Origin of the sequence: Actinomyces sp. Marseille-P3109 (assembly GCF_900323545.1) — a bacterium.
Taxonomy (GTDB): domain Bacteria; phylum Actinomycetota; class Actinomycetes; order Actinomycetales; family Actinomycetaceae; genus Actinomyces.
This window is the reverse complement of the sequence record NZ_OOHN01000008.1, coordinates 2,707,580-3,089,523: the sequence shown is the minus strand read 5'-3', so window position 1 is coordinate 3,089,523 and position 381,944 is coordinate 2,707,580. Positions and strand designations below refer to the sequence as shown.

Here is a 381,944-nt window from a genome sequence, read left to right as displayed (position 1 = left end):
ATGTCGATGTCCTCCCGGTCCAAGACGAGGGTGGAGGTGCCCTGGGCGCGGGTGCGCACGGGGCCCCGGCGGGTGCGCGGCGGGGCGGGCTCGGGGACGCGCTGCCTGGGCGCGGCGAAGTCCTCCAGCTCGGTCAGGGGCCGGGGCTGGTCGGCCACGACCCGGCGGGCCTGCTCGGTGACGTCGCGCAGGTGGTAGGCGTCCATGAGCAGGACCCGGTCGGCCACATCCAGGTAGTCCCCGGAGCCGCCCATGACCATGACCGTGGAGACGCCCCGCCGGCGGAACAGCGCGGTGATGCGGTCCACCAGGGGCGTGATGGGCTCGCGGTCGGCGGCCACCAGCTCGCGCATGCGCGAGTCGCGGATGAGCAGGTTCGTGGCGGAGGTGTCCTCGTCCAGCAGGAGCACGGTGGAGCCGGCCTCGACCGCCTCGATGATGGAAGCGGCCTGGGAGGTGGATCCCGAGGCGTTGCGGGTGGTGAAGGAGGCGGTGTCGCGCCCGGCCGGCAGGTGGGAGATGAAGGGGGTCAGGTCGACGCCGGTCACGGCGCGCCCGTCGGCGGCCCGCACCTTGACGGCGTCGGGGACCGTGGCGACGAGCTCGCGCCCGTCCCCGGGCACGTGCGGGTAGACACCGCGCTCGATGGCGCTCAGCAGCGTGGACTTGCCGTGGTAGCCGCCTCCGACGATGACGCTCACGCCGGCTTCGACGACGGTGCCACGTACGCGCCCGGCGTGGGGCAGGTCGACCATGGCGGCCATGGAGTCGGGGGCCTGGAGGGGAACACCCCCGTCCAGGGGCTCGTCGCTCACGCCGGAGCGGCGCGGCAGCACGGCGCCGTCGGCGAGGAAGGACACCCAGCCGTTGCGGGCCACCGCCGCGGTCAGGGCCCGGTGGTCCTCGAGGGTGGCGACGTGGTGCACGAGCCGGTCGCCCCGCTCACCGGTGAGGTCCATGGCCTCCTCCAGCTCGCGCACGAGGTCGCGCCCTACGATCCGGGAGGCCTCGTGGCCCTGGATGGAGCGGCCCTGGGCGGGCAGGGCCAGGCGGGCACGGACCTCCAGGACCCAACCGGGTTTCTCTCCCGTCTCGTCCGGGCGCATGATGATGCTGGAGCGCTCAAGGATCTCCTGGCCCGGAGAGGCGATTGACAGGGCCGTGCCGCGGAATCCAGCATGCAGCTCGCGGGTGAGGAAGTCGCCCACGGCCAGGCGCCGGTCGACGTCGGCCAGCAGGTCGGCCTCATCGAGCAACGCCAGTCCGTGCAGGTCGGTGGGCACGTCCACGTGGATGCGCGTGGGCGGGGCGTAGGGGTCGGACTGGACGCGGTCGATGTGCAGGAACCAGCCGGCGGGCGCCCGGTAGCGTCCGACGATCGCCTTGTAGGCGGCGTAGGAGCGCCCGTCGAGGGCGTGGAGGTGGCCGACGAGGTCGGCCAGGAGGCCGTCGCGGGGCTGGTCGTCGTAGACGCGGCGCGGTCGGTCGTGATCGCCGCCCCGGTAGCCGCGCTCTCCTCCCCCGCGGCCGCCCCGGTAGCCGCGGTCACCATCCCGGTAGCCGCGACCGCCTCGGTAACCGCGGTCGCCGCCACCGGATCCGCCCCGGTAACCGCGGTCGCCGTGTCCGCCCCTGTCGTCCCGGTGGGAACCGCCCCGCTCGCTGCGTTCAGTCATGGTGGAAACCCTACCCATCCACCTGGCCGCACCCTCGTAGCCGCAGCGCAGACGACGTCGCCGCCGGTGGCACCCGCAGGTACCGCCGACGGCGACGTGAAGGACTGAGCCCGAGCGGCCCCGGGGCCTGCGCGGCCCCCATTCGCCTCAGCGCAGGGAGGCCAGGGCGTCGGAGTGGGCGACGACGTCGCGCACCATGGCCGGAACCTCCGGGTCGTGGAAGGAGGCCGGCGAGAAGGCGCCCTCGGCGAAGTCGGTGTTGAGCGACAGGAACACGTTGGAGGCCACGACCGTGGCGCCCATGCCCTGGAGGATCTGCTGGAGGTGGCTGACGGCGCGGATGCCGACGCTGTAGGAGTAGCCGACCACACCCACGCCCTTGTTGGCCACGGCGCCGGGCTGGAGGAAGTCGATAGCGTTCTTCAGCGCGCCGGGGATGGAGAAGTTGTACTCGGGGGTGACGAAGATCAGGGCGTCGAAGGACTTCAGGGCCGCGTCGAAGGCGGCGCCGGCCGGGTCGCTGGGGACGGCCATGCGAGGAGGGATCTCCTCGGAGAACAGGGGCAGGTTGAAGGAGGCGATGTCGACGAGCTCGGCGTCGACGCCCTCGATCTCGTTGGCCTGGTCGACCACCCACTGGGCGATGGCGCCACCCACACGGTTGGGGCGGACGGAACCGACGACGACGGCAAGACGGGTCATGATATTTCTCCTGGTCAAGATAGGCCGGGTCGGGGTCAGCGTCAGGCGGAGACCGCCCTGCGCAACCGCGGTATGCCCGGCCGCGACAAATGATTCATCAATAACCCTATGGGGGTTCTGACAGAAACAGCGACTTCTTATTGCATGACGCCTGCCACAACGAGCCCCCACCTTCCCCGAACCCGCCGGTCAGGACCTAGGAGCCGCATATTTGTCACGGTTCAGCGGGCCAGGAAGAAGCGGAAGGCGGGGTCGGCGGTCTCCTCGTTGTAGGAGTAGCCGAGTCGGTCCATGTGCTCGGTCAGCTCGACGTCGTCGGGCCCGGCCGCGAAGGCGCACAGGATGCGGCCGTAGTCGGCGCCGTCGGTGCGGTAGTGGAACAGCGTGATGTTCCATCGGGTGCCCAGGACCTCCAGGAAGTGGGCCAGCGCCCCGGGCGACTCGGGGAAGAGGAAGGAGAAGAGGCGCTCGGGTATGCCGTGCGTGGCGCGCCCGCCGATCATGGAGCGCACGTGGACCTTGGCGAGCTCGTCGTCGGTGAGGTCGATGACGTCGTAGCCGGCCTCCTCCAGGTCGGCCACGATCGCGGCGCGCTCCTGATTGCCGGCGATGCGCACGCCCACGAAGATGCGGGCGGGGTCGGTGGCGGCGCGGGAAGCGGAGAGACGGTAGTTGAACTCGGTGACCGAGCGGGCGCCCAGGATGGAGGCGAAGCGCAGGAAGGATCCCTGCTCCTCGGGGATGGTGACGCCGAGGATGGCCTCGCGCTGCTCACCGATCTCGGAGCGCTCGGAGATGTAGCGCAGCTGGTGGAAGTTGAGGTTGGCGCCGGACAGGACGAAGGCCAGGCGCTCACCGGTCAGGTGGTGCTCGGCGGCGTAGCGTTTGAGGCCGGCCAGGGCCAGGGCGCCGGAGGGCTCGGAGATGGCGCGCACGTCGTCGAAAATGTCGCGCACGGCGGCGGAGGTCTCATCGGAGGAGACGGTGACGACGTCGTCGAGCAGGGCCCGGCACATGCGGAAGGTCTCCTCGCCGATGCGGCGCACGGCCACCCCTTCGGCGAACAGGCCCACGTGGTGCAGGGTGATGGGCTCGCCGCCCAGCAGGGCGGCCTTGAGGCAGGCCGACTCCTCGTGCTCGACGCCGATGACCTTGATCCCGGGCATGAGCTGTTTGATGAGGACGGCGACGCCGGCGGCCAGACCGCCGCCGCCCACGGGCACGAAGACGCGGTCGAGGTGGGCGTCCTGCTGGATGAGCTCCAGGCCGATGGTGCCCTGGCCGGCGATGACGCGGGGGTCGTCGAAGGGGGCGATGTAGGAGTGGCCCTCCTCCTCGGACAGGCGCACGGCCTCGGCCTTGGCGGCGTCGAAGTTGTCCCCGTGGAGGCGGACCTCGCCGCCCAGGGCGCGCACGGCGTCGACCTTAATCTGGGGGGTGACGGTGGGCATGACGATGATGGCGCTCATCCCCAGCAGGGCAGCGGAGCGGGCCACGCCCTGGGCGTGGTTGCCGGCCGAGGCGGTCACGACGCCGCGCTCGCGCTCGGCCGGGCCCAGGGAGCGCATGGCGTTGTAGGCGCCGCGGATCTTGAAGGAGTGGACCGACTGAAGGTCCTCGCGCTTGACCTCGACGGTGTTGCCCAGGCGGGCCGACAAGGCGGGCATCTCCTGGAGGGGCGTGTGCTCGGCCGCCTCGTAGACGGGGGCCTTGAGGATCTCCCGCAGGTAGTGGGGGCTGTCCCAGGCCGGGGTTCCGTTGCTGCTGACACTGTCGAGCTCATTCACGGGTGACAGCGTAACGGGCGGGTCACCCTCCGACTCAAGCCGGCCGCGCCGTACCCGCTGTAGGTGAGGCGGAGCGCGCAGCCGTCAGCTCGTCGACGAATCGGGCGATGGGCGGGGCCGCGTCCGACGCCGATATCGCGGCGATCGGCGGATGCGGAGGGAGCCCCGGGATATGGTGGACCTGCACGTCCGCCCCCTCCTGCCGGACTGCCGACCGCGCGATCAGCGCGCAACCCAGGCCGGCCGCCACCATCTCACGGATGCTGGCCGGGCTGTGCGTCTCGAACTCCACCCGCGGCACCGCCTCGATCGCGCTGAACGCCTCATTCAACAAACGCCGCAGTCCGCTGTCCGAGGATAGGCACACGAACGGTTCGTTCACCACATCGGCCAACGCCCCCACCCGACGAGCACTCGACAACGGAGTGATGAGGACCAGCCATTCGTCCGCGATCTCGGTGCGGCGATATCCTTCCTGCTCCCACTGCTCCCCCACGGGGCCGATGACGACGTCGACCCGTCCCCGGCGGAGCTCTTCGAGCAGGTCAGCGATGAGCCCTGTGCGCAGCGAGACCGTGACTCCCGGATACCTCGCCCGGAACCGACTCATCGTGCTCACGAGGTCGAAACCGCCGAGGAGCGACGTCGCAGCCACCCTGACGTGCCCGGCGGACACGGACCGCAATGCGCGCACGGCCCGCTCCCCCTCACCAAGAATCGCCAGCGCTCGACGCACGGAGGGCAGGAACGACTCCCCCGCGGCGCTGAGGGACACCTTCCGAGAGCGATGCAGCAGCGTCACCCCCAGGTCCTGCTCCAACCGCTTGATGTGGGCGGAGACGACCGGCTGAGCCAGATGGAGCTCGGCGGCCGCCCTCGTGAACCCGCCGCACCGCACAATCGCCTCGAATGACCGCAGATGACGCAACTCCATCTCTCCATAGTAAAACGATATGGAAAGCATGTGAATTTAGTCTTGGACATATTGGTTTCCAGGTATTTACCGTTCACATATGACATTCATCAAGTCCGCAGAAACCGCGATCCACCACGTAGGGACCCTGGAAACCTCAGCCCTGGGACTCGGGTGCATGGGCCTGTCCCAGGGATACGGACCAACCGACGACGATGAGTCCCTGGCCGCCATTCACGCGGCCCTCGACTCCGGCATCACGATGCTCGACACCGCGATGAGCTACGGGCAGGGCCACAATGAGGAGATTGTCGGTCGAGCCGTCTCCACCAGCGGCATCGCACGCGACAGCCTTCAGATCGCCACGAAGTTCGGCATTGTCCGGCGCGAGGACGGGGTGCAGCTGGATGCTCATCCCAGCCGCATCGCCGCCTACTGCGACGCGTCGTTGCGCCGGCTGGGAACGGAGACCATCGACCTGTACTACCTGCACCGCGTGGACCCGCAGGTGCCGATCGAGGAATCCGTCGCAGCAATGGCCGACCTGGTCACTCAGGGCAAGGTCCGCCATCTCGGGGTGTCGGAGGTGACGCCCGAGGAGCTCAGGCGCGCCCACGCCGTTCACCCCATCGCAGCAGTGCAGATGGAAGTGGTCGCTCATGTGGCGCGAGCCGGAGCTCAGCATCGTGCCCGCCGCCCGGGAGCTCGGGGTCGGCCTGGTGCCGTACAGCCCTCTGGGCCGCGGATTGCTCAGCGGGCGGATCGACGCCGCCACCGTCGCCGATAGCCCCTTCCGGGCGAACGACCCCAGGTTCAACGGCGGTCATCTCAGTGCCAACCTGAATCAGGTCGAGGCCCTGACTCGCCTCGCAGGGTCCTGGGACCTGACAGCCGCCCAGGTCGCCCTCGCCTGGCTGCTGTCGCAGGGCGACGACGTCGTTCCCATCCCAGGAACGCGCAGGCCGGATCGGGTCAGGGAGAACGCCGCCGCCATGTCCTGCCGACTCACCACGGAGGACATGGAGATGCTGAGCGCGGCCGTCCCGGCCGGCGCATGGGAAGGAGACCGCAGGTCCTTCGCCGTTCCCGTCACGGCTCGGCCGACACAGCACCACGGCGAGGGGAAGGGCGCACGGTGACCGTCCGGGCAGTCCGGATTGGTCGCTCACTGGCTTTTTCCCTGAGATGGCGCCGAGAGCGGCGCATTCGCACACGGCGCACGCCCCACGATGTGTCCGCAGAGCGAGCACATCGTCTGGTCACGCCAGCCGGCGGGAATAATCCTGATGGACCGCAAGGTTGGTACGCACACCCTACGGAAAGGAGCCGCCATGTCGCTCCAGCTCTTCGAGCTCGTCCCCGCCACGCCGTCGCGAGAGGCCGCCCAGGCCCTCATCGCCCGGGTCTCCCAGGCCGTTGAGGCCGCCGGCGCCTCCGTCCTGGAGTCGCAGGTGACCGCCAGCCACGAGCGCATCTTCACCGTCGTCGAGCTCGACTCCGACGACGCCACCGCCCTGACCGAGGCCGTGAAGGCCGCCGCGGCCGACGCCGAGGTCACCGGCCCCGACGAGGTCCGCCTCGTGGGCGCCCAGATCGAGGACGTGCGCGCCCTGGCCCGCAAGGCCGACTACCTCGTGGAGTGGGACATTCCCGAGGAGATCTCCATGGAGACCTACCTCGCCCGCAAGAAGGCCAACTCCCCCAAGTACGCCCAGGTCCCGGAGGTGAGCTTCCTGCGCACCTACGTGCGTGAGGACACGGTCAAGTGCCTGTGCTTCTACGACGCCCCTGACGAGGAGGCCGTGGTGCGCGCCCGCGAGGCCGTCTCCACCCCGATCGACCGCCTCCACGCCCTGGAGGGCTGAGGCGACGACGCACGGCGCGGCCGGCGGCGGACCCATGTGCGGTCCAGCGCCGGCCGCGTTTCTTGTGCCCGACGGCCCCGGCCCTCGCCCCTCACCGCACCCGCTGCGGCAATGTCTCAGCGGTCTCAGCGCCTGGCGCTGCGGGAGGCGGCGACGGCGGTCACCGACAGGACCACGAGGGCGGCGGCGGGCGTGGCCACGGCCCAGGGGGCCCGCTCGATATAGGGCAGAGCATCAGACAGGACCAGTCCCCACTCGGGGGTGGGGCTCTGCGCGCCCAGGCCGAGGAAGCCGAGCCCGGCCAGGGCCAGGGCCTTGCCTGGGAGCCTCAAGGCCGCATGTCGCGCCAGGGGGCCGACGACGGCGGGCACGATCCGGGTCAGGGCGATCCGCACACGCCCCTCCCCCAGGACCGGCGCCAGAAGGACATCGGGTCGCTGACGGTTCTCGGCGACGAGCCCGGCGGCATGGGATGCCAGCGGCGCCCAGCCGACACTGGCCACAGCGATGGCGGCACCCGTTGCACTGGGACCGAATACTCCGGCGATGATGAGCCCGGCCAGGACCGGCGGAGCGGCGTTGGCCACCTCGATGAAACCGGTCGCCGCCCGCGGCACCAGTCCCACCAGCAGCGCGATGACGAAGCACGCCACCGTGACGACGACAGCGCTGCTCACAGTGGACACGGCCCCGTGTGCCACCCGGGCCAGCACGTCGCGTCCCAGAGAGTCGGATCCGAGCGGAAGAGCAACGCTGGGGTCCTGGAGCTTGTCGGCGACCACCGTGTACGGGTCGCGCCCGATCCCCCAGGCAACCATCGCTGCCAGGAGTCCCGCCCCAGATCCCGCGATGACCCGGGCCACCCGTCCGGAGTGGCGCACCGGGGGCGGGGCACTCAAACCTCCGGCGCCGGCCGCCTGCCCCATGAGGAGGCGGCCGGCGACTCCGGCGACGACACCGGCGGTGAGTGCCAGGGCAAGCAGGAGGAGAATCTGAGCCTGAAGCGCCGGGATGTCCTGGGCGGTGGCGGCATCCAGGAGCTCACGGCCGAGTCCCGGGATCGCGAAGATCTTCTCCACGGCGACCGCCCCTCCGGTCAGGGCGACGACGACCAGAGCCATCTGACGGGCCAGGGGCGTCAGTGCGCGACGCAGGACAGCCCCGGCCAAGGCCCGGCCCCGGATGCCCGCGGTGGACCAAGTGGCCACCCAGCGTTCGGAGAAGGTGGCCGTAACGGCGTCAGAGACGAGTCCGCCGAGGTAGCCGCCGGTGGGCAGGCCCAGGCTGAGGGCGGGCATGATGACCTTCTCGGGGCTGCCCCATCCGAAGGGCGGCAGGATCCTGAGGTAGACGGCCAGGACGATCATGAGGATCGGGGCAAGGAGGTACTCGGGCAGGGAGATGAGGACCGCGGAGACGACGCCACCGCGGGTCCGGGGGCACCCTCGCAGTCCGTCGCGCAGGGCGGGCAGGACCAGGGCGGTGGCGATGACGAGCCCGACGCCGAGTGCGGCGGCCATGAGGCTCAGGGAGACCCCGAAGGCGTCGACGGCCTCCGGGCCGACGGCGGCCCCCGAGACCCAGGAGCGCCCCAGGTCACCGCGGGCCAGGCCGGCGAGCCAGTGGCCGATCACATGGAGGGGGCCGCCGTCGATCCCGATGCTCTTACGGATGGACTCCAGGACCTCCGGCGTCGGCTCCCGGTCGGAGGAGGTGGCGCGCAGGATCGTCAGAGCCGGGTCCTTGCCCGACAGCCACGGAAGCATGCCCACCAGGCCGATGAGGCAGACCAGGGCGAGCAGTCGTGAGATACCGGCGACGGCGTCGTGGCCTGTGCGCAGGCGCCCGGCGACCCGGGTGAGCACACCGCTCACTTCTTCACGGTCGTGGCCGAGGTGATGAGGGCACGCTCGCCCGGGTCGCGCTCGGCGCCCGAGACTCCGGAGGCCTCGCCCTGGAGGACCCGCTCGTGGGCGATCGGGATGGCAGCACCGGTGACCAGGATGGCCTGCTCAGCGGCCAGGATGGCCTTGCGCCGCTCCTCTCCGGGATCGATGGCGGCGGCCTTGGAGATGGTGGCGTCCACCGCGGGGTCTGATAGGCCGCTCATGGAGTAGGAGCCGGAGGAGGAGAAGTCGGCGGTCATGTAGGCAACGGCATCGCCGGAGTCCAGGACGGTGGAGCGCGACACGAGGACGGCGTCGAACTTGCCGGCCAGGGCCTCAGACTCGATCTGGTTGTACTCGCGCACGTCCTGGGTGACCTTGAAGCCGACGGCCTCGAGCTGCTGGGCCAGGAGGGGGACCATCTCACCGAGCTCGGGGCGGTCGGTGTAGGAGGCCAGGGTGATGGTGGTTCCATCGGGAACGCTTCCGGCGGCGGTGGAGCCGGGGACCTTGCCGGTGGCCGCCGCACCCGTGGCACCGGGGTAGGTCTCCTTCTTCCAGGCGCGCAGGTCGGCGGCCCAGGGCACGGCCGGTCCCAGGAGTCCGACGGGAGAGTCGGCGTGGCCTTCGAAGACGGTCTTGATGAGTGCGGCCGGATCGACGGCATCGCGGGCGGCGGCGCGCAGGGCCGGGTCGGCGAAGGCGCCGGAGCGGGTGTTGAGGTAGAGGGTGGAGGTGCGCGGTGTCGACACCTCGTGAATAAGATTCTTGTCCACGTTACCTGCCTGGGAGACAGGGACGGCCTCGACGATGTCGGCTGTGTCGGTCCGCAGGGCGGTTCCGCGGGCGGCACCGTCGGGTACGTAGGTGACGTCAATGCCGGGGGCGGCGGCCTTCTTGCCCCAGTACTTGTCGTTGCGCTCCAGGGTGGCGCCGGCCGAACCGTTGGCCTGCTTGAGGATGAAGGCGCCGGTGCCGTGGCCGACGGGATCGATGGCACCGTCGGCGGAGCTCGGGTAGGCGGCCGGGGACAGGATGACGAGCTGGGGGCTGGATACGCGCTGCGGCATGAGGGGGTCGGGGGCCGCGGTGGTCAGGAGGAGGTCCTTGCCGTCGGCCTTCGCGGTGAGGTTGATTCCGTCCAGGACGCGCGGCGGCTTGGCGGCGCCGGCAGCGAAGGTCAGGGCGGCGGCCGCATTCTCGGCACTCAGGGCAGTGCCGTCGTGGAAGGTAACGCCCTCACGCAGGGTGAAGCGCCAGGTGGTCTCACCCTCGCGCTTCCAGGCGGTGGCAAGCATCTCCTGGGCGTCGCCGTCGGCAGTGAGCCTGGTGAGGCTTTCGGCGCAGGACCAGCGAACGAGCTTGGAGCCGTCGTTGGTGAGCGGGTTGAGCTTGCTCTCGGGGGCATGGAACATGGCCAGGCGGATGCGGCCGTCGCCGGAGGAGCTGCGCGAGCAGGAGGCGATGGCGGCGGCGCCGGCTCCGATGCCGAGGGCGGTGAGGACCTGGCGGCGGGTGACGGCGGGGGTGCGGAAAGACATAGATGCTCCTTCGGGCCTGTGTCGGGGTGTCATCGGTCGGAGGTATCGGTGGTCGGCAGGGTGGGAACGGCGTCACGCAGGGCGCGGGTAGCCGGGTGGCTGGGATGGGTGAGGATGTGGTGCATGGGGGCGTCCTCGACAATGGCACCGTCATCCATGACCAGAGCGCGCCGGCAGACACGGGCGACGGCGGCCAGGTCGTGCGACACCACCAGCAGGGCTGGGGCGGGCACGGCGCCACGGTCAGTTGGGGCGGGCACGGCGCCACGGTCAGTTGGGGCGGGCTTCTCCGTCGCTGGTGCCGGCTGCGTCGGCTCGCCCCTGTCGTCTGCCTCGCCCGTGTCGTCGCTGTCCGACGTCGGGACGTCGGCCTCGATGGAGGCGAGCAGGTCGAGGGTCTGGCGGCGCAGGGCCGGGTCCAGCCCGGAGACCGGCTCGTCGAGCAGCAGGTAGCGCGGGTGGAGAGCCAGGGCTCGGGCGATGGAGACCCGTTGCGCCTGCCCACCGGAGATCTCATGCGGCCGGCTCTTCCAGGTCTCGCGCGGGATATCGAGGCTCTCCAGTACCTGCCGAGCCCGGGCCTCAGCCTCATCGCGGTCGCGCACCACGCCCAGGGTGCGCAACGGGGTAGTCACCTGAGCGAGCACCGTGCGGCGCGGGTCGAGCGTAGCGGCGGCATCCTGAGGCACGTACTGCACCGCCCGACGGAAGCCCCGCAGCCCCCGGGCACCGCCCCGGCGCACGGACTCGCCGTCGAGCAGCACCTCGCCCCGGTCCCCCGACCCGGGCGAGTCAAGCAGCAGCAGAGCCCGCAGCAGCGTCGTCTTCCCGCACCCCGAGCGCCCGATCAGCGCTACGTTCTCCCCCGGCGCCAGGCTCAGGTCCACACCACGCACCGCCACATGATGGTCACCATCGTGCCCCGGGTGGGAGCGCGTCAGACGACGCGCCTCAAGCCCGCTCATGCGGCCGCTCCTACAGCGGCCAGGGCCCCGTCAATGGTCTCCTCGGCGGCGGCGTCGCACATGGCGACGGTGACCGGATGCTCGGGGCGGGCCAGCACCCGTGCTGCGGGGCCGCGCTCGATGACGGCGCCGGCGTGGAGGACGACGACGTTCTCGCAGATGGCGGCGGCGGGCAGGTCGTGGGTGATGAGGAGCAAGGCCGGAGCCTCGGGCAGGCTGGTGAGGGAGGTCAGGAGCTCGAGGATCTCGGCTCGGGCGACGACGTCGAGAGCGGCGGTGGGCTCGTCGGCGATCATGAGGGCGGGCTCGGCGGCCAGGGCGAGGGCGAGGCTGATGCGTTGGCGCTGGCCTCCGGAGAGGCGACCGGGCACGCGGTCGGCGAAGGACTCATCGAGTCCGACGGCGTAGAGATAGTCGGTGGCGCGCACGTCGGCCTCGCTCTGGGTGCGTCCGGCGGCCTGGGAGGCCAGGGAGATCTGGCGACCGACTGGGATGAGCGGGTGCAGGGCGGTGGAGTGGTCCTGGGACACCAACGCGATACGGCAGCTGCGGGGGCGCATCGCGGCGGGCAGCCCCAGCAGGTTGACGCCGCTTGCCTGGTCCGCCGGGTCGGAGCTCGCGCGCGAGTCGTGGTCAGGGTCGGCGCCGTCGGGTGCGACGGTCAGGGAGCCGGTGACCTCCAGCCCGGCCGGGAGGGTGCCCGCGAGCGCCGCGCAGGTCAGGGACTTGCCGGCCCCGGAGGCGCCGACGAGCGCGGTCCTACTGCCGGGCGCGAGGTGCAGGTCGACGTCGTCGACCAGCGTCGTGGCGCCGGAGCGCACCACCAACGATCTGAGAACGATTGTCACATGCAAACTCTAGATGCGAGTGACAACGATTTTCAAATATGCGATGGGTCGGTTGGGGCCAACCTCCCCCGGGCCGCCGGCCTACCTGACGCCGAGGCGCTTGAGGTCGCGCACGGCGCCCAGGTCGGCGCTGGTGGCGAGCATCGCGTAGGCGCGCAGTGCCGCGGAGACCTTGCGGGGCCGGTCCACGTGCGGGGTCCAGGCGTCCTCGCCGCGGGCCTCCTCCTCGGTGCGGCGACGCTCGATCTCCTCCTCGCTCAGGCGCACGGAGATGGAGCGGCCCGGGATGTCGATGTCGATGATGTCACCACTGCGCACCAGGCCGATGAGTCCGCCAGCCGCCGCCTCCGGGGAGACGTGGCCGATGCTCAGGCCGGAGGTACCCCCGGAGAAGCGCCCGTCGGTGAGCAGGGCGCACTCCTTGCCCAGGTGCATGGACTTGATGTACGTCGTCGGGTAGAGCATCTCCTGCATGCCGGGCCCGCCGCGCGGCCCCTCGTGGCTGATGATGACGACGTCGCCGGACTTCACCTGCTTGCCGAGGATCCCGGCGACGGCGTCCTCCTGGGACTCGAAGACGACGGCGGGCCCGGAGAAGGTCAGGATCGACTCGTCGACGCCGGCGGTCTTGACGATGCAGCCCTTCTCGGCGATGTTGCCGAAGAGAACGGCCAGGCCGCCGTCGGCGGAGTAGGCGTGCTCGATGTCGCGGATGCAGCCGCCTGCGCGGTCGTTGTCGAGCGATTCCCAGCGGGAGGCCTGGGAGAACATCTCGGTGGTGCGCACGCCGGCGGGGGCGGCGAGGTAGCCGGTGCGGATCTCCTCGCTCACCTGGGAGCCGGGGACGCCGTCGGGGCCGGGGCGGGCGATGTCGTAGGCGGCGAGCTCGTCGCCGAGGGTGGAGCGCAGGACGTTGGTGGTGGAGGTCTCCAGCAGGCCGCCGCGGTCGAGCTCGCCGAGGATGCCGAGGATGCCGCCGGCGCGGTGGACGTCCTCGATGTGGTAGAGGTTCGTCGACGGCGCGACCTTGGCCAGGTGGGGGACCTTGCGCGAGAGGCGGTCGATGTCGGCCATGGTGAAGTCGACCTCGGCCTCCTGGGCGGCGGCCAGCAGGTGCAGGACGGTGTTGGTGGAGCCGCCCATGGCGATGTCCAGGCTCATGGCGTTCTCAAAGGCGGCCTTGGTGGCGATGGAGCGCGGCAGGACGGAGTCGTCGTCGTGCTCGTAGTAGGCCCGGGTGATCTCGACGATCTGGTGGCCGACCCTCTTGAAGAGCTCGCCGCGGTCGGCGTGGGTGGCCAGCAGGGTGCCGTTCATGGGCATGGCCAGACCGAGCGCCTCGGTGAGGCAGTTCATGGAGTTGGCGGTGAACATGCCCGAGCAGGAGCCGCAGGTGGGGCAGGCCAGACGCTCGATGGCGCTGATGGTCTCGTCGGAGACGGTGGGGTCGGCGGCGTCCATCATGGCGTCGATGAGGTCGAGCTTGCGGGTGGTGCCGTCGGCGGCGGTCATCTTGCCCGACTCCATGGGGCCGCCGGAGATGAAGATGGCCGGGATGTTGAGGCGCATGGCGGCCATGAGCATGCCCGGGGTGATCTTGTCGCAGTTGGAGATGCACACGAGGGCGTCGGCGCAGTGGGCGCTGACCATGTACTCCACGGAGTCGGCGATGAGGTCGCGGCTGGGCAGGGAGTAGAGCATGCCGTCGTGGCCCATGGCGATGCCGTCGTCGACGGCGATCGTGTTGAACTCCTTGGCCAGTCCGCCGGCGGCCTCGATCTCGGTGGCCACGAGGCGCCCGACGTCGCGCAGACCCACGTGGCCGGGGACGAACTGAGTGAAGGAATTCGCGATGGCGATGATAGGCTTACCGAAGTCCGAGTCCTTGACGCCCGTGGCACGCCACAGAGCACGGGCGCCCGCCATATTGCGGCCGTGGGTGGAGGTAGCGCTGCGGTACTGCGGCATGAGCGGTTCCTTTTCGGGCAGGCGTACTGGAACGGCGTCGCAAGGAGCCGGCCGCAGGGGAATGGCCAGCGCTTCACGACGCCGTGTTGCCACAGCGTATCCCCCACCGGCCCGTCCTGACGCACCGAGATCCGTCCCTGAGACGTGACACCCGCGATAACGCTGACCCGGCGCGGTCGCAGGCCACTCCCCCGCATCTGAGACGGCCGTCCTCAACGCCACCCTCACGGCCACTATTTGCGGAACGCTCACCTTGCGTCACTACGTGCACCAGAGCCGATGCCCCTGATGCATCTCACCTGCCGCGGTGGCGACGTTTGGCCCGCTGACGACGTCGGACCCAGGCATCGTCCGCCTCCTGGCGACGGCGTCGACTCCGGTCACGGGAGGCACGGGCCGCGGTCTCCTCACGGGCAGCGGCCAGTGCGGCCTGCGCGGCGGTGGATGGGCGCGCCCGGGCTGCCTCCTTGGCGGCCTGCCGGGCGGCGCGCTTGGGGTTGGGGCGACGAGACGACGAGCCCACCGACTGGGACGCCGGGACCGCAGGAGACTCTGCGGCGCGGTCAATGAGCTCGCCACTGCGGGCCAAGAGGAAGTCGTAGAGCTCGACGTCGGTGGGCTCGGCACCGAAGACGTACCGCACCGCCCGCACAGTGATCTCCTGACCGATCATGTCACCGCCACGATGACGTTCGTGGTGCTCGAGAACGCCGACCCAGAAGCGGCCGTCGAAGTAGAGGGTGAACTGGGCCGAGATGCTGACGGGGATGCCAGCCTGGTTGTCGGAGACGGACATACGGGCTCCTTCGGGTGCGAGGGATCGCACCCGGCGCAGCAGGAGTCCCCGTGACAACCGCTCAACGGTGTCCCCGAGGTGACGAACGCCTGGTTGTTACTCGCCCACGACGACAAGGTCTGGGCTGATCCGGGACCTGCGGCCCCGACGGCGTCATCCGGACTTCCTCCGGACCGTGCAGTTCGTGCTACCGGGTGTGGCGCAAGCGCGCCGTCTCTAGAGTATCCCAGGTGCCGCAGTCCCAAGCCGTTCAGGCGTAGCTGGCGGTGATCCGGCGCGAGACGCCGTCAAGAGTCATGGTTCCGCCGTGCGGCAGGATCCACTGGGGGCGGGTGTGCCCGAAGGGGACCCCGACGCAGATGACCGCCTCGGGGTTGTAGCGCCCGACGGTCTCGATGACGACGTCGCGCTGCTCTGCTCGGAAGCGGGCCCTGGCCGGGGCGTCCCGGCGGTCCTCCAGCGAGGAGGCGGGTGGGCGGGCCACGAGGACCGCGTCGACGGCGGCCAGCAGCCCGCGCTCGCCCATGGCGCGCAGGACCCGCCCCACCTCGGAGGCTGACGGGAGCATCTCGGAGGTCTCGATGAGCATGACGGCGCCGTCCAGAGCGTGGGGGTCGGCCGGGAACCGGCCGGCGGTCAGCACCCACTGGAGCACCTCGAGGCAGCCTCCCCAGGCGGGGCCGGTCACCGAGCGGGACGGCCCCGCCCAGGTCCAGGGCTCGGTGGCCTCGCGCTCGCCGAACTCGATGAGGGCGCGGGGGTCGAGCCAGTCGTGCCCCAGGTCCTCGGACTCTCCCGGCTCGGTGATCTCCAGCTCGCCCCCGGTCAGCAGCGCCGCCCGCAGCGAGTCGAGGTGGATCGGGTCGACGTTCGGGCCCGGACCGACGTGGACCTGGGTGGAGCCGCCGTGGAAGCTGGCGATACCCAGCGACCACAGCCACTGGTGGAGGTTCGTGTTGTCGCTGTACCCGAGGAAGGGCTTGGGATCGGACAGCGCCGCGGCGCCGTCGAGGTGAGGGATGACCGTGATCTGGTCATCGCCGCCCACGGTCGCCAGGATCGCGCGGATGCTTGGGTCGGCAAAGGCGGCGTTGAGGTCGCGGGCGCGCTCCTCGGGCGAGGCGCCGAGCCGTCTCGTGGTCGGGTACTCCACGGGGACCAGGCCGGTGAGGGCCTCGAGCCTGGCCATGGCCTGCTCGTGAACCGCCGGGGCGAAGCCGGGGGCCGCCAGGGACGGGGACAGGATCGCGACGCGGTCACCGGGCTGGGCCTTGGGCGGAAGCAGCATCATCGCGTCTGCTTACATGACGCCCAGGATCTCGGTGACGAAGACGAGGGTGTCGCCGCCGCGGATGCCGGCCTGCGGGACACCGCGGTCGCCATAGCCAAGCTCGGAGGGGATGGACAGCAGAAGGCGCGAGCCGACGCGCTGGCCCACGAGGCCGTCGTCCCAGCCGCGGATGACCATGCCGACGCCGACCTGGAAATTCAGCGGCTGGCCGCGGTCGTAGGAGTTGTCGAAGACGTCGCCGCCCCAGATCTGGCCCAGGTAGTTGGCCACGATCGTGTCGCCGGCCTCGACCACCTGGCCGTCGCCGGCGTCGAGCACCTGGACCTGCAGGCCCTCGGGGGCCTCGGGGCCGGGGAAGGTGAGCGTGGGCTTGGTGCCCTTGGGGCCTTCGACGGAGGGCATGTTGATGTTGATCATGCGGCGAGCCTACGTGAGGCCCGCGGTCCGGCGCCGTAGCGGACCTCGGCCCAGCGCGAACTCGCCACACGGGCCGAGCGGGACCGTGGCGTCCCGGAGCGCGCCGAGGCAACCACGGCGGAGCACTCGGCGGGAGAACACCCGGACATGCGGCGGGGCCGGGACGCAGGTGATGCGTCCCGGCCCCGGCCGAGGTGGTGGAGCGGGCCCAGACCGGATCCGAGCCGATCCCGGGTCCTCGCGGTCAGTCGCGGAAGTAGCTCAGCAGGCGCAGGAACTCCACGTAGAGCCACACGATGGTGAGGACCAGGCCGAAGGCCCCCGCCCAGGCGTAGCGCCGGGGCAACCCGTTGCGCACCCCGTTCTCAATGGACTCGAAGTCGATCGCCAGGAAGAAGGAGGCCAGGATGACCGCAAGAATCCCGAGCGGGACGCCCAGCGGGATCCCCATGATGGTCATGGAGCGCAGTCCCCAGGCCCCGCCGACCACACCGGTCATCGACAGGCCGAGGTTGATGAGGCAGAAGACCCCGTAACCGAGCGTGGCCACGACCACCACCCGGCGGAACCGCCCCTGGACCCGGAAGCCACCGTAGGAGTAGGCGGCGAGCATGGCGCCGAAAGTGGCCAGCGTCGCCAGGACGGCCTGGACGACGATGCCCTCGTAGCGGGCCTCCATGAAGCCGGAGAAGCCGCCGAGCAGGAGACCCTCGAAGGCCGCGTAGGCCAGGATGAGGGCCGGGGAGGGCTCCCGCTTGAAGGCGTTGACCAGTCCCAGGGCCAGGCTGCCGATGAGGCCTACGAACATCGCCATGACGCCCAGCCCGAGGGTCGTCTCATCGATGCTGGTCACCAGGTTCCAGGAGATGGCACCCGTGCCCAGGATGATGGCGAACATGCCGGCGGTGCGGATGATGACGTCGTCGTAGGTCATACGGCGCATGTCCGCGTTGGTGGCCGACGGCGCCTGGTACTGGGCCTCCAGGCCGGCCATCTGCTCGGGGCTCACCTGGCCGTAGCCGGCGGTCTGGCCGTACTGGTTGGCGCTCTGACCGTACTGGCCGTACTGCTGCCCGTAGCCGGTGGCCTCCTGCCCGTACTGGTTGGGCTGCTGCCCATACTGTCCGGCCTGGTAGCCCGGCATCGTGGGGTAGCCGTTGGGCGTCTGGGTCGGAGCCGACCCTGCCACCCGGCCGCCTTCCTGGAAGGCGGCGCTGCGGCTGAAGAAGGGGTTGGACATGATCCTCTCATCCTCTCTGAGGGGTATGGGGCGAACGGCCCGGAGGGCGCCCGCTCGCAGCCCGGCCGACCGACGAGGGCCGCTACCGGGAACTGGGCTCATTATGCGCATCCCCGGTACGGTGAAGGAAACCCCTTTCCCTGACGACGTAGCACTCAATTCAGGGGAGAGGTACCCATGCGCTCGGCAGGAGTCGGCAGCCCTTGTAATCCCCCTGGCCCCTTTCTCCGACTTTCTTCGACCGATCGGTTCTCATCCTCCAGGATGACCCGCCTACGCCTGGCGGCCCGGCCTCGGTTCGGCCCGGGTTCGTCACCACGGCCGATTCGCCGCCGGCGGCGCGTTCCTAGGCTGGAGCCATCCGGTTGAGCTCCGGGAAAACCCGCTCCGGTCAACCACTCGCCGTCCAACCCACCTCCAGCAAACCACCGAGCCACTTGGATCCTAGGCCCGGCCCTCACATCCCGAACCACCCCCGCCCGCCTCCCCAGAGGCCTACGTCGAAGAGAGAACATCATGATCGAGGCAGTCAATCTCACCAAGCGCTACGGTCACAAGACCGCGGTGGACAACATCTCCTTCACCGTGAAGCCCGGCACCGTGACCGGCTTCCTGGGCCCCAACGGGGCCGGTAAGTCCACCACGATGCGCATGATCATGGGCCTGGACAAGCCCACCAGCGGCAAGGTCACCGTCAACGGGCACCCCTACCGCGACCTGTCCGCTCCCCTGTGCGAGGTCGGCGCCCTGCTGGACGCCAAGGGCCTGCACGGTTCGCGCAACGCCCGCAACCACCTGCGCCAGCTGGCCGCCTCCAACGGCATCCCGACCAAGCGGGTCGACGAGGTCCTGGAGATCACCGGCCTGACCTCGGTGGCCAAGAAGCGCGTCAAGGGCTTCTCCCTGGGCATGGGCCAGCGCCTGGGCATCGCCGCCGCCCTCCTGGGCGACCCCGGCGTGCTCCTGTTCGACGAGCCCGTCAACGGCCTGGACCCCGAGGGCGTCAAGTGGGTGCGCGAGACCTGCCGCCGCCTGGCCGGCGAGGGCCGCACCGTCTTCATCTCCTCCCACCTCATGAGCGAGATGGCCCAGACCGCCGACCAGCTCCTGGTCATCGGCCGCGGCCGCATCCTGTCGGCCGGACCGGTCGACGACGTCATCGCCTCGGCCACCACCGACCGCGTGCGCGTGGCGTCCCCCCAGGCCACCCAACTCGCCGAGCTCATGGCCGCTCGCAACCTGGCCGCCCGTCCCGTGGGCCCCAGCGTCCTGGAGACCACCGCCACCACCGCCGCCGCCATCGGCGAGCTCGCCGCGCAGGGCGGCATCGTCCTGCACGAGCTCACCACCATTCACGCCAGCCTCGAAGAGGCCTACCTGACCCTGACCAGCGACTCCGTGGAGTACCGCACCGACCCCGCCCACCAGCTGGCGCCACAGCCGTTGGACCAGGCCGCCCGGCAGAGCCGGCCCCAGCCCTGAGGGTCACGCCGGCTCACGCTCCAGGTGAGCCACCGGCTCATCGTGTACCCGCCTCCTCACGTTCATCTCGCACCAGAAAGCCCTGTCATGACTGCCAACGCCCCAGCACCCCACGAGCCTGCGCGTGCAGGGCCGCCAGACCATCCTGCGCTCCGTGCGCGCCGAGTGGATCAAGTTCTGGACCCTGCGCTCGACCTGGATCACCTCCTTCATCACCATCACCCTGACCGTTCTTTTCGGCGCCGGTCTCGCCGCCGCTTTCGGACAGTCCGAGCAGCACCAGGACATGGCCAAGAACTTGATCACCTCCGGTCTGACATTCGGACAGATCGTCGTCGCGGTCCTGGGAGCCCTCATCATCACCGGCGAGTACTCCTCCGGGCAGATCCGCTCCTCCCTGGCCGCCTCCCCCAGACGCGGACGGCTCCTGGTGTCCAAGGCCGTGGTTCTCACGATCGTCGCCTTCATTCTGGGATCGGTGTCCGTCTTCCTGTCCTGGGCGATCTCCAAGCCCTTCCTCGGCGAGCACGCCGGCTCCCTGACCGACTCGCACTACGCCGGACACATCTGGGGCTCGGGTCTGGTCTTCGTCGGCATCGCCCTCATGGCCCTGGGCATCGGCTTCCTGCTGCGTTCCACCGCCGGCACCATCACCGTGATCGTCTCCATCCTGTTCATCATCTCCACGCCTCTCCAGGTCGCGGCCAGCAAGTGGGAGTGGATCAACAAGATCATCGGCTGCCTGCCCAGCACCGTCTCCGAGGCCGTCTCCGACCCGTTCCAGCGCACCACCGAGTGGGGTGGGCAGGGCGCCCAGTTCCTCAGCCACGGTCAGGCCGTCGCAGTCTTCGCCGCCTGGGCGATCATCCCGCTCATCGCCGCCTGGTTCGTCTTCTCCCGGCGCGACGCCTGAGCCGGCACCCCGCCGAAACCGTCCGGAGGTCTTGACCCATGTCAGTACCCACGCCTCCTGCCTCAGCCCCTTCACCCACCTCGCCTCGGGAGAACTCCGGTTCTCCCGAGGCGGGGACGTCGCTCCGCTCGATCCTGGCCAACCCCGCCCTCCTGCGGGCCATGGTCCGTTCCCTGCCGACGGCAACCTCACCCAATCCCTCGGCCCTCGTCTCCAACGACGAGCAGGCAGCCCGCCGCCCCCGATCCCACCGGTTCCGGTCATCACAGCCGCACAAGTCGACGTCGATCACGACCCCGTGGAATGACACACTGAGTCCTATGTCCAGCCAGCTGCCCATCCTTCAGCCCGGCCGTCCCACCACTGACATGTCCGCAGACATCGACCCGGACCTTCAGTCGGAGCCCGCCACCCGGGGGCTGCTGCGTGCGATCAGGAAGTGGTACCACCGTCACCTGGCGATTGCGGACGCGCTCATCGCCAGCGGGGTCGTTCTGCTGAACCTGCTGATGATGTTCCTGAACTCAAAGGGGCCGGACGCCGACCCCAACGCCACTCTGCATCTGCCGATCACACTCTCCGCGCTGGGGCTCGGTGGAGCCGCACTCGCACTGCGACGGCGTTGTCCCTTGTGGGTGTGGGCCGCCTTGCTGCTCATTCCTGAGATCTACCTCTTGACACAGAAGTACGCCCTTCACCTGGAAGCGCAGCAGCGTATCTCCATGTCATTCGGCATGATCTTGATTCCCGCACTGGCCATGCCGATCTGCCTGGGCACCCTCGCCTCGCATCGCCGGGCTTCTGTCGCCTGGACAGCGTGGGCCGTCAACCTCATCGTCTCCACCTGCGACAGCTTCCTCCTGGACCCGTCCTACTCCTTCATGCAGTTCGGGCAAAACATACTCATCGCGGGCCTCGTGACGGCCGTTGGTGTCCTCGTGGGTGTCAACACCCGTTCTATCCGCCTGCGTATCAAGGCCCTGGAGGCCCGTTCGGCCCGGATGGCGCTGGCCCGCGAGCAGGGTGCGCTACTGGCGGCCGCCGAGGAGCGCAGCCGCATCGCCCGGGAGATGCACGACGTCGTCGCCCATTCCCTGGCCGTCATGATCACCATGGCCGACGGCGCCGCCGCCACCGTGGAGCGGAACCCGGCCGTCGCCAAGCAGGCCATGGAGACCCTGGCCGAGGCCGGACGCAGCGCCCTGGCCGACACCCGCCGCCTGGTGGGGGTCCTGCGAGAGGACCCGTCGGTCGCCGCCGGCCCGGCCGGCTCACCGGGCCCCGCCGCCTCAGCGGGCTCAGGGCAGTCCGCATCATCTCCCGACTGCGTCCCGCAGACGCCGTCGGCACCTCCCGCTGAGGCCGTCTCCCCGGAGTCGTCCGCAACCCCCGCGCATCCCACCTCCGCACGTCGCTCCCGCTGGAGCTTCGGGAGAAAGACAACGGCTTCAGGGCTGTCGGCACCCTCGGCGGCCTCTGCGCCATCGGCCCACAGCCACGAGGTCCGCGACGTACCGGTCCCCGAGTTCGCTCCACTGGGCACGGTGGCGCCGGTCGAGCCCAGCGCCCCCATCGCCAGCCTGCGCCAACAGGCCACCGACAGCGGGACCGACCACTCCCGGGGCGACCTGCCCCTGGCACCGGCCCCCGAGCAGGCCGACATCACCGAGCTGGTCAAGCGCTTCAAGGCGGCGGGCGTGCCCGTCAACTACCGGTGGGTCGGCGCCGCCCTCCCGGCGGACAAGGCACTCCAGCTCACGGTGTTCCGCATTGCCCAGGAGGCACTGACCAACGTGCTGCGCTACGCACCGACGACGCCGGCCGTCAGCGTCGACGTCGAACGGCACATCGGCACCGTGGTCCTGATCGTGGACAACGATGCCGCCCCCGGCACTCGCCCGATGCACGGATCCGGCAAGGGAATCATCGGCATGCGGGAGCGTGCATCGGTCTATGGTGGGACCGTACAGGCCGGCCCGACACCCACGGGCTGGCAAGTCCGCGCAGTCCTACGCTGGGATGAGCATGACGAAGGGACTTCCTCGTGGCAGACGCCCCTGTGAGTAACGACCACTCCCTCCAGCCCGAGGTCGAACGGCCCGGCGAGGTCAGAGGCCCGATCAGCGTCGTGCTCGCGGACGACCAGGCCCTCATGCGGATGGGCTTCCGCATGGTGCTGGAGGCCGAGGACGACATCAACGTCGTCGGCGAGGCATCCGACGGCACGGCCGCCCTGGCCCAGGCCAAGGCCCTGCACCCCGACGTCATCCTCATGGACGTGCGCATGCCGGGGATGAACGGCATCGAGGCCACCGAGCTCATCGCCCGGGAGTGCCCGGGCACGCGCGTGCTCATCCTGACCACCTTCGACCTGGACGAGTACGCCTTCGCCGGGCTGCGCGCCGGGGCATCGGGTTTCCTGCTCAAGGACACCCGCCCCACCGAGCTCGCCGAGGCGATCCGCACAGTGGCCTCCGGGGAGGCGGTCGTCTCGCCGCGCATCACCCAGCGGATGCTGGAGATGTTCGCCTCCTCGCTGCCGAACTCGGGCCATCCGATCCAGGCCTCGGACCCACGAATCGACTCCCTGACCCCGCGTGAGAAGGAGATCCTGGTGCTCATGAGCCAGGGCATGTCGAACGCGGAGATCGCGGACCGCCTCGTTGTGTCGGCCACCACCGTCAAGACCCATGTGGGCAACGTGCTCGCCAAGCTCGACGTGCGCGACCGAGTCCAGGCCGTCGTCGTCGCCTACGAGACCGGCCTCATGGCCTGAGCCCGGGCAACATCGTTGGGACGGCCGCCGACGGGTCGGGCGGGATAGGCGCTCTCGGCAGCCCTCCACACTGCTCGTTCCTCACGGCGCTCCAGCCCGACCCGTTCACGCCTTCGAGCGTCCATCCCGCCCGCCCCTGATTGAACAGCCTTGTGTCAACGAGGAGCGTGGAGGCGCTGCTGGGCGTCGTCGAAGCCCAGTGTGACGACCTGCTCGACGACGTCGGCGGCCTGCTCCAGGGTGACGCCGAGGTCGGCGCGCTCGCGGCCGGGGAAGTCGGACAGGACGAAGTCGGAGGGGTCCTGGCGGCCCGGTGGGCGGCCAATGCCCACGCGCAGGCGCGCGTAGTCCTTGGTGGAGATGGACTTGCTGATGGAGCGCAGGCCGTTGTGGCCGCCCTCGCCGCCACCGCGCTTGAGTCGCAGCTCGTGGGCGGGCAGGTCGAGCTCATCGTGGATGACGAGCAGGCGGGTCGCGGGGTCGATGCCGTAGTAGGAGACGAGCCCGGACACGGGCCCGCCGGAGAGGTTCATGAGCACCGAGGGCTCGGCCAGGATGACGCGGGGGCCAGGGGCGCCGCCGGGCATGAGTCCCAGGCGTCCCTCGGCCACGCGGGCGCGGGCCTTCTTGTGGTTGGAGAACCGGGACCCGGTGCGCTCGGCCAGGACGTCGAGCACCATGTAGCCGACGTTGTGGCGGTTGCGGGCGTACCGGGTCCCGGGGTTCCCCAGCCCGACGACGAGCCAGGGCTCACTCATGCGGCCCGCCCCGGCGTGGGACGGGCGCAGGCCGGCGCGTCGTCACGGCTGTTCATGCGGGTCACGCGCGATTCACTCGGCCGCGTCCTCGGCGTCACCCTCGGCGGGGACGACCTCGGGGACCTCGGAGGCGACGGCGTGCTCGTTGGCCACGTTGACCACGGCGGTCTCGGCGTCGGAGACGGCCTCCAGGCCCTCGGGCAGGGTGATGTCCGCGATGGTGAGGACGGTACCGGCGGCGACGCCGGTGATGTCGACCTCGATGGCCTCGGGGACGGAGACGGCCGGGGCGGAGACCATGATGGTGGCGGCCTCGATCATGTGCATGGTGCCGGGGTCGGCGGTGCCGATGACGGTGACCGGAACCTCGACATCGACGCGCTCGTTGCGGTTCACCAGGAGGAAGTCGACGTGCTGCACGCCGGGGCGGATGGGGTGGCGCTGCACGTCCTTGGCCAGGGCCAGAAGGGTCTCACCGCCGTCGATGTCCAGCTCGACCAGGGCGTTGTCGTTGCTGCGCAGGGCCAGGCGGGTGGCGTGCTCCTCAAGCAGGAGGTGGCGGGGCTCGGTGCCGTGTCCGTAGACGACGACGGGAACCCGGCCGGCGCGGCGGGCCTGGCGGGCGGAGCCCTTGCCGAACTCGGTGCGGTCCTGGGCCTTGAGGGTGATGGCGTTGTTGGCCATGAGGCTCTCCTTGCGGATGAAGCGGGGCCCGGTGCCCCGCGGCTGATGGTGGTCCGGCTGGGCGCAACGACGCGCAGTACCGCCAGGTACCACCACGTCGATCACGGATGCGCGCCTTCTCAAGACGCGTCCCTCGCCGGGGCAACGTGGGCAAGAATACGGCATGGGCACGCCGCGCGAACAGCCGCGCTCCCGGTGAGGCGCCCCACCCGGCGGCAGCGACAGGCGGGGGAGGTCAGCTGGGAGACGCGCTGAGGTGAGTTAGCGCGGTGACGTCTTGACGATCAGCTGCTCCTCGCGGAGCGTGGCCACAGCCTGTACAGGGGCCTTCACAGCACTTTCACGCGCTTCCTGCGCCGCTTACGAACGCGCTCCCCGTGGTCACGAGCGCAGCGGTGAGCTTACGCATGGCGGAGGAAGCGGAGTCACTGGCGGTCGGCCCAAGGGCGGTGAGGCTGGCCATCAGAGCGGCGATCTCCGGGAGATCCAACTCAACAGGTCCAGGCGGGCCAGCGTGCTCGATGGTGGCGCCACCGCCTCGGCCGGGGGTCACGGTGATCGGCACGCCGGAGTGGCGCAGCCGTTCCAGGTCGCGGGCAATGGTCCGCTCGGTCACGTCCAGGTCGGTGGCGAGACGGCCGAGGGTGAGCCGCTTCGAGCTGGCATGCAGTCGCTCGATGAGGTGCTGCTGACGCTCCACCCGCCGCAGGGTCAGGTGGGCGTCACGTGAAGCCGCGGACGCCTGGCCACGGGGTGGATTCATGGCCTCAGCGTAACGACGACACGGGCCTGTCCGGGTTGGTGCGTAACGTTGAGGATATGACTCACAACGCCATCGCAGAGCAGTTCTTCAATTCCTACACCCGTGCTCTGCTCGACCGAAACGCCGAGGCCATCGCCGAGCACTACGCCGTGCCCGCGCTGATCGAGTTCCCCGAGCATCCCATCGCAGTCTCCAGCGCCTCACAGACCGAGCAGTTCTTCGCCGGAGCATTCAGCCAGTACGAGGGTGTCACCACTACCCACGCAGCAGTCAAGGTCGTCGCCAGCACCGGGCACAGCATCTGGGTCGATGTCACCTGGACCCACAGCCCCAGCAGGCAGGAAGAGCGCTTCCTCTACCAACTCGTCCGCGACAGTGAGAGCTGGAAAATCGCCGTTCTGACCCCGCTGGACACCTGACGCCCCGACTGCGACACACCGACCAGGTCTGGCCCTGGCCGACCGGGTCCGGGATGAGGAGCGCGATCTGGAGGCGGCCTTCTTCGCCCGTGGGGCGGAGTTCTTCATGCAGCCCGGCAACCCGCTCAAGGCACCGACTCGCCGAAGGTTCGTCTCCTCTCTACAACGCTGCTTCGCGCTGGAGCCCGAGCCGGTTCCTTTCGAGAGAGGGTTCCTGCCCGCCTATGAGCTGGTGGATGCGGGCGCCACAAAGCCTCCGAAGAGCACCTGGGTCGTCTTCGGCGGATTCGACTCCTACATCGAGGAGACTTTCACGGTTCTGGCCGCGGTGGCGCAGCGCGGCCGGAGGGTCATCGCCTTTGAGGGCCCGGGGCAGGGCGGCGCCCTGGAGGCCGATCTGGAAGCGGACACAGTGCCCGGGAGAAGCGAGAGGCTCACCATGCGCGCCGACTGGGCGGCGCCTGTCTCGGCGGTCCTGAACCACTTCGACGTCGAGGAGGCCACGCTCGTCGGCATGTCGCTGGGAGGCGGGCTCGTCATGCGCGCCGCTGCCGGAGAGCCGCGGGCCCGGCGCGTCGTCGCCTTCGATGTGCTCGATGACTTCCTGGAGGTCCTCGTCTCTCAGTCACTTCCGCCGACTCTGGCGCGCGGTGCCGGGCGGTCCCTCACACACCTTAATCCCCTCATCGCCCGGACTCCCACAAGGGTTCTCAACCGGGCACTGACCGAGCAGGCCCGCGGCAGCCCGGTGACCTGGTGGGGCATGTGGCAGGGCATGCACGTGACGGGGACGCACTCCCCGGCCGAGTTCCTGCGCGCTGCGGCAGCCTTCTCCACGGCCGACGTCTCCCCCAGGGTCACCGGGGACGTTCTGCTCATGCAGGGCGCCGAGGACGAGTTCGTGCCGCTCCACCAGATGGTTCGTCAGGCCGAGCGTCTCACCGCCGCCCGCTCGGTGACCACCCGCACCTTCACCCGGGCCGAGAGCGCGGCGAGCCACTGCCAGACCGGCAACACCGGCCTCATGGCCCGCACGATCCTGGCCTGGGAGGAGGGGCTGTGAGGCACCGACGGCTCCACGCGGTCGTACCTTAAGGAGCGCGTTCGTACCCTCTACCCCTCGAACGCGCGACCTACCCTACGAACTCGCGGACACGGAGCATCGTTCAGGCCTTCAGAAGCCCCAGGCAGCGGCGCACGTCCTGGATCGGCAGCTGGCCGGGGGCGGAGGCCTGGGTCTCCCCCTGCTCGTCGGAGACGACGGCGAAGGTCAGTGCCGTCCCGAAGGCCGGCGCCACACGGCTGACGGCACCGAGCGCCCCCATGGACATGGCGGCCACGGGCACGCCCAGGCCCGTCCCCTCCCCCGGGTCCGCCGTGGCCCGAGCGCACACGCCCAGGAGGCGGGCGACGTCGTCGGCACTCGTGGGCCACACGGCGATCTTGGCCAGGTCCGCGCCCTCATTGACCATGCGGGCCAGGACCTCCTCCAGGACATCGTCGGCGGGGGTGGCCTCGAAGTCGTGGAAGGAGGCGACGACGTCGATGCCCAGTCCGTGGGCCTGCTCGGAGACCCCCGGCAGGCAGCCGCGCTGGACCTCGACGTCGATGGCGGCCGGACGGTGCTCAGGCGCCCAGGTGGACAGGTCGTCGAGCACGGCGCCGAGGACGGCGCCGTAGCCGGCATCGTCCAGGTGGGCACGGCCGCCCTCGGTCGCGGTGCGGCAGGTGAGCAGGAGGGGGACGCCGTCGACGACGTCGGCCATGCGGCGCAGGCACTCCAGGACCTGGGCGGCGGCCGTGACCACGACCATCGGGTCGGGAGCGGGTGACTCCGCACCGGAGGCCTCGGCGAAGGCGACCAGGGCGTCGGCCTCCTCGAGCAGGTCGGCGCGCAGCTCGAGGACGTCGGCGCCGACTTCGATGGCGCGGCGGGCCTGGATCCGCGCGCGGGCGGCGGTCGGCCCGGTCAGGGAGACGGCGACCGCGGGCAGCTCCCCGGAGCCGCTGGTGATGGCGCACCCTCCCTGGGGCAGAGAGGTCCCCGCACTCACGCCTCGTCTCCTTCCAGGGCCGCCTGCGCGGGCACGAGCGACAGGGCGATGCCGTCGAGGATGTCGTAGAGGCTGGTGGTGACCCGTTCCAGCGGGCGCCCGGCGGCGGCGGTCCGCTCCACCACGCGGGTGACGACCTCGCTCCACACGAGGGCGCCGGCGGCGATGACGTCGCGGCGCCCGGGGGCGAGGTAGCCCCAGGAGGCGCGCTGCTCGGCGGTGGAGTGGACGATCGCCTCGCAGGAGGTCAGGACGGCGTCGGGGCTCAGCTCGGCACCGTTCAGGGCCTGCGGGTCGAAGGCCTGAAGGCCCAGGGCGTGGGCGGTGACGGTGGTGATGGTGCCGGCCAGTCCGACCAGCTGCCCGGGGGCGGACAGGTCGACGACCCGTTCGGCGTCGTCCAGGAGGCCGCGCACCTCGGCGCGGGCGGCGGCCTCGGTCTCAGGGGTGACGCCGCCGGTCAGGAACCGTTCGGTGATGCGCACGCTGCCGGTGTCCAGACTGATGGCGGCGCTGGGGGCGTCCACGCCCAGGACCAGCTCGGTCGAGCCGCCCCCGAGGTCGACGACGAGGCGCGGCGTCTGCGCGCACTCGCTCCCCTCCCGCACTCCTGAGTCCTCTCCCCCGCGGGCTCCCAGGAGCGATCCGCTGAAGGACAGACGGGCCTCCTCCTGGCCACTGACGACCTCTGGCTCCACGCCCAGCAGCCGGCGCACACCGGTCACGAAGTCCTCCCGGTTGCGGGCGTCACGGGTGGCTGAGGTGGCCACGAAGCGCCGGACGGCCTCCCCGGGGGCGACACCCAGCTCGTCGCAGTCGGTGGCGTAGGCGTCCACGACCGTCAGCGTGCGCTCGAGGGCCTCGGGGTTGAGCACGCCGGTGCGATCCACGCCCTGGCCCAGGCGCACGATCTCGTTGCGGCGGCGTAGCACCTCCAGGCGGGGGCGGCCCGACCGATCACGGTCGGCCTCGGCGATGAGGAGGCGGATGGTGTTGGTGCCGCAGTCGATTGCGGCGACGCGGGTCATAGCGGAGGCCTCCTGGGCTGGGTCGGGATGGAGAGAACGGGACGGGTGGGAGCGCGTGACCTCACCTGACGGCTCAGGGGCGGCCCGTGAGGGATGCCTTGGAATCGTAAGGTACGGCCGCGAGGGACGCGCAAGCGCCCCAGCAGGCGATCGAGCTTGTCCCACACGGCCCGGTCGGTCAGCAGAGGCAGCGCTCAGGATCCCACAGTCCGCGCTCGCGCAGAACCTCCAGCGTGCAGTCGCCGATCGGGTTAACGCCGGGGCCGGCGGCCAGGGCGTGCCCGAGCAGGGCGTGGAGGCACTTGACGCGGGTGGGCATGCCGCCGGCGGAGACGCCGTCGATCTCGGGGACCTGCCCGAGCTCGGCGCGCCGGGCCAGGTAGTCGGCGTGGGCAGCGGCGTAGGCGGCGGCCAGCTCCTCGTCGGCTGCCAGGTCAGCGTTGAAGGTCTCCATGAGGTGCTCGGCCTCAAGGGTGGAGCAGCCCTTCACGGCTGCCGGGTGGGTGAGGTAGTAGCTGGTCGGGAAGGGGGTGCCGTCGTCGAGGCGCGGGGCGGTGCGCACCACGGTGGGGCGCCCGCACACGCAGCGGGCCGCGATGGACACGACGCCACGCGGTACCCGGCCCAGCTGGTCGGCCAGGGCGTCGAGGTCAGCCGACGTCACCGACTCCGTCACCTGCTCAGTGGCGTGTTCACTGGCTCGCTCACTGATCTGCTCGGGGGCAGGTGCATCGGTCGACTCGGTCCTCTGCGTCTCGGAGGTCGGGCTCACGGGGTCTCCTTCGTCTGCGGAGTGGCGGCAGGGCTCGGCGAGGTCTTGGGCGGATCCGTCGGCGCCTGGCTGGGCGAGCCGGTGGGCAGGCCCGTCTGGGTGGGGTTGAGGACCTTGCCGCCCGGGTCGTTCTTGGAGCCATCCTGCGAGGCCCCGTCGGCCTTGTCCTCGGTCTGGCCGGCGGCCTGCGCGGACTCCTTGAGCGTCTGGTACCAGGGGGCGCCCTGGGAGCCCTGGGTGGCTCCGCCGCTGGCGCCGGGCTGCTTGACGGAGTCGGCGCCGACGACGACGTAGCTGGTGTCCCCGGGCATGACGTAGCCGAGGCGCTCACGCACCTGGGCACGCACGTAGGTGTCGTCCTTCCACTGGGCCAACTCGTTCTCCAGGCTGGTGGAGGTGTCGGAGGCCTCCTTGATCTTGGCGACGACGGCGTCGTACTGGGCCTGCTGGGACAGGTAGGCGCGCAGCGAGGTGAAGACGACGACGAAGGCCAGCAGGCACACGACCGCCAGGGTGACGATCCGCGGTGGCAGGACCCGCTCGGGCGCCGTCGTCGGCAGCCCCTCGGGCTCGGAGGCGCCCGAGCCCGATCCGGGCGAGGAGGCCGCACGCTCGGTGGGGACCTGGCGGGGCCGAGCGCCGCGGGAGACGCGGCGCGTCCCGGACTGGCTGGAGGTGGGGCGGCGCGGAGTCATACGGGCATCCTGCCTCACTGGCGGGCCGGTGGAAGCGCACCCCACCGGGCGCGTTGCTCACGCTCCGGACCGCCCCAGAGCCTCGCGGACGCACGGTAGCCCTCGAGGACTGAGCCACAGGAGCAGCTCGCGAGCTCCAGGGTGCGTCCACGCGACGGCACAGATCTCGCGCCACACCACCTGCACCGTCTCAAACGCTCCGGGGCAGGCGGGAGGACCCGTCTGCCCCGGAGCGGGAGCGTGCGCCGTCGTCGAGCCGTTGTGTCAGTCAGCTGCTCGACGGCGGGAGGCCGCCTTCAGGCTCAGGCCTGGAAGCGGGGGAAGGCGCCGGCGCCGGCGTAGACCGCGGCGTCGCCGAGGGCCTCCTCGATGCGCAGGAGCTGGTTGTACTTGTTGACGCGCTCGCCGCGGGCGGGGGCGCCGGTCTTGATCTGGCCGGAGTTGGTGGCCACGGCCAGGTCGGCGATGGTGACGTCCTCGGTCTCACCGGAGCGGTGGGAGGTCATGGACGTGTAGCCGGCGCGGTGGGCCATCTCGACGGCCTCAAGGGTCTCGGTCAGGGAGCCGATCTGGTTGACCTTGACCAGCAGGGCGTTGGCGGCACCGAGCTTGATGCCCTTGGCGAGGCGCTCGGGGTTGGTGACGAAGAAGTCGTCGCCGACGAGCTGGACCTTGTCGCCGATCTTGTCGGTCAGGGCCTTCCAGTCGTCCCACTCGTCCTCGGAGAGCGGGTCCTCGATGGAGACGATCGGGAAGTCCTTCACGAGCTTCTCGTAGTAGTCCACCATGAAGGCGTTGTCGCGGGCCTCGCCCTCGAACTGGTAGGTCTTGGTCTTCTCATCGAAGAACTCCGAGGAGGCGACGTCCATGGCCAGGGCCACGTCCTTGCCGGGCTTGTAGCCGGCCTTCTCGATGGCCTCGACGATGAGCTCGAGGGCCTCGCGGTTGGAGTCGAGGTTGGGGGCGAAGCCGCCCTCGTCGCCCAGACCGGTGGACAGGCCGCGCTCCTTCACAACCGCCTTGAGGGCGTGGTAGACCTCGGCGCCCATGCGCAGGGCCTCACGGAAGGTGGGGGCGCCGATGGGGGCGATCATGAACTCCTGGATGTCCACGTTGGAGTCCGCGTGGGAGCCGCCGTTGAGGATGTTCATCATGGGCACGGGCAGGATGTGGGCGTTGGGGCCACCAACGTACTGGAACAGGTCCAGGCCGGCGGACTCGGCGGAGGCCTGGGCGGCGGCCAGGGAGACACCGAGGATGGCGTTGGCGCCGAGCTTGCCCTTGTTGGGGGTGCCGTCGAGCTCGATCATGAGCTGGTCGAGGCCGCGCTGGTCGGCTGCGTCGAAGCCGATGATCTCGGGGGCGATGACGTCGTTGACGTTGTCGACGGCCTTCTCGACACCCTTGGCGCCGTAGCGGTCCTTGTCACCGTCGCGCAGCTCGACGGCCTCGAAGGCACCGGTGGAGGCGCCCGAGGGGACGGCGGCGCGAGCGGAGGCACCGTCCTCCAGGAGGATCTCGACCTCGAGGGTCGGGTTGCCACGGGAGTCGAGGATCTCGCGGGCGTGAACGTTCTCGATGAGGGCCACTTGGTGCTCCTTGCTGAGGGGATCGTGATGAGGTCGTCGGCGTCGAGCACACTCGCGCGCGACTGCCGAATGCAGACCCAGCCTAGCGGGCCCGCCATCCCACCACGAGGGCCATGGTCCTGAGGAATGCACAGTGTTCACGCCCGGCGAGAATCACTGGACGACGCCGGGGCTCGCGCGGAAGCGCCAGAGGGCTCGCAGACCGAGCCCAGAGCCTCAGTGCGCGCTACGGTTCGTCTACACGAGCCGGGTACGTCAGGCGGGGCCGGCCCACCAGGTGGGCCCACGGCCGGTGCCGGTCGCGTCGGCCTCCTCCTGGACTCAGCCCTCGGACTGGTCGGCACCCTGGCCGCCCTCGCCGGCGCCGCCGTCGGCCTGACCGGGCTGCGCAGCACCGTCACCAGCGCCCTGATCGTCATTGGTCTGCCCCTCGGTCTGGCCGGGGTCGGCGGGCTGCTCGGCACCCTCCTGCGGGACGGACTGCTGGGGGACCTGCTGCTGTTGGGGTTGCTGCTGGCCGCCTTGCTGGGGGACCTGCTGCTGGGGCTGCTGCTGGCCGCCCTGCTGCGGCGTCTGCTGCTGTCGGGGGTCCTCCTGGGTCCACCACTCCGGAGCCTTGTCGGGGTAGCGCGGGGAGCGGTCGCCGGTGAGCGTGGCGCGCAGCTTGCTCAGGTCGGCGACGATGGCCTGAGCCTGGTCCTGCTGCTGACGAAGCTGGTTGAACAGGACATTGGCCCGCAGGTAGGCAAGTGTGCTCGCCTGGCGCGGCTCGAGGCCCAGCTGCTCCTTGGCCAGCTGCGCGATCTCCGCGTCAGTAATGGTGATGCCGTGAGCCTGGCCGACCTCCGTGATGAGGGGGGCCTCGATGAGGGCGCCGGCGATGTCCACCCGCGTCGGGGCCTTGCGCTCCTGCTCCGTCTGCTGGCCGGGCTTGGGCTCCAGCTCCTTGGCCACCACGTCGATGTCCTTCTCGGTCACGACGATGGAGTGGCTCGCCCCGTCCAGGCCGGTGTACTTCATGTCGGCCGCCTGCCCCGGGCGGTCGGTGCAGCCGGTGAGCGTCCCGACGGCGATGAGGAGTGCAGCGCCGACGGCGAGGACGCGCGTGCGTGCGGTGAGGCTTCGGGTCACGGTCTACTCCTGGAGGGGACGACGTCGGAGGGCGACATGGTGTCACAACGTTTCTGGCCCCTGACCTTACCGTTCCGCCCCCGACGACGCACGCAGCCCAGGCAGCACAGGCTGGACACGCCAGAAACCGTCCGCCATCCAACCAGACGTCACCTCTGACCTAATCCCGCTCATCCTTGAGCCCCACCCGCCTCAGCCCTGAGTCGGGCTCAGCGGCAAGTGCCAGCACTGTGGCCATCAGATCCGGGAACTGCTCATTGAGGTCATCAGTTCGAAGACGCACGAAACACCGGTTCCCCTCCATGCGGGTGCGGGTGATCCCAGCCGAACGAAGAACCTTGAGGTGATGGCTCAAGGTGCTCGGAGCTATGGGCGCATCCAGCTGACCCCACGCCCGTTCCTCACCATCACTGAGCAGCCGCACCAGTCCAAGGCGGATTGGGTCTGCCAGCGCATGCAGGACATCGGGGAGCTTCACCGTCTCAATATCCGGATGTGTCGCGCGAGCCATGTCTCGAGTGTACGCTCACCATATGATCGACATTCGTCGAACGTCGATCATGAATAGCCTGGGGATCACCACTTGCCCCCTCCTCAGCCACACCAATCACCTTCCAACACCCTCACCGCAAACCTGAGCACAAACACCCCAGCACCTCTCAACACTAACCAGCAATCGGAACGAGCCGCACCACCTCGCCAACATAGACATATTCACCCTGTCATCAGTCGAGCAACTCCCTGAACGAAATACACCACGAGCAAACAATATCAGCGATCAGTCAGCTGAAATACCAACCCTTCAACATTGGAGGCTACAATGACAAATCATTCAACTTCAAAAGCATCACGCCTCACTCTAGTGCTAGGCTTATGCGCTTTCATCGTCGGATGGGATTCAATGGTGGTCGCACCGATCACACCCACCATGATGGACGACCTGAATGCATCCAATCACATTGGTAGCCTACTTGTATCATCATACGCGCTCGCCTACTTCATATTCTCACCCCTGTTAGGCGCCCTGTCGGACAGGGTCGGCAGAAAAACCACCCTAGTTTCCGGCCTCACGATATTCAGTATCGGGACCCTACTGACAGGACTCACAACATCCTGGTGGCCAACCATAGCCATGAGATGCATCGCAGGGATAGGCGGAGGCGCGATCATGCCCTCCATATTTTCTCTCATAGGCGACAACACCCCACCGGAATCTCGAGGAAAAGCCATAGGAAACGTCATGGCCATGCTACTGGCCTCAACTGTCATCGGAGTACCCCTGGGAACCTATCTTTCGGATATCACATCCTGGCGATGGACTTTCGGAATTATAGCCGCAACCGGACTTACGGCAACCATAGCATCCATCACCACAGTCCCCAACGCCAAGCCCCCGCACGACAGTACTTCTTCTCCCGCTAAGACGGTAGCAGGAATGTTTAAAACAGCATTTCAAACCCCGGTCCTACTGACAACCTTAGGGGCAACATTCTGCTGGAACGCGGGATTGCAGACCATCTTCGCTAGCATTGGAAACTTTTACAGCCTACAACTAGGTCTCCATGAGAGAGAAATCGCCCTCGTAATACTCGGCGCTGGCATAGCAAGTGTTGCTGGATCTGTCACCGGAGGAAGATCCATCAGGAGAATCGGAATCAAACTGCTCATGCCTCTAACAGCTTCCGGAGCAGCTCTGAGCGTTGTCACACTCGTGCTAGGAACCCCTCATACGACCCCAGTTGTGCTGGCCCATATCGTATGGAGCTTCTGTATTGGTGCCGGCCAGCCAGCACTGACAACCCTGGCGGGCGAACTCAAGCCGAGTATTCGCGGAACTGCCATCGCCCTCAATGGCTCAACACAGTACGCCGCCATGTTTTTCGCATCAATCACCGGCGGCATCCTGGCCAAATCAACAGGAAACTACTTGCTTCCCGGAATACTATCAGCAGTATTCTCCGCATGCACTATGATCGCAATCCACACCACACTGCGCAGAGCAAGCTCTTTCCAGGAGGATTGATCCTGACATGCTCATCAAAGGCACCCATGTAAAAGTCCGGCGCCTCGCTGAGAAAATTTTATGGACACCTTGACGCGAGGCGCCCCGGCAGCCGCACAACCAACGCCACCCGGCCGTCACTCGTACCCATGCCCATAACGCCATCTCTTGATAGGAGTGAGACGCCGAACCCCGGACATCTTGTGCCGGTTGCATGACGTCTGCTCGCGTCCGGCCACTTGGGTTGATACGTGTTGAGCTCTCCTCAACACACCTCTCACGGATTCCAGCGCAGGCGAGAACGTCCACTCCAGATGAATCCGCGCCACCTGACCTTGAACAGTTCCAGCAACCGTCATACAGCCACAGCACCTACATCAAGGCATGCCCAGAGAGTGAAGCGGGCACAGGGCTGTCAGGTGCTCAGCCCTTCTTGTAGTTCTCCTTGAGGGAGTCAAGCAGGATGAGGGCCGAGTAGTAGTCGAGGCGGAAGGTGGAGGCCGGGGTGTAGGCCACCCGCCCCTGGGTCACCTGGGTCGCGGTGGAGAAAGTCGGGTCGTCGGCGACCTTCTGGCGGCTGGCACTGTCTGCGGCGACGATCACCCAGTTGTCACCAGGCAGCCCCGCCTGGACATTCTCGTTGGACAACTTGACGATGTCCTGCCGCTGCCCCTTGGAGGTATCGCCCTTCACCTCCTCGGGGATGTCGGCCATGGTGAACCCGAGAGAGGTCAGGATCTGAACCTGGGGAGACTCCGCGGTCAGGGCCGCGGCGCCACCGCCACCACCGCCGTAGACGATGAAGGCCGATGTCGTCCCCTCGGGAACAGTGATGGCCCCCTTGGTCGCAGACATGTGCGCGTCGTAGTCGGCGATCACCGTGTCCGCCTGCTGCTCGTTCCCTGTGGCCTGACCGATGGTGCGGGTGACGTCCTGCCAGGAGCGCCCGGTGTAGTCGACGACCAGGACCGGTGCGATGTCACGCAGTTGCTCGACCTGATCGGCCGCCGAGTCGCCACCGCTCTTGGCCACAACGATGAGGTCCGGCTCGAAGCCGGCCACCTTGGTGATGTCAACCGACTTGATCTCGTAGAGCTTCTCCACCTTCTGCTTCTTAGCCGCATCAGACCACTGGACGAAGAAGCCGGAATCGTCACTCAGGCCGTCGGTGTTAGAAGCCGTCACGGCTGAGGCCACCACTGGGGCTCCCACCGCCAGCAGCGAGCCGGTCAGGGCAATGGAGGTGGACACGATGCGCTGGGGCTGCTCGGACAGGGCGAGGTCGCCGTCGTCGGTCTTGACGGTGCGGGGCCATCCCTGGGATCCCGACGACGCCGAGCCGCTGGAGCCGGCCGAGCCTCTGCCGCCGGAGCGTCCGCACGCGGCCAGGCCCAGAGACACGACCCCGGTCAGGGTCGCAGCCAGGAGCCGCCGCCGTCCGATGATGAGACGCGGGAACGTATTCATCGCAGTCCTTCCCGTGGATGGCCTCACGACCAGAGGAGATCTACGATCTCCATCGCAATCGCGCTTTAAGTGTGCCTAACCTAAATCCGACCTCATGGTGGGTCAACGCCCTATCCAGTAGGTGGGAACCGAATAGGCCCGTCCGTCAGCGGCGCTTGCGGTAGGTGGTGGCCTCGGTCTCGTAGGCGGCAGCACCCTCGACGACGACATGCAGGAGCACCTCGGCCCACCGCACGACCTCCTCGCCGGACAGGGCCGCCCCACCCATGCGATTCGTGCCCGGCGCGGGCACCACGATGGTGCGCGTAGCTGGCTTCAGCACGGTCCCCGGGTAGAGGCGCGTGACCTTCATACGCGCCGACTCGGGCAGATCCACCGGCGCGAAGCGCACCGACTTGCCCTGGGCGACGATCTCACGCACCCCCAGCTCAGCGGCCAGGGCCCGCAGCCGCGCCAGCGCCGCCAGGCGGGCGGTCGCCTCGGGCACCGGCCCGTAGCGGTCGGCCAGCTCCTCCAGGACGTCGTCGACCTGCTCCCCCGAGCGCGCCGCCGCGAACTTCGTGTACGCCTCCAGCCGCAGACGCTCGTGGGGGATGTAGTCCTCGGGGACGGTGGCGTCCACAGGCAGCTCGATGCGCAGCTCGACGTCCTCGTCGTCGCCCTCCTCGAATCCGACGGCGTCGGCCCCGGCCCTGCCGGAGCGGGCCAGGGCCTTCTTGTAGGCGGAGACGGCCTCGGAGACCATGCGCACGTACAGGTCGAAGCCGACCCCGGCGATGTGCCCGGACTGCTCACCGCCCAGCAGGTTGCCCGAGCCGCGGATCTCCAGGTCCTTCATGGCCACCTGCATCCCGGCCCCCAGGTCGGTGTTGGTGGCGATGGTGCGCAGGCGCTCCAGGGCCATCTCGGTCAGCGGCTTGTCGGACGGGTAGAGGAAGTAGGCGTAGGCCCGCTCACGGCCGCGCCCCACGCGCCCGCGCAGCTGGTGGAGCTGGGACAGGCCCATGCGGTCGGCGCGGTCGACGATGAGGGTGTTGGCGTTGGAGACGTCCAGCCCCGTCTCCACGATCGTGGTGCACACGAGCACGTCGGTCTCCTTGCGCCAGAAGGAGTCGATGACCGCCTCCAGCTGGTGCTCGTTCATCTGCCCGTGGGCGGTGGCCACGCGCGCCTCGGGGACCAGTTCGGCCAGGCGCGCGGCGGTGGCGTCAATGTCCTCGACCCGGTTGTGGACGAAGAACACCTGTCCCTCGCGCAGCAGCTCGCGGCGGATCGCGGCGGAGACCTGCTTGGTCTCGTAGGCGCCCACGTAGGTGAGGATCGGGTGGCGGTCCTCGGGCGGGGTTGCCAGGGTGGACATCTCACGCAGGCCGGTGACCGCCATCTCCAGGGTCCGCGGGATCGGGGTGGCCGACATCGACAGGACGTCCACGTTGGTGCGCAGCGCCTTGAGGGTCTCCTTGTGCTCCACCCCGAAGCGCTGCTCCTCGTCGATGATGACCAGACCCAGGTCCTTGAACCTCACCTGGCCGGTGATGAGGCGGTGAGTCCCCACGACGACGTCGACGCTCCCCTTCTCCAGCCCCTCGAGGACCTTGGCGGACTCGGCGGCGTCCTGGAAGCGGGACAGGGCCCCCACGGTCACCGGGAAGCCGGCGTAGCGCTCGGTGAAGGTCTCGGCGTGCTGGCTCACCAGGAGGGTCGTGGGCACCAGGACCGCGACCTGCTTGCCGTCCTGGACGGCCTTGAAGGCGGCGCGCACGGCGATCTCGGTCTTGCCGTAGCCGACGTCGCCGCACACGAGCCGGTCCATCGGCTGGGCCTTCTCCATGTCGGCCTTGACCTCGTCGATGGTGGAGAGCTGGTCGGGGGTCTCGGTGTAGGGGAAGGCCTCCTCCAGCTCGGTCTGCCAGGGGGTGTCGGGGCTGAAGGCGTGGCCGGTGGTGGCGGCGCGGGCGGCGTAGAGGCGCACGAGCTCGCCGGCGATCTCGCGCACGGCCTTGCGGGCCTTGGACTTGGTCTTGGCCCAGTCGGCGCCGCCCATCTTGCTCAGGGCGGGGCTGTCGCCGCCGACGTACTTGGTGACCTGGTCCAGGGCGTCGGTGGGCACCAGGAGGCGGTCGCCGGGCTGGCCGCGCTTGGAGGGCGCGTACTCGATGACGAGGTACTCGCGGGTGGCCGAGGAGCGGGCCCCGCCCACGGTGCGCCGGCTCAGCTCGATGAAGCGCCCCACCCCGTGCTGGGCGTGGACCACGAGGTCCCCGGCGTGCAGGGACAGGGGGTCCACAGAACGGCGGGCGCGGCGGGCCGGCAGGCTGCGGCGCTCGCGAGGGCCGGCACTGGCCCGCCCGGTGAGGTCGGACTCGGCGATGAGGGCCAGGCGCAGTCCCTCGGCGAGGAAGCCGTGGCCGGCGCTGGCCTGGGTGACGCGCACGACGCCGTCACCCGGTCCCGCCGGGGAACCGGCCGCAGCATCAACTGCGACGTCGACGGCGGCTGAACCGTCCGCCTCGCCGACCGTGTCCTCAGTGGAGACGGCAGGGTCAGGGGCCCAGTCGCCGTCGCGGCCGAGCTCGGCAACCTCGGAGAGCTGGTCGACGATGCGGGCGGGGACGTCGCCGTCGCCCAGGAGCTGGGCCATGCGCCGGCCGGGTCCGGGGCCGTCGGTGGCGACGACGACGGTCCAGCCCTGACGGGCCAGCAGGCCCAGGTCGGCCACGGCTCGTTCGAGCTCACCGCGGTAGGTGCGCGGGTCGCTCAGGGGCAGGCGGGTGGTCTCGGGTCCGGCGGCCAGGGCGGTGAAGGACCACCAGCCGCGGTTGGTGGACAGGGCCAGGGCCCGGGCCTCGGCCAGGTGGGCGAAGGCGGCGGCGGACAGGTCGACGGGGACCGTGCCGCCGGAGGCCGCCGAGGTCCAGGCGGCGGCGAGGAACTCGCCGGTGGTGGCGGTGAGGTCCTCGGCGCGCTTGCGCACCCGCTCGGGCTCCAGGAGCACCGTGAGCCGGTCACCGATGAGGTCGAGCAGCGGGACCATGGCGTCGACCAGGACCGGGGCGAGGGACTCCATGCCCTCCACGGCGATGCCCTGGCTGATCTTCTCCAGCATGTCGGCGGCGCCGGGGACGGCGTCGGTCAGGGCGGCGGCGCGCTGGCGGACCGTGTCGGTGAGGACCAGCTCGCGGCAGGCGGTGGCGGTCACCGCGCCCAGCGCTTCGATGGTGCGCTGGTCTGCGACGGCGAAGGAGGAGACCTCATCGATCTCGTCACCGAAGAAGTCCACGCGCACCGGCCGCGGCTCGGAGGGCGGGAAGACGTCGAGGATGCCGCCGCGCACGGCGTACTCTCCGCGGGACTCGACCATGTCGACGCGCGTGTAGGCAGCGGCCTCCAGACGGCGGGCGGTCTCCTCCAGGCCCACGTCCAGACCGGGGGCCAGATGGACGGGCTCGAGCTCACCGAGCCCTGCGATGACGGGTGCGAGGAGGGCGCGCACGGGGACGACGAGGACGCGGATCGCCCCGCCTTCCTCGGGGTGGGCCAACCGGCGCAGGACGGACAGGCGCTGGGCGACGGTGTCGGCGCGCGGCGAGAGCCGCTCGTGAGGCAGGGTCTCCCAGGCGGGCATGACGGCCACGTCCTCGGCCGGCAGGTAGCTGCGCAGGGCCACAGCGGTCTCCTCGGCCTCGCGACCGGTGGCGGTGACGACCAGTAGGGGCGTACCGGAGGCGGCGCTGGCGTCAGCGTCCTTCCTCCCGACGGTGGCCCGCTCGGCTGTTTCGGCGTCGTCGCCGGCCACCCGGTTGACGCCCTCCTCGCCCAGGGCCATGGCGGCCAGGACGGCTGGCCGGGCGCCCGGGGCGACGACGAGGCTGCGGTCGGAGCGCGAGCGGGAGGAGGCGGCGCGAACGGTACGGGCGATGTCGGCGTCGGCGAGCAGCGGAGGCAGGAGCGCAGTCAGAAGCACGGCCGCGAGTCTAGTGACTCCCTGTCCCGTTACCACCGGCGGAGTGGATGGCGGAGCGGGCGGCCTGGCCGGTGAAGGCACTGCGGGACCAGTCCCGACTGCGAATCCGGTTCCAGGGATTGTCGTGCCCGGCGACGACGCCCACGCCCCCGCCCGCGGTGTTGTTACGGCTCTCCAGCAGGACCGAGACCTGCGCCGAGGCAGCCATCCCGGCGATGAGCCACACGACGGTGCCGACCTGGGTGATAAAGGCGACCGTCCCGTAGGCCGGGATGAGACTGAGCAGGGCGACCTGGGCGGGGTTGGAGCGCTGGACGAGAGCCCGGCCCAGGTAGACCACCAGCCCCGCCATGAGGAGTACCACGGGGATCCAGCCGAAGCGCAGCGCCGTCAGCAGCAGATGGTTGTCGATGGAGCTGTAACCGCCCCAGGCCACTGAGCCCCCCGACTTCTGGTAGGCCGAGGACAGCCCGAGCGGATTGAGCTGGCGCACCAGGACGAGGATGTCGCCCCGGTAGCCGGCCGAGTCCTCCTGCTCGCGGCCGGCCGAGTCGAAGACACCCAGGACGTAGGGCAGCAGGACACTGCCCACACCGACCAGCACCGTCAGAAAGCCCATCCGCCACAGGGCGGGGATATTGGTGTGCACCTGCATGAGGCTGAGGATGACGGCGATGACGGCGCACGCGATCGCCGAGCGGGAGAAGGTCGGGATGGTCGCCCCCAGGACCAGGGCGCCGGCCGCGATCCGGTAGCCCGGCCTCCAGCGCGTCGCCAGGATGAGGGGAATCCCCGCCGCCAGGCACACCCCCAGGGCGATGGGGTGGCCGAAGGCCCCCTCGACGCGGGTGAAGCTCCCCCTCGCCAGCGGCGGGGACCACTCCTCGTAGAGGTTGTTGTGGATGGTGATGTAGCTGAAGGGGTTGATGGTGGTGACGGCCTCGAGCAGCGCCAGCACGGACACCGCGATCCACACGATCGCCAGGACCTCGGCCATGCGCCGCAGCCCGAGCCGCTCCACGAGCAGCCTCCCGGCGAGGTAGGCCGGCATGGCCCCGAAGACGACGTCGGACAGGACGTAGTTGAGCGGCGAGCCCGCGGCGACGGACAGGCCCACCAGCCCCCAGGCGGTGGCGACCATGAGGTCCCCGCTGGTCAGACGCCACGAGAAGCCGGGCAGGAGGGCGACGATCACCAGGAAGCAGGCCAGGGTCGCCGGGGGCACGTTGGGCTGGACGGGGATCATCACCCACACCGGCACGAACCCGATGGCGCACATGACCAGCCCCGCCCCGACGATGGGGCGGCGGTGGATGCGGTCGGCCACGAAGGTGACAACGGCCAGGGCGGCGGCCACCATGGGGAGGACGATGAACAGGGTCCTGGCGAGGGACATCGTTCCTCCCTTGTGTCATCGTGCGTCATGGTGGCTGATTCGGTGGACGAGTGGATCGTCGATGGCGTCTCCGGGGGCCGGAGAGAGGCCGTGGGAACTGCCCGAGAAGATTCTGGGAGCGCCTCCGGCGTCCTGACCAAGATCAGGCGAGGCCGGAAGAAGTCCGACGTCGTCGGCCGTTCCCAGCCGGCTCCGGCGTCTTCTTCACCGCGTTGGCGGGAGTCCTGAGGGCCCTCACCCGCGCCGCACGGCTCCGGTGAAAGACTCACCACAGCATGCGGCCCCGTGCGACGGAAGAATCCCAGCGTGGCCGGGGGCGCAGGGAAGGCTACTACAGTCATCGAGACCTGAGCGTGATCTTACAGTTAAGGTTGGGTCGTAGCCTTTCAGCATCCGTCGGGTCCTCGGATCCGTCGGGCCGCCGGAACCGACCAGCCCCAGATCAGATGAGGAGCAGCGTGCAGCCTTCGCAGATCCTTCACGCCATCCGCAGGAATCTCGTAGCCTGCCTCGTCATCCTTCTCGTATGCACCCTGGCCGGGCTTGGGGTGGCCCTGTCGACCAAGCCGGAGGCGGTGGCGACCACGACCCTGGGCATCCAGCCCAAGTCGAAGGAGACCCCCTCCTTCTCAACCCAGGCCAAGGACCTCATGCCCACCCTGGTGGAGCTCTCCACGAGCCCGAAGGTCCTGGATCCGGCCGCTACCTCACTGAAGATGAGGACCACTGACCTGTCTGACTCGCTGACAGTCACCAACCCGCCCGAGACCCTGGTCCTGACCATCACCGCCAAGGCCGACAGCAGACAGAAGGCCGTCAACATCGCCCAGGCGACGGCGGCATCCCTCAACAAGGAGCTCTCCTCCGGCGACCTGCTGGGTAAGGAGGCCCTAGGGATGACGACGAGCACCACCTCGCCGGCCACCCCGGCCAACACCACGATGGAGCGCCCCGGCGCCCGCGCCTCGGCGATCTCCGGTCTGCTGCTGGGCCTGCTGGCCTCGGTCTCCTACGCCATGTTCCGCCACCGCCGCGACAGCGGTCACAGCGCCGGGCAGAGCGGCGAAGGCGGAGCCGGGCAAGCGGCGGCCGCTCTGCGGGCCCTCCGTCAGAAGCTGGCCGCCCTGCTGCAGCCGAGTCCCGCCCCGGCGCAGCCCCAGATGCAGTCGCAGGACCCTTACCAGTACCAGCAGTTCCAGCCCCAGGCGCAGTCCCCGGTTCCGACCTCCCCGGAGGCCTCCTTCTCCCACGCCCCTGAGCCCACCCAGGCCGGGACCATGGCGCCCCAGTCCGTCTCAGCGCCGATGCCCTCACCCGCCACGGCCCCCTTGGCTCCTTCCATGACATCGGGAGGCTCGTCGAGCTCGGCCCCGCCGGTACCGGTGTCCCAGCCGACGGCATCGTCCGCCGCGGCCCCGGGCTTGTCCGCGCAGCAGACGCCCGAGCAGACCGCCGCGATGCCTGCAGTGTCCGCGCCGCTCTACTCCCCGGCCCGGTCCTCCGTCCCGGCGCCGGCCCACGCCCCCCTGCCGACGCCGTCCTCCGTGTCCCCGGTGCCGTCCTCAGGGTCCTCAGTGGCTTCGATGGGATCGGCAGCATCAATGGCCTCGGCGTCGTCGGCCTCGGCCTCCACACAAGGCTCATTCACCTCCGGCACCTCCTCGGCCACGTACCAGCAGCAGAGCCGCGAGAACACTTCCGCCGCCCCGACCGGAGCCACCTCGAGCGGGTCGTCGTCCGAGCCGGCTCCGTCCTATACGCACGCCCCGCTGCCACCGCCGCCGCCCATGCCCTCGGACCTGACGGTGCCGGCCTCCCCCTCGATCGCGGTGCAGCAGTACGCCTCCGCTCCCGCCTCCGGCAGCCACCGCTCCCCGGGGCCGCCCGACGCCCCCGCCCGACGCAGCAGCACCGCTCTTCCCACCGCCCCGCCTCCGTCCATTCAGCCCAGTCAGCAGATGGCCTCGGCGTCGTCAGCGGCCTCTGCGGCGACGGCCCGGCGCAATGCGCAGCCGCCAGGCCGCTCCTGGTAGGACGGCCGCCCACAGCCGTCCACCAGCCGCCGGTCGCGCCAGGGCGGGCCCGATGCCTCTCGCATCGGGCCCGCCCTGTTCCTGTTCTCGGCGTGCTCCTCGCTCAAGTCGTCGGCCGGGGCACCATGACCCGCCGCAGGCGTATCACCTGGTGCTGGCCCGGGTCCGCCGGCTCAGTTGTCCTCGTCGTTCTCCTCGGAGTCCCCGGCCTTCCCAGCGTTCTTGGCGTTCTTGGCGTCCTTCGCGCCATTCGCAGCCTTGGAGACCTTGACGCTCTGGGTCTGCGCGGTGATCGTGTTACCGCTGGGGTCGGAGACCACGAGACGGTAGGTGTGCTCGCCGGCCGGGCAGCCGGTGTCCTCCAGGGTGTGGGAGGACAGCGCCCAGCGGGTGTCGCCGATCTTCTCGGTGGCCACCGGCGTGGTCTCGTTGTCGCGATAGAGGCTGTAGGTCAGTGTCGGGTCATCGCGGTCCCAGGTGGCGGTGAAGGAGACCTTGACCGAGCCCGACATCGTCGCCTCGGCCTTGGCACCCAGGGTCTCGGCCTTGCCCTCGGGCGGCAGCGTGGGCTGGCCCGCACGTCTGGGGTAGCGCACGATCCCCTGCTGGACCTTGCCGTCGGCCTCGATGAACTCGCCCACCATGAGGACGTACTTGTCGGTGACGTCAACCTTGTAGGCGGCCTGGAACGCACGCGTCACCTTGCCCGCCTCCAGGTCCGGGTACCAGCCGACGATCGTGGGGCTCTTGTAGCCCGACGTCGACCAGTCCTGGTAGCCATCGACGACCCCCTGGTGGCGAATGGTGATGTCGGGGCTGTTGGTGAAGGCCATTGCCCGCGCGTACAGGGGATGAGAGCCGTCCTTGCGCACCTCGGACATGTTGGGGAAGCCGTAGATGGTCTCACAGGAGTGGGCGTGGCCGACCGTGTAGACCATCTCCTTGGTGGGCGCGATCCCGTAGGTGTCGCCGTGGCAGGGCTCGAGCCAGATGAGGTTGCCGTTCCAGTCCGCCTTGAAGCTCCCCTCGAGGTTGGCCTCATCGAGGCGACCGACGGAGGAGTAGGCGGTGGCGTAGAAACCGTCGTTGTCGACGGCTATGTCGAAGATGGCGGCGTTCTGGCCAGCCGTGCGCACGGTGTCGTTGACGGGCATGGGCAGCATCTCACCGGTGGAGGCGCTCAGGAGCGCCATCCCGTAACCGGGCTTGCTCGAGCCGTTGACCGAGGAGAAGGAGCCGCCGATGACGACCTTGGAGTGGTCCGGGGAAACCTCGATCGCATAGACCTGGGCGTTGGGTCCCTCCGCGGAGGCGGTCCAGTCCGTGAGCTCGCCGGTGGAGGCCTTGAGGGCGGCCAGCCGGACCCGCTGCTGGCCGTTGACCTTGGTGAAGTAGCCCCCGGCGTAGAGGGTGTCGCCGGCCACCGCGATGTCCTTGACGGTCGTGCTGAACACGGGACGGAAGGAGGAGATGAGGGTTCCGTGCCCCTGAGAGATGTCGAAGGCGGCCAGCCGGCTGTGCGACTCGTCGTCGACTCTGTCGAACTCCCCGGCGACGTAGAGGGTCTTGCCGTCCTCGGAGACGGCCAGGCTCCGGCCCGCGCCGTTGAGGCTGGGAGCGAAGTCCTCGATGAGCTGCCCGGTGTTGATGTCGTAGGCCAGGATGTTGGAGCGCGGAACCTCCTGCTGTCCCTTGGGCGCCTCGGCCGGGCGGGCGGTCTTGAAGTCGCCGACGACGTAGACCACATCGCCGACGACGAGCTGGCCCCAGGCGACGCCGTCGATCTGTGCGGTCGGCAGGGGCGCGGCTGTGTACGGAGGCTCCTGGGACGACTGGCCGGTCGGCTCGGAGCCCTGGCCGGCGGCGCCTGCGTCGTCTCCGGCCTCACCTTGACCGTTGTCGTGTCCAAAGCCGGCATCGGCGTTGACCTCGCCCTGATCCTCCGCCGCCGACACCGGTGCGGCGGGGGTGAGGGCAACCATGAAGGCGAGGAGGAGCGGGAGGAGGGACAGGATGATGAGGACGCGGGGGGTGTGGGAGCGACGTTGCACGGGAACCTCCGGGAGATATGGCTACGAATGTGCACGCAGGTCGGTGGTACGTCGACGGTATGGCGGTTGTGTATCGGCGGCATACAAAGGAATGTGTTCGGTACGCGCCGTCATTCGACTACCGACAACCTTGGATTAATTTAACCGGTAGAGCGCGTTATGACAGGGGGCGCGCCCCGTACGAGCAGGACCCTGAGTGATGGCGGTCCCGCAGCGCTCAACCGCTGAGTAGGATTGCAATGCAATCGTTATCGACTTGGTGATGTCACTGTATCGCCAAGAACTATCTCGCCGTGATGGGCAGCACTGCCCATCACGTCCTCGCCTTCGCACCTGATGACGCGGATCTGAGCTCCCGGAGTGGACGTCGGGCCGTCAGGTACGAGAACGGGCCCCTCGCCGAGCCCTGGGAGGGGCTCCGACGAGGGGCGGGCGCACAACGGTGCGCAACAGCACGGAGCGGGCGGGCCGGTACTGGCCCAGTGCCGGCCCGACTCCGACCTCAGTCTCCGGGAACGCCGACGGTGTCGAAGAGCGAGGCGACCGAGCCGTCGTCGAAGACGGCCTTGATGGCCCGGGCCAGCAGCGGCGCGATCGGCAGGACCGTCAGCTTCTCGAAGCGCTTGCCGGCGGGGATCGGCAGGGTGTCGGTGACGATGACCTCGCGCGCGCCGCAGGTCGACAGACGGTCGACGGCCGGCCCGGAGAGCACCCCGTGGGTCGCGGCGACGATGACGTCCTTGGCGCCGGAGTCCAGCAGCACCTGGACGGCCTTGGCGATCGTGCCTCCGGTGTCGATCATGTCGTCGACCAGGACGCAGGTGCGTCCCTCGACGTCGCCGACGACGCGGTTGGCCACGGACTCGTTGGGGCGGGTGACGTCGCGGGTCTTGTGGACGAAGGCCAGCGGCGTGCCGCCGAGCTGGTTGGCCCAGCGCTCGGCCACCCGGATGCGGCCGGCGTCGGGTGAGACCACCGCGGTGTTGGCGGGGTCGACGCGGGTGCGCACGTAGTCCACGAGCACCGGCTGGGCCCACAGGTGGTCCCAGGGGCCGTCGAAGAAGCCCTGCTCCTGAGAGGTGTGCAGGTCCACGCTCATGAGGCGGTCGGCGCCGGCGGTCTTGTAGAGGTCGGCCACGAGGCGGGCGCTGATGGGCTCACGCCCCAGGTGCTTCTTGTCCTGGCGGGCGTAGGGGAAGAAGGGAGCCACCACGGTGATGCGCTTGGCGGAGGCGCGCTTGAGGGCGTCGACCATGATGAGCTGCTCCATGAGCCAGTCGTTGACGCGGTCGCCGTGGGACTGCACGACGAACACGTCGCAGCCGCGCACCGACTCGTTGAAGCGGACGTAGGTCTCCCCGTTGGCGAAGTCGTAGGCCGTGGAGGACAGCACCTCGGTGCCGAGCTCGCTGGCCACGTCCTGGGCGAGCTCGGGATGGGCGCGCCCGGAGACGACGACCAGCCGTTTCTCACCCTTGGTAATGATGCCCGTCATGACGTGGTTCCCTTCTCACGGCCGGTGCGGCCCTCGGTGTGATTGTTGGAGACGGAGGTGGAGGCAGGTGGCCGGTTCGGCTGAGACCGGCGGGCCGATGAGTTCATGTGTCAGCCCTGGGCGCCGCCGGCGTCGAGCTGGCTGAAGGGTGCGACGACGCAGCCGGCCGGGATGACGGCGTCGGTGAGGATCGCATAGGCGCCCACGCGGGCGCCCTGACCGATCCGGGTGGTTCCGCGCACGAGGGCGCCCTGCTCGAGGGTGACGTCCTGGGCGAGCTCGGCGGTGACGTCCACCCAGGTGGAGGACGGGTCGACGACGCCGACGCCCTGGGCCATCCAGTCGCGCAGGATGCGACGGTTGAGCTCGGCGCCGAGGTCGGCGAGCTGGGCGCGGTCGTTGCAGCCCTCGACGAGCCAGTGGTCGGTGACGACCAGCGCACTGGTGGACCGGCCCGCCCGGTGAGCGTGGGCGACGACGTCGGTGAGGTAGACCTCGCCCTGGTCATTGTCCGTGCCCAGGGTCGCCAGGGCGGCGCGCAGGTGGGCGGCGTCGAAGACGTAGACGCCGGCGTTGATCTCGCGGATGGCGCGCTGGGCCTCGGTGGCGTCGCGCTGCTCGACGATGGCCGAGACGGTGCCGTCGGCCTCGCGCACGATGCGCCCGTAGCCGCTGGGGTCATCCAGCTCGGTGGTCAGCAGGGTGACGGCGTCACCGCGCTCGGTGTGCTGGGCCAGCAGGGCCTGGAGGGTGGCGGTGTCCAGGAGGGGAACGTCCCCGCTGGTGACGACGACGGGGCCGGTGAGGTCCTCGGGCAGGGAGGCCAGGCCGCAGGCGACGGCCCGTCCGGTGCCGGGGACCTCGTCCTGGTCGGCCGGTACGGCGTCGGGGGCGACCTCGGCGAGGTGGGCGACGACGGCGTCGCGCTCGTGGCGCACGACGACGACGAGATGCTGGGGCTCGAGCCCCCTGGCGGCGGTGACGGCGTGGTCCACAAGGCTGCGACCGCCAATCCGGTGCAGGACCTTGGGGGTGACCGATCGCATACGAGTTCCCTTGCCTGCGGCCATGACGATGACGGCAGCGGGTGCGGTGGGGGTCACGTGTCCTCTTCTCACAGGTTCGCGCCCGGGCTCCCGACGGATCCGGCTTGCGACCGGACGGAGACGGGGACGGACTCCTACGGTTTCTGATCTGGTACGGATGGACGGACGGGATGGCGCGCGACCCGCAGGCGGCCAAAGGGCCAGCCGATGGGAGTGAGAGCGAGGGAACCCCAACACCCTCATGCTACGCCGCTCCGCCCCCAGGATTCGAACCCGGGCCTCAAGGCTCCAAAGGCCTGCGTGCTGCCGCTACACCAGGGCGGAAGGATGCGTCCCAGCCCCCCAGTCGAGTCTCGAGGGGCGCGATGCCGGGACAGTCTCTCACGTCCCGGTCGTGCTCGGCACCTTCGACGCAACTCAGTCCCCCCGCGCACCCCGACACGGCCTGCTGCAGCTCAATGCCGTTGCGTACTCGCTCACAGGCACCCATGCCAATGCTGAGGCAGGCGGGGCGATGCCACACTCATCGGACTTCGCAGTCGGGCGGGGCCTCTCCCCCTCCCTCCTCGCCCGCTCCTCACCGGCCGGCGGCAGTGAGGCTCATCGAGCTCGACGGACTGCGAGGACTGGCCGCCGTCGTCGTGCTCATCCACCACATCCTGGAGACCGTGCCGGCGCTGGCCGAGGTCGGCGCTCGCCCCGGTGTCGTACCCACCGGGACGTTCAACCGGATCCTGACCCAGAGCCCGCTCCACCTGCTGTGGGCCGGCCACGAGGCCGTTCTCATCTTCTTCGTCCTGTCCGGGGTCGCCCTGACCTACCCGGTGGCCCGTCGGCACGCCCAGGGGCGGCGCTTCGACTGGGTCGACTACGCCCCCCGGCGATTCGTGCGCCTGTGGCTGCCGGCGGCGGCCTCCACCACCTTCGCGGTCATTGCGATGCTGCTCGTTCCGCGCTCGGCCAATCCGGCACTGGGCCATTGGATGACCGTCACCCACCCCACGGGTCTCGATGCGCGCCAGATGCTCATGGAGTACCTGCTCATTCCCAAGCACGCCTACCGCAACACGGTCCTGTGGTCGCTTCACGCCGAGGCGATCTTCTCCTTCGTGCTCCCCCTGATGATCCTCGGGGTCGCGCTGTGCGCCCGGTGGCGGCTCTCCTGGTTGCCAGTGGCGGCCGCCCTGGCCGTGCCGGTCATCACCGCCAGCCCCGGCTCGGGCAGCTACCTGCCGGTCTTCACCGTCGGCGCGGTCATGGGCTGGGCCTGGGGGCACAACTCCTCCCCCGTGCCAGACAGCCCCCGCTCCTGGGCGACGGCGCAGGCCCTGATCTGCTTGCTGCTCATCACTCTGGCCTGGTGGCCGGGGATGGAGAGCCACGCGGCTCAGCGCGTCGCCAACGCGGTCACCCTGGCGGCGGCCGCCTACCTGGTTCACCTCGTGGTGCGGGCCGGGGCCCTGCGCGGCCCGTTGCGCTCGCGCACGGTGCAGTACCTGGGGCTCATGTCCTTCTCCCTCTACCTGGTGCACGAGCCGGTGGTGGTCTCTCTGCGGCTGCTGACGCAGTCGATCTCGCCGTGGTGGCTGCTCGTCCTGGCCCCGGCGGCCTCGGCGCTGCTGACCTGGATGTTCCAGCGCTACATCGAGGCCCCCAGCCACCGGTTGGCGAGGCGCACCGGAGCCCTGGCCTCGGCGCGCCTCGCCCAGTGGTCCGAGCGTCGTCGAGCCGGCCGTCAGGTCAGCCGGGTCGGCAGGGGGTGAGGTCATGGCCGCCAAACGCACACGCATGAGCGCCAGCGAGCGGCGCGAGCAGCTCATCGCCGTGGCCCGCGGGCTGTTCGCCGAGCGCGGCTTCGACGCCACCAGCGTCGAGGAGGTGGCCGCCCGGGCCCAGGTCTCCAAGCCGGTGGTCTACGAGCACTTCGGCGGCAAGGAGGGCCTGTACGCCGTCGTCGTCGACCGGGAGATCACCACGATCTCGGCCGCGATCTCCTCAGCGATCACCGACCCGGCCACCAGCCCCGTCGCAGCCCCTCGCGCACGGCCCGACGCCGGCCACGAGGGCCCGCCCCGATCGGGGACGTCCGGCTCGGCCTCGCGGATCGCCGAGAGGGCCGCCCTGGCCCTGCTGACCTACATCGAGGACTCCCCCGACGGGTTCCGCATCCTCTCGGCGGGCTCGGACCGCGCCGCCGGCACCTACTCCACGCTGCTGGCCGACGTCGCCATCGAGGTCTCTGGAATCCTCGCCTCGCAGTTCGCGGCCCACGATCTCGACCCGCGTACGGCGCCGCTGTACGCCCAGATGCTGGTGGGCATCGTGGCCATGCCGGCCCAGTGGTGGCTGGAGAACCGCTCGATGAGCAAGGAGGAGGTGGCCGCCCACATGGTCAACCTCGCCTGGAACGGCCTGCGCGGCATGAAGGCCAGGCCCACGCTCCACGCCGGATCAGCGGACACCGAAGGGTCCGCGGCCCAGGTGACCGGCCCCGACTCAGGCGATCCGGCGGGCTCAGGCGGGCACGACGGTACCACCGCCACGTCCTGACCGGGGCCGCCGTCCGACTCAGGACTACCCGACCTGACTCCCGTCAGGTTCATCACGTCCCCATCGATCGGCCGTCCTGCGAGCACGAGCATTCTTTGAGTATCGAGACCTAGTGGGGGCTGAGAAGTGCCCAGGAACGAGGTGATTCACTTCCCGCGCCCGGCTCGTGCCCGGATGGGCACGCTATTCTGTTGCTCCCGCAATCACCGAAACGGAACCCATGGACCCGGAAACCCTCATCATCGCGCTGCGCAAGAACGCAGTCCTCGTGGTCATGCACGTCGTGCTGGGCGCCATCATCGGCCTGGTCTTCGGCCTGCTGACGCCGGCGCAGTACACCTCCACGGCGAACGCGAACCTCAGCGTGGAGAACAGTGAGGCCAACCCCACCAACACCTTCAACTACCTGACCTCCATCATGCCGACGCTGGTGGAGATCGGGACCTCGGAGAGCACCTTCGCGGATGTCTCCAAGTCCACTGGGATCAGCCAGCAGGAGCTGCGCAAGTCCGTCTCGGTGACGAGCAAGACCGGCACCACACTGGTGGAGATCCGCGCCACCAGCACCGATCCCGAGCGCGCCCACCGGATCGCCGAGGCCGAATTGTCCGCCCTGGACACGGTGGCCCGTGATCTGTCCAACTCCGGGCAGCCGGGGAACACAACCGCGACCCTCAAGGTGGTCGACTCCCCCGCGACCCCCACGTCGCCCTCGAGCCTGTCGGCCGTGTCCACCGCGCTCATCGGGGCCGCCATCGGCCTGGCCGCCGGCGCCGTCATGGCCATCCTGCTGTACTTCCTGAGCCAGAAGAACCCGCAGGACAAGGTCGAGGACCCGCTGCTCATCATCGGGCGCCGTCGCTCTCGGGAAGACTCCTGACCGGCCGTGGCCCAGTCCTTGCCGCCGGTCCCCGCTCACGACGGGCCGCAGACGTCGTCGGAGGCTGTTCCCGGGGCGAGTCCGGCACCGCCGTCCCAGCGGAGGCTGGAGATGACGATCGCCGTCGTCCTCCTGGTGTGCCTGGGGGTGCGCCGCGAGCTGGCGGCCGCGTTGAGCGTCGGTGACTGCGTCGCGCTCGCCTCGGTCCCCGTCACCTGGACGGCCGTGCGCCACGCGCGCCGGTTCTCCCTGCTGCTCATGCTGTCCATCCTGGCAGCGGGCACGGCCTACATCATGTCCCTGCTGGCCGAGAGCAGCTTCATCGTTGAGGCCTGGGCCCGTCGCGTCACCACCCTGAGCCTGCTGGCGGTGCCCTGCGCGGTGGCCGCCTTCGTGTGGGGGGCGCGCCGGCTGGGAGTGCGGCGCGCGGCGCTGGCGGTCGGCTTCGGCATGTTCCTGGACTCGCTGTCGCTGCTTCAGACCAGTCCCAACCCGTGGAAGTTCGGGATCGGTGCGGCGGTGTCGATCATGGTCCTCAGCCTCGTGGCGAACCGGCGCCGACTGGTGCAGATCGTCGCCCTGCTGGGACTGAGCGGCGTCTTCCTCGTCTCGGACTCGCGCTCCACCCTGGCATTCCTCGCCGTCATCCTGGGTACGGTCATCTGGCAGGCCCTGGCGTCCTGGGCGCGATGGCGCGTGCCCACCCCGCGACGCCTGGCGGTCTCGCAGATCGCCGTCCTGGGGGTCGTGGGAGTGGTGGCGATGGCCGGGGTCGTCGCCGCCTCGGAGTCCGGGACCTTGGGTGAGGACGCCCAGAACCGGACCATCGCCCAGTCGTCGAGCTCCGCGGGTCTGCTCCTGTCCGCCCGCCCCGAGCTGGGCGCCTCCTGGGCCCTGTTCCGCAACCGCCCCTGGGGGTACGGCGCCGGCGTCAAGCCCCGCTTCGAAGACCTGTGGGTGGCCAAGCAGGGCATGGCGGCCCTGGGCTACGACCCGGAGAACGGCTACGTCGAGAACTTCATGTTCGGTGGCCGTATCGAGCTGCACTCGGGGGTCATGGACATGTGGGCGGCCGCATCGATCCCCGGCGCGCTCCTGCTGCTGCTCATCGCCGGGATGGCGCTGGCGGCGATGATGCGAGACCTGGGGCGGCTCAAGGCCACGCCCTGGCTGTTCTTCGCGGCCCTGACCGTGGTGCAGAACGTGTTCATCGGGCCGTGGACGGTGCTTCCGCCCTACCTGCCGATCGTGCTGGGAGCCGCGGTGCTGCAACCGGCTCTGCACGAAGCGGTCTCACCGGACGCCGACGATGAACCGGGCGACGCGGGTTGAGGACGTACTTTCCTCACGGGGACTGCATTTCCACAAGGATGACTGAGATCGGGACGTCGCCGTCTTGGATGAAAGGACGTCCTCAAGACGAAACGCAGTCCCCGGCCCGAGCACGCAACCGCCCAGCGAGCTCGAGATAGCCGGCCAGGACCGGCACGCTCCTCAATGGCGCCCGGAGGCGGCGGACGCCGCCGTCGCGGACCGAGGCCGCCCGGCAGACCTGATCGCAGACCCGCCACTCAGTGGTCGTACTCGCGGTGGACGCCGCCGCCGGTGCTGGCCGCCAGGATGCCGCGGCCGCGGGCCAGCAGCCGGGCCCCCTTGGCGGCGTGCCTCGGGTTGCCGATCAGCGTTCCGCCGGCTGTTCGCAGGCCGCCCACGACGATGCGCACCAGACCACCGGCCGCGGCCCGGGCCCGAATGGCCGGCTGGGCCCCGCCTCCTGCCAGGACCAGCTCGACGCGTACCGACGTGGCGGCGTGGGACCGCTGTCGGCGCAGGATCCAGGGGCGGGTGAGCCGGGAGGCCGGGACATGGTCGCGTACGCGCGCCTCGTCGCACCACCGGATGACGCCGCCGGCGGCGCACAGCTGGCGGGTGAAGAGCGTGTCCTCTCCCCCGGTGGCCCCGAAGGCCTCATCGAAGCGCAGCCCGGCCCGGCGCACGAACCTCAGATCCAGCAGCAGGCAGTTGGAGGCCGCCACCGGGCGGATCGTGCCGGTGGGCCAGGACCTGCGCACGAAGAACTCCCCCTGGCGCACCCACTCCTCCGGCTCGACCTCGTAGACCGGGATGACGGGCCCGGCCACCGCCTGGCAGCCGGTCGTGGCCCACATCCCCACGAGGGCGGCGAGCCAGCCGGGCTCGGGGTCCTCGTCGTCGTCGATGAAGATGAGCAGGTCGCGCTCAGTGGTCTCATCAAGGGCGCGGTTGCGCACCGCCGCCACACCGGGCCGCTCCTCGACGACGTAGCGCACGCTCACGCCTCCCGGCTCCACCCGATCCTCCGAGGGGGTGCGCACCGGCACCCCGGCGGTGGCAGCGGCGGAGAGGGCGGCCTCGCGCCCGGAGCCCTGCGCGTCGTTGTCGATGACGAGGACCTCGACGTCGGAGACGGTCTCGCCTGCAGTCCTGCCCGTGTCCGTCGCGCCCGCCGCGTCGCCCTCAGGATCGCAGGCCTCGGCGCTCAGGCCATCGACCAGCTCACCGGCCTGCTCCAGGACCCCGCCGACGGCCCGCGTGAGGTCCTCAGGACGCCGGAAGGTGGGGATGGCGATCGTCAGCCGGCTCATGCGTTCCTCCTTCCCGCCTGCGCCGCACTCCGCCGGCTGCGCGGGCGGCCGTACTCGCGCACGTGCCCGCCCAGCGCGCCCACGACCATGCCCAGTCCCCCGCGTGAGGAGACCTCGTAGCGGGCCTGCGCGGGCACATCGCCGCGGATGCGGGCCACGCCGGCACGTGCCGCGTCGATACCGGCCTTGGCCAGTCCCTTGGCGCCGTAGCCCAGGCGCAGCCTGAGACGCGCGAGCCTCCCGGACGCACCATCGCCGGCGTGCCCGACCGTGTCGATACGCACCCGGGCCCAGGACGAGCCCGAGCGCAGGGAGCGCTCCAGCACCCAGGCGCGCCTGGCGCGGGCTGCGGGCACGCGCTTGGTGACGACCGCCCCGGCCGCGAAGCGGATGACACCTCCGGCGCGGGTGAGCTGACGGGTGAAGAGGGAGTCCTCTCCGCCGGTGAGCCCATAGCGCGGGTCGAAGCGCAGTCCCAGGCGCTCGACGACGCCCAGGTCCAGGAGCAGGTTGCCGGTGTCGGCGCTGCGCACCTGGGCGCCGTCGGCGGCCTCCCAGGAGTCGAAGGCGCCTGAGGCGGTGACCCACGGGGAGGGGGCGACCTCGAAGGTCGGTGGCGTGGGGCCGGTGACCGCGGCGCAGCCCTGGGCGCGCCAGGTACTCACGAGGGCCTGGAGCCAGCCCGGCGAGGGGATCTCGTCATCGTCGATGAAGATGAGGGCGTCGGAGCCACGGGCCTCGCTCAGGGCGCGGTTGCGTCCGGCGACGATCCCCGGCTCGGGCTCATGGACGTAGACCAGCCTCGATGTCGCAGCCGAATCAGCCGGATCAGCTTCCCCGGACGGCCCCGACGGCTCCGACGGCTCGCCGGTCAGGGCCGCCCTGGCCGCCTCGACGACGGCCCGCGCACCGGCCTGCGGATCGTTGTCCACGATGAGGACGCCCGCCGTTGTCTCCGGCCCGGAGACGTCGTCGGCCTGCGACAGCAGCTGGGGGATGACCTGCGCCAGGTACTCGTTGCGGCGGTAGGTGAGCATCGCGATGGTCAGGTGCACGTCCGGCCCCGTCCTTCCTCCCGCCTGCTGGCGGCTCACGGCGTGGTACACGGACTAACGGTACTATCACGAGCCGGGCGCACCCGACGGTTCGAGCACCCGCCCGACGCCGTCGCACCGCCGGACCGGCCGGAGGTATCACGCCCGCAACGCCATATCGCATCAACATCGCATTGAAGACGTCGTGAGTCGTCGCTTCAGCTCTCGATCCGTCTGCACCCGGAAGGCTCCTGCTCCCATGACCGCCACCCCTGAGCCCGCCCAGCGCACTGACGCCGCTGAGACCACCGAGACGGCCTCGTCCGAGGCCGCCGGCAGGCTCTCCGGCCGTGAGCTGCTCTCCCGCACGGCGGTCGTCGTCGTCAGCTACGACTCGGCGGCGCTGCTGGAGCGCACGCTGGCGCGCGTGGCCGAGGACTCCCCCGAGGCCCGCATCGTCGTCGTCGACAACTACTCCACCCCCGAGGCCCGCGAGGAGCTGGTGGCGCTGGCCTCCGCGCGCGGCTGGGAGGCGGTCCTGCCGGAGACGAATACGGGCTTCGGCGGCGGCATGAACCTGGGGGCGGCACGTGCCCGAGAGCTCGGCGCCGACCTGCTCGTCCTGCTCAACCCCGACGCCGTCATCGCCCGGTCCGACCTCATTCGGCTGGCGGCCCGGGCGCACGCGGACCGGCTGGCCCTGGTGGCACCGGTGCTCAAGGACTCCACCGGCCGCATCGTCTCCGACGGGATCGTCGTGTGCCTGGCCGACGGCTCGATGCGCTCACGCCGCTCACCGCGGCCGATTCCCCCGGGCGGCACTCATCCGTGGCTCTCGGGGGCCTGCCTGGCCCTGTCGACGGATCTGTTCGAGGTCACGGGCGGCTTCGATGCGCGCTACTTCCTGTACTGGGAGGACGTGGACTTCTCGGCCCGGGTGCTGGCGGCCGGCGGCAGCCTGGACCTGGCGCGCGACGCCGTCGCCGTCCACGACGAGGGCGGTACCCACTCAGAGTCGCAGCCCCAGGACTCGGGGCAGGAGGGTTCGGAGGACCGCTCCAAGTCGGACATCTACTACTACTACAACGTGCGCAACCGGCTGCTGTACGCGGGCCTGCGCCTGGATCGGGCCACGCAGCGCCGGTGGGTCGCCACGGCCGGCCGGGCCGCCCGCGAGATCGTCCTGCGCGGCGGCAAGCGCCAGCTGCTGCGCACCCGCCGCCCACTCGTCACGGCGGCGCAAGCCACCCGTGACGGCCTGAGACTGCTCCAGGCCGCACGTCGGGACGAGCTTCCCGACGTCGACGAGCCCCTCATCCGCGGCTGATTCGGCTGGCGCTCCCTCGTCCCGCCGCCGCCGGCTCGGCTTCGGCGGCGGGACGCCCCTCGCCGTCAGTGCGCCTCACAGGTAATGGGCGCGCAGGTCCTCGGGGGTCTTGGCGGACAGGTCGGCGAGCGTCACGTCGAAGACGGTGCGCGCTCCGGACTCGCCGCGAGCGGCCAGCCTCGCCACCGCGCGCCCCATGGCGGCCACGACCGAGCCGGTGAACTCCGGGTTGGAGCCGAGCTGCAGCTCGAAGCTCATGGTCTCGGCCACGCCGTCGGAGGTGTGCCCGCGGCGGATGACGGAGCCGCCGTGCGGGATGCCGGCGTGCTCAGTGGCCAGCTCCTCGGCGGTGACGAAGGTGACGGTGGTGTCGTAGTCGGCGAAGTAGTTGGGCATCTCCACGATCTCCCGCTGGATGCGGGCCAGGTCGGCACCATCCTCGGCCACCACGTAGCAGTCGCGCGTGTGCATGGAGCGGGTGGTCAGCTCGACGTCGTCGCCGGCCTTGACCGCGGCAACGGTCGCCTCCACCGGTCGGGTGTACTGCTTGGCGTCCACGACACCGTCGATACGGCGCAGGGCATCGGAGTGCCCCTGGGAGACACCGGGCCCCCAGAACGTGGTGGTGGCGCCGTCGGGCAGAACAGCCTCGCCCAGGACCCGCAGCATGGAGAACAGGCCCGGGTCCCAGCCGGTGGAGATCAGGGCGACATGCCCGGATGCCCTGGCGGCGGCGTCGACGGCCGCGAAGTGCTCGGGGATGCGGGCGTGGGTGTCGAAGGAGTCGACCGTGTTGAACAGGGCGGCGGCGGCCGGGGTCTGCTCGATCAGGTCGGTGGCCGAGCCTCCGCAGTTCAGGCAGACATCCACCTTGTCGGCCCAGGCGGGCATGTCGTCCACATGGGCGACGGGAGCCCCCTGAGTGGCGACTGCGGCCGGGTCGCGCCGGGTGAAGACGACGACGAGCTCCATGTCCGCGTTCTTGGTGATGGCCTGCTCGGCGCCGCGGCCGAGGTTGCCGTAGCCGTTGATCGCTACCCTGATCATGGTTCCTCCTGGTGGGTTCTCGCTACAGGGCGATCCTAGGGACGGACAGTGTTGCCACCGTGTGACGTATCGGGGAGTGACCGAGTCTTGAGCGGTGGAGCCACAGGTGTCCGGCAAGGTGTATGCGTCGGCGGAGAAACGGATCGCCTCGACGTTGTGACACCCCACTCCGCCGACGACTGTTCGCATCGCGTACCGCAACGGGTCGGGCCGGGAGGAAGCACGTTCCTCCCGGCCCGACCCGTATGAGCGCTGCGCCCGACGGCGTCAGTGCTGCTTGATGGTGACCTTGTCGACCGACAGGGTGACGGTCTCCGGCCCGGCCGAACCGGACATGTAGGTGGTCACCCCCACGGTGCCGGCCTCGTTGAGGGTCTTGTCGTTGTCGACGACCTCGATCCCCCACTCGGCGGGCTCGGTGTCCCCGGCCCAGAACTTGGCCTGGATGTTGGTCGACTCCGCGCCGTCAACCACCATGCGCAGGTGGAGGGGCTGGCCGGCCGTGTAGGGCTGCGGCAGGACATAGGTGCCCAGGGCGGTCTCCCGTCCCTTGACCACGCGCGAGACCGTGACGACCGGGTTGCCGGCGCTACCGATGCGGACCGTGGCCTGGTACTGGCCGGCCTTGGTCGTACGGGCGGCGTAGGAGATGAAGGCGCCGTTCCCGGAGGGCACCGCGTCCAGGGAGAAGTCCACGACGGCGTCGGTGGACGTCGACTTGATCTGATCGGAGATGATCGAGGCCGAGGAGCGCGGACCGGCCATGGCGATACGGCCACTGGCACCGTCGACCGAGAAGGCCGCGGCGTTCCAGGTGGTCTTCCAGTCACCGCCGGTGTTGGCCTTGCCCCAGCCGCTGTTCACGCTGCGCTCGAAGGAGTCGTCCAGCAGGGCCTTGCCAGCCTCCTGCTTATCCTTGCCGGCATCACCCTTGCCACCGTTGTTGTCGCCCTTGTCGTCGGGCTGGACCTCCTTGCCGGTGGCGGCGGTGTAGTGCTCGGCGATCTGGCGGGCCGACAGCGGCGTGCTGTAGACGGCGGCCTCGTCGATGTCGGCCTGGATGTTGGTGTTGGAGGGCTGGCCGTTGACACCGTTGAGCGAGTCCCCACCGATGCGCCAGTAGCCGGAGTAGCTCTGCCCGCTGGTCATGGTGCCGTCGAAGGCGGCGAGGTTGCCGTCCACGTAGAGCGTCGCGCCGGCGGTCGGGCTCATGGAGGCCACGATGTGGTGCCACTGGCCGTCGTTGTAGCTCTTGGGCGTCGTGACAGTGGTCAGCCTGTCCGGGTAGAGCATGAAGCTGAGCGTTCCGTCGTTACGCATGTAGACCATTCGGTCTCGGCTCCACGACTGGTTGTCCTCGGAGGACCCGTAGCCCATGATCTGTCCACCCGAGGTGGAGGTGGTGCGGACCCAGGCCTCCATGGAGAAGGCGGTGGGCGCCTGGGAGGCCACTCGTGTCGCGGCGTGCGACTTGTTGTTGCTGTCGGAGGTCATGGCCAGCGACGCGCCGGAGCCCAGGACGGACTCGCCACCGCGCTTGTAGGCCTCGCCGCGGATCGTCATGTTGCGCTGGGCCACGAAGTCCTCGGCCTTGTCGCCGTCGGTCTCGTCGAAGGACCAGTAGTGGGCGGCGCCGTCGGCCAGGACGCGAGCCCCGTACTTGCTCAGGCCCTGCCCCTCACCGGCCTTGACCGTCACCCAGTCCGAGACCGTGGAGGCCCCCCACTGGTCCGTCACCTGAACCCGGTAGCGGTGAGTGGTTCCGGGGTCGACGACGTCGGTGGCGCTGAGGTCGGAGCGCTCCCAGAAGCCGGCGGTCACCGACTGGCTGGAGACCGGTTGGCCATTCATGGAGTCGCGGTAGACGTTGTAGGTCAGAGTCTTGTCGTCGCGGTCCCAGTTGGCCTTGAAGGACAGGGACACGACACCGGCGCGCGGGGAGGAGCCGGTGACCTTGAAAGCACCGCCCTTTTCCATGGGGCCCTGCTTGTTGGGGGCGATGTCGCGCCGGGCGAAGCGCACCAGGCCCTGCTGGGCGGTGCCGTTGACGGCCAGGAACTCGCCGCCGTAGACGACGTACTTGTCATTGCCCTCAACGGTCCAGGTGGCCTGGTTGGCTCCGGAGATCTTGCCCGGTGTGAAGTCCGGGTAGAAGTTGAGGTTGGTGGTGGCCGCCTGACCCTCGTAGCTCTGGTAGCTGCGGTGGTGAGTCGCCTCGACCGTCCCGGTGGGAGCATTCGTATAAGCCACCGCGTTGTGGTACTGGTTGGTGACGTCGGGGAATCCACCGATGTTGGAGCAGTCGTGGGAGTGGCTGGCCGCGTAGACGACGTCGCCCGCGGGCAGCATGTCGTAGGTGTCACCGTGGCAGTCGGCCATGTAGTCGATGTCCCCGGTGTTCCAGTTGAGGCGCATGACGCCCTCGAAGGAGCCGGTCTGCGAGTAGCTCGCGGCGTACAGGCCCTGCTCGTCGGCCTTGACGCTCATGACCGACGCCCAGGCGCCGGCTCCGCGCACGACGCTGGAGGCGTTGTTGTGACGCAGGCTGCCGTCGTTCTCGAGGATCGCGATGCCGTAGCCGGGCTTGTCGCTGCCCTCGACGGACTCGAAGGCTCCGCCGATGGCCACGGCCGAGCCGTCGGAGGCTCCGACGATGCTGCGCACATAGTAGTTGTCCACCTTTGGCGCGAAGCCCGTCAGCTGCTGGGTTCCCAGGTTGAGCGCAGCGGCACGCTGCCGAGCCGAGGAGTTGATCTGGGTGAAGGCACCGCCCATGTAGAGGGTCTGGCCGTCAGTGGAGACGCTGAGCGCCTTGACGCTGCCGTTGGCGGCGGCACCCAGCGGGGCACGCTGGCCGTCAGCGGCCCTGACCGCGCCGACGCGCCACGCCGTCTGGTTGTTGATCGTCGTGAACTCTCCACCGAGGTAGAGGGTCTGACCGTCGGTGGAGGCGGCGATCGTGTTGATGGTGCCGTTAGTGGTGGGAGCCCAGTCGAGGACCTCACCGGTGTTGATGTTGTAGGCCATCGCGTTGCCGCGCGGCGACTCGTTCTGCCCGGCCGGCGAGCCCGCGGGGCGGACCGAGGAGAACCTGCCGACGGCGTAGACGATGTCACCCACCACCACCTGGTCCCAGACAATGCCGTTGATCTGGGCGGTGGGCAAGGCGTCGGCGGAGACAGTGGCGGGCGCACCGGCAGCACCGGCGGGGGCCGGATCGGCGGCGGCTGGCGCCGCCGGGGCGAGTGTGATGGCACCAAGGGGAACAAGAGCCGCGGCCAGCAGGCCGCTCAGGAATCGGCGGGGGAGCTTCACAGGTATTCCGTTCAGAACATACTCAGATCACGGATACGCAACCTTATGAATGGCTGGTATTCCGCACCCGGCCAGGGTCGTCGGGCTGGCTTATAGTACACCGCCAACAACACATTTGCCGAACTTTTAGTTCATCCCACAATCATTGGACGCCCAGCGCGACGCCGACCTTTTGGTCAGATTGTGCGGTTCGAGCATCATTCCAGGTAGTCCGCGCCCCTCACGGCCGACGGCCGTTCGAACTGGCCCGCCACGCAAGACCTCATTCAGGCGGTTTCCAGAACAACCCCAGACAATATCACGACGAGGCAACATCTACCGGCACGCCAAGGCGCCGCCCGCACACGCAAGCGTGTGCGGGCGGCGCCTCGATGTGCACTGAGAAGCCCGGGAGTCGGCTCTCACATCAGCCGGCCGCTCCCCGGAAGGTGGCGGCCCCGTGGTCAGCCCCCAGGTCGACGACAACCTTGACGCTCCCGCGCCCCTCGGCCGGGACGACGAAGGCACGGTTGACGGTCACAGTCTGACCGGCGGCGAGCGTGGCGGGCGCCGCGTCCGAGGCCGAGATGATCTCACTGGCGGGCGTTCCTGAGCCCTCACCGTAGTTGACAGTGGTGGACAGCACACTGGCCAGAGAAAGGTCCTGTCCGGAGTTGTTCGTCACCGTGACCGGCACCAGGACACCGGAGCCCCCGACCTCCCCCGGGCCGCTGGCGAAGTCCTGCGACTGCAGCTGCCCCAGTGAGATGACGACGCCCCCGTCGATACTGACGGACTTGTCGAGCGGAACCTCGGGGTACTCATCCTTCGACAGGTCACCACTCTCGACGGCCTTGGGGTCGATCGACGAGGCGTCCGGGGTGGCGGCGCTGTCCGACGGCGACGCGGGCGCCGTCGTGGGCTGCGCGGTCTGGACCGTCGGGGTGGCAGGGGCTGACGAGGCAGCGGGAGCCGACGTCGAGCCAGTGGCGGACATGGATGGCGACGCCGAGGAGGTGGAGGCGCTGTGGGACTTTCCGCTTCCGCAAGCGGCCAGCCCCAGCCCCAGGACCAGGACGGTGGGCAGGATCAGCATACGAGTTCGTGACACGTGTCGAAGCGTACGACCTCTACCGCGAGGGACGGCGCCCTCAGCGTCCACTGAGTCCGGGAGCACACCACACCCCTCCATAGAACCGGATGATTCAGCGGAAAACTCACCGTGATCAGCAAGCTCAGCGGGCCTCATGGTCACCACCACCAGCCTCCGCGCCGGTTGTTGTCCCAGCCCCAATCTCCGTTTCCGTCTCCGTCCTGGTCCCCGTCCTGGTCCCAGCCTCCATCCTGATCCCAGTCTTTCCTCTTATCCTTCCTGTCCTTCTTATCGCCATTGTCGTTGTCGCCGTTGTCATCGCCCTTGTTGGCGTTGTTGTCATCATCCTTGTTGGCGTTGGGGTCGCCACCCTTGTTGGCGTTGGGGTCGCCACCCTTGTTGGCGTTGGGGTCGCCACCCTTGTTGGCGTTGGGGTCGCCACCACTCATGGAGAAACGGACAAGTCCCTGCTGGGAGGCTCCATTGACGGCCACGAACTCACCGCCGTAGACAAGGTACTTGTCATTGCCCTCAACGGTCCAGACGGCCTGGCTCAGGCCGGTGTACTGGCCGTTCTGGAAACCGGGCAGGAAGCCGTTGTACTGGGTGGGGGCGGGCTGACCCTCGTAGTCACTGTAGCCCGAGGCCTGGTTGCGGCCCACAGTGCCGGTGGCGTTGCTGGAGAAGCCAACGGCATGGTGGTAGATGCCCTCGCCCGAGCGCTCGGGGAAGCCCCCGATGTTGCTGCAGTCGTGGGAGTGGCTGGCGATGTAGATGACATCGTTGGTGGGCAGCACGTCATAGGTGTCGCCGTGGCAGTCGGCCATGAGGTTGATGTTGCCGGTGGACCAGTCAGCCCGGAACATCCCCTCGAAGGTGCCTTCCTGGGAGTAGCCCGTGCCGTAGAGCCCTCGGGAGTCGGACTTCAGGCTCATGATGCCGGAGTGCTCCCCGGCATTACGGATGACATTGGAGAGATTGGACTGGCGCAGTGATCCATCCTTCTCCAGGATGGCGACACCGTAGCCGTTGGAGGAGCCGCCCACCGAGCTGAAGGAGCCGCCAACAGCCACCGCCGAGTTGTCGGCCGCCACCGTGATGGAGCGCGCCACGGAGTCGTCAATGGACGGGGCGAAGCTGGTCACCTTCTGGGTCTTGAGGTCCACGGCGCCTGCACGCTGGCGTGCCGAGGAGTTGAGCTGGGTGAAGGAGCCGGACATGTAGAGGGTGGAGCCGTCGGGGGAGATCTCAAGGTCCATGACCGCCCCATTGGCCGAGACCGACAGCGGCTTGCGCTGGCCGGCGGCATCCACTGCGGCAACGCGGTAGACGGCCTCGTCATTGACGGAGTTGAAGTTGCCACCGAGGTAGATGGTGGAACCATCGGCCGAGGCCTCGACCGCACTGACCCTGCCTTTGACCTTCGGCGCCCAGTCGAGCAGGGCACCCGTGGTGATGTCGTAGGCCATGGCGTTGTAGCGACGAGACTCATTCTCGCCGGGAGCGGCACCGGCCGGGCGAGCGTTCTCGAACTCCCCGACGACGTAGACCGTGTTGCCGACAACCGCCTGATCCCAGACAACGCCGTCGATCTGGGCGGTGGGCAGGGCCTGAGGGGAGGCGAGAGTCGTCTGCCCCTGAGCCGCTGCGGCCTGAGGGGTGATAGTGGGAGTGACGAGAGCGCCTAGAGCGAGGGGAAGGGCGGCAAGAACCGCCCCCACACTGGAAACAGCACGGAAAGGGTGCACGAGTGCTCCGTTCTTAAGACGTGAGGGAACTTGGGTAAGCGGCGCGCTACGACGGGGCAGCCCCACCTCAGACCCGAACGGCAGACAGCGAGACCGGCGCCAGTCACGAGGCTATTACAGAGGTAACTCTTTGGTAACGGTTCGAAGAGACTTTATTGCATCTTCTGTTGTGGCATCAATCACTAATCGAGCAGGTCTGCACCTCATGGACGCTTTTCCCATCGATAGCCTCTCACTCATTGAGCCGGCGTTCCACACCCGATTCTCACCCCAAATTCCCAGCCGTCATTCAGGTGGGAATGGATCGTTCACCTCGGTGACCGAGCCGGCATTCACACCTCCGTCTCCACCCCGTTCCCACGGAGGGTCCCTGCATCGTTCCCACGGAGGGGATCTACAACCGTTCCTCCTACCGCCCCCTGCGTCCTGTTCTCGCAGCCGAAGCATCCCGCTTTCCGTATCGCTCGAGCGCAGCGCCGGCTGCCTCTAGACTCTTGACCGGGTATGTGCGGTACGGCCGTCCCGGCTTGACGCCGGCACGCTCGGCGATCCAGCACTGGTCCGGTCCCCAATCAGCACCGAGCCGAGACCGGGATCAGCCAGCGCGCGGGCGAGAGCCCGGATCCGCCGTCGCCACCGCTCCTCCCGCCACTCTCGGTGGCCCGCGGCCGACGTCTCATCCGACTGTCGCGTTCGACCGGGCCCACCGGTTCCCACCCCCCTCCCGGCTCCGCCGCCCCTTGAAAGGACTCCGTTGACTGCTGTGAACCCGGACAGGCTCCGCATCGCCATGATCGGGACGCGAGGCGTCCCCGCCCGGTACGGAGGTTTTGAGACCGCCATCGAGGAGGTGGGCCGGCGCCTGGCAGACCGCGGCCACCAGGTCCTCGTCTACTGCCGCAACCCCGAGCCGAGCACCCCGCTTCCGAGTACCTATCTGGGAATGCGGCTGATCGAGCTGCCCTCGGTCAAGAACCGCAGCCTGGAGACCCTGTCGCACACGGCCCTGTCGGTGGTCCACCTACTGCGCCGCACCCACCCCGACGCCGCCTTCGTCTTCAACGCCGCCAACTCCCCCTTCCTGCCCGCGCTGCGCGCCGCACGAGTCCCGGTGGCCACCCACGTCGACGGCCTGGAGTGGCGCCGCGGCAAGTGGGGCCCCACCGGTAAGCGCTACTACCGCGCGGCCGAGGCCCTGGCCGTGCGCTACTCCGACGCCCTCATCGCCGACGCCCAAGGCATCGCCGACTACTACACCGACGAGTTCAACGCCCCCACCGACCTCATCTCCTACGGGGCTCCCCGCATCACTGCGGACACCTCGCGCCTGGCCGAGCTGGACCTGGACCCCAAGGGCTTCCACCTGGTCGTCGCCCGCTTCGAGGTGGAGAACCACATCGACGTCATCGTCGAGGGCTACGTTCACTCCGGCGCCACGCTGCCGTTGGTCGTCGTCGGCTCGGCCCCGTACGCCGACGAGTACACCGCCCGCATCGAGGCCCTGGCCGACGAGCGGGTCCGCCTGCTGGGCGGCCTGTGGGACCAGGAGCTGCTCGACGCGCTCTACGCCGGGGCTCTGGTCTACTACCACGGACACTCCGTAGGGGGCACCAACCCCTCCCTCCTGCGCGCGATCGGCGCCGGGGCCGCGGTGGACGCCTTCGACGTCTCCTTCAACCGGGAGGTCCTGGGCGAGGCCGGGCGCTACTGGACCTCGCCCGACGATGTGGCCGCCCTGGTCACCTCCGCCGAGTCCGACGTCGAGGCCCAGGCCGCGCGCGGCGAGGAGTCCCGCAAGCGGGCCGTCCTCTACGACTGGGACGAGGTGGCCTCCGGCTACGAGGCCCTGGCTAGGCGCCTGGCGCTCGAGGGCCCCTCGCGCCACCGCCCTTCCGGGCGCCGCACCGGGAAGGTGAGCCTGTGAGCCGGGGCCGGGCGGGCGGTGACCACGCCGGCGCCACCCGGATCCTCGTGGCTCACCCCTCCCCCGACCTCTACGGATCGGACTGGCAGCTGGTCGAGACCATTCACGGGCTCATCGACGCCGGCCACGAGGTCCTCGTGGCCCTGCCCCTGGACGGCCCCCTGGTCGAGGTGCTGCGCGAGGCCGGGGCCCGCGTAGCCGTCATGCCGTTCACCGTCCTGCGCAAGGCCCTGCTGAGTCCCAAGGGCCTGACGAGACTGTCGGCTCAGGCCGCCCCGGAGATCGCGCGCCTACGGACGGTCATCCGCGCCAGCCGGGCCGAGGCGGTCCTGACCAACACGGTGACGATCCCGTGGTGGCCGGTGGCCGCGAGCGCGGCGGGCATCCCCGTGCTGGCGCACGTCCACGAGGCCGAGGACACCCAGCGCCGGATCATCCGCACCGGACTCAACGCGCCCCTCCTGGCGGCCTCCCGGATCGTGGCGAACTCCGGCGCCGCCCGTGACGCCCTCCTGGACGTCCAGCCGCGCCTCGCCTCACGCACGGAGGTGGTCCACAACGGGGTCGCCGGTCCGGACCAACCTCTGGCGCCCCTGCGTCGTAGGCAGCCCGGCGACTCGTTCCGGATCGCCATGGTGGGTCGTCTCTCCCCGCGCAAGGGCGTGGACGTGGCCCTGGACGCCGTCGGGCTGCTGCGCGACTCGGGGGTGGATGCCTCCCTGAGCGTGTGCGGGTCGGTCTTCCCCGGCTACGAGTGGTACGAGGAGGAGCTGCGCGAGCGCGCCGCCCAGCCGGATCTGGACGGGCACGTCGAGCTGCTGGGCTACGTGCGCCCCACCTGGCCGGTGCTGGAGGCCGCCGACGCCGTCGTCGTGCCCTCGCGGGCCGAGCCCTTCGGGAACACGGCGGTCGAGGCGATGCACGCCGCCCGGCCGCTTGTGGCCTCCCGGGTCCAGGGCCTGGCGGAGGTCGTCACCGACGCGATCACCGGCCTGCTCGTGCCCGCCGACGACGCTGCGGCTCTGGCCGAGGCCCTCGGGACCCTGGCGGCGGACCCGGCTCTGGCGGCCAGGCTGGCCGAGCAGGGCGAGCGCGAGGCTGCCGACCGGTTCTCCGTGGCCGGCTACCGAGCCACCATGGCCCGGATCATGGGCGAGCTCCTCGATCACTGAGGCCCCCGCCGGTTCCACCGAGACCGACAGATTTCGCGTAGCCCTACGGAAAAACGGTAGGGCTACGCGAAAAATGCCCGGCTCGGCGGGGTATCAGCGCTGGGCGGGGCGCAGGGGGTCCTCGGCCAGCCCCAGGGACAGGCTGAACTCGCCCTCGAGGGGCTGGTCGGGCCGCTCGAAGGGCACGGCGCCGTCGCACAGGAAGACGGCCATCTCCACGAAGCTGGAGAAGGAGGCCCCGATGAGGTGCTGGGAGCTGGCCAGCAGGTAGAGGTCGACCAGTCCCGCACGCACGCCGGCGGTGGTGTTGTAGCCACCCTTGTCGGTGAGGAACACGCAGCCGGTGAACTCACCGGCCAGCTGCTCCTGAGCCTCGGGGGTGTCGCAGGACAGGAAGAAGGGGACGTCGGGGTGGTCGGCGCGGATCTGACGCATCCGGTTCGCGAACCACTCCACCGGGGAGGACTCGATCGTCTTGGCGTGAGAAACCGCGTGGGTGCGCACCTGGATGCCGACGTAGGGGCGTCCACGCAGGTGAGCGTCGTAGATGGAGCGCACCTGATCGGCGATCTGGTCGACGGGGGTCAGCTCGCGCAGCAGCTCGGTCCAGGGACGCGGCCCGGTGCCCGATGCCCCCTCGCTCCAGGCCGGGTCCTCCCAGGTGACGGGCAGGCCGTGGGAGCGGATCTGCCACAGGTGGGCGCGGCGCAGTGCGGGCGTGACCCGGACGCCCCTGGGCTGGCGGTACCGGGCCAGAGGAATGAGCGCTCGGGAGGTCAGTCGCGATACCGAGGTGCCCTCCTGAAAGTGCCACAGCTCGTCCATCCGGGGGCCGAAGTACTCGTCGGTACTCCACACGTAATAGAGGTCACGATTCTCGACGCGGGCCAGGGCCTGGGCGGACAGCAGGGCCCGTACACGGTTGCCCAGACCATCCTTGCGTCCGGTATAGACCAGTAGTGCCTTGCGGCCGGTAAGCAGTGACATGAGAATCCTTAAGCGATGATTGCGTGAACGGGTCATGAACCGTTGGCTACACCGGCCCCGGTCCGTCGGTGGCGCCAGACCTGCGGGGCCGACGACCTACTGGGTGTCGCGCCGCAGGTCGCGGTACCACTTGGGCAGAGCCAGTGCCACGTAGCCCGCGCAGCCCAGGAGCATGACGCCGTAGATCCACAGGAAGACCGTAGGGGCGAAGCGGGTCATGAGCACGAAGCACATGAGCCCGTAGTCCGTGGGTGCCGAGAGGATCGACTTGATCATGCCCGGACGGGCCTCATCCTTGGCCATCGGCGTACCGCCGTGATAACGCAGCTGATAGGTCAGGATGTAACTAAAGAAGTGGATATTCTGAACCGCCCCGAATGCGAGTGGAATAAGGAGGACCGAGGGAGGCAGATCCGTGAACCGGAAAAGGGAGATCGCAATGGCCCCATGAATTGTGGAGAGCTTAATGACGTCGGCGACATGATCCAGCCATTCACCGGCCTTCGATCCACCATTGCGCAATCTCGCCAGCTGTCCGTCGGCGGCATCAAGGGCGTATCCCAGCATGAGCAGCAGGGCGGTCGCCACTGCGGACACGACCGTGGGACGCCACAGGGCGATGAGTGCGATGCCGCTGTAGGTGCACAGCGCCGAGAGCACCGTTACCTGGTCCGGGGTCGCGCCCAGTCGGTGGGCGACGGCGGCCAGGACCCGGCCCGCGGGGCGGTTGACGATACGGGAGTACAGGGGGGCACCGGCCTTGGACTTCTGGGCGCGGGACAGCGCCCTGATGTTCTCGGCGATGGTGGGGGAACCGGCAGGGGAGCTCATGAAGCGTCTCCTTGGATGGGGCCCGTGAGTCGGACCGGGGTGGATGGACAGTGATGATGGACCGCGACGAGGGAAGACAGGCAGCGGCGGGGAGTGGTTGGCGCGGGCAGGCGGCTGCGGGCGCCCGGGCCGCGGGGGCGGCTCAGAGCTACCGACCAGGAGGAACGGCGTCACCGCCCGTCTCCCGCGCCTGCTGCTCGGCCAGCTCGCGGCGGCGCCTGGCCACGTCCCGGCGCACCCACCAGGCATACGGCATGATCTGGCACAGGATCACAGAGATCACTGAGCCCAGGATAGGGCCGGCCGCATCGAACGGCCCAATGAGGACCCAGGAGATGGCGAGGTTCATCGGCACCAGGACGAGCACCGGAACCACTTGGAACTGCAGCCCGCGCGGATCGGTCATGTACATGCCCAGCGGCTGCTTGCCGGCCTCGACGGCGACGTAGACGGCGAAGGCCCACACGAGGGCGGCAGGCAGGACGATCTTGCCGTGGGACATGACGCGCGCGGCCCAGGGAGTGACGGCCACCAGCGCGAGCGCCAGAACGAAGCCGCCCCCGCTGAAGAGCATCGCCGGCTTGAAGGGGTTCTCGATGCGCTTGTCAGCACGGGCACGGGCGAACATCGGCCACATGGCGACCCCGGCCGCCATGACGGTCTGGGTGAGCATGTTGAACAGGTTGTTGGCCAGGTTGTACTCGGCCAGGGCCTGCGACTGGCCCAGGTGGGACAGGAGGAGCCGGTCGGTCTGGAAGGCGATCGGGATGGCCAGGGACTGAAGCAGCTGGGGGCCCGCGGTGTTGACGATGCGCACGCCCCGCACGCTACGGACACGCGGCACGTCCCTGAGGGCCCCCGCGAACAGGGGCCTGGTGGCGCGCCAGGCGACGATGATGCAGATGACCGAGACCAGCGCGTTGGCGATGTAGGAGTAGATGGACACGGCGTTGCCGCGCCCCAGGCCGGTGACGATGGCCAGCAGCAGGAAGCAGGACATGGCCGGGGAGACGACGCCCTGGCTGATGACCTGCGTGGCCGAGCGCCCCAGGCCGATGATGACGCGCTGCCCCACGGACATCGGCAGGGCCGCGGCGTAGATGATGAGACAGACGGTGGCGGTCAGCCCACCGCCTTCCATGAGCTTGCCCCCCAGCAGCCAGGGCCAGGCCCCCAGGAGCATGAGGACGATGCCGACCGTGCTGACGACCAGGGCGGACCCGAGCAGCACCCGGATGGCGGTGGTGATCGTGCGCCGCACGGTCGAGTCGTGGGCCGGGTCGGTCGAGCCCGCCACCGTGTTGAGGATGACCGCGCCGATCCCCAGGTCCGTGAAGGGCATGAGGGTGGGGAAGGTGGCCAGCAGGCCGTACTGAGCGAAGGCGTCGGCACCGAAGTGCCTGATGATGAGACTGGTATTGACCAGGCCGAAGACGCCCGAGACACCCATGACCAGGACCTTGGCGACGGCTGTGGTTCCCACAGACGACCAGCTGGCACCCGACGACGATCCTCGCCGCAGCGACCCACCGAGCCGCCGCAGCGACAGGCGTCGAGCGGCCGGCCTCACCGTCGATCCAGCACCTTCTTCAGCCATCGAATGGCTTGCGGTGCCTGACATATCCGCAGATCGTCCACGATCCTCGGCACCTGCGGGAGGGGCACCCGCCGGAGAGGTCCGCGCAGGTGCCGAAGGCTTCGGCTGGGTCACATCGCACTCCTGATGTTGTAGGAAGGTCACAATCTGGCGTCGGGGGAAGACTGAAGACAGGCACGAGAGTAGACGCACCATCATCAGCGACCTGCTATCTTTTGTTTATCGACTTGTGACATTGACCGACCCCCAACCACCCCCCTTGGCATAACCCCAGCAAACCGGCCTTGACCAGGCCAAACACCCCTTGCTGGACAAACCCTGAAAGGTCCCTCATAAGTGTATTGGCACCTCTGCATCGTTGCTCACCTGTAACATAGAGTCACTTCAAACGCACCCCGACTCCTCTTCCTGACCCTGCGATCTTGGCCACTTCCCACAAATAACGCCGTCCAGAGTTAGTAGCATTCTAAAACTGCTGCTGTTCGCGACGTCCCGTCAGCACCACTCGACCAGTTATTACCCACCCTCGATCCCTGCGGAGTCCACCTTGTCTAGTTCGACCCTGACACTGCCCCAGCGCGAGCAGCACCGGCGTCCCTCGACAGCAGCCGACGCCACCTCCACCACAGCTCCGCGCAGTCCCTGGGCACGCACGCGCCGCGACCTCGTCATCTGGCTCGTGCTGTCCGACCTCTTCGCCGTCACCGCCCCTGTCTGGGTCGCCCTGCTGGGCGGCCACCTGTCACTGGTCTGGTCCGCGGCCACGGTGGGCACCACGATGGTGCTCATCGCCTGGTTCCTGGGAGCCCTCGGCATCGACGCCGTGGAGCAGGCCGGACCCGGCACGGGTCGTTTCGTCGCCGCGGCCGCCGTGAGCGTCCCGGTGGCCCTGCTGCTGGCCGACCTGTCCGGAGTCGCCCGGACCACCCTCATGGCGGCCCTGGCGGTCCAGCTCCTCCTGGCCATCACCGGACGCTCCATCGAGTCCGGCTGGCTGCGCCGCCGCCGCCTCGAGGGCCACGCGCTGCGCCGCACCCTCATCGTCATGGGCTCTGGCGCCCAGCCCCTGCTCACCCAGCTGCGCCGCCACCCCATGGACGGCTTCCTCATCGTGGGCTACCTGTCCTCCGGGCAGGACCGCGCCTTCCACTCGGCCGAGCCCGTGCGCAGCCCCCAGCACATCACCCAGACCCTGCACGCCGAGCGCATCGACGCCGTCATGACGGTCGGCTCGGTCACCCCGGAGGACCTGGTGACCCTCATGCGCGGCCTGGAGAACACCCAGGTGCGCCTCGTCGTCGCCCCCGGCCTGCAGGACGTCGTGCCCGGGCGCATGCGGGCCCTGACCGTCACGCACGGCTGGACCGGTCTCATCGCCGTCAAGACCCGCCGTACCCGCGCTCTGGGCAAGTCCCTGTTCGACCGGTTCGCCGGCGCCGTCGGGCTGACGCTCATCTCGCCGCTGCTGGCGGCCACCGCGGTCGCGATCCGCATCGATTCCCCCGGGCCGGTCTTCTACACCCAGACCCGCGTGGGCCAGAACGGCAAGCCCTTCACCATGTGGAAGTTCCGCTCGATGTACATCGACTCCGACGCCCGCCGGGCCTCCGTGGTCAAGGCCGGTGGCGACGCCGGTAACGAGGTCATGTTCAAGGACCGCCAGGACCCGCGCATCACCCGGGTGGGCCGCTGGATCCGCCGTCTGTCGATCGACGAGCTGCCTCAGCTCATCAACGTCGTACGCGGCGACATGAGCCTGGTGGGGCCCCGCCCCGCACTTCCCGTCGAGGTCGCCAAGTACGACGCCGAGGCTCTGCGTCGTCTCCTGGTCAAGCCCGGGCTGACCGGCCTGTGGCAGATCTCCGGACGTTCGGACCTGTCCTGGGCCTCCACCGTGGCCCTGGACCGTCACTACGTGGAGAACCGGGGCGGAGCCCTGGACGCGAAGATCTTCGCCGGGACGCTGCGCGCGGTCATCGGCGGAAAGGGAGCTTACTGATGATCACCGGCTACGTCCCCGGCGGCTTCGACATGCTGCACGTGGGACACCTCAACATCCTCACCGAGGCCGCCAAGCGCTGCGACCACCTCATCGCAGGAGTCGCCACCGACGAGTCCCTGGAGAGGATGAAGGGGCGCGGCCCCATCGTGCCCCTGGCCGAGCGCATGGCCATGGTGGCCGCGCTGCGCATGGTGAACTCCGTGGTTCCCGACTACGACCAGGACAAGCGCCTGGCCTGGAAACGCTCCCCCTTCGACGTGCTGTTCAAGGGCACCGACTGGGAGGGCACGGACAAGGGCCGCCGCCTCGAGGCCGAGATGGCTGAGGTGGGCGCCTCGGTGATCTACCTGCCCTACACACCCACCACCTCCTCGACGATGCTGCGACGAACCCTCGTCCAGGAGGTCGCATCTCGTAGTCCCCAAGGGGCCCAGTGACCACTTCACGTAACGACTTCGAAGCGCCCGACAACCCGTCGCGCAGCGTCGACTCCGCCACGGCCGCCTCCGGTGCCGGCGACGGCGGAACCAACCGATCCGGCTCCAGCACCGCCCAGACCGACCAGTCCTCCACCGACCGCCCCGGTCTCCTCGCCCGTGCCGCGAGAGCCCTGCGTCCTCGGCGCCGGCCCACGAGTTCCCAGGGCGGTTCCCAGGGTTCTCAGGCCGCCGACGCCCAGGACACCGGCTCCGGGCTCACCTCCGGCACCACCACCTCCCGCCTGGCGGCGACCTTCCGCATCCCCCAGTCGCGGGCCCAGCGCCAGCGGCTGCGCAAGCGACTGTCCTCGCTGGCGGCGGTCCTGTGCGTGGCCGCCCTGGGAACGGCCGCCTGGCTCCACGAGGGCGTGGCCCAGGCCGACCTGCACCTCAACGACGGCGGCGTGTGGGTCACCTCCACCTCCAACCACCTCGTGGCCCGCCTCAACTACCCCTCCCGCGAGGTCGACGGCACGATCCGTACCTCCTCGTCCTCCTTCGACGTCACTCAGAACGCCGAGGACGTCCTGGTCCCCGACTCGGGTGACGCCTCCGTCTCCTCGGTCGACCCCTCCCAGGTCTCCTTCTCCGGACGCACCCAGCTCACCAAGGGCGTCACGATCGCCCAGGGCGGCGACCGGGTCATCGCCATCGACAAGGTCCAGGGCACCATCCGTGCCACCAAGGCCAAGACGGCCGGTTCCCTGACCGCAGCCGCGCCCGTGGTCACCGGCATGCCCGACGTCGTCGCCGTCGTCGGCAAGGACGGCGCCATCTACGCGGCCTCACCCACCACCAAGTCCCTGGTCTCCCTGGAGGCCGGCGGCAAGGGCTGGGAGGAGGCCACCAACACCTCCTTGTCACTGACCTCCGGCACCGACCTGGCCATCACCGCCGTTGGTGACAAGCCCGTGGTGCTCGAGCGCAGCACCGGGATCCTCCACCTGCCCGAGGGCAAGACCGTCAACCTGGGGGCCTCCGGCCTGGTGCTCCAGCAGCCCGGCCCCGAGGCCGACTCGGTGCTGGTTGCCTCCCGCGACGCCCTCATCTCCGTACCGCTGGACGGGGGCAAGACCACCAAGACGCCGTCGTCCAAGGAGAGCTCCGCCCCCGAGGGAGTGCCCGCCCAGCCGGTGCGCCTGGGCAAGTGCGTGTACGCGGCCTGGTCCGGCTCCGGCCAGTTCGTGCGCAGTTGCTCGGGTCTGTTCAGCGGCGGCACCGACACCCTCCACGACGACAAGCTCGCCTCCTCCTCAGCCCCGATCTTCCGGGTCAACCGCGACGCCATCGTGCTCAACGACCTGGAGACGGGCTCGGTGTGGCTGCCCAACAACGACCTCGTCCTCATCGACGACTGGACGGACAAGACCGCCCAGACAGATGACAACGCCGACCAGAAGGACGACTCCGCCAACACCTCGGAGTCCCAGACGCCGCCGGAGCGCACCGAGGAGAACCACGCCCCCAAGGCGGTCGACGACAGCTTCGGAGTGCGCCCGGGCCGCTCAGCGCTCCTGCCCGTGCTGGCCAACGACTCCGATCCCGACGGCGACGTCCTCACCGCCACCCCGCAGGACAACGGCGGGTCGTTGACGGCCACCAAGGCCCAGGGCGGACTGGCCCTGCGCATGGACGTCCCGGACAACGCCACCGGCAGCTACTCCGTGCCCTACACGGCCGACGACGGTCGCGGCATGAGCGACTCCGCCGTCGCCACCGTGGACGTCCACGGCTGGGACGTCAACGGCGCCCCGAACCAGAACACCACCCCGACCCTGACCGTCGCCGAGGGGGCCTCCGGCTCCCTGGACGTGCTGGGCCACTGGCTGGACCCCGACGGGGACGACCTCTACCTGGTCTCCGCCCAGGGTGAGGGGATGGACGTCAAGGTCTCCAACGAGGGCACCGTCACCGTGCGCGAGCTGGGCGCCGGCACCGGCTCCCGGGACCTGACCGTCACGGTCTCCGACGGCCGGGAGACCACCTCCGGCGTGGTCAAGGTCGATGTGCAGCCGGCTCAGTCGGCCAAGCCGATCGCCAACGCCGACCACGTGCGCGTCGTGGCGGGAACCAAGGCCGTCGTCTCGCCTCTGGACAACGACACCTCTCCCTCCGGGGGGACGCTGCGCCTGGCCGCGGTCCAGGAGGCCCCCGCCGGGACCTCGATCGACGTCGACCAGCAGGCGGGCGTCTTCACCTTCTCCACCGACGCCAGTGCCCAGGCCCAGACCTACTACCTCACCTACGACGTCATGGACGGGGCCAACACGGCCCAGGGGATCGTGCGCGTGGACGTCACCCCCAAGGCCGACGCCACGGTGCCGCCCGAGGTCGAGAACGACACCGCCCTGCTGCGCAACGGCGGCTCGACGACCATCGCCCCGCTCAACAACGACTTCGACCCCTCCGGGGAGATCCTGGTCCTGCAGTCGGTGAGCACCCCGCCGGACTCGGGCGTCACCGTCACGGTCGTGGACCACTCCCTGCTACAGATCACCGCGGCCAGCACGGTCCCGGCCAACCTGACGGTGGACTACACCGTCACCAACGGCACCTCCAGCGCCACCGGGAAGGTCGCGATCGTCCCGGTGACCCAGTCCCAGTCCCAGCCGCCGGTGGTCACCGACGACACGGCCGTCGTGCGCGCCGGCGACGTCGTCACCGCCTCCGTCCTGGACAACGACTCCTCCCCCTCGGGCCTCAACCTGTCGGTGGACTCCCAGGTCAGCCTCGTCGGCGACGAGCTGGGCACCGCCTGGGTCAGCGAGGACACCGTCCGCTTCCGCGCCGGCAACCAGCCCGGACGCACCTCCTACGCCTACACCGTCAAGGACGACCAGGGGCAGACCGCCTCGGGGGTCCTCACCGTGGAGGTGCGAGCGCAGGACGCCGAGCACAACTCCGCGCCCTCACCGCGCAACCTGGAGGCCCGTACCCTGTCCGGCTCGTCCACGAACATCACCGTGCCCTTGGACGGCATCGACCCGGACGGCGACTCGGTGAGCCTCGTGGGACTCAACCAGGCCCCCTCCCTGGGCTCGGTGGAGGTCAACTCCTCGTGGCTCACCTACAAGCCCTCCGAGGGCGCCACCGGCACCGACACCTTCACCTACGTCGTCGAGGACCGCTTCGGGGCCCAGTCCACCGGCACCGTCCGCGTGGGCGTCGCCCAGGCCTCCCCGATCAACGTGGCCCCGGTGGCCAGCGATGACCTGGTGGTGGCCAAGCCGGGACGCACCGTGGCCGTGGATGTCCTGTCCAACGACCTGGACACCGACGGCGACACCCTGTCCCTGGAGGGCGACCCGGTCTCCAGCGACCCGTCGCTGGGCGTGTCCACCCGCGCCGGCCGCCTGGTGCTCAACCTGCCGGGCAAGGAGGGGAACCACTCGGTCACCTACACCGTCTCCGACGGGCGCGGCGGCACCGACACGGGCACCGTCACCGTCCAGGTCTCCAGCAACGCGCCGCTGGCCAACCCGGTGGGCGTGGATGACTACGTGACCGTCGACCAGGTCGACGCCAACGGCCGGGTGACCGTCCCGGTCCTGGACAACGACAAGGACACCGACGGCTCGCCGTGGGACCTCAAGCTCTCCTCCTCCGACCCCGACGTCGAGGTGGGCAAGGACTCCCTCAGCCTCACGGTGGGCGAGACCCAGCGGCTGGTGCTCTACACGATCACCGACGCCGACGGGCTGACCGGTCACGCCGTCGTCGTGGTGCCGGCCCGGTCCGCCCTACGCCCCCGCATCAACCCCTCGGCCGTGCCCGCCCACGTGACGGCGGACAAGACCACGGACATCAACCTGTCCTCCTACATCCTCACCCGTGAGGGGACGAAGCCCGTCATCGCGGACTCCTCCTCGATCCACATGGCCAAGGGCACCAAGGACGCCAAGACCGCCTCGAACGGGACGGCACTGTCCTTCACACCCGAGTCGGGCTTCACCGGCCAGACCTCAGTGACCTTCACCGTGGCCGACGGCACCGGCTCGGACGCCCTGAGCTCCACGCTCACGCTGCCGATCGTCGTGGACTCCTCAACGAACAAACCGCCGACCTTCACCCCCACCGAGGTGACGGTGGCGCCGGGCGAGGGAACCGTGACGGCCAACCTGGCGGCCATGACCACCGACCCGGACCCGAGCGACAAGCTCTCCTTCCAGGCCGGCCCCGCCCCCGCGGGCTTCGACATCTCCCTGAGCGGGTCGTCGCTGTCCGTCAAGGCCTCCGACAAGGCCACCGAGGGCACCACCGGCTCCATCCCGATCACGGTCTCCGACGGCGTCAACCCGCCGGTGAGCGCCTCCCTGCCCGTACGGGTGAGCGCCTCCAACAAGCCGCTCATGACCGCGGCGCCGATCACCCTGGAGTCCCGCAACGGCGAGGCGGTGAGCGCCGACGTGTCCACGGCGGTGAGCAACCCCTTCCCGAACAAGCCGATCACCCTGTCCGGCACTCCGACGATCACCTCCGGACAGGGCACGGTGAATGTCTCCGGCACCACCGTGACCATCACCCCGGCCGCCGGCTTCCACGGCACCATCACCGCCCAGTACAGGGTGCTGGACTCCACCGGATCCGAGTCGCGGGCCGTCACCGGCACCATCACCGTGCAGGTCGGCGGCGTGGCCCCCACCGCCCCCTCCGGGGTGAGCGTGGCGCCCATGAGCGCGACCTCGGCGCGCGTGTCCTGGAACGACGGGGCCTCCACCGGTTCCCCCATCACCGGCTACAAGGTGAGCGTCGACGGCGTCACGCAGGCCTGCGCGACCTCCAACTGCCTCATCAGCGGCCTGGAGCCCGGCCGCTCCTACACCGTCCAGGTGGTGGCCACCAACAAGTACGGCGACTCCGACGCGGCGACGGTGTCCTACCAGCACAACGCCACGGCCAAGACGCCCGCCGCACCCACACTGGCGGCCAGCTCGGGCAGCCTCACCGTCAGCTGGAACGAGGTGGAGGACCCCACCGGGTCCGGAATGACCTATGACGTGCGTCTGTCCAACGGGGAGATCAGGACCGGGCTCACCGGGACCCAGGCCGAGATCGCCGTTGGCTCGGGCCGCAGCTACACCGCGCAGGTGCGCGCCGTCCCGAACCAGGGAGCACCCTCGGCATGGTCCTCTCCGTCGAACCAGGTGACGCCCTTCGGGGAGCCCGGCACCCCCGGAACTCCCGTCATCACCCCCAACGGAGGAACGGTCACCGTCGGCTGGCAGGCAGCCAACGGCAACGGCAGCCCCGTCAGTTACACGCTGTACTACTCCAACGGCAACACGAGCGACTCGAAGAACGTCGGAGGCGCCACCTCCACCAGCGTCTCACTGTCTCCGGGATCCTGGACCTTCTGGGTCGTGGCCGACAACGGTCACGGGACCAAGACCTCGGCCCAGGCCAGCTACGCCTACAAGTCGACTCCGCTGCCCCCCTCGACCCCCATCGTCAAGGCCACCGGCAACAGCGGAGAGCTCTCCGTCAACGCCTCGCCGCGGGCCGGTAACGGCTGGAGCGTGGGCGACCTGTCAGTGGAGTACTCGGTCGACCAGGTCAACTGGACCAGTTCCTCGACCATCCGGGGCCTGACCGACGGGCGGGCCTACACGGTCTACGCCCGGACCAACGGCGGCGGGCAGTACTCCGAGGTCGTCTCCTCCTCACCGGTGGCGCCCTACGGTCCGCCGTCGGCGCCCTCGGTCAGCTGCGAGCTCGGCGGCAAGGAGCAGAAGCACGCCGTGTGCTCCTGGACCCCCAGCGCCAACAACGGCGCCGGCACCAGCTACGAGCAGTCCGACGACGCCGGCAACACCGTGAAGAGCATCGAGGTGGGCGAGGGCTACGACAAGAAGCTCAAGGCCGGCAAGGCCGTCACCTGGTGCGTGCGTGCCACGAACAACACCGGTACCTCGGAGTGGGCCTGCGACACCGTCGCCAGGCCGCCCAAGCAGGACGACGATGACGACGACGATGACGACGACGACGAGAAGACCGTCCCGGTCGGCACCCAGACGCAGTTCTACGTGGACTACACCCAGACCTGCCGTCCCTTCGGCCGCTGGGGCAGCTGCTACCAGATGGTCTTCGATCTCTCCGGCAACCCCAACAGCACCCTGTCCTGCGGCTACTGGTACTGGGACACCTGGAACTGGGAGCCCGCTTGGAACGAGGAGGAGGTATCTCTCGATAAGAACGGGTACTCCCGGCACAAGTTCCCCCACCGGACACCGAACTGGAACCAGTCCATCACCTGCACCCAGCAGTAACCGGATCATTAACCGGATCGATGCCCGGTACGCAACAACTCACACACTCACATCTCTCCACCCGAAGGATCATTGATTCCATGCCGATGACCCCCGAGAACGCGACATGGTTCGCTGACGCCTTCTCCACCATTGTCAACAACGTCGGTCAGGCGCTGCTGGACAAGGAGGACGTGATCAAACTGGCCCTGACCACCATGCTCTCCGAGGGGCACCTCCTGCTCGAGGACGCCCCCGGAACCGGCAAGACCGCCCTGGCCCGCGCCCTGGCCGCCTCGGTGCAGGGGACGCACTCGCGTATCCAGTTCACCCCCGACCTGCTGCCCAGCGATATCACGGGCGTGACGATCTACGACCAGAAGACCGGCTCGTGGGACTTCCACGCCGGCCCCATCTTCTCCTCGATCGTCCTGGCCGACGAGATCAACCGGGCCAGCCCCAAGACCCAGTCGGCGCTCCTGGAGGTCATGGAGGAGTCCCAGGTGACGGTCGACGGCGTGCGCCACACGACCGAGCGCCCCTTCATGGTCATCGCCACCCAGAACCCCATCGAGCAGGCCGGCACCTACCGACTGCCCGAGGCCCAACTGGACCGCTTCCTCATGAAGGCCTCCGTGGGCTACCCCAACCGGGAGGCGCTCACCCAGATCCTGTCCAGCTCGGCCCACCCGGACCGTTCCAAGAACCTGTCCGCGGTGGTGGCCTCCTCCGTCGTGGCCTCCATGGCGGACCTGGCCGCCACCAACCACATCGAGAACTCGGTGCTGGACTACATCGGAGCCCTGGTCGAGGCCACGCGCGCCGCCGAGGAGACCCGCATGGGCGTGTCCACCCGTGGCGCCATCGGCATGGCCCGCGCCGCCCGCGTGTGGGCCGCCGCTCAGGGACGCAGCTTCGTCCTGCCCGATGACGTCAAGGACCTCGCTCAGGTCGTGTGGGCCCACCGCCTGGTCATGGACCCCGACGCTGAGTTCACCGGCGCCACCGCCTCCGGCGTCATCACCGCCGCCCTGAGCCAGGTCCCCGCACCCACGACCCGCGATTGAGCCGTATGCCGCCTCAGACGACGTCGCAGAGCTCCGCCCGCCCGGCCCGTCCGGGGCCCGCGGGCCGGGCCGGCGCATTCACCTCCCCCGCCGCAGCGTCCCCGGCCTCCTCGGCGTCGGCGGCCGCGGCGGCGTCATCGTCGGCCTCCGCGAGCGCCGCCCTGACCGCCAGACCGGCGAGGTCCCGACTGACCGACGCCGTCGCCACGGCGCTGAGACCGCTGCGCTGGCTGCTGCACACGATCACCCCGGTGGGCTGGGGCTGTCTCGTGCTGCTCGCGGCCTGCGGCCTGACCGGCGCCGTCATGGGGTGGCAGGAGGCCTGGAGCGCCGCCGCGGTCGTCGGCGTCGTCGTGGTGAGCGCCTGGCTGTGGCTCATCCCCCGCGGCGGCTACTCGGTCAACCACAGCCTGCTCGAGCCCCGCGTCACGGTGGGCGACCACGCCCTCATCCGCCTGACCGTCACCAACCCGCGCACGCGGCCACTGCTGCCCTCGCGCATGGAGATGCCGGTGGGGCCGGGGCGCGCCGTCTTCGTCGTCCCCACCCTGACCCCCCGGGCCGTCCACGAGCGGGGCTTCGTGCTGCCCACCCAGCGCCGCGGCATCGTCACCGTGGGTCCGGTCCTGGCGGTCCAGCGCGACCCGGTGGGGCTGCTCCAGCGCGAGCGCTCCCTGACCGAAGCCCAGAACATCCACATCCACCCGCGCACCCTGCGCCTGAACACGGTGCTGCACGGCGTCCTGCGGGACATCGAGGGCGCTGTCACCCAGGACCTGTCCAGCTCCGACGTCGCCTTCCACGCCCTGCGCGACTACGTCCCCGGCGACGACCGGCGCAACGTCCACTGGCGCACTACCGCGCGCACCGGAAGGCTCATGGTGCGTCAGTTCGAGGAGACGCGCCGCTCCAGCCTGCTCGTCCTGCTGTCCACCCGTCAGGACGACTACGCCGGTGAGGAGGACTTCGAGACCGCGGTGTCGATCGCCTGCTCCCTGACCATGGACGCGATCCAGGACGGCCGCGAGGTCCGCTTCGTCACCCAGATCGGTTCCCTGCCCACCTCCTCGTCCCTGCGGATGCTGGACACGTCCTGCCTGCTGAGCACCGGTGAGGACGACGTCAGCTGCGACCTCCTGGTGCGACACGCCTGTACGGCGTACCCCGAGGCCTCTATCGTCGTCCTTGTCACCGGTCAGGAGGTCGACCGCGCCACCCTGGCCCGGGCCCGCAGCTTTGCTCCTCTGTCCATGGTGGCCGTCACCCTGCGTGCAGGGCAGCAGGGTCTGTCGCGCCTCCACGCCGGAACGATGCCGGTGGTGGACATGGACCGTCTTGAGCAGCTTCCCACCGCCCTGAGGCGAGCACTATGACCCCTACGACGACCCCCACCACCTGGCCCCCGCGCACCGCGGGCTCTCCTGCCTCCGGATCGCCCGCCGAGGCCCCCTCGCAGGCGGCCGGGCAGCCCTCCGCGCGCTCCCCCGAGTCCTCCTCCTCGTGGCTGACGGCGACCTCGTCGCGCACGCGCAGTCTCTACAGCACCGAAACGACTCGACCGGCCCGCTCGGTCACCGGTGCCGGCCCGCTCCTGGCGCGTCCTTCCAGGCCGGCGCTCTCGGCTCACCGCTTCCTGCCTCCGCGGCGAGGAGCCAAGCCGCCCACACCGGCGGTCGCCGCCCTCGAGCTGACCCTGGCGGCCGGGATCATCGCCGTCGGCGCAGTTCCCTTCCTGCCGGTCTTCGCCTCCGTCATCGGCTGCCTGGCCGTGGGTTACGGGGCACTCATCGGCGGCCTGACGGCCTTCGCCTGCTCGCGCCTGCGCCTGTCGGTGCTGCCGAGCATGGCCGCCCTGGCGCTGGTGCACGTCCTGGTGGCCCCCTGGCTGCTGACCGACGTCGGCTCCGGGCTCACGGCCGTCAAGACCGTTCTGGCCGCCACGGTCACCGTGTGGCGCGACGCCCTGACCGTACCGATGCCGCTGAGCTCCTTCAGCGGCATGACGGTGCTGCCGTGGCTGGCCGGGCTGGTGGTCTCGGCTCTGGCGACCCGTCTCATCCTGGCGGGCCGCGAGGTCCTGGCCGGGCTGAGCCTCGTCCTGCTGCCCGTCGTCGGCATCGGCTGGGGCGGGCAGGAGGCCGTGCGCCCTACGGCGCTGGGCGTCCTGTTCGTCGCCGGCATCCTGGCCCTGTGGACCTGCGGCTCCCTGCGGCAGCGGCGCAGCCACGTCATCGAGGCCCTGGACCTGAGCTCCTTCTCCACGACCTCGGGGACCACGAGCGCACGCTCGACCGGTGACCTGGGCCGGGCGGCCCTGCGCGGGGCGGTCATCGCGGCCGTCCTGCTCATCGTCACCTCCCTGGCCGCCATGGCCCTCACCCCCGCCGCGCCCGCCTCCCGGACGGTGGTGCGAGACCTGTTCCAGCCGCCCCTGGACCTGACCGAGTACGCCAGCCCGCTGTCCCTGGTGCGCACCCTGGAGACGGACAAGGCCCACACCCAGCTCATGAAGCCCTCCAACCTGCCCAAGGGCGGGCGCATCCGCATCGCCGCGATGGACTCCTACGACGGGTTGTCGGCCCACATCGGGCAGAACGAGAACGGCCAGTCACGCTTCGAGCGCATCGGCGACAAGACCCAGCTGACGGCGAGCCGGCTCGACGGGAAGAAGCAGACCTCCTCCCTGACGATCGAGGACTACAGCTTCCCCTGGGTCCCCACCATGCCCGAGACGATCCGCATCGAGTCCTCCGGCCCGCGTCAGTCCGCCCTGAGCGAGGGCATGTACTACGACAAGTTCTCCTCCACCGGCATCGCCACCAGCGGCCTGGCCGAGGGCGACGTCCTCACCGAGCGAGTCGCCCCCTACACGCCGCCCTCGGAGGCCACGCTCAACAAGGCGTCCATCGCCCAGACCTCACTGGGCCCGATCGATCAGGTGCCGTCGTCGGTGGCCTCCCTGGCCAAGGAGATCGTCGGCGCGGAGTCCAACCCCATCGCCCAGGTCCGGGCGCTTCAGCAGCGCCTGCGCACGAGCTACTACTCCGACGGCACCCAGAGCCCCTCCCAGCCGGGTCACGGGGCCGCCCGCATCGCCTCGATGGTGGAGGCCGACTCCCTCATCGGCGACGACGAGCAGTACTCGGTCCTCATGATGCTCATGTGCCGCTCGCTCAACATCCCGGCGCGCGTGGTCATGGGCTTCGACCCGGCCACCGACGGCGATGCCAAGACCGTCACCGGTGAGGACGTCAAGGCCTGGGTGGAGATTCCCTTCGAGGGGCTGGGCTGGGTGTCCTTCGACGTCACCCCGGACCGCGACCAGGTCCCCCAGCAGCAGACCACCCAGAAGGTCTCCAACCCCGAGCCCAACGTCCTCCAGCCCCCACTGCCCAACGAGGACCCGGCCCAGCTGCCCCCCAACTACGAGGACCCCCAGCGCAACGACCCCCAGGACGACGACAAGGGCGGCCTGCCGACGGCGGTCATCGTCGTGGGAGGCTCCATCCTGGCCATCGCGGCGGTCGTGGGCTCCGTCCTGGGCTGGAAGGCCTGGAGACGCAGCCGACGGCGGGGACGCACCGGCGTCGGCAAGGCCCTGGGGGCCTGGGAGGAGATCCTCGACCGCGCCCGGGACCTGGGGCGCGTGCCCGGGTGGGGCGTCACCCGGCGCGAGGCGGCCGCGCAGCTGGCCCCGCACTTCCCGCAGGCCGATCTGCCCCGTTTCGCCGGAGCAGTTGACACTCAGGTCTTCAGCTCCGGGGAGCCCGCGTCGTACGCTCTAGGGGAGTTGTGGGAATCCTCAGACGCGATTGTCCGCTCCATGGGTGCGGAACGCTCACGCCTGGGGCGGGCCATGGCCCGCCTGTCCCCGCGCTCTCTTGTCCATCCCGCCGGGAGGCGGTCACGTCGACCCAGGAGGTTGCGGTCATGACGATCACGGCTGACGCCCGTAGCAGCGCCCCGACCGCTGCGGGGCCGCCGACGTCCTCTCAGTCCACCACGGATGCGTCGCAGGCCGCGAGCGTGAGCCCGTACGGCATAGTTCCCGATGCCCCCACAGCCCCCGACGAGCCGCCCCGCGGTGACGGCCAGGGCCGACGCTCCGACGACGCGGGCCCGCCGCATGCTCCCGGCTTCACCGCGCAGGGGCCGCGGAGGCCGCGTCGTCGGCTCGCCCCGGCCCCGGTCAGGGCGCGTGTCGTTGCCGGGGTCATCGACCTCGTCATCGGCTCGCTCCTGGTGACGGGCATGACCGTCCTCATCTGGCAGGTGGCCGGCCAGCCGGTCCTGACCAGCGGGCTGATCGCCTTCGCCGTCGTGGTCGGTCTGAGGTGGCTCGCCATCGCCGCCACCGGATGGTCCCTGGGCGGGTTACTGCTCAGGGTGCGCATGCTGGGCGCCCGCAACCAGACGCCCTCCCCACTGGGGTCCTTCCTCCACGCGGACCTCATCCTGGCCGTCAGCGTCACCACGCTCGGCCTGGGCACCATCGCCCTCATGCGCTCGGCCGCCTCCGACCCCGAGGGACGCGGCTGGCACGACAAGCTCTCCGGGATGGCTCTGCTCCACACCGGGAAGACCAACCGGCCGGGCCGGGACGACGCTCCGCACTCCGCCCAGGCCTCGGCCGCGCCCGCGGGCGCCTCGGCCCAGCCCTCCCCCGACCTCGACTCGGAGGCCGCCCCCAGGTCCCGTCGTCGGCGCGATCAGAAGGCGGAGAAGAAGACGGAGAAGGCCTTGCGACGCGCGTCCCGGGCGGGCTCGGCGAGCTCAACGGCCGACGCCGGGGCCGCTGCCGGGGCCGCCGGGGCCACCGTGGGTGCGCAGAGCGCCACCGAGGCGGGGATCATGGCCTCCCCGGGAGGGACCGCGCACCCGACGACGTCGGACCCCGTGTCCTCCTCGATCCGCAGGCCTCGGCCCGCCCGTCCCGGCCAGCCCGCGCGCCACGCCGGACGCCCCCTGGCCGCCGGCTCACCCAGCAGCGCCTCCCGGACGGCTCCTGCCACGGCAGCCGCCTACACCTCGGCGGTCTTCGGCTCCACCGTCTCAGCTGACGGCTACGGCGTCATCCAGGCGCCCAGGACGGCCAAGGCCACCAAGGCCGCGACCCTGTCCTCCTCCGCGACATCGGCGGCCTCCGCCAACCCGGCAGTCTCCGACACCGACGCCGCCGCCGTCGCCGCGGCCTCCGCCACCCCCGTGGATCCCCAGGCCTCCGCCGCGCTCGCCGCCGCCGAGGCCTCGGCCAGGTCGGCGCCCCCAGCGGTGCAGCCCGCCCAGGCGGAGCAGTCGGCCGGGACCGCCGGTTCCGCGGACGCCGCGGCAACCGCCGCGACCTCGCCGAAGCCGACCGTCAAGCGGTCCTCCACGTCGGGGCGGGCGACGCCGTCGAGGCCGTCGGAGGCACGCAGACCAGTCCCGGTGAGGTCATCGCCGATGGACGCCGAGACCGCCACCCTCGAGGCGGTCGACGACACTCCCGAGCCGTCGACCAACGCGTCCCCCTCCGCACCGCACCCGGCCGATCATCAGTCCCCGGGCGCGAGGACGCCCTCAGCGGAATCCTCCAAAAAGCCGAATGATTCCGAGGCTCGTCAGGCCTCTTCTTCGCAAGATGCGACACCATCGACACAAGTCCCGCGCTCGAAAGCCACAAAAGCCGTAACATCGCAGACGATGGAACCACGACATGCCCACGCCCAGCGCTGGAGGACTCAGTCCGGCAACCCCGGCAGGAAAACCTCCAGCTCGTCTGCTGCGCCCACGGAGGATCGGCGAGAGCCGGCGTCACAACCCGGCGTTCCTCGCCGTGAGAGTCTGTTCACCTCCGAGCGGCACCGCTTCGCCGCCGGATCGAGCTCGGCCCCAGAGGTCGCGCACACCTTCGACACCTCCAGCATCCTTCCCTCGGGGGACCGCAACACACAGGCGCTCATCGACTCGGTGCCCTGGTCCTCGGTCCCGACCTCGGTGGATGCCGCGACGGTGGACTCCCTTCCGGAAGGGGTCATCATCTCCGACGACGGGTCGCCCCGGAAGCCCTCCCCGGTATCCTCCCAGCCGGACCTGACCAACCCCGCCACGGTGCCCGGCGGCGTCCCGGCATCGACGACGGGCGACGCCCACCCGACCGTGCGCAGCCACCGCAGCCACGCCCAGACCCCCGGTCACGCCGGCGGCGCCACGAGCACGGCCACTCCCGAGGCTCCGTCACGGCGGACGCGCAGCACGCACCGCTTCCAGGGCCCGGGGATCCCCGAGCCCGCGGAGGGACGGGCGGCGCACGGTGATCTCCACGGTGATCTCCACGGTGATCTCCACGGTGACGTCCGCAGTGATCTTCAGGGCGAGTCCCACAGCGGCACCCGCAGTGACGCCCGCACCGGCCTCTCCGAGGTCCCTGCCTCGCGTCACGAGAGCCGGGAGAGCGATGGCCCGGTGCCTGCACAGCCTCGGACGAGTCGCGTGGCGAGTCCGTCGAGCGTCACCTCGGCGCACACCGGGCACAGCGCCGGTAGCGCTGCGAGCGCAGCGGCACCCGCCAGTGCCCCGGCTGCTCCCGCCACCCCGGTGGTCCCTGCCGCGAGTGCCCAGACGGCCACCCCGTCGCTGCCGTCGGCGTCCTCTGCGGCCCCGGCACTGTCGGTGCGCCTCGTCCCGCTGCTGGGAGGCAGCCCGATCCTCATCCACGAGCCCACGGTTGTGGGACGCGACCCCGACAACATCTCGGCCTACCCCGGTGCGGAGCGCGTCGCCCTCGATGACCCCACGCGCTCGGTGTCCAAGACGCACGCCGCGATCTTCCCGCTCCTGGATGGGGTGTGGGTCACCGACCTGCACTCCACCAACGGCACCCGGGTGGAGCACCGCGACGGAAGCAGCATCGAGGCCGTGCCGGACAAGGCGCTGTCCGCCCTGGAGGGCAGCACGATCTTCTTCGGTCGTATCGCCTTCAAGGTCGAGGTCGTCTGAGCTCGACGCCGGTTCCTTCAGTGTCGGGGCCCGCACTCCGTGACGGAGTGCGGGCCCCGCCGCTGTATCTCATCCGATCAGTGGCCGACTCAGGGGGTGTCGACGCAGGCGGTCTTGGCCTGGGATGCCTTGCCGTCCGAGCGCACCGCGGTGACCTCCAGGCAGGTGCGCCCCTCCTGGGCCTCGACGACGACCTCGTTGGTCCGGATGGAGTCGACCTGGGTCTCCTCGTCGGGCAGCTTGACCCGGTAGAGGTAGCTGCCGGTCCAGCCGGTTTCCGGCTCGCCCCAGGTGAACCGAACCGTTCCGTCGTCGAGCGGCTCACCCTCGATGTCCCCGACCATCGGCACGGAGGCCTGCAACGGGTTGGCGCCGGGCTGCGGAGCGATGGTGGCGACGGGGTTGTCGGGCTTCTTCCGCGTGTCCTGGTTCCGGGAGAAGATGATCGCGCCGATGACGGCCACGACCATGGCCACAACGAGGAAAGCGGTGAGAACCGCCCGCATCCGGTTCGGTCGGCTCGAGTCGTCGGCCTCCGAGCCCGACGACGACCGGTCCTCGTCGCCGTCGGGATCCACCCGCATGGCGATGTGCTCGCTGGTGACGTCGACCTGGTTGAAAACGCCCATCTTGGTGGCGGTGTCGTTCTCGTCGGAGCTGGGCCGCCGTGCGGACTTTGCGGCCTTGTCCGGTTCCTGGAACAGATCAACGGTGGTGATCGGCAGGTCGAGCTCGGCCTGGACCTGCTGAAGCGCCCGGGCGAAGGCCAGGGCCGTGGGGTAGCGGGAGTCCGGGTTCTTGTCCATCGCCACCGACAGCACGCGGTGCAGCGACGGTGGGGCGTCCTGGCGGCCCAGCGGAGGCAGGGGGTCCTTGACGATACGGCGGGAGAGCTCGTAGACATCCGGGATGCCGTCGGTCTCGAAGGGGCTGCGGCCCGTGAGCATGGCGAAGGTCGTCGCGCCCAGGGAGTAGATGTCGGAGGCCGGGTTGGCCGAGCGCATCCCGACCAGCTGCTCGGGGGGCGCCCACGGAACGCTCATCCCCCGCAGCTCCTCGGAGCCCTCGGGACCGCTCATGGCGGAGATGCCGAAGTCCGAGAGCACTGGACGGCGGTAGGTGGTGAACAGGATGTTCGCGGGCTTGATGTCCCGGTGGACGATGCCGGCCCGGTGAGCGGTCTCCACCGCTCCGGCGATCTGGATCGCCGTCGACAGGGTCTCAGCGACGTTGAGGGGACCCTGCCGCAGGATGGCGCCCAGCTGCGGCGGCGGGCAGTACTCCATGACCAGGAAGGGGTGGCCATCGGCGGAGACGCCCGCGCCGTAGATGGACAGGATGGCCGGGTGCGAGGAGACCCGTGCCATGAGATTCGCCTCCGACTCGAAGCGGGAGGCGGTCTTGTCCTCAACGTCGGCGTTCATGACCTTGACCGCGACCTCGCGGCGGGGCATGTGCTGCTCGAAGAGGTAGACCGTGGAGTAGCCTCCCGCTCCGAGTCTCTCCAGGTAGGTGAACCCAGAGATAACCGGAGGCGGTCCCTTGTGATCCAGCATTAGGGGAGGTTCTCAAAGGCGAGGGTCTGGCCATCGCCGAGGTCGAGGACGTCTCCGCTGCGCAGGAGCACCGGGTTCGCCGAGGACAGGCGCACAGGCGCCTCGTTCTGGCGGTTGAGAACAGTGCCGTTGCAGTTGCCCAGGTCCTGGGCCAGCACGCTCCACGCATCCAGGTCGATGAGGATGTGGTTGCGCGAGACGAGCTGGTTGGGGCTGGCGACCGTCAGCGGGCGGAGGGGGACCTCCGCGACGCTGGTGATGTCGTCGGCCACGGGGTTGCGACCCACCAGGAGGGGACGGTTGAGCTCGATGCTCTCGCCGCCGGAGGTGACCACGCGCCCCAGAGGGGGGCAGGCCACCGACTTGGCCGGACGGTTGAGCTCGGCTCCACAGACGCGGCACACGGTGTAGTTCGTGGGGTTGGGGTGGCCCTGGGGGCACACCGCCGACAGCACGATCCGTATGGCGTCGGGCTCACCGGGAGAGCTCGCCGAGACCGGGGACGCCGGGCTGGAGGGTCCGGAGCCCACGAGGGAGACGAGTTCACCCACAAGGTCCTCGGGCAGGCCGTTGATGGTCTGCCCGTCATGGTCGCCACGGTCGAGACCTCCGGAGGAGGGCTCGACAGCCGGGGGCTGGACGAACTCGGTCACCGTCTCCGCCGCGGCGGCGGATCCGGCCGAGCCGGCGGAGCTGGCCGACTGGCTCGGCTCCAAGGGACCGAGCCCCTGGTTGAGCAGCTCGGCACGCAGCTCCTGGGAGAGGTCCTCGGGCAGGCCGTTGATGGTCTGTCCGTCATGGTCCCCGGAGCGTACGGGCTCGTCCTCGGCGTGAGCCTGCGCGGCGGCCTCCGCGACGGCGGCGGCCTCCGCGACCACAGCGGCCTCGGCAGGCACGAAGTCGGCCGGGGTCTGGGCGACCTCGGTGACCTCGACGGCAGCGTCTTTGATACCAGCAGCCTCAGCAAGATCCTCGCTCGACGGGGGTGGCGGGGGCGGGATCATGGCCTCTGCCTCCGGAGCGGAGGGGATCGGCAGGGCCGGGATATCGAAGACGGGGGCGATCAGCAGGTCCTCTCCGGAAGCCTCCGGTGAGGACGTCGCAGTGACCTCGGCGATCTCAGGGGAGACCTCGGCCACGACTGGAGCCTCGAAGGGCTCGGCGCTGTGAGCGCTGTGAGCGCTGCCAGGACTAGGAGCGGAGCTGGCGCTCTCACTCGTCTCAGGAGCCGCCTGAGCATCGGCCACGACGGCCTCGGCGACCTGGACGGCCCCCAGGGGCTCTGCAACGACCTGAGCCTGAGTCGTCTCGGTCGTCCGCGTGGTCTCAGCCGGTATGCCGGCGACGACGGCCAGCAGGTCGGCGGGGCCGGCGGACTCCGCGGACAGGGCGGACCCGGCGGACACAACAGACTCGGCGGAGTCGGCCGACTGGCTGAGTTCGGTGGGCTCTGCGACCTCGGCGGAGGCGGCGAGCCGAGCACCTTCAAGGGCCTGCTGCTCGGCGCTGTCCTGAGCGATCTCGATGAGGTCGTCGACGGCGTCGGCAGAAGCCGCGGTACCGGCATGCGCCCCTTCGGACGAGTCGTCCTGCTCCGAGTGGTCCGACGAGGCGGACTGACGGCGCGAGGAACGACGCGAGGCCCGGCGGGAGGTCCGCGAGGACCTCATCTCTGCGGCAGGGGATCCGGCAGAGCCTGCGGACGTGGTGGAGTGGTCAGGACCGGCCGGGTCAGGGTCATCGTCGTCGGAGTCGCCGGACCCCTTCGACGATGCACGGCTGGGGGACGGGGTCCCACTCGACTTCTCTGATCCGCGCAGCACCAGGTGGCCGGTGCTCACGACGGCGTCGACCGCCGGGCGACGCACCTGACCGGCGCCGTCGGGCGCGCTGACGATCACCGAGTTGGGGGCGGTCACCGTCGTCTCGAACCAGGTGGTGACCGCGGAGGCGTCCAGGGCCTTGCCGTCGACCTCCATCTGCGGGGCACCGCGCAGCGCCACGTGGAAGACGTCCTCGGGCGCCGAGACGGCGAGCACGAAGTCCGGGATCGCCCCCAGGCGTCCTCCCATCCCCATCACCAGCTCGTCCAGGGCCCGCGTCAGCGAGGCCTCCTCACTACGCAGCAGCCGCCACAGGCGCTCGGTGAGGTCCTGCGGTACCGACGGGGGCAGGATCATCACAGCACGTGGCGTGACCACGCCTGTCCACGAACCCTCGGTCCACCAGACCTCGTTGTTCGCGCTGCTGTTCGGGCTGTTTGTCATCATATTTCTCCTCAACGGACGATACAGACACCGTCACCCAAGTATGCCTGCCGTCCCCGGTGCACGTACTCCGGTCGGCCCGGTGAGAGTCGGTGGACCCCCTCCTCGTCCTCGATGTGGGTCCCGTTGGTCGACCCCAGATCTGTGACGAGCACCCCATCAGAGGCGGGCACGAACAGTGCGTGCGTCTTGGACACGGAGTCCTCCGAGCGCAGCACCGCGACCAGATGGGCGTCCGGATGGGACTCGATCGGGGCCGGCCTGCGCCCGAGGACAATTGGCCCCAGAACAGGGATTACTGACCCCTCAACCACCAGGGAGCAGGTCGACACCGAGGTCGGTCTGGCGCTGAGGAGGACCGTCCCAGCCAACCGGTCGAACCAGGTGCGCTGTTCAGCACGCCATAGTGAGAGGATCCACAAAATAAAGGGGGCCAACCCTGCGGTTGCCACCAAAGAGAGACCCAAAAATGCGACGTAAATCACCGCAGAGCGTCCGGGCGGGCCATTCGGGTCCATCACCCTCCGAAGTCGGACCCCGGTCACGAGACCCCCCACCGTGGCACCGGTCATAGCCATCATGGCGGTCATCACAGCAATAAGCAGCACAACCACCCCAACAGCGAATAAGATTCCACAGCAGCGCTCCGTGACGGCACAGAGTGCGATGATGAGCCCAGCATCTACCAGCACGCGGACCACACGGCGGCGTGCGGATGCAGGCATAATTGTCGTATGTCGCTCTCGGGTCCTCATAGGACAGACATGGTAGGCGCCCAGTCCACTGCCTCGCAGTCAGACGAGGTCTCGGAAGGAGCACACAGTGCAGATCGCGGTCACGCCTGATCCCCAGCGATGGGTGATCATCCCGCCCTTCCCGCCTCCGGGTTGGGCACGGGAGGAGGCACGGCACCGCAGCGCCCACCTGGGAGTGACCGGTCCGCAGTGGCGCTCCGAGCTGGAGTCCCTGCTCAACGAGCTGCAGGCCATGGAGCGTCAGGGGCGCTTTGCGCGCCTCATGCACATCGACGACGTCGCCCACCCGCCCTTCGTCATCGACCTGAGCCTGGAGATCGCCAAGGACGACGGCTCCAAGGAGGGGCGCCGCGCCACCCAGCGTCAGATCATTGCCGCGCTCCTGCCCGAGGCCGAGCTGGTGCGCCTGCGGCCGGGACCGGACATGGTGGGCTTCTCCGCCTTCTACGAGTCCAACGGCCCTACCCAGGGCGTCGTGGTCCTGCGCCTGGCCGGTCTGCCCACCGTCCCGGTGGACCTGGTGATGCGCCTGTGGGGCGCCGCCGCCGAGGACATCGCCCCCAACCTGGACCACCTCGTCGAGCTGGCCCGCCAGGTCGCCCCCGTCGTCTGAGCGGTCTCAAGGACACCGCCCGTCACCGAGATCATCGCAGACCAGCATCCCGTATCCCCGTCCTCTCCCGCATCCTCCCCACCACCGGCCGGCTTTCCCCACTCCCTGACGTATCAGACTCGCAGATCTGGGCGCGATGACCGCACCGTCTCAGGACTCCAGCGCCTCCGCGGCCTCGAGCCACTGCTCCTCCAGATCGGCATGGGCCGCCTGAGCGGCTACGAGCTCGCGACCCAGCTCAGCCAGCTCTGCCACCCTGGCCGGATCAGCCGAGACCTCCTCCATGCGCACGTGCAGCGCGGCGACGGTCTGGGCCGAGCGCTCCATCTTGCGCTCAATGCGAGCCAGGGCCTTCCGGGCCTCGTGACGCTTGGCCCCGGTCGTGGCGCCGCGCTCGGCCCGGGGCTCGGCGTGGGCCGACGTCGTCCGGGAGGCCACCGAGGCGGCTGCGCCCCGGGCCGACCCCGCGGCCTGGCGACGCAGCTGGAGGTACTGCTCCACCCCGCCGGGCAGGTCTCGCACGCTCCCGTCCCCCAAGAGGGCGACCTGGTGGTCGGTGACCCGCTCCAGGAGGTAGCGGTCGTGGGAGACGACGACGAGGGTGCCGGGGAAGGAGTCGAGGATGTCCTCGACGGCCGCCAGGGTGTCGGTGTCCAGGTCGTTGGTGGGCTCGTCGAGCAGGAGCACGTTCGGCTCGGTCATGAGCAGGCGCAGCAGCTGGAGGCGGCGGCGCTCCCCGCCACTGACCTCACCGACCCGGGTCCAGGCGCGCTGGCGGGTGAAGCCGAGGCGCTCAACGAGCTGGGCCGCGGTCATCTCCTTGTCGCCGACGACGATCCTCTCCCCCACCATGGCCACCGCCTCGACGACGCGCAGGTCCGCGAGCGCATCGAGCTCGTGGGTGGACTGGGACAGGGTGGCCACCTGGACGGTCTTGCCGCGGACGACGCGGCCTCCGGTGGGTTGCTGAACGCCTTCGAGCAGGCGCAGCAGGGTGGTCTTGCCGGCTCCGTTGACGCCGACGACGCCGACCCGCTCGCCCGGGGCCAGCCGCCAGGTGACGTGGCGCAGGACCTCCCGCTCGGCCGGGGCCCCGACCCTGTCAGCCTCGTCGGCCCGGCCGGTGGAGACCGGGTAGCGCACGGTGACGTCCTCGAGGTCGAGGACCTTCTTGCCCAGGCGGGCGGTGGCCATGGCGGTCAGGGCCACGGTGTCGCGCGGGGGCGGCACGTCGGCGATGAGGGCCTCGGCGGCCTCGATGCGGAAGCGGGGCTTGGAGGTGCGGGCCGGGGCGCCGCGGCGCAGCCAGGCCAGCTCCTTGCGCAGGAGGTTCTCGCGCTTGACGGCGGCCAGGGCGGCCTGCCGGGCGCGCTCGGCGCGGGCCAGGACGTAGGCGGCGTACCCGCCGTCGTAGGTCTCGATGCGGCCGGCCACCTGGGAGCGGCCGCCTCCGGGGTCGACGCCGGGGACGACCTCCCACACGTTGGTGCAGATGGCGTCCAGGAACCAGCGGTCGTGGGTGACGGTGACCAGGGCACCGGAGCCGCGCCCTCCGGAGCCGGAGAAGCGGGCCTGGAGGTGGCGGGCCAGCCAGTCCACGCCCTCGACATCGAGGTGGTTGGTGGGCTCGTCGAGGATGACGACGTCGGCACGACGGGTGAGGACCGCGGCCAGGGCGACGCGGCGGCGCTGGCCGCCGGAGAGGGTGACGACCTCCGCGTCGAGGTCGAGGTCGGCGATGAGCCCGGCGTGGATGTCGCGCACGCCCGCATCGGAGGCCCACTCGTGCTCGGGGGTCTGGCCGTGGATGGCAGTGCGCACGGTGGCGCCGGGAGGCAGGTCATCGGCCTGGCTGAGGAGGGCCACGCTCACGCCGCCGGTACGGGTGACGCGTCCGCCGTCGGGCTCCCGCCGGCCGGCCAGCGCCGCCAGGAGGGTGGACTTGCCCGCGCCGTTGGGGCCCAGGACCCCCACGCGGGTGCCGTCCTCAAGCCCCAGGGTGACGTCGTCCAGGAGCAGGCGGGACCCGACGGTCAGGCGCAGGTTCTCCACGCCGAGCAGGTGCGCCATCAACCCACCACCCTCGCGCCGGCCACGGGGGCGTCGGCGCGCAGGACGTCGGCGACCAGGCCCGAGGCCGTCAGGGCGCGTGAGACCCGCTGGGCGCTGCCCGGGTCCTCAACCAGGGCGGCGATGGTGGGGCCGGAGCCGGAGACGATGGCGCGCAGCGCCCCGGCCTCCTCGGCCACGGCGATGACCCGGGCCAGCTCGGGGCGCAGGTCGAGGGCGGCGGCCTGGAGGTCGTTGTGCAGGCAGGCGGCCAGGGCGCGCGCGTCCCCGGCGCGCAGGGCCGCGGTGAGGGCCTCGGGCACGTCCCGCACGGCGGGGTCGGTGGGGCCGGAGGCGCTCAGCTCGTCGAAGTGACGGAAGACCGCGGGCGTGGACAGGCCCTCCTCGGCCAGGGCGAAGACCCAGTGATAGGAGCCCCGGGTCATGATCGGGGTGACGAGGTCGCCGCGGCCGCTCCCGACGGCGGTGGCCCCGGTGAGGGAGAAGGGCACGTCGGCCCCGAGGCGGGCGGCCAGGGCGGAGAGCTCGGGCAGGGTGAGGTTCGTGCCCCACAGGGCATTGCAGGCCACGAGGGTGGCGGCGGCGTCGGCCGAGCCTCCGGCCATGCCCCCGGCCACGGGGACGCGCTTGCGCAGGAGGAGGTCGACGCCCTCGTTCACGTCGGTGGCCTCGGCCAGGAGCTCGGCGGCGCGCACGGCCAGGTTGGAGGCGTCGGTGGGAACGGCGTCGTTGGGCTCCTCCAGGGTGAGGGTGACGGTGCCGTGGTCCTGGGCCGACTGGCGGCGGGCGGTGACGGTCTCGATGAGGCGGACCGCCTGGAAGACCGTGGTGAGCGGATGGTAGCCGTCGGGGCCGGGAGCGCCGGCGGACAGGAAGAGGTTGACCTTGCCGGGGGCCTCGACGCGCACGGAACTGGCCGAGCCGCTGCGGGGCGGCGTCGAGGGGTCGCGAGGACCGGTGGGACCGCCGGGGACGGCGCGCAAATGGGTCATGGCTGCTCCTGTGAGGTGGCGGGAGGCGTCGGCACGGCGGTCCCATCGGCATCGATGGGATGCAGCGCCTCGGCCAGGGCGGCGAAGGCGGTGATGTCGAGGGTCTCGCCGCGCCGCGCCGGGTCGATGCCGGCGGCGCGCAGGGCGGACTCGGCGGCGTCGGCTCCCCCGGCCATCCTGGCCAAGGCCTTGCGCAGGGTCTTGCGCCGTTGGGCGAAGGCGGCGTCGACGACGGCGAAGACCTGCTCGCGGGTGGCGCGCGTGGCCGGGGGCCGGCGGCGGACGAGCTCGATGAGGGCGGAGTCGACGTTGGGCACAGGCCAGAAGACGTGTCGGGAGATGGTCAGGGTGCGGCGGGCGGCGGCGTACCAGGCGGCCTTGACGCTGGGGACGCCGTAGGTGCGCGAGCCGGGCGCGGCGGCCAGGCGGTCGGCGACCTCGGCCTGAACCATGACGGTGATGGTCTTCAGGCTGGGCAGGGCCTCCAGGACCGTGAGCAGGACGGGGACGGCCACGTTGTAGGGCAGGTTGGCCACGAGGCGGGTGGGCGGGGGCTGCCCGGCTCCGCCGGTTGGCCACGAGGCGGGTGGGCGGGGGCTGCCCGGCTCCGCCCAGGGCCTCCGGTCCGGTGATGCTTAGCGCGTCGGCCTCGATGACGCTGAGGCGGCCCGTGGCCTCGGGCAGGCGGTCGGCGACGGTGACGGGCAGGGCACGGGCGAGGGCGGGATCGATCTCGACGGCGGCGACCCGTGCCCCGGCCTCCAGCAGGGCCAGGGTCAGGGAGCCCAGGCCCGGGCCGATCTCCAGGACCGTGTCCCCGGGGCGCACACCCGCGCTCCTGACAATGCGTCGCACGGTGCCGGCGTCGTGAACGAAGTTCTGGCCCAGGGTCTTGGTGGGGCGGATGCCCAGCGCCTGCGACAGGCCGCGGACCTCGGTGGGCCCCAGGAGGCCGGCGGCCCGGGATCCCGGGGACGCCCCGGCCTCCTGAGGATCATGAGAGTCCTCCTGCTGGGGGCGATCCGCACAGGCGGGGTCGGATGAGGCCTCGGAGGTGGTCTCGCAGGCTCCCGCAGGTTCTGAGGCGCCCGAGCGGGCGGCTCCTGCCGGGGGCACCTGTGAATCGGGTACCGGCAACGTCATGGGGACACAGTAACCGGCGTCCACCTCTTGTCACTGTGAGATATCTGGGAACATGCCGCATGCGGGCTGGTCACGGCCGTGGGATGCGAACCGTGTGAGGCCGGCGGGTCCGTGTCAGCGCGGCACTACCGGATCTCTCGCGGCTGCCGCCTCAGTCGCTCCGGCTGCTCAGCGCAGGCCGAGCTTGTCGGCGCAGGCGGGCCACTGTCCCCAGCCGGCTTGCGCCTGGAGCTTCTTGGCCATGGCGGTCTGGGTGGCGGCGTCGGCCTCGTGGGGGTAGCCGGTTCCGCCCAGGGACTGCCAGGTCGACAGGGTGAACTGGTACATGCCGTAGAAGCCGTTGCCGGTGTTGGTCTTCGGGTTGCCACCGGACTCGCACTGAGCGAGCCTGTCCCAGACGTCGTCGCCAACCTCGCTGGTACCGCCGCCGCTGTCACCGGAACCACCTGCGGATGCTGAGCCACCAGAGCCACCAGAGCCACCAGAGCCACCAGAGCCGCTGGAGGAGTCCGGTGACGCCGAGGGCGCGGGGGCCTGCGCCTGAGGCTGGCTCTGCTCCTGCTTCTTGGCGGCGCCGGTGCCCACGAGGACGACCTCGTCCACCTTCTGGGTGACGACCACCTGGGCGATCGGCCTGCGGGAGACCTCCTTGCCGTCGACGGTGGTGACCTCGTAGGTGGTGCGCACGACGCCGTCGACGCCGGGGGTGGCTACCTTGCTCTCGCCCTGGGGCAGGTCGCTGCTCTCCTGCTGGAGGGAGCCGTGGGGGTCGGTGGTGTCGACGGTCTCGGTGGTCAGGGTGGACGTGCTCGACGAGACCGAAACCCTGCCGTGGGCACCCTCGGCGTCGAGGGCGTCGATGCGCTGGTCCGCCGCGTCGGCGCCGGAGGCCCGGCCGCGCTCACCCACCTGCACAGCGGCATAGGCGCCGCCGGAGACCGCCACCGACAGGGCCAGCGCCGCCAGACCGGCGCGCAGCGCCATGGCGCGCACGCCTCGGCGAGCCTGGGTGGCGTCAGGCGCAGCCGGTGCGTCCAGCTCCTGGGGCAGGGCATGGGTGTGGCGCTGGGTGGTGGGAGTCACGGGGAGACGTCCTTCCAATCGACGGCGGGTGCCACGGTAGTGGAACGAGGAAGGTCCTGACAATAAACCATCTCACGCCTATGTGAGAAGCGTCTCCCAGGAACATCGATGGCGTCCGCCCTACGAGGGGACGGACGCCATCGAGTACGTGTCAGACAGCGGCAGGCGCGAGGCAGTGCCCCACCGCTGCTCGGCTCAGTACCAGCCGACGGACTCGGAGTGAGCCCAGGCGGAGCAGGGGCTGCCGTAGCGGCCGGAGATGTAGCCCAGGCCCCAGGTGATCTGGGTGGTGGGGTTGGTGGTCCAGTCGTCGGCAACCTCGCTCATCTTGGAGCCGGGCAGCGCCTGGGGGATGCCGTAGGCGCCCGAGGAGGCGTTCTCGGCCTGGTAGTTCCAGCTGGACTCACGGGTCCACAGGCTCTCCAGGCAGGAGAACTGGGAGTCGTCCCAGCCGTAGCCGGCCATCATGGACCGGGCGATGGCCTTGGCACTGTCCGGGTCGGTTCCCGCACCGGTGCTGGGGGCGGCGGAGCCCTCGCTGGCCTGCTGCTGGGCAGCCTGCTGCTGGGCGGCAGCGGCTTCGGCGGCCTGCTGCTGGGCGGCTGCATCCTGCTGGGCCTGCTGCGCGCCGGTACCGACAAGGACGACCTCGTCGACCTTCTGGGTGACGACGACCTGCGCGACCGGGGTGCGGGAGACCTCCTTGCCATCAGCGGTGGTGACCTCATAGGTGGTACGAACCAACCCGTCGACACCGGGGGTCTCGACCTGGGTCTGCCCGGCGGGCAGGGCGTCGCTCTCCTTCTGCACCGTGCCGTGAACCTGCGGCTCGTCGACGGTGGTGGTGGAGACCTGGGCGCTGGCGATCTTGCCGGGGCCCTGCGCCTCAGTGGCCTGGGGCTTCGCCTCGGACTCGCCGCCGATGAGCCCGAAGGAGCCGCCCGAGGAGGAACGACCCTCGTCATCGCCCGCGGAGATGGCCGCGTAGGCGGCACCGGAGACGGCCAGCGAGAAGGCTGCCGCGGCACCGCCCGCCTTGAAGAGCATGGGGGCCAGGGCGGTCTTGGCGGGCCCCTCGGCGCGCCGACGGCCGTGGACGCCGGTGGCTGTCCGCTTCTTGGTGGCTAAGGAGCCAAGGCCGGAGAGTGTAGTACTCAGGGAGCTGGTCTGGGAGTGACGGCCCACGATAGAACTTCCTTCGTTTGACGACTGCATGTCACCGTAACCGATGACCCAGGGGCGTGCCAATGCACCTGCTCACACCCCGGTGGCTTGTGACCGAACCGTGCGAAGACGCTCTGATTCCCGACTGTTTCCCACCTGGGACGAACCTGGAAGAATGATGGCAACCCAGGAGTTGCTGGTCCGGACAAATCCCGTCCCACAGGCCCCGCCGCCACCTCTTTCCCAGGCTCCTGAGCACGCAGCCCGCGCCCCGCAGGATGTCAGGGACAGGTTCCGGCGGCCGGACTCGCACCGCGCCCGCTCCCCCTGCCCGGCGTGGCCGACGGCGATCACCACGTCCCGTAGACCGCCGCGGTAGTGGCCTGCAGACGGCGACATAGCTGCTCCTCTCCTATCCCCCGCTGCTCGGCCAGGAAGCGGACCGTGTCACACATGAGGTAGGAGGCGTTGGGCCGACCGCGCCAGCGCTTGGGGGAAAGGTAGGGCGCGTCGGTTTCCACCAGGAGGAGCTCGTCGGGCAGGGAGGCGACCGCCTCACGCAGGGCCCCGTTGGCCGGGTAGGTGATCGGACCGGCGATCGAGGCGTACCAACCGCGTTCGGCGCAGGCGGCGGCCAGCTCCGCCCCGCCGGAGAAGCAGTGGAAGACGGTGCGCTCGGGGGCGCCGTCGGCCTCCAGCACCTCCACGCAGGCGGCGTGTGCGTCGCGGTCATGGATCTGCAGGGGCAGGTCGAGGTCCTTGGCCAGGGCGATGTGCGCCCGGAAGGCCTCGCGCTGGGCGGCGGCTCCCTTTTCGCCGGTGCGGAAGAAATCCAGGCCGCTCTCTCCGACGGCGACAACGACGTCGGCGTTCGCCCTGAGCGTCTCCTCCAGTCGGACCATGACTGACTCGAGCGGCTCGGCATGGTGCTCCTGCGCCCGGGGCTCGAGCCCGTCGGGCCCGGTCTCGCGCACCCCGGCGTGGAGGACGGCCTCGTTGGGGTGCACGGCCAGGGCCACGCGCACGCCGGGCAGCTCGCGGGCGAGGGCCAGGCTGTCATCCCAGGTGGTGACCTCGCAGGCGGAGGTCACCACGCGGGTGACGCCGACGGCGGCGGCGCGCTCGACCAGCTCGGCCGCGGTCAGCGGCGCCTCGGATCCGGGACCGCCGGTGTCCGCGGCCACCGGCAGGTGCGTGTGGTTGTCGGTGACCGGGGCCGCCAGTGGTGCGACGGCGTCGGCCGGCGGCCAGGATCGGTCGCGCTTCCTGGGGCTCATGCGCGCTCAGGCGCCGGTGACGTCGTCGGGCACGGAACCGGTGTAACGGGCCAGCTCTGCCTCGACGATCGACTCGTCCAGCTTGGTGAACACCGGGGTCGGCTTGGCCACGGGCGTGCCGACCCCGATCGGATGGCGCTCCCAGGTGGGGGCGTCCTCGTAGTCGCCGGTGATGATCGGGTAGCCGGTGCGGCCGTCGAAGGCCTCGGGCAGGCGCTCGGGATCGAGCTCGTCGACCTCCTCGATGCGGGGCATCGGGGCGATGTGGCCGCTTCCGCCCATGACCCGGTCGACGTCGTTGGCGGCGTGCGGCAGGAAGGGCGAGAGCATGAGGTTGAGGTCGGTGACCACCTGGGCCAGCGTGTGCAGGACCGTGGCCAGGCGGGCCTGGGTGGCGGGGTCCTCGCCCTTGAGCTTGAAGGGCTGGGTGTCGGCCACGTACTTGTTGGCCTCGCCGACCAGTCGCATGGCCTCGCCCAGGGCCGCCTTCTGCCGGTGCTGGGCGATGAGGCCGCCCACGGAGGCGAAGCCGGCCTCGACGGCGTCGAGCAGGGCCCGGTCGATGTCCTGGAGCTCGCCGAGCTCGGGGATCTGTCCGAAGCGCTTGTGGATCATGGAGGCGGTGCGGTTGACGAGGTTGCCCCAGCCGGCCACGAGCTCGCCGTTGGTGCGCCGCACGAACTCCGCCCAGGTGAAGTCGGCGTCCGCGGTCTCCGGGCCGGCCGCGCAGATGAAGTAGCGCAGGGCATCGGCCTGGTAGCGCTGGAGGAAGTCGCGCACGTAGATGACGATGCCGTGGGAGGAGGAGAACTTCTTGCCCTCCATGGTGAGGAACTCGCTGGAGACGACCTCGGTGGGCAGGTTGAGCACGCCCAGGCGGCCGGGCTCGCCGCCGCGATTGCCCTGGCCGTTGTAGCCCAGGAGCTCGGCGGGCCAGATCTGGGAGTGGAAGACGATGTTGTCCTTGCCCATGAAGTAGTAGGACAGGGCCTGCGGGTCGTTCCACCAGGCGCGCCACGCCTCGGGGTCGCCGCTGCGGCGCGCCCACTCCACGGAGGCGGACAGGTAGCCGATGACGGCGTCGAACCAGACGTAGAGGCGCTTGGTGGGCTGGTCCTCCCAGCCGGGCACCGGGATGCCCCAGTCGATGTCACGGGTCATGGCGCGCGGGCGGATGTCGCCCAGGAGGTTCTGGGAGAACTTGATGACGTTGGGCCGCCAGGTCCCGGAGGCCTCGCGCTCGTCGAGCCAGACGCCCAGGGCCTCGGCCAGGGCGGGCAGGTCCAGGAACCAGTGGGTGGTCTCCACGAACTCGGGGGTCTCGCCGTTGATCCGCGAGCGCGGGCTGATGAGGTCGGTGGGGTCGAGCTGGTTGCCGCAGGTGTCGCACTGGTCCCCGCGGGCGCCCTCGGCGCCGCAGATCGGGCAGGTGCCCTCGATGTAGCGGTCGGGCAGGGTGCGCCCGGTGGAGGGGGAGATCGCCGAGCGGGTCACCTGCTGGACCATGTAGCCGTTGTCCCGCACGGTGGTGAACATGTCCTGGACCACGTGGTAGTGGTTGCCGGCGGTGGTGCGGGTGAACAGGTCGTAGGACAGGCCCAGGGCCACGAGGTCCTCGACGATGAGCCGGTTGTTGCGGTCGGCGAGCTCGCGGGCGCTGAGGCCCTCCTCGTCGGCGGCGACGAGGATCGGGGTGCCGTGCTCATCGGTGCCCGAGACCATGAGGACGTCATGACCGGCCATGCGCATGTAGCGCGAGAAGACGTCAGAGGGAACACCGAAGCCGGCGACGTGGCCGATGTGACGCGGGCCGTTGGCGTACGGCCAGGCGACTGCGGACAGGATGTGGGTCATGGGGCCAGCCTATCCGGTTCCCGGCCGCTTCAGCCCCACCGGTCGGTGCTCACCGGTGCGCCCACCGGCTCACTCGCCCTGTCGCCCGCTCTGTCACTCGCCTCGTACTCGAGGGGCTCGGGCTCGCCCCTCGACCGCAGTCTCGAATACGGCCTGCGCCGCCTCGCCGGCACCCGGTAGTCTGTCCCGAGTCATGCAGCACACCTCGGTGCTCATTGTCTTGCTGCGTCTCATTTCTGTGACCGGTTGCCGTGACCGCGGCGAAGGTGCTCATGACATGTTCCCGCCCGCCTCCGCATGGGCACGATGGACCAGGAAGGCCAGTTATGTCCCAGTACCCCGGTTCCGCACCCGGGTCCCCGTACTCCGCGAGCTCAGCAGGCTGGTCTGCGAACGGCTACGACCCGGCCATGGCCGGCGGCCAGCCCCCGCAGTACCCGTCGGCGGCACCGTTCCAGGCACCCCAGGCCGGCTACCCGGGAGCCGCGGGCCGGCCGACGACGTCGAGGAGCCTGGCCGCCCCGACAGCACTTGCGGTGGCCGGAGTGGTTGTATTCCTCATCGCCATCATCGGCGGGATCGGGAGTGCAGTCACACGCAGCCAGTTCAACGCCACCGTCGCCAGCCTTCCGGACGACGAGGTCGCCACGGTCGAGCTGGACAAGGGCAGCACCTACGGGCTGTTCTACAGCGACAGCGGCGACGCGCCGGTGTGCTCGGTCACCTCTCCCGGCGGCGGCGACGTCGACACCAAGTCCAGCTCATCGTCCACGAAGGTCAAGGGCGGCAAGCTCTTCACGACCTTCTCCTCCAGCGAGTCGGGCTCCTACACCGTTGACTGCCACAACAGCTCGGGGGTCTCCGTGGGCGAGATCATCGCCCCCTCGTCGGCGAAGGCCACCCTGCTGTCGCTGTTCGGGGTCGTCGGCGCGATCGTCATCGCCGTCCTGGGGATCGGGATGGGCGCCGGCGGCATGGCCTGGCGCTCCAGGCTGGCCGCCGCCGCGGCGCCCGCTCCCGCCGCATCGACCGCGATGACCGGGGCCGCAACCGACGCCATGGGCGGGGCCCCGGGCATCTACACCCAGGGAGCCTGGCAATCCGGCCAGCCGGCGCAGGGCGGGCAGTACGCGCAGCAGCCCCAGTACCAGCAGCCTGATCCGGTCGGCCAGCAGTCCCCTTACGCTCCTTCGGCGGCCGGGGCGGGAGCACCCCCGTACTCGCCGCCGACGGCTCCGACCGCCCAGTTCGGGTGGGCGGGCCAGCAGCCTCAGCCCGGGCAGCCGACTCAGCAGCAGGCTCAGCCGGAGCAGCCATCAGTGTTCACCCAGCCCGTGCAGCCGGGCCAGTACCAACCGGGCCAGCAGGGTCAGCCCGGCCAGTACAACCAGCCCGGCGGTTGGCCGGCGCAGTAGCGCCCCTGACGCCGAACGGGTGTCCTTGCCGGCTCCTGGCCGGCAAGGACACCCGTTCGTTCTGACTCGGCGCCTCGGCGACCTCAGCGCGAGGACGCCAGCTCGACGCCGGCGGCCCTCATCTCAGCCCGGGCGGCTCGTCCCAGCTCGGGGCTGACCGGCTCGGTCAGGTCGGTCAGGACCCGCACGCGGTAGCCCAGCCGGGCCGCGTCCAGGGCGGTGTCCTTGACGCAGTGGGACTCGGCCAGGCCGACGACGTCGACGGCCTCGATGCCGGCGCCGCTGAGAATGTCTGCCAGGGCGCGGCCCTCGTCGTCGACGCCCTCGAACCCGGAGTAGGCGGCGGTGTACTGCCCCTTCTTGACGGCGGCGTCGGCGACCAGGGCATCCAGCGCCGGGTGCAGCCGGGCCTCAGCGGTGCCGGCCACGCCGTGGACGGGCCAGGTGTCGATGAAGTCGGGGGCCTCGGAGAAGTGCCCACCGGGGTCGATGTGCCAGTCCTGGGTGGTGACCACCAGGTCGTACTCCTCCCGGTGGGCGGGCAGGTAGGCGGCGATGCGCTCGGCGACGGCGTTGCCGCCGGCCACTGCCAGGGCGCCGCCCTCGCAGAAGGTGGGTTGGACGTCGACGATGATGAGGGCCCGGTGAGTGTGGACACGCGGGCCGGTGTGCAACTCGTTGCTCATGAGCCGACCATAGCGGAAGGGGCTTGCCCTGGGGCCGTCGTGGCCGAGGAACGGGGATGAACGGAGACCGGGGCAGGCCGGGAGCCGCGTTCAGGCAGTGGTGTCTCGCAGCTCGAGGGCGGCGCGGTAGACCTCGTTGGGGCGCAGGCCCGCCTCGCCGGCCGCCTGAGCGGCGGCGGCCTTGAGTCGCATGCCGGTCTCGGCCAGGGCCAGGGCCCGGCGTGCGGCGTCCTCGGGGCTGGCGGGGGCGGGCTCGGCGCCGGCGACGACGAGGACCACCTCCCCCAGAACGCCGTCGGCCGTGGCCTGAGCGAGCTCGGCCAGCGGAGCCCGCAGCACCTGCTCGTGGGTCTTGGTCAGCTCCCGGCACAGTGCCGCCGGACGCCGACCGCCCAGAACCTCGGCCATGGCGGTCAGGGAGTCGTGGACGCGGCGGGGTGACTCCAGGAGGATCATGGTGCGCTCCTGAGTGGCCAAGAGCTCCAGGGCCCGACGCCGCTCCCCCGGCCTGCGGGGCAGGAAGCCCTCGAAGCAGAACCGGTCGGAGGCCAGCCCGGACAGGGCCAGAGCGGCCAGGACCGCGGAAGGGCCCGGTGCGATGGTGACAGGCACCTCGGCCTGGACGGCGGCCTGGACGAGTCGGTATCCGGGGTCGGAGACCGACGGCATACCGGCGTCGGAGACGACCAGGACACGGCGGCCGGCGCGGGCGGCCTCCAGCAGCTCGGGGGCGCGGTCGCGCTCGTTGTGCTCGTGGAAGGCGATGATGCGCCCGCGGGTCTCGACGCCCAGCCGCTGCGCCAGTGCCCGCAGCCGGCGCGTGTCCTCGGCGGCGATGAGATCGGCCTGCTCCAGGCCGCACCGCAGGCGCTGGGAGGCGTCGGAGGCGTTGCCGATCGGGGTGGCGGCCAGGGTGATGGTCCCGCCGCGCAGGTCGGCGCTGTGTGGGCCAAGCGCAGCATCGGCGGCATCCGCGGCGACGTCGGCCCTGCCGTCCCGGTCGGCTCGGTTGGCCCGGCCGTCCGGGTCGTCCCTGACGTCGCCGGCGGCGAGGTCTCCTGTGGGCGGGATGCTCTCAGTCATAGGACACAGTATGTCGTCGACGCCTCGATGACGCCGCCGCCTAGACTCGGGGTGTGACGACTCCGAGCGCGCTGTCTCCCGCACAGTACCCAGAGCAGTCCCGCGACGGCTCCACCGGCCCGGACGCGGAGCAGGAACCCGCACAGGAACCAGCACCGACGGAGGCTGAGGCAGCAGGCACCAAGCCCGCCGAGGCCGCCGCCGGCACCAGGGGTTCCGAGCAGACCGACCGCTCCGGCGGTGGGGAGCGCACCGAGAATGAGCTGCGCACCCTGCTCGGGCTGGGACCGGTGTACTGGGGGATGCCCCGCGCCATGAGGATCCGCGGCTGGCTGGTGACCGGCGTGGTCGGCGTCATCGCTGCGCTGCTTCGCCTCATCGGGCTGGGTCACCCCAAGACGCTCATGTTCGATGAGATCTACTACGTCAAGGACGCCTACGCCCTGTGGCACCTGGGCTACGAGGCGAACTGGGCGAAGGACTCCGATTCGGCCTTCTCCTCCGGGGTCTTCTCCGGGATGTCCACGCAGGCCGCCTACGTCGTCCACCCCCAGCTGGGCAAGTGGCTCATCGGCGCCGGGATGGAGCTCTTCGGGCCGTCGTCCTCCTTCGGCTGGCGCGTGATGCCCGCTATCGCCGGGATCGCGACGGTCCTGCTGCTGACGCGTCTGACGATGCGTCTGACCCGCTCCCCGCTGCTGGCGGGCCTGGCCGGGCTGCTCCTGGCGGTCGACGGCGTGGCCCTGACCGAGTCCCGTATCGGGCTGCTGGACGTGTTCATCGGGTTCTTCGCCACCTTGTCCCTGTACTTCCTGGTGCGCGACCGCGAGTGGTCGCGGGCGAGACTGGCCCGCAAGCTGGCCGGGACGAGGCCCGGGGCGCGGGCGCCGCACGCCGCGATCCGCCCGTGGCTGCTGGCCACCGGCGTTGCTCTGGGCCTGACCTGCTCCATCAAGTGGTCGGGGATCTACCTGCTGGCGGTCGTCGGCGTCGCCGTCGTCGTGTGGGACACGCTGGCGCTGCGGCGGGTGGGAGCGAGGTCCTGGTTCCTGGAGGGGACGGTCGCCCAGGGCGTGAGCGACTTCCTGCAGACGGTGCCGGTGGCCGTGGCCGTCTACATCGGGTGCTGGTGGTCCTGGTTCACCCACCCCGGCGCCTACAAGCGCGGGTGGGCGCTGGAGCAGATCGCGATGGGCCAGCCGGTGCCCTTCCCCTCGCTGCCCAACATCGTCAACGACTTCATCGCCTACCACCAGCAGATGTACGAGTTCCACGTCGGTCTGGCCTCACCGCACACCTACCAGTCGAAGCCCTACGGCTGGCTGCTGCAGACGCGGCCTACCTCCTTCTTCTGGGAGGACAAGGCCCAGGTGCCGCAGACCTGCTGGGGCGGGGACTGCATCCAGGCGATCACCTCGATCGGGAACATCGTCATCTGGTGGTCCGCCGCGGTGGCGCTGGTGGTGATCGTCATCGTCGGGGTGAAGAACCGTGACTGGCGGGCCTGGGTACCGCTCATCGGTTACCTGGGCCTGTACGTGCCGTGGTTCCAGTACCGGGACCGCACGATCTTCACCTTCTACACGGTGGCCTTCGTGCCCTGCGTCGTGCTCGTGCTCGTGCTGGCGCTGGGGATGGGAGCCGGTCTGCTGCCGCCGCTGCCAGGGTCCCGGGAGGCCGGGGAACAGGCGACGGCTCTGAGGAGAGGGCAGATCGGCGCGGGTATCCGGCCCTGGCGCGGTGTGGGTGCGCGGTTCCTGGGCTTCGGTCCGCAGTTCGGGCGCACACCGGTGTGGACGCCGCCGGTGGTGGAGACCGACCCGGGCATGTACCGCATCAGCACGGCCGCAGGCGATACAGACGACACAGACGATGACGACCTTGCGGCAGGGACCGTCACGTCCACCGCCGTCGCCGATGACGCACTCCAGACCGACGCGGCGGGGATGCGGACCATGGCTGAGCTGACCGGCTACCCCGCGCCGACGATGTCCGCGGCGCATACCGCATCGGACTCCTCCGACGACGAGCTGGAGGAGACCGGTCACCGTGGCCCGTGGAGGGTCCTGGCGGGCTGGACGTCGGTGCCCACGTGGCAGATCCGCAGCGAGGGCATCTCCCTCATCATCCTGGTCACGGCCCTGGCCTGCGCCGCCGCTGCCTTCTGGTGGCCGATCTGGACCGGGCAGACCGTCTCACGCGCCTTCTGGCTCTACCACATGCTCCTGTCGTCCTGGATCTGAGGGCGGCATCAGACCGAGGCGATGACGGTGACGTGCTGCTGGCCCCCGGGATGCTCCAGCTCATCGACGACGGCGCAGGCCAGGTCCTCCGGGCTGATTCGTGACTGGCCCTGGTCGTCCACGAGAAGCGTTGTCGTTCCACGGCGGTAGGAGCCGGTGACGTCTCCCGGCCCGAAGAGCGCCGGAGGACTGAGATAGACCCATCCCTGGTAGTTGTGCGCCTGGCAGGAGCGGAACTGCTCGAGGCTCGCCCGGGCCACCTTCCTCCATGCAGGCGGGACCACGGCCGGGTCATCGATGGCAAGAACACCGGGATGGTTGGGCGATTGCAGTGGGGCGGCGCCCCCGATGATGAGGAGGGGCGTTCGACTCCTGGAGGCGGCGTCCAGGACACCCGTGGTCAGCCCGGCCAGATCACCCTCTTGTCCGGAGGGCGCACGGAGTGCGACGACGGCGGCATCACAGTCTTCCAGGACGTCCGCGACGCCGTCGACGTCGGTGACGTCCAGCACGCGGGAGGTGAGATGGTCATCGGCCCTGGGACGACGTTGACGAGACACAGCAGTCACCTCGTGACCGCGGCGCAGCGCCTCGGCGACGACGGCTGTCCCGGCCATGCCGGTGGCACCGAGAACGACGATTCTCATGAGAATTCCTTTCGAGAGGAGGATCGGGAAGAGGGCGGAGCGAGCTGGCCCGCGGTCATCGCGGTCAGAGCGAGCGCGAACCCCAGGAGCTGGATGGGGTTGAGCACCTCACCGGCAATGACGTGCCCGAGGAGTGCTGCGGTCAGCGGCGAGAGCAGGCCGAGCAGCGCCGTCGGCGTGACCGGTAGCCGACGGATGCCCTCGAACCAGAGGACGTAGGCGGCGAGCCCTCCCACGAGCCCGAGCCAGCTGTAGCCCAACACGGCCGTGGCATCGATACCGGTCGGGACGCCGTCGATGAGAAGCGCGGGCACGATGAGCAGCAGCCCGGCACCGGTGAGCTGCCAGCCGGCCAGGCTCAAGGCGCTGACGCGGTCGGGTTTGCCCCACCGCTTGGTGAGCACGACTCCCAGCCCCATCGAGACGGCTCCGCCCAGACCGGCCGTCACCCCGAGAACGTCGAGTCCCGCCTGCGGTCCCAGGACGACGAGCGCAACACCAACGACGCCGATCCCGCCCCACATCAGCCTCCACGCTGACGGGCGCTCACTGAGTACGACGACGGCGAGACCGGCGACGATGATCGGCTGGGCGGCCCCGAGCGTCGCGGCCACACCTCCGGGCAGGCGCTGCGCGGCGACGAAGAGCAGCGGGAAGAAGCAGGCCATGTTAAGAGCGCCGAGAACGAGGCTCTTCCACCACCATTGTCCGCTGGGGAGCCGTCGCGTGAGAGCGAGTGCAAGAGTTCCTGCAGGAAGCGTTCGCATGAGCGCGGCGAAGACCGGGTGCCCCGTAGGCAGGGCGTGGGTGGTGACGATGTAGGTCGTCCCCCAGACGGCCGGCGCCAGGGCCGTCAGGGCGATCCAGCCGGCGCTCCGGCGAGCCTCGGACGAGGCTTTTCTGTGCCCGATCGGTTGAGCGCCCTGCATCGTCATCATGGCTTCAGCCTGCCCACCATGCATTGATCTGTCGATGACATAGATGTGATAGCAGCGATGCTCATATAGGATTGATGTCATGGAACTGCAGCAGATGCGTTACGCCCTTGCCATCGCCGAGGAGCAGGGCTTCACGCGTGCGGCGGAGCGATGCTTCGTGGCGCAGTCGGCGCTGAGTCGCCAGATCAAGTCGCTGGAGAGCGAGCTGGGGGTGACGCTCTTTGCGCGCACGAGCCGCAAGGTGGAGGTGACGCCCGCCGGAGAGGCCTTCCTGGAGCAGGCGCGGTTGTGCCTGCAGGCGGCCGAGCGCGCCAAGGTCGAGGCGGCGGCTGCGCGGGGCGAGGTGAGGGGGACTCTGACGATCGGGGTGATTCCAACGGTGACCGCAGTGGATGTTGCTGCTGTCCTGGGCCAGTTCCATCGCCGGCACCCCGATGTTCGGGTGCATGTGCGCAGCGGTGGAAGTGATGCGTTCCTGCACCGGATCGCAGATGGACGTCTCGATGCGGCCTTCCTCGGGTTGGCTGAGGCTGTCATACCTCAGGGCGTTCGCACGCGGGAGCTCACCAGGGAACGACTGGTGGCGGTACTGCCGTCCGGGCATCAACTGGCGAAGCGACGTCGACTCCACCTTGAGGATCTTGCCGACGAGCCCTTCGTGGACTTTCCAGCAGGATCATCAGGACGCGAGCAGTCGGACCTGGCCTTTCAGGAGGCGGGACTCCGCCGCGAGGTGAGCTTCGAGGTGACCACTGCCGAGCTGTTGACGGACCTGGTGCGCCAGGGGCTGGGGGTGGCGCTGATCGCTCCCAGCGTGGCCCGTGAGGCGCACGGTTGCGCATGCGTCGCCATCAGTGATGGCCCCGTCCGGGTGGAGTACCTCGCCTGGGACTCGTTCAACCCCAGTCCGGCGGCTCAGGCCTTCATCAACTCAGTCCCAGTGCCTTGAGGCAGTCTCCCTACTCACCGACGTCTTCTTCACAGACAGCACGTATCCGCGTCGCCTACGAAGAAGATGTCGGTGGTGAAAGCCGGTCCGGACCGCTGAGAGGCAGACAGGTCCGGACAGGCCAGGGCCGCACCGCTACTTGTGGCACAGAGTGGCGTCGACGGCATCCTCGACTCGCTGGTACTTCTCCTCGGCAGAGCTCTCCGGGTTGTTCTGGTCGGCGATGGCCGAGGGCAGGGCGGTCACGGCGAATATGGCTGCGGTGCCGTCCGGTCCCACGGCGTTGTTGGTCTGGTACCCGTGGATCGTCCCGCCGTGACCCCAGGAGGTGCCTCCACAGGTCAACGACCTGCCAATGAGGCCCAGCCCGTACACCGTCCCCGGTCCAAGGCGCGAGCTGGCGTCAACCGCTCCGTTCTTCATCTCGTCGATGCTGGACTGGGTCAGCAGCCTGCCGTCGAAGACGGCCTGGAAGAACGTGTTGAGCTCGCTGGGGGTCGAGACCATCGCACCAGCCGCCCACGCCCAAGCCGGATCCATCTCGGTAATATCCTCCAGCTTGCCCTCAGCACTGAGGTGGTAGCCCTGAGGGTGGGTGCCCTTGATGCTCCTGTCTCCCGGGGCAGGGAAGTAGGTGTGGGACAGTCCCAGCTTCTTGATGATGCGCTGGTCGATCTGCTCGCCCACCGGACGCTGAGACACCCGCTCAACAAGCATCCCCAACACCACATAGTTCGTATTCGTGTAGGCCCACTGCGTCCCCGGCTCAAAGGCCGCCGGCTTGCCCAGAGCCGTGTCCAGCAGGTCCCTGGGCGGGATGTAGTGGTCCTTGATCTGGAAGATATCGCTCCTTCCGGGGGTGGTGTCGGTGTACTCGGGCAGGCCACTGGTGTGCTGGAGGAGCTGGCGCACCGTGATCTTTGATCCGTCAATACCCTCGCCCTTGATCAGACCGGGCAGGTAGGTCTCGATCGGCTCATCGAGCCCGACCTTGCCCTCCTGGACCATCTGCATGACCACCACGGCCACGAAGGTCTTCGTGTTCGACCCGATCCTCACCTCACCGTCCAGCGGCGGGGCCTGTCCCGTCTCCAGGTTGCCCTTGCCCACGGCCACCCCCGCCGACTCGCCCTTGGCATCACTCACCGCGGCCAGTGCCGCCGGGTAGCCGGCATCCACCAGCCCCTGGGCCCGGGACTTCAGATGCGTGGTCTCATCCTTCGACGGTGCTGCCGAGGCCGTACCCCCGGCAGCCCCCAGCGCAATCGCCGCCGCCAGGGGCACCGCCAGCACCCGCCACGCCACCGACCGACGACGACCCACCCGGGACGTTGATGAGTCGGTGGCAAGGTATGCGGATTGGGGACGGTCATGAACTGTTCTGTTGTCGCGTGTGTTGCTCATGACCTCAGTGTTGGCAATTCACCGGCCAGAATCCCTCGCCAGGAGAACAGCGCCCACTGTCCATCAGGGCAGTTCGCGCGTGACAAGCAACCGGCTCGGAACCGTTGTGAGGCGGTTCCGAGCCGGTTGATCAAGTGTGTGCTCGGTGGTGTCCTACTCTCCCGCACCCTGGCGGGTGCAGTACCATCGGCGCTGTCAGGCTTAGCTTCCGGGTTCGGGATGGGTCCGGGCGTGTCCCTGTCGCTGTGACCACCGAGACGTCTGGGTGGGTAGTGCGGTGCGTTGATTCACTTGTGTGGTGGTTGCCCCCGCACCCCACACGCTCACGCTCACGCGCGTGCGTGTGTGTGTGGTTGGTGGTGGGTTGGGTGTGGACCGTATAGTGGACGCTTTCGTGCTTACCGTTGTTCCCCTCGTCCCACGCACCGTGTTGTGGCGGGTGGGGGGTGTTGTTTGTGTTGGCCTATTAGTACCAGTCAGCTCCAACCGTTACCGGTCTTCCACCTCTGGCCTATCAACCCAGTAGTCTGCTGGGGGCCTACCAGGAAGGACGAGTCCTTCCTGCGGAGACCTTGTCTTGAAGATGGTTTCCCGCTTAGATGCTTTCAGCGGTTACCCGTCCCGAACGTAGCCAACCAGCCGTGCCCCGGGCGGGACAACTGGCACACCAGAGGTTCGTCCGTCCCGGTCCTCTCGTACTAGGGACAGGCCTTCTCAAGTCTCCTGCGCGCGCAGAGGATAGGGACCGAACTGTCTCACGACGTTCTAAACCCAGCTCGCGTACCGCTTTAATGGGCGAACAGCCCAACCCTTGGGACCTGCTCCAGCCCCAGGATGCGACGAGCCGACATCGAGGTGCCAAACCATGCCGTCGATATGGACTCTTGGGCAGGATCAGCCTGTTATCCCCGGGGTACCTTTTATCCGTTGAGCGACGACCCACCCACACGGGATCGCCGGATCACTAGTTCCTACTTTCGTACCTGCTCGACCCGTCGGTCTCACAGTCAAGCTCCCTTGTGCACTTGCACTCAACACCTGGTTGCCGACCAGGCTGAGGGAACCTTTGAGCGCCTCCGTTACACTTTAGGAGGCAACCGCCCCAGTTAAACTACCCACCAGGCACTGTCCCTAACCCGGATCACGGGCCCAGGTTCAGGCGCACGCCATAACCAGAGTGGTATTTCAAGGACGACTCCACCGCTACTGGCGTAACGGCTTCAACGTCTCCCACCTATCCTGCACAAGCTATAGCGGGCGCCAATACCAAGCTGTAGTAAAGGTCCCGGGGTCTTTCCGTCCTTCTGCGCGAAACGAGCATCTTTACTCGTACTGCAATTTCGCCGAGCTCATGGTTGAGACAGCGGGGAAGTCGTTACGCCATTCGTGCAGGTCGGAACTTACCCGACAAGGAATTTCGCTACCTTAGGATGGTTATAGTTACCACCGCCGTTTACTGGGGCTTAAATTCACCACGTCACCCGAGGGTTAATGGTTCCTCTTAACCTTCCAGCACCGGGCAGGCGTCAGTCCGTATACATCGCCTTACGGCTTCGCACGGACCTGTGTTTTTAGTAAACAGTCGCTTCCCCCTGGTCTCTGCGACCCTCCCCCCTAACAGGCCAGCTGTTTCAGGGATCAGGCCCCCCTTCTCCCGAAGTTACGGGGGCATTTTGCCGAGTTCCTTAACCATGATTCACTCGTGCGCCTAGGCATACTCTGCCCGACCACCTGTGTCGGTTTAGGGTACGGGCGGCTGGCACCATCGCGTCGAGGCTTTTCTCGGCACCCCAGGATCACCCTGTTATCCCCCACCAGCGTGGGGTCACCATCACGCCTCACCCCCGTCATCCAAGACAGTCCCCCGGATTTACCTGGGCAACGGGCTGCGCGCTTGAACGGACCAAGCCATCAGGTCCGCCGGGCTACCACTGTGCGTCACCCCTGTTAACACGCTTGCCTACCTGCACGGAGGGTCCCCAGACCCCACCACCACAACCCCCACCAGGCCCGAAGACCTGAGCTGAGGGCCGATATGGCAGCACGGCGTGGGTTAGCACCCGCGCGTCAGCATGGGCGGTGCTTCGCCGGTACGGGAATATCAACCCGTCATCCATCGACTACGCCTGTCGGCCTCGCCTTAGGTCCCGACTCACCCAGGGCGGACTAGCCTGGCCCTGGAACCCTTGGTCATTCGGCGCTAGGGCTTCTCACCCTAGTATCGCTACTCATGCCTGCATTCTCACTCCCGCACCGTCCACCAGCAGTCACCCACAGGCTTCCCCCGGTGCAGGACGCTCCCCTACCACCCACAGCCCCTGCCACCACCCCAGCAACGTGGGACGATGAAGGGAACAAACGCTGTGGGTCCGCGGCTTCGGCGGTGTGCTTGAGCCCCGCTACATTGTCGGCGCACGATCACTTGACCAGTGAGCTATTACGCACTCTTTCAAGGATGGCTGCTTCTAAGCCAACCTCCTGGTTGTCTGCGCGACCGCACATCCTTTCCCACTTAGCACACGCTTAGGGGCCTTAGCCGGCGATCTGGGCTGTTTCCCTCTCGACCACGGAGCTTATCCCCCGCAGTCTCACTGCCACGCTACAACCCGCACGGCATTCGGAGTTTGGTTGACGTCAGTAACCCTGTGGGGCCCATCAGCCACCCAGTAGCTCTACCTCCGCCGGGCAACACGCGACGCTGCACCTAAATGCATTTCGGGGAGAACCAGCTATCACGGAGTTTGATTGGCCTTTCACCCCTACCCACAGCTCATCCCCCCAGTTTTCAACCTAGGTGGGTTCGGTCCTCCACACGCTCTTACACGTGCTTCAACCTGGCCATGGGTAGATCACCCCGCTTCGGGTCCAGAACGCGCCACTACACTCGCCCTGTTCGGACTCGCTCTCGCTACGGCTACCCCACACGGGTTAACCTCGCGACACGCCACTGACTCGCAGGCTCATTCTTCAAAAGGCACGCCACCACCCCCACACACAACAAGCATGGGAGGCTCTGACGGCTTGCAAGCGCCCGGTTTCAGGTACTATTTCACTCCCCTCCCGGGGTACTTTTCACCATTCCCTCACGGTACTATCCACTATCGGTCATCAGGAGGTATTCAGGCAGCCAAGTGGTCTTGGCAGATTCACACAGGATTCCACGAGCCCCGTGCTACTCGGGCACCACCCCAGACACGCACCAACCAGTTCCGCCTACGGGGGTATCACCCACTACGCCACGCCTTCCCAGACGATTCAGCTACAGATCAGCACACGCGCCCGGTCTCCGGCAGAAGACCAACAGGACAGCCCCACAACCCCGCACACGCAACCCCTGCCGAGTATCACACGCACACGGTTTCACCATCATCCGCTTTCGCTCGCCACTACTCACGGAATATCTTCTCCTACGGGTACTAAGATGTTTCACTTCCCCGCGTCACCCCCCACACCCTATACAATTCAGATGCAGGTGACACGACATAACTCGTGCCGGGTCCCCCCATTCGGAAACCCTCGGATCACAGCCCGCCAGCCGGCTCCCCGAGGAATATCGCAGGCCACCACGTCCTTCATCGGCCCCTGATGCCAAGGCATCCACCGAACGCTCAAAAAAACAAACAACACAACACACGACAAAACAAAAGAAATGTCACAGAAATCTTACAGTAAGATGCTCGCGTCCACTATACAGTTCACAACCAACCCACCCACACCCACACCCCACCACCAACAGGCAGCAGAAGCACAGGCCAGGCAACCAGGGCGCACTGCCCCAGAACCCCGACAGCATGCCACCCCCACACACGCACACAACCGCGCACACCAGGGGCACCCACCACAACAGACCACCACGACCACAACAGCCGCAGCAGCCCACCACAAGCAGGCGTGTTTCCTACACCACACAACACCACAACCAACCAACCCCACACAACAGCGCAAGGCCAGCCAGCCGCAGCTTCCGTGCGAGACACCCCCTCCAGGCCGGCCCAGACCACACTGGCCCAGACAAAACAAACAACCAAAAAAGAAGGAGGAGGCAAACCGCCCCACACAAACCTATCCTTAGAAAGGAGGTGATCCAGCCGCACCTTCCGGTACGGCTACCTTGTTACGACTTCGTCCCAATCACCAGCCCCACCTTCGACCGCTCCCCGTAGGGCCACGGGCTTCGGGTGTTGCCGACTTTCATGACGTGACGGGCGGTGTGTACAAGGCCCGAGAACGTATTCACCGCAGCGTTGCTGATCTGCGATTACTAGCGACTCCAACTTCACGGTGTCGAGTTGCAGACACCGATCCGAACTGAGACCGGCTTTAAGGGATTCGCTCCACCTCACGGCATCGCAGCCCTCTGTACCGGCCATTGTAGCATGCGTGAAGCCCAAGACATAAGGGGCATGATGATTTGACGTCATCCCCACCTTCCTCCGAGTTGACCCCGGCAGTCTCCCGCGAGTCCCCACCACAACGTGCTGGCAACACGAGACAAGGGTTGCGCTCGTTGCGGGACTTAACCCAACATCTCACGACACGAGCTGACGACAACCATGCACCACCTGTGAACCAGCCCCCCACAAAGGAGAGGAAACCCCGTCTCCGGAGCCATCCGGCACATGTCAAGCCTTGGTAAGGTTCTTCGCGTTGCATCGAATTAATCCGCATGCTCCGCCGCTTGTGCGGGCCCCCGTCAATTCCTTTGAGTTTTAGCCTTGCGGCCGTACTCCCCAGGCGGGGCACTTAATGCGTTAGCTACGGCGCGGAAAACCCGGAAAAGGCCCCCCACACCTAGTGCCCAACGTTTACGGCGTGGACTACCAGGGTATCTAATCCTGTTCGCTCCCCACGCTTTCGCTCCTCAGCGTCAGTAACGGCCCAGAGACCCGCCTTCGCCACCGGTGTTCTTCCTGATATCTGCGCATTCCACCGCTACACCAGGAGTTCCAGCCTCCCCTACCGCACTCAAGCCGGCCCGTACCCACCGCAAGCCCCCAGTTAAGCCAGAGGATTTCACGACAGACGCGACCAGCCGCCTACGAGCTCTTTACGCCCAATAATTCCGGACAACGCTCGCGCCCTACGTATTACCGCGGCTGCTGGCACGTAGTTAGCCGGCGCTTCTTATCCAGCTACCGTCAACCCACCCACACAGGAGCAGGCCTGCTTCACTGGCGAAAGAGGTTCACAACCCGAAGGCCTCCATCCCTCACGCGGCGTCGCTGCATCAGGCTTGCGCCCATTGTGCAATATTCCCCACTGCTGCCTCCCGTAGGAGTCTGGGCCGTGTCTCAGTCCCAGTGTGACCGTCCACCCTCTCAGGCCGGCTACCCGTCACCGCCTTGGTAGGCCATCACCCCACCAACAAGCTGATAGGCCGCGAGCCCATCCCCCACCAAAAACACCCAAAAGGCGCAATCTTTCCCAGGCCCACCATGCGACAGACCCAGAATATCCCGTATTAGCCACACTTTCATGCGGTTATCCAGAAGAAGGGGGCAGGTTACTCACGTGTTACTCACCCGTTCGCCACTCATCCACACCCACCACAAAGGAAGGCGCTTCACCGTTCGACTTGCATGTGTTAAGCACGCCGCCAGCGTTCGTCCTGAGCCAGGATCAAACTCTCCAAACAAAACCAACAAAACCACAAAGGTTCCAATCAGAAAAAGCCCAGAAAACCAGACCACATGGCCCCACCCAACCCCCACAACAGAAGCCAGGCAAACCAAAACAAAACAAGCCCCAAAAAACCACACAAAACGCGCAGCCCCCCAGGACCCATGGCATAAAAAACATGACACACTATCGAGTTCTCAAACAACACACCCAGCGAGATTTCTGCGAACCGAATGATTCGCTTGCCTCTCGAAGGCGACCGGACTAGGATAAGCAGGCCGAAGTTCTGAAATCAAATCAGAATCACGTGACCCTGATCTCTGAATTTTCGACCTCACCGGATCAGCAAGTTTTTCACCAGCCGATCCGACGATTCCGCTGTTCGGTACTGCCGGCGACCCGTTAGGTCTCGTTGGCAGCGAGGAGTACTTTAGTCGGACGCGAACCCATCCTGTCAAACTGTTTTTGCGTGACCTGCACCATATTTTTTCATCCGTCTGTTCATGGTCCATTCCCCGCGCCATGGCGCCATGTTCCACCGACTCGGTCTCTCCTGGAACTCTTCTCGCCTCATCCGCACCTACGGATGCACCAGGCCGGCGCGGATCCCCCACAGCACTGCCTGGAGGCGATCCCGGGATCCGGTCTTCTGCATGAGCCCCGTCAAGTGGTACTTGATCGTCGTCGGCTCGACGTACAGGTGCGCCGCCATCTCACCGTTGGACATACCCCGAGCCAGCAGTCTGAGCACTTCCAGCTCCCGAGAGGTCAAGGTGACGTCCACGGAAGCAGCTCCCGCGAACGACGCCGGCTCGGATGCGCCACCAGCATCTTCCGCTCTGCTCACGTACCGTTGCTGAGACCCGGTGTCGCTTCCGGCGAGCGCGCCTCGGGAGCCCCGTCTGGACAGCTCATGCAGGATACGTCGGGTAACGCGCTGGTCCAGGGTTCCCTCCCCCGCAGCCACGGATCGGACCGCCCCCAGCAGGATGCCCTCATCTGCACCTTTGAGGAGGAACCCGGCGGCCCCGGCCTCGAGCGAGGCCAGGACGTCGTCGTCGACGTCGAAGGTGGTCAGGATGAGCACGTCCACGTCCAGATCAGGGTCGGAGACGATCGCCCGCGTCGCCGCGATACCGTCGGTCCCGGGCATGCGGATGTCCATGCACACAACGTCGGGGCGCAGCTCACGAGCCAGCGCGATGGCCTCAGCACCGTCGGCCGCCTCACCCACGACCTCGATGTCCTCCTCCGCTCCGAGGATGACGCTCAAACCGGCGCGGACCACGGCCTGATCGTCAGCGATGACAAGTCGAATCATGGGAGAGCTGCTTCCTCCTCGGTACTGGGCCCGTCGGCACTGTCCGGCGGAACGGGGATGACGAGCCGGTTGCACCAGCCGCCGTCGGGATCGGGGCCGGTACTCAGCTCAGCGCCCACCAGGGCCGCCCGCTCCGCCATGCCGGACAGTCCGTACCCACCACCCGTGGGGCCTTCTCCGGCTCGCCCAGCCGGCCCAGCCGGACCGACCTCCAGGGTGGGCGGACGTCGGTTGCTCACGACAATCTCGACGCATTCATCCTGGTAGGTGACGTACACCTGGCAGGTGGCGCCCGGCGCGTGCCGCGCACTGTTGGCCAGCGACTCCTGAACCATGCGGTAGGCGGCGGTATCAGCCAGCGGGCTGAGAGGGCGGGGGCAACCGTTGACACCATAGCCGACTCTCTGCCGACGACGACGTGCTTCCTCAACAACGCGAGGCACGGCCGCCAGCGATGGCAGGGGCGCCGGTTCCCTCGTCATGTCAGCCGCCGCCCCGGCCATCGTCTCAGCCATCGCCTCGGGTGCTGACCCGGTGCTCGACGACGTCGCCCCGTCCTGTCCGTCGTCCCCACCTCGACCTTCACGTGGGGAACCACTGCTGTCCTCGCTGCGCAGGAGGCCGACGACCTGACGCAGGTCGGCCAGTGCGGTCCGCGCACTGGCCTGCACCGTCTGGAGCATCTGGTAGGAACGCTCCGGATCCTTGTGCCGCAGAGCCGCGGCCGCCTGGGCGCTGACGATGACGCCGGAGAGGTGGTGGCCGGCGATGTCATGCAGGTCGCGGGCCAGGGCATTGCGGCTGGCCCGCAGCTCGCGCTCGACCCGCTCGCGCTCCTGGCGCTCGAGCAGCCGCTTCTCCCGCTCGAGGAGTTCGGCCTTGTCTCGCAGCGCCTGGTGCAGTTGCTCGCGCCCCAGCATGTACTCCGCCACCGCCACCGGTAGGAGGTAACGCTGCAGCAGGTGCGCCGAGAGCAGGATGATCATGGCGACTATCCCACGCTGACCGGAGTACACCTCGCCAATGAGGAAGACCACGTTCAAGACGATGACGTTGGCGAACAGCGCGATCTGCCAGCCCGGGATGCGGTGACGCACGAGGTACCAGATGACGACCATGACCGCGGCGGATCCGAGTCCCGATCGGTCGCTGGTGATGAGAACGATGAGATCGGCGGTGGCCACGATCCCGAGCACCCAGCACGGGAAGCGCGCCGTCATCATCACGGCCACCACCTGGGTGATGACCAGGACGATGACGAGAATCGCCCAGGGAACCGAGCTGACTCCGTAGTTGCTGATGTGCTCGGGATCGGCCAGCACCATACCGATGTAGGGCAGCACGCTGAGCAGACAGAGACCCACCGCGGCCCGGGGAAGACGCGATGGTCTCTGCACCTGAACGGCGGAATCGGGCATATCCCGAGTCAAACACATACGCGGCGATGAGGTACCCGACTCCGCCTCAGAACTCATCACTTGTGGCACAGGGCAGCGTCCACTGCCTCATCGACCTTTCCGGCCTTCTCCTTGGTGGAGCTCTCCAGGTTGCTCTGATCGGCGATATCTGCGGATGCGGCGGTGACAGCGACGGTCACAGCGGTACCGTCAGGGCCGACCCCATCATGAGTCTCATATCCAGCGATACCGCCATGGTGTCCCCAAGCAGTACCTCCGCAGGTCAACGACGTGCCAATGAGTCCCAATCCGTACACCGTCCCCGGTCCAAGATGCGAACTCGCGTCAACCGCCCCGTTCCTCATCTCGTCGATGCTGGACTGGGTCAGCAGCCTGCCGTCAAGGACGGCCTGGAAGAAGGTGTTGAGCTCGCTGGGGGTCGACACCATGCCACCAGCGGCCCAGGCGAGTGAGGTATCCAGATCGGTCACGTCCTCCAGCTTGCCCTCACCGTTGAGGTGGTAGCCCTGAGGGTGAGGGCCGTGGAGCTTCTTCTCGCCGTTTCCCGGGAGGTAGGTGTGGGACAGTCCCAGCTTCTTGATGATGCGCTGGTCGATCTGCTCGCCCACCGGCCGCTGAGACACCCGCTCGACCAGCATCCCCAGCACGATGTAGTTCGTGTTGGTGTACTTCCACTGAGTGCCGGGCTCGAACTGCGCCGGCTTGCCCAGCGCGGTGTCCAGCAGGTCACGTGGAGGAACATAGTGCTGCATGTTCTCGGTCTCCGCGGCTTTGCTGGAGAGGTAGGTGTCGGTGTACTCGGGTAGTCCGCTGGTGTGCTGCAGGAGCTGGCGCACTGTGATCTTTGATCCGTCAATACCCTCGCCCTTGATCAGACCGGGCAGGTAGGTCTCGATCGGCTCATCGAGCCCCACCTTGCCCTCCTGGACCATCTGCATGACGACGACGGCCACGAAGGTCTTCGAAGCGGAGCCAACTCGCACCTCCCCGTCCAGCGGCGGGGCCTGTCCCGTCTCCAGGTTGCCCTTGCCCACGGCCACCCCCGCCGACTCGCCCTTGGCATCACTCACCGCGGCCAGAGCCGCCGGGTAGCCGGCATCCACCAGCCCCTGGGCCCGGGACTTCAGGCTCTCAGCCTCCCCCTTCGACGGCGCTGCCGAGGCCGCACCCCCGGCAGCCCCCAGCGCGATCGCCGCCGCCAGGGGCACCGCCAGCACCCGCCAAGCCACCGACCGACGACGACCTGGACGGGCGCCTGCGGCCGCCGCTGCTTCAGGGGTTTCGGTGATGACAGCTTTGGAACGGACAGGATTCGTCTTCTCTGCTTTACCCATGCCTCCAGTGTCATGAGTCCGCAGGCCGACCGCCCCCGCCTGGGGCACAGCACCGCCTGTCCATAGGGACAGTCCCGGAGCACTCTCACAGGCTTGACGACACCGTAGCGTCAGCAGCCGGCGTCACCAGCGGGGGGGGGAGGCGTCGGCCGTTCCCCTCAGCCGATCGCGAGTCCCCGGTTCAGACGGCGGCGGCCCGGGAGGCCTGGTAAGCGGCCCCGACAATGCCGGCGGTATTAAGCAACTGGGCCGGGACGATCGGGGTCTTGAGGTCGAGCAGCGGAAGGTACTTCTCGTGCTTGCGGGACACTCCCCCGCCGACGACGAACAGGTCCGGGGAGAAGAGCATCTCCACGTGGGAGTAGTAGCGCTGAAGGCGCTTGGCCCACTTCTTCCAGGACAGGTCCTGGGCGGTGCGCTGACCGGCGGAGGCGTGGCTCTCGGCGTCGCGCCCGTCGATCTCCAGGTGCCCGAGCTCGGTGTTGGGGACCAGTGTTCCATCGACGACGACGGCCGATCCGATCCCGGTGCCCAGCGTGGTGACGATGATAGTCCCGGGCACGTCCTTGGCGGCACCGAAGGCGACCTCGGCCAGGCCCGCGGCGTCGGCGTCGTTGAGGCCGGTCACCGGCCGGCCCAGCTGCTCGCGCATGAGCTGGGTGAGGTTGACACCCTCCCATGACTTGTCGAGGTTGGCGATGAAAGGAACGATCCCGTGGACGATCGGGGCCGGCAGGGCGACGCCGACCGGGACGTCGTCGTCGACCTGAAGCTGCTCGAGGAGGTCGCGGCACACCCGGGCGACCGCCTCAGGCGTGGACTCCTCGGGGGTGTCGATGCGGACGCGCTCGCCGATGAACGTGCCCGTGGTCAGGTCGACCAGAGCGCTCTTGACCCCCGATCCACCGATGTCGATCCCGCACGCCACTGATACTGCCGATGTCGATGCTGCCGAAGTCATGACGTCCTCCTGGTACTACGCGTCCTCGCGGCCACTACCCAGCCTAGTGCAGGGACGGCGGCCGCGAGGACAGTCGGTGAGGATCGACGGCGATTCGAGGGTGATTCGACGTCGGTCAGCCGTGACCAGTGGCGATCAGTCGCGGGTGCTCTCCTGTCGGGCACCCCGGTAGAGGTACCACAGAGTGCCCACGAACAGCACCACGCCCACCCAGGGGGCGACGCCGGCGAAGCCCTCGGGCATGATGGCCAGCGGGTCCTCCTTGCCACCGAAGGCGACGACGATGCCGGCGTAGATGACTCCGGCGAGACTCTCACCGACGATGAGACCGGTGGCCATGAGCGTGCCCATGCGCTTGGCCCGCTCGGGGTTGGCGGTGCGCTGGGCCCAGCGGTCGTAGAGGTGGCCGAGGGCCGCACCGATCGGGATCATGACGGTGACGCTGGCGGGCAGGTACATACCCATGCCGACGGCGAGCGGCGGCAGCGAGTACTTGCTGTTGCGGCGCAGGATCTCGTCGATGGCGATGACGACGGCGCCGATGAGGGTGCCCAGCCCCAGCAGGCTCCAGTTGAGGTCGCCGCCGAGCACGCCCTGAACGAGGTGCTTGATGAGGTTGGCCTGGGGAGCCGCCAGCGCGTTGGCACCGGCGCCGGGAGCGCCTGCGAAGCCGAAGGCGCCCTGCATGAGGCCGAGGACCGGCGGGATGATGATGGCGCCGAAGACGACGCCAATGACGAGGGCCACCTGCTGCTTCCACGGAGTGGAGTCGACGAGCTGGCCGGTCTTGAGGTCCTGGAGGTTGTCGTTGGAGATGGTGGCCACGCCGAAGACGACGGCGGTGACGAACAGGGTGTAGGCCACCAGGGTGCGGACGTCGTCGGGTGAGGAGCTGCTGGCGATGGTGCGCACAAGTGCGGCCGCGGCGACTGCGACGAGGATGCCGACGCCGGAGATCGGCGAGTTGGAGGAGCCGATGAGGCCGGCCATGTAGCCGCAGACGGAGGCCACGACCAGGCCGGTCAGCAGGATGAACAGGATGGAGGCGATGATGAGCCCCGCCGTGTGGTGAGCCATGGAGGTCCCGTGCAGGAACAGCCACAGGAGCACTCCGATGGGCAGCATGGAGCCGACGGTGACGCCGATGACCATCTTCATCGACAGGTCGCGCTCGGTCACGGGAATCTCGTAGCCGGCGTCGCGCTTGGCGCTGGAGGCCAGGGACTCGCGGATGCCGGAGACGATGGGGCCCAGGATCTTCAGGAAGGTCCAGATGGCGGCGACCGCGATAGCGCCGGCACCGACAATGCGCACCTCGCTGGCGAAGGTGGTGCTCACGAAGTCCGCGAGGTCCGGGGCGGCCGCAGCGCCGCCCCAGGTGCGCACGGGCAGCAGCACGCCGTAGGAGATGAGCAGGCCGACGATCATGGCGATACCGACACCGATGCCGACCAGGTGGCCCACGCCGACCAGGGCCAGGGACAGGGAGGTGCTCATCATGGTGGCGCCGGCGCCGACCCGGAAGACCCCGGAGATGTCGACGCTGATGGCCTTGAGCGTGTTGAGGAAGTACAGGGCCGCAGAGGCGATGGAACCGCGGACGATGACGCCCAGTCCACGGCTGGACTCCTCGGCGCCCTCGCTGGTGTCGCCCACGCGGAGGACCTCGGCACCGGCCACGCCCTCGGGGTAGGGCAGATCGGAGTTGGTCACGAGCGCACGCCGCAGCGGGATCGAGTAGGTGACGCCGAGGATGCCGCCCAGGATGATGACGAGAACCGTCTGGAGGTAGGGGAAGCCGGTCCACCAGCCCACGATGATGAGTCCGGGCAGGACGAAGATGATGGCGGACAGCGTCCCGGCCGCCGAGGCGATCGTCTGGACGATGTTGTTCTCCTGGATCGTGTGATCGGAGAAGCGGCGCAGGATCGCCATGGAGATGACAGCGGCCGGGATGGAGGTGGCGAAGGTGAGTCCCACCTTGAGGCCGAGGTAGACGTTCGCCGCGGTGAAGACGAGCGTGATGATGCCGCCGATGACGACGCCGCGGATCGTCAGCTCCTTGACCGGGCTGGAGCCGGCACTGGGTGGTTTCGCCGCAGCGGAGCCGCTTGAGGTTGTTGTGGACATGGTGAGATCTCTCGATGTCGGGATGATTCCGGGGCGAGACTAGCACTGTGTCCGAAAACGATTGTTAATCGTCTATTCTCGTCAGTACAGAGCAGGCTTCGCAGCTCGGGGCAGGCACTGATCCGTTCAGCCGCACCTGCCCCGATCCTGGGACTCACCCCTTGATCGCCGCGGTGTCCCAGTACTCGTGAACATTGCCGATGAGCCCGTCCTTCATGGTGACGACGCTGACGATCTCGCTGGCGATGGGCCCTTGAGCGGTCGGGAACACTCCCTCGGCGTGCACCACGGCACCGTGCGGGGTCTCGAGCTCGGTGCGTATATCGGAGATGCGTACACCGGAGTCGCGCACTCTCCTCAGATGATCCACAACCGCCTCCTTCCCGATGAAGGTCTCCTGCACCCCGAGCGTGGGACCGTAGGGGAAGCTCCACTGAACCTTGTCATGGAGCACCTCACTCATGTCACCCGCGTTGAATCGCTCCAACATCCGAGGCAGTCGATGCACGGCGGCAAGACGTTGGAGATCACCAGCCGTGAACAGGTGGGGGAATACTGACCCGCCAGGATCGAGCAATGATGATTCTGCGAGCGTCCCAACAAATACGGGCACATATCCGGTAACCTCAAGGAGGCCTTCAATTCGCGGTCGTTCCTCAAGCGCATCGGTGGCATATCCGACCGCCCAGACTCCGGGATTCTTGCCTGCTCGCGACACGAGCAGCTCCTCCTGAATATGGGAGAAGGCGCGGACAACCAATGAGTCCGGCAGCATATCGGCCATCCACTGCCCTTCAGTGCGCCCCTCCGGCAGCGTGGAGACGATCTGCCCCTCCCGTATACCAGCCGCGTTCATCACGTCGACGACCATCGCCCCCTTGAGGAGCGGCGCGAGAGGACCTACCACGTCCTCCGCAACACTGTGCTTGACCGCCAGGACCGCCACCTTGTGACGAGCAGCCTCCTCAAAGCTGACAACGCGAACACTCGGGGGAACACTCACGCGCCTCGCCGACTCCGGAGACCTCGCACCGAGCTGAACCATGTAGCCGGCCTGCGCCCACAATGTCGCCAGCCCCTGTCCAATAGGACCGGACCCGATGATGCCAATCACTTCACTCGCCTTGTCGGGCATGTTGCTCCACTCCTCCTTGGTTACTATTAGTAACTACCCGGGTCGACAGTATGGCGAACCGATGAACGCGACAAGAAGGCATCTTCATGGCCGATAGGCACACGAGAGTAACCGTCAATGAGACCTCCTCACAGGAAGGCGACTGCGAGCCCGACAGCACCGTCTGCGGCCTGCGCGATGTCCTCGACCGGATCGGGGACACCTGGTCGGTCCTCGTCATCATTCAGCTGCGCCTGCACGGCCGTCGCAGGTTCGGGCAGCTGCTGCGCTCAGTCGAGGGAATCTCCCAACGCATGCTCACAGTCACCCTGCGTCGACTCCAGCGGGACGGACTCATCAGCCGGACGGTCCTGGACACCTCCCCACCGCAGGTCGAGTACGCGTTGACTGGAACCGGAGAGTCCCTCACGGTCGTTCTTCGTCAGCTCGTCGACTGGGCAACGGACAATCGCGAGAGCATTGCGGCTGCTCGCCGACGCTGGGACCGGGGCGCGGACACACCCACCCACTCTCTTTGACTCCACAACGACCAAAACTTCATGTGCGGAGTCCAGGTCCTGCAGGACCCGGCGGATGGATGACTACCGAGGGCAGGACCCGGCCCCGACTCCACCCCCAGGCACCGCAGGTCAGAGGCGGTCAGGTCGATGGCGTGCTCCCATGTCGCCGTCAGGCTGCGACATCCGGCCAGTACCCCGGTCACGGCCAGGAACAACACCGTGGGCAGGTCAAGGCGCACACCGCGTCTGTCGCGTGGGTCGGTGATGCTCCTGAGAACCTGGATCAAGGGCTGGTGCGACAAGGCGTTCGTGGTGGAAGCTGACATCAGCGCGGCCTCCCAGAACAAAGGGATTGATTAAGCACCACTCACCGTCCCCACGCCCACCAACATTGGCCCCCCTGACCCGGGGCCGCGTCCCTTACGAGGTTTTGGTCGAGGTCGAGAACCCGGCCAGGTAGGAGGCGGCCATGTCCTCGTGGGCGTGGCCGGCGTCGGCGACACGGTCGAGCCGGGCGGAGAAGGCCTCCATGCCATCGAGCCTTAAGCCGGCTTCGCGGGCGAGCTCGAGGATGAGGTGGGCGTCCTTGCCAGAGGTGTCGACGGCGAAGTTGGCCGGGCTCAGGGCGCCCCGTTCAACGAGGTCGGCCTTGATGCGCAGGAAGGGCAGGTCCAGGCCACCGCCGTCGAGCACCTCGAAGAACTGGGCCGGGGGCACACCGATCGCCTTCGCCAGGGTGACGATCTCGCCGGCGGCGTTGGACACGGCGATGACCCAGGAGTTGACGACCAACTTGAGGCGGGTCGAGGCTGCGGAGGCACCGTCCTCGCCGGTCCACACGGTGCGCGACCCGACGGCGTCCAGGACCGGGGTGACCAGCTCGCGGCCGGAGGCAGGGCCGGCGGTCATGATGACAAGGGTGCCGGACTCGGCGGGCTGGCGGGTCCCGGAGACGGGCGAGTCGTAGAAGAGGACCCCGGCGGACTCCGCGATGGCGGCCAGGACGGCCACATCATCAGGGCCGACGGTGGTCATCTGCAGCCAGGCGGCGCCGGGACGCATGGCGGGAGCGGTCTCGCGCATGACCTCGGCGACGGCGGAGCCGTCGAAGAGCATGGTGATGACGACGTCGGCCCCCTCGACGGCGGCGGTGGCGGTGGGGGCGATCTCGATGCCGTCGTCGGCCAGGGGCTGGGCACGCGAGATCGTGCGGTTCCAGGCGCGCACGGCGTGGCCGGCGCCGGCGATGTTGCGAGCCATAGCCGAGCCCATGATTCCGGTGCCGAGTACGGCTACGGTCAGCTGAGACATGCTTCTCCCTGTTCGTCTCTGATCGAGCTGTTGTCGACCCGTTCTTGGTCGGCCACCCGCCTGGGCACCCTCCGGCGCCCGGGATCGGACTTGTTGCCGCCCTTCGCACACGACCATAGGCGCCCGAGTCACTCGGAGGCCAGAGCGCCGGCGATCGCGTACAAGGCAACGGCCAGGAGGAATGCGAGAGCAGTCATGAGACCGGGACCCCAGAAACCGGGGAGCCGAGTGAGAAGGTCTCCACCGACGGCGCCCGCGATGGTGGCACCCAGGTACATCGCCGTGTTGGACAGCGAGGAGACGGTTCCTCGCGCCTGGCCGGCGTGGGCCTGCAGCTGCCCCATCAGGACGGGCAGAAGGAAGCCGGCGACCACCAGGGCCGCGGTGAAGGCGACAACCGCACCCCACATGGTGTGCGCCATGAGCGGCATCGCAGCGGCCAGGAGGTAGAAGGCGCCCTGGACGAGGATGCCGGCCCACAGCGACCGCCGCTCACCGATCCTTGCAACGAGCCTCGGACCGAGGAGCGACCCCAGCGCGGTCCCCAGACCGATCATCATCATGGCCTTCCCAATGGTGGTCTGCGAGGCGCCGAAGTCCTCGGCCAGCCAGGAGCCGATGAAGGAGAACGAGGCGTAGTTGCCGGTCTGGAAGGCGAGGTAGGCGAGGAGCGACCACCGCAGCACCCGAGAGCCGAGGACCCTCCGGTAGGAGCCGACGACGTCAGCAGGCTCCCCCACCGGCCGCACATGGGGGAATGAGAGGAAGAGGAGTCCCCACAGGATGACGCTGACCGCCGCGACCACGAAGAACGGCAGCTGCCACCCTCTGACCGACAGGTATGAGCCGACCGGCACGCCGGCCACCTGTGCAACCGCCAGTCCCGCGGTCGCGTAGCCCATGACCTTGATGATGGAGGTGCGGGGCACCGTCACCGGGATGGAGGCCCAGATCTGGGAGCTGACGAAGGCTGCGCTCACGCCGGCCAGGAACCGGGCGGCGACCATGCTCCAGAAGCTCCAGGCCAGGCCGCACGCGCAGGTGAAGACGGCGAAGGCCGCCAGGCCGGAGAGGATGACCCGGCGTCGGTCGTGGCGGTCCGAGACAGGACCCGCCACGAGGGCGAACAGCGCGTACCCCAGGGCGTAGGCGGAAACCAGCCAGCCGGCCCGGGCCAGGGGGACGTCGAGCTCGCGCTGGAGCAGGGGCAGCAGGGGTGCGACGAGGAAGGTATCGGTCCCGATGACGAACATGGTGAAGAAGGACAGCCAGCCCATGGTCGAGACATGGGCACCTTTCGGCGGCGTCCTCTCGTCATCGACAGACACGCGCGATGAGCCACTCGTTTCTTCAGTCATCTCAAACCTCCTTAGTTCGATGTTTGACGTACTAAGAATTGTAGGAGACGATTCCCTCTGTCAACCCCCCGTCCGGTGCGTGCCGGGGACGAAGGTCGAGACAGAGAGACAGGGGCGAACCGTGAAGGACAGGGAGCTCTTCCACCCCGAGGCGGGCGACATCTCCCTGGACGCGATCCTGGGCGCCCTATCAGATCCCATCCGCCGCGACGTCCTGCGCCGGATCGCCAGTGAAGGTGCCCTGTACTGCGGGGACCTGAGCTACGACGTCGTCAAGTCCACGATGTCGCACCACTTCCGGGTGCTGCGCGAGTCGGGACTCATGCACACCGAGCGCGAGGGCAAGCATCGGCGCATCACCCGGCGCGACGACGTCATCGAACAGCGCTTTCCGGGACTCCTGGCCGCCGTCGGCCTGCCCGCCGGCAAGGGGCAGTGGCCGGACTGACGACCACCCGGGCGAGTACTCTGTCGGCACAAGGATGAGCCGCCGGCAACCTGCGAGGTGAGAGATGACCAGGCCGCGCAAGCCGATCGACCCGACTCGACGTCGCCGTTTGATGCGGACGGCACGCGCGATCTTTGCACTCCACGGGTACAACGGCGCCGCGCTGAGCGACATCCTCTCCGCCGCGGAGTTCCCTCGCAGCTCTTTTTACTACTTCTTCTCCGACAAGGCGGCGCTCTTCGACGCGGCTTTCTCCGACGGATTGACCCTGCTCGCCGAGCGGGTGAGCCCACCCGATCCTGCGGCGCTGACCACTGAGTCCTTCTGGCCCGAGATCTTCTCCTTCCTCGACGAGCTGGCGGCAGCCAGTGGCGATGAGGATGTGGCAACAATCGCGACGCTCTTCCACATGCGGGACGCTCCACCGAGCGCCTCGCGCACCGGCTTCGAGAGGTCCGCCCGAGAATGGTGCACACAGACCGTCCGCACGGGCCGCGAACTGGGAGTACTGGACCAGGAGATTCCCGAGGACCTGCACGTTGATCTGGTGTGGAGCGTGGCCGTCACACTCGATCGGTGGCTGGCCTCACCGAGCGGTGAGGGGGCGGACGCCCGTCAATTGACGAGCATCCTTCTGACACGCCTATTCGGGGCGCCGTAGCGCTTCCCAACCAGACTCAAGAGACCGCCGCAAGCCCTGAACCTCTCACCCATTTGTGGACAACGGTGTCCATAAATGCTTACCATGCTCCTGTCCCAAGCCATTCGTGGTGACAGTGCGGTCCAGGAGGGATGTGACATGGCAAGTGCTCTTATCGCTGGAGCGACCGGATACCTCGGTCGACACGTTATCGCGGAGCTTCACGCTCGGGGACACCGCGTGCGGGCCATCGTGCGAGACCGGGCACGCGCCTGCCGGAACGGACCATGGGACTCGCCGTCCCTGGACGGCCTGGTCGATGAGTGGGCCGTCGGCGACGTCACCGACCCCGACTTCACTCGGGACCTCGCGGCCGACATCGAGCACGTCATCTCAGCCCTGGGGGTGACACGTCAGAAGGCCGACCCGTGGCAGATCGACAATCTTGCCAACCGGGCGATCCTGGACTCGGCGCTGAAGCACACCGACTCCTTCACCTACATCAACGTCCTGAACGGAGATCGCTGCCCCGCCCAACTGACGCGAGCCAAGTCAGCCTTCGCACAGAGTCTGGAAGCCGCCGAGATCAACTCCCAAATCATCAATCCGCCGGCCTACTTCTCCGACATGATGGAGGTACTGGCGATGGCCAGACGGGGTCTAGTGACCGTATTCCGCCCAGAGGTGCGAATCAACCCGATTCACGGAGCGGATCTGGCGGCCTACGTCGTCAACCGGATGGAGGAGGGGAGCACTGGCGCCTGGGATGTCGGAGGGCCGGATACACTCACCTGGGAAGAGCTGGCGCACCTGGCCTTCGACGCCGTCGGGAAACGACCGCGTGTTCTCGCCGTCCCAGCGTGGGTGCTGCCGCCGACGCTGGGACTCACGGGACTGTTCAACCCGCGCCTGGCCGACACCGCCCGGTTCACGACTTGGAACATGCTGCGCGACTGCGTGGCCCCCGCAACGGGCACTCACCACCTCGCGGACTTCTACGCCGATCACGCGCGCTGATGCCAACCGGACGGGTAGCTCGTCGCGAAGCCCCCAGCGCGCCCGCCGCCTGTCGCAGCTGACAGCGAGGCATCCGATACCGGCCCCTCAGGCAGGAACCTCGGTCCCTCCACGGGGTCGGCGAACGGCTCACTGCGAGGTGACCTCGACCTGCTGGCGGGTGTTCCACCCCATCTTGCCGCTGGTGACCACCCCCCAGAACCGCAAGGGGCGCAAGATGACGGCCGACCAGAGCGTCGCCACCGGCGACAGGAGCAGGCTGGCGCGCCGCGCGGAGTCGGTGGTGTCCGATCGCCACACGTTGAGATACCTCGAGTTCTGCGCCAGCCCGATCGTGAGGGGCACGAGCACCACCGCGAGAGGGACGCTGTCACCCGTGGCAAGCGGACGCCAGAGCGCCAGGTAGACGAAGCCCGAGGTCACCGCCCAGATCTGCATCCACCCGGTGGCCTGCCGCCACCACCCCCACGAGAGGACTGGGAGGAAACGGATGCGCCAGAGCCCACGGATGAAGGAGCCACGGAACCAGCGCACCTGCTGCCGATAGTGGTGGCTCCACCGGTCGGGCATCCACGCGAAGGCGAAGGCCGAGGGCTGCTGGACGGTCCTGCCGTTGAGCAGGGCGAAGAGAGTCAGCATGGAGTCGTCGGAGAACTCCACGTGCCGTCCCAGGTAGCTTTCATTCATATAGATGTCTATGTTCTCAGCCAGGATGCGGCACCGGTAGGCGGCCAGCCCACCGGAGTCGACCATCACCGATCCGAGCTGCGACATGGAGGAGCGGTCGACGAGCTGCTGACCCACGAAGATCACGTCAGTCACGCGCGCCAGGAGATTCTCCCGGTTGTTGATCGCCAGGATGACACCGGCGACCGACATGACCCGCGGGTCGCTGAAGGGCTGGACGATCTCACGAAGAGCCTCGGCGTCGAGCATGGAGTCGGAGTCGACGGTCACGAACAGCTCGGCGTTGCGGATCTTCCTGAACCCGTGGACCTGGGCATGGCGCTTGCCCTCGTTGGCAGTCCGCTGCCAGGTGGCGTAGATGCCGGCGACCGCGGCCTGGCGGATGAACCAGTCCCGCTGCTCCAGATAGGTGCTCTGGGTGGAGCCGTCGTCGACGACGTGGATCTCGGCCGGCGGGGAGCTCTGGTGCAGCAGGGCGGAGAGCATCCGAACCACCACGTCGGGATCCTCGTTGTAGAGCGGGACGAGCACGGCGACCCGGAAGTCCTCGTCGCCGGCCACGCGTCCCTCGAAGCATGCCAGCACCAGCTGGGCGGCAACGAGCAGGAAGAGGACGTCGAAGGTCCACACGGCCCACTCATCCAGGACATGGTGCCAGCTGACCAGCACGCGCCAGAACAACCACCCCACCAGACCGAGTGCCACGAGGATGACGGGAGGTGGCCCACTGATCCCCATGAGTGCCCGAGGCAGTCCGGTGGCATCGGCCGAGCGCTGCGCCTCGTCCGTCGTCGTCACGGGAGTGCGCACGATGAGCGTCCGGCTGCCGCCCGCACTGCGGTCCCGCACCACTCTGAGCCCCAGCCTGCGCTTGAACAACAGCTTGACCGCGAGGCAGGCCAGGAGGATGAGAAGGCAGATGAGCACGACGAACATTCCGAATGACCAAGACATGTGCGTCAGTCTTTCCGTGTCGAAGGGCATGAAGGCAGCAGTGCCTACCGAGAGCCGACAGCCGCGTAGGCGAAGCCCGCGTCCCGCCAGGCCTCGGGATCCAGCGCGTTACGCCCGTCGACGACGTTGCGCCTGTCGACGAGGTCGGCCGCCCAGGCGGGGTCGCAACGGGTGTACTGGTCCCACTCGGTGGCCAGGAGGACGAGGTCGGCCGCGGTCAGCGCCTCCTCAAGGTCGGCGGCGACGTCGTAGGGCAGGTCGTCGTCATCGGCGAGGATCTGTGCAGCAGCGGGGTCGGTGACGACCACCCGAGCGCCCTCATCGGCCAGCTCCGCGGCGATGGCCAGACCGGGCGAGCACCGCATGTCGTCGCTGTCGGGCTTGAAGGTCGTTCCGAGCACTGCCACACGCGCTTGGTCCACTGAGCCGCCGAGCATGCTCCTGGCCTTGTCCAGGGTCTGGTGGCGGGCGTCCTCGTTGATCTGGTCCACCTCGGCGAGGAAGTTCAGCGCCTCGCCGACGCCGAGCTCGTCGGCCCGAGCCCGAAAGGCGCGGATGTCCTTAGGCAGGCAGCCACCACCGAATCCGATCCCCGCCCGCAGGAAACGACTGCCGATGCGGGCGTCCATCCCGATGCTCCGGGCCAGTGCGGTGACGTCCCCGCCGGCGGCATCGCACACGCTGGCCATGGCGTTGATGAAGGAGATCTTCGTGGCCAGGAAGGCGTTGGCGCTGATCTTGACCAGCTCGGCGGTGGCATAGTCCATGACGAGGCGGGGCGTTCCGGACTCGATGATGGGAGCGTAGAGCTCGTCCAGCACAGCCGTGGCGCGCTCGGCGTCGGCCGGCTCGTCCGGGAGGCCGTACACCATGCGGTCGGGGTTCAAGGTGTCCTCGACGGCGAATCCCTCGCGTAGAAACTCCGGGTTCCAGGCCAGGACGGCTCCTGCAGCGGCGATGGTCGGAGCCAGACGCGCAGCCGTGCCCACGGGGACGGTCGACTTGCCCACGACGATCTCGGCTCCGTCGAGGCACCTGCCCAGGTACGGCTTCATCGCCTCGACGGCGGCCTCGACGTGCGTCAGGTCGGCCGCACCACCGGGGCCCTGCGGCGTACCGACAGCGACGAAGTGGGCCTGCGCCCCGCAGATCGCCGAGAAGTCGGTCGTGAACGTCAGCCCGCCGGCCTCGATTCGTCGTCGCAGGATCTCGGTGAATCCCGGTTCATGGAAGGGGGCCCGTCCTTCGGCGAGGGACTCGACCTTGTCCCGGTCGACGTCGACACCGACAACGCGGTGGCCCAGCTCGGCCATGGCACAGGCGTGGACGGCTCCAAGGTAACCGCAACCGATGACAGTGATATTCATGCAGTCAATCCATCCGTATCAAGGGAATCAGGAATGGTGAGGGGGAGGACTGGGAACGGGTGCTCGGGACGGAATGCGGCGGCGTCTCAGTCAGGGGCCGGGGCGGGCACCTGACTGCGCATGATCTCCGGAACCGTCCTGACGGGCAGGCCGGAGTCGGCCACGCGCTTCATGAAGCGCTTGAAGGTGGCCGCTGCGACCGACTCGGGAGCGTCGTCGGGATCCTCGTCGACCCGATGGAAGACCATGTGGGTCCAGCAGCGGTGCTCCTGGCACCGAGCCAGGGCCTTCTCGACCTGAGACTCGGTGGTGTAGGAGCCGCAGTAGAAGACGCGGAGCCGGTACGGGTCCCCCGGCGCGAGGGTCTCCGGGGCGACGTCGATGGTGCGCAGTGAGTCGAAGTAGCTCTGGGAGGTGCGCAGCACGAGGTCGTTGTACCGCCCCATGGGCAGGGCGAAGTGGGCGGCCCCCTCGGGGTAGCCGTGCTCGAGGAGGAAGGACCTGATCGTCTCGAACTCCTTGCGCATCCCCGCCTCGTCCAGCGTGGTGAGATCGGTGGAGGCGTGGGCGGCGATGTCCCAGCCGTGAACCTCTCGCATCTCAGCGAGCTGGTCGGCGCTCATGCGGCCCGGCAGTCCGACCTTGTCGGCGATGACGTAGGAGGTTGCCGCAGGGATGCCGTACCCCTGCATGATCTCCCGTGCCGTCTTGTAGTCGCTGTCGTAGCCGTCGTCGAAGGAGATGGAGACGATGCCGCTGCCGGCCGTGGGCAGGGTGCCCAGGTACCCGAGCCATAACCGGCTCGGAGCCGAGTCAGAGGCGGGCTTCACTGTCAGGCGCACCCGCGTCACCCGCTCCAGGTGAGGGCGGCCGACGACGGCGCGCTCGGCGGCTCGGTTGACGGTCACCCGGCACCAGGAGCCGGTGCGCAGCGTGCGCATATCGGGGGCGACGTCCAGACGCAGGCAGTTCTCGTCATCACCACCGAGCTCGAGCAGGATGCTTCCGATCTGCCGGTAGTCCTCGGCTCGGAGCCACAGATCCCACTGGCAGTCGGTCATGTTGACGCCCTGTAGGGCCAGGTCGGCGCTGGTGGGGCGATCGGGGTCACCGGTGGTGGTGAGCTGCAGCGACTGGGTCCCGTGGGAGTGGGTGGAGGTGTCGGGCCGCACGGAGCCGTCGTCGGAGGAGAGGACCCAGGCACGAGGGTCCTGCATATCCGACAGCACCTCTGACGGCGCCGCGGGAGGACCGGCGGCCGGCGCCGAGGAGGCGTGAGCCGTCGGCCGTAGCCCAGGTAGAAGAGTGCTCGAGGCAGTCAAGGCGAGACCGCCCATCAGAAAGTTCCGGCGCCTCATCTGAGCATGCTGCGGCAAGGTGCTTCTCCAGTTAACAGTCCACTTGGTTGGTTTCTGTTCCAGGATACGCACCGAATCGCCGTCACCGCAGACAAAAGTCGCACAAGCTCCACCCCAGCCGACTGCCACAACATGTCAGACATCCCGGAGATCCGCGCAAATCCGCGCACTTCCGCCCACCACCACCGGTCATACGTGAGCGAGATCACCACACTGCCGTCAGGGAATGCGCCCCCATGGCGGCCACCTGGACCGTACAAGGTCGGGTCGCATTAGCCAGAGTTCATCCATGCCGCACAAGACTCAGACCCTCGTGGAGCACACCAACACCCCACCCAGACCCCATGGAGCAAGCACCTAGGGGCAGCGAGCTGAGACCAGTCAGGCTCCGCAGCCCCTCCGCCTACATCGTCACCGGCGCAAACACCACCCGACCCCGCCTACAGGAGTCACCTTGCAGACCGAGCATGCCTAGCCACTCGGACACGATTCCCACAAGCCGGCGAGCACCACTCGCGCCGAGGATGAGTTTTCTCAAAGAACAGAATGCACCCCGGAGCCTGGCAGGCTCGTAATCGAGAGCGTCGTTCCGGACGTGCATACTCTGCCGCAGCAGAGGCGACCTCACCCAGCGCAATCGCAAGCGGGTCGGCGACATGCCATCGACGACGAGCGACGAGGCTGTCAGCCTGCTGCAGCTCTATGTAGTGAGCAGCCCCGACCGCCGCATCGTTCATGCGCACGAGATCCTGCTGAGCTGGATTAGCGCCACCAGCGAGCGCTGTCAGGTAGCCACGGATCGCCCCCCTTAGATCCAGCCAATTCTCCAAATCCCAAACGTCACTGGAGACGCCGACAAGGAGCGGGCGCAGGTCGGCACTGAACTGCTCCCGATTACGAGCCAGCCAAGCATCCAGCTCCGACGGTGTGGTGAGAGTGTCCACAACACGCCCGCGCAACCCCCCATCCACGAAGGTTGTGTTCACCAGCTCGATCGGTAAGGGTTCGCCATCCAACGGGGGAACCAGGGGTGCATCTCGGACCATGGACTAACGGTAACAGGTCTTGACAACCATTAGAAAGGGTGCTTCCATCCCACTAATGCTTAAGGTTCACCAAATCCGTTAGGAGCGTGGGATGACCACCACCTTGCAACACTGGCAGGGTCGAATCACGGCCGTAGCCTTCACCTCCCTGACCGGAGCGTTCGGATTGAATCTGGCGATCGGGCAGTTCATTGCGCCGCTCATGGACAGCCTTGCCTGGTCCTTAGCGGCAACGAGCACTGTGGTTGCAGTGAACACGCTGGCTTGGGGACTGTTTCAGCCACTTGCCGGTCGACTGATTGACCGGATCGGCCCTCGTCAGGTGATGGCGGGGAGTGCATCTCTGATGGGACTGTCCTACGTCACGCTTGCGACCGTGACCGAGTACTGGCAGTTCTTAATCCTGTTCGGGGTTGTAGTTGCTGCAGGATTCGCCGGATGCAGTTCAATGCCTTCCTCAGTCCTGGTAGCTCGATGGCACACCAAGAGCCGTCCTCGAGCGCTCGCTGTGAGTTCGATGGGTATCAATGCCGGCCAGCTGCTACTTCTCCCACTGGCCGGAGTACTTGTCACCATGCTCGGCTGGCGGGCCGCGTTCCTTGCTCTTGGGACGATCATGCTCGCCCTTGTTGTGCCGGTGCTGTGGTTCGGGGCGCGCAACAGCCCCAGCGACGTCGGTATCCGATCCGACGGCACGCTCGAGCAGGCAGGAGTGCCCACCACATTGCGCGACGCACTGAGTGACCGTCAGTTCTGGACGATCAGCCTCAGTTTCGCCGGCTGCGGGTACTCGCTCTACCTGTTCACCACGCACATGCCGAAGCTTGCCCTGGAGCTCAGCGGTAGTCCCAGTACGGGCGGGTGGCTCATGGCACTGGTCGCCCTGTGCAGTGCGGCCTCTATGTGGTTGACTGGACAGTGGGCGGCCAAGCGATGGGGCAAGCGAGTTACGCTCATCGTGCTTCACACCGCCAGGGCAGTGTCTTTCACGGTTCTCGCACTTGCACCAAGCCTCCCCGCCTTCATCCTCGGCGTGGTGATGTTCGGCCTCTCATCCTTCCCGGTGATTCCTTTGACCACCGGACTGGTGGCCGACCGCTTCGGCGGCACAGCGATGGGAGGGATCTTGGGATCATCCTGGCTCATCCACCAGATATTCGCCGCCCTGGGCGTCTTGCTGGGCGGGCTTCTGCGTGACGCTACCGGCAGCTACAGCGCATCCTTCGCCAGTGGAGCCGCTGTGCTCATTGCATCCACTGTGCTCACCTGGCTTATTTCGGAGGGACGATTCCAAATCCGCCCGAGCCCTACTGCCGCGTAGCGAGGCTCTTCCGAAACCGCGACAGAAACACCCAAGCACAGGGCTTCAGATCCACGAAAGCCGACTCGGCACCCAGAAGTCACACAAGGCACGAAAAGGTCTGCCCCGCCAGCTTCCTGGCGGGGCAGACCCCTGAGGTGGTGGAGCTAACGGGAGAGGCAAACCACTTGAAAACGGGCGGTGACATCGCCGATCAGCAAATCCTCCTCGACGACGAGCTGGGTGACATTGAGGCGGTGGCGCAACGTAAGCACCGCGTTGGGGTAAGACATGGAACTCTACTGGGCTACGCGAAGAAGGGCTGGCTCACGCCAGCCCCGGGTGACGTATTGACAGTCAGGCTGCTGACCCTTGGGTACTCACCCATTTGGCAACGTCAGGTCCTAGAAGCTCTGCACCGCGCGGCGCGAGCAGCACCCCCTGAGCGAGCGCTGGCAGACCTGGGGCCGTGACAACGACAGGACGCAAATCCCCCTTAGCCTGCAGTAACTGTCGGGTCAGGTCAGGCAAATGTACCCGTTCAGGGCCGGCGATCTGTCGGTCACGGACGGAGCCGCTGGACGCTTCGACCAAAACCCGGGCAACTTCGTCGACGGCGATAGGCTGGACAAGCCAGTCCTCGACGCGCACCTGATCGTCAGATTGGGTGACTGCGCCCGGGTTGAGGGCAAACTCCATCCACTGCGTCGAGCGCACCACCACGTGCTCGAGTGCGCAATCGGCCAGTACCTGCTCCTGGGCGCGCTTGGCGAGGTAGTAGTCGAATTCGTCGAAGGCGGGGTCGTCGATGTTGCAGATCGATAAGTGCACTAGTCGGTCAACGCCGGCATGCTGGCAGGCCCGAACAACGCGAGCCGTGGCGTCGCGAAAAGTAGCGACGAGGTCGGCGTCGGCGCTGACCGGGAAGGGGTTGGAGGTATCGATGGCTACGTCGGCACCGTCTAGGGCGCTGGTGAGGCCTTCACCGGTATGCAGATCTATACCGGTAGCACGAGACAGAGTAATGACGTCATATCCAGCCTGGCGAGCGGTCCGGGTGGTGGCGCGGCCAGCGGTACCGGTGGCGCCGATGATGGCGATCTTCACAAGGGGTCCTTAACGGGGTCGGGATCCAGACCGGTGGCCTGGAGCATGCGGGTTCGGGTGGCGTTGTCGAGGCCGGCTGCTAGGTCGGCGATAGAGGTGCCAGCCAACGAGGCACGCCAAGCATCCTCGGCACGGGACATAGCTCGGTTGATCGAGCACAGACCTGACGCGAGGATCTGCGATTTCTGGTCGACGAATGCACCCTGGCATCGGATCTCGTTGCACTGGAACAAAGGTGCCGCGCTACCTAATGCAGAAACCACGTCATCCAGGCTCACCCTTGCGGCTGGCTGGGACAAGCGGAACCCGCCCGAGGCTCCGGCCACCGAGGCAACGATGCCCGCCGCCGCAAGTTTCTGCAGGTGCTTGTTCAGATAGGTCGGCGACAGATCGAACACTCCCGCCAAGCCCGCACTCGAAACAACTCGACCTCCAGCCACATCCAGCACGACCAGCGCGTGCGCAGCCCACTCCACTCCCTTCGGCAACTGCATATCAGGATACTAACTATCCATATACTAGATGTCTAGATTTGGTCACCTTGATCGGGTGCGCCGCACGTGGGTTGATCGTCGATCACGCACTCAAGGTCAAGTCTCTTGATGTGGTGTAGAGGTCTTCGTGGAGTGTGGTCGTTAGCTGGTGAGAGAGAGGGTGTTGGGTAGGTTCCGGCTGTGGTTGAGAACGTCGAGGCTGAGGTAGCGGCGTCCTTCGGTCCACTCCATCGGTCTGCTCTGCCAGGACGGCGCCAACCAGGCGGATAATGGCGTCCCTGTTGGGGAAGATCCCTACTGAGTCGGTGCGGCGACGGATCTCTCTGTTGAGGCGTTCTTGGGGGTTGTTGGACCAGATCTGTCTCCATACCTCGACAGGGAAGGCGGCGGTAGGCCAGCAGGTCGGCTCGTGCGGCCTCGAGGTGGTCGGCGGCCTCGGGCAGAATCGTGTGGACGTAGTCCAGGAGGCGGTCGAACTGAGCCTCGACGGCTACTGCGTCGGGCTGGTCGTAGACGCCAGTGGAGCATGGCCTTGACAGCGGGCCACAGACTCTTGGGAACCACTGTCATCAGATTAGCGGCATAGTGGGTGCGACAGCGCTGCCAGGTCGCTCGGGGCAGGTTCGCGGCGATAGCCTCAACCAGGCCCGTGTGGGCGTCAGAGGTGACAAGCCGTACCCCCGTAAGTCCCCGGGCCACCAGGTCGGCGAGCAGCCCGTTCCAGGCCGCCGAGCTCTCGGTGGTGGCTACCCGCAGTCCTAAGACCTCGCGATGTCCATCAGCGTTGACCCCGGTAGCGGTCAGGACCACCGCGCTGACCACACGCCCACCTTCGCGGACCTGTCAATGTCAGGGCGTCGGCCGCCACGAAGGTGAATGGGCCTGCATCGCCCAGGGGCCGGTTGCGGAAGGAGGCGACCTGCTCGTCGAGCTCAGCCGCCATACGTGAGACCTGTGACTCCGGGCAGCGAGTCGATGCCCAAAATACCTATCAACTTGTCCATGCGCCGCGTGGACACCCCGGCCAGGTAGGCGTCAGCAACCACTGTGATCAGCGCGGACTCGGCCCGTTTACGGCGTTCAAGCAGCCAGTCGGGGAAGTACGAGCCAGTGCGCAGCTTGGGGACAGCCACGTCAATCGTGCCGACCCGGGTGTCCAGGTCCCGATGCCGATAGCCATTGCGCTGAACCCGGCGCTCGGGGCTGGCCTGACCGTACTCGGCACCGCACACCGCATCAGCCTCAGCGCTCAGCAGGGAGTTGATCACCGTCTGCAGCAGGCTACGCATCAGGTCTGGCGAGGCCTGAGAAAGAGCCTCGCCAAGAAGACGCTCAGGGTTGACAATATAAGGAGCGGTCATCGTGATGACTCCGTTCGAGTGGGTTGTAGGAGATTCCTCGAAGGATCACACGGTGACCGCGCTGCCACCAACAGCAGCCCAACCACCGCGCTACACCACACTACGGGGCACTACCGGAAGTCCACGTAGTGGGTTCGATGCCTCACTGAGAAACTGCCCGTGAAGTCCTCGGACCTCATCGAGCACTGACGCCGCACCCACACGTGGTCCGCCCGCCACATCAGCCACGACCTCACCGTACGCAGGGCAGTGGTGTCGGTGCGTACCGTGGCCCATTGGCTGGCCGGAGCTGGCCTGAACCGACGACGCGACACCCGACCCCACCTAGCAGACCAACCGGATCAGCAAAACGATCCCGGCCCGTTTCCCGGGCCGAATGATCCACCTGGACGTCAAGAAGGTCGGACACATCCGACCCGGGGGACGGCTGGAGGACCCACAGACGCACCCATCCCGAGGCGAAGGCCTCCCCAAGCGGGGCAAGAGCGCCTGGACCGGCTACACCTACCTGCACAGCGCCATCGAGGCCTTCTCCCACCTGGCCTGTACCGAGGCCCTCGATGACGAGACGACCTCCACCACAATCGGCTTTCTCCGCCGCGCCCGGTCTCCACCACGACCGTCACCTCCCTGGCTCACGCCGCCAGAGGACCCGCCCCTACATCCATGTCACAACGGCAAGGTCGAGCGCTACAACCGCATCCTGGCCGAAGAGTGCCTCTACGTGCACACCTATGCCTCATAGCAGCAGCGCCGCGACGTCGTCGCTTGTGGAACCACCACAACTACCATCACCCCCGCACCGCCTGCCACAACCGACCCGTTACCTTGTTGGTGGTCCCGGGTGGTCCGGGGCTGGGCCAGCTGCTGTGGGCACGGGTGTTTTGCCCCTGTCCGTAGATGATCCCGGGGGGGGCCAAAGTCACCTGCGGCAGCCGGGCGCTGGTGACCGCTGATAAGGGGAACGACCCACCGCAAAACGGCAGAGGTCTAACGCAGGCGTGGGTGCGGAGGCCGGCCCGTCCACCGGCTGGCCCCCGCACCCACGCAGCGAGAGGCAGCAGGAGAGATGGATATCGAGGACATCGAGGCCTTCATCGGTACCGGGCGTCGGCAAGGAGCGGGCACTGAGCCACGGCCCTGAGCCGAGAGGGCCGGAAGGTCCTCGACAGGGCCCTGCCCAACGACGAGGACCGGCTGCGAGAGGTCTACCAGCGCCTACAAGAAAAAGGGCAGGTGCTGGTGGTGGACCAGCCCGCCACCATCGGGGCCCTGGCCATGGCGGTGACCCAGGACATGGGCATCACCGTGGGCTACCTGCCCGGACTGTCCATGAGACGCACCGCCGACCTGACACCGGGCAGCGCCAAGACCGACGCGAAGGACGCTGCCGTCATCGCAGGCGCGACCAAGACCATGCCCCACACCCTGAAAGCCATCACTACCTCGGACGAGGGCGCCGCGGCACTGAGCATGCTGCGGCAAGGTGCTTCTCCAGTTAACAGTCCATTTGGTTGGTTTCTGTTCCAGGATACGCACCGAATCGCCGTCACCGCAGACAAAAGTCGCACAAGCTCCACCCCAGCCGACTGCCACAACATGTCAGACATCCCGGAGATCCGCGCAAATCCGCGCACTTCCACCCACCACCACCGGTCATACGTGAGTGAGATCACTGCGCTGTCGGAGGAAACTGCGACTCCGCCATCGACCACCCACCACTGAACCTGAACCACGAAGAAGCCCGGTCACACACCATCGATACGTCCTCGGTGACACTGCTCGTTCAGGACTCAGGCGAAGACCGAGGCGAGGCGGGCGACGGCGGGGTCGGAGTCGCGGGTCAACCGGAGAAGCACCTCTCCGGCGGCAGCGACCGGGAGCTCGACGAGAGCCTGAGTCAGACGCAGTCGCACGGCGGTCTCAGCGGTGGGCGCGGCGAGCTCGTCGGTCAGAGCATTGACAATCCAAGCCGCACGCTCGCCGTCGCGGCACAGCGCTCCCAGCACCTCCGCTGCCTCCACATCGTGGGCACCTTCGACCACCATCGCGACAAGGACGGGGACGGTCTCGGTCGCACCGCATCGCCCGAGCGCCAGAGCGGCGCAGTCGCGCACGGCCGCATCGGGGTCGTCGAGAGCCTGTGCGAGCACAGCGGCGGCGCCCGGCGCCTCGGGCACCTCAGAGATCGCCCGAACCGCGCGCCGTCGAACATCCACATCCTCTGCGTGAGCACCGGCGCGCAGCGCCGCCACCGCATCGCCGCCGGATCGGGCGAGGGCCCAGCGCAACGCACCCGCGACATCCGGCTCGGACTCGCTCAGAAGCGCTTCCGCCAGTAGCTCGACGGGGACCGGTGCTCCCTCAGATCGGATCAGAACGGCCTGCTGTCTGCGTGCGGCACTTTCCGAGTCGAGGTCTCGCATCAGGTCAATGACGCGCAGGACGTCGCGCCAGTCGGCGGGCGCGGAGGCGTCAATGGCTCGGAGCCGGTCGAGCAGCTCGCGCTCCTGGGCCAGACGCTCCTCGGTGCACCGGATGAGATCACCGACGAGCGCGGCGGGCGTCAGGTCCGGGTCTTCCAGAGCGCGCCCCACCTGCTTGAGCGACAGCCCCATGGATCGAAGGCTCTCCACCTGGAAGATTCTGCGGACGTCCTCGGCGGAGTAGTCGCGGTAGCCGGCGCTGGTGCGACCCGTCGGCCGCACCAGCCCCAGAGCCTCATAGTGCCGGAGCATCCGGGCACTCACTCCTGAGAACCGGGCCGCATCACCGATCAGCAATCCAACGCCTCCTGCACCCCCATGGGCTCACCCCCCTCAGTCTCAGTTCTTACCACACCCGTATCCGGCTCCTTCACGCTTGGCACCCCCGGCGTGAGCATCACGCCTCGCCTCGGAGATGGCCTCCTCAAAACCGGTCTCGGGGTCCTGCCGGAGCAGTTCGGTGGCACGAGCGTGCGCAGCCACCCTCGGATCGAGACTCTGCGCGGCCTTCTCCAGGACGGGGTCGGCGAACTCGCCGAGGTCGATCAGCGCCCGGCTCAGGCTCAGCTGAACGCTGCGGTCTCCGCGGCCGAGCTGGCGCGTCAGATCCTCGGCCAGAGAGGCCTTCTCACCCTCCGGAACGAGGACGACGGCGGTGCGCCAGGCGGTCCGCGCGATCCCGTCGTCGGGATCGCCGAGCATCTCACGGGTGATCCAGGGCCAGGCGCTCTTGTCGCCGACCTTGGAGAGCGTGTGCAGCGCCTGACTGCGGGCCTGGTTGCACCCGGAGCAGAGCTCCCGGTGAAGCCGCGGCAGAACGATCTCCGGCGGCAGACGGGTGAGCGCCCAGGAGAGCATGTCCCGAACGAAGAAGTCCGGCTCGATCGCGCACCGCTCGACGAGCAGCTCCGTGTAGTCGGCGTCGCCTCCGGTCCCGATGGCCAGGGCCGCCCGCAGGCGGATCGAGGAGCTCTCAGCGCTCAGGGCCTTAGCGACGCGGGAGTCCTGCGGGGTCATTCTGGTCATCGGGACCACCTCCTGCCCCCAAGGAAAGGCCTTGTCACGGTGTCAAGGTCAAGTCGCCCCGGCGGCCGGCGCGCATCCGGACGTGGACCGGGCCTGGGGCCGCAGCCGGTCGATGCCGGCCTCGACCATTCGCAGGGCCTGCCGCCTGAAGCCGGGGTCGGGGTTGATGAGCAGGTGGATGGCGAGCCCGTCCACCACCCCGTGCAGCGCCGTCGTCTCCGCCTCGACGTCGAGGTCCGGCACTGTGAGCCCGGCCCGGTGCAGCCGAGCGATCAGGCGTCGGCACACCTCCCGAACGGTCTCATAGCTCTCATCCAGAACTTCTCGGACCCGGAGGTCGCCCGGGGCCTCGGCGATGAGTGCGACGGTGACCTCCATCTCCAGCTGTCGTTCGGCATCAAGCGGGAGGAGCTCCTCCAGGACACGGAGAACGAGCTCACGAGGGTCGGGCTCATCAAGATGACGTTGGATGCGGACCCAGGCACGCCGACCCACCAGCTCCGTGGCGTGCGTCAGCAACTCACTCTTGCTGGGGAAGACGTGCCTGATGGAGCCGGTGGAGATTCCGGCTTCCGCGGCGACGGTGCGGATGGAGACGCCACTGATGCCCTCGGCATGAATCACTCGCCAAGTCGCCTCGGCGATCTCCTCCCGGCGCCTGTCGTGATCGATGAGCTTGGGCACGGCGCCATTCTAACGGCTGACACGGATGTGCTAACATAATTTTGTTAACTCATTCGTGTTACCAAATGGAGGTTCCGTGTCCAGCGCCAACAGCGCCGCACTGCGTCGCGAACGCCGAGTACTGAACAGCGCGACGCTCACCAGCGGCGTGGAGCAGGTCATCGACTTCGCCCTGCCCCTGTTCGCCGGAGCGATACTCGGACTGCCCCCGGGGCAGACGGGGATCCTCATCGCGGTGAACCAGGTATCGGGCTTCCTGGTCCGCCCGGTTGCCGGAACGGTGGTGGATCGCACGGATCGCCTGATCGTTGCCGGAGCCGGTGCCGGCGTACTCGCAGCGGGTTGTGGGCTCTACGCCCTGGCGACCGGGTTGCCGCTGGCGCTGATCGCCGCCGCCGTCACCGGTGCGGCCCAGGCGTTCTCGTGGGTGGCGATCCGGGCGATCATCGGCGAACGGCTTCCGGAGGACTCGAGCGTGTTCACGAAGCTGGTAGCCGCCGAGGAGACCGGCGGCTGGCTGGTTCTGGTTCCCGCGATCATTCTGCTGTCCGTCGCCGGATACCGTTGGGTGTTCGCAGGCACCGCCGCGTGCTGCCTCCTGGCCGCCTGGGATCTGCTCAGTGAACGACGCCACCGCTCTCGCGCGAGCACTGCGGGGCCGGCCGGCGCGGAGCTGTCGAGCTTGTCGTTACAAGGACTGCGGGGAGTCGGCGTCGGGCTCCGGCCGATTCTTATAGTCGTGGTGGCTACCATGACTGCGGAGGCGGCCATCAGCCTGCTGCTGATGCTGCACCTCCAGCGAGGGTTCCACCTCGAGGTCGTCCAGATCGCGTACGTGTTCCTCCCCGGCGCCGTGGCGATGAGCGTTCTGCCGCCCTACCTGCATCGTCTGGTCGTGCGGTGGGGTCGTCGCAGAATGCTCGTCGTGGGTGCGGCGTCGAGCGCGCTTTTCGCGGCGGGACTCGCACTCGCGCCGACTCCCCCGTGGATCGCCGTGCTGTGGGTGCTCTCTGCGATCGCTTGGTCGATCACAATCCCAGTACAGCAGTCCATGATCGCCGAGACGGTGGGAAGCACGCACCTCGGGCGCGGACTGAGCCTCTACGAGGCGGCGCGCCTTGCCGGGGCGATCATCGGCTCACTCGCCGCAGGACTGCTCTACGGTTCGGGAAGCTGGTTCCTGGCCTGCATGGTCTGCGCGGTCATCATCGCCTCAGGTGCAGTGCTGGCCCCGGCGGCGCTGACACGCCTCGGCACGGCCGACCGCCCTGCACCCGCATCGCGCCACGACGACGATTCGGCGACAGCCCCCGACGCTCCCGAGGGCGACATTCCCGAGGCGGAGAGCTCAGCCTCTCCCCCTGACACCGACCCCCATCAGCCGACGACGCCCAGGTCCCGCCGCGGTCTCCTGACCGACTTCGCCTGGCACAGCGGGCTGTTCGCCGCAGCGGCGGCCACCACGTGGGTGGCGCACAGGCTCTTCACCATCGGTCTGCCCACCTGGGTCTTCGCCGCGCTGCGCATCTGGACCACCATCTACATCATCGACCTTATCTGGACGGCATGGAAGGTTCTCGAGCCCCGCGACCAATAGACGCAAGGAGAGACAAGCGAGACCTGCGCTCGCTCGATCCGCTCGCCCCTGGACGCTCACTACCGGTCCGTGCGGACGTACTCCTCGATGACGACCCCGGACTCGAAGCTTCGACAGCCCACCAGATCAAGGCTCTGCACGACGGCGCCGGCGGCACCGAACAGCCGGATACCGTCACCGAGGACAATGGGATTGCGCTTGAGGATGAGGCGGTCGATCTCGGGCAGCAGCTCGCCGGCAAGACTCCCGCCGCCGCAGAGGTAGATCGCGAGCCCCTCTTGCTGTTTCAGCTCGCGCACCGTCGCGAGAGCATCGGCGGTGAACGTCACGCCGGCCGGCGGGGCCGTCTCCGATCGTGTTGCGACGAACTCGCTCAGGTGGGCGTAGGGCCGTTCAATGCCGGCCGCCCGCGCAACGTCGTAGCTCGCTCGCCCTTGAATGACCGTGTCGAAGCGATTGCCTGGCGGGCGCATACCGAGGGCCGCGAGCACATGGGCGGGGAGTGCATCGGCGAACTCACTCAGGTAGCACGTCGCGGAGGCGCTCACCGCGTGGCGGCGAGCGGGACTTCAAGCCGACATCGCGTTCAACAAGAAGATGGGTCTACCCGGTCAGCCTGCGGACATCACGCTCTTCCACTACGCCCTCGACGGACTGCTTCTCGACCAACTCACTGTTCCCGTGGATGAAACCGCCCGCCCCGACGACGTAGTGAGCGTGCTCGCCCACCGGCTTCTCAGCAGCTGACGCGACTCATCAACTCAACGTCACCACCGAGCTGCGGGCACTTCCCGGACTTCCCAGAGCCCCACGGGTCACGGGAGCAGGACGACCTTGCCGGTGCCGTGGCCGGAAGCGACGGCCCGGTGGGCCTCAACGGCGCCGACGAGAACGAAGGTCTCGAAGGCGGTCGGCGTCAGCTCTCCCCGCGCGGCCAGGTCGACGACGCTCTCAAGCCACTCGCGCCTGGTGTGGACGTGCGTGACGGCGAGTCGGACACCGGCCTGCTCCACCTGCGCCTCGAGGTCACCGGCCCCTGCGCCGAGGCCGATGAGGGTGCCGCGGACGGCCAGCAGCGCCGCCTCACGCGAGCCGGCAGCGAGGCTGAGGGCGACGTCGATGGCGCCCGCCACGCCCCAGCCGGGCGCGCAGGGCAGCGTGATGATGCCGGCGGCGGCGTGAACGACACCGGGTAATCCAGTACGACGCAGCGCCCGCCAGGACGGCTTGACCGGCCTGATACCGCATGTTTAGCATACCCTTAGTTATGGTCATCAACTTTGAGGTAATAGGATGCGAAAGGCTGAAATGACGCGGATCGGAGGGCGGCCTCGACAGATCGAGACGGCGGACATCGTCCGTGCGGGCAGGGAGCTGGGTCTGGTGCAGCTGAGTCTGAGCGGGGTGGCGGCCCGACTGGGCGTATCGTCCACGGCGCTGTACCGGCACGTCGACGGGAGGTGGGGGCTGGAGAGCCTGGTCGGCGAGAGCATCCTGTCCGACCTGGTGCTGGTCGACGACACCACCCAGAACACGACGCAGCACCTGCTGTCGATGGGGTTGCAGCTACGGTCGTTCATCCTCGAGCATCCCGGGCTCACGGCATACGTACAGACGCTGTTCCCACGCGGGGAGAGCGGCCGCCGGCTGCTGGCGTCTGAGGTGACGGCGCTGGGTCGACGCGGGTACTCGGCAGACGCGGCGATCGCGCTGGTGTCCGCGGTCGCGTCAATCTCGATCGGGTACGCGGCCGCGGAGGACACGCAGCGTCAGCGAGCGGAGGAGCGTGCGGCGCGAGAACGGGATGCGATCAACGCCATCCGGACCGATCCGCGGTTGGGCGAGGCGCACCATGCGCTGCCGGACGTCGGCGCGGACGAGTATGTGCGGTTGTGGCTGGGCGCGGCGGTGCGGGCATTCGTGGAGATGGCACCGCCGGGCCGTTCGGCGGCGCAGATCAGAGCGGCCCTGGAGGCCGCCGGGAAGGGGCAGTGATGGCGAAGCGGGGACTGAACGGGGCGGTCCTGCGCGCCTACGGCGCGCAGGACCATGAGGCTACGGTCACCGGGACGGAGATGATCTCACCGGGAGTCGTGCGGGTGCGGATGCATTCGGCAACACTGCTGGAGGGGGACGTGGTCGCGCCGACCGCGGCGCTGCGATTCTGGTTCCCGGACCATGAGGGTGCTGACAAGGAGCATCAGCGGGGGTACACGATCGCGGAGGGTGACGCGGCCACCGGGGACTTCGCCGTCGAATTCGTGTTGCACGAGCCTGCGGGGCCGGCGTCAGCGTGGGCACAGCGGGCGAGGCCGGGGATGACGGTCTCGGTCACCCCGTTCGGCAGCACCCGGTTCGACCTGCCGGAGGAGCTGCCTGCAGGATACCTGCTGATCGGTGACGCGGCGTCCATTCCGGCCATCAACGGAATTCTGGGGATCGTGCCAGACGAGGTGCCGATCGAGGTCTACCTGGAGGAGCACGAGGACACGGACCGTCTCATCCCCCTCGTCGACCATCCACGGGCGAGGGTGCACTGGGTACCGAGGCGCGGCCCGGCGTCGCTCGCGGCGGCCATCGAGGCGCGGGACTGGTCGGACTGGTTCGCGTGGATGGCACCAGAGTCGGGATCGTTGAAGCAGCTGAGGGTCAGACTCCGGAAGGAATTCGGGTTCCCCCGCAGCGAGACCCACGCCCAGGCCTACTGGTACTACGGGCGTCCGTTCGGATCGAACCGGTCCAAGGCAGCCCCGGAGCAGGTCCCCGCCGACGAGCCGATCGCGGCCGCGACGTCGGCGAAGGTATCGACGGCGGGTGCGGTGGGCCGAGGTGCGTGGCGGGCGCGAGCGGGGGGCCGGCTGATCGCCCCGTTGCGACCGACGCTGATCGTCGCCGGGGTGCTGCAGGCGCTGGCCACTCTCGTACAGCTGGCCCCGTACGTGCTGGTGGTGGAGCTGGCCCGCCGGCTGCTGAGCGGGGCGGACACGGCAGCGTTGTGGACGCTGGGGATCTGGGCACTGGCGCTGCTGGCGGCAGGGGTGCTCCTCTCATCCGCGCTGACGGTGTGGCTGCATATTCGCGACGCCCGTTTCGCCCGCGAGCTGCGTTCCCGGCTCCTGGGCAAGCTCGCCCGGGTGCCACTGGGCTGGTTCGACACCCGCGGGTCGGGACAGGTGAAGCAGCTGGTGCAGGACGACACCCTGTCACTGCACTACCTGGTCACCCACGCGGTGCCGGACGCGGTCGCAGCGGTCGTCGCCCCTATCTCGGTGCTGGCGTACCTGTGCGTCGTGGACTGGCGTCTCGGGCTGCTGCTGCTACTTCCCGTGCTGGCCTACATGTTCGGTATGGCGGCGATGATCACCCAGTCCGGACCAAAGACGTCCCTGGCATCGAAATGGGCCGAGCGGATGAGCGTGGAGGCAGGAGCCTACCTCGAGGGGCAACCGGTGATCCGGGTGTTCGGCGGGGCGGCCGCATCAACGTTCCGCGCCCGGCTGGGTGAGTACATCGAGTTCCTGCGCGCCTGGCAACAGCCGCTGATCGGGCAGCGGACCTTCATCGACCTGGTCACCCGGCCGGGCACCTTCCTGCTGCTGATCTGCACGCTGGGGACCCTGCTGATCACCACCGGTAGCATGAAAGCAGTCAACCTGCTGCCGTTCCTGCTGCTCGGAACCTTGTTCGGTGCCCGCCTGCTCGGCATCGGCTATGGCATCTCGGGACTGCGCGGCGGCCTGACCGCCGCCCGTCGTATCCAGGTCGCCCTCGACGAGACCGAGCTCACAACCACCGCGTCCGTCGCCACCAACACCGTGACGGAGACGGGTGTAGTCGAGTTCGACCGGGTCGGGTTCTCCTACAGGCCGGGCGTGCCCGTGCTGGAGGACATCAACCTGACCCTCCGGCCGGGCACCGTGACCGCGCTGGTCGGGCCGTCCGGGTCGGGGAAGTCCACCCTCGCCGCGCTGCTGGCCCGATTCCACGACGTGGGTACCGGAGCAATCCGCATCGGTGGCCGTGACCTGCGCGAGCTGGACGCCGACGAGCTCTACACCCGCGTCGGGTTCGTGTTCCAGCAGCCCCAGCTGGTGCAGGGTACCGTGCGGGACAACATCGCCCTCGCCGTCCCCGACGCCACCCCAGACGAGGTCGAGGCAGCGGCGCACGCCGCACAGCTGCACGAGCGGATTCTGCGAATGACAGACGGGTACGACACCGTGCTGGGGTCGGGCGTGGCGCTGTCGGGGGGCGAACGTCAACGTCTCACCATTGCCCGCGCCATCCTCGCCGACACCCCGGTGCTCGTGCTGGACGAGGCCACCGCGTTCGCCGACCCCGAATCCGAGTACCTCGTCCAGCAGGCCCTGAGCCGGCTTACCGCGCGGCGCACCGTGCTGGTGATCGCGCACCGGCTGCACACCGTCACCGGCGTGGACCGGATCGTCGTACTCGACAACGGCCGAGTCGCCGAAACCGGTACCCACGACGAGCTGCTCGCCCGCAACGGCCGCTACCGGCGGCTGTGGGAAGCCCGCACCCCGTTCACCACTCCCCCAGAGTCGAAGGGCGATCCGTCATGATCCGAGCACTGCTCGACCTGCTGCCTGCCCGCAGCGGCCGCCACGTCGCCGTGCACCTGACCCTCACCGTGCTCGGCGTGATCCTGCGCGCCGCCGGTGCCGTACTCCTCGTGCCCCTCGTCGGGGCGCTGTTCAGCGGCGACCCGGCCTCCGCCTGGCCCTGGCTGGGCGCCCTCGCCGCGGCCACCGTCGCAGGCTGGGTCATTGACGCCGCCGCGGCGAGGCAGGGATTCCGGCTGGGTTTCGAGATCCTCGACTCCGGTCAACGCACAGTCGCCGACCGCATCACCGATATCCGGCTGAGCTGGTTCACCGCCGAGCACACCGCCACCGCCCGCCAGGCCGTCGCCGCGACCGGACCCGACCTGGTCGGCATCATCATCTACTTCGTCGCCCCACTGGTCAGCGCGATCCTGCTGCCCACCATGATCTCGATCGCCCTGCTCGCCCTCGCGTGGCAGCTCGGCGTGGCCGCCCTGGCCGGGATCGTGGTGCTGCTGGTCGCGTTCTGGGCCTCCGGACGGCTCGGCCGGAACGCCGATCGAGCCGCGGCCACCGCGAACAACCGGCTCACCGAGCGGGTGCTGGAGTTCGCCCGCACCCAGCAGGCGCTGCGCGCCGCACGACGAGTCGCTCCCGCCCGCAGCCACGCCGGCGCCGCCCTGACCGTGCTGCACGGTGCAACCATGCGGACACTGCTGCTGCAGGTCCCCGGCCAGCTGCTATTCGGTCTGGCCAACCAGCTCGCCCTCCTCGCCCTCGTCGCCACCACCGTGACCCTCACCGTGGACGGGTCCCTCACCGTTCCGGAGGCGATCGCGCTCGTCGTCGTCATCGTCCGCTACCTGGAAACCTTCACCGTGCTCGCCGAGCTCTCGCCCGGCATCGAGACCGTCACCGGGACCCTCCGCCGCATCCGCAAGGTCCTCCAGGCACCCCGCGACCCGAACGGCGACACCCGCCCCCGGATCGATCGCGCCCCGAGAATCGAGCTGCGCGACGTCGGGTTCGGTTACGACACCGGGCCGCGGGTCTTCGACGGGCTCGACCTGACCTTCGAGCCCGGCACGACGACGGCGATCATCGGCCCGTCCGGATCGGGCAAGAGTACGGTCCTGGCGCTCATCGCAGGCCTGCAGCACCCTGACAATGGGGCCGTCCTCATCGACGGGCACAACCTCGCGACTGTCGACTCCGCCACCCGACGCGGCCTTGTCAGCATGGTCTTCCAGACCCCCTACCTGTTCGACGGCAGCATCCACGACAACATCCGGGTCGGCGACCCAGATGCCACCGACGTCGCCGTCGACACCGCGGCCCACCTGGCACGCGTGGACACAGTGATCGACCGGCTCGGCCCGAGACAGGTCGGGGAGTCCGGCGCCTCGATATCCGGCGGAGAACGGCAACGCGTCTCGATCGCGCGGGCGCTACTCAAGCCCGCACCGGTCCTGCTCGTGGACGAGGCCACCAGCGCCCTAGACACCGAGAACGAAGCCGCTGTCACCACCGCGCTCACCGACGACCCCACCTCCCGCACCCGGATCATCGTCGCACACCGGCTCTCCAGCATCCGCGCCGCTGACCGGATCATCTTCCTCGACGACGGTCGCGTCGTCGAGGACGGCGCTCTCCCGGATCTGATCGCCGCGGAGGGCCGGTTCGCCGAGTTCTGGAGACAGCAGGATGCCGCCGCCGGCTGGCGCCTCGGTACCTGAGGGTGTACCTGGGATGTGGCGTGTGGGTCCGGTCTGGGGGCTGTGAGCCCGGTGGATCGGGGAGGTCTGCGTAGTCGGTTTACCAGGAACGTGCTCGAGGCTGCCTTGGAGGACATCAACCAGATCTCGTGCTCTCCGGCCGGCCATACGCGGTCTGTCCGCAGCAGAGGACCCTCGCGAACCTCGAGGAGGTCCGCAGTACTCGGGTCTGCAAGGACACGATCTACCGGGTCGACGCCCGTTGCCACAAGGAGGCTCAGCCTGAGGCCGCCTCCCAGACGAACGGACCACACTGAGCCGCCTATACCTGGTGACATGGTCCCCCTGACCCCATGGGAGGCCGTCGGACACGCCGGACGACCAGGTGAAGGTCCGCACCCCACGCCTTCACGATCACCTCCCAACGACGATTCGACAAGGAACAGTCACCGAACCCCGCCGGACCCCACACGTCGCTCACCCGGCAGCCTGTCTACGGCCTGGGCGACGGATCCTCAGCCTCCATGGATGGAATCGATACGGGCGCCGACTGCGTACAAGCGGATGACGGGATCATTGTGAGCAAGCCTCCTAGTTCTCAGCGGAACTCGAGGCGACGGCAGTCTTGGGGATCCATCGGATTGCCAGGGCGCCGAGCCCGACACAGATAAGTGCAGCAACGATGGCAACCGCATGAAAGCCGGACAGAAAAGAAGTTTGCGCCAGTTCGAAGTCCGCAGATGCAGTTTGGACTGCTGGGTGTTTTTCGGACAGTGCTTGTTTTGTGTTTCAGGCTGCCTTAGTCAAGTCCAGGAACTCGCGTTCGACCTCGTTCGGGCTGCGATATCCCAGGGCTGAGTGAAGGCGAACATGATTGTATCTCAGCTCGATCCACGAGGCAATATCACTGACCGCCTTATCCTTCGTGGGATACACCATCCGGTGGACCCTCTCATTCTTCAGCGTGGCATTAAATGACTCCGCCCACGCATTGTCCCAACACACCCCCATGCGCCCCACCGAGGGGCGAATCCCGTAAGCCTTGAGGTGGTCCAGGAACCTCTGAGACGTGTACTGACTACCTCGGTCCGAATGAAAGACCGTCACGCCCTCCTCGACTGGGCATCTCTTGACCGCCATGTCAATGGCCTGGCACACCAAGGACGTGTGCATGTGGTCGGCCATCGCATAACCCACGACCTTCTTGGTGCAGCAGTCCAGAACAGTAGCGAGATAAATGAATCCGGCCCACGTCCTGACGTAGGTGATGTCCCCGCACAGCTTCTTGCCGGGCTCATCTGCGGTGAAGTCCCGCCTGAGCAGGTCCGGCCGCTCACCCAGGTCCTGGGCCGGCACCGTGGTTCGGACTTTCGCCCGTGGTTGCGCGGCCTTCAGCCCCAGGTCACGCATGATGGACCGAATCGTGGCCCCGTCCGCCCGCACACCACGCCGCTCCAGGACCACCTGAATCCGTCGGTACCCGTAGGTACCATCGGAGTCCTCAAAAACGTCCTTGCTCATCACAGCCAGCTCCTCCCTCCGAATGGCCGTCTGCGACTGGGGACGGTCGCGCCAAGAGTAGTACCCTGATTTTGATACCCTGGACCACCGGCACATCGAGGAGATGGGATAATGGCCTTCTTCGCGGTTGATCAGCTCGTAGCGCTCGGTCACGGTCGTTCCTTGACAAGCCAGGCGGTTGCTTTTTTCAGGAACTCATTCTCCTGACGCAGCTCACGGACCTCCGCTCTCAGTTTCGCTATCTCGGCTGACTCGGAGGCCTTCTCGCGGTCCTGGTCGGTGGCATGCCCTTTCCTGTACCTGGCGACCCAGTTACCTACCGTCTGGGGGACAAGGTCATACGACGAGGCGACCGAGGAGATGGTGCGTTCCGTCTCGATGACTTCACGCACCACCTGCTCCTAACAGCTCCTCCGAGTATCTCGCTGCTGGCATGGTATCCATCCTATCGACTCACGGGAAGAAAACTCCCCCAGTCCGAGAAACACCACGCACCCCAGCTCTAAACACGATCACGTCTGAGGCCTCCCTCTGAACGCCGCGTGCGCCAGCCGAAGGCCACTCGCACGAAATCCTGAAACTGCCATGGGCGACGGAAGGGTGTCGTCACCCTGGCCGCTCCATGTATGGTGGGTACCATGAAACGATCTGGCGGCGGTGTGGCAGCCGCATTCGGGTTCAGATACCAGTACCTAATCACGGTTGACTTGTTGCTGGACTTGTACTCCAAATCTTCGCCTGACTGGTCAGTCGACGTTGACCCTGTCGACCAGGACTCAGCCGACATCATTGTTCACTTGTCAGCAGGCGATCCACCCGACCGCGTCCTCCAGGTAAAGGCGTCTCTATCGAGCTCATCGACCACGATCGGGATCGAAGAAACCCGACGAATATTAGACGGCCTGCGCCGCGAGCACCCTGGAGCTCGGCGATGCGAACTCCTCACCAACCGAAGAAAAACAGCCGGACTCGAAACAGAGTTGGCACACGAAAAATCAACACTCCTTAGACAAGGAGAGCGCTTCGTCTCACATCAGGAATCACCTCATCAACTGGTTGAGAAGCTGTTGCATACCATCGGACGTTTGCGCGCCACCGGAGATGGCGGGACTGGCCGCGAACTGCAGTACTTGCTTCTGCGTCAACTAATTGACCGCGTACACGAGGCGGGGTCCAACACAAACAACCAACGCTTGTCCTACGATGACATTCGCGAGATTCTAACGGGCTCAAATCCTCTACTATCTAGCACCCTAGGAGCGCGAGCCTGGGGAAAGTGCATTCAGGTCCCTGTCGGGAATTATATCGAGCGAGAGGAATCCTCTCGATTCCTTGAGACGAACCTCCCTATCGGCTCGCTCTATGAGGGCGCCCCCCAGATCGCGGTCCTGAAGGGGATGTCCGGTACCGGAAAGTCCGCCGCCGCCTATCTACATGCTCGATCGCTCCTAGAACACGTCGCGTTCGTCCTCTGGCTGGACGCAAGTTCGGTAGGAGTGCTCGAATCGCAAGTTCCGATGGCACTTCAAGAACTGGGGGCAACGACTACTCCCACCGATGTGCCCGCACGCGATCTCGTGGAGGTTTTGTCGGGATCGCCCGTACCTTGGCTGCTGGTCCTAGATGGGGCTTCCTCTTTCGACGAGGTTTACCCCTGGATACCACGTAGTGGCTACGGACAAGTCCTCATAACCACACGGGTGGCGACCTGGCCGAACTCTCTCGCGCCAACAACTTCCCTAGATGCATTTGACGAGATCGAAGCGCGCCGTTTTTTGGCGCGACGGTTTGGGCAAGCAATCGAGTCGTGGTCAACTGAACAGATATCCGCTTGTGACGCTATATCAAGAGCACTCGCTGGATGGCCCTTGGCTCTGGAGTTAGCGGTTGGTTGGATTGCTCGACATGGTGGCCCAGAAAAAGCCTTGTTGCCGTTCTCTGACCGACTGGATCGCCTCGACTTGGACAGCGAGGATTTACTGCCACATGGATATCCTCGAACTGCGGCCCAAGTGGTACTAGCTGACTGGAAAGAACTATCCCCAGAAGCGCAAACACTGGCGTCATTCTTGTTGATTACAGGTGGAAGCCGCGTTCCCTGCCGTCTTCTGCTTGATGCCCTAGCCCAGCTTGGGATGACCAAAAAGGCATTGGACGACCTCCTTGTCTCTGGATTCATTAAGCAGGAGATCCTCACACCGGGTCAGGCTCACGATTTGGATGAGGTCCTAACAGTTCATGGTTTCGTTCAGCTAGTCATGGCGAAACAGAGTATCACGCTGAATGGGCCTGAGGTATGGGCTATCCTGAGCACCAGCGACAAATGGGTGCGGCAGCTGACCGAGGATGGACGCTTTCGCGAAGGCGCTGCCTTAATTCGTCCCATCGACTATTTCCTCCGGCAGACGGTCGAGGTGTTCAAAGACAGCCCTGAAGTCTTGGTCCTGGCCAGCATGTCTATGCACAACTTCGCTCAGTTGGCCTTCATCACCTCGCAGGCTACGATCTCCCGCTTCTGGTCGCGCGTGGCCTTCCAGGTCCGGCAGGACCAGCTGGAGTTGGTCCGCGACCATGCGACGTGGGTACAGATGCAACTTCAGACCCTATCCGTTATCGCCATCACTGCCGCGCGTCTTCACAAGGTTGAGGAGGTTGTCGAAGTCGGGCTCCTCACCAAGGCTGTGCTGCAAAAGGGCAACGAGGACGCCCTATGTGATCCGGCTACGAAACACGCGCTGCGCATGCTCCGGGATGTACTGCATTCGTGCCTGCCTGACTCCAGTCCGCCTCGCGCTCGTGACGCGTTGCAGGCGCTGGACGCCTTGGTTCCTCCAGGAGCACCTGACCCAGCGGTGAGCGGGGCAGGAAACGCTCTACTCCACAGGCTCCATATCGAAAGAGTGACAGCGCTCCTGCTGGTGGAACGCAGTGCCTGGCAGGCTGGGGTGGATACCGCGCTGGGCGCCGCAAACCAAGCTCTGGAGGAGGGAGCCCTCGTCGATCACTTGGTGGATGGGCTCCTCGACGTGGGCCTTGAACTGATGATCGAGGCTAGTAAGCGTCCACTGGAGACCCCCGAGCTCCTCATCGCCTCAGCCAGGCGCCTCGTGGTGTGGCTGGATGAAAACTCCGCTGCGCTAGAGGAGACTAATCACCAGAGCCGTTATGCGATTCTGAGAGCCTTCACGGAGGAGGGCCCCGAGCCCCTCTTCGACGTGATCAGGAGACTTCCGGCTCCCAAGCAGCGCACACGCCAGTTGGATGTTTGGGCGCACCTGGCGATGATCCTTCGAGAACAGCGCGAATCCATGCGCTACCGCAAGATTTTCAGCGATCCGCCGCCATCCGTCTACGTTACGCACAGTATCGATGGGGGCGACCAACTCAACGTCTGGTGGCGAGACACCGAATCCGCGACACCCGAGCTTTGGGTGCACGCCCCAGGAATAGTCACCGTCAGCTCTTTGGGGCGCATCGACCCCGTCCGTCAGGGAATGGAGCGCGCGGGACTTCTGGAAGTCGCTCATGACGAACCGCCGCAGCCTACCCCTGGCTGGATAGCACAACTCACCGGGGACAGGATCAACATATTTGACGCGGAAGGAACCCCTTGGGTAAACGTCGAGAATATTCCGACCCAAATCGTCGAACAGATTTGCGCTCATGGAGGCTTGACACTCATTTACGGAGATTTGGCAACTACTCACCCCACAGATCAACGTCTGAGCGGCTGGATTTCCCTGGCCGCCGACAACAACCAGTCGCGCCCGAACCCTCAAAACCTTCCGATGCCATGGTGGCGTCGACTCTTCTGTTGGCGTTTCTAGCCGCTTTTCGCAGGAGCAACTCTGACGCATCCGTCCAGCGTAAATGACAAGCGCAACCGCGCAAGCACTCAGCCGCAGGGCACATGAACTGGCCGCTGATGACGGAACCTTGGACTGCTGGGTGTTTTTCAGACAGTGCTTGTTTACTTGTTTCAGGCTGCCTTCGTTAAGCCCAGGAACTCGCGTTCGACCTCGTTCGGGCTGCGATATCCCAGGGCTGAGTGAAGACGGACATGATTGTATCTCAGCTCGATCCACGAGGCAATATCCTTGACCGCCTTATCCTTCGTGGGATACACCATCCGGTGGACCCTCTCATTCTTCAGCGTGGCATTAAATGACTCCGCCCACGCATTGTCCCAACACACCCCCCGTGCGCCCCACCGAGGGGCGAATGCCATAGGACCTGAGATGGTCCAGGAATCTTTGAGACGTGTGACGTGTACTGACTTCCCCTGTCCGAATGAAAGATCGTTACGCCCCTGTCAACCGGGCACCTGCGTACAGCCATGTCAATGGCCTGGCACACCAGGGAGGTACGCATGCGGTCGCCCATCGCATAACCCACGACCTTCAAGGTGTCAGCAGTCCAGAACAGTAGCGAGATAAACGAATCCAGCCCACGTCCTGACATAGGAGGGGGCACCTCCCGCCTGCGGGGGAATGTCCCCGCACCACTTACGCCCAGGTTCGTCAGAGGTGAAGTCCCGCCCGAGAAGGTCAAGGCGCTCACCCAGGTCCTCAGCCAGCACGGTGGTGCGGGCCTTCGCCCGTGGTTGCGCGGCCTGTAGCCCCACATCCCTCATGATGGAGCGGATGGTCGACCCGTCGGCCCGCACACCGCGCCGCTCCAGGATCACCTGAATTCTTCGATACCCGTAGGTACCATCGGAGTGCTCAAAGATGTCCTTGATCATGATGGCCGTCTGCGACTGGGGTCGATCGCGCCAGGAATAGTATCCAGATTTTGATACCCTGGTCCACCGGCACATCAAGGAGATGGGGTAGGGGCCTTCTTCGCGGTTGATGAGCTCGCAAGCGCTCGGTCACGGTCGTTCCTTGGCGAAGAAGCCAGCTGCTTTTTTCAGGAACTCATTCTCCTGACGCAGCCCGCTGTTCTCCGCCCTGAGTCTCGCGATCTCAGCCAACTCGGAGGCTTTCTGACGATCCTGATCGGTGGCATGCTCTTTCCGGTACCTTGCGATCCAGTTACCTACCGTCTGGGGGACAAGGTCATACGAAGAGGCAACCGAGGAGATGGTGCGTTCCTTCTCGATGACTTCACGCACGACCTGGGCCTAGCAGCTCCTCCGAGTATCTCGCTGCTGGCCTGGGATCTATCCTATCGACTCAAGGGAAGAAAAACTCCCCCAGTCCGAGAAACTCCACGCACCCCAGACCTCTATAACAAGTGCGAACCAGCTGAGCGACTCATCCTCAACCGCGCCCTGTTCACTCGCATCACCATCGACGACGAAGAGAACGCCACCTACACACCCGACGAGACCACCGCCAGCATCCTCGCCCACACCAGCATCGATGCACCGGCCGAAGTCACCGCAGAAACAAAACTGCCCCTCCATCAGGCGGGGCAAGTTTCGATTTACTCATCTTACGTGGAGCTAGGGGGATTCGAACCCCCGACCTTCTCATTGCGAACGAGACGCGCTACCAACTGCGCCATAGCCCCAGGTGCGGGGTCGATCCTAGCATCGTCGCCGGTCGTCCTGGCAAGTTCGGTGGCGGTGAGCCCGCCCACCGCGCCGGAACCGCGCTACAACCGAGACGAGGACCACGCCCGCCCTACTCTCCGGCCGCGCGCCGCCCCTCGAGGATGGCGTCGAGGTCGATGGGGTGGAAGAGCTCCTCCTCATCATCCTCCACCGGAGCGGGGATGTAGGCACGGGCCGTCTGCGGGCGCGCGGGCACCGGGGCATAGGTGCCCGGATCGACCACCGGGTCGGCGTAGGAGCGCCGGGGCGCCCGGGCCGCCAACGTGTAGGTCGGTGCGGGCACGTGGACCGGCCGCCAGCCCTGGGGCGGAGTCGACGTCGTCGCTTCCTTGGCCACGTGATCCGCCTCGGCGGGGGCACTGGCCGCAGGAGTCTGCGGGCGGGTGGCCGGACGCGGCGGCTCGCTGGCGACCGGGGAGGAGACCGGGGCAGCAGCCTGCTGGGGACGCGCGGGAGCCTCGGGGGCCGACGTCGCAGCCTCCTGCGCCCGCGCCTCCTGCTCGATGGCGCTCGCCTCGGCGAAGAGCTCCCCCCAGCCGGTCAGGCGGCGTGAAGAGGTCGAGGTCGACAAGGAGGCGACGAAGTCCTTGGTGCCCGGCGAGCTCTCCTCGTCGCCGTCACGTGAGACCGCGTCACGCACGCCCATGGCCCGGGAGACCTTGCCGGCGTGGCGCGTGGGCACGTACACCGAGGCGCGGCGGGTCGCCTCGCGCTCGGCGACCACGGCCGCAGCCGTCTCCGCGTCGAGATCGGCATCGAGCTCGGCGAGGCGCTCCGCCTCGGAGTCTGCGACGCGGGGAGCATCGGCGGCGGACTCAACGGCCGGCGCAGTGGCGGAAGGAGCAGCCCCGGTGGCCGTCTCACCAACCGCCTCTGCAGTTTCCTCAGCGGTCGTCTCCCGGGTCGACGTCGCGGAGCGGGCAGCCGTCCTCTGCACCCCTTCGCGGGCGAGTCGCTCCAAGAACGGGTCCTGCGCGGAGACGGACTCATCTGCCGACGCGAGGGGAGAGGAGGCGCTGGCGCTGCTGGAGCTGGGGGCACCGCTGGTGGCGCTGCGCACGCCGTCGACGACGGAGCGGGGTGCGGCCACGACCGAGGCGGTCGAGCGACGACCGGTCAGAGTCACCAGGGTGTGCTCGAGCTCGGCGATCCGACGGCGCTCACGGCGGTCCGCCGCCGCGGAGGCCAGGGCGGCACGGCGCCCGGCCACCATGGAGACCCCCAGCAGGGCGGTGGGCAGCAGAGCGGGCCACCACGGCAGGGCCGTCACAAGGCCCAGCACCCAGGCGCCCAGGGAGATCCCGAGCAGGACGCTGGCGACGATCCCGCGGTGCGAGGCGGCGACCCGGCGGCGCTCGCGCCCCTGGGCGTGAACCTGACGGGCATGGTCGAGCTCGCGCTCGGTGCGCAGGGCACGCACATTCCTCACGGCGGGCCTGTTCATCACCCTCACCTCCGGTCGACGTCGAAAGAGCTCCGCATGCCCACTGCTCGCACAGGTGTCGTCACGCTCGACGGCGGCCGCGCCCGTGGCCAGGACGCGCAGCTCGGCCGAGTAGCGGTCCTGGACGTTGGAGCGCCGCGCCATCTCACGGCGCCCCACCAAATACGGAAAGAGGTACACGGAGAGAACCGTGATGAGGGCGATGACTGCCCAGATCTCGATTCCCACACTGCAACCGTAGGCGTGAGTGCCCTTGCCCCCGCGCAGGAACACTCCGGTTTTCCTGCGAAATACCTGGGATTCAAGATGTCACACCGCCAGTATTACACCTCTGTTATCACACGAGTCACACAAGTTTCTTCCGCCTCGACGATCACGCCTCGGCCCGCCGGTCAGCGGTCGGCCCGCACCCCCTCCAAGGCTCCCCGCGAGCGCACCTCCAGGCCCTCGCCCCCACCCTTGGTCGGGCCGTGAAAAACCTTAGCCGCTGGCGAGTCTCCGCTGGAAGGCGACACCATCGGGCCCGTGAGTCTCCTCGGCAAGGGCGGCGAAGGAGACGTGATCGGCCCAGGCTCCGTTGATGTGCATGTAGCCGCGCCGCAGCCCCTCCTCACGCAGCCCGAGCCCGCGGCACAGCGCCAGACTCCGCTCGTTCTCGGGGCGCACGTTGATCTCCACGCGGTGCAGCCCGACCGGTCCCAGGAGGTGGTCGAGGACCAGGGCGACTGACAGGCGCATGATTCCGCGCCCCTGCCAGGCCGAGCCGATCCAGTAGCCCACCTGGGCGCTGCGGGTGGCGCCCCAGGTGATCGGGTCGACGGCAACCTGCCCGGCGAAGGCGTTGTCGACCTCGACGACGAGTGGCATCGCCTCCCCCAGCCTCGCCCGCCGCGTCTGGCGGCGCACGAAGACCGGGAAGGCGCTCATCGCCTCTCCGCCGCCGGCCGGCAGAGTGGCCTCCCAGGGGGCGAGCCGATCGTTCTCCGTCAGTCGCAGCGTCCTCCAGGCCTCCTCATCGTCGACACGAAGCTCGCGCACCACGACGAACGGGCGGGCCGGACGAGTAGAACCGGTCGGCGCGCCGGGCCCCGGCCCTCCTCGGGGCGGTTCGGGCTCGAGGCGCACCGGCCAGGTGAAGCGCGACGCAGAGCCCGCCCCGAGCAGCAGGCCGGCAGCGGCACGCCGGACTCCTCCTCTCAGAGCGCCGCCCAGAGTCCTCGACTCCGGGGGTCGACCCTCGGCGTCGTCGTGCGGTTCCCGTCCCGTTTGCGGCATCAGCTGTCCAGGAGGAGGCAGTGGAGGGTGTCGCCGGCCACCACGGTGCTCGTGTCCTCAGGGACGACGGCGATGGCGTTGGCCTCGGACAGGCCGTGCAGCCGGACGGTGCCGGGCGGTGCCGTCGGCTCGGCGCGGTAGCCGCGGGTCGGCGAGCCGCTGACATGCACGGGGACGAACTCACGCTTGCCGATCGGTGAGTGCCAGCCCTCGGACATGGTGGCGGGCAGGCTGGAGCGGTGCAGGGAGGTGCGTCCGGCGATCTGGCGCAGGACCGGGCGCACGAAGGTCTCGAAGGCGATCTGGGCGCTGACCGGGTCGCCGGGCAGGCAGAAGATCGGAGTGCCCTCGACCGTTCCCACTCCCAGCTGGCGGCCCGGGGACATGGCAACGGCGTCGAACCGCACCGAGCCCAGGGGGGCGAGGACCTCCTTGACCGTGTCTCCCTGACCGACGCTCAGGCCCCCGGTGGTGATGAGGACGTCGGCGCGCACCAGCTGGTCCTCGATGGTCTCGGCCAGGGCGCGCAGCTCATCGGGGACTGCGGCCACGCGGAAGGCCTGACCGCCGGCATCGGTGACCGCGCAGGCCAGGGCGTGGCCGTTGGCGTCGAAGACGTCGCCGGCCTCGCGGGACTGGCCGGGCTCGACCAGCTCGTCGCCGATGGAGACCACGACGACGCGCGGGGCGGGATGCACGCGCACCCGGTGCAGCCCGAGGCCGGCCAGGAGGGCGACCTGCCGGGCGCTGACGCGCGAGCCCCGTTTGAGAACGGTGGTTCCGGACCTCACGTCCTCGGCGCGACGGCGTACGTTGTCGCCGGCCGCGACGGCGCGGTAGATACTGACCCGGGACTCGCCGCGGTCGGTGTCGGTCCAGGGGATGACGGCGTCGGCCCCCAACGGCATGGGAGCACCGGAGTCGATGAGGACGGCCGCGCCGGAGACGAGGTGGCAGGGGCGCATGTCGCCGGCGCGCACCGCGTCGACGACATCGAGCTCGAGCGGGTTGCTCTGTCCGGCCTCGGCGATGTCCCTGGCGATGACGGCATAGCCGTCCTGGCCGGCCAGATCCACGGCGGGCAGGTCGATTCCGGCGACGACGTCCTGGGCCAGGACGCATCCGACGGCGTCAGGAAGGACCACGTCGAGGGGCGCGGCCGCCTGGGCGATCTCCAGGCAGGCGGCCAGGTGTTCGGCCACTGTTCTCATGACACTCAGGCTACCGTCAGGTTTGCGACACACGGCGTGCCCCGCCGGGACGAACGTTTCAGATACGAGGCGTCCTCACCTGCAAGGATGTGCCTATGACGACCGGCGCGCTGGACCTTCCTGACACGAGCAGACTCGAGGTCGACGACGCCAAGGAAGAGCTGCGCAAGGTGCTGCGGTCCCACCGGCGAACCCATCACCACCACCCCTCCTCGGGGCACACGGCGGCCTGCGAGGCGCTGACCGAGCACGCCCTGGAGGCGGTGGCCGGTGCGGCGAGTGTGGCGACCTTCGTGTCGGTGGGGGCCGAGCCCTGCACCCGGCTGCTGCTGGAGAGACTTCACGAGACCGGCGTCAAGGTGCTGCTGCCGGTGCTCGGACCGCACCTGGCGCGCTGCTGGGGTCTGTTCCAAGGAAGTGAGGACCTGGCGGAACGGGCGCCCAGGCGCCCTCCAGAGCCCAGCGGCCCCGCGCTGCCGGCTGAGGCGGTGCGTCACGTCGACGCTCTCCTCATTCCGGCGCTCGCCGTGGACCGCGACGGCCGGCGGCTGGGCCAGGGAGGCGGCTGGTACGACCGAATGCTGCCACTGCGGGCACCGGGGACCCACACCTTCGCGATCATCCACCCCGAGGAGCTGGTGGCCGGGCCGCTTCCCGTGGAGGAGCACGATGAGCCCGTGGACGCGGTCATCACGGCTCAGGAGTGGTTCCTGCTGGCTGCCGGCTCGCCGGCGCACGCCCGGTCCCCGGAGGCCTGAGAGCAAGCCAGAAGCGCGCGCCCGGGGGCCACAGGTCCGCTGGTGCAGCGCCCGTCCACAGGCCTGACAGCCGGACCGCGCCGAGCGTTACCACTGCCCTGATCCTGGAGGCATGAGACTCCGCCACCGTCCATCCCGTCATGAATCCCGCCGGGCGTCCCACGGCTCGCCTCCCAGATCGCCCCGGTCATCCGGGTCCACCGTCCGGCCGTCGTCTCGCGGCAGCAGGCTTGCCACGCAGCGCCCCTCGCTCCTGTTGTGGCGTCATCGCCACCTGGTTGTGGCCGTATGCCTGGGAACCGCTGTCCTCGTGGCGCTCAGCGTGCTGCGTCCGGGGCCCGCACAGGGGCGGCAGGTGCTTGTCGCGGCTCAACCGGTCAGCGCCGGGGCGCTCATCACCGAGCAGGACGTCACGACGAGCAGTCTCCCTCCATCAGCGCTCCCCCGGTCCGGCCTGGCCTCCAAGGAGCAGGTCGTCGGGACCCGGGCGGCCATCGCCCTGGAGCCGGGCACCGTTATGACCACCTCGATGACCAGCGGAAACATGGCCCAACAGCTAGGACCTGACGAACGACTGGTCCAGGTGCCGGTCGACGTCGGAGCCGAGCTCGCTCGCCCCGGCGCCCGGGTCGACGTCATCGGGCAGGCGCAGGACGGAGCCTCGAACGGCGCACCGGGAACAGGCTCCGACGGACAGATGGAAGCACCCGCGCAAACCGGCCCGGAAAACAGTTCAACCATTGATGAGTCGGCTCATTCCACGCCTACGGCTTTACCTTCATCGTCACCGTCATCATCGAACCAGGAGTCACCAGGAATTCAGAAGCCTTCTCAAAGCCTTTCCCAAGGAATGCCTGTCGGGTCATTCGGACAACGCAGTACGGTGCTCTGCACCGGAGCGCGAGTCATCATGATTCAGGAGGTCGGGGAGGGTAGTCGGTGGACAGGAAACAAGAAAGTAACACTTATCACACTAGCCATTCCTGCCGGTAGCGCTATTCTGGTAGTTGGCGCGGCTACGAATAACACGCTCGGCATTGTGCTGAGCCCGTAATGCCGCTGCGGCGCCTTACACGGATGATAAGGCGCTTCACTTTTACTAGTCCCCGATGGCGCACCCATGGCAGACGCCTGCCCGCGCCGCTACGAAAGGATCGCCATGATCAAGGGATTCAAGGAGTTCATCGCGCAGGGCAACGCCCTCGAACTCGCCGTCGCCGTTATCATCGGTGCTGCCTTCAAGCCGATCGTTGATGCCATCACGAAGGTCATCATGACCATCATCGGGCAGCTCATTGGCCAGCCAAACTTCGACTCACTGGGAGCATTCTCCCTGTATGAGAAGGGCAGCTACACCTTCCACCTGGCCACCGCTCAGGAGCTTGCCGCCAACCCCGACGGCTACGTGATGCCCGGAACGATCGTCACCACGGTGATCAACTTCTTCCTCATCGCCGTCGCCGTCTACTTCGCCATTGTCATGCCGATGAACAAGGTCAAGGAGCGTATGGCCAAGCAGAAGGCCGAGGAGGAGGCCAAGGAGGTCACCGACGTCCAGCTGCTCACCGAGATCCGCGACCTGCTCTCCGCCGGCTCCGCCAACCGCTCCCCCAGGCAGTGAGTCCCGCAGCGATTCGATAGCCGCATATCTCAAGGCCCCGCCGATCCGCGTGATCGGCGGGGCCTTCCGCATTTCTCTTCTTGCAGCACCAAAGAATAATTGTCGGCATTCGCGCGCAGCTGCTCGATATCAGCCCCAGTGCGGGGGGACATCGCGTTTGAGGCGAGCGTCGTTGGAGCCGGCGCCACCGGTCTCGGGGGCATCGAGTCCTCCACCGATACCGCTGAGGGCATCGTGCTCGTAGTCGGCCCGGGCCAGATCCTCGGGGTTCTCGCCGCGGGACACACGTTCCTGGTCCCCGGGGGACAGGGCGACGACCCGACGACGACGACGGGCGCCTCTGCACCCAGGAGCTCCGTCATGGTGCGGCGCAGGTTCTACATCCGCAGTGGAGGCCCCGTCCACACCGCCTATCGCAGGCGCGCCGTGGGGAGCAGCATTGGCCACATCACTGGCAGTGTCACCGTCATGCACTGTGTTGCTCGGGATCACTCGGGCGGCTCAGCGGGTGCGTCGCACGGCGTTGGCCAGGACGGCGTCGATGCCCGAACCGCGGCGGCGCAGGGCCAGGGCCGACCTCAGCTCCTCGACCTCCCGGGCCTCGGAGCGGCCCACGCCGTCGGAGCGGATCCAGGCCATGAGGTCGTCGAGCTGGTCATCGGAGTAGGCCTGCAGCGGCAGCCCCTGGGCAATGCGGGGGCGTTCGGTGCGCTCATGCACCTCGCCAGGATCGGGTTCAGACGCCTCGGGGACGGCACGCGCCGAGTCGTCGACGCGGTCCGGCACGGCCTCCATCGGCGGAGCAACGTCGCCCTGGCGCTCCACGAGGACGGCCAGAACAAGCTCCTCGACAGCCTTGGCCTCGGCCTCCGGATCCACGAACACCCCGGCGGAGAAGGCCATGTGGACGCGCCAGCCGCGCCGCTCGAGGCGCTCAACGCGGTGCCGGTCACGCCGGCGCAGGCTGGGCTCGGAGATGTAGTCGACGTCGTCGGTCAGAACCGCCACCAGTAGCTCGTCGGGGTAGTCGGGGTGGCCGATGGCCAGCGGGATCCGCACACCGCCGTCGGTCCCGTAGCGGGGGACGACGGACAGACCCTTGCGCCACAGGTGTTCGGCCAGGTCCACCAGGAGGCGGTCTGGCACCTTGCCGGCGGAGTTGCCGGTCTGGGAAGCGTCCTCGGCGCGGGCCAGGACCTCGCGTAGCAGGCGCGCCCCGGGGGCGCGCAGGCGGTCGCGGTCGATGTCGCCGGCGGCCAGGCAGGAGACCACCTGGGTGCTGCCTCGCGAGGCGCACAGGGCCTCGACGAGCCCCACCATGCCGCTGTGGTCGGAGACAGGGCCGAAGTTGTGAATGGTGCGCCCGTGCGGGGTCTTGGCGTAGCCCACCGAGATGATGATGTGGTCGCGTCGCAGCGCGCGCGCCTCGGCCAGCTCGACGACGGTAAAGGGCTCAGCCGCGCCTGGGGCGAAGAACGCCTCCAGGGCCGGCGCGCCGGCCGACGCCCGGGCAATGGCCGAGCGCAGGGCGTCGCCGTGCAGGCGGTTGAGGGCGATGACGGCCAGGGACTCCTCGGGCCGGGTCAGGGCCCGGTCGATGACCATGTCGACGACGCGGGAGACCTCCGCCTCCACGGTCTCGACCGCGGTCTGCCCGGGCGCCGGCATCCCCCGTCCGTCCACGAGCTCCAGGGACAGGTGGGCCTCCCCCGGCGGGGAGGGGACGGCCTCGACGACGCCCTCGTAGCCGTTGGCCGCCAGGAAGGAAGCGATTCCGGCGTCCAGGCTGTTGCGGGCAGTCGGCAGAGTGCGGGCGGGCAGGAGCGGGCCGAGCTCGGCGGCCAGGCCCGTCGTCGCACGCCGGGAGTCGCCGACGACGAGCACCTGCTCGGCGCGCACGAAGGCGGGCAGCACCTGCGGGACCGGCATGGGTGTAGAGGCGTCCAGGACGGCCAGGTCCACCACCGCCGTGGGCGAGAAGATCTGGGGCACGAGCGTGGGCGGAACGATCCAGATCGGCCGGGCCAGCAGGGCCATGGGGTGGGCGTCGATGATCTCCCGCAGCGGGACGCCGTCCTCGCGGGCCAGCGCGATGTACAGGGCACGGGCGTCGGCCTTGTCCTGCTCGACGGCGGCGCGCACCCGGCGAGCACAGGCCTGGGCCACGGGGCCGGACAGGGAGCGGGTGTGGGCGGCGTCGAGCTCGCGCAGCGAGACGGCCATGTGGGACAGGGCCCGCGCGTCGAGGCCGCCGAGGTCGGGGTCGGCGGCGAGGGTCTGGGCCAGCAGGGAGGACCACCAGCAGTAGGTGAGCTCGGGCTCGAGCTGCTCGTCCTCGATGCTCCGGGCGGCCATGTCCGCCACGAAGTCGCTCAGCCCCATCTCCTCGAGGTCGGTGCGGATGCGGTTGACCTCGGGGAGCTTCTGGGCGGTGAGGTCGTCCGCGGCCAGGGAGCGGGCGAGCTCCAGGAGGTCCTCCAGGGGCATATCCATGAGCACCGGTGAGTCCTGGGCGCGTCCCAGGAGCGGCTGGACCTCGGCGACGGCGCCTCGGGCCCGGCCGGCGGTGCGCCGCATCTCGTCCAGGCCCTGGGGCAGACGGGGCCAGCCGCCGTCGGGGTCGTGGCGGCGCCACACCTCGCGGCGGCGCTGGACCTTGACCAGCTCGGCGTGCAGGTCGTCGACGACGCGGCCCGGGCGCACAAGATCGTTGGCCTGACGCGTGAAGCGACGGCGCCTCGAGCCGTCCATGTGGATGCCCCGCTCGTCGCGCCAGCGCTTGGAGGCGGTGGCGATGACCATGTCGGCGGCGGAGCGCTCGAAGACCTCGGGCAGGAAGACGTCCAGGGACTCGCGTACGCCGTCGAACATGTCGAGCTGCTCGATCCACTGGCCGAGGTTGCGGGCCCGGCTGAGGCCCGTGGTGCGGGCGACCGTGGCCGCGTGCTCCTGGATGGAGGGCAGCAGGTCGTTGGCCAGGGCGCGCAGGTGGACGAGCGCGTCGGTGGCCTCGTCCATGTCCTCCACCGGGATTCCGTTCCAGGCGCTGGAGGAGACCTCCGGGGTGAACAGCCCCAGGGCGTGCCCGCGGTGCAGGAGGGTGAGGGCCCGGTCCATGCCGTCCTCGTCGAGGTGACCCAGGTGCTCGGCGGCGATACGGGCCCGGGTGGTGGCGCGGTCACGGCGGCTGGTGAGCTCGGCGAGCTTCTGGAGGGCCTCGTAGGCGGAGACCGACCAGGGCTCGCGGGATCGGTGCAGGGCCCGCACGTAGCGGTCCAGACGCGAGCGGACAGTGGTGAGCCGGTCTCGCAGGGAGATGATCTCGGCGACGTCGAGCTGGGGCGGCTGGACGCCCAGGCTCTCGCGGATGCCCTCGGAGGCGTGCTGGCGCCAGGCGGCGTCCTCGGTGAGGTCCAGGACCATGGAGCCCAGGCCCGCCTCACGCAGGGCCGCCGCGACGGCGTGCCCGTCGGCACTGGTGGCGGGCACGTGCAGCGCGGTGCGACCGGAGGCGGCGGCGTCGGCGAAGACGGCGGCCAGGGTGCCGGCGACGTCGGAGCCGGGGGGTGCGTCGATGAGGAAGCTCGCTCCGGAGCCCACCGCCTCGATGACATCGAGCTGGGCGGGCTCCATGTCTCCCACACCGCGCTCGGCGCCGGGGACCCGATCGGTGGGCACCGGCGAGGGCAGCTCGATGCGCAGGGCGTCGCGGGCGTCCTCGTCGCCGGCAATGGCCGCGACCAGGGCGGAGGTGCGCGAGCGCTCCAGGACGGCGTCGAAGTCCTCCACCAGGGCCTGTCCGGGGTGGACGAAGGCTCCGACGACGAGCCGCTCGTGGATCTCGAAGCCGGGCAGGTACTGGCGTCCCAGGGCGCCGATGCGGGCCAGGGCCGAGCGCGGCGTGAATCCTGCGGAGGACAGGGCGGCGCGGGCGATGTCACCGATATCGGTGGTGCACTGATAGCGGCGCAGGGCGCGGGTGAGGACCGGGTTGACCTCGATCGTGGGGTCGAGGGTGAGGGTGGCGTCCGCGGTGGCGCTGGTCAGGCGCACGGGGCGCAGCAGGACGGGGGCGTTGACGGTGCGCACACGCGGGCCCGAGGGCAGTTCGGGGACGGTCAGGCCGGCGGCGGCCAGGGCGTTGCGGGCGGCGTGCTCGGCGGCGATGCGCTCGACGTGCGGGATCTGGGCGGTGAGGTCCGCGGCCTCCGTCGAGGTGCCATCGGTCAGGTGGACGGCGCCGTCGTCCTCTCCGTCCTCAGGGACCGTCTCGTTCCAGGTGGCCACCCCGATGGCCAGGTAGACCGGGGCGACGCCGAACTGGCGGGCGAGGATGTCGGTGCGGACGGAGACCTCCCGCAGGGACTGGCGGGCCTCGCCCAGGGCGTTGCGCTCGCGCACGATGCTGGACAGGTGGGTGGGGCGGCCGGCGTAGAGCTGAGCCAAGCCGGAGGGGTGCGCGGCGGTGAGGTCGACGACGCCGTCGAGCAGGGTGATGTCGTCCAGGCTCGCGACACCCCCCAGGTCCACCAGCTGGCTGCGCCAGGAGGACAGGGCGGGCGCACGGGGGCGGACTGGGCCGGCGGCTCGGGGGCCGGCTCTGGCGTGGCCGGCGCCGCGGCCAGGGCCCCCAGGTCGGCGGCGAAACGCCGTCGGCTGGCGGTTTGATCCGATCCGCCTGAGGCTCCGGCTCCCTTGCGCTCGTCCTCCCGGAGGGCAGCATCGCGCCGCTTGCGGCCGAAGGAGAAGAACGAAGGCGTCATACGCTCAAGATATAGGCCCATTGGCCCTTGGGTGTGGAGACGCACCGGGGCGTGGCCGGCCCGTGGGCCAGCACCGGCCGACAGCGAGCCCACCGTCGACCAACGTCTACCGAGGCCGGCCGGATTCCACCGGAGATATCCGACGACGGCAGGAACTGGTCGTGTCCGCGCCCTCGATTGGATTCGAACCAACGACACCCGCTTTAGGAGTTCGGGCGCAGTATACATGACGTCTGTGTCAGCGACCGGTTCGGAAGCGCATATGAACCTTCTTCGGGCGCTGATGGCCAGGGATCTCTCGGAGGCTGATCGTCTGACTGGCCCGGTGCTGAAGGAGATGGTTAGAGCGAGGCTAGAGGGTGATACTGATCTCGCCGCGCAGGACGAGGCCTTGCTTGCGCGTCTGCCGTGTCGGCACCCCGTCCCGATGCGCTACGACGACGAGGCATCGGGACGGTCTGGCGTCGTTGGTATCCGTTGTGGGTCACGTTCGGTGCTGTCGTGTCCGTCTTGCGCACGTCTGTATAGAGGCGACGTCAGAGCTGTCGTGTACAGCGGCCTTCGGGCTCGGGTTGATGCCGGTGAGAGGTTCGTGCTGTTGACTCTGACCGCGCCTTCGTTCGGGGAGGTCCACCGGGTGCCGAAGTCGCCGACCCCGGGTGCTCCGCCGCGGTGCAAGTGCGGTCGGCGCCACCGTCATGACTCGCCTTTACGTGGCGTCCCTATTGACCTCGCCTCATACGACTACAGCGGCGCGGTCGACTTCAACGGATGTGCTCCGCGTCTTTTCACGCGCACCACGGACGCACTGTCGGACTGGCTGGCCCGGGTGACGGGCACCTCTTCGGCTCGGTTGTCGTATGTTCGGGTCGCAGAATGGCAGAGTCGCGGTTTGATCCATTTCCATGTCTTGATCTCGCTGCCGCCGTCGGTGTCTGAGGTCGATCTCGGCGTTACCGGGGCGGACCGGCGGTTCCTCTGGTCCGAGCCTGGCTCTCAGCGCGCGTCGACTCTGGAGAGGATTTGCGCAGACGTGTCCACCTCCTCTCCGTCGGGCCGGACTCTGCGATGGGGTACTCAGCTCCGCGCCGACGTGATTGGCTCGAAGCAGCAGGCTTATAGAGCCTCAGGTTATATGTCGAAGGTCATCAATTACGTTCTCAAGGACGTAGTTGCTGCCGGCACTGATGGCGATGACGAGGAGATGCCATGCACCCCGTCACCTGATGAGATTGCCCGGCGCAGTCACATTCGACGGATGACTCAGGCTGCACATGCCTGGCGGTGCGGTCGTCCTGGCGGTGGAGCGGATGGTGCTCGTCATCGCCGATGCTGCGAGGCACACAACTCGCGGTTGCAGCGCTCCTATCGGTGTCGTGGCGGCGGACACCGCTCATTCGGTTGGCACGGAAGGGTTTTCAGTACGTCGCGGGACTGGAGCCCTGATCGTTTGAGTCTCACGCGTTGCCGTCGGCGTAGACAGGACTACTGCTCACGGGCTCGAGGCTCCGTATTAGGCGACAGTGTTATGTGGCGGCACGCATCGGCCACGTCCTGGTCGCGGGACGCGCGACGTATCCGCGGTGAGATCGAGCGCGATCCTGGTACCGCGTTGGCTTGGGCTCCTCCGGACCCCGGGTCACGCATCATGCTCGACGGCGGGTGAGTGCGATAACTGTTGCGGCCTCGGTGGCGACCAGAGTTGCTTAGAGAATGGTGACTCCGGCAGGCGGCACCTTGATGGCTTCCTGGCTGGTGATTTCCGCACTGTTGGGGTCGGATCATCCGGCCATGGATGACCGGCAGCGCGACGATGTCGGCTGTCGTTGAGGATGGCGGTGAGCGTCTCGCCGCTAACACTGGCTGCTGCGCGATTCTGTCCTGGTCACGCGCGTGCGCTCGGGCTCGCTTCATCAGGCCCGCCTACCCTCCGGCCCGCGGCGGTGCCTCATCATCGCTGCGCTGGTGCTGATGTGGTGTAGGGGCGGTATCTCGTGGCGTGCCGGGTTTCTCGGTGTGATGTTGCGGTTCTTTCGATCCGTGTCCCGCACTTCGCGACGCAGGGCACAAGCACGTTAGTGGGTGGGCGGCGCGCGACGCGAGGAGCGCGCCGCCCACCGGGGCCGCCGAAGGCGGCCCCCTTGATCCTGTAGAGAGAAGTTACGGTCAATCCAATTCTTTGGCGTCTTTCCGCCATTTTTGCACCGTTACCACTGGTCGCCCAGCCGCCGCCGCCGTCCTCCTCACACTCACGCCCGCATCTAGCGCTGCGTTGATGAGTGCTCGCTGCGTTTCCGTGAGGGTGGTCTGAGCAGTCGCCAGCGCCTTCAGAGCTTCGACGACCTGCCGGTCAGGCTGGTCAGGTCGAGTCTCCCCATCAGCTAGCGCCCTGGCGGCGGCGATCGCCCCCGCGGCCATCGCCTCACAGCTGGCTCGACATCTCTCGCGCTGCTGGTCATCCATGACCGCGATGCTACCGAACCGCTAGATGTGTCAAACATCACATTTTGACTAGGGTGACTACCTTTCGCCGCCCATCACGCGGCACTCACCAGCTTCGGCACAGCCAGATTCGTCGCGATAGCGCTTCGTCGGCAACTTTCCTGCGCCTAGACGCCGCCCGAGATTTGAGGCACAGCAAGACCTTCAGGCCTCCAGTGCGATAGGTACCGTACCGGTTATACACATAATCGGTCTGCAGATTATGCGCACGCACGATTGAACACGTCCGTTAGGCGACTGGGCGCCCCAACCGATGTTCCGCATCATCTCGGCATTGACGGCCATCAGAATGGTGGTTACTGTCGATTACGACGAGCGTCGCCACACATCCAACCGAACGTCTGTTCGTATCGGTTACTGTACATTAAGGAGTTCATCATGCTTGACCTGTCTGACGTTGAGTACGACTCGGCCCAGTTCTCTGACGTCATTTTTGCCGGCATGGGCAAGGACCTGACCGCAGAGGAAGCCAGGCCGCGCATGCGGCAGGACGGTACGCCGCAGCTCACCAAGCACGGCGACCCAACGTACGCGACCGGCGTGGTCGGCCCGAGTCGTTGGGGCGGGCCTGACACTGGCACCACGATCTCGGTTATCGAGCGAGGCAACTATGAGTTCGGCCATTTTTATAGGATGGATGGCCGCGTGTGGGTCAAGCAATACGCCGTGACCTCGTTCGGCGATCGCGCTGAGACGCGCCAGGCCATTACCTGCGACAGGCTCGTAGAGGTTCCGAACCCTGCGACGTCCGCACCCTCGAAGCCGAAGGTTGAGCTCCTCGAAGATGAGTCCGCAGGCGAGAAGGGCGGTCGCTGATGCGTACCGCAGCAGATTTTGATCAGCCTGATGCCGGGCGGCGCCGCGTCCGTCGTCGTGGCCCGATGCTCCGCCGGTGGGAGCGCCAACTAACGGTAGCTATAGCAACCACAGTCACCGCCATCCTCACGGCACTCTCTGTCTGGGGGTTCATCGCTGCGGAGCGGAATCGGTGGACGTTCGCTCTCATTGCGGTGGTTGTCGTCATGGTGTGCGCGTTTGCGTCGTGGCTGGCTTGGCACCGTGTGCCCATTCGCACCACTCTCCGCCCTGGTGAGATGCCGTGGTCCAGCCGAACGGCCATCTTCGCGTACTGGAGGCGCGATGATGTCGATCGCGTCCTACGGAATCTGCGGGAGCTGCGTTGGATCTCGGCGTGCTCTGCTGCCGGTCTGGAGCGCCGAGTTCGCCATCATGCGCTGGTCGGCGACGACATCGTCGAGGACCTCTACGTTCCCGAAGTCACGGCAATTCGTCGTGTGCCCCGCGGCCTGGAGGTGACTATTCGCTCGCTGCCGAGCATGTCTCCTGCTGAGACGGCCAAAGCCGCCGAGCGACTGGGGTCCGCGTTGGGCGCATCAGTCACGGCGGAGTCATCTCCCGATGACGCTGCCGGAGTGATCCTCACTGTCGTCGTGGGTCCGGATCCGCTCGCTGAGGTTCGAAAGTATCCGGTTGCTGATGCGGCCAGTGCTCCAGCGGGGTCAGCGCTGGTGGGGATCACCGAGGCCGGCGAGCAGTGGACGATCCCGATCATTGGCGGTCACACCCTAATCGTCGGCATGACTGGCGCCGGAAAGGGCAGCGTACTAGGTGGTATCGCCGTAGGGATGACTCCCCAGATTCAAGCGCGTCGCATCAAAATGTATGGCATTGACCTCAAAGGCGGAGTTGAGCAGGAAGCCTACAAACAGATCTTCGAAAAACGGGCACGCACCTACGCGGAGGCGGCTGATTTGCTTGCCGAGATCAATGCTCTGCTCGATGACCGCCTGGAGCTGATGCGTTGTGACGGAGTGAGGGATGCCGAACTCTGCCCGGCCTATCCGGGGATCGTGGTGATGATCGATGAGGCGGCTATGCTCACATACGCGGCGGATTCCACAAAGGAAGAGAAGAGCGTTGACAAGAACCTGCGTGCGATTCTGACTCGAGGTCGTGCCGCATCGATCTCTGTCGTTGCCGCGCTTCAGGACCCAAGAAAAGAGGCACTGCGATCTCGTGATCTTTTCACGTCACGTATCATCATGCAAGTCAGTGGAAAATCTGACTCGCTTATGGTGCTTGATCGCGACGAGTGGGAGGACGGGATTCAGCCCGAAAAAAAGTTGAAAGGAATGCCCGGAGCAGCATATGCCATCACGGTGGTGGAGCGTGACGGAGAGCCGACCAAATGTGATCGCAATCGCGTGAGAGCTTTCTGGGTAGATGATGCCACGCTCAATGGACTGCCGCCAGCACCAGGAGACAGGAATGATGAAGAGAACCCGGCGCTTGTCGTCGACTGAGGTCAGGAAGCATGCCGCCACCCTCCCCGGGGGCGTGTCCAACTTCGTGGCTGCGCAGCTCCGCCTCAGGGCAAGTGCTGTGCGCGACGAGGCCCTGCGCGCCGCCGACATCGCTGCCGAGATCGAGCTCCAGCTCATGCAGGACAAGGTCTGCACTGACGAGCGCGATGCAGTGGCTGACGAGATGGAGCACGAAAGAGTGTATGCCCAGTACTGTGACGAACTTTCTGAGCAGATTCTTTTCGTTGCAGAGAATGTCCACACTTTCATCCCAGAAAGCACAGACGAATGACGGTCGCAAAAGCTGGCAGTAAATGGCGCGCTTACATCTACGACGGCGGAACTGCGATCGCTACGCGAACATTCGACAGTCCAGTTGATGCGCGCGCGTGGGAGCGACGCATGAAACGTCAGCTAGCAGCGGGAATTGACGTCGTCGGTGCGGTGAAAAAGGTCCAGGAGTGGCTGCCGCTTTTCCTGGAGCACCGCCGCGAGGTTGTTGCTGCGTCGACGCTGCAACGAGACGAAGGAGTATGCGCGTCACTGCCCGCGTGGTTGCGCGCCCATCGGGTCTGCGACGTCAATCCTCAAGTGATTTCTCGTCTGATCAAGTCAATCAATGGCAGTCCGGGCACAAAACAGCGGGCGCTGATTACAGTTGCTGCCTTTTTCTCGTGGCTCGAGGGACTTGCTGTCGTCGACCGCAACCCCGTCCGGGGTATCAGGATCCCGAGAACCAATGCGATCGGGGCAGCGACTAACCCGTTCTCGTGGCGGGAGGTCGAGACGATTGCACCAGAAGGCCCATACGGGGACGTGATTATCGTGCTGGCCTACACGGGCCTGCGGTGGGGTGAGCTCAGGGCCCTGCGTGCCCGTGACGTCGTGATCGACGACGATGGCATCGCCACCGCGCTGCGTGTGAGGCGAAGCGCCAGTGACGGATTCCCGGAGAAGGCACCCAAGAGCGGGAAGGTCCGGAAGGTTCCGCTCATGCAGCGCCCTGCGCTCATCATCAGCCGGCGCCTGCGTGGCCTGAAACCAGACGACCTTGTGTTTACCTCCCCGCGGGGTGGTCCGCTCAACCGCAGCAACATGAGACGCTCGGTGCGGTGGGACGAGATCAGCGGCGGCCGTCGATTCCATGATCTTCGCCACACAGCAGCATGCGAGTGGCTGCGCAAGGGCGTCGACGTGGCGACCGTCAGCGCCTGGCTGGGTCACGCCTCCGTCACCACCACAGGAGCATACCTGCACCTAGTGAGCACTGACGAGGAGCGCCGACTGGTCACCATGCTGGACGAACGCAGCGCAAAACCCTGAGATTCCAAGCGAAAACCAGCGTCCACATACGTATGGCACACGTAATCTGATGTGAAGGGAGGGAGCGCCAGGACCGGGTGAGGTGCTGACGCCCGCGATGACGCGGAAAAGTGTCAGTGCCCTCGATTGGATTCGAACCAACGACACCCGCTTTAGGAGAGCGGTGCTCTATCCCCTGAGCTACGAGGGCCTGGGCGGAAGACTACCAGCGGAATGGCCTGCGCATGACCAGCCGGGCGCCGGGGTGGCGCCGTTGTCGTGTCCCCTCACGTGGGTGGGTCGGGGTGCGAGACCTGACCGACGCTCGATTCCACTGCCGGGGCGTCGGCAGATCAGAGCCCTCCCCCGGAGGACCAGAACGATGAGTGTGATCCGCCTCTGCCGCCCGCTCCGGCGGGGATCCTGGCAGGCCTCGTCCCGGATGCGGTGGCGCGCTGATCGCGGCGCCCGGGCCCCCCACTCCTGTTTCAGATGCCATGACACCCGAAACTCTCAGAAGCCATGAGACAACAGAACTGAGGCGGCAGTAGCGAGAGGTCCGGTAGCGCCGCACTGACACGGACCCCCGGCCTCACACGGTTCGCACCGCACCAGCGCTGCATCACGCCCGTATCAGCGGGACTGCCGTGCCGACCGTTGTGAGATCGGTCGGCACGGCAGTATCCCCGTTCAGTTGCGCGCGCTCCGGGCAGCCGCCTCGCTCACGGCGGAACGGGCGCGAGTCGCCCTACGAAGCGGCCTCAGGCCCGGCCCCAGGGCGTTGAGGTGCGCGAGGCGCGCTTCTCCTTGAGGTGGCGCGAAGGCACGACCAGCACAGGGCACGAGGCGTGGGAAAGGACGGCCTGACTGGTGGAGCCCAGCAGAAGACCGGAGAAGCCTCCGCGTCCGCGTGAACCGACGACGATGAGGTCCACGGCGGTGGAGAACTCGGACAGGAGCTCGGCCGGGTTGCCGTCCAGGGCATGCCGACGCACGGTGACGTTCTCGTGCCCCTCGAGGGCCTCATTGATGGCGCGGTCCAGGCCGGAGCGGACGTCGGCCAGGACCTGCTCACGGTCGACGGCGGCCGGCAGCCAGGCGAGCGCACCCGCTCCGGAGGCCATCGGCACGGCGGCGATGGCGGTGAGCTCAGCGCCCCAAGCCTCCGCCTCCGTCACGGCCCACTTGAGGGCCTTGCGGGCCGAGGAGGACCCGTCCACGCCGACGACGATGCGGCGCACCGGCGTGTACTCGGCGCCCTCTGTGCGCTGAGGCACGACGACGGCCGGGCAGTGGCTGTGCGCAGGCAGGGCGGAGGAGACGGTTCCCAGAAGACGGTCCGTGAAGCCGCCGCCTCCACGGGTGCCGACGACAGCCAGCGTTGCCTCCTCGGAGAGGTCAACGAGAACGCCGGCCGGATCTCCGGTCTCCAGGGAGGAGGTCACGGCGACCCCGGACTTCTTGACGCGTTCGACGGCTTCGTCGATGACGGCCTGGGCGCCCGACCTGACGGCCGAGTCATCGAGTGCCGCGTAGCCGCCGTCGAGAGAGGCAGTCGTGAAGGAGGGCAAGGAGTAGGCACACAGGATGTGGACGCGCCAGCCCTGGCGCTCGGCACGCGCAACAGCCCAGTCCACTGCTGCCAGGGACTCGGGTGAACCATCGACTCCGACGAGGATGACGTTGCCATCGGTCATGGGATCTGCCCTTTCTCGAGATGCGGTCTGCGACCCTAGGAACATTCTGCCTCGAAAAGGGGTGTGGGGACCACCACATGACAAGATTGCGTCCGCTTTCCTCGAGAGGGCCTGAACCAGGATCCCACCTCGATCGGTCCGGAACACCGTGAGGGGTGGGTGCCTCATGGCACCCACCCCTCACGAGAGGATTTCAGCGTCTGGGATCAGCCGACGCGGACGAAGCTCGGGGAGCCCCACAGGTCGCGGTAGACCACACCGGTGGACTCGTTACCGGCGTCGATGACCTTGCCGTCACCGGCGTAGATGCCGACGTGGCCGGGCCAGGTGACCAGGTCGCCGGGCTGGGCCTCGGCAGCGGACACCGGGGTGCCGGCCGCGGCCTGGGCGCCGGAGGTACGGGGCAGGTTGATGCCGACCTGGGCGTACACGTAGGAGGTGAAGCCGGAGCAGTCGAAGGCGCTGGGGCCGGAGGCGCCCCACACGTAGGGGGCACCCACGTACTGCATTGCGATGGCCACGACGGACGAGTTGGAGCTGGCGGCCGCCGGAGCGGAGGCCTGGGTCGTCTGGGTGTCCGCGGTGGCGGCGTCGGTACCCTGATCCGCAGCGGGTGCCGCGCTGTAGTCGGCGCTCTGCTCGGTCTGGGCCTGCGCCTGATCCTGGGCCTGCGCCTCGGCAGCGGGCGCCTCAGGGGCGGCGGGAGCCTCCGGAGCGGCAGGGGCCACGGCCTCGACCTGCGGGGCGGCCTCGGTGACCCAGGTGGCCTGAGCGATGGTGACCTGCTGCCGTGCGGCCAGCGCCTCACGGGCATTGGCGGCGAGGACGCCAACACCGGGGGTCACACCGGAAGCCTCGATGGTCCCGGAGGAGGTGACCTCGGCCCGGCCAGCAGCGCTGGCACCCGAGGCGATCATGGTCAGGGCAAGACCGGACGATGCGGCGACTGCCAGACCCCGGCGCGCGGTGGGAGCAAAGTCATCCAGTGGGGTAAGAGCTCGGGTGGCTTTGCGGTGACGTGCGATGGTGCGTGAGGACATGAATGCTTTCTCCTGTTGAGCCGACGAGGTGAGCTGTCGGGTTCGGACTGGAGACGCCCGGCCCGCGGATGCGGGCTTCACCCCAAGGTCGCTCGGGCTCTCCGCCTGGGCGACCGGTAGTTGGTTCCCCCGTTCCTGCCACTTGAGTTGTTGGTTCCACTTGCCTCAGACCGAGTGGCAGGACTAAGCCCCGATCCGAGACGCCACCGAGACGGTTGTCTGCGGCAACGACCTGAACGCTACATGACAGACCGCCGCTTCGTCACGGCAAGGTGTCGCACACTGTTGTGAGCCGAGACACTATGGATCGATTTTCGGTTTCCTCCACGCGGCTCCAGGGACCTCGGTCCGCGACGACAGGCGGAACTAATGAGGAAAATGGCGCCATTTCACGGAAAAACAACACCGACTTATCGAAGTCGTCATGATTGCCTCTTCATTCAGACCTCGTGAGTACCACAGTGAGAGAGCCCTCTCGAGAGTGAAGCGGATCACAAGTAGACGCCCCGCGTTCCAGAACACGGAACACGAGACGCCGACCACAACCCCTTTGCCTGCACAGGTTATTTTCAGGTTATTCCAGGGCTTCTGACAGGGGTGTCGTTCGGCGTCGATCAGCGCCGCACGAAGAGGTGCCGGGCGACGTCGTCGGGCAGAACGACGGGATCGCCGGACGCTCCGACAAGACGCACCCCACCGGCGCTCGTACGCAGCTCCACCTGCGCTCCGGCCATGATCCCCGCATCCTCGAGGGTGGTGATGAGCTCGGTGTCCGCCTGGACTGGTTCTCCGATACGACTGATGACGGCCGTGGTGGTCTCACGGCTGGCAAGACGGTCCGTGCTGACCTCATTGGCGGAGGGGCGGGGGTGCTCGGCGGTCTGCGGTGGAATGGGATTACCGAAGGGGTCGGTGGAGACGTCGTCGAGGATGACGGCGAGGCGCTCCTCGACCTGCTCACTCATGACGTGCTCCCAGCGGCAGGCCTCCTGGTGGACGAGGCGACGGTCCATACCGATGACGTCCAACAGCAGCCTTTCGGCAAGCCGATGCTTACGGATCACCTCGGTGGCCCGCCTGCGGCCCTCATCAGTGAGCTCGAGGGAGCGGTCGTCAGCGACCTTGATGAGGCCGTCGCGCTCCATGCGCGCCACCGTCTGTGAGACCGTGGGCCCCGAGTGGTCGAGACGCTCGACGATGCGGGCGCGCAGCGGGGGAACGCCGTCCTCCTCAAGCTCGTAGACGGTCTTGAGGTACATCTCGGTGGTGTCGATCAGCTCGCTCATGAGGTGGGCTCCTGCTTGAGGTGGATTACCGCGGCGGCCCGGGCCCCGGTCAGAGGGCCCAACCGCCGGACTGCGCTCTTTGCAAGGATAATCGGTGTTCTGCGATGTCCGGCAACATTGTCTGAAAGCACACCGATTCTCGGCTGGGGACGACTCCCCAGTGCCACGGAGATGCGCGACGGGTAGCGTGCGTATTACTCCTCCGGCTCAGCCGGTCGGCAGTCGGTCGGCAGTCGGTCGGCGTCGTCGGCTTCCTCGGGCCCATCCGGATCACCTGGGCGACGCTCGTCCGGACTCGGTCCGTTCGCGGTGCCGTCGGTCCGGCCCGGCGCCTCTAGAGCCTGCGGTGACGACTTCGCCGAGGCTCTGAGGTAGGGGCGGGTCGAGGAGTAGTGCAGGGACAGGTTCCAGTGCCTGTAGCTCCAGGCGGCGGCGACCAGGGCGGCGAGGACAGCGCTCAGGCCGCCGACCGCGATGGAGGTGCGTGGCCCCCAGGCGTCGGCGACCCAGCCGATGAGCGGGGCGCCCACCGGCGTCGAGCCCAGGAAGAACATCATGTAGATGCTCAGGACCCTGCCGCGCATGGTCGGCTCGGTGGTCATCTGCACGGTCTGGTTGGCACTGGTCAGGAGCGTGAGCACGCACAGGCCCACCGGGACCGTCATGACCGTGAAGGTCAGGTAAGTGGGCATGACGGCCAGCAGGAGGGAGAAGACTCCCAGCGCGAAGGCCGCGACGACGACGGTGCGCAGGCGGGGGTTGCGGCGTCGGGCCGCCCACAGGGCGCCGGACAGGGACCCGACGGCGAAGACCGAGGAGACGGTGCCGTAGGCCTCGGACTCCAGGTGGAAGACGCTGCGCACGGTTGCGGCCATGGTGACTTGGAAGTTGAGGGTGAGCATGGAGACGACCGCGACCACGGCAATGATGACGATGAGGTCGATGCGGCTGCGCAGGTAGGCCAGGCCCTCTCGGAGCTGCCCCGAGGTGCGCTGGGCGCGGGGCATGTCCACCAGCTCGCCGACACGCATGGCGGCCAGGGCCGCTGCCGGGAAGAGGAAGGTGGCGGCGTTGACGGCGAAGACCCAGCCGGCGCCCACCCAGGTGATGACGACGCCGGCGAGCGCCGGTCCCAGGAGCCGGGCGGCGTTGAAGGAGGCGGAGTTGAGGCCGACGGCGTTGGACAGGTGCTCGGCGGGCACCATCCGGGCCACGAAGGTCTGGCGGGCCGGGGCGTCGTAGGCGGCGGCCAGGCCTCCGAGGAAGGCGGCCAGGTAGACGTGCCAGAGGCGGGCGGTTCCGGCCAGGACGTCGATGGCGACGACGGCGGAGACCAGTCCCATGGCGCTCTGGGTGAGGATGAGGAACTTGCGCTGGTCGACCCGGTCGGCGACGAGGCCGGCGTGGGCGGACAGCAGGAGCATGGGGAGGAACTGCAGGGCCGTGGTCAGGCCGGTGGCGGAGGCGGAGTCGTTGGTGAGGATGCGCAGTACCAGCCAGTCCTGGGCCACGCGCTGCATCCAGGTCCCGGTGTTGGCCACGAGGGCGGACAGGAACCAGATCCGGTAGTTGTGGAACCTCAGGGAGGCGAAGATGCCGCTGCTGGGCTTGCGTGCTGAAGTCGTGCGGGTCATGTCCTGGGCGTTGAAGGCGTGGAGGAGGTGGCGACGAGCGTCGGGGGTAGCGCCGGAAGGTGCTGCGCAGGCGACGGACGCCCCGTCTGAAAAGAGTAGTCCCATGCCGGCACCGGGAACTTTTCGGCTCCGGCGGACGACTACCTGGGTACGACTCGCCCCGAACGAGTCGTGGGAGAACATCACGGGCAATACGGACGGCGGCCACGAGGCACGCAGGGTCGACGCGACGCCACCGGAACCACCAGGCACCGCCTGGCCTCGCTGTGCGACTTCGCGATGAACGTCGGCTCTTCTGGATAGCAGCGGGCTGCTAACCCCGATCCTGTCGTTCTTCGCGGCGCTCGCGCTCGCAGCGGGCCAGGGTGACCGGGCTGCGCCGTCGGAACCATCCGTTCACGAGTCGCCCGGGCGCGTACGGATCTGGTCATGGTGCTGGCCCGGCAGGAGGAGACGGCCCTGAGCGACTCATAGCCCGCGGGCCCGCCCGGCGACCGCGGAGTCAAGAACGGTCCGACGACGATCGGAGGACGCCGTCGGCCCTTGTCAGGAGACGCCGAGGATCGCCTTGATCGGAGCGAGGGTGAAGTAGATGACGAACATCGCGCAGGCCGCCCACATGAGCGGGTGGATCCTGCGGGCCCGCCCCTGGGCCACCTCGATGACCAGGTAGGCGACGAAGCCGGCCCCGATGCCGTTGGTGATCGAGTAGGAGAAGGGCATCATGATGATGGTCAGGAAGGCCGGCAGGGCGATCTCCGGGGACCCCCAGTCAATCTCGGTCACCTGCATCATCATGAGGAACCCGACCACCACGAGTGCCGGGGTAGCCGCCTCGTAAGGGACTATCTTGACCAGCGGGGCGAAGAACATGGACAGAGCGAACATGCAGCCGGTGACCACCGAGGCCAGGCCCGTGCGCGCCCCCTCCCCCACACCTGCGGCGGACTCCACGTAGGAGGTGTTCGAGGAGACCCCGCCCATACCGCCGGCGATGGCGGCCAGGGAGTCGACGACGAGGATCTCGCGGGTCTTGGGCGGGTTGCCGTGCTCGTCGAGCAGGTCGCCCTCGGCACCGATGGCGACCATGGTGCCCATCGTGTCGAAGAAGTCGGCCAGCAGCAGGGAGAAGACCAGGAGGATCACCGAGATGATCCCGACCTTGTGGACGCTGCCCAGCAGACTGAACTGGCCCAGCGTCGACAGACTCGGCAGGTCCACCGGGAAACCGATCAGGTGCGGCTCGGACAGGGACCAGCCGGTGAGGTTGAGGGGACCCTTCTCCGGGTCGTCGTTGAAGGGGCCCAGGTGGGCGAAGGCGTCGATGACGATGGCCATGACCGTGGCCGAGGCGATGCCGATGAGGATGGCTCCGCGAACCTTGCGCACGTAGAGCACCACCATGAGAAAGAGGCCGAAGAGGAAGACGATGACCGGCCAGCCCTGAAGGGAGCCGCCCAGGCCCAGCTCCAGGGGGGTGCCGCCGCGGCGCACCATCTTGGCGTCCACCAGGCCGATGAGCGCGATGAACAGCCCGATGCCCACGGAGATCGCGGTCTTGAGCTGGTCGGGGACCGCCTTGAAGACGGCCTCGCGGAAGCCGGTGAGCACCAGGACGAGGATGATGACGCCCTCGATGACGATGAGGCCCATGGCGTCGGCGTAGGTCATGCCCTGGGTGCCCACGAGGGTGTAGGCGACCATCGCGTTGATGCCCAGCCCCGCGGCCAGGGCCATCGGGTAGTTGGCGACAACGCCCATGAGGATCGTCATGATCGCGGCGACGAAGGCGGTGCCGGCGGCGAGCTGGGCCTCGGTTCCCGGAGGACTCGCCTTGGACAGGATGGCCGGGTTGAGGACGAGGATGTAGCTCATCGAGAAGAAGGTGACGATGCCTCCACGGACCTCACGGGAGATGGTCGAACCGCGTTCGGTGATGTGGAAGTACCGGTCCAGCCAGGATGAGGTGCTGGGAGAGGACGAAGACGATGAGGACTTCGTGGGAGTAGGTGTGCTCACGGCGGCATTCTTCCAGATCATCACGCGCTGAGCGAAACCGGCTGATACCAGCAACTTCCTTCACCGGTAAGGCCCCGGCTTCGCTGTCACACCCTCGTGGAAAGATGGTCGCAGAGGCCGAGTGGAGAGTCAGGGGGTGACCGGGTATGGCGCCGGGTACGACATCGGACAGCGGCGGGGCCGATGCGGCGGGCGCGCACGGGCCGGGGTGGGAGAACTTCTCGCAGGCCACCCGGACCTGGTTCCTCGACGCCTTACCCGCCGGCCCCACCCCTGTGCAGGAGCGGGCCTGGGCCGCCATCGGCCGGGGTGAGAACGCCCTGGTCATCGCCCCCACCGGCTCGGGCAAGACACTCGCGTCCTTCCTGTCCGCCATCGACCGCCTGGGACGGGAGCCGGCCGCGGAGGCGAAGGGGACCGAGGCGGCGCCAGGAGGTGCGCAGGCACAGGACGACGGCGTGCGGGTCATCTACATCTCGCCACTCAAGGCGCTGGGGGTCGACGTCGAGCGCAACCTGCGCCGGCCGTTGGCGGGGATCGCCGCCATCGACCCCACCCGCCCGATCTCGGTGGGGGTGCGTTCGGGGGACACGCCCGCGAGGGAGCGTCGTCGACTGCGCAACCACCCTCCGGACATCCTCATCACGACGCCGGAGTCGCTGTACCTCATGCTCACCAGCGCCGCGCGCGAGACGCTGCGCGCAGTGGAGACGGTCATCGTCGACGAGATCCACTCCTTCGCCGGGTCCAAGCGCGGCACGCACCTAGCGCTCTCCCTGGAGCGTCTCGACGACCTCCTGGAGCGCCCGGCGCAGCGCGTGGGCCTGTCCGCGACGGTCGCACCCCCTGAGGAGGTCGCCCACTTCCTCGGCGGACCGCACCCGGTGACAATCATCACCGACGACGGCCGGGCGACGCCGGAGATCACGGTGGCCGTGCCGGTGGAGAACCTGGCCCGCATCCCGGCGATCTCGGACCGCCGCACCCGGATGGAGCGGGCGCTGGCAGCACCCGCGAGCGCGGGCAGTGGCCGCAACGCCCAGCCCTCCGGGCTGGGGCGGGTGGGTTCCTCGCAGGTCTGGCGCTCCGACCGGGCGCTGGGTCGAGCCATGGCGGCGGGGCGGGTTGACGGGCCCGGCTCGGGGGCGCCCGCCCGGGTGTCGGCCTCGATCTGGCCACACCTTGAAAACGCGATCCTCGACCAGGTCCTGGCCCACCGCACGACGCTGGTTTTCGTCAACTCCCGGGGCGCCTGCGAGCGGCTCACTGCGCACCTCAACGAGGCCTACGCCGCACGTCTCGGGGCGGCGGCGCCGGCGCCGCAGGTGCAGGTTCACAGGGAGTCCTGGGAGATGGGAACCGCTTCGCACACCGAGCCCCTAGCGGCGGGCTCCGCGGTGATCGCCAAGGCCCACCACGGGTCGGTCTCCAAGGAGCAGCGTCTCGGCGTGGAGCGGGAGCTGGCCGCGGGTGAGCTGAGGTGCGTGGTGGCCACGGCCTCCCTCGAGCTCGGCATCGACATCGGCTCGGTCGACCTCGTGCTCCAGGTGGCGCCGCCCCCGTCGGTCGCGGCGGGCCTGCAGCGGGTGGGGCGCGCCGACCACCGGGTGGGCGGGCGGTCGCGCGGCGTCATCTACCCCGTGGAGCGGACTCACCTGGTGGACGCCGTCGTCGCCGCCGAGGGGATGCGCGCCGGGGCGATCGAGCGCACGGAGCTGGTGTCCAACGCCCTGGACGTGCTGGCCCAGCAGACGGTCGCCGCGGTGAGTGTGGCGGATGGGCTGACGGCCGATGCCTGGTTCGCCACCGTCACGCGGGCGGCCCCCTACACCTCGCTGCCGCGCTCGGCCTTCGACTCGGTCCTGGAGCTGCTGGCCGGTGGCTTCGCCTCGGCGGACCTAGCGGACTTCTCGCCGCGGATCGTGTGGGACCGCGCTACCGGTGAGCTCAGTGCCCGGCCCAGCACGCAGCGGCTGGCCGTGACGTCGTCGGGCACGATCCCGGACCGGGGCATGTTCCCCGTCGTCCTGCCCGAGGGGGCGCAGGATGCCGGGCGGCGGCGGGTCGGGGAGCTCGACGAGGAGATGGTGCACGAGTCCAGCCCGGGCGACGTCATCACGCTGGGGACGTCGAGCTGGCGGATCCGCCAGATCACGGGGGACCGTGTCGTCGTCGACCCGGCCGAGGGGCACAGTGCCCGCCTGCCGTTCTGGAAGGGCGAGGGGCTGGGGAGACCGGCGGCCACCGGGCTCGCCAAGGGCGTCTTCCTGCGTCAGGTACAGGCCTCCTTGCCATCGGAGGCGGGCGCCGCGGAGTCGGAGGGCGAACAGACGCTGCTGCGGCGGCTCACGGAGGCGGGGCTGGACGATCATGCCCGCAGCAACCTGCTGTCACTGCTGCGAGAGCAGTGGCGAGCCACCGGCGCCCTGCCGACGGATAAGACCCTGGTCCTGGAGCGCTATGAGGACGAGTCCGGCAGCTGGCGGATCATCGTCCACAGTACACTGGGGCGGTGCGTCCACGAGCCCTGGGCGATGGCCATCCGGGAGCGGGTGCACCAGCTCCTGGGGGTGCGTCCGCAGATCATCGTGGCCGACGACGGCATCGTCCTGCAGATCCCACCGGTTGAGGGCGACCTCCCGGGGGCCGGGCTCATCACCTTCAACGCCGCGGAGATCTCCTCCCTGGTGCGGAGCCGGATCGAGACAACGGCACTGTTCGCGGCCCGGTTCCGCGAGTGCGCCACCCGAGCCCTGCTCATGCCCACCACCCGCCCGGGGCGCCGCACGCCGTTGTGGCTGCAGCGGGTCAAGGCCGGCCAGCTGCTCGAGGCCTCCCGCCAGTTCCAGGACTTCCCCGTCAGCGTGGAGGCGGCGCGCGAGTGTCTCCAGCAGTACTACGACCTGCCCGCGCTCACCGATCTCATGGAGTGTCTCGCCTCCGGCCGGATGCGCGTCGTCGAGGCCGTCACCAGTGAGCCGTCGCCCTTCGCCCACCCGCTGCTGTTCGGATACGCGAGCACCCTGATCTACCAGGAGGATCTGCCCCACGCCGAGCGCCGGGCCCAGTTGCTCTCCCTGGACCCCAAGGCGCTCGACGCCCTGCTGGGCGACGGCGGCGTCGCGGAGCTGCTCGACGACGAGGTGCTGGCTCAGGTGGAGGCCGAGCTCCAGCACCTGGTTCCCAGCAGGCGGGTGCGCGCCGATGCTGAGGGGATCGCCGATCTTCTGCGTGAGTTGGGCCCGTTGAGCGCGGCCGAGATGGTCGAGCGGTGCACCGGTGTCGGCGGGCAGGATCAGGGGGAGGACGCGCGAGGCGACGGCGATGACGTCGAGCGCACCGTCGGGCGGGCGCTTGCCGACCTGGCCGGGGCGCGCAGAGCCGCCGCGGTGCGGGTCGGCGGGCGGGAGCTGTGGGCCCGGGTCGAGGAGGCCCAGGATCTGCGGCGGGCCCTGGGAGCGGAGGTGCCCGACTGGGCGCTGGAGCGGGCTGAGGCCGGTGGCACGGTCGAACGGACAGCGGCGGCCCGTTCACCGCTGAACGACCTGGCTCTGCGCTACGCGCGCACCCACACGACCGTGACGCCGCAGCGCATGGCGCAGGCCTTCGCTCTGGGGGCCGCGGTGGCGGAGGGAGCCCTGGCCGAGCTGGCCGAGGACGGCTCCCTCGTGGACCTGGGTGCGGCGGGGTGGATGGAGTCAGCGGTCCTCACCCGGGTGCGCCACCGCTCCCTGGCCCGGGCGCGGGCCGCCGTCGCGCCGGTGCCGCCCGAGGCTCTCCAGCGTCTCGTGCTGGAGCGGGCGGGGCTCGATGAGCCGGGCGGCGGCGTCGACGCCCTGGCGGAGGCCCTGGCGGCACTGGAGGGCGTGTGGCTGCCGGCCGGCCTGTGGGAGTCGGTGGTGCTGCCCGCCAGGGTCGTCGACTACCGGCCGGCCATGCTCGATGAGCTCATCGCCTCCGGGGAGGTCGTCTGGCAGGCGCGCCCTAGCCAAGAGCCCTCCTCAGGTCGGTCGGGATCGGGCCGGACGGGCTCGGGCGAGCGGGGCTCGGCCGCACCGGCGAGGTCCGACGACGTCGTCGCACCCGGCGAGATCGCCTTCTTCCCTACGGACTCCGCCCTGGCGCCGGTCGCCGGGGAGGCAATCGCCCCGGAAGAGCCGGCGGGCCGGGACGCGGAAGTCACCGGTGAGGCGATCTGGCAGCTGGTTCGTGAAGGGGTCGCCACGGGCCGCTCCTTCGAGCCGGTGCGCCGGGCACTGGCGCCCGCATCCGGAACGGGCACCGCCCCGTCTTCGCGGCGGGTGCGCAGCCGCCGAGGCCGTCGCCTCATGATGGAGATGCCGCGCGCCGGGGAGGTGACAGCGGCCGGGCGGTTGTCCTCCGTTCTGTCCTCCACCTCCTGGGTGAGGTTGTCTTCCGCACCGGCGGGCGATGAGGAGCGGGCGATCGCGGAGGTGGAGTCACTGCTGGACCGCTACGGGATCGCCTGCCGTGACCTCGCCCTGGCCTTCGGCGGGGCGGGAGGGCTCGGGCCGCTCATACCGGTGCTGCGGCGCATGGAGGAGACCGGGGTGATTCTGCGCGGCGGTTTCATTGAGGGCCTGGGGCCGGTGCAGTTCGCCGAGCGGGAGAGCATTGACCGGCTGCGGTTTCTCAGCGACGACCCCGGCGGCGCGACGGCGACACCGGCCGTGCTCGATCTCAAGGACCCGGCCTGCCTCGTCGGGCGCGGGGTGCCGTGGCCCGAGCCGGTGCTGCCCGCCGGTCTCGGCAAGTCGGCCGGGGGCCGCAGTGAGGAGGCTGGTGGCCCGCCGGTCCGGCGCCAGGGGGCGAGCGTCGTCGTGCTGGATGGCGCCCCGGTGCTCTACGCCTCGGAGAACCTCAAGATCCTCATCTCCTACACGTCCGAGCGCGAGGATCTGGCACGCGCCCTGGCCGCGCTGGCCGCCGACAGGCAGCGGATGTTCGCGCGCCAGGGCGTCGCAGCGATCAGGCGCCGTACCGTGGTGGAGTCCCTCAACGGGGTCACCGCGCTGGAGCCGGCCGTGAGCGATCTCTTGCGTCAAGCCGGTTTCGTGCGCGACCCCAGGGGGATGCGGCTCGCCGCCGGCCCCTACGGGGCGACCTGGCGATGAGCGGGCGGCCCTTCACCGATGACAGAAGCCGGCACCATGGTGCTCTTGCCCGTGCACACAATGAGGACATGGCCGATCCGCACCCCGTCACCGGAGCGTTCTTCGATTCCCCGGTCCCTCCAGGGACCGGATGGCCCGACGATCCCGCCACTGCTGGGACGCCGGTGGCCCGATCGGCCAACGACGTGGCATACCTGGCCGCCTCGTCATCGGAGCTGCCCGCGCTCGACGCCCGGATCACGGTGTGCCGTGCCTGTGACCGGCTCGTGGCCTGGCGGGAGGAGGTGGCCAGGACCGGCCGTCGCGCCTCCTTCGCCGATGAGCCGTACTGGGGGCGGCCGGTGGCGAGCGTCGGGGCGGCGGATGCCCGCATCTACGTCGTCGGGCTGGCACCCGCGGCCAACGGGGCGAACCGCACCGGCCGCATGTTCACGGGGGACCGCTCCGGGGACTGGCTGTGGGCGGCCTTCTACCGGGCGGGACTGGCGGCGTCACCCACCTCGACGGCGGCCGGTGACGGACAGCGGCTCATCGGGGCGCGCATGGGCGCAGCCGTGCGTTGCGCCCCACCCGTCAACCGGCCGACGACCGTCGAGCGCGCCACCTGCACCCCGTGGCTCGCCCGCGAGATCACCCTCATGCCGGAGGTCAGGGTGCTGCTGGCGCTGGGCGGGATCGGATGGGGCGCGGCGCTGCGGGTCACCCGCGAGGCGCGATGGACCCTTCCCCGCCCTCAGCCGAGCTTCGGCCACGGGGCGACGGCGGAGCTGACCAGGCCCGACGGCAGGCCGGTGACACTGCTCGGCAGCTACCACCCCAGTCAGCAGAACACCTTCACCGGGCGGCTCACCGAGGCGATGCTCGACGAGGTGCTGGCGGCCGCCAAGCGCCTCGCTGAGGCATGATGGCGGACCGCAGTCGAGGGCGTGTCAGGAGCGTTTGGGCAGGATGGCCTCGAGCTCGGCAAGGGTGCGCGGCGCGTGCTGGGGCTCTGCGTCCTCGGGCTCCGCGTCGGGCACACCCTCCTGGGGCGTCCCGTCCGTGCGGCCGTCGGCACTTCGGTCGCTTGCCCCTGAGACCGAAAGCCTCGTAGCCGATTCCTCGTCTGCTTCCTCGGCAGGCGCGTCGACCCCGAGCGCGAGGGACAGGCCGGCCACGGCGGCGCGGGCCGAGGCGGCGCGCTCACTGGGCGTGTCACCGGATCCTGCGCTGGCGGGGGTCGGCGGCGCCGGCTCCGCGGTTGCCGCGAGAACCTCGGCGGCGTCGGGGGCCGATGAGGCCGACGCCGTGGCGGTCGCGGCTCCCCCAAGGTCTCCGAGGTCGAACTCCGGCAGACGGCTGCGGCGGTCCTCAGAGGTTTCCTCCGGCGAGTCGGATGTGCGACGACGACGCCTGGTCGAGGAGGCCTCGCGGCGGGAGCGCTTCGCGGCGGGCTTCTCCGCAGTCTTACCGGTCTTCTTCCCGGACGCCTCTGCCGGCGGCTCCTCAGCTGCGGGCTCGGTGGTATCCGCACCGGCAACGATGTCCGTGCCATCCGCGCCGTCAGCACCAGCGGCGCCGTCGGCAGTGACGGCAGACTCGGTGGCGATGTCGGCGTCGATGTCGGCAGCAGCCTTCGCGGCATCGGCTGCGGCATCAGTGTCCCGGTCCTGGGCCGGCGGCTCGGCTCCGGCCTTCGGGACGGGCGCGCCTGCCTCGCTCTCGGCGGGGGCGCCGTCGGGCTCGCCGTCGACGTCGTCGGGCTGCTGGGCGGCGAGCTCGGCGATGCTCCGGCCGTCGCGCAGGTCGAGCCCGTTGGTGCTCAGCGGCACCATGAGGTGGTCGTCGACCCGTGAGGGGTTGATGGGCCACTCTGGGCCCTGGTCGGGCAGATCGGTCTCGGAGTGGGCGCCGCAGCCGTGGTCCAGGGAGACGACGCTACCGTCGTCGGCGGACCACTCGTTGGCGCAGACCCCGAAGACGGCGCGCAGGGCGCCGGCCATGGGCAGGAAGAAGCCGCAGGTGGAGCAGGTGGCGTGAGCCTTGCGGACGCCCTCGGCGTCGGGGCCGTGGTCGCCGCCGTACCAGCGCTCGGCGGCGCTGGAGACCCCCTGGGCGCTGAGGACCCGGGGGCGACCCAGGTCGAGCTGGTCCAGGGCGACGGCGTCGGCGTCCTCGCCGGTGGCCTCCCACCCGGGTTCGAGGCGCTCGTCGGTCTCCTTGCGGGGGAGGCGGTCGGAGCGGGTGATGTCGCCGGGTTCGAGGCGCTCGGCCCACGGGACCCAGGCGGGGGCGAGGAGGGCGTCCTCGCCGGGGAGGAGCTCCATCTCGCAAACGGTGGCAGTGCGGCTGCGCGGGACGCGGCTGAGGGTGACGGCCCAGTGCCAGCCGCGGTAGCCGCTCAGGGTGCAGTCGAACAGGTGGGTGACCAGGCGCTCGGCGTTGGGCACAGCGGCCCGGTACTCACCGACGGTGATGGGGTCGGTGACCTCCTCCAGCGCGCGGCGGGCGAGCTCGACGGCGGCCGGGGAGGTGAGGGTCTTGTCCTGGGGTGGGCAGGGCGCCGGCGCGCGGCACGGGGGCCGGACGCTCCAGGGTCACCGTCGAGGTGCGCGCCCCGATGGCGGCGCCCGCCGGAGAACCCAAGTCGGTCCCGGTCGTGGGCTCGCCCGAGGCGTCGGTGTGAGAGTCGATCGTGTCGGTCACCCGGCCAGTGTAGGGGAGGCTTCTGAGACTGCCCTGACCAGCGCGGGTTGGCCTGGGCACACCTCATGCAGCCCTTGACGACGATGTCCGCTTACCCTAACCTACTTGCATGCACATGAATACATGTCGTCCATCCCAGAGAGGTGCCCACCTTGACTGAGCCGGGCGATTCATGGGCAACGGTGGTCGCAACAGTCGGACGAATCGAGACCTCACTCAACCTGTGGCTGTCTCAGCGTCACGGACTGGGGCTCACCGACTATCGAGCACTGGCACTCCTCAGCAGGGCGTCGGACCACGAGTTGCGGATCTCGGACCTAGCCGTCCGAGTCGGCCTTAATCAGAGCTCAACGACACGGCTCGTAGGAAGACTGGAGCTCAAAGGTCTCGTCACTCGCGACACGTGCCCCGAGGACGGCCGCGGCGTCTACGCAGTCATCACCAAGGCCGGCCTCGACCTTGCGCATGAGCTAGCCACGCCCTACAGCGAGAGACTCGCCGGCCTGTTGACAACCCCACCCGCCATCACAGCACCTGGCACTGCAGGTCGAGCTTTTCACGCCATCGCAGACCTGACCCCCTAGCAGAAACCGCACCGTCAGCTCATACGACACACAAACCACCACCCAACACTCCACTACATGCATGTACATGCAACTAAGGAGGCTCGACATCATGAGTACCACTGTCGACGTATTCATTGACTACGTCTGCCCATTCTGTTTCCTGGTCGAACCCGCCCTCGAAGAACTGAGGCGAGACCGGGACGTGGAAGTCAATATTCGCCCACTCGAGCTGCGCCCCGCCCCAGTTCCGTCCCTCAGGCCGGAGGACGACTATCTACCGCGCATATGGAATGACATTGTCTATCCGATGGCCGACCGCGTCGGGATCCCCGTTCGCCTGCCGAGCGTGTCACCTCAGCCTCGCACTGAGAAAGCATTCCTCGTACTGCAGCTCGCGCATGAGCGCAATATCGCCGAAGCGTACTCTCATGCAATGTTCCAGGCGTTCTTTCAGGACGATCGCAACATCGGGGACGAGGAAGTCATTGTCGATATCGCCAGCTCCTTAGGCCTGGAGGAAACCTCCGTTCGAGAGGCCATAGCGAGCCCCGAACGCAGACGTCAGCATCAGGCGGACCTCGCCTATGCCACCGAAACCATGAGGATCACAGCCGTTCCCGGAATCATCATCGGCGGCACCCCACTTCAAGGCACCCCCAGTGCAACACGACTAAAAGAGACCGTGGACACACTTGCAACTTCAAGGGGATGCGAGCTATGACGAACCACCTGGAACAGATAATGAGGCAGGCAGTCGTGCGATCAATCACCCACGTGGAGAGCGGAGGACTCCCTTTCGTAGGGGTCATCGTTGATGGGCAGCAGGTGATCTCCGAGTTCGGCGTCAATCGTGTCCAGGAAACGGGCGACCCAAGCGCTCACGCAGAGATCACGGCGATCCGCGATGCCCTTACATCAAGTGGGAGAACCGACTTGAGAGGCACCACCCTCCTGGCAACAGGCGAACCGTGCGGCATGTGCTACCGACATGCCGTCAATGCCCGAATCGCCGATATCCGAGTCGCCGTCGACCGCGACCAAGTCGCTGAACTCGGCTTTGACTACCGGTACAGCTATCCAGCATTCGACATCACCGACTCACTGCGCAATACCCTCATGCGACCACTCCGCGTCTCCGGTGACACTGAACCGTTCATCCGATTTCTTGCCCTTCACAACATCCGAAACTGACATCTCAGAAAGGACCAGTCATGCAATGGATCTATCTCACGATCGCCGTCATCTTCGAGGTCACGGTCGGTATCGCCGCCGGAAAAGCCCAAGGCTTCCGCAACATCCCTTGGACCATCGCAACCTTGATCAGCGGCGCCATCGCCACCTTCTTCCTCAGTCTCGCCCTCCTCACCTTTGATGTCGGCGTCGGCTACGCCCTGTGGACCTCACTTGCCGGCGTAGGGATCGTCATCGTCGGCGCAATCTTCCTCAAGCAGAAACTGACATGGAGAAAACTCCTCGGTATCGCCATCGTCATTATCGGAGTCGTCGGACTGAACCTTGCCGGAACCGTCTGACTCTTCATTCACATCACACCCGAAAGGAATGATCATGACAACAACCAATGACAACACCGTGCCCACCACCGGACGCAGCGCGGCAGGTCCGTGGTCCGCCCTGCTCCTCGCCGGAGCCTTCGAAGTTGGATACGCCCTGAGCGTCAACGGCAGTCAAGGATTCACTCACCTCGCCTGGTCCCTGGTCGCTCTCGTCTTCTTCCTCTGCACCCTGTTTTTCCTGAGCGTCGCGCTCAAACGAATCGATGTCGGCATTGGATACGCGGTCTGGGCTGGAATCGGCGCTGTCGGGTCTGCAGTGCTCGGCCCCGTCTTCTTCGATGAAACCTTCACAGCGGCCAAGGCCATCTGGCTCGCCGTCATCATCGCCGGGGTCGTCTGGCTCAAACTCGCCGACAGCACCAAGTTCAGCAACGACTAGCGCATTCGACGGGATGCTGCCTTCAGACGGTCACTAACGTCTGCCGTCACTCGGCCTCGACCGAGACGATGCGGTGGACGGCGACGGTCAGCTCGGTCTCGCGCAGGACGTCGCGCAGGCGCACCCGCCCGGGCTCGACGGCCATGACCCTCGCCTGCCGCTCCTGCACGGCTCCGTCGGGACCTGCCAGCCGCAGCCGCAGCCGCGAGCGCGAGGACTGCGCCTGGCGCAGGACCGCCAGGGCGTGCACGGGATCGGTGGCCACAGCCGCCTCTCCGGCGGCGTGCAGTGCCTCCTGCCCCACACGGAGCCTGCCCACCAGGGTCGCCAGCTCGCGCCGGCCAGGCCTGCGCCGTCGGACCGAGTGCTCGCTGCCGGGGCGTGACGGCTCGGGGGCCCGGCGCACCTGCTGCGCGATGGCCGGTCCGACCACCAGATGTCCGCTCGCGTCCTCGGTCACCGGCGCCAGTCCGGCGGCGCGCAGCTCACGCAGCACCTGCCCCGCCGGTGCCGTGGCCACGAGGATCCCGGGCGCCACCTCGTCCAGGCCGAGGTCCCGCAAGCGCGGCTCGGCCAGGAGCCCGGCGGCCGTTGCCTCGTCACCGACCCGCAGCAGCGCGGCCACGGCCCGCACCCGCACCGCCCCGTGGTGGCGGGCCGCGTCCTGGATGAGCACACTCAGCGAGTCCGGCAGGGGCGCGGGACTGTAGCGGCCGATCGCCTGGGTGATCTCCTCGGCCCGGTATCCGGCGTCGAGCGCACCGCGCACCGACTCGGGAGTGAACCGCACCGTGAGTGCCCCGCCGCGCGACTCGACAACGCTCGTGCGCTCCAGCAGGGCGGCCAGCTCGGGTGCGGGCCGGCCTGGCACAATGGCGGTGAGGTCGGACTGGACGAGGATCGTCTCGACGGCGGCCGGCAGGTCCGCGGCGAGCGCCGCCTCCAGAGCTGCCAGGGTCTCGTCGTCCGACAGCGCTTCGGCGTGCGCGTCGCCGTCGACCCCCTCGGCGCTACCGGCACCGCCACCGCGCTGGGCGTCCTGCTCATCGGGGCTTGCCGCCGCACGCCGGGCGAGGATCCTGCCGGCTTCGGTGAGTGCCCCGGCACCAGTGAGCCCAAGAGCATCGGCCTCGGCCAGGACCGCGGAGATCGCCCCGCCCGGGATGGTGCGTCGGGGGCTCTCCCAGGTCAGGGCCGCCCGCACGAAGGCCGGGGTCGCGCTCGCCCCCTGCGGGAGGTCGCCCAGGAGCGCGAGCACGCGGGTGCGCAGTCGCGCCGCCCACCCGGCCTCCAGGTCCGGGCCGAGGACGGTGCGCAGGGCCCCGTCGTCGTCACGGGTACCCGTCAGCCAGGGGGTGCGGGCGCTGGTGGCCCAGGCCAGGGCGAGCGGCGCCCAGCGCTGGGGGAGGCTGTCGGCGAGCCAGCCTGCGGCCAGGATCGAGGGCACCCAGGTGGCGCCGTCGTCATCGAGTCCCAGGAGCCCGGCGCCGGCGGCGGTCTCGATGATGCGGGCGGCCGCGTCTGGCTCCAGGTCGAGGGCGTCGGCGGTACGGGCCAGAGCGCGCACGCTCACTCCCCCGGTGCGGCGGATCGTCCCGCCCTCACGGCCCCACTCCTCCAGGAGCGCGCCCACGAGCCGAACGGTCTCCTCGGCGTGGAAGGAGGACTCGGAGGCGACGACGGCGCCGCCCACCATCTCCAACACGCTGGCCTCGGGGGCGGTCAGGGCCTCGCGCGTCAAGCGGCCGCCTCGCAGGGCGAGGGCCACCTGGCGCGGCAGGATGAAGCGAGTGCGCCCGCGGGCGTCGCCGCTGCGCTCCAGCCAGCCGCGCTCGATGAGCGGCGCCGCCCCCGGGGCCCTGCCGCCCGAGCGCAGCGTGCCGGCGGGCGGCCCCCAGGTGAGGGCCTGGAGCATCTCCACGGAGGCCGCCGGGACGATCGGCTCGCCGGCACCGCCGGCGACGTCCTCGCTCAGCTCCTCCAGGGTGGGCGGCAGCTGCTCGGCGCTCAGGGGCTCAGCGGCCCAGGGCCCCAGACCGAAGGGGTGCGGCCCGAAGGCCGTCTCGAGTGCGGCCACGGGGCGACCCTCGATGACGAGCGCCAGCCGACCCAGGTGATCCAGCGCCTCAGCGACCTGATCGGACTCCAGCGGCAGGTGGGCGGCGATCAGCCCGGCAAGGTCAGCGTTGTCCGGGTTGGCCGGGCTGGTCGGGCTGGTCGGATTGTCGGCGGGATGGCCGACAGGCTCATCGTCGGCCGGCTCACCACCGGCCCCGAGGACTCCACCGGCGCGCGCGTCCTCGGCTACCTCGGTCGGCCCGATTCCTTCGGCCTTACCCGATTCGTCGAGCCGGCTGAGTGCCACCACCGCCTCGGCCACGGCCAGCGTCGGCGCATCCAGCCCGGCCAGCGCCTGCTCGACGCTGCTCTGCGCCCCCGCTCGGGTCGCCAAGGCCAGGAAGGAGGAGGACGGCGGCGCGGCCAGGTCCGGGCGCGCCACCAGCAGGGCGGCGACCTCGCGGTCCGGCAGCGCCGTCAGGTGCACGGCGAGGTCCTGGGTGGAGGCGGAAGAGCTCATCCGCACAAAAATACGCCCCCGCCCCACTCACGGACAGAGCGGGGCGGGGTGCAAAGGCGGGCCTACGAGCGGGACCAGTGCCAACCACCGGTGCCGGCTACTCGCCCTCCGTCCCCTCGGAAGACTCCGAGTCCCCACTCGTCTTGAAGGCGGTTCCGAGGGCCAGACCCATCGACCACCCCACCGGCAGCCACAAGAACCACGGCCCTGGCGCCGCCACACCCATCGCGACCCCCAGCATGGAGCCGTAGATCATGGGCCAGAACCACGGCGTAGCCGGCCCCTGAGCCGGTTTGAATGCCTCCTCGATGACCTCCGACCAGGCAGCCCAGCGGCCGCGTTGACCGGTGCCGGACGCCTTGTGGTCGCCTCCAGTCTGATTGAGCTCATTGTTCATGCAGCCACCCTAGACAGTCCGCCCGATTGGATTCCTCATCCTGCGGAAGGAGACCCGCCCAGGCAACGGGGAGGGCGCTTCCCGACCCGCGTCCGGGGCTCGCGTTCGCACCCCACGGCTCACGCACCGCTGCGCGAGCTCAGGATCCGGGCCGTGAGGTGCGCGCGGGCATGAAGCCGGCCGGATCGCCCCTCCCGCTGGAAGAGGAACGTCTCGTCCGTCACGGCGCCCCGACGCCCCGACTTGGGATACTCCCGTTCATGTCCGCCACGCCCAGCGATTCCGCGTCCCCGGCGTCGTCGGCCCCCGACGGCCCGCTCATCGTCCAGTCCGACAAGTCCGTCCTCCTGGAGGTCGCCCGCCCGCGGGCTGGGGAGGCCCGCCGTGCCATCGCCGCCTTCGCCGAGCTGGAGCGCGCCCCCGAGCACATCCACACCTACCGGATCACACCGCTGGCCCTGTGGAACGCGCGCGCCGCGGGCCTGGACGCCGAGACGGTCGTCCACACCCTCATCACCTACTCGCGCTTCCCGGTGCCGCACGCCCTGCTCACCGAGATCGCCGAGACGATGAGCCGCTACGGCCGGCTCCAGCTCATCACCGACCCCGCCCACGGCCTGGTCCTGCACGCCACCGACGTGCCGGTCCTGGAGGAGGTCATGCGCTCCAAGCGCACCAAGGGCCTGCTGGGTCAGCGGCTCGGGGAGGCCGACGTCGTCGTCCACCCCTCCGAGCGGGGCCACCTCAAGCAGGTGCTCATCAAGCTGGGCTGGCCGGCCGAGGACCTGGCCGGTTACGTCGACGGCGAGGCCCACCCCATCACGCTGACCGACTCCCCCGGCACCTTCCAGCTGCGCCCCTACCAGACCGAGGCGGTGGAGAGCTTCTGGGCGGGAGGCTCCGGCGTCGTCGTTCTGCCGTGCGGGGCCGGCAAGACCCTCGTGGGCGCCGCCTCCATGGCCAGGAGCTCGACGACCACGCTCATCCTGGTCACCAACGCGGTCTCGGCGCGTCAGTGGAAGGAGGAACTCATGCGCTTCACCACCCTGACCGAAGACGAGATCGGCGAGTACTCCGGCTCGCGCAAGGAGGTCCGCCCCGTCACGATCGCCACCTACCAGGTCCTGACCACCCGCCGGAAGGGCGTCTACCCGCACCTGGACCTGCTGGACTCCCACGACTGGGGGCTCATCGTCTACGACGAGGTCCACCTCCTGCCCGCCCCGATCTTCCGGATGACCGCGGACCTGCAGGCGCGCCGCCGTCTGGGCCTGACCGCGACCCTCGTGCGCGAGGACGGCCGCGAGGACGAGGTCTTCAGCCTCATCGGCCCCAAGCGCTACGACGCCCCCTGGAAGGACCTGGAGAACCAGGGCTGGATCGCCCCGGCGATCTGCACCGAGGTGCGCCTGACCCTCGACGCCGGTGAGCGCATGGCCTATGCGACCGCCGAGCCCGAGGAGCGCTACCGCCTGGCAGCCTCCTCCCCGCGCAAGCTGCCGATCATCGACGCCCTCCTGGCCCGCCACGAGGGCGAGTCGGCCCTCGTCATCGGCCAGTACGTGGACCAGCTCACCGAGATCGCCGAGCACCTGGGCGCCCCCGTCATCACCGGCTCGACAACGGTGCGCGAGCGTCAGCGCCTCTACGACGCCTTCCGCTCCGGCGATATCCGTACACTGGTGGTGTCCAAGGTCGCGAACTTCTCCATCGACCTGCCCGGGGCGAGCGTGGCCGTCCAGGTCTCGGGCTCCTTCGGCTCGCGCCAGGAGGAGGCCCAGCGGCTCGGCCGGATCGTGCGCCCCAAGGAGGACGGCCGCCAGGCCCACTTCTACACGGTCGTCGCCCGCGACACCGCCGACCAGGAGTACGCAGCCCACCGCCAGCGATTCCTGGCCGAGCAGGGATACGCGTACGCCATCATCGACGCCGAGAAGGTATGAACCATGTCACATGAACGTCACCGACTCGCCACCCGGGGCAAGTCCCCCTTGTCACTGCGTCAGCAGCTCCTCGTACTCATCAGTACGAGCGCCCTGCTCCTCGCCTGCTTCGTCCCCATGCACATGAACCTTGTGGGCAGCGACATGTCCCCACTCCGGATGGGCATGCTCATCGTCGGCGACACGGGGCTGATCGGCCTGCAGGTCGCCGCCTTCCTGGTCCTGTTCGCCCGCTGGCGCCGGACCCGCACGGAGGCCGCCGGGCCTCGGTGAGCCCGACGGCGGTGAGCAGGCCGGTTCAACGCGCCAGGCGGCGGGCGCGCACGTTGCGCACGAGGACCCGCGCCAGGGTGCGGCCGAAGGCCTGGATGACGGGATCCACCCTCTCTGCCTCCTCACGGGCGGCGGCCCCGGCGCTCGCGGCCGCCTCGGGCAGGTCCGCAGCGGTCGCCCCGTGGGTTCCGGCGGCGCCCGGTGCGGCGTTCTTCCCGGCAGCCACCTCCAGGGCCTCGCGAGCGGCCTTGAGTGAGGCCGCGTCCATGGTGCCGGCCTGCTCGTTCAGGGCGTCGCGGGTGCGCCAGTAGGCGACGCGCGCCGGGTCGGACTCGGGGTGGTGCTGGAAGGCCAGGAGCCGGCCAGCCCGCCAGGTATGCACCGGGGAGCGGTCGGAGGAGGCCAGGAGAGTGGCAGCCTCGGGCAGGTGAGTGACGGCGTCGTAGTGGGACACGATGACGGGTAGGCGGGTGCCGTCGGAGGTGGAGATCCCGGCGCGGTGGGCGGCGCGCACGGCCTCGGCGGCCACCTGCCCGAAGACCGGGTCGCTCTCGCCGGCCGGCGTGATGGTCAGCTCGACGACGCCGACCTCGTCATTGCCCAGCGCCGGCACGGCCGTGGTGCCACCCAGGGCCTCGGCGGCCACCTGGGCGCCCAGGCAGATGGCGATGGTCGGAAGGTTGTCGGCGACGACACCGCGCAGCAGCTCACGCAGATCCGCCAGCCAGGGGTGGTCGGCCTCGTCGTGGGCGCTCATGGATCCGCCCAGCACGACGAGGCCGTCACCGACCTCCTCGAGGGTCGGGATGGCCTCGCCCTGCCATGGGCGCACCATGCGCAGCGCGGCCCCCTCGGCGAAGAGCCACTCCCCCAGGCGCCCCACGGGCGCGAGCTCCTCGGGCTCGATGACGGTGATCGTGAGCGTGTCTGTCATGGGCGACATTCTGCCGGTGGTTCGGTTGCTCGTAACGGGCGACAGGCTCACACGTGCCGCCTGAGGCGAAACGACTTGCTCACACCGGCACCCTGCGGGGACTATGGCCCGGATGAAGCACCCACAGTCCCCGCGCCCCCGCCCCTTGTATCAGCTGGCCGCTTCCGGCGCCGCGACGGCGGCCGTCCTGGGACTGCTGGGAACCTCCGCAAGCGCTGCGGCAGCGCCGACGACGGTCGGGGGGCGCCACGCCTCTGACCCCGGCTCCTCTCCTATCGCCGTGTCGGCGGCCGTGCCCCGAGCCCTCCCGGCGGCGTCGAGCACCACTTTGACCAAGCACGTCACCGACGACCTGGGGATCCTGGACGCCTCCAAGGCCCAGCAGGCCGTGGACACGATGTCCTCCAAGCACGGCGTGGGCCTGTGGGTGCTGACCGTCTCCGACTCCAGCCGCAAGGCCTCCGCGATCGCCGAGCAGGCCTTCAAGGACACGAAGCTGGGACGCGACGACATGCTCCTGGTCATCAACATCCCCGCCGACGGCTCGGCCTCGAGGAGCTACAAGCTGCAGGCGCACAGCAACTCCTCGAAGTTCTCCGAGTCGGACTACAGGCGGATCGACTCCGCCCTCAAGAAGCAGCTGAGCGCCGGCAGCTACGACGACGCCGTTGCGGCGATCCCGGAGAACATGTCCGGCCCCTCGGGCTCAGGCAGTTCACACAACTCGGGGGGCTCGGGCTCCTCAGCCCTTCCGGTGCTGCTGGGAGGGGGCGCGGTGGCGGCCGGTGGGGTCGCCGCCTGGACGGTGTACAAGCGCAGGAAGAACAAGGAGAACGACGACATGCTGTTCGGCAAGCGCAAGAAGCAGGCCGCCTCGGGCGGCGCGCCGGCGGACCAGGCATCAGGGCCCGCCGCGATGACGGTGGAGCAGCTGCGCACGCAGGCCGGCAGCGCCCTGGTCCAGGCCGATGACACGGTGCGCGCCGCCGCCGAGGAGCTGTCCTACGCCCAGGCGCAGTTCGGGCTGTCGGCCACGGACGCCTTCACCGCTGCCCTGGACAGCGCCCGCAAGCACCTGTCGCGGTGCTTCGAGCTGCGCAAGATCCTCGACGACGATATCCCCGAGACCGAGCCGCAGCAGCGCCAGATGTACACCGAGATCCTCCAGCACTGCTCGGAGGCGGTCAGCGAGATCCGTGCCCAGGAGGAGGCCTTCAACAAGCGGCGCGGCATCGAGGCAAACCTGCCGACGTCGATCGCGGAGACCACCCAGCGGGCCGACGAGACCGAGCAGGCCATCGTCATGGCCGAGACGATCCTGGTCACCCTCAGCGCCGCCTATCCGGCCTCCTCCCTGACCAGCGTGGCCCAGGCCCCCGAGCAGTCCCGCCGCCTGCTGGCCGCCGGGCGCACCGCCCTGGACCAGGCCCGCGCCAGCGTCGAGGCCTCCCAGGACGCGACGGCGGTGGAGCAGGTGCGCATCGCCCAGGGCTCGATCGCGCAGGCCGGTGAGCTGGCGGCCCAGGTCACCGGCGCCCGCGAGCGCCTCCAGAGCGCGGCGAAGGACCTGGAGGCGGCCATCGCCTCAATCTCCTCGGACCTGGTGGACGCCAAGCGCCTGGAGGGCTCGGTGCCGGCAGCGACCCTGGCCCCGCTCGTGGCCGACGCCGAGGCCGCCATCACCGAGGGCCGTCAGGCCAGTGGCAGCTCGCCGAGCGGCGACCCCCTGGCGGCGCTGGACCACCTGGCCCGGGCGGAGGCCGCCATCGACGCCGCTCTGGCCCCGGCCCGCGAGCGCGAGGAGAACGACTCGCGCGCCCGGGCCTCCCTGGGCTCGCGCCTGGCCCGTCTCAACTCCCAGGTGGAGTCCGTGACCTCCTACATCACCACCTACCGCGGCGCGGTGGGCCCCTCGGCGCGCACCGCGCTGAGCGAGGCCGCCCGCCACGCCACGGCCGCCACGACCGTGCAGACCACCGACCCGGTGGCGGCCCTGGCGGAGGTCGCCGCGGCCGAGCCCCTCGTGGCCCAGGCCCAGGCGCTGGCCGAGGCCGACGTGCGCGGGTCGTCGTCGAGCTCGTGGAGCCCACGGTCCGGTGAGAGAGACTCGGGCGGCTACGGCCGCTCGGGCGGCGGCCTCGACCTGGGCTCACTGCTGCTGGGCGGACTGCTGCTGGGAGGCGGCCACAGCTACGGCGGCTGGGGCTCCCACCACCATGACAATGACTGGGGCGGTGGCTTCTTCAGCGGAGGAGGCGACTTCCTGGACGGGGTCGGCGACTTCTTCGACGGGGGCGGCGACTTCTGAGCCGCGTCTTCCTGCCGACCGGTCCAGGTCAGGAGCCAGTCATGCCCTGAGCGATGAGGGCCCCGACGGCGTGACTCCGGCCGCCCGAACCTGCGATCATGACGCCTGATCCGCCTGGCCCGCCCGGCAACCATCCGGCACCCGCCTTGCCCATACCTGCCCATACCGACGTCGCACGTCGACAGAAGGACGAACAACTATGGCTGAGAAGCAGTCGATTCTGGGGCGCATCGCCCAGCTCACCCGCGCCAACATCAACGCGCTCCTGGACCGGGCTGAGGACCCGGAGAAGATGCTCAACCAGCTGGTGCGGGACTACACGGCTTCCATCGCCGAGGCCCGCGACGCCGTCGCCCAGACGATCGGCAACCTGCGCCTGGCCGAGAAGGACCACGACGCCGACGTCGCTGAGGCCCGGGACTGGGGCAACAAGGCCCTGGCCGCCTCCCGCAAGGCCGATCAGCTGCGCGCCGGCGGCGACACGGCCGGTGCGGACAAGTGGGACTCCCTGGCCAAGATCGCGCTGACCAAGCAGATCACGGCGGAGAACGAGGCCAAGGCCGCCGAGCCGATGATCGCCTCCCAGCGCCAGGTCGTCGAGCAGCTCAAGACCGGTCTGCAGCAGATGGAGGTCAAGCTCGGCGAGCTGCGCTCCAAGCGCGACCAGCTCATCGCCCGCCAGAAGACCGCTGAGGCTCAGGTCAAGGTGCAGGGCGCCATCCGCTCCATCAACGTCCTGGACCCCACCAGCGAGCTGTCCCGCTACGAGGACCAGGTGCGTCGGGTCGAGGCCCAGGCCGCCGGGCAGATGGAGCTGGCCGGCTCCTCCCTGGAGTCCCAGTTCGCCGAGCTCGAGGCCTCCGGCGCCGGGCTGGAGGCCGAGGCCCGCCTGGCGGCGCTCAAGTCCGGGCAGAACCCGGCGCTCCAGGGCGCCCCGCAGCAGGCTCCCGCCCAGATCACCAATGGCGACGACGCCGCCATCAACGCCGCCTTCGAGGCCCTCAAGAACCAGGAGCAGCCGGTCGGCGAGGAGAAGTCCTCCTACTGAGAGCCCCTGACCCGATCCGGCGGGGCCGGCAGGACATCGTCATCGAGACGCATCAGCCGCTCGGCCCTCGTCACCACGACGAGGACCGGGCGGCTTTGCCCCGGGAGTAGCGACCACGGCCCACGAGCCCCTCGGGTCACGCCCCGATAACTTCCCGCACAACCTGGAAAAAGGTTGGTATCGGTGGGACTTCTCCGGGCGTCGCCATCTGCTGTTGAACGCCGGGACCGGTAGCATGGGGCGTATGAGCGTACCGACTTATCTTCTCGTCGATGGCGAGAACATTGACGCCACTCTCGGCATGAGCGTGCTGGGGCGGCGCCCCGAACCTGAGGAGCGGCCCCGCTGGGACCGGGTCCTCGCATACTGTGATGAGCTGTCTTCCGCCAACGCCGAGGAGGGTGAGGGGGACGAGGCCCGGGCCCTGTTCTTCCTCAACGCCACCAGCGGCCACATGCCCATGAGCTTCATCCAGGCCCTGCTGGCCATGGACTACCGGCCCGTCCCGCTGGCCGGATCGGGAAGCAATGAGGAGAAGGTCGTCGACGTCGGCATCCAGCGCACCCTGGAGGCGCTGGCCCAGCGGGTCGAGTCCGGCCAGGAGGCCCACATCCTGCTGGGCAGCCACGACGGCGACTACATCCCCCACATCGAGCGGCTCCTGCAGGCCGGCGCCCAGGTCGGGATCCTGTGCTTCCGCGAGTTCCTTAACGCCCAGCTGGCCGGGCTGGAGGGCGAGGGCCTGACGGTCTACGATCTGGAGAGCGACGTCAAGGCCTTCACCATCCCGCTGCCACGCGTCTGCATCATCCCGCTGGAGGACTTCGACCCCCTCGCCTTCCTCTGATTCTGACCGGTCGGCGGGGCGACGGCCGACGTCGTCGCCCCGCCTCATCTCACAACACGACTCGCCCGGCGAATTTCATCGTTCGCGCCTGTCTGACAACCACCACACAGCCTTCTGGTTTTTGTGGGAATCCCAAGGGTTCCTGCTCCCGTCGCGCACCGCGGGTCACACCAACCACTTGATCTGTCAACAGCAATCACTCGGAACTCATTCAGGAAACGACCAGAAACTGAAGGGATGGTGTGGCGCATGGAGCGTTCCCAGCAGTCCCGCACCGAAGCTCACCTCCTTGTCGTCGACGATGAACCCAACATCCGCGACCTGCTCGCCTCGTCCCTGCGCTTCGCGGGCTTCGAGGTCTCGATCGCCGGTGACGGCAACGGCGCCCTCAAGACGGTGGAGAAAGCGTCCCCCGACCTGGTGGTCCTCGACGTCATGCTGCCCGACATGGACGGCTTCACCGTGGCCCGGCGCCTGCGCGAGCGCGACGTGACCACCCCCATCCTCTTCCTGACCGCCCGCGACGACATGGCGGACAAGGTCCAGGGCCTGACCGTCGGCGGCGACGACTACGTCACCAAGCCCTTCGGCCTGGAGGAGGTCATTGCCCGTATCCGCGCGATCCTGCGCCGCACCCACGCCATTGAGAACGAGGACGACGGTGTCGTTCGCGTCGCCGACCTGGTCCTGGACGAGGATGCCCACGAGGTGCACCGCGCCGAGGTGGAGGTGGACCTGTCCCCCACCGAGTTCAAGCTCCTGCGCTACCTCATGCTCAACGCCGGGCGCGTCGTCTCCAAGGCCCAGATCCTCGACCACGTCTGGGAGTACGACTGGAACGGCGACGCCGCGATCGTGGAGTCCTACATCTCCTACCTGCGCCGCAAGGTGGACCAGATCCAGGGCGCTGACGGCCAGCCCGTCACCCCGCTCATCCAGACCCGTCGTGGAGTGGGCTATATGCTGCGCGAGCCCAAGGCCGAGTGATGACGGCGGCGCGTGGGGGGAGCACGCGCCCGGCCAAGTCGTCCGGCAAGCAGCACCGCCCGATCAAGCGGGGCCGATGGCACCCGATCACCGCGATCCAGCGGCCCTGGCAGGCGATGCCGCTGCGCACCCGCTTGACTCTCATGACGACGGGTCTGCTCGCCATCGGGCTGATCGTCGTCTCCTTCGTGGTGACGTCCCTGCTCTACAGCCACATGATGGGGCAGATCGACAGTCAGCTGCGCACCACGTCGGTGGCCATCGGGAGCCAGGGCCTGGCCCAGATCCGCGAGGGCGGCACCACCAGCACCACCTTCCCCTCGAACTACTACGTCAAGGCCGAGTACCTCGACGCCAGCCGTAACGGGGAGTGGATCTCGGCGGACACCGCCGCCACGTACGGGCGGCCCCAGATCAAGGGGCTGGACTACCGGCGGGCCCTGGCTCACGCCGACAAGGGCGACTACCCGATCACCACGGTCAACTCCGACCAGAACGGCCACCAGTGGCGGATGATCACCCTGCTCATCCGAGACCAGGACACAGGCGAGTACACCGGCGCCGTGGCCCTGGCCCTGCCCCTGAGCGACGTCATGGAGACCGTGGAGCGGACCCGGCTGGTGGTGGCCCTGGCCGATGTATCGATCATCTCGGTCGGGGCGATCTTCGCCACCTACCTGGTCCACCGCTCGTTCCGCTCCCTGCGTCAGATCGAGGGGGTGGCCGGGCGGATCGCGCGCGGCGAACTGTCGGCCCGCATCCTGGTCACCGAGCCGCGCACGACCGAGGTCGGCTCGCTGCAGCGGGCGATCAACACCATGCTGGCCCAGAACGAGAACGCCTTCGCCGTCCAGATCGTGGCCCAGGAGCGGATGACGCGATTCGTCTCCGACGCGTCCCACGAGCTGCGCACACCCCTGGCCGCAATCCGCGGCTACGGCGAGCTCTATCGGATGGGTGGGGTGCCCGCCAACAAGACCGGCGAGGTCATGGGGCGCATCGAGACCGAGTCCAACCGCATGGGGCGCCTCGTCGACGACCTCCTCCAGCTGGCCCGGATCGACGAGGGCCGGGAGATGTCGATGGAGCCGGTCAACCTCACCGAGCTGGCGGCCGGTGCCCTGAGTGACATGATGGTCCTGGCCCCCGAGCGCGACTGCGGCCTCATTCCCCTGGACCCCCGCGACGAGGCCGCCGGCAAGGAGGCGCCGTCGATCCAGGTCATCGGCGACCGCGACCGCCTCTCCCAGATCCTCACCAACCTGCTGGGCAACGTCGTGCGACACACGCCCACCGGTACGCCGGTGGAGATCGCCATCGGCATGGCGCCCCCGCGTGCGACCCCGACGGCGCAGCCGGTCGTCGTCGTCGAGGTCCGCGACCACGGCCACGGCGTCCCGCCGGAGGCGGCCGAGAAGGTCTTCCAACGCTTCTACCGCTCGGACACCTCCCGCAACCGGGAGACCGGCGGATCGGGTCTGGGACTGGCGATCGTGCTGGGAATCGTGGCCGCCCACCGGGGCACGGTCCAGATGCTCCAGACCCCCGGGGGCGGCGCCACCGTCCACATCGAGCTGCCGCCCGCGCCGGCCTGGTGAGGCGAGAGCCCGTGCTGTGCCGTCAGGCTCCCCTCAGAGACTCCGCAAGAGTGGTGCGTGAGACACTGTGTCACGTCGACGTTGCGGCGAGGACAGTCCTACGATGGCACGCGTTCCATTTCCAACACGGAGACTGACCCATGGGTGTCATCGACGCACCGCAGTGGCTTCTTCCGGCCTTCACCCGCTCGGTGAAGGCGCTCGGCGCCACGCAGCCCCCAGAGGCGATCCGCTCCGCCGGCGAGCTCCTCATTGAGCGCTGGTCCACGCCGGACCGCCGCTTCCACAACCTTCGCCACCTCATCGACATGCTCGCGCGCGTCGACGAGCTGGCCGAGGAGTCGCACAACCCGGACATCATGCGGGTCGCCTGCTGGTACCACGGGTGCGTCTTCTCCGCCGACGCCGAGGAGGTCAGCCGCCGCAACGGCGGCGAGGACGAAACCGCCTCGGCGGCCTTCGCCGAGGCGGACCTGCGCCACCTGGACGTCCCGGCGGAGACGGTCAAGCGGGTGTGCTGCCTCATCGTCAACCTCAAGCGGCACATGCTCGACGAGCATGACATCGACGCCCAGGCGCTCATCGACGCCGACCTGGGGACCCTGTCCGTGGACCCACAGACCTATGCGGAGTACGTGCGCCTGCTGCGCGAGGAGTACTCCCACATCCCTCTGGAGGATTACCTGCGCGGGCGACTGATGATCGTCTCCCGGCTCCTGGACCGTGATCATCTCTTCCACTCGCCCCTCGGCCAACGCTGGGAGCATGCGGCTCGGGAGAACCTGTCCGCGGAGAAGCGGCGCCTGAGCGAGAAGCTCACCAAGCTCGCAGCCGAGCGCGGCGCGCAGAACGGGCAAGGCGACCCGGGGACGGCCGCGGACCTCGCCTCCCCGGCGGCGAGCACCACCTCCTCAGATCCCGAAGTCCTGGCGCCCACCTCAGTTGAGACTGGTCAGACCGGTCGGCCCGGTCCGGCGAGCGAGAGGCTCGACGACGTCGCCTCGATCGCCCCCCGTACTCCGCCCCTGGGTCTGCAGGCGCTCACTCCGACGAGCACACCTGCCACTCTTCCGGCCCAGGACGGTAACACGCTGCGCATCGACACCAACCTGAGAGCCCTGGTCACCTCGGCGACGACCCCGGCAGGAGCCGCGGAGCCGGTGCGAGGGGGCTCCGGGGCGACAGCCGTGTCACCAACTCCGCCGGCGTCACCGACGTCGCCAGCGTCGACGCCGTCCGCGTTGAGCGCGCCATCACCGCGCACTCCTGCCCGGGGGATCCCGGTCGCCGCGTCGACCTCCACCCATCAGACGGGCGAGATCCCCGCGGACCGTGGCGAGGCCCGGAACGACAAGGACGGTGAGGAGGCGATGTCGCACACGACCTCGATGGAGTCCTGCATCGCCGACCTCGACCTGCTGATGTGCTCGCGCAACCGTCCCGGTGACGCCGCCGACCGCCGCGCCCGGGTCCAGGCGGAGCGGGACAAGCTCGCCGAGAAGCTGCGGGCCAAGACCCAGGAGGCCAAGGAGCTGCGCGAGGCCCGCACCGGCGAGATCACCCCCATCACCGAGGAGATCATCGACGACGGCGCCGGGGACCTCTAGCTCCAGGACGTCTCATCGGCGTCTCATCCGCCTGAGCCAGAGCGGCCGCGGCTCCTCCGGGGCCACAGGCCGCCACCTGCAGGTCGTGTCCACAGGGCTGATTCCTCGCTCGGCGCGCATCTTGGGTCCGCCCCTACCGTGAGAGGCGCACAGTGCACACAGCACCGCCTTCGGGCCGCCTCTCACGAAAGGACCCAGACATGCCCACCTACTCCGTCGACACCGTGGCGGTGGCCGACACCGCCGCCCGAACCCGAACCCGCATCGCCACGATCCAGACCGAGGTCGACGCCATGCGGGGCGATATCGGCTTGCTGCAGTCCTGCTGGACGGGGACGGCCTCAGACTCCATGGCCACCTGCGCATCCGACTGGCACCTCACCCAGCTCCAGGTGCAGTCCAACCTCGACCAGATCAGCCTGGCCCTGGACAACGCCGCCGTCTGCTATGACGACGCCGAGACCACGAACCAGGGCCGTTTCGCCACCCCGACGCCGGCGCCGGCCACCGGGCCCGCACCCGCCCCGGCACCGGCCACGAGTCCCGGGCCCGTGGCCGGCTGGTAGGCCCGTTCATGACGACGTCATGGGGATCGACCACCTGCACTCGCGCCACGCTCCTCACGCCGTACTCGTTGCGGCGGGCGGCGTCAGCGCGCGCAAAGCGGCGGGCCGCCCCTCACGTACGTGAGAGACGGCCCGCCGCTGGTCCCGGGGCCCGGCCGGCGTCGCGGCCGGGCTACCTGGGGATGACTGGCTCGTGACGAGTCACGGATCAGTACATGCCGCCCATGTCGCCGGCGCCGCCCTCGGACGGAGCGGCCGGGGGCTCGGGCTTGTCGGCCACGACGGCCTCGGTGGTCAGGAACAGACCAGCGATGGAACCGGCGTTCTGCAGGGCGGAGCGGGTCACCTTGACCGGGTCGGCGATGCCGGCGGCCAGCAGGTTGACGTACTCGCCGGTGGCGGCGTTGAGGCCCTCACCGGTGGGCAGGTTGCGCACGCGGTCCACGACGACGCCGCCCTCGAAACCGGCGTTGACCGCGATCTGCTTGAGCGGGGCCTCCACGGCGACCTTGACGATCGCGGCACCGGTGGCCTCGTCGCCCGTGAGCTCGAGGGAGTCGAGGACCTCGGCGGCCTGGAGCAGGGCGACGCCACCACCGGCGACGATGCCCTCCTCGACGGCGGCCTTGGCGTTGCGCACGGCGTCCTCGATGCGGTGCTTGCGCTCCTTGAGCTCGACCTCGGTGGCGGCACCGGACTTGAGGACGGCCACGCCGCCGGCCAGCTTGGCCAGGCGCTCGGAGAGCTTCTCGCGGTCGTAGTCGGAGTCGGAGTTCTCGATCTCCAGGCGGATCTGGGCGGTGCGGGCGTCGATGGCGTCCTTGTCGCCAGCACCCTCGACCAGGGTGGTCTCGTCCTTGGTGACGACGACCTTACGGACCTGGCCCAGGTCCTCCAGGCTGGCGTTCTCGAGCTTGAGGCCGACGGTCTCGGAGATGACCGTGCCGCCGGTGAGGATCGCCATGTCCTGGAGCATCGCCTTGCGGCGGTCACCGAAGCCGGGGGCCTTGACGGCCACGGACTTGAAGGTGCCGCGGATGCGGTTGACGACGAGGGTGGCCAGGGCCTCGGCCTCGACGTCCTCGGCGATGATGGCCAGCGGCTTGCCGGTCTGCATGACCTTCTCCAGCAGCGGGAGCAGGTCCTTGACGTTGGAGATCTTGGACTCGACCAGCAGGACGTAGGAGTCCTCCAGGACGGCCTCCTGGCGGTCGGGGTCGGTGACGAAGTAGGGGGAGATGAAGCCCTTGTCGAAGCGCATACCCTCGGTGACCTCGAGCTCGAGGCCGAAGGTGTTGGACTCCTCGACGGTGACAACGCCCTCGTGGCCGACCTTCTCCAGGGCCTCGGCGATGAAGGCACCGATCTGCTCGTCGGCGGCGGAGATGGAGGCGGTGGCCGCGATCTCCTCCTGGGTCTCGACATCCTTGGCGTCGGCGAGCAGGCGCTCGACGACGGCCGTAACGGCCTTCTCGATGCCGCGGCGCACGGCGATCGGGTTGGCGCCGGCGGCGACGTTGCGCAGGCCCTCGCGCACCAGGGCCTGGGCCAGGACGGTGGCGGTGGTGGTGCCGTCGCCCGCGACGTCGTCGGTCTTCTTGGCGACCTCCTTGACGAGCTCGGCGCCGATCTTCTCGTAGGGCTCCTCGAGCTCGATCTCCTTGGCGATGGTCACGCCGTCGTTGGTGATCGTGGGAGCGCCCCACTTCTTGTCGAGCACGACGTTGCGGCCCTTAGGGCCCAGGGTGACCTTGACGGTGTCGGCGAGGGTGTTGAGGCCGCGCTCCATGCCGCGGCGGGCCTCCTCGTCGAAGGCGATGATCTTGGACATTGAGTTTCCTCCACTGCGTGGTAGGTGGCGGCCGGTTGGTGCCCGCGACGGACGGATCGGTCCCCGGGCGTTCACGTCACGCCCGACGCCGGTCCTCACGTTCCAGCCTGTGTGGACTTAGTGCATTCGTAGATGCGTTGTCACTCGAGGACCCCGAGTGCTAGCCGCAATGCTGGCACTCTCGGCCCTTGAGTGCAAGGCGCTCAGATCTGATTCGTACCGAATCCTCCGTCGGCGAAGCGATGTACAAGGAGCCGGCCCGCGATACGCGGGCCGGCTCCGTACGGGCTGCCGTGGCGGTGAGCGGTGCGCCGCAGCGAGAGTCAGGACCCGGAGGCGGTTGGGAGGCGCCGGTGACCTGCGGTCCCTGGGTTACGCCTTGTAGTCATCGCGCAGGATGACGACGATCGGGTTGGACTGCGCGTTCTCGGCGCTCTCCACCACGTTGGTGATCCCCAGCTTCCTGCCGATCTCCTCGGCGGCGGGACGGTTCTCCGGGGAGCTGAAGTAGATCGTCGACTTGGCCGGTTCCTCTCCCTCGTAGACCCCGGGGGTAACGCTCACCGCGGTGAAGCCCCCGTTGGTGAGCTTGTCACTGGCGCCCTTGGCCAGACCGCTGGTCGTCGTCCCGTTGGACACGGTGACCCCGGTGTTGAAGTCGACGTTGCCGGAGGCGCTGGCGGACGCACTGGCGCTGGGCTTGGCCGAGGAGTCGGCCGACTTGCCGTCGGCGGGTTTGGAGGCCTCGCCGGACTTCGCGCCCGAGCCCTGGCTCTTCCCGGCCTGTCCGCTCTGGGCGGGCTGGGCCGACGAGGCCGCGTCCGACGAGCCGCCTCCCGAGCCGTTGAGGAACAGCGTCACAGCGCCCCAGGCGAGCGCCGGGACAATGATGATGATGGCCAGCAGTGGCACCCAGCTGCGCCACCGAGGCACCTGAGCGCGGTGCACGCCCACGGGAACCGGACCTTCATCCTCGCCGACGTCGAACTCGTCCTCGGGGTAGTCATAGTTGCTCACACTCTCAAGATACCGGTCCGAGCGCAGTTCGTGGGTATTGATCACTACGTCCCGCTCACAGAACCGGCGCATCGGGCCGGCAAGATCCTGCAAAGGCCGACGGCGGGCCGTTAGGCTCGCAGCGTGACAACCGCCAAGCCCCTCACCGAGCTCATCGACCCCTCCTGGGCACGCGCCCTGGCCCCCGTGGAGCCCATGATCCATGAGATCGGGGAGCGCCTGCGCGAGGAGGTGGCCTCCGGCGCCGGGTACCTCCCGGCGGGAACGGACGTGCTGCGCGCCTTCACCTACCCGATGGACGATGTGCGCGTCCTGATCGTCGGTCAGGACCCCTACCCCACGCCGGGTCACCCCATGGGCCTGAGTTTCTCCGTGGCTCCCGGCGTGCGGCCTCCGCGCAGCCTGGAGAACATCTTCCGAGAGCTGGTCAGCGACCTGGGCGTGCCCCAGCCGACGTCGGGCGACCTGACGCCGTGGTCCCAGCAGGGAGTCATGCTGCTCAACCGGGTTCTCACTGTTCGGCCCGGGGCGCCGGCCTCGCACAAGGGCTGGGGGTGGGAGAAGGTGACGCAGCGCGCGATCGAGGCCCTGGTTCAGCGCGGCGGCCCGCTCGTGGCGATCCTGTGGGGGCGCCCGGCGCAGTCACTGACCCCGATGCTGGGGCAGACGCCGATCATCGCCTCGCCTCACCCGTCCCCGCTGTCCGCCTCGCGCGGGTTCTTCGGCTCACGCCCCTTCAGCCGCGCCAACACGATCCTCACCGAGATGGGGGCGACCCCCGTCGACTGGCGCCTGCCCTGAGGCGGCGCCCGGGTCAGCCCGGCCGCTTCAGCCCCTTTACCGCCGCCGAGCCCCACCACCGCCCTCCCCCAGTAGCACCCCACCCTCGTGCAGTACGCGGTCCACCTGGCCGATCTCACGGCGATCCCTGAATCAGCAGCCTCCATCAGGCGGCCCGCAGCCCCTTTTCCTGTTTCCCGGAACATACGCCCAACGGCCGACGACGATCGCCCTCACCTCACGGAACAAGCCTCAGCCTGCTCCTCGGGGAAGCCGCCGCCCCAGCAACGAGGCCTCACGCAGGCCCTCCTCCAGCCGCATCCCCGTCCATGCCAGCCCTTGCCGGGGCCGTAGGCGTGCGACCTGATCCGGCGGGAACCTGGTGAGGATCGTCCTGCTGAGCCCGTCGGGCCGCATCAGATCACCGTAGGACACGCGCAGCACCGTCCACCCCTGCGCCTCGATCGAGTCCTGGCGCCGCTTCTCCTTCCACAGGTCCTCGGAGCCCTGGTACTTCTTCCTGCCGTCGGCCTCCAGGACGAGTCTCCGCCTAGGCCAGCACAGATCCACCCACCAGCGTCCCTCGGGAGCGTCGATGGGGTACTGCACCTGCGGGATCGGCAGCCCCAGGACGAGGACCAGCCACCGCACCGCACTCTCAAGCGCGGACTCGGCGAACGGCGTCGCCAGGCCAAGCACTGCCCGAGCCTGAGCCACCCCGCGGCGCCTCGGTTCACGCTCGAGCATGTGTGCCCATTCCTGTCTTACTCGCGCAATCGCCGGAGCGCACAGCTCGGGCCTCTCCCGGTTCGGCTGGCAGCAGCGGCGCAGCACGGAGTCGGCGATGGACAGCGCATTGTGCGCGGGCTCGTCGAAGGCGCAGTCGTAGGCCGTGCGCACCGCCGTCGTCGTCACCGTCTGTCCTACGGACGCGACCTCTTCCGGTTTCAACACGAGGCGTCGTCGCCACAGGGTGATGTCCCGGCAAGGAGAGGACTCCGAGGAGCCCTCTGGGACCGGAACGGGCGTGCCACGGGCCGGAATCCAGATGCGGGGCAGAACGGTGTGGACCTGCACCGGAGTACTGGACACCGCGAGGTAGACGTCAGGCTCCGGGGAGAACATGTCGAGATCAAGCGCCAGGGCCGCTGAGGTGTGAGACAGATAGGCCGTGGAGAACTGGCTGCGCTGGGCAACCACGGCCCGCGCCAACGACAGGGTGTAACGGTGCTGCCAGCGCTCAGCATGAGGATCCGGCAACCAGTAGTGACCACGCGCCAGGCGGATCCAGGCAAGAGAAGGAAGACAGCATCCACGGGAGCGGCGCGATGTATGAAGCAGGCGTGGGCGCAGATCTGGGGCAGAGCCGGGGGACGATGATCGTGGTGTCATACCTCAAGGCTGCGCACTGCGACGTCGTCGGGCACCCGCTGCGATGAGCCCTGTGGATTGAGCGCGCGTTTCCGCACCTGTGGTCCCGCACCGGGCCCGAAACTCCGCACTCCACGAGGGTCGGGGCGTACTGGCCAGAAGTTGTCCACACGTGCTGTCTCATGGCTTCTGAGGACTTCGGGTGTCATGACATCCGAGACGCGGGCGGAGCGGGTTGCCCGGGCGTGAGAGTCGCCAGACGTCTTGTCGGAAAAGGGGCTCCCTTGATCGGTCGCTGAAGGGGCGCGCATAGTCGCCCTGGTGTCACCCAGCGCGTACTGCACGAGGGTGGGGTGCCACTGGCCGAAAGTCGGGTGTACTCCACGAAGGTCCGGGGCTCGTGCAGTACGGACAACCCCTGGCCAGTACACCCCCACCCTCGTGCAGTGCACGCCCCTTCAGCCCGACACCGGGGCAGTCGGCGACATCGAACCGCATCCGACCGCCAGCGCAGCGGCCCGGCCGACGGCGGCCGGGGCCCCGTCCACGGGATCACGCCCGCAGACATCTGGTAGACACGGCCCATGCCCGAACACCAGCCAGACCAGTCAGAACCCTCCGCCCAGCCCGCTCACACCGAACCCGTCGACGCCGCGCCCACCTCCTCCCGCTCCCGGGCGCGCCACGCCGCCGGCCCGGCCACGATCGACCTGGACCAGATCGCCCAGTACCTGCCTCGCACCGGCATCGGCACCGACGTGCACGCCTTCGCCACCACCGACTCCGGTGCCCCCATGCATCTGGCCTGTCTGGAGTGGCCGGGCGAGGTGGGCCTGGCCGGGCACTCCGACGGCGACGTCGTCGCCCACGCCTGCTGCGACGCCCTGTTCTCGGCCGCAGGGCTGGGCGACATGGGCTCGAACTTCGGCACCGCCGAGCCGCAGTGGAAGGGCGCCTCGGGGGCCACGCTCCTGGGTGAGGCCGCCCGCCGCGTGCGTGAGGCCGGCTTCGAGATCGGCAACATCGCCGTCCAGCTCGTGGGCGAGCGCCCGCGCGTGGCCGCCCGCTCCGCCGAGGCCTCCCGAGCCCTGTCCGAGGCCGCCTCAGCCCGAGTCTCCTTCACCGCCACCACCACCGACCACCTGGGCTTCCTGGGCCGCACCGAGGGCCTGCTCGCCATCGCCACCGCCCTGGTCTACCCGGTACCGGGGGCTGCCGGCCGCAGCTGAGCCACCGGAGACGCTCGCACTCGCCCCCTGCGGCTCGCTTTCTGCTGCGGGGGCTCAGGCACCCGGCCCTCAGGTCCGATCGCGAGGAGATGACGGCCCCACGCGCGCCGCACGAGCGTCCCGCCCTCTTACAACAGGACCTGGTGCGAGCCTCGGGGACAGCCACTGCCGCCTGGTGGACACCGGTGGCCGGCGGCCAGGTAGCCTGTGCCCGTGAGCACCACACCCACTGAGCCCACTCAGTCCGACGCGTCTGCCGAGCCCGCCGCACCCCCGCAGTCCCCAGCGGCAGCCACCGTGCCCTCAGCGTCCCTCACACCCGCGGGCGCACCTGCCGAGTTGGCCCTCAGCCTGTACGACTCCGCCGCCCGCGCAGTCGTGCCGCTAGCCCCCACGGCCACCCCCGGCCTGGTGACGATCTACCTGTGTGGTGCCACCGTCCAGGGCTCGCCCCACATCGGCCACATGCGCAGCGGCATCGCCTTCGACGTCCTGCGTCGCTGGCTGGAGCGCAGTGGCCAGGAGGTCCGTCTCATCCGCAACGTCACGGACATCGACGACAAGATCCTCACCAAGTCGGCCGCCGCCCAGCCGCCGGAGCCGTGGTGGGCCTGGGCCCAGCGCTTCGAGCGGGAGTTCGACGCCGCCTATCGCGCCCTGGGCGTGGTGGCGCCCACCTACGAGCCGCGCGCCACCGGCCACATCCCCGAGATGATCGACCTGGTCCAGCGCCTCCTGGATGCCGGCCACGCCTACATCGGCGAGTCCGGCAACGTCTACTACGACGTGCGATCCCTGCCCGGCTACGGCTCGCTCACCAACCAGCGCCTGGAGGACCTGGCCACCACCGAGGACGAGTCCCAGCTGGACGACGACGTCGAGGCCGACAAGCGCGACCCGCGCGACTTCGCCCTGTGGAAGGCCGCCAAGCCCACCGAGCCGGCCGACGCCGCCTGGGACGCCCCCTGGGGCCGGGGCCGGCCCGGCTGGCACCTGGAGTGCTCGGCCATGTCGCGCCGCTACCTGGGCGAGACCTTCGACATCCACGGCGGCGGCATCGACCTGCGCTTCCCGCACCACGAGAACGAGCAGGCCCAGTCCCACGGCGCCGGCTGGGGCTTCGCGCGCCACTGGGTCCACAACGCCTGGGTGACCATCAAGGGCGAGAAGATGAGCAAGTCGCTGGGCAACTCCCTGGTGGTGGCCGAGCTGCTCAAGCGCTACGACGCCGCCGTGCTGCGCCTGGCCCTGGGTACCGTCCACCACCGCTCCACCGTGGAGTTCTCCGAGGAGACCCTGGCCGATGCCGAGGCCCTGTGGGAGCGCCTGTCCGGCGCGATCCTGCGGGCCTACGAGCTCACCGGCTCCCAGCCCGACGACGCGGCCGCCGGTTCTCACGAGGCCACCCCTCACCCCGTCGACGCCCCCGCCGAGCAGGTGCGCGCCCGGGCCCTGCCGACTGAGTTCACCGCCGCCATGGATGAGGATCTCAACCTGGCCGGCGCCATGGCGGTCGTCCATGCCACCCTCAAGGCCCTCAACGTGACCCTCGCCAAGGCCGAGGCCGGGCCGAGCGCCGACCAGCGCGAGGCGGTGATCGGTCTGGCCCTGGACCTGCGCTCCCAGCTCGACGTCCTGGGCCTGGACCCACTGGCCGAGCCCTGGCGCACCGGTGTCCTCGACGGCCTCGGCTCCTCCCAGGGCGGCGCCGCCATGGAGACCCTCGACCGGCTCATCCAGCACGACCTCGACGAGCGGGCCCAGGCCCGCGCCGCCAAGGACTGGCCGCGTGCCGACGCCCTGCGTGACAAGCTGACCCAGGCGGGCGTCGTCGTCGAGGACTCGCCCTCAGGCGCCCGCTGGCACCTGGCCTGAGCGATCCGCCGCGCCGCCGCTGCCCGCCGCCTCGCGGCGCGCTTCTCTTCTGAACACACTCGTCACCACCACGAACAGGAGGCCCCGGATGCCCGGAAACGAGCAGTACCCTGGCGCCAAGCGCCGCCCCGGCGCGAAGAAGGGGCCCACGAAGGGCTCCGGCGGCCAGCGCCGCAAGGGCCTGGAGGGCAAGGGCCCCACCCCGCGCGCCGAGAACCGCGTCGGCCACCCCAAGGCTCGGGCGAAGGCCCGCGCCGAGGCTCGCGCCGCCCAGCCCACGCGGGCCAAGCAGCTCGAGAAGCTCAAGCGCCGCTTCGACGTGCCCGAGGACCACGAGATCCTGTGCGGGCGCAACGCGGTGGCCGAGGCCGCCCACGCCTCGGTGCCCATCACGAGGGTCTTCATGGCGGTCTCCGCCCAGTTCGACGAGCGCCTGGGCGCCGTCGTGCGCCGGGCCGCCCTGCTGGGCGCGCCGGTGCTGGAGACCACCAAGCTGGACCTGGACGCCCTGACCGACTCCGCCGCCCACCAGGGCGTGGCCATCGAGGTGCCCGCCTACGAGTACACCACCGCCCGCGACCTGCTGGAGCGCGCCCGCTCACTGGGCCGCACGCCGCTGCTCGTGGCCCTGGACCAGGTGACCGACCCTCACAACCTCGGCGCGGTCCTGCGCAGCGCCGGGGCCTTCGGGGCCGACGGCGTCATCATCCCCGAGCGGCGCTCGGTGGGCGTCAACGCCACCGTCTGGAAGGTCTCGGCCGGTGCCGCCGCCCGGGTGCGCGTGGCTCGCGAGACGAACCTCGTGCGCACCCTGGAGCAGCTGAAGAAGGAGGGCTGCTTCGTCGCCGGCCTGGACGGTTCGGGCAGCACCGCCATCGAGGACCTCACCCTGGCCGACTCCCCTCTGGTACTCGTCACCGGTGCGGAGGGCTCTGGCCTGTCCCGCCTGGTGCGCGAGACCTGCGACGTGCTGGCCTCGGTGCCGATCAGCCGCAGCGTGGAGTCCCTCAACGCCGCCGTGGCCACGGGCATCAGTCTCTACGAGGTCGACCGCCTGCGGCGCAGGGCCGCCGGCGGTGACAGCTGACCCGGCCTGCCTATCAGGCCCGGTCCTGAGCCGGCCGCTCCGGCTGCCCCGGTCGAAAGCGTCCGGTTTACACTTCCCCATGACGGCCCCGTTGCTGACACAATGGGCCGCATCCGATCCACAGGAGGTCCCCATGGCCCAGGACGCTTCACAGCGCTGGAACCGCACCGATGGCGTGCTCATCGCGCCGGGCACGACGCCGGAGGCGGTCGCCGACGCCTTTGCCTCGCGCGGGGTGGTCGTGCGCCTGGAGTGGTTCCCGGCCACCACCCACCTGCTCAGCCTCACCCTCATGACCGACGTCGAGGGCCGGGTCGCGGTGACGCCGCCCTCGCGCGGGGGCGTCGTGCCCGGCCCGCGCGTCAGTGAGCTCGTGGAGTCCCTGGCCCGGGAGTTCACCGCCGACGTCGCCGTGGGCCCGGCCACCTTCAACGCCCTGCCCGACGACGTCGAGCTGCCCTCGATCTCCAGCCACGGATCGGCCAGCGCCCGTACCGTGGTGGTCTCTCCGATGAGCGCCTACATGGTTCCCCTGCAGGCCACGCTGCTGGAGCGGCCGCTGGCGGTGGCCTCGGCGCCGAGCCTGGACCGCCGCATCGTCATGTACTCCGGAGAGGGCACGGACCTGGGCACCTTCGGTTGGGACGAGGAGTCCCTGCCGGCCCTGGTGCTGACCTCCGACGCCGAGGACATGTCGATTCGCGCCATCCCCACCGGGGACCCGGAGGACGACGCCGTCTTCTCCTGGGGCATGACGTCGCGCTACGTGTGGGGCGGGGTCAACGAGCCCGGCCCGGCTCTGAGGTCCTTGGTCGACGAGCTCCTGGCGGACCTGACCGACGCCTCGGGGATCGTCGACGCCGTCCCGGGCGCCGACCTGGAGGCGGCGACCGCCGCCATCGTCCAGCCCGGCATCGACGGTTTCGCCGCCATGCTGGAGGCCCTGGGCCTGCCCGACTGGGTGCTGGCGGTCCTTACCGGTCGCCTGGCCCCGGTCGAGGTCCCCGGCGTCGTCGTGCACGAGCCGCGCGGGCTGTCCAACGCCGTGGGCCGCAGTGTGGGCCTGCTGCTGGCCGACCCCTCCACCCCGGGTTCGGCCTTCTGGCAGGGCTACGTGCGCACTGTGACTGACAAGCCGTGGGCGGTGCGGGGCGCCGCGCTCATGGAGGCCGGCCTGGGCGGCGCGCTGCTGGGGGCCGCTGTGCGCCGTCGTCGCTCGACCGGGAGCCTTCCGGGCGGGGTGGCGGCCGTGGGCGCCTTCCTGCTGGTGGACGCCATCACCGAGGTCTCGTTGGCCTCCTGGACGCGTCACCGTGAGCTGCGCCGTCGGGCTGATGAGGAGATGGCCCTGGTCGCCGAGGAGCTCGGCGCCTGAGAGCGCTGTAGCACAGGGGCCGGTTAGCTGAGCCCCTTGAGGTAGGCCCTCAGCACGTCCCGTGCGTCCACGGGGGCCGCCTTGGCCGCCTGATACATGAGGAGGGCGTCCACCAGGCCCACCAGGTCGGAGGCGCGGGCGCTCGCGCCGGCGATGCCCGCAGCCGTGAGGATTCGTTCAGCCAGACGCGTCAAGGGCGGCCTGACCGGTGCTTCCGCCGTCAGCAGCTTCCGGAGCTCGATGTCGTCACGCAGCTCGAACAGGAGCGCGCCGCGCGCCGCCTGGGCATCGGCGCGTCGCGCCATATGCGTCAGAATGCCGACGACGATGTCAGCCGCCTCCTGCCGGCTGACAGATGAGGGAATCTCGATGTCGTCGATGTCGGCCTGCGAGCCCTCGGAGAGACGGTTGACCACGAGTGCGAGCAGATCGCGGCGAGTGCGGGCGTAGTAGGAGGTCGACCCACGCGCCAGCCCCGCCTCGGTATCAACCTGCAAATGGGTCAGGGCGTGCACCCCGTCACGGGCGATGAGCCTGACCCCGGCGTCACCGATCTGCTCCTTGCGGCCCATGCTGCCTGCTCCTTGCGTTCCAGCCGTCAATATCTCTACGATCATAGAGCACTCTACGATCGTAGAGATTCGCGAGGACGGCAACTCGGAGGAGGTCATGCAGTGAAGGTGGCAGTTGTTGGGGGCGGCGCCTCCGGTGAGGCGATGAAGCGGGCGCTACAGGCGGCCGGGGCACAGGCGACCCTGCACTCGCGACGCACCGGTTTCGATGTTCTGAGAGACGATGCGGCCGCCGAGCTGTCCGGAGCGGACGCCATCGTGGAGGCGACCGGCAGGTTCACCACCAGCAGGAGGGTCGCCACCGAGTTCTTCACACGTTCGACCCGCGCCGTTTCTGCGGCGGCGAATACTCTGGGTGCCAAGCACGTCCTGCTCTCGATCGTCGGCTGCGACCTTCCCCAGGTGCAGGGATACGGCTACTTCGCGGGCAAGAGTGCGCAGGAGCGGATTGCCCGCGAGTCAAGTAGCCGCCTGTCGCTGGTTCGATCGACCCAGTGGTTCGAGTTCGCCGAGCAGAACATGAAACGTATGCGCTATGGCCCCATCTCGCTGGTTCCCTCGATGAGGATGCGGCCGGTCAGTCTCGACGCCGTTGCCGAGGCGGTCGCACAGGTCGCCTTAAGCGAGTTCGATGACCAGACCTGCCAGATCGCAGGCCCGCATGTCATGACGCTGTGGGAGATGACCGCTCAGTTGCCGAACCTCATTGCGAGGCCGGTCCCCCTGGTGGTTCCCACCGACTGGGGACTCGCCTTCCGTCGTGGCGCACTGGTTCCCGGCGACGATGTCCCTTCAACGGGCCCCACCTACGAGCAGTGGCTGCAGGAGCGGCATCCCCTGTGATCGACGGAATCGACGGCGGGGGCGTGCGCATCTGACAGGCAGCAGCGTGCTGATCGAGCGCCACCGGCGCCGACAACGCCCGCGCAACGCACAGTCTGCGGCGCGCCCTACTCTCCCTTGAACTTCATGCCGGCGGTGAATCCGTAGGGGTTGACCTCATAGTCGGCCAGTGTCTGCTCATCGAGGGCGGCGAATTCGGCGTCGTCCTCGGGCAGCTGCTCCTCGACGTCGTCGAAGACGATCGCCTCCATCTCCTGGGTGTCCCCCATCCCGAGGTAGGCCCGCTCGTCGCGGTGCTGGGGCAGGACCGTGGCCACGTAGTCATCCACCGCCTCACGGGTGGTGACGTAGCGGTTCTGCGCCTCAGACATGTACCAGCGGTGCTCGAGGATCTCGTGGAAGATCTCGGCAGGCTCGAGCTTGCGACGCATCTCGATGGGAACGGAGTGGATGGTGGGCTCGAAGACCTCCGCCAGCCAGGCGTGGGCCACGAGCTCGATGGGGTCGTCGCTGCGCCCGGACATGGCCCGGTAGGCCTCCAGGTCGTTGAGCATGCGCTGGCCCTGGCGCTCCTGGACGTCCAGCCCGGTCAGCCGCATCACCTGCCGGTGGTAGTGGCCGGCGTCGACCACCTTGGGCTGGATGGTGATGTGCTCCCCTTGAGAGTCGGTGTTCATGGTGAGCTCGGCGACGTCGTAGCCCATCTCGTTGAGCTTCTGGACGCGGCGGCGCAGGCGCCAGCGCTCGTCCATGGAGAAGGACTCCTCAGCGGTGAGGACGTCCCACAGCTCGGTGTAGCGGCTGACGATCCGGTCCCCGACCTCAATGGTGTCGACGCTCGGCTCCAGCAGGGCGCCGGCCTGCAGGTCCATGAGCTCACCGATGATGTTGGTGCGGGCCACGTCGATGTCGTAGAGACGCTTGCCCTCGGTGAGCCCCTCGGGGTGGAGCTCACCGGTCTCGGCATCCACGAGGTAGGCGGCGAAGGCACCGGCGTCCCGGCGGAAGAGCGTGTTGGACAGCGACACGTCCCCCCAGTAGAAGCCCAGCAGGTGCAGGCGCACCAGCAGCACGGCGAGCGCGTCGATGAGCCGGGTGGCGGTCTCGGGCCGCATGTACTGGCTGAACAGCGCCCGGTAGGGCAGGGAGTAGGACAGGTGCTCGGTGATGAGTACCGAGTTGAGCTCTTCCCCCTCCAGGCTGCGCCGACCGGTGATGACCGCCGTCGGATGCACACAGGGCGCCCCCAGGCGGACCAGGTCACGCAGGAGCTCGTACTCGTGGTGCGCTACGGTCTCGCCAATCTCCTTGACCGCGATGACACGCTCGGAGAGGTTGACGAAGCGCACGATGTGGCGGGACAGACCACGGGGCAGCGCGGCGAGGACGTCGGTGGGCCAGTCCTCCAGCGCCGTCTCCCAAGGGAGGTCAAGCAGCGCCGGGTCAATCGTCGCTGCCGTGATCTTCATGGACTGGGGCATAACTTTATTCTTTCAGGCCAAGGCCCTCTTCGCCTTTCGAGGCGTGAGCAGCAGCCCACACCCTCCCGGCGTCGAGAGCGATCCAGGTATCACCGTGCGGCGGCCGTATCCGATCCGGCGCCCGACGGCACCGGTACCACGTCCTGGTCCGCCCGGCCCGGCCGTCCTGGCTCCACCTCGGCGAACGCGACGACGGCGCCGCCCCGCGGAGGGGAACGGCGCCGTCGTCGTCAGCATCCTCAGGCAGGCAGGCGCTTGCCGGTGGAGGCGGAGAAGATGTGCTCCTGACCGGGGCGGATCCGCACGTAGACGGTCTCACCCGGCTCGGGGGCGGTACGCGGAGGAACACGCACGATGATCTGGCTGGAGTCCTCACCGGAGCCGAGCTTGGCCTCGGAGTCCTCGGCACCCACGAGCTCGCCGTAGATGTAGGCGTCGGAGCCCAGCTCCTCGACGAAGGACAGGCGCACCGGGATGGAGTGCTCGTCCTGGGCGGAGACGACGTCGAGCGACTCGGGCCGGAACCCGATGGTCACCTTGCCGCCGTCCTCGGGGGTGATGGCGTCCAGGGTCGCCTTGGACAGCTGGATCTTGGCGGCACCGACGGTGGCGACGTCGCCCTTGACCGTGAACTGCCCCAGGTTCATGGCCGGCGAGCCGATGAAGCCGGCGACGAACTCGTTGGCGGGGTGGTCGTACATCTCGCGCGGGGTCCCGACCTGCTGGAGCACGCCGTCCTTGAGGACCGCAATGCGGTCACCCATGGTGAGGGCCTCGGTCTGGTCGTGGGTGACGTAGACCGTGGTGACGCCCAGCGAACGCTGGAGCGAGGCGATCTGGGTGCGGGTCTGGACACGGAGCTTGGCGTCCAGGTTGGACAGCGGCTCGTCCATGAGGAAGACCTTGGGCTTGCGCACGATGGCGCGCCCCATGGCTACACGCTGACGCTGACCACCGGAGAGCGCCTTGGGCTTGCGGTCCAGGTACTCGGTCAGGCCCAGGATCTTGGCGGCCTCACGCACGCGCTTGTCGATCTCGGCCTTGGGGGTGCCCGCGATCTTCAGGGCGAAGCCCATGTTGTCGTGGACGGTCATGTGCGGGTAGAGCGCGTAGTTCTGGAAGACCATGGCGATGTCACGGTCCTTGGGCTGAACGTCGGTGACGTCGCGATCACCAATAAGAATGCGACCGGCGTTGACATCCTCCAGGCCCGCGAGCATGCGCAGGGAGGTGGACTTACCGCAGCCGGAGGGGCCAACGAGCACGAGGAACTCGCCATCGGCGATCTCGAGGTTGAGAGCGTCAACACTGGGGCGGTCATTGCCCGGGTAAATGCGCGTGGCGTTCTCGAAAGTAACAGTTGCCATGGGTGGTGCTTCCCTTCACCGGCAGGTACGTGCCGGACGATCCGTCGTGAAAGGTGCCGATGCGTGTCCGCATTGACACGTACCGCGGTCAGCCGTTTGACCGTGGACGAGCTCATCTTGACACACGTTCCCCACTTTGACCAGCGATTCACAGAGAATTGTCAGGATGATCTTCCTCAGCAATGACGGCGAAAGACCGCTGTCGGGTCGGTGAGGCCTCAACCAGGGATCGTCGGACGCAGACGAGACCCCGATGAGGTCTGGGCAGAACTCATCGGAGCCTCGGCCGCCACCAAGGGGCGGATAGACCTCCCCACCCCCTCCGTCGGAAACGGACCGGACCACTGCCGGCAATGCGCCTCCAGCACTGGCTTTTCTCCCGCGACATGGCCCACAGTCGGGCGAAGAGCCCCACAGGGACGCGGCGCCCGCGAGCCGATATAGCCCGGTACTGTGGAGGCCATGACGCAGAACTTCGACGCGCACTCGGGCGAACCGGTCACCCTGAGCAAGTTGCGCGCTGGCACGCTGGTGGGAGGCTACCGGCTTCTGCGTCGCCTGGGCGCCGGAGGAATGGGTGTGGTCTGGGAGGCCACCGACGAGGGCGGCCGCCATGTGGCCATGAAGATCCTCCACCCCCAGATCGCCGCGGATCCCACGGCCCGGCGCCGCCTGGACCGCGAGGCCAGCGTCCTGGCCCGAGTGAGGGACACGCGCGTGGCCCGCATCCTGGACATCGAGACCGGGGACGGGTCGATGGGGGTCACCTTCGTCATCACCGAGCTCGTCGAGGGCCCCACCCTCCAGCACGAGGTGGAGCACGAGGGCGTCTATGACCTGACCACCGACGCCCGCGACCTGGCCGACCTGGCTCACGGGCTGGTCGACTCGCTGCGCGCGGTCCACGCCGCCGGCGTCATCCACCGCGATCTCAAGCCCTCCAACGTCATGCTCGGTGCACAGGGCCCGGTTCTCATCGACTTCGGCATCGCCCAGGTGGCCGACGACGTCCGCCTCACCCAGACCGGTCAGGTCACGGGGACACCGGGATTCATCCCCCCGGAGATGCTCGACGGCGGGGAGCCGACCGCCGACGTCGACTGGTACGCCTGCGCGGGCGTTCTCCTGTTCACCGTGACCGGGCTGGCGCCCTTCGGTTCGGGCGCATGGCAGGTGGTCTTCCGCCGCGTCTACGCGGGCACCCCGGAACTGGGCACCCTGGAGCAGGAGAGTCCGGCGCTGGCGAGGGCATTCACGGCGGCGCTCGCCCCGGAGGCGGAGGACCGGCTGGGCCCGGACGGCCTGCTGGAGGTCCTCGACGAGATCGCCGAGGGCGGCACCGGCCAGGAGGCCGTCGACCGGCTCCTGGGGCCAGAGGAGGAGGACGACTCTGAGGAGTCGGAGACGAGCACCAACACCTACGTCCCTGGCTACGGCGTCGCTCCGACGGGCTACGGCGTTCAGCAGAGTGCCGGCAGCTCGGCCTCGGCGTCTCCGGCCGCGTATGGCAGCCCCGTCTCTGCGGGCTCGGCCGCTGAGGGCGGGTACGGCTACGGCGCGCCGTCGGCATCCTCGGCGTCATCCGTCCAGCCCCCGCCCGCCATCCCTCCCCGGTCGTGGTACCAGAACGGCTCAGTGACGCCGGCAGGACCGGCACAGTCCATGCAGTACGGCGTTGGAGGACCCGCTCCTGTCACGCCATCGGGGCCCTACCCGCGGCCCGCGCCGTCCGGGCAGGTGCCCATGTTCCCCTACTCGGGGTACAACCCGACGGCGCCCCAGCCCGGTTACCCCCAGGCCGTTGCCCGCCCGGCGGCCATGCCGGCGACCGGCGGGATGACGGGGCCGACGATGGCCGGTGCCCAGCCTGCGCAGATCCACCGCTTCGCCCCGCCCACCCGCACGGGCGGCTTGCCCGAGTGGGCGCAGGAGCCGCAGCGCCACCCACGAGTGATGCTGGCCCTCTGGTTCGCAATGTCCGCCTTGGGGATCGTGAGGCCGGGATGGATGGTGATCTTTGCAGCGATTCTGGCGGTGATCGCCGGCACCGTCGGACGAGCCCAGGACGCCCGGCGCTGGAACCGACTCCAGCGCGGCTCCACCTCTCCGGCAGACAACTCTCGCATGTGGGCGGCGACCCCATGGTATTTGCTGCGCTCGATGCTGTCCGTTGGCTTCGCATTCCTTCTGAGTCTAGGAGTCGTGGCCGTCATCACCGTGACTTCCTACTCATCTGGAATTATTGAGAACGACTCTTCGATTCTCGGTTCTTTTCCGCCTCTTACTCGTTTCATCCTCCTTTTCCTGGTGGAGGTTGCCATCTACCTCCTCATTCTGTGGCTGGTTCCCTGGGGTGCAGCAACTCGGCGAGGTGGCGCACATATCGTGAACATGCTCGCCCCCGGCGATCGCAGTAGAAGACGCATGATGTTGGTATTACTTACCGTTGGCGTCATTGTGCTTATTTTGACCCTTGCAGGGGCTATGCCGAATCCCAACATGTCCCCGTTCGCAGGCAGTTAAGAATCGCGTGGACAGGTGGAGACAGGGGATGACAAAACGATCATCTGGTCAGCAGAAGAAGGGGTCCACCTCCGGCGCCCCTGGCAGCACCGTGCAGTAACCACCCGAAGACGCCACAGCCTCAGGCTCCAACACACCACTCACGCCAGCGAGTCACTCACCAGACCTGCCCGGCCCACCCGAACCAGACGACTCCTCATCCTGCCCGGCCTCAGCCTTCTCAGCCCTCTGACGAGCGCTATAGCGCTGTATTCAAAATCAACTTCGTCAAGGCCTTCTTCAGTTAGCCAGTCACGCAGCAATCCTTGGATCTTCACAAAGACCTGACACGCAGTTTCGTCAACGCCTACCATATCTCGTCGACCTCCAAGACCTCTCGCTTCTTCTGGCGGGTTCTCAAAACCCTTATGGTCAGGGACTCCGTCTGAATCAATCCATGTCACTTCGAATCCGTCGGGGACTCTTTCGGCGCCTGTGAGCTTGGAGGGATCCACGGGATCGGGGCACTCAAGCTCCACCACAATGGTGCCGTAGCCCTCTGGACTGGCCGCCATCTTCTGCTCAAGTCTGAGGTGCGAGTTGGACTCCTTCCCAACACGAGTCTGGTTCACCTCCTTCAGCATAGCCACCATATTGATCTGCTCCGGCGGCCCACCGAACTGGTCACCCATGAGATGCCCAACCTCATACCTCTTATCGGTACCAGACACCAGCTCACTACCGTACTTATTGATCCTTTTACCCTGGACAGGATGTAACCAGGCCTCGACCGGGCCACACGGCCTGATTCCGCCCGACTCCGCCTGGTTCCGCCTGAGCACCAGTCCCAGGCGCACACTTTTGGGAAGACGTCACAGGAACGTCAACAGCGCACCACAACGCCACCCACCTGCCCGACTGCCAACGACCGATGCGTCACAATCCGCCAGCGGCAGACGTCAGGCATGGTTTCGTACAGCATCGTCGGGCAGAATGACACCGCTACAGCCATGACTCGTTGACAGTTCGTCTTCTTCGCCGTCCGCTCGCCAACGCACCACAAGGAGCACCGAGTGTCCAGTAAACAGCCCCGCCAGTCCAAGGCCCAGCGCCGCGAGGCCGCACGCCTCAAGGCCAAGGAACTGAGGGAGGCCGAGGAGCGCCGTGCACACCGCAACGCGATCGCGCGCCGCAGCTTCATCGGGGCCACGGGGGTGGCCCTGGCCGGCGGCCTGGGCTACCTCGGTTACCTGGCTGTCAACCAGGGGAAGAAGGAGTTCCCCGCAGCGGGCAAGGGCCTGGCCACCGAGAAGGCGAACCAGAGCGGTGTTCCCAAGCAGGTCCTGGCGGACGCTTCCTGGACCTACGGCGACGGCAGCCAGCTGGACACCGTCGCTGCCTCCGCCCCCATCCTTGACATCTACTTCGACTACTCCTGCTCGCACTGCGCCCAGTTCGAGGGCATCCACACCGAGGAGATCAACCAGCTGCTGAGCGACAAGAAGATCACCCTGGCCCTCCACCCCTGCAAGATCCTCAAGCAGGACTGGACGAGCACGGTCATGAACGCCATGGGCGTGGTACTCGATGAGGCCCCGGCGCAGTCCCTGAGCTTCCACGGCTCCGCCTTCGAGATCCTCTCCCAGGTGCTGGAAACCAAGAACCAGAGCCTCTTGACCGTGGACAGCCTGGTCGCCGCCGCCACCAAGGTGGGTGTCCCCACCGAGGTGTCCGCCAAGTTCAAGGCCGCCGTCGACTCGAACAAGTACAAGAAGTGGGTCGAGCTCGGAGACAAGGCCTTCGCCGATAGGGACCTGAAGGGCACCCCGTCCGTCTTCTTCAAGGGAGAGCAGATCGACCTGAGCACGCTGCAGTCGCCGACCTCCCTGACCGAGCTGGTCACCGGGAGCACGCCGACGTCGCAGCCCTCCGAGCAGTCCACCCAGCAGCCGGCCGAGCAACCCGCTCAGAAGTCCACCGACCAGCCCGCTGAGCAGCAGCAGGGCTGAGCCGGACGCCTATCCCTCCCTGATCCAGCGCTGGTCCCGCGCGGCTCTCGGAGGCATCGGAGCAGACGCATCCTCCTCCCTGGTTTTCCGCCCCGGGGCGGTCTGTGCCAGACTGTTCTCCGCACCCGCGGCCGCCTTGCCGGCCGTACGCCGCTTTAGCTCAGTTGGTAGAGCAGCTGTCTTGTAAACAGCAGGTCGTCGGTTCGAGTCCGACAAGCGGCTCCACTCAGTGGCCGCAGCAGTCCGGGTCCTGGCGCTGCCGTCGCCTCGCTGACCGGCATCGAGCTCACCATCAGGAGGGGACATGTCGGGGACCGCACCGCAGGCGCCGTCGTGCATCCTCCACGAGGCCGGTACCTGCCGCTCCTGCCCCCACCTGGCCCTGCCGCTGCCGGACCAGCTGGCCGCCAAGCAGTCCCGAGTCGCCTCCCTGCTGGCCGCACGTGTCCCGACCGACCTGTGGGAGCCGCCGGCCGCGAGCGCCCCGGAGCGCTTCCGCAACAAGGCGAAGATGGCGGTGGCCGGAACCACGGCCCGCCCCACCCTGGGGATCCTCGACAGTGCCGGCCACGGCGTCGACCTGCGCACCTGCCCCCTGCACGTGCCGGCGATCGAGGCGGCCCTGCCAGTGCTGGCGGGCCTCATCACCGACCTGGGCCTGCGCCCCTACGACGTGCCCGCTCGCCGCGGCGAGCTCAAGCACGTCCTGGTGACCGCCTCGCCCGACGACGACCTCATGGTGCGGTTCGTCCTGCGCTCCCGGCGCCACCTGGACCAGCTGCGCGCTGCGCTGCCGGACCTGCGCCGGTCCCTGCCCCAGCTGGCGGTGGCCAGCGTCAACATCCAGGGCGTCCACCAGGCCGTCATCGAGGGGCCGGAGGAGATCGTCCTGACCGAGGAGAACCGGCTCCTCATGCGCCTGAGCCTGCCGGTCTTGAGGGCCGGCACGCCGGCCGTCCGGTGCGCCGACGGCGTCGAGCTGCCGCTCTACCTGCCGACCCGTTCCTTCTTCCAGACCAACACGGCCGTGGCCGAGGCGCTCTACGCCACCGCCCGCTCCTGGGCGGGGGAGTGCGAGCCGACTCGGGTGTGGGACCTGTTCTGCGGCGTCGGTGGGTTCGCCCTGGCCCTGGCCGCGCCGGGTCGCCGGGTGCTGGGGGTGGAGGTCTCGGCCTCGGCCATCGACGGAGCACGCGCGGCCTCCGCTCTCATGGGCCTGGACCCGGGGCTCGTGCGTTTCGAGGCCGGTGACGCCCGCGTCCTGGACCCGGGCGCCTCGGACGGTAGCACCGCCGGGGCCTTCGGGGCCGAGCGCCCGGATCTGCTCGTGGTCAACCCACCCCGGCGCGGGATCGGGGAGCAGTTGGCCGCTCGGATCGAAGCCTCCGGCGTGGGGCGGGTGCTCTACTCCTCCTGCAACCCCCGCACACTGGCCGCGGACCTGGCCCACCTGCCCTCGATGCGGGTGGTGCGCTCCCGCCTGTTCGACATGTTCCCCCACACCGACCACGCCGAGGTGCTCGTCGAGCTGGCCCGCGACTAGCCCGCGGGAACGCGGCCCGAGGCGGACTCCGGCGGCCGTCTACCCCAGCTCGTCCAGGGCGGCGCGCACGTCGGCCAGGCAGGTGTTGATGGCGTCTGCCTCGTAGGGGACCTCGAGGTCGCGCACGCGCACGGCCAGGTCGGCCAGGTCGCGGGCCTCGGCGAAGCCCTGACCGGCCAGGGTGCGGGCGGTGGCCACGGAATCGGCCTGGCCGGCCCCGGCGGCCGCGGCCACCTCGACCAGCTCCAGGATCGGCCCCTGGATGACGGCGAGGTCCTCGGCCACGAGGTCCAGCTCGCCGCCCACCAGCTCGCGACGCGCATCCAGCAGTGCCACGCGCTCGGTCAGGGTACTGGCGCCGTCGCTCAGCGCCGCGCACAGCTCGGTGAGGCTGCCGACGGCGTCGTTGGCGTCGACCTCGTCCTCACCCTCGATGACCTGGAGAGCGAAGAGCCCGGCGGCCAGGTTGTGCAGACGGGCCAGAGCGATGCGGAAGTTCACCGAGTCCAGGTCGCCGCGCAGCTCCTCGATCTGGCTGCGCAGCGGGTGGAGCTGCTCGGAGCACTCCAGGACCAGGGCGTCGACCCGCTGGCAGCGCTCGGCGACGTCGTCGGCCTGGGCCCCGCCCCCGAGGACCGCGACGTCCGCGCCGACGGCCCGCATGGCCTCGCGCAGGGCGCCCAGGCGGGCCGAGAGGGCCTCGATCTCGCCGGCCCGCCGCCCCAGGAGGTCGACGAGCCGCTGCCCCTCCTGGAGGATACCGACGAGCCCGGCGGTCTCGGCCTCGATCCGGCTCATGGCGGCCAGGATCCGGGCCACGGGGCCCTCGGCCTGCGGGCTGTCGGGGATGCCGACGCCGTGGTCCAGGAGCGCGCCGACCTCGGCGACCAGCACCCGGCGGGTGAAGTCGATGGCGTCGGCGTAGCCCAGAGCCCGCAGCTCGGCCTGGAGGGCGGCCTGTCCGGCGGCGGCCACCTCTCGGCGGGTGGAGCCGGCCGCTGCCGAGGCCTCCTCGACGTCGCGGACCCGGGCGTAGGCGGCCTCGACGTCGTCGCGCAGGTCGGTGAGCATCGGCAGCGTGCGCACGGACAGGTAGCCGGACCCGGAGGGAACGATCGTGGCGAAGACGCGATAGCGGCCGTCGTCGGAGGAGCGGTTGGTGATGTAGGCGCTGGCCGCCCGCCCCTCCTCGATGGCGTTCCAGATGCTGCGGAACAGGCCTGCGGGCATGTCCGGGTGCCGCACGACGTTGTGGGCCCGCCCCACCAGGGCGCCGCGCGGGTAGCCGGACAGGCGCATGAAGGTGGAGTTGGCGCGGCGGATGCGCCCTTGGGAGTCCGTGGTGGAGAAGAAGAGCTCGTCGGCGGTGAAGACGTGCTCGACGGGGGCGGCGGACTCGACCATGAGTGACCTTCCTTGAGAACGAGGCAGATGCGGGGCAGTTGCGAGGTAGGGACAGCGGTGCCTGCGGCGCTGTCGTAGGACCTTGGTCGGAAGCCTACTCGCGGACCGGTCTCGAGGCGGCCGATCCCGGCGGGGCGACGCATCACACGTGATCCGGCAGGATTCTGCTGATCGAGTGGTCACGGGCGGCCGTCTGGCAGTGGTAGGCCGGCGGCTGGTCGGGCACGTCCGGTGAGGTCTCCCCGTGCCTGACCACATCCAAGTCCCTGACAGCCCCCGGAAGGCTTCCTAACCTGACGTCATGACCCTGTTCCCGTCTGCGCACCGTCCCTGCTCCGACCACCACGGCCTGTCCCGCCGCCACCTGCTGTCGCTGGCGGCGCTGGCCCCCGCGGCTGCGCTGCTGCTGGGCGCGTGCTCGTCGGCTTCCGGGAAGGCGCTGACCTCCAAGACCGCCCATGAGACGGTCACCCCCTCCGACGTCTCCTCGCAGGTGGCCACCGCGGCCGCCGCCTGCGACCAGCTCGGCGGCCGGCTCCTGGCCCACTACCTCAAGGCGGACTCGGCAGCGACGGCGATGGCCTCGGCGCTCAGTGCCGCCTTCGTCCTGGCGATCCTGGCCGGCGGCGCCACGGACGCCTCCACCCAGGGCTATGACGCGCTCCTGGGGCTCTCGGGCGAGGAGCGGGACCGCGCCTGGTCGGCCGTCCAGACCTCCCTCAACCGCTACGACGGCGACCTCAAGGGCTTCGACCCGGACCAGATCCCGGACAAGCCGCTCGTCCACCTGGCCAACCACGTCCTCATCGCCGACGAGAAGGACATCGAGGTCAAGCAGTCCTACCTCGATGCGGTGCTGCGCTGGTTCTCCGCCGAAATCGAGCAGATCGACGTGGACTCCATGAAGAAGAACCTCGATGCCTGGGCCTCGCGCAACACGGCCGGCCTCATCCCGAACAGCGGTATCACCATTACGAAGGACACGCGTCTGGTGGTGCAGAACGCCCTGCTCTTCGCGGCCCAGTGGGACTCCCCCTTCAAGGCCGAGGACACCTCACCGCAGAACTTCACGCTCGCCGGTGGCAAGACCGTCAAGGCCGACCTCATGCACGACACCCGCTCCATCCCCTACGCCACCGGCCAGGGCTGGGCGGCGGTGCGTCTGGCCTACGCCAGCGGGGAGGAGAACACGGACGGAGCCCCCAAGGAATCCCAGCTCGCCCTCGACGTCGTCCTGCCCGACGCCGGATCCCTGCCGTCCGCCATGGACACCGGGACGTGGGCGGCAGCGTCGAAGGCTCTCGATGAGGCCGAGGCCCGTGAGGTGAGGCTGTCCCTGCCCAAGGTGGACCTCACCTCTGAGCCCAAGGAGCTCCTGGACTTCCTCAAGGAGCAGGGTCTCAAGCCCGAGGGCCTGGACAAGATGGCCCGCGGACTCACGCTGGCGCAGGTGGTCCAGCAGGTGCGCCTCATCCTGGACGAGGAGGGCACGGTGGCCGCCGCCCTCACCGAGGGAGGGGTGGAGGTCATGGCGGCACCGGAGCCGGACGAGCCGGTCGAGTTCACCGTGGACCACCCCTACGTGCTGCGGCTGCGGGACCTGACCAGCGGAACCGCCCTGGTAGAGGCCGCCGTTATGGATCCCACCGTCAAGACGATCGGCGCCTCGGCCTGACCGCGCCACCTGCCGCCAGCCGACGCAGCCCGCCACATTCTTCCGGTCGGTGGGGCCACTTCGCCGCCTGGAGCACTTCCAGACGGTAGGCTCCAGGGCTGACAGGAAGCCGTTGCGGGAGCCCCCGTCCCGGCCCTCCACCTCTTTTCAACCAGCAGGAGAACTCCTCATGACCGTCGAGCTCGTCACCACCTCCAGTCCGGAGATCGTCGAGGCCATGGAGCGCCTCATCCCGCAGCTCTCCCGCAGCGCTCCGGCACTGACCGCTGAGCAGTGCGAGGCCTTCATCGCCCAGGAGGGGGTCTTCCTCTTCGTCTTCCGCCCCGAGGCCGACGCCGGCCAGAACGCCCCGATCCTGGGCATGCTCACGCTGGCGACCTTCACGATCCCCACGGGCCTGCGCGCCTGGGTGGAGGACGTCGTCGTCGACGACGAGGCCCGCGGCCAGGGTGCCGGCCAGGCCCTCGTGGAGGCCGCCGTCGAGTACGCCGGGAAGATGGGGGCGCGCACCGTGGACCTCACCTCGCGCCCCTCGCGCGAGGCCGCCAACCGCCTCTACCGGCGCGCCGGCTTCGAGCTGCGGGAGACCAACGTCTACCGCTACGTCCAGGCCTGAGCACCGCAGCACGCCCCCGCTGAGCACACGCCCCACTTCGACAAAATCTTCATAGACGACACGGCTCCGCGTCATTTATGAAGTTTTGGTCGAAGTGATGGGCGCCCGAGCAACCGGACGGGAGGAGCGGCAGGAGGGCGGGGCGCCGTCTTCGAGGTCTTCAGGCCATGAGGGCATCGACGAAGGCGGCCACGCTCGGGGTGGTGCGCCCGCCGGCGGCGGCGACGACGTCAACCGGGGCACCGGCGATGGCACAGGGGACGTCGGCGCGCTCGAGCATCGAGATGTCGTTCCATGAGTCACCCACGGCGGCCACCTCGCTGACCACCTGGCCCTGCTCGGCGAGGTGCTCGGCGAGCAGGGCCAGTCCCGAGCCCTTGGACTCACCCGCGACCGTGACGTCGACGAAGGTGGCCGAGCGGGTGCAGCTGACGCCGTCGACCGCCTCTTCCAGACTCCGGGCCAGCGCCTCGGCGGCGCGGGAGTCGGGGACGTGCAACGGCATCGAGGTGACCCCCAGACCCGCGATCTCAGACAGGGGCGCCGCGGTGAAGCGGTCGGCGGGCGTGCGCTGATCGGTGGACAGGCCGACCGGATCATCCAGCACGTAGTCGCGCTCGAGGGTCGAGGCGAAGACGGACACGGGAGCATCGCTGACGACGCCCACCGTCCGGGTCACGGAGCGCACCTGGTCGGCGCTGAGCATGCGGGTGCGGCGCACCTGACCGGCCGCATCGATGACGGTCGTTCCCGTGGCGCACACCGCGTAGTCGTAGTCCAGGCCGATGCTGGTCGAGGAGCGAGCCACCTCGACCGCGTGCTGGACCAGCTGCACCGAGCGGCCCGTGGCCAGGACCAGGAGGTTGCCGGCCTTGCGCCAGCGCACCAGGGCCTCGGCGTCGGCTTGCCCGACGGCGTGGTGGAAGATGAGGGTGCCGTCAAGATCCGTGGCGAGCAGGCGCATGCCGGCGAGCATAGCTCGCGCTCCCCGAACCCACCCCGCACATCAACACTTCGACGAAATCTTCACAGACGACACGGCTCCGCGTCGGTGGAGTCAGGTGGTGTTTGCACCGTTGATGATGTCGTTGAGTTTCTCAGTTGGGGTCTGTCCGTTCAAGACGATGCGGGGTCGGCGGTTGAGGCGGTCCTGGATGTCTTGGATCTGGGTGTCGGNCGGTGGAGTCAGGTGGTGTTTGCACCGTTGATGATGTCGTTGAGTTTCTCAGTTGGGGTCTGTCCGTTCAAGACGATGCGGGGTCGGCGGTTGAGGCGGTCCTGGATGTCTTGGATCTGGGTGTCGGTGATGGTGGTGAAGCTGGTGCCCTTGGGGAGGTACTCGCGGATCAGGCGGTTGGTGTTCTCGTTGGTGGGGCGCTGCCAGGGGCTGTGGGGGTCGGCGAAGTAGACCGGGATGTCGGTGACGGCGGTGAAGGCGGCGTGCTGGGCCATCTCGCTTCCCTGGTCCCAGGTGATCGAGGCCCTCACGGCCCGGGGCAGGTCAGCGACCATGGTCTGCAAGGCAGTGGTGACGGTCTGGGAGTCGTGGCCCCCGCCCAGGCGGTGTATGAGCACGAAGCGGCTGGTGCGCTCCACCAGGGTGATCAGGGCGCTGCGCCCGCCGGCGCCGATGACCAGGTCGCCCTCCCAGTGGCCCGGCACGGCCCGGTCAGCGGCCTGGGGCGGGCGCACACTGATCTGGGCCCCTTCGATCCAGGGGCGCCTGGACCTGCGGGGCAGGCCGGCCAGCGGTGAGCGGGGCAGGCGTCGGGTACGCCCTGAGCGCAGGGCCTTGTCCACCCGCAGCTGCTGGCGCAGGCTCCCGGCGCCCTGGACGTAGAGGGCCTGGTAGATCTGCTCATGAGACAGGCGCATGGACTCATTGTCGGGGTGGGCCCAGCGCAGGCGCGCGCTGATCTGGCGGGGGCTGGCCCCGTCCTCGAGCAGGGCCACCACCTCGGCACGCAGAACGGGATCAGCCTCGAGCCTCCTGGCCTTGGGGCGGGCCAGACGCTCCTGGGCCGCCACCGAGGCCCCCGGGGCCCGGTAGACCCCGTCAGGGCCGGTGTTGCGGGCGATCTCCCGTGAGACGGTCTGACGGCACCGCCCCAAGGAGCGGGCGATGGCGGCGGCCGACTCCTGACCGCGGTGCTGGAGGGCGTACAGGCCGAAGTAGGTCAGGCGGGAGACCTCCTCGCCGGGGGCCCACACGCCGAAGACGCCGCACTCCTCGCGCGGAGAGGGCTCGAGCTCGTCNGACGCTCCTGGGCCGCCACCGAGGCCCCCGGGGCCCGGTAGACCCCGTCAGGGCCGGTGTTGCGGGCGATCTCCCGTGAGACGGTCTGACGGCACCGCCCCAAGGAGCGGGCGATGGCGGCGGCCGACTCCCCGCGCGCCCGGCCCTGAGCGATCAGGACCCGCTCGGCGTCGCTGACGCGCTGCCCGCGCCCGACCCGCCCCGAGCAGGCCGACACCGACCAGCCCCCACGCCCCCGCCGCCCCAACGAGCGTCTTGATGAGCGCCTTGATGCCGTTGCTGCACTCTCCACGGCCTGATCGTGCCAGTACCGCCTCGCGCTGTCCCGGCTCACCCCGGCCGCGGCTCCCGCCCGGGTCAGCGTTGCTCCGGCCAGGACCGCCTGGGCGACCTTGGCACGTCTGGCCTGGTCGGACTGGACCGTCCCACCCCGTCGTCCGCCTACCAGCTCCACCCCCACCGCCTGGCACCACAGACTCACCGACCCACGACAGCACCCCAGATCCCGAGCCACCGCCGAAGCCGACTCACCAGCCACCACCCGCGCCACCGCATCACGACGCACACCCTGACCAAACCAAGCCCCAGACACAAAACACCCCTCCCACGAGCGGTGCATCCACCACCAGACCCCACCGTCATTTGTGAAGATTTTGTCGATGTGTTGGGTCTAAGCCGTCGGCCGTCCCATGAGGGAGTCGATGAGGTCGGCCAGGCTGGAGACCGTGCCGTCGCACTGGGCCACCACCTCCGGCGGTGACCAGGGCAGGGCGTAGGCGTGGTCGGCGGCCTGGTGCATGGAGATGTCGTTCCAGGAGTCCCCGATGGACCAGGTCTCGATGGGCTCGGCGAGCACTGGGGCGGCGGGGTTGGCCGCGTCACTGGCAGGGTCCGGGGCGGGCGTCTCGCCGAGGCTCGCCACCAGCCGCCTGAGGCCCGCGCCCTTGGAGGCAGCCGCGGGGACGACGTCGATGAAGTCCTGGTTGCGGAAGCCCACCGCCTGCCCGTCCCAGCGCTGGTGCAGGTAGGTTTCGGTGCGGGAGGCCATCTCGGGGTCGGTGAAGCGCATCGGCACGCCGACGACCTCACGTCCCTCGAGGTCGCGCCGGGTGGCTGGGCGGAACAGGGTGAGCAGGTCCGATCCGGAGCCGATCGTGTCGTAGACGAGCAGGTCCTCGTCCAGTCCGGTGGTGAACACGGTGACGCCCGGCGCCCCCTCGACGAAGTCGAGAAGGTCCTCGACGACGCCGGGCGGCAGGGCCGTCGAGTGACGCACGCTGATGTGCTCGTCCACGATGGCGGCCCCCGTGTAGAGGATGGCGTTGTCGAACTCGAGCCCCATGGGCACGACGACGTGCTCCAGCGCGGAGACCGACCTCCCCGTGTTGATGACCAGGAGGTTGCCGGCCGCCCGCCACCTGGCCATGGCCTCACGGTCACGCAGCGGGATCGTCCCGTTGAAGACGATGGTGCCGTCCAGGTCGGTGGAGATGAGCCAGCGTGGCATGGGAGTCCTTTCAGTCCAGGTCCTGCGGGTACCCAGTCTTCTTGAGGCCGTCTTGGAGGCGTCTAGGAGCCGTCAGCGCTCTTATTCTCTCCGACCGCCGTGGCACCGTCATCAGACTGGTCAGGTTCCTCGCTGTCGTCGATGTCCCGGGCGGAGGTGCCTCGCTGGGCCTTCTGCTCCTCCTTGCGGGCCTTCTTGGCCCGCTTCTTGTCCTGGCGCTCCTGGCGCTCCTGGGCCCACTGGACGTAGCCCTCAAGGAGCCTGCGGGAGTCGGGGGTGAGGATCTTATTGTCCTCGAGCAGGCCCTCAGCGCGCAGGGTCATGAACCGCAGGTACTCGGGGTTGCGGGTGAGGCCGTACTGGCGCTTGGCCTCCTCCAGGTCGGAGACGTCGCGACGCACCTGGCGCTCGATCATGGCCCGCCCGCCCATGAGGAAGATGGCCACGATCAGGGCCAGGATCGAGCCGATCCCCCTGGTGAAGGGGTAGAGGAAGCAGGCGATGATCATGAGCCAGGTGACGTACCTGCCCATGGAGTGGGTGTAGCCGCGCCACTGCCCGTCCTCCCCGGTGACCCAGGTGCGGATCTTGGCGCGCCCGTCGGGGTCGCCGCCGTTGAACCAGTCACGCACCCGGGTGCCGATCGGTTTCTTGCCGTCCGTCTTACCGTGCTCGCTCATACCGGGTCACCCTCCATGATCGTGTCGATGAGCTCGGCCATGGAGCCCGCGGTCGCCTCGCACACGGCCGTCACCTCCGGTGGGGACCAGGGCAGGGCGACGGCGTGGTCGGCGACGGCGTGCATGTCAAGATCGTTCCAGGAGTCACCGATGGTCCACACCTCGACCTCCCGCCCCGACAGGGGCCCGTCCAGGAGGGCACGCAGCCCGGAGCCCTTGGTGGCCCCGGCGGGCACGAAGTCGAGGAAGTCCTGGTTGCGGTGGCAGTCCAGGACGCCCTCCCAACGCTGGGTGATCTCCTCCTGAAGGCGGTGGCGCAGGGTGTCGTCAGTGACGCGCAGGGGCACGCCGATGAAGCGGTGGGTGCCCATCTCCTCCAGGGTCATCGTCTCGAAGACCGCCAGGATCGGGGAGATCTCATTGTTGTTGTCGGCCAGGATGTAGTCGGTCTCGATGGTGGTGGCGTAGGTGGTCACCCCCGGCAGGTCGACGGTGCGGGTGGCCACGTCGCGGGCGACGCCGTCGGGCAGGTAGCGGGCGGAGATGACCCGGTAGCTGCTGTCGATGAGGACCGCACCGGTGAAGACGATGCCGTAGTCGAAGTCGACGCCCAGGGGCCCGAGCACATCGCGGGTGGCGAAGGAGGACTTGCCGGTGTCGACGGCCAGGAGGTTGCCGGCGGCCCGCCATCGGGCCATGGTCTCGCGGTCGGCCGGCGAGACGGAGCGGTCGAAGACGATGGTGGCGTCCAGGTCGGTGACGAGGAGTCGGGTCACGCTGGTTCCTTGCTGCAGGGGGATGTGGAGGGCGGGGCGAGAAGAGCGGGAGACGACGTCGGACAGGACGGATGATGCGCTGATGGAATCCGCCCGGGGGCCGTGTGCATTCTACCGAGTGCGCGGAGCGGGGAGGGTTCCGGAGGACTTGCCTCCGGTCCCCTCCCCGCTCCGAGGCGGGCCGCCACGATTGCGGCTGGTCCGCTACTGCGTCACAGTCCCAGGAAGCCGGTGGCGGCTCCTGCGATACCGACGGCGAACATGCCCAGGATGATCCACAGGGCGTTGACCTTCTTGTTGAGCAGCCACATGCACAGGAAGGTCAGCCCCAGCGCCGCCAGGCCGGGCAGCAGCTGGTCGAGGATGGACTGAACGGTGGTGTCGGTGACGATCCCGTCATCGTTCTTCACCGAGGAGACCACCGCCGGGAACTTGATGGAGGTCCACTTGGAGACCAGGGCACCCATGACGAACAGACCCATGATGGCGGCCATCTGGGTGATCTTCTTGAGCTGGCCGCCGCCGACCTCAGTGACCATCTCAGTACCGCGCTCGTAGCCGAACTTAATGCCGTACCAGCGGGTGAGAACGCGCAGGAGATTGATGCCGACGAAGAACAGCAGCGGGCCGACGATCGATCCGTTGAGGGCCAGGGAGGCACCCAGTGCCGCCAGGACGGGGCGGGCGGTTCCCCAGAAAATGGGGTCACCGACACCGGCCAGCGGCCCCATGAGACCGACCTTGACCGAGGTGATCGTCTCCTCGGAGATGTCCTCGCCCTTGGACTTCTGCTCCTCCATGGCGGCGGTGACGCCGAAGACGACCGAGGAGACCCAGGGATGGGTGTTGTAGAACTCCAAGTGCCGCTTGAGGGCGGCCGCCTGGGCCGTCTTGTCATCGCGGTAGAACTTCCGGATGGCCGGCATGAGCGTGTAGCAGAAGCCCATGGCCTGCATGCGCTCGAAGTTGAAGGAGCCGAGCAAGAAGGTGGAGCGCCAGTACATCCGGCGCAGGTCGCGGGTGGTGAGCATCTTCTCCGACGTCGCCGGAGCGGTTTCAGTAGTCATGAGAGTCTTCCTTCCGGCTCAGTCGAGCTCGTCGTCGAGGTCGTCATCCAGGTCGTTGCCGGAGCCGCCACCGGCCGCGGGCGAGGAGGCGGCGGGCAGACGCACGGAGTCGTGGAACTCGGGGTTGAGCTGGACGTAGATGACGGCCAGGCAGGCTCCCAGGATGCCCAGTGCCACGAGGGTGGCACCGTTGGGGGCGAGGTCGATGACCCACTTGTCGATGCCCTTGCTGTGGTCGCCGATCGTGGCCTTGCCGCCGTAGGTGGTGGCGAAGGTGGCGAAGATGAAGCCCAGGAAGAAGAAGGGCATGAGCTTGCGCGCCTTCATCATGTTGATGACCATCGCGTAACCGACGACGACGATGAAGCCACCGGCGATGTTGAGCCCGTCGGTGATGACCTTCGGGATCATGTCGAGGGCGTTCTTCACCGTGTCACCGGAGGCGAGGGCCGCCACAGCAGCGGTCGGGATGGCCACGCGCAGACCCTGGAGGCCCAGGGCGGTGAAGTGCATGACGGCGATGCCGCGGTAGTTGGCCTGCTCGGCGAAGCGATCCGCCTGGTGGGCGAAGAAGATGGCGATCGTTCGCACGAAGATCGTCAGGGCCTGACCGGCGATGGCCAGCGGAACGGCCACGCCGATGGCGGCGGCGATGGCGCCCTTGGTGGAGGAGGCGTCACCCAACGAGGCGATGGCGATGACCGTGGAGACGGTGGAGGCCAGCGCGGCGTCGGGCGCCATGGCGGCGCCGACGTTCATCCAGCCCAGGGCGAGGAGCTCCAGGGAGCCACCGACCATGATGCCGACGGTGGGGTTGCCCATAGCGATACCGGTCAGGGTGCAGGCGACGAGCGGGCGGTGGAACTGCCGCTCGTCCAGGACGCTGGCCATGCCCGCGACGAACGCCACGAGCGTGACCAGAATGATCTGGATCAGGTTGATGTCTTGCACGGTATGTCTCTCTCACGTGAGGGTTGACAGGACACCCATCCTGCTCCCGTAGCCGAGAGGCACGGGATGGGAGTGTCTGAGGGAGGTGCGGGGAGGGAAGGGGAAGGGGCGGCTCGCGGCGTCAGAGACCTCGGAGGTCCCTGGGCCTCAGAGCAGGCCCTTGTCCTTGAGGGCCCCCATGAGGTCGGAGCTCGCGGTGGAGGGCACCTGCTGGATGTACTGCTTGATGCCGCGCGAGTCGATCTCCTTGAAGGCCTCGACGTCCTCGGGGCTGGCGTAGACGGCCTGGGAGACCTGGCTGGTGCCCTGCTTGAAGGTCATGCCGCCGACGTTGACGTCGTCGACCTTGATGCCCAGGTCCAGGAGTCGGACGATGTCGGCCGGGGTCTCGACGACGATGACGGCCTTGAGGTTCTCGTACTTGGGGTTCTTGTAGACGCGGGCGGCCTTCTCGACGCCCAGCACGTGGACCTTCACCTTGCCGCCTCCGGTCTGCAGCATGAGGGTCTTGCGCAGCTCGTCGTTGGCGGCGCCGTCGGAGACGGCGAGGATGGCCTCGGCTCCAAGGGACCCGGCCCAGTTGTTGGCGACCTGTCCGTGAACCAGGCGGGAATCGATACGCAGGAGCTTGACATCCATCAGAGCTCGTCTCCTTCATCGTCAGAAGTGGTGGGTGCAGGGGTGAAGACCTCGGAGAGGACCTTGACGCCGTCAGTGGCGGACGTCCGGGCGGCCTCAACGAGCTCGGCGAGCCCGGCGCCGGCGAGACGACGGGACAGGACCTCGATGACCATGGGCAGGTTGACGCCGGTGACGACGTCGGCGTCATCGCGCCCCGCCGCGAAACGGGCCGCGGCGTTGTAGGGGCTGCCGCCGAAGAGGTCGACGAGGATGAGGTGCTCCTGGCTGGGAGACGCCTCGACCGCGGCAGCGTACTTCGCCAGCAGGTCGTCGGGCCCCTCGGAGGGGTCGAAGGTGACGGCGACGACGTCGTCACTGGGGCCGACGATCATCGCGGAGGAGGCGACAAGGCCTTCAGCCAGGTGTCCGTGAGCGGCTATGACCAGGGAAGCCATGGGCGGGAACCTTTTCCATCCGGGCTGCCGCCAAGGGTTTGTGAGGCCTGGGCAACAGCGACATGTGTGACATGGCGACGATAGGGACGATTAGCGTGATGACCACCACTCAGGCGCCCACCAGTTTCACACAGAAACCCACAAAACCAATGCTGCTAACACGCGTTAGCGCGTGAACACCTCGAGAATCTGGCGTGAATACGCATTTTAAATACACCAACCTCGAACAGAGAATGCCAGAACCGGTTAGTTATGTTCTACATCACACTGCGGGACGATGGTCCCGATTCTCGTCGGTGGGGGCGCTACCGGGCACGTTGCGCTCGAGCTCGGCCAGCCAGGCCGTCGCTGAGACGTCGGAGGGCATACGCCAGTCCCCGCGGGGCGACAGCGAGCCTCCGGCCACCACCTTGGGCCCATTGGGCAGGGTGGAGCGCTTGAACTGGCTGGTGAAGAAGCGCCGGTGGAACAGCTCGAGCCAGTGGCGGATCTCGGGGAGCTGGTAGGCGACCCTCTCCGCCTGCGGCAGCCCCTCGGGCCAGTCGCCCCCGTCCGCGTCCGACCACGCCTTGTGCGCCAGGAAGGCGATACGGCTGGGGCGCGATCCGCGGCGCAGCACGTGCCACAGGGTGAAGTCCTGCAGGGCGTAGGGGCCGATCTTGGCCTGGGTGGACTGGATGGCCCCACCGGCCCCGGCCGGAACCAGCTCGGGGCTGATCTCGGTGTCCAGGATGGACAGCAGGGTGCGCCCGACGGCGTCGTCGAACAGCTCCTCGGCGACCACCCAGCGGATGAGGTGCTGGATGAGGGTCTTGGGGATGCCGGCGTTGACGCCGTAGTGGGCCATCTGGTCACCCACGCCGAAGGTGCACCACCCCAGAGCGAGCTCGGACAGGTCGCCGGTGCCCAGGACGATGCCGCCGCGGTGGTTGGCGATGCGGAAGAGGAAGTCGGTGCGCAGGCCCGCCTGGACGTTCTCGAAGGTGACGTCGTAGAGGTCGGTCTCGCCCGCACCGTCGGGCAGAACGCCGGTGCGGGCGTACTCGCCGTAGGGGTGGCCCATCTCGGTGAGCATCTGGGTGGCGGTGGCCCGGATGTCGAGCTCCTCGAAGGTGCAGCCCAGGCCGACGGCGAGGTCCTCGGCGTTGCGGCGGGTGCCGGCACTCGTGGCGAAGCCGGGCATGGTGATGGCGTGGATGTCGGAGCGGGGCCGGCCCAGACGGTCCATGGCGCGGGCGGCGACGATGAGGGCGTGGGTGGAGTCCAGGCCGCCGCTGACTCCGATGACGATCTTGGGGTTGCCGATGGCCCCGAGGCGCTGGGCGAGGGCGGCCACCTGGATGTTGTAGGCCTCGTAGCAGTCCTGGGCGAGGCGGGCCGGGTCATCGGGCACGAACGGGAAGCGGTCCACGCGGCGGCGCAGCCCGATATCGGTGCGCGGGGCCGCCAGGTCGGCGCCACCGATGCTGACTCGCCGGAAGGCCGCCGGGTCGGTGAAGGTGCCGGCCGGGGCCGTGCCGCCCGGGGCCGCAAGGGACAGGGTGCGGGCGTTGTCGGCGAAGGTCCCCTGGCGCAGGCGCTCGGCACGCAGCCCCTCGACGTCGACGTCGACGACGGTGGCGCGCGGCCCGTCCGGGAAGCGCTCGGTGGAGCCGAGCAGCTCGCCGTTCTCGTAGACGAGGGTCTGGCCGTCCCAGGCCAGGTCCGTGGAGGACTCGCCCTGCCCGGCGGCGGCGTAGACGTAGGCGGCCAGGCCCCGGGCCGACGACGAGCGGGCCAGCAGCTCGCGGTCCTCGGCCCGCCCCACGGTGATGGGCGAGCCGGAGATGTTGACCAGGACCGTCGCCCCGGCCAGGGCCGCCAGCGACGACGGCGGGACGGGTACCCACATGTCCTCGCAGACCTCGACGTGGAAGGTCAGGCCGGGGACGTCATCGACCTCGAACAGGAGGTTCGCACCGAAGGGGACCCGGGCGACCGGCTCGGCGTCGTCGGAGCCACCGTGCACGCCGGGCAGCTCGATGGTCTCCACCCCGGCGGGCAGGGCGTCGCCGGGGGCGAAGTGCCGCTTCTCGTAGAACTCCCGGTAGGTGGGCAGGTAGGACTTGGGGGCGACGCCGCGCACCCGCCCGCCCTGGATGACCAGGGCGCAGTTGTAGAGGCGGTCGCCCAGGCGCAGGGGCGCACCGACGACGAGGGCGGGCAGGAGACCGGCGCTGGCGGCGCGCAGGGTCTCGATGGCAGCGAGGACGTCGGACAGCAGGACGTCGGACAGCAGGAGGTCGTCGATGGCGTAGCCGGTCAGGCACAGCTCGGGGAAGGCGGCCAGGCAGACACCGTCGTCGGTCAGGGACCGGGCCTGCTCGATGATGGCGGCGGCATTGGCGGCCGGATCGACCGGCACCACGGGCAGGGTGACGGCGGCGACGCGGGCGAAGCCCTGATCGTAGGCGGAGAGGAACTCAATGTCGGTCGCGGAGTCGGTCGCAGAGTCGGTCGCGGAGTCAGTCGCAGAGGTGCTCGCGGTGTCATTCACGGTGTCGGTCACGACTCGATCCTCCCATCGACGGCGCCTTCCTGCGAGACCACCGCTCCTCAGGATGACCAGCGAGTCGGCCCGCTCCATCGTGTCCACAACTCGTCCTCGTCATCGCCGTCGGGGGCATTCGGCGCCGTCGGGGACCGGAGCTCCGTCCCTGTGCGCGTCGACGGCGCCCATCCAGCAGCACGCTGCGCCCACCACGTCACCCGTGGAACCGGGGGCGACGAGGTGGGCGCAGCTCTGCACTCACGCATGTACCCGAGGCACCGCCTGGAACCGGTGACGGCCGGGACGGACACATGCCAGGAGAAAACGAGTGACGAAGAGGCAAGAGGAGACAAGCAGTGAGGAAACAGTGATCACCTTTCTTTCAATGAGCCCGGACGGCCCGATGCCGCCCGCGGGTTTCAGTGGTCGTGAGTCTGGTACGGGCCGTGTTGCCGCGGCGTTCAAGGCCGCCGAGGGGTCGTGGCGAACCACCCCCGGCCGGCCCAGGCAGGCCCGGGCGGGTTGGGAACAGTCAGTACTGGAGTCAGGACTGGGCGGGGGCCGGCTCGTCCAGCATGAGGCACCAGGCCGCGACGTAGACCAGGCACATCGGGCCGGGCAGGAGGCAGGCCAGGATCGCCCCGACGCGTACCGCGGTCACGGGCATGCCCCAGGCCTCAGCCAGCCCTCCGCAGACACCGCCCAGGATGCGGTGCTCGCGGGAGCGGCGGGGCAGGGAGCCACGGAAGCGGGAGAACTCACCGGACCGCCCGAAGGAGGAGCCGGCGTCGCCCTCGGAGCGGGCGGACTGGCTGAACTGACCGGGGTGCTGCTGCTGTGTCATGACAACAAGTCTGGCTGGGATGGCTCGTCACCCGCCATCGGGGAGCACCCTGAGAAGTCCCCGATGTTCCTCGGGACTCGTCCCTGAGCGCTTGATCCAGGACGGACGTCCGCGTAGTTTGCTCCTGTAGATAACGCGCGTTAGCGAAGGAGAGTCGGAGGGCGTTCAGGCCTCCCGCCCCGCACCGCCTCATTCAAACCCGTTCCACCGTCATTCCGTATTCGTCCGCATTCGTCCACGATTCACTCTCGATTCGCCCACGCACAGAGACCCCTGGCCACACCGACATCTGTGCCGATCCTGTTTCCCGGAGGACATGCCATGAGTCGGATCACCCGACCACTCAGCGCCCTGACCGCTTTCTGCCTGCTCGCAGCCGGATCTACGCTGGTCTCCATGCCCGCAGCCGCAACCGGCCACCAGGCCCGACTGGCCCCCGTCGCCCCGGCCGCCCCAGCGGCCCCGAACGCCGACCAGGCCGGCGAGCAGTGGCGCCCGCAGAGCCACTACACCCCGCAGAAGAACTGGATGAACGACCCCAACGGGCTCGTCTACTACGCCGGCGAGTACCACATGTTCTACCAGTACAACCCCGAGGGCTCGGACTGGGGCAACATGTCCTGGGGTCACGCGGTCTCCAAGGACCTCGTCCACTGGGAGGAGCTGGGCGTGGCGATCCCGCACACCTCCCAGTACGGGGTGTTCTCCGGCTCGGCGGTCATCGACACCCAGAACACCTCCGGTCTGGGCAGCCCGGACAACCCGGCCATGGTGGCGCTGTGGACGCGCGCCGACGTCGGCGGCAACCAGTCGCAGTCGCTGGCCTACTCCACGGACAAGGGCCGCACCTGGAACCTCTACAACAACGGCGACCCGGTCCTGGACATCGGCTCCAACGAGTTCCGCGACCCCAAGGTCTTCTGGGACGAGACATCCGGGCGCTGGACGATGGTGGTCTCCCACGCCACCGAGCACCGCATCTCCTTCTACTCCTCCCCCGACCTCATCCACTGGACCGAGCAGTCCAGCTTCGGGGGCGAGGGCATCACCTCGGCGGTGTGGGAGTGCCCGGACTTCTTCCCGCTGCCGGTCGAGGGCAGCTCCAATGAGACCAAGTGGGTCCTCGTGGTCACGGTGGCCGACTCCGCCCAGTACTTCGTGGGCAGCTGGGACGGCTCCACCTTCACACCCGAGGAGATCCCCCACTACACCGGCGAGGAGGGCACCACCCTGGCCGACTTCGAGAACGGCTACACCGGTTGGAAGCCCGACGGCGCCGCCTTCGGCTCCGGCCCAGCCACCGGGGACCTGCCCGGTCACCAGGGCAAGGCCTACGTGGACTCCTTCGGCAGTGGCGACGCCGACACCGGCACGCTGACCTCGGACGAGTTCACCGTCTCCTCGTCCTACATCAACCTGCGCACCGCCGGAGGCAAGCACCCCTACAACCCCCAGGCCACCGGCGACAACGGCGGTGGCAGGCTCCTGGCCGGCTTCGACGGCTCCTGGGACGGCTGGGCCATGGAGGGCAACGCCTTCGGGGCCACGCCCCCTCAGGGCGCCACCCCGGGCCAACAGCCGCTGGTCAACCACTCCAGCGCCGGGCTGCTCAACACCTACTTCGACGCCGGCAACGGGCAGGGCTCGGACGCCACCACCGGCACCGCCACCTCCCCGACCTTCACCATCGACTCCACCTACCTCAACCTCCTCATGGGCGGCGGCAGCAACCCGCGCCCCGAGGGTGGCGCCGGCGAGGACTCCGGAGCGACCGTCGTCGAGCTCGTCGTCGACGGCAAGGTGGTGCGCTCGGCCACCGGCCGCAACCTGGAGGAGCTCAACTGGCAGAGCTGGGACGTCAGCGATCTCAAGGGCAAGTCCGCCCAGATCGTCGTCACCGACACGGCCACCGGCCCCTGGGGCCATATCCTCCTGGACGAGGTGCGCGCCTCGGACACGAAGGCCTCCCCCATCGCGGACAACACCTCAGTCAACCTCGTCGTCGACGGCAAGGTCGTCGCCTCCGCCACCGGCAACAACTCCGGGACCCTGGACTGGACGAGCATGGACGTCTCGGCCTACAAGGGCCGCAAGGCCCGGCTCGTCATCGAGGACCACAACGGTAACGCCGAGGACTGGGGCCACCTCATGGTCGACCAGATCATTCAGTCCGACACGAAGGCCTTCTCAGGGGCCGACGTCGTCCCGCGCCTGGACTACGGAAAGGACTACTACGCGGCCGTCACCTGGAACAACACCCCCGACGGCAAGCGCTACCAGGTGGGCTGGATGAGCAACTGGGCCTACGCGCGCGACCTGCCCACCACCACCTGGCGCACCGCCATGTCAACGGTGCGCGAGCTGGGTCTGACCCGAAAGGACGGCAAGCTGCGGCTGACCGCCGAGCCGATCACCGCCCTGGAGTCCCTGCGCACCGGCCAGGAGGTCACCCGGAAGGACAGCGACATCCCGGCGGGCGACACCTCGCTCGGCCAGGCGGCGCAGGGCAGCTCCCTGGACATCAGCGTCGACCTGAGCCCGGGCACGTCCAGCCTCGCCGGTCTCAAGGTCCTCGACAACGGCGAGCAGTACACCCTCATCGGGTACGACTCCACGACCAAGCAGCTCGTCGTGGACCGCACGCGCTCCGGGGTCACCGACTTCTCCCCGAAGTTCCCCAACCGCTCCACCGCCCCGCTGTCGCCGGACAGCAACGGGCAGGTCCACCTGCGCATCGTCGTCGACGCCCACTCCGTGGAGGTCTTCGCCGCCGACGGCACCCCTGTCATCACCGAGACGGTCTATCCCAAGGAGGGCGCCACGAACGTCTCGCTCCACGCCGAGGGCGGCACCGCACGTCTGAACAACTTGAGCCTGTGGCACCTGGGATCGGCCGAGGACGCCGGTGGCGCCGCTGAAGAGCCCGACTCCCCCGGGCCGGGCCGGCCGGCCGCGCAGAAGCCGGCTGGCCACGGTCAGGCGGAGGCCGCAGGGGCGGCGAGCCCAGCCGCGGCGGCCGCCGGCAAGGGCACGTCGGGCGGGTTCCCGCTGGCCCGCACCGGCGCCTCTGTGACGCTGGGCGTCCTGGCCACGCTCGCCACCGCGACCGGCGCCTACGTGCTGCGCCTGCGCCGTCGGCAGGCCTGAGCGCTACCTTCGCCCCTCGCGACCGGGCCGGCTGCGTCAGGCAGTGCCAGGCAGGTGAGGCGGTGCGACGCGCTGTCAGGCCGAGGAGCGGCGGATGATCTGCCCGGGAAGGAGTGTCTCGGCGGGCACCTCCTCGCCCGCCATGAGGTCCAGCAGGTGGGAGACGGCCACCTGCCCCATCTCCTCGAAGGGCAGGGCCACTGTCGTCAGGGCCGGGTGGACCTGGTCGGCGATGAGCTCCTGATCATCGATCCCGATGACGGCCACGTCCTCGCGCACCCGCAGGCCCCGCTCGCGGATGGCGTCGTAGGCACCCATGGCCATGCGGTCGTTGCCGCACACCAGGCCGGTGAGCCACGGGTGATCAGTCAGGAGACGGGCGGCGGCCGCGTACCCGCCCCTGGTGGTGCCGTGGCCGATGGCGGAACTCACGGTGCTCCAGGGGATGCCGGCCCGCTCCAGGTAGGCCTCGCAGCCGGCGCGCCGGCCGGGCGCCGCCTCACCGTCGTTCGGGTCCAGCTCGATGACGCCGATGTCCCGGTGGTGTCCCTCCAGGAGGGCCTGGGCGGCCAGGCGTCCCATCTGCTCCTCGTCGGGGCGCACGCAGGGCAGGCCGGAGACCGGGTCGATGCAGTGGACCAGAACGGTGGGAATCTCGCGGGCCTGCACGGGCATACGGACCCGGCAATTCCACCCGGTGGCGTAGATGATGCCCTCGACCCGGGACTTCAGGAGGGTCTCGAAGGCGTCGGAGTCCATCTCCGCCTCGGTGGAGGTCGGCACGATGAACAGAGTGTAGCCGGCGCGCCGCACCGTGTCCTGGATCCCGCGGATCGTCGCGGCGCCGAAAGGGCTGGTGACGATCTCAGAGACCAGTCCGATGAGGGAGGAGCGTCGTGACGCCAGGGCGCGTGCCCCGCCGTGTGGTCGGTAGCCGAGCTCGACAGCCACCTGGTGAACGCGTTCGCGCGTCTCCGGGGCGATACGGGCGCCGTCGCGGTTGTTGAGAACGAAGGACACGGTGGTGCGCGAGACGCCCGCGGCCCGGGCCACGTCTTCCATCGTGGTCCTGTAGGTGTCGTTCACCCCGTCTCCTCCCGGCCCCTTCGGATCCGCCGCCACTCGCCCGGCCCGGCTGGATCCGGCACGTGCGCCGGCCGGCGGCTTGGTGGAAGTCTGCCAGGACGACGACGCGGCGCATAACCCTGAGCGGCAAGAGATTGGGTCGCTGCGCGCCGCCGCAGACCTCCGCCTGTGCGCTGGCGCACGTAACCGTTAGGCTGGTTCCCGTGACAACAACCCCCACTCCCAACTTCACGGTGCGTGCCGTCCTGTGGGACATGGACGGCACCCTCATGGACTCCCAGCCCTTCTGGGACGAGGCCTTCATCCACCACTGCCAGTCCCTCGGCGGCGACCCGCGCCCCGAGCTCGTCGCCCAGATGACCGGCGCCTCGATCCGCAAGGCCCGCGAGCTCATCGCCGCCACCGGCGCCACGAGCTCCTGGGACGATCCGGCCACGCAGGAGGTCTTCGAGGCGATCGCACACGATGTCGAGGCCTCCGTGGCCGCCGCGCCGCCCCTGCTGCCCGGGGCCCTGCGGATCACCTCGGCACTGGCGGAGGTGGGACTGGCCCAGGCGATCGTCTCGGCCTCGCCGCGCAAGATCGTCGAGAAGGTGGCCTCCGCACTCGGTGACGTCTTCGCGGTCCTGGTCACCGGTGACGACGGCGTCGGGGCCAAGCCGGACCCGCTGCCCTACGCCACGGCGGTCGAGCGCCTCGACCTGCGGCCCGAGGACTGCGTCGTCGTTGAGGACTCCCCGACCGGAGCGGCCTCGGCCAGGGGCAACGGGATCCACGTCGTGCAGATCGGGGCGCAGAAGCACTTCCCGGCCGATCCCGGCCTCGTCGTGGTCCCGGACCTGGCCTCGATCACCCCGCACCTGCTGCTGTGGGCGCAGCGCTGACGAGCACCGACGGGGTTGTGGAGCGCCGTCCGGAATGACGGGCGGCCGCGCTCACGGCCAGCGCCGCGGCCACCAGACGTAGGACCGGCCCGGGAACCACGGGGTTCCCGAGCCGGATGGGACGGTAGGGATTCGTTGAGGATGGTCAGGTGGCGGTCTCAGCCGCCCGGTGCCCGGTCTTCAGGCGGCCTTGGGCCGCTGCGGGGTCTCCGGTGTCTCCTGGAGCTCCCACTGGCTGCGCAGGCAGTCGGCGTAGAGGCGGATCTCCGCCACCAGGTCGGTGCCCAGGGACTCCGAGGCGGCCGTCTCGGGCGTCGTCGAGCACAGCCACTGGAGCTGGAGCCCGTCGGTGAGGGCGACCAGGCTGCGCGCCACGAGACGTGAGGGCATCTGCGGGTCCACGAGCCCGGCGGCCTTGCCGGCCTCGAAGCTGGACTCGAACCGCTCAACGGCACCGTTGAGGTGGTCGGCCATCCAACGGTGCGCGGGGTGCGCGGCGTCGAGGACCGAGACCGCCGTGGCGGTGTAGATCGCCGTGAGGTCCCGATGGGCGACGTTGCGCTCGAGCAGCTCGATGTAGCGGTCCAGCAGCGCCCAGGGATCGACCTCGAACTCCCCGGCGGGGTCGGCGGCACCCAGGGTGTCCAGGTTGCCGACGGTGTCAACGGGGGCCTCGACGACGTCCTCCTCGGTGGCCGGGGAGTCCACGAGGATGCTCAGGGCGTCCTCCTGGTCACGGCGCTCGAGCACCTTGGCGAAGAGCTCGTCCTTGGAGGAGAAGTGGTGCAGCAGTCCGGCCTTGGAAATATCTGCTGCGTTGGCGATGTCGGCCAGGGAGGTGCCGGCATACCCGTGCTCTCCGAAGAGAACCACGGCTTCGTTGAGGATGCGCACGCGCTTGTCCTCACTGCCCGCTCGGGGGCGCCCGGGTCCACGCCGCCTAGCCGGGGCAACTGGGGGCGGAGTCGGGGTACTGACAGTGTTCATGGCCGAATCATGGCACCTTCCAGTAAGGGAATTGCAAGGCAGAAAGGCGCTCATCGGAATAATCCGCTCAAGTGTGACCTCCACGTGCCCTGCTCGTGACGTGAGTGACGACTTGATCTCTGTTTTCACATAATTAACCGGCTCCTACCAGCACAGACGCCCCCGACCGGGCGGTCTGTTGCGGCAGCTGGGATCTCCGCCCATCCTCTCTTCCACTCGTCACCCAGAACTTCTTATGAAGACACCCAGGAGCGCATGGCATGTCCATCAGGATCACAGTTACGTAACACTTGTGGCAATCTTGTTTCCGGTTCAAATACCGGCGGCGCCCCTCTCCCACAGACGAGCCTCCCGGGCCCCACCACGGAGAGGGCCGACGCCGATCGGGCGGGACCGTCACCGCCCCTCAGGAGACGGCGACGCCGCCAGCGGCCAGGCCGTCGGATCGGCCCGGTGGCCGCCCCGCCGTTGGCGGTCACCACCGCGATGGAGGAGGACGCTGATCCGGCCGTGATAGCACCGTCGGAGGTGGTGGCGTCCATGGTCAGGGCGAGGACGCCTCCGTTGGATCCGGCCGTCCCCCAGCGGTCCTCGACCGCGGTGTCCAGGCCGCCGGTGGTGGTCAGCGTGCAGCTGGTCAGGGTCGCCTGGGAGGAGTTGTTGGTGACGTAGAGGATCGGGACCGCCCGGGTGCACGTCGCGCGAGATGCTGAGACGCTCCGTTCGCGCCCGCCACCCGAGATACTCGCAGCGAGCCGGGTGCCCTCGGTTCGATCGGGGTCCGGGCCGTGACGGCGAGGATCTCATGCTTCGCTTCGTGAATCGGCACCCACCCAGAATCAACGAGACGCATCATGTATGCATGCAGACTCGATGCGTCGTGCTTGTGCCATGACTGTTCTTGCAGGACTGCTCGATGACCTGGACCTCAGCGCCCAGGAGCTTGCGGAAGCGATGCGCGAGGCCACAGCCCGCACATCGCGAGACGGCGTCGGACCGCTGACAGCCAGCATCACTGACTTCCTGGCCCGGACCACTCCCCGCGGACGAAGCAAGGCCACGGCACGCAAGGTGGAGCGGATCCTCTCGGATCGCGTCCATGCCGAACAGCTCACCGCCCAGCATGAGGCCGTCCGGGCCGCCTGCGACCTGGCTCGTTCCCTGAGTACACGCCAGGTCACCGCTCTGCTCGGCCGCGCGACGACGACGATCACCCGCGCAGCCGGGCGCACCCTCTACGCCTACTCCGAGGGAAGGGCGCTGAGGTTCCCCACCTGGCAGTTCCACGACGGCCGCCCGATCCCAGGGCTGGCGATGCTCGTGCCGGCTCTGCGGGAGGGGCTGACGCCGGCCACTATCGAGGCCCGGAGGACCTGGTGACGGTCGAGCACGCCGAGCTCGCCCGCATCGCCTCTGCGTACAGCCCTCACCCTCTGCCATGGAGCGGGTTGAGAACCTGGGGGCCGCACCCGCTCGACGATGACCGGGGACGACATGACGGTGCTGTTCTCCCCGGCGCAGGACAGCCTGCCAGCACTGCCCCGGGATGCGGCGCCGCTGGCCGACGCGACGATCTACGCCCTCCTGACAGCACTCGCACCCGAGATCGGCTACGAGATCGTCTGAGTCAGCACCCGGCAGCGCACGACTTTTGTCTTGGAAATCAACCGAAAGTCGCCTCGGAGGATGGTTTCGGCGCCTGGAGGTCACATGTGACCTTGTGCGCGCTTCGGTACCGCCCGGCAGGTTAACCGAGCTCGAGCACCCTACGATGGGAGGTATGCGCCCCTCGACCCCGCAGCCGCCGCGGCGCCCCTCCCGCCCCAGACGGGGCGCCGGCCGTGACTCGTCGTCGGCTTCCGGACGGCGGACCGCTCCTGGCGGCTCCCCGCGCCGCAGCCCGGCCGGCCAGCACTCCACGCATCGACGTTCGTCGATTGAGCCCGACCCCGCCAGTCGACGGGCTCTCGTCGTCGCTCGGCGCGAGCGCCAGCGACGCCGCACCCGCAGCCGACTCCTCTACGGCACCACCCTCCTCGCGGCGATCGTCCTGATCGTCGTCGGCCTGCGCGCCTGGGAACTCCGCCCCGGTTTCGCCCTGCCGCTGAGCACCGACACGACCACAACGCCCTCACCCGCTCCGGCGGAGGCGGCCCCACGATCCGCCGGACCGAGTGGGAGCGGCACGACCTCACCGTCGGCGTCGCCCACCCCGTCGGCCTCGACGCTTCCGGCCCCGCGCCTGGACGCTGAGGGGTTCGCGCACTCCGACGCCGTCGGCGACGGCACCTGGACGATCGCGCCGGCCGTGCCCGTCTCGCGTCCCGCGGCCGGGACCGTCTACCGATACGCGCTCCAGGTCGAGGGGGGCACCCACGTCGACGCCGCAGCGGCGGCCCCCATCGTCGAGCGCACCCTCAATGACGAGCGCGGCTGGCCCACCGCGCAGAACACGTCCTTCGAGCCGGTGGCCGACCCCGCCGCCGCCGACTTCACCTTCAACATCGCCACACCGCCCACCGCGGACGCCCTGTGCGCGCCGCTGGAAACCTCCGGCATGTGGAGCTGCCGCAACGCCAACAACGTGGTCATCAACTCCGACCGCTGGAACTGGGGAGCCATCACCCATCCAGACGTCGACTCCTACCGCACCTACGTCACCAACCACGAGGTGGGCCACTTCCTCGGCCACGAGCACGAGTTCTGCGCCGGGGCCGGTCTCAAGGCCCCTCTTATGGCGCAGCAGAGCCACGACATCGCCGGCGGCTGCGTCTACAACGCCTGGCCCACGCAGGACAACCAGCCCGGCTGAGGCGCACGACGCCGCCGGCAGCGCGAGGGGGCGGGGCCACCGCGCAGGTGGCCCCGCCCCCTCGTCGTCCCCTCACCGTCCCTCCCGTCGGACGGGGCCGAATCGGGCGGTCGTCCCGGCTCAGGCCGGCGACGCCGCCGAGGCGGCGGAGGGCGGGCGCACCTCGCCCTCGACTCGCAGTGTCAGGCCGTCGCTGCCGTCGACCTTGTCGACGACGACCTGCTGCCCGTCGAGAACCTCCCCGGCCAGCAGCATGCGGGCCAGTCGGTCGCCGATCTCGCGCTGGACGAGGCGGCGCAGCGGCCGGGCCCCGTAGGCGGGGTCGTAGCCCTCGTCGGCCAGCCAGCTGCGGGCCGCGTCGGTCACGTGCAGGCTCAGGCGCCGGTCCGTCAGGCGCTCGGCGATGCGTGCGAGCTGGATGTCGACGATCTCGCCCAGCTCCTCCCTGGCGAGCGCATCGAAGACGATGATGTCGTCGAGGCGGTTGAGGAACTCCGGTTTGAAGGAGGCCTGAACCACGCTCATGACCTCTTTGCGCTTCTCCTCGGGACTGGTGAGCGGGTCGATGAGGAACTGGCTGCCCAGGTTCGAGGTGAGCACCAGGATGACGTTGCGGAAGTCGACCGTGCGACCCTGGCCGTCGGTGAGGCGGCCGTCATCGAGCACCTGCAGAAGGATGTCGAAGACCTCGGGATGGGCCTTCTCGATCTCGTCGAGCAGGACCACGGAGTAGGGCCGACGCCGCACGGCCTCGGTGAGCTGGCCGCCCTCCTCGTAGCCGACGTACCCGGGAGGGGCGCCCACGAGGCGAGCCACGGAGTGCTTCTCGGAGTACTCGGACATGTCGATACGCACGATGGCGCGCTCGTCATCGAAGAGGAACTCGGCCAGGGCCTTGGCCAGCTCGGTCTTGCCCACGCCCGTGGGGCCCAGGAAGAGGAAGGAGCCGGTGGGACGGTCGGGGTCGGAGACCCCGGCCCGTGAACGGCGCACCGCGTCGGCCACGGTACCCACGGCGGCCTTCTGGCCGATGAGGCGCTCGCCGATGGCCTCCTCCATGGTCAGGAGCTTCTCGGTCTCGCCCTGGAGGAGCTTGCCCACGGGGATGCCGGTCCAGGAGCCCACGACCTCGGCGATCTCGGGGGCGCCGACCTTCTCGGCGATCATCGGCTCGCCGGCGGCATCCTCGGCGGCGTCGGCGGCCTCGGCCTCGCGGATCTGCCGCTCCAGGGCCGGCATGTCGCCGTAGCGCAGGCGACCGGCCTCCTCGAAGTTGCCCTCGCGCTCGGCCAGGTCGGCGCGGGTGCGCATCTCGTCCAGGGCGGCGCGCAGCTCACCGACCTTGTTGTGGCCGGCCTTCTCGGCCTCCCAGCGGGCGTTGAGCGAGGCCAGCTCCTCAGAGGCGTCGGCCAGCTCGGCGCGCAGGCGCTCCAGGCGGTCGACGTCGGCGGGGTCGGCCTTGGCCACGTCCTCGATGGACTCGTCGAGGTAGGCCTCCTCCATGCGCATACGGTCCACACGACGGCGCAGCTCGTCGATCTCGACGGGGCTGGAGTCGAGCTCCATGCGCAGCCGGGAGGCGGACTCGTCAACCAGGTCGATGGCCTTATCGGGCAGCTGGCGGCCGGTGATGTAACGGTCGGAGAGGGTCGCGGCCGCCACGAGGGCGCCGTCGGAGATGGTCACCTGGTGGTGGGCCTCGTACTTGGGGGCGATACCGCGCAGGATGGCGACGGTGTCCTCGACACTGGGCTCACCGACGAAGACCTGCTGGAAGCGGCGCTCCAGAGCAGGATCCTTCTCGATGTTCTCGCGGTACTCGTCCAGGGTGGTGGCACCCACCATGCGCAGCTCGCCGCGGGCCAGCATGGGCTTGAGCATGTTGCCGGCGTCCATGGCGCCCTCGGAGCCGCCGCCGGCCCCGACGACGGTGTGCAGCTCGTCGATGAAGGTGATGACCTCGCCGTCGGAGTCCTTGATCTCCTTGAGGACGGCCTTGAGGCGCTCCTCGAACTCACCACGGTACTTGGCTCCCGCCACCATCCCGGACAGATCCAGGGCGATGAGCCGCTTGCCGCGCAGGGACTCGGGCACGTCGCCGGCGACGATGCGCTGGGCCAGGCCCTCGACGACGGCGGTCTTGCCGACGCCGGGCTCACCGATGAGGACCGGGTTGTTCTTGGTGCGCCGGGACAGGACCTGCACGACGCGGCGGATCTCGGCGTCGCGGCCGATGACCGGGTCGAGGCGCCCCTCACGGGCGGCCTCGGTGAGGTCGGTGCCGTACTTCTCCAGGGTCTTGTAGGTGCCCTCGGGGTTGGCGGAGGTGACGCGGGAGGAGCCGCGGACCTGGGGCAGGGCCTCGATGAGGGCGTCCGGGGTGGCGCCGGCGTCGGCCAGGATGCGGGCCACGGTGGGGGTGGAGCCGGAGGTGTCGCCCTTGGCCAGGCCGATGAGCAGGTGCTCGGTGGAGATGTACTCGTCGTCCAGCTCCTTGGCGACCGAGGAGGCGGCCTCCAAGGCGGCCAGCAGGGCGCGCGAGGGCTGGGGCTGGGTCATCGAGGAGCCCGAGGAGGCGGGCAGCTGGGTCAGGATGCGGCGCGCGGAGGCGCCGACGGCCTGGCGGGCCGCGGCGTCGGGGCAGACGGCGGCAAGGAGTCCCGCGGCGACGCCGTCGGGCTGGGAGAGGAGCTCAACGAGCAGGTGCGCCGGCTCGATCTGGGGATTGCCGGCCGCGGCGGCGGCCTGCATGGCCCCGGAGATCGCCTCCTGAGACTTCGTGGTGTAGTTCGTATCCATACGGATCTCCTTTGAGAGTGGTCATGCCTTGCGTCTTCTGGCCACCTCAACCTTCGCAGAGTTGAGTCTATTCCACTCAACTTCTTGGACAGGCGGTGACGTAGACTACGCCAGAGAGCGGCGAAGGCGGAGCACGACGACGACCCCGCTCACTTCCGGCACATCAACCGACCGCCTTGAAACGTCGCCGCGAGACGACGCAGGTAAGGTCACGTCACGATAACGCCCTCACCCCGGAGAAACCATGACACCGATGCGCACCGCTTCCACTGTGACCACCGCTTTCGCCACCGCCCTCATCCTGGCGGCTTGCTCCCAGGGCGATCCCTCGTCTGCGGGGTCGGCCGGGGCGACCACCTCCGCCGCCACGGTTGCGGCGACGGCGTCGAGCAGCTCCAAAACAACCTCACAGCCCAGCGCCTCCGGCGGCGCGAGCGCCACCCCCTCCGTCCCGGCGGGCCACCAGGCGATCACCGCCCCCACGGTCGGCATCACCTTCGCGGTGCCCGAGGACTGGCAGGACCTCAACGCCCTCACCGAGGACCAGAAGGCGCTGATCGCCCGGATCCAGGGCACGGACCCCTCGACCCTCTCCGAGAGGATCAGCAGCACCGACGCCTTCTACGGGCTGTTCTCGCAGGGCAGCCGCTCCTTCAACAGCGCCGCCGTCGCCAAGGAGGCCGAGACGTCGTCGACGCCGCCGTCCCAGGCGAACCTGGATGAGTTCATCACACAGCGGGGCGGGACGCCGACGGGCTACTCCACCAAGCAGGCCCCCTACGGCGAGGCCGCAGTCGACACCTCGACCGTGTCGATCCACGGCATTCAGACGCCGGGTGCGGTCGTTGCCGTTCCGACGTCGTCGGGCACCTACGCGCGCATCGCCGTGACGGCCGGCAGCGCGGAGGAGGTCGACACCATCGTGTCCACCATCGTCGCAACGGCCCACTGACCGACCCACCGCCCCCTTACGCGCAGAACGCCCCCGGCCGTGTGCGCCACCTCGGCGAGACGTCGTCGGCACCAGCCGACGACGTCGATCTCGACCCCCAGGAGATATTTGACAGCGCGCGATGCACAGGCGCACCATATCGACTATCGATACATCGATAGTCGATATGGAGTGTCACCATGGCTGCCAGCACCGAAGCCTCCTCAGACTCGAACACCGATTCATGCACCAGCGATGGCGGCGAGGCCGCCGTCGATCACCTCCTCCACGACGATGCCGCTGACGACATCGCCCCTGGCCAGGACGCCGGCGTCGGCCCCGGCAGCCTCGCTTTCACCTCATTCCTGCTGTCCCTGCTGTGCCTGTCCCCCTTCTACATGCTCGGATCGAACCTGTGGGACCTCATCAACGGCCGCGGGCTGCTCCTGGAGTTCACCGACAGCGACCCCGCGCTGGACCAGCGCCTGTCCTTCGGGCGCACGACGGTGGAGATGATCACCGGCTACTCCGTGAGCTACGGGACCGTGCACGGGCTGTCCGGCAGCGCACGGTTCTTCATCGGCCTGTTCATCGCCATCCACCTCGTCCTCATCGCAGCCTGCGCCGTCGCCTTCGTCCGGTTCATCGCCGCGATCCGCCCGGGCCGACCGGGATTCGTCGACCAGCTCTTCACCCGGGGCGGGCACCTGTTCTGGCTCCTCCTGGGACAGGTGCTGAGCTCCTGGGCACTGCTGATGATCGGCACAACGTTCTCCTCCCAGCACTTCACCCGCGGCGCCTCGGATACGTTGACACTGGACGGAACAATCCCCACCGGCATCGACCTGCCGATCCTCAAGGGCACCATCATCCTCATCCTCGCGACGCACCTGCTGCTCGCCCTGCACCGCCTCTACCAGCGCACCAGCGCCCTGGCCGCGGAGAACACCGTGCTGCGCGAAGAGACCGAGGGACTCGTGTGAGCCGCGTCGTCTGCCACCTCGACGAGTTGCTGGCCGCCCGAGGGATGACGCTCGTGGAGCTCTCCGAGAAGGTCGGGGTCACCACCGTCAACCTCTCAGTGCTCAAGAACGACCGCGCCAAGGCCATCCGCTACTCCACGCTCTGCGCCATCTGCGAGGCCCTGGAGTGCTCGGTCGGCGAGCTGCTGGAGGTCGTCCCGGACTGACCGCCCCGTGAGTGTCCCGGGAGCCTCGCCCAACAGGCGTCCTCGATGCCGGCCGGGAGGAGAACGTAGGCTCGACGTCGATGACCGATCCGCTCCGCCTCGCCCCTCAATCCGACGAGGCCCGCCCCACCCGCGTCGACGACGCCACCGTGGCCGCCCGCCGCGACGCCCTCCTGGCCCATGCGGCCGGCCTGCGCGGCGCCTGGGCGGGCGACAAGCCCGAGTGGGACATCCCCGTGGCCTCAGTGGGGACCCGCCTGTTCCTGCTGCTCATCCCCCACACCGACGGCCGGCTGCTGGCCAACGTCAAGCTCGATCCCGAGGACGTCGTCGCCGTACGGGAGGCCTACAGCTGGGTGGAGCCGGGCTTCCACCAGTCCAAGCGGCACTGGGCGAGCATCGACCTCACCAGCCCCGACTACCGCTCCGACGACGCCGCTGACATGGTCGAGGACTCCTACCGGCTCGTCCTGTCCCTCCTGACCCGACGCGTGCGCGAGGCCGTCCTCCTGGCCGACGCCGCCGGCACCCCCGCCCGCCCCACCTGGCAGTGGTGACGGACTGACAGCTTCCCGACGGGGACCTTCCACGCGTACGGAGACGGGTTCCCCGCCCCCGACGGCGTCGAACGCCCCCAGCTGAGAGGAAACGTCCCCGGCTGCGCACAATGTCGACGTCGGCGAGAACAGGCACGGGATGGGAGGGCAAGACCCGCGGAACGCCCCGTGGGTGACGTACGTGCATAAACCTGGCACTATTCAGGCGAGGCTGCCGTCATCCGACGTCCGGCCACCCGACGGAAGGAGACACACATGGGACTTGACGACCTGGCGAAGAAGGCCGGTGACGCTCTCAACTCCGACAAGGCCGAGGCGATCAGCGATAAGGCGCTCGACGCCGCAGCCGGCGCGGCCAAGAAGGCGACCGGCGGCAAGTACGACGACAAGATCGACTCCGCCCGCGACGCCGTCGACGGCAAGCTCGGCACGGAATGATCCGGCTGAGAGCCTGCTTGACCCCAAGCACCGCGGTCTTCTGATCGCAGGAACGAGGGCCCCGCACTGCTCAGTGCGGGGCCCTCGTGCGGTCCCGGTCCATCTGGGCCCCTCTCCCATGTTCCTGCGACGTCGGCCACCGCAGTCCGGCGCCGTCGGTACGAGGGCCCAGTCGTCTCCCGCCGGGACGTCTTGATCCGCCTCTCCCCGGCCGCCTCTACTGCGCGTTGAGCGCAGCGGTCGGAGGAGTGCGGGAGGCTCGAACGGCCGGGTACACGCCGGCCAGGGCGCCGATGACGATGGTGACTCCCAGCCCGCCGGCGACGGCGATCACCGGCAGGGAGAAGGGCCAGCCGTTGGCGGCCGACATCGCAGCCGTCACCCCGACACCGATGACGCAGCCCAGGGCGCCGCCCAGGGAGGCCAGCAGGAGCGCCTCGGTCATGAACTGCACCAGGATGTGGCCGCGCATGGCCCCCAGAGAACGTCTCAGCCCGATCTCCCGTCGGCGCTCGAGCACCGAGATGATCATCGTGTTGGCGACCCCGATGCCGCCGACGAGCAGGGCGATCGAGCCCACGCCCAGCAGCAGGCTGGTGAAGGCCTTGTCGGCCGCGTTCTTGGCCTCCAGCGCATCCGAGGGGCGCGAGACCTTGACCTCGTTGGGGGCCTGCGGCGAGATCGACGGCGCGAGCACCTTGCGCACCGTGGAGACGGCGGCGTCCTGGCTGCGTGTGTAGACCGTCGTCGGCTTGGCGTCGTGCCCTAGCAGGCTGCTGGCCACGCCCTGACCGATGAGGGCGGCGTTGTTGAGCTCGGGCGCCAGCACCACCGGCTTGAGGATGCCGACCACCGTGAACCAGCTGCCGCCGATCCACACCTTGGTGCCCGGCGTGACGACGCCCAGGCGCTGGGCCGCCGTCTGCCCCAGGACCGTGGCCGGGTACTGGCTGGTGGCCTCGTTGAGCCAGGTGCCCTTGTCCACCTGCCCGGCCACGACGTCGAGCAGCGACTTGTCCGCGGCCAGGGTGGTGATGCCGCCGGAGGCGTTCTTGTCGATGAGCGGGCTGCGGTAGACCAGCGCGTTCTTGACCAGGCCGGTGCTCGAGGCGCTCTGGACGTTGTCGATGAGCCGGACCTTGCCGACGGTGTCCTGCGGCAGGGAGGAGGAGTTGCCGAAGAGGTCCTGGCCGGCGGTGGCCGTCAGCAGGTTGGTCCCCAGGGAGTCGAGCTGGGCGGAGAGCTGAGCGCGGCTGGAGGCCGAGATGCCCACCACCGAGATCATGGCGGCGATGCCGATGGCGATCCCCAGGGCGGACAGGAAGGCGCGGGTGGGGCGGGCCCTGATGCCGGTGCCTCCCAGGCGCAGCACGTCGGCCAGGCGCAGCCGCGAGCGCTGGAGCCGCCGGGTCGGGGAGTCGGGCCTGTTGGCCTGCTCGGCCGCGGACCGGTCACGCCGGAGCGTAGACGTCGTCATGGACGATCTCCTTCTGGCTTGAGTCCCCCACGATGCGGCCGTCACGGATGGCGATCTGCCGGGGAAGCTGGGCGGCCAGCTCGTTGTCGTGGGTGATGACGATGATCGTGGTGCCCTGAGAGTGGAGCTCGTGGAGGAGCTCGACGATCGAGGCCCCGGAGGTGGAGTCGAGGTTCCCGGTGGGCTCGTCGGCCAGCAGCAGCGGGGGCTCGCCGACGACGGCCCGGGCGATGGCCACGCGCTGGCGCTCGCCGCCGCTCATCTGGTGGGGGCGGTGGTCGAGCCGGTGGGCCAGGCCGACGCGCTCGAGGGCGGCTCGGGCTCGGCGGCGCCGCTCGGAGCGGGGGATCCCGCTGTAGAGCAGGCCGTCGGCGACGTTGTCGACCGCGTTGACGCCGTCGGCCAGGTGGAACTGCTGGAAGACGAAGCCGATGCGGCTGGCCCGTAGGGCCGAGAGCTTGGCGTCGGACAGGGAGCCGACGTCGACGCCGTCGATCTCGACGGTGCCCGCGCTGGGCCGGTCCAGGGTGCCGATGAGGTTGAGGAGCGTGGACTTGCCCGAGCCCGAGGGGCCGACGATGGCGACGAACTCGCCGTCGTCGATCTCCAGGCTCACGCCCGCGCAGGCGGCCACGGGCGGCTCCCCGTAGGTTCGCTGCACGTCACGCAGGGACAGGATGCGGCTCATGTCTGCGGCACCACCACTCGCTGTCCCTCGGAGACGCCCTCGCCGGAGACCTCCACGCGCCCGCCGGCGAACAGCCCGACGGTGACCGGCACCTTGCGGGTGGTGCCGTCGGACTCGACGATCTCGACGCCGTACTGGTCGGGGCTCAGGGCCAGCAGGGCCCCGATCGGCACCGACAGGACGCCCTCTCGCTTCTCGCTGGGCAGGTCGACGGTGACGGAGACCTCCTGGAAGTTGGTGGTCGCCGAGGCGTCGGTGAGGGTGACGGTGATGGGGATGACCCGTTCCTTGGAGTCACTGGAGCCGGAGCCGGAACCGGACCCCGATCCGGAGCCGGAGGACTTCTCGGTGGGCGTGCCCACGGAGGTGATGGTGCCGGTGGTGGTGTTGGCGTCGGGCAGCTTGATGGTCACGGCGGTGCCGACGACGGCGAGCTTCTGGTCGGAGAGCTTGATGTTGGCGTCGACCACCTGGGTGGTGGAGGTGACGTCGTAGAGCTCGGTGTCGGCGGCGATGCGGTCTCCCACCCGGGCGGTGACCGTCCCCACGCGCAGGTCCCCGGGGGTGAAGACCATGCGCCCCAGCGGGATGGTCCCGGTCTGGGGCAGCCCGACCGCCTTCTGCCACTTCATGATGGCGCTGGTGGTGGCCCAGCTGAAGTGGTTGTCGGGCTCGTAGTCGAAGTAGCCCATGTCGCGCAGGAGGGTCTCGAGCTGGCGGATGTCCTCGCCGTTGTCCATCCCGGCCTCGAAGGCGCGCCAGGCGGGCAGGGAGCCGTGCATGAGGTAGGCGATCTCGGTGCCCGTGCGGTAGAGGACGTCGCCCTGGGTCAGGACGGTTCCGGATTCGGGCACCTGGATGAGGATGCCCTCGAAACCCGACTTGAACTTGCGTGAGTCGGAGTAGCGCAGGGTCCCGGTCACGGAGGTCTGGCCCTGAAGGTCCCCCTTGGTGATGGTGTCGGTGGCGCCGTTGAAGGTCGACGTCGTCGGCTTGGCCTTGGCGGCGAAGGGGCCCGACTTGGAGGCGAAGGCGCCTGCGCCCGCCCCCGCGGCCAGGACCGCGGCGGCCCCCACGGCCAGGAAGGCCCGGCGCCGGGTGTGGCGCGCCGCGCCCAGGTTGTCCACCGTGCCGGTCGAGCCGGTGGTCGAGCCGCCGTCGACCTGAGTGGAGGTGGTGGTCTGATCCATGTGCATGCCTGTCTGAGTGTGTGTCTGCGCGGCGGCCCGGCCGCGCGAGCCAGTGGTCTGTCAGTACCCGTAAGGGCGCCGCGTTACTTGTTCCCGAGCTCGGAGAAGCACTTGCCCATGACGTCCTGGGGGATGTCGCCATTGAGCTGGATCCCCTTGCCGGCCTCGGGGTCGGGGACGTCGTAGCCCTCCTTGCGCAGGCACTCGGCGGCCTTGACGAGGTCCTGCTGCGTCTCGGGCTTGGCGAGGTCCTCGGTCCCCGGAGCGGGGCCGACGGTCTTCTCGCACTCCTCGGCGGCCTTGTAGGCGGCGTCGGTCTCGGGGAACTGCATGTTTCCGTTGGAGTCGGGGTCGGAGACGTCGATGCCCTTGTCGCGCATGCACTGAGCCATCTTGAGCAGGTAGTCGTCCCCACTGGTGGCGGAGGCGGAGGCCGCGGCCGAGTCCGCCTTCGAGCCCTGGGAGCATCCGGTCATGAGACCGACGGCGCACACGGCGCAGGTCAGGACCGTGGCGGTGCGGGTGATGATCCGGGTGTTGAGGGGCTTCTTCATGGGAGAGGGTCCTTTCGGCTCGCGTGGGTCGGGGTGCGGTGACGCCCGTTCGTTCGGGGAACAGCCAACCGGGACCGGTGTTGCCACGAGGTTCACGATTTCGCTTATGTTGTGGCAACACGAGGGCTGGTTGGCTGTAGGACCGGCCGCATACACCACAGCGAAGGAGACACAGGGCAATGCGCGTACTCGTCGTGGAGGATGAGGAGTACCTGGCAGAGGCCATCGCCACCGGGCTGCGGCGCGAGGCGATGGCCGTCGACGTCGTCGGCGACGGGGCCAGCGCCCTGGAGCACGTGGCGACCAACGACTACGACATCCTCGTCCTGGACCGCGACCTGCCCGTGATCCACGGGGACGAGGTCTGCCGCCGGGTCGTCAGCGAGCACCCCAGGACTCGGGTCCTCATGCTGACCGCCTCACGGGCGCTGGAGGCGCGCGTGGGCGGATTCGAGCTGGGGGCGGACGACTATCTCACCAAGCCCTTCGAGTTCCCCGAGCTGGTGGCCCGGCTGCGGGCCCTGGAGCGGCGCAGCCAGCCGGCTCGCACTCCGGTCATTGAGGCCCACGGGGTGCGCCTGGATCCCTTCCGCCGGGAGGTCTACCGCGACGGGCGCTTCATCCACTTGAGCCCCAAGGAGTTCGCGGTCCTGCAGGTCCTCATGGAGGCCGAGGGCGGGGTCCTCAGCGCCGAGACGCTCCTGGAGAAGGCCTGGGACGCCAACGCGGACCCCTTCACCAACTCCACCCGGGTGACGATCTCCCACCTGCGCCGCAAGCTCGGCGAGCCCTGGGTCATCCAGACGGTTCCCGGCGCCGGTTACAGGTTCAGCGCATGAGCGGGCAGGGGGCGCAGACGGCTCTGCCCGACGACGCGGCGCAGCACGACGGCACCAGCGGTGCCCGGCCAGGGCGCGAGGAACGGTTCCGCCGCCCCCGGCGCCTGAGTATCCGGGTTCGCCTGACCCTGACCTACGCCGGGCTGGTGACGGCCGCAGGTGCGGTCCTCATCGCCCTGGTCTACTTCTACACGCGCTATGTCACGCTCAGCATCGAGATCGGTGGGCCGGTCGGGGACACCGCTGCCGTGCCGGCCTCACAGGCCAGCGAAGTCACTCAGGTGGACACGAACCTGTTCGACCTGCTCAGCAGCATCATGCGCTCGGCCGTCGGCGCGCTGGCGCTGCTCGTGGTGCTCTCCGGGACGGTCGGGTGGATCCTGGCGGGGCGGATGCTGCAGCCGCTGTCCTCGATGAACGAGGCGGCCAAGCGGGCCGCCTCGGGCGACCTCAGCCAGCGCCTGGCGCTGTCCGGCCCGCGCGATGAGATCCACGACCTGGCGGACACCTTCGACAACATGCTGGCCTCCCTGGAGCGCTCCTTCTCCGTCCACCGCCGCTTCGCGGCCAATGCCTCCCACGAGCTGCGCACGCCCCTGGCCACGACACAGACGATGATCGACGTCGCCCTGTCCGACCCTCAGGCCTCGGCCGAGGACCTGCGCACGGTACTCACCCGGGTGCTGGAGACGAATCGCGCCAACCGGGAGACGATCGACGCCCTCCTGGACCTGGCCGACGCCCAGTCCGGCAAGCTGGCTCGTGAGAACGTGGACATGGAGGCGACGGTCCGCGACGCCCTGGGCGTCATCGCCCCGGAGGTCGCCGAGCGGGACCTGCACGTCTCCTCCCACCTGCGGGCCATCCAGGTGCCGGGCGACCCGGTCCTCCTGCGCCAGAGCGTCTCCAACCTCCTGCGCAACGCGGCCCGGTACAACGTTGACGGCGGCCGGATCACGGTGGACATGGCGCATCTGGACGACGGCGTCCGGCTGACGATCCGCAACGACGGCCCCGCCGTACCGGCGGACAAGCTCGACTCGCTGCGCGAGGCCTTCGTTCGCGGTGAGGGGCGAGGGCGGACCCGTGGCTCCGGCCACGGGCTGGGCCTGGCGATCGTGACGGCCGTGGCCACCGCCCACGGCGGCGAGCTCCACCTGAGTGCCAACCCCACGGGCGGGCTGACAGCCGTCCTTGAGCTGCCCAGGGGCGAGGTCGAACCCGGCTCCCGCACACCGGACACCAATAGCTGACGGCCGCCAACCGGCGTGGTTGGCGGCCGTCAGGAAACCGGTTTCGGGCGCGCAGGTCGATCGATGGAGCGGAGCGTCGCGTCAGATCTGCTGGTTCGTCTTGACGGAGTTGGACACCAGCTCGATGAAGAGGCGGATCATGAAGAGAACCGTGAGGTACGCCGGCGCGGAGAACAGAAGGCTCAGGATGAAGGACAAACCGTCGAAGGTGGAGCCGTCGTAGTTGCGGGGGTCGGAGATGGCGCTGGCCACAGCGCCCATCTTGCCTCCCATGTAACCGACGCCGAGCCACCCCAGGCCGACGGCGATCGAGGCGACGATGAACACGATCCGGCTGTACTTCGTCACGAACTCCTTGGAGGTGTCGAAGAGGTTGCCGAAGAGGGACTCACCCGAAGCCGCAGGAGGGAAGGGCTGGCCAGGGGCACCCGGAGCGCCAGGAGTACCGGGAGCCGCCTGGAACTGCTGCTGGGGCGGGTGGTAGAAGGGCTGACCGGGGTTGGGGGGCTGAGTCATGAGACTGTTCGCTTCCTTCAGTGTTGGGGACGCAGGCAGGCTACCGCGTCTACGGTGCCCTGTGAAACGGACAGGTCAACCCTCACGTCTTGCGATGCGACTCACAATCCTTCCGAGATGGCGGGATGACGCGCCGCAGGGGCGCCCATCCGCCATTCCGCCATGCGGGTGCCCTGGGGAGGCGGGGCCCGGTGCGCTTCCGCCGCCAGGAAGGAAGCTCTCCCCATCGACCCGCGCACCGGGGCGTGATCCCCGTTTCTCAGCGGACCAGCTCGTAGGCGGACGCAGGCGCAACGGGATCCGCGGGGGCCGCCACCGGAGTGGGAGGAGCCGGGAGCCGGCGACGGCGCTCGCTGCGGGCGACGGCGGTGCGCAGCAGGGTCTCGAAGGGGCCGGCATGCCCACCGCGCTCCAGCGCCGCACACAGGCTCACGGTCGTCAGCCAGACCGCCAGCGCGATTCCCGCGGCCCGGGCCTCGCCCAGGTGGAGCTCGATGCCGCTCAGGGCGGGAAGGGCGAGGAAGACGGCGGCGAAGAGGAAGGTCTGGGAGAGGTAGGCCGTCATGGAGCGGCGGCCCACGGCCGAGGCCAACCGGCGCAGGCCCGTGAGCCGGCCGTCCGTCGTCGGCCCACCGGCGTAGAGGGCCAGCAGCGCCAACCAGCCGCAGGCACCGGCCAGTCCCGTCACCTCGTGAAGCGGAGACGTCCAGGCAGCCAGGGTCCCGCCCGTGGCCCAGATGCCGTACCCAATGCCGCCCAGGGCCCCGATCCCCAGGCCGCCCAGGCCGATGGCGGCCAGGAGGCGGCGGTGCCGCTCGGGGTGGGCGAGGAGGTCGGTGTCGGCCAGGCGGGCCCCGAGGAACATCGCCGGCACCACCATCGAGAAGAGCACCGTTGCAACAGAGTTCCCGGCCCAGGAGGTGATGGAGCCCGAGACGTAGGACAAGAGGGTCGTAGCCGATTCGCCGGCCCCCTGCTGCATGGCCGCCGCAGCGGTCAGGCCCTGGGCCGCAACATGGCTGCCCATGGCGTACATCGTCGTGATGACGGCGATGGTGACGACGACGCTGAAGGCCATGGCCCGCTTGCGGTGCTTGCGGGTCAGCCATCCGGCGAAGACGGCGGCGGCCAGGCCGTAAACGCCGATGATGTCGCCGGAGAAGACCAAGGCGTGGGCGGCGCCGAAGAGGATCATCCACAGACCCCGACGCCGTACCAGGCGGCGCGCGTCCACGGTGGCCTGCTCACGGGCCCAGGCCTGCTCCTGCGACGTTGGCTCGCGTCCGGCCTCGATGCCGGGCAGGGACTCGAGGTAGGACCTGGTGCCGGCGGCGATGCGCCGGTTGACCATGGTGGCCAGCCCGAAACCGAACAGGAGGGCGAACAGCGGGTAGGCGCGGTGGTCAACCAGGAGGGTGCGTGTCCACAGCCAGGCCGTGTCTACGGCATCGCTGGGAGCCGAGGAGTGCGTCGTCGCCAACCAGAAGGGGATGTTGGCCAGCGCGATGAACAGGAGCATGAAGCCACGGGAGACGTCCGGGGCCGGGAAGCGCTGGCCCTGAGAGCCGGTGAAGGAGATCGCGAGTTTCATGTCTTCCACGGTAGGAAGCAGCGGTGTCGCGCACCTCCCCCGCCAGGGCTGTTCTCCGGCCTTGATCCTCTCCCACCCGAGGGGGTGAGGAAGGCCCTGGCCCTCCTCCCGGAGGACCAGGGCCCCTCATCCCGACGGCCGCCTGATCGCGCACTGACGCCCCTGAAGGCACGGGCTCCGACGGCGGGGAGCAGCCGCCGCGGGGTCATCATCCGCTCAGCACCGCCTCCGACCGGGCATCAGCGGGTCGGACGGCCGGCGGCGGAGCCATCGCCCGCTTGCGCTCGCTGCGGACGACGGCGGTGCGCAGCAGGGTCTCGAACGGACCCGCGTGACCGCCGCGCTCCAGGAGGGTGCACAGGACCACGGTGACCAGCCAGACCACCACCGCGATCCCCGCGGTCCGCGCCTCGCCCAGATGGAGCTGAATACCTGTCAGGGCGGGAAGGAGCAGGAAGACGGCGGCGAAGAGGAGGGTCTGGGAGAGGTAGGCGGTCATGGAGCGGCGGCCCACGGCCGAGGCCGGCTTGCGCAGCCCCGTCAGCCGCCCGTCCGGCGTCGGCCCACCGGCGTAGAGGGCCAGCAGCGCCAACCAGCCACAGGCACCGGCCAGTCCCGCCACCTGGCCAAGAGGAATGGTCCAGACGACCAGGGGCCCACCCGTGGCCCACACGGCGAGCCCAATGCCGCCCACGGCCCCGATCCCCAGGCCGCCCAGGCCGACGGCGGCCAGGAGGCGGCGGTGCCGCTCGGGATGGGCGATGAGGTCGGTGTCGGCCAGGCGAGCCCCGAGGAACATCGCCGGCCCCATCAATGACACCAGCCCTGTACCCGCGTTTACGGCCCAGGCGGTGAGACCGTGGGAGACATAGGACAGGAGCGTAGTGGTCGAGCCGGAGGCCCCCTGGCGCATATCCGCTGTCGAGGTCATGCCTTGGGAGACCATGACACTGAGCATGACGAAGGTGATGACGACGCCGACAACGACGGAGACGGTGCAGAGGACCGCTGCCCGCTTCCAGTGCTTGCGGGCGATCCACCCGGCGAAGATGACGGCGACCAGACCGTAGGCGCCGATGACGTCACCGGAGAAGACCAAGGCGTGAACAGCGCCGAAGAGAATCATCCACAGACCCCGACGCCGCACCAGGCGGCGCGCGTCCACGGTGGCCTGCTCACGCGCCCAGGCCTCCTCCTGCGACGTCGGCTCACGGCCCGCCTCCACACCGGGCAGGGACTCGAGGTAGGACCTGGTGCCGGCGGCGATGCGCCGGTTGACCATAGTGGCCAGCCCGAACCCGAACAGCATCGCGAACAGCGGGTAGGACCGCCCGTCGACGAACAGCGTGCGCACCCACAGCCAGACCGTGTCGACGGCATCGCTGGGAGCGGAGGTCCTTGTCACGCCGGTCCAGAAGGGGACATTGGCCAGCGCGATGAGCAGGAGCATGAAGCCACGGGCCACATCAGGGGAGGGATAGCGCACCCCCCGGGTACCGGTGAACGATGTCGCGAGTTTCATGCCCACCACGCTAGGAAGCCCCTGTGATCCACGCCTCCCCCGCAAAGCCTGTTCACCAGCATCGGACCTCTCCACCTGAGGGGCGAGAAAAGGCCCCGACGACTCCTCCCGGAGGACCAGGGCCCCTCATCCCGACGGCCGCCTGATCGCGCACTGACGCCCCGCAAGGCGCGGGCTCCAACACCGGCGAGCAGCCGCCGTGGGATCATCATCCACCCGGCACTGCCTCCGACCGGGCGTCAGCGGGTCGGACGGCCGGCGGCGGAGCCATCGCCCGCTTGCGCTCGCTGCGGGCCACGGCGGTGCGCAGCAGGGTCTCGAACGGACCGGCATGCCCACCGCGCTCCAGCGCCACGCACAGGACCACCGTGACCAGCCAGACCCCCAGCGCGATGAGCGCGGCCGCGGCCTCGCCCACCCACAGGCGCTCGCCTGTGGCGAGGACGGGGATGATGACGAAGATGGTCCCGAACAGGATCGTCTGACTCAGGTAGACGGTCATGGAACGCCGCCCCACCGCGGAGGCCAGCCGACGCAGACCCGTCAACCGGCCGTCCGGCGTCGGCCCACCGGCGTAGAGGGCCAGCAGCGCCAACCAGCCGCAGGCACCGACGATTCCGAAGAGCTCCTTGACGGCGAAGTCCCACGGCCACAGCGTGCCGAGCAGCACGTTGGCCAGAGCACTGTGGAGCGCCGCGAGGGCTCCCAGGGCCAGTCCGCCGATCCCAGTCGAGATGAGCAGGCCGCGGTGCCGATCCGGCTGGGTGACGATGTCGGTGTCGGCCAGGCGGGCGCCGATCACTGCGGCGGGGACGATGAGCGCGACGAGGACCTGTGCGAACAGTCCGACGGTCCACCCCACGATATTGGTGACGAACCAGGGCAGCGCCATCGCGGCCTGGTTCCCCTGAGCACCGGACCATTCCATGGTCTCCGGAGAGGCGAAGCCCATCGCCAGGAAGCTGCCGGCGGCTATCAGCATGATGACGGCGCCGACGACGTACAGACGGGTATACCGCTTGCGGGCCAACCACCCGGCGAAGATGACGGCGACCAGACCGTAGGCGCCGATGATGTCGCCGGGGAAGAAGATGCCGTGGACGAACCCGAACAGGATCATCCACCAGCCCCGGCGCCGCACCAGTCGGCGCGCGTCCACGGTGGCCTGCTCGCGCGCCCAGGCCTCCTCCTGCGCCGTCGGCTCACGGCCCGCCTCCACGCCGGCCAGAGACTTGAGGTAGGCCTGCGTCCCGGAGGCGATGCGCCGGTTGATCATGGTCATCAGCCCGAACCCGAACAGCATCGCGAACAACGGGTAGGCGCGGTGGTCCACGATGAGCGCGCGCACGAACAACCACCAGGCATCGACCGCCGACGCCCGTGATGTTCCGTCAATGCCGACCAGCGCCTTGTTCCATACCGGGACATTGGCCACCGCCACGAGCAGCAGCATGAAACCTCGGGCCACGTCGGGGGCCGGGTAGCGCACGCCCCGACCCGTGAAGGAGACCATCATCCGCATGTGGCACATATTATATTTGAAGCGATCCGCGCTCCATCACATGGATATCATTTCCCGCAATTCCGAAAGAAAAAGAGGGGCACAGCCTTGAGCAGTGCCCCTGGTGGCGTCGGTCGCGATGGCGTCCACCGGCATCCACCGTGTGAGCAACCGCGTGGGCCGAGGTGTCAGCGCTGCGGGAACCGTATGGACCGTGTGGGCACGAGCGCAGTGCTCACAGTGCCCCTGGTACCCGCTGTGCTCGCTGTGTTAGCCATGTTCATGGGGCGCTCACCTCCCCGCTCGGGGCGGTGCTCTGCGGGCCCACGACCCCGCCGACCGGGCGCGACGACCTGGACCTCGCCGTCGGCGGCCGCGGCGAAGATCCGCTGGACGACCGCCTCTCGGCTGCGCATGCGGGCGTTGTCGGTCTCCAGCTCCTCAACGCGGGCCTCCAGGTCGAGGATGCGGCGGATGCCCTCGAGGTTGATGCCCTCCTGGGACAGGGCCTGGATACGGCGCAGGCGCTCGACGTCGCGGTGGGAGTAGCGCCGGCCCCGCCCGCGGGTCCGGGCGGGGCTGACCAGTCCGAGCCGGTCGTACTGGCGCAGGGTCTGGGGGTGCATCCCTGCCAGCTCGGCCGCCACCGAGACCACGTAGACCGCGCGCTCGGCCGCGTCCTCGGCCAGGTAGCCCAGGCCCTGCCCGGCGCGACGCCGGCTCACTTGCCGGCCTCCTCCATGAGGGTGGCCCGCGGATCGGTGTCACCCATGGCCTCATCGAAGGCCTTGAGCGCCTCCTTGGCGGCCTTGGAGAGCTTCTTGGGGACGGCCACCTCGATGGTTACCAGCAGGTCGCCGGTCTTCTTGCGGGTGATGGCGCCCTTGCCGCGCAGGCGCATGACGGTGCCCGAGGAGGTACCGGGCTTGATCTTGATCTTGGAGGTACCGCCGTCGAGCAGCGGGACCTCGACCGTGGCGCCCAGGGCGGCCTCGCGCAGGGTGACCGGCAGGTCCATGCGCAGGTTGGCGCCGTCGACCGGGTCGATGGAGTACACCGGGTGCTTGTTGACGCTGATGGTCACCACCATGTCGCCGTTCTCGCCACCGTTGAGGCCGGCCCTGCCCTTGCCGCGCAGGCGGATCTTCTGGCCGTCGCGCACGCCCGCCGGGATGCGGACCTTCATGGTGCGTCCGTCCGCGGTCAGCTCCACGGTGGTGCCGGCGACGGCGTCGCGCAGGTCCAGCGCGGCCGAGGTCAGGACGTCGGAGCCCTTCTGCGGCTGGGGCTGGGAGCCGAAGCCGCCGAACCCGAAGGGCCCGGGGCGCCCGCCGGAGCGGGTGGGGCTGGGAGTACCGCCGAACATGCGCAGCAGGTCGTCGAGGTCGGGCTGGGCGCCGGCACCGCCGGCGGTCTCGAAGCGGACGCCTCCGCTTTGGCCGCCGAACATGGAGGAGAAGATGTCCTCGAATCCTGTCGCGCCGCCAGCGCCACCCGGGCCCCCGGCCTGGAAGCGGGCTCCGCCTCCGGCCATGGAGCGGATCGCGTCGTACTGCTTGCGCTCGGCCTCGTCGGACAGGACGGCGTACGCCTCCCCGATCTCCTTGAACTTCTCTGCCGCCGCGGCGTCGTCGGGGTTACGGTCGGGGTGGTACTTCTTTGCGAGCGTACGGTAGGCCTTCTTGATGGCGGCGGCGTCGGCGTCCTTACTCACGCCGAGGACCGCGTAGAAGTCCTTCGTCATCCAGTCCTGACTGGCCATGTTCGTGTCACCGCCTCCTTATCCGGGTGATCGTGGGTTTTCCTTACTGATAATTACTGATGACTGCTGCTTGTCACCGATGAGCGGCGACGCCTGAAAGTCGTGGGGCGCATCTCCGGCAGGCCCTGGTGCCCTCGGGCGTCCCGATGATGCCTCCCGGCCGACGGCGGACCCGAGCCAGCGTTTCTGGCGGGGCCGGGTCCGCCGTCGGACCGGGGTTGGTGAATCGGATCGGTGCAGTGAATGTGCGGTGGATACCGCTCAGGCCGGGTTGGCGACCTGGACGCGGGCGGCGCGCACGACGCGCTCACCCAGGCGGTATCCGGGCTGGAGGACCGCGGCGATGGTGGGCTCGGTGACCTCGCTGGACTCGGTGGCCATGAGGGCCTCGTGCAGCGTGGGGTCGAAGACCTCGCCCACGGCGCCGAAGCGCTCCAGGGAGTACTTCTCGGCCAGGATCGACTCGAGCTTGCCGGCCGTGGTCTCGAAGGTTCCGGTCAGGTCGCCGTGCTGGCGGGCCAGCTCGATCTCGTCGAGGACCGGGATGAGGGACTCGACGACGCCGGCGGCACCGGCCTCACGGTGGGAGGCCGCACCCTCGCGGGACCGGCGCACGAACCCCTGGTACTCCTGCTGGAGGTTGTAGAGGTCCGCCCGGGCCCGGGCCAGGTCGTCGGCCGCCTGAGCGGCCTGGGCCTGAGCCTGGGCCAGGGGGCTGTCCCCCGCCGCCTCCTCGGACGAGGAGGCGGCGTCGGACTGGCCGGCCGCGCCCTCGGGCGTGCCCTGGGCGAGTTCGTCACGGACGTCGTCGGGCACCTCCTCGAAGGCCGACTCGACGGCCGCCTGGAGCTCGGGGTCGATGCCCTCGTCCTCGGGGGTGGGGCCGGCCGGGGTCACTTGGAGTCCTCGTCGTCGACGATCTCGGCGTCCACGATGTCCTCGTCATCGGAGGACGTGGAGCCGCCGGCGGAGGTGGAGCTGGAGTCGGCCGCGCCCTGGGAGGCGGCGTCGGCCTGGTAGATGGCCTCGCCGACCTTCTGAGCCACCGAGTTCAGCTTCTCCTGAGCGGTCTTGACCGGCTCGATGTCGTCGCCCTCGAGGGCCTTCTTGAGGTCGTTGACGGCCTCGGAGACCTCGGAGTGGACGTCCTCGGGCAGCTTGTCCTTGTTGTCCTTGAGGAGCTTCTCGATGGAGTAGGCCTGCTGCTCGGCGGAGTTGCGGGTCTCGGCGTCCTCGCGGCGCTTCTTGTCCTCCTCGGCGTGGGCCTCGGCATCCTTGACCATGCGGTCGATGTCCTCCTTGGGCAGGGCGGAGCCGCCGGAGATGGTCATGGACTGCTCCTTGCCGGTTCCGCGGTCCTTGGCCGAGACGTGGACGATGCCGTTGGCGTCGATGTCGAAGGAGACCTCGATCTGGGGCACGCCGCGGGGGGCCGGGGCGATGCCGGTCAGCTCGAAGGTGCCCAGCGGCTTGTTGTCCCGGGCGAACTCGCGCTCGCCCTGGTAGACCTGGATGAGCACGGAGGGCTGGTTGTCCTCGGCGGTGGAGAAGACCTCGGAGCGCTTGGTCGGGATGGCCGTGTTGCGCTCGATGAGCTTGGTCATGACCCCGCCCTTGGTCTCGATGCCCAGGGACAGCGGCGTGACGTCGATGAGCAGGACGTCGCTGCGGTCGCCCTGGATGACGCCGGCCTGGAGGGCCGCGCCGACGGCGACGACCTCGTCGGGGTTGACGCCCTTGTTGGGCTCCTTACCGGTCAGCTCGCGCACCACCTCGGTGACGGCGGGCATGCGGGTGGAACCGCCCACGAGGACCACGTGGTCGATCTCGGAGACCTTGACCCCGGCGTCCTTGATGACGTTGTGGAAGGGGATCTTGGTGCGCTCGAGCAGGTCCGCGGTCATCTCCTGGAAGTTGGAGCGGGTGAGCTTCTCATCAAGGTGGATGGGGCCGGACTCGCTCATGGAGAGGTACTGCAGGTTGATGTTCGTGGAGGTCGCCGAGGACAGCTCCTTCTTGGCCTGCTCGGCGGCGTCCTTGAGGCGCTGCATGGCGATCTTGTCCTTGGACAGGTCCACGCCGTCCTTGCTCTTGACCTGCTTGACCAGCCAGTCGACGATGCGGGCGTCCCAGTCGTCGCCGCCCAGGCGGTTGTCGCCGTTGGTGGCGCGCACCTGGATGGTGGAGAAGCCGTCGTCGTCCTTGCCCACCTCGAGCAGGGAGACGTCGAAGGTACCGCCACCGAGGTCGAAGACGAGGATGAGCTCGTCCTCCTTGCCCTTGTCCAGGCCGTAGGCCAGGGCCGCAGCAGTGGGCTCGTTGACGATGCGGTCCACGGTCAGGCCCGCGATGGTGCCGGCCTCCTTGGTGGCCTGGCGCTCGGCGTCGTTGAAGTAGGCCGGGACGGTGATGACCGCGTTGGTGACGGGCTCACCCAGGTAGGCCTCGGCGTCGGTCTTGAGCTTGGCCAGGATGCGGGCGCTGATCTCCTGGGCGGTGTACTTCTTGCCGTCGATCTCGACGGACCAGCTGGTGCCCATGTGGCGCTTGACCGAGGAGATGGTGCGGTCGACGTTGGTGACCGCCTGGCGCTTGGCGATCTCACCGACGAGGATCTCGCCGGACTTGGAGAAGGCCACGACGGAGGGGGTGGTGCGGCCGCCCTCTGCGTTCGGGATGATGGTGGGCTCGCCACCCTCGAGGACGGCGATAGCAGAGTTGGTAGTACCGAGGTCGATACCGACAGCGCGTGCCATGTGGTGTGCTCCTTGTGTTTGCTGAGTCGTTGTCAGTCGATGTCTGAGGTGAAGGCCGGTTGCTCCGGCGACTTCAGGTTGAGTCGTATGCACTCAGGATTGTGGTTGAGTCGGGCTCTGTCAACTCGATGGCACCCAACCTTGAGTCTGACTGGCTCAACCTTGGGGCGGGACGATCCATTCCACAGACAGCAGGTGACCTGCGACACGCGCGCTGCATCGCGAGCAACACCCGTCGCGGAGCATCCGCTCCCGGCGGCAGGGCGAGCGGTTCCAGCGACGGGAAGACGGTCCTCCGGCTCTCTCCACCGCACGTCCCGGCGCACATCCCATCGCGCCAGTACATCGAGGACTGCGATCTCCTTCGAGGACGGCGTTTCAGATCGACGACAAAACGCAGTCCTCACGACGAAAACACGTCCTCGAGCACCGCATTCACCCCCACCTCCGAGCACATGCAGCACTACGTGCGCCACACCAAATCCACCTGCATCCATCTGTCAAACTCCTGCGATGGCACGGGCTCACGCGCGCGCAGAAGAACATCGGGCTATGAACATGGAGTCGCACTCGTTGCGCGTGCGACCACTGGGACCGGACGATGACACGACAGTCTTCGACTGCGGTCACCCTGATCTCAACCGATGGCTAGAGGAATTCGCTTGGGCCGCTCAACGCCGGCGCACTGCAGCCACACTTGACCTGACACTGAAAGGTGATGACGATGCCCTGCACTGTTGACGAGATCCAGGCGCATGCCGACGAGCCGGCTCCTTCAGGAGGAGGATCCGCAGACGGGCGAGGAGACCTGGGCACGGGTCAGGATCCGTGAGATCCACCGGGACCGCGTCATCGTCGCCAGGGCGATGGAGGACCTGTCGGCCACCAGCATCGCCAAGTTCGTAGACCTCGTCGGCAGCATCGAGCTGCCCCTGCCGACGACGCGACTGCGCCCCGCGCCCTGAGCGGTGGCTGCCACCAGCACCAGCTCGGACGCATCGACCGGCGGACACAGACGGACCCGAGTTGTCACTGCCCCAGGCGGCGCTGTCGGCGCTCGGCCTTCCGGGCGGCCCGGCGCTCCTTCTCGCCCCTCTCGCGCAGTCCGAAGACCGCGAGGACGTTGGCGATGACGCCGACGGCCACGATGACGACGCCGAAGGCCGCCCCACTGGCCTCCCCGGTCAGCCCCACCAGCGGGCTGACGAGCCCGCCGACGACGAACTGGAGGAAGCCGAGCAGCGCGGACCCGGTTCCCGCCCACCGGCCGGTGCGGTCGAGCGCAAGCGCCGGCGCGTTGCCCATCGACAACCCCAGGCAGGCCACGTGCGCCAGGAAGAGCACCACCACGACAACGAGCAGCGGCATCCGCGAGGCTCCCGTCACCGGTTCGCGCAGCCAGACCAGACAGACCGCGGCGAAGACGACGTCGACGACCATCACCGCGATGAGGCCGATCCGCACCTGCCGAGCCTGGGAGAACCGGCGCACCAGGGAGGCCGCCACCGCGATCGTCACCGTGACCGTCGCCCCGCACAGACCGAAGACCGCTGTGTATGCCACCGTCCCCATACCCAGCACGTTGCGCAGCACGAAGGGCGCGGCGGACAGGTAGGCCATGAGCAGCCCGAAGGACAGGGCGTTGATGAGCAGGAGGCGCACGAGGACGCGGTCGCGGGCCAGCTCGCGGGTGCCGTCGAGCAGGATCCGCAGGCCGCCGTCGTGTCGCTGCTCGGCGGGCAGGGACTCGGGCACCCAGAGGGTCACCATGACCACGAGCACCCCGGTGAAGGCGGCAACGACCCCCAGGATCCCGCGCCACCCGATGGGCTCGACGAGCACACCGCCGAGGATCGGGGCGACCACGGGGGCGATCCCCTGAATTGCCATGACGACGCTGAGGGCCTGAGCGGCGGTGATGCCGCGGGAGCGGTCGGAGATGACGGCCCGGCCCAGGACCATGCCGGCCGCCCCGCCCAGTCCCTGCAGGAAGCGGGCCCCCAGGAGGACGGGCAGGCTCGGGGCCAGGGCGGCGCCGATGCTGGCGGCCAGGGCGAGCATGCTGCCCCACAGCAGGAGGGGACGCCGGCCGAAGCGGTCGGACAGGACCCCGATGGTCAGCTGTCCCAGGGCGATCCCCACGAGGAAGGTCGTCATCGTCAGCTGGACGCTGGAGGCGGAGACCGCCAGGTCGTCGGCCATCTGGGCGAAGGCCGGCAGGTAGGCGTCGGTGGCCAGGGGCGCGACGGCCGCGAGCGCGGCCAGGGCGATGAGGAGCGTAGTGGGGAAGGCCGCCCTCAACCCGCTGTTGGCGGGGGTACCCGGCGTTGGCGTCATGCCCTGAGCGTAGGGAGGTTTCCGGCCGGTGCGTCAGTGCGTGAGCGCGTGACGCCGTGCACGCCCGACGACGTCGAGCACCGGCCGGGCACCCGAGCGGCACGCCACCGGCTCAGGTCCCCTGCTCGGTCTCGGGGGCGACCATGAGGTGGTCGCCGTCGGGCACGATGCGCACCCGCAGCCCGTAGACCTCGGCGAGGGTGTCGGGCTGGAGCACCTCGGCGGGTGTGCCCTCGGCGAGGACCGTCCCGCCGGCAAGCACGGCGAGGCGGTCGCAGAAGCGGGCCGCCAGGTTGAGGTCGTGCAGGGCGACGACGGCGAGGCGCCCGGTGTCCCGATGGCAGATCCGCCGCACGTGGGAGAGCACCGAGACCTGACGGCGCAGGTCGAGGGCGGAGGTGGGCTCGTCGAGCAGGATGAGCCCGGGGTCGCGCACGAGTGTCTGGGCCAGGGCCACGAGCTGGCGCTGACCGCCGGAGAGCTGACCCAGGGGACGGTCGGCCAGCTCGGCCACACCGAGCTCGTCCAGGGCACCCCAGGCCAGGTCGATATCGGCGCGGCTCGTGTGCCAGGTCATCCCGCGCCGTGAGGCGGTGAGCACCGACTCCAGGGCGGTCAGGGCGGCGTCACCGGGCAGGCCCTGCGGCATGTAGCCGATCATGCCGCGCAGGTCCCGTCCCCTGCGCCCCTCGAAGGTCACCTCCCCCAGGTAGCGGCGCAGCTGGGCCACGCAGGTGACGAGCGTCGACTTGCCGGCGCCGTTGGGGCCGAGCAGACCGACCATCTGGCCCGTCTCCCAGGTGGCGTCGACCCCTTTGAGGACGGCACGCCGACCGTAGGAGAAGGTGAGGTTGTTCAGCGTCAGGCTCATGAACCGCTCCTGACCGCCGAGCGCTGGCGTCCGAAGATGATGGTGAGGAACACCGGCACGCCCACGAGGGCGGTCAGGATGCCGACGGGCACGGCCACTCCCGGGACGATGACCTGGCTGGTGGCGTGCGCGGCGGTCAGCAGGGTGGAGCCGGCCAGGATGGAGGCGGGTACGAGGAAGCGCTGATCCTCCCCCACCAGGCCGCGGGCCATGTGCGGTCCCACGAGCCCCACGAAGCCGATGATCCCCACGAAGGCCACGGACAGGGCGGCCAGCAGCGAGACCCCGACCAGGGTCCACGCGCGCAGGCGCGCCACGTTGATGCCCATGGCCGCGGCGCGCGCCTCCCCCAGGGTGATGGCGGTCAGTCGCCAGCCGTTGACCCAGAACACGGGCGTGGCCACGAGCAGGGCCACCGAGACGGTGGCCACGGCCGGCCAGGTGGCGCGCATGAGCGAGCCCATCGACCAGAAGACGATCTGCTGTAGGCTCTCGGTGGAGGCCCGGTACTGCACGAGCGCCAGGAGCGCCTGACAGCTGAAGACCAGGGCGATCCCCAGCAGGATCGTCATCTCCTTGGTCACCGAGGGCAGCCTCGAGACCATCGCGATGGTGAGAGAGGCCGCCAGTCCCGCTGTCATCGCCACGATCGGCAGGGTGGCCCCGGTGGCCACGGGCAGCACGAGGCCCGTGACGATCGCCAGCGCCGCACCGAGGGCCGAGGCCGCCGAGATCCCCAGGGTGAAGGGCTCGGCCAGCGGGTTGTCGAGGATCGTCTGCATCTGGACTCCGGCCAGGGACAGCGCTCCACCCACCAGAACCGCCAGGAGCGCCGGGGGCAGGCGCAGGTTGATGACGATATTGGCGACCCACGGGTCGTAGTCGGCGTAGAAGATGGAGCCGAGCACCTGGACCGGGCTGAACCCCAGCGGCCCCACCATGAGGGCCATGAGGAAGACGGCCAGGAGCAGGGAGGTCAGCCCCGTCAGCATCGCGATGCGTCGAAAGGTCCGACGGCGGTAGGAGGCGTAGGCCGACGACGCGCTGTCCGCACTGTCTGCGGGGGCGGCCTCGGTCCCGGCCGCCTGAGCGGCCGGGACAGTCGCACCGGTCACCGCGCCGTCGGCTTGGGCGACCGTTCCGTCAGCGGCGTCGTCGACGGAGACCTGAGCGTTCGGAGCGCCCATCAGATGGACGTGAAGAAGACGCCCTCGGCCTTCCAGGGCATGTACTCATCGTGGAAGGACTTCCAGACGGCGTCGGGGTCGATGTCGCTGAAGGCCTCGGGGTTCTGCCACTTGGCGAAGGTCAGGTAGGCGATGAAGTTGTAGGGGGCGTCGTAGAACTGGTGGTAGACGCCGTAGACGTGCCCGTCGACGAAGGCCTGGATCTGGTCGTAGCCGGGCTGGTTCTTCAGCTGTTCCAGGCTGGCCTTGGCGGAGGCCTCATCGGCCTTGTAGCCGAGGTGGACGTAGCTGGTCTGGGCGGTGTCCTTGATCTTCTGCTGCTGCCACTCACCGCCGGTGGCGATGATGTTCTGGGGGTTGGAGGCGATGACCTGCTCGGGAGTGAGCACGCCCTCCTCGCCGGACAGGAGGCTGTCGGCGATGTTGGTGCCGCCGGTCGCCGTGATGATCGACCCCAGGTTGGCGGTGGAGTAGGTGGAGCCGGGGTCGTTGACGCCCGGGCCGCGCCACAGGAAGGTGGTGGGCTTGGTGGTCAGGGACTTCACCTTCTCAACGATGGGGTCGACCTGCTTCTTGTAGAATGAGACGAAGGTCTCGGCCTCCTTGCGCTTGTCGAAGAGGTCGCCCATGAGGGTGACCGAGGGGACGGTGTTCTTGACCGGGTCGCGTCGGAAGTCAGTGACGACGTACTTGATCTGCTGGCCGTCCAGCTTCTCAAGGTAGCCCTTCTCCTTCGCGGCGTTGTAGACGTCCAGGGTCATGACGAAGACGTCGGGCTTGTACTGCACCAGGGTCTCGATGGGCAGGCCGTCCTTGGCGATGGAGCCGATGGTCGGCAGCTCGGCGGCCTTGGGGGAGACCGCCACGATCTTCTCGTAGAAGTCGGGGGCGGCCTTCTGGAGGTCCTCGCCCCAGGCGACCACCTTGTCGACGGGGTTGGCCTTGTTGAGGAAGGCGAGGGAGTAGACGTGGCGGGACTCGCTCAGGACGATGTTCTTCGGCTGGGCGTCGAAGGCGACCTTGCGGCCGACGATGTCGGTGACCTCGAAACCACCGCTCGACGCGCTCGCGGAAGCGCCACCGCTGGAGCCCTTGCCGGCGCGGGAGGTGACTCCGCAGCTGGCGAGGACGGCAGTGAGTGGGAGGGCCATGAGCAGGGTACGACGGCGCATAGAAGTCCTTTGTTCGCAGGTGGGCGTCAGAGCTGACGCACGAGGATATTAGGTGTGGCTAACTTAATTCGCCAAGACGACAGGCGCCTTTTGTGCCCACACCACAAAGACGCTCAAGGGCCTTGAGGCACATCCGGCACGTCCGAGGGCCGACGGCGAGCAGCCCGAGCGAGGACCTGCTGCGGAGCGCGCAGGCCCTGCGAGGCGATCACGGCGCGAGCGCGTGGACGACTATGACGGCGAGCAGTGCCGCGGCCGGAGGGAGGTACTTGCGCGGGTGACGCATGACGTCGCGTTCGGACTTCCAGCTCGTCAGCGGCCGGTAGACCTCCAGGAGGACCGCGGTCGTCGCCCCGGCGAGTGAGGCTGCCGCTCCGGCTGCAGCCGCCCCCACAAGGCCGCCTCCCAGCCAGACGATCAGCGCACCCACCAGACAGTTCGACGCCATGTACAACAGCGTGAGGTCTCTGGCGTAGGCCATGAAGACCCGCCTCGATCCGGGCGCCGCCAGCACCACCGCGCGAGTGCTGAGATAGCGGGAGAAGTAGGCGTTCAACGGCGTGTTGGTGACGATGAGCGCCATGGACAGCGAGACCGTCAGAGCGCGGCGGGCCATGGTGTAGGTGAAGAAAAGACCGACGACGAGCATCATGAGAGTGTTGACCTGCGTGGTGCGCACGGTGGCCAGCTCGCCCAGGACCAGGCTGTGGCGGCCGCCTCCAACGGTTCCCACCTGCGTGCGCCGCGCCCGCAACCCATCGGTGCAGCCGAGCATCGTCAAGACGCAGGCGGCGAAGAGGACGGCCGAGGCCACGGGCGCGAGCCACCAGAGGAGCGTCCCGACGACGAGAGCCCCACCGGCCGCCCAGCGCAGCCCGACCCTCTCCCCCGCCCACAGGGTCAGCCCCAGCGACGAGGCTCCGAGCCCGACGACGACCATCTCCACGGCCGTCGTCGCGGCAACGCCCGCCTCGGAGCTCGGGCCACCTCTCCCGCTGTCGGCCAGCAGGACGAACAGGGTGATGGGCGCGACCGCCTCGAGGAGGATGACGGCGTTGGCCACGAGGTGGGTGGCGCGGGCGAGCTCGTCGCGCCGGAGCGGGAAGCGGGCCAGGTCGTCCCAGCGGCCGGAGCCGATCCACGTCGAGGCGATGGTGGCCGACAGGCCAATGGGGGCCAGAACCAGTCCGATGACAGCGACGCGCGGGTTGACGCGGAGATCGGCCGACGCCCCGAACCAGGCGGCCAGGGCGCACAGGATGGCTGCGCTCAGGACGGTCTGGCGCCCCACGAACTGCCCGGTCACCGCCCTCAGGGCGGCCCGGCTAACTGACCAGCGCCGCCACGGCATCGGAGTCCTCGGGGGTGGCGAAAGGGCCGGTCATCCGGCCGGCGCAGAGCACGTAGAGGCGCCGGGTGCAGCGGGTGAAGGACTCGGCGATGTGGGAGCTGAGCAGGACCGAGCGGCCGGATGCGGTGGCGTCGTTGATGCTGCGGTACAGGAACTCGGTGGCGGTGAAGTCGAGGAAGTCGACGGGCTCATCCAGGAGGAGGAGGGGCGTGGTCAGGTAGAAGGCGGCGATGAGGTTGGCCTTCTTACGTGAGCCGCTGGAGAGGCGGGAGAAGGAGGTGGTCCGGTAACGGCCGTAGTCGAATCCCTCGATCAGCTCCTCGAGGCGGCCGCGGTCCGGGCGCAGGCGATAGGCGTGCTCGAGGAAGCCGATGAAGGCCTCCAGGTTCCAGGTGGGGAAGGAGGAGTCGTCGGCGAGGCTGAGGTAGCGGGCGGCCTTGAAGTGCTCGTCGCCCGGGCGCACGTCCCGGCCTTGGTAGCGCAGAACGCTCAAGCGTGCTCCGCGGTGGACGTCGCACAGGGAGGTGAGCATCGTGGTCTTGCCGGCGCCGTTGAGGCCGATGAGGCCCACGGCCTCGCCGGCCTCGAGGGCGAAGGAGACGTCGGTGAGGACCGGCCGGTTGCGCTCGTACCAGGCGGACAGGCCCTCGACCTCAAGGAGACGGGCGTCGTCGTCGACGTTCATGAGCTCGGGGGCGTCCGGTCGTCTCGGTCGTCACGCCCGCCGCCAATGGATGGACGGATCACCTGGATCAGGAAGAGCGCCGCAACAGCGATGGCGATGACCATGGCCAATGTGTCTCCCCGCCGGAAGGAGACGACGGCCACCACAATATTGAGCACCACGATGACAATGCGGAAGATGCGTAGAGTCCGTCCCGTCAACACGGTTGCCTCCTTCTTCGCAGATTCCCACGGCGGGAACCAGCTACTTGCCCCCATCACTGTAGGCCCGGGCCGGACCTCAGGGATGCACTTCAGGGACCATCTCGGCGCAAGCATCTCACCTTCCAGAAGTATTGACATCTGACGCGGCGCCGCTTTCCCGTGCCATTCCGGGATCCGCAGCTTCACAGGAGACCCACAAGGACAACCTACGCCTGACATACACGGGGCCGACACGGTTGAGCCATGCACAGCTCCGACACCCTCAACCCGGCCGAGCCGCCCCAGGCGGACCAGGATCACCAGTCCGGCCGGCACTCCCACTCCACGAAGTCCCGCAAGCACCCGCGCCGCCGCTTCCTCCTGGGCGGCGCCGCCGTCCTGGGCCTGGCCGCCACCGGCACCAGCGCCTGGGCGCTCAACCGGTTCGTCATCGACCACGTCGAGGTTGGCGACGTCACCTCCCTGGAGGCCAAGGCCCACAACGCCGTCGCCGGCTCCTCGGCCGCCCCGGCCACCAACGTGACGGTCGCAGAGAACTCCTACTCCTCATCCAACACGAGCATCGAGATCCAGCAGGTCTCCACCGGATCGGGCAGCGACACCGTCACCTACTACGTGGCCGACGTCAAGCTCACCAACGCCACCGACCTGCGCAGCGCCTTCGCCAACAACTCCTACGGCACCAACATCGTCGCCAAGCCCACCGCGATGGCCTCCGAGCACGACGCGATCCTGGCCATCAATGGCGACTACTACGGCTTCCGCAGCGACGGCATCCTTATCCGCAACGGGGTCATCTACCGCGACAGCGGCAAGCGAGACGGCATGGCCTTCTACACCGACGGGCGCGTCGAGGTCTACGACGAGACCACCACCAACGCCCAGACACTCCTGGACGCGGGTGTGTGGAACACGTTGTCCTTCGGGCCGGCGCTGGTCGACAACAGCCAGGTGCTCTCCGGCATCGACCAGGTCGAGGTCGACACGAACGTCGGCAACCACTCCATCCAGGGCAAGCAACCGCGCACCGCCGTGGGGTGGGTGGAGACGAACCACCTCAAGCTCGTCGTCGTCGACGGCCGCAGCGAGGGTTACTCGCGCGGCGTGACGATGACCGAGCTCGCCCAGATCATGGCCGACCTGGGATGCGCCTGCGCCTACAACATCGACGGCGGCGGCTCGTCGGCCATGTACTTCAACGGCTCGATCATCAACCAGCCCTCCAACGGGGGCGAGCGCGACACCTCCGACATCCTCTACATCGCGAACGGATCCTGAGATGAGCGGCACCGACACAGCCCTTCAGACCTCGCCGCGGGTGCTGCCGCGGGTCATCGTCCCGGCGAACCGGACCGCCGTCAATCGGGTGGCACTGCGCGCCACCACCGCTCCCCGACCTCTGACGGCAGTGACGCTGGTGGTCCTCATCCCGGCCTACAAGCCCGATGAGCGCCTGGCCGCGCTCGTGGCCCAGCTGCGCGGGGCGCGCCGGGACTGCGCGGTACTCGTCGTCGACGACGGCTCGGGGCCGCGGTACGCACCGTTCTTCGCCGCCGCCCGTGCCCGCGGAGCCCAGGTGGTCAGCTACCCGGTCAACCAGGGCAAGGGTCAGGCGCTGCGCACGGGTCTGGCTCACGCGGCCGACACCTGGCCCGATGCGGATGTGGTGTGCGCCGACGCCGACGGGCAGCACACGCCGTCGGACATCGAGGCCGTGGCCGCGAGGGTGCGCGAGACCGGGCACATGACCCTGGGGGTGCGGCGGTTCACCGGGCCGGTGCCGCTGCGCAGCCGGATCGGCAACGACGTGACCGCCCTGCTGTTCCGCGGCGCGACCGGCTGGAAGCTGGGCGACACCCAGACGGGCCTGCGCGGCTATCCCGCAGGGCACCTGACCTGGTTGCAGAGCGTGCCCGGCGACCGCTACGAGTACGAGCTCTCCGCCCTGCTGCGCGCCCACGAGCTGGGGCTGGTGGTGGAGCAGGTGGAGATCGCCACGGTCTACGAGCCGGGCAACACCTCCTCCCACTTCCGGCCGTTGCAGGACTCGGCGCGGATCTACGCCCCGCTGCTGCGGTTCACGGGGGCGTCGCTGGCGAGCTTCGGGATCGACTGGCTGGGCGTCATGGTCATCTTCGCGATGACCGGCAACCTGCTGGCGGCGGTCGTGGGGGCGCGGCTGATCTCCGGGACCGCGAACTTCTTCATGAACCGCCGCATCTTCAAGGCCCGCCGCGGCACCGTGGTGCGCACGGCGGTGCGCTACGTGATCCTGGCGGTGAGTCTGATGGCGGCCAGCTACGTCGCGCTCAAGGCGCTCACCGCGATCGGGATCCCACTGGGGATCGCCAAGGTCCTCGGTGACGGGGCCATCTACGTGGCCAGCTATGTGGCGCAGCGCCGGCTGGTCTTCACAGAGCGGGGATGAGATCGACCGGCCGGGATCTCCCAGCGGGGTGCTCCTCGGATAGCCGTGCCCTTGGAGTCGATGTGCCGGCGTCGTCCCCGAGGGCACTGTACTGCCGCCATCGAGTTCGTACCTTAAGGCTCGAGTTCGAGGGGTAGAGGGTACGACCTCGAACCTTAAGGTACGAACTCGAGCCAGATCGCTCCAGTGGACCTCAGTGGGGGTCGACGAGGCCGGACTCGTAGGCGGCGATGACGAGCTGGGCGCGGTCCCGGGCACCGAGGCGGGCCAGGAGCGCGGTGATGTGGCTGCGGCAGGTGGCCCGGGTGATGCCGAGCTCGACCTCGATCTCGCTGTTGGACAGGCCCCGGGCGATGAGCAGGAGCACCTCGCGCTGGCGGGGCGTGAGGGCCTCGACGTCGTCGGCCCGGGCGATGCCGGGGGCTCCGGCCGCCACCGCGCGCGGCATACGGGCCACGAGTCGTGCCAGCACCTGAGGGCTGAGCAGCGACTGGCCCTCGTGGACGGTGCGCACGGCATCGACGAGGGACTGCGGATCGGTGTCCTTGAGCAGGAAGCCGCAGGCGCCGGCGCGCAGGGCGCCCAGAACGTAGTCGTCGACCTCGAACATGGTGAGGATGAGGACGCGCGTGGCGGCGAGCGCCGGATCGGCGCAGATTCGACTGGTGGCCTCGATGCCGGTGAGGCCCGGCATCTGGATGTCCATGAGGACGACGTCGGGGCGCAGCTCGGCGGCCAGGGCGACCGCGCGGGCGCCGTCCTCGGCCAGGCCGACGACGCTCATGCCGGGCTCGGGCTGAAGGAGGGCGGCCAGTGTGGTGCGCAGGAGGGCCTGGTCCTCGGCGATCAGCACCCGGATGGGGGCGCCGGGAGCCCCGTCGGTCCTGCCGGTCGGCGCGCCGGTGGGATCAGTCATGGGTCGCCCTTCCGCTCCCGGGTCCGGTACTCGGTGGCTCGTTGACGGGTCGGTGCCCTGGTCCCGCGCTGCGATCGGGGCGCCCGGTGCTGCCGGCGGCCCGGGCGGCAGCGGCGACCGGAACGGGCATGACCGCTTCGACGGCGAAGCCGGGGGCGTCGGTGCAGGGGCCTGCCGTCAGGGTCCCGCCGAGCGCGGCCAGGCGCTCATGGAGTCCGCGCAGTCCTTGCCCGGCCCCGGGGTGGGGCACCCAGCCGGGGGCCGGGCCGTCGTCGACGACGGCGATGCGCAGCTGCTCCGGCGCCCGCCGAAGGACGACGCGGACGCGCGTGGGGCCGGCGTGACGGGCTGTGTTGGCCAAGGCCTCAGCGACGACCCGGACGGCGGCCCGGCTCACTGGGATGGAGAGGCCGGTCAAGGTGGAAAGGCCTCGAGCCCCTTCATCCGTCGTTTCGGCAGGGTCGGCCGCACCTGGGGCTGTGTCCGTCTCTGCACCTGCACCAGTGTCGGCATCGACCTCGACCGTGACACCGGAGCGTCGAGCCCGGTCGACGACCTCAGCGAGACTGGCAGCGAGGCCCTCAGTAGGTTCCTCACTCGGCTGGGGTCCCGAACCGACCGGCGCGCCTGCTGCATCCGCGCCGACCACAGAGGTTCCCGCAGCAGCCGAGACCGCCGTCACTGCCCCGGGTGTCGGGGGCGTGTGCTCGTCGCGCAGGACGGCGAGCATGCGCCGCAGCGCGTCGGTGGCCTCGCGGGAGGCGGCCTCGACGTCGCTGAGCGCGCCGCGCAGTCCGTCGGGGTTGGTCTCGAGGCGCTGGGCCACGGCGCAGCGCACGGTGATGGCACCAAGGTTGCCGGAGACGGCGTCGTGCAGCTCGCGGGCGATGACAAGGCGGTCCTCGGCGACGGCGCGCGCGGCAGTCTCCTGCGCCAGGCGGCGCTCGTAGGCGCGGCGGTCGCGCCGCCGTAGCCACAGGGAGACGACCACGAGGGCAGCCATGACGAGCAGCATCGTCAGCTGGGCGTGCCGGGAGGGATCCGGGGAGAAGCCGACGAGGACACCCAGGCCAACGACAACCACAGTCAGCCCGGTGATGGCGCGTGCAAGCAGGGAGTGGCGCGGTGGGACGTCAGGAGCTGACACTCGGCCAGTCTAGAAAGGAGGCTCGGGCGGTTCATCGAACCAGGGTCTGACGGACCCGGGTCTGAGGCGGCGACGCGGCGTCGGCCCGGCGGCCGATGCGCGCGGCCACCCGGCGAACCGAAGCAGGCGCATGGTCAGTATTGAGAATCTCGCCAGACGGCACGGCTCGCGGGAGGTCCTTCACGGCGTGAACCTGGAGGCGCGCCCGGGCCGCGTCACCGGATTCGTGGGGCCGAATGGCGCCGGAAAGTCCTCGACCCTGCGGTGCCTGCTGGACCCGGACCGAGTTGACGACGGGCGGGCGCTCATCAGTGGTCTCCACTACCGTGAGCTGCGCGAGCCGCTGCGTGCCGTGGGGGCGGTGCTCGACGGCTCGGGTGCTCACCCTTCGCGCACGGCCCGCGGTCACCTGGCGTGGACCGCCCTGGCCTGGGCGACGGTCGCCCAGGCCGCCGGCATAGCCCGGCTGCAGCGAGCGAATGCGTGAGGAGAAGAAAGGGCGCCTGACTGCGAAAACTGACGACGCCGATCAAAGCTAAGGGTGGAAGCGAGTGAGGACACTCCCGCCTCTACCCCTTACCGAGCGAACCCCCGAACACTCAGTATCGTTTCAGCGCGCTATACTTCTGCCGAAGCGCTCTGCCACCGTTGGCAGGCACCCCCTATTTCTCACCTGCTCATTTCATGAGGGAAGCCACCATGGACAGGGAAATTTTTACTCCCGAAGAGGAGCGCGACGCACATTTCGCCGCCATGCAGTGGTTCGAGGCGCAGCAGATGAGCGGCCATGAGCTCTTGACTCACAAGGAGTTGATGGACGGGTTCTCCTGGCACGGTCACCACTTCCGCCTCACCCATCAGTCTCAAGGGATCTGGAAGCCACAACCCTTTGCTGCAGCACTGACATTCAAAACCGCAGCCCCAACCCCCGGAAAAGAAGCGCCATACGCCGACAGGATCGACGACAGCGGACTACTTCGCTACAAGTTCTCAGAGACGAAGAAGTGGGCGAATGACGCTATGAAGGTGGCCGCACAGAGACGTTATCCACTCGCTTGGCTCGTGGGAGTCAAACCAACCCCTTCAACACTATTCTATTACGCCCGATTCCCCGCCTACATCGTCGACATCGACAACCGCAACGGAGAGTTCATGATCGCCATCGACGAGACGACACCGCCCACCGCAGACCACAAGGACTCTGGGCAGATCGAGAAGAAATACGTTTCCAGGTGGACAAAGGCGCGCATCCATCAGCACGACTTCCGGGAGCATGTACTCAGCGCCTACAAGATCTCCTGCGCAGTCTGCGATCTTCCGCACGCACAGCTCCTTGAGGCCTCACACATCATCGCCGATTCCAAGGAAACCGGCGTCCCTGAGGTCAGCAACGGCTTGGCACTGTGCAGGCTCCACCACACCGCCTACGACCGTCACCTCCTCGGCATCGACGCCGACCGCCGCATCCACGTGGCAACAAGAGCAAAGAGTATCGAGACTACCCACCTACAAACCGGATTGCTGAAATTCGAGGGCCACTCCCTCACGCACGTGCCGACCTCCAAACAAATGCATCCCGATGGCGACCGTCTTGCCGAGCACTTCGAAGACTTTCTCAGGGCAGAGGCTCAAATGACCCGATAGGCTCAAAGCTTCCGACAAGCTACGCGCGGTTCCAGAGAATGGGCCCTCACTATTCGAAGGAGCCCATCATGATCTATCCACGCGACATCGCGACCGAAGCCGAGACGGCGGTGCTCGAACATGCCGATCGACTCGCCGCCACCGTCGGCAAGCACTGGCACCCCACGAACGACGCCGACCGAGACGACATCATGCTGCTCGTCGCGGATCTCCTACGCGCGCACGCTGAGACAGGGATCGAGATGCAGACTTGGAGAGCAGCACTCGACGTCGTCATGGACCATCTGGCAGCGGAGCCCGAAGGAGCCGACTTGCTCCATCGCCTCGGCAGGCCCACCTGGTTCACCGTCGTCGGAACAATGAAGGATGGTCAACGAGAGCCTGTTGCCGTGATCCCGGGCCGTCGCCGCTTGGAAACCGCAATCGGCGCCTGGACCATTCAGACCCAGGCGCCGACGGCAGCCGATGCAGCTAGCATCGCTACCAGTAAGCATTCGCCCTCCACTTACTCAGCTAACCTCACCGATAACGACGAGCGGCCTCGCGAAGCTGTTCAGCATACTGGTAAATGTCTTCCAGTCGCTCAATTTCGTGACGAGTCTCTGCCTTGTGTTCATCAAGCAGACCAAGGTACTTCTTACTCTTCCCATTAAAATGAAAACGACACACAGGCTTGCGGTTTGAGTTGTCAACTAGAACACCAAAATAACTCTTGGTGTCACGATCGACGATACGTTCCAACGGAATCTCCACAGCTACAATTGCGCGGACAATCATGTACGCCTGTCTCTCCTCCTCGGTAGTTACAATACCAGCTTTTTTATCCTCGACATCAACATCTACTCGAGACACCTCATTTTGACTTTCTGTTGACACAGAAGTAGATTCGGCGAGAGCATTTTTCAGACGTTCATTAACTTGCTCCGCAAGGAACTGCCTACACGCCTTCTCCACAACCCCTTGGAAGAAGTCTCGCATCTTCGCGGTCAGCGCACCATCATACACGCGGCGCGCAAACAGTTGAACAAAATCAGCGTCAGGATTACTGAAAGTTTGGGCAATCTCGGTTTTCGTAGAAGACACATACTTGAGTTCTTCGGCTGCCGTCAACACCGAATCAAGATCGAAAGTCGCCTTGGTGAGTTTTTTCAGCTCTGGAAGAATGTAGGTGTCGACATTCATAAGATCCAAACGAAGGAACGGTCTGGAGTCCATAATATTTGGCTTGTCCAAATCAGTGTAGAACTGCCAATATCTTCCATTAGTCAGAACGCCGATTCGCGCATTAGAAACTGAAAAGTAGCGAACAAGCTGACTGGCATGCTCAAGAGATAGGGGTTCCCCAATCTTTTTGGCCTCGACTAGAATCTGTATAGACTCTTCACGCTTAATTGCATAGTCAATTTTTTCTGCTTTACGACTGCCAACATCGGCAACAAACTCAGGCACCACCTCATCCGGATTGAAGACATCATAGCCTAGAACACTCTGAATGAAGGGCATGATGATGGCATTTTTGGTAGCTTCTTCCGTCTCAAGCGAACCAGCATAATCTTGCACACGATTCGCTATGTTGAGCAATGCATCTTCGAATGACATAAGTCCTCACTGACTGTCTCGGAACAACAACCTCATCGATTCCGACATCCTAGATCTCCCCCACTCCTTCCCCTATATATTTCGACACACATCCCGAAGTTGTTGGCGTATTGTTATTTACGTATAGAACTCGAAACACTTAGATAGATCAAAGTGTGGGGTTACCCACCAAAAGCATCGACTCGCTCTTGCATCTCGCAGAGGACAGGTATTCCGCGAGCCAGAAAAATTCACCTGACGAGTATATGTTGGCCGAAATGAAACATTTTTTAGGAACTTCAACCCCTTCCACCAAAGTAGTCGCACAGTAAAATTGCTCTGCACCCACCTCGACGCATGTACTTGGCGAGGACTGTGCACAGGTAAACATCGGTGGATGCACTGTTCACACGATTGAGGACCGTGCCCTCAAGGAGGAAGTTATGAAGCGCTCCTGTCGATCCATGGTCGGCGCGCTCGCAGCGATGACGCTCGTGGGACTCGCCAGTCCCACCGCTCTAGCCGAAGAGCCAACCGCACCCCCGGCAAGCGACGTCGTCGCCAAGCAACCAGCAGCCCCGCCGGTCGCCCCGGCCGAGGCTTCACCAGCCGTTCCCGCCACTCCCCCGGCACCCGTGGCGGCAAGCGAAGCACCCTCCGCCCAGCCCTCCGACTCTCCCGCGCCCGCTGCTTCACCGAGTGAGGCACCGAGCGCCGCGCCCTCTGAAGATCCCACCCCCTCGGACAGGCCCTCCGACCCGCCCGCCGAGCCCAAGAAGGAATGGCGGGAGGAGAACGGCAAGCTGTACTACTACGAGAACGGCGTCAAGAAGACCAGCACCTGGGTCCTCGACGGAGGCCGCAAGTACTACGTCGGCGCCGACGGCACCCTGCAGACCAGCACCTGGCTGCAACTGGAGGGCAAGCGGTACTACGCCGACGCCCACGGCGCTGCCCTCACGGGCAGACGGAGCGTCGACAACGCCGACTACTACTTCGACAACGACGGCGTCATGCAGGCCAACCGGTGGATCGACCAGGACGGAGTCAGTTTCTACGTCCAGGGTTCCGGTGTCATCGCCACCAGCACGTGGCTGCACCTGGGCGACAAATGGTTCTATGTCAACGAAGTCGGCGCCAAGTCCATCGGCCTGGTGAAGGTCGGGGCGAGCTGGTACCACTTCAACAACGACGGCTCCATGACCGCGAGCACCTGGAAGCAGGTGAGCGATCACTGGTACTACGCCAACGCCGACGGCGCCATGGCCACCGGCTGGCAGCAGATCGACGGCACCTGGTTCCACTTCAATAACGACGGCGTCATGAGCACCGGCTGGATCTCACCGGACGGCCACCGGTACTACCTGGGCGGCAACGGGGCGATGACCACCGGCTGGGCACGGGTCGACGGTTCCTGGTACTACTTCGACACCACTGGCGCCATGCGCTCAAGCACCTGGGTCTCCAACGGCGGACAGTGGTTCTACCTCGAGGGCTCCGGCGCAATGGCTGCCGGGAAGTGGATCTCGCCGGATGGCCACTGGTACTACGTCGACGGGACCGGCGCCATGGTCACCGGCTGGCAGCAGATCGGCGGCGCCTGGTACTACTTCCACGGCAGCGGCATCATGGCGAGCGGATGGCAGCAGATCGGCAGCACCTGGTACTACCTCGGCGCCGGCGGCACCATGGCGACCGGGTGGCAGCAGATCGGCGGCACCTGGTACTACCTGGGCGGCAACGGGGCAATGACCACCGGCTGGCAGCAGATCGGCAGCACCTGGTACTACTTCAACAGTGGCGGCGCGATGGCCACTATGAAGTGGATCGAGGGCACCTTCTACGTCGATGGAAGCGGCGCGATGCTGGTCAGCACCACCAGAACGATCGATGGCTGGACCTACGCCTTCGACGGCAACGGTCGGTGGATCACCGTCAACAACGGGGGCTACAGCTGCCCCGCGTGGGCCCCGATCAAGGGCAATGCGAGCAGCAAGATCTACCACCACCCGTGGAACCAGTCCTACAGCGAGACCAAGCCCGAGGCATGCTTCTCCACCGACACACAGGCGGTGGCCGCCGGCTTCCGGGCCGCCAAGCGGTGACCCGACCACACTCACCACAACTGAATGAGTCCCGGGAGGATCGCCCCACCGGCGACTGACCGAGATCCAGGCCCATGGGGTCCCAAGCAAACGCGTTTGCTTGGGACCCCATGGGCTACGTGTCCACATCTGCCGCAAAGAGGCCCGCACGTCGATCGCACTTGTCCGAGACCCTCGGGATCATGCAGTCTCGCTTCCCCTCGCTGGGGTTCCTCAAAGCCTTTGTGACAGATGTAGAAACACTCGGGATCGAGGGCCTTCAGGAGCCCGCCGCACCGTGCTTGCCGCTCTACGGATCTTCAATCCCTCGCCTGAGCGCACCACGAGAGAACGAGACAGACTACTCCATGCGTTGAACCGTAATAAACCATGCGGATAACCATTTGAAGAGACACAAGAACTTAACCAAACTGATGCCATATCCATGCATAACAGCTAGTTAAACAGCATCGCGGGCTCGTATATTCTCTGTATCCGCCCTCCGGAGAAAAGGCCAGAGAAGACTGTTGACCGGCCGGTTGCGACGGAGACGTTCACAAGGAAGAGAACCATTTCCTCAAGGAGGACATGATGAAGCGCACTGGCCGATACATGATCGGCACACTCGCGGCGATGACGCTCGTGGGACTGGCAGGTCCCGCAGCCCTGGCCCAGAGTGATGGCCCCACCCAGCAGGGGGGCGAGGCCGCCGCCACCCAGCAGGCGACCTCTCAGCCGGCAACACAAACTGACGCCACAACCACCGCCACCCAGGCCACTGAGGACACCGCCCAGCAGGGGGGCGAGGCCGCCTCCACCCCGTCCACGGAGCCCAGCACCAAGCCCACCGAGGCCACCTCCACCCAGCAGGCGACCTCTCAGCCGGCACCACAGACTGACGCCACAACCGCCGCAGCGCCGACCAAGCCCACCACGGAGCCGACCACCGCGACGGAGCCCAGCACCAAGCCCACCGAGGCCACCGCCACCCTGCTGGGCGGTGTCCCCGGCGGCCTGGGTGGCGGCGGTTGTGGCGTCAGTTTGTGTTGCCGGCTGAGAGGTCGCCTGCTGGGTGGCGGCGGCCTCGCCCCCCTGCTGGGGTGGGCCATCACCCAGGCCGCCTCCACCCCGTCCACGGCGCCCAGCACCAAGCCCACCACAACCCCGTCGGCCAGCCCCAGCACGGCGCCGTCGGCTGACCCCACCGCAGCCCCGTCGGCCAGCCCCAGCACGGCGCCGTCGGCCAACCCCAGCACCGCACCGTCGGCCAGCCCCAGCACGGCGCCGTCGGCCAACCCCAGCACCGCACCGTCCGCTGACCCCACCACGGCGCCGTCGGCCAACCCCAGCACCGCACCGTCCGCTGACCCCACCACGGCGCCGTCGGCCAACCCCAGCACAGCACCGTCGGCCAACCCCAGCACCGCACCGTCCGCTGACCCCAGCACGGCACCGTCGGCCGACCCCAGCACCGCACCGTCCGCTGACCCCACCGCAGCCCCTTCGGCCGACCCCAGCAACAATCCTGAGGAACCCAAGACCGGCTGGGAGACCAAGGACGGCCACCGCTACTACTACGAGAAGGGTGAGCTGAAGAAGGACTGGGCCCAGATCGAGGGCACGTGGTACTACTTCGGCACCGATGGCGCCGCGGTCACCGGAACTCAGAAGGTCAAGGACGTCCTGTACTCCTTCGACGACATGGGAGCCATGCAGGCCAACAAGTGGGTCAAGGACAAGGACACCTGGTACTACGCCAACCCCAACGGCGACCTGGCCTCCAGCACCTGGAAGTCCATCGACGGCGCCTGGTACCACTTCAACGCCGACGGCAAGATGGAGACCGGCCTGGTCACCGTCGACGGCACCCGCTACTACCTCGACCCCGCAAACGGCGCCATGGCCGACGGTCGCTGGGTGAACGCCGACAACGCCTGGTACTACGCCAACGCCGATGGAGCCATCGCCACCGGCTGGAAGCAGGTCGACAACACCTGGTACCACTTCAACGGTGAGGGTGTCATGACCTCCAAGGGCTGGGTCGCCTCCGGCGGACAGTGGTACTACCTGGAGGAGTCCGGCGCAATGGCCACCGGAAAGTGGCTGGACGTGGACGGCCACTGGTACTACGCCAACGCCGACGGCGCGATCGCGACCGGCTGGAAGCAGGTCGACGGCGTCTGGTACTACCTCAACACGGACGGCTCCATGGCAACCGGCTGGGTCAAGGACGGAGGCCGTTGGTACTACCTCAACGCCAACGGTTCCATGGCGACCGGCTGGAAGCAGGTCGACGGCGTCTGGTACTACCTCCAGCCCAACGGTTCCGTGACCACCGGCTGGGCCACGATCGACGGCGGCCGGTTCTACTTCCACAACAGTGGTGCACTCATCCGATGACGTCGGAGACCACCCTGATCTGACCTGAGGAACGGTCACAGACAAGGCGGGGTTCCAAGCAGATTAGCTCTGCTTGGAACCCCGCCCTGTTCGTCAGGACACGGTTGCTGTGTCAGTCCTCGCCCAGTCGATCGAGGGAGCGTCCCGTGTAAGCCTCGACGCAGCCGTCGATCGCTCCTACTTCCACTCGCAGGCGATGCCGTCCTTGTCGCGGTCCAGCTCGGGCCGGTAGCCGGGCTGGCCTCGATAGAGCGGCGCCGCACCGGCATCACGAGCCGCCGTGCAGTTGCGGTAGTAGGCGCCGCCCGAGTCGGACTCGGGCCGTACCGGGGCCTCGCCCGCGCCGGGCGAGGCCCCGGGTCCGGTATCTCCCTCACTCGCGCCTGAGCCCTGCTCCGCCCCCGGAGCAGCGGGGGCCGCTGGCGGGGCTGTGGGAGGCTCCGTTGCCGGCACCGGCGACGGCAAGTAGATCACCGTTGGCACCGGCGACGGGCTGTCAACAACCGTGGGGACAGGGGTTGGCAAATAGACCACGGTGGGCACAGGAGTCGCCTCCGGCTGAGGCGGCGCATCATCCGACGCGCCAGCAGCACCAACCCCGGCCCCGAGAATAAACGTCACGACATAAGGGACGGACTTCCCCAAGAACTTCCGGCGCCTCGACGTCGGCCGATAGGACCAGCCGGCCCCAGCGTCAGAGAATACTGGTGGGAAGGGAGACGAAGGGGAGGTGTTCACTGGTACCTCAAGTCACGAGAAGAGAGCATGGCGGCTAGCCGAGAGAATTGAAGCACTTCAGCGAGGCTAATAACCTGAAGAACCATAAAATGCAACCACACCGCAATCCACAAGCTGCCTCCTGGAGTGCAAAGAGAACCTGATCCCTGAAGATCATTCCCATTGCAGCCCTCTGGCCGCTGCGGGGTTAACGCGTCTCGATACTCCTTGCCGACTCGGTCCGCCTCTGCTCAATCCGCGCCATCTCAGCTCACGCGATGTGAGCAAACGTCACACTCCTCAAACAAGGCCCCACAGGCCGCCCCAACCGGATGTGCTTCGTTCGCTACGCCTGGGAGTAGCGAACGAAGCACATGGAACTGATGGGTGCCAACGTCCTCGCAACACCGGCTTCGGTTGTCTTGTCCTCGACCGTTTCACGACGGACGGCGCCCGACGCGCCGCACCAGCAACAAAGCACAAGGAGGCGATGCCAAGAACCAAGATCACACCGAACGCCGGGAACGGCATTCTCCTCCATACTTCCTGCCCTATTGCCTACGGCGAACTCGGATCGGAACCTCGCCCTCCCATCGAGAAGAACGGCTACTCCTTGAACGGTGGGACCCAGGCACTCACAGCACACACGTTCTCCAGAACCGCGCGGATTGACCGCGCGACGGAGATCGGCTAGGAGGCCTGAGTCGGGGTCGAGGCCAGCGAGGGCGGAGGTCGTCAAGGCTGCCTTATGGGACGGTCTCCCTTATGGGACGGTCTCCGCCCGAGGCGGTCGGTGTTCCAGGTGGCGCGCCGACCGGCCTGCTCGGGGGAGACGGCACGTGCTTCAATCGAGGCATGGCAGTCGTCTCCCCCGTTCCGGTTCCGGGCCCCGTGCCCGGCGAGTCCGTCCTGACCGAGTCCGATGCCTCGCTGCTGTTTGGCGGCGCACGCACCGCCTACAGCTTCACCGATGAACCGGTGACGGACGCCCAGCTGCGGGCGATCCACGAGCTGGCCAAGTGGGCACCGACGGCGGTCAACGCCCAACCATTGCGGGTGGCGGCCGTGCAGTCACCCGCCGCCCGGGAACGGTTACTGCCCTGTCTTCCTCGCGGCAATCGCGAGCAGGCAGCAGGGGCGCCTCTCACACTCGTCTGCGCAGCCGATCGATCCTTCGCCGGGTCCCTACCGCGACTGCACCCGCGCGCCGAGCGCTACCAGCAGCTGCTGGAGGAGGGCGGGCCGGACATGCGGGCACGGTGGGCGCGCGCCTCAGCACTGGTTCAGACGGCCTACGTCATCCAGGCGATTCGCGCCGTCGGGCTGGCAGCCGGCCCCATGAACGCCGATGACGCCGAGGCGTTGGCGGCCGAGTTCTTCGCCGGTCAAGACGTGGAGATGCTGTTGGTCATCAACGTCGGTCACCCAGGGCCGGACGCCTACCAGGAGCGCAACCCGCGCCTGCCCTTCGAGGAGGTATACCGGGTGCTATGAGCCCAGCGGGTCGGCTACGCCCAGGCCGTGCTCGCGAAGCACCGCCCGCGCCATCTCCACCTTGAGCAGGCAGGAGGAGACCGACCGATCCTTCACGTGAGCATCCATGATGAACCGCGCAGCCTCATCGGCTCCGGGCTGGCCGAGGATCGAGAGGCAGCACCACGCCGGCGCACCGAGCTACCCCCTGGTGTAGTGGGCGACGTAGTCGATCTGGATGTCGGAGACGGCCGGGGTGAGCGGGCCGGGGACACCGCCGTCAACGGTCTCGTACTGCTTCGCGTCGCCGTTGGGGTCCATCGCCCCGGTCTGGACCCCGAAGAACATCCGTTTGTCGGTGATGCTCCGCTCGATCCGACCCCACTCCTGGCCGTCGAGGGTGAAGGTGATGAGGTTGTCCTCCACGATGACGCCGTAGGTGTGCCAGCCACCCATGTCGTCGTTATCGAGGACCTGCTGCGCCTGCTTGTTATCGGGGTCCCAGTGGTAGGTGCCCTCCACACGCGGACCGTTGACCCGGCCCTCGGCGAAGTCGATCTCCGGGGGCCAGCCCTGGTCCTGCGGCCACAGCAGGAAGACGTACCCGATCCCCTTGGCCCGGGGGAACTTGGCGCGGACCTCCCACCGGCCGCGTGAGGCCGCGAAGACGTTCTCGCTCGAGGTGCCGCCGGCGCTCCACTGACCGTCCTGGTACTGGGTGCGGACGATCAGTTCTCCGTTCTGGGTGAAGGAGTTCTTCCGCGACATCACTCCCATGGCCCCGTGCCCAACAGACGGATCGCCCCAGCCGTAGTGCTCCCAGCCCAGATCCTCAAGGGAGGAGTCGAAGCCCTCGAAGTAGTCGATGCTCCAGCCGTTGATCTGCGCATCGGATCGCCCCTGACCAGACGGCTGTGAGGGCGTCGCCGTTCCGGCGTCGGACGGCGAGGCGGAGGCGGACGGCTCGCCCGACGGGCCGCCGTCGGTCGGCTGCTCGGCGCTCGACGACGGAGCCGCTGGCACGGATGGTGCGTCACCCGGTGACGACGACGCCGTAGCGCCGGCGGAACTGCTCGGGGACGGCTGCTCGGTGCGGGCGCCGGCCGATGACGCGGCCGCGCCCGGGTCACCTCCTTGAGGCTGGATCGGCAGGCATGCGGTGGCCGTCGCAACGGCGAGCCCCGCGGTCATGAGGAGCTGGGTTACTCGTCTGGTCTTCACGGTCGTCTCCTTCTGGCGTGCGGTTCAGCCTAACCATCCAGTTGAGAGGTGAACAACCGCAGAAGGCCACTCGACGACGGACCGCACCAGCCCCTACGGCCGGAAGATCGAGCCGTCCTCACTGAGGTAGGCGACCGCGAGCCGCTGCGTCCATGCCAGCTGGCCGACGGTTTTAGCGAATACGTTCGCGTCCGACCAGCCGACGCCGGCGTAGATGAAGTCGGCGCCGATAACGTAGTCGCCGATCGGCAGCCCCTCGGCCTCCCTCGCGTCGACCTCCTCATCAGTCAGAGCGTAGGGACCGTTGATCGGTGGGAAGGTGCGGATGAGCTCGCGAAAGAAGGACCTGATCGCCGGGGTGGAGCCCTCGGTGGTGTCGTAGTCGTGCGGCTCCTCCCATCGGGAGACCCGCTTCCACCACTGCGGGAAGTCCTTGTCTGAGACCGCCGCCGGCTCGAAGATCAGGATGTCGTAGCTCATGCCCCGAGGCTAGGAGCGCGCCCCGCCACCAACCATGGACACCGCTCCCCACGGCGACCCACGTCAGCGGATCAACCACCTCCTGGTGCTCGCTGGTGGCGCTCTACGCCGGGCGATAGGTGAAGTGGTCCCAGCCCAGGGCCTCGATGCGCTCGGCCATGCGCTCGCACATCCCGTCCCAGCCGGGCGCCACGACGTCGAACTCGCCGGTCGTCCCCTCCGAGCGGGCCTGCTGGAGGGCGTAGACCCGAGCCCCCGCAGCGTGCACCCGCCGGGCGACCTCGACGGCGTCGTCGGCCGTCACGTCCCCGGGCACCACGGTGGTGCGCACCTCGAAGTCCGGCCCGCCGCGGTCGGCCGCCTCGATGAGCACCTCCAGGCTCTCCCAGGCCTTCGCGGCCGCGTTCGCCCGGCCGACCACCTGCTCGTAGTGCTCGGGCAGGGCCTTGATGTCCAGACCCACCCAGTGCATGAGCCCGGCCTCGATCATGTCGCGCAGCCGCCGCGGGTAGGGCCCGGCCGTGTGCAGCCCCACCTGGAAGCCCATGTCGATGACCTCGCGGGCGGCGTCGGCCAGGGCGTCCTGGCGCAGCGCCTCACCGCCGGTGAGGACGACGCCGTCGAGCAGCCCGCTCCGGCGACGCAGCAGGGCGCGCACCTCCTCCCACGCCACCTGGCCGGGCGTGCGGGTGGGGATGAGGGCCTGGTTGTGGCAGTAGAAGCAGTTCCAGGGGCAGCCCTGCATGAAGACGGTCGCGGTCAGGTGGTCGGGCCAGTCGACCGTGCTCATCGGGACGAGCCCGGCGATCACCAAGTCGTCGGCCGGCCGGTGCTCGGGGCTCTCCCCCGCCGTCGGAACGGGTGAAGAAGCCTGCGAGCTTCTCGGCAGGGAGTTCACGGCTGCTCCTCTCACGTCTTGTCGTCATGGCACCGGGACCGCTGGGCGCCGTCGCCGGATCATTCGACGGCGCCCAGCGGTCCCGGCGGGTCCTCAGGCGCTGACCGCGCTCAGGCGCGAGACGGCAGGGCCGTGGCCGCCGGCGGCGGCCTCGGTGAACATCTGCCGCTCCATGTACTCGCCCTTCTTGCCGATGTTGAACGAGCGCACCGGCCGGAAGTAGCCCATGACGCGGGTCCACACCTCGCACTCGACCGGCTCTGCCTCGGGGTGGAGCTCGGCGCACTTGGAGCAGGTCAGGTGCTCGCCGGCCAGGTAGCCATGGACGGGGCAGATGGAGAAGGTCGGCGTGATGGTGATGTAGGGCGTGCGGAAGGCGGTCAGGGAGCGGCGCACGAGCTCCTTGCAGGCGGCGGCCGAGGAGATCCGCTCGTTCATGTACAGGTGCAGGACGGTGCCGCCGGTGTACTTGGTCTGGAGCTCCTCCTGCATCTCCTGGGCCTCGAAGGGGTCGTCGGTGTAGCCCACGGGGACCTGGGAGGAGTTCGTGTAGTAGGGGTTGGCCTCCGTGCCGGCCTGGAGGATGCCGGGGTAGCGCTTGCGGTCCTCCTTGGCGAAGCGGTAGGTGGTGCCCTCGGCCGGCGTGGCCTCGAGGTTGTAGAGGTGGCCGGTGGCCTCCTGGAACTCGACCATCTTGTCCCGCACGTGGTCCAGGAGGCGCACGCACATGGCGTGGCCGCGCGGGTCGGTCAGGTCGTAGGCGTCGTGGGTGAAGTTACGGACCATCTCGTTCATGCCGTTGACGCCCAGGGTCGAGAAGTGGTTGTCCAGGCTGCCGAGGTACCGCTTGGTGAAGGGGAACAGGCCGGCGTCGATGTGGTGCTGGATGACGGTGCGCTTGAGCTCGAGGCTGTCACGGCCGATCTCGAGCAGCTCGTCGAGCCGGGCGGTCAGGGCGGCCTCGTCGTCGGCGTAGAGGTAGCCGAGCCGGGCCATGTTGATGGTGACGACGCCGACGGACCCGGTCTGCTCGGCCGAGCCGAACAGGCCGTTGCCGCGCTTGAGCAGCTCGCGCAGGTCGAGCTGGAGGCGGCAGCACATGGAGCGGATCATGCCGGGATCGAGCTCGGAGTTGATGAAGTTCTGGAAGTAGGGCAGGCCGTACTTCGCGGTCATGGTGAACAGGAGCTCGGTGTTGGGAGAGTCCCAGTCGAAGTCCCTGGTGATGTTGTAGGTGGGGATGGGGAAGGTGAAGACGCGGCCCTCGGCGTCGCCCTCGGTCATGACCTCCATGAAGGCGCGGTTGATGAGGTCCATCTCCGCCTGGAGGTCGCCGTAGGCGAAGTCGCAGACGTCGTCGCCGATGAGGGGGTGCTCGTCGGCGAGGTCCGCGGGACAGGTCCAGTCGAAGGTGAGGTTGGTGAAGGGTGTCTGGGTGCCCCAGCGCGAGGGGACGTTGAGGTTGAAGATGAGCTCCTGCATGCACTGCTTGACCTGGGCGTAGGTCATGTCGTCCAGGCGGACGAAGGGCGCCATGTAGGTGTCGAAGGAGGAGAAGGCCTGGGCGCCGGCCCACTCGTTCTGGAGGGTGCCCAGGAAGTTGACGATCTGCCCGACTGCGGAGGAGAAGTGCTTGGCGGGGCCGGCGGCGATGGCGCCGGGGACGCCGTTGAAGCCCTGCTGGAGGAGGTCCTTGAGTGACCAGCCGGCGCAGTAGCCGGCGAACATGTCCAGGTCGTGGATGTGGAGGTCCGCGTTGCGGTGGGCCTGGCCGGCAACGGCCGGGTAGACCTGGCTGAGCCAGTAGTTGGCGACAACCTTGCCGGAGGTGTTGAGCATCATCCCGCCCAGCGAGTAGCCCTGGTTGGCGTTGGCGTTGACGCGCCAGTCGGAGCGGTCCAGGTACTCGGTGATGGTGGCGACGGCGTCAACACTGGGGCGCTCGCCGCGGGCGACGGCGGAGTCAGCGGACGCCGGAGCGAGCGCGGGGGTGTCGGCCGGCAGCTGCGCCGAGTCGTCGGCCGCGGGGGCGGTGGAGGCAGGGTTCTTCTCGAGCACGGGTCTCTCCGATGGTTGGTGCGCGTGAGTTCGGACTGTTCTCGGCGGCGTCGGGCTCCGGGAAGGCCGAGCCCGAGGGGCGCCGCCACTGCCTGCCGGGAGCGACCCGGATGGCGGCACCGGTGCCGACCATACTCCCAAATCACACCGATGCAGCACATCATCTTGTGTCTCCATTGTATCTTGACCACAACATATTGCGATAGAGGCGAGGACTTTCGTCCCGATAATAAATACCTTCTCGCGCGAACTCGCGGATGCAGTCAGGCCTGTAACACGGACCATCGAAGCCGCAGGGAGAGCATGTATGAGACCCAGATCACTACTACCGGCGTGTTGGGACGACGTCATCAGCGATTCGTGTCCAAATCGGAGACAAAGGAGCCCAACCACCTTTCACTGAGCCACACGAACCGCGGAATCATGCGGTTCTGTCAAGCCCACTCAGCGCCAGCAACCACCTTTGTCACCGATTTGGACACTCCCCACCGCTCCAAGGCCCTCTGCACATCCGGGACGACCTGATGCGCGTAGACATCCTTCCTCGTGAAGCGCAGCGGCAGGAAGCCACGGGCAACAAGCCGGCGATCGCGCCATCGGTCAAGGCCGAATTGGTACTCGTCGCAGTGGTAGGTGTAGCCGTCAAGCTCCACGACCACCCACCCCTCGATCACCAAATCCACCTCGCCAACGCCCTCGATCTCCACCCCGTCCTCGAAGCTCAACCCCGCGGCCTCAAGGTCGATTCGCGCCAGAGTCTCCAATGGAGAACGAGACCGGTCACTGGCGCGATCGAGCCGTGCCAGCGCTCGAGCCGAGCCGGGCCCACGAAGCAGGTCGCGAACCTGCTCGGCAGTGACACGCTCATCGTGAAGTGCCGCGTCAAGAGCGATGAGCGGAGAGTCGTCCTGAACGTGGCAGCGCAGAAAACGAGCCAGGGCCTCAGGAAGTGGCTGCACCGGGTATGAGGTTGGCGCTAAACGAGTCCGATACCGGTCTGCATGGAGCACCTCCCGCCCAACAGCCGAGAATCGCCTACCTGCCGCGACCACAAGATGAACCTGCTCGGCGCCCTGGGCCACCGGCAGGCCGTAGTGACGCATGGCGGCCTGGCAGGTGAGGAGCCCACCGTGAATGCGGGCAAGAACAACGGCGCGTTCAGCACCCGGTATACCGACAACACCATGCTCATGGGCGATGAGTTCACCAGCCCTCACGAGAGAAGCGACATGCCGGCGCTGGGTGCGAGTCAGATCAAGGTCCCGAACGCGCACCGCGCCGTAGCAGCCACGAACAACGGCGAGCAGGTCTGTGTCCAAGGTGCTCATGGGGCCCATTGCCGCCTACTGGCAAAGTGGACGCAACACCGTGCCGGAGCTCTGTGGACAACCGTCACAGCCATCAGACTGTGGCCTCCAGAACCCATCGAAGTATCACCGATGTCCTGACACAGAACTGTCACCCATGTCCAGAGACATCACGCCCTGGTAGCCCGAGCATTGTGTCCAAATCGGAGACAAAGGAGCCCAACCACCTTTCACTGAGCCACGCGAACCGCGGAATCATGCGGTTCTGTCAAGCACACTCAGCGCCAGTAACCGCCTTTGTCACCGATTTGGACACTCCCCACCACTCCAAGGCCCTCTGCATGTCCGGAACCGCATGGGAGGTCGCATTCGCCGGCGTCACTACTGCCACACTCACCCAGATCAGGACGGGACGCTCTATGTTGCACCGCCGACCCGCCCTGCTCGACGGCCGACATTCTTTTGTCGGGCTGGCACGACATGAGTTGACTGGCTGGCTGGATCGTCCCGGCGAGAGCGCCAGGACAGCCTGGTCGCATGAGCATCGCAGCCTCTCCAATCCCCCGTCCCCAGCCGCCATCACCGCAGGTCAGGCCCGTATCTCCCACCCGGCCGTCACGCGGTCTCCTCCCCCGCTGGGCCTGCGCGGTCCTGGCGGCCTGCCTGGCTCTGGTGGTGTTCGCCGTCGGGCCGCACGCACCGAAGGCCGACACCTCCTCCATCACCGGCGACAAGGACCTGGCCAAGCAGGTCATCGGTCTTCTGCCCGACGACTACCAGGCCCGCGGCATCCACGTCTCCGTCATCACCGCCGACGGCGCCCGTCACGCCGGCATCGGCACCGCCGCCTCCGGCCAGCAGTACACGTCCACCACTCCCATGGAGATCGGCTCGATCACCAAGACCTTCGCCGGCCAGCTCCTGGCCGATGCCATCGCGCGCGGCGAGGTCAAGGCGAGCGACCCGCTGTCCACCCACCTGCCCGAGCTCGCCGGTACCCCGGCGGGCGAGGCCACCCTGGAGGAGGTCGCCTCGCACCGCTCCGGTCTCCCAAGCATCCCCACGCAGGATGAGAGCAGGTGGGTGCTGCGAGCAAACATCCTGGGGCTCAACCCCTTCACCGACCGCATCGGCCAGCTCATCGACAGCGCCCGCGCCACCACGATGGGCAAGCGCGGCGAGTTCGCCTACTCCAACCTGGGCATCTCGCTGCTGGGTGAGGCCCTCACCCGTGCCGCCGACGCCGAGTCCTGGAAGTCCTACATCACGGAGCGGCTCTTCATGCCCCTGGGCATGGAGCACACGACCCTCACCTCCGGCCAGGCGGACATTCCCGACGGCGCCATCCACGGCGTCCAGGCCAATGGGCGCCGCGGCCAGTCGGTCAGCGGTTCTGGCTTCAACCCGGCCGGCGCCGGTGTGTGGAGCACCCCGGAGGACATGACCCACTACGCCCAGGCGGTCCTTACCGGCACAGCCCCCGGAGGTGACAGCCCCCAGGAGCCGCGGTGGCCGGCCGAGGTCATGGACGGAATCAAGCTGCCGGGTGAGAAGGTCGGCTACACCTGGTACACCGACGTCGTCGACGGGCACACGATCATCAACCACGGCGGCACCACGATGGAGTACATGACGCACCTGGCCATCGACAAGGAGTCGGGCAAGGCCGTTATGGTCTACACCGACCAGAACAATGATGGGACCGCCTCCGCGCTCGCCACGGCGCTCCTGACCGACGGCCAGAAGATCTCGACGGCGCGCATGCCGATGACCGCCGACACACTGCCCCAGACCGCGATCCTCGGGGCCTTCACCATCCTGGCACTCGTCATGGGCCTGTACACGGCCGCCTGCGCGGCGAGCGCGCCCAGCCGTATGGCGGTGGCCTGCCGCGCGGCCGCACTCCTCGCCTGCCTTGCAGCCGCCGCCGCCAGCGGGCCCTGGACGTCCCTGCCGACCTGGATCCTGGCAGTGGCGACACTGCCTGGCATGTACGGCATCGTCCGGGGCATCACGCTGTGGCCGGATCTGCCCACGCTGCCGCGTCACCGAGCCTGGCTCGGCTGGATGCAGGTGGGGCTGACTCTCGCCTTCGTTGCCCTCTGCCTGATCGTCGCCTGGCCCAAGGCCTGAACCACCCACGCCTGGCACCGCATTCGTACCCTGCCGTGCCTTCGGGTCCTGACCCACCGACCCTGAGCCGAAAGGTACGAACGCGGCGACCACCTGGGGGAGGACGACGACATCCACCTCCTCCGGAAGGCCAACCGAGTCCGCCCCGGCGGCCGACGAAACCGGTGCCGCCTCAGCTTTAGCGTCGCAGAGGTCCGGGTACTGCGGAAGCACAGCCCGGACGGAACGACCAAGCCCAGACACAACCCCGACACCATAAGGAGCACACCCCCCATGAGACCGACACCCCTCACCGCGCGGAAGGCGGGCGCGGCCCTGGCAGCACTGATGCTGTCGGCAGCCCTGGCGGCGTGCCAGCCGCAGACCTCCGCCACCGGCGCCGCAACCCCCACATCCGTGCCAGTGCCCAGCGACCAGACCAGCACCACAGCCGGCGGATCTCATGGGGGCTCCACCGGTGGATCCACTGCCAGCTCCACCGACGCCTCCCAGACCAGCACCCCGCAAGGGCTGGAGAGCTTCTACAACCAGGACATCGACTGGCAGGACTGCTCGGACGGCACCTCGCCCTTCCAGTGCGGGACGGTCACCGTCCCCCTGGACTACAACAACCCTGGCGGCCAAACCATCACGATCGCCCTGAAGAAGCTCCCCGCCTCCGACGGCGACGCCGAACACGGCTCCCTGTTCACCAACCCAGGAGGCCCCGGCGGCAGCGGGATCCGGGAGCTGGAGGCCCAGGCCACCGCCCTGCCCGAGGAGCTTCGAGCCGGCTATGACATCGTCGGCTTCGATCCGCGCGGCGTGGGGCAGTCCACCCCGATCACCTGCTGGACCGACGAGGACATCAGCCAGGCCCTCACCGACGCCCAGAACGGCAAGACCCCCGACATCGGGCCAAGCAACACCGCCTCCTCCAAGAGTCTGTCGGCCCAGGAGAAGATGGACCGGGGCGCGGCCGACGCCGCCAGGTGCGCCCAGCACTCCGAGGTCCCCGAGCTGCTCGACCACGTCGGCACCCGCAACGTCGCCCGCGACCTGGATGTCCTGCGCGCCACATCCGGGGACGCCACGTTGAACTACCTTGGGGTCTCGTACGGGACCCATATCGGAGCCGTCTACGCCGACCTCTTCCCAGGCCGCGTCGGACGCGCCGTCCTGGACGGGGCCATGGACCCGTCGCAGCGCTGGGCCGACGGGGAGGCCGAGGTCACGGCTTTCAAGGAAGGTGTCCTGCGCCAGTACATCGAGCACTGCCAGGCCCATGATGGCTGCCCCCTGACCGGCTCCACGGACGAGGCGATCGCCCAGCTGACGGCCTTCGTCGACGGCCTGGACCAGGCCCCTCTCACCGCCCCGGACTCCAGCGTCACCGTCAACACGCAGGAGGCCACCACCATCATCCAGCACTACGCGGTCGAGAAACCGGACTGGGACGCGCTGACCGCCATGCTCGCCCCGGCGATGAACAACCGCGATGGCGCCCTCATGGTGGCAGCGAAGCAGAGCACGCTCGCATCTCAGCTGCCGACGACCGCCGAACAGGCCGTCGCCGGGGCCAACACCCTGTTCATGTCTGCCGCGGTCATCTGCAACGACTACCCGGACACGGCCGACACCGTCTCCGACTGGGACGCTCAGGCAGCCGCCGAGAGGAAGACCTCCCCCTTCTTCGGCGGTACCTCACATGGTCTGGACGCCTACTGCCGCGGCTGGGGACACCGGGCACAGACCCCGCCCCAGGAGACCCACGCCGAGGGCTCCGACCCGATCCTCGTCGTCGGGCTCACCAAGGACTCCCGGACCCTCTACCCCTGGGCCCAGAGCCTCACCGACCAGCTGGACAACGGCCACCTGCTCACCGTCCAGGGCTACGGGCACGTCACCTTCGGCAGCAACGCCTGTGCCACTGCGGCCATGACTGACTTCCTCGTCAACGGGACCGTCCCGGCAGAGGGCACCACCTGCGCCGCAGAGCCCCAGCCCGCCGCCGACGGCGGAACCGGGAACTGACGGGCGGCGCCAGGTTCGTACCCCACGCCGCGCCTTCGGGTCCTGACCCGCCGAGGTCGAGCAGAAGGTGCGAACGTGGCGCCGGCCCTCCTGCCTCACTCACCACCGATTCACATCCTCAAGGAGCTTGCCACCATGACTGATCAACGTTTCTCCGCACCCGATCTCGCTCGGCGCCTGCTGGCCCCGATCGCCGCTCTGCTGGGGCTGGTGGCGGGCCTGAGCGTCCTCATCCTGCCCTCCCCCGCACCGACCACCGCCGGCCCGACTCAGTTCTCCGCCGAGCGCGCCATGGCCTCCATCAACCGCCTCGCCGACGAGCCCCACAGCGTCCTCAATCGCGAGGCGCACGACCGGGCGCGCGACGACGTCATCGGCATGTTCTCCGACCTGGGTTACACCGCCGACGTGCACTCCGACCCGCTGTTCGACTTCAGCATCCCGGAGGACAAGGAGACCTTCGACATGCTGTCCGCCGAGCAACAGGCGGCGGTCAAGGACGCGCCAGCCGAGACGATCGTCGTCGACGTGCCGGGGAAGTCGGAACGCACCATGGCACTCATGGCCCACTACGACTCGGCCACGGACTCAGACGGGGACAGAGCGCGCTTCACCACCTCCGGTGACTCCTACGGGGCTGCCGATGACGGCTACGGCGTGGCCACCATCGTCGAGACGCTCCGGGCCCTCAAGGCCGAGGGGCGCCAGCCGGAGAACTCATTGAAGATCGTCATCACCGATGCTGAGGAGATCGGCCTCATCGGCGCCCGCAACGAGATGCACCACCACCGCGCCGACTACGAGAACGTCGACCTCGTCCTCAACCTCGAGGCGCGCGGCATGAGCGGCCCGGCGTTCATGTTCGAGACCTCCCCGAACAACAGCGCCGTTGCCGGCTACTTCCTCAGCCACGTGAAACAGCCCGTGACCGGCTCGCTCTTCCCCTCGCTGTACGCACTCATGCCCAACTCCACCGACATGACGAACCTCATCCCCGAGGGCTTCACGGTGCTCAACATCGCGGCGGTCGGGGATGCCGACCACTACCACCAGTCCACGGACGCCCCGCGCTACGTCGACCACTCGACCCTCCAGCACTACGGCGACCAAGCCCTGGACCTCACGCGGGCCTGGGCCTTCGACGGACAGGCCCCCACGCTGACCGCCGACGGCGACCTCCACTTCTTCCAGCTATGGCGGGGATTGACCGTGCGCTACCCGGCGGCGGTCGGGACGGGGCTGGGCTGCCTGGCCGTCATCGCGGCCCTCGGCGCCGTCGCGGTACGGACCAGGTCCCTGCACTGGAAGCGGGTCCTGGGGAGCGTGTGGGGCCTGACCTGGCGAGCCGTGTCCGTCTCCACCGCCGCAGGACTGGCGCAGCTCGGTGCCATGGCGATGAAGTGGGCGCCGGAGAGCGGGCTCGGACCGAACCCGCTACTGCCGTGGATGTTCGCCGGCGGAGCCATCATCGGGGCCGGGCTCACAGCGCACTTCGTGGTGCGGCGCTGGAAGGAGGGACTCGGGCAGGAGACCGTCGCTGCGGTGCTGCTCCTGCTGACGGCCGCCTGCGTGCCGCTCATGGTGCTGGTGCCCGGCGCTGCCTACGTCCTGGTTCTCCCCACGCTCGCCCTGGCGCTGACCGCCCTGGCGCCACAGCGGATGCGGCCAGTGGTCGGGGCCCTGGCGGCCTTCGTCATCGTGGTGCTCTTCGCACCCACGATCCTGTTCATCCACGAACTGCTCAGCCTCAGCGCGGTGTGGGCGACCGTGTTCTTCGCGATCATGCCGATGGCGCCGCTGGCACTCGTGCTCCTGCAGGCCGGTTCCCGGCGCACCCAGCGCACCACCGCGCGGACCAGCAGCAGACCTGACGCCGCACTCGACGGCGCAGGAGGTCCGGCCACCGCGACGGCGTAGGACGGCGCAGCCGCGAGCACGCCCGCCGCATGGCCGTGGCCTGCCACGTGCTGGAAGATATGGACGCGTCAACCTCCCGGGGGACGAAAACGGACCTCGTCCGTTTTCCTCCGGGAGGTCAATATCATCTACCTGGGGGCCACGAACCGGCGCCTCCAAGATCCTCCCGATGGTCGAGGAAACCGACACCGCCGCGCCCTTAACGTCGCAAACGTCCGGGCGTTACGGGGGCGCAGCCCGGGCGGAGCCTACCAGCGGGAACGAGTCGGACACGAGGCATCGCACCGCCCGCGGCCGCCTCGGCCCGCGGTAGGCAGAGACCGACGACGTTCCAGCCCTCAAGGAGCAGAAGCCCTATGAGACCGATACCCCACACCGCGCGGAAGGCAGGCGCGGTCCTGGCAGCACTGATGCTGTCGACCGCCCTGACGGCCTGCCAACCACAGGCCTCCGCCGCCAGTACCGCACCACCCACATCCGCCCCCACTCCCACCGCCCCTGCCAGCGGTTCCCCCGGCAGCTCCAGCAACTCCACCGGCAGCCCCGGCAGTTCCAGCGGCGGTTCCCAGAGCGACGTTCCCCAAGGGCTGGAGAGCTTCTACAGCCAGACCATCGACTGGAAGGACTGCTCGGACGGCACCCCCTTCAAATGCGGGACGGCCACCGTCCCCCTGGACTACGAGCACCCAGATGGTCGCACCATCACGATCGCTATGAAGAAGCTTCCTGCCTCCGACGGCAACGCCGAGCACGGCTCCCTGTTCACCAACTTCGGAGGCCCCGGCGTCAGCGGCGTCGAGGTAGTGGAGAGCGCGGCCTCCTCATTCGCAGAGGAACTTCGAGGCGCCTACGACATCATCGGATTCGATCCTCGCGGCTTGGGGCAGTCCACCCCGATCACTTGCTGGACCGACGACGAGATCAACCAGTCCCTCACCGACACCAAGAACGGCAAGAGCAGCACGCTCTCCGAGATCATGGCGACCGATATCCTCTGGTCCAAAAATTCTTCCGCCCAAGACAAGATCGACCGGGGCGCGGCCAACGCCGCCAGGTGCGCTCAGCACTCGGAGGTGCCCGAGCTGCTCGACCACGTCGGCACCCGCAACGTCGCCCGCGACCTGGACGTCCTGCGCGCCACGAACGGCGACACGAAGCTGAACTACCTGGGCATCTCCTACGGGACCTACATCGGAGCCGTCTACGCCGACCTCTTCCCAGGCCGCGTCGGACGCGCCGTACTGGACAGCGCCATGGACCCATCGAAACGGTCGTCCGACGAAATCAGAGTCGAGCAAGCTGCCTTCCAGGAAGGCGTCCTGCGCCAGTACGTCGAGTACTGCCAGGCCCAAGGCAACTGCCCCCTGACCGGCTCCACGGACGAGGCGATCGCCCAGCTGACCGCCTTCGTGGACGGCCTGGACAAGACCCCTCTGACCGCCCCGGACTCCAACGCCACCGTCAACACGCAGGAGGCCACCGAAATCATCTATCAGCATGTCTTGGGGCAGCCGGACTGGGAGGCGCTGACCGCCATGCTCGCTCCGGCAATGAACAACCGCGACGGCACTCTCATGGTGAAAGCGAAGCAGGGCTCGCCCGGGCTGTCGCCGGAGATGACCGTCGAGGAGGCGGTCAACATGGCCAACAGCATGGTCCTAGCCAACGCGGTCGTCTGTAACGACAACCCGGACGCGAGCGGCACCGCCTCCAAGTGGGACGCGCAGACAGCCGCCGAGAAGAAGAACTACCCCTTCTTCGGCGGCACCTCAAACGCTGAGGAGGCGTACTGCCACGGCTGGGGACACCGGGCGCAGACGCCACCCACACAGACCCACGCCAAGGGCTCCGACCCGATCCTCGCTGTCGGGATCACCGGCGATGCCCAAACGCTCTACCCCTGGACCCAGAGCCTCGCCGGCCAGCTGGACAACGGCCACCTGCTCACCGTCAAGGGCCACGGGCACGGCGCCTTCAACAAGAACACCTGCGCCACCACGGCTATCACCGACTTCCTCGTCAACGGGACCGTCCCGGCAGAGGGCACCACCTGCGCCGCCGAACCCCGACAGGCCGCCGGCGGAGCCGAGGGCTGACAGACAGCACCGCACGTGCGGGACACTTCGGGGCCTCGGGGCACTCCTGGCGAGTGGCCCGAGGTCCCAGTCTGTTGGGCGGGAGTGGGTGTCGTCGGGCCGGCGGCAGCAGGTTCAGCGAGCGACGTCGTCGACGGCGCACTCGGCCACGGCCACGGCGAGCTGGACCCGGTTGGAAACGCCGAACTTGTCCAGCAGGGCGGAGACGTGGGTCTTGACGGTGCTGGCACCGACGACGAGCTCCTCGGCGATCTCGCCATTACCCAGGCCCTGAGCCACGAGCAGGGCGACCTGGCGCTCCCGGTCGGTGACGGTCTCGGGGAAGGCTCGGCGCTGCGGGGTGACCTCGACGGCGGCCTCGACGAGCCGGTCCAGGACGGAGCCGGAGAAGGCCCGCTGGCCGTCAGCGGCGGCGTGCACGGATCGGAAGATGATCTCGGGGGCGCTGTCCTTGAGCAGGAAACCGGTGGCGCCGGCGCGTAGGGCGGCGGCGACCATCGCGTCGGTGTCGAAGGCGGTCAGCACAAGGACCTTGGTTCCTGGACAGTCGGCAGCGATCTGGGCGGTGGCCCAGACGCCGTCGGTGCCGGGCATGTGCAGGTCCATGAGGACGACGTCGGGGCGCAGACTGCGCGCCGCGTCGTAGCCGCTGCGCCCGTCGGACCCCTCACCGAGGACCGTGACGCCGGAGTCGCTCTCCAGGATGAGACGCAAGGCAGCACGCACGAGGGCGTCGTCGTCAACGATGACAACACGTACACGGCGCTGCGGTGAGTCCATGCCGATTCCTTTGCTTGTTCAACTACCTGGGAGGCTACTGTACGTCGGGGCGGGCCGGATCGGGCAGGAAGTGAACCCTCCGGGGTACGGCGGAGTCGTGACCCAGCAGCCTGGGCTCCTGGCCGCGCAGGGTGTGGTTGAAGAAGTCGCTCACCAGCGCCCGAATCGTCTCCTCGGTCTGAGGCTGGACCGTATTGCCGTTCAGGGCGGGGACGACGAAGGAGAACAGATCGTGGCTGAAGTGGTTGGTATCCTCAATGGTGGCTGCCCAGGTCGGTCCGGTACTGCGGTCGTGGAACTGCTCCTGGAACCGGGCATCCTCGATAGAGCCCTCATCCTGGTCTTGTTCCCCTTTACGGGCCTTGGAGATGTCAGCGACGTGATCGGTGGACAGGATATTGAGGCTAGGGGTCGGCACGCCGGTGTCGCGGACCGTTCCGAAGTGGGTTCCGTCCACGTTGATACCAGCGTCGAAGCGAGGGTCATCGGCCAGAGCCTGCTCCGCGCTGGCGCCCCCGAGGGAGAAACCCATAGCACCCACCGAGTCGAGGTTGAACCGATGATGGAACGGGTTACCGGGATCCGCATTAAGCGCCGTGAGATGGTCCAGGATGAAGGAGAGGTCAGCGGAGTTGGTTGAGACCGAGCGACTCGCCCTATCAAGCCAGTTTGCCTCGGTAGCCGAGGGGTCGCGCGGGCCCCGATCAACCTGGCGACCACTGCTCAGGGAGACAGGGGCACCGGAGGTGTAGGGGTGATCCACAGCGACGACGACGTAGCCCTGACTGGCCAGGTCCACCATGAGTGAGGTGTTGTCGAAGCGACCGGATCCTGCCCCGGGTGAGTAGAAGATGACGGGGAACCCGCCCGGCACCTGGACGACCTCACCCCCACGCACCGCATGGGTGTCAATCAGCCGGAAGTAATCAAACAAGTTCTCCAGCGCGCCTCTCGCCCGAGAGGACCCAGTCAAGTCACTCGCGCTCAACGCGGCGCTCTTGGCCAGCCGGCGGTCCAGGGCAAGAGGCCTTCCTTGGGTCGTCGCCTCCGTCGGGTACCAGATCGAGAACTCGACCTCGCGCAGGTCGTTCTCATCGGGCGTCGTCCACTCCTGGCGGCTGGAGTCCGTCAGGTGCTCCTCGGTGTAGCCGACGGCGTAGGGGCCGCTCGGCGAGGGCAGGTCGAAAACCGGGAGCAGGACGCCGGCCGCGGATGACACCGCCAGAGCGAGGACCCCCGCCGTTATCGCCGTGATACGCCCCAGCACTCGCAGGGCGGGTCGCTTGCGCCGAGGAATGTCAACGGCGGCTCGACGCACCTGGCGGAACCAGCACATTAAAAGGGCACAGGCCAGAATCACTGTGACGGCGTAGGCCGGGATCATGACGAACCGGTGCTGCTCGACGACGAGGTGGACCAGAAGAGTAAGGAGAAGCACCGCCAGCAGGACGGGCTCGGCCCGCAGCCACCGCCTCATGCTCGACATCCCGGAAGCCGCCTGCCACCAGCGGGACGGCACCCTGAAGACCGTGAGGAGCAGTACCACCGCGTCCACGGCAACCACTGCGATCTCCAGCATTCTCATCGGTATTCCTTTCACTCACCCAGCAGGTCCGGCACGGACATTAGCCGGGCTCCGGCAGCGGGCACCTCCCCCAGGTGGGGGATGCCTTTCGGGCGCGCGTCCACCGCGCGTCAGCATGACGAAGACAGTCAGTCGGTAGGCCCCTGGGCCGGTACGGCAGCCATGACGACGAAACTGTGGGACTGCTCGGCACGGTCAGACCGATCCGGTGCTGCCGTGCGCCCGCCCGGCTGCGAGACGTGCAGCTCGCCCCCGAGAAGCCGCAGCCGCTCGCACAGGCCTTCCAGGCCGAGCCCTCCTCCGGGCGCCGTCGGCCGGGGCGTCGGTGGGCAGTCGTTGACGCAACGCACCACGAGAGCGGCGACGCCGTCACCGCCGTCGTCGTCGGGACCGTCGGCGGCCTCGACCTCGCAGTCGAGGCGGACCGCGCCACCGGCCCCGTGGCGGCGAGCATTGGTAAGCAGCTCCTCTACAGCGCGCAGGACCGCGTGCCGGCTGCGGGCGTCGGCGGCCTCGAAGGCCTCCACCCAGGACCCGGCCAGGTGCAGATCGACCTCCTGGCCGGCCTCCCGTTCATGGGCGAGGACCTCCTCGACGTCGGACCAGGTGGCGCGGGCGCCGTCGCCAGAACCGTCGTCGTGCAGGACGGCGAGGATCTGGCGCAGCTCGCGTCCGGCGTCAGCCGCCAGGGTGTGGATGCTGCCCGCGATCTTGCGGACACTCCCTATATCCAGGTCGGTGCGGGTCTGGAGCGCGCCGGCGTGGAGGGAGACCAGGGAGAGGCGGTGGGCGAGGGAGTCGTGCATCTCGCGGGAGATGCGGGAGCGCTCCTCGGCGCGGCTCTGGGCGATGCGCGCCTCCTGCGTGGTGCGGATGAGGCGGGCCTCGCGGGAGGCTGAGCGCAGCAGCTCCTCGCGGGCCTGCAGGTTGACACCCAGCATGACGCAGACGATGCAGATCGGGAGAGTACTGACCGCGTATGTGGTGACAAATAACAGCGCACCCTCTCCGCGACTCGGATTGAGGAGCGGAGACAGGCCCACACCTACGGTCATGGCGACCACTACCACCGGTGTCGTCCTCGCCCCTTGACGCATGCCGATAACGGTCGCAGCCACGTAAACCGCCACCTGCGGCCAAGAGGGAATGAGTCCCAGGACAACGATAAGGATCGACAATGACGGGCGGGGTCCTCTGAGGACCGGGATGAGGAGGAGAAGGCAGGCTAAGGAGATGAGTACGTGCCCGGCATACATCACCTGCCAGCGGGCCAGGCCCGGCACGACCGTGGAGCCGCCTTCCAGCTCGAGGTACCTCAGCAGAGCGAGCAGCGTCTGCACCACGGTGATCGAGGCGGAGCCGCTCCAGACGAGGATCTGCACCCTGCGGGCGTGCGCGCTGGAGGAGACGGGGACGTCGGCCATGGGCCGACCCTACTGACGGCGTCTGGGCGGGAGCCTCCCCCAGGTGGGGGAGGCCGTTCGCCGTCGTCAGCCGCACGCGTTCGTGGGGTAGGTGTCGCGTTCGTACCCTTTACCCCTCGAACGGGAGACAAAGGGTACGGCTGCAACGGTCAACTGTGGACGACAGGGGAGTGGAACACCAGTTGCAAGGCTGTACTCACAGAAGTCTTACCAACATTCAAACAAAACCCCGCAACCCCCTCCTGCGACAAGCAAAGCAGACCTTGATCACGTGACTCAATTTATTTTGCGAGTACGAGACATCTTTGTTGAAAGTCGACAAAGAGAAGCCCGCTGTTTACCTCGACCCATAACTCCATGAGGAGCACCGCACTCTCGAGGCCATTTATGATGCAGGTATTTTTGAAGAACATAAATTTCTTCAGCAAGAACACGCTTTTCCCTCACAATCGAGACAAGCGTGAAGTTCCGCATCTCGAAAGTTAGAAAGATGCAAAACACTTCAGTGAATAGTAGTAAAACTGCTGCTACAGCCTCAACGATTAGACGAAGAACGCTCGAGCCGCCTTCTATTATCAGTTCGTACCTGATGGAAACAAACAACGAATACATTATTACACCGAAAACAATACAGTAAGTTCCCATAACCCATCCAACCTCTGAATCGAGACGGAAAGCTCCCCAAGATATGAAAAGACTAGAAAACAACCCCCACACGACAAGCCAAGCAGCCCACTGTGCGGACAGATCCATCAAATACATCCACTGATGCACGAATACGAAGACCAAGAACGCCAGGACATTGAACAGCACCCCAATTCCAATCCTCACCAAAAAGACGACGAAAATTTGATGCAGTAACTTATGGTGAGGCTCGCTAATGCGGAACTCGCATGCTCTTCTCAGTAAATTCGATCGAGGTAAACTCAAGCAACTTTTCCGACTAATGGACCGACAAATCGCACTCAAATACCGACTTTGCGGCACTATAGTAGATTCACTAACACCTCGACACCTCCTCCCTGAATTCAACTTGCGGCACTGATGTGTTTTATTTAATTTGGCCACACGCCGACGTCGAGATTCGATACTTTTTCGCAACATTCGCGGCCGCAAAGGAAATGTGCCAAATATCCCCGAGAGAAGGCGGACCACCCCCGCGGCTAACATGAAACCAGCAAGCCCAACATAAATCAGTCCGATAGGCCCGCGGGGGATCGGATACAGGAACCCGTAAGATATCAACACGGTTACCACAAGATTTGTCAGCAGAATTATAACGATAAGCATTCCCCGCACTGACCACCCACCCTTTTGTCGGGACACGTCTCGCACAACAATCGAGTCCCTGCGAAGCCAATACTCTCCCATCCCGGTTAAGAACGAAATAATGACCTGGAAAGCTAAATAGTCGCCTATGGGACTCTTTTTACGTCCGTCAAGAAGTTCGACATCAATAGCGACTTTCCATGCTTTGACCCCATCAGCCGCCACCCTCACCAAAAAGGTGAACGGATCACCAGATGCAGGTCGTAGAAAAGCAGCAACAACAAGACACGCCAGGATTATAAACAATGCAGTCATTGCAAGTATCGATACGATTGGGTTTGCACTCAAATGCACAATTAACACAATCCTCCAAGTACGCAGGAATCGCCACCTGTCTTCTAGCCACATTGGCACGTGCCAGAAGTAACCGCGAAGCCACTGCCAGCAACGAGGAGCTCGCCGCCAGAGCCAGGTCAACGCACGTCGCTCTCGCTCTAAGAGTCGGTGCTGCTTCTCAGCGCGCCCCTCATCCATCTCAAATTTCATCGAAGGCGGCGCTTTCACTGAGTCGAGCTGTTCAAGATCGCCAGAAGAAGCAGTTTTTCCCATGGGAGGATTCTGCCAGGTTGAGACCGTTCATGTAGATAATTTGCACGGGATACTTCAGACACCGGTGGAATCGTCGCGCGTTCGTAGGGTGGGTGTCGCGTTCGTACCCTCTACCCCTCGAACGCGCGGCATAAAGTACGAACGCGACGATCGAGGTCGGGCAGTAGGGCAACGGGACACGAACCGATCATGGCGCTGTGCCACAACCTGCCCACCCACCGGTGGTGCACACTGTGCCCCATGGCAGACGGGACCAGACGCGACCTCACCGGGCTCCTGGAGTCCATCGGCGGGCGCGACGGCCGGCTCGTCCACCTCCAGCGCACCCAGGCCCGCCCCGGCCGCCACGACGACTGGCCCGACTGGGCGGACCCCGACCTTGTGACCGCCTATCGTCGCATCGGCGTCGAGCGCCCCTGGACGCACCAGGTGGCCGCCGCGTGCTCCGCCCACGCCGGCCACCACACGGTCCTGGCCACCGGCACCGGTTCGGGCAAGTCGCTGGCCGCCTGGCTGCCGGCGCTCTCTGACGTCCTAGCGGCCCAGTCCCCCGGCGCCGACTCGCGCATCTCCGCCCACGGCCGGCGCCCCACCACCCTCTACCTCTCCCCCACCAAGGCGCTCGCCGCCGACCAGGCCGCCGCCCTAAGCCGACTCATCGGCGAGCTCGAGGCCGTCCAGCGCGAGGCCGGCACACCCGCCGGCTCCCTGCGCACGGTGCACGCCGGTACCTGCGACGGCGACACGCCCATGCCCGAGCGAGACTGGGTGCGCGCCCACGCCGACGTCGTCCTGACCAACCCCGACTTCCTCCACTTCTCCCTGCTGCCGGGCCACGAGCGCTGGACCCGCCTCCTGCGGGGCCTGCGCTACATCGTCATCGACGAGTGCCACGCCTACCGCGGGATCCTGGGGGCGCACGTCGCCCTCGTGCTGCGCCGCCTCCTGCGGCTCGTGGCGCGCCTGCGCCCGCGCGGCCCGCAGCCGGTCGTCCTGTGCGCCTCGGCGACGGCAGCGGAGCCGGCCCTCACCGCGGCCCGCCTCATCGGTGCCGAGCCCGACGACGTCGTGGCCGTCACCGACGACGGCGCCCCCGCCGGAGAGCGCACCCTGGCCCTGTGGCAGCCGGCCCTGCGCGACCCCTGGGCGCTGCCGGTACCCGACGTCGAGCCGGCCCAGGACTCGGCCCATGCGGCCGAACCGGACTCAGGCGATCCGGACGAGGATCCCTCGGCACGGCGCAGCGCCGTCGTCGAGGCCGCCGAGCTGCTCGTGGACCTGATGAGCGTGGGCGCCCGGGCGCTGGTGTTCGTGCGCTCGCGGCGCTCGGCGGAGATCGTGGCCGAGCGGGCCCGCCACACGCTGGGGCTCTCGCTGCCCGAGCTCATCGGCACGGTCTCGGCCTACCGCGGCGGCTACCTGCCCGAGGAGCGCCGGGCCCTGGAGGCCGACCTGCGCTCAGGCCGGCTGCGCGCCCTGGCCACCACCAACGCCCTGGAGCTGGGCATCGACGTCACCGGGCTGGACGCGGTCCTCATCGCCGGATGGCCGGGCACGCGCGTCTCGCTGGGGCAGCAGGCGGGCCGCGCCGGACGCGCCGGGGGCCGCGGGCTCGCCGTCCTCATCGCCTCCGACAACCCGCTGGACGCCTACCTGGTGCACCACCCCGAGGCGGTCTTCGCCGCCCCCGAGGCCACGGTCTTCGACCCGGCCAACCCCTATGTGCTCGCGCCCCACCTGTGCGCCGCCGCCTCCGAGGCGCCCTTGCGGGCCTCGGACCTGGGCCTGTTCGGTCTGGCCGACGACGCCCTGCTGCGCGAGCTGGAGGGTCGGGGGGCGCTGCGGCGTCGGCCCACGGGCTGGTTCTGGAACGTCAACCTGCCCGGCCGGCCCCAGGACCTGACCTCCCTGCGCGGCGATGGGCCGCCCGAGGTCCCGGTGGTGGAGGCCGACACCGGCGCGGTCATCGGCACGGTCGACGGCGCGGCCGCCGACTCCACCGTCCACGAGGGCGCGGTCTACGTTCACCAGGGGCGCGTCTACGTGGTTGAGGAGCTGGCCGACGACGTCGCGCTCGTGCGACAGCGGGCGGCGGTCGGCTACCGCACGCGGGCCCGGTCGCGCTCGAGCGTGCGCATCATTGCCGAGCGCGAGCAGCAGGTCTGGGGCCTGCCGGTTGAGGAGGAGTCTCGCGGCGACAGCGGCCTTGAGTCCTCTCCGGACGCGGCGGGAGGGCCCGGAGCCCCTGGCGCCGGATCCGATCCGATCGGCGGCGGTCCGGCCGCATCGGGACTCGTCGGAGGGCAGGAGACTCAGGGGACTACCGGCACGGCGGCGATCACCTGGTCCTTCGGGTCGGTGGAGGTCACCAGTCAGGTGACCGGCTACCAGCGGATGGCACTGCCAGGCGGCGAGGTCATCTCCCAGCACGCCCTCGAGATGGACGAGCACGTGCTGCCCACCGCCGCCGTGTGGTGGACGATCCCGCAGGAGGCCTGCGAGGCGGCGGGCCTGGGTACCACCGACCTGCCCGGCGCCCTGCACGCGGCCGAGCACGCGAGCATCGGGATGCTGCCGCTGCTGGCGACCTGCGACCGCTGGGACATCGGCGGGCTGTCGACCGCGGCGCACCCGCAGACGGGGGCGCCCACCGTGTTCGTCCACGACGGGCACGCCGGCGGGGCGGGCTTCGCCGAGCGCGGCTACCGGGCCGGGCGCGAGTGGCTGGCAGCGACGCTCGCCGTCATCGAGGGCTGCGGGTGCGTGAGCGGCTGCCCCTCCTGCGTGCAGTCACCCAAGTGCGGCAACAACAACGAGCCCCTGGACAAGGCCGGGGCCGCCGTCCTGCTGCGGCTCCTGCTCAGCGCAGCGCCCACGAGGGAAGCCGGTAGCCCCTCTGAGCATCTTGAGAAACTCATCCGCGCGAGTAACGGGCCTTCAGACCGGCACACCACTGCACCGCAACACCTTGCCCGCCAAGCAGAATAAAACCCATGTGAAGCCATAAGCGCGCAGGAAATTCTTGCGATAAATTCTCAGTAAAAATGTCGAACCATATTCGGTGCGTGGTCTCGACTCGCCCTCACGCAGCGTGAGGCTGCTACGTTCCTTCACATGCTCGTTCGACTACTACGCACACACCTGCGCCCCTATACGGGGTTGCTGGTGTGCGTCCTGGTGCTTCAGTTCGCTGAGGTGATGGCCTCCCTGTACCTCCCCACCCTCAACGCCGACATCATCGACAAGGGTGTGGCCACCGGGGACACCGGCTACATCTGGCGGATGGGCGCGTTCATGCTGGGGGTCAGCCTGGCCCAGGGCGTGTGTTCGGTCGCGGCGACCTATCTCGCGGCGCGCGCGGCGATGAGCATGGGCCGGGACCTGCGCGGCGAGGTCTTCGACCGGGTCAGTGGCTTCTGTGAGCGGGAGATCTCCGCTTTCGGGGTGGGCTCGCTCATCACCCGTAATACCAATGACGTCCAGCAGGTCCAGATGCTGGTGATGATGAGTGCCACGATGCTGGTGACGGCGCCATTCATGGCGGTGGGCGGCATCATCATGGCGGTCACCCGGGCGCCGGGCCTGTCGTGGTTGATCGGGGTGTCGGTGCCGGTCCTGCTGGTGGCGGTGGGCGGCATCGTGGGCCGGATGCTGCCCCTGTTCCGCTCCTACCAGGACAGGCTCGACGCCATCAACCGGGTGATGCGCGAGCAGCTCACCGGTATCCGGGTGATCCGCGCCTTCGTGCGCGAGCAGGCCGAGACGCGGCGCTTCGAGGGGGCCAACACTGATATCGCCTGGGTCGGTGAGAGGGTGGGCCAGCTCTTCGTGCTGCTGTTCCCGCTGGTGATGCTGGTGCTGGAGGTCACGATCGTGGGTGTCATCTGGTTTGGCGGGCACCAGGTCGGTGACGGTGACGTGGAGGTCGGCACCCTCATCGCCTTCATGTCCTACCTCATGCAGATCCTCATGGGCATCGTCATGGCGAGCTTCATGACGATCATGATCCCGCGCGCCGCCGTGTGCGCCGAGCGCATCAGCGAGGTACTGGCCACCGCGCCGGCTATCGTCTCGGTGCCGGGGGCCGTGACCAGCTTCCCGGCTCCCGGAACGGTTGAGATGCGGGACGTCACCTTCGTCTACCCCGACGCCGACGCCCGTGTCCTGGCGGAGGTGAGCTTCACGGTCCAGCCCGGTACGACGACGGCGATCGTCGGCTCGACGGCGTCGGGCAAGTCCACGGTGGTGCGGCTGCTGGCCCGGTTGCTTCAGGCCAGCAGCGGGCAGGTGCTCATCGGCGGCACCGACGTGCGTGAGGCCGATCCCGAGGCGCTGTGGTCGCAGATGGGGCTCGTGCCCCAGCAGCCCTTCCTGTTCGCCGGGACCGTGGCCTCCAACCTGCGTCTGGGGCGCGAGCAGGCCACCGACGACGAGCTGTGGGAGGCCCTTCAGGTCGCCCAGGCCAAGGACTTCGTTGAGGCGATGGACGGGGGCCTCCAGGCCTCCATCGCCCAGGGTGGCACGAACGTCTCTGGCGGTCAGCGTCAGCGCCTGGCGATCGCCCGGGCCCTGGTGCGCCGGCCGGACATCCTCATCTTCGACGACTCCTTCTCGGCCCTGGACGTGTCCACTGACGCGCGGCTGCGCGAGGCCATGGGGCCGGCGACGGCCGGCATCACGAAGGTGATCGTGGCCCAGCGCATCTCCACGATCGTCGAGGCCGACCAGATCCTCGTCCTGGACGGCGGCCACCTGGTGGGCAGCGGCACCCACAAGAGCCTGTTGGCCACCTGCGCCGTCTACCGCGAGATCGTCACCTCCCAGCTCGGGGCGGAGGCCGCAGCATGAGCAGGAACGCGAGCAGTCACATGGACAGGAACGCCGACAGGGACACCCGCAAGAAGGCCGGGAGCGGTGCGCGTACCGCCGCGAGCGCCGTCGTCGGCCCCGATGAGCTCAGCGAGGAAGACCTCAAGCTGGCCGCTGAGGCACAGGCCGCCTCGGGCGACTGGCACGACGGTCCGCCTCCGGGCAAGGCCGAGGCCTTCTGGCCCTCCTTCAAGCGGATGGTCGGGCTGCTGGGCGCCTACCGGGTCTCCCTGGTGGTCGTGGCCCTGGCCGCCGTGGGCACGGTCGTGCTGGCGGTGGCCGCCCCCAGAGTGCTGGGCCAGGCCACCAACGTCATCTTCGAGGGCGTGGTCTCCACTATGCTGCCGGCCGGCACCACCAAGGCCCAGGCCGTTGAGATGCTGCGGGCGCGAGGCATGGATGACTTCGCCTCCATGCTCTCCGCCATGGACGTGATCCCGGGCGCGGGCATCGACTACACCCGTCTGGGGCGGGTCCTGTCGGTGGTGCTGGCCCTGTACGTGGGCTCGGCGGTCCTGAACTGGCTGCAGGGCTGGCTCCTCAACCGCGTCACGGTCAGGGTCCTGTTCCGGTTGCGCGCCCGGGTGGAGGACAAGGTCCACCGTCTGCCGCTGAGCTACTTCGACACCGTCGCGCGCGGAGAGCTGCTCAGCCGGGTGACCAACGACGTCGACAACATCACCAACACCCTTCAGCAGTCCCTGTCCGGCGCCCTGACGGCGATCCTCACGGTCGTGGGCGTGCTGGGGATGATGTTCTCCATCTCCTGGCGCCTGGCGCTGGTGGCGCTGGTCATCTTCCCGCTCATGGGCGTGGTGTTCGCCGGTATCGGGCCGCGCTCGCAGAAGGCCTTCACCCACCAGTGGGCGCGCACCGGGCGGATCAACACCCGGGTGGAGGAGTCCTTCTCCGGGCACGCCCTGGTGCAGGTCTACGGGCGCACCGAGGCGGTGCGCGAGGCCTTCGCCGCCGAGAACGAGGAGCTCTACGCCGCCTCGCTGCGCGCGCAGTTCCTCTCCGGGATCATGATGCCGATCATGCTGGTCATCGGGAACCTCACCTACGTGGCCATCGCGGTGGTCGGCGGCGCCATGGTCGCCTCCGGGTCGCTGCGCCTGGGCGACGTGCAGGCCTTCATCCAGTACTCCCAGCAGTTCTCCCAGCCCCTGGGCCAGCTCGGCGGCATGGCCACGGCCGTGCAGTCCGGCACCGCCAGCGCCGAGCGGATCTTTGAGCTGCTCGACGCCGACGAGGAGCGCCCCGACGACGTCGCCCCGGAAGGCGCGGCCGCCTCGACCACCGCGGACACCGCGACCACCACCGGGGGTGCCGGGGGCGCCACGGACGCCGGCCAGGGCTCGGGGTCACGCCCCGGTACTCCGGCGGATTCGAAGGGCCCGGCGGGCCCGGGTGTTATCGAGATGGAGCATGTGCGCTTCTCCTACAGCCCGGAGGTCGAGCTCATCGGTGACCTGTCGCTGCGGGTCGACCCCGGGCACACGGTCGCGATCGTGGGGCCCACGGGAGCGGGCAAGACCACCCTGGTCAACCTGCTCATGCGCTTCTACGAGCTCGATGGGGGACGCATCCTCATCGACGGGCGCGACATCGCCACGATGACGCGTCACGACGTGCGTCGCCGGACCGGCATGGTCCTGCAGGACCCGTGGCTGTTCGCAGGCACGATCCGCGAGAACATCCGCTACGGGCGGCCCGGGGCCAGTGATGCCGAGGTCGAGGCCGCCGCGAGGGCGTGCTTCGTCGACCACATCATCAAGGCCCTGCCGCAGGGATACGACACAGTTCTGGAGGAGGACGCCGCCAACATCTCCGCCGGCGAGCGCCAGCTGCTCACGATCGCGCGGGCCTTCGTGGCCAACCCGGCCGTGCTCATCCTCGATGAGGCCACCAGCAGCGTGGACACCCGCACCGAGCTGCTGGTCCAGCAGGCCATGAACGCGCTGCGCCAGGGCCGCACGAGCTTCATCATCGCCCACCGCCTGTCCACGATCCGTGACGCCGACACCATCCTGGTCATGGAGCACGGCGACATCGTCGAGCAGGGCAGCCACGATGAGCTCATCGCGGCGGGCGGCGCCTACGCGCGCCTCCACGCGGCCCAGTTCGCGGGCGGCGCCACCGTCGCCGTCGAGGACTGAGGCTCGGGCCAGGGCTTACTGAGCTCAGCCGGGCGGGGCGTCGACGGGGCCGGCACGGGCCTGGGCGGTTGCCTGGCGGGGCAGGCCGAGGATGGTCGTCGGAACGGTCACGCTGACCGTGACATCCTCCCCGGCCACGGAGCACGCGCTCGCCGAGGCACCGTTGGCCTCGGCGACGCGCTGCGCCATGGCGCAGGGGTCTCCGGGGGCGGCCACTGAGGACAGGACCGTGGCACCGGAGATCGCCGACAGATCCGCGGCGGCCCGGGCCCAGCCGGTGGCGCTCTGGGCCTGGATGAGGCCCGCGATACCGACCGCGGCCGCCAGGAGCACCGCGATGATGCCCAGGGCGTAGACCGTCCCCGAGCCGCGCTCGTCCCATCGTGGGCAGCTCATGGGCTGCTCGGCTCGGTGTAGGCGCAGGCGCGGGCGCGCGCCGTCAGTCCCAACCCGCCCAGGGGACCGGGCACGGGCCTGGTGGCGGTGACGCAGGTGAGCTCGCCCTGCTCGACGCCGAGGCTCACCCCTCCGGCCACACGCTGGGCGGCACCGGAGTAGTCGTCCTGGCCGATGGCGGCCTGGCGAGCGGCGGTGCGGGCGGCGTCGGCCACCCGCAGCTGGGTGACACCGGCGCTGACGGCCGCCAGGACGATGAGGAGCACGAGGACGACGGCGGGCAGAGAAAGCGCCGTCTCCGCCGTCACCATCCCCTGCTCGCTCTGCCCGGACTCGTCCGGGCCATCGGTTCCCTCGCCGGGCTCACCGTCTCGACGGGGCAGGCGCCCGGGCGACGGGTGAGGTTCCGCCCGCCTGGAAGGCCGGCGGGAATCGGGGCCCGGGCGGCGACGTCGGCCACCGCCGGGCAGCCGGGCCATTCGGGGGTGAGCGCGCCCACCCACTGCGATGACGCCGCACATCACACCGAGAGCGCCGACTCGATGATGGACTGCAGGGCGCCGCTCAGGCTGCCTGAGCGCATGAGCGCCAGCAGCAGGCCCGCGAAGGCTGCGGCCGCCAAGGTCCCGATGGCGTACTCGGCGGTGGCCATGCCGTCCTCCTTGGACGCCAAGCGCCGCAGGGCGGCCGGCAGTACCGACGGGTCGCCCGAGCGGACCAGCATCACGCTGGTGCACAAAGCGCGCAGGGTGGTCCTGGTGGGTCTCCTCATGGTGGTTCTCCTCTGGTTGGCGGGGACCAGCACGCGGCTGCTCCCCAGCGGGCACCGTGCCCGCTCAACCAGAATCAGCCCGCACCGCGGCTCGGCGCTCACGGGTTCCTCAGCCCTGTGGAGACCAGATGCAGTCCCGGGCCTGTGGCACCGGGGACCGCGCGGGCTTCAGCCGATCTGCTGGAATTCGCGGCCGGATGCAGGCCGCAACGGGCGGGGACGTCCTGCGCGTACGGGTGCAGGATTCCTGTTCCCGTACGCGCAGACGGCACCCGCCGGCATCGAGCGCCTCAGCCCTCGATGAGCTCGCGGATCTCGGCTGCGGTGAGGGCCGCCGGGCTGAGGCCGCCCGTGCCCGCCGCACCCGCGGTTCCGGCCGGCCCTCCGGCGCCCTCGCCGCCGTCCTCGACATTGCCGGTCCCTTCGACGACCCGGGCGAAGAGCTCGGCCTTCTTCTCCTTGAGGGCCATGACCTTCTCCTCGATCGTGTCGGCCGAGACGAGCCGGTAGACCATGACCGACTTGTCCTGGCCGATCCGGTGGGTGCGGTCGACGGCCTGTTCCTCGGCCTGCGGGTTCCACCACGGGTCCAGCAGGAAGACGTAGTCGGCCTCGGTGAGGGTGAGCCCGAAGCCGCCCGCCTTGAGGGAGATGAGGAAGACATCGGCCCCGCCGGCCCGGAAGGCGTCGATGACCTCCTGCCGGTTGGAGGTACCACCGTCCATGTAGGCGGTTCGCACGCCGGCGGCCTCCAGGTGCTCGCGCGCGCCGGAGAGATAGCGCGTGAACTGGGAGAAGATGAGGGCGCGGTGCCCCTCAGAGAGGATCGGGCCCAGATGCTCCAGCAGCACCTGGACCTTGGCCGACGGGCTCGGACGCCGACCGGGCCCCCGCTGCCCCCTGGCGGGCACGGCGGCCACCTTGCTCTTCGCGTCCCTCGCACCGCGGCGGGCCGGTTTTCTACCGGAGGCCGCCCTCCCGCCGGCAGCATCCGTGTCCGCACCCGCGGCACCCTCGGCGTCCCCGGGCTCAGTCCCGCCCCCGCCGTCGACGAGCTCGGGGTCGAGCGCCATCTGCCGCAGGGCGGTCAGCGCCTTGAGCGCGATGAAGCGCGACTGGGCCGTGTCCTCCTCCAGCAGCCCGAGGATCCTCTGCCGCTCCCGCGCCAGGCGCTGGTCGTAGGCCTTGCGGTGCTTGGCTCCCAGCTCGACGGCCAGGACCTGCTCGGTCTTGGCGGGCAGGTCCGCCGCCACCTGCTCCTTGGTGCGCCGCAGGAGGAAAGGCCTCATCCGGCGCCGCAGCCGCCCCAGCGCCTCGGTGTCCCCGCGGTCGATCGGCTTGCGGTAGACCTGCCCGAAGCGCTCCGGGTCGGGCAGCAGCCCCGGCGCCGCGATACTCATGAGCGCCCACAGGTCCATGAGCGAGTTCTCCAGCGGCGTGCCCGTGATCGCGATGGTCGACGGCGCCCGCAGCCGCCGCACCGCCTTGTAGGTGGCCGAGGCGTGGTTCTTGACGAACTGGGCCTCGTCGCACACCACCCAGGCCCAGTCCTGTGCGATGAACTCCTCCTCGCACAGGCGCGCGATCGTGTAGGAGGTGACGACGACGTCGGAGTGCGCCGCGATCTGCTCCAGGGAGTCCTCGCGCTTGGCGGCCGTCCGTGTCACCGCCCGCACCCGCAGGTCCGGGCAGAACCGCTCGGCCTGCTCCACCCAGGAGCCGACGACGGAGGTCGGGGCGATGACGAGCACCGGCCCGATCACCTCCGGCTCGGCCTCTCCGGCTCCACCGTCGGCCGGCACCCGCCCCTGAGCCTCTTCCCGCTCCTCGATAAGGCGCTGGGCGGCGGCGAGCACCTGGACGGTCTTGCCCAGCCCCATGTCGTCGGCCAGGATCCCGCCCAGTCCGGCCCGGCGCAGGAAGTTCAGCCAGCGGTAGCCCTCGAGCTGGTAGGGGCGCAGCGTCACCCGCAACCCCTCGGGCACGGCCACCTCGCCTGCGGTCCCACCGGAGCCCGCGTCATCGGCCCCGCCGGTTGGCCCATCGGCGCGGTCGGCCACGGCCTCGGCGGCGCGGGCCCGCTCCAGCAGCCGCCCGACCCTCTCCTTCCAGCGGGCCGTGGACCGCCCGATGACGCCGAGGGACTCCAGGAGCTCGTAGTAGCCGGCGTGCAGGGCGCTGACCCGCAGGGTGCCGTGCGCCTGCGGGTCGGCGAGCTCGCGGCCCTCCTCCATGAGGCGGGCCAGGGCCTCGATCTCCGGCCGGTCGATGCTCAGCCACGTGCCCGACTCCAGGAGCACCTCCCGCTCGCCGGCGGCCACGGCCGCCATGAGCTGACCGATGGGGATCTCCTCATCGCCCACGTGGACGCGTACGGACAAGGAGAACCAGTCGGGGCGGTCCTCGTCGTCGCTGACGCTGGTGGTGATGACCGGGGCGTCGGCAGCCTCGCGGTAGTCGGGGACGTCGTCGTCGACCTCGACGTCGACGGCCTCCATCTCGCGCAGGATCGGCAGCGTCTCGGTCATGAAGCGGGCCGTGGCCATGCCGCGCAGGTCCAGGGGGTGCCAGACGGCCGGGTGCCGGCCGGCCAGGGGCAGCAGGCGGTTGAGCACCTCGCGGGCCAGGCGGGTCTCCCCCTCGATGTCCCGGCCGGCGGCCCCTCCCTCGGTGCGGCCCTCAGCCGCCGCGGGGAGGTCGGGGAGGCCGTGGCTGTGCCGGACCTCGCCGTCCTCGGAGACGTAGCGGATCGACCACTCGGTGGTCAGGTGGTGCTCCCCGGCATCGACGTGGACCGCGAGCGCGGCGCGCAGCGTCGTGGGCCGGGGCATGCGGATGGAGGCGTCGGCGGACAGGACCGGCAGCGCCCGGGTGAGGGCCTCGAGGTGCTCGGTCTCGAATCGCTCGACGTCTCCGGCCGGGATGGTGATGGCCTCCCCCTCGTCCAGCAGCGCACGGGAGAGCGCCTCGGTGGGGCACGGCTCGATCGGCATGAGCAGCAACTCGCGCCCGGGCATCCACGTGTAGAAGCCGTGAACCGGGTCGCCGATCGGCATGAGGGTGAAGGTGAGGTTCAGTCCGGGGACCTGCAGGCGGCGCAGCTCCTCGACGTCGTCGATATCCAGGGCGGGAGCCACGACGACGCCTCCGTCATCCTCCCGGAGGAGGCGGACGCCGCCGCGCAGACCCTCGGCGAGGTAGACGGGCCGGCCGTGGCGCTGCGCGGTGGTGAGGGTCAGGCCGGCCGCCAGTCCGCGACGCAGCACCCCCCAGACGCGGGCGGGTGCGGTCACCAGGGAGACACGGTCATCGGCGTAGTAGAAGCCGTATCCGCCGGCCATGCCGGCCAGCTCGCGCAGGACGCCGATGACTTCGGGGTCGGCCTCGTCGTCGAGCCCACCGGAGGCGATCTGGCTCCAGGAGGCGCCCTGCTTGTTCCAGCCGCGTTTGCCCTCGATGAGCGGCAGCATGGATGGGCCGGCCGGGGTGCCCCACATGCTGCCGGGGTCGTCGACGATCTCCAGGGCCATCCGACGGCGCGGCGTGCGCTCCAGCTGCAGCAGGCCGGCCAGCCGGCTCTCCCAGGCAGAACGCGGGGAGGCGTCCCCGCCGGCGGCCGTCTCCTCCGCCACGGCGCGCACCGTGATGAGCAGGGCGGCCACGTGCTTGCAGTTGGTGCCCACCGGGCACGAGCAGCTGCCGACCCAGGCAATCGGCCCCCTCCGGTCTTGCTGCTTGCGGAAGACCATGGTCTGGTAGATGCGCGCGCCCGAGCCCTTGGACTGGGCGCTGATGATGTCCCCGTCCCCGGCGACGCCGATGCCCCGCACGCGGCCCTTGCGCGCGTAGTCCAGGCCGCGCTGGAAGGCCCCGCGGCCGACTCCGCTGATGATCTGGTCGTCAGTGAGCCTCGCAGGCCAGTCGTCATGCCGAATCGCGCGAGCCATGGCCACAAGGTTACGGTCCGGGTACGACACGATTGCGAGCTGCTAGTGCGCCGGCCGAACGCCCAACGCGAACGGGCCCGGCTTCGTACCTGATGAGACAGGAGCTGGACGAGGGCCAGACCGCAGCCTGACCCCGGGGCCCAGCGTCTCCCCCTCGAGGAGGACCCGCCCCGGATCCGGATATCGCACCTGCGAGGGATCACAGACGGGTCACGGCGCGATGTACTGGATTCATGAATGCGATGCTGATCTGTGAAGAATTGTTCCTTCTGCTGACCAAGGACTCCGGAAAGCCCGAGAGCCGCATGACCTACCCGAACTACGGGCTCACCGGCGCGCTGCTCACCGACCTGCTGCTGGCCGGCCGTGTCTCCCTGACCGAGGACCGCAGCCCCCGCGTCTACATCGTCAACTCCGAACCCACTGGACACCCCGTGCTGGACTGGGCGCTGACGGTCCTGCCCGCCAAGGACGGCAAGCGCTTCTCCTCCCTGGTCTCATGGGGCAAGCTCAACCCCACCCAGCACATTGCCGAGTCCTTGGAGGCGGCCGGGGTCGTCCGCATCCACACCGGCGGCCTGTTCGGCTCCTTCAGCCCGACCTACCCCACGCTCGACCCCGTCCCCGAGCGACAGCTGCGCGAGCGCATCGACGGCACCCTGCGCGGGGTGCAGCCTCCCACCGGGTCCGACGTCGCCCTGCTGGCGATCCTGCAGGCACTCAGCATCGCGCCGGTCGTCCTGCCGAAGCAGGAGACAGGGCTCAGCCGCGGCGACCTCAAGCGCCGGATCAAGGAGATCTCGGGAGCGAGCCCCGTGGGTCGCGCAGTGCAGCGGGCCGTGGAGGCCACGACGGCGGCCATCGTCGCGGCCACGAGCGCAGTGGCAGTGTCGACCAACTGACGGGTACGGCCGCGGTGCCGCCGAGCCGGGCAAATTTCGCGTAGCCACACGGTTTTTCCGCCCGGCTACGCGAGAAATGCCCGGCTCGGCGGAAGACGGGTCACCCGCCGCAGGGCCGAGGACGGCGGTGACGGTATTCCTGTCCCCGCCCGCGCAGAACGTCCCCGCCGTCGAGAGGGCGACACCCTCTCAGCAGCACGCCACACCACATCACCCGCAACCGAGAGCCCGCAGCAGCAGGTCCCGCTCGACGTCAGACAACGGCTCGCCGCCATCACCGCCGGCCGCGAAGGCAACCCCGGCGAGGACCGCTCCCAGGACCAGTCGGGCTCCGGCGTGAGGATCCAGATCAGGAGCATCCTCACCGCGCGTCTGAGCCCGGTCCCGGATCTGCTCCAGGTGAGAGCGAGTGGCGGCGAGGAGCTGCCCGAGGAGCAGCTCCCTGAGCTCCGGGTCCCGCGGCAGCTCGCCCAGAAGAGACAGCACAGCTTGACCCGTGGCCCCCGACAGCGCCCGGTTCTTGTAGGCGATGAAGGCTCGCAGGTCACCTCGCAGCGAACCAGTATCGAAGCCCTCGGCCGCGGCGGCACCGGAATCCACGGCCTCGTCAGCCACGCCAGTCTCGATCATGCGCCTGGTCGAGGCCAGGACGAGCTCGCGCTTGGTGGGCCACCGTCGGTAGAGGGTGGCGGTGGAGACGCCCGCGCGCCGGGCCACGGCCGCCACCGTCAGCGCGGCGTAGCCGCTCTCGGCCAAGAGGTCGCGCACGGCCAGCATGATCGCCGGTCCTAGAGCGGCGTCAACCGGCCGCCCCGGGGCACGCTTGGTCCTCGGTGCTTGTGAGCCCACTGCGTTCATGGGGAGATCGTACCGATTAATAACGAAACGGGTTGACTTCGTTTCCTTTTGTTGTCAGGCTGCCGCCATGCGATCCTCAGCAGCACACTCCACTGACAGCTTCGATTCCACCATCGACCTGAGCGGTATCCCGGTCGACACCAGCGCCCCCGTCATGGTCACCGGCGCCACCGGCTACCTGGGCAGCTGGGTCACCAAGGGACTGCTCGACGCCGGCGTCACCGTCCACGCCGCCGTGCGCGACCCCCAGAACACGAACAAGGTGGCTCATCTGAAGCGCATCGCCGAGCAGGCACCGGGCGCTCTGCGTCTCTTCGCCGGCGACCTGCTCCAGCCCGCCTCCTACGACCAAGCCATGGAAGGCTGCACAGTCGTCCTCCACACGGCCTCGCCATTCATTCGCTCAGTCGAAGATCCCCAACGAGACCTTGTCGCCCCAGCACTGCAAGGAACCCGCAACGTGCTGGCCGGGGTCGAGCGCACACCGTCAGTCACGCGAGTGGTCCTCACCAGCTCGATCGCCGCCATGTACGGCGATGCCGCGGATATCGAGGGCTACCCGGGGCGAATCCTGACCGAGACCTGCTGGAACACCACCTCCTCCCTGTCCCATGAGCCCTACCCCTACTCCAAGACCCTTGCGGAGAAGGAGGCGTGGCGACTGGCCGCAGGGCAGGACCGGTGGAGGCTGGTGACCATCAACCCGTCCATGATCCTCGGCCCCTCACTGGGCAGCGCCCCTACCAGCGAGAGCTTCTCCACGATCCGGATGATGATCGACGGCACCGCTCGCCTCGGGGCGCCACGCGTGGGAATCAGCGTCGTCGACGTCCGCGAGGTGGCCCAGGCGCACATCGCCGCCGCCTTCCTGCCCGAGGCCCACGGCCGCTACATCGCTTCCGCGGAGGATACCGACATCTTCGCACTCACAAGCACTCTGCTGCCGCGATTCGGCGGATCGCTCCCGTTGCCGCGACGCGCCCTGCCTCGGCCAGTAGTCCTGGCCATGGCACCCAGGCTTGGACAGACTCGAACCTATCTTCGGCGCAACGTGGGCTACACGGTCCGCTCCGACGCCTCCCGGAGCCGCCGCGAGCTGGGCACCCGCTACCGGCCGATCCAGGCGTCCCTGGAGGACATGGTCGCGCACATGCTCGCAACCCAGCAGGGGTAGGCGAGGGGGCACCGCCGAGCCGGGCAAATTTCGCGTAGCCCCACGGTTTTTCCGCCCGGCTACGCGAAATTTGCCCGGCTCGCTGCAAGACGGGTCACTCGCCGCGGGGCCGACGGCGCCTGGCGGCCCGGGCCGTGCCGCCGCGTCGTCGCAGGTGGTGCCAGCGCTCACGCCACAGGGCGTGGTCCTGCCCGCTCTGGGCCAGGCGGGCGGCCAGCCAGTGCGACTCCTCCACCGACAGCCCGCGAACGTGAAGCCCCGGGTCGGCCAGGCGCACGGCGACGGGTGCCACCCGCTCGCGCAGGTCGGGTCGGCCCACGAGGTCGGGCTGCGCCGGCCGCCTCACTCCTCCGGCTGGGGTGCGCACGCCCGCTGGCAGCCCGATGCCGCCGGGCGGCGACGCCGGACGGCGCGGCTCTGAGACGTGCTCGCCGGCCGGGGCGGTGGCCTCCTCGGGGGTGCGCCCGTCGGGTGCGGCGGGCCCCTGGGCCACGCGCATCACCTCGTTGGCCGGAACGTGGTCGCTCCGGTGCTCCAGGACCAGCCCGGCTGCCGGCAGGACGAGCACCGAGAGCACCCCGGCCAGCACGAGCGTGGAGGCGAAGGAGGTCGACATGGCCTCGGCGCTGACCGCCACCTGGGTGACGGCCACGATGATGGGCAGCGCCGTCGTCGAGTAGACCGCGATCTGAAGGCTCTGGCGCATCGAGTAGGCGCGCGAGCCGTCCCGACGCCTCTCCACGCGGGAGGCCAGCCACACCGGCACGCCCCGCACGAGCACCAGCAGCACGAAGAAGGCCAGCAGGTTGACCAGGTCCCCGGCACTCAGGCTCATGTCGATTCCCATGCCGGAGGTCACGAAGAAGATTGGGACGAAGAACCCGTAGGCGAGCCCGTCGAGCTTCTCCTCGAACTGGGCGTCGCCCTCGGGCAGGGCGTGGCGCAGGACGAAGCCGGCGGCGAAGGCCCCCAGGACGACGTCGAGGTCGAAGACGGCGGCGATCGCGCACAGTCCCACCAGAAGCAGGACGGTGGCGCGGATGGTGGTCTGCGCCGTCGTCGAGGCGCCCAGGTGGATGACCTCCACCAGGCGGCGCCCGGCGCGCTTGACGCGGCTGGTGAAGCGGATGATGAGCAGGGTGATGATGAGGAAGGCCGCCAGGATCACCAGGCTCACCCAGGTGGAGCGCGAGCCCAGCAGGATCGCCATGAGGAGGATCGGGCCGACCTCGCCGACGGCGCCGTGGTTGAGGATCGAGGCGCCCACCGCCGTGGGCAGCAGGCCGCGGTCGCGCAGGATCGGTAGGATCGTGCCGATCGCCGTCGAGGTCATTGCGATGGCGATGGCGACGCCGTTGGCCGACGCCGCGCCGCCGGTCACCCCGATGACTGTCACGGCTCCGAAGGCCAGGCCCAGCGAGAGCATCCAGGCGATGGCGGCGTGTCGCCCGCCCGCGCCGCGCAGCTCGTTGACGTCGATCTCGTAGCCGGCCATGAGGAAGAGGAAGGCGACGCCGAGCTCGCGCAGCAGCTCGATGGAGGGGCCCTCCCCGGCCAGCCCCAGGCCGTGGGGGCCGATGACCATTCCGCCGAGGATGAGGAGGACGACCTCGGGCACGAGCCGTTTGGGGACGGTCCAGGAGACCAGCGGCGACACGAAGGCCACCGCCACGATGAGCAGCAGGGAGGTGAGGACCTGAGCCAGGTCGGTCATGGAGTCGCCTCCTTTTCTCCGGTCGGGTGTCGGGTATCCGCTCGGGTGCGGGGAGTCCGGGGCGTGCAGCGGGCCGGCCCCGGTGCGCGAGCCGGCCCGGGCCAGAGAGACTACCCCGACCTCAGCGGGCCGGGGACAACTGCGGGAGGACAGGGCGCGCGAGCATGTCACAAGGCGTCACAATGGGGGCATGCTCATGCCCTACGCTCCCTCCGCAGAACCACTGACGCGCCTGGCCGACGGGACGGTCAAGCAGATCAGCCCCTTCACAGGCACCGAAGTGTGGACCGTGCCGGGCCGCGCCAACCGCCCCATCTCGCACCCGGTCGCTGAGGTCCGCCCGCTGGGGGCGGCCGACCGCACCCACGCCTGCGCCTTCTGCTCGGCGCGCTACCTGGAGACGCCCCCGGAGAAGTCGCGCATCGTGCATCGGGCCGACGGCGGCCTCGAGCGTCTCGACGCCGTGCCCGCATCCGCCCTGTTCGACACGGTGGCCGAGTTCCGGCGGGTGCCCAACCTCTTCGAGATCCTCTCCTTCGACTACTGGCACATCAACCACGGTTACGAGATCCCCGACGCCGCCCGCGAGCGCATGGATGCCTACCTGGCCGAGCCGGCCGGCGTCGAGCACGTCGAGCAGGTGGCGCGCACCAAGCTGGCGGCCGCGGGCGCGGACCCGGCCTCCTGGGACTCGATGGACGCCCGGGCCCGCCGCACCTTCCTGGCCGCCTTCTTCGCCGGGGGCCACGACGTCATCATCGGGCGGCGCCACTTCACCGACGACGCCGTCGACACCTCCGCCCTGGCCGGCTCGGGGACGCTGAGCGTGGCCGAGCACCGGGCCTACACGCGCCTGGCGATCCACGCGATGCAGAGCCTGTACGAGGCCAACCGGTGGGTGCGCTACGTGGCCGTCTTCCAGAACTGGCTGCGACCGGCCGGGGCGAGCTTCGACCACCTGCACAAGCAGCTGGTGGGCATCGACGAGCGCGGCGTTACCAGTGAGCTGGAGCTGCAGAAGGTGCGGGCCAACCCCAACCTGTACAACGAGATGGCGGTGGACTACGCCGCCTACCAGGGGCTGCTGGTGGCGAGCAACGAGCACGCGGTGGCCTTCGCCGGGTTCGGGCACCGCTACCCGACGCTGGAGGTGTACTCGACGTCGGCCATGCCCGAGCCGTGGCTCATGAGCCGCGAGGAGGTCGATGCCGTCGCCGACCTGATCCACGCGCTGCACGCGGCCACGGGCACGGACGTGCCCAGCAACGAGGAGTGGCACCACAAGCCCCTCGGTGTGGACCATCCCATGCCCTGGCACATCACGCTCAAGTGGAGGGTCTCCACCCTGGCGGGCTTCGAGGGCGGCACGAAGATCTACCTCAACACGATCGACCCGTGGACGCTGCGCGACCGCGTGGTGGCGCGACTGGAGGACCTGCGGGCGGACAGGCTCATCGCGCCGATGGCCGTGGGCGATGAGTGCCCGATGACGCCCAACCGCCTCCTGTACAACCCGGTCCTCACCGCTCGGCCGTAGGAGCCGGTGGACGCGGGCCGACGTCGGCGGTGCCGGGCTGGGCCGGCCGTGCTGCACGAGGCCCGGGTTGCACTGACCAGGGGTTGTCCGCACTGCATGGGGTCGGGGCTCGCGTGGAGTACACCCCGGCCTGCCTCAGTAGTCCCCGACGCTCGTGGAGTACGGCGAAGCAGCGAGCGACAGAGCGGGCCTCGCCGTGCCCGGCGGCCTCAGCAGCCCAGGGCGCTGCGCTCCTCAGGGCCCACCCAGCCCGAGCGGCCCTCCAGGGCACGGAACCAGCGGGCCAGGGCCGGCCAGAAGGAGATCGACGGCGCCTCGCCGCCGGGGTAGTGCTGGCGCCCGCCGTACTCGTAGGACTGAACGGTGGTGAACAGGCGGATGTCGCTGCCGGTGGGCTTGTCGCCGCACAGGAACTGGCCGATCGAGACGACGGCGGACAGGGCCGGCCCGTCGAGCATCGTCAGGCCGTCCTCGCGGGAGGCCTCCATCCGGGTGGCCCGGGCCAGGAGGGTGTCGATGACGTCGAAGCCCACGAGCACGCCGTTGGCGGCCGCCGCGGCCTTCTCCGGGTCCTTGGAATGGGCGGCCACCGAGTGGCCGACGTTGATCTGGGAGCCGATCCACTCGTCCCAGGCGTCGGTGGAGTGACGGCGGTTGAGCGGGTAGAGGTCCGGGGCGCCCGGGCGGTGGAGGTCCCACCAGGCGGTGGACAGGTCGAAGAGCATGTCACCGGAGTCATCGCTGACGACCTCGCCGGTGGTCATGTCCACCAGGGCCGGAACGGTGGGGGGCGGCTCGTAGCCGGGGGTCCTCTCGTAGACCTCGGCCAGGGAGCGGGCACCGAGCGCCGGGTCGACGCCGGGCTCGCCTTCGGGACCGGTCAGCTCCCAGTAGCCGTCCGCGCCCTTGCCGTAGGTCCAGGACACGGGGATCGCCTCGGTCAGGCCGAGCAGGCGCCGGGCGATGAGGACGCGGCGGCACCACGGGCACGAGCCCGCCGCCACGAGTCGATAGCGCCCCGCTTCCACGGGTAGGTCGCCGCTGGGTGTGAATCGTTGTGAGACTGCGATGGCCATGGGTGCCTCCCGGGAGGGTCGTCGAGGGGTCATGATGCCCAAGGCTTATCATTCCTTGCCCGGCCGCGGCCGTCAGGCGATTCACACGGGGCGAACCTCCCACGCGTCGCATTCGCGTCACGCCTCGGGACCGGAGGCGCCGTCGACGTCGGTATGCGGCAGTCCCGCGGATGTATGCGGCGGCCACCAGCGGGGACAGGGGGCACGCAGATCGCCCGGCTGCAGGAAGAGGCGCGGGTCAGCGCAGCGTCTCCTCGATGGAGGCCACGAACTCCAGGGCGTCGTGGCCGTCCCACTGCGGCTCGCCCAGCAGGTCGCGCACGCGGGCGCTGGCGGCCAGGGCCTCCTCGCGCTCGCCGCGCTCGGCGTGCAGGCGCGCCAGCATGCACAGGGCGCGCGATGCCGAGTCCCGGTCCTCGGTGTCCATGTACCCCTCGTAGGCGGCCTCACAGTGCTCAACGGCCTGCCGGTTCTGACCGGTGCGCCACAGGATCCAGGCCATGTCGTCGTGCCAGTCGCCGATCTCCCATGCCGAGGAGTAGCCCTCGGTGTCGGCCACGCCGGCGAAGGCCTGACGGGCCTCATCCATGATCTCCTGGGCCTCGGCGATCCGGGTGCGGGCCATGGGCAGGGTGAGATCGTCCACCAGCGCCCGGGCCGAGCGACGCAGTGCCCGCCCCCGATCCAGGAGGCCCTGGTCGGTGCGGGCATCCTCCAGGTCTGCGGCCTGGCGGAACAGCGCGGCGGCGCGCACGTTGTCCTTGAGGTTGGAGGCGGCCATCGCGGCGTGCGAGAGGTACTCCCCCGCCAGCGCCCGGCGCCCCTGGTCCTTCAGGATCCGGGCGGCGGCCAGCGAGTGCTCGGCGATGCTCTCCTCCTCGCCCATGGCCATGCCGGTCTGGGCCAGGAGCCGATGCAGGTACAGGGCGATGCTCTCCGCCCCGGCGCGCTGGGCCAGGGACAGGGCGGACTCCAGGACCTCGGCGCTCTCCAGGTAGCGCTCGGAGGCCTCCAGGGCCGAGCCCAGGGACAGCAGCGAGGCCACGGCGTACAGGGTGATGCCGGCGGCCAGCATGATGTTGGCCTGCTCGCGGAACTGAGTGATGGCCTCGTCGAACTGTCCCACCTCCATCGAGGAGATACCCAGCAGGCGCCGCCCGCGGGCGGCCAGCACCGGGGAGACCATCTCGTGGCGGCGCATGACCTCCTCGGCCAGGAGGCAGCCGCTGTAGACGTCCCCGCACTCGGCCAGGACCTCGGCGCGCGCCATGTCGAGGATATCGTCCATGCGCTCGGCGTGGCGGTCCTCGGGGACGGCCGCGGCGGCCCTGGCGACCACCTGGATCGCCCCGAGCGCCTCGTCCCTGGCGTGCAGGTCGGTGAGGACCGAGGCGCCCACGAGCAGCGCGTCGGCGGCCAGCACGAGGGCATCGGTGCCCCCGGGATCGAGCAGCTCGGTGGACACCAGGTCCTCGACCCGGGCCTCGATCTGCCCGACGATCGCGGTGGCGCGCCGCAGGCGCTGGTCGCGCTCGGCCTCCTGGGAGCGCTCGGCGATGGAGTCGGCGGTGATCTCGTTGTCAAGGTTGAGCAGGTCGACGTAGGAGGCGCCCAGCGGCCCGAAGGCCAGCTCGATGAGCGGGCGGATCCGCAGGCGCTCGGCGATGGCCTCGTCCATCTCGATACGGCAGGTCAGGGCGGCGGCCCGCAGCAGGCCGGTGTGGTACTCCAGGCCCGGGATCTCCTCGCCGGGCGGCGGCAGCAGGTCACGCGTGGCCACCTGGTCGACGACGTACCAGTAGTCCATCGTCGAGGAGCCGATGGAGCGGCGGTGATCGACGTAGCGGCGCACCGCCTCCTCGCCGCTGCGCACCGGCCGGGGCCGCACGAGGTCCACCAGCGGGAAGGGCTCGTCGCCGCCCTGGTGGCTGGTGGCGGCGCGGCTGCGTCGTCCCCCCGCCTCCTGATGGCCCGACGACGTCGTGCGGGGAGCGTGCTCCTGGACCGAGCCGTCATCGTCAGTCACGAGCCCCAGGAGGGAGGCGACGTCGGGCGCCTCACCGTCCTCGTCCATGGTCAGGCTGGTCTGGGCCGGCTCGGGCAGCTCCTCGGAGGGCTCCAGGAGGTCGACCTCCACACCCAGCCCATGGACCGCTCCGGGGGCGGCGTCGAAGGCGGCCCGCGCCAGGGATCGCTCCAGGTGGTCGGAGATCGTGCTGTTGCCGTTGCGCAGGTCGAACTGCTGGGCCAGGCGCCGGGCCCAGCCGGTCATCTCGGCGTAGGCGCGCGAGATGGTGGTCGAGGCCGCCAGCCCCGGCAGCGGGTACCACAGGTCGGCGGGCGGGAGCTCGACGCCCAGGGCCTCCTCGCCGCGGCCGGCCCGCTCGGCCTCACGCAGCACCAGGCTCATGCCGCGCAGGGCCGACAGCAGCACGTAGGCGGACTCGGCCTGGGCCAGCCAGGACAGGTGGCGTCGCAGGATGTCCAGGCCGCGGTCCACCCGGCCCACGAGGGCCAGGTACTCCAGGTGGTAGGACAGGGAGATGAGGGCCTTGGGCGAGCGGCGGATCTCCCGGTAGGAGCGCAGGTGCGCCTCCCATGCGGCCCGCGGCCGCCCGGAGGCCAGCAGGGGCAGCAGCACGAGGGACTGCATGGTCTGGGGCTGCACGGAGCAGTCGACAGCGCCGGTCAGCACGGGCACGGCGGTGGCCACGGCCAGCTCCCAGGCCTCGGTGCGGTAGGCGAAGGCGACCTGGCGCATGGGGTCGCAGCCCTCGCAGTCGGCATTCTCGTCGCGGTGGGTGGCCCGCCAGGCGGCCAGCTCCTCGGAGGCCTCCTCCTCGAGGCCCAGCAGGCCGGCCACGGAGGCCCGCTCGCCGTGGACGACGTGCATGGAGGCGCCCTCGGCGCGGTAGAACTCCTCGAGGCTGGCCTCGAGCTGGCGCACTTTGTCCTTGGAGACCTTGGGGTTGGCGCCGGCCACGGCCACCGCCCGCTTGAAGTGCCAGTGCAGGGTGCGCACCTGTGCGTCGTCGAACAGCTCGGGGCGCCTCTGGTAACGGGCGAGGTTCCACACGAAGGGCGCCAGCGCCTTCCACTCCTCGTTGCCCCGCTGGTAGGCCTCGGTCAGGGCCAACCGGGTGGCGACCCGCAGATCCTCGTCTCCCAGGGCGTCCGCCCAGCTGACGGCCTCCGCGACGAGGGCCGAGGCCTTGGGGCCATCACCGAGGGCATCAGCGTAGGCCAGGCGCTCGAGGATGTCTTCGCGTGTTGTCATGGAGTCTGTCCTTCCGGGCGGAGCCTGACGTTGCGCCGTCATGAGGCGAAGGCTTCCACCATGTCCTGCGAGGGCGCACGGAGGATGGTCCACACACCCCAGGAGCGCCGCGGGAGAAGGTCCGTTATCCCGCGCCGCTCGACGATGAACGGCGTCGTAGACGTATCGGGCTCCTTTCGTCCAGCGGGGCGGTCGCCCGACGTCCAGTGTTACCGAACAGTTATAGAATCCGCTACCGCTGCGCCGAGGGGCAACTCGGCCGCAGGGCATGTCGGAGGCCGACACTTTACCCCGACCGAACGGTTCACAATTCGCCCACTCCGACGACGCCTCCCACCACTCCAGTGCTTCCAACGAGTTTCGGGCGGTCGAGGTCGCCGGGCCCGGGCGCGCTAGGACACGAGCAGGGGCTCAGGGGTGTCGGTTGTCTCAACCTCGGTTCCGCCGTCAGCATCACCCGGGGCGGCCATACCCTCGTCACCCTTGACGCCGGTGTCGGGCTCTGCATGGGGCTCACGGGGCTCCGCGTGCGTGTCGGTTCCCGGCTCGTCGACGACGGCGGCCATCTCCAGCGTCGTATCCGCCACCGTGTCCGATACCGCGTCCGGCACCGTCTCCACAGGCGTGTCCGCGCTCGCGTGCGCAGCCTTTTCCCCGAGGGGCTCAACGGCATCAACCGGTTCGGCAGAGCCGGCTGACCCGGCGGGCCCAGTCGCCTCGGGCAGCGCGATGACGACCGCCGTCTGCCCCTCCTCACCGGCAGCCTCATCCTCGGCCTTGATCTCGACCTCGGACCCGGCGTCGGACTGGCTGTCGGCGCGAGTATCGAAAAGGCCGATGAGCTCGCGCAGGGCCTCGTCGACGCCGTCGAGGACGAAGTCCATGGTGCCGGCCAGTTGGGCGTCGTCGAGCCCGGCTCCGATGTTGGTGAGGACCTCGGCGCACAGGGCCAGGCCGGCGTCGTCGACCTCGGTGTAGAGGGCGGGGATGAGCCGGCCGCTGGAAACCTCCTGGGCCATGGCGCGCACCTGTGCGAGCCCCGCGGCGCCCGGGACCGGGCCGGTGAGCCGGTGGTGGGCGCGCACGGCGAGGATCCGGCGGTCGACCACCATGAGCGCGTAGTCGAAGCCGGCCACCGAGGAGCGCACCAGCCCCTCGGACAGATCGATGTCGTAGCTGTAACCGCGCTCGGCGAGCCAGGCGGCGAGCCGCCTGAGGGTCACGGTCGGGGTCACGGACCCCTCCGGCTGGTTCCACCAGGCCATCAGTCCTCCTCCCAGGTGACCAGCTCGGGGAAGCGCTCCTCCACGGTGGCGAAGAAGGCCCGGGTCATTCCCAGGCCCATGTCCATGAAGGCGTCGAGCTGGGCGTCGCTCATACCCGCGCCGACGTAGGCCACCATCTGGGTGCTCAGCAGCAGCGAGCTCGGGTCGCGGGCGGGGGTGACGGCCAGGTCCGGCCCGTAGGTGGAGCGGTGCTGGGTGTCGATGAAGGCGCGCATCTCGTCGAGCCGATCTGCGGCCGGGCGCCCGCGCCACATGCCGGCCACGACGAGGGCGGCCTCCTCGTCATGCAGGTAGACGCAGATGTCGCAGCCCGGAAAGCCCATGAAGACGGCGCCGTCCTCCTCGGGGCCGGCGGCGATGCCGCGCCGGGACAGCCAGGCCTCGACCCTCGTCAGGGTCAGCGCCGGTTGCGCGCTCATAGGTGTTCTCGCCTCCTTCCCGGTGCCGGGGCTGGTACGGGCTCGCGTCCGGCTCGGAGCCGGTGGTGGAGCGGATGTGGGAGCCGCCCCTAGAACTCGATGTCGGCCGCGATGTCCGCGACCGTGTCGACCTGGTCGGCTCCGACCTGTGCGCTGCGCACGCTACCCGGAGAGGACCCTCTGCCCATAGTCGGGTTCGGGGCGCCGACGGCGTCGGACCATCCCACCGGGGCCGGACTGCTTGAGCCGTTCGGGCCTCCCGGGGCGCCCGGGCCACCAGGGGCGTCCGGGAGCCGTCCCAGCGCCTGGTCCAGGGATCGGCCCAGGACCCCGGAGGCCGACTCGGCCAGGGTCAGGCAGCGCGAGTCCATCTGCTCGGGCGTCTTGTACCCCCGACGGGTGGCGGCCGTGGTGCGCCCCCTTCCGGCGCGGGAGGCGGGCTCGGTGCGCGAGGCGCGGGAGCGCTGCGAGGCGCCGGAGCCTCCTCGTCCGGCCGCCCTGTTGGCGGAGGAGCTGTTTTGGGACTTCTTGCGGAAGCCGACCATGGTGGTCCTTTCGGGGGAGGTGTCGAGCGGACTTGGGCCGCGCGGGGAACGGAGAGCTGAGAGGCCGACGGACTCATTGGCGAGGTCGATGACGCAGTCGCCGGCGCGTCGTCGGGCTCGGGCCGCGTCCGCAGTGCCGGCGGGCCGGGCCGGGGGGGCGGCGGGGGGGGGACGCTAGCGGGGCACCTCGCAGGAGAGGTGGCGCGGTCGCCGGCGCGTCGTCGGGCTCGGGCCGCGTCCGCAGTGCCGGCGGGCCGGGCCGGGCGGGCGGCGGGGTGGGAACGCTAGCGGGGCACCTCGCAGGAGAGTTGGTCGGCGGCGTGGGCCTGCTGGCTCCACAGCTCCTCGGTGAAGGTGTTGTCCAGGATGGAGCGGGCCAGCGGCTCGTCGGGACGCATGATGTCGCGCACCGTCTGGAGGATGAGCCGGCGGCGGTCGGTCAGGCCCTCCTGACCGAGGATCTGGGCCGAGCGGCCCAGGCCGCCCATGAAGTTGACGTACTCCATGGCGTGGTACTGGGGGGAGACCTCGTCGGGGCGCAGCTGGTGGGTGCGCGTCTCCAGCGCGTTGCGCACGTCGCGGCGCAGCGCCTCCTGGCCGCCCTCGGAGCGCACGTAGAAGGGCAGCAGGCGGTTCATCATGAGGTGGTGGGCGATGGCGTAGTCGACGTAGTAGAAGAAGGCCAGGCCCACGCCCTCCTCGGCGGACTGCTCCGACTCGGACTTCTGCCACTCGGCGTAGCAGGTGGTCTTGGCGACCTCCTTGGCCCAGGTGGGCGCGGCCGCCATGGCCTCGGTGGGCTGGAAGGCCACGCGCGACTTGCAGCGCGGGCAGGTGATGAACACCGGCATGTGGTAGAGCTCGGGCAGCGGCACGGGGTCGCCGCACTTGTCGCAGGTGAAGGAGAACTGGGCCTGGCGCCAGTCGGTCATGGCCCGGTTCCACTCCTCGCGGGCCTGCTCGGCGCGGCCGGGGGCGAAGACCTCCTCGATGATGTTGCGCAGGCGCACCTCGAAGCTGCCCACGAGGTTGGCCGCATCCTGGAGGCGGGCGGAGAGCTGACGGTCCTCCTCGATGGACAACTCGGCGTCGATGTCCAGGAACGGGGCGAAGTGCTTGGCGAAGACCCGCTGGGCCTTGGTGTGCAGGAACATGATCTGGGCCTCGACCTCCGAGCGGAAGGCGGAGACGGAGGCCGGGTCGGTGATCTGCATCTCCATCGCGGTGCGGGCCGAGCTGACGCCGAACTCCCGGGCGCGAGCCTCCAACCGGTCCAGGTAGGTGCTCAGGCGCTGAGTGAGTGCCTGAAGCCGCCGGTAATAGCGGACGTAGGCGGACATGTCAGGCTCCTTGCGGTGGAGGATCGTGAGTATTTCTGAGGAAGGTGCCGGTTGCCGGGGCCGTCCGGGCGCGGCTCGGTGTCGGCGACAACGCCGACTCACGAACCCGGCGCAGGAGGCATCCATGGCTGCCAGCACTGTGGATGCTACTCAACTGGAGACTTCAACTGCGACCTCATCGTGACCTTTTGAAATCGACGCGCCCGCAATCCGGGCAGCACTCCCCCCTTGCCATTACTCCGACGACGTCGCTTCTCGGGTGCCTACAACGGCGGCGCCAGACCGGAGAAAAGTCATGGGCGCAGCCGCGCCGGAGCAACGCGAGGCCCACTCGTAAGTGACAAGGATCACAGTGTCGCTGCTCGCGCACATGACCAGGCCATGACGCCCGTCGTGATCTTCCCGTGACCTGGAGTGCGAGACGCCTCCCCCACAGAGATTCGCCCCTGACGCCCCCACTCGTTCGTGGGGTGGGCCGCGCGTTCGTACCCTTTACCCCTCGAACGCGCGGCATAAGGTACGACCGCGAAGCGCTCCGTACGCTAGCGGGACTACGGCTGCTCGCGTTCGGCCTCCTTGAGGGCCCTGGTGAGCACCTCCGACACCCCGCGCGCACCGAGGCTACGGTTCCTCGCACTCAGCCGCTTGAGCGCCCACGTGAACAGGTCCTCCCGGGAGGCCCACTCCGGGTTCTTAGCACGCGCCTGGGCCATGAGCCCCACCAGCTCGCGGGGGTGGATCTCCTGGATGGAGTCCACATGGTCCAGGGCGTTGCGTCGGTAGGTCGGAGCCGCGAGCGCGGCCTCCCGGCTGGTCCACACGAAGCCGTCCTCGTCGAAGTAGGCGAAGGCCTCCCCCAGGGCCATCCTGATCGAATCCTCGCGCGACTTGACGGTTCGCGACAGTCCGAAGGCGCGGGAGATCTTGACGTAGAGCCGGCGCCTGGCGATCGGGGCCTCGACCTGGCAGATGGTGGTGGCGACCTCGACGAGCACCTTCTTGGCCTCCGGGTCGGTACCGGCCCGGTTGAGGATCTCCAGGGGGCGCACGCCCGCCGGGCTCCAGGCGGTGTACTCCTCGCCCGGGGTCCTCGGGCCGGTGGTGGGAACCGCGTCGGTGCCTCCGGTGCCTGCGACGGCCCGGGCATCGGCCGCTGCGCCGTCGTCGGTCAGCGGTGCAGCGTCCTCGGCCTGGCCGGTGTGCTGCGGTTCGGGCACGGCCGCCGTCGGTGCCGGCGGCGTCCAGCGGCCTCCGGCAGCCTTGACGAGCCGGGCGACGACGGCCTGCGGGTCCGCCACCCACTCGGGCATCCAGACCCGCTCGACCCGTTGCCAGCCCATGGTGCGCAGGACGTCGACCGGCAGCAGGTCGCGGTCGACGACACCCTCCCGCTTGTTCCACTGCTGTCCGTCGAGCAGGACGGCCACGGCGGGGCGGTCCGGCTGGTCGGCGTGCGCCAGGACGAGGTCGATCTCGAAGGTGGAGTGGCCGACGCCGGTATGGACCGTGAGCCCGGCAGCCTTCAGCGCCTCGGCGATCTCGCGGCGGTGCCAGCTGAGCGGGCTCCGCGAGGCCGGCAGGGCCCGCGGGGCCCGGCCCTCGGCGGCCCGGTGGAGGTAGGCGCGCAGGTCCTTGACTCCTCGGTGGGCCGTGCGCTCGGCGTGCAGGTCCTGGGGGTCGAAGCTGGTGAAGACGATGATCTGCCTGCGGGCCCGGGTGATGGCCACGTTGAGGCGGCGTTCGCCGCCGGCGTGGTTGAGCACCCCGAAGTTCAGCGGCAGGTCTCCTCGAGAGTTGGCGGCGAAGGTCGCCGAGAACAGGATCGTGTCGCGCTCCTCGCCCTGGACGTTCTCCAGGTTCCTGACGAACAGGCCGTCGCGGGCGTCGAGGGCCTCGATGACCCGGGGCGAGGAGACCTCGCGCAGGCTGTTCTCGATGAGGTCTCGCTGGCGATCGTTGAAGGTGATGACGCCCAGAGACGGCAGGTGGTCGGGGGAGGCCTCGACGTGCCGGAGCACCTCGTCCACCACGCGTTTGGCCTCGAGGGGGTTGGTGTTCGGCTGGACGTGGGGGTGGCGGGCGCGGTCCTCGGGACGGAAGTAGCGGCCGCGGACCCGCCGCAGCGAGATGCCGTGACCGCCGGGGGCGGCGTCGGATCCGGGGGCAATCGTCAGCGGGCTCGGGAAGGTGAGCAGCCGGCCGTCGTAGTAGTGGCGGTTGGAGAAGGCGACGAGGGACTCGTCGCGGCTGCGGTAGTGCCAGGTGAGCCGGTGCTGGAGCAGTCCACTGTCCAGGCAGCGCGTGAGGATGGAGTCGGCCTCGGGCGCCTGCTCCCCTCGTGTCTCGCCGGCGCCGGGAGTGGGCGGCATCTGCTTGGGGTCGCCGACCACGACCACGCTGCGGCCGCGCCCCATGGCGCCCACGGCGTCGGCCACCCGGATCTGGGAGGCCTCGTCGAAGGCGACGATGTCCACGTAGCGCCGGTCGGCCGGGAAGAACCTGGCCACCGAGTCGGGTGAGACGAGCAGGCAGGGCGTCAGGGCGGTGATGAGGTCCCCGTAGGTGCTCATCAGCTCGCGCACGCTCATGGCGCTGCGACGGCGGTTGAGCTCGCTGCGCAGCGCCTCGGCGCGGACGGCGGCATCCTGAAGGACCTGGTCGCGGTGGGCCAGGACGACGTCGAGCAGCTCGGGCGTCAGAGCCGTCCGCAGCTCGTCCAGGGCGGCGCGGTAGCGCTCGATGAGCCGGTTGTGGGAGGCGGCGTCGAAGGCGTCCAGGCCGGTGGCGCGGGCCCGTTCCACCAGGGCGGCCTGGGCGGCGGCCGCAGAATCGGCGGAGTCCCCGGGTTCTCCGGAGTCCCGGAGCCGGGCGAGTACCTCCCGGGCCCCGCTGTAGGACGGGCCATCCGGTGCCGGCTCGTACAGGCCGCGGCGGTAGGCCTCGAGCTCGGCGCGGATCCCTGCCAGCTCGGTGCGCAGTACAGCCGGGGTGGAGCGACCGGCCGCCTCACCGGCGCCGACGTCGGAACCGGCACCGTCTCCGGGCTCTCCTCGCCGCAGGGCCAGGGCACGGCGCAGGGCCCGTCGGACCTCGGTCGGCTTCATGCCGTTGTCGTGCAGGTTGAGCAGCAGGTCCCCGATGCCGGTCTCCTCGCGCAGGCGGCGGGCGACGACGTCGAGGGCGGACTTCTTCTCGGCGACGAACATGATGGTCCGCCCCGTGGCCAGCGCCCGGAAGATGAGGTTGGAGACGGTCTGGGACTTGCCCGTTCCGGGCGGCCCCTCGACGACGAGGCTGCGCCCGGCCACGGCGTCGGCCACGATCCGGGCCTGAGTGGAGTCCGCGGCCAGGGGCAGGTTCTGGGTCGCCTCGTCGATGTCGAGGCCCCCATCGGCCGGGCCCGCCGGGTCCACGAAGTCCTGGCGCCCTCCCGCCATGAGGTGGGCGACGAGCGGGTTGGCGGCGATCGTCCGCCAGTGGTCCTCGAGGTCCTTCCACATGCGGTAGGTGGAGAAGCGGAACAGTCCCAGGTGGACCGTGGGGGTGACGACGTCGTCCCAGCCGGCGCGCCGCAGGCGATCGCGCACGCCGTCGAGAGTGGCCCGCAGGTCGATGCCGTGCTCGTCGAGCCGCGGAGTCCTCAGCTCGGTCAGCTCGATGCCGGTGTCCCGCGCGAAGCGGTCGAGGAAGGAGTAGTTGGGCGTGGAGGCGCCCGTCTCGTCCAGGATGAGCCTGAAGTCATCCCCGGTGCGCTCGAGGTTGACCGGGATGAGGATGAGTGGGGAGTGCAGGCGGCTGCCGTCGCTCTCCCACGCCAGGGCCCCGATGGCCAGGTAGAGGTTGTTGGCGCCGGTCTCCTCGACGCCGGTGCGGGCGCCGGTGGCCAGGGCCTGGAGGCGCTGCACGCGCTCGGTGGGCGCCAGCTCGACCTCGACGGTTCGTTCCTTCAGGAGCGAGACCGCGCGGGCCTGCTCCTGCTGAAGGTCCTCGTCGGACAGCTCCGCGGGCCGGTGTCGTCCCGCGGCGAGGGCGATGTATTCCTTGTCATTGACAAGGTCCTCGAACTCGCCGATGAGCGCCGGTGGGACGCGCAGCTCCACCGCGTAGCGGGAGGTGCGATTGATGAGGGGATTGCGCAGGGAGAGGTCGAGCAGGCTCTTCTGCCAGTCCCGGACCTGTTTGGGGGCCCTGGAAACGGTGAGGTTGTCAGAGTTCATGGGGATCATGGGCGATTCATGGGTGGTGTAGGGATGTGCGTCGACCCGCTCACCCGAATCAGTTGGGCCGACCCGAGCGCCCCGCGCACCGCAGGCCTGTCGATGGGGACGCCGATGACCGCCGGTGGACGGCCGATGCGGGCAGGGGATGCGGATTGCTCCGGCCGACGAGCGCAGATTACAACGGCACTGCGACACGATCGGACACCACTCGTCCCAGGAACCGCCGTCCCCGCGCGTTCGTAGGGCAGGTCGCGCGTTCGTACCCTCTACCCCTCGAACGCGCCGCATAAGGTACGAACGCGACGCGATACAGGGCCGCTGCACAGGGCCGGGCTCTTCACAGGCGGGCGGTGCGAGCGGGGTCGAGGCGCAGAACGACACGTTCGCCCGCGACGTGGGGGCGCTGGGCCATAGCGGTCACGCAGACCGGTTCACGATCAGCAGTGGCATCAGCTCCAACGCCGGCTTCCTCGGCCAGTTCGGCGAGTTGCTCGGGGGCGAGCTCGACCTCGGCCTCCCACTGGCCGCGGCGCAGACGCGAGGCCAGTACGGTGGCCGACAACCGCGTCTCCGCGGGCCCGCCCCGCTCCTCGGACTGCCCCAAGGCGTCTCCCACGACGCGCAGCTCGCCGGGGGCGAGGGCGAGGGTACCGACGACGTCGAAACCCAGGAACCGCGCCACCTTGCTGCTTCCGGGATCGGCCCACAGGCGCTGGGGGGTGTCCAGGCGCAGGAGCCGGCCGGACTCCATGACACCGACCCGGTCGGCCACGGTCATGGCCTCGTCCTGGTCGTGGGTGACGTAGAGCGCCGTGGTGCCGCCCTCGCGCAGGATGGCGCGCACGTCGGTGGCCAGCTGCTCGCGCAGGGCCCGGTCCAGGGCGGACAGCGGCTCGTCGAGCAGCAGGAGCCTCGGCGCCGGGGCCAGTGCCCGGGCCAGGGCCACCCGCTGGGCCTGCCCGCCGGACAGGGTCGTCACCCGCCGCCGCTCGAAGCCGGGCAGGCCGACGAGCTCGAGCATCTCGCGCACCCGCTCACCGCGCCGGGCGCGCGGCAGGCCGGTGAGCCCGTAGGCGATGTTGCCGCCGACGTCGCGGTGCTCGAAGAGCTGGCCGTCCTGGAACATGAGGCCGAAGCCGCGCTTGTGGACGGGGACGCGCACCATGCTCCGCCCGTCCCAGGCGACCTCGCCGCCGGCCACGTCCTCCAGGCCGGCCACCGCTCGTAGCAGGGAGGACTTCCCTGAGCCGGAGGCCCCCAGGAGGGCGACGATCTCACCGGCGGCCACGTCCAGGTCGACGCCGTCGACGGCGCGCAGGTCCCCATAGGCCACCGCGAGCCCCCGTACCGACAGGCCCTCAGAAGCGCTGGTATCACTGGTGCTCGGGCTCATGGCCGCCTGCCTCCGTCCGTCCTGGGCCCGAGAAACCGGGCCATTCCGCCATCATCGTGCCCTGCTTGCCCGCCGGTTTCCGCAGGCCCGCCTCGCCCGGGACCGAGCCGGGTCTGGAGCCACTCGCAGCCGAGCATGACGGCGGCGCTGCCCACCGCCAGGACCACGCCGCCGGCCAGCGCCATCCCCTGGTTCTGGGAACCGGGGCTGCCGATGAGCCGGTAGACGACCACCGGCAGCGTCGGCTCCTGGGGCCTGGCCAGGAACGACGTCGCCCCGAACTCCCCCAGCGACGTCGCCAGGGCGAAGCCGGCCGCCAGCCCGCCGGCGCGCAGCAACTGGGGTCCGTCCACGCTCAGCAGCACCCGGCCGGGCCCGGCCCCCAGGGCGGCCGCCGCCTCGCGCTGGCGTGGGTCGATCGCGCGCAGCGCCGGCAGCAGGGTACGCACCACGAGCGGCACGGCCACTACCGCCTGCGCCAGCGGCAGGATCCACCAGGAGCGGGTCAGGGCCAGCGGCGGGCGCGCCAGGGTGATGAGGAAACCGAAGCCGACCGTCACGGCGGAGACACCCAGCGGCAGCATGAAGGCGGCGTCGAGTCCGGTGATGACCCGGGCGAGCGCCCGGCTGCGGGGTCGGCGCGAGACAACCAGACACACCGCCACCCCCAGCGTCAGGGCGATGGCCGCGGCCGCCACGGCCACGCTCACCGAGTTCGCGGCCGCCTCCCACACGGTCACGAGCAGGGCGCTGCGCCCGCCGGTCGTGCCCAGGTCGGTGTAGTTCGCCAGCGTCCAGGCGCCGTCGCGCTGCAGGGAGCGCATCACCAGCACCGCCATGGGCGCCACCAGCAGCCCCACGACTGTGACAGCGGTGACCGCCAGCGCGGGGGCATCGGCGGCCCGCAGCCGCGAGGTGGGCGCCTCGGTGCGCAGCCGCAGACGCGTCTGGGTGGCGGCGCGCGCCCGCTCGGCCACCCACAGGGCCAGCGCGATGACGCCGAGCTGGACCACGGACAGGACAGCGGCGCCCCGCAGGTCGAGGTACTGGGTGGTCAGCCGGTAGATCTCGGTCTCGATGGTGCCGATCCCCACCCCGCCGAGCACGAGCACCACCCCGTAGGCGGTGGCGCAGAACAGGAAGGTCAGGGAGGCGGCCGAGGCGATGGCGGGCGCCAGCGCGGGCAGGGTGACGGTGGCGAAGGCCCGCATCGGCGAGGCCCCCAGCGCCCGGGCGGCCTCCACGGCGCGCGGGTCGAGCCGCGACCACATGGTGCCCACGGTGCGCACGACGAGCCCGTAGTTGAAGAAGGCCAGCGCGGCCACGACCGCGCTCAGCGTCCCGTCCAGGCCAAGGTCCTCCAGGGGCCCGCCGCGGGTGACCAGGGCGTGGAAGGCGACGCCGACGACGACGCTCGGCAGCACGAAGGGCACCGTCACCACTCCGCGCAGCAGGTCACGGCCGGGGAAGGTGCGCCGGTAGAGCACGAGGGCCCCGGGGATGCCGAGGGCCACGCACACGGCGGTGGCGAGCGTGGCCTGAGCGAGGGTCTGCGTGAGGATCCGCCAGGTGCGCTCGCGGGTGAGGACCTCGCCGAAGCCGCTCAGGTCCAGGGCGCCGTCCGGCGCGAGGCCGCGGCTCATGAGGGTGGCCACGGGCCAGGCGAAGAAGACCGCCAGGAAGGCCAGAGGCCCGACGACGGCCAGGGTCCAGCCGACCCGCTCGCCCCAGCCCGGCCGGGGGCCGCCGGTTCGCCGACCGATGCGTCCCCCGGCCGGCAGTCCAGCCGCCCCAGCCGGACCGGCCGGCTCCGCGGACCGGGGGGCTCCGGCGCCGGCTGGCGCGACGACGTCGGCCCCAGAGGTCTCCTCGCGCGGCGCGGTCACTTGCCGACGGCCCCGGTCCAGGTATTGAGCCACTCCTCGCGGTGGGCGGTGATCTCCTTGGGCTCCACGCTCACCGGAGCACTCGACAGCGGCCCGAACTTCGTGAGGGCCTCGGGCAGGGCGGCGTCGGGCAGGACCGGGTACATGTACATCTGGCCGGGGATGTCCTCCTGGACGGCCTTGGAGAGCATCCACTCCACGAAGGCCTTACCGCCCTCGGGGTTGGCGGCGCCCTTGAGGACCCCGGCGTACTCGACCTGGCGGAAGGCCGTGTCCAGCAGGGCGGAGGTGGAGCTGGAGGCGCCGTCGTCGGAGACCGTGAAGGACGGCGAGGAGGCGTAGGACACGACGATGGGGTAGGTGCCCTTGCCGCCGCCGGAGAAGTCGGTCTCGTAGGCGGATGTCCAGTCCTCGGCGATCCTGACGTCGTTAGCGACGAGCTGCTTCCAGTAGTCGGCGAAGGAGCCCGCGCCGAAGTGGCCGATGGTGGCCAGCAGCCAGGCCATGCCGGGCGAGGAGTTCGTGGGGTTGATGGCCACGAGCAGGCCCTTGTACTCGGGCTTGGTGAGGTCCTCGAAGGTGGCCGGGGGCGTGAGGCCCTTGCCGGTGAAGTAGCCGGTGTCGATGTTGAGGCAGACGTCGCCGACGTCGATGGGCGCGAGGGCCGGGGTGTCGGCGACGACGTAGCCCTCGGCGCCCTGGGGCAGGGTGACGGTGGCGGAGGTGTCGATGACGCCCTGGTCGAGGGCGCGGGAGGCGTAGGTGTTGTCGATGCCGAAGACGGCGTCGCCCAGGGGCGCGTCCTTGGTCAGGACGAGCTTGTTGACCAGCGCGCCGGCGTCCCCGGAGGTGGCGACCTTGAGGGTGTAGCCGGTCTCGGAGGTGAAGGCCTTCATGAGGTCGTCCGAGACGTGGAAGGAGTCGTGGGTGACGACGGTGACGGTCTTGGAGTCCGTCTTCTTGCTCTTGCCGCAGGCGGCCAGGCTCAGGCCGACGGCGCCGGCGGCGGTTCCGGCGAGCAGGGCGCGGCGGCTCAGAGCCGGGCGGGGGCGGCCGGGCAGCGGCGCCCGGGCGGACGAGGCCGGTAGGGCTGGGCGGCGGGTGGACTGGATGCTCATGTGTGCCTCCTGGATGGTTCTCCGGAGGGCCCGGCGGCTACCTGCGGCGCACCGGGGAGATGGTCTCGACTTCCTTCGCCGGTACTAACCGGAGCAGGTTCGAGGGTCTGCGGGGCTCCGCACTCTCAGCGCCGTCGGCGTCGGCCCACCGACCAGTCGCGGCCGGACCGACGACGGGGCGCTCCCCTGTCGTTGCAGGTCAACTGTAGTTCGACACCGCCCGCCGACACCAACTTACGCACTCCTGCGCCGACTTCGCACCTCACGCGGCTCCGGCAGTGCGGCCATGGCGCCTCGACCTTCCGCGCGTTCGTAGGGTAGGTCGCCGGTTCGTACCCTCCACCCCTCGAACGCGCGACATAAGGTACGACCGCGCGGGCCTGACAGCCGGCGCACTTCCGGAGCCATCCCATCCACTGAAGCCCACCGACCTTATGTCTTATGACGCTGGGGCTCGAGCGGCCATAACCTGGGCCGCGACGGCGAGCGGGTCCGTGGGCTCCCGGCCCAGCAGGCACGGGAGGTCATCACCCGTCCTGGCCAGGAACCCGTGCCTGATGACGCTGGAGATCGAGAGCATCAGGGACTGGCGGAAGGCCGGCATCCCACCCCCGGCGAGCAGCTGCCGGTACTCGCCCAGGCCGATGTCCCTCACCTCGCAGCCCAGGCGGCCTGCGACGTCGGCAGCGGACACCGCACGACTTCCCACCATCTCATAGACCCTCTCCCTGTGCCCGCTCGGGTCGCTGAGGACCGAGGCGGCCGAGCGGGCCAGGTCTCGTCGCGCCACCGCGGCGACAGCCCCGTCACCCAGAGGCGACACGATCCTTGCCGGCTCCTCTTGCTGTCTCTCCCACGAGAGCGGGGCACCGAGAATCTCGGCGTAAACGCCGTTGCGCAGAATGGTCCATGTCATGCCGCTGGCCATGATGATTCGCTCGGTGACCCGGTGCGGCAGCGCCATTGACAGGTGGTCGCCCGCGCCGGTGAGGCTCGTGTAGACGAGATGGGAGACGCCGTCGCGCGCCGCGACCTCAACGGCGGCGCGGTTGAAGGCGATCTGCCGGTCGTCCTCCTGCGCCCCGGCGGGCACCAGCAGCAGGGTGTCGACGCTATTGAAGTCCAGGCTGTCCGGGACGCTGAAGTCAACATGCCGTTGCCCCGCCGACGGCGTGCGGCTGCCGCCCACCGCCGGAATGCCGCGAGCGCGCAGCTCCGCCAGGACGGCTGAGGAGAACCGTCCACTCGCACCGGTCACCATGATCATGAGTAGGCTCCTTCAGACTCAACCGCGCTCCGGAAGCCGGCTCCCGCGGCCACCGAATCTTCTGCGCATGAGCCTGAGGCATCGTGCACGCACCTACAAGGAGGCAGTTTCTTGTCACCGACGCACAGCGATGTGACCACCGGCGATCCCAATCCGGCGCCTCTGGAGCGCTGCACCCGGGCGCACCGGGAGGATCCCGGCATCCGGGCGGTCCACGACCGACTGGGAGACAAGTGGTCCCTGCTGGTCATCGTGGAGCTGACGCGCGGTCCGCTGCGCTTCCGTGAGCTTCAGCGCGCCGTCGGCGGAGTCTCGCAGCGCATGCTCACCCTGACGGTGCGGCGTCTGGAGCGCGACGGGCTGGTGCACCGCACGGTTTACCCCACGGTTCCCGCCCAGGTCGACTACCGGCTCACCGAGCTGGGGACGAGCCTGACGCATCTGCTGGGCGCCCTGGCCGACTGGTCTTTGGCTCATCGGGAGGACATCGCCCAGGCCCAGGCCGACTACGACCGCGCCCACCTGGGCAGACCCGTGCGTTAGATCGTGGCGTGAGCTTCCCGCGCGGGCGGGCTCGGCGACCTCCCCCTAGGGAGGAACCGGACTCGGCGCCGTCATCCGAAGGATGGAGAGCACGACGCCACGAAATCGTCCCGACGGCGCTCACGCTCTCCCACCGCCGCCTCCTAGCCTCATCACATGAGCGCAGGGCGGCGCCCGCCGGCTCCGGATCTATGATGAGCGCCGGCTCGTCGGCCCCACCGTCTCTCCCCCTGCCGGGAGGAGCTCGCCTCCCTCGCGTCCAAGAAGAACCCACCACCCCCGCACCACGAGAGGAGCCCACCCCATGAGCACCCCCTGGTTCCTCTCCGCTCCGCTAATCGATATCGCCGCCCTGGCGCCGTGGTGGGTGCTCCTGGCGATCTCGCGACGCCGCGACAACCGCCGGCTGCGCAACGGAATCCTGTTCCTGCTCCTGGCCGGCTCCGCGGTGAGAGCACTGCTCCACCTGGCCTTCCTCATCCCCGCCCTCAGCATCCCGGTGGGGCTGGGCACCGTCGCCTTCTTCCTTCTCATCGCCCTCATGCCGTTCCTGCTCATGTTCAACGGCGTCGTCCTCATCCGCCGCGAGGGCCGACGCCTGAGCAACCTGCTGTGCCTGGCGGCCGGTCTGGGACTCATCGCCACGCCGGTGGCCGCCGCCGCCCTGGTGGCCACCGCCAACCCCTGGGCCCTCCTGCTCGCCGCCCTCATGTTCTGCGCCTGCGCCTACCTGGGCGTCTTCCTCCTCATCTTCCTGGCGCAGACGGTGGTGCAGCGGATCTGGGGCGGACGCCGGACCGTGCCGCACCCCGACGTCGTCGTGGTCCACGGCGCCGGGCTCATCAACGGGCGGGTCGGGCCGCTGCTGGGCTCGCGGATCACGGGCGGCATCAACGCCTGGCGCGACGAGGACGCCCTGCGCCCAGGCGTGCCGCTGCTGGTCATGAGCGGCGGTCAGGGCCCCGACGAGCCGATCAGCGAGGCCCGGGCCATGGCCGACTACGCGATCGCCCGCGGCGTCCCGTCCGAGCGGATCCTCCTGGAGGACCGTTCGACGACGACCCGCACGAATATCGCCTACACCCGTGACCTCCTGGCCGAGCACGGCATGGTCGACCCGCAGGTGCTGCTGGTGACGAGCTCCTTCCACGCGGTGCGCACCGCGATCCTGGCCTCCGACATGGGGGTGCCGTGGGCGGTGACACCGTCGCGCACGGCCTGGTTCTACATCGTCAACGCCTGGCTGCGCGAGTACATCGCCGTCCTGACCTACCGGCGCCGCCCCGCCCTGGTCTGCGCCGCCGTCGCCGGGGTCTTCGTCGTGCCGTACGCCCTGCTGATCCTCAGCACTCAGGCCGGCCTCATCGGCTGAAGGGCGCCACACGGGCCCGGACTGGCTGCGCCGTCGGCGCAGGTGCGGCATGATCAGGACAGAACGGGCCGATGCCATCGGCCCGCCACCAGCACGCAGGCACCCACGACGCCGCCCGACCGGGGCGCAAGGAGGACTCATGAGCGCACAGGACCCCGCCGAGATCGACCAGACCACCGACTTCATGTGGAAGGCGACCGCGGCCGTGGCCACGCTCGCCTCCGGGTTCGTGGCCGAGAAGGTCGTGGCCCTCGGCTGGCGGGCGATCACCGGCAGGCCCGCCCCGCGCGAGGAGGACCAGCTGCTCAACTACAAGCTGGCCGAGGTCGTCGCCTTCGCCGTCATCTCCGGGGCCACCATCACGCTGGTGCGCGAGCTCGGGCTGCGCCAGGCCGCCAAGTGGTACAGCGCCCGCCGCCCCGACTCCCCCTACGCGCTGCGCGCCATCAGCAACTGAGAACTCTCAGGGTGTGCCGATCCTTTCCTGGGGTCGGCACACCCCTTTTTCGCGGCTCGCTCATCGCCGACTCCGGTGCCGCCTGCGCGGCTCACCCGCCCGATCACGGCTCCCCGCCGGCCCGCGGGTAGGCTGGCGGGAGCGCCAACGGTGTGCCGCGCAGGCGACCCTCCGGGGCGCCACCGGCCCACCCCCAGCGCTTCCGCCTTCGCCTTCGGAAACCTGAGGAAGCCCACCCCGATGAATGCCGTGCAGATTGTCTGTGTCGTCATCGTCGTCATCGCCACGACGATCGGTATCGCAGTTTTCGCACGCGCCTGTTTCACTATTGCCGCCCGCATGGCCGTGGGTCGCGCGGCCGCGCCGGAGCGGCTTCGCCCGGTCGGTAAGCGCCTGGCGCTCACGCTGGGCGCGCTCGTGGGCCACACCGCCTTCAAGGGCCGTCCCTTCATCAAGGCCGCCCACTGGTTGGTCATGGTCTCCTTCCCGCTGCTGTTCCTGACGCTCGTGGCCGGCTACGGGCAGGTCCTGGGCGGGGCCGGCTTCGCGCTGCCACTCATCGGGCACGCCGCCTGGTGGGCCTGGATCGTCGAGCTCATCGCCTGGCTGTCCACGGTCGGGATCGTGGGCCTGACGATCCTGCGCTGGCGCCTGACCCGGGGCGGTCGGGCGGCCCCGCCCTACGCCCCCGACTCCGACGGCGGCAAGCGCCCGCGCACCTCGCGCTTCGCCGGGTCGACGTCGGCCCAGGCGAAGTTCGTCGAGGCCACCATCATCGGCGTGGTCGCCTGCGTACTGGCCCTGCGGATGCTCGAGCACGCCCACCTGGCCGCCTCCCTGGACCCGGCCGAGCGCGCCTTGGCCTCCTGGACGCACTTCCCGCTGACGGCCTGGACCGGCCCGCTCCTCAGCCCCCTGAGCACCGGCGCCCTGGGTAACGCGATTCTCATCGTCGCCACCATCAAGGTCGTGCTGTCGATGAGCTGGTTTGTCGTCGTGGGCCTGCAGCCCTCGATGGGCGTGGCCTGGCACCGGTTCCTGGCGATCCTCAACGTCTACGCGCGCCGCGAGGCGGACGGGACCAAGGCGCTGGGCCCGCTCCAGCCGCTCATGATCGGCGACGAGCCACTGACCGAGGCCACCATGGACACGTTGGAGGAGGCCATGGAGGCCGCCGACTCCGGCGAGGGGCCCGAGGTGCGCCTGGGCGTGGGCCGTATCGAGGACTTCACCTGGAAGGGCCTGCTGGACTTCTCCACCTGCACCGAGTGCGGCCGCTGCCAGGACCTGTGCCCGGCGTGGAACACCGGCAAGCCCCTCTCGCCCAAGCTGTTCGTCATGGCGCTGCGCGACCACCACGCGGCGGCCGCCCCCTACCTGCGGGCCGCGAGCGCCCTGGGGGTCGAGCCCGACGACGTCACCGAGGAGATGGTGGCCTCTCGCCCCACCTCCGGCGGACTGGTCGGCAAGGCGCTGGGCATGCACGACGGCCTGGCGCGCGAGACGAACCTGGGGCTGAAGCCGGGCACCGCCCACACCGGCGACGTGCTCGGCGCGCTGCTGGCCGCCAAGGCCGCCCCCACCGAGACGGGCGTGGCCACGCGGCCTGCGCCCCTGGCCGGTGAGGTCATCCCCGCCGACGTCCTGTGGGCCTGCACCACCTGCGGCGCCTGCGTGGACCAGTGCCCGGTGGACATCGAGCACCTCGACCACGTCGTCGACGTACGCCGCCAGCAGGTGCTCATGGAGTCCGCCTTCCCCAAGGAGCTCGGCGGCATGTTCCGCAAGATGGAGTCCAAGGGGAACCCGTGGGGGCTGCCGGCGCGCAAGCGCATGGACTGGGCCAAGAACCTGGACTTCGAGGTGCCGGTCATCGGCGACGACGTCGAGAGTGCCGAGCACGTCGACTACCTGTTCTGGGTGGGCTGCGCCGGTGCCTACGAGGACCGGGCCAAGAAGACGACGCGGGCCGTGGCCGAGCTGCTGCACACCGCGGGGGTCAGCTTCGCGGTCCTCGGCGACGCCGAGACCTGCACCGGCGACCCGGCCCGGCGCGCCGGCAACGAGATCCTCTACCAGATGCTCGCCGCGCAGAACGTGGAGACGTTGAACGAGGCCGGGGCGCAGAGGATCGTGGTGACCTGTGCGCACTGCTTCAACACGATCTCGCGGGAGTACCCGCAGATCGGGGGCCGCTACGAGGTCCTTCACTACACCCAGCTGCTCAACCGGCTCGTGCGCGAGGGGCGGCTGCGTCCCCTGCCGCCGCAGGCGGCGGGCGGGACGACGGCGCCTGACGACTCATCTGTCTCCGCAGCCCCAGCCACGTCGACACCCGCCTCCGAGACGGGCGGCGGCGCCCCCGCCGCCGACGCCCCGCTGACGAGCACCGAGACCGCCGAGCCACAGCCGGCATCCCCGGCTGCGGCGTCATCGGACCGGGAGGCGGCCAGTGAAGCGGCGAGCGCGCCGACTGTCCCGACTGTCACCTACCACGACGCCTGCTACCTGGGCCGCCACAACCAGGTCTACTCCCCGCCGCGCGAGCTGCTGGAGGCCACCGGCGCGACCACGGTGGAGATGCCGCGCAGCCGCGACCGGGGCTTCTGCTGCGGGGGCGGCGGCGCGCGCGCCTTCATGGAGGAGACGATCGGGACGCGCATCGCCGTCGAGCGCTCGCGCGAGGCCATCGGCACCGGCGCACAGGTCATCGCCACCGCCTGCCCCTTCTGCACCACGATGCTCTCCGACGGTGTCGCCTCCGAGGGCGCGGACGTGCGGGTCACCGACGTCGCCACCCTCATGCTGGAGGCCGTGCGCCGCGGCGGGGAGTAGCGGCTCCGCTCCATCCCACCCCACCGTCTCACGCTGCCGTCCCACCCCGCCGAGCCGGGCATTCTTCGCGTAGCCGGGCAGAATTTCTGTAGGGCTACGCGAAGAATGCCCGGCTCGATGCCAGGGCTCGGCGTCGAGAGGTCAACGCTTGCGCGCCCGCAGGCCCTCCCAGTACTCCAGCCGCTCACGGATGCGGCGCTCGTGGCCGTTGGCGGTGGGCTCGTAGAGGGGCTGGCGCTCGACGCCGTCGGGCAGGTAGTCCGCGCCGGAGAATCCGTCGGCCGTGTCCGGGTCGTACTCGTAGCCCTCGCCGTAGCCGAGCTCCTTCATGAGCCGGGTGGGAGCGTTGAGGATGTGGGCCGGCGGCATGAGCGAACCGGTCTCGCGCGCCAGGCGCGCCGCCCGGCCGTAACCGCGGTAGACGGCGATCGACTTGGGCGCGGTGGCCAGGTAGACGACCGCCTGGGCGACGGCGAGCTCCCCCTCGGGTGAGCCCAGGCGCTCATAGGCGTCCCAGGCCGCCAGCGCCATCTGGAGCGCGGCCGGGTCGGCCATGCCGACGTCCTCGCTGGCGAAGCGCACGAGCCGTCGCACCACGTACAGCGGATCCTCGCCACCGCCCAGCATCCGCGCCAGCCAGTACAGGGCGGCGTCCGGGTCGGAGCCGCGCATCGACTTGTGGAGGGCTGAGATGAGGTTGTGGTGCTCCTCGCCGGACTTGTCGTACAGGGGAGATCGCGAGGCGACGACGGCGGTCAGATCCTCGGCGTCCAGAAGAGTCCGGCTGGGAGCGGCGTTGGCTGCCCCGGCGTCGGTCTGCCGGGCGTCGTCGGTTACCCCGGTTCCGGCCGGCAGGTCGGTGTCGGAGTCCGCGGGCATGAGCGGCCCGGTGGGCGAGCCGGGTGTCACCGGCGCGTCGGGGTCCGCGGGTGAGTGGGGCCTTTCGGGCGTTCCTGTGTCCCCGGTGTCGTGGCCGGAGCCGTTCTCGGCGCCCCGGGCCGACCGGTCACCGGCACCCCTGAGGCGGGCCCAACCCACGATCTGCTCGACCATGCTCAGCAGGTAGCGGCCGTCGCCGTCGGCCATGACGATCAGGGCTGCGCGGGCGGCCTCGGTCAGCGGGAGCGGGCTGCCGGTCAGTGCCTCGGCGCGGGCGAGCAGGACGGCCAGGGCGTGGTCGTCGAGGCGGCGCAGGACCAGGACCTGGCAGCGGGACAGCAGGGCCCCGTTGAGCTCGAAGCTCGGGTTCTCCGTGGTCGCGCCGACCAGCACGACCGTCCCGTCCTCGACGTATGGCAGGAAGGAGTCCTGCTGGGCGCGATTGAACCGGTGGATCTCGTCGACGAACAGCAGCGTGCCCTGCCCGAGCTCGTGGCGGCGCGCAGCGGTGGCGAAGACCTTGCGGAGATCCGCCACTCCCGAGAAAGTCGCCGAGATCTGCTCGAAGATCAGGCCGGTGCGCTCCGCCAGCAGTCGGGCGATCGTCGTCTTCCCGCAGCCCGGCGGCCCCCACAGGATGACGGAGGACAGCCGGCCCGCCTCGACCATGCGGCCCAGTGGCGCGTCCGGGGCCAACAGGTGCTCCTGGCCGACGACGTCGTCGAGCGCGCGCGGCCGCAGCCGGTCCGCCAGCGGTCGCGTCGGGTCCGCGACGGCGGGGGCGCCGCTCTCCGCCGCGGCGTCGAAGAGCGAGGGGGCGTCGGTGGTCATGGGGTCAGGCTACGGCGGTGCGAGTGCGCCGGCGGGCATCTTGACCGGCTCCCCAAGGCGGGCTTCGAAGGGGGCGGCGCCCGGCGGGCGCTTCGAACCGATCTCGAGGCGGAGTTCGACCGATCTCGGCGAGATTCGGCGTGAGGGGGTAGGCGGAGGCGGGGCTCCTGCGTCGATCTCGTTGGGGAAGGTCGAGGGCGAGGGAAGGTTGGCGGAAGGTGCGAGAGGGCAAGAGGGGCGGCGGAGGAGGTCGGGGTGCAAAAGGGGAGGGCAGCCGACCCTACCGGTCGGACTGCCCCTGAGTCGCCCAGGCAGCCAGTCCGGCGGGGCTCGCCACCTCGTCCAGGGCGGCTTCGACGGCGCCGACCAGTGCGGCGTCGGACCCGAGTTCGCCGACGACGATCCTCGGCCGGTCCTCGCGCAGGCATCGCATGAGGCCGTTCGCCAGGGCCTCCTCGAATGCCTCGGGCGAATGAGTGCGCAGAAGCGGCCCGATCCCGCCGAGGGTGACGACGTCGGGGTCGGTGATATTGATCAGCCCGGCCAGGCCGCTGCCCAGGCTCGCGGACGCGGCCTCAATCGCCGGGCGATGGGCGGGGTCCCCCTGGGCGATGATCGCCCCAACACCGGCTGCCGAGTCGTCCTCGGCCCTCAGCCGCCCGGCCAGCGGCCTGGTCCCCAGAACGGTGTCCCAGCAGCCCCGCGCGCCGCAGTCGCAGACCGCCTCCGGGTCGCCCAGGGGGAGGTGGCCGATCTCCATGGCCAGTCCGGTTGCCCCGAGCACGGGCGCGCCGTCGAGGACGAGCCCCCCGCCGACGCCGGTGAGCACGGTCAGATGCAGGGCGCTGTGTGCGCCGCGCGAGGCGCCGCGGCGTGACTCCGCCAGGGCCTCGCAGGTGGCGTCGTTGGCGACGAGGAGGGCGGTGTCCGGTACGGCCAGGGGGGCGAGGCTCACCTGGTCCCAATCCAAGACGGAGGACTGGACGACGGTTCCCTCGCAGACGGTGGCGGCCACGGCGACCGACACAGCCCGCACCCGGCCCGGGCGGCCGTTCGCCTCCGCGGCCACCGCTCGGCGGATCGGGGCCAGCACGACGTCGGGGCCGCGGCCGCGGTGGGGGGCGGAGGCTGTGGCCGTCAGGCGGCCGTCGAGGCCGGCGGTCGCCATCCGCCAGCCGGTGGCGGTGATCTCGATGGCGACGACGAGTGGGCCCTCCGGGTGCGCGGTGAGCTCCGAGGTGGGCCGTCCCCGGCCGTGGGGGACCGGCGTCCTCTCATTGAGGATGGCGGCCTCGCGCATGCGCGTCACCAGATCGGCGGCCGTTCCGCTGGAGATCCCGAGCTCCTGGGCGACTCGCGCCCGGGTGATGCCGGGGGAGCGGCGTACCCGGGCGCAGACGTCGACCGCCAGGGTCCAGCGGAGCCGATCGGCGGTGCCGCGTCGTTGTGCCGGGTGCGTCGGCTGTGGCATGAGCTTCTCCGGTCCCTCGTCTAGTATTTTAATCGGAGCGCGAGTTTAATAGGTGCATGAGCGCATGCACCCACCATCTTGCCCCCTGTCGTGCTGTTCTCCTCGACATGGACGGCACCCTGGTGAACTCCGATGATGCCGTCGAGGCCGCTTGGGCCGCCTGGGCCCGCGCCAACGGCGTCGAGGCGGCCGACGTCCTGGCGGTCTGCCATGGTTCGGACGTTGCCACTACCGTGCGGCGCTTCCTGCCGGGCATAGGCGAGGTCGAGCTCGCCGGGCACGTCGCCGCCCACCTGGAGCGCGAGTGCGCGGACACCGATGGCGTCCGGCCCGCCCCCGGCGCCCTGGAGCTGATCGCCTGGATGGATGACCGGGCTCTGCCCTGGGCGGTCGTCACCAACGCCCACCCCCGCTTGGCCCGCGCGCGCCTGGGGGCGGCCGGCCTGGATCCGCCGGTCATCGTCTCCCGCGACGACGTCGAGCGCGGCAAGCCCCACCCGGAGAGCTACCTGCTGGGTGCGCGGCGCCTGGGGGTGGAGCCCCGGTGCGCGGCCGCGGTGGAGGACTCCGCCCCCGGTCTGGCGGCGGCGCGGGCCGCGGGGACCGTCGTCGTGGCTGTGGGCGGAGCTCAGGATGGCGACGTCGTGTGCCGCGACCTGGATGAATTGCGCGGCCTGCTGGCCTCGGCCAGGGGGTGGTCTCCATGAGGATCACGGAGGCGCAGGCCGTCCTGTTCGAGTCGCTTGATCCGGCGGGCGACACCGTCCCCGACGGCGGCCTGGACGTCATCGTCGCGCTGGACCGGCACGGCATCCCGTGGCGGGTCCTGCCCCACCGGTCCGCGGTCCGCACGGTCCAGTGGGCGACTCGAGGCGCTGGCGCTCCGGTGCGGCGCTGCCTGGTGGTCGCCTGCACCGACGAGGGCGCGCAGGCCGCGGTGAAGGCGGGCGCGATCGTGGCTCCGGTTCCGCCCGACGGCGATATCGGCGCTTTCGTCGATCGGGTCGAGCCCGGTTTCCCCTCGGCTCCGCAGTCCGAGGGTGCGCTGTGCAGGCTGGCCCGCTGGTTCTATGGGAGGGGGCTTCGCGTCACCGGATCCGTCGTCCGCCAGCTGGAGCCCTGAGGGGGTGGGCTCCTGCGTCGAGGTTGACGAGATCGACATTCTCGAACGAGATCGACGGCGGCACCGTCGATCTCGTTCGAGAATGTCTGTGTGGACGGCTCCTGTGCGTTGGACGGCTCCTGTGCGGGCGGCGCGGTCCTCGCTCCACACGCCGCCGTCGTCTCGCAGTTGCGCCTGGCAAAAAAATAGATATCATTTTGCTAGCCACCAAGGAGGCCACATGTCCACCAGCTCCACTGCTGCTAGTAATTCCACCGTGCCCGTGCTCTCGGACCCAGGGTCCAATGCTCCGGAGCACTCCTCCGGCCGCGTCGATATCACGGAGAGGCCCGCGCGCGCCGCCGGCCCCGCCGCCGCCTTCCTCGCCCTCCTCCTGCTGCTGGCGGTCATGGCGGGCTCGGTCGTCCTCATCGGCACTGGCGCCCAGGCCGCCGACGCGGGTGAGCCGGGGGCGGTGACCCGGATCATCGGCGGGGCCGTGGGAGTCGTGCTCGCGGCCATACTGCTGTCCAGCTCCTTGGTGATCGTCGTCCCCGGTCAGACCAGCGTCCGCCAGTTCTTCGGCCAGTACATCGGCACCGTGCGCCGCACGGGGATCGCACTCGTCCCACCGTTGACCACCGGCAAGAAGGTCTCCGTCAAGGTCCACAACTTCGAGACCAATGAGCTCAAGGTCAACGACCTGGAGGGCAACCCCGTCAACATCGCCGCCATCGTCGTGTGGCAGGTGGCCGACACCGCCCGCGCCGTCTTCGCCGTCGAGGCCTACGAGGACTTCATCAAGGCGCAGGCCGAGTCTGCGCTGCGTCACGTGGCCACCACCCACCCCTACGACGAGCCCGGCCCCGGTGAGACCTCCCTGCGCGGGGGCACCGACGTCGTCTCCGCCGAGCTGGCCGCCGAGGTCGCCGCCCGGGTCGCGCTGGCCGGCCTGGAGATTGTCGAGGTCCGCATCTCCTCGCTCGCCTACGCCCCCGAGATCGCCCAGGCCATGCTCCAGCGCCAGCAGGCCGGCGCCGTCATCGCCGCCCGCGAACAGATCGTCGAGGGCGCCGTCACCATGGTCGACCAGGCCCTCAAGCGCCTCGAGGCCGACGACATCGTCACCATGGATGACGAGCGCCGCGCCCAGATGGTCTCCAACCTCCTGGTGGTGCTCTGCTCCGACCAGCGCACCCAGCCCGTCGTCAACACCGGCTCCCTCTACGCTTGAGCCGTGGCCGGTAAAGAGCGCAAGCAGGTCCTGCTCCGGCTGGACCCCGCCGTCCACTCGGCCATCGCCAAGTGGGCGGCGGACGACCTGCGCTCGGTCAACGCACAGATCGAGGTCCTTCTGCGCCGCGCGCTCGACGACGCCGGACGCGGCGTCAAGGCCGCCCCCATGCGCGGGCGGGGTCGGCCGCGCAAGGACGGTGGGGAGGGTGGCAGCAAGAACGGCAACACCGAGCCGACCGACGACCTCGGCCCTGCTGGGAACAGCGAGTAGGCGAGACGGCCCACCGCAGCCGGGACTCGACGGTCCGGCCCGGTCTGCCCCGCGTTCTGGGTGGGCCGGTCCAGTCGTATGCGGCCGGAGCTGCGCACGACAGACGGGGGAATGTCCACATCTGCAGCAAAGGAGCCTGGCGCCCGAGCGGGCCGTCGACAGAACCGCGGGATCATGCGGTTCGCTCTCGCGCGTTCCAGTCTGGCTGAGGCCTTTGCCGCAGATGTGAGCACAAAAGCTACCCGCGGCGCCTGATGCGGCGACGAAGACGGCTACCCGTTACGTGCGAGGCGACCGCTCCGGCACATTCAGGAGCGGCACCAGTGCGGCCGCCATGACCAGGGTCCCGGCACGATTCTTCACAAAGTCCTCCCACCACCCATCCGCCGGCCAGGAGTAGCCCAGGACCAGGATGAAGGCGAAGAACCCCAGCGCTGCCAGGACTGCCGCCCTTCGTGCACACCCACGGGCGAGCAGCCCGAGGCCAACCGCAAGCTCGAAGACGGCCGTGAGCAGGCTCAGCCAGCCGATGTTCGCCATAACGAAGCCCCTCCACAGCTCTGCGAGCCAGGGCCATAGGACCGTGTCGGCGAAGGGCGCGTAGCTGTGCGGCGAGAAGAGCCCGAAGTAGAGGTGGACCAGCGCCCCGCCCAGGAAGGCGACAGCGAAGACCACCCGCACCACCGCGCGGTACCGACTCATGGCTTCGTCGCCTCATCCAACGTCTCACTCACCTGATCCGACACCGCCGACCCCGCTGCTTCCGGCATCTGACGGCGATGGGTAGTCCCGAAGTGGCGCACATAGGCCCGCAACCGGGCTCGCGCGCGCTCCTCGGCATCACCTCCGGACTCGGCGAGCTGAAGCAGGGCGAGGATCGGCCCGAAGAAGGCCAGCGCGGCGGCCTGCGGGTCGAGACCGGTCCGGAACTCGCCGACGCGGATGAGCCCGGCGAAGATCTCGGCCTGGAAGGCGATGGGCTGCTCGATCCAGTAGTGGCGCAGCCGACGCCCGATCTCGGGGGCGCGGTACTGGCTGACGATGAACAGGCGGCGCAGGGCCGCAAGCTCGGGGTCGTGGAGGACGGCGTCGAAGAACCCTTCGGCGACGGCTACCAGCCGGTCCTCGCCGATGCCGAGGTAGCCGGGCAGGGCGGCGTCGGGCGAGGCCACCGAGACGCCCAGGGAGGCGGCGACCTCGGCCATGCGCGCGTCGGCCCGGTCGACGAGGGCGTCAAAGATCGCCTGCTTGGAGGCGAAGTGCTTGTAGACCGAGCCCTCGCGCACGCCGACGTCGCGGGCCAGGTCGCGGATGGAAGTGCCGCCCCAGCCATCCCGGGAAAACCTCTCCAGGGCAGCGTCGAGCAGCCTGTCCCGCGTCGAAGGTGAACGTTCGTTAGCCACGAGGCTACGATACCGCGCAAACAACACCCCGGCGAGCGACGGACGCTCGCCAACCGTCAGACACGTTGGGTTCATAAGTTGTCATCACAAACGCACACACCCCATTAGTGGGACTACATAATAGTACGTAAAAAATAAGGGCGCCACCCATTGATGTGGGTATTTATATACCGTATGACAGTTTTGGAGCGGATGTAAGGAGTTATGGCGTAAACACGAGCACTAGAGTTGAGTGGAAGGGAAGCGATTATGACATTTAGGGCAGTTCGACGCCGCAGCATAACCGCAAAGAGAACCAGAATACATAGATTCCAACAAGGCCTGCACGCCCCTAGAAATACAGCACACCTGGTATCGTCCGCAACAATTATAGGGTCACTCCTAGCCTGGGTAATGCTGATGTCATCATTTCTAGAAATCACTTACTCAATGATGGAACGCGTCGACAAGGCACTTGATATAGCACGTCAGGCGGCTCCAGCAACTCCGGTTGCAGAACTCGAGGATTGCCGAAATATTATTATCGCACTAATTCTCATTTACATATTACTCGGAGCAATCGTTATCCCATACTGTTTCTGGCGCTATTATCGCACCGCCATCAGCGGTAGAAGAAAAATAAAATATATCATGTTAATTAATTACGCACGCACTCTAGTGGCGTCTACTATTAATAGATTTGGACGTAGTCGCAAATGATTTTCACCATAAGAAAGTCCAGTTTCAAAAATAGCGCCGCAAGAGGACGGATGGCTTCCCTGATCGCCGCATGCCTTGTTTTAGGTTCAGCGATTATTGCGGTTGCATGCCTAATAGCCTCGTCAACCCTTGTATACTTCATTGAGAAGCAAGCGAATTCTCCGTTTTGCAATGAAGAATCTTGCCGAAATAAAGACCCTTATGGAACGAACTGCTACAGTGATCACGTGACCGTTAGAACCATTCCCGTTCAAGTAAAAGAAGAAAGCGGAACTCTCACCCTCGTATATTCACCAAAATGTCGTTCTAACTGGGTGAAATGGGAAGGGGAGACCGGAGCCAAAAATAGGCTGACGGTATGGCGTAAAGGATCTCCGGGAGACCCGGTAACGACCGCACACAGATTCGATGGCGATAATTCTGGGCAAAACACTTGGTCGAACATGATCAGCGCCGAGGGTGACACTTGCGTAAAAATCAAATTTCAGCAAAGTGGCCAAGAATCTGAAGATACATGCACTGATGGACTTGGATAGAATGAGGTTACTCACAAACTCAAAAATGAGGTCATATTATTTCGCTGCTTTGGGTACACTCTAAAAAGCGATAATGACTTTCATTGCATTATACTACTGCCAACAACATCAACAACACTCAAGGGATATCACTGAAATCAAGTGGCATAACTCGACAAACATAGATACTAACTTTTCGCGGGAAACAGCGGCACTCTGAAAATTAGTCATCCTTGCCTCCGAGACCGTCGACCGACGAGCCGCAAAACTAGCCCTGGAATCAGGAGAGGAAATCATCCTCCCCCGTTACATTGTTGGCGGTTACCTGCGGTGGGGGCCGGGGGCTGGGCCAGGGCCACCGACAAGGTAATGGGCCACTGGCGGGCAAGCACGAGAGATGCTTAGCGGGCGCAAGATGCCGGCGGACCGTGAGCCGCAGGTCGCGCAGGACAACCCCCACCATCAGGCCTGACTCCTGACTTTTTTGTTGGTTGAAGGTGTTGGTGGTGGGTTTTCGTTGGGATTGTGCGGGTGGCTGAGTTGGTTCGGGCACTAATTCGGGGTGTGTAGGGTTGGTGGGTGACGCCTTCGATCAACACTTATGTGACGTCTTCTGGGGCGACGGCGGTCAAGGTCGTGTTCAAGAGCCGCGGTAGGCGCATGGTTAAGCACGTTGGCTCGGCTCATGATGAGGCCGAGCTCGCCGTCCTGATGGAAAAGGCTCGCCAGATCGCTCAGGCGGGCCAGACGAGCTTGGACCTGGAAGCCCTGGTCGGCGCGCCCAAGCCGATCGTGTCGGGCAGCGCCCTGATGGGCGCTACGACGAGCGCGCTGCTGATCCAGGTCCTGTCTCATGCCTGGGAGGTCCTTGGTCTGGGCGAGGCGGTCGACGGCGATGAGGGCTTTAAGCAGATGGTCTTCGCACGGCTGGTGGAGCCCACCAGCAAGGCGCAGGTTCCGCGGGTGCTGGGCGAGATCGGGGTTCAGCCGCTGACGGTCCGTACGCTCTACCGGTCGCTGGCCAGTTGCGTCGACAATGACTGGAGGAGCAGTATCCAGGCCGCCCTCTACAAGCGTGTCAACGCCTGCGGTGACCTCTCACTGGTCTTATACGACGTGACCACGTTGTACTTCGAGACGGAGACGGAGGATGACCTGCGCAAGGTCGGTTTCTCCAAAGAGCGCAGGGTAGATCCGCAGATCACGGTCGGCATGCTCGTCGATAGAGGCGGCTTCCCCCTCCAGGTGGGGTGCTGGGAAGGAAACCACGCCGAGACCAAGACCATCGTACCCACGGTCCAAGGCTTCCTGGACGCCCATGGTGTCGATCCGGCAGACCTGGTGGTGGTGGCGGATGCCGGCATGATGTCCTACACGAACCTGACCGCCTTGGATAAGGCTGGTTTGTCGTTCATCGTCGGGTCCAAGACCACCAAGGCGCCCTGGGACCTGGCCGAGCACACGCATTTCCACGGTGAGGCCTATACCGATGGCCAGATCATCGAGACCACCACTCCCAGGAAGGGAATCAAGTCTCTCAAGGGCAGGTCGAAGGTCAGGAGCCGCCCGGCCTGGACGCCGCAGGACAACCCGGAGTCGTGGCGGGTCGTGTGGCACTACAGCGCCAAGCGCTTCGCCCACGACAACACGACCCTGACGGCGCAGGAGAATAAGGCCAAGGCTGTGATCGACGGCGAGAAGACTGCCCGCCGCCCCAGGTTCGTGAAGGGATCCGCAGACCACTTGTCACTTGATGAGGCATCCCTCAAGCGGGCCCGCGCAACAGCGGGCCTGAAGGGCTATGTCACCAATATGACAAGTAAGCGCATGAATGCTGCTGAGGTCGTCAGCTCCTACCGGAGCCTGTGGCACGTGGAGCAGTCATGGCGAATGAGCAAGCACGACCTGCGCGCCCGCCCGATCTTCCACCACCGCAAAGACTCCATCGAAGCGCACTTGACCATGGTGATCACCGCTCTCGCCGTCGCCCGCTACCTCCAAGACACCACCGGCACATCAATCAAGAAGATCATCCATACACTCAAACCAATCCAGACCGCCCAGATCCACCTAGCCGGCCAGACGATCACCGCTAGCCACCCACTCACGCCCCAAGCCCAGACCATCCTCAACGCGCTAGACATCGCCCCCGAGATCTGACACCCCAAACGGGCACTAAACTGTCAGGACTCAGGTCAGGGTGACAGGGGCCCGCCGCCCAGGGGAGACTACGAGGTGAACGGAACCACTCGCGGCCCCCACCCCCACAGGGCCGCACGCGACACGACCGGCAGGACCGGCGGCGCCCCTGGGCGCCTCCGTTCGGGAGGACACCACCATGACCTTCACCTACTCGATCACCTGCACACTCGACGGTACCGCGGCCTTCCCACCCGTGGCGGGCAGCGAGGAGCAGCGAGCCTACTGGATCGCCCCCACCCTCCTGGCGTGGCCGCTGTCCCTGCTGCCCATGGGAATGGACCGCGGACACGTCGTCACCGACGCCGGCGAGCCCGTCCCCGGCTCCGGCCTCGCCCTGCGTCTCATCACGGCGCCCGACGGCGGCGCGGCGGCCGTCCACGGCCAGATCCTGGGCGCGGACGGCATACCCGCCCCCGCGGTCACGCCACTGCGCATCGTCGGGAACCTGCCGGGCGACGTCCTCGCCGCCCACCCCCACCTGGAGGGCTGCATCGCCCTGAGCGCGACCGACGCCGCCGGCACCCCCCTGCTCGACGACGACGCCGTCGCCTCCGCCCTGACCGGCCAGGTCTCGGTCGCCCAGTACGTCGGGGTGCCCGCCCCCGCCGAGGCCGCCGATGTCGGCGGTGCCCGCCTCGACGCCTTCACCGGGGTGCAGACCGCCATCCTCCTGGATCACCTCTACGCCGAGGCCGCCACCCGCGCCGAGCTGGGCGTCACTTTCCGCGATGGCCGCCCCTCCTTCGCCCTGTGGGCGCCCACTGCCCAGACCGTCACCCTGCTGACCTGGGAGACCGGCGACCCGCTGGGCTCGGTGCCGGAAGTCCCCGGCCCGCCGAGACGCACCCCGGCCGTGCGCATGGGCGACGGCCGCTGGGTCGTCGACAACCGGCCCGACCAGCCGGCAGGAACCGGAGCGAGCGAACCCGACCAGAGCCGGCCGGACTCCCCCATCGCTGCAGGCTGCCAGTACCTGTGGGAGGTGCGGGTCTACGTGCCCTCCACCCTGCAGGTGGAGACCAACGTCGTCACCGACCCCTACTCGGCGGCGCTGACGACGGACTCGACCCGCTCGGTCGCCGTCGACCTGGCCGACCCTCGCCTGGCCCCCGAGCAGTGGGTCCAGACCCCGACGCCAGCAGTGCGCAACGACTCGGCCCGCAGCATCTACGAGCTCCACCTGCGGGACTTCTCCGCCGCCGACGACACCGTCCCGCCCGAGCTGCGCGGCACCTACCGGGCCTTCACCGTGGCCAACTCCGCGGGCGTGCGTCACCTGGCCGAGCTGGCGCAGGCCGGCATGAACACGATCCACCTGCTGCCCACCTTCGACATCGCCTCCATCCCCGAGTGCCGTCGGGCCCAGCGCTCCCCGCGGATCCCCTCAGAGGCGCACCCGGCCTCCACCGACCAGCAGGCCGCCGTCGCGGAGGTGGCCGACGACGACGCCTACAACTGGGGCTACGACCCCCTCCACTGGGGTGCCCCCGAGGGCTCCTACGCGACCGAGGGTCACCAGGACGGCGGGGCGCGCATCGTCGAGTTCCGCGAGATGGTCGGGGCCCTGCACGCCCTGGGCCTTCAGGTGGTCCTCGACCAGGTCTACAACCACACGGCCGCCTGCGGGCAGGACCCGCTCAGCATCCTGGACCGGGTGGTACCCGGCTACTACCACCGGCTCGACGCCGTCGGGCGGGTGACGAACTCGACCTGCTGCGCCAACACGGCCACCGAGAACGCCCTGTGCGAGCGCCTCATGGTCGACTCGGTGGTGCGCTGGGTCCGCTGGTACCGGGTCGACGGCTTCCGCTTCGACCTCATGGGCCACCACCCGCGCGCCGTCATGGAGCGCGTGCGGGCGGCCCTGGATGAGCTGACCGTGGCCGACGACGGCGTCGACGGCCGCTCGATCTACCTGTACGGGGAGGGCTGGAACTTCGGGGAGGTCGCGGGCAACTCCCTGTTCGTGCAGGCCACCCAGGGTCAGCTCGACGGCACCGGGATCGGCGCCTTCAACGACCGCCTGCGCGACGCCGTCCACGGCGGGGGCGCCTTCGACCCCGACCACCGCGTCTTCCAGGGCTTCGGCACCGGCCTGCTCACCCAGCCCAGCGGCCTGGACCACCGCACCTGGAACGAGCAGTCGGCGGACCTGGCCCACCGCACCGACCTGGTGCGCCTGGGGCTGGCGGGCAACCTCAAGGACTATGTCATGACGATCTCGGACGGGACGGTGCGCCGCGGGATCGACCTCATCCACAACGGGGCGCCGGCGGCCTTCGCCTCCCACCCCCAGGAGAACGTCAACTACGTCGACGCCCACGACAACGAGACGCTCTACGACCTGCTGGCCTACAAGCTTCCCCAGGGCATGCCGGTGGCCGAGCGGGTACGGATGAACACGGTGTGCCTGGCCACGGTGACGCTGGCCCAGTCGCCGGCCTTCTGGAGCGCGGGCACCGAGCTGCTGCGCTCCAAGTCCCTGGACCGGGACTCCTACAACTCCGGCGACTGGTTCAACGCCATCGACTTCACGGGGCAGTCCAACGGCTTCGGGCGGGGCCTGCCGCCGGCCAGTCGCAACGAGGGGTCCTGGGCCATCCAGAGGCCGCTGCTGCAGGACGCCTGGCTGCGGCCCTCGCCCGAGGAGATCGCGGCGGCCCGATCCCAGGCCCTGGACCTGCTGCGGCTGCGCGCCTCGACGCCGCTGTTCAGCCTGGGCTCCACGCGACTCATCCGGGACAAGCTGACCTTCCCGGGGGCGGGCTTCGGGGCACCGGCCGGGGTGATCGTCATGCTCATCGACGACACCCGGGGCGGACACGACGTGGACCCCGAGCTCGACGCCGTCCTGGTGGTCATCAACGCCTCCGGGCAGACGCTCACTCAGCCGCTGCCCGATCTGGCGGGCCGGGACTTCCGCCTCTCCCCCATCCAGGCCGAGGGGGCCGACGAGGTGGTGCGCCGCACCGGCTTCGACCGCGCCAGCGGCACGATCTCGGTGCCGGCGCGCACCGTGGCCGTCCTGGTGCAGCGGCAGGCGGCCTGAGCACTCACCTTCAGGCCCGCCCCAGGACGTCGGTGAGGTCGACGACGCCGCCGCGCAGGGCCAGCAGCACGAGCTGGACCCGGTCGCGGCAGCCGGTCTTGGACAGCAGGTGGCTCACGTGGGTCTTGACCGTGGGCATGGACAGCCACTCGCGGTCGCAGATCTCCTGGTTGGTCAGCCCCAGGGCGATGAGCGCCAGGATCTCGCGCTCGCGCTGGGTGAGGGCGGCGACCTGCTGGGAGGCCTCGGCGGCCCGGACCGCCTCGACCGAGTCCTCGGAGGCGTGGCGCCCGGCGCCCTCCCCGGATCGTGCGCCGCTGACCTGACCGGTGCGCACGGCGGTGAGCAGCCGGCGCGTGGGCCCCGGGGAGATGACGGAGTCGCCGTCGTGGACGGTGCGGATCGCGGTGATGAGGTCCTGGGGCGGGGTGTTCTTGAGCAGGAAGCCGGCCGCACCGGCCTCGATGGCGCCCATGACGTAGCCGTCGGTGTCGAAGGTGGTCAGGATGACGACTCGTCCGGTGATGCCGCGGGCCATGAGCTCGCGGGTGGCGGCCAGGCCGTCCAGGCCCGGCATCTGCACGTCGAGCAGGAGGACGTCGACCGGGTCGGCGGCGTTGCGCATGAGGGCGTCGTTGCCGTCAACGGCCCTCCAGACGACCTCCATATCCGGCTGCGCCCCCAGCAGCATGGCCAGCCCCATGGTGAACAGCGGCTCGTCATCGGCCAGACCCAGGCGGATCACGGGCGCCTCCCCTCCTTGACGTCGACTCACCGGAAGTATCCGCTCTCCAGGTTCAGCCCGTGCGGTTTTGTGCCGACGAAGTACCGACGACGCCCTGCGAGGTTCGCCATATAAGCGCGATTGGTTCTCATTCCGCAGAGGTGGGAAGCTCCGCCGTCACCCGCCATCCGCCCTCGGGGGTGGGCCCGGCGGTGAAGGAGCCGCCGAGGTCGGTGACCCGGTCGCGCATGCCGATGAGGCCGAAGCCGCGGTGCTTCGGATCTGCGGATGCGCTCACCGCGAGGCGGGGCACCGAAGCCGACTCGTGCTGTGTCTGCGCAGGCACCGCGTCCGCCTGTTCCCCCACGCCCGCGCGATGCGAACGGTCGTCGTTCCTCGGCGCAGGGCCCGCGTCTCCCGTTGGCGCCCGCGGGGCCGGGGCGTTCTCGACGACGAGGACGACACGGCCCGTCTCGGTGCGCAGCGAGACGGTCGTGGCCGCCCCGGGGGCATGGCGCAGCACGTTGGTCAGCGACTCCTGGGCCACCCGGTGGAGGACCTGCGCCGTCGCCGGCGGGATCCGGCCGAACGGGTCGGTCTCCAGGGTGACGGGCAGTCCCGCCCGCTGCGCCTGGCGCACCGGCTCGCGCAGGAGCTCCACGTGCTGGTCCGACGTCGCCTCTCCGGTTTCAGCACCGTCCTCGGCCCCGGCGTCAACGGTGCCGGCGGTACCGCCGGTACCCCCGGTGGGACGGCCGGCAGCAGCGGGACCGCCCGCACCGGCAGCGCCGGCAACAGAGCCACTACCAGCAGCGGAGCCGGAACCGGGCGCGGCGGCCGCATCGACGTCGGCGGCGCCGTCTTCGGAACGCAGCATGTCGACCAGGGCGTGCACCTCGTCCACGGAGCGGCGGGAGGTCTCCCCGATGACGGCCAGGGCCTCGTCGGCGGCGGCCGGGTCGGTGGCCAGGATGGCGCGGGCACCCTCGGCCTGCATGGCGATGACGGTGAGACTGTGGCCCAGCAGGTCATGGACATCGCGGGCGATGCGCTGCTGGGTCTCGATGACCGCGAGGCGCCGCTCGGTGGCCTGCTGCGCCTCGAGCACCGCAGCCCGCTCGAAGGCCTGGTTGTAGCGGTCGCGGCTGCGGCGCCGTGCGGCGCCGACGAACGCGGCCACCGCCACCACCAGCCAGGCATTGGTGAGGAGAATCAGCCGTCCGGCACCGGCATGGACCTGGTCACCGATGAGGCCGTGCGCCCGCGTCGTCGCCACAGCAGCCCCCACCAGCTCGAGGACGAGCCCCACCCACCGCCACGGCGCCTCCAGGCGGGACTGGGTCGTCTCCACCGCGATGAGCCCAGTGAGGATGAAGAAGATGGAGAACTCCGTGAACAGCACCAGATGGGCGGTCAAGCAGACGCCCCCCCCCGCCTCACCCTCCCAGCCGGTCCAAGCGCCCCAGACCCACCCGGGAGCCCCGGCCCAGGCCGTCCAGCAGCCCTTCCCCCGGCTGAGTCTCAACGACGGCGCACCGGCGCCCGGTGGCCCCATGGCGACCACGGCACCCGGCGTCGCCTCCCCAGCTTCAGCACCCGCCCTGGCGGCTCCCCTCCCGCAGGTCGGCCCCACACACACCGAAGCCGCCAATGACGCCGTCGTCCTGACCCACGACCTCACCAAGACCTTCGGCAAGCGCACCGTCGTCGAGGGGCTGAACCTCGTGGTGCCGCGCGGGGCCGTCTACGGATTCCTCGGCCCCAACGGCTCGGGCAAGTCGACCACGATGAAGATGCTGCTGGGGCTCCTGGCTCCCACGCGCGGGCAGATCAGCGTGCTCGGGCAGCCCTTCACCTCGGGCACGCGCGGACAGATCATGTCGCGCACCGGCTCCATGATCGAGACCCCGCCCGGCTACGGCCACCTCACAGGGGCCGAGAACATGCGGATCGCCGCCAAGATGCAGGGCCTGAGCGACCATCAGGTCAGCCGCGCCCTGGCGCTGGTGCGCCTGACCGAGCACAAGGACCGCCTAGTGCGCACCTACTCCATGGGCATGAAGCAGCGCCTCGGGATCGCCCTGGCGCTGGCCCGCGAGCCCGAGCTGCTCATCCTCGACGAGCCCACCAACGGCCTGGACCCGGCCGGTATCGAGGAGGTGCGCCGGCTGCTGGTCGAGCTCGCCGGCGAGGGCATCACTGTCATGGTCTCCAGCCACCTGCTCGACGAGATCGACCGCATGGCCTCCACTCTCGGCATCCTGTCGGGCGGCCGCCTCGTCTTCCAGGGCACGCGCACCGAGCTCATGGAGCGCTCGGTGCCGGACATCCTCATCGACACCCCGACGCCGCAGGCCGTCCTGGACCCGCAGATCCTGGCCGGGCTCGTGCCGGCGCAGGCTCTCACTCCCATGGCGTCGACGGCGGCAGGTAACCCCGGCGCGCCCGGCTCACCCAACCCAACCGCCGGCGCTGTCACCGGCCCAACGCTGACACCACAGGGCGCGCGCATCCCGGGGATGTCGAAGGAGGCGGTCGCCGAGCTCATCAGCCGGCTGGTGACTGCCGGCGTCGAGCTGCACGAGGTGCGACGCGAGACTCAGAGCCTCGAGGACGTCTTCATGGACCTCACCGGCCGGGGAGGTGTGCTGTGATGAGCAGCGCCGCACTCTCCTCCGCCCCGACCTCCGCCCTGTCCCCCACCGCAGCCGGAACCGACGGCCGACGAGGCGGCACCCAGGCCTGGCCCGTCCCCGCACCCGGTACCCCGACGTCGGGCCGCAGCTCGCACCACTTGCACGACTCAGCCGCGCCCGGCTTCCTCAAGTCGGTCGGCGTCGAGCTCCTCAAGATGCGCCGGCTGCGGGTACTGCTGATCACGGTCCTGCTCGTCATCGCCTCGGTGGCGATGAGCAGCATCGACCTGTTCAGCCAGTCGAAAATTCGTTCCCTCGCCGACCCGGCCGGCCAGCCGTGGGCGAGCCTCTTGCTGGCCATGGCCCTGTTCAACGCACTGACGCAGCCGATCTTCGTGGCGGTCCTCGCCAGCCGGCAGACCGACATCGAGCACAGCGGGGCCGGGTGGAACCTGGCGTCGACGTCGGGCCTGACGCCCGGCGCCCTGTGCCGGGTCAAGCTCGCCGCGCTGACGCTCCTCATCGCTCCCGCGGCCGTCATTCAGAGTGCCGCCCTCATCTTCGTGGCGCGGACGGTGGGGCTCTCCCTCCCGCTCGACGTCGGTCCCTGGGTCACCTACATGCTTCTGCTCGCCCTGGTCAACACGGCAATGTGCGCCTATCACCTGTGGCTCGCGGCCGTGGTGGAGAACCAGCTGGTCGTCATGAGCGCGGGGCTCCTGGGAGGCTTCATCGGGGTCTACATGATGCTCGCGCCACCAGCGCTGGCGCGCCTGCTGCCCTGGGGCTACTACGCCGCCATCACGCCCGCCAAGGTATCCATGGTGGACGGCCACGGCGCCTACGAGTACGTCCAGGTCCCCATGGGCTGGGTCGTGGGCTTTCTCGTCCTGACCGCCGTCATCTTCACTGCCGCAACCCGCCGGCTCGACCGGATCGAGAGGTGATCCCCATGAGCACTCCCGTCAACGTTTCCGCCACGCCCCGCGGCGCCGGCCTCGTCCGGCCCGCCCCGGCCCAGCCCGGCGCCCGGCCCGCCCCGGCCGAGTCCACAGCGCCGGGCCGCAGCGGCAGCAATGGCCGCAGCGGCTTTACCTCCCTGCTGGCCGCCGAGACCATCAAGCTCAAGCGCTCCTCGGCCTGGGTGGTGGCTGTCCTGCTGCCGCTGCTGGCGGTCATCACCGGCACCTTCAACTTCTACGGCAACCGAGAGACCTTCCCCCAGACCTGGGTGTCCCTCACCTCGCAGATGACGTTCTTCTACTCGATGATGTTCTGCCCACTGGGGGTGGCCCTGCTGGCCTCCACCGTGTGGCGGGTGGAGCACCGGGGCACGAGCTGGAACGCGATGCGGACCACCCCCCACTCTCCGACGGCCGTGGCGCTGGCCAAGACCCTCATCCTCTTCACGCCCGTGCTGGCGATGCAGGTGATCCTCGTGGTCTTGGCATGGATCTCGGGGACGCTCGTCATGGGACTGGGGCCCGCGATGCCTACGGCCTTCATCGTGTCGGGTCTCCTCGCGGTCGTGGCGGCGGCGCCACTGGTCGCGGTGCAGTCGCTGCTGAGCATGCTCATGCGATCCTTCGCCGCACCTGTGGCGGTCGCCTTCCTCGGCTGCGTCGTGAGCTTCGGCCTCATGGCGAGTCAGAGCCCCCTGACCTACGCCGTCCCGCAGGGCATCCTCAGCAAGACCCTGACCCTGGGATCGTCAGCCGTGTCGACGGCCGGGAAACTGGACGCAGCGAGCATGCTTCCTCTCCTGGTCGCGATTGTGGGCCTGGGTGCCGTCCTGTGGGGCCTGCTGGCCCTCGTCTCCCGCCGCACCGGCGGCGCGCGCTAGCACACCAGCCCAGGGCGCCCGCCCAGCACCGTTGGGGACGTACATCTCCCGTGAGGACTGCGTTTTCCCGCAGATGACTGAGGGCAGATCTCAGTCATCTGCGGGAAAAGTACGTCCCCGATGAAAAACGCAGTCGCCGACGACGTTTCAACGAAGCGGCCCACAGCGCGGTCGCCTGACCCTCACCCGGCCTTGGTGAGGAAGTTGAGCATGGAGTCGATGTCCTGCTGGACGCGGCCCCAGCGCACGATATGGGTGCCGGTGTCCTCGTAGCGCTCATAGCCGATGCCGGCGCCGTCGAGCGCCTTCTCGAAGCTCCGCTGGCTGGGCAGGACGATGCTCTCGTACCGGTCACTGTCGGTGCCGCACACGAGGAAGATGCGCTTGCCCCGGTAGCTCTCCACGTGCTCGACCGGGTTGTCGGCGCTCACACGAGCCTGGTCCCACGGGATCCCGTAGATCGTGCCGCCCTTGAGGTCGGTGGCACCGGCGGTGAAATTCGCCCAGTGGACGACCGCGCCGTCCTGGATGCGCAGGTCGGCCGGCCCGGAGTGGCTGGAGACCGACCCGAAGAGCTCGGGATGCTTCGCGGCGTACTTCAGGGCCCCAAAGCCACCCATGGAGAAGCCGGAGACGGCGCGCCCGGCGGGCTGCGCGATGGTGCTGAAGGTGGCGTCGACCCAGGGGATGAGCTCGTCCACGTGGAAGGTCTCCCAGTTGCGCGGCCCCACGTTGGAGGACTCGGGGTCGGAGTACCAGCCGGCAGCCCCGCCGTCGGGCATGACGACGATGAGGTCACGCTCCGCGGTGTGGTTGCGGATGTCGTACTTCGTGTCGAAGGTCGAGTAATCCTCGCCGCCGCCGTGCAGCAGGTAGAGCACCGGGTAGCGGCGCGAGGCGTCATAGGCGTCGGGCAGCAGCACGTTGACGCGGGGCAACCAGCCGATCGACGGCGTGGCCAGCTTGTAGTACTGCATGCGGCCCTGATCCTCGTGCTCGGCGACGTTGAGGGCGGCCTGCGCCGGGGCCGATCCGGCAACGACGGCACCGCCCCCTACGAAGGAGGCGGCGGCGAGCCCACCCACGCCCTTGAGCAGGGTCCGCCGGCTGAGCCGGTGGGCGGACGGGTGGATGGAGTGGGGAGCGGTCTGCGAGCTGGTGGTCTTCGAGCTGAGAAGCATGGCATGTCCTTGGGGGTTGTCCATGATGACGGGAATGGCGGGGCGGGCGGTTGGCCCACCCCGGAGCCCGGTCGGCCGGCGGGTACCGACCGACCCTTACGACGTCGTCTCACAGCAGCACCGTCATCGGCGTCCACCTATGAGACTTGTTTCACACCATACTCTGACCGTACGGTCAATAACACCCCTGACCGAGGCTGGCCGCCTCAGCCCTCAGGCGTCGAGCAGGGCACGCAGGTTGCGCACGTACCGCTCGAAGGCGACCCGGTCGCGCATGCCGGCGAGGCCGAAACCCTGGTGCGCGGGGCTCTTCTCCATCACCGAGGTGCGCATCGGATGCCTGAGCCCGGGCGGTGCAGGGTCGGGTGGAATCTGGCAACCGCGTCGGTTCTAACACCCAATGCCCTACGCCGGATCAAGCTCGCAGCGCTGACGCTCCTCATCGTTTGCTCATCGAAGCATTTGACATAGAATCTACTTTGGAAACTATGTGTTGGCTTCTCATGCTGTCGGAGATAGCTCAACTCAAACAGTCGTCCTTGAGCTCTAAAAACTAGAGTGTCCTACTTTCCAACAACTACGTTGGCCGAATCCAATCGAAAGAGATTTATGCGTACCATTTCTTGCTGCCATGGATCGCACTATGTTTCCTGAAATTCGTGACTGTGAACACGTTGATGCAGCACGCTCTCGCGCATCATTCTGCATACTTATAGCGGGAATCAGCCTTTTGTTGATTTCATTAAGCCATCGACCATCAAGTCCTGCCCTTGTCTTTCTCTTTTCTTTACTAGGCGCTGGCAGCACATTGGAAGGGTTGGCAAATTTTCTGACCCTATATGGTGCCGCGAAGTCAGAAAAGAGGTGGCGTCATTCTTCCAAGGGGGTGGAATTTTTTCCGCAGTAGGGCTGCATTCCGGAAAGTACATCTCGTGCCTTGTGGCGACGATGTCGACCTTGATACCGTGCGCAACGGTGATATCTGCGCGTTTTGCGGACGCTGTAAGCTGGAAGGTACTGATTCACTCATCAGTATTTGGTGCTATCGCAGCCATGATATGGTTAGATCCGCCATTCAACCGACCTGGGAGGCCTGCAATCGAAGTAGACTCCGCAGGAATTCACTTTTGGCGTTCTGGCATCCACCCGACCTATGTGGCATGGGATGCTTCCCCTTTCGTGGTGGGACGTAAAAGCGTGAGGGGGATGCCGCACACCTTGATTGATGCGAGTAACGGCCGTTCTACATCTCGATATCGAGTTTGCCGCTAGGTTATGAACAACTCCGTAAACTGTTATTTTTCTACAGTACGCGTCCCGAGCTTCGTAACGAGTTAGTGTCTCAGCGCGACCTGGAACGGGTCCGGGAATTGATGTATGCCTCATTAAATGAGGTGGAAAAAGGTCTCGAAAGGGAACGCATACAGTCCGCGAATCGGCCGACTCAATCACACGAGCGGCAACCATCCGACCACAAGCCCAATCGCCACCGATAGCCCCCCCAGCCCAGATGGACGTGGGCTCCGCGCAGAGCCTGCCATAGCAGCGCCGAGCGCGCCGACTTCATCACCGCCCCCATGCCGGCAAAGTCGATCGAGGCCTCCAACGGCGCAGGTAAGAGCAGAGCTTCCCAGGTCAGCCGGTTTGGAGCGGATTGCGTCTGTCACGAATCTGCTGTAACAGGCGGTAGAATCACCGAGGAAGCGCTTATTCCAACTAGACGGAATGGTGCGGTGACACCGCGGGGGTCATCTTACCCGCAGTGTCACCTTCACCAAACCATGCACCACTGCAAGCCGCGCAGCTGCATCCTCCAGCACCTTGGACGGCGGCGCCTGCTCACCTGGCAACGGGGTGACGACAAGATTCCCGTCATCTATTTCCCAGACGCCGGTGATCCGCCCTCCCTGGGTCAGGACAGGAGCGATCCAACCCGCAGCCTTGCTCACCCACGAGCGATGCTTGTTCGCCAGCATGTGAGTGTCCTTAGTCCCAGGACCAAGGACGAACTGGTCGAACGCTCCTAGGAGGTGGGTAGCGCGGCTGGGCTGGGTGGCCGCG

The 381,944-nt window shown here is 68.8% G+C and carries 291 protein-coding genes, 4 tRNA genes, 3 rRNA genes, 6 pseudogenes and 1 riboswitch (1 of these 305 cut by a window edge); of the genes and pseudogenes, 123 read left to right on the top strand and 181 right to left on the bottom strand.

Translation table 11 applies throughout. From position 1 onward, the window contains the following. The 4 genes from BQ8008_RS13225 to BQ8008_RS13210 all read right to left on the bottom strand — a co-directional run. Positions 1-1,676: ABC-ATPase domain-containing protein (locus tag BQ8008_RS13225; RefSeq protein WP_108834504.1), on the bottom strand; the 1,676-nt coding region annotated here is incomplete at its 3' end. Positions 1,677-1,823: 147 nt separating this feature from the next. Continuing rightward, positions 1,824-2,378 (bottom strand): NADPH-dependent FMN reductase, encoded by a 555-nt coding sequence (locus BQ8008_RS13220; RefSeq protein WP_009747066.1) that lies wholly within the window; start codon positions 2,376-2,378, stop codon positions 1,824-1,826. 221 nt (positions 2,379-2,599) lie between these two features. Further along, positions 2,600-4,165 carry a threonine ammonia-lyase, biosynthetic gene (gene ilvA / locus BQ8008_RS13215; protein ID WP_108834502.1) on the bottom strand — a complete coding sequence of 522 codons (1,566 nt, stop codon included), beginning with the start codon at positions 4,163-4,165 and terminating at the stop codon, positions 2,600-2,602. A 34-nt stretch (positions 4,166-4,199) separates the two neighbouring features. After that, complete coding sequence (locus tag BQ8008_RS13210; RefSeq protein ID WP_108834500.1) at positions 4,200-5,099, bottom strand: LysR family transcriptional regulator; 900 nt, start codon at positions 5,097-5,099, stop codon at positions 4,200-4,202. Between the two features lie 79 nt (positions 5,100-5,178). Between BQ8008_RS13210 and BQ8008_RS13955 the strand changes: the two genes are divergently transcribed. The 3 genes from BQ8008_RS13955 to BQ8008_RS13200 all read left to right on the top strand — a co-directional run bounded on the left by BQ8008_RS13955 (position 5,179) and on the right by BQ8008_RS13200 (position 6,943). After that, positions 5,179-5,865: an aldo/keto reductase gene (locus tag BQ8008_RS13955; RefSeq protein WP_267896231.1), complete on the top strand. Its 687-nt coding sequence runs from the start codon at positions 5,179-5,181 to the stop codon at positions 5,863-5,865. Then, a complete protein-coding gene (locus BQ8008_RS13950) occupies positions 5,765-6,217 on the top strand; it encodes an aldo/keto reductase (protein WP_267896230.1) in 453 nt (150 codons plus the stop codon). The genes BQ8008_RS13955 and BQ8008_RS13950 overlap by 101 nt, the downstream gene beginning before the upstream one ends. Before the next feature lie 192 nt (positions 6,218-6,409). Continuing rightward, positions 6,410-6,943 (top strand): DUF4242 domain-containing protein, encoded by a 534-nt coding sequence (locus BQ8008_RS13200; RefSeq protein ID WP_108834498.1) that lies wholly within the window; start codon positions 6,410-6,412, stop codon positions 6,941-6,943. Positions 6,944-7,068: 125 nt separating this feature from the next. Here BQ8008_RS13200 and BQ8008_RS13195 read toward each other — a convergent pair whose 3' ends face one another. The 9 genes from BQ8008_RS13195 to BQ8008_RS13155 all read right to left on the bottom strand — a co-directional run bounded on the left by BQ8008_RS13195 (position 7,069) and on the right by BQ8008_RS13155 (position 17,895). Then, entirely contained in the window at positions 7,069-8,817 is a 1,749-nt protein-coding gene (locus BQ8008_RS13195) for an ABC transporter permease subunit (protein ID WP_234415426.1), read from the bottom strand. Next, entirely contained in the window at positions 8,814-10,370 is a 1,557-nt protein-coding gene (locus tag BQ8008_RS13190; protein ID WP_108834494.1) for an ABC transporter substrate-binding protein, read from the bottom strand. The genes BQ8008_RS13195 and BQ8008_RS13190 overlap by 4 nt, the downstream gene beginning before the upstream one ends. Positions 10,371-10,399: 29 nt before the next feature. After that, positions 10,400-11,335 (bottom strand): ATP-binding cassette domain-containing protein, encoded by a 936-nt coding sequence (locus BQ8008_RS13185; RefSeq protein WP_199908001.1) that lies wholly within the window; start codon positions 11,333-11,335, stop codon positions 10,400-10,402. Then, on the bottom strand, positions 11,332-12,183 hold the full coding sequence (locus BQ8008_RS13180; protein ID WP_108834492.1) for an ATP-binding cassette domain-containing protein: 852 nt from the start codon (positions 12,181-12,183) through the stop codon (positions 11,332-11,334). The genes BQ8008_RS13185 and BQ8008_RS13180 overlap by 4 nt, the downstream gene beginning before the upstream one ends. An 81-nt stretch (positions 12,184-12,264) precedes the next feature. Next, a complete protein-coding gene (gene ilvD / locus BQ8008_RS13175; RefSeq protein ID WP_108834489.1) occupies positions 12,265-14,151 on the bottom strand; it encodes a dihydroxy-acid dehydratase in 1,887 nt (628 codons plus the stop codon). Positions 14,152-14,446: 295 nt separating this feature from the next. Further along, positions 14,447-14,947: a YjdF family protein gene (locus BQ8008_RS13170; RefSeq protein ID WP_108834487.1), complete on the bottom strand. Its 501-nt coding sequence runs from the start codon at positions 14,945-14,947 to the stop codon at positions 14,447-14,449. A 250-nt stretch (positions 14,948-15,197) separates the two neighbouring features. Next, positions 15,198-16,238 carry a S66 family peptidase gene (locus BQ8008_RS13165; protein ID WP_108834485.1) on the bottom strand — a complete coding sequence of 347 codons (1,041 nt, stop codon included), beginning with the start codon at positions 16,236-16,238 and terminating at the stop codon, positions 15,198-15,200. Positions 16,239-16,247: 9 nt separating this feature from the next. Then, the gene (locus BQ8008_RS13160) at positions 16,248-16,655 is read right to left on the bottom strand and encodes an FKBP-type peptidyl-prolyl cis-trans isomerase (protein WP_108834483.1); all 408 of its coding nucleotides are present in this window, start codon (positions 16,653-16,655) and stop codon (positions 16,248-16,250) included. A gap of 244 nt (positions 16,656-16,899) precedes the next feature. Then, positions 16,900-17,895 carry a Bax inhibitor-1/YccA family protein gene (locus BQ8008_RS13155; protein ID WP_108834481.1) on the bottom strand — a complete coding sequence of 332 codons (996 nt, stop codon included), beginning with the start codon at positions 17,893-17,895 and terminating at the stop codon, positions 16,900-16,902. A 516-nt stretch (positions 17,896-18,411) separates the two neighbouring features. On the opposite strand from BQ8008_RS13155, the gene BQ8008_RS13150 reads away from it, so the two are divergent. The 4 genes from BQ8008_RS13150 to BQ8008_RS13135 all read left to right on the top strand — a co-directional run bounded on the left by BQ8008_RS13150 (position 18,412) and on the right by BQ8008_RS13135 (position 23,066). Then, a complete protein-coding gene (locus BQ8008_RS13150) occupies positions 18,412-19,377 on the top strand; it encodes an ABC transporter ATP-binding protein (protein WP_108834479.1) in 966 nt (321 codons plus the stop codon). Between the two features lie 124 nt (positions 19,378-19,501). Then, entirely contained in the window at positions 19,502-20,290 is a 789-nt protein-coding gene (locus BQ8008_RS13145) for an ABC transporter permease subunit (protein WP_234415425.1), read from the top strand. A gap of 38 nt (positions 20,291-20,328) precedes the next feature. Beyond that, the gene (locus BQ8008_RS13140; RefSeq protein ID WP_234415424.1) at positions 20,329-22,353 is read left to right on the top strand and encodes a sensor histidine kinase; all 2,025 of its coding nucleotides are present in this window, start codon (positions 20,329-20,331) and stop codon (positions 22,351-22,353) included. Further along, positions 22,335-23,066: a response regulator gene (locus BQ8008_RS13135; RefSeq protein ID WP_108834475.1), complete on the top strand. Its 732-nt coding sequence runs from the start codon at positions 22,335-22,337 to the stop codon at positions 23,064-23,066. The genes BQ8008_RS13140 and BQ8008_RS13135 overlap by 19 nt, the downstream gene beginning before the upstream one ends. Before the next feature lie 155 nt (positions 23,067-23,221). Here BQ8008_RS13135 and pth read toward each other — a convergent pair whose 3' ends face one another. The 3 genes from pth to BQ8008_RS13120 form a co-directional block, all read right to left on the bottom strand. Continuing rightward, the gene (gene pth, locus BQ8008_RS13130) at positions 23,222-23,824 is read right to left on the bottom strand and encodes an aminoacyl-tRNA hydrolase (RefSeq protein WP_108834473.1); all 603 of its coding nucleotides are present in this window, start codon (positions 23,822-23,824) and stop codon (positions 23,222-23,224) included. A gap of 72 nt (positions 23,825-23,896) precedes the next feature. Continuing rightward, positions 23,897-24,508: a 50S ribosomal protein L25/general stress protein Ctc gene (locus BQ8008_RS13125; protein ID WP_108834471.1), complete on the bottom strand. Its 612-nt coding sequence runs from the start codon at positions 24,506-24,508 to the stop codon at positions 23,897-23,899. A 340-nt stretch (positions 24,509-24,848) separates the two neighbouring features. Next, the gene (locus BQ8008_RS13120) at positions 24,849-25,271 is read right to left on the bottom strand and encodes a helix-turn-helix transcriptional regulator (protein ID WP_108834469.1); all 423 of its coding nucleotides are present in this window, start codon (positions 25,269-25,271) and stop codon (positions 24,849-24,851) included. A gap of 56 nt (positions 25,272-25,327) precedes the next feature. Here BQ8008_RS13120 and BQ8008_RS13115 point away from each other — a divergent pair, with 56 nt between their 5' ends. Together BQ8008_RS13115 and BQ8008_RS13110 are read left to right on the top strand one after the other, a co-directional pair. Further along, entirely contained in the window at positions 25,328-25,690 is a 363-nt protein-coding gene (locus tag BQ8008_RS13115) for a nuclear transport factor 2 family protein (protein ID WP_234415423.1), read from the top strand. A gap of 106 nt (positions 25,691-25,796) precedes the next feature. Next, positions 25,797-26,753 (top strand): alpha/beta fold hydrolase, encoded by a 957-nt coding sequence (locus BQ8008_RS13110; RefSeq protein ID WP_234415422.1) that lies wholly within the window; start codon positions 25,797-25,799, stop codon positions 26,751-26,753. A 103-nt stretch (positions 26,754-26,856) separates the two neighbouring features. Here the strand turns inward: BQ8008_RS13110 and BQ8008_RS13105 are convergent, their stop codons facing one another. From BQ8008_RS13105 to BQ8008_RS13075, 7 genes are all read right to left on the bottom strand, one after another. Continuing rightward, on the bottom strand, positions 26,857-27,744 hold the full coding sequence (locus tag BQ8008_RS13105) for a type I 3-dehydroquinate dehydratase (RefSeq protein ID WP_108834465.1): 888 nt from the start codon (positions 27,742-27,744) through the stop codon (positions 26,857-26,859). Then, a complete protein-coding gene (locus BQ8008_RS13100; protein ID WP_108834463.1) occupies positions 27,741-28,772 on the bottom strand; it encodes a Ppx/GppA phosphatase family protein in 1,032 nt (343 codons plus the stop codon). Before BQ8008_RS13100 ends, BQ8008_RS13105 begins: the two co-directional genes overlap by 4 nt. A gap of 178 nt (positions 28,773-28,950) precedes the next feature. Further along, positions 28,951-29,484 (bottom strand): DUF501 domain-containing protein, encoded by a 534-nt coding sequence (locus BQ8008_RS13095; protein ID WP_108835003.1) that lies wholly within the window; start codon positions 29,482-29,484, stop codon positions 28,951-28,953. Between the two features lie 56 nt (positions 29,485-29,540). Continuing rightward, positions 29,541-30,239 (bottom strand): FtsB family cell division protein, encoded by a 699-nt coding sequence (locus tag BQ8008_RS13090; protein WP_108834461.1) that lies wholly within the window; start codon positions 30,237-30,239, stop codon positions 29,541-29,543. Between the two features lie 302 nt (positions 30,240-30,541). Continuing rightward, a complete protein-coding gene (gene eno, locus BQ8008_RS13085; protein WP_108834459.1) occupies positions 30,542-31,828 on the bottom strand; it encodes a phosphopyruvate hydratase in 1,287 nt (428 codons plus the stop codon). Between the two features lie 321 nt (positions 31,829-32,149). Further along, the gene (locus BQ8008_RS13080) at positions 32,150-32,959 is read right to left on the bottom strand and encodes a hypothetical protein (protein WP_108834457.1); all 810 of its coding nucleotides are present in this window, start codon (positions 32,957-32,959) and stop codon (positions 32,150-32,152) included. Between the two features lie 160 nt (positions 32,960-33,119). Then, complete coding sequence (locus BQ8008_RS13075) at positions 33,120-33,470, bottom strand: ArsR/SmtB family transcription factor (protein ID WP_108834455.1); 351 nt, start codon at positions 33,468-33,470, stop codon at positions 33,120-33,122. 309 nt (positions 33,471-33,779) lie between these two features. Here BQ8008_RS13075 and BQ8008_RS13070 point away from each other — a divergent pair, with 309 nt between their 5' ends. After that, positions 33,780-34,982, top strand: coding sequence for an MFS transporter (locus tag BQ8008_RS13070; protein ID WP_108834452.1), 1,203 nt, complete (start codon positions 33,780-33,782; stop codon positions 34,980-34,982). A gap of 402 nt (positions 34,983-35,384) precedes the next feature. Here BQ8008_RS13070 and fepB read toward each other — a convergent pair whose 3' ends face one another. The 3 genes from fepB to BQ8008_RS13055 form a co-directional block, all read right to left on the bottom strand. Next, a complete protein-coding gene (gene fepB, locus BQ8008_RS13065; RefSeq protein ID WP_108834450.1) occupies positions 35,385-36,428 on the bottom strand; it encodes a Fe2+-enterobactin ABC transporter substrate-binding protein in 1,044 nt (347 codons plus the stop codon). 145 nt (positions 36,429-36,573) lie between these two features. Next, complete coding sequence (mfd, locus tag BQ8008_RS13060) at positions 36,574-40,392, bottom strand: transcription-repair coupling factor (RefSeq protein WP_108834448.1); 3,819 nt, start codon at positions 40,390-40,392, stop codon at positions 36,574-36,576. Between the two features lie 10 nt (positions 40,393-40,402). Further along, positions 40,403-41,788 carry a hypothetical protein gene (locus tag BQ8008_RS13055; RefSeq protein WP_108834446.1) on the bottom strand — a complete coding sequence of 462 codons (1,386 nt, stop codon included), beginning with the start codon at positions 41,786-41,788 and terminating at the stop codon, positions 40,403-40,405. Positions 41,789-42,246: 458 nt separating this feature from the next. On the opposite strand from BQ8008_RS13055, the gene BQ8008_RS13050 reads away from it, so the two are divergent. Then, positions 42,247-43,821 (top strand): YveK family protein, encoded by a 1,575-nt coding sequence (locus tag BQ8008_RS13050; protein WP_234415421.1) that lies wholly within the window; start codon positions 42,247-42,249, stop codon positions 43,819-43,821. Positions 43,822-43,994: 173 nt separating this feature from the next. On the opposite strand, the gene BQ8008_RS13045 is transcribed toward BQ8008_RS13050, so the two are convergent. The 4 genes from BQ8008_RS13045 to BQ8008_RS13030 form a co-directional block, all read right to left on the bottom strand. Continuing rightward, positions 43,995-45,872, bottom strand: a complete 1,878-nt coding sequence (locus BQ8008_RS13045) for a hypothetical protein (RefSeq protein ID WP_108834442.1) — start codon at positions 45,870-45,872, stop codon at positions 43,995-43,997. 502 nt (positions 45,873-46,374) lie between these two features. Beyond that, positions 46,375-47,367, bottom strand: a complete 993-nt coding sequence (locus BQ8008_RS13040) for a ribose-phosphate diphosphokinase (protein ID WP_108834440.1) — start codon at positions 47,365-47,367, stop codon at positions 46,375-46,377. Between the two features lie 110 nt (positions 47,368-47,477). Beyond that, positions 47,478-48,470, bottom strand: coding sequence for a bifunctional UDP-N-acetylglucosamine diphosphorylase/glucosamine-1-phosphate N-acetyltransferase GlmU (locus tag BQ8008_RS13035; protein WP_108834438.1), 993 nt, complete (start codon positions 48,468-48,470; stop codon positions 47,478-47,480). A gap of 195 nt (positions 48,471-48,665) precedes the next feature. Next, positions 48,666-48,737: transfer RNA gene (locus BQ8008_RS13030), tRNA-Gln, on the bottom strand. A gap of 170 nt (positions 48,738-48,907) precedes the next feature. Between BQ8008_RS13030 and BQ8008_RS13025 the strand changes: the two genes are divergently transcribed. The 4 genes from BQ8008_RS13025 to BQ8008_RS13010 all read left to right on the top strand — a co-directional run bounded on the left by BQ8008_RS13025 (position 48,908) and on the right by BQ8008_RS13010 (position 53,175). Next, positions 48,908-50,176, top strand: coding sequence for an acyltransferase family protein (locus BQ8008_RS13025; protein WP_108834436.1), 1,269 nt, complete (start codon positions 48,908-48,910; stop codon positions 50,174-50,176). Between the two features lie 4 nt (positions 50,177-50,180). After that, the gene (locus BQ8008_RS13020; RefSeq protein WP_108834434.1) at positions 50,181-50,963 is read left to right on the top strand and encodes a TetR/AcrR family transcriptional regulator; all 783 of its coding nucleotides are present in this window, start codon (positions 50,181-50,183) and stop codon (positions 50,961-50,963) included. 220 nt (positions 50,964-51,183) lie between these two features. After that, positions 51,184-51,843, top strand: coding sequence for a YveK family protein (locus BQ8008_RS13015; protein ID WP_108834432.1), 660 nt, complete (start codon positions 51,184-51,186; stop codon positions 51,841-51,843). A gap of 111 nt (positions 51,844-51,954) precedes the next feature. Further along, positions 51,955-53,175, top strand: a complete 1,221-nt coding sequence (locus tag BQ8008_RS13010) for a hypothetical protein (protein WP_108834430.1) — start codon at positions 51,955-51,957, stop codon at positions 53,173-53,175. Between the two features lie 239 nt (positions 53,176-53,414). Here the strand turns inward: BQ8008_RS13010 and BQ8008_RS13005 are convergent, their stop codons facing one another. Beyond that, entirely contained in the window at positions 53,415-54,467 is a 1,053-nt protein-coding gene (locus tag BQ8008_RS13005; protein ID WP_108834428.1) for a glycosyltransferase family 2 protein, read from the bottom strand. Then, on the bottom strand, positions 54,464-55,522 hold the full coding sequence (locus tag BQ8008_RS13000) for a glycosyltransferase family 2 protein (protein WP_108834426.1): 1,059 nt from the start codon (positions 55,520-55,522) through the stop codon (positions 54,464-54,466). Before BQ8008_RS13000 ends, BQ8008_RS13005 begins: the two co-directional genes overlap by 4 nt. 238 nt (positions 55,523-55,760) lie before the next feature. On the opposite strand from BQ8008_RS13000, the gene BQ8008_RS12995 reads away from it, so the two are divergent. After that, positions 55,761-56,828 carry a glycosyltransferase family 2 protein gene (locus tag BQ8008_RS12995; protein WP_108834425.1) on the top strand — a complete coding sequence of 356 codons (1,068 nt, stop codon included), beginning with the start codon at positions 55,761-55,763 and terminating at the stop codon, positions 56,826-56,828. Positions 56,829-56,903: 75 nt separating this feature from the next. Here the strand turns inward: BQ8008_RS12995 and BQ8008_RS12990 are convergent, their stop codons facing one another. The 4 genes from BQ8008_RS12990 to BQ8008_RS12975 all read right to left on the bottom strand — a co-directional run bounded on the left by BQ8008_RS12990 (position 56,904) and on the right by BQ8008_RS12975 (position 64,010). Then, positions 56,904-57,875, bottom strand: coding sequence for a diaminopimelate dehydrogenase (locus BQ8008_RS12990; protein WP_108834423.1), 972 nt, complete (start codon positions 57,873-57,875; stop codon positions 56,904-56,906). Between the two features lie 267 nt (positions 57,876-58,142). Then, positions 58,143-61,190, bottom strand: coding sequence for a LamG domain-containing protein (locus tag BQ8008_RS12985; RefSeq protein ID WP_108834421.1), 3,048 nt, complete (start codon positions 61,188-61,190; stop codon positions 58,143-58,145). Positions 61,191-61,596: 406 nt separating this feature from the next. Then, on the bottom strand, positions 61,597-62,265 hold the full coding sequence (locus BQ8008_RS12980) for a hypothetical protein (RefSeq protein ID WP_108834419.1): 669 nt from the start codon (positions 62,263-62,265) through the stop codon (positions 61,597-61,599). Between the two features lie 155 nt (positions 62,266-62,420). Next, positions 62,421-64,010 carry a hypothetical protein gene (locus BQ8008_RS12975; protein WP_108834417.1) on the bottom strand — a complete coding sequence of 530 codons (1,590 nt, stop codon included), beginning with the start codon at positions 64,008-64,010 and terminating at the stop codon, positions 62,421-62,423. A gap of 790 nt (positions 64,011-64,800) precedes the next feature. On the opposite strand from BQ8008_RS12975, the gene BQ8008_RS12970 reads away from it, so the two are divergent. Together BQ8008_RS12970 and BQ8008_RS12965 are read left to right on the top strand one after the other, a co-directional pair. Then, complete coding sequence (locus tag BQ8008_RS12970; RefSeq protein WP_108835001.1) at positions 64,801-65,934, top strand: DUF1972 domain-containing protein; 1,134 nt, start codon at positions 64,801-64,803, stop codon at positions 65,932-65,934. Next, positions 65,931-67,106, top strand: coding sequence for a glycosyltransferase family 4 protein (locus BQ8008_RS12965; RefSeq protein WP_108834415.1), 1,176 nt, complete (start codon positions 65,931-65,933; stop codon positions 67,104-67,106). The genes BQ8008_RS12970 and BQ8008_RS12965 overlap by 4 nt, the downstream gene beginning before the upstream one ends. Positions 67,107-67,199: 93 nt before the next feature. On the opposite strand, the gene BQ8008_RS12960 is transcribed toward BQ8008_RS12965, so the two are convergent. The 3 genes from BQ8008_RS12960 to BQ8008_RS12950 form a co-directional block, all read right to left on the bottom strand. Next, positions 67,200-68,093, bottom strand: a complete 894-nt coding sequence (locus BQ8008_RS12960; protein ID WP_108834413.1) for a hypothetical protein — start codon at positions 68,091-68,093, stop codon at positions 67,200-67,202. Positions 68,094-68,189: 96 nt separating this feature from the next. Next, positions 68,190-68,924: a CDP-alcohol phosphatidyltransferase family protein gene (locus BQ8008_RS12955; protein WP_108834411.1), complete on the bottom strand. Its 735-nt coding sequence runs from the start codon at positions 68,922-68,924 to the stop codon at positions 68,190-68,192. A gap of 148 nt (positions 68,925-69,072) precedes the next feature. Further along, positions 69,073-70,374 carry an oligosaccharide flippase family protein gene (locus BQ8008_RS12950; RefSeq protein ID WP_108834999.1) on the bottom strand — a complete coding sequence of 434 codons (1,302 nt, stop codon included), beginning with the start codon at positions 70,372-70,374 and terminating at the stop codon, positions 69,073-69,075. A 694-nt stretch (positions 70,375-71,068) separates the two neighbouring features. Here BQ8008_RS12950 and BQ8008_RS12945 point away from each other — a divergent pair. The 7 genes from BQ8008_RS12945 (at position 71,069) to BQ8008_RS12910 (ending at position 87,292) form a co-directional block, all read left to right on the top strand. Continuing rightward, positions 71,069-72,520, top strand: a complete 1,452-nt coding sequence (locus tag BQ8008_RS12945; RefSeq protein ID WP_108834409.1) for a sugar transferase — start codon at positions 71,069-71,071, stop codon at positions 72,518-72,520. Beyond that, positions 72,520-72,960, top strand: a complete 441-nt coding sequence (locus tag BQ8008_RS12940; protein WP_108834407.1) for an adenylyltransferase/cytidyltransferase family protein — start codon at positions 72,520-72,522, stop codon at positions 72,958-72,960. The genes BQ8008_RS12945 and BQ8008_RS12940 overlap by 1 nt, the downstream gene beginning before the upstream one ends. Then, a complete protein-coding gene (locus BQ8008_RS12935; RefSeq protein ID WP_108834405.1) occupies positions 72,957-79,268 on the top strand; it encodes an Ig-like domain-containing protein in 6,312 nt (2,103 codons plus the stop codon). The genes BQ8008_RS12940 and BQ8008_RS12935 overlap by 4 nt, the downstream gene beginning before the upstream one ends. Positions 79,269-79,348: 80 nt before the next feature. Continuing rightward, the gene (locus BQ8008_RS12930) at positions 79,349-80,314 is read left to right on the top strand and encodes an AAA family ATPase (RefSeq protein ID WP_108834403.1); all 966 of its coding nucleotides are present in this window, start codon (positions 79,349-79,351) and stop codon (positions 80,312-80,314) included. Between the two features lie 5 nt (positions 80,315-80,319). Next, on the top strand, positions 80,320-81,687 hold the full coding sequence (locus BQ8008_RS12920) for a DUF58 domain-containing protein (protein ID WP_199908000.1): 1,368 nt from the start codon (positions 80,320-80,322) through the stop codon (positions 81,685-81,687). Then, the gene (locus BQ8008_RS12915) at positions 81,684-84,248 is read left to right on the top strand and encodes a transglutaminase-like domain-containing protein (protein ID WP_108834401.1); all 2,565 of its coding nucleotides are present in this window, start codon (positions 81,684-81,686) and stop codon (positions 84,246-84,248) included. Before BQ8008_RS12920 ends, BQ8008_RS12915 begins: the two co-directional genes overlap by 4 nt. Beyond that, positions 84,245-87,292 (top strand): RDD family protein, encoded by a 3,048-nt coding sequence (locus tag BQ8008_RS12910; protein WP_108834399.1) that lies wholly within the window; start codon positions 84,245-84,247, stop codon positions 87,290-87,292. Before BQ8008_RS12915 ends, BQ8008_RS12910 begins: the two co-directional genes overlap by 4 nt. 89 nt (positions 87,293-87,381) lie before the next feature. On the opposite strand, the gene BQ8008_RS12905 is transcribed toward BQ8008_RS12910, so the two are convergent. The 3 genes from BQ8008_RS12905 to BQ8008_RS12895 are packed head-to-tail and all read right to left on the bottom strand — an operon-like array spanning position 87,382 to position 91,633. Further along, entirely contained in the window at positions 87,382-88,848 is a 1,467-nt protein-coding gene (locus BQ8008_RS12905) for a serine/threonine-protein kinase (protein WP_108834397.1), read from the bottom strand. Beyond that, positions 88,848-91,118 carry an FHA domain-containing protein gene (locus BQ8008_RS12900; RefSeq protein ID WP_108834395.1) on the bottom strand — a complete coding sequence of 757 codons (2,271 nt, stop codon included), beginning with the start codon at positions 91,116-91,118 and terminating at the stop codon, positions 88,848-88,850. The genes BQ8008_RS12905 and BQ8008_RS12900 overlap by 1 nt, the downstream gene beginning before the upstream one ends. A gap of 8 nt (positions 91,119-91,126) precedes the next feature. Further along, positions 91,127-91,633, bottom strand: a complete 507-nt coding sequence (locus BQ8008_RS12895) for an FHA domain-containing protein (RefSeq protein WP_234415485.1) — start codon at positions 91,631-91,633, stop codon at positions 91,127-91,129. Positions 91,634-91,937: 304 nt separating this feature from the next. On the opposite strand from BQ8008_RS12895, the gene BQ8008_RS12890 reads away from it, so the two are divergent. Further along, on the top strand, positions 91,938-92,483 hold the full coding sequence (locus BQ8008_RS12890; RefSeq protein ID WP_075419103.1) for a hypothetical protein: 546 nt from the start codon (positions 91,938-91,940) through the stop codon (positions 92,481-92,483). Positions 92,484-92,633: 150 nt separating this feature from the next. On the opposite strand, the gene BQ8008_RS12885 is transcribed toward BQ8008_RS12890, so the two are convergent. The 7 genes and pseudogenes from BQ8008_RS12885 to metG all read right to left on the bottom strand — a co-directional run bounded on the left by BQ8008_RS12885 (position 92,634) and on the right by metG (position 102,066). Beyond that, on the bottom strand, positions 92,634-94,553 hold the full coding sequence (locus BQ8008_RS12885) for an ABC-F family ATP-binding cassette domain-containing protein (RefSeq protein WP_108834393.1): 1,920 nt from the start codon (positions 94,551-94,553) through the stop codon (positions 92,634-92,636). After that, entirely contained in the window at positions 94,553-95,545 is a 993-nt protein-coding gene (locus tag BQ8008_RS12880) for a 4-(cytidine 5'-diphospho)-2-C-methyl-D-erythritol kinase (RefSeq protein WP_108834391.1), read from the bottom strand. Before BQ8008_RS12880 ends, BQ8008_RS12885 begins: the two co-directional genes overlap by 1 nt. After that, a pseudogene (gene rsmA, locus BQ8008_RS12875) lies at positions 95,542-96,688 on the bottom strand (16S rRNA (adenine(1518)-N(6)/adenine(1519)-N(6))-dimethyltransferase RsmA). The gene BQ8008_RS12880 and the pseudogene rsmA overlap by 4 nt, the downstream one beginning before the upstream one ends. A gap of 168 nt (positions 96,689-96,856) precedes the next feature. Beyond that, on the bottom strand, positions 96,857-97,771 hold the full coding sequence (locus BQ8008_RS12870; protein WP_108834389.1) for a resuscitation-promoting factor: 915 nt from the start codon (positions 97,769-97,771) through the stop codon (positions 96,857-96,859). A 195-nt stretch (positions 97,772-97,966) separates the two neighbouring features. After that, positions 97,967-98,956: a G5 domain-containing protein gene (locus BQ8008_RS12865; protein ID WP_108834387.1), complete on the bottom strand. Its 990-nt coding sequence runs from the start codon at positions 98,954-98,956 to the stop codon at positions 97,967-97,969. Between the two features lie 329 nt (positions 98,957-99,285). After that, positions 99,286-100,212 carry a TatD family hydrolase gene (locus BQ8008_RS12860; RefSeq protein ID WP_108834385.1) on the bottom strand — a complete coding sequence of 309 codons (927 nt, stop codon included), beginning with the start codon at positions 100,210-100,212 and terminating at the stop codon, positions 99,286-99,288. A gap of 6 nt (positions 100,213-100,218) precedes the next feature. Continuing rightward, positions 100,219-102,066, bottom strand: coding sequence for a methionine--tRNA ligase (gene metG / locus BQ8008_RS12855; protein ID WP_108834383.1), 1,848 nt, complete (start codon positions 102,064-102,066; stop codon positions 100,219-100,221). 326 nt (positions 102,067-102,392) lie between these two features. Between metG and BQ8008_RS12850 the strand changes: the two genes are divergently transcribed. Beyond that, positions 102,393-103,481 (top strand): hypothetical protein, encoded by a 1,089-nt coding sequence (locus BQ8008_RS12850; protein WP_108834381.1) that lies wholly within the window; start codon positions 102,393-102,395, stop codon positions 103,479-103,481. Positions 103,482-103,564: 83 nt separating this feature from the next. Here the strand turns inward: BQ8008_RS12850 and BQ8008_RS12845 are convergent, their stop codons facing one another. Beyond that, on the bottom strand, positions 103,565-104,167 hold the full coding sequence (locus BQ8008_RS12845; protein WP_108834379.1) for an isochorismatase family protein: 603 nt from the start codon (positions 104,165-104,167) through the stop codon (positions 103,565-103,567). A gap of 90 nt (positions 104,168-104,257) precedes the next feature. Next, positions 104,258-105,250, bottom strand: a complete 993-nt coding sequence (gene rsmI, locus BQ8008_RS12840; RefSeq protein ID WP_108834377.1) for a 16S rRNA (cytidine(1402)-2'-O)-methyltransferase — start codon at positions 105,248-105,250, stop codon at positions 104,258-104,260. 53 nt (positions 105,251-105,303) lie between these two features. On the opposite strand from rsmI, the gene BQ8008_RS12835 reads away from it, so the two are divergent. Further along, entirely contained in the window at positions 105,304-107,493 is a 2,190-nt protein-coding gene (locus tag BQ8008_RS12835) for a dolichyl-phosphate-mannose--protein mannosyltransferase (protein ID WP_108834375.1), read from the top strand. An 8-nt stretch (positions 107,494-107,501) separates the two neighbouring features. On the opposite strand, the gene BQ8008_RS12830 is transcribed toward BQ8008_RS12835, so the two are convergent. Both BQ8008_RS12830 and BQ8008_RS12825 read right to left on the bottom strand, forming a co-directional pair. Next, a complete protein-coding gene (locus tag BQ8008_RS12830) occupies positions 107,502-108,140 on the bottom strand; it encodes an NAD(P)-dependent oxidoreductase (protein WP_108834373.1) in 639 nt (212 codons plus the stop codon). Next, positions 108,137-109,078 (bottom strand): EamA family transporter, encoded by a 942-nt coding sequence (locus BQ8008_RS12825; RefSeq protein WP_234415419.1) that lies wholly within the window; start codon positions 109,076-109,078, stop codon positions 108,137-108,139. The genes BQ8008_RS12830 and BQ8008_RS12825 overlap by 4 nt, the downstream gene beginning before the upstream one ends. Positions 109,079-109,157: 79 nt before the next feature. On the opposite strand from BQ8008_RS12825, the gene BQ8008_RS12820 reads away from it, so the two are divergent. Beyond that, positions 109,158-110,027: a LysR family transcriptional regulator gene (locus BQ8008_RS12820; protein WP_108834369.1), complete on the top strand. Its 870-nt coding sequence runs from the start codon at positions 109,158-109,160 to the stop codon at positions 110,025-110,027. Positions 110,028-110,162: 135 nt separating this feature from the next. Here the strand turns inward: BQ8008_RS12820 and BQ8008_RS12815 are convergent, their stop codons facing one another. The 10 genes from BQ8008_RS12815 to BQ8008_RS12770 form a co-directional block, all read right to left on the bottom strand. After that, positions 110,163-111,431, bottom strand: a complete 1,269-nt coding sequence (locus tag BQ8008_RS12815; protein WP_234415418.1) for a serine hydrolase domain-containing protein — start codon at positions 111,429-111,431, stop codon at positions 110,163-110,165. A 140-nt stretch (positions 111,432-111,571) separates the two neighbouring features. Further along, positions 111,572-111,688, bottom strand: a 5S ribosomal RNA gene (rrf, locus tag BQ8008_RS12810). Between the two features lie 190 nt (positions 111,689-111,878). Next, positions 111,879-115,055, bottom strand: a 23S ribosomal RNA gene (locus BQ8008_RS12805). A gap of 448 nt (positions 115,056-115,503) precedes the next feature. Beyond that, a 16S ribosomal RNA gene (locus tag BQ8008_RS12800) occupies positions 115,504-117,066 on the bottom strand. Together the 16S, 23S and 5S rRNA genes form the textbook arrangement of a ribosomal RNA operon. A gap of 564 nt (positions 117,067-117,630) precedes the next feature. After that, entirely contained in the window at positions 117,631-118,371 is a 741-nt protein-coding gene (locus BQ8008_RS12795) for a response regulator transcription factor (protein ID WP_108834365.1), read from the bottom strand. Next, the gene (locus tag BQ8008_RS12790; protein WP_234415417.1) at positions 118,368-119,789 is read right to left on the bottom strand and encodes a sensor histidine kinase; all 1,422 of its coding nucleotides are present in this window, start codon (positions 119,787-119,789) and stop codon (positions 118,368-118,370) included. Before BQ8008_RS12790 ends, BQ8008_RS12795 begins: the two co-directional genes overlap by 4 nt. Before the next feature lie 56 nt (positions 119,790-119,845). Next, positions 119,846-121,123: a serine hydrolase domain-containing protein gene (locus BQ8008_RS12785; RefSeq protein WP_234415416.1), complete on the bottom strand. Its 1,278-nt coding sequence runs from the start codon at positions 121,121-121,123 to the stop codon at positions 119,846-119,848. A gap of 181 nt (positions 121,124-121,304) precedes the next feature. Further along, positions 121,305-122,084 carry a polyphosphate--glucose phosphotransferase gene (ppgK, locus tag BQ8008_RS12780; RefSeq protein ID WP_108834360.1) on the bottom strand — a complete coding sequence of 260 codons (780 nt, stop codon included), beginning with the start codon at positions 122,082-122,084 and terminating at the stop codon, positions 121,305-121,307. A gap of 135 nt (positions 122,085-122,219) precedes the next feature. Next, positions 122,220-124,214: an OPT family oligopeptide transporter gene (locus tag BQ8008_RS12775; protein ID WP_108834358.1), complete on the bottom strand. Its 1,995-nt coding sequence runs from the start codon at positions 124,212-124,214 to the stop codon at positions 122,220-122,222. Between the two features lie 154 nt (positions 124,215-124,368). Beyond that, on the bottom strand, positions 124,369-125,349 hold the full coding sequence (locus BQ8008_RS12770; protein WP_108834356.1) for an NAD(P)-binding domain-containing protein: 981 nt from the start codon (positions 125,347-125,349) through the stop codon (positions 124,369-124,371). Between the two features lie 86 nt (positions 125,350-125,435). Here BQ8008_RS12770 and BQ8008_RS12765 point away from each other — a divergent pair, with 86 nt between their 5' ends. Then, positions 125,436-125,867 carry a winged helix-turn-helix transcriptional regulator gene (locus BQ8008_RS12765; RefSeq protein ID WP_108834354.1) on the top strand — a complete coding sequence of 144 codons (432 nt, stop codon included), beginning with the start codon at positions 125,436-125,438 and terminating at the stop codon, positions 125,865-125,867. A gap of 402 nt (positions 125,868-126,269) precedes the next feature. Here BQ8008_RS12765 and BQ8008_RS12755 read toward each other — a convergent pair whose 3' ends face one another. Beyond that, positions 126,270-127,277: an NAD(P)-dependent oxidoreductase gene (locus BQ8008_RS12755; RefSeq protein WP_267896240.1), complete on the bottom strand. Its 1,008-nt coding sequence runs from the start codon at positions 127,275-127,277 to the stop codon at positions 126,270-126,272. An 11-nt stretch (positions 127,278-127,288) separates the two neighbouring features. After that, on the bottom strand, positions 127,289-128,518 hold the full coding sequence (locus BQ8008_RS12750) for an MFS transporter (RefSeq protein WP_108834350.1): 1,230 nt from the start codon (positions 128,516-128,518) through the stop codon (positions 127,289-127,291). Positions 128,519-128,639: 121 nt separating this feature from the next. Between BQ8008_RS12750 and BQ8008_RS12745 the strand changes: the two genes are divergently transcribed. The 3 genes from BQ8008_RS12745 to BQ8008_RS12735 all read left to right on the top strand — a co-directional run bounded on the left by BQ8008_RS12745 (position 128,640) and on the right by BQ8008_RS12735 (position 130,623). Continuing rightward, positions 128,640-128,966: an ArsR/SmtB family transcription factor gene (locus BQ8008_RS12745; RefSeq protein WP_075409150.1), complete on the top strand. Its 327-nt coding sequence runs from the start codon at positions 128,640-128,642 to the stop codon at positions 128,964-128,966. 64 nt (positions 128,967-129,030) lie between these two features. Next, positions 129,031-129,627 carry a TetR/AcrR family transcriptional regulator gene (locus BQ8008_RS12740; protein WP_108834349.1) on the top strand — a complete coding sequence of 199 codons (597 nt, stop codon included), beginning with the start codon at positions 129,031-129,033 and terminating at the stop codon, positions 129,625-129,627. A gap of 138 nt (positions 129,628-129,765) precedes the next feature. Continuing rightward, the gene (locus BQ8008_RS12735) at positions 129,766-130,623 is read left to right on the top strand and encodes an SDR family oxidoreductase (protein WP_108834347.1); all 858 of its coding nucleotides are present in this window, start codon (positions 129,766-129,768) and stop codon (positions 130,621-130,623) included. Between the two features lie 129 nt (positions 130,624-130,752). Here the strand turns inward: BQ8008_RS12735 and BQ8008_RS12730 are convergent, their stop codons facing one another. From BQ8008_RS12730 to BQ8008_RS14165, 4 genes are all read right to left on the bottom strand, one after another. Then, on the bottom strand, positions 130,753-132,264 hold the full coding sequence (locus BQ8008_RS12730) for a glycosyltransferase family 2 protein (protein ID WP_108834345.1): 1,512 nt from the start codon (positions 132,262-132,264) through the stop codon (positions 130,753-130,755). A 44-nt stretch (positions 132,265-132,308) separates the two neighbouring features. Further along, positions 132,309-133,631 carry a UDP-glucose dehydrogenase family protein gene (locus BQ8008_RS12725; protein WP_108834343.1) on the bottom strand — a complete coding sequence of 441 codons (1,323 nt, stop codon included), beginning with the start codon at positions 133,629-133,631 and terminating at the stop codon, positions 132,309-132,311. A gap of 86 nt (positions 133,632-133,717) precedes the next feature. Then, positions 133,718-134,989 carry a polysaccharide deacetylase family protein gene (locus BQ8008_RS12720; protein WP_108834340.1) on the bottom strand — a complete coding sequence of 424 codons (1,272 nt, stop codon included), beginning with the start codon at positions 134,987-134,989 and terminating at the stop codon, positions 133,718-133,720. A gap of 449 nt (positions 134,990-135,438) precedes the next feature. Next, a complete protein-coding gene (locus BQ8008_RS14165) occupies positions 135,439-136,035 on the bottom strand; it encodes an ABATE domain-containing protein (RefSeq protein WP_108834338.1) in 597 nt (198 codons plus the stop codon). A gap of 91 nt (positions 136,036-136,126) precedes the next feature. Between BQ8008_RS14165 and BQ8008_RS12710 the strand changes: the two genes are divergently transcribed. Beyond that, positions 136,127-137,356 (top strand): MFS transporter, encoded by a 1,230-nt coding sequence (locus tag BQ8008_RS12710; RefSeq protein ID WP_108834336.1) that lies wholly within the window; start codon positions 136,127-136,129, stop codon positions 137,354-137,356. Positions 137,357-137,502: 146 nt separating this feature from the next. Here the strand turns inward: BQ8008_RS12710 and BQ8008_RS13875 are convergent, their stop codons facing one another. The 4 genes and pseudogenes from BQ8008_RS13875 to BQ8008_RS12695 all read right to left on the bottom strand — a co-directional run bounded on the left by BQ8008_RS13875 (position 137,503) and on the right by BQ8008_RS12695 (position 140,297). Next, entirely contained in the window at positions 137,503-137,628 is a 126-nt protein-coding gene (locus tag BQ8008_RS13875; protein ID WP_009403032.1) for a hypothetical protein, read from the bottom strand. 64 nt (positions 137,629-137,692) lie between these two features. Then, positions 137,693-138,442: an SDR family oxidoreductase gene (locus BQ8008_RS12705; RefSeq protein WP_108834334.1), complete on the bottom strand. Its 750-nt coding sequence runs from the start codon at positions 138,440-138,442 to the stop codon at positions 137,693-137,695. Next, a complete protein-coding gene (locus BQ8008_RS12700; protein ID WP_108834332.1) occupies positions 138,439-138,936 on the bottom strand; it encodes an RrF2 family transcriptional regulator in 498 nt (165 codons plus the stop codon). Before BQ8008_RS12700 ends, BQ8008_RS12705 begins: the two co-directional genes overlap by 4 nt. A gap of 141 nt (positions 138,937-139,077) precedes the next feature. Further along, a pseudogene (locus tag BQ8008_RS12695) lies at positions 139,078-140,297 on the bottom strand (IS256 family transposase). 376 nt (positions 140,298-140,673) lie between these two features. Between BQ8008_RS12695 and BQ8008_RS12690 the strand changes: the two are divergent. Together BQ8008_RS12690 and BQ8008_RS13870 are read left to right on the top strand one after the other, a co-directional pair. Further along, positions 140,674-141,042: a hypothetical protein gene (locus BQ8008_RS12690; protein WP_108834330.1), complete on the top strand. Its 369-nt coding sequence runs from the start codon at positions 140,674-140,676 to the stop codon at positions 141,040-141,042. Between the two features lie 428 nt (positions 141,043-141,470). Further along, positions 141,471-141,776 (top strand): annotated as a pseudogene (locus BQ8008_RS13870) (IS110 family transposase); the annotation flags it as partial. 314 nt (positions 141,777-142,090) lie between these two features. Here BQ8008_RS13870 and BQ8008_RS12680 read toward each other — a convergent pair. From BQ8008_RS12680 to BQ8008_RS12670, 3 genes are read right to left on the bottom strand one after another with little or no spacing between them, the layout of a single operon-like run. Beyond that, positions 142,091-143,080, bottom strand: a complete 990-nt coding sequence (locus tag BQ8008_RS12680; protein WP_108834328.1) for a HEAT repeat domain-containing protein — start codon at positions 143,078-143,080, stop codon at positions 142,091-142,093. 42 nt (positions 143,081-143,122) lie between these two features. Beyond that, complete coding sequence (locus tag BQ8008_RS12675; protein WP_234415413.1) at positions 143,123-143,809, bottom strand: HEAT repeat domain-containing protein; 687 nt, start codon at positions 143,807-143,809, stop codon at positions 143,123-143,125. Between the two features lie 48 nt (positions 143,810-143,857). Beyond that, a complete protein-coding gene (locus tag BQ8008_RS12670) occupies positions 143,858-144,493 on the bottom strand; it encodes a TetR/AcrR family transcriptional regulator (RefSeq protein WP_108834326.1) in 636 nt (211 codons plus the stop codon). A gap of 76 nt (positions 144,494-144,569) precedes the next feature. Here BQ8008_RS12670 and BQ8008_RS12665 point away from each other — a divergent pair, with 76 nt between their 5' ends. After that, a complete protein-coding gene (locus BQ8008_RS12665; protein ID WP_108834324.1) occupies positions 144,570-146,090 on the top strand; it encodes an MFS transporter in 1,521 nt (506 codons plus the stop codon). A 59-nt stretch (positions 146,091-146,149) separates the two neighbouring features. Here BQ8008_RS12665 and BQ8008_RS12660 read toward each other — a convergent pair whose 3' ends face one another. After that, positions 146,150-146,638, bottom strand: coding sequence for a dihydrofolate reductase family protein (locus tag BQ8008_RS12660; RefSeq protein ID WP_234415412.1), 489 nt, complete (start codon positions 146,636-146,638; stop codon positions 146,150-146,152). A 31-nt stretch (positions 146,639-146,669) separates the two neighbouring features. Here BQ8008_RS12660 and BQ8008_RS12655 point away from each other — a divergent pair, with 31 nt between their 5' ends. Then, positions 146,670-146,837: a hypothetical protein gene (locus tag BQ8008_RS12655; protein ID WP_234415484.1), complete on the top strand. Its 168-nt coding sequence runs from the start codon at positions 146,670-146,672 to the stop codon at positions 146,835-146,837. Between the two features lie 68 nt (positions 146,838-146,905). Here the strand turns inward: BQ8008_RS12655 and BQ8008_RS12650 are convergent, their stop codons facing one another. Further along, complete coding sequence (locus tag BQ8008_RS12650; RefSeq protein ID WP_159086815.1) at positions 146,906-147,223, bottom strand: zinc-binding dehydrogenase; 318 nt, start codon at positions 147,221-147,223, stop codon at positions 146,906-146,908. A gap of 160 nt (positions 147,224-147,383) precedes the next feature. On the opposite strand from BQ8008_RS12650, the gene BQ8008_RS12645 reads away from it, so the two are divergent. Genes BQ8008_RS12645 through BQ8008_RS12635 form a run of 3 tightly spaced genes read left to right on the top strand, consistent with a single transcriptional unit; the run spans position 147,384 to position 152,391 of the window. Next, positions 147,384-148,085, top strand: a complete 702-nt coding sequence (locus BQ8008_RS12645; RefSeq protein ID WP_199907998.1) for a hypothetical protein — start codon at positions 147,384-147,386, stop codon at positions 148,083-148,085. After that, positions 148,085-150,673, top strand: coding sequence for an ABC transporter ATP-binding protein/permease (locus tag BQ8008_RS12640; RefSeq protein WP_108834318.1), 2,589 nt, complete (start codon positions 148,085-148,087; stop codon positions 150,671-150,673). Before BQ8008_RS12645 ends, BQ8008_RS12640 begins: the two co-directional genes overlap by 1 nt. Beyond that, complete coding sequence (locus tag BQ8008_RS12635; protein ID WP_108834316.1) at positions 150,670-152,391, top strand: ABC transporter ATP-binding protein; 1,722 nt, start codon at positions 150,670-150,672, stop codon at positions 152,389-152,391. The genes BQ8008_RS12640 and BQ8008_RS12635 overlap by 4 nt, the downstream gene beginning before the upstream one ends. A 768-nt stretch (positions 152,392-153,159) precedes the next feature. Here BQ8008_RS12635 and BQ8008_RS12630 read toward each other — a convergent pair. Together BQ8008_RS12630 and BQ8008_RS12625 are read right to left on the bottom strand one after the other, a co-directional pair. After that, on the bottom strand, positions 153,160-154,044 hold the full coding sequence (locus tag BQ8008_RS12630) for an IS3 family transposase (RefSeq protein ID WP_159086814.1): 885 nt from the start codon (positions 154,042-154,044) through the stop codon (positions 153,160-153,162). Then, positions 154,041-154,283 (bottom strand): transposase, encoded by a 243-nt coding sequence (locus tag BQ8008_RS12625; protein WP_159086813.1) that lies wholly within the window; start codon positions 154,281-154,283, stop codon positions 154,041-154,043. The genes BQ8008_RS12630 and BQ8008_RS12625 overlap by 4 nt, the downstream gene beginning before the upstream one ends. Before the next feature lie 1,476 nt (positions 154,284-155,759). On the opposite strand from BQ8008_RS12625, the gene BQ8008_RS12620 reads away from it, so the two are divergent. After that, positions 155,760-157,718, top strand: a complete 1,959-nt coding sequence (locus BQ8008_RS12620; RefSeq protein WP_159086812.1) for a hypothetical protein — start codon at positions 155,760-155,762, stop codon at positions 157,716-157,718. A gap of 152 nt (positions 157,719-157,870) precedes the next feature. Here the strand turns inward: BQ8008_RS12620 and BQ8008_RS12615 are convergent, their stop codons facing one another. The 7 genes from BQ8008_RS12615 to BQ8008_RS12580 all read right to left on the bottom strand — a co-directional run bounded on the left by BQ8008_RS12615 (position 157,871) and on the right by BQ8008_RS12580 (position 163,381). Continuing rightward, positions 157,871-158,119, bottom strand: coding sequence for an integrase core domain-containing protein (locus tag BQ8008_RS12615; protein ID WP_108834308.1), 249 nt, complete (start codon positions 158,117-158,119; stop codon positions 157,871-157,873). Positions 158,120-158,299: 180 nt separating this feature from the next. Beyond that, a complete protein-coding gene (locus BQ8008_RS12610; protein WP_159086811.1) occupies positions 158,300-158,635 on the bottom strand; it encodes an IS3 family transposase in 336 nt (111 codons plus the stop codon). Positions 158,636-158,764: 129 nt separating this feature from the next. Continuing rightward, positions 158,765-159,007 (bottom strand): transposase, encoded by a 243-nt coding sequence (locus BQ8008_RS12605; RefSeq protein ID WP_108834304.1) that lies wholly within the window; start codon positions 159,005-159,007, stop codon positions 158,765-158,767. Positions 159,008-159,335: 328 nt separating this feature from the next. Continuing rightward, a tRNA-Ala gene (locus BQ8008_RS12595) sits at positions 159,336-159,408 on the bottom strand. Between the two features lie 113 nt (positions 159,409-159,521). After that, a complete protein-coding gene (locus tag BQ8008_RS12590; protein ID WP_108834301.1) occupies positions 159,522-161,168 on the bottom strand; it encodes a hypothetical protein in 1,647 nt (548 codons plus the stop codon). A gap of 207 nt (positions 161,169-161,375) precedes the next feature. Further along, positions 161,376-162,170: a GNAT family N-acetyltransferase gene (locus tag BQ8008_RS12585; RefSeq protein ID WP_234415410.1), complete on the bottom strand. Its 795-nt coding sequence runs from the start codon at positions 162,168-162,170 to the stop codon at positions 161,376-161,378. Further along, positions 162,170-163,381 (bottom strand): molybdopterin molybdotransferase MoeA, encoded by a 1,212-nt coding sequence (locus BQ8008_RS12580; RefSeq protein WP_108834299.1) that lies wholly within the window; start codon positions 163,379-163,381, stop codon positions 162,170-162,172. Before BQ8008_RS12580 ends, BQ8008_RS12585 begins: the two co-directional genes overlap by 1 nt. Positions 163,382-163,476: 95 nt before the next feature. Between BQ8008_RS12580 and BQ8008_RS12575 the strand changes: the two genes are divergently transcribed. The 3 genes from BQ8008_RS12575 to mscL all read left to right on the top strand — a co-directional run bounded on the left by BQ8008_RS12575 (position 163,477) and on the right by mscL (position 165,760). Continuing rightward, complete coding sequence (locus tag BQ8008_RS12575) at positions 163,477-164,139, top strand: 5-formyltetrahydrofolate cyclo-ligase (RefSeq protein WP_108834298.1); 663 nt, start codon at positions 163,477-163,479, stop codon at positions 164,137-164,139. Between the two features lie 112 nt (positions 164,140-164,251). After that, on the top strand, positions 164,252-165,193 hold the full coding sequence (locus tag BQ8008_RS12570; protein WP_108834296.1) for an SAF domain-containing protein: 942 nt from the start codon (positions 164,252-164,254) through the stop codon (positions 165,191-165,193). A gap of 105 nt (positions 165,194-165,298) precedes the next feature. Beyond that, positions 165,299-165,760 carry a large conductance mechanosensitive channel protein MscL gene (mscL, locus tag BQ8008_RS12565; RefSeq protein WP_108834294.1) on the top strand — a complete coding sequence of 154 codons (462 nt, stop codon included), beginning with the start codon at positions 165,299-165,301 and terminating at the stop codon, positions 165,758-165,760. Between the two features lie 129 nt (positions 165,761-165,889). Here mscL and BQ8008_RS12560 read toward each other — a convergent pair whose 3' ends face one another. Further along, positions 165,890-166,045, bottom strand: coding sequence for a transcriptional regulator (locus BQ8008_RS12560; protein WP_234415409.1), 156 nt, complete (start codon positions 166,043-166,045; stop codon positions 165,890-165,892). A 216-nt stretch (positions 166,046-166,261) separates the two neighbouring features. Further along, positions 166,262-170,290, bottom strand: a complete 4,029-nt coding sequence (locus tag BQ8008_RS12555) for a DNA helicase (protein ID WP_234415408.1) — start codon at positions 170,288-170,290, stop codon at positions 166,262-166,264. Positions 170,291-170,749: 459 nt separating this feature from the next. On the opposite strand from BQ8008_RS12555, the gene BQ8008_RS14160 reads away from it, so the two are divergent. After that, positions 170,750-172,189: a replication initiator gene (locus BQ8008_RS14160; protein ID WP_442778228.1), complete on the top strand. Its 1,440-nt coding sequence runs from the start codon at positions 170,750-170,752 to the stop codon at positions 172,187-172,189. 500 nt (positions 172,190-172,689) lie between these two features. Here the strand turns inward: BQ8008_RS14160 and BQ8008_RS13390 are convergent, their stop codons facing one another. Continuing rightward, the gene (locus BQ8008_RS13390) at positions 172,690-172,986 is read right to left on the bottom strand and encodes a hypothetical protein (RefSeq protein WP_159086810.1); all 297 of its coding nucleotides are present in this window, start codon (positions 172,984-172,986) and stop codon (positions 172,690-172,692) included. 417 nt (positions 172,987-173,403) lie between these two features. On the opposite strand from BQ8008_RS13390, the gene BQ8008_RS12550 reads away from it, so the two are divergent. The 4 genes from BQ8008_RS12550 (at position 173,404) to BQ8008_RS12535 (ending at position 176,672) form a co-directional block, all read left to right on the top strand. Next, entirely contained in the window at positions 173,404-173,841 is a 438-nt protein-coding gene (locus BQ8008_RS12550; RefSeq protein WP_108834292.1) for a hypothetical protein, read from the top strand. Positions 173,842-174,119: 278 nt separating this feature from the next. After that, a complete protein-coding gene (locus BQ8008_RS12545; protein ID WP_159086809.1) occupies positions 174,120-175,349 on the top strand; it encodes a type IV secretory system conjugative DNA transfer family protein in 1,230 nt (409 codons plus the stop codon). Positions 175,350-175,383: 34 nt separating this feature from the next. Then, complete coding sequence (locus BQ8008_RS12540; RefSeq protein WP_159086808.1) at positions 175,384-175,641, top strand: hypothetical protein; 258 nt, start codon at positions 175,384-175,386, stop codon at positions 175,639-175,641. 110 nt (positions 175,642-175,751) lie between these two features. Further along, complete coding sequence (locus BQ8008_RS12535) at positions 175,752-176,672, top strand: tyrosine-type recombinase/integrase (protein ID WP_159086807.1); 921 nt, start codon at positions 175,752-175,754, stop codon at positions 176,670-176,672. A 117-nt stretch (positions 176,673-176,789) separates the two neighbouring features. On the opposite strand, the gene BQ8008_RS12530 is transcribed toward BQ8008_RS12535, so the two are convergent. The 6 genes from BQ8008_RS12530 to BQ8008_RS12500 form a co-directional block, all read right to left on the bottom strand. Then, positions 176,790-176,862, bottom strand: a tRNA-Arg gene (locus BQ8008_RS12530). A 550-nt stretch (positions 176,863-177,412) separates the two neighbouring features. Beyond that, a complete protein-coding gene (locus BQ8008_RS12525) occupies positions 177,413-178,348 on the bottom strand; it encodes a universal stress protein (RefSeq protein ID WP_108834284.1) in 936 nt (311 codons plus the stop codon). 206 nt (positions 178,349-178,554) lie between these two features. Beyond that, positions 178,555-179,388, bottom strand: a complete 834-nt coding sequence (locus BQ8008_RS12520) for a C40 family peptidase (RefSeq protein ID WP_108834282.1) — start codon at positions 179,386-179,388, stop codon at positions 178,555-178,557. Positions 179,389-179,391: 3 nt separating this feature from the next. Further along, positions 179,392-179,554, bottom strand: a riboswitch (cyclic di-AMP (ydaO/yuaA leader). 448 nt (positions 179,555-180,002) lie between these two features. Continuing rightward, entirely contained in the window at positions 180,003-180,674 is a 672-nt protein-coding gene (locus BQ8008_RS12515; protein ID WP_108834280.1) for a metal-dependent transcriptional regulator, read from the bottom strand. Between the two features lie 194 nt (positions 180,675-180,868). Next, positions 180,869-182,308 (bottom strand): MFS transporter, encoded by a 1,440-nt coding sequence (locus BQ8008_RS12510; RefSeq protein ID WP_234415407.1) that lies wholly within the window; start codon positions 182,306-182,308, stop codon positions 180,869-180,871. A gap of 546 nt (positions 182,309-182,854) precedes the next feature. After that, on the bottom strand, positions 182,855-184,348 hold the full coding sequence (locus BQ8008_RS12500; protein ID WP_199908043.1) for an NCS2 family permease: 1,494 nt from the start codon (positions 184,346-184,348) through the stop codon (positions 182,855-182,857). Positions 184,349-184,473: 125 nt separating this feature from the next. On the opposite strand from BQ8008_RS12500, the gene BQ8008_RS12495 reads away from it, so the two are divergent. After that, positions 184,474-189,462 (top strand): DEAD/DEAH box helicase, encoded by a 4,989-nt coding sequence (locus tag BQ8008_RS12495; protein WP_108834278.1) that lies wholly within the window; start codon positions 184,474-184,476, stop codon positions 189,460-189,462. A gap of 68 nt (positions 189,463-189,530) precedes the next feature. Beyond that, the gene (locus BQ8008_RS12490; RefSeq protein ID WP_108834276.1) at positions 189,531-190,367 is read left to right on the top strand and encodes a uracil-DNA glycosylase; all 837 of its coding nucleotides are present in this window, start codon (positions 189,531-189,533) and stop codon (positions 190,365-190,367) included. Positions 190,368-190,391: 24 nt separating this feature from the next. Here BQ8008_RS12490 and BQ8008_RS12485 read toward each other — a convergent pair whose 3' ends face one another. Both BQ8008_RS12485 and BQ8008_RS13865 read right to left on the bottom strand, forming a co-directional pair. Further along, positions 190,392-191,891, bottom strand: coding sequence for a DUF3027 domain-containing protein (locus tag BQ8008_RS12485; protein ID WP_234415406.1), 1,500 nt, complete (start codon positions 191,889-191,891; stop codon positions 190,392-190,394). A gap of 13 nt (positions 191,892-191,904) precedes the next feature. Beyond that, entirely contained in the window at positions 191,905-192,147 is a 243-nt protein-coding gene (locus BQ8008_RS13865) for a hypothetical protein (RefSeq protein WP_234415405.1), read from the bottom strand. A gap of 143 nt (positions 192,148-192,290) precedes the next feature. On the opposite strand from BQ8008_RS13865, the gene BQ8008_RS12480 reads away from it, so the two are divergent. The 5 genes from BQ8008_RS12480 (at position 192,291) to BQ8008_RS12460 (ending at position 194,666) form a co-directional block, all read left to right on the top strand. After that, positions 192,291-192,731: a MarR family winged helix-turn-helix transcriptional regulator gene (locus BQ8008_RS12480; protein WP_325048138.1), complete on the top strand. Its 441-nt coding sequence runs from the start codon at positions 192,291-192,293 to the stop codon at positions 192,729-192,731. Between the two features lie 91 nt (positions 192,732-192,822). Continuing rightward, entirely contained in the window at positions 192,823-193,434 is a 612-nt protein-coding gene (locus BQ8008_RS12475) for a DsbA family oxidoreductase (RefSeq protein WP_234415404.1), read from the top strand. Further along, positions 193,431-193,904: a nucleoside deaminase gene (locus tag BQ8008_RS12470; RefSeq protein WP_108834272.1), complete on the top strand. Its 474-nt coding sequence runs from the start codon at positions 193,431-193,433 to the stop codon at positions 193,902-193,904. Before BQ8008_RS12475 ends, BQ8008_RS12470 begins: the two co-directional genes overlap by 4 nt. A gap of 20 nt (positions 193,905-193,924) precedes the next feature. Next, positions 193,925-194,245, top strand: a complete 321-nt coding sequence (locus BQ8008_RS12465; protein ID WP_108834270.1) for a DMT family transporter — start codon at positions 193,925-193,927, stop codon at positions 194,243-194,245. Positions 194,246-194,279: 34 nt separating this feature from the next. Then, entirely contained in the window at positions 194,280-194,666 is a 387-nt protein-coding gene (locus BQ8008_RS12460) for a DMT family transporter (protein ID WP_234415403.1), read from the top strand. A gap of 46 nt (positions 194,667-194,712) precedes the next feature. On the opposite strand, the gene BQ8008_RS12455 is transcribed toward BQ8008_RS12460, so the two are convergent. Together BQ8008_RS12455 and BQ8008_RS12450 are read right to left on the bottom strand one after the other, a co-directional pair. Next, positions 194,713-197,244 (bottom strand): helicase-associated domain-containing protein, encoded by a 2,532-nt coding sequence (locus BQ8008_RS12455; protein WP_234415402.1) that lies wholly within the window; start codon positions 197,242-197,244, stop codon positions 194,713-194,715. Between the two features lie 97 nt (positions 197,245-197,341). Next, complete coding sequence (locus BQ8008_RS12450) at positions 197,342-197,641, bottom strand: hypothetical protein (RefSeq protein WP_108834266.1); 300 nt, start codon at positions 197,639-197,641, stop codon at positions 197,342-197,344. Positions 197,642-197,901: 260 nt separating this feature from the next. On the opposite strand from BQ8008_RS12450, the gene BQ8008_RS12445 reads away from it, so the two are divergent. Further along, on the top strand, positions 197,902-199,584 hold the full coding sequence (locus BQ8008_RS12445; RefSeq protein ID WP_108834264.1) for a DNA repair helicase XPB: 1,683 nt from the start codon (positions 197,902-197,904) through the stop codon (positions 199,582-199,584). A gap of 3 nt (positions 199,585-199,587) precedes the next feature. Then, on the top strand, positions 199,588-199,857 hold the full coding sequence (locus BQ8008_RS12440; RefSeq protein ID WP_234415401.1) for a hypothetical protein: 270 nt from the start codon (positions 199,588-199,590) through the stop codon (positions 199,855-199,857). Between the two features lie 25 nt (positions 199,858-199,882). Here BQ8008_RS12440 and BQ8008_RS12435 read toward each other — a convergent pair whose 3' ends face one another. Next, a complete protein-coding gene (locus tag BQ8008_RS12435) occupies positions 199,883-200,791 on the bottom strand; it encodes a type 1 glutamine amidotransferase (protein ID WP_108834262.1) in 909 nt (302 codons plus the stop codon). A 112-nt stretch (positions 200,792-200,903) separates the two neighbouring features. Here BQ8008_RS12435 and BQ8008_RS12430 point away from each other — a divergent pair, with 112 nt between their 5' ends. The 7 genes from BQ8008_RS12430 to BQ8008_RS12400 all read left to right on the top strand — a co-directional run bounded on the left by BQ8008_RS12430 (position 200,904) and on the right by BQ8008_RS12400 (position 209,752). Beyond that, on the top strand, positions 200,904-203,099 hold the full coding sequence (locus tag BQ8008_RS12430) for a TPM domain-containing protein (protein WP_108834977.1): 2,196 nt from the start codon (positions 200,904-200,906) through the stop codon (positions 203,097-203,099). Between the two features lie 199 nt (positions 203,100-203,298). Continuing rightward, positions 203,299-204,147 (top strand): PspA/IM30 family protein, encoded by an 849-nt coding sequence (locus BQ8008_RS12425; protein WP_108834260.1) that lies wholly within the window; start codon positions 203,299-203,301, stop codon positions 204,145-204,147. 244 nt (positions 204,148-204,391) lie between these two features. Further along, complete coding sequence (locus BQ8008_RS12420) at positions 204,392-204,994, top strand: NYN domain-containing protein (RefSeq protein WP_108834258.1); 603 nt, start codon at positions 204,392-204,394, stop codon at positions 204,992-204,994. 249 nt (positions 204,995-205,243) lie between these two features. Then, positions 205,244-205,981 carry a response regulator transcription factor gene (locus BQ8008_RS12415; RefSeq protein ID WP_108834975.1) on the top strand — a complete coding sequence of 246 codons (738 nt, stop codon included), beginning with the start codon at positions 205,244-205,246 and terminating at the stop codon, positions 205,979-205,981. Next, positions 205,981-207,579, top strand: a complete 1,599-nt coding sequence (locus BQ8008_RS12410; RefSeq protein ID WP_108834256.1) for a sensor histidine kinase — start codon at positions 205,981-205,983, stop codon at positions 207,577-207,579. The genes BQ8008_RS12415 and BQ8008_RS12410 overlap by 1 nt, the downstream gene beginning before the upstream one ends. Before the next feature lie 140 nt (positions 207,580-207,719). Next, on the top strand, positions 207,720-209,186 hold the full coding sequence (locus BQ8008_RS12405) for a hypothetical protein (RefSeq protein WP_108834254.1): 1,467 nt from the start codon (positions 207,720-207,722) through the stop codon (positions 209,184-209,186). 200 nt (positions 209,187-209,386) lie between these two features. After that, a complete protein-coding gene (locus tag BQ8008_RS12400) occupies positions 209,387-209,752 on the top strand; it encodes a WXG100 family type VII secretion target (RefSeq protein WP_108834252.1) in 366 nt (121 codons plus the stop codon). A 208-nt stretch (positions 209,753-209,960) separates the two neighbouring features. Here the strand turns inward: BQ8008_RS12400 and groL are convergent, their stop codons facing one another. Next, entirely contained in the window at positions 209,961-211,583 is a 1,623-nt protein-coding gene (gene groL / locus BQ8008_RS12395) for a chaperonin GroEL (protein ID WP_108834251.1), read from the bottom strand. Positions 211,584-211,955: 372 nt separating this feature from the next. Beyond that, positions 211,956-212,600 carry a LytR C-terminal domain-containing protein gene (locus BQ8008_RS12390; protein ID WP_234415400.1) on the bottom strand — a complete coding sequence of 215 codons (645 nt, stop codon included), beginning with the start codon at positions 212,598-212,600 and terminating at the stop codon, positions 211,956-211,958. A 123-nt stretch (positions 212,601-212,723) separates the two neighbouring features. On the opposite strand from BQ8008_RS12390, the gene BQ8008_RS12385 reads away from it, so the two are divergent. Further along, the gene (locus tag BQ8008_RS12385) at positions 212,724-213,401 is read left to right on the top strand and encodes a uracil-DNA glycosylase (protein ID WP_108834249.1); all 678 of its coding nucleotides are present in this window, start codon (positions 212,724-212,726) and stop codon (positions 213,399-213,401) included. A 231-nt stretch (positions 213,402-213,632) separates the two neighbouring features. On the opposite strand, the gene BQ8008_RS12380 is transcribed toward BQ8008_RS12385, so the two are convergent. Beyond that, entirely contained in the window at positions 213,633-214,592 is a 960-nt protein-coding gene (locus BQ8008_RS12380) for a DUF559 domain-containing protein (protein WP_159086806.1), read from the bottom strand. Positions 214,593-215,335: 743 nt separating this feature from the next. Here BQ8008_RS12380 and ispF point away from each other — a divergent pair. From ispF to BQ8008_RS12360, 4 genes are all read left to right on the top strand, one after another. Continuing rightward, complete coding sequence (gene ispF / locus BQ8008_RS12375; protein ID WP_234415399.1) at positions 215,336-215,980, top strand: 2-C-methyl-D-erythritol 2,4-cyclodiphosphate synthase; 645 nt, start codon at positions 215,336-215,338, stop codon at positions 215,978-215,980. 213 nt (positions 215,981-216,193) lie between these two features. Continuing rightward, on the top strand, positions 216,194-217,855 hold the full coding sequence (cysS, locus tag BQ8008_RS12370) for a cysteine--tRNA ligase (protein ID WP_108834971.1): 1,662 nt from the start codon (positions 216,194-216,196) through the stop codon (positions 217,853-217,855). 88 nt (positions 217,856-217,943) lie between these two features. Then, entirely contained in the window at positions 217,944-218,942 is a 999-nt protein-coding gene (gene rlmB / locus BQ8008_RS12365; RefSeq protein WP_108834247.1) for a 23S rRNA (guanosine(2251)-2'-O)-methyltransferase RlmB, read from the top strand. 133 nt (positions 218,943-219,075) lie between these two features. Beyond that, positions 219,076-220,317: a hypothetical protein gene (locus BQ8008_RS12360; RefSeq protein ID WP_108834246.1), complete on the top strand. Its 1,242-nt coding sequence runs from the start codon at positions 219,076-219,078 to the stop codon at positions 220,315-220,317. A 23-nt stretch (positions 220,318-220,340) separates the two neighbouring features. Here the strand turns inward: BQ8008_RS12360 and BQ8008_RS12355 are convergent, their stop codons facing one another. Continuing rightward, entirely contained in the window at positions 220,341-220,889 is a 549-nt protein-coding gene (locus tag BQ8008_RS12355; protein WP_108834245.1) for a TetR/AcrR family transcriptional regulator, read from the bottom strand. 102 nt (positions 220,890-220,991) lie between these two features. On the opposite strand from BQ8008_RS12355, the gene BQ8008_RS12350 reads away from it, so the two are divergent. Then, on the top strand, positions 220,992-221,732 hold the full coding sequence (locus BQ8008_RS12350; RefSeq protein ID WP_108834244.1) for an SDR family oxidoreductase: 741 nt from the start codon (positions 220,992-220,994) through the stop codon (positions 221,730-221,732). Between the two features lie 107 nt (positions 221,733-221,839). On the opposite strand, the gene BQ8008_RS12345 is transcribed toward BQ8008_RS12350, so the two are convergent. Then, complete coding sequence (locus tag BQ8008_RS12345; RefSeq protein WP_108834243.1) at positions 221,840-223,213, bottom strand: DUF4032 domain-containing protein; 1,374 nt, start codon at positions 223,211-223,213, stop codon at positions 221,840-221,842. A 239-nt stretch (positions 223,214-223,452) separates the two neighbouring features. Beyond that, positions 223,453-224,580: an ABC transporter ATP-binding protein gene (locus tag BQ8008_RS12340; RefSeq protein ID WP_075248834.1), complete on the bottom strand. Its 1,128-nt coding sequence runs from the start codon at positions 224,578-224,580 to the stop codon at positions 223,453-223,455. 462 nt (positions 224,581-225,042) lie between these two features. On the opposite strand from BQ8008_RS12340, the gene BQ8008_RS12335 reads away from it, so the two are divergent. Next, positions 225,043-227,103 (top strand): serine/threonine protein kinase, encoded by a 2,061-nt coding sequence (locus tag BQ8008_RS12335; RefSeq protein ID WP_108834242.1) that lies wholly within the window; start codon positions 225,043-225,045, stop codon positions 227,101-227,103. Between the two features lie 140 nt (positions 227,104-227,243). Here BQ8008_RS12335 and BQ8008_RS12330 read toward each other — a convergent pair whose 3' ends face one another. Next, a complete protein-coding gene (locus tag BQ8008_RS12330; RefSeq protein WP_108834241.1) occupies positions 227,244-227,813 on the bottom strand; it encodes a DNA/RNA non-specific endonuclease in 570 nt (189 codons plus the stop codon). A gap of 342 nt (positions 227,814-228,155) precedes the next feature. Between BQ8008_RS12330 and BQ8008_RS12325 the strand changes: the two genes are divergently transcribed. The 3 genes from BQ8008_RS12325 (at position 228,156) to BQ8008_RS12315 (ending at position 230,634) form a co-directional block, all read left to right on the top strand. After that, complete coding sequence (locus tag BQ8008_RS12325; protein WP_108834240.1) at positions 228,156-229,091, top strand: thioredoxin domain-containing protein; 936 nt, start codon at positions 228,156-228,158, stop codon at positions 229,089-229,091. 149 nt (positions 229,092-229,240) lie between these two features. Beyond that, positions 229,241-229,316: transfer RNA gene (locus BQ8008_RS12320), tRNA-Thr, on the top strand. Positions 229,317-229,395: 79 nt separating this feature from the next. Then, a complete protein-coding gene (locus BQ8008_RS12315; protein ID WP_108834239.1) occupies positions 229,396-230,634 on the top strand; it encodes a methyltransferase domain-containing protein in 1,239 nt (412 codons plus the stop codon). A gap of 39 nt (positions 230,635-230,673) precedes the next feature. Here the strand turns inward: BQ8008_RS12315 and BQ8008_RS12310 are convergent, their stop codons facing one another. Further along, positions 230,674-232,038 (bottom strand): PAS domain-containing protein, encoded by a 1,365-nt coding sequence (locus BQ8008_RS12310; protein WP_108834238.1) that lies wholly within the window; start codon positions 232,036-232,038, stop codon positions 230,674-230,676. A 301-nt stretch (positions 232,039-232,339) separates the two neighbouring features. Here BQ8008_RS12310 and BQ8008_RS12305 point away from each other — a divergent pair, with 301 nt between their 5' ends. Both BQ8008_RS12305 and BQ8008_RS12300 read left to right on the top strand, forming a co-directional pair. After that, positions 232,340-233,713, top strand: coding sequence for a serpin family protein (locus BQ8008_RS12305; RefSeq protein WP_108834237.1), 1,374 nt, complete (start codon positions 232,340-232,342; stop codon positions 233,711-233,713). 169 nt (positions 233,714-233,882) lie between these two features. After that, positions 233,883-234,329 carry a GNAT family N-acetyltransferase gene (locus BQ8008_RS12300; protein WP_108834236.1) on the top strand — a complete coding sequence of 149 codons (447 nt, stop codon included), beginning with the start codon at positions 233,883-233,885 and terminating at the stop codon, positions 234,327-234,329. Between the two features lie 160 nt (positions 234,330-234,489). Here BQ8008_RS12300 and BQ8008_RS12295 read toward each other — a convergent pair whose 3' ends face one another. The 12 genes and pseudogenes from BQ8008_RS12295 to BQ8008_RS12240 form a co-directional block, all read right to left on the bottom strand. Then, the gene (locus BQ8008_RS12295; protein WP_234415398.1) at positions 234,490-235,293 is read right to left on the bottom strand and encodes an HAD family hydrolase; all 804 of its coding nucleotides are present in this window, start codon (positions 235,291-235,293) and stop codon (positions 234,490-234,492) included. 221 nt (positions 235,294-235,514) lie between these two features. Next, positions 235,515-236,585, bottom strand: a pseudogene (locus tag BQ8008_RS12290) (IS30 family transposase); the annotation flags it as partial. Continuing rightward, on the bottom strand, positions 236,507-237,205 hold the full coding sequence (locus tag BQ8008_RS12285) for a helix-turn-helix domain-containing protein (protein WP_267896227.1): 699 nt from the start codon (positions 237,203-237,205) through the stop codon (positions 236,507-236,509). The pseudogene BQ8008_RS12290 and the gene BQ8008_RS12285, both read right to left, overlap by 79 nt. Positions 237,206-237,256: 51 nt before the next feature. Then, a complete protein-coding gene (locus BQ8008_RS12280; RefSeq protein WP_108834232.1) occupies positions 237,257-238,093 on the bottom strand; it encodes an HAD family hydrolase in 837 nt (278 codons plus the stop codon). 62 nt (positions 238,094-238,155) lie between these two features. Further along, entirely contained in the window at positions 238,156-238,773 is a 618-nt protein-coding gene (locus BQ8008_RS12275; RefSeq protein ID WP_108834231.1) for a hypothetical protein, read from the bottom strand. Next, positions 238,770-239,549, bottom strand: a complete 780-nt coding sequence (locus BQ8008_RS12270; protein ID WP_108834230.1) for an HAD family hydrolase — start codon at positions 239,547-239,549, stop codon at positions 238,770-238,772. The genes BQ8008_RS12275 and BQ8008_RS12270 overlap by 4 nt, the downstream gene beginning before the upstream one ends. Positions 239,550-239,761: 212 nt before the next feature. Beyond that, the gene (locus tag BQ8008_RS12265) at positions 239,762-240,616 is read right to left on the bottom strand and encodes a PTS system mannose/fructose/sorbose family transporter subunit IID (protein ID WP_108834229.1); all 855 of its coding nucleotides are present in this window, start codon (positions 240,614-240,616) and stop codon (positions 239,762-239,764) included. Positions 240,617-240,634: 18 nt separating this feature from the next. Next, the gene (locus BQ8008_RS12260; RefSeq protein WP_108834228.1) at positions 240,635-241,567 is read right to left on the bottom strand and encodes a PTS mannose/fructose/sorbose transporter subunit IIC; all 933 of its coding nucleotides are present in this window, start codon (positions 241,565-241,567) and stop codon (positions 240,635-240,637) included. A gap of 147 nt (positions 241,568-241,714) precedes the next feature. Beyond that, positions 241,715-242,206, bottom strand: a complete 492-nt coding sequence (locus BQ8008_RS12255) for a PTS system mannose/fructose/N-acetylgalactosamine-transporter subunit IIB (RefSeq protein WP_108834227.1) — start codon at positions 242,204-242,206, stop codon at positions 241,715-241,717. Continuing rightward, positions 242,206-242,643 (bottom strand): PTS sugar transporter subunit IIA, encoded by a 438-nt coding sequence (locus BQ8008_RS12250; RefSeq protein ID WP_108834226.1) that lies wholly within the window; start codon positions 242,641-242,643, stop codon positions 242,206-242,208. Before BQ8008_RS12250 ends, BQ8008_RS12255 begins: the two co-directional genes overlap by 1 nt. A 262-nt stretch (positions 242,644-242,905) precedes the next feature. Further along, the gene (locus tag BQ8008_RS12245; RefSeq protein ID WP_108834969.1) at positions 242,906-245,110 is read right to left on the bottom strand and encodes an NAD(+) synthase; all 2,205 of its coding nucleotides are present in this window, start codon (positions 245,108-245,110) and stop codon (positions 242,906-242,908) included. A 607-nt stretch (positions 245,111-245,717) separates the two neighbouring features. Beyond that, on the bottom strand, positions 245,718-246,017 hold the full coding sequence (locus BQ8008_RS12240; RefSeq protein WP_108834225.1) for a PspC domain-containing protein: 300 nt from the start codon (positions 246,015-246,017) through the stop codon (positions 245,718-245,720). Between the two features lie 321 nt (positions 246,018-246,338). Between BQ8008_RS12240 and BQ8008_RS12235 the strand changes: the two genes are divergently transcribed. Then, positions 246,339-249,164, top strand: a complete 2,826-nt coding sequence (locus tag BQ8008_RS12235) for a GH32 C-terminal domain-containing protein (RefSeq protein ID WP_199907997.1) — start codon at positions 246,339-246,341, stop codon at positions 249,162-249,164. Positions 249,165-249,239: 75 nt separating this feature from the next. On the opposite strand, the gene BQ8008_RS12230 is transcribed toward BQ8008_RS12235, so the two are convergent. After that, positions 249,240-250,250: a LacI family DNA-binding transcriptional regulator gene (locus BQ8008_RS12230; RefSeq protein WP_108834224.1), complete on the bottom strand. Its 1,011-nt coding sequence runs from the start codon at positions 250,248-250,250 to the stop codon at positions 249,240-249,242. Positions 250,251-250,453: 203 nt separating this feature from the next. Here BQ8008_RS12230 and BQ8008_RS12225 point away from each other — a divergent pair, with 203 nt between their 5' ends. Further along, a complete protein-coding gene (locus BQ8008_RS12225; protein ID WP_108834223.1) occupies positions 250,454-251,134 on the top strand; it encodes an HAD family hydrolase in 681 nt (226 codons plus the stop codon). A gap of 180 nt (positions 251,135-251,314) precedes the next feature. Here the strand turns inward: BQ8008_RS12225 and BQ8008_RS12220 are convergent, their stop codons facing one another. Further along, the gene (locus BQ8008_RS12220; RefSeq protein WP_108834967.1) at positions 251,315-252,007 is read right to left on the bottom strand and encodes a TetR/AcrR family transcriptional regulator; all 693 of its coding nucleotides are present in this window, start codon (positions 252,005-252,007) and stop codon (positions 251,315-251,317) included. A 1,005-nt stretch (positions 252,008-253,012) separates the two neighbouring features. On the opposite strand from BQ8008_RS12220, the gene BQ8008_RS12210 reads away from it, so the two are divergent. The 3 genes from BQ8008_RS12210 to BQ8008_RS12200 all read left to right on the top strand — a co-directional run bounded on the left by BQ8008_RS12210 (position 253,013) and on the right by BQ8008_RS12200 (position 254,933). After that, positions 253,013-253,501, top strand: coding sequence for a hypothetical protein (locus BQ8008_RS12210; protein WP_234415396.1), 489 nt, complete (start codon positions 253,013-253,015; stop codon positions 253,499-253,501). Positions 253,502-253,600: 99 nt separating this feature from the next. After that, complete coding sequence (locus BQ8008_RS13855) at positions 253,601-253,747, top strand: hypothetical protein (RefSeq protein ID WP_234415395.1); 147 nt, start codon at positions 253,601-253,603, stop codon at positions 253,745-253,747. A 154-nt stretch (positions 253,748-253,901) separates the two neighbouring features. After that, positions 253,902-254,933 (top strand): DUF3152 domain-containing protein, encoded by a 1,032-nt coding sequence (locus BQ8008_RS12200; protein WP_108834222.1) that lies wholly within the window; start codon positions 253,902-253,904, stop codon positions 254,931-254,933. 120 nt (positions 254,934-255,053) lie between these two features. On the opposite strand, the gene clpB is transcribed toward BQ8008_RS12200, so the two are convergent. Next, on the bottom strand, positions 255,054-257,732 hold the full coding sequence (gene clpB / locus BQ8008_RS12195; RefSeq protein ID WP_108834221.1) for an ATP-dependent chaperone ClpB: 2,679 nt from the start codon (positions 257,730-257,732) through the stop codon (positions 255,054-255,056). 253 nt (positions 257,733-257,985) lie between these two features. Between clpB and BQ8008_RS12190 the strand changes: the two genes are divergently transcribed. The 5 genes from BQ8008_RS12190 to BQ8008_RS12170 all read left to right on the top strand — a co-directional run bounded on the left by BQ8008_RS12190 (position 257,986) and on the right by BQ8008_RS12170 (position 260,847). Further along, the gene (locus BQ8008_RS12190; protein ID WP_234415394.1) at positions 257,986-258,684 is read left to right on the top strand and encodes a hypothetical protein; all 699 of its coding nucleotides are present in this window, start codon (positions 257,986-257,988) and stop codon (positions 258,682-258,684) included. Positions 258,685-258,863: 179 nt separating this feature from the next. Beyond that, on the top strand, positions 258,864-259,646 hold the full coding sequence (locus BQ8008_RS12185) for a hypothetical protein (RefSeq protein ID WP_108834219.1): 783 nt from the start codon (positions 258,864-258,866) through the stop codon (positions 259,644-259,646). Next, on the top strand, positions 259,643-259,852 hold the full coding sequence (locus tag BQ8008_RS12180) for a helix-turn-helix domain-containing protein (RefSeq protein ID WP_108834218.1): 210 nt from the start codon (positions 259,643-259,645) through the stop codon (positions 259,850-259,852). The genes BQ8008_RS12185 and BQ8008_RS12180 overlap by 4 nt, the downstream gene beginning before the upstream one ends. 80 nt (positions 259,853-259,932) lie before the next feature. Then, complete coding sequence (locus tag BQ8008_RS12175) at positions 259,933-260,409, top strand: MmcQ/YjbR family DNA-binding protein (RefSeq protein ID WP_108834217.1); 477 nt, start codon at positions 259,933-259,935, stop codon at positions 260,407-260,409. 255 nt (positions 260,410-260,664) lie between these two features. Then, entirely contained in the window at positions 260,665-260,847 is a 183-nt protein-coding gene (locus BQ8008_RS12170) for an Rv0909 family putative TA system antitoxin (protein ID WP_108834216.1), read from the top strand. Between the two features lie 217 nt (positions 260,848-261,064). Here BQ8008_RS12170 and BQ8008_RS12165 read toward each other — a convergent pair whose 3' ends face one another. The 4 genes from BQ8008_RS12165 to BQ8008_RS12150 form a co-directional block, all read right to left on the bottom strand. Further along, positions 261,065-262,324, bottom strand: coding sequence for an ABC transporter permease (locus tag BQ8008_RS12165; protein WP_108834215.1), 1,260 nt, complete (start codon positions 262,322-262,324; stop codon positions 261,065-261,067). Further along, on the bottom strand, positions 262,299-263,012 hold the full coding sequence (locus BQ8008_RS12160; protein WP_108834214.1) for an ABC transporter ATP-binding protein: 714 nt from the start codon (positions 263,010-263,012) through the stop codon (positions 262,299-262,301). Before BQ8008_RS12160 ends, BQ8008_RS12165 begins: the two co-directional genes overlap by 26 nt. Next, positions 263,009-264,202, bottom strand: a complete 1,194-nt coding sequence (locus BQ8008_RS12155; RefSeq protein ID WP_108834213.1) for a peptidoglycan-binding protein — start codon at positions 264,200-264,202, stop codon at positions 263,009-263,011. Before BQ8008_RS12155 ends, BQ8008_RS12160 begins: the two co-directional genes overlap by 4 nt. An 83-nt stretch (positions 264,203-264,285) precedes the next feature. Then, on the bottom strand, positions 264,286-264,756 hold the full coding sequence (locus tag BQ8008_RS12150) for a hypothetical protein (RefSeq protein ID WP_108834212.1): 471 nt from the start codon (positions 264,754-264,756) through the stop codon (positions 264,286-264,288). Between the two features lie 179 nt (positions 264,757-264,935). On the opposite strand from BQ8008_RS12150, the gene BQ8008_RS12145 reads away from it, so the two are divergent. Then, positions 264,936-265,595, top strand: coding sequence for a response regulator transcription factor (locus BQ8008_RS12145; protein ID WP_108834211.1), 660 nt, complete (start codon positions 264,936-264,938; stop codon positions 265,593-265,595). Then, complete coding sequence (locus BQ8008_RS12140) at positions 265,592-266,848, top strand: sensor histidine kinase (protein WP_108834210.1); 1,257 nt, start codon at positions 265,592-265,594, stop codon at positions 266,846-266,848. Before BQ8008_RS12145 ends, BQ8008_RS12140 begins: the two co-directional genes overlap by 4 nt. Positions 266,849-266,929: 81 nt before the next feature. On the opposite strand, the gene BQ8008_RS12135 is transcribed toward BQ8008_RS12140, so the two are convergent. The 8 genes from BQ8008_RS12135 to dnaK all read right to left on the bottom strand — a co-directional run bounded on the left by BQ8008_RS12135 (position 266,930) and on the right by dnaK (position 276,496). After that, positions 266,930-267,364: a hypothetical protein gene (locus tag BQ8008_RS12135; protein ID WP_108834209.1), complete on the bottom strand. Its 435-nt coding sequence runs from the start codon at positions 267,362-267,364 to the stop codon at positions 266,930-266,932. 259 nt (positions 267,365-267,623) lie between these two features. Further along, on the bottom strand, positions 267,624-268,955 hold the full coding sequence (locus tag BQ8008_RS12130) for a DUF418 domain-containing protein (RefSeq protein ID WP_108834208.1): 1,332 nt from the start codon (positions 268,953-268,955) through the stop codon (positions 267,624-267,626). Positions 268,956-269,163: 208 nt separating this feature from the next. Then, entirely contained in the window at positions 269,164-270,477 is a 1,314-nt protein-coding gene (locus BQ8008_RS12125) for a DUF418 domain-containing protein (protein ID WP_108834207.1), read from the bottom strand. A 208-nt stretch (positions 270,478-270,685) separates the two neighbouring features. Then, positions 270,686-271,999, bottom strand: a complete 1,314-nt coding sequence (locus BQ8008_RS12120) for a DUF418 domain-containing protein (RefSeq protein ID WP_108834206.1) — start codon at positions 271,997-271,999, stop codon at positions 270,686-270,688. A 167-nt stretch (positions 272,000-272,166) separates the two neighbouring features. After that, the gene (locus BQ8008_RS12115) at positions 272,167-272,703 is read right to left on the bottom strand and encodes a heat shock protein transcriptional repressor HspR (protein ID WP_108834205.1); all 537 of its coding nucleotides are present in this window, start codon (positions 272,701-272,703) and stop codon (positions 272,167-272,169) included. Continuing rightward, positions 272,700-273,740 carry a DnaJ C-terminal domain-containing protein gene (locus BQ8008_RS12110; RefSeq protein WP_108834204.1) on the bottom strand — a complete coding sequence of 347 codons (1,041 nt, stop codon included), beginning with the start codon at positions 273,738-273,740 and terminating at the stop codon, positions 272,700-272,702. The genes BQ8008_RS12115 and BQ8008_RS12110 overlap by 4 nt, the downstream gene beginning before the upstream one ends. Positions 273,741-274,001: 261 nt before the next feature. Next, on the bottom strand, positions 274,002-274,637 hold the full coding sequence (locus BQ8008_RS12105; protein ID WP_108834203.1) for a nucleotide exchange factor GrpE: 636 nt from the start codon (positions 274,635-274,637) through the stop codon (positions 274,002-274,004). Next, entirely contained in the window at positions 274,634-276,496 is a 1,863-nt protein-coding gene (dnaK, locus tag BQ8008_RS12100; RefSeq protein ID WP_108834202.1) for a molecular chaperone DnaK, read from the bottom strand. The genes BQ8008_RS12105 and dnaK overlap by 4 nt, the downstream gene beginning before the upstream one ends. Positions 276,497-277,251: 755 nt before the next feature. Here dnaK and BQ8008_RS12095 point away from each other — a divergent pair. After that, complete coding sequence (locus tag BQ8008_RS12095; protein ID WP_234415393.1) at positions 277,252-277,461, top strand: hypothetical protein; 210 nt, start codon at positions 277,252-277,254, stop codon at positions 277,459-277,461. A gap of 64 nt (positions 277,462-277,525) precedes the next feature. Here BQ8008_RS12095 and BQ8008_RS12090 read toward each other — a convergent pair whose 3' ends face one another. The 7 genes from BQ8008_RS12090 to BQ8008_RS13850 all read right to left on the bottom strand — a co-directional run bounded on the left by BQ8008_RS12090 (position 277,526) and on the right by BQ8008_RS13850 (position 284,488). After that, positions 277,526-278,833 carry a multidrug effflux MFS transporter gene (locus tag BQ8008_RS12090; protein WP_108834201.1) on the bottom strand — a complete coding sequence of 436 codons (1,308 nt, stop codon included), beginning with the start codon at positions 278,831-278,833 and terminating at the stop codon, positions 277,526-277,528. Between the two features lie 112 nt (positions 278,834-278,945). Beyond that, complete coding sequence (locus BQ8008_RS12085) at positions 278,946-279,704, bottom strand: ABC transporter ATP-binding protein (RefSeq protein WP_108834200.1); 759 nt, start codon at positions 279,702-279,704, stop codon at positions 278,946-278,948. Further along, positions 279,701-280,891, bottom strand: a complete 1,191-nt coding sequence (locus BQ8008_RS12080) for a FecCD family ABC transporter permease (RefSeq protein WP_108834199.1) — start codon at positions 280,889-280,891, stop codon at positions 279,701-279,703. The genes BQ8008_RS12085 and BQ8008_RS12080 overlap by 4 nt, the downstream gene beginning before the upstream one ends. Then, positions 280,891-282,063 carry an ABC transporter substrate-binding protein gene (locus BQ8008_RS12075; protein WP_108834198.1) on the bottom strand — a complete coding sequence of 391 codons (1,173 nt, stop codon included), beginning with the start codon at positions 282,061-282,063 and terminating at the stop codon, positions 280,891-280,893. The genes BQ8008_RS12080 and BQ8008_RS12075 overlap by 1 nt, the downstream gene beginning before the upstream one ends. Positions 282,064-282,271: 208 nt before the next feature. Further along, complete coding sequence (locus tag BQ8008_RS12070; protein ID WP_234415392.1) at positions 282,272-283,369, bottom strand: hypothetical protein; 1,098 nt, start codon at positions 283,367-283,369, stop codon at positions 282,272-282,274. 19 nt (positions 283,370-283,388) lie between these two features. Further along, the gene (locus BQ8008_RS12065; RefSeq protein WP_108834196.1) at positions 283,389-284,099 is read right to left on the bottom strand and encodes an ABC transporter ATP-binding protein; all 711 of its coding nucleotides are present in this window, start codon (positions 284,097-284,099) and stop codon (positions 283,389-283,391) included. Next, the gene (locus BQ8008_RS13850) at positions 284,096-284,488 is read right to left on the bottom strand and encodes a hypothetical protein (protein ID WP_234415391.1); all 393 of its coding nucleotides are present in this window, start codon (positions 284,486-284,488) and stop codon (positions 284,096-284,098) included. Before BQ8008_RS13850 ends, BQ8008_RS12065 begins: the two co-directional genes overlap by 4 nt. Positions 284,489-284,545: 57 nt before the next feature. Here BQ8008_RS13850 and BQ8008_RS12055 point away from each other — a divergent pair, with 57 nt between their 5' ends. After that, positions 284,546-285,580: a phosphodiester glycosidase family protein gene (locus BQ8008_RS12055; RefSeq protein ID WP_108834195.1), complete on the top strand. Its 1,035-nt coding sequence runs from the start codon at positions 284,546-284,548 to the stop codon at positions 285,578-285,580. Between the two features lies 1 nt (position 285,581). Next, positions 285,582-286,730 (top strand): bifunctional glycosyltransferase family 2/GtrA family protein, encoded by a 1,149-nt coding sequence (locus BQ8008_RS12050; protein WP_108834194.1) that lies wholly within the window; start codon positions 285,582-285,584, stop codon positions 286,728-286,730. 193 nt (positions 286,731-286,923) lie between these two features. Here BQ8008_RS12050 and BQ8008_RS12045 read toward each other — a convergent pair whose 3' ends face one another. Next, the gene (locus tag BQ8008_RS12045) at positions 286,924-287,646 is read right to left on the bottom strand and encodes a response regulator (RefSeq protein ID WP_108834193.1); all 723 of its coding nucleotides are present in this window, start codon (positions 287,644-287,646) and stop codon (positions 286,924-286,926) included. Beyond that, on the bottom strand, positions 287,639-288,793 hold the full coding sequence (locus BQ8008_RS12040) for a sensor histidine kinase (protein ID WP_108834192.1): 1,155 nt from the start codon (positions 288,791-288,793) through the stop codon (positions 287,639-287,641). The genes BQ8008_RS12045 and BQ8008_RS12040 overlap by 8 nt, the downstream gene beginning before the upstream one ends. Positions 288,794-288,923: 130 nt before the next feature. Here BQ8008_RS12040 and BQ8008_RS12035 point away from each other — a divergent pair, with 130 nt between their 5' ends. Together BQ8008_RS12035 and BQ8008_RS12030 are read left to right on the top strand one after the other, a co-directional pair. Further along, positions 288,924-289,280 carry an ATP-binding cassette domain-containing protein gene (locus BQ8008_RS12035; protein WP_325048137.1) on the top strand — a complete coding sequence of 119 codons (357 nt, stop codon included), beginning with the start codon at positions 288,924-288,926 and terminating at the stop codon, positions 289,278-289,280. Between the two features lie 197 nt (positions 289,281-289,477). Next, positions 289,478-290,437 (top strand): HNH endonuclease, encoded by a 960-nt coding sequence (locus BQ8008_RS12030; protein WP_234415390.1) that lies wholly within the window; start codon positions 289,478-289,480, stop codon positions 290,435-290,437. 519 nt (positions 290,438-290,956) lie between these two features. Here BQ8008_RS12030 and BQ8008_RS12020 read toward each other — a convergent pair. Next, positions 290,957-292,036, bottom strand: coding sequence for a type I restriction enzyme HsdR N-terminal domain-containing protein (locus tag BQ8008_RS12020; protein ID WP_108834190.1), 1,080 nt, complete (start codon positions 292,034-292,036; stop codon positions 290,957-290,959). A gap of 422 nt (positions 292,037-292,458) precedes the next feature. Between BQ8008_RS12020 and BQ8008_RS12015 the strand changes: the two genes are divergently transcribed. The 3 genes and pseudogenes from BQ8008_RS12015 to BQ8008_RS14155 form a co-directional block, all read left to right on the top strand. After that, a complete protein-coding gene (locus BQ8008_RS12015) occupies positions 292,459-294,120 on the top strand; it encodes a sunset domain-containing protein (protein ID WP_267896226.1) in 1,662 nt (553 codons plus the stop codon). A 567-nt stretch (positions 294,121-294,687) separates the two neighbouring features. Beyond that, positions 294,688-296,247: pseudogene (locus BQ8008_RS12010) on the top strand (hypothetical protein); the annotation flags it as partial. 6 nt (positions 296,248-296,253) lie between these two features. Then, positions 296,254-296,490: pseudogene (locus BQ8008_RS14155) on the top strand (choline-binding protein A); the annotation flags it as partial. Between the two features lie 186 nt (positions 296,491-296,676). Here BQ8008_RS14155 and BQ8008_RS12005 read toward each other — a convergent pair. Next, complete coding sequence (locus BQ8008_RS12005; protein WP_234415388.1) at positions 296,677-296,973, bottom strand: excalibur calcium-binding domain-containing protein; 297 nt, start codon at positions 296,971-296,973, stop codon at positions 296,677-296,679. Between the two features lie 1,098 nt (positions 296,974-298,071). Between BQ8008_RS12005 and BQ8008_RS12000 the strand changes: the two genes are divergently transcribed. Then, positions 298,072-298,710, top strand: coding sequence for a malonic semialdehyde reductase (locus tag BQ8008_RS12000; RefSeq protein WP_108834187.1), 639 nt, complete (start codon positions 298,072-298,074; stop codon positions 298,708-298,710). A gap of 180 nt (positions 298,711-298,890) precedes the next feature. On the opposite strand, the gene BQ8008_RS11990 is transcribed toward BQ8008_RS12000, so the two are convergent. From BQ8008_RS11990 to BQ8008_RS11970, 5 genes are all read right to left on the bottom strand, one after another. Further along, positions 298,891-299,910 carry a glycoside hydrolase family 16 protein gene (locus tag BQ8008_RS11990; RefSeq protein WP_234415387.1) on the bottom strand — a complete coding sequence of 340 codons (1,020 nt, stop codon included), beginning with the start codon at positions 299,908-299,910 and terminating at the stop codon, positions 298,891-298,893. A 93-nt stretch (positions 299,911-300,003) separates the two neighbouring features. Next, positions 300,004-300,390: a hypothetical protein gene (locus tag BQ8008_RS11985; RefSeq protein ID WP_108834186.1), complete on the bottom strand. Its 387-nt coding sequence runs from the start codon at positions 300,388-300,390 to the stop codon at positions 300,004-300,006. A gap of 103 nt (positions 300,391-300,493) precedes the next feature. Beyond that, a complete protein-coding gene (locus BQ8008_RS11980; RefSeq protein WP_108834960.1) occupies positions 300,494-301,204 on the bottom strand; it encodes an anaerobic ribonucleoside-triphosphate reductase activating protein in 711 nt (236 codons plus the stop codon). A gap of 177 nt (positions 301,205-301,381) precedes the next feature. Next, positions 301,382-303,346, bottom strand: coding sequence for a ribonucleoside triphosphate reductase (locus BQ8008_RS11975; protein WP_108834185.1), 1,965 nt, complete (start codon positions 303,344-303,346; stop codon positions 301,382-301,384). 434 nt (positions 303,347-303,780) lie between these two features. Further along, the gene (locus BQ8008_RS11970) at positions 303,781-304,674 is read right to left on the bottom strand and encodes an endonuclease domain-containing protein (protein WP_234415386.1); all 894 of its coding nucleotides are present in this window, start codon (positions 304,672-304,674) and stop codon (positions 303,781-303,783) included. 516 nt (positions 304,675-305,190) lie between these two features. On the opposite strand from BQ8008_RS11970, the gene BQ8008_RS11965 reads away from it, so the two are divergent. From BQ8008_RS11965 to BQ8008_RS11950, 4 genes are all read left to right on the top strand, one after another. Next, positions 305,191-306,786, top strand: a complete 1,596-nt coding sequence (locus tag BQ8008_RS11965; protein ID WP_108834183.1) for a serine hydrolase domain-containing protein — start codon at positions 305,191-305,193, stop codon at positions 306,784-306,786. Between the two features lie 273 nt (positions 306,787-307,059). Next, positions 307,060-308,799, top strand: coding sequence for an alpha/beta hydrolase (locus BQ8008_RS11960; RefSeq protein ID WP_108834182.1), 1,740 nt, complete (start codon positions 307,060-307,062; stop codon positions 308,797-308,799). 135 nt (positions 308,800-308,934) lie between these two features. Beyond that, positions 308,935-310,716, top strand: coding sequence for a M20/M25/M40 family metallo-hydrolase (locus BQ8008_RS11955; protein ID WP_108834958.1), 1,782 nt, complete (start codon positions 308,935-308,937; stop codon positions 310,714-310,716). 356 nt (positions 310,717-311,072) lie between these two features. Further along, entirely contained in the window at positions 311,073-312,812 is a 1,740-nt protein-coding gene (locus tag BQ8008_RS11950; RefSeq protein ID WP_108834181.1) for an alpha/beta hydrolase, read from the top strand. A 114-nt stretch (positions 312,813-312,926) separates the two neighbouring features. On the opposite strand, the gene BQ8008_RS11945 is transcribed toward BQ8008_RS11950, so the two are convergent. From BQ8008_RS11945 to BQ8008_RS13385, 4 genes are all read right to left on the bottom strand, one after another. After that, the gene (locus BQ8008_RS11945; RefSeq protein WP_108834180.1) at positions 312,927-313,592 is read right to left on the bottom strand and encodes a response regulator transcription factor; all 666 of its coding nucleotides are present in this window, start codon (positions 313,590-313,592) and stop codon (positions 312,927-312,929) included. A gap of 34 nt (positions 313,593-313,626) precedes the next feature. Then, positions 313,627-315,177 (bottom strand): alpha/beta hydrolase family protein, encoded by a 1,551-nt coding sequence (locus BQ8008_RS11940; RefSeq protein ID WP_108834179.1) that lies wholly within the window; start codon positions 315,175-315,177, stop codon positions 313,627-313,629. Between the two features lie 128 nt (positions 315,178-315,305). Next, positions 315,306-316,601: a sensor histidine kinase gene (locus tag BQ8008_RS11935; protein WP_108834178.1), complete on the bottom strand. Its 1,296-nt coding sequence runs from the start codon at positions 316,599-316,601 to the stop codon at positions 315,306-315,308. Between the two features lie 276 nt (positions 316,602-316,877). Then, on the bottom strand, positions 316,878-318,479 hold the full coding sequence (locus BQ8008_RS13385; RefSeq protein ID WP_159086802.1) for a hypothetical protein: 1,602 nt from the start codon (positions 318,477-318,479) through the stop codon (positions 316,878-316,880). Positions 318,480-318,719: 240 nt separating this feature from the next. Here BQ8008_RS13385 and BQ8008_RS11930 point away from each other — a divergent pair, with 240 nt between their 5' ends. The 3 genes from BQ8008_RS11930 (at position 318,720) to BQ8008_RS11920 (ending at position 325,507) form a co-directional block, all read left to right on the top strand. Beyond that, a complete protein-coding gene (locus tag BQ8008_RS11930) occupies positions 318,720-321,467 on the top strand; it encodes a DEAD/DEAH box helicase (RefSeq protein ID WP_234415385.1) in 2,748 nt (915 codons plus the stop codon). A 126-nt stretch (positions 321,468-321,593) separates the two neighbouring features. Beyond that, positions 321,594-323,327, top strand: a complete 1,734-nt coding sequence (locus BQ8008_RS11925; protein ID WP_108834177.1) for an ABC transporter ATP-binding protein — start codon at positions 321,594-321,596, stop codon at positions 323,325-323,327. Then, positions 323,324-325,507, top strand: coding sequence for an ABC transporter ATP-binding protein (locus BQ8008_RS11920; RefSeq protein WP_108834176.1), 2,184 nt, complete (start codon positions 323,324-323,326; stop codon positions 325,505-325,507). The genes BQ8008_RS11925 and BQ8008_RS11920 overlap by 4 nt, the downstream gene beginning before the upstream one ends. 24 nt (positions 325,508-325,531) lie before the next feature. On the opposite strand, the gene BQ8008_RS11915 is transcribed toward BQ8008_RS11920, so the two are convergent. From BQ8008_RS11915 to BQ8008_RS11895, 4 genes are all read right to left on the bottom strand, one after another. Beyond that, positions 325,532-325,903, bottom strand: a complete 372-nt coding sequence (locus BQ8008_RS11915) for an Rv3654c family TadE-like protein (RefSeq protein ID WP_108834175.1) — start codon at positions 325,901-325,903, stop codon at positions 325,532-325,534. Beyond that, the gene (locus BQ8008_RS11910) at positions 325,900-326,214 is read right to left on the bottom strand and encodes a TadE family type IV pilus minor pilin (protein WP_108834174.1); all 315 of its coding nucleotides are present in this window, start codon (positions 326,212-326,214) and stop codon (positions 325,900-325,902) included. Before BQ8008_RS11910 ends, BQ8008_RS11915 begins: the two co-directional genes overlap by 4 nt. Before the next feature lie 209 nt (positions 326,215-326,423). Next, complete coding sequence (locus BQ8008_RS11900; protein WP_108834172.1) at positions 326,424-326,675, bottom strand: DUF4244 domain-containing protein; 252 nt, start codon at positions 326,673-326,675, stop codon at positions 326,424-326,426. A gap of 290 nt (positions 326,676-326,965) precedes the next feature. Beyond that, positions 326,966-330,622 (bottom strand): DEAD/DEAH box helicase, encoded by a 3,657-nt coding sequence (locus BQ8008_RS11895; RefSeq protein ID WP_108834956.1) that lies wholly within the window; start codon positions 330,620-330,622, stop codon positions 326,966-326,968. Positions 330,623-330,864: 242 nt separating this feature from the next. On the opposite strand from BQ8008_RS11895, the gene BQ8008_RS11890 reads away from it, so the two are divergent. Continuing rightward, positions 330,865-331,524: a GOLPH3/VPS74 family protein gene (locus tag BQ8008_RS11890; protein WP_108834171.1), complete on the top strand. Its 660-nt coding sequence runs from the start codon at positions 330,865-330,867 to the stop codon at positions 331,522-331,524. A 210-nt stretch (positions 331,525-331,734) separates the two neighbouring features. On the opposite strand, the gene BQ8008_RS11885 is transcribed toward BQ8008_RS11890, so the two are convergent. Next, a complete protein-coding gene (locus BQ8008_RS11885) occupies positions 331,735-332,382 on the bottom strand; it encodes a TetR/AcrR family transcriptional regulator (protein WP_108834170.1) in 648 nt (215 codons plus the stop codon). A 67-nt stretch (positions 332,383-332,449) separates the two neighbouring features. On the opposite strand from BQ8008_RS11885, the gene BQ8008_RS11880 reads away from it, so the two are divergent. Continuing rightward, positions 332,450-333,556, top strand: coding sequence for an NAD-dependent epimerase/dehydratase family protein (locus tag BQ8008_RS11880; protein WP_108834169.1), 1,107 nt, complete (start codon positions 332,450-332,452; stop codon positions 333,554-333,556). Positions 333,557-333,650: 94 nt separating this feature from the next. Here BQ8008_RS11880 and BQ8008_RS11875 read toward each other — a convergent pair whose 3' ends face one another. Beyond that, positions 333,651-335,270: a cation:proton antiporter gene (locus BQ8008_RS11875; RefSeq protein ID WP_108834168.1), complete on the bottom strand. Its 1,620-nt coding sequence runs from the start codon at positions 335,268-335,270 to the stop codon at positions 333,651-333,653. A gap of 190 nt (positions 335,271-335,460) precedes the next feature. Between BQ8008_RS11875 and BQ8008_RS11870 the strand changes: the two genes are divergently transcribed. Next, the gene (locus BQ8008_RS11870; protein WP_108834167.1) at positions 335,461-336,807 is read left to right on the top strand and encodes a DUF4921 family protein; all 1,347 of its coding nucleotides are present in this window, start codon (positions 335,461-335,463) and stop codon (positions 336,805-336,807) included. A 209-nt stretch (positions 336,808-337,016) separates the two neighbouring features. Here the strand turns inward: BQ8008_RS11870 and BQ8008_RS11865 are convergent, their stop codons facing one another. From BQ8008_RS11865 to BQ8008_RS11815, 11 genes are all read right to left on the bottom strand, one after another. Continuing rightward, entirely contained in the window at positions 337,017-337,883 is an 867-nt protein-coding gene (locus BQ8008_RS11865; protein WP_108834166.1) for a glutathione S-transferase C-terminal domain-containing protein, read from the bottom strand. 238 nt (positions 337,884-338,121) lie between these two features. Continuing rightward, positions 338,122-341,160 (bottom strand): tetratricopeptide repeat protein, encoded by a 3,039-nt coding sequence (locus BQ8008_RS11860; RefSeq protein ID WP_108834165.1) that lies wholly within the window; start codon positions 341,158-341,160, stop codon positions 338,122-338,124. A 392-nt stretch (positions 341,161-341,552) separates the two neighbouring features. After that, entirely contained in the window at positions 341,553-342,425 is an 873-nt protein-coding gene (locus BQ8008_RS11855; protein ID WP_108834164.1) for a hypothetical protein, read from the bottom strand. Then, positions 342,425-342,865 (bottom strand): YbjN domain-containing protein, encoded by a 441-nt coding sequence (locus tag BQ8008_RS11850; protein WP_108834163.1) that lies wholly within the window; start codon positions 342,863-342,865, stop codon positions 342,425-342,427. Before BQ8008_RS11850 ends, BQ8008_RS11855 begins: the two co-directional genes overlap by 1 nt. Positions 342,866-342,954: 89 nt before the next feature. Beyond that, on the bottom strand, positions 342,955-343,410 hold the full coding sequence (locus BQ8008_RS11845) for a hypothetical protein (protein ID WP_108834162.1): 456 nt from the start codon (positions 343,408-343,410) through the stop codon (positions 342,955-342,957). Positions 343,411-343,694: 284 nt separating this feature from the next. Further along, positions 343,695-344,750, bottom strand: coding sequence for a hypothetical protein (locus BQ8008_RS11840; RefSeq protein WP_108834161.1), 1,056 nt, complete (start codon positions 344,748-344,750; stop codon positions 343,695-343,697). 551 nt (positions 344,751-345,301) lie between these two features. Next, positions 345,302-348,967 (bottom strand): DUF4011 domain-containing protein, encoded by a 3,666-nt coding sequence (locus tag BQ8008_RS11835; protein ID WP_234415383.1) that lies wholly within the window; start codon positions 348,965-348,967, stop codon positions 345,302-345,304. Positions 348,968-349,307: 340 nt separating this feature from the next. Further along, entirely contained in the window at positions 349,308-350,363 is a 1,056-nt protein-coding gene (locus BQ8008_RS11830; protein ID WP_108834159.1) for an ABC transporter ATP-binding protein, read from the bottom strand. Beyond that, the gene (locus BQ8008_RS11825; RefSeq protein WP_108834158.1) at positions 350,360-352,249 is read right to left on the bottom strand and encodes an ABC transporter permease; all 1,890 of its coding nucleotides are present in this window, start codon (positions 352,247-352,249) and stop codon (positions 350,360-350,362) included. The genes BQ8008_RS11830 and BQ8008_RS11825 overlap by 4 nt, the downstream gene beginning before the upstream one ends. After that, complete coding sequence (locus BQ8008_RS11820; RefSeq protein ID WP_234415382.1) at positions 352,246-353,367, bottom strand: thiamine ABC transporter substrate-binding protein; 1,122 nt, start codon at positions 353,365-353,367, stop codon at positions 352,246-352,248. The genes BQ8008_RS11825 and BQ8008_RS11820 overlap by 4 nt, the downstream gene beginning before the upstream one ends. Before the next feature lie 439 nt (positions 353,368-353,806). Continuing rightward, positions 353,807-354,634 carry an NAD(P)H-binding protein gene (locus BQ8008_RS11815; protein ID WP_108834157.1) on the bottom strand — a complete coding sequence of 276 codons (828 nt, stop codon included), beginning with the start codon at positions 354,632-354,634 and terminating at the stop codon, positions 353,807-353,809. Positions 354,635-354,745: 111 nt separating this feature from the next. Here BQ8008_RS11815 and BQ8008_RS11810 point away from each other — a divergent pair, with 111 nt between their 5' ends. The 4 genes from BQ8008_RS11810 to BQ8008_RS11795 all read left to right on the top strand — a co-directional run bounded on the left by BQ8008_RS11810 (position 354,746) and on the right by BQ8008_RS11795 (position 359,841). Then, complete coding sequence (locus BQ8008_RS11810; RefSeq protein ID WP_108834156.1) at positions 354,746-355,177, top strand: winged helix-turn-helix transcriptional regulator; 432 nt, start codon at positions 354,746-354,748, stop codon at positions 355,175-355,177. 304 nt (positions 355,178-355,481) lie between these two features. After that, positions 355,482-356,549, top strand: coding sequence for a YdcF family protein (locus tag BQ8008_RS11805; RefSeq protein ID WP_108834155.1), 1,068 nt, complete (start codon positions 355,482-355,484; stop codon positions 356,547-356,549). 139 nt (positions 356,550-356,688) lie between these two features. After that, a complete protein-coding gene (locus BQ8008_RS11800) occupies positions 356,689-357,006 on the top strand; it encodes a DUF4235 domain-containing protein (RefSeq protein ID WP_108834154.1) in 318 nt (105 codons plus the stop codon). Between the two features lie 240 nt (positions 357,007-357,246). Continuing rightward, positions 357,247-359,841 (top strand): (Fe-S)-binding protein, encoded by a 2,595-nt coding sequence (locus tag BQ8008_RS11795; RefSeq protein WP_108834153.1) that lies wholly within the window; start codon positions 357,247-357,249, stop codon positions 359,839-359,841. A 141-nt stretch (positions 359,842-359,982) separates the two neighbouring features. On the opposite strand, the gene BQ8008_RS11790 is transcribed toward BQ8008_RS11795, so the two are convergent. Then, a complete protein-coding gene (locus BQ8008_RS11790) occupies positions 359,983-361,551 on the bottom strand; it encodes a replication-associated recombination protein A (protein WP_108834152.1) in 1,569 nt (522 codons plus the stop codon). Between the two features lie 280 nt (positions 361,552-361,831). Beyond that, positions 361,832-363,022 (bottom strand): ROK family protein, encoded by a 1,191-nt coding sequence (locus BQ8008_RS11785; RefSeq protein ID WP_108834151.1) that lies wholly within the window; start codon positions 363,020-363,022, stop codon positions 361,832-361,834. 56 nt (positions 363,023-363,078) lie between these two features. Between BQ8008_RS11785 and BQ8008_RS11780 the strand changes: the two genes are divergently transcribed. The 4 genes from BQ8008_RS11780 (at position 363,079) to BQ8008_RS11765 (ending at position 365,631) form a co-directional block, all read left to right on the top strand. Beyond that, positions 363,079-363,729: an HAD family hydrolase gene (locus BQ8008_RS11780; protein WP_108834150.1), complete on the top strand. Its 651-nt coding sequence runs from the start codon at positions 363,079-363,081 to the stop codon at positions 363,727-363,729. Beyond that, the gene (locus BQ8008_RS11775) at positions 363,726-364,145 is read left to right on the top strand and encodes a hypothetical protein (protein ID WP_234415381.1); all 420 of its coding nucleotides are present in this window, start codon (positions 363,726-363,728) and stop codon (positions 364,143-364,145) included. Before BQ8008_RS11780 ends, BQ8008_RS11775 begins: the two co-directional genes overlap by 4 nt. 220 nt (positions 364,146-364,365) lie before the next feature. Beyond that, complete coding sequence (locus BQ8008_RS11770; protein ID WP_108834148.1) at positions 364,366-365,358, top strand: SPFH domain-containing protein; 993 nt, start codon at positions 364,366-364,368, stop codon at positions 365,356-365,358. Between the two features lie 3 nt (positions 365,359-365,361). Next, positions 365,362-365,631, top strand: coding sequence for a hypothetical protein (locus tag BQ8008_RS11765; protein WP_108834147.1), 270 nt, complete (start codon positions 365,362-365,364; stop codon positions 365,629-365,631). Between the two features lie 279 nt (positions 365,632-365,910). On the opposite strand, the gene BQ8008_RS11760 is transcribed toward BQ8008_RS11765, so the two are convergent. Both BQ8008_RS11760 and BQ8008_RS11755 read right to left on the bottom strand, forming a co-directional pair. Then, on the bottom strand, positions 365,911-366,333 hold the full coding sequence (locus BQ8008_RS11760) for a hypothetical protein (protein ID WP_108834146.1): 423 nt from the start codon (positions 366,331-366,333) through the stop codon (positions 365,911-365,913). After that, positions 366,330-367,034 carry a TetR/AcrR family transcriptional regulator gene (locus BQ8008_RS11755; RefSeq protein ID WP_108834145.1) on the bottom strand — a complete coding sequence of 235 codons (705 nt, stop codon included), beginning with the start codon at positions 367,032-367,034 and terminating at the stop codon, positions 366,330-366,332. Before BQ8008_RS11755 ends, BQ8008_RS11760 begins: the two co-directional genes overlap by 4 nt. Positions 367,035-367,729: 695 nt before the next feature. On the opposite strand from BQ8008_RS11755, the gene BQ8008_RS14150 reads away from it, so the two are divergent. The 3 genes from BQ8008_RS14150 to pulA all read left to right on the top strand — a co-directional run bounded on the left by BQ8008_RS14150 (position 367,730) and on the right by pulA (position 373,499). Then, the gene (locus tag BQ8008_RS14150; protein ID WP_108834144.1) at positions 367,730-368,269 is read left to right on the top strand and encodes a DUF2690 domain-containing protein; all 540 of its coding nucleotides are present in this window, start codon (positions 367,730-367,732) and stop codon (positions 368,267-368,269) included. A gap of 558 nt (positions 368,270-368,827) precedes the next feature. Next, a complete protein-coding gene (locus BQ8008_RS11745) occupies positions 368,828-370,408 on the top strand; it encodes an IS1634 family transposase (protein WP_108834022.1) in 1,581 nt (526 codons plus the stop codon). Between the two features lie 178 nt (positions 370,409-370,586). Next, positions 370,587-373,499, top strand: coding sequence for a pullulanase-type alpha-1,6-glucosidase (gene pulA / locus BQ8008_RS11740; protein ID WP_108834143.1), 2,913 nt, complete (start codon positions 370,587-370,589; stop codon positions 373,497-373,499). A gap of 10 nt (positions 373,500-373,509) precedes the next feature. Here pulA and BQ8008_RS11735 read toward each other — a convergent pair whose 3' ends face one another. Both BQ8008_RS11735 and BQ8008_RS11730 read right to left on the bottom strand, forming a co-directional pair. Then, entirely contained in the window at positions 373,510-374,244 is a 735-nt protein-coding gene (locus tag BQ8008_RS11735) for a response regulator (protein WP_108834142.1), read from the bottom strand. Between the two features lie 127 nt (positions 374,245-374,371). Next, positions 374,372-375,640: a sensor histidine kinase gene (locus BQ8008_RS11730; protein WP_234415380.1), complete on the bottom strand. Its 1,269-nt coding sequence runs from the start codon at positions 375,638-375,640 to the stop codon at positions 374,372-374,374. On the opposite strand from BQ8008_RS11730, the gene BQ8008_RS11725 reads away from it, so the two are divergent. From BQ8008_RS11725 to BQ8008_RS11715, 3 genes are read left to right on the top strand one after another with little or no spacing between them, the layout of a single operon-like run. Continuing rightward, positions 375,615-376,877 (top strand): ABC transporter ATP-binding protein, encoded by a 1,263-nt coding sequence (locus tag BQ8008_RS11725; RefSeq protein WP_234415379.1) that lies wholly within the window; start codon positions 375,615-375,617, stop codon positions 376,875-376,877. The genes BQ8008_RS11730 and BQ8008_RS11725 overlap by 26 nt on opposite strands. Continuing rightward, positions 376,877-377,806, top strand: a complete 930-nt coding sequence (locus BQ8008_RS11720; protein WP_199907996.1) for an ABC transporter permease — start codon at positions 376,877-376,879, stop codon at positions 377,804-377,806. Before BQ8008_RS11725 ends, BQ8008_RS11720 begins: the two co-directional genes overlap by 1 nt. A gap of 5 nt (positions 377,807-377,811) precedes the next feature. Then, positions 377,812-378,702: an ABC transporter permease gene (locus BQ8008_RS11715; RefSeq protein ID WP_108834948.1), complete on the top strand. Its 891-nt coding sequence runs from the start codon at positions 377,812-377,814 to the stop codon at positions 378,700-378,702. A gap of 182 nt (positions 378,703-378,884) precedes the next feature. Here the strand turns inward: BQ8008_RS11715 and BQ8008_RS11710 are convergent, their stop codons facing one another. Together BQ8008_RS11710 and BQ8008_RS11700 are read right to left on the bottom strand one after the other, a co-directional pair. Next, on the bottom strand, positions 378,885-379,883 hold the full coding sequence (locus BQ8008_RS11710) for an alpha/beta hydrolase (RefSeq protein WP_108834141.1): 999 nt from the start codon (positions 379,881-379,883) through the stop codon (positions 378,885-378,887). Between the two features lie 1,748 nt (positions 379,884-381,631). Continuing rightward, positions 381,632-381,944 carry the final stretch of a winged helix DNA-binding domain-containing protein gene (locus BQ8008_RS11700; RefSeq protein WP_108834140.1) on the bottom strand. The gene runs 803 nt beyond the window's last position, so only the last 313 of its 1,116 coding nucleotides appear in the window; the start codon falls outside the window, past its right edge; its stop codon occupies positions 381,632-381,634.

Coding starts and splice junctions, on each gene's coding strand:
- BQ8008_RS13220 (WP_009747066.1), bottom strand. CDS start 2,378: ATGACCCGTCTTGCCGTCGTCGTCGGTTCCGTCCGCCCCAACCGTGTG.
- BQ8008_RS13210 (WP_108834500.1), bottom strand. CDS start 5,099: ATGGAGTTGCGTCATCTGCGGTCATTCGAGGCGATTGTGCGGTGCGGC.
- BQ8008_RS13955 (WP_267896231.1), top strand. CDS start 5,179: ATGACATTCATCAAGTCCGCAGAAACCGCGATCCACCACGTAGGGACC.
- BQ8008_RS13200 (WP_108834498.1), top strand. CDS start 6,410: ATGTCGCTCCAGCTCTTCGAGCTCGTCCCCGCCACGCCGTCGCGAGAG.
- BQ8008_RS13190 (WP_108834494.1), bottom strand. CDS start 10,370: ATGTCTTTCCGCACCCCCGCCGTCACCCGCCGCCAGGTCCTCACCGCC.
- BQ8008_RS13185 (WP_199908001.1), bottom strand. CDS start 11,335: ATGAGCGGGCTTGAGGCGCGTCGTCTGACGCGCTCCCACCCGGGGCAC.
- ilvD (WP_108834489.1), bottom strand. CDS start 14,151: ATGCCGCAGTACCGCAGCGCTACCTCCACCCACGGCCGCAATATGGCG.
- BQ8008_RS13170 (WP_108834487.1), bottom strand. CDS start 14,947: ATGTCCGTCTCCGACAACCAGGCTGGCATCCCCGTCAGCATCTCGGCC.
- BQ8008_RS13165 (WP_108834485.1), bottom strand. CDS start 16,238: ATGATGCTGCTTCCGCCCAAGGCCCAGCCCGGTGACCGCGTCGCGATC.
- BQ8008_RS13160 (WP_108834483.1), bottom strand. CDS start 16,655: ATGATCAACATCAACATGCCCTCCGTCGAAGGCCCCAAGGGCACCAAG.
- BQ8008_RS13155 (WP_108834481.1), bottom strand. CDS start 17,895: ATGTCCAACCCCTTCTTCAGCCGCAGCGCCGCCTTCCAGGAAGGCGGC.
- BQ8008_RS13150 (WP_108834479.1), top strand. CDS start 18,412: ATGATCGAGGCAGTCAATCTCACCAAGCGCTACGGTCACAAGACCGCG.
- BQ8008_RS13140 (WP_234415424.1), top strand. CDS start 20,329: ATGTCAGTACCCACGCCTCCTGCCTCAGCCCCTTCACCCACCTCGCCT.
- pth (WP_108834473.1), bottom strand. CDS start 23,824: ATGAGTGAGCCCTGGCTCGTCGTCGGGCTGGGGAACCCCGGGACCCGG.
- BQ8008_RS13125 (WP_108834471.1), bottom strand. CDS start 24,508: ATGGCCAACAACGCCATCACCCTCAAGGCCCAGGACCGCACCGAGTTC.
- BQ8008_RS13120 (WP_108834469.1), bottom strand. CDS start 25,271: ATGAATCCACCCCGTGGCCAGGCGTCCGCGGCTTCACGTGACGCCCAC.
- BQ8008_RS13115 (WP_234415423.1), top strand. CDS start 25,328: ATGACTCACAACGCCATCGCAGAGCAGTTCTTCAATTCCTACACCCGT.
- BQ8008_RS13110 (WP_234415422.1), top strand. CDS start 25,797: ATGCAGCCCGGCAACCCGCTCAAGGCACCGACTCGCCGAAGGTTCGTC.
- BQ8008_RS13100 (WP_108834463.1), bottom strand. CDS start 28,772: ATGACCCGCGTCGCCGCAATCGACTGCGGCACCAACACCATCCGCCTC.
- BQ8008_RS13090 (WP_108834461.1), bottom strand. CDS start 30,239: ATGACTCCGCGCCGCCCCACCTCCAGCCAGTCCGGGACGCGCCGCGTC.
- BQ8008_RS13075 (WP_108834455.1), bottom strand. CDS start 33,470: ATGGCTCGCGCGACACATCCGGATATTGAGACGGTGAAGCTCCCCGAT.
- BQ8008_RS13070 (WP_108834452.1), top strand. CDS start 33,780: ATGACAAATCATTCAACTTCAAAAGCATCACGCCTCACTCTAGTGCTA.
- fepB (WP_108834450.1), bottom strand. CDS start 36,428: ATGAATACGTTCCCGCGTCTCATCATCGGACGGCGGCGGCTCCTGGCT.
- BQ8008_RS13055 (WP_108834446.1), bottom strand. CDS start 41,788: ATGTCCCTCGCCAGGACCCTGTTCATCGTCCTCCCCATGGTGGCCGCC.
- BQ8008_RS13040 (WP_108834440.1), bottom strand. CDS start 47,367: ATGACGGGCATCATTACCAAGGGTGAGAAACGGCTGGTCGTCGTCTCC.
- BQ8008_RS13025 (WP_108834436.1), top strand. CDS start 48,908: ATGCTGAGGCAGGCGGGGCGATGCCACACTCATCGGACTTCGCAGTCG.
- BQ8008_RS13020 (WP_108834434.1), top strand. CDS start 50,181: ATGGCCGCCAAACGCACACGCATGAGCGCCAGCGAGCGGCGCGAGCAG.
- BQ8008_RS13015 (WP_108834432.1), top strand. CDS start 51,184: ATGGACCCGGAAACCCTCATCATCGCGCTGCGCAAGAACGCAGTCCTC.
- BQ8008_RS13010 (WP_108834430.1), top strand. CDS start 51,955: ATGACGATCGCCGTCGTCCTCCTGGTGTGCCTGGGGGTGCGCCGCGAG.
- BQ8008_RS13005 (WP_108834428.1), bottom strand. CDS start 54,467: ATGAGCCGGCTGACGATCGCCATCCCCACCTTCCGGCGTCCTGAGGAC.
- BQ8008_RS12995 (WP_108834425.1), top strand. CDS start 55,761: ATGACCGCCACCCCTGAGCCCGCCCAGCGCACTGACGCCGCTGAGACC.
- BQ8008_RS12990 (WP_108834423.1), bottom strand. CDS start 57,875: ATGATCAGGGTAGCGATCAACGGCTACGGCAACCTCGGCCGCGGCGCC.
- BQ8008_RS12980 (WP_108834419.1), bottom strand. CDS start 62,265: ATGCTGATCCTGCCCACCGTCCTGGTCCTGGGGCTGGGGCTGGCCGCT.
- BQ8008_RS12970 (WP_108835001.1), top strand. CDS start 64,801: ATGATCGGGACGCGAGGCGTCCCCGCCCGGTACGGAGGTTTTGAGACC.
- BQ8008_RS12960 (WP_108834413.1), bottom strand. CDS start 68,093: ATGTCACTGCTTACCGGCCGCAAGGCACTACTGGTCTATACCGGACGC.
- BQ8008_RS12955 (WP_108834411.1), bottom strand. CDS start 68,924: ATGAGCTCCCCTGCCGGTTCCCCCACCATCGCCGAGAACATCAGGGCG.
- BQ8008_RS12950 (WP_108834999.1), bottom strand. CDS start 70,374: ATGGGTGTCTCGGGCGTCTTCGGCCTGGTCAATACCAGTCTCATCATC.
- BQ8008_RS12940 (WP_108834407.1), top strand. CDS start 72,520: ATGATCACCGGCTACGTCCCCGGCGGCTTCGACATGCTGCACGTGGGA.
- BQ8008_RS12930 (WP_108834403.1), top strand. CDS start 79,349: ATGCCGATGACCCCCGAGAACGCGACATGGTTCGCTGACGCCTTCTCC.
- BQ8008_RS12920 (WP_199908000.1), top strand. CDS start 80,320: ATGCCGCCTCAGACGACGTCGCAGAGCTCCGCCCGCCCGGCCCGTCCG.
- BQ8008_RS12915 (WP_108834401.1), top strand. CDS start 81,684: ATGACCCCTACGACGACCCCCACCACCTGGCCCCCGCGCACCGCGGGC.
- BQ8008_RS12910 (WP_108834399.1), top strand. CDS start 84,245: ATGACGATCACGGCTGACGCCCGTAGCAGCGCCCCGACCGCTGCGGGG.
- BQ8008_RS12905 (WP_108834397.1), bottom strand. CDS start 88,848: ATGCTGGATCACAAGGGACCGCCTCCGGTTATCTCTGGGTTCACCTAC.
- BQ8008_RS12900 (WP_108834395.1), bottom strand. CDS start 91,118: ATGATGACAAACAGCCCGAACAGCAGCGCGAACAACGAGGTCTGGTGG.
- BQ8008_RS12895 (WP_234415485.1), bottom strand. CDS start 91,633: ATGGACCCGAATGGCCCGCCCGGACGCTCTGCGGTGATTTACGTCGCA.
- BQ8008_RS12885 (WP_108834393.1), bottom strand. CDS start 94,553: ATGGCGCACCTGCTCGGCGTGGAGAACCTGCGCCTGACCGTCGGGTCC.
- BQ8008_RS12880 (WP_108834391.1), bottom strand. CDS start 95,545: ATGACCCATTTGCGCGCCGTCCCCGGCGGTCCCACCGGTCCTCGCGAC.
- BQ8008_RS12860 (WP_108834385.1), bottom strand. CDS start 100,212: ATGAGCCCCAGGAAGCGCGACCGATCCTGGCCGCCGGCCGACGCCGTC.
- metG (WP_108834383.1), bottom strand. CDS start 102,066: ATGACCCACATCCTGTCCGCAGTCGCCTGGCCGTACGCCAACGGCCCG.
- BQ8008_RS12850 (WP_108834381.1), top strand. CDS start 102,393: ATGTCCCAGTACCCCGGTTCCGCACCCGGGTCCCCGTACTCCGCGAGC.
- BQ8008_RS12845 (WP_108834379.1), bottom strand. CDS start 104,167: ATGAGCAACGAGTTGCACACCGGCCCGCGTGTCCACACTCACCGGGCC.
- rsmI (WP_108834377.1), bottom strand. CDS start 105,250: ATGACTGAGAGCATCCCGCCCACAGGAGACCTCGCCGCCGGCGACGTC.
- BQ8008_RS12830 (WP_108834373.1), bottom strand. CDS start 108,140: ATGAGAATCGTCGTTCTCGGTGCCACCGGCATGGCCGGGACAGCCGTC.
- BQ8008_RS12825 (WP_234415419.1), bottom strand. CDS start 109,078: ATGATGACGATGCAGGGCGCTCAACCGATCGGGCACAGAAAAGCCTCG.
- BQ8008_RS12820 (WP_108834369.1), top strand. CDS start 109,158: ATGGAACTGCAGCAGATGCGTTACGCCCTTGCCATCGCCGAGGAGCAG.
- BQ8008_RS12815 (WP_234415418.1), bottom strand. CDS start 111,431: ATGAGCAACACACGCGACAACAGAACAGTTCATGACCGTCCCCAATCC.
- BQ8008_RS12795 (WP_108834365.1), bottom strand. CDS start 118,371: ATGATTCGACTTGTCATCGCTGACGATCAGGCCGTGGTCCGCGCCGGT.
- BQ8008_RS12790 (WP_234415417.1), bottom strand. CDS start 119,789: ATGCCCGATTCCGCCGTTCAGGTGCAGAGACCATCGCGTCTTCCCCGG.
- BQ8008_RS12785 (WP_234415416.1), bottom strand. CDS start 121,123: ATGGGTAAAGCAGAGAAGACGAATCCTGTCCGTTCCAAAGCTGTCATC.
- ppgK (WP_108834360.1), bottom strand. CDS start 122,084: ATGACTTCGGCAGCATCGACATCGGCAGTATCAGTGGCGTGCGGGATC.
- BQ8008_RS12775 (WP_108834358.1), bottom strand. CDS start 124,214: ATGTCCACAACAACCTCAAGCGGCTCCGCTGCGGCGAAACCACCCAGT.
- BQ8008_RS12770 (WP_108834356.1), bottom strand. CDS start 125,349: ATGCCCGACAAGGCGAGTGAAGTGATTGGCATCATCGGGTCCGGTCCT.
- BQ8008_RS12765 (WP_108834354.1), top strand. CDS start 125,436: ATGGCCGATAGGCACACGAGAGTAACCGTCAATGAGACCTCCTCACAG.
- BQ8008_RS12755 (WP_267896240.1), bottom strand. CDS start 127,277: ATGGTCGTGTGCGAAGGGCGGCAACAAGTCCGATCCCGGGCGCCGGAG.
- BQ8008_RS12750 (WP_108834350.1), bottom strand. CDS start 128,518: ATGACTGAAGAAACGAGTGGCTCATCGCGCGTGTCTGTCGATGACGAG.
- BQ8008_RS12740 (WP_108834349.1), top strand. CDS start 129,031: ATGACCAGGCCGCGCAAGCCGATCGACCCGACTCGACGTCGCCGTTTG.
- BQ8008_RS12735 (WP_108834347.1), top strand. CDS start 129,766: ATGGCAAGTGCTCTTATCGCTGGAGCGACCGGATACCTCGGTCGACAC.
- BQ8008_RS12730 (WP_108834345.1), bottom strand. CDS start 132,264: ATGTCTTGGTCATTCGGAATGTTCGTCGTGCTCATCTGCCTTCTCATC.
- BQ8008_RS12725 (WP_108834343.1), bottom strand. CDS start 133,631: ATGAATATCACTGTCATCGGTTGCGGTTACCTTGGAGCCGTCCACGCC.
- BQ8008_RS12720 (WP_108834340.1), bottom strand. CDS start 134,989: ATGAGGCGCCGGAACTTTCTGATGGGCGGTCTCGCCTTGACTGCCTCG.
- BQ8008_RS14165 (WP_108834338.1), bottom strand. CDS start 136,035: ATGGTCCGAGATGCACCCCTGGTTCCCCCGTTGGATGGCGAACCCTTA.
- BQ8008_RS12710 (WP_108834336.1), top strand. CDS start 136,127: ATGACCACCACCTTGCAACACTGGCAGGGTCGAATCACGGCCGTAGCC.
- BQ8008_RS13875 (WP_009403032.1), bottom strand. CDS start 137,628: ATGTCTTACCCCAACGCGGTGCTTACGTTGCGCCACCGCCTCAATGTC.
- BQ8008_RS12700 (WP_108834332.1), bottom strand. CDS start 138,936: ATGCAGTTGCCGAAGGGAGTGGAGTGGGCTGCGCACGCGCTGGTCGTG.
- BQ8008_RS12690 (WP_108834330.1), top strand. CDS start 140,674: ATGATCCACCTGGACGTCAAGAAGGTCGGACACATCCGACCCGGGGGA.
- BQ8008_RS12675 (WP_234415413.1), bottom strand. CDS start 143,809: ATGACCAGAATGACCCCGCAGGACTCCCGCGTCGCTAAGGCCCTGAGC.
- BQ8008_RS12645 (WP_199907998.1), top strand. CDS start 147,384: ATGCGAAAGGCTGAAATGACGCGGATCGGAGGGCGGCCTCGACAGATC.
- BQ8008_RS12640 (WP_108834318.1), top strand. CDS start 148,085: ATGGCGAAGCGGGGACTGAACGGGGCGGTCCTGCGCGCCTACGGCGCG.
- BQ8008_RS12635 (WP_108834316.1), top strand. CDS start 150,670: ATGATCCGAGCACTGCTCGACCTGCTGCCTGCCCGCAGCGGCCGCCAC.
- BQ8008_RS12615 (WP_108834308.1), bottom strand. CDS start 158,119: ATGGCATTCGCCCCTCGGTGGGGCGCACGGGGGGTGTGTTGGGACAAT.
- BQ8008_RS12610 (WP_159086811.1), bottom strand. CDS start 158,635: ATGATCAAGGACATCTTTGAGCACTCCGATGGTACCTACGGGTATCGA.
- BQ8008_RS12585 (WP_234415410.1), bottom strand. CDS start 162,170: ATGCCGCAAACGGGACGGGAACCGCACGACGACGCCGAGGGTCGACCC.
- BQ8008_RS12580 (WP_108834299.1), bottom strand. CDS start 163,381: ATGAGAACAGTGGCCGAACACCTGGCCGCCTGCCTGGAGATCGCCCAG.
- BQ8008_RS12575 (WP_108834298.1), top strand. CDS start 163,477: ATGACGACCGGCGCGCTGGACCTTCCTGACACGAGCAGACTCGAGGTC.
- BQ8008_RS12570 (WP_108834296.1), top strand. CDS start 164,252: ATGAGACTCCGCCACCGTCCATCCCGTCATGAATCCCGCCGGGCGTCC.
- mscL (WP_108834294.1), top strand. CDS start 165,299: ATGATCAAGGGATTCAAGGAGTTCATCGCGCAGGGCAACGCCCTCGAA.
- BQ8008_RS14160 (WP_442778228.1), top strand. CDS start 170,750: ATGACGTCTGTGTCAGCGACCGGTTCGGAAGCGCATATGAACCTTCTT.
- BQ8008_RS13390 (WP_159086810.1), bottom strand. CDS start 172,986: ATGGATGACCAGCAGCGCGAGAGATGTCGAGCCAGCTGTGAGGCGATG.
- BQ8008_RS12550 (WP_108834292.1), top strand. CDS start 173,404: ATGCTTGACCTGTCTGACGTTGAGTACGACTCGGCCCAGTTCTCTGAC.
- BQ8008_RS12545 (WP_159086809.1), top strand. CDS start 174,120: ATGCCGTGGTCCAGCCGAACGGCCATCTTCGCGTACTGGAGGCGCGAT.
- BQ8008_RS12535 (WP_159086807.1), top strand. CDS start 175,752: ATGAAACGTCAGCTAGCAGCGGGAATTGACGTCGTCGGTGCGGTGAAA.
- BQ8008_RS12525 (WP_108834284.1), bottom strand. CDS start 178,348: ATGACCGATGGCAACGTCATCCTCGTCGGAGTCGATGGTTCACCCGAG.
- BQ8008_RS12520 (WP_108834282.1), bottom strand. CDS start 179,388: ATGTCCTCACGCACCATCGCACGTCACCGCAAAGCCACCCGAGCTCTT.
- BQ8008_RS12515 (WP_108834280.1), bottom strand. CDS start 180,674: ATGAGCGAGCTGATCGACACCACCGAGATGTACCTCAAGACCGTCTAC.
- BQ8008_RS12510 (WP_234415407.1), bottom strand. CDS start 182,308: ATGACCCGCACGACTTCAGCACGCAAGCCCAGCAGCGGCATCTTCGCC.
- BQ8008_RS12500 (WP_199908043.1), bottom strand. CDS start 184,348: ATGATCTGGAAGAATGCCGCCGTGAGCACACCTACTCCCACGAAGTCC.
- BQ8008_RS12495 (WP_108834278.1), top strand. CDS start 184,474: ATGGCGCCGGGTACGACATCGGACAGCGGCGGGGCCGATGCGGCGGGC.
- BQ8008_RS12490 (WP_108834276.1), top strand. CDS start 189,531: ATGGCCGATCCGCACCCCGTCACCGGAGCGTTCTTCGATTCCCCGGTC.
- BQ8008_RS12475 (WP_234415404.1), top strand. CDS start 192,823: ATGAGTACCACTGTCGACGTATTCATTGACTACGTCTGCCCATTCTGT.
- BQ8008_RS12470 (WP_108834272.1), top strand. CDS start 193,431: ATGACGAACCACCTGGAACAGATAATGAGGCAGGCAGTCGTGCGATCA.
- BQ8008_RS12465 (WP_108834270.1), top strand. CDS start 193,925: ATGCAATGGATCTATCTCACGATCGCCGTCATCTTCGAGGTCACGGTC.
- BQ8008_RS12460 (WP_234415403.1), top strand. CDS start 194,280: ATGACAACAACCAATGACAACACCGTGCCCACCACCGGACGCAGCGCG.
- BQ8008_RS12455 (WP_234415402.1), bottom strand. CDS start 197,244: ATGAGCTCTTCCGCCTCCACCCAGGACCTCGCCGTGCACCTGACGGCG.
- BQ8008_RS12450 (WP_108834266.1), bottom strand. CDS start 197,641: ATGAACAATGAGCTCAATCAGACTGGAGGCGACCACAAGGCGTCCGGC.
- BQ8008_RS12445 (WP_108834264.1), top strand. CDS start 197,902: ATGTCCGCCACGCCCAGCGATTCCGCGTCCCCGGCGTCGTCGGCCCCC.
- BQ8008_RS12440 (WP_234415401.1), top strand. CDS start 199,588: ATGTCACATGAACGTCACCGACTCGCCACCCGGGGCAAGTCCCCCTTG.
- BQ8008_RS12435 (WP_108834262.1), bottom strand. CDS start 200,791: ATGACAGACACGCTCACGATCACCGTCATCGAGCCCGAGGAGCTCGCG.
- BQ8008_RS12430 (WP_108834977.1), top strand. CDS start 200,904: ATGAAGCACCCACAGTCCCCGCGCCCCCGCCCCTTGTATCAGCTGGCC.
- BQ8008_RS12425 (WP_108834260.1), top strand. CDS start 203,299: ATGGCTGAGAAGCAGTCGATTCTGGGGCGCATCGCCCAGCTCACCCGC.
- BQ8008_RS12420 (WP_108834258.1), top strand. CDS start 204,392: ATGAGCGTACCGACTTATCTTCTCGTCGATGGCGAGAACATTGACGCC.
- BQ8008_RS12415 (WP_108834975.1), top strand. CDS start 205,244: ATGGAGCGTTCCCAGCAGTCCCGCACCGAAGCTCACCTCCTTGTCGTC.
- BQ8008_RS12410 (WP_108834256.1), top strand. CDS start 205,981: ATGACGGCGGCGCGTGGGGGGAGCACGCGCCCGGCCAAGTCGTCCGGC.
- BQ8008_RS12405 (WP_108834254.1), top strand. CDS start 207,720: ATGGGTGTCATCGACGCACCGCAGTGGCTTCTTCCGGCCTTCACCCGC.
- BQ8008_RS12400 (WP_108834252.1), top strand. CDS start 209,387: ATGCCCACCTACTCCGTCGACACCGTGGCGGTGGCCGACACCGCCGCC.
- groL (WP_108834251.1), bottom strand. CDS start 211,583: ATGTCCAAGATCATCGCCTTCGACGAGGAGGCCCGCCGCGGCATGGAG.
- ispF (WP_234415399.1), top strand. CDS start 215,336: ATGCCCGAACACCAGCCAGACCAGTCAGAACCCTCCGCCCAGCCCGCT.
- rlmB (WP_108834247.1), top strand. CDS start 217,944: ATGCCCGGAAACGAGCAGTACCCTGGCGCCAAGCGCCGCCCCGGCGCG.
- BQ8008_RS12360 (WP_108834246.1), top strand. CDS start 219,076: ATGGCCCAGGACGCTTCACAGCGCTGGAACCGCACCGATGGCGTGCTC.
- BQ8008_RS12355 (WP_108834245.1), bottom strand. CDS start 220,889: ATGGGCCGCAAGGAGCAGATCGGTGACGCCGGGGTCAGGCTCATCGCC.
- BQ8008_RS12345 (WP_108834243.1), bottom strand. CDS start 223,213: ATGCCCCAGTCCATGAAGATCACGGCAGCGACGATTGACCCGGCGCTG.
- BQ8008_RS12340 (WP_075248834.1), bottom strand. CDS start 224,580: ATGGCAACTGTTACTTTCGAGAACGCCACGCGCATTTACCCGGGCAAT.
- BQ8008_RS12335 (WP_108834242.1), top strand. CDS start 225,043: ATGACGCAGAACTTCGACGCGCACTCGGGCGAACCGGTCACCCTGAGC.
- BQ8008_RS12315 (WP_108834239.1), top strand. CDS start 229,396: ATGTCGGGGACCGCACCGCAGGCGCCGTCGTGCATCCTCCACGAGGCC.
- BQ8008_RS12310 (WP_108834238.1), bottom strand. CDS start 232,038: ATGGTCGAGTCCGCCGCCCCCGTCGAGCACGTCTTCACCGCCGACGAG.
- BQ8008_RS12305 (WP_108834237.1), top strand. CDS start 232,340: ATGACCCTGTTCCCGTCTGCGCACCGTCCCTGCTCCGACCACCACGGC.
- BQ8008_RS12300 (WP_108834236.1), top strand. CDS start 233,883: ATGACCGTCGAGCTCGTCACCACCTCCAGTCCGGAGATCGTCGAGGCC.
- BQ8008_RS12295 (WP_234415398.1), bottom strand. CDS start 235,293: ATGCGCCTGCTCGCCACGGATCTTGACGGCACCCTCATCTTCCACCAC.
- BQ8008_RS12280 (WP_108834232.1), bottom strand. CDS start 238,093: ATGCCACGCTGGCTCATCTCCACCGACCTGGACGGCACCATCGTCTTC.
- BQ8008_RS12275 (WP_108834231.1), bottom strand. CDS start 238,773: ATGAGCGAGCACGGTAAGACGGACGGCAAGAAACCGATCGGCACCCGG.
- BQ8008_RS12265 (WP_108834229.1), bottom strand. CDS start 240,616: ATGACTACTGAAACCGCTCCGGCGACGTCGGAGAAGATGCTCACCACC.
- BQ8008_RS12255 (WP_108834227.1), bottom strand. CDS start 242,206: ATGGATGTCAAGCTCCTGCGTATCGATTCCCGCCTGGTTCACGGACAG.
- BQ8008_RS12250 (WP_108834226.1), bottom strand. CDS start 242,643: ATGGCTTCCCTGGTCATAGCCGCTCACGGACACCTGGCTGAAGGCCTT.
- BQ8008_RS12240 (WP_108834225.1), bottom strand. CDS start 246,017: ATGACACAGCAGCAGCACCCCGGTCAGTTCAGCCAGTCCGCCCGCTCC.
- BQ8008_RS12235 (WP_199907997.1), top strand. CDS start 246,339: ATGAGTCGGATCACCCGACCACTCAGCGCCCTGACCGCTTTCTGCCTG.
- BQ8008_RS12210 (WP_234415396.1), top strand. CDS start 253,013: ATGACTGTTCTTGCAGGACTGCTCGATGACCTGGACCTCAGCGCCCAG.
- BQ8008_RS13855 (WP_234415395.1), top strand. CDS start 253,601: ATGACCGGGGACGACATGACGGTGCTGTTCTCCCCGGCGCAGGACAGC.
- BQ8008_RS12200 (WP_108834222.1), top strand. CDS start 253,902: ATGCGCCCCTCGACCCCGCAGCCGCCGCGGCGCCCCTCCCGCCCCAGA.
- clpB (WP_108834221.1), bottom strand. CDS start 257,732: ATGGATACGAACTACACCACGAAGTCTCAGGAGGCGATCTCCGGGGCC.
- BQ8008_RS12190 (WP_234415394.1), top strand. CDS start 257,986: ATGCGCACCGCTTCCACTGTGACCACCGCTTTCGCCACCGCCCTCATC.
- BQ8008_RS12185 (WP_108834219.1), top strand. CDS start 258,864: ATGGCTGCCAGCACCGAAGCCTCCTCAGACTCGAACACCGATTCATGC.
- BQ8008_RS12175 (WP_108834217.1), top strand. CDS start 259,933: ATGACCGATCCGCTCCGCCTCGCCCCTCAATCCGACGAGGCCCGCCCC.
- BQ8008_RS12170 (WP_108834216.1), top strand. CDS start 260,665: ATGGGACTTGACGACCTGGCGAAGAAGGCCGGTGACGCTCTCAACTCC.
- BQ8008_RS12165 (WP_108834215.1), bottom strand. CDS start 262,324: ATGACGACGTCTACGCTCCGGCGTGACCGGTCCGCGGCCGAGCAGGCC.
- BQ8008_RS12160 (WP_108834214.1), bottom strand. CDS start 263,012: ATGAGCCGCATCCTGTCCCTGCGTGACGTGCAGCGAACCTACGGGGAG.
- BQ8008_RS12155 (WP_108834213.1), bottom strand. CDS start 264,202: ATGGATCAGACCACCACCTCCACTCAGGTCGACGGCGGCTCGACCACC.
- BQ8008_RS12150 (WP_108834212.1), bottom strand. CDS start 264,756: ATGAAGAAGCCCCTCAACACCCGGATCATCACCCGCACCGCCACGGTC.
- BQ8008_RS12145 (WP_108834211.1), top strand. CDS start 264,936: ATGCGCGTACTCGTCGTGGAGGATGAGGAGTACCTGGCAGAGGCCATC.
- BQ8008_RS12140 (WP_108834210.1), top strand. CDS start 265,592: ATGAGCGGGCAGGGGGCGCAGACGGCTCTGCCCGACGACGCGGCGCAG.
- BQ8008_RS12135 (WP_108834209.1), bottom strand. CDS start 267,364: ATGACTCAGCCCCCCAACCCCGGTCAGCCCTTCTACCACCCGCCCCAG.
- BQ8008_RS12130 (WP_108834208.1), bottom strand. CDS start 268,955: ATGAAACTCGCGATCTCCTTCACCGGCTCTCAGGGCCAGCGCTTCCCG.
- BQ8008_RS12125 (WP_108834207.1), bottom strand. CDS start 270,477: ATGAAACTCGCGACATCGTTCACCGGTACCCGGGGGGTGCGCTATCCC.
- BQ8008_RS12120 (WP_108834206.1), bottom strand. CDS start 271,999: ATGCGGATGATGGTCTCCTTCACGGGTCGGGGCGTGCGCTACCCGGCC.
- BQ8008_RS12110 (WP_108834204.1), bottom strand. CDS start 273,740: ATGGCCAGTCAGGACTGGATGACGAAGGACTTCTACGCGGTCCTCGGC.
- dnaK (WP_108834202.1), bottom strand. CDS start 276,496: ATGGCACGCGCTGTCGGTATCGACCTCGGTACTACCAACTCTGCTATC.
- BQ8008_RS12095 (WP_234415393.1), top strand. CDS start 277,252: ATGCCGACGAGCCGGCTCCTTCAGGAGGAGGATCCGCAGACGGGCGAG.
- BQ8008_RS12090 (WP_108834201.1), bottom strand. CDS start 278,833: ATGACGCCAACGCCGGGTACCCCCGCCAACAGCGGGTTGAGGGCGGCC.
- BQ8008_RS12085 (WP_108834200.1), bottom strand. CDS start 279,704: ATGAGCCTGACGCTGAACAACCTCACCTTCTCCTACGGTCGGCGTGCC.
- BQ8008_RS12080 (WP_108834199.1), bottom strand. CDS start 280,891: ATGGGCGCTCCGAACGCTCAGGTCTCCGTCGACGACGCCGCTGACGGA.
- BQ8008_RS12075 (WP_108834198.1), bottom strand. CDS start 282,063: ATGCGCCGTCGTACCCTGCTCATGGCCCTCCCACTCACTGCCGTCCTC.
- BQ8008_RS12065 (WP_108834196.1), bottom strand. CDS start 284,099: ATGAACGTCGACGACGACGCCCGTCTCCTTGAGGTCGAGGGCCTGTCC.
- BQ8008_RS12055 (WP_108834195.1), top strand. CDS start 284,546: ATGCACAGCTCCGACACCCTCAACCCGGCCGAGCCGCCCCAGGCGGAC.
- BQ8008_RS12050 (WP_108834194.1), top strand. CDS start 285,582: ATGAGCGGCACCGACACAGCCCTTCAGACCTCGCCGCGGGTGCTGCCG.
- BQ8008_RS12045 (WP_108834193.1), bottom strand. CDS start 287,646: ATGACTGATCCCACCGGCGCGCCGACCGGCAGGACCGACGGGGCTCCC.
- BQ8008_RS12035 (WP_325048137.1), top strand. CDS start 288,924: ATGGTCAGTATTGAGAATCTCGCCAGACGGCACGGCTCGCGGGAGGTC.
- BQ8008_RS12030 (WP_234415390.1), top strand. CDS start 289,478: ATGAGGGAAGCCACCATGGACAGGGAAATTTTTACTCCCGAAGAGGAG.
- BQ8008_RS12020 (WP_108834190.1), bottom strand. CDS start 292,036: ATGTCATTCGAAGATGCATTGCTCAACATAGCGAATCGTGTGCAAGAT.
- BQ8008_RS12015 (WP_267896226.1), top strand. CDS start 292,459: ATGAAGCGCTCCTGTCGATCCATGGTCGGCGCGCTCGCAGCGATGACG.
- BQ8008_RS12000 (WP_108834187.1), top strand. CDS start 298,072: ATGGCAGTCGTCTCCCCCGTTCCGGTTCCGGGCCCCGTGCCCGGCGAG.
- BQ8008_RS11985 (WP_108834186.1), bottom strand. CDS start 300,390: ATGAGCTACGACATCCTGATCTTCGAGCCGGCGGCGGTCTCAGACAAG.
- BQ8008_RS11970 (WP_234415386.1), bottom strand. CDS start 304,674: ATGAGCACCTTGGACACAGACCTGCTCGCCGTTGTTCGTGGCTGCTAC.
- BQ8008_RS11965 (WP_108834183.1), top strand. CDS start 305,191: ATGAGCATCGCAGCCTCTCCAATCCCCCGTCCCCAGCCGCCATCACCG.
- BQ8008_RS11960 (WP_108834182.1), top strand. CDS start 307,060: ATGAGACCGACACCCCTCACCGCGCGGAAGGCGGGCGCGGCCCTGGCA.
- BQ8008_RS11955 (WP_108834958.1), top strand. CDS start 308,935: ATGACTGATCAACGTTTCTCCGCACCCGATCTCGCTCGGCGCCTGCTG.
- BQ8008_RS11950 (WP_108834181.1), top strand. CDS start 311,073: ATGAGACCGATACCCCACACCGCGCGGAAGGCAGGCGCGGTCCTGGCA.
- BQ8008_RS11945 (WP_108834180.1), bottom strand. CDS start 313,592: ATGGACTCACCGCAGCGCCGTGTACGTGTTGTCATCGTTGACGACGAC.
- BQ8008_RS11940 (WP_108834179.1), bottom strand. CDS start 315,177: ATGAGAATGCTGGAGATCGCAGTGGTTGCCGTGGACGCGGTGGTACTG.
- BQ8008_RS11935 (WP_108834178.1), bottom strand. CDS start 316,601: ATGGCCGACGTCCCCGTCTCCTCCAGCGCGCACGCCCGCAGGGTGCAG.
- BQ8008_RS13385 (WP_159086802.1), bottom strand. CDS start 318,479: ATGGGAAAAACTGCTTCTTCTGGCGATCTTGAACAGCTCGACTCAGTG.
- BQ8008_RS11930 (WP_234415385.1), top strand. CDS start 318,720: ATGGCAGACGGGACCAGACGCGACCTCACCGGGCTCCTGGAGTCCATC.
- BQ8008_RS11925 (WP_108834177.1), top strand. CDS start 321,594: ATGCTCGTTCGACTACTACGCACACACCTGCGCCCCTATACGGGGTTG.
- BQ8008_RS11920 (WP_108834176.1), top strand. CDS start 323,324: ATGAGCAGGAACGCGAGCAGTCACATGGACAGGAACGCCGACAGGGAC.
- BQ8008_RS11915 (WP_108834175.1), bottom strand. CDS start 325,903: ATGAGCTGCCCACGATGGGACGAGCGCGGCTCGGGGACGGTCTACGCC.
- BQ8008_RS11910 (WP_108834174.1), bottom strand. CDS start 326,214: ATGGTGACGGCGGAGACGGCGCTTTCTCTGCCCGCCGTCGTCCTCGTG.
- BQ8008_RS11900 (WP_108834172.1), bottom strand. CDS start 326,675: ATGAGGAGACCCACCAGGACCACCCTGCGCGCTTTGTGCACCAGCGTG.
- BQ8008_RS11895 (WP_108834956.1), bottom strand. CDS start 330,622: ATGGCTCGCGCGATTCGGCATGACGACTGGCCTGCGAGGCTCACTGAC.
- BQ8008_RS11890 (WP_108834171.1), top strand. CDS start 330,865: ATGCTGATCTGTGAAGAATTGTTCCTTCTGCTGACCAAGGACTCCGGA.
- BQ8008_RS11885 (WP_108834170.1), bottom strand. CDS start 332,382: ATGAACGCAGTGGGCTCACAAGCACCGAGGACCAAGCGTGCCCCGGGG.
- BQ8008_RS11880 (WP_108834169.1), top strand. CDS start 332,450: ATGCGATCCTCAGCAGCACACTCCACTGACAGCTTCGATTCCACCATC.
- BQ8008_RS11875 (WP_108834168.1), bottom strand. CDS start 335,270: ATGACCGACCTGGCTCAGGTCCTCACCTCCCTGCTGCTCATCGTGGCG.
- BQ8008_RS11870 (WP_108834167.1), top strand. CDS start 335,461: ATGCTCATGCCCTACGCTCCCTCCGCAGAACCACTGACGCGCCTGGCC.
- BQ8008_RS11865 (WP_108834166.1), bottom strand. CDS start 337,883: ATGGCCATCGCAGTCTCACAACGATTCACACCCAGCGGCGACCTACCC.
- BQ8008_RS11860 (WP_108834165.1), bottom strand. CDS start 341,160: ATGACAACACGCGAAGACATCCTCGAGCGCCTGGCCTACGCTGATGCC.
- BQ8008_RS11855 (WP_108834164.1), bottom strand. CDS start 342,425: ATGGCCTGGTGGAACCAGCCGGAGGGGTCCGTGACCCCGACCGTGACC.
- BQ8008_RS11850 (WP_108834163.1), bottom strand. CDS start 342,865: ATGAGCGCGCAACCGGCGCTGACCCTGACGAGGGTCGAGGCCTGGCTG.
- BQ8008_RS11845 (WP_108834162.1), bottom strand. CDS start 343,410: ATGGTCGGCTTCCGCAAGAAGTCCCAAAACAGCTCCTCCGCCAACAGG.
- BQ8008_RS11840 (WP_108834161.1), bottom strand. CDS start 344,750: ATGTCCGCCTACGTCCGCTATTACCGGCGGCTTCAGGCACTCACTCAG.
- BQ8008_RS11835 (WP_234415383.1), bottom strand. CDS start 348,967: ATGAACTCTGACAACCTCACCGTTTCCAGGGCCCCCAAACAGGTCCGG.
- BQ8008_RS11830 (WP_108834159.1), bottom strand. CDS start 350,363: ATGAGCCCGAGCACCAGTGATACCAGCGCTTCTGAGGGCCTGTCGGTA.
- BQ8008_RS11820 (WP_234415382.1), bottom strand. CDS start 353,367: ATGAGCATCCAGTCCACCCGCCGCCCAGCCCTACCGGCCTCGTCCGCC.
- BQ8008_RS11815 (WP_108834157.1), bottom strand. CDS start 354,634: ATGATCATGGTGACCGGTGCGAGTGGACGGTTCTCCTCAGCCGTCCTG.
- BQ8008_RS11805 (WP_108834155.1), top strand. CDS start 355,482: ATGAGCACCCCCTGGTTCCTCTCCGCTCCGCTAATCGATATCGCCGCC.
- BQ8008_RS11800 (WP_108834154.1), top strand. CDS start 356,689: ATGAGCGCACAGGACCCCGCCGAGATCGACCAGACCACCGACTTCATG.
- BQ8008_RS11795 (WP_108834153.1), top strand. CDS start 357,247: ATGAATGCCGTGCAGATTGTCTGTGTCGTCATCGTCGTCATCGCCACG.
- BQ8008_RS11790 (WP_108834152.1), bottom strand. CDS start 361,551: ATGACCACCGACGCCCCCTCGCTCTTCGACGCCGCGGCGGAGAGCGGC.
- BQ8008_RS11785 (WP_108834151.1), bottom strand. CDS start 363,022: ATGCCACAGCCGACGCACCCGGCACAACGACGCGGCACCGCCGATCGG.
- BQ8008_RS11780 (WP_108834150.1), top strand. CDS start 363,079: ATGAGCGCATGCACCCACCATCTTGCCCCCTGTCGTGCTGTTCTCCTC.
- BQ8008_RS11775 (WP_234415381.1), top strand. CDS start 363,726: ATGAGGATCACGGAGGCGCAGGCCGTCCTGTTCGAGTCGCTTGATCCG.
- BQ8008_RS11770 (WP_108834148.1), top strand. CDS start 364,366: ATGTCCACCAGCTCCACTGCTGCTAGTAATTCCACCGTGCCCGTGCTC.
- BQ8008_RS11760 (WP_108834146.1), bottom strand. CDS start 366,333: ATGAGTCGGTACCGCGCGGTGGTGCGGGTGGTCTTCGCTGTCGCCTTC.
- BQ8008_RS14150 (WP_108834144.1), top strand. CDS start 367,730: ATGATTTTCACCATAAGAAAGTCCAGTTTCAAAAATAGCGCCGCAAGA.
- pulA (WP_108834143.1), top strand. CDS start 370,587: ATGACCTTCACCTACTCGATCACCTGCACACTCGACGGTACCGCGGCC.
- BQ8008_RS11720 (WP_199907996.1), top strand. CDS start 376,877: ATGAGCAGCGCCGCACTCTCCTCCGCCCCGACCTCCGCCCTGTCCCCC.
- BQ8008_RS11715 (WP_108834948.1), top strand. CDS start 377,812: ATGAGCACTCCCGTCAACGTTTCCGCCACGCCCCGCGGCGCCGGCCTC.
- BQ8008_RS11710 (WP_108834141.1), bottom strand. CDS start 379,883: ATGCTTCTCAGCTCGAAGACCACCAGCTCGCAGACCGCTCCCCACTCC.